This window comes from Thermoanaerobacter sp. YS13 (assembly GCF_000806225.2).
In the GTDB taxonomy this organism is placed as follows: Bacteria; Bacillota; Thermoanaerobacteria; order Thermoanaerobacterales; family Thermoanaerobacteraceae; genus Thermoanaerobacter; species Thermoanaerobacter uzonensis.
In genome coordinates this window covers 888,186-1,349,558 of record NZ_JOOI01000001.1, presented here as the reverse complement: position 1 = coordinate 1,349,558, position 461,373 = coordinate 888,186, and the positions used below count along the sequence as shown (strand labels likewise).

449 protein-coding genes, 12 tRNA genes, 2 other RNA genes, 15 pseudogenes, 1 CRISPR repeat array, 6 riboswitches and 3 other annotated features (2 of these 488 running past the window's edge) are annotated in these 461,373 nt (G+C 34.1%); of the genes and pseudogenes, 428 read left to right on the top strand and 50 right to left on the bottom strand.

The window, feature by feature from the left end; all coding sequences use genetic code 11:
- The 37 genes and pseudogenes from THYS13_RS06860 to THYS13_RS06685 form a co-directional block, all read left to right on the top strand.
- Nucleotides 1–396, top strand: partial view of a DHHA1 domain-containing protein gene (locus THYS13_RS06860; RefSeq protein WP_042833732.1) — the 3' portion only. It extends 330 nt beyond the left edge of the window; 396 of the gene's 726 nt are visible here — the last part of the coding sequence; its start codon lies off the left edge, out of view; it ends in the stop codon at nt 394–396.
- Nucleotides 397–419: 23 nt separating this feature from the next.
- On the top strand, nt 420–722 hold the full coding sequence (locus THYS13_RS06855; protein ID WP_042833731.1) for a hypothetical protein: 303 nt from the start codon (nt 420–422) through the stop codon (nt 720–722).
- Nucleotides 723–781: 59 nt separating this feature from the next.
- Entirely contained in the window at nt 782–1,405 is a 624-nt protein-coding gene (locus THYS13_RS06850; protein WP_052210488.1) for a phospholipase D family protein, read from the top strand.
- 22 nt (nt 1,406–1,427) lie between these two features.
- On the top strand, nt 1,428–1,880 hold the full coding sequence (locus THYS13_RS06845) for a Holliday junction resolvase RecU (RefSeq protein ID WP_042833730.1): 453 nt from the start codon (nt 1,428–1,430) through the stop codon (nt 1,878–1,880).
- 551 nt (nt 1,881–2,431) lie between these two features.
- Nucleotides 2,432–3,226, top strand: a complete 795-nt coding sequence (locus THYS13_RS06835) for an RNA polymerase sigma factor RpoD/SigA (RefSeq protein ID WP_052210487.1) — start codon at nt 2,432–2,434, stop codon at nt 3,224–3,226.
- Nucleotides 3,227–3,250: 24 nt separating this feature from the next.
- Nucleotides 3,251–3,373 (top strand): hypothetical protein, encoded by a 123-nt coding sequence (locus THYS13_RS14795; RefSeq protein ID WP_255356296.1) that lies wholly within the window; start codon nt 3,251–3,253, stop codon nt 3,371–3,373.
- 51 nt (nt 3,374–3,424) lie between these two features.
- Nucleotides 3,425–3,727 (top strand): hypothetical protein, encoded by a 303-nt coding sequence (locus THYS13_RS06830; protein ID WP_042833728.1) that lies wholly within the window; start codon nt 3,425–3,427, stop codon nt 3,725–3,727.
- 26 nt (nt 3,728–3,753) lie between these two features.
- A complete protein-coding gene (locus tag THYS13_RS06825) occupies nt 3,754–4,086 on the top strand; it encodes a pilin (protein WP_235603281.1) in 333 nt (110 codons plus the stop codon).
- A gap of 82 nt (nt 4,087–4,168) precedes the next feature.
- The gene (locus tag THYS13_RS14280; RefSeq protein ID WP_161485929.1) at nt 4,169–4,342 is read left to right on the top strand and encodes a hypothetical protein; all 174 of its coding nucleotides are present in this window, start codon (nt 4,169–4,171) and stop codon (nt 4,340–4,342) included.
- 131 nt (nt 4,343–4,473) lie between these two features.
- A complete protein-coding gene (locus THYS13_RS06820; RefSeq protein ID WP_052210486.1) occupies nt 4,474–4,839 on the top strand; it encodes a helix-turn-helix transcriptional regulator in 366 nt (121 codons plus the stop codon).
- A complete protein-coding gene (locus THYS13_RS06815; protein ID WP_065214134.1) occupies nt 4,829–5,575 on the top strand; it encodes an ImmA/IrrE family metallo-endopeptidase in 747 nt (248 codons plus the stop codon). Before THYS13_RS06820 ends, THYS13_RS06815 begins: the two co-directional genes overlap by 11 nt.
- Nucleotides 5,568–6,110 carry a hypothetical protein gene (locus THYS13_RS06810; protein WP_042833726.1) on the top strand — a complete coding sequence of 181 codons (543 nt, stop codon included), beginning with the start codon at nt 5,568–5,570 and terminating at the stop codon, nt 6,108–6,110. Before THYS13_RS06815 ends, THYS13_RS06810 begins: the two co-directional genes overlap by 8 nt.
- A gap of 206 nt (nt 6,111–6,316) precedes the next feature.
- A complete protein-coding gene (locus THYS13_RS06805; protein WP_042833725.1) occupies nt 6,317–6,634 on the top strand; it encodes a PrgI family protein in 318 nt (105 codons plus the stop codon).
- Nucleotides 6,618–7,220, top strand: coding sequence for a hypothetical protein (locus THYS13_RS06800; RefSeq protein WP_052210485.1), 603 nt, complete (start codon nt 6,618–6,620; stop codon nt 7,218–7,220). The genes THYS13_RS06805 and THYS13_RS06800 overlap by 17 nt, the downstream gene beginning before the upstream one ends.
- Nucleotides 7,198–9,108 carry a VirB4 family type IV secretion system protein gene (locus THYS13_RS06795; protein ID WP_042833723.1) on the top strand — a complete coding sequence of 637 codons (1,911 nt, stop codon included), beginning with the start codon at nt 7,198–7,200 and terminating at the stop codon, nt 9,106–9,108. The genes THYS13_RS06800 and THYS13_RS06795 overlap by 23 nt, the downstream gene beginning before the upstream one ends.
- A complete protein-coding gene (locus THYS13_RS06790; RefSeq protein ID WP_042833722.1) occupies nt 9,065–11,050 on the top strand; it encodes a hypothetical protein in 1,986 nt (661 codons plus the stop codon). Before THYS13_RS06795 ends, THYS13_RS06790 begins: the two co-directional genes overlap by 44 nt.
- A gap of 49 nt (nt 11,051–11,099) precedes the next feature.
- Nucleotides 11,100–12,782: a peptidoglycan DD-metalloendopeptidase family protein gene (locus THYS13_RS06785; protein ID WP_052210484.1), complete on the top strand. Its 1,683-nt coding sequence runs from the start codon at nt 11,100–11,102 to the stop codon at nt 12,780–12,782.
- 65 nt (nt 12,783–12,847) lie between these two features.
- Nucleotides 12,848–13,135, top strand: a complete 288-nt coding sequence (locus tag THYS13_RS06780) for a hypothetical protein (protein ID WP_042833720.1) — start codon at nt 12,848–12,850, stop codon at nt 13,133–13,135.
- Nucleotides 13,136–13,156: 21 nt separating this feature from the next.
- The gene (locus tag THYS13_RS06775; protein WP_042833719.1) at nt 13,157–13,747 is read left to right on the top strand and encodes a hypothetical protein; all 591 of its coding nucleotides are present in this window, start codon (nt 13,157–13,159) and stop codon (nt 13,745–13,747) included.
- An 11-nt stretch (nt 13,748–13,758) separates the two neighbouring features.
- Nucleotides 13,759–13,965 carry a hypothetical protein gene (locus THYS13_RS06770; protein ID WP_042833718.1) on the top strand — a complete coding sequence of 69 codons (207 nt, stop codon included), beginning with the start codon at nt 13,759–13,761 and terminating at the stop codon, nt 13,963–13,965.
- 123 nt (nt 13,966–14,088) lie between these two features.
- Nucleotides 14,089–14,661, top strand: a complete 573-nt coding sequence (locus THYS13_RS06765; protein ID WP_052210483.1) for a hypothetical protein — start codon at nt 14,089–14,091, stop codon at nt 14,659–14,661.
- 41 nt (nt 14,662–14,702) lie between these two features.
- Nucleotides 14,703–16,100, top strand: coding sequence for an S-layer homology domain-containing protein (locus tag THYS13_RS06760; RefSeq protein WP_042833717.1), 1,398 nt, complete (start codon nt 14,703–14,705; stop codon nt 16,098–16,100).
- Between the two features lie 62 nt (nt 16,101–16,162).
- Nucleotides 16,163–16,981, top strand: a complete 819-nt coding sequence (locus THYS13_RS06755; RefSeq protein WP_153039601.1) for an Rpn family recombination-promoting nuclease/putative transposase — start codon at nt 16,163–16,165, stop codon at nt 16,979–16,981.
- A gap of 13 nt (nt 16,982–16,994) precedes the next feature.
- On the top strand, nt 16,995–17,180 hold the full coding sequence (locus tag THYS13_RS06750; RefSeq protein ID WP_042833715.1) for a hypothetical protein: 186 nt from the start codon (nt 16,995–16,997) through the stop codon (nt 17,178–17,180).
- 87 nt (nt 17,181–17,267) lie between these two features.
- Nucleotides 17,268–19,076: a hypothetical protein gene (locus THYS13_RS06745; protein ID WP_042833713.1), complete on the top strand. Its 1,809-nt coding sequence runs from the start codon at nt 17,268–17,270 to the stop codon at nt 19,074–19,076.
- A gap of 92 nt (nt 19,077–19,168) precedes the next feature.
- The gene (locus tag THYS13_RS06740) at nt 19,169–19,675 is read left to right on the top strand and encodes a stalk domain-containing protein (protein ID WP_042833712.1); all 507 of its coding nucleotides are present in this window, start codon (nt 19,169–19,171) and stop codon (nt 19,673–19,675) included.
- Between the two features lie 430 nt (nt 19,676–20,105).
- Entirely contained in the window at nt 20,106–20,396 is a 291-nt protein-coding gene (locus tag THYS13_RS06735; protein WP_042833711.1) for a hypothetical protein, read from the top strand.
- A gap of 71 nt (nt 20,397–20,467) precedes the next feature.
- Nucleotides 20,468–21,304, top strand: a complete 837-nt coding sequence (locus tag THYS13_RS06730) for a hypothetical protein (RefSeq protein WP_042833710.1) — start codon at nt 20,468–20,470, stop codon at nt 21,302–21,304.
- Nucleotides 21,305–21,367: 63 nt separating this feature from the next.
- Nucleotides 21,368–22,660, top strand: a complete 1,293-nt coding sequence (locus THYS13_RS06725) for a ParB/RepB/Spo0J family partition protein (RefSeq protein WP_052210482.1) — start codon at nt 21,368–21,370, stop codon at nt 22,658–22,660.
- A gap of 1 nt (nt 22,661) precedes the next feature.
- Complete coding sequence (locus tag THYS13_RS06720; protein WP_042833709.1) at nt 22,662–23,219, top strand: hypothetical protein; 558 nt, start codon at nt 22,662–22,664, stop codon at nt 23,217–23,219.
- Between the two features lie 202 nt (nt 23,220–23,421).
- Nucleotides 23,422–24,001 (top strand): annotated as a pseudogene (locus tag THYS13_RS06715) (DUF6431 domain-containing protein).
- Between the two features lie 136 nt (nt 24,002–24,137).
- Nucleotides 24,138–25,463 (top strand): DDE-type integrase/transposase/recombinase, encoded by a 1,326-nt coding sequence (locus tag THYS13_RS06710; RefSeq protein ID WP_042833707.1) that lies wholly within the window; start codon nt 24,138–24,140, stop codon nt 25,461–25,463.
- 17 nt (nt 25,464–25,480) lie between these two features.
- Nucleotides 25,481–26,281, top strand: coding sequence for an ExeA family protein (locus THYS13_RS06705; protein WP_042833706.1), 801 nt, complete (start codon nt 25,481–25,483; stop codon nt 26,279–26,281).
- A 297-nt stretch (nt 26,282–26,578) separates the two neighbouring features.
- On the top strand, nt 26,579–27,205 hold the full coding sequence (locus tag THYS13_RS06700; protein ID WP_042833705.1) for a hypothetical protein: 627 nt from the start codon (nt 26,579–26,581) through the stop codon (nt 27,203–27,205).
- A gap of 159 nt (nt 27,206–27,364) precedes the next feature.
- Nucleotides 27,365–28,678, top strand: a complete 1,314-nt coding sequence (locus THYS13_RS06695; RefSeq protein ID WP_042833704.1) for a ParB/RepB/Spo0J family partition protein — start codon at nt 27,365–27,367, stop codon at nt 28,676–28,678.
- A complete protein-coding gene (locus tag THYS13_RS06690; RefSeq protein ID WP_042833703.1) occupies nt 28,678–29,154 on the top strand; it encodes an ORF6C domain-containing protein in 477 nt (158 codons plus the stop codon). The genes THYS13_RS06695 and THYS13_RS06690 overlap by 1 nt, the downstream gene beginning before the upstream one ends.
- Nucleotides 29,154–29,732 (top strand): hypothetical protein, encoded by a 579-nt coding sequence (locus tag THYS13_RS06685; protein ID WP_042833702.1) that lies wholly within the window; start codon nt 29,154–29,156, stop codon nt 29,730–29,732. Before THYS13_RS06690 ends, THYS13_RS06685 begins: the two co-directional genes overlap by 1 nt.
- A gap of 197 nt (nt 29,733–29,929) precedes the next feature.
- Here the strand turns inward: THYS13_RS06685 and THYS13_RS06680 are convergent, their stop codons facing one another.
- Nucleotides 29,930–31,171, bottom strand: a complete 1,242-nt coding sequence (locus THYS13_RS06680; protein WP_042833067.1) for an IS110 family transposase — start codon at nt 31,169–31,171, stop codon at nt 29,930–29,932.
- 456 nt (nt 31,172–31,627) lie between these two features.
- Here THYS13_RS06680 and THYS13_RS06675 point away from each other — a divergent pair, with 456 nt between their 5' ends.
- The 22 genes and pseudogenes from THYS13_RS06675 to THYS13_RS14910 form a co-directional block, all read left to right on the top strand.
- Nucleotides 31,628–32,251: a hypothetical protein gene (locus tag THYS13_RS06675; protein WP_042833701.1), complete on the top strand. Its 624-nt coding sequence runs from the start codon at nt 31,628–31,630 to the stop codon at nt 32,249–32,251.
- A 13-nt stretch (nt 32,252–32,264) separates the two neighbouring features.
- Nucleotides 32,265–33,494 carry a CpaF family protein gene (locus tag THYS13_RS06670; protein WP_042833700.1) on the top strand — a complete coding sequence of 410 codons (1,230 nt, stop codon included), beginning with the start codon at nt 32,265–32,267 and terminating at the stop codon, nt 33,492–33,494.
- A gap of 67 nt (nt 33,495–33,561) precedes the next feature.
- Entirely contained in the window at nt 33,562–33,795 is a 234-nt protein-coding gene (locus THYS13_RS06665; RefSeq protein ID WP_042833699.1) for a hypothetical protein, read from the top strand.
- Between the two features lie 242 nt (nt 33,796–34,037).
- Complete coding sequence (locus THYS13_RS06660; RefSeq protein ID WP_042833698.1) at nt 34,038–35,108, top strand: RNA-guided endonuclease TnpB family protein; 1,071 nt, start codon at nt 34,038–34,040, stop codon at nt 35,106–35,108.
- A gap of 89 nt (nt 35,109–35,197) precedes the next feature.
- Nucleotides 35,198–35,425, top strand: coding sequence for a hypothetical protein (locus THYS13_RS06655; RefSeq protein ID WP_065214132.1), 228 nt, complete (start codon nt 35,198–35,200; stop codon nt 35,423–35,425).
- Nucleotides 35,413–36,342: a type II secretion system F family protein gene (locus tag THYS13_RS06650; protein ID WP_042833696.1), complete on the top strand. Its 930-nt coding sequence runs from the start codon at nt 35,413–35,415 to the stop codon at nt 36,340–36,342. Before THYS13_RS06655 ends, THYS13_RS06650 begins: the two co-directional genes overlap by 13 nt.
- A gap of 17 nt (nt 36,343–36,359) precedes the next feature.
- Entirely contained in the window at nt 36,360–37,103 is a 744-nt protein-coding gene (locus tag THYS13_RS06645) for a type II secretion system F family protein (RefSeq protein ID WP_042833695.1), read from the top strand.
- Nucleotides 37,104–37,166: 63 nt separating this feature from the next.
- A complete protein-coding gene (locus THYS13_RS06640; RefSeq protein WP_042833694.1) occupies nt 37,167–37,391 on the top strand; it encodes a hypothetical protein in 225 nt (74 codons plus the stop codon).
- Between the two features lie 50 nt (nt 37,392–37,441).
- A complete protein-coding gene (locus THYS13_RS06635) occupies nt 37,442–37,846 on the top strand; it encodes a TadE/TadG family type IV pilus assembly protein (RefSeq protein WP_042833693.1) in 405 nt (134 codons plus the stop codon).
- Complete coding sequence (locus THYS13_RS06630; protein WP_042833692.1) at nt 37,843–38,889, top strand: hypothetical protein; 1,047 nt, start codon at nt 37,843–37,845, stop codon at nt 38,887–38,889. Before THYS13_RS06635 ends, THYS13_RS06630 begins: the two co-directional genes overlap by 4 nt.
- Nucleotides 38,890–38,906: 17 nt before the next feature.
- Nucleotides 38,907–39,401 (top strand): hypothetical protein, encoded by a 495-nt coding sequence (locus tag THYS13_RS06625; protein WP_042833691.1) that lies wholly within the window; start codon nt 38,907–38,909, stop codon nt 39,399–39,401.
- Nucleotides 39,402–39,443: 42 nt separating this feature from the next.
- Nucleotides 39,444–40,391, top strand: coding sequence for a hypothetical protein (locus THYS13_RS06620; RefSeq protein ID WP_042833690.1), 948 nt, complete (start codon nt 39,444–39,446; stop codon nt 40,389–40,391).
- Between the two features lie 116 nt (nt 40,392–40,507).
- Nucleotides 40,508–40,840: a hypothetical protein gene (locus THYS13_RS06615; protein WP_042833689.1), complete on the top strand. Its 333-nt coding sequence runs from the start codon at nt 40,508–40,510 to the stop codon at nt 40,838–40,840.
- A 160-nt stretch (nt 40,841–41,000) separates the two neighbouring features.
- Nucleotides 41,001–41,804 (top strand): AAA family ATPase, encoded by an 804-nt coding sequence (locus tag THYS13_RS06610; protein ID WP_235603279.1) that lies wholly within the window; start codon nt 41,001–41,003, stop codon nt 41,802–41,804.
- Nucleotides 41,805–41,814: 10 nt separating this feature from the next.
- Nucleotides 41,815–42,246 (top strand): prepilin peptidase, encoded by a 432-nt coding sequence (locus tag THYS13_RS06605; protein ID WP_052210480.1) that lies wholly within the window; start codon nt 41,815–41,817, stop codon nt 42,244–42,246.
- A gap of 25 nt (nt 42,247–42,271) precedes the next feature.
- Nucleotides 42,272–42,520 carry a SpoVG family protein gene (locus tag THYS13_RS06600; protein ID WP_042833687.1) on the top strand — a complete coding sequence of 83 codons (249 nt, stop codon included), beginning with the start codon at nt 42,272–42,274 and terminating at the stop codon, nt 42,518–42,520.
- Nucleotides 42,521–42,821: 301 nt separating this feature from the next.
- A pseudogene (locus THYS13_RS14915) lies at nt 42,822–43,076 on the top strand (DNA adenine methylase); the annotation flags it as partial.
- Between the two features lie 423 nt (nt 43,077–43,499).
- Entirely contained in the window at nt 43,500–45,059 is a 1,560-nt protein-coding gene (locus tag THYS13_RS06585) for a site-specific DNA-methyltransferase (protein WP_052210479.1), read from the top strand.
- The gene (locus THYS13_RS06580; protein ID WP_042833684.1) at nt 45,034–46,110 is read left to right on the top strand and encodes a hypothetical protein; all 1,077 of its coding nucleotides are present in this window, start codon (nt 45,034–45,036) and stop codon (nt 46,108–46,110) included. The genes THYS13_RS06585 and THYS13_RS06580 overlap by 26 nt, the downstream gene beginning before the upstream one ends.
- A 374-nt stretch (nt 46,111–46,484) precedes the next feature.
- Nucleotides 46,485–46,892: an IS200/IS605 family transposase gene (tnpA, locus tag THYS13_RS06575; RefSeq protein WP_042833683.1), complete on the top strand. Its 408-nt coding sequence runs from the start codon at nt 46,485–46,487 to the stop codon at nt 46,890–46,892.
- Nucleotides 46,886–48,006, top strand: a pseudogene (locus THYS13_RS06570) (RNA-guided endonuclease TnpB family protein). The gene tnpA and the pseudogene THYS13_RS06570 overlap by 7 nt, the downstream one beginning before the upstream one ends.
- A 140-nt stretch (nt 48,007–48,146) precedes the next feature.
- Nucleotides 48,147–48,260, top strand: a pseudogene (locus THYS13_RS14910) (BsuBI/PstI family type II restriction endonuclease); the annotation flags it as partial.
- 41 nt (nt 48,261–48,301) lie between these two features.
- On the opposite strand, the pseudogene THYS13_RS06565 reads toward THYS13_RS14910, so the two are convergent.
- Nucleotides 48,302–48,535, bottom strand: a pseudogene (locus THYS13_RS06565) (transposase); the annotation flags it as partial.
- A 155-nt stretch (nt 48,536–48,690) separates the two neighbouring features.
- Between THYS13_RS06565 and THYS13_RS06560 the strand changes: the two are divergent.
- The 17 genes from THYS13_RS06560 to THYS13_RS06485 all read left to right on the top strand — a co-directional run bounded on the left by THYS13_RS06560 (nt 48,691) and on the right by THYS13_RS06485 (nt 58,990).
- Nucleotides 48,691–49,239, top strand: coding sequence for an HD-GYP domain-containing protein (locus tag THYS13_RS06560; RefSeq protein ID WP_052210478.1), 549 nt, complete (start codon nt 48,691–48,693; stop codon nt 49,237–49,239).
- A gap of 41 nt (nt 49,240–49,280) precedes the next feature.
- Complete coding sequence (locus THYS13_RS06555) at nt 49,281–50,051, top strand: helix-turn-helix domain-containing protein (protein WP_042833681.1); 771 nt, start codon at nt 49,281–49,283, stop codon at nt 50,049–50,051.
- An 82-nt stretch (nt 50,052–50,133) separates the two neighbouring features.
- Nucleotides 50,134–50,583, top strand: coding sequence for a single-stranded DNA-binding protein (locus tag THYS13_RS06550; protein WP_042833680.1), 450 nt, complete (start codon nt 50,134–50,136; stop codon nt 50,581–50,583).
- Between the two features lie 19 nt (nt 50,584–50,602).
- Entirely contained in the window at nt 50,603–51,607 is a 1,005-nt protein-coding gene (locus tag THYS13_RS06545; RefSeq protein ID WP_042833679.1) for a ParM/StbA family protein, read from the top strand.
- Nucleotides 51,608–51,630: 23 nt separating this feature from the next.
- On the top strand, nt 51,631–51,948 hold the full coding sequence (locus THYS13_RS06540) for a hypothetical protein (protein WP_042833678.1): 318 nt from the start codon (nt 51,631–51,633) through the stop codon (nt 51,946–51,948).
- A gap of 157 nt (nt 51,949–52,105) precedes the next feature.
- Nucleotides 52,106–52,453, top strand: coding sequence for a hypothetical protein (locus tag THYS13_RS06535; protein ID WP_042833677.1), 348 nt, complete (start codon nt 52,106–52,108; stop codon nt 52,451–52,453).
- A gap of 92 nt (nt 52,454–52,545) precedes the next feature.
- The gene (locus THYS13_RS06530; RefSeq protein ID WP_042833676.1) at nt 52,546–52,770 is read left to right on the top strand and encodes a hypothetical protein; all 225 of its coding nucleotides are present in this window, start codon (nt 52,546–52,548) and stop codon (nt 52,768–52,770) included.
- The gene (locus THYS13_RS06525; protein WP_042833675.1) at nt 52,748–53,299 is read left to right on the top strand and encodes a hypothetical protein; all 552 of its coding nucleotides are present in this window, start codon (nt 52,748–52,750) and stop codon (nt 53,297–53,299) included. Before THYS13_RS06530 ends, THYS13_RS06525 begins: the two co-directional genes overlap by 23 nt.
- A 501-nt stretch (nt 53,300–53,800) precedes the next feature.
- Nucleotides 53,801–54,160: a helix-turn-helix domain-containing protein gene (locus tag THYS13_RS06520; protein ID WP_042833674.1), complete on the top strand. Its 360-nt coding sequence runs from the start codon at nt 53,801–53,803 to the stop codon at nt 54,158–54,160.
- Between the two features lie 316 nt (nt 54,161–54,476).
- Nucleotides 54,477–54,650, top strand: coding sequence for a hypothetical protein (locus THYS13_RS14275; protein ID WP_161485928.1), 174 nt, complete (start codon nt 54,477–54,479; stop codon nt 54,648–54,650).
- 88 nt (nt 54,651–54,738) lie between these two features.
- Nucleotides 54,739–54,852, top strand: a complete 114-nt coding sequence (locus THYS13_RS14635; protein ID WP_369819215.1) for a PspC domain-containing protein — start codon at nt 54,739–54,741, stop codon at nt 54,850–54,852.
- A 68-nt stretch (nt 54,853–54,920) separates the two neighbouring features.
- Complete coding sequence (locus THYS13_RS06515; protein WP_052210477.1) at nt 54,921–55,826, top strand: hypothetical protein; 906 nt, start codon at nt 54,921–54,923, stop codon at nt 55,824–55,826.
- A gap of 58 nt (nt 55,827–55,884) precedes the next feature.
- Entirely contained in the window at nt 55,885–56,142 is a 258-nt protein-coding gene (locus tag THYS13_RS06510) for a type II toxin-antitoxin system Phd/YefM family antitoxin (RefSeq protein ID WP_042833673.1), read from the top strand.
- Entirely contained in the window at nt 56,127–56,390 is a 264-nt protein-coding gene (locus THYS13_RS06505) for a Txe/YoeB family addiction module toxin (protein ID WP_042833672.1), read from the top strand. Before THYS13_RS06510 ends, THYS13_RS06505 begins: the two co-directional genes overlap by 16 nt.
- A 118-nt stretch (nt 56,391–56,508) precedes the next feature.
- Nucleotides 56,509–56,733, top strand: coding sequence for a DUF3006 domain-containing protein (locus THYS13_RS06500; protein ID WP_042833671.1), 225 nt, complete (start codon nt 56,509–56,511; stop codon nt 56,731–56,733).
- Nucleotides 56,734–56,767: 34 nt separating this feature from the next.
- On the top strand, nt 56,768–57,430 hold the full coding sequence (locus THYS13_RS06495; RefSeq protein ID WP_042833670.1) for an SdpI family protein: 663 nt from the start codon (nt 56,768–56,770) through the stop codon (nt 57,428–57,430).
- Nucleotides 57,431–57,841: 411 nt separating this feature from the next.
- Nucleotides 57,842–58,990: a ComEC/Rec2 family competence protein gene (locus THYS13_RS06485; RefSeq protein WP_369819214.1), complete on the top strand. Its 1,149-nt coding sequence runs from the start codon at nt 57,842–57,844 to the stop codon at nt 58,988–58,990.
- Nucleotides 58,991–59,040: 50 nt separating this feature from the next.
- On the opposite strand, the gene THYS13_RS06480 is transcribed toward THYS13_RS06485, so the two are convergent.
- Nucleotides 59,041–60,237 carry an RNA-guided endonuclease TnpB family protein gene (locus THYS13_RS06480; RefSeq protein WP_042833669.1) on the bottom strand — a complete coding sequence of 399 codons (1,197 nt, stop codon included), beginning with the start codon at nt 60,235–60,237 and terminating at the stop codon, nt 59,041–59,043.
- Nucleotides 60,185–60,829 carry an IS607 family transposase gene (locus THYS13_RS06475; protein WP_042833668.1) on the bottom strand — a complete coding sequence of 215 codons (645 nt, stop codon included), beginning with the start codon at nt 60,827–60,829 and terminating at the stop codon, nt 60,185–60,187. Before THYS13_RS06475 ends, THYS13_RS06480 begins: the two co-directional genes overlap by 53 nt.
- A 507-nt stretch (nt 60,830–61,336) precedes the next feature.
- Between THYS13_RS06475 and THYS13_RS14630 the strand changes: the two genes are divergently transcribed.
- Together THYS13_RS14630 and THYS13_RS14625 are read left to right on the top strand one after the other, a co-directional pair.
- Nucleotides 61,337–61,660, top strand: coding sequence for a transposase (locus THYS13_RS14630; RefSeq protein WP_235603277.1), 324 nt, complete (start codon nt 61,337–61,339; stop codon nt 61,658–61,660).
- 206 nt (nt 61,661–61,866) lie between these two features.
- A complete protein-coding gene (locus tag THYS13_RS14625) occupies nt 61,867–62,448 on the top strand; it encodes a hypothetical protein (protein ID WP_235603272.1) in 582 nt (193 codons plus the stop codon).
- Here THYS13_RS14625 and THYS13_RS06465 read toward each other — a convergent pair.
- Nucleotides 62,352–62,960, bottom strand: coding sequence for a glycerol-3-phosphate acyltransferase (locus THYS13_RS06465; protein ID WP_042833667.1), 609 nt, complete (start codon nt 62,958–62,960; stop codon nt 62,352–62,354). The genes THYS13_RS14625 and THYS13_RS06465 overlap by 97 nt on opposite strands.
- Nucleotides 62,957–64,057 carry a glycosyltransferase family 2 protein gene (locus tag THYS13_RS06460; protein ID WP_042833666.1) on the bottom strand — a complete coding sequence of 367 codons (1,101 nt, stop codon included), beginning with the start codon at nt 64,055–64,057 and terminating at the stop codon, nt 62,957–62,959. The genes THYS13_RS06465 and THYS13_RS06460 overlap by 4 nt, the downstream gene beginning before the upstream one ends.
- A 588-nt stretch (nt 64,058–64,645) precedes the next feature.
- Here THYS13_RS06460 and THYS13_RS13850 point away from each other — a divergent pair.
- The 4 genes and pseudogenes from THYS13_RS13850 to cas8a1 (THYS13_RS06445) form a co-directional block, all read left to right on the top strand.
- Nucleotides 64,646–64,934 (top strand): annotated as a pseudogene (locus THYS13_RS13850) (UPF0236 family transposase-like protein); the annotation flags it as partial.
- Nucleotides 64,924–65,202 (top strand): hypothetical protein, encoded by a 279-nt coding sequence (locus tag THYS13_RS14135; protein WP_042833665.1) that lies wholly within the window; start codon nt 64,924–64,926, stop codon nt 65,200–65,202. The pseudogene THYS13_RS13850 and the gene THYS13_RS14135, both read left to right, overlap by 11 nt.
- A 256-nt stretch (nt 65,203–65,458) precedes the next feature.
- A complete protein-coding gene (gene cas6 / locus THYS13_RS06450; protein WP_042833664.1) occupies nt 65,459–66,244 on the top strand; it encodes a CRISPR-associated endoribonuclease Cas6 in 786 nt (261 codons plus the stop codon).
- Between the two features lie 28 nt (nt 66,245–66,272).
- Entirely contained in the window at nt 66,273–67,574 is a 1,302-nt protein-coding gene (cas8a1, locus tag THYS13_RS06445) for a type I-B CRISPR-associated protein Cas8b1/Cst1 (protein ID WP_235603269.1), read from the top strand.
- Nucleotides 67,575–67,775: 201 nt separating this feature from the next.
- Here the strand turns inward: cas8a1 (THYS13_RS06445) and THYS13_RS06440 are convergent, their stop codons facing one another.
- Complete coding sequence (locus tag THYS13_RS06440; RefSeq protein WP_042833663.1) at nt 67,776–69,053, bottom strand: transposase; 1,278 nt, start codon at nt 69,051–69,053, stop codon at nt 67,776–67,778.
- 172 nt (nt 69,054–69,225) lie between these two features.
- Between THYS13_RS06440 and cas8a1 (THYS13_RS06435) the strand changes: the two genes are divergently transcribed.
- The 18 genes from cas8a1 (THYS13_RS06435) (at nt 69,226) to THYS13_RS14610 (ending at nt 86,883) form a co-directional block, all read left to right on the top strand.
- Nucleotides 69,226–69,570 (top strand): type I-B CRISPR-associated protein Cas8b1/Cst1, encoded by a 345-nt coding sequence (gene cas8a1 / locus THYS13_RS06435; RefSeq protein WP_255356304.1) that lies wholly within the window; start codon nt 69,226–69,228, stop codon nt 69,568–69,570.
- Nucleotides 69,563–70,492, top strand: coding sequence for a type I-B CRISPR-associated protein Cas7/Cst2/DevR (gene cas7i, locus THYS13_RS06430; protein WP_042833661.1), 930 nt, complete (start codon nt 69,563–69,565; stop codon nt 70,490–70,492). Before cas8a1 (THYS13_RS06435) ends, cas7i begins: the two co-directional genes overlap by 8 nt.
- Before the next feature lie 2 nt (nt 70,493–70,494).
- Nucleotides 70,495–71,241: a type I-B CRISPR-associated protein Cas5b gene (gene cas5b, locus THYS13_RS06425; RefSeq protein WP_042833660.1), complete on the top strand. Its 747-nt coding sequence runs from the start codon at nt 70,495–70,497 to the stop codon at nt 71,239–71,241.
- Nucleotides 71,231–73,564 carry a CRISPR-associated helicase/endonuclease Cas3 gene (locus THYS13_RS06420; RefSeq protein WP_042833659.1) on the top strand — a complete coding sequence of 778 codons (2,334 nt, stop codon included), beginning with the start codon at nt 71,231–71,233 and terminating at the stop codon, nt 73,562–73,564. The genes cas5b and THYS13_RS06420 overlap by 11 nt, the downstream gene beginning before the upstream one ends.
- 20 nt (nt 73,565–73,584) lie before the next feature.
- Nucleotides 73,585–74,097: a CRISPR-associated protein Cas4 gene (gene cas4 / locus THYS13_RS06415; protein ID WP_042833987.1), complete on the top strand. Its 513-nt coding sequence runs from the start codon at nt 73,585–73,587 to the stop codon at nt 74,095–74,097.
- Between the two features lie 5 nt (nt 74,098–74,102).
- On the top strand, nt 74,103–75,083 hold the full coding sequence (cas1b, locus tag THYS13_RS06410; RefSeq protein ID WP_042833658.1) for a type I-B CRISPR-associated endonuclease Cas1b: 981 nt from the start codon (nt 74,103–74,105) through the stop codon (nt 75,081–75,083).
- Nucleotides 75,084–75,273: 190 nt separating this feature from the next.
- Nucleotides 75,274–75,537: a CRISPR-associated endonuclease Cas2 gene (gene cas2 / locus THYS13_RS06405; protein ID WP_042833986.1), complete on the top strand. Its 264-nt coding sequence runs from the start codon at nt 75,274–75,276 to the stop codon at nt 75,535–75,537.
- 207 nt (nt 75,538–75,744) lie between these two features.
- Nucleotides 75,745–77,353: a CRISPR direct-repeat array (repeat unit 28 nt; unit sequence GTTTTATCTGAACTATGAGGGATGTAAA).
- 486 nt (nt 77,354–77,839) lie between these two features.
- Nucleotides 77,840–77,968, top strand: a complete 129-nt coding sequence (locus tag THYS13_RS14790; RefSeq protein WP_255356295.1) for a hypothetical protein — start codon at nt 77,840–77,842, stop codon at nt 77,966–77,968.
- Between the two features lie 527 nt (nt 77,969–78,495).
- On the top strand, nt 78,496–79,158 hold the full coding sequence (locus THYS13_RS06400) for a hypothetical protein (protein WP_042833656.1): 663 nt from the start codon (nt 78,496–78,498) through the stop codon (nt 79,156–79,158).
- Nucleotides 79,155–80,414 (top strand): glycosyltransferase, encoded by a 1,260-nt coding sequence (locus THYS13_RS06395; protein WP_042833655.1) that lies wholly within the window; start codon nt 79,155–79,157, stop codon nt 80,412–80,414. Before THYS13_RS06400 ends, THYS13_RS06395 begins: the two co-directional genes overlap by 4 nt.
- Before the next feature lie 172 nt (nt 80,415–80,586).
- Entirely contained in the window at nt 80,587–82,596 is a 2,010-nt protein-coding gene (locus THYS13_RS06390) for a PAS domain S-box protein (protein WP_042833654.1), read from the top strand.
- A gap of 73 nt (nt 82,597–82,669) precedes the next feature.
- Nucleotides 82,670–82,966 (top strand): response regulator, encoded by a 297-nt coding sequence (locus THYS13_RS14620; protein ID WP_235603267.1) that lies wholly within the window; start codon nt 82,670–82,672, stop codon nt 82,964–82,966.
- Between the two features lie 181 nt (nt 82,967–83,147).
- The gene (locus THYS13_RS14615; RefSeq protein ID WP_235603265.1) at nt 83,148–83,354 is read left to right on the top strand and encodes a hypothetical protein; all 207 of its coding nucleotides are present in this window, start codon (nt 83,148–83,150) and stop codon (nt 83,352–83,354) included.
- 247 nt (nt 83,355–83,601) lie between these two features.
- Entirely contained in the window at nt 83,602–84,162 is a 561-nt protein-coding gene (locus THYS13_RS06380; protein ID WP_042833653.1) for a DUF5673 domain-containing protein, read from the top strand.
- Entirely contained in the window at nt 84,159–84,332 is a 174-nt protein-coding gene (locus THYS13_RS14270; RefSeq protein ID WP_161485927.1) for a hypothetical protein, read from the top strand. Before THYS13_RS06380 ends, THYS13_RS14270 begins: the two co-directional genes overlap by 4 nt.
- Nucleotides 84,333–84,385: 53 nt before the next feature.
- Entirely contained in the window at nt 84,386–84,571 is a 186-nt protein-coding gene (locus THYS13_RS14905) for an RNA chaperone Hfq (RefSeq protein WP_082990381.1), read from the top strand.
- Nucleotides 84,568–85,242 carry a zinc ribbon domain-containing protein gene (locus THYS13_RS06375; protein ID WP_235603263.1) on the top strand — a complete coding sequence of 225 codons (675 nt, stop codon included), beginning with the start codon at nt 84,568–84,570 and terminating at the stop codon, nt 85,240–85,242. The genes THYS13_RS14905 and THYS13_RS06375 overlap by 4 nt, the downstream gene beginning before the upstream one ends.
- 339 nt (nt 85,243–85,581) lie before the next feature.
- Nucleotides 85,582–86,883 (top strand): radical SAM protein, encoded by a 1,302-nt coding sequence (locus THYS13_RS14610; protein ID WP_052210476.1) that lies wholly within the window; start codon nt 85,582–85,584, stop codon nt 86,881–86,883.
- A 773-nt stretch (nt 86,884–87,656) separates the two neighbouring features.
- Here THYS13_RS14610 and chrA read toward each other — a convergent pair.
- Nucleotides 87,657–88,859, bottom strand: a complete 1,203-nt coding sequence (chrA, locus tag THYS13_RS06365) for a chromate efflux transporter (RefSeq protein WP_042833652.1) — start codon at nt 88,857–88,859, stop codon at nt 87,657–87,659.
- Nucleotides 88,860–88,895: 36 nt separating this feature from the next.
- Nucleotides 88,896–89,174: a helix-turn-helix transcriptional regulator gene (locus tag THYS13_RS06360; RefSeq protein ID WP_042833651.1), complete on the bottom strand. Its 279-nt coding sequence runs from the start codon at nt 89,172–89,174 to the stop codon at nt 88,896–88,898.
- Between the two features lie 277 nt (nt 89,175–89,451).
- Between THYS13_RS06360 and THYS13_RS06355 the strand changes: the two genes are divergently transcribed.
- The 30 genes from THYS13_RS06355 to THYS13_RS06245 all read left to right on the top strand — a co-directional run bounded on the left by THYS13_RS06355 (nt 89,452) and on the right by THYS13_RS06245 (nt 109,189).
- Nucleotides 89,452–91,473 carry a VirD4-like conjugal transfer protein, CD1115 family gene (locus tag THYS13_RS06355; RefSeq protein ID WP_082990380.1) on the top strand — a complete coding sequence of 674 codons (2,022 nt, stop codon included), beginning with the start codon at nt 89,452–89,454 and terminating at the stop codon, nt 91,471–91,473.
- A gap of 16 nt (nt 91,474–91,489) precedes the next feature.
- Nucleotides 91,490–92,323 (top strand): hypothetical protein, encoded by an 834-nt coding sequence (locus THYS13_RS06350; protein ID WP_042833650.1) that lies wholly within the window; start codon nt 91,490–91,492, stop codon nt 92,321–92,323.
- 29 nt (nt 92,324–92,352) lie between these two features.
- Complete coding sequence (locus tag THYS13_RS06345) at nt 92,353–93,540, top strand: ParB/RepB/Spo0J family partition protein (protein WP_235603307.1); 1,188 nt, start codon at nt 92,353–92,355, stop codon at nt 93,538–93,540.
- A gap of 34 nt (nt 93,541–93,574) precedes the next feature.
- Nucleotides 93,575–94,348 (top strand): S1 RNA-binding domain-containing protein, encoded by a 774-nt coding sequence (locus THYS13_RS06340; RefSeq protein WP_042833648.1) that lies wholly within the window; start codon nt 93,575–93,577, stop codon nt 94,346–94,348.
- Nucleotides 94,349–94,444: 96 nt separating this feature from the next.
- Nucleotides 94,445–94,594, top strand: a complete 150-nt coding sequence (locus THYS13_RS14265; RefSeq protein WP_161485926.1) for a hypothetical protein — start codon at nt 94,445–94,447, stop codon at nt 94,592–94,594.
- A gap of 248 nt (nt 94,595–94,842) precedes the next feature.
- A tRNA-Glu gene (locus THYS13_RS06335) sits at nt 94,843–94,919 on the top strand.
- 68 nt (nt 94,920–94,987) lie between these two features.
- Nucleotides 94,988–96,484, top strand: coding sequence for a hypothetical protein (locus THYS13_RS06330; protein WP_042833647.1), 1,497 nt, complete (start codon nt 94,988–94,990; stop codon nt 96,482–96,484).
- A 262-nt stretch (nt 96,485–96,746) separates the two neighbouring features.
- Nucleotides 96,747–97,025 (top strand): hypothetical protein, encoded by a 279-nt coding sequence (locus tag THYS13_RS06325; protein ID WP_042833646.1) that lies wholly within the window; start codon nt 96,747–96,749, stop codon nt 97,023–97,025.
- Nucleotides 97,026–97,040: 15 nt separating this feature from the next.
- Nucleotides 97,041–98,054: a hypothetical protein gene (locus tag THYS13_RS06320; protein ID WP_042833645.1), complete on the top strand. Its 1,014-nt coding sequence runs from the start codon at nt 97,041–97,043 to the stop codon at nt 98,052–98,054.
- A 57-nt stretch (nt 98,055–98,111) separates the two neighbouring features.
- The gene (locus THYS13_RS06315) at nt 98,112–98,576 is read left to right on the top strand and encodes a hypothetical protein (RefSeq protein WP_042833644.1); all 465 of its coding nucleotides are present in this window, start codon (nt 98,112–98,114) and stop codon (nt 98,574–98,576) included.
- A gap of 160 nt (nt 98,577–98,736) precedes the next feature.
- Nucleotides 98,737–98,913, top strand: a complete 177-nt coding sequence (locus tag THYS13_RS14260) for a hypothetical protein (protein WP_161485925.1) — start codon at nt 98,737–98,739, stop codon at nt 98,911–98,913.
- Nucleotides 98,906–100,741, top strand: a complete 1,836-nt coding sequence (locus THYS13_RS06310; protein WP_042833643.1) for an AAA family ATPase — start codon at nt 98,906–98,908, stop codon at nt 100,739–100,741. The genes THYS13_RS14260 and THYS13_RS06310 overlap by 8 nt, the downstream gene beginning before the upstream one ends.
- A 49-nt stretch (nt 100,742–100,790) precedes the next feature.
- A complete protein-coding gene (locus THYS13_RS06305) occupies nt 100,791–101,033 on the top strand; it encodes a hypothetical protein (RefSeq protein ID WP_235603255.1) in 243 nt (80 codons plus the stop codon).
- Nucleotides 101,026–101,286, top strand: a complete 261-nt coding sequence (locus THYS13_RS06300) for a type II toxin-antitoxin system RelE/ParE family toxin (RefSeq protein ID WP_042833641.1) — start codon at nt 101,026–101,028, stop codon at nt 101,284–101,286. The genes THYS13_RS06305 and THYS13_RS06300 overlap by 8 nt, the downstream gene beginning before the upstream one ends.
- A gap of 266 nt (nt 101,287–101,552) precedes the next feature.
- Nucleotides 101,553–101,786, top strand: coding sequence for a hypothetical protein (locus THYS13_RS06295; RefSeq protein WP_042833640.1), 234 nt, complete (start codon nt 101,553–101,555; stop codon nt 101,784–101,786).
- Nucleotides 101,755–101,970 carry a hypothetical protein gene (locus THYS13_RS06290; RefSeq protein WP_042833639.1) on the top strand — a complete coding sequence of 72 codons (216 nt, stop codon included), beginning with the start codon at nt 101,755–101,757 and terminating at the stop codon, nt 101,968–101,970. The genes THYS13_RS06295 and THYS13_RS06290 overlap by 32 nt, the downstream gene beginning before the upstream one ends.
- A gap of 280 nt (nt 101,971–102,250) precedes the next feature.
- A complete protein-coding gene (locus tag THYS13_RS06285; protein ID WP_042833638.1) occupies nt 102,251–102,724 on the top strand; it encodes a type II toxin-antitoxin system VapC family toxin in 474 nt (157 codons plus the stop codon).
- The gene (locus THYS13_RS14255; RefSeq protein ID WP_161485924.1) at nt 102,721–102,891 is read left to right on the top strand and encodes a hypothetical protein; all 171 of its coding nucleotides are present in this window, start codon (nt 102,721–102,723) and stop codon (nt 102,889–102,891) included. The genes THYS13_RS06285 and THYS13_RS14255 overlap by 4 nt, the downstream gene beginning before the upstream one ends.
- Nucleotides 102,892–102,907: 16 nt before the next feature.
- Complete coding sequence (locus THYS13_RS14400) at nt 102,908–103,057, top strand: hypothetical protein (protein WP_201035661.1); 150 nt, start codon at nt 102,908–102,910, stop codon at nt 103,055–103,057.
- A gap of 737 nt (nt 103,058–103,794) precedes the next feature.
- Nucleotides 103,795–103,929 (top strand): hypothetical protein, encoded by a 135-nt coding sequence (locus THYS13_RS14785; RefSeq protein ID WP_255356294.1) that lies wholly within the window; start codon nt 103,795–103,797, stop codon nt 103,927–103,929.
- Nucleotides 103,893–104,507, top strand: a complete 615-nt coding sequence (locus THYS13_RS06280; RefSeq protein ID WP_369819213.1) for a zincin-like metallopeptidase domain-containing protein — start codon at nt 103,893–103,895, stop codon at nt 104,505–104,507. Before THYS13_RS14785 ends, THYS13_RS06280 begins: the two co-directional genes overlap by 37 nt.
- 876 nt (nt 104,508–105,383) lie before the next feature.
- Nucleotides 105,384–105,581: a zincin-like metallopeptidase domain-containing protein gene (locus THYS13_RS14900; RefSeq protein WP_052210474.1), complete on the top strand. Its 198-nt coding sequence runs from the start codon at nt 105,384–105,386 to the stop codon at nt 105,579–105,581.
- Nucleotides 105,572–105,739, top strand: a complete 168-nt coding sequence (locus tag THYS13_RS14245; RefSeq protein WP_161485923.1) for a hypothetical protein — start codon at nt 105,572–105,574, stop codon at nt 105,737–105,739. The genes THYS13_RS14900 and THYS13_RS14245 overlap by 10 nt, the downstream gene beginning before the upstream one ends.
- A 205-nt stretch (nt 105,740–105,944) precedes the next feature.
- Nucleotides 105,945–106,172 carry a hypothetical protein gene (locus THYS13_RS06270; protein ID WP_042833637.1) on the top strand — a complete coding sequence of 76 codons (228 nt, stop codon included), beginning with the start codon at nt 105,945–105,947 and terminating at the stop codon, nt 106,170–106,172.
- Nucleotides 106,173–106,191: 19 nt separating this feature from the next.
- Nucleotides 106,192–106,332 (top strand): hypothetical protein, encoded by a 141-nt coding sequence (locus THYS13_RS14395; RefSeq protein WP_201035660.1) that lies wholly within the window; start codon nt 106,192–106,194, stop codon nt 106,330–106,332.
- Between the two features lie 57 nt (nt 106,333–106,389).
- On the top strand, nt 106,390–106,737 hold the full coding sequence (locus THYS13_RS06265) for a hypothetical protein (RefSeq protein WP_042833636.1): 348 nt from the start codon (nt 106,390–106,392) through the stop codon (nt 106,735–106,737).
- A 34-nt stretch (nt 106,738–106,771) separates the two neighbouring features.
- Nucleotides 106,772–107,308, top strand: coding sequence for a hypothetical protein (locus tag THYS13_RS06260; RefSeq protein WP_042833635.1), 537 nt, complete (start codon nt 106,772–106,774; stop codon nt 107,306–107,308).
- Between the two features lie 13 nt (nt 107,309–107,321).
- A complete protein-coding gene (locus THYS13_RS06255) occupies nt 107,322–108,401 on the top strand; it encodes a DUF3854 domain-containing protein (protein ID WP_042833634.1) in 1,080 nt (359 codons plus the stop codon).
- 47 nt (nt 108,402–108,448) lie between these two features.
- On the top strand, nt 108,449–108,754 hold the full coding sequence (locus THYS13_RS06250; protein ID WP_042833632.1) for a hypothetical protein: 306 nt from the start codon (nt 108,449–108,451) through the stop codon (nt 108,752–108,754).
- 144 nt (nt 108,755–108,898) lie between these two features.
- Nucleotides 108,899–109,189 carry a hypothetical protein gene (locus tag THYS13_RS06245; RefSeq protein ID WP_042833631.1) on the top strand — a complete coding sequence of 97 codons (291 nt, stop codon included), beginning with the start codon at nt 108,899–108,901 and terminating at the stop codon, nt 109,187–109,189.
- A gap of 215 nt (nt 109,190–109,404) precedes the next feature.
- Here THYS13_RS06245 and THYS13_RS06240 read toward each other — a convergent pair whose 3' ends face one another.
- Both THYS13_RS06240 and THYS13_RS06235 read right to left on the bottom strand, forming a co-directional pair.
- Nucleotides 109,405–110,490 carry an endospore germination permease gene (locus THYS13_RS06240; RefSeq protein WP_042833630.1) on the bottom strand — a complete coding sequence of 362 codons (1,086 nt, stop codon included), beginning with the start codon at nt 110,488–110,490 and terminating at the stop codon, nt 109,405–109,407.
- Between the two features lie 53 nt (nt 110,491–110,543).
- Nucleotides 110,544–111,470 carry a Na/Pi cotransporter family protein gene (locus tag THYS13_RS06235; protein ID WP_042833629.1) on the bottom strand — a complete coding sequence of 309 codons (927 nt, stop codon included), beginning with the start codon at nt 111,468–111,470 and terminating at the stop codon, nt 110,544–110,546.
- 126 nt (nt 111,471–111,596) lie between these two features.
- Between THYS13_RS06235 and THYS13_RS06230 the strand changes: the two genes are divergently transcribed.
- The 25 genes from THYS13_RS06230 to THYS13_RS06110 all read left to right on the top strand — a co-directional run bounded on the left by THYS13_RS06230 (nt 111,597) and on the right by THYS13_RS06110 (nt 141,512).
- On the top strand, nt 111,597–113,927 hold the full coding sequence (locus THYS13_RS06230; protein WP_042833628.1) for a sugar phosphate nucleotidyltransferase: 2,331 nt from the start codon (nt 111,597–111,599) through the stop codon (nt 113,925–113,927).
- A 537-nt stretch (nt 113,928–114,464) separates the two neighbouring features.
- On the top strand, nt 114,465–116,150 hold the full coding sequence (kdpA, locus tag THYS13_RS06225; protein WP_042833627.1) for a potassium-transporting ATPase subunit KdpA: 1,686 nt from the start codon (nt 114,465–114,467) through the stop codon (nt 116,148–116,150).
- 15 nt (nt 116,151–116,165) lie between these two features.
- Nucleotides 116,166–118,205, top strand: coding sequence for a potassium-transporting ATPase subunit KdpB (gene kdpB, locus THYS13_RS06220; RefSeq protein ID WP_042833626.1), 2,040 nt, complete (start codon nt 116,166–116,168; stop codon nt 118,203–118,205).
- 15 nt (nt 118,206–118,220) lie between these two features.
- Nucleotides 118,221–118,799 carry a potassium-transporting ATPase subunit KdpC gene (gene kdpC / locus THYS13_RS06215; RefSeq protein WP_042833625.1) on the top strand — a complete coding sequence of 193 codons (579 nt, stop codon included), beginning with the start codon at nt 118,221–118,223 and terminating at the stop codon, nt 118,797–118,799.
- A gap of 6 nt (nt 118,800–118,805) precedes the next feature.
- On the top strand, nt 118,806–119,933 hold the full coding sequence (kdpDN, locus tag THYS13_RS06210; RefSeq protein WP_201035659.1) for a KdpD-like non-kinase potassium sensor: 1,128 nt from the start codon (nt 118,806–118,808) through the stop codon (nt 119,931–119,933).
- A gap of 73 nt (nt 119,934–120,006) precedes the next feature.
- Complete coding sequence (locus THYS13_RS06205; RefSeq protein WP_042833623.1) at nt 120,007–120,285, top strand: hypothetical protein; 279 nt, start codon at nt 120,007–120,009, stop codon at nt 120,283–120,285.
- A complete protein-coding gene (gene cas4 / locus THYS13_RS06200) occupies nt 120,282–120,842 on the top strand; it encodes a CRISPR-associated protein Cas4 (protein WP_042833622.1) in 561 nt (186 codons plus the stop codon). The genes THYS13_RS06205 and cas4 (THYS13_RS06200) overlap by 4 nt, the downstream gene beginning before the upstream one ends.
- Before the next feature lie 71 nt (nt 120,843–120,913).
- Nucleotides 120,914–121,798, top strand: a complete 885-nt coding sequence (pdaA, locus tag THYS13_RS06195; RefSeq protein WP_042833621.1) for a delta-lactam-biosynthetic de-N-acetylase — start codon at nt 120,914–120,916, stop codon at nt 121,796–121,798.
- Nucleotides 121,799–121,867: 69 nt separating this feature from the next.
- Nucleotides 121,868–122,902, top strand: coding sequence for a lysylphosphatidylglycerol synthase transmembrane domain-containing protein (locus tag THYS13_RS06190; RefSeq protein WP_082990376.1), 1,035 nt, complete (start codon nt 121,868–121,870; stop codon nt 122,900–122,902).
- Nucleotides 122,903–123,034: 132 nt separating this feature from the next.
- A complete protein-coding gene (locus tag THYS13_RS06185; RefSeq protein WP_042833620.1) occupies nt 123,035–123,604 on the top strand; it encodes a glycerol-3-phosphate responsive antiterminator in 570 nt (189 codons plus the stop codon).
- Nucleotides 123,605–123,684: 80 nt separating this feature from the next.
- A complete protein-coding gene (locus tag THYS13_RS06180; protein ID WP_042833619.1) occupies nt 123,685–124,416 on the top strand; it encodes an MIP/aquaporin family protein in 732 nt (243 codons plus the stop codon).
- 82 nt (nt 124,417–124,498) lie between these two features.
- Nucleotides 124,499–125,992: a glycerol kinase GlpK gene (gene glpK, locus THYS13_RS06175; RefSeq protein ID WP_042833618.1), complete on the top strand. Its 1,494-nt coding sequence runs from the start codon at nt 124,499–124,501 to the stop codon at nt 125,990–125,992.
- Between the two features lie 166 nt (nt 125,993–126,158).
- Nucleotides 126,159–127,661, top strand: a complete 1,503-nt coding sequence (locus tag THYS13_RS06170; RefSeq protein ID WP_042833617.1) for an NAD(P)/FAD-dependent oxidoreductase — start codon at nt 126,159–126,161, stop codon at nt 127,659–127,661.
- Nucleotides 127,654–128,913: an NAD(P)/FAD-dependent oxidoreductase gene (locus tag THYS13_RS06165; protein WP_042833616.1), complete on the top strand. Its 1,260-nt coding sequence runs from the start codon at nt 127,654–127,656 to the stop codon at nt 128,911–128,913. The genes THYS13_RS06170 and THYS13_RS06165 overlap by 8 nt, the downstream gene beginning before the upstream one ends.
- A 1-nt stretch (nt 128,914) precedes the next feature.
- A complete protein-coding gene (locus THYS13_RS06160; RefSeq protein WP_042833615.1) occupies nt 128,915–129,280 on the top strand; it encodes a DUF1667 domain-containing protein in 366 nt (121 codons plus the stop codon).
- Nucleotides 129,281–129,299: 19 nt separating this feature from the next.
- Nucleotides 129,300–130,934, top strand: coding sequence for a sigma 54-interacting transcriptional regulator (locus THYS13_RS06155; protein ID WP_042833614.1), 1,635 nt, complete (start codon nt 129,300–129,302; stop codon nt 130,932–130,934).
- 144 nt (nt 130,935–131,078) lie between these two features.
- On the top strand, nt 131,079–132,077 hold the full coding sequence (dhaK, locus tag THYS13_RS06150) for a dihydroxyacetone kinase subunit DhaK (RefSeq protein WP_042833613.1): 999 nt from the start codon (nt 131,079–131,081) through the stop codon (nt 132,075–132,077).
- Nucleotides 132,078–132,095: 18 nt separating this feature from the next.
- Entirely contained in the window at nt 132,096–132,734 is a 639-nt protein-coding gene (gene dhaL / locus THYS13_RS06145) for a dihydroxyacetone kinase subunit DhaL (RefSeq protein WP_042833612.1), read from the top strand.
- A 14-nt stretch (nt 132,735–132,748) separates the two neighbouring features.
- Complete coding sequence (dhaM, locus tag THYS13_RS06140) at nt 132,749–133,141, top strand: dihydroxyacetone kinase phosphoryl donor subunit DhaM (protein ID WP_042833611.1); 393 nt, start codon at nt 132,749–132,751, stop codon at nt 133,139–133,141.
- 199 nt (nt 133,142–133,340) lie between these two features.
- Nucleotides 133,341–135,191: an MBL fold metallo-hydrolase gene (locus THYS13_RS06135; RefSeq protein ID WP_042833610.1), complete on the top strand. Its 1,851-nt coding sequence runs from the start codon at nt 133,341–133,343 to the stop codon at nt 135,189–135,191.
- Between the two features lie 10 nt (nt 135,192–135,201).
- Nucleotides 135,202–136,782 (top strand): Hsp70 family protein, encoded by a 1,581-nt coding sequence (locus THYS13_RS06130; protein ID WP_042833609.1) that lies wholly within the window; start codon nt 135,202–135,204, stop codon nt 136,780–136,782.
- Nucleotides 136,772–138,349, top strand: coding sequence for a HEAT repeat domain-containing protein (locus THYS13_RS06125; protein WP_042833608.1), 1,578 nt, complete (start codon nt 136,772–136,774; stop codon nt 138,347–138,349). The genes THYS13_RS06130 and THYS13_RS06125 overlap by 11 nt, the downstream gene beginning before the upstream one ends.
- A 12-nt stretch (nt 138,350–138,361) precedes the next feature.
- On the top strand, nt 138,362–139,312 hold the full coding sequence (locus THYS13_RS06120) for a hypothetical protein (RefSeq protein ID WP_042833607.1): 951 nt from the start codon (nt 138,362–138,364) through the stop codon (nt 139,310–139,312).
- An 11-nt stretch (nt 139,313–139,323) separates the two neighbouring features.
- Nucleotides 139,324–140,820 (top strand): hypothetical protein, encoded by a 1,497-nt coding sequence (locus THYS13_RS06115; RefSeq protein ID WP_042833606.1) that lies wholly within the window; start codon nt 139,324–139,326, stop codon nt 140,818–140,820.
- 2 nt (nt 140,821–140,822) lie between these two features.
- Entirely contained in the window at nt 140,823–141,512 is a 690-nt protein-coding gene (locus tag THYS13_RS06110; protein ID WP_042833605.1) for a TIGR01906 family membrane protein, read from the top strand.
- A gap of 14 nt (nt 141,513–141,526) precedes the next feature.
- Here THYS13_RS06110 and THYS13_RS06105 read toward each other — a convergent pair whose 3' ends face one another.
- On the bottom strand, nt 141,527–143,059 hold the full coding sequence (locus THYS13_RS06105; protein WP_042833604.1) for an ATP-dependent metallopeptidase FtsH/Yme1/Tma family protein: 1,533 nt from the start codon (nt 143,057–143,059) through the stop codon (nt 141,527–141,529).
- A 132-nt stretch (nt 143,060–143,191) separates the two neighbouring features.
- Between THYS13_RS06105 and THYS13_RS06100 the strand changes: the two genes are divergently transcribed.
- The 7 genes from THYS13_RS06100 (at nt 143,192) to THYS13_RS06070 (ending at nt 148,376) form a co-directional block, all read left to right on the top strand.
- On the top strand, nt 143,192–144,175 hold the full coding sequence (locus THYS13_RS06100) for an acyl-CoA dehydratase activase (RefSeq protein ID WP_042833603.1): 984 nt from the start codon (nt 143,192–143,194) through the stop codon (nt 144,173–144,175).
- Between the two features lie 220 nt (nt 144,176–144,395).
- The gene (locus THYS13_RS06095) at nt 144,396–146,150 is read left to right on the top strand and encodes a cell division protein FtsA (RefSeq protein ID WP_042833602.1); all 1,755 of its coding nucleotides are present in this window, start codon (nt 144,396–144,398) and stop codon (nt 146,148–146,150) included.
- Between the two features lie 111 nt (nt 146,151–146,261).
- Complete coding sequence (locus THYS13_RS06090; protein WP_042833601.1) at nt 146,262–146,768, top strand: hypothetical protein; 507 nt, start codon at nt 146,262–146,264, stop codon at nt 146,766–146,768.
- Between the two features lie 18 nt (nt 146,769–146,786).
- Complete coding sequence (locus THYS13_RS06085) at nt 146,787–147,143, top strand: nucleotidyltransferase domain-containing protein (protein WP_042833600.1); 357 nt, start codon at nt 146,787–146,789, stop codon at nt 147,141–147,143.
- Nucleotides 147,112–147,321: an HI0074 family nucleotidyltransferase substrate-binding subunit gene (locus THYS13_RS06080; protein WP_235603250.1), complete on the top strand. Its 210-nt coding sequence runs from the start codon at nt 147,112–147,114 to the stop codon at nt 147,319–147,321. The genes THYS13_RS06085 and THYS13_RS06080 overlap by 32 nt, the downstream gene beginning before the upstream one ends.
- A 25-nt stretch (nt 147,322–147,346) precedes the next feature.
- Nucleotides 147,347–147,682, top strand: coding sequence for a hypothetical protein (locus tag THYS13_RS06075; RefSeq protein WP_042833978.1), 336 nt, complete (start codon nt 147,347–147,349; stop codon nt 147,680–147,682).
- A 4-nt stretch (nt 147,683–147,686) separates the two neighbouring features.
- Nucleotides 147,687–148,376: an HAD family phosphatase gene (locus THYS13_RS06070; protein ID WP_042833977.1), complete on the top strand. Its 690-nt coding sequence runs from the start codon at nt 147,687–147,689 to the stop codon at nt 148,374–148,376.
- Between the two features lie 165 nt (nt 148,377–148,541).
- Here the strand turns inward: THYS13_RS06070 and THYS13_RS14780 are convergent, their stop codons facing one another.
- The 3 genes from THYS13_RS14780 to THYS13_RS06060 all read right to left on the bottom strand — a co-directional run bounded on the left by THYS13_RS14780 (nt 148,542) and on the right by THYS13_RS06060 (nt 149,654).
- Entirely contained in the window at nt 148,542–148,673 is a 132-nt protein-coding gene (locus tag THYS13_RS14780; RefSeq protein ID WP_255356290.1) for a hypothetical protein, read from the bottom strand.
- Nucleotides 148,674–148,688: 15 nt separating this feature from the next.
- The gene (locus THYS13_RS14605; RefSeq protein WP_235603248.1) at nt 148,689–148,925 is read right to left on the bottom strand and encodes a hypothetical protein; all 237 of its coding nucleotides are present in this window, start codon (nt 148,923–148,925) and stop codon (nt 148,689–148,691) included.
- A 198-nt stretch (nt 148,926–149,123) separates the two neighbouring features.
- Nucleotides 149,124–149,654, bottom strand: coding sequence for a folate family ECF transporter S component (locus tag THYS13_RS06060; protein WP_042833599.1), 531 nt, complete (start codon nt 149,652–149,654; stop codon nt 149,124–149,126).
- Nucleotides 149,655–149,718: 64 nt separating this feature from the next.
- Nucleotides 149,719–149,815, bottom strand: a riboswitch (THF riboswitch).
- Between the two features lie 59 nt (nt 149,816–149,874).
- Here THYS13_RS06060 and THYS13_RS14895 point away from each other — a divergent pair.
- Nucleotides 149,875–150,168: a nucleotide-binding domain containing protein gene (locus THYS13_RS14895; RefSeq protein WP_082990397.1), complete on the top strand. Its 294-nt coding sequence runs from the start codon at nt 149,875–149,877 to the stop codon at nt 150,166–150,168.
- A 1-nt stretch (nt 150,169) separates the two neighbouring features.
- Nucleotides 150,170–150,553 carry a 4-hydroxythreonine-4-phosphate dehydrogenase PdxA gene (locus tag THYS13_RS06055; RefSeq protein WP_042833598.1) on the top strand — a complete coding sequence of 128 codons (384 nt, stop codon included), beginning with the start codon at nt 150,170–150,172 and terminating at the stop codon, nt 150,551–150,553.
- 223 nt (nt 150,554–150,776) lie between these two features.
- Here THYS13_RS06055 and THYS13_RS06050 read toward each other — a convergent pair.
- Nucleotides 150,777–150,852, bottom strand: a tRNA-Arg gene (locus THYS13_RS06050).
- A 117-nt stretch (nt 150,853–150,969) separates the two neighbouring features.
- Here THYS13_RS06050 and THYS13_RS06045 point away from each other — a divergent pair.
- Complete coding sequence (locus THYS13_RS06045) at nt 150,970–151,572, top strand: 50S ribosomal protein L25/general stress protein Ctc (protein ID WP_042833597.1); 603 nt, start codon at nt 150,970–150,972, stop codon at nt 151,570–151,572.
- A 28-nt stretch (nt 151,573–151,600) separates the two neighbouring features.
- Here the strand turns inward: THYS13_RS06045 and lysA are convergent, their stop codons facing one another.
- A complete protein-coding gene (gene lysA / locus THYS13_RS06040) occupies nt 151,601–152,938 on the bottom strand; it encodes a diaminopimelate decarboxylase (protein ID WP_042833596.1) in 1,338 nt (445 codons plus the stop codon).
- 122 nt (nt 152,939–153,060) lie between these two features.
- A riboswitch (Lysine riboswitch) is annotated at nt 153,061–153,250 on the bottom strand.
- Between the two features lie 131 nt (nt 153,251–153,381).
- Between lysA and THYS13_RS06035 the strand changes: the two genes are divergently transcribed.
- The 15 genes from THYS13_RS06035 to uvrC all read left to right on the top strand — a co-directional run bounded on the left by THYS13_RS06035 (nt 153,382) and on the right by uvrC (nt 172,478).
- Nucleotides 153,382–153,837 (top strand): hypothetical protein, encoded by a 456-nt coding sequence (locus tag THYS13_RS06035; RefSeq protein ID WP_042833595.1) that lies wholly within the window; start codon nt 153,382–153,384, stop codon nt 153,835–153,837.
- Nucleotides 153,838–154,076: 239 nt separating this feature from the next.
- A complete protein-coding gene (locus THYS13_RS06030) occupies nt 154,077–155,201 on the top strand; it encodes an ABC transporter ATP-binding protein (RefSeq protein WP_042833594.1) in 1,125 nt (374 codons plus the stop codon).
- 123 nt (nt 155,202–155,324) lie between these two features.
- A complete protein-coding gene (locus THYS13_RS06025; protein ID WP_042833593.1) occupies nt 155,325–156,377 on the top strand; it encodes a CdaR family transcriptional regulator in 1,053 nt (350 codons plus the stop codon).
- A 6-nt stretch (nt 156,378–156,383) separates the two neighbouring features.
- On the top strand, nt 156,384–157,070 hold the full coding sequence (ftsE, locus tag THYS13_RS06020) for a cell division ATP-binding protein FtsE (protein WP_042833592.1): 687 nt from the start codon (nt 156,384–156,386) through the stop codon (nt 157,068–157,070).
- Nucleotides 157,060–157,947: a permease-like cell division protein FtsX gene (ftsX, locus tag THYS13_RS06015; protein WP_042833591.1), complete on the top strand. Its 888-nt coding sequence runs from the start codon at nt 157,060–157,062 to the stop codon at nt 157,945–157,947. The genes ftsE and ftsX overlap by 11 nt, the downstream gene beginning before the upstream one ends.
- Nucleotides 157,940–159,115, top strand: coding sequence for a M23 family metallopeptidase (locus tag THYS13_RS06010; protein ID WP_052210473.1), 1,176 nt, complete (start codon nt 157,940–157,942; stop codon nt 159,113–159,115). The genes ftsX and THYS13_RS06010 overlap by 8 nt, the downstream gene beginning before the upstream one ends.
- An 89-nt stretch (nt 159,116–159,204) precedes the next feature.
- On the top strand, nt 159,205–160,401 hold the full coding sequence (locus THYS13_RS06005) for a S41 family peptidase (protein ID WP_042833590.1): 1,197 nt from the start codon (nt 159,205–159,207) through the stop codon (nt 160,399–160,401).
- Between the two features lie 9 nt (nt 160,402–160,410).
- On the top strand, nt 160,411–161,655 hold the full coding sequence (locus THYS13_RS06000; RefSeq protein ID WP_042833589.1) for a PDZ domain-containing protein: 1,245 nt from the start codon (nt 160,411–160,413) through the stop codon (nt 161,653–161,655).
- A 13-nt stretch (nt 161,656–161,668) separates the two neighbouring features.
- A complete protein-coding gene (locus THYS13_RS05995) occupies nt 161,669–162,394 on the top strand; it encodes a 2-phosphosulfolactate phosphatase family protein (protein WP_042833588.1) in 726 nt (241 codons plus the stop codon).
- Nucleotides 162,395–162,769: 375 nt separating this feature from the next.
- On the top strand, nt 162,770–164,755 hold the full coding sequence (gene uvrB / locus THYS13_RS05985) for an excinuclease ABC subunit UvrB (RefSeq protein ID WP_042833587.1): 1,986 nt from the start codon (nt 162,770–162,772) through the stop codon (nt 164,753–164,755).
- 9 nt (nt 164,756–164,764) lie between these two features.
- The gene (uvrA, locus tag THYS13_RS05980) at nt 164,765–167,548 is read left to right on the top strand and encodes an excinuclease ABC subunit UvrA (protein WP_042833586.1); all 2,784 of its coding nucleotides are present in this window, start codon (nt 164,765–164,767) and stop codon (nt 167,546–167,548) included.
- Nucleotides 167,549–167,557: 9 nt separating this feature from the next.
- Nucleotides 167,558–167,962 carry an FHA domain-containing protein gene (locus THYS13_RS05975; protein WP_042833585.1) on the top strand — a complete coding sequence of 135 codons (405 nt, stop codon included), beginning with the start codon at nt 167,558–167,560 and terminating at the stop codon, nt 167,960–167,962.
- A gap of 10 nt (nt 167,963–167,972) precedes the next feature.
- On the top strand, nt 167,973–169,217 hold the full coding sequence (locus THYS13_RS05970) for an FtsW/RodA/SpoVE family cell cycle protein (RefSeq protein WP_042833584.1): 1,245 nt from the start codon (nt 167,973–167,975) through the stop codon (nt 169,215–169,217).
- The gene (locus THYS13_RS05965; protein ID WP_042833583.1) at nt 169,192–170,613 is read left to right on the top strand and encodes a penicillin-binding protein 2; all 1,422 of its coding nucleotides are present in this window, start codon (nt 169,192–169,194) and stop codon (nt 170,611–170,613) included. The genes THYS13_RS05970 and THYS13_RS05965 overlap by 26 nt, the downstream gene beginning before the upstream one ends.
- A 17-nt stretch (nt 170,614–170,630) precedes the next feature.
- Nucleotides 170,631–172,478, top strand: a complete 1,848-nt coding sequence (gene uvrC / locus THYS13_RS05960; RefSeq protein WP_042833582.1) for an excinuclease ABC subunit UvrC — start codon at nt 170,631–170,633, stop codon at nt 172,476–172,478.
- Nucleotides 172,479–172,504: 26 nt separating this feature from the next.
- Here uvrC and THYS13_RS05955 read toward each other — a convergent pair whose 3' ends face one another.
- On the bottom strand, nt 172,505–173,485 hold the full coding sequence (locus THYS13_RS05955) for a biotin--[acetyl-CoA-carboxylase] ligase (protein ID WP_042833581.1): 981 nt from the start codon (nt 173,483–173,485) through the stop codon (nt 172,505–172,507).
- 146 nt (nt 173,486–173,631) lie between these two features.
- On the opposite strand from THYS13_RS05955, the gene hprK reads away from it, so the two are divergent.
- The 16 genes from hprK to ltrA (THYS13_RS05875) all read left to right on the top strand — a co-directional run bounded on the left by hprK (nt 173,632) and on the right by ltrA (THYS13_RS05875) (nt 194,118).
- Nucleotides 173,632–174,549 carry an HPr(Ser) kinase/phosphatase gene (gene hprK, locus THYS13_RS05950; RefSeq protein ID WP_042833579.1) on the top strand — a complete coding sequence of 306 codons (918 nt, stop codon included), beginning with the start codon at nt 173,632–173,634 and terminating at the stop codon, nt 174,547–174,549.
- Nucleotides 174,550–174,564: 15 nt separating this feature from the next.
- Complete coding sequence (locus THYS13_RS05945) at nt 174,565–175,302, top strand: phosphatase (protein WP_042833578.1); 738 nt, start codon at nt 174,565–174,567, stop codon at nt 175,300–175,302.
- Entirely contained in the window at nt 175,299–176,237 is a 939-nt protein-coding gene (locus THYS13_RS05940) for an ROK family protein (protein WP_042833577.1), read from the top strand. Before THYS13_RS05945 ends, THYS13_RS05940 begins: the two co-directional genes overlap by 4 nt.
- A 12-nt stretch (nt 176,238–176,249) precedes the next feature.
- Nucleotides 176,250–177,728: a long-chain fatty acid--CoA ligase gene (locus tag THYS13_RS05935; protein WP_042833576.1), complete on the top strand. Its 1,479-nt coding sequence runs from the start codon at nt 176,250–176,252 to the stop codon at nt 177,726–177,728.
- An 11-nt stretch (nt 177,729–177,739) separates the two neighbouring features.
- Nucleotides 177,740–178,339: a YesL family protein gene (locus tag THYS13_RS05930; protein ID WP_042833575.1), complete on the top strand. Its 600-nt coding sequence runs from the start codon at nt 177,740–177,742 to the stop codon at nt 178,337–178,339.
- Between the two features lie 322 nt (nt 178,340–178,661).
- Complete coding sequence (locus THYS13_RS05925) at nt 178,662–179,660, top strand: LacI family DNA-binding transcriptional regulator (protein WP_042833574.1); 999 nt, start codon at nt 178,662–178,664, stop codon at nt 179,658–179,660.
- A 40-nt stretch (nt 179,661–179,700) separates the two neighbouring features.
- Nucleotides 179,701–180,987 carry a sugar ABC transporter substrate-binding protein gene (locus THYS13_RS05920; RefSeq protein WP_042833573.1) on the top strand — a complete coding sequence of 429 codons (1,287 nt, stop codon included), beginning with the start codon at nt 179,701–179,703 and terminating at the stop codon, nt 180,985–180,987.
- Nucleotides 180,988–181,081: 94 nt separating this feature from the next.
- Nucleotides 181,082–181,981, top strand: coding sequence for a carbohydrate ABC transporter permease (locus THYS13_RS05915; RefSeq protein WP_042833572.1), 900 nt, complete (start codon nt 181,082–181,084; stop codon nt 181,979–181,981).
- Nucleotides 181,982–181,995: 14 nt separating this feature from the next.
- Nucleotides 181,996–182,814 carry a carbohydrate ABC transporter permease gene (locus tag THYS13_RS05910; protein WP_153039597.1) on the top strand — a complete coding sequence of 273 codons (819 nt, stop codon included), beginning with the start codon at nt 181,996–181,998 and terminating at the stop codon, nt 182,812–182,814.
- A 39-nt stretch (nt 182,815–182,853) separates the two neighbouring features.
- Nucleotides 182,854–185,250, top strand: coding sequence for a beta-galactosidase (locus THYS13_RS05905; protein ID WP_042833570.1), 2,397 nt, complete (start codon nt 182,854–182,856; stop codon nt 185,248–185,250).
- Nucleotides 185,240–185,695, top strand: a complete 456-nt coding sequence (locus THYS13_RS05900) for a sugar-binding domain-containing protein (RefSeq protein ID WP_052210472.1) — start codon at nt 185,240–185,242, stop codon at nt 185,693–185,695. The genes THYS13_RS05905 and THYS13_RS05900 overlap by 11 nt, the downstream gene beginning before the upstream one ends.
- A 42-nt stretch (nt 185,696–185,737) precedes the next feature.
- A complete protein-coding gene (locus THYS13_RS05895; protein WP_082990375.1) occupies nt 185,738–187,315 on the top strand; it encodes a glycoside hydrolase family 2 TIM barrel-domain containing protein in 1,578 nt (525 codons plus the stop codon).
- 25 nt (nt 187,316–187,340) lie between these two features.
- A complete protein-coding gene (locus THYS13_RS05890) occupies nt 187,341–189,728 on the top strand; it encodes a GH36-type glycosyl hydrolase domain-containing protein (RefSeq protein WP_042833569.1) in 2,388 nt (795 codons plus the stop codon).
- Nucleotides 189,729–189,850: 122 nt separating this feature from the next.
- Nucleotides 189,851–191,257 carry an AmmeMemoRadiSam system protein A gene (gene amrA, locus THYS13_RS05885; RefSeq protein WP_042833568.1) on the top strand — a complete coding sequence of 469 codons (1,407 nt, stop codon included), beginning with the start codon at nt 189,851–189,853 and terminating at the stop codon, nt 191,255–191,257.
- A 52-nt stretch (nt 191,258–191,309) separates the two neighbouring features.
- A complete protein-coding gene (gene amrS / locus THYS13_RS05880) occupies nt 191,310–192,311 on the top strand; it encodes an AmmeMemoRadiSam system radical SAM enzyme (protein ID WP_153039596.1) in 1,002 nt (333 codons plus the stop codon).
- Between the two features lie 505 nt (nt 192,312–192,816).
- Nucleotides 192,817–194,118, top strand: a complete 1,302-nt coding sequence (ltrA, locus tag THYS13_RS05875) for a group II intron reverse transcriptase/maturase (protein WP_042833565.1) — start codon at nt 192,817–192,819, stop codon at nt 194,116–194,118.
- 298 nt (nt 194,119–194,416) lie between these two features.
- Here ltrA (THYS13_RS05875) and THYS13_RS05870 read toward each other — a convergent pair whose 3' ends face one another.
- Nucleotides 194,417–195,382, bottom strand: a complete 966-nt coding sequence (locus THYS13_RS05870; RefSeq protein ID WP_042833567.1) for a helix-turn-helix domain-containing protein — start codon at nt 195,380–195,382, stop codon at nt 194,417–194,419.
- A gap of 377 nt (nt 195,383–195,759) precedes the next feature.
- Between THYS13_RS05870 and THYS13_RS05865 the strand changes: the two genes are divergently transcribed.
- On the top strand, nt 195,760–196,953 hold the full coding sequence (locus THYS13_RS05865) for an MFS transporter (RefSeq protein WP_042833566.1): 1,194 nt from the start codon (nt 195,760–195,762) through the stop codon (nt 196,951–196,953).
- 251 nt (nt 196,954–197,204) lie between these two features.
- Here the strand turns inward: THYS13_RS05865 and ltrA (THYS13_RS05860) are convergent, their stop codons facing one another.
- Entirely contained in the window at nt 197,205–198,506 is a 1,302-nt protein-coding gene (gene ltrA, locus THYS13_RS05860) for a group II intron reverse transcriptase/maturase (RefSeq protein ID WP_042833565.1), read from the bottom strand.
- 591 nt (nt 198,507–199,097) lie between these two features.
- On the opposite strand from ltrA (THYS13_RS05860), the gene THYS13_RS05855 reads away from it, so the two are divergent.
- The 42 genes from THYS13_RS05855 (at nt 199,098) to THYS13_RS05660 (ending at nt 246,635) form a co-directional block, all read left to right on the top strand.
- The gene (locus THYS13_RS05855) at nt 199,098–199,325 is read left to right on the top strand and encodes a hypothetical protein (protein WP_004404829.1); all 228 of its coding nucleotides are present in this window, start codon (nt 199,098–199,100) and stop codon (nt 199,323–199,325) included.
- 68 nt (nt 199,326–199,393) lie between these two features.
- Nucleotides 199,394–199,732: a hypothetical protein gene (locus tag THYS13_RS05850; protein ID WP_004404828.1), complete on the top strand. Its 339-nt coding sequence runs from the start codon at nt 199,394–199,396 to the stop codon at nt 199,730–199,732.
- A gap of 150 nt (nt 199,733–199,882) precedes the next feature.
- Entirely contained in the window at nt 199,883–200,308 is a 426-nt protein-coding gene (locus THYS13_RS05845) for a hypothetical protein (protein WP_003866614.1), read from the top strand.
- Nucleotides 200,287–200,505, top strand: coding sequence for a type II toxin-antitoxin system HicA family toxin (locus THYS13_RS05840; RefSeq protein ID WP_003869404.1), 219 nt, complete (start codon nt 200,287–200,289; stop codon nt 200,503–200,505). The genes THYS13_RS05845 and THYS13_RS05840 overlap by 22 nt, the downstream gene beginning before the upstream one ends.
- A gap of 285 nt (nt 200,506–200,790) precedes the next feature.
- Nucleotides 200,791–201,384, top strand: coding sequence for an IS607 family transposase (locus tag THYS13_RS05835; protein ID WP_042833564.1), 594 nt, complete (start codon nt 200,791–200,793; stop codon nt 201,382–201,384).
- Complete coding sequence (locus THYS13_RS05830; protein ID WP_042833563.1) at nt 201,365–202,801, top strand: IS200/IS605 family accessory protein TnpB-related protein; 1,437 nt, start codon at nt 201,365–201,367, stop codon at nt 202,799–202,801. Before THYS13_RS05835 ends, THYS13_RS05830 begins: the two co-directional genes overlap by 20 nt.
- Nucleotides 202,802–202,949: 148 nt before the next feature.
- Nucleotides 202,950–203,942: a LacI family DNA-binding transcriptional regulator gene (locus THYS13_RS05825; protein WP_042833974.1), complete on the top strand. Its 993-nt coding sequence runs from the start codon at nt 202,950–202,952 to the stop codon at nt 203,940–203,942.
- A 57-nt stretch (nt 203,943–203,999) separates the two neighbouring features.
- Nucleotides 204,000–205,088 (top strand): Gfo/Idh/MocA family protein, encoded by a 1,089-nt coding sequence (locus THYS13_RS05820; RefSeq protein ID WP_042833562.1) that lies wholly within the window; start codon nt 204,000–204,002, stop codon nt 205,086–205,088.
- A 14-nt stretch (nt 205,089–205,102) separates the two neighbouring features.
- A complete protein-coding gene (locus THYS13_RS05815; protein WP_042833561.1) occupies nt 205,103–206,152 on the top strand; it encodes a Gfo/Idh/MocA family protein in 1,050 nt (349 codons plus the stop codon).
- A gap of 17 nt (nt 206,153–206,169) precedes the next feature.
- A complete protein-coding gene (locus THYS13_RS05810) occupies nt 206,170–206,919 on the top strand; it encodes a sugar phosphate isomerase/epimerase (protein ID WP_042833560.1) in 750 nt (249 codons plus the stop codon).
- Complete coding sequence (locus tag THYS13_RS05805; protein WP_042833559.1) at nt 206,920–207,849, top strand: sugar phosphate isomerase/epimerase; 930 nt, start codon at nt 206,920–206,922, stop codon at nt 207,847–207,849.
- Between the two features lie 223 nt (nt 207,850–208,072).
- Entirely contained in the window at nt 208,073–209,044 is a 972-nt protein-coding gene (gene gyaR, locus THYS13_RS05800) for a glyoxylate reductase (protein ID WP_042833558.1), read from the top strand.
- Nucleotides 209,045–209,279: 235 nt separating this feature from the next.
- The gene (locus THYS13_RS05795) at nt 209,280–210,035 is read left to right on the top strand and encodes a DeoR/GlpR family DNA-binding transcription regulator (protein WP_042833557.1); all 756 of its coding nucleotides are present in this window, start codon (nt 209,280–209,282) and stop codon (nt 210,033–210,035) included.
- Between the two features lie 124 nt (nt 210,036–210,159).
- On the top strand, nt 210,160–211,170 hold the full coding sequence (locus tag THYS13_RS05790; RefSeq protein WP_042833555.1) for a D-isomer specific 2-hydroxyacid dehydrogenase family protein: 1,011 nt from the start codon (nt 210,160–210,162) through the stop codon (nt 211,168–211,170).
- The gene (locus tag THYS13_RS05785; protein ID WP_042833554.1) at nt 211,155–212,639 is read left to right on the top strand and encodes a gluconokinase; all 1,485 of its coding nucleotides are present in this window, start codon (nt 211,155–211,157) and stop codon (nt 212,637–212,639) included. Before THYS13_RS05790 ends, THYS13_RS05785 begins: the two co-directional genes overlap by 16 nt.
- An 18-nt stretch (nt 212,640–212,657) precedes the next feature.
- Nucleotides 212,658–214,064 carry an NADP-dependent phosphogluconate dehydrogenase gene (gene gndA, locus THYS13_RS05780; RefSeq protein WP_042833553.1) on the top strand — a complete coding sequence of 469 codons (1,407 nt, stop codon included), beginning with the start codon at nt 212,658–212,660 and terminating at the stop codon, nt 214,062–214,064.
- Between the two features lie 210 nt (nt 214,065–214,274).
- On the top strand, nt 214,275–215,894 hold the full coding sequence (locus THYS13_RS05775) for a mannitol dehydrogenase family protein (RefSeq protein ID WP_042833552.1): 1,620 nt from the start codon (nt 214,275–214,277) through the stop codon (nt 215,892–215,894).
- A gap of 6 nt (nt 215,895–215,900) precedes the next feature.
- Nucleotides 215,901–217,301, top strand: a complete 1,401-nt coding sequence (gene uxaC, locus THYS13_RS05770; protein WP_042833973.1) for a glucuronate isomerase — start codon at nt 215,901–215,903, stop codon at nt 217,299–217,301.
- A gap of 192 nt (nt 217,302–217,493) precedes the next feature.
- Nucleotides 217,494–218,807, top strand: a complete 1,314-nt coding sequence (locus THYS13_RS05765; RefSeq protein ID WP_042833551.1) for a sugar ABC transporter substrate-binding protein — start codon at nt 217,494–217,496, stop codon at nt 218,805–218,807.
- A gap of 91 nt (nt 218,808–218,898) precedes the next feature.
- The gene (locus THYS13_RS05760) at nt 218,899–219,786 is read left to right on the top strand and encodes a carbohydrate ABC transporter permease (protein ID WP_042833550.1); all 888 of its coding nucleotides are present in this window, start codon (nt 218,899–218,901) and stop codon (nt 219,784–219,786) included.
- Entirely contained in the window at nt 219,783–220,610 is an 828-nt protein-coding gene (locus tag THYS13_RS05755; RefSeq protein ID WP_042833549.1) for a carbohydrate ABC transporter permease, read from the top strand. The genes THYS13_RS05760 and THYS13_RS05755 overlap by 4 nt, the downstream gene beginning before the upstream one ends.
- 21 nt (nt 220,611–220,631) lie before the next feature.
- Complete coding sequence (locus THYS13_RS05750; protein ID WP_042833548.1) at nt 220,632–222,704, top strand: amylo-alpha-1,6-glucosidase; 2,073 nt, start codon at nt 220,632–220,634, stop codon at nt 222,702–222,704.
- Complete coding sequence (locus THYS13_RS14600; RefSeq protein WP_235603246.1) at nt 222,701–223,609, top strand: TIM-barrel domain-containing protein; 909 nt, start codon at nt 222,701–222,703, stop codon at nt 223,607–223,609. Before THYS13_RS05750 ends, THYS13_RS14600 begins: the two co-directional genes overlap by 4 nt.
- Nucleotides 223,590–224,189, top strand: coding sequence for a TIM-barrel domain-containing protein (locus THYS13_RS14595; RefSeq protein WP_369819212.1), 600 nt, complete (start codon nt 223,590–223,592; stop codon nt 224,187–224,189). The genes THYS13_RS14600 and THYS13_RS14595 overlap by 20 nt, the downstream gene beginning before the upstream one ends.
- The gene (locus tag THYS13_RS14590) at nt 224,158–225,114 is read left to right on the top strand and encodes a TIM-barrel domain-containing protein (RefSeq protein ID WP_235603245.1); all 957 of its coding nucleotides are present in this window, start codon (nt 224,158–224,160) and stop codon (nt 225,112–225,114) included. The genes THYS13_RS14595 and THYS13_RS14590 overlap by 32 nt, the downstream gene beginning before the upstream one ends.
- A 36-nt stretch (nt 225,115–225,150) precedes the next feature.
- Complete coding sequence (locus THYS13_RS05740) at nt 225,151–225,936, top strand: PIG-L deacetylase family protein (RefSeq protein WP_042833547.1); 786 nt, start codon at nt 225,151–225,153, stop codon at nt 225,934–225,936.
- A gap of 499 nt (nt 225,937–226,435) precedes the next feature.
- A complete protein-coding gene (locus THYS13_RS05735; RefSeq protein ID WP_042833546.1) occupies nt 226,436–228,025 on the top strand; it encodes a UDP-glucose--hexose-1-phosphate uridylyltransferase in 1,590 nt (529 codons plus the stop codon).
- Entirely contained in the window at nt 228,010–229,182 is a 1,173-nt protein-coding gene (locus THYS13_RS05730) for a galactokinase (protein WP_042833545.1), read from the top strand. The genes THYS13_RS05735 and THYS13_RS05730 overlap by 16 nt, the downstream gene beginning before the upstream one ends.
- A gap of 4 nt (nt 229,183–229,186) precedes the next feature.
- Entirely contained in the window at nt 229,187–230,176 is a 990-nt protein-coding gene (gene galE / locus THYS13_RS05725; protein WP_042833544.1) for a UDP-glucose 4-epimerase GalE, read from the top strand.
- 14 nt (nt 230,177–230,190) lie between these two features.
- The gene (locus tag THYS13_RS05720; protein ID WP_012269087.1) at nt 230,191–231,381 is read left to right on the top strand and encodes an ROK family transcriptional regulator; all 1,191 of its coding nucleotides are present in this window, start codon (nt 230,191–230,193) and stop codon (nt 231,379–231,381) included.
- Between the two features lie 91 nt (nt 231,382–231,472).
- Complete coding sequence (locus THYS13_RS05715) at nt 231,473–232,378, top strand: hypothetical protein (protein ID WP_042833972.1); 906 nt, start codon at nt 231,473–231,475, stop codon at nt 232,376–232,378.
- Between the two features lie 480 nt (nt 232,379–232,858).
- Entirely contained in the window at nt 232,859–234,184 is a 1,326-nt protein-coding gene (locus THYS13_RS05710; RefSeq protein ID WP_042833543.1) for an ABC transporter substrate-binding protein, read from the top strand.
- A gap of 84 nt (nt 234,185–234,268) precedes the next feature.
- Nucleotides 234,269–235,204, top strand: a complete 936-nt coding sequence (locus THYS13_RS05705) for a carbohydrate ABC transporter permease (RefSeq protein ID WP_042833542.1) — start codon at nt 234,269–234,271, stop codon at nt 235,202–235,204.
- Nucleotides 235,201–236,019, top strand: a complete 819-nt coding sequence (locus THYS13_RS05700) for a carbohydrate ABC transporter permease (protein WP_052210470.1) — start codon at nt 235,201–235,203, stop codon at nt 236,017–236,019. Before THYS13_RS05705 ends, THYS13_RS05700 begins: the two co-directional genes overlap by 4 nt.
- Before the next feature lie 91 nt (nt 236,020–236,110).
- Complete coding sequence (locus THYS13_RS05695; RefSeq protein WP_042833541.1) at nt 236,111–238,315, top strand: alpha-galactosidase; 2,205 nt, start codon at nt 236,111–236,113, stop codon at nt 238,313–238,315.
- A complete protein-coding gene (locus THYS13_RS05690) occupies nt 238,308–240,539 on the top strand; it encodes a glycoside hydrolase family 2 TIM barrel-domain containing protein (RefSeq protein ID WP_042833540.1) in 2,232 nt (743 codons plus the stop codon). Before THYS13_RS05695 ends, THYS13_RS05690 begins: the two co-directional genes overlap by 8 nt.
- Nucleotides 240,540–240,696: 157 nt before the next feature.
- Entirely contained in the window at nt 240,697–241,446 is a 750-nt protein-coding gene (locus THYS13_RS05685; RefSeq protein WP_042833538.1) for an HlyD family secretion protein, read from the top strand.
- Nucleotides 241,447–241,458: 12 nt separating this feature from the next.
- Nucleotides 241,459–242,193 (top strand): ABC transporter ATP-binding protein, encoded by a 735-nt coding sequence (locus tag THYS13_RS05680; RefSeq protein ID WP_042833537.1) that lies wholly within the window; start codon nt 241,459–241,461, stop codon nt 242,191–242,193.
- Nucleotides 242,186–243,310, top strand: a complete 1,125-nt coding sequence (locus THYS13_RS05675; RefSeq protein ID WP_042833536.1) for an ABC transporter permease — start codon at nt 242,186–242,188, stop codon at nt 243,308–243,310. Before THYS13_RS05680 ends, THYS13_RS05675 begins: the two co-directional genes overlap by 8 nt.
- Before the next feature lie 94 nt (nt 243,311–243,404).
- Nucleotides 243,405–244,133, top strand: coding sequence for a B-box zinc finger protein (locus THYS13_RS05670; RefSeq protein WP_042833535.1), 729 nt, complete (start codon nt 243,405–243,407; stop codon nt 244,131–244,133).
- A gap of 107 nt (nt 244,134–244,240) precedes the next feature.
- Nucleotides 244,241–245,539 (top strand): flagellar filament capping protein FliD, encoded by a 1,299-nt coding sequence (fliD, locus tag THYS13_RS05665; RefSeq protein WP_042833534.1) that lies wholly within the window; start codon nt 244,241–244,243, stop codon nt 245,537–245,539.
- A 160-nt stretch (nt 245,540–245,699) separates the two neighbouring features.
- Nucleotides 245,700–246,635 carry a copper amine oxidase N-terminal domain-containing protein gene (locus THYS13_RS05660; protein WP_042833532.1) on the top strand — a complete coding sequence of 312 codons (936 nt, stop codon included), beginning with the start codon at nt 245,700–245,702 and terminating at the stop codon, nt 246,633–246,635.
- A gap of 180 nt (nt 246,636–246,815) precedes the next feature.
- Here THYS13_RS05660 and THYS13_RS05655 read toward each other — a convergent pair whose 3' ends face one another.
- The 3 genes from THYS13_RS05655 to THYS13_RS05645 all read right to left on the bottom strand — a co-directional run bounded on the left by THYS13_RS05655 (nt 246,816) and on the right by THYS13_RS05645 (nt 250,980).
- Nucleotides 246,816–248,180 carry an SEC-C domain-containing protein gene (locus tag THYS13_RS05655; protein WP_042833531.1) on the bottom strand — a complete coding sequence of 455 codons (1,365 nt, stop codon included), beginning with the start codon at nt 248,178–248,180 and terminating at the stop codon, nt 246,816–246,818.
- 525 nt (nt 248,181–248,705) lie between these two features.
- Complete coding sequence (locus tag THYS13_RS05650; protein WP_042833530.1) at nt 248,706–250,067, bottom strand: APC family permease; 1,362 nt, start codon at nt 250,065–250,067, stop codon at nt 248,706–248,708.
- Between the two features lie 13 nt (nt 250,068–250,080).
- Nucleotides 250,081–250,980: an acetamidase/formamidase family protein gene (locus THYS13_RS05645; RefSeq protein WP_042833529.1), complete on the bottom strand. Its 900-nt coding sequence runs from the start codon at nt 250,978–250,980 to the stop codon at nt 250,081–250,083.
- A gap of 414 nt (nt 250,981–251,394) precedes the next feature.
- Between THYS13_RS05645 and THYS13_RS05640 the strand changes: the two genes are divergently transcribed.
- The 5 genes from THYS13_RS05640 to THYS13_RS05620 all read left to right on the top strand — a co-directional run bounded on the left by THYS13_RS05640 (nt 251,395) and on the right by THYS13_RS05620 (nt 257,125).
- A complete protein-coding gene (locus tag THYS13_RS05640) occupies nt 251,395–252,807 on the top strand; it encodes an ATP-binding protein (RefSeq protein WP_042833528.1) in 1,413 nt (470 codons plus the stop codon).
- A gap of 469 nt (nt 252,808–253,276) precedes the next feature.
- Nucleotides 253,277–254,041, top strand: coding sequence for a DeoR/GlpR family DNA-binding transcription regulator (locus tag THYS13_RS05635; RefSeq protein ID WP_042833527.1), 765 nt, complete (start codon nt 253,277–253,279; stop codon nt 254,039–254,041).
- An 18-nt stretch (nt 254,042–254,059) separates the two neighbouring features.
- Nucleotides 254,060–254,857 (top strand): BtpA/SgcQ family protein, encoded by a 798-nt coding sequence (locus THYS13_RS05630; RefSeq protein WP_042833526.1) that lies wholly within the window; start codon nt 254,060–254,062, stop codon nt 254,855–254,857.
- Nucleotides 254,854–256,356 (top strand): FGGY-family carbohydrate kinase, encoded by a 1,503-nt coding sequence (locus THYS13_RS05625; protein WP_042833525.1) that lies wholly within the window; start codon nt 254,854–254,856, stop codon nt 256,354–256,356. Before THYS13_RS05630 ends, THYS13_RS05625 begins: the two co-directional genes overlap by 4 nt.
- Entirely contained in the window at nt 256,346–257,125 is a 780-nt protein-coding gene (locus THYS13_RS05620) for an SDR family NAD(P)-dependent oxidoreductase (RefSeq protein WP_042833524.1), read from the top strand. The genes THYS13_RS05625 and THYS13_RS05620 overlap by 11 nt, the downstream gene beginning before the upstream one ends.
- Before the next feature lie 239 nt (nt 257,126–257,364).
- On the opposite strand, the pseudogene THYS13_RS05615 reads toward THYS13_RS05620, so the two are convergent.
- Nucleotides 257,365–258,642 (bottom strand): annotated as a pseudogene (locus THYS13_RS05615) (transposase).
- A gap of 277 nt (nt 258,643–258,919) precedes the next feature.
- Between THYS13_RS05615 and THYS13_RS05610 the strand changes: the two are divergent.
- From THYS13_RS05610 to THYS13_RS05580, 7 genes are all read left to right on the top strand, one after another.
- Nucleotides 258,920–260,503 carry an APC family permease gene (locus THYS13_RS05610; RefSeq protein ID WP_042833523.1) on the top strand — a complete coding sequence of 528 codons (1,584 nt, stop codon included), beginning with the start codon at nt 258,920–258,922 and terminating at the stop codon, nt 260,501–260,503.
- Between the two features lie 14 nt (nt 260,504–260,517).
- Nucleotides 260,518–261,279 carry a hypothetical protein gene (locus THYS13_RS05605; protein ID WP_052210469.1) on the top strand — a complete coding sequence of 254 codons (762 nt, stop codon included), beginning with the start codon at nt 260,518–260,520 and terminating at the stop codon, nt 261,277–261,279.
- A 12-nt stretch (nt 261,280–261,291) separates the two neighbouring features.
- A complete protein-coding gene (locus THYS13_RS05600; protein WP_201035657.1) occupies nt 261,292–262,242 on the top strand; it encodes a metallophosphoesterase in 951 nt (316 codons plus the stop codon).
- 3 nt (nt 262,243–262,245) lie between these two features.
- Nucleotides 262,246–263,019 (top strand): inositol monophosphatase family protein, encoded by a 774-nt coding sequence (locus THYS13_RS05595; protein WP_042833521.1) that lies wholly within the window; start codon nt 262,246–262,248, stop codon nt 263,017–263,019.
- A 493-nt stretch (nt 263,020–263,512) separates the two neighbouring features.
- Nucleotides 263,513–264,838: an ATP-binding protein gene (locus tag THYS13_RS05590; protein WP_042833520.1), complete on the top strand. Its 1,326-nt coding sequence runs from the start codon at nt 263,513–263,515 to the stop codon at nt 264,836–264,838.
- A 119-nt stretch (nt 264,839–264,957) separates the two neighbouring features.
- Nucleotides 264,958–265,608, top strand: a complete 651-nt coding sequence (gene fsa, locus THYS13_RS05585) for a fructose-6-phosphate aldolase (RefSeq protein ID WP_042833519.1) — start codon at nt 264,958–264,960, stop codon at nt 265,606–265,608.
- 96 nt (nt 265,609–265,704) lie between these two features.
- Nucleotides 265,705–267,012 carry an ABC transporter substrate-binding protein gene (locus THYS13_RS05580; protein ID WP_042833518.1) on the top strand — a complete coding sequence of 436 codons (1,308 nt, stop codon included), beginning with the start codon at nt 265,705–265,707 and terminating at the stop codon, nt 267,010–267,012.
- 24 nt (nt 267,013–267,036) lie between these two features.
- Here the strand turns inward: THYS13_RS05580 and THYS13_RS05575 are convergent, their stop codons facing one another.
- On the bottom strand, nt 267,037–268,698 hold the full coding sequence (locus THYS13_RS05575) for a penicillin-binding protein 2 (protein WP_042833517.1): 1,662 nt from the start codon (nt 268,696–268,698) through the stop codon (nt 267,037–267,039).
- Between the two features lie 215 nt (nt 268,699–268,913).
- A riboswitch (Fluoride riboswitch) is annotated at nt 268,914–268,973 on the top strand.
- Nucleotides 268,974–269,025: 52 nt separating this feature from the next.
- Between THYS13_RS05575 and THYS13_RS05570 the strand changes: the two genes are divergently transcribed.
- The 13 genes from THYS13_RS05570 (at nt 269,026) to THYS13_RS05515 (ending at nt 280,215) form a co-directional block, all read left to right on the top strand.
- Nucleotides 269,026–269,682 carry a DUF6062 family protein gene (locus tag THYS13_RS05570; protein ID WP_042833516.1) on the top strand — a complete coding sequence of 219 codons (657 nt, stop codon included), beginning with the start codon at nt 269,026–269,028 and terminating at the stop codon, nt 269,680–269,682.
- Nucleotides 269,675–270,004, top strand: coding sequence for a hypothetical protein (locus tag THYS13_RS05565; RefSeq protein WP_042833515.1), 330 nt, complete (start codon nt 269,675–269,677; stop codon nt 270,002–270,004). Before THYS13_RS05570 ends, THYS13_RS05565 begins: the two co-directional genes overlap by 8 nt.
- Nucleotides 270,001–270,426, top strand: a complete 426-nt coding sequence (locus tag THYS13_RS05560; protein ID WP_082990373.1) for a HEAT repeat domain-containing protein — start codon at nt 270,001–270,003, stop codon at nt 270,424–270,426. Before THYS13_RS05565 ends, THYS13_RS05560 begins: the two co-directional genes overlap by 4 nt.
- Nucleotides 270,416–271,603, top strand: coding sequence for an MFS transporter (locus THYS13_RS05555; protein WP_042833513.1), 1,188 nt, complete (start codon nt 270,416–270,418; stop codon nt 271,601–271,603). The genes THYS13_RS05560 and THYS13_RS05555 overlap by 11 nt, the downstream gene beginning before the upstream one ends.
- Before the next feature lie 16 nt (nt 271,604–271,619).
- On the top strand, nt 271,620–272,441 hold the full coding sequence (locus tag THYS13_RS05550; protein ID WP_052210468.1) for a hypothetical protein: 822 nt from the start codon (nt 271,620–271,622) through the stop codon (nt 272,439–272,441).
- Nucleotides 272,442–272,626: 185 nt separating this feature from the next.
- Nucleotides 272,627–273,946 carry an ABC transporter substrate-binding protein gene (locus THYS13_RS05545; protein ID WP_042833512.1) on the top strand — a complete coding sequence of 440 codons (1,320 nt, stop codon included), beginning with the start codon at nt 272,627–272,629 and terminating at the stop codon, nt 273,944–273,946.
- A 74-nt stretch (nt 273,947–274,020) separates the two neighbouring features.
- On the top strand, nt 274,021–274,911 hold the full coding sequence (locus THYS13_RS05540; protein ID WP_012268656.1) for a carbohydrate ABC transporter permease: 891 nt from the start codon (nt 274,021–274,023) through the stop codon (nt 274,909–274,911).
- Entirely contained in the window at nt 274,911–275,738 is an 828-nt protein-coding gene (locus THYS13_RS05535) for a carbohydrate ABC transporter permease (RefSeq protein WP_042833511.1), read from the top strand. Before THYS13_RS05540 ends, THYS13_RS05535 begins: the two co-directional genes overlap by 1 nt.
- A gap of 19 nt (nt 275,739–275,757) precedes the next feature.
- Nucleotides 275,758–277,233: a glycoside hydrolase family 32 protein gene (locus THYS13_RS05530; RefSeq protein ID WP_042833510.1), complete on the top strand. Its 1,476-nt coding sequence runs from the start codon at nt 275,758–275,760 to the stop codon at nt 277,231–277,233.
- A 66-nt stretch (nt 277,234–277,299) separates the two neighbouring features.
- On the top strand, nt 277,300–278,268 hold the full coding sequence (locus THYS13_RS05525; protein ID WP_042833508.1) for a carbohydrate kinase: 969 nt from the start codon (nt 277,300–277,302) through the stop codon (nt 278,266–278,268).
- Nucleotides 278,269–278,424: 156 nt separating this feature from the next.
- Nucleotides 278,425–279,399, top strand: coding sequence for a LacI family DNA-binding transcriptional regulator (locus THYS13_RS05520; RefSeq protein ID WP_003868037.1), 975 nt, complete (start codon nt 278,425–278,427; stop codon nt 279,397–279,399).
- Between the two features lie 213 nt (nt 279,400–279,612).
- Complete coding sequence (locus tag THYS13_RS14240) at nt 279,613–279,762, top strand: hypothetical protein (protein ID WP_156770930.1); 150 nt, start codon at nt 279,613–279,615, stop codon at nt 279,760–279,762.
- Between the two features lie 27 nt (nt 279,763–279,789).
- Nucleotides 279,790–280,215, top strand: a complete 426-nt coding sequence (locus tag THYS13_RS05515; RefSeq protein ID WP_042833507.1) for a hypothetical protein — start codon at nt 279,790–279,792, stop codon at nt 280,213–280,215.
- A gap of 17 nt (nt 280,216–280,232) precedes the next feature.
- On the opposite strand, the gene THYS13_RS05510 is transcribed toward THYS13_RS05515, so the two are convergent.
- Entirely contained in the window at nt 280,233–280,862 is a 630-nt protein-coding gene (locus THYS13_RS05510) for a class I SAM-dependent methyltransferase (protein WP_003870832.1), read from the bottom strand.
- Between the two features lie 216 nt (nt 280,863–281,078).
- Nucleotides 281,079–281,138: riboswitch (Fluoride riboswitch) on the top strand.
- Nucleotides 281,139–281,321: 183 nt separating this feature from the next.
- Between THYS13_RS05510 and THYS13_RS05505 the strand changes: the two genes are divergently transcribed.
- From THYS13_RS05505 to THYS13_RS05455, 11 genes and pseudogenes are all read left to right on the top strand, one after another.
- Nucleotides 281,322–282,458: a cation:proton antiporter gene (locus THYS13_RS05505; RefSeq protein WP_042833506.1), complete on the top strand. Its 1,137-nt coding sequence runs from the start codon at nt 281,322–281,324 to the stop codon at nt 282,456–282,458.
- Entirely contained in the window at nt 282,451–282,873 is a 423-nt protein-coding gene (locus THYS13_RS05500) for a universal stress protein (RefSeq protein WP_042833504.1), read from the top strand. The genes THYS13_RS05505 and THYS13_RS05500 overlap by 8 nt, the downstream gene beginning before the upstream one ends.
- 90 nt (nt 282,874–282,963) lie before the next feature.
- On the top strand, nt 282,964–284,727 hold the full coding sequence (locus THYS13_RS05495) for a dynamin family protein (protein WP_042833503.1): 1,764 nt from the start codon (nt 282,964–282,966) through the stop codon (nt 284,725–284,727).
- Nucleotides 284,728–284,875: 148 nt separating this feature from the next.
- The gene (locus tag THYS13_RS05490) at nt 284,876–285,235 is read left to right on the top strand and encodes a DUF5320 domain-containing protein (protein ID WP_003870834.1); all 360 of its coding nucleotides are present in this window, start codon (nt 284,876–284,878) and stop codon (nt 285,233–285,235) included.
- A 194-nt stretch (nt 285,236–285,429) separates the two neighbouring features.
- On the top strand, nt 285,430–285,792 hold the full coding sequence (locus THYS13_RS05485) for a NifB/NifX family molybdenum-iron cluster-binding protein (protein WP_003870835.1): 363 nt from the start codon (nt 285,430–285,432) through the stop codon (nt 285,790–285,792).
- Between the two features lie 14 nt (nt 285,793–285,806).
- Entirely contained in the window at nt 285,807–286,655 is an 849-nt protein-coding gene (locus THYS13_RS05480; RefSeq protein ID WP_042833502.1) for an ATP-binding protein, read from the top strand.
- Nucleotides 286,652–287,527 (top strand): ATP-binding protein, encoded by an 876-nt coding sequence (locus THYS13_RS05475; RefSeq protein WP_042833501.1) that lies wholly within the window; start codon nt 286,652–286,654, stop codon nt 287,525–287,527. The genes THYS13_RS05480 and THYS13_RS05475 overlap by 4 nt, the downstream gene beginning before the upstream one ends.
- Nucleotides 287,524–287,868 carry a NifB/NifX family molybdenum-iron cluster-binding protein gene (locus THYS13_RS05470; protein ID WP_029688253.1) on the top strand — a complete coding sequence of 115 codons (345 nt, stop codon included), beginning with the start codon at nt 287,524–287,526 and terminating at the stop codon, nt 287,866–287,868. Before THYS13_RS05475 ends, THYS13_RS05470 begins: the two co-directional genes overlap by 4 nt.
- A 19-nt stretch (nt 287,869–287,887) precedes the next feature.
- A pseudogene (locus THYS13_RS05465) lies at nt 287,888–288,707 on the top strand (MBL fold metallo-hydrolase).
- A gap of 19 nt (nt 288,708–288,726) precedes the next feature.
- The gene (locus THYS13_RS05460) at nt 288,727–289,062 is read left to right on the top strand and encodes a NifB/NifX family molybdenum-iron cluster-binding protein (protein ID WP_042833500.1); all 336 of its coding nucleotides are present in this window, start codon (nt 288,727–288,729) and stop codon (nt 289,060–289,062) included.
- Between the two features lie 17 nt (nt 289,063–289,079).
- Nucleotides 289,080–289,538, top strand: coding sequence for a 4Fe-4S binding protein (locus THYS13_RS05455; protein WP_042833499.1), 459 nt, complete (start codon nt 289,080–289,082; stop codon nt 289,536–289,538).
- An 18-nt stretch (nt 289,539–289,556) separates the two neighbouring features.
- On the opposite strand, the gene hydE is transcribed toward THYS13_RS05455, so the two are convergent.
- Nucleotides 289,557–290,606: a [FeFe] hydrogenase H-cluster radical SAM maturase HydE gene (gene hydE / locus THYS13_RS05450; RefSeq protein ID WP_042833498.1), complete on the bottom strand. Its 1,050-nt coding sequence runs from the start codon at nt 290,604–290,606 to the stop codon at nt 289,557–289,559.
- A 200-nt stretch (nt 290,607–290,806) separates the two neighbouring features.
- Between hydE and THYS13_RS05445 the strand changes: the two genes are divergently transcribed.
- From THYS13_RS05445 to copZ, 13 genes and pseudogenes are all read left to right on the top strand, one after another.
- Nucleotides 290,807–292,147 (top strand): FAD-dependent oxidoreductase, encoded by a 1,341-nt coding sequence (locus THYS13_RS05445; RefSeq protein WP_042833969.1) that lies wholly within the window; start codon nt 290,807–290,809, stop codon nt 292,145–292,147.
- A gap of 247 nt (nt 292,148–292,394) precedes the next feature.
- A complete protein-coding gene (locus tag THYS13_RS05440) occupies nt 292,395–293,537 on the top strand; it encodes an iron ABC transporter substrate-binding protein (protein WP_042833497.1) in 1,143 nt (380 codons plus the stop codon).
- Nucleotides 293,538–293,594: 57 nt separating this feature from the next.
- Nucleotides 293,595–294,659, top strand: a complete 1,065-nt coding sequence (locus THYS13_RS05435) for an iron ABC transporter permease (protein ID WP_042833496.1) — start codon at nt 293,595–293,597, stop codon at nt 294,657–294,659.
- Nucleotides 294,656–295,408, top strand: a complete 753-nt coding sequence (locus THYS13_RS05430) for an ABC transporter ATP-binding protein (RefSeq protein WP_042833495.1) — start codon at nt 294,656–294,658, stop codon at nt 295,406–295,408. Before THYS13_RS05435 ends, THYS13_RS05430 begins: the two co-directional genes overlap by 4 nt.
- A 22-nt stretch (nt 295,409–295,430) precedes the next feature.
- The gene (gene tsaA / locus THYS13_RS05425; protein ID WP_042833968.1) at nt 295,431–295,847 is read left to right on the top strand and encodes a tRNA (N6-threonylcarbamoyladenosine(37)-N6)-methyltransferase TrmO; all 417 of its coding nucleotides are present in this window, start codon (nt 295,431–295,433) and stop codon (nt 295,845–295,847) included.
- Between the two features lie 108 nt (nt 295,848–295,955).
- Nucleotides 295,956–296,339, top strand: a pseudogene (locus tag THYS13_RS05420) (DUF1847 domain-containing protein); the annotation flags it as partial.
- Between the two features lie 113 nt (nt 296,340–296,452).
- On the top strand, nt 296,453–296,920 hold the full coding sequence (locus tag THYS13_RS05415) for a Fur family transcriptional regulator (protein ID WP_042833494.1): 468 nt from the start codon (nt 296,453–296,455) through the stop codon (nt 296,918–296,920).
- A gap of 107 nt (nt 296,921–297,027) precedes the next feature.
- Nucleotides 297,028–297,247: riboswitch (cobalamin riboswitch) on the top strand.
- A gap of 105 nt (nt 297,248–297,352) precedes the next feature.
- Nucleotides 297,353–299,431: a ribonucleoside triphosphate reductase gene (locus THYS13_RS05410; protein WP_042833493.1), complete on the top strand. Its 2,079-nt coding sequence runs from the start codon at nt 297,353–297,355 to the stop codon at nt 299,429–299,431.
- Nucleotides 299,428–300,114, top strand: a complete 687-nt coding sequence (locus THYS13_RS05405; protein WP_042833492.1) for an anaerobic ribonucleoside-triphosphate reductase activating protein — start codon at nt 299,428–299,430, stop codon at nt 300,112–300,114. Before THYS13_RS05410 ends, THYS13_RS05405 begins: the two co-directional genes overlap by 4 nt.
- A gap of 119 nt (nt 300,115–300,233) precedes the next feature.
- The gene (locus tag THYS13_RS05400; RefSeq protein ID WP_042833491.1) at nt 300,234–303,038 is read left to right on the top strand and encodes a PAS domain S-box protein; all 2,805 of its coding nucleotides are present in this window, start codon (nt 300,234–300,236) and stop codon (nt 303,036–303,038) included.
- Between the two features lie 67 nt (nt 303,039–303,105).
- Nucleotides 303,106–303,462 (top strand): DUF134 domain-containing protein, encoded by a 357-nt coding sequence (locus tag THYS13_RS05395; RefSeq protein ID WP_003868064.1) that lies wholly within the window; start codon nt 303,106–303,108, stop codon nt 303,460–303,462.
- Nucleotides 303,463–303,563: 101 nt separating this feature from the next.
- Nucleotides 303,564–304,199 carry a DedA family protein gene (locus THYS13_RS05390; RefSeq protein ID WP_042833490.1) on the top strand — a complete coding sequence of 212 codons (636 nt, stop codon included), beginning with the start codon at nt 303,564–303,566 and terminating at the stop codon, nt 304,197–304,199.
- A 75-nt stretch (nt 304,200–304,274) separates the two neighbouring features.
- On the top strand, nt 304,275–304,499 hold the full coding sequence (gene copZ, locus THYS13_RS05385; protein ID WP_042833489.1) for a copper chaperone CopZ: 225 nt from the start codon (nt 304,275–304,277) through the stop codon (nt 304,497–304,499).
- Nucleotides 304,500–304,561: 62 nt separating this feature from the next.
- Here copZ and THYS13_RS13815 read toward each other — a convergent pair whose 3' ends face one another.
- Nucleotides 304,562–304,714 carry a DUF1540 domain-containing protein gene (locus tag THYS13_RS13815; protein ID WP_082990372.1) on the bottom strand — a complete coding sequence of 51 codons (153 nt, stop codon included), beginning with the start codon at nt 304,712–304,714 and terminating at the stop codon, nt 304,562–304,564.
- Nucleotides 304,715–305,128: 414 nt separating this feature from the next.
- On the opposite strand from THYS13_RS13815, the gene nifS reads away from it, so the two are divergent.
- The 3 genes from nifS to THYS13_RS05370 all read left to right on the top strand — a co-directional run bounded on the left by nifS (nt 305,129) and on the right by THYS13_RS05370 (nt 309,873).
- Complete coding sequence (nifS, locus tag THYS13_RS05380) at nt 305,129–306,283, top strand: cysteine desulfurase NifS (RefSeq protein ID WP_042833488.1); 1,155 nt, start codon at nt 305,129–305,131, stop codon at nt 306,281–306,283.
- Nucleotides 306,280–307,410 carry a tRNA 2-thiouridine(34) synthase MnmA gene (mnmA, locus tag THYS13_RS05375; RefSeq protein ID WP_201035656.1) on the top strand — a complete coding sequence of 377 codons (1,131 nt, stop codon included), beginning with the start codon at nt 306,280–306,282 and terminating at the stop codon, nt 307,408–307,410. Before nifS ends, mnmA begins: the two co-directional genes overlap by 4 nt.
- A gap of 72 nt (nt 307,411–307,482) precedes the next feature.
- Nucleotides 307,483–309,873, top strand: coding sequence for a heavy metal translocating P-type ATPase (locus THYS13_RS05370; RefSeq protein ID WP_042833486.1), 2,391 nt, complete (start codon nt 307,483–307,485; stop codon nt 309,871–309,873).
- Between the two features lie 18 nt (nt 309,874–309,891).
- Here THYS13_RS05370 and THYS13_RS05365 read toward each other — a convergent pair whose 3' ends face one another.
- Nucleotides 309,892–311,268 (bottom strand): ATP-binding protein, encoded by a 1,377-nt coding sequence (locus THYS13_RS05365; RefSeq protein WP_042833485.1) that lies wholly within the window; start codon nt 311,266–311,268, stop codon nt 309,892–309,894.
- A gap of 1 nt (nt 311,269) precedes the next feature.
- Nucleotides 311,270–311,944, bottom strand: coding sequence for a response regulator transcription factor (locus THYS13_RS05360; RefSeq protein ID WP_042833483.1), 675 nt, complete (start codon nt 311,942–311,944; stop codon nt 311,270–311,272).
- Between the two features lie 180 nt (nt 311,945–312,124).
- Here THYS13_RS05360 and THYS13_RS14585 point away from each other — a divergent pair, with 180 nt between their 5' ends.
- From THYS13_RS14585 to rlmD (THYS13_RS05205), 30 genes are all read left to right on the top strand, one after another.
- Complete coding sequence (locus tag THYS13_RS14585; RefSeq protein ID WP_235603241.1) at nt 312,125–313,078, top strand: HD-GYP domain-containing protein; 954 nt, start codon at nt 312,125–312,127, stop codon at nt 313,076–313,078.
- Between the two features lie 106 nt (nt 313,079–313,184).
- Nucleotides 313,185–313,733 carry an undecaprenyl-diphosphatase gene (locus THYS13_RS05350; protein ID WP_042833480.1) on the top strand — a complete coding sequence of 183 codons (549 nt, stop codon included), beginning with the start codon at nt 313,185–313,187 and terminating at the stop codon, nt 313,731–313,733.
- Between the two features lie 66 nt (nt 313,734–313,799).
- Nucleotides 313,800–314,225, top strand: a complete 426-nt coding sequence (locus tag THYS13_RS05345; protein ID WP_042833479.1) for a PaaI family thioesterase — start codon at nt 313,800–313,802, stop codon at nt 314,223–314,225.
- 53 nt (nt 314,226–314,278) lie between these two features.
- The gene (locus THYS13_RS05340; protein ID WP_042833478.1) at nt 314,279–315,025 is read left to right on the top strand and encodes a cysteine hydrolase family protein; all 747 of its coding nucleotides are present in this window, start codon (nt 314,279–314,281) and stop codon (nt 315,023–315,025) included.
- A gap of 62 nt (nt 315,026–315,087) precedes the next feature.
- The gene (locus tag THYS13_RS05335; protein ID WP_082990396.1) at nt 315,088–315,444 is read left to right on the top strand and encodes a phasin family protein; all 357 of its coding nucleotides are present in this window, start codon (nt 315,088–315,090) and stop codon (nt 315,442–315,444) included.
- A 22-nt stretch (nt 315,445–315,466) separates the two neighbouring features.
- Nucleotides 315,467–316,036 (top strand): TetR/AcrR family transcriptional regulator, encoded by a 570-nt coding sequence (locus THYS13_RS05330; RefSeq protein WP_042833476.1) that lies wholly within the window; start codon nt 315,467–315,469, stop codon nt 316,034–316,036.
- A gap of 15 nt (nt 316,037–316,051) precedes the next feature.
- Nucleotides 316,052–316,915: a patatin-like phospholipase family protein gene (locus THYS13_RS05325; RefSeq protein WP_042833475.1), complete on the top strand. Its 864-nt coding sequence runs from the start codon at nt 316,052–316,054 to the stop codon at nt 316,913–316,915.
- An 816-nt stretch (nt 316,916–317,731) separates the two neighbouring features.
- A complete protein-coding gene (gene murB / locus THYS13_RS05315; RefSeq protein WP_042833473.1) occupies nt 317,732–318,637 on the top strand; it encodes a UDP-N-acetylmuramate dehydrogenase in 906 nt (301 codons plus the stop codon).
- A 12-nt stretch (nt 318,638–318,649) separates the two neighbouring features.
- Nucleotides 318,650–319,381, top strand: coding sequence for a PHP domain-containing protein (locus tag THYS13_RS05310; RefSeq protein ID WP_042833472.1), 732 nt, complete (start codon nt 318,650–318,652; stop codon nt 319,379–319,381).
- Nucleotides 319,382–319,388: 7 nt separating this feature from the next.
- Nucleotides 319,389–320,243: an RNase adapter RapZ gene (gene rapZ / locus THYS13_RS05305; RefSeq protein WP_042833471.1), complete on the top strand. Its 855-nt coding sequence runs from the start codon at nt 319,389–319,391 to the stop codon at nt 320,241–320,243.
- Nucleotide 320,244: 1 nt separating this feature from the next.
- The gene (gene yvcK / locus THYS13_RS05300) at nt 320,245–321,219 is read left to right on the top strand and encodes a YvcK family protein (RefSeq protein ID WP_042833470.1); all 975 of its coding nucleotides are present in this window, start codon (nt 320,245–320,247) and stop codon (nt 321,217–321,219) included.
- Nucleotides 321,220–321,403: 184 nt separating this feature from the next.
- Nucleotides 321,404–322,984, top strand: coding sequence for an alpha-amylase family glycosyl hydrolase (locus THYS13_RS05295; protein ID WP_042833469.1), 1,581 nt, complete (start codon nt 321,404–321,406; stop codon nt 322,982–322,984).
- Nucleotides 322,985–323,039: 55 nt separating this feature from the next.
- A complete protein-coding gene (locus THYS13_RS05290) occupies nt 323,040–324,284 on the top strand; it encodes a maltose ABC transporter substrate-binding protein (RefSeq protein ID WP_042833468.1) in 1,245 nt (414 codons plus the stop codon).
- A 46-nt stretch (nt 324,285–324,330) separates the two neighbouring features.
- Nucleotides 324,331–325,251, top strand: a complete 921-nt coding sequence (locus THYS13_RS05285) for a carbohydrate ABC transporter permease (RefSeq protein WP_042833467.1) — start codon at nt 324,331–324,333, stop codon at nt 325,249–325,251.
- A 1-nt stretch (nt 325,252) separates the two neighbouring features.
- Nucleotides 325,253–326,146, top strand: coding sequence for a sugar ABC transporter permease (locus THYS13_RS05280; RefSeq protein WP_042833466.1), 894 nt, complete (start codon nt 325,253–325,255; stop codon nt 326,144–326,146).
- 122 nt (nt 326,147–326,268) lie between these two features.
- Nucleotides 326,269–327,258, top strand: a complete 990-nt coding sequence (locus THYS13_RS05275; RefSeq protein WP_042833465.1) for an acyl-CoA dehydratase activase-related protein — start codon at nt 326,269–326,271, stop codon at nt 327,256–327,258.
- Nucleotides 327,255–328,331, top strand: a complete 1,077-nt coding sequence (locus THYS13_RS05270) for a 2-hydroxyacyl-CoA dehydratase (protein ID WP_042833464.1) — start codon at nt 327,255–327,257, stop codon at nt 328,329–328,331. The genes THYS13_RS05275 and THYS13_RS05270 overlap by 4 nt, the downstream gene beginning before the upstream one ends.
- A gap of 99 nt (nt 328,332–328,430) precedes the next feature.
- On the top strand, nt 328,431–329,231 hold the full coding sequence (locus tag THYS13_RS05265; RefSeq protein ID WP_042833463.1) for a helix-turn-helix domain-containing protein: 801 nt from the start codon (nt 328,431–328,433) through the stop codon (nt 329,229–329,231).
- Nucleotides 329,232–329,245: 14 nt separating this feature from the next.
- Nucleotides 329,246–330,970, top strand: coding sequence for a glycoside hydrolase family 13 protein (locus THYS13_RS05260; RefSeq protein WP_042833462.1), 1,725 nt, complete (start codon nt 329,246–329,248; stop codon nt 330,968–330,970).
- A gap of 91 nt (nt 330,971–331,061) precedes the next feature.
- Nucleotides 331,062–331,295: a hypothetical protein gene (locus tag THYS13_RS05255; protein WP_003868318.1), complete on the top strand. Its 234-nt coding sequence runs from the start codon at nt 331,062–331,064 to the stop codon at nt 331,293–331,295.
- Nucleotides 331,296–331,402: 107 nt separating this feature from the next.
- A complete protein-coding gene (gene whiA / locus THYS13_RS05250) occupies nt 331,403–332,359 on the top strand; it encodes a DNA-binding protein WhiA (protein WP_042833461.1) in 957 nt (318 codons plus the stop codon).
- Nucleotides 332,359–332,625, top strand: coding sequence for an HPr family phosphocarrier protein (locus THYS13_RS05245; RefSeq protein ID WP_003870522.1), 267 nt, complete (start codon nt 332,359–332,361; stop codon nt 332,623–332,625). The genes whiA and THYS13_RS05245 overlap by 1 nt, the downstream gene beginning before the upstream one ends.
- A gap of 51 nt (nt 332,626–332,676) precedes the next feature.
- Nucleotides 332,677–333,984 (top strand): DRTGG domain-containing protein, encoded by a 1,308-nt coding sequence (locus THYS13_RS05240; RefSeq protein WP_042833460.1) that lies wholly within the window; start codon nt 332,677–332,679, stop codon nt 333,982–333,984.
- 11 nt (nt 333,985–333,995) lie between these two features.
- Nucleotides 333,996–337,433, top strand: coding sequence for a DNA polymerase III subunit alpha (locus THYS13_RS05235; RefSeq protein ID WP_042833459.1), 3,438 nt, complete (start codon nt 333,996–333,998; stop codon nt 337,431–337,433).
- Nucleotides 337,434–337,516: 83 nt separating this feature from the next.
- On the top strand, nt 337,517–337,714 hold the full coding sequence (locus THYS13_RS05230) for a hypothetical protein (RefSeq protein WP_042833458.1): 198 nt from the start codon (nt 337,517–337,519) through the stop codon (nt 337,712–337,714).
- 76 nt (nt 337,715–337,790) lie between these two features.
- Nucleotides 337,791–338,756, top strand: a complete 966-nt coding sequence (gene pfkA, locus THYS13_RS05225) for a 6-phosphofructokinase (protein WP_042833457.1) — start codon at nt 337,791–337,793, stop codon at nt 338,754–338,756.
- Nucleotides 338,757–338,778: 22 nt separating this feature from the next.
- Nucleotides 338,779–340,530, top strand: a complete 1,752-nt coding sequence (pyk, locus tag THYS13_RS05220; RefSeq protein ID WP_042833456.1) for a pyruvate kinase — start codon at nt 338,779–338,781, stop codon at nt 340,528–340,530.
- A gap of 49 nt (nt 340,531–340,579) precedes the next feature.
- Nucleotides 340,580–340,996 (top strand): thioesterase family protein, encoded by a 417-nt coding sequence (locus tag THYS13_RS05215; protein WP_042833455.1) that lies wholly within the window; start codon nt 340,580–340,582, stop codon nt 340,994–340,996.
- Between the two features lie 176 nt (nt 340,997–341,172).
- Nucleotides 341,173–343,371, top strand: coding sequence for a glucan 1,4-alpha-glucosidase (locus THYS13_RS05210; protein ID WP_235603239.1), 2,199 nt, complete (start codon nt 341,173–341,175; stop codon nt 343,369–343,371).
- On the top strand, nt 343,359–344,723 hold the full coding sequence (rlmD, locus tag THYS13_RS05205; RefSeq protein WP_042833454.1) for a 23S rRNA (uracil(1939)-C(5))-methyltransferase RlmD: 1,365 nt from the start codon (nt 343,359–343,361) through the stop codon (nt 344,721–344,723). Before THYS13_RS05210 ends, rlmD (THYS13_RS05205) begins: the two co-directional genes overlap by 13 nt.
- A 109-nt stretch (nt 344,724–344,832) precedes the next feature.
- On the opposite strand, the gene THYS13_RS05200 is transcribed toward rlmD (THYS13_RS05205), so the two are convergent.
- The 3 genes from THYS13_RS05200 to THYS13_RS05190 form a co-directional block, all read right to left on the bottom strand.
- The gene (locus THYS13_RS05200; protein WP_042833453.1) at nt 344,833–345,027 is read right to left on the bottom strand and encodes a DUF2892 domain-containing protein; all 195 of its coding nucleotides are present in this window, start codon (nt 345,025–345,027) and stop codon (nt 344,833–344,835) included.
- 78 nt (nt 345,028–345,105) lie between these two features.
- A complete protein-coding gene (locus THYS13_RS05195) occupies nt 345,106–345,792 on the bottom strand; it encodes a Crp/Fnr family transcriptional regulator (RefSeq protein ID WP_042833452.1) in 687 nt (228 codons plus the stop codon).
- A 63-nt stretch (nt 345,793–345,855) separates the two neighbouring features.
- Nucleotides 345,856–347,208 carry an MATE family efflux transporter gene (locus THYS13_RS05190; RefSeq protein ID WP_042833451.1) on the bottom strand — a complete coding sequence of 451 codons (1,353 nt, stop codon included), beginning with the start codon at nt 347,206–347,208 and terminating at the stop codon, nt 345,856–345,858.
- 423 nt (nt 347,209–347,631) lie between these two features.
- On the opposite strand from THYS13_RS05190, the gene THYS13_RS05185 reads away from it, so the two are divergent.
- From THYS13_RS05185 to THYS13_RS05165, 5 genes are all read left to right on the top strand, one after another.
- A complete protein-coding gene (locus THYS13_RS05185) occupies nt 347,632–348,195 on the top strand; it encodes a histidine phosphatase family protein (RefSeq protein WP_042833450.1) in 564 nt (187 codons plus the stop codon).
- 69 nt (nt 348,196–348,264) lie between these two features.
- Entirely contained in the window at nt 348,265–348,750 is a 486-nt protein-coding gene (locus tag THYS13_RS05180; RefSeq protein ID WP_042833448.1) for a hypothetical protein, read from the top strand.
- Nucleotides 348,751–348,812: 62 nt separating this feature from the next.
- Nucleotides 348,813–349,730 carry an AEC family transporter gene (locus THYS13_RS05175; protein WP_042833447.1) on the top strand — a complete coding sequence of 306 codons (918 nt, stop codon included), beginning with the start codon at nt 348,813–348,815 and terminating at the stop codon, nt 349,728–349,730.
- A gap of 275 nt (nt 349,731–350,005) precedes the next feature.
- Nucleotides 350,006–351,568 (top strand): citramalate synthase, encoded by a 1,563-nt coding sequence (gene cimA / locus THYS13_RS05170; RefSeq protein ID WP_042833446.1) that lies wholly within the window; start codon nt 350,006–350,008, stop codon nt 351,566–351,568.
- A 91-nt stretch (nt 351,569–351,659) separates the two neighbouring features.
- The gene (locus tag THYS13_RS05165; protein WP_042833445.1) at nt 351,660–352,598 is read left to right on the top strand and encodes a DUF1848 domain-containing protein; all 939 of its coding nucleotides are present in this window, start codon (nt 351,660–351,662) and stop codon (nt 352,596–352,598) included.
- Between the two features lie 72 nt (nt 352,599–352,670).
- Here the strand turns inward: THYS13_RS05165 and pepT are convergent, their stop codons facing one another.
- Together pepT and THYS13_RS05155 are read right to left on the bottom strand one after the other, a co-directional pair.
- Nucleotides 352,671–353,897 carry a peptidase T gene (pepT, locus tag THYS13_RS05160; protein ID WP_042833444.1) on the bottom strand — a complete coding sequence of 409 codons (1,227 nt, stop codon included), beginning with the start codon at nt 353,895–353,897 and terminating at the stop codon, nt 352,671–352,673.
- A gap of 17 nt (nt 353,898–353,914) precedes the next feature.
- Entirely contained in the window at nt 353,915–354,412 is a 498-nt protein-coding gene (locus THYS13_RS05155; protein ID WP_042833443.1) for a nitroreductase family protein, read from the bottom strand.
- A gap of 180 nt (nt 354,413–354,592) precedes the next feature.
- Here THYS13_RS05155 and THYS13_RS05150 point away from each other — a divergent pair, with 180 nt between their 5' ends.
- Nucleotides 354,593–355,948, top strand: a complete 1,356-nt coding sequence (locus THYS13_RS05150) for a glucose-6-phosphate isomerase (RefSeq protein ID WP_042833442.1) — start codon at nt 354,593–354,595, stop codon at nt 355,946–355,948.
- 45 nt (nt 355,949–355,993) lie between these two features.
- On the opposite strand, the gene glgP is transcribed toward THYS13_RS05150, so the two are convergent.
- Nucleotides 355,994–357,619: an alpha-glucan family phosphorylase gene (glgP, locus tag THYS13_RS05145; protein WP_042833441.1), complete on the bottom strand. Its 1,626-nt coding sequence runs from the start codon at nt 357,617–357,619 to the stop codon at nt 355,994–355,996.
- A gap of 309 nt (nt 357,620–357,928) precedes the next feature.
- A riboswitch (SAM riboswitch) is annotated at nt 357,929–358,033 on the top strand.
- 63 nt (nt 358,034–358,096) lie between these two features.
- On the opposite strand from glgP, the gene THYS13_RS05140 reads away from it, so the two are divergent.
- Genes THYS13_RS05140 through THYS13_RS05130 form a run of 3 tightly spaced genes read left to right on the top strand, consistent with a single transcriptional unit; the run spans nt 358,097 to nt 361,914 of the window.
- Nucleotides 358,097–359,008 carry a methylenetetrahydrofolate reductase gene (locus THYS13_RS05140; protein WP_042833440.1) on the top strand — a complete coding sequence of 304 codons (912 nt, stop codon included), beginning with the start codon at nt 358,097–358,099 and terminating at the stop codon, nt 359,006–359,008.
- A 13-nt stretch (nt 359,009–359,021) separates the two neighbouring features.
- Nucleotides 359,022–361,445: a homocysteine S-methyltransferase family protein gene (locus THYS13_RS05135; RefSeq protein WP_042833439.1), complete on the top strand. Its 2,424-nt coding sequence runs from the start codon at nt 359,022–359,024 to the stop codon at nt 361,443–361,445.
- A complete protein-coding gene (locus THYS13_RS05130; RefSeq protein WP_052210467.1) occupies nt 361,414–361,914 on the top strand; it encodes a YbaK/EbsC family protein in 501 nt (166 codons plus the stop codon). Before THYS13_RS05135 ends, THYS13_RS05130 begins: the two co-directional genes overlap by 32 nt.
- A 16-nt stretch (nt 361,915–361,930) precedes the next feature.
- On the opposite strand, the gene THYS13_RS05125 is transcribed toward THYS13_RS05130, so the two are convergent.
- From THYS13_RS05125 to THYS13_RS05105, 6 genes are all read right to left on the bottom strand, one after another.
- Nucleotides 361,931–362,503 (bottom strand): manganese catalase family protein, encoded by a 573-nt coding sequence (locus THYS13_RS05125; protein ID WP_042833438.1) that lies wholly within the window; start codon nt 362,501–362,503, stop codon nt 361,931–361,933.
- 13 nt (nt 362,504–362,516) lie between these two features.
- Nucleotides 362,517–362,774, bottom strand: coding sequence for a spore coat protein CotJB (locus THYS13_RS05120; protein ID WP_042833437.1), 258 nt, complete (start codon nt 362,772–362,774; stop codon nt 362,517–362,519).
- A gap of 4 nt (nt 362,775–362,778) precedes the next feature.
- Nucleotides 362,779–362,952 (bottom strand): spore coat associated protein CotJA, encoded by a 174-nt coding sequence (locus tag THYS13_RS05115; RefSeq protein WP_065214130.1) that lies wholly within the window; start codon nt 362,950–362,952, stop codon nt 362,779–362,781.
- A 444-nt stretch (nt 362,953–363,396) separates the two neighbouring features.
- Nucleotides 363,397–364,524 (bottom strand): sodium ion-translocating decarboxylase subunit beta, encoded by a 1,128-nt coding sequence (locus tag THYS13_RS05110; protein WP_042833436.1) that lies wholly within the window; start codon nt 364,522–364,524, stop codon nt 363,397–363,399.
- Between the two features lie 12 nt (nt 364,525–364,536).
- Nucleotides 364,537–364,683, bottom strand: coding sequence for a hypothetical protein (locus THYS13_RS14390; RefSeq protein ID WP_201035655.1), 147 nt, complete (start codon nt 364,681–364,683; stop codon nt 364,537–364,539).
- Between the two features lie 72 nt (nt 364,684–364,755).
- A complete protein-coding gene (locus THYS13_RS05105) occupies nt 364,756–365,172 on the bottom strand; it encodes a HutP family protein (RefSeq protein ID WP_029688614.1) in 417 nt (138 codons plus the stop codon).
- A 214-nt stretch (nt 365,173–365,386) separates the two neighbouring features.
- Here THYS13_RS05105 and THYS13_RS14130 point away from each other — a divergent pair.
- The 11 genes and pseudogenes from THYS13_RS14130 to THYS13_RS05055 form a co-directional block, all read left to right on the top strand.
- Nucleotides 365,387–365,464, top strand: a pseudogene (locus tag THYS13_RS14130) (IS607 family transposase); the annotation flags it as partial.
- A gap of 11 nt (nt 365,465–365,475) precedes the next feature.
- Nucleotides 365,476–366,909, top strand: a pseudogene (locus THYS13_RS05100) (IS200/IS605 family accessory protein TnpB-related protein); the annotation flags it as partial.
- 147 nt (nt 366,910–367,056) lie between these two features.
- Nucleotides 367,057–368,415, top strand: coding sequence for a 23S rRNA (uracil(1939)-C(5))-methyltransferase RlmD (gene rlmD / locus THYS13_RS05095; RefSeq protein ID WP_369819198.1), 1,359 nt, complete (start codon nt 367,057–367,059; stop codon nt 368,413–368,415).
- A 20-nt stretch (nt 368,416–368,435) separates the two neighbouring features.
- Nucleotides 368,436–368,672 carry a hypothetical protein gene (locus tag THYS13_RS05090; protein ID WP_042833434.1) on the top strand — a complete coding sequence of 79 codons (237 nt, stop codon included), beginning with the start codon at nt 368,436–368,438 and terminating at the stop codon, nt 368,670–368,672.
- 259 nt (nt 368,673–368,931) lie between these two features.
- Nucleotides 368,932–369,717, top strand: a complete 786-nt coding sequence (locus tag THYS13_RS05085; RefSeq protein ID WP_042833432.1) for an alpha/beta hydrolase — start codon at nt 368,932–368,934, stop codon at nt 369,715–369,717.
- A gap of 90 nt (nt 369,718–369,807) precedes the next feature.
- A complete protein-coding gene (locus THYS13_RS05080; RefSeq protein WP_042833430.1) occupies nt 369,808–370,395 on the top strand; it encodes a carboxymuconolactone decarboxylase family protein in 588 nt (195 codons plus the stop codon).
- Between the two features lie 23 nt (nt 370,396–370,418).
- Nucleotides 370,419–371,639: a patatin-like phospholipase family protein gene (locus THYS13_RS05075; RefSeq protein WP_042833429.1), complete on the top strand. Its 1,221-nt coding sequence runs from the start codon at nt 370,419–370,421 to the stop codon at nt 371,637–371,639.
- Nucleotides 371,640–371,675: 36 nt separating this feature from the next.
- Complete coding sequence (locus THYS13_RS14125) at nt 371,676–371,846, top strand: hypothetical protein (RefSeq protein ID WP_201035675.1); 171 nt, start codon at nt 371,676–371,678, stop codon at nt 371,844–371,846.
- Between the two features lie 39 nt (nt 371,847–371,885).
- Nucleotides 371,886–372,494, top strand: a complete 609-nt coding sequence (locus THYS13_RS05065; RefSeq protein WP_042833428.1) for a glycerol-3-phosphate acyltransferase — start codon at nt 371,886–371,888, stop codon at nt 372,492–372,494.
- A gap of 48 nt (nt 372,495–372,542) precedes the next feature.
- Nucleotides 372,543–372,908: an HIRAN domain-containing protein gene (locus THYS13_RS05060; RefSeq protein WP_042833427.1), complete on the top strand. Its 366-nt coding sequence runs from the start codon at nt 372,543–372,545 to the stop codon at nt 372,906–372,908.
- 13 nt (nt 372,909–372,921) lie between these two features.
- Nucleotides 372,922–374,253 (top strand): replication-associated recombination protein A, encoded by a 1,332-nt coding sequence (locus THYS13_RS05055; protein WP_042833426.1) that lies wholly within the window; start codon nt 372,922–372,924, stop codon nt 374,251–374,253.
- Between the two features lie 275 nt (nt 374,254–374,528).
- Here the strand turns inward: THYS13_RS05055 and pckA are convergent, their stop codons facing one another.
- Nucleotides 374,529–376,094, bottom strand: a complete 1,566-nt coding sequence (pckA, locus tag THYS13_RS05050; protein WP_042833425.1) for a phosphoenolpyruvate carboxykinase (ATP) — start codon at nt 376,092–376,094, stop codon at nt 374,529–374,531.
- 239 nt (nt 376,095–376,333) lie between these two features.
- On the opposite strand from pckA, the pseudogene THYS13_RS14890 reads away from it, so the two are divergent.
- A pseudogene (locus THYS13_RS14890) lies at nt 376,334–376,530 on the top strand (YgiT-type zinc finger protein).
- On the opposite strand, the gene THYS13_RS05040 reads toward THYS13_RS14890, so the two are convergent.
- On the bottom strand, nt 376,519–376,983 hold the full coding sequence (locus THYS13_RS05040) for an NUDIX domain-containing protein (protein WP_042833424.1): 465 nt from the start codon (nt 376,981–376,983) through the stop codon (nt 376,519–376,521). The pseudogene THYS13_RS14890 and the gene THYS13_RS05040 sit on opposite strands and share 12 nt — an antisense overlap.
- A gap of 90 nt (nt 376,984–377,073) precedes the next feature.
- Here THYS13_RS05040 and THYS13_RS05035 point away from each other — a divergent pair, with 90 nt between their 5' ends.
- Nucleotides 377,074–377,931, top strand: coding sequence for an RluA family pseudouridine synthase (locus THYS13_RS05035; RefSeq protein WP_042833423.1), 858 nt, complete (start codon nt 377,074–377,076; stop codon nt 377,929–377,931).
- Here THYS13_RS05035 and THYS13_RS05030 read toward each other — a convergent pair.
- Nucleotides 377,923–378,819: a radical SAM protein gene (locus tag THYS13_RS05030; protein WP_042833422.1), complete on the bottom strand. Its 897-nt coding sequence runs from the start codon at nt 378,817–378,819 to the stop codon at nt 377,923–377,925. The genes THYS13_RS05035 and THYS13_RS05030 overlap by 9 nt on opposite strands.
- Before the next feature lie 125 nt (nt 378,820–378,944).
- Here THYS13_RS05030 and ssrS point away from each other — a divergent pair.
- The 11 genes from ssrS to THYS13_RS04975 all read left to right on the top strand — a co-directional run bounded on the left by ssrS (nt 378,945) and on the right by THYS13_RS04975 (nt 391,701).
- A non-coding RNA gene (gene ssrS / locus THYS13_RS05025) (6S RNA) lies at nt 378,945–379,122 on the top strand.
- A gap of 75 nt (nt 379,123–379,197) precedes the next feature.
- The gene (locus THYS13_RS05020; protein WP_042833421.1) at nt 379,198–380,841 is read left to right on the top strand and encodes a nucleoside kinase; all 1,644 of its coding nucleotides are present in this window, start codon (nt 379,198–379,200) and stop codon (nt 380,839–380,841) included.
- A gap of 446 nt (nt 380,842–381,287) precedes the next feature.
- Nucleotides 381,288–382,628, top strand: a complete 1,341-nt coding sequence (locus THYS13_RS05015) for a radical SAM protein (protein WP_042833420.1) — start codon at nt 381,288–381,290, stop codon at nt 382,626–382,628.
- Between the two features lie 69 nt (nt 382,629–382,697).
- Nucleotides 382,698–383,354, top strand: coding sequence for an iron-dependent repressor (locus tag THYS13_RS05010; RefSeq protein WP_042833419.1), 657 nt, complete (start codon nt 382,698–382,700; stop codon nt 383,352–383,354).
- Nucleotides 383,355–383,476: 122 nt separating this feature from the next.
- Complete coding sequence (locus THYS13_RS05005) at nt 383,477–383,665, top strand: ferredoxin (protein WP_028992657.1); 189 nt, start codon at nt 383,477–383,479, stop codon at nt 383,663–383,665.
- 83 nt (nt 383,666–383,748) lie between these two features.
- Entirely contained in the window at nt 383,749–383,976 is a 228-nt protein-coding gene (locus THYS13_RS05000) for an alpha/beta-type small acid-soluble spore protein (RefSeq protein WP_042833418.1), read from the top strand.
- A 454-nt stretch (nt 383,977–384,430) separates the two neighbouring features.
- Nucleotides 384,431–385,843, top strand: coding sequence for a group II intron reverse transcriptase/maturase (gene ltrA, locus THYS13_RS04995; RefSeq protein WP_042833417.1), 1,413 nt, complete (start codon nt 384,431–384,433; stop codon nt 385,841–385,843).
- A gap of 151 nt (nt 385,844–385,994) precedes the next feature.
- The gene (locus THYS13_RS04990) at nt 385,995–388,355 is read left to right on the top strand and encodes a Lon protease family protein (protein ID WP_042833416.1); all 2,361 of its coding nucleotides are present in this window, start codon (nt 385,995–385,997) and stop codon (nt 388,353–388,355) included.
- Nucleotides 388,355–389,479: a tRNA epoxyqueuosine(34) reductase QueG gene (gene queG, locus THYS13_RS04985; protein WP_042833415.1), complete on the top strand. Its 1,125-nt coding sequence runs from the start codon at nt 388,355–388,357 to the stop codon at nt 389,477–389,479. Before THYS13_RS04990 ends, queG begins: the two co-directional genes overlap by 1 nt.
- A gap of 5 nt (nt 389,480–389,484) precedes the next feature.
- The gene (gene nth, locus THYS13_RS04980) at nt 389,485–390,129 is read left to right on the top strand and encodes an endonuclease III (protein ID WP_042833414.1); all 645 of its coding nucleotides are present in this window, start codon (nt 389,485–389,487) and stop codon (nt 390,127–390,129) included.
- A gap of 99 nt (nt 390,130–390,228) precedes the next feature.
- Nucleotides 390,229–391,701: a VanW family protein gene (locus THYS13_RS04975; protein WP_042833412.1), complete on the top strand. Its 1,473-nt coding sequence runs from the start codon at nt 390,229–390,231 to the stop codon at nt 391,699–391,701.
- A gap of 50 nt (nt 391,702–391,751) precedes the next feature.
- Here the strand turns inward: THYS13_RS04975 and THYS13_RS04970 are convergent, their stop codons facing one another.
- Entirely contained in the window at nt 391,752–392,174 is a 423-nt protein-coding gene (locus THYS13_RS04970; protein ID WP_029688630.1) for a Fur family transcriptional regulator, read from the bottom strand.
- Nucleotides 392,175–392,346: 172 nt separating this feature from the next.
- On the opposite strand from THYS13_RS04970, the gene THYS13_RS04965 reads away from it, so the two are divergent.
- The 25 genes and pseudogenes from THYS13_RS04965 (at nt 392,347) to pepV (ending at nt 415,680) form a co-directional block, all read left to right on the top strand.
- Nucleotides 392,347–393,171 carry a Cof-type HAD-IIB family hydrolase gene (locus THYS13_RS04965; protein ID WP_042833411.1) on the top strand — a complete coding sequence of 275 codons (825 nt, stop codon included), beginning with the start codon at nt 392,347–392,349 and terminating at the stop codon, nt 393,169–393,171.
- A 15-nt stretch (nt 393,172–393,186) separates the two neighbouring features.
- A complete protein-coding gene (locus THYS13_RS04960; RefSeq protein ID WP_042833410.1) occupies nt 393,187–393,459 on the top strand; it encodes an acylphosphatase in 273 nt (90 codons plus the stop codon).
- Nucleotides 393,460–393,570: 111 nt separating this feature from the next.
- Nucleotides 393,571–394,935: an RNA polymerase factor sigma-54 gene (gene rpoN, locus THYS13_RS04955; RefSeq protein WP_042833408.1), complete on the top strand. Its 1,365-nt coding sequence runs from the start codon at nt 393,571–393,573 to the stop codon at nt 394,933–394,935.
- Between the two features lie 138 nt (nt 394,936–395,073).
- Entirely contained in the window at nt 395,074–396,096 is a 1,023-nt protein-coding gene (locus THYS13_RS04950) for a sugar-binding transcriptional regulator (RefSeq protein ID WP_042833407.1), read from the top strand.
- 48 nt (nt 396,097–396,144) lie between these two features.
- The gene (gap, locus tag THYS13_RS04945) at nt 396,145–397,152 is read left to right on the top strand and encodes a type I glyceraldehyde-3-phosphate dehydrogenase (RefSeq protein WP_042833405.1); all 1,008 of its coding nucleotides are present in this window, start codon (nt 396,145–396,147) and stop codon (nt 397,150–397,152) included.
- Nucleotides 397,153–397,219: 67 nt separating this feature from the next.
- Entirely contained in the window at nt 397,220–398,401 is a 1,182-nt protein-coding gene (gene pgk, locus THYS13_RS04940; protein WP_042833404.1) for a phosphoglycerate kinase, read from the top strand.
- Between the two features lie 13 nt (nt 398,402–398,414).
- Nucleotides 398,415–399,161 (top strand): triose-phosphate isomerase, encoded by a 747-nt coding sequence (tpiA, locus tag THYS13_RS04935; protein WP_082990395.1) that lies wholly within the window; start codon nt 398,415–398,417, stop codon nt 399,159–399,161.
- A gap of 12 nt (nt 399,162–399,173) precedes the next feature.
- Nucleotides 399,174–400,718 (top strand): 2,3-bisphosphoglycerate-independent phosphoglycerate mutase, encoded by a 1,545-nt coding sequence (gpmI, locus tag THYS13_RS04930; RefSeq protein WP_042833401.1) that lies wholly within the window; start codon nt 399,174–399,176, stop codon nt 400,716–400,718.
- 47 nt (nt 400,719–400,765) lie between these two features.
- Complete coding sequence (eno, locus tag THYS13_RS04925; protein WP_042833400.1) at nt 400,766–402,055, top strand: phosphopyruvate hydratase; 1,290 nt, start codon at nt 400,766–400,768, stop codon at nt 402,053–402,055.
- A 117-nt stretch (nt 402,056–402,172) separates the two neighbouring features.
- Entirely contained in the window at nt 402,173–402,412 is a 240-nt protein-coding gene (secG, locus tag THYS13_RS04920) for a preprotein translocase subunit SecG (RefSeq protein ID WP_029688637.1), read from the top strand.
- Nucleotides 402,413–402,889: 477 nt separating this feature from the next.
- Entirely contained in the window at nt 402,890–404,302 is a 1,413-nt protein-coding gene (ltrA, locus tag THYS13_RS04915; protein WP_042833399.1) for a group II intron reverse transcriptase/maturase, read from the top strand.
- 109 nt (nt 404,303–404,411) lie between these two features.
- Complete coding sequence (locus tag THYS13_RS04910; protein ID WP_042833397.1) at nt 404,412–405,413, top strand: deoxyguanosinetriphosphate triphosphohydrolase; 1,002 nt, start codon at nt 404,412–404,414, stop codon at nt 405,411–405,413.
- 146 nt (nt 405,414–405,559) lie between these two features.
- A pseudogene (gene dnaG / locus THYS13_RS04905) lies at nt 405,560–407,348 on the top strand (DNA primase).
- A gap of 31 nt (nt 407,349–407,379) precedes the next feature.
- Nucleotides 407,380–408,453 (top strand): RNA polymerase sigma factor RpoD, encoded by a 1,074-nt coding sequence (gene rpoD, locus THYS13_RS04900; protein ID WP_042833395.1) that lies wholly within the window; start codon nt 407,380–407,382, stop codon nt 408,451–408,453.
- A gap of 48 nt (nt 408,454–408,501) precedes the next feature.
- Nucleotides 408,502–408,576: transfer RNA gene (locus THYS13_RS04895), tRNA-Asn, on the top strand.
- 6 nt (nt 408,577–408,582) lie between these two features.
- Nucleotides 408,583–408,658: transfer RNA gene (locus THYS13_RS04890), tRNA-Ile, on the top strand.
- Nucleotides 408,659–408,720: 62 nt separating this feature from the next.
- Nucleotides 408,721–409,425: a class I SAM-dependent methyltransferase gene (locus THYS13_RS04885; RefSeq protein WP_042833394.1), complete on the top strand. Its 705-nt coding sequence runs from the start codon at nt 408,721–408,723 to the stop codon at nt 409,423–409,425.
- Nucleotides 409,385–410,500: a Nif3-like dinuclear metal center hexameric protein gene (locus THYS13_RS04880; RefSeq protein WP_042833393.1), complete on the top strand. Its 1,116-nt coding sequence runs from the start codon at nt 409,385–409,387 to the stop codon at nt 410,498–410,500. The genes THYS13_RS04885 and THYS13_RS04880 overlap by 41 nt, the downstream gene beginning before the upstream one ends.
- A 76-nt stretch (nt 410,501–410,576) precedes the next feature.
- Nucleotides 410,577–410,938, top strand: an RNA gene (rnpB, locus tag THYS13_RS04875) — RNase P RNA component class A.
- Nucleotides 410,939–411,081: 143 nt separating this feature from the next.
- The gene (gene deoD / locus THYS13_RS04870) at nt 411,082–411,783 is read left to right on the top strand and encodes a purine-nucleoside phosphorylase (protein WP_042833392.1); all 702 of its coding nucleotides are present in this window, start codon (nt 411,082–411,084) and stop codon (nt 411,781–411,783) included.
- Between the two features lie 69 nt (nt 411,784–411,852).
- Nucleotides 411,853–412,809, top strand: a complete 957-nt coding sequence (manA, locus tag THYS13_RS04865; RefSeq protein ID WP_042833391.1) for a mannose-6-phosphate isomerase, class I — start codon at nt 411,853–411,855, stop codon at nt 412,807–412,809.
- Between the two features lie 56 nt (nt 412,810–412,865).
- Nucleotides 412,866–412,942, top strand: a tRNA-Val gene (locus THYS13_RS04860).
- Between the two features lie 18 nt (nt 412,943–412,960).
- A tRNA-Ala gene (locus THYS13_RS04855) sits at nt 412,961–413,036 on the top strand.
- A 92-nt stretch (nt 413,037–413,128) separates the two neighbouring features.
- A complete protein-coding gene (locus THYS13_RS04850; protein WP_042833390.1) occupies nt 413,129–414,214 on the top strand; it encodes a glycosyl hydrolase family 18 protein in 1,086 nt (361 codons plus the stop codon).
- Nucleotides 414,215–414,285: 71 nt separating this feature from the next.
- A complete protein-coding gene (gene pepV, locus THYS13_RS04845; protein ID WP_042833389.1) occupies nt 414,286–415,680 on the top strand; it encodes a dipeptidase PepV in 1,395 nt (464 codons plus the stop codon).
- 20 nt (nt 415,681–415,700) lie between these two features.
- Here the strand turns inward: pepV and THYS13_RS04840 are convergent, their stop codons facing one another.
- Nucleotides 415,701–416,132, bottom strand: coding sequence for a hypothetical protein (locus THYS13_RS04840; protein WP_042833388.1), 432 nt, complete (start codon nt 416,130–416,132; stop codon nt 415,701–415,703).
- Between the two features lie 184 nt (nt 416,133–416,316).
- Between THYS13_RS04840 and THYS13_RS04835 the strand changes: the two genes are divergently transcribed.
- The 35 genes from THYS13_RS04835 (at nt 416,317) to THYS13_RS04665 (ending at nt 447,171) form a co-directional block, all read left to right on the top strand.
- Nucleotides 416,317–416,393: transfer RNA gene (locus THYS13_RS04835), tRNA-Val, on the top strand.
- A gap of 410 nt (nt 416,394–416,803) precedes the next feature.
- Nucleotides 416,804–417,979, top strand: coding sequence for a M20 family metallopeptidase (locus tag THYS13_RS04830; RefSeq protein ID WP_042833961.1), 1,176 nt, complete (start codon nt 416,804–416,806; stop codon nt 417,977–417,979).
- A gap of 254 nt (nt 417,980–418,233) precedes the next feature.
- Nucleotides 418,234–419,007 (top strand): prolipoprotein diacylglyceryl transferase, encoded by a 774-nt coding sequence (locus tag THYS13_RS04825; protein WP_042833387.1) that lies wholly within the window; start codon nt 418,234–418,236, stop codon nt 419,005–419,007.
- A gap of 143 nt (nt 419,008–419,150) precedes the next feature.
- Nucleotides 419,151–419,615 (top strand): GAF domain-containing protein, encoded by a 465-nt coding sequence (locus THYS13_RS04820; protein ID WP_042833386.1) that lies wholly within the window; start codon nt 419,151–419,153, stop codon nt 419,613–419,615.
- 52 nt (nt 419,616–419,667) lie between these two features.
- The gene (locus tag THYS13_RS04815; protein ID WP_042833384.1) at nt 419,668–419,889 is read left to right on the top strand and encodes a NifU family protein; all 222 of its coding nucleotides are present in this window, start codon (nt 419,668–419,670) and stop codon (nt 419,887–419,889) included.
- A gap of 96 nt (nt 419,890–419,985) precedes the next feature.
- On the top strand, nt 419,986–421,467 hold the full coding sequence (locus THYS13_RS04810; RefSeq protein WP_042833383.1) for a hypothetical protein: 1,482 nt from the start codon (nt 419,986–419,988) through the stop codon (nt 421,465–421,467).
- Nucleotides 421,468–421,470: 3 nt separating this feature from the next.
- A complete protein-coding gene (locus tag THYS13_RS04805; protein WP_042833382.1) occupies nt 421,471–421,641 on the top strand; it encodes a small, acid-soluble spore protein, alpha/beta type in 171 nt (56 codons plus the stop codon).
- Nucleotides 421,642–421,666: 25 nt separating this feature from the next.
- Nucleotides 421,667–422,413, top strand: a complete 747-nt coding sequence (locus tag THYS13_RS04800) for an NAD-dependent protein deacylase (RefSeq protein ID WP_042833381.1) — start codon at nt 421,667–421,669, stop codon at nt 422,411–422,413.
- A gap of 74 nt (nt 422,414–422,487) precedes the next feature.
- A complete protein-coding gene (locus THYS13_RS04795; protein ID WP_003867228.1) occupies nt 422,488–422,691 on the top strand; it encodes a cold-shock protein in 204 nt (67 codons plus the stop codon).
- A gap of 60 nt (nt 422,692–422,751) precedes the next feature.
- A complete protein-coding gene (hslO, locus tag THYS13_RS04790) occupies nt 422,752–423,636 on the top strand; it encodes an Hsp33 family molecular chaperone HslO (protein ID WP_042833380.1) in 885 nt (294 codons plus the stop codon).
- Nucleotides 423,637–423,761: 125 nt separating this feature from the next.
- Nucleotides 423,762–423,837: transfer RNA gene (locus THYS13_RS04785), tRNA-Val, on the top strand.
- 1 nt (nt 423,838) lies between these two features.
- A tRNA-Asp gene (locus THYS13_RS04780) sits at nt 423,839–423,915 on the top strand.
- A 5-nt stretch (nt 423,916–423,920) separates the two neighbouring features.
- Nucleotides 423,921–423,996: transfer RNA gene (locus THYS13_RS04775), tRNA-Phe, on the top strand.
- Nucleotides 423,997–424,000: 4 nt separating this feature from the next.
- A tRNA-Gly gene (locus THYS13_RS04770) sits at nt 424,001–424,076 on the top strand.
- A gap of 4 nt (nt 424,077–424,080) precedes the next feature.
- Nucleotides 424,081–424,155, top strand: a tRNA-Cys gene (locus THYS13_RS04765).
- Nucleotides 424,156–424,266: 111 nt separating this feature from the next.
- On the top strand, nt 424,267–424,602 hold the full coding sequence (locus THYS13_RS04760; RefSeq protein WP_042833379.1) for a thioredoxin family protein: 336 nt from the start codon (nt 424,267–424,269) through the stop codon (nt 424,600–424,602).
- A 121-nt stretch (nt 424,603–424,723) separates the two neighbouring features.
- On the top strand, nt 424,724–425,656 hold the full coding sequence (locus tag THYS13_RS04755) for a response regulator (RefSeq protein WP_042833378.1): 933 nt from the start codon (nt 424,724–424,726) through the stop codon (nt 425,654–425,656).
- 46 nt (nt 425,657–425,702) lie between these two features.
- A complete protein-coding gene (locus THYS13_RS04750; RefSeq protein WP_042833377.1) occupies nt 425,703–426,437 on the top strand; it encodes a DUF6873 family GME fold protein in 735 nt (244 codons plus the stop codon).
- A gap of 55 nt (nt 426,438–426,492) precedes the next feature.
- Nucleotides 426,493–427,371 (top strand): putative sporulation protein YtxC, encoded by an 879-nt coding sequence (gene ytxC, locus THYS13_RS04745; protein ID WP_042833376.1) that lies wholly within the window; start codon nt 426,493–426,495, stop codon nt 427,369–427,371.
- 82 nt (nt 427,372–427,453) lie between these two features.
- Nucleotides 427,454–428,053, top strand: a complete 600-nt coding sequence (locus THYS13_RS04740; RefSeq protein ID WP_042833375.1) for a DUF445 domain-containing protein — start codon at nt 427,454–427,456, stop codon at nt 428,051–428,053.
- A gap of 52 nt (nt 428,054–428,105) precedes the next feature.
- Nucleotides 428,106–428,297, top strand: a binding site (T-box leader).
- A gap of 53 nt (nt 428,298–428,350) precedes the next feature.
- Nucleotides 428,351–430,255: a threonine--tRNA ligase gene (gene thrS / locus THYS13_RS04735; RefSeq protein WP_042833374.1), complete on the top strand. Its 1,905-nt coding sequence runs from the start codon at nt 428,351–428,353 to the stop codon at nt 430,253–430,255.
- 96 nt (nt 430,256–430,351) lie between these two features.
- The gene (locus THYS13_RS04730) at nt 430,352–431,596 is read left to right on the top strand and encodes an MFS transporter (RefSeq protein WP_042833373.1); all 1,245 of its coding nucleotides are present in this window, start codon (nt 430,352–430,354) and stop codon (nt 431,594–431,596) included.
- A gap of 11 nt (nt 431,597–431,607) precedes the next feature.
- Nucleotides 431,608–432,660, top strand: a complete 1,053-nt coding sequence (locus THYS13_RS04725; protein WP_042833372.1) for a chorismate synthase — start codon at nt 431,608–431,610, stop codon at nt 432,658–432,660.
- Between the two features lie 37 nt (nt 432,661–432,697).
- Entirely contained in the window at nt 432,698–434,521 is a 1,824-nt protein-coding gene (locus tag THYS13_RS04720) for a sigma 54-interacting transcriptional regulator (RefSeq protein WP_052210465.1), read from the top strand.
- Nucleotides 434,522–434,669: 148 nt separating this feature from the next.
- The gene (locus tag THYS13_RS04715) at nt 434,670–435,416 is read left to right on the top strand and encodes an AAA family ATPase (RefSeq protein WP_042833371.1); all 747 of its coding nucleotides are present in this window, start codon (nt 434,670–434,672) and stop codon (nt 435,414–435,416) included.
- A 154-nt stretch (nt 435,417–435,570) separates the two neighbouring features.
- Nucleotides 435,571–437,433, top strand: coding sequence for an anaerobic carbon-monoxide dehydrogenase catalytic subunit (gene cooS / locus THYS13_RS04710; RefSeq protein ID WP_042833370.1), 1,863 nt, complete (start codon nt 435,571–435,573; stop codon nt 437,431–437,433).
- A gap of 18 nt (nt 437,434–437,451) precedes the next feature.
- Nucleotides 437,452–437,976 (top strand): 4Fe-4S dicluster domain-containing protein, encoded by a 525-nt coding sequence (locus THYS13_RS04705; protein WP_052210464.1) that lies wholly within the window; start codon nt 437,452–437,454, stop codon nt 437,974–437,976.
- A gap of 155 nt (nt 437,977–438,131) precedes the next feature.
- Entirely contained in the window at nt 438,132–440,150 is a 2,019-nt protein-coding gene (gene hyfB / locus THYS13_RS04700; protein ID WP_042833369.1) for a hydrogenase 4 subunit B, read from the top strand.
- An 11-nt stretch (nt 440,151–440,161) separates the two neighbouring features.
- Complete coding sequence (locus tag THYS13_RS04695; RefSeq protein WP_042833368.1) at nt 440,162–441,103, top strand: respiratory chain complex I subunit 1 family protein; 942 nt, start codon at nt 440,162–440,164, stop codon at nt 441,101–441,103.
- A 22-nt stretch (nt 441,104–441,125) separates the two neighbouring features.
- Nucleotides 441,126–441,773, top strand: coding sequence for a hydrogenase 4 membrane subunit (hyfE, locus tag THYS13_RS04690; RefSeq protein WP_042833367.1), 648 nt, complete (start codon nt 441,126–441,128; stop codon nt 441,771–441,773).
- A 9-nt stretch (nt 441,774–441,782) separates the two neighbouring features.
- Nucleotides 441,783–442,163 carry a hypothetical protein gene (locus tag THYS13_RS04685; protein WP_052210463.1) on the top strand — a complete coding sequence of 127 codons (381 nt, stop codon included), beginning with the start codon at nt 441,783–441,785 and terminating at the stop codon, nt 442,161–442,163.
- Between the two features lie 53 nt (nt 442,164–442,216).
- Complete coding sequence (istA, locus tag THYS13_RS04680) at nt 442,217–443,689, top strand: IS21 family transposase (RefSeq protein ID WP_082990393.1); 1,473 nt, start codon at nt 442,217–442,219, stop codon at nt 443,687–443,689.
- Nucleotides 443,682–444,452 carry an IS21-like element helper ATPase IstB gene (istB, locus tag THYS13_RS04675; protein WP_042832981.1) on the top strand — a complete coding sequence of 257 codons (771 nt, stop codon included), beginning with the start codon at nt 443,682–443,684 and terminating at the stop codon, nt 444,450–444,452. Before istA ends, istB begins: the two co-directional genes overlap by 8 nt.
- A 43-nt stretch (nt 444,453–444,495) precedes the next feature.
- On the top strand, nt 444,496–445,731 hold the full coding sequence (locus THYS13_RS04670) for a hydrogenase 4 subunit F (RefSeq protein WP_235603232.1): 1,236 nt from the start codon (nt 444,496–444,498) through the stop codon (nt 445,729–445,731).
- Nucleotides 445,732–447,171 (top strand): hydrogenase 4 subunit D, encoded by a 1,440-nt coding sequence (locus THYS13_RS04665; protein ID WP_042833366.1) that lies wholly within the window; start codon nt 445,732–445,734, stop codon nt 447,169–447,171.
- A gap of 169 nt (nt 447,172–447,340) precedes the next feature.
- On the opposite strand, the pseudogene THYS13_RS04660 reads toward THYS13_RS04665, so the two are convergent.
- Nucleotides 447,341–448,579 (bottom strand): annotated as a pseudogene (locus THYS13_RS04660) (IS110 family transposase).
- A gap of 595 nt (nt 448,580–449,174) precedes the next feature.
- On the opposite strand from THYS13_RS04660, the pseudogene THYS13_RS04655 reads away from it, so the two are divergent.
- The 8 genes and pseudogenes from THYS13_RS04655 to THYS13_RS04620 all read left to right on the top strand — a co-directional run bounded on the left by THYS13_RS04655 (nt 449,175) and on the right by THYS13_RS04620 (nt 455,820).
- Nucleotides 449,175–450,453: pseudogene (locus THYS13_RS04655) on the top strand (IS110 family transposase).
- Nucleotides 450,454–450,815: 362 nt separating this feature from the next.
- On the top strand, nt 450,816–452,543 hold the full coding sequence (locus tag THYS13_RS04650; protein WP_042833365.1) for an NADH-quinone oxidoreductase subunit C: 1,728 nt from the start codon (nt 450,816–450,818) through the stop codon (nt 452,541–452,543).
- Nucleotides 452,544–452,584: 41 nt separating this feature from the next.
- Nucleotides 452,585–453,181 (top strand): formate hydrogenlyase complex iron-sulfur subunit, encoded by a 597-nt coding sequence (locus THYS13_RS04645; RefSeq protein ID WP_009610664.1) that lies wholly within the window; start codon nt 452,585–452,587, stop codon nt 453,179–453,181.
- Nucleotides 453,139–453,882: an NADH-quinone oxidoreductase subunit B family protein gene (locus THYS13_RS04640; RefSeq protein ID WP_042833364.1), complete on the top strand. Its 744-nt coding sequence runs from the start codon at nt 453,139–453,141 to the stop codon at nt 453,880–453,882. Before THYS13_RS04645 ends, THYS13_RS04640 begins: the two co-directional genes overlap by 43 nt.
- Nucleotides 453,872–454,297 (top strand): formate hydrogenlyase maturation HycH family protein, encoded by a 426-nt coding sequence (locus tag THYS13_RS04635; protein WP_042833363.1) that lies wholly within the window; start codon nt 453,872–453,874, stop codon nt 454,295–454,297. The genes THYS13_RS04640 and THYS13_RS04635 overlap by 11 nt, the downstream gene beginning before the upstream one ends.
- Entirely contained in the window at nt 454,266–454,721 is a 456-nt protein-coding gene (hycI, locus tag THYS13_RS04630; protein ID WP_042833362.1) for a hydrogenase maturation peptidase HycI, read from the top strand. Before THYS13_RS04635 ends, hycI begins: the two co-directional genes overlap by 32 nt.
- Nucleotides 454,722–454,813: 92 nt before the next feature.
- Nucleotides 454,814–455,506, top strand: coding sequence for a cobalt transporter CbiM (gene cbiM, locus THYS13_RS04625; protein WP_042833361.1), 693 nt, complete (start codon nt 454,814–454,816; stop codon nt 455,504–455,506).
- Entirely contained in the window at nt 455,503–455,820 is a 318-nt protein-coding gene (locus THYS13_RS04620) for a PDGLE domain-containing protein (RefSeq protein ID WP_042833360.1), read from the top strand. The genes cbiM and THYS13_RS04620 overlap by 4 nt, the downstream gene beginning before the upstream one ends.
- On the opposite strand, the gene THYS13_RS04615 is transcribed toward THYS13_RS04620, so the two are convergent.
- The gene (locus THYS13_RS04615) at nt 455,779–456,330 is read right to left on the bottom strand and encodes a hypothetical protein (protein ID WP_052210461.1); all 552 of its coding nucleotides are present in this window, start codon (nt 456,328–456,330) and stop codon (nt 455,779–455,781) included. The genes THYS13_RS04620 and THYS13_RS04615 overlap by 42 nt on opposite strands.
- Before the next feature lie 20 nt (nt 456,331–456,350).
- Nucleotides 456,351–456,914 (bottom strand): helix-turn-helix domain-containing protein, encoded by a 564-nt coding sequence (locus tag THYS13_RS04610; RefSeq protein ID WP_052210460.1) that lies wholly within the window; start codon nt 456,912–456,914, stop codon nt 456,351–456,353.
- Between the two features lie 382 nt (nt 456,915–457,296).
- Here THYS13_RS04610 and THYS13_RS04605 point away from each other — a divergent pair, with 382 nt between their 5' ends.
- The 6 genes from THYS13_RS04605 to pheS all read left to right on the top strand — a co-directional run.
- Nucleotides 457,297–458,610 (top strand): transposase, encoded by a 1,314-nt coding sequence (locus THYS13_RS04605; protein WP_042833359.1) that lies wholly within the window; start codon nt 457,297–457,299, stop codon nt 458,608–458,610.
- Nucleotides 458,611–458,897: 287 nt separating this feature from the next.
- Nucleotides 458,898–459,012: a sequence feature (ribosomal protein L20 leader region), on the top strand.
- Nucleotides 459,013–459,034: 22 nt separating this feature from the next.
- Complete coding sequence (gene infC, locus THYS13_RS04600) at nt 459,035–459,544, top strand: translation initiation factor IF-3 (protein ID WP_042805240.1); 510 nt, start codon at nt 459,035–459,037, stop codon at nt 459,542–459,544.
- A gap of 27 nt (nt 459,545–459,571) precedes the next feature.
- On the top strand, nt 459,572–459,769 hold the full coding sequence (rpmI, locus tag THYS13_RS04595) for a 50S ribosomal protein L35 (RefSeq protein ID WP_042833358.1): 198 nt from the start codon (nt 459,572–459,574) through the stop codon (nt 459,767–459,769).
- A 20-nt stretch (nt 459,770–459,789) separates the two neighbouring features.
- On the top strand, nt 459,790–460,149 hold the full coding sequence (rplT, locus tag THYS13_RS04590) for a 50S ribosomal protein L20 (protein WP_003871005.1): 360 nt from the start codon (nt 459,790–459,792) through the stop codon (nt 460,147–460,149).
- Nucleotides 460,150–460,197: 48 nt separating this feature from the next.
- A complete protein-coding gene (locus tag THYS13_RS04585) occupies nt 460,198–460,962 on the top strand; it encodes an RNA methyltransferase (protein WP_042833357.1) in 765 nt (254 codons plus the stop codon).
- 26 nt (nt 460,963–460,988) lie between these two features.
- Nucleotides 460,989–461,204, top strand: a binding site (T-box leader).
- Nucleotides 461,205–461,256: 52 nt separating this feature from the next.
- Nucleotides 461,257–461,373, top strand: the 5' portion of a protein-coding gene (gene pheS / locus THYS13_RS04580) for a phenylalanine--tRNA ligase subunit alpha (protein WP_042833356.1). It continues 903 nt past the right edge of the window; only the first 117 of its 1,020 coding nucleotides appear in the window; its start codon is at nt 461,257–461,259; the stop codon falls past the right edge of the window.

The following is a 461,373-nucleotide window of genomic DNA, read 5'->3' as shown; positions in this document are numbered from 1 at the left end:
TCAGCAGCAGGTGTTTCATACAGCATTAAAGATTTAAAAAGGATCCAGAGCTTATTGAACAAATACACAGAAGAGAATCCGCCTAAAGAAGAAATAAGGGATTTGGACGGCATTTTAACAAGAATACCATCTTTAGAAGAAGTTAAGGCTTTTGACAGTTTTGAACCTTTCGGTTACAAAAATCCGGAACCCGCTTTTCTACTGGAAGGTACAGTTACAGACGTAAGAATAGATCAGGACTGGCAGCTGGTAATTGTCAACGAAGAATTTGGATTCTTTTTAGACGGTACTTACAGAAAAGGCGATAAAGTGAAATTTGTTGTAAGCCCATATATAAAAAATGCTTATGTTAAGCTATGGGTATTGGATGAAAAACCCACTATTTTAAAAGAATAAGTAAAAAAGGAGAGATATATTAAATGGGAATTTTTATAGTTATAGTTTTTCTTGTTTTGACAGCGCTTCAAGTTTATATCGATTTTCAATTGCTTAATGTTGCGGATAGGATTACAAAAATGCTTCAACCTTATGGAATAACTCCCACCTTCAACAATACGCTAATCTTGTGGGACTTAAGGGTAAATCTTATTTTACTGATAATAGTTCTAATTTTGGGCATTGTTATTGCTGTTATTAATCTAAAACAGGGTTTAAGAAAGGATGTAGATACATGCAAAAAGGCGATGCACTGGATGGACAAAGAAAAAACAGGCTCTGCATGATATGATTGCAGAAACGTTAGTTGTAAAAAATTAAAATAACAATGAAAGGTGATGAAAAAATGAAAAAGTTTTTATCTCTGCTGTTAATTTTAATATTATTTTTGACTGCCTGCAGCACTACAATTTCAGATCAAATAAGATACGATGTACCTTCACATAAAGTACAACACAATTATCAGTCAAGAGATTATAAATCAAAAGATAATGCTGCTGTTTCTGTAAAAGGAATTCAAGTTTATTTTCCAAGAGCAGGACAAGACCCTGCACCTGTTTTAGCTAATTTAATAAAACAATCGCATTCCTCTTGTGATGTAGCAATCTACAGTCTTACAAATCCTGACATAGTTAAGGCTTTAGTAGAAGCTCACAAAAGAGGAGTAAATGTCAGAGTGATAACTGACAGAAAGGAAGCAGAAAACAAAGTACAAAAACATGCTGTTAATGTACTTCTAATGGCAGGCATACCAATAAAAGTTAATACACATCCTGGCCTCATGCATCTCAAAATGACAGTAATTGACGGAAAAACAGCCACCACAGGAAGCTACAACTACACAAGAGCAGCAAGCAAAGAGAATGACGAAATGTTTGTCGTAATAACCGATCCTAACTTTGTAGAAGCATGTCAAACGGAATTTGATCGGATGTGGACAGATAACGAAAACTTTGCTGCTGTGCGATAAATAAAAGAAAGGATGTTTAAATATGCAGAAAGGCAGCACACTCGAGGAATTTGTAGAAAACATGGCTGTACAGTTAAAACTGTCAGGACAGGGAATTCTTTTAAAACAGAATGTTCTATGGGTTAATTATGGAGGCAAAGTTTTCCCTAAAAAGGGTGCTCCTGTGGATTTTCTGGGCGTTGTAAAAGGCATTCCTGTTGCACTGGAGTGCAAAGAAACCACTTCAGACAGAATACAGCTTACCGAATCTCATTTTTCTGAAAAAGAGAAAGCTTTCCTTTCAGACTTTGAAAAAGCCGGCGGGAAGGCTTTTTTAATTTTTGCTTTCTGGAAACACAACTCCATTTACGTTATTCCATATAAAAGTTTTGTGCAATACGATAAAAAAACTATAACTAATGAAACAGCAAAAGAACTGGGAAAGAAGGTTGGTATGGGAACTATGGAATTTGTCAAAATAGTTGTATGGCAATAGAATGGAAAATCTATGATACTGAAAAGGAATAGCAGAAGTTCTTAATACTTTCAAGTAGCGTACTGAGCAGATTGAGAAGAAAGCTTTGCATAAATTAATAAATAACAAAGAGGTGCTTTAAGATGTGTAAAAATCTACAAAAAAAAATTTCTTTAAAGAGTCCTTTTTACTTGTGGTAACAAATTTTTTTTATGCAGTTCTTTATGGACTTTTGGCAGTGCCAGTTGCAATACCAATAATTATATTATTTGGATTTTCCAAACTGTATTTTATTAGGGCATTTTTAGGAGTATTAAATCCCCTTTATTTATATTATTCAATTTCTTCTATATATGATTCTATACACTGGCCCTGTTGGTTGTGGATAATATTGCTTTTTTTGATTGTACCATTAACTGTTGTTACATCTTTTTTGGCTCCTTTGTGGTTAAATTTTTTATTATTAGGATTATTGATGGTCATTTCTTTAATAATATTTATTTTTACCTGAAGATAAGCTGTGTGGGAAAGATAGACTTTAAACCTGTTTTTCAAAAGCGGGGTGATGATATGTGAACGTGCTAACTAAAGAAAAAACCGATGAATTTGAGCTTTTTGAAAGATTAAGAAACGGAGACAAAAAAGCCAGGGATGAAATAGTTGAAAGAAATACGGGCCTTGTTATAAACATTGCTGTTAATTTTTCAAAAGCTTACGGAGTAGAATTAGATGACTTAATACAGGAAGGATTTATAGGCTTGCTTGCAGCAATAGAAGGTTTCGATCATACAAAAGGTTACAGATTTTCTACTTATGCAGTTTTTTTTATAAAACAGAAAATCCAGCGCTATATATGGGGACGTTCCAGAACAATACATTTGCCCATAAAAACTTATCAAAAACTTAATCAGGTGTTGTTGGCTCAGCTAAAGCTTGAGCAGGTTAAAGGAGAAACTTTTCCGGAAGAAATTGCTGAAGAAACAGGAATGAAAACGGAGGAAGTCGTACATCTATTAAACTTAAAAAAACCTGCAGTAAGTTTAAATCAGCAATTAAATGAAGATTATGACACGGAACTATTAGATATTATTTTGGATGAACAGAGTAAAGATGAAATTGACAGAAGTTATACATTAGAAGAATTAAAAAGGGCCTTAAGAGAATGCTTAAAAACCTTACCTGAAAAAGAGCGTAGTGTTTTGGAAATGCGTTACGGCTTAAATGGAAAACCCATGACACTAAAACAAATAGCAGAAATTCTCAATATTTCCAAGCAGCGTACCGGGCAGATTGAAAAGAGAGCTTTACAGCGATTGAGAAATAACAAAAAAGTTAAAAATGCCTTACTGGATTTTCTACATGACTAAAATTCAAAAAGGGAGATGATAAAGATGATAAATACGTACCAATTTGCAGCGGGACTTGGAACAGGCCTTTTTATAGGTTTAGTGTTTGGAATGGGATTTATGTGGTATTTCAACTGTTGCAGTAATTTTAAAGAAAAACAAAACTGAGTTTGAAACAGGCTAAAAGCCTGCATTTTATTTTTAAGGAGGTGATGGAAAATGCCTCAAACACCTATTCAACCTGCAAACATTCATCCGGTAACACCTCAGGAATTTGCTGTAAAAGTTGCACATGCGCTTGCAGTGCTAACTCAGGTCATTAGTAGCATCATTATGCCTCTTGCAGGATTTATATTTACAGTGTCAATCATAATGTTCATACTTGGCAGTATATTCCATGCATCTACTTTAAGACGTGCAGGAGCAGGAGGCATGATAGGAGTTGCAGTGGGAGTGCTTCTGTACTATGCAATTCCGACTATTTTTGGCGTACTGCAGGTTGTGAGCCAGTCATTTAAATAACATTTTTAACGGAAGGAGTGAAATCTATGTATAAAAAAATAAAAGCGTTTTTTGCTTTTGTTACAGTTTTTATGTACTCTTTAACAGCTGCTGTATATGCAGATAATGGTGTTACAGCTGTTGATACAAGCGGAATAAAAAACTTTATCTGGAATATTGTCAATGCCCTTATGGACGTTGCAGTGGTTGTAGCAGTAGGTTTCATCGCATGGAACGGCTACAAAATCATGTCAAGCTCCACAAACCCTGTAAGGCGCTCTGAGGCGATGACGGGACTTCTGTGGGCTATACTTGGAGCTATTGTTGCACTTGGGGCAAAGTGGTTTGTTGGAGTTGCGCTTGGATTTAAACCGCAATAATAAAGAGGTCACTTTGTTGGGACTATCGTTTATGATAGTCCTAATTTTTTTATTTAAAAGTAGATAGAAGGGGGTGATGAAAATGGTAAATAAAATATATCACCCAGTATGCAAACAAGAAGTTGAGTTTAAAATAAAGAAAAGTTCACTCGAAAAATCTGAAGAAGCACTAAAAGAGGGAAGAATATCTAAAAAAAACATATCAAAAAAATACAAAAAACAAATAAACCTCATATTACTGGCAATAGGTTGCTAGTTAGCCGTGTTTTTTTATTTTCTCCATAAAATTTAAAGGTTAAAAATTAATTTTGTGTTTACAAGTAGAAACAAAATGATATAATATTATTGAAAAATGTTTAAGTTATTTAACAAATTGAGGTGAGGACAATGAAAGAGATTATAGCGGAAAGATTACAAAAAGCCAGAAAAAGTGTAGGGCTTACCCAAGAGAAAGTGGCTCAGTTGCTCAATGTGAGTAGAAATAAAATAATCAATATGGAGAAAGGCGACGATGATTATGAAATAACCATGCTTGAAAAGTTATCGAAACTTTATGGTTGTTCATTGGAATATTTAGCGGGAATTGAAGAAATAGAAGATAAAGAGGATGAACTTTTCTTCAGAACTTTAGAATCAAATAGTGAATTTAAAGACTATGAGATAATGGGATGGAGCAACATGCTTTTGTCTAATATTAAAGCATTAAAAGAGATACTGAGTGAGGTGCCGGAAGTTGAAGAATATGAATATTAAAGCTAAAATGTATGCTCTTGAAATGAGAAATATCTTAGGGTTAGGGCTACTCAAACCTGTTCCTGATATATTTTCACTTCTTGAAAGTATTGGAATCTACGTTTTTAAAAAACCTTTTCTTGATACACATATCTCCGCTCTTTATAGGAAAAGAAAAGATGTTTGTTTAGTTGTTATAAACTCTTCAAGAACTCTTGGACATCAAATTTTTTCAGCTGCTCATGAATTGTATCATTACCAATACAATCCTGAAATCACAAATAGAATTTGTATAGTTAATTCACCTGATTTAAAACAAGAAGAAATTATGGCAGATTTATTTGCTTCTCATTTTTTAATGCCAGATGATGGTGTAATAGAAATAGCAGAAAAAAGGAAGAATAGAAAGGGATTGTTGGATATTACAGATGTACTTTTTATTCAGCAGTACTTTGGCGTAAGTTATAAGGCAATTATAAATAAATTGCAAGATTTAGGGTATATAAAAGACCCCTCTATCTATTTGAATGTTTCTATAACTAAATTAGCTAAAGGGTTAGGTTATAACACTCAAATTTACCAGCCAACAAATGATATTTATTGTTCAAAAACTTATGTAGAATTAGTTATAGATGCTTTAAAATTAGAACAAATAAGTATTAGAAAAGCAGAAGAGTATTTAAACGCAGTGAATGTTAGACTAAGTGATGTAATGGAGGAGCAATCTGTTGAAAAGGGGGATTGGATGTATGACTAATCCCCCAGCAGTTATAGATACAAATGTGTTTTCAAACTTTGCTATAACAGGTAATATTAATATACTTGAAACACTCTACAAACAGAGGCTTTACATACCCACTATTGTTATTCAGGAATGTCAAGACAAATCGGAACTAAGACCTTACATATCTAACGCTATTTCAAAAGGATGGTTAAAGGAGTTTGTTATTTCCTACACTTCAACTCCAGATGAATTTATAGAGCACACTAAAATACGAAAAAGATTCCACCCGGGAGAAAGTGCAATCTTGGCAATTGCAAAGGTTAATAATTTTATTGTCATAAGTGATGATATAACTGGTGTGAAAAATTATTGCAAAGCTAATGGCTTGAGATTAAAGGGAAGTTTGGGAATATTGTACGAAGCCTATTCACAGAAGTTAATAACTGTTTCACAGGGTAACAAAATTATTCAGGACATGATAAACTTTAATAACTATAAGTGTCCTGTTCAATCTATGCAGGAGGTTATAAATTGGTTTGTATATTGTATTGGTAAAGAGTTATTTTAAAAAAAGTTTAAGAAATAAGAAATAAAAATAGTGCAAATATGTTGAAAAATGGGAAGTAGATTAGGAAAAATCGGATTGTCAAGGCTTACTAAATAAAAATTTAAAATTGCATTTTTCAATGGTAACTAATTCAAAATAAGGTACTTTTGAGAAACTGTTTTTTGTAACAGTTTCTTTTTTTGCAACAAATTGGAGAGGTGATACAGATGAGAATATACCCGGTGCCATTAGATTTAATGAAAGAAGACAAAATCTTCGGCGGGAAACTTTCATTAAGGCAGTTTATTATCCTCGTAATAGGCATAGGTTTAGGAATAGCTGCCTTTGTAGAAATGTACAAATACTTTAATATACGAATTGCAGCAATTCCAGGGATCTTATTTACACTGCTAGGACTTTGGGGAGCAAACTTTGACAAAGACGGCATGACTCTTGATAAGTATATTTCTTACAATGTTCAGTTTTACCTGCAGGAAAAGAAGTACGTATGGAAGGGGAGTGTGGAAATTGAAAAGAACCACTGAGTTTCTGGACATTGAAGACATAAAAGATGGTTTTATTATTTTAAAAGGCCACAGATACAGAGCAGTAATAACATCTGATCCGATAAACTTTGCTCTGCTTGCTCCTGCAGAGCAAAACGCTTTAGAAGATGCCTTTGGCTCAATGCTTCTTTCCATAACTTTTCCTATACAAATACTTTCTCTGACACAAAGAGTTAACCTGAAAGATTCGCTTAATGCTTTTAGAGCCAACAGGCATAGAATGCCGGAATCAATGCTGAGGTACGAATACGAACTTGAAAGGTTTTTGTCTTTTTACGCAGAAAATACGATGATAAATCAGAACTATCTCATAATAACCTACGATGACAAAGAAAACAACTACGCAAAAGCAAAAGGAGAAATGTCAAGAAGAATACAGATAGTTATGGAAGGCTTAATAAAATGCGGTTTAAATCCAAAACTCTTAAATACAAACGAGCTTATAGACTTAATACACGAAGTGCTTAATCCTTCGTCAAAAATTTATGCTTCTACTCTTATAGAAAATGGCGCACTAAGCTTCATGAAGGAGGGTGTGGAACTTGAAATTCAGCCTGCTCAGTAAAAGAGGCAATAAACCTGAAAAGGATGAAAAACAGAAAACTGAAAAACAGAAAGTTGAAAAGCAAAAAGAGAATGACTTTCACGATCCTTTTAATCATGTAGCTGATATAAAACAGATAATAGCTCCCGATGGGATATATATAGACAGAAACTATATGCAGATTAATAACAAATATGTGAGAATCTATTATTTCACAGACTATCCTGCATCAGTCAGGGTTGGATGGCTCGACGACTTAAAGCTGTTTTCAAATGCAAACATTTCGGTTCATATTTACCCAGAAACTAATGGAAATGCAATAAAAAAACTGACAGCAAAAATAGTCCAGCTTCAGTCACAGCTCATGTTAGATACAGAAGAGGGAAATATTGCAGAGCTTGGAATACTCCAGAGAGCTTCCGAAAGCCTCGAAAGTTTGCGTGAAAACATTCAAATGAACAGGGACAAACTTTTTTACGTAACAATTGTTGTAGCCATATACGGCGACAACTTAGCAGAACTTGAGCATAACTCAAAAACTCTTGAAGAAGTGCTTGCAAGTAAGTCTATAAAAGCAAGATCTGCAATTTTCAGGCAGGAGCAGGGCTTTAAAAGCCTTGTACCGACAGCTGAAAACTACCTTGCAGACTCATCAAGAAACTTCAATGTAGGAGCAGCTATTTCACTTTTTCCATTTGCGTCTCCGGAATATTCTCACAAGCAGGGCATACCTATTGGGATAAATCTTTTTACAGGATCTCCCGTAATATTCGATCCATTTATAGGTCCTCCGATACTGCCTAATGCAAACATAGCCGTGTTTGCGCAGTCAGGTGCAGGAAAATCTTTTATGATGAAATTAATTGCTTTAAGAAGTGCTCTTTTAGGAGTAAGAACAGTTTTTATAGACCCTGACGGAGAATACAAAAACGTTGTTAACAAAGTGGGAGGGGTTCATATAAAACTGGAGCCTAACTGCAGATACGTTATAAATCCCTTTGATATTGAAGCGGATGTTGATGACGCAGGTATAGAATTTGTTGACCTTCTGCAGAAAGCAAATGAAATAAAAGGGCTTGTAAGCATGATAATAGAGAAGATAAGCAAAACCCCTCTTACTGCCTATGAACTTTCACTTATAGAAGAAGCAGTACTCGAAGAGTACAGAGCACGTGGAATAACAAGAAACCCGGAAAGCCTGTATGAACAAAGCTCACAGGAAATAGACGGGAAGTACTATATAGGACTTCGTCCAAAACAGATGCCTACACTTTCATCTTTTGCGGAAAGGCTCAGCAAAAAACCCGGCGGTGAAAAGCTTGCACAGATTTTAAAGCCTTATTTAAGAGGAGGTACAATGGGGCTTTTTGATGGGCAGTCAAATGTTGACTTAAAAGATGCATTGTTAATTACTTTTGACTTTTTTGGGATTATGGACGAATTTTTAAAGACATATGCTCTTTATGTAGTAACTAACTGGGTATGGGAAAAATTTGTAAAAAAAGATATAAAACAGAGAAAATTTGTCATAGTTGATGAAGCCTGGATGTTTATGAAGTATGAGTATACTGCAAACTTTTTGGAAAACCTCGCAAGAAGAGCAAGAAAGAGAAATACTTCTCTTACAATTGCCTCACAGAGCTTTATAGAGTTTGCAAATTCCTCTCAGGGTCAGGGCAAAGTGGTTTTAACAAATGCAGCAACAGTTTTTCTCTTAAGACAGTCTTCTACGGACATAGATGCAGTACAGGAAATATTCCACCTCTCAAAAGGAGAAAGAGAATTCCTTTTATCTTCAGGTATAGGCGAAGCTCTGCTGAAAGCAGGCAGAAATTCTACAGTTTTAAAGGTGGTGGCATCCGATTATGAGAAAGAATTTATTTCAACAAATCCGAATGAACAAACGTAAAGTTTTCGTTTTAATCTTTCTTGCAGTGTTGTTGTTTCCTGTTTTTGCATATGCAGATACGTTTATAGAAAGAGTGCTTGCTATGCCTATAGACGGTCTTGTAAACGGGATAAAAGCACTTGGCTTTAAAACAATAGACGAGCTTGTTTTTAACCTCCCGAATACGGAAACTGCTCCGTTTACAAAAGACGAGTGGGATATAGCAATGAGATGGTACAATACTGTAGAAATTGCAACAGGCGGTCTTGCGGTAATAGCAATGATAATCAACGGTTTCAGGCTCATGTCTGCAGGTTCAAATCCTTCGAAGAGAGCAGATGCTATGCAGAAGATGCGGCTTGTAGTTTTAGCCTACGCCATAATATGGTTTCTTCCTGAATATTCAAAGCTTATATTTACAGCCAATGCCTATCTAACAGAAGTTTTTAAAAACCTCATGCAGACATATGCAGGGGGAAAATTCACTCAGGGCGGATGGAATTTTATTGATGCCATACAGACAAACAATGTTCTTACAACGGCCTTGGTAAAACTGGCCTTTGTGGGGCTGATGGTATACTTCAATTTCCTTTACACAATACGTAAATTTGTTCTTATTGCTATGCTGGTGGTTGTTCCCATCGTAGTGTGGAGCTGGAGTATTACAGGCTACAACAAAGGTGTAGGACTTGTTGCAGGAGAAATAATATCAAACGCTTTTATGCAGTCCTCACATGCACTGGTTCTTTCCATCTATGCAGTGCTTGTTTCTCCCGGTGTTTCTACGGATTTTTCCGTGTGGTGGGCACAGCTTTTTGGTTTGATTGCTCTTATTCCAACCTCAAAAGTTTTAAGAGAGCTTTTCATGGGCTTCTTAAAGTTTTTAGGAGTGAATGAAGAATTCTATGCCGGTCTTGCCATGGCAGGCTTTTCGGGCATGGCAGCCATTGCAGGAGTTGCAGGACGCAGTTTTAGCAGAGCAAGGAGTACCAGTTCGCAAAAAGTACCGAATCAAAATAGTAGCAGAACACAAAATACCGGTACGGGCGGTGGAATCGGTGGGGGCAGTCCTTACGGAGGCGAAGAAGTAGAAGCTGAACCTCTTTTCACAAAAGGAAAGTATGACTCGTATGCTCCGTCTCCTGAAGCAATACCGTGGTCTTATGATTCAACGCCACTTTATCCTTCTGCAGCATCTCTTGAGGCGATACCTTTTGACTCATCCGAACCGTCTTCTTCCGGGAAAAGCATGACAGGTTTTATACAGCAGCGTATTCCTGCTGCTCCATCTTCAGGAAGGGATAGACCGGGTGAAAGGTATCAAAAAGCTCTAAGTACGGCAGAAAGAGCAAGAAACGTACTTGGAGGAACTTTAGGTGCTGCGGGAGCTATTGCTGGTGCAGCTATGGGACTTGCACTTGGAGAATCGGCAATGAGAGATCTCGGAACGATAGGTGCAGGTTTGGGCGGAGCCGTAGGCGCAGCAGGTGGCAGTCTTGTCGGCACAGCAGCAGGATTAGGGTATCAGGCTTTAAACTATAAATATGCAACATCCGATCCCACAAAAAGATATGTGGATAAAAACGGAAATGGGCTCATAAAAGGTGTTATAGGTGAAAACGGCGAAATGGTGTACTTTATGCCAGACAATCCGGGTTATGAAAACATTACTCCTGTAAAAACTTTTGCAACAGAGATTGAAGCACATGAAGCTGGATATAAACCTATCCAAACTGCAAGTATAGATGACAGAGTGAAAAACATAACAGGTACCGAACATGAAATAGACGGAACCGGCAAAATAATCGGCACAACACTTTTTTCTCCTTTCGGTACAAAAACTGCTGAAATTGGAGGCAAAGGTACAGAGGTTGTATTTAGAGGAATAAGGACTGTAAACCAAAGAGGTTACGAATGGATAAAAAACATATCAAAAAATCCTGACGAGTTCAGATGGAAGTAGCAGAGAAAGTTACTTTTTCTCTGCTACTTTTTTTTAGAGGGTGATTAAATTGGGTGATTATTTAAAAAATTATATAAAAAACGCTTTAAAAAGATATATAATTCGAAATCTTATCAGAAGCCCCCATTTCTGGATAATCCTAATTTTCCTGAGCCTTCTTTCTTTTGGTATATTTACTGTTTTAGGAATTTTTGATGCTACTTATCAAGACAGTACTGTAGCAGCAAATGGTAAAACAGTTCAGCAGATAATGCCTACACTAAACCCTCCTGTACAGTCCAGCGACAGAATGGAAGAACAGTTTTTCCTTCCGTGGGCAATACCTTATGCTCTTCAGCTTTATGCAAGGGACTGGAATGATACTCTGGATAAAGACATGATAGTGAACATAACAAAAGATCTTAATCCTATTTTCACATACTTCGATTATGATGAAGTAACCCAAGTTTGGGAGAGCACCAAAGATAAAAACGGAAACTGGCAAACAAAATATTATGAAGTAAGAACACCTAAAAAATACATATCCTATGTAAATACCTATGCGGGAATATATGAATTTCACTATACCCTTCAGTTTACGGAGAATCATACAGAATCAGCAGATTACAAAAAATACACAAAAACATTTTGTTTAACAAAAACAGGAATGGATTTTTATCCTGACTGGACAAGACTGGATGCTGCAATTGCAAAATATGCTGGCAGCAAAACAGGTAATTTCACTGTACAGGAATATACTGTTGAAGGCGGACAAATAATAAAGCCTTTTGATGGAGATTATCCTGTCACGTCTCCTTTTGGCATGAGAGAAGATCCTAAAAATCCAAACAGCAGAGAATTCCATACCGGAATAGACTTTGGAGTACCTTCCGGAACACCAATAAAAGCCGTGGCTGATGGCATTGTTGTCCTTGCAGGAGAATATGGAGGTTATGGAAAGGCGGTTGTCATAAAACATGCAAATGGCTTATCAACAATTTATGGGCATCTTTCTGAAATAAAAGTAGAAGCAGGCAAAGAAGTAAAGCAGGGAGAAATTATAGGTCTATCCGGGAACACAGGGCGATCAACAGGCCCTCACCTTCATTTCGAAATAAGGGAAAACGGTCAGCCTGTAGACCCGTCGCTGTACCTCACAGGTATTAAAACTTTCTCTGGCGGAGAAGTTTACTATATTTCAGAGCTTAACAGAATAATGCTTTTGGAAACAGCAGCCTCATTTATGAGAAATGAAGAAAATATTGGATGGTTGATGAGCAGTTCGGATTCTCTGGCAAAGGTACCTAACTGGCAGAAATATGATATAAAGCCGGGCGAAATACCAAATGAACTGATTCCTATTTTTAAGGCAGCCGGAGAAAAATATGGGATACCATGGACTGTACTTGCAGCAATAGCCTACAGAGAATCGAGCTTTAACCCAAACGCTATCGGTCCTTATCTGCCGGACTTCAATACATCTGCTGTAGGAATGATGCAGTTTTTGCCCGAAACATTTAAAGCTTACGGAGTTGACGGTGACGGAGACGGCATAATAAGTCCCTTTAGTCCTGCTGATGCGGTTTATACTGCTGCCCATTACTTAAGCGCAAATTACAACCTGTACAGAGGAAAAGGCTACAGCGATATAGATGCATTAAGAAGAGCAATATGGCACTACAATCACGCATGGTGGTACGTAGATCAAGTTATGTCAATTGCAGAAAAGTACAGTGAAAAATACGGGAAATAATTTTTTTAAATATTGACAACATTAATATTTAAGTGTATAATAGAGGTGAAAGGAAGGGAATTAACATGGAAATAGAAGTGTATTTTAACGAGTATAAAGGAAGCGGGAAACATTGGGTTGCAGAGATTGATAGAAACAACCAAATAATCAAGTTTTTGAAACCTAAAAGAATCGAGTATGACAAGTCGCAATACAAAGGCATAAAAATATATGATTTAGAAAACGGAAAAAGGTATATGATTAACGAAGCTCATACAGGGAGCTATGATTTGCGCCAAATTGTCAGTATATTAAACGATAAATTAGATGTACTTAATAAATACGAATTTAATAGTTCTCGCTATAAAAAATAATTTATGAAAGGTTGTGTTTTTATGAGAAAAAGAAGTTTGTCCGATATTATAATGCTAATAGTGACTTTTATAATTGTACCCTTTGTAGTTGTATATCAGGCCGGAGTTTGGCTCGGTAAAAGAGCAATCATTGCTGTTTTAGGCTTTTTCGCCTTCTTTGTCGGCCTATTTTTCATAATGGATGCGTTTGTAGCAATTCTCGGAGACTGGGATACAGCAGTAAAAAGTGCGAACGAATATCTTTCCGATATATGGAAATTCACATTTATCGAATGGAAAGATCTACCTAATAAAATAAACGTAGCAGTTAGTTATATTAATGCACATCCATTTGTTAAAAATCTGCTAATAATGTGGTTAATAGGCCTTTTAATTCAGCAATTTTCAAATTATGTGGACATGTATAATTATCGAGCTGCTAGGATGAAAGCTTTACGTCGAAATCAAAGTTCCGGCGAAACCGACAGCCATACACCTGATCCAACAGGTGGTTTCACAAGTGCTCATTTCGATGCTTATTTTCCAGAAGGCTGGCAGGAAAGACGTGAAAACTTTTTTAATCAGGTGAAAGAAGCTAAAGAAAAAATACAAGAAAGGATAAAGAAGAAATAGAGGTGGAAAAAATGGATGAACTTGAAACTGCTTTTTTCCACAAACTGTTTGAGAGAATTAAGCAGCTTGAACCCTCAACCAAAAAAGAAAAGCTCTTAATAAAAGCCCTTGTCATCTCGGAGATGGCAGGGCTGGGATGTTCTGAGGAGATAGTGGATAAGCTTGTAGAAAACAGAAAAGAAACGGAAGAAAGATTTTCATACAATAAGGCTGTATAAAATTGTGTGAGGCTTTTAAAAGCCTTACAATAAAAGTTATTTTCTTAAGACATATTTTTATATATCAACGCATTCAAAAAAGGCTTAAAAACCTTTTAAAGCCGTCTCAAGAGGTGCTGTAAGATGATATTTATATGCACAGGCATAGAAAAACTGGATGAACTGTTAAAACACGAACTGAAGGAAAATAAAATAGAATCAGAAATAATCTTTTATGCAGATTATCTCTTAGAAGAAAAGAGCAAAGATTTGTATGATACGGTTATTCTGGCACCACGTGAAGACATAAAACTCCCATTTAAAGATTTTTTGTTTGCATTGAGGCAGAGAGACAAAAGAGTAATACTTTTACCGGGAAAAGAAGAAAACAATCAGCACCTTGGCTATGCGCTGGCTCTTGGTATATACGACATTGTATTTGACCCTATAACTCCTGAAAAGGTTGTAAATGCCGTAAAAAATCCTGCCAAATTCTCCGATGTACAAAAATATTTCCTTGGTTTAAAAGGAAAAGTGAGTTTTTCTGAAGAAACTGCCAAAGTGAGTACGGCTGTAGAACCGGACAGAACAAAAGAGGAAGCTGCTCTAAATCAAATAAAAGGCATAATGAAACTTCTTGGGCAGAAAGTAACAAAAGATGATATAAATGAAGCTTTAGCTGAGCTTGAAGAAGCTGTGATAAAGTTGTTATTTTGAGAAAAATGTGGTAAAATTTCTAATGGAGGTGTTTTTTAAAAATGAGAAAAATTTTATCTTTTGTGCTGGTTTTAATCCTTGTTTTAGGAGTATCAGTACCTGCATTTGCAGCAGACTTTTACGGTGTACAGGACTTTTACAAATATACTGAACCAAACGGACAGTTTTACTGGGCAATGCCTGACTTAGAGCTGGCAGTGGCAGCAGAGATAGTTCACGGCTATCCTGCAGATCCTCCAACGGCTGAAAGAGAATATGGCGGATTTGGAACAGTTACCTGCAGGGTAATAGGAACATTAAAACCTGAAAACACGCTGACAAGAGCAGAGTTTGCAGCAATGCTTTCAAGAGCACTCGGATTAAACCTCACTGCATCACAGAACCCTTTTAATGATGTAAAGAGCGGTGACTGGTACTATGAACCTATAATGCAGCTTGTAAACAAGAATATCATACCTTTGGATTATTACAACGGCACATTCAATCCGAACGGTAATATAACAAGAAAAGAAATAGCAATATGGCTTTCAAATACAGCAGCATCGTACCAGATACCTTTAGCAAACGTGCCATTAAATTTCAAAGATTACCCAAATGATGATCCATATTCAGCAGCGATTTCCAATGCAGTAGGGTTAAAAATACTGAGAGGTTACGATGACGGCACATTCAGGCCAAACGCATATGCAAACAGGGCAGACGCAGTTGTAATGCTTATGAGACTTATGAGGCTTTTACCAAGCGATCTGACAGAGCAGGAAGCAATAAACGTAATATCTCATGCGGAGCAGGCTTTTGCGAAGTTTTCACAGGCTTGGATACCCAATTATGTGACTGAACCTGCCGGACACAATACTTCTGTTGATAATGCAATAAAAGAATACCAGCAGGAAGCCAAAGATTATGTAACGGAATATAATTTATATCCATGGACAGAACCTACGGTCATAGAAGAAATGCCTCATCAGGGTTCAGACGGACTCTGGTACTGTAAAAACGGCTTTTTACCAAACCTTGATATGTATATTTACAAAAATACTAAAATGGGCGTATGGGACACAGACGGACATAAAGGGCCTACCATTGGAGGAGCTTTTGGTAATAGAAATGAATACGGTGTAGTTGACAGTATTTTGCTGAGAGGCGGAAACCTTTCGGATGGAACTTATGTTTATCCGTTAGGAGCTATCTGGATACAACCTGATTCATATAAAGTCATAAGAATATCAACAATGGGCAATATTGCAAGCGTATATTATTCCGTAACTCAAAAGACTGACAGACCAAACGATCCTGGAACTTGGGGAACTGTTTATGCTCATGCACTGCTTGTCAAGCAAGACGGCAAATGGAAACTTGCAGCATACGACGGAGTTTATAACCCTGCAACGCAGAAATGGGATTTAGAGTGGATAGACACAATAAGGGACAGGCTTTAAAAATGTCTGTCCCTTTCTTTTTAAGTATGGTATAATTGTAATAAGAAATAACGGAGGGAGAAATCGTGGGGAAATACGATATAACGTTGAAAGATATGTTTTCTGATTTAACGGATGATATTTTGAGCTATTTTTTAGGAATACAGCATATTAAAATAGAGGAGCTTAATGTAGAGTTTCCAAGAGTTGAAATGAGAGAAAGCGATATGATCTTCAAGTGTATTACAAAAGAAGGAAACACCATTGCTGTGCATTTAGAGTTTCAGTCAGATAATGACAAAGAGATGCCTTACAGGATGTTGAGGTATGCTGTTGAAATAATGGAGAAACATGAACTGGTTCCCTATCAGGTTGTTGTGTACATAGGTGAAAACAACTTAAATATGGCTGATGGAGTGGATTTTGATTTTGGAAAAGAAAATTTTTTGAGATACAGGTACAGGATAATAGATGTGGGAGAAGTAAAATTTAATGAGATAACACAGACTAACTACTACGAACTGTTCACGCTGCTTCCTTTGATGGACAAAGAGAGAAGAAAAAAAGAAAAAGAACTTTATCTAAAAGAATGTGCAGAGATGATAAAAAAGATCCCTCTAGAGCAGGAAAGAAAGAGGGAAGTGACTGCAAGAGCCAAAATACTTGCAGAATTGGTGTACGAAGAGGAAATTATTGATAAGATGTTTGTGGAGGTGATAAAAATGCTAAATTTAGAAAAGTCAGTAACTTTTAGAAAGCTAATAGAAGAAGGAAGAAAAGAAGGAGAAAAAGAAGGCAAATTGGCAGTAGCTAAAGAATTGTTAAAAAGAGGAATGAATATTGACGAAATTGCAGAAATAACCAAACTTTCCAAAGAAGAAATAAAGAAGCTATTAAATTAGAGCGGTGATAAAAATGCTAAATCTAGAAAAGTCAGCAACTTTTAGAAGGTTGATAGAAGAAGGAAGAAAAGAAGGAAGAAAAGAAGGAGAGAAAGAAGCTAAATTGGCAGTAGCTAAAGAATTGTTAAAAAGAGGAATGAATATCGACGAAATTACAGAAATAACTGAACTTCCTAAAGAAGAAATAAAAAATTGTTAAATTGAATAAAAATTGTTAAAAAAAGGATAGGTAACAAAAAACCTGTCCTTTTTTATTTGATAAAGCTTTTAATGGGAGGTGAGCTTTTTGAAAAAAATTGCTGCAGCAGTTTTAATTATTTTCCTGCTTTCCTGCATTGTGCCGGCATATGCCGACTATGTAATGTCTGATGGAACAACAGTAAAATGGCTTGGAGGAAATCAAATACAGGTAACCGATCCCACAACAGGACAAACATATGTAACAACAGGAATAATGACGGACAACGGACATCTTGTGCCTCCGCAAAAAGTTGCTTCAAGCGGAGGGCAGTTAAATACCTCAATTGCAACAAGATCAGGTCAAACCGAAACACTTGCAGTAACTCCGGGCTACTCAATAAACGGAACAAACTACTACTATGCAGGTACAGATAATACACTGATAACAGTATCAAACGGACAGGTCTCTACAACAAGTGCTACAAGAATGGGAGACAGACTAGTACCCACTTCTGCTCTTTCGGACTCAAGACAAATGCAGGCGGTTACAGCTGCAATAAACGCAACAGGAGGCTGGTGGAACTACAGCGGAAGCACCTACAGCGGATATGACGGCAGTGGAAGCGGCGGAAATATTAGTTCATATTATAGTAATACTACCAACTCCACAATGTTAGGTAACGCAACCATAATAGGTGATATGCGTACACTGAAGGTAGAAAAGCCCGACGGTTCAACACTACTTCTTGATGCAACGGAGTTTCAGGGGGGCTGGGCAGGTGACGGAGCTTATGTAATACCCTATAGGACTCTCGATCAATCTACAATTGATTACTTGAAACAGGCAGGCTTTGTATATGATGATAAAACCGGAGTATTTATTCTTCAATTTACCAAAAAAACAGATCAGTATGCAAACAACTGGAACTGGAAGTCTCAAACGGGATATGTTATAACAGGAGATCCTTCAATTGATAATGCTATTGATGAAATTTTACAGGAGCATGGAATAACTGTTCCAGATAAAGTAGTAGGACTTTTAGACAAAAATGCACCTGTAATGACAAAATTACAACAATATTACAACGAATTAGTAAGCTATTTTGGTTCAGATGCTTTTACTGGTGTAGGAGATGCAGCTATTTTCCTGGATCAATTTGATAACTACCAGGCCTTTGTAAATGAAGTTCTAAACTATGCAACACATTCGGGTATAGCAACGTTCAGAATACCGGGCGATAATTCTAACGGAACATCTCCAACACCTCCTCCTCAGAACAGTAATTCTTCACAGAACAACAATCCTCCTACAGTGAACCCTCCGCCTTCAAACGGCAGTACACCATCTTCCGGTAACGTATTTCCTGTAAGACAGCTTACAGCAGACGATGTGCACGCAACCATAACAATAAACAAGACGCCAAACTTTGTATATACAAAGTGGCATACTGATGCGAACGGTTATCCTGCATATATGGATATAACAATCAAATGGAAAAACGTAGAGATAGGCTCAATAATAGATACACCCGACGGCCCGCATGAAGTAAGGACACCGGCATACGTGACAAACGTGGTAGCTTTCCACAACATACACAGATATACGGACTATGTATTAGCAGATGACAACTGGGAAACAGAATATCCAGTTATGCAGAACATAGACATAGCAAATCAACAGGCAACATTCAGGTTTATGTATAGGAAAGCAGGGCAGGAAGACTCAACACTGTACTTTAAGCTGTATCTCAATGGAACTGATAAATACTTCTGCGTATATGTTCATATACCTGTAAATGGCTTTAATGCAACGTTCTTCCAAGACAATCAGAACTCTTCTAGTAATCCCGGCTTTAAGACATCCAATCCAAACTGGCAGCAGACAAACATACAGACAGAGACAATTACTTTTTAAAGAAAAGGCAGGGATGCTCACATGAGTGTTCCTGCCTTTTTGTATGGGTATATATTTTTTTATTAAACACAAACTGCAAGGGGAGATCAAAAGTGAAGAAAATACTTGTTTTGTTGTTAGCCTTTGTAATAGGTTATTCAACCGCTTGGTATCTTTCAAATTGGTATGAACAGGCTAATGGGTGTATTTTTACCGTTGGGCAAACAAAATATAAAGAAGGAGTAATGTTAGGCAGTATGAATATTGGAGATCTTTTATTTGATGTACTTTTTAATCAAAAATACAACGTTCGTAATATGAATATATCTCCTTTTATTAAAGATGGTGAAATATACATACCCATAAGATATGTACTTGAAAGTTATCATATTGAGTATCAATATGATAAAGACGAAGCTGCTTTAGCTTATAAAAAAGTAGTAAAAATAGATGCCAAAACCAACACAGTTTATGTTAAAGGGCAAGCAATAAAAACAAATAATCCTATTATAGTGTGTGATAATGAAATTTTTGTTTCAGCAAAAGATTTGCATGAAATTTTTTTGGCTAATATCAAGATAATACAAAACAAAAACAGCTACAGTTTGTTTGTAAATTAGACTTTATTATTGTAATTGTTCACAAACTTAGAAAAAGTAAGTAATAAAAAAATAAATAAAAGTACATAAAATTGGTATTTACTTTTTGATAATAACAATAGCTTATAAAAAATTTTTCGCAGTTCTAATTGAAACAGATTCACATTCACTTTTAATCAGAGCTGCTGTTATGTTAGTGTTTATTACATTTTTCACAATTTTAAAAATTCTTTCTGTTAAGCTGGATAACTATCTTGACAGAGAATTTAAAAGAAAGTTCAGATAGAACATAGAGCAGTACCTGAAAGAGCATCCGGAAGCATCCTCTTTTTTAGATACAAAGCGGATAGAAAGTTTCGATTATGTTTTAGAACTGGAATAAAAGAGGCAGGCAAAAAAACGCCTCTTTTATTTATTTTGAGAAAACCAGATAAGAAAGGAGTTAAGAAAAGTGAAAAAAATAAGAGAAAACATGTTATATGACTTATCGAATTTAGAGAACGTGCTGAACATTTTACCTGATTTAGCCGATGGAAAAGTATTCGCACTTTTGGTGATAATGACAGCAGATAAGGAGATTATTTTAAGACCAATAGGTGAAAAATACGGCAGTGGAATTATAGATGCAATAAAGGAGGCAGCAGAAAAATATCCCGGCTGCAAAATGAAGCTGTTTGAGCAGAATTATGATGACTGGGACAGATATTTCAAACATGTAGTTTCAAGAGAACAAATAATTTGATTCTTTTATACTTTTTATATTAAACTAATTATCGATGTTAATTGACAAACTGAGGAAGGAAGTGTTTTTTTATGTCTTTCCCTTTTTCAAAACCTTGTTTGGAAATTGTTAAAGTGGACAATATAAAAGAATTTCCGACACAGCTTGGAAACAGGTGCAAACTGCTGAGAGAATTGGGCCTTGATCCTTATACAAACACTGAAGAAGAAATTATGGAAGCACTCACTAAAACGGTAAAAGAATCAAAATATCTGGATATATGTATGAAAAGTAGTCGATGCAGCGGTTTTTGGGAAAAATTTTCTACCGGAGAAACACCTTTCTTTAAGGAAGATCCAATTCAGCTTTTAAAATATCATGATACTTACTGGGTGGTAGAAGGAAAACACAGGGTTTGTTTTGCTAAAAGAGTGGGAGTAAAAGAGATAAAAGCTTATGTATATGAACTTTCTCATGATAGGAAAACTTTATTGTCTGAAATAGACACTCCGGGCAGATTTATCCTTGATTATCTGGAAGTTTCATCTTCAAAGCAGAAAGGAGAAAAAGCGGTTTTATGGCTTAAAGATTTAAAAGATTTAAGACTTACAGAACTTTCATGGAAGCCTGCAATACTGGATAAAAAATTTGATACAAAAGGTGAATTTATAGAACTGGTTGAAGGAATTAAGATCAGTATATCCGTTAGTGAAAAAACAAGAATATTCTCATTTAAAAAGACAATACAGATACATACAGAAATAGTTGTAGAACCAGATCATAAAAAGACAAAAATATGGCTTTTAAAAATTCCAGCGGATAAGCAATTTATGCTGACAAAAGCAGATGAAATTGACAAAAATACTTTGTACAGATATGGCTGTTGGAGAAAACACCACGTAGAGGAGTTAATCAAAAGTTTTGTGTGAGTTAACAGGTTTAACACCTGTTTTTTTATTTTTTAGAAACAACAGCAGAGAGGAGGAATTTTTATGCAAATGGTAGACATCAACCTTTTAAAAGAGTATCCACGTAACAGAGAGTTTTTCGATGACATAGAGGGAGAACGCTGGCAGGAATTCGTAGAAAGTATAAGAACAAGTGGGATAATAGTACCTCTCATAGTAACACAGGACTATATAGTTATATCCGGCAACCAGAGATTAAAAGCAGCAAAGGAAATAGGTTTAAAAGAAGTACCCTGCGAGGTGCGAACCTATGAGGACAGGGATGGATTAACAAAAGAGGACTGGATGTTAAAGGATTTAATTGAAACAAACCTGAGACAGAGAGGTATAGGCAATTTAAATCCTATGAAGCTGGCAAGATGTATTTTAGAGCTGGAAAGAATATATGGTGTAAAAAGAGGTGGAAATAGAAAAAACATACTGGTAAATTCTTCATATCAAAGCGAAACTGTTTCGCATTTAATTTCTGGAAATTCACAAAAAGAAATTGCTCAAAACATAGGATTAACTGAACGTCGTATACAACAGCTCAAGAAATTAAATGAACTTATTCCTGAACTTCAAATTTTAGTTGAGCAAGGTAAGCTATCATCATCGGCAGGAGAGCAGCTTGCATATCTTGAACCTGAACAGCAAAAAGAACTTTACAACACACTTGGTGATGCAGTAGCTGATCTTAAAAGAAGTGAAATAGAGAGCTTAAGAAAGCAGATGGAGGAATATAGGAAGCAGTATTTAGACATGCAGAACAAAATCACAGCACTTGAAAAGCAGAAGAAAGAAGCAGAGGAAATAAAAGAGGAGCTTGAGAAGAAAATTGCAGAAATAAAGCCTGAAGTGATTGAAAAAGTACCTGATGACTATCAGGAATTAAAAAACACATTAAAAACAATTAATGAGCAGTCAGAACAGTTAACAAAGCGTCTCAATGAACTTGAGCAGGAAAAAAACAGACTTGATGAACTTCGCAGAAAGGCCATTGAAGAAAAAAGACAGGCACTGGAAGAAAAAGCAAGAGCAGAAGCAGAAGTTAAGAATATAAGATACGAACTGGAACAGCTGAAACAGCAGTACGGAATTGAGGCAAAAAAGCAGTGTGAGCTTGCAGATAAGCTTATTGAAGAAATCAAAAAGGTTATTGCAAATGCAACAGGCATATTAGAGCTTATGGACATTGAGAAACTGCCTGATTACAAATATAACGATTTTTCAACCACTTTACTGATTTTTATTGATAAACTTGAGAAACTCTATCAAAGCGCAGAGGAAAAGGCTAGAAGTGGTAAAATAGTATTTTTCAAAAGAAAGGAGGAATAGCATGGTTTCTCTAAAGGCTGTAAAAAAACAGGTAACAGAGCTGAGCAGTTTGCTGGAGAAAGAAGCAGAACTGGAATATCGGGCAGCCTTAAGATTTGCCGAATACCGGTACAAGAATTATGTTCCTTTGTCACCAAATCTCATACCGACATTATCAAAAATTGTAAAAAATGTACTGGCAGAGAATGATGATATAATATTTCTCAACAAATCTGAATTCATGAGCAGTGTTATTAGAAATATCAACAGCATGAGCAATAACTCCAAATTAAAGCAGGAATTAAAAAACAATCCGGATAGTGTTATGCAAAGTATAGATTTGCTGTTAGAAAGGCAAATTGCAGTAATTAAAGTAAAGCGAGGACAGGCAGAAACAAAAGAACTTCAAAAAGCAGTGGCGTTGTTTCTGATAACCACCTATTCAGAAAAAGCAATGTACGTAATTGGACATGAAAATGATGCTGAATTGACTTCAAAAGAAATAGCAGAAAAAGTGCTGGAGCTGATTAAAGGTGAAGAAAACATTTCTGACTATGAGGTGAGAAACATAGCATTGTAAGGTTAAACAGGCCCAATACCTGTTTTTTACATAACTTTTAAAGAAAAGGCAGAGGCACTTAGTGTCATTTCTCAAATTAATTTAGCCCAAAACCGATAAAATTTTTCAGATTAAATAATCTTGTGATAAAATTAATGCTAAAGGAATTTAAAAAAATTTTTTCAGATTCCTTTAGCATTAATTTTAATTGGAGAGGTTACTTATGCAAATAATTTTCCATGTTGATAACATTGAAGAATATTTACATAAAGGTAAAGATTACAATTTTCCTGACCCACCAGATAGATGTCCTTATCCCGATTGCAAGTGTAGAGTAAAACTAAAAAAGCACGGGTTTTATTACCGTTACTATTTAGATGGACCTAACTGTATAAAAATAGCCATAAGAAGATATATATGTCCTGTGTGTAAAAGAACTCTTTCCTACCTTCCTGATTTCTGTCTTCCCCATTTTCAGTATTCTTTCAATATGATTGTAAAGTCTTTAAAAGAGACACTTACAAGAGAAAAAACTCTCAGTTCTTTCATAAGTGACTTAAAAAGAAACTTTCCCACCATACTATTTTCAAGACAGCATATATATTTTTACACCAAAAGGATAATGAATAATTTAAGTTTTATCATATACGGATTAAGGCAAATAGACCCTTACATAAAGTTATCTGAGACTGACTCACAAAGAGAGAGGGCCAGAGAGATTTTGGAAATTAAAGCTTGTACCACTCTTCTCCCAACGGTTTTATGCTCATTGCCAAAAATCATTTCTGGCCTCTCTCACATAATTTTAGCATTAAATCCGAAAGATTTAAATAAAAATTTTGATTTTTTCTTAGCAACATAACTTTTTCCTTTAATGTCCCCCAGGTATGAGCTAAAATTACGATTAAGAAATCAAAAAAGTGAAGTGGGAACATATAAATGCTTGATGAAAAAGCGAGAGAAGCTATAGCATTAAAGAGATTTTCACTGATAAGTCCGGTGCTAAACGGACAGGTAAAAAATCAGAAAGAATATTTTGATGCTCTTTCCGATAAACCTATTGAGATACCTTATCTTGGAATGAGAAGATATACTCCCAAGACACTTAGAGGGTGGCTATATCAGTATTTAAGAGGCGGTATAGAAGCGTTAAAGCTGGGTTATCGAAGCGACAGAGGCAAATACAGAAAGATAGACTTTGAACTTTCAGAGAAAATAAAGCAAAAGAAGCTTGAACATCCTGAAATGCCAAACAAACTTCTTTATGAGACATTGATAGGAGAGGGAATAATATCACCGGATAAAGTATCCCTTTCGACATTCTATAGGTTTTTGAAAAACATTCCTGTAAAATCTTTAGATAAAGAAAAAGAGGGTAAAACAAAGAGGTTTTCCCATGAATACATCAATGAACTGTGGCAAACTGATGTCATGTATGGGCCATATATTAAAGAAGGTAAAACAAAAAGGCAAACGTACCTTATTGCATATATAGATGATGCTTCCAGGCTGTGTACCTATGCTCGCTTTTACTATACCCAGAATTTTTTAGCTTTAAGAGACTCATTTAAAGAAGCAGTGCTAAGAAGGGGAATACCCAAAATGCTCTACACTGACAATGGAAAGATATATAGAAGCACTCAATTGGATTATATCTGTGCTTCACTAGGTACATCTCTTATTCATGCTGAGCCCTTTTCACCTCATTCAAAAGGGAAAGTAGAAAGATTCTTTCATACGGTGAGAATGAGATTTTTAAGCACAATAGATCCTACATCCATAAAGAGTATAGATGAGCTTAATATGATGTTTTTTAAATGGTTGGAGGAGGATTACAACCGAAAAGAACACAGCAGTATTGGCATGAGTCCTTTAGATTTTTTCATGTCTCAAATATCAAGGGTAAATATGTGTGGTGACATAGATATGTTGAATGAATGTTTTCTCATAAGAGTAAATCGTAAAGTAAACAAAGATGCTACACTTAAAGTGGAAAATATACTTTATGAAACAGAAGAAAAGTTTAAAGGTATGCGCTTAGAAGTCAGATATGACCCGCAGTGGCTTAAGGATAATACACCCCTTTTACTTTTTCATGAAGGCAAAAAAGTAGGGGAAGCGTATAAGGTAAATTTTCATGATAATGCTAAAATTCCTGTAGAATATATCGAAGACAGAAAGGTTGTAAGCGAAAATGAAGATACTGTGGATTTTGCGGCAAAACCTAATTCCCCAGTAATATCCTTTAATGATATCATTGATTAAAAAAAGAGGTGTTTACAATGTTTACCCAATATTTTGGAATGAAATTTAATCCATTTTCTAAAGAGATAAGTGTAAACGACCTTTACATAAGTGAAGACATTGCTGAATTAAATGCCAGGCTAAAATATTTACAAGAAACAAGGGGTATAGGACTTGTTGTTGGGGAGGCCGATTCAGGCAAATCTACCGCATTAAGAAGATATGCTGAAAGCCTCAATCGTTCTACATTTAAACCATGTTACTTTGCCCTTTCTACACTCACAGTGAGAGAATTCTATCAAGCATTGGCTATGATTTTAGGCGAAACACCTTCATACAAAAAAGTAACGCTCTTTCACCAGATACAAAGAGCGATAACAGAACTTTATTACAGCCAGAAGATAACTCCTGTCATAATATTAGATGAAATACAACTGGTTTCTAATGATGTTCTTGAAGATTTGAGAATAATATTTAACTTTAATATGGATTCTCAAAACCCGTATATATTGATACTTTCAGGACAACCACACATAAGAAACAAACTAGCCTTGAATGTAAACAGTGCACTAAGGCAAAGAATTTCTATAAAGTATGTAATGCAAGGGCTAAAAAAAGAAGAAATTCAAGATTATATAAAAACAAGAATGAAAATAGCTGGAGTGATGGATGATATATTTACACCATCAGCATATGAGGCAATATATTCTCTAACAAAAGGGCTCCCAAGGATAATAAATAACCTGGTAACAGCTTCTTTACTCTATGCGTATTCTAAAAGGCTAAGAGAAATAGATGAAGAAGTAATATACCAGGCACAAAATGAAATCAGTTTATGAGAGTAGTAGCTTTCGCTACTCTCATTTTTTATTATACCTCAATTAATTCAAATTGCCAATAACAGATATTAACATATTTTAGCGGTAATGCTCTTAAAAAGTGAAAAAAATTTTTAATCAGGCTGTAATAATTTGAGAAAAAATACTTTTATGCACTTAAAAAATGCCATTATAATTTGAAAATCTTTGGAGATTTAATTTGAGAATTGACAACTTAGGTATGTCCCTGCTTCTTTTTTAAGTAAAGTATATTCCGGTGTATATGAAACCAAAAAATATGCAAAAGGGGAAAACTTTATGTCAAAGGCAAAATTAGCAAACATAAAAAAAGGCAGCAGAAAATATCAAACCTCTTTTGAATTTGATTTTCAACAATTTTTGTTATACAGTTTTTTTCTTATGCTTCCTTTTTGGATTTTTCTTGCTCTTTCTGGTATGCATTCCACCTGTAACTATCCAAGTTTCATGGAGATTGGTTCTACAGAAGCCCAATTGGGAAATCACTATTTTGATAAACCGGCATATACTTCGGTAAAACTTGAAGCTGCTCCTGAAATTATAAATGGTAAGCTGTATCTTCCGGTAGATTTTGTAGCCATGGCAGCCGGGGTATCACGAGATAGAATTTTTACTGATTCCAAAAATTTACTTTTGGTTATTTCTATTAAAAATACCGAAAACAATGGATCAATTATTGCTAACGAAGATAACAAAGACAACGAAAAAATACTTTATATAATCGGCAAAGAAAAAACAATAAAAATAGATCAAACAAAGTTTAATCTCTCAGATGAAATAATTTTAAAAAATAACACAGTATTAATGTCTGAAAACTGGTTAAGCAAGCTGTTTAAAGTGAGTATTATAAAAAATGGTAAAAAAGTTACGATAAAGCATTGCGAGTTTTTTAATGTTTCTTTTTAGAATGTCAGGCCAAAAGAAATAGCAAAAAAAGTGCTGGAACTTCTCAAAGAAGAAGAAAACCTTTTTGATGATGAACTGAAAAATATAGCATTATAGAATTAAACAGGTTTAATACCTGTTTTTTATTTTTGGAAACAACATCAAAGAGGAGGAATTTTTATGCAAATGGTAGATATTAATTTGTTAAAAGAGCATCCACGCAACGGAGAGTTTTTTGACGACATAGAAGGGGAGCGCTGGCAGGAATTTGTAGAAAGCATAAAAACAAGCGGGATAATAGTACCCCTCATAGTAACACAGGACTATATAGTTATATCAGGCAACCAAAGGCTAAAAGCAGCGAAAGAAATAGGTTTAAAAGAAGTACCGTGTGAAATAAAAACATATGAGGATAGAAATGGATTAACAAAAGAGGACTGGATGCTGAAAGATTTAATTGAGACAAACTTAAGACAGAGAGGCATAGGCAATTTAAATCCCATGAAGCTGGCAAGATGTGTAATAGAACTGGAAAGGATATATGGAATAAAAGTAGGTAAACCGCAAAACCAATTACAAATTATGGATAATAATTCGGCACTCAGCGCCAAATTACAAACCAGTATTTCCCAAAAAGATCTTGCTGAAATAATGGGTTTAAAAGAAAGAAGGTTACGTGAACTTAAAAAACTCAATGACTTAATACCTGAATTACAAAAACTTGTTGAAGAAGGCAAACTGACAACAAAAGTCGGAGAGCAGCTTGCATATTTTGAGCCACAGGAGCAAAAAGAGCTTTATCAGCAATTTGGAGAAGCTTTAACTGAACTTAGCAGAAATGAAATAATGGAACTCCGGAAAAACATAGAAGAAATGAGAAACAAAATTTATGAACTGGAAAAGCAGAAACAGAATCTGGAACAGCAGAAAATACATCTGGAAGAACGGCTCAATAATATAGAACCTAAAACAGCAGTTCCTGACGACTACGAAGAGATGAAGCAGGCGCTGAAGGAAGCAGAACATAAAATAGAAGAGCTCCAAAATCACATCAATTATCTTGAAGAACAGAAAAAAGCACTTTTAAATCAACCTCCTCAAATAATAGAAAAAGTTATAGAACCACCTGATTATGTAAATTTAAAAGAAAAAGCAGAACGTTACAAAAAGCAGTATGAAAAGCTATATAACGAATATAAATCAAAAGAACAGGAACTTGAGGCCTTTAAACATCATATTGAAAATCTTCACGGAGCGAATCCAGTAGAACTTCTGGATATTGTGGATTTCAAATATACTGTTAACAAATTTTTAAAAGAAGTAACGCCTTTAGTATATCTTGGAGATCATTTTATGAAGCTGAGCAGAACAGAGAAAGAAAAATGGCTTGAACAGGTAGAAACTGTACAGCGCTGGGTAGATGACGTCAGACAGGCCATAGAAGGCAATATAAAAGGCACGAATGTAATTTATTTAGAAAGGAGAGATAAATAATGCAGGAATTAGCAGAAAGAAGTAAGGCAGATGTAATAAATACAGATTATGAAAAACTGATAGAACAGCTTGCAGAAAGTCAGATCAATGCCAATAGAGCCATAGCGGGAATTGCGGTAAAAGTTAAGGACATCAACATGAAAGTTGACAGCATGGAAGACCGTGTTTTAAACGTAGAAAAAATTCTTGACAAACGTGTATATCTGGATGCAGTTGAGAAAAAAGAGCTTACAAAACATGTCAGAGATAAAGTGAAAAGTTACCTAGCACCGGGAACACCCGAATACAAAAAAGCATCAAGGTACCTGTACAATGCCATCTGGGGAGAACTCAAAAACAGATACAATGTTATGAGCTACGATTTTCTGCCGTCCAAATACTTTGATGAAATTGTGGAGTATGTAGACAAATGGCAGATAACACCAGGCCTGCAGGAACGTATAAATAAAGTTTTAGAAGAGAGGGGCTGTTCTTAATGTTTAATCTCAATATTTTAACCCAAAAAACGAAAAAATTTTTCGAAGATAGTTCTGAATTGAAAACAATACTGTTTTTTACTTTTATTTTTGCCGGTCTGGCGTATTTTTTTGCTTACCAGCCTTCCAGCTGCGTCTGGATAGATTCATCCAGGGCTGAACTGGGAGTTATCCCTGCGAATGGTTCACACATCACAATAGCCCTTAAAACAGCACCTGTTATTGTTGATAATAAGCTTTATCTTCCTGCAGATTTCGTGGCAATGGCATCAGGCATATCTGAAGACAAAATTTATAATGACCCGGAAAATTCTCTTTTGATTATTTATGATAATCAACACAGCAGAATAATTGTAATAGATAATAAAAACAAAAAAGTGATAATAAGTAAAAGAGACTTCAATTTATTGAATGAAATAACTATGAAGAAAGAACCAACAATAAAAAAAGAATACGTGCTATTAGATGAAATGATTGTGAAAGATAATGTAATATTGATATCCGATAAATGGGCTCAAAAATTATTTTATGTGGAAATTCATATAGATGGTAAAAAAATCACAATAAGTCCTCGTTAATTTGATACTTTGTTACAGAAAAGTTAACAAGTGTTCTATATACGAGACAAACGGTAAAATGTCAAGGGGGTAATTAAAAATTTTTTGAGACATTTAAAGGGCAAAAAGACAAAAAGATACCCTTCTTCCAATATACCAATAAATGGTATTGGAAGTTCCAGAACTAAATTCCTTATTAATTTTTAACAAAAAAGTATTTAAATACTAGCAACACCTCTTTCTTGATATATTTGACCTTTGCTGAGCATTGCAAAGATCAGAGGGATTAATCTTCTAGCAGTTAAGACGAGGGCACGTTTATGTTGGTGTTTAGGTACCTCGCGATACTTCTTGTTGTAGTAGTCTTTAAACCTCACTGTGTGCACCCTAACACAGTTAGCGGCTTCAACAAGATAGTATCGCAGGTACTGATCACCACACTTAACCAAAGAAGTATCCTGGGCATTGAAATTACCTGATTGGTATTTATTCCAGATGAGGCCAGCATATTTGGCAACAGCAGCCTCGTTATTAAACCTTTTAATATCACCAATTTCGGCGATGATACCAGCAGCAAGGACGTCTCCAATACCGGGGATAGTAGTTAGAGTTTGAGAAAAAGCTTTAAGCTGTCTTGATATCTCGCCGTCGAGCTTTTTAAGTTGAGATTCGAGGAAGCGAATATTTTCGAGTGTCATAGAAAGAGCTAAGTCGTTTGCTTCAGCAAGATCAGGGTGAAGCCTGTAAGCTCTGTTAGCAGCAGCTTTTAAAGTTTTGGCGATTTGAGTAGGGTCTGAGAGTCTGTTATTGCCGTTTTTCACAATAAAGTCGATCAGGTCATCAAGAGGCATGGAAGCAATATCATCAGGAGTAAAATTTTCAATGATAGCTAAGGAAGCCTTACCAAATATGTTGCTAAAAGGGCACTCTGAAGGATAGGTTGAGAACTTGAAAGAAATAAGGCTTAGGGCTCGATTTTTTTCACGGACCAAGCTGCGGACGATATGATAACGCATGCGAGTAAGTCTTTGCAGTGCAGCGTATCTCAAGTCTGGGAGAGGAGTTGGTTTGACCTGTCCAAATCTTACACATTCAGCAATAACAGCTGCATCAATGGAGTCTGTTTTAGGAAGATGTATATAAGCGCCTTTAAAAGATTTAATGATAGAAGGATTGATGACGTAAAATAGAGGATTAAAGGGAGCAAGTTCAGGAGAAGAAGCTAGGAAAGTATGCAAATGCCAGGCATAGTGTGAAGTAGCTTCCATGCCAAATTTAATGGATGAAATATTGTATTGTTGAGCAAGAGAGATAGTAAAGTTTAGAAGCTGCTGAGCGCCATCCAAATTATTAGGGAAGAAGAAAGTTTTTTTCACTAAGCGGTTGCCGGTCTCATCAATAAAAGAAGCAGCATTTAATTCACTTGAAATATCAATGCCAACGATAAGTGTAGAGCTCATGGTAGATTCACGCTCCTTTTTGTAAAAAGTTTTTTGAAGGTCCTTTGTCTCTGAGAGTTATTTGTAATACACCCTCGCCGTGATTAGTGCTCAGATTTAGCTTATAGGGTGCCTGACCATCGATGCTCAAGCGATGGACAGATAAGCTAAAGAGGCACAACAAACGAGTATGTATTACTCAAATAACTCCAGAGGTTCAGTCTTATTCGAGTGGTGATGCTGATTTACCAGCATGCCACAGGAGTGAGCCAAAAATACCTCAGTAAACATAAAAGGGACCTTCTACTTTTAAGTTTATCAGAGACAAAGGACCATTTAAATAAAAAATGAGAGATTTAATTATGAGATTGTTTTACCAGGGTAAAAATGGTTTTTAAGGATTTAATTTATGTGTTTATTATTAAATTTTTGATGTGAATTACAATCATATTATACGAGAGGAGTGAACATTATCCCATGAAAGTTTATATCAATACTGGTTACAAAGACCTTGATGACATTTTCAAATCAAGTTTTGAGGCGGTGAACAGTCTTGCGGAATGTGATGCAGCGATAATTTCATATATTTCAAATAAGGATTATATTAAAAGCCTGATTTCTGCAGGAAAAAAGATAATCCTCCTTGCGGGAGACTCAGATTACAGTCTTATAGAAACTGCTAAAGAAATTGGAATTAATGACATATACAGAAACCCCATAGATCCTAGAAAAATAATTGATGCTTTGATTAATAATGTTAAAGAAGGTGAAAATATGTTTAAAGAAGAAAAAACAAAATTAAGAAATGAATTTTCAGTATCGGAACAAAATCAACCGGAAGTTTTTGAAGTTTCTCAAGAACAGGAACCGGAAGCCTGTAAAAATCCATATGAAGATGAATTTGAGCCAATTCTTGCTGAAATTAAAAATATCCTTGCTAAAAACAAAGAGATATACGAAAGAAGAATATCGATGCAGGAAGAAATAATAAAACAAAAAGAAGAAGAAATAATAGAACTACAGAAGACGATTGAGGAATACCAAGAAAAAGAAGAAAAGAGAAAGAAGGTATTTATGGAACTTCAAAATCTTTTACAATAGAAGGTGGTAACTCATGGGCCTCTCAGAACGCTCCAAGCTAATAAATACTGCTCGAAAAATAGATGTAGACTTAATAGTGAATGCAGTAAGGCCTCAAATGTTAAACTATCAAAATCAAAATACAAATGATTTAAAGGGATTATTGAGGCTGGAAGTAAGAAAATATCTTGAACAGAATTTTCCACACTACCTTGACAATCTCTACTCTGTTGCCGAAGAAGTATACAACAAAATGTACATGCTTGGGCCGTTCGAAAAGTACCTCAAAATGGACGGAGTAACGGACATAATAAGCTTTGGGACAAGGCTGATGTATGTAAAAAACGGAATAAAATATGATGACGAAAACGGTTTTGCAAGCATGGAAGAAGTCAGAGTAATATACGAAAGAATAATAGCAAACTCAGGGCAAAACATTTCCTATGCGGAGCCGTCAAAGGACGCCGAGATTTATGACGGCTCCCGTGTAAAAGTAATAATTCCCCCGGAAGCTCTGGAACCCTATGTAATTATACGAAAACATACAAGCTTGAATAAAAGCCTTGACGAACTCATATATGGACTGCGGGGGTTAAATGACAGCATAGGCACAATAGAAATGATAAAAAAGCGCACTAAAGAGGAAGAAAATTTCAGAGGCACCCTGTCAGAATATTTCAAGATGTGTGTCAGGAACAGGAGAAACATTGTTGTTATAGGCGAAACGGGAGCAGGCAAAACCACATTTACAAATGCTCTGACATATTACATTCAGCCCAAACACATAGTAGCAGTATTGGAAGACACAAGAGAGATGGAACTGCCTCTTCCTTACGTTTTTTATCTTAAAACAAGGGAAGAAAAAGAAGGAGCAAAAGCTATTACGTATGAGGACATACTTTATGACTGTTTAAGGGCAAACCCGGACAGAATCATTTTGACAGAAATAAGAACGCCAATATCGGCATATACATTTATAAATGTTCTTAACAGCGGTCATAAAGGATCTTTTACAACCATACATGCTGACAATGTTGAAATGGCTCTGGATAAGCTTGAAATGCTCATAAAAGAGTTCAAAAACATAGATGACAGAACAATAAGAAGGCTTATTTCAAAAGCAATTGATGTGCTTGTATTTATAGGTCTTGAAGAAGATGAAAAAGGTGATGTAATAGGACGTGCAGTAAAAGAAGTTGCAGAGCTCAGGGGTATTGATGAAAAAGGAAACTACATTCTCGATTATAAATACATTAAGTGGTGAAAAAGGGGCATACTTCAAAAGTATGTCCTTTTTTATTGAAACCATTTTTTTTTAGGAGGTGTTTTATATGTACAATGAACTCACATTCAACATTTACAAGAGAGTGATGACAACACTGGCAGGATTAAAGAGAGACACAAAAGGATTAAATGAATATGTTGCTGTTGCATCACTCTTAGCACTTGTAGCAGGGATAGCAGTTCTTGCAATTCCCGGTGCAAGAACCACAATATCCAACCTCTGGAACAATACATTGAGTTCTATGTCAACCATGTTTACAAACCTTGCAGCAGGTAAGTAAAAAGTTTTGTTTTTCTTTTGAGGCAGGTTAACTGCCTCTTTTTTTTTATGCAATTTAACATTTCAGAGCTTAAAAGAGCCTTAGAGTTTTTATAAAATAAAAAAAAATCAAAGGAGTGTGTACTTTATCAGAAATAACCGAGAAGACTCCTATCTCTGCAAGTAGGAGATAAATCAGCAAAAGAGAGATCATAAATACGGTCTCTCTTTTTTTTGTGTTCCTAAAAGAAGGAGGTGAAAATGATGACACAGATAATAACAATAAAACTGAAATTGTATAAACCTACACATGAAAAAGAGAAGATGTATCAGTTGATGACTGATAGAGTAACAGCTTTTGCCAATAAATATATCTCACTGGAGAAGAAGGATAGACCTAAAACATCAAGACAGGCAAAAGCGTACTCTGAACCGTTGCCATCAGCAGTATTGACACAGGCAATAAGAGATATTAATGCAAAGAAAGATCCGAAACATTTCAAGAGATTATGGTGTAACTTCAACAACCAGAATTTCAAGGTAGAAAAAGAAAACGGCAATTGGAAAGTATCATTTCCTACATTGGAGAAAAGAATAGGTGTTCCGATTGAGACAAGTGAAAGACAGAATGACTATCTTGAGAAACTGGTTAACGGTGAAGTAAAACAAGGCACTGCAATGTTGGTAAAGAGACGTGGAAAATGGTATATACATTTAAGTATAGAAATAAGTATTGAAGAAAAGCCAAAAGGAAGAGAAAAAATAATAGGAATAGATTTAGGACTGATAAACATACTTGTTGCAGAAACGGAAGGGCAGACATTATTCTTTTCAGGAGGAAGACTTGCATATATACGCAGACACTTCAAGAGCCTGCGGAGCAGGCTTATGAAGGCAAAAGCGTATAAAAAACTGAAAGAATCAGAAGACAGAGAACACAGGATTGTAACTGATATTAACCATAAGATTAGCAGGGCAGTAATAGACTTTGCGAAAGAGCAGGGAATAACAAAAATAAGAATGGAAGATCTGACAGGGGCAAGATGGGAGATGAAACAAAAAAAGAAACAAAGACAGGATAATGGCAAAAGTCTTCAGAGCTGGTCTTTCTATCAGTTGCAGGAGTTCATAGAATACAAAGCAATACTTGCAGGAATAGAAGTAGAATATGTGAACAAAGACAATACAAGCATGATATGCAGCGTATGTGGACATAAATTTACGTCAAGACCGAAAGGAAGAATGTTCAAATGTCCTTTCTGCGGGAGTATAAGACACATAGATGCTAATGCAGCGAGAAATATAGCGAAAGCGATAAGCGGAATAGCTTCTTGACTGCATGGTAACAGTGCAGTTGCTCTCATGGGTGGGAAACGAACCATGAGAGGTGGGCTGATTGACGCAGCCTTACGTGTGAGCAGATGATGAGCAGCAGAAATGTATGCTCTGATGCAGAACACAACCGCTCTGTATATATCATATACAGGGAATCCTCTACTTCTACAGGTGGAGGAGGACGTCAACTTGCGTACAGAAAAATAATAAAAAATGACATTCTGGAAATTTACAGAGAAAATTTAAAACTGCCTGAACCTTCTTTTTCTGTTCAGGAAAATAAGTTAAACCAGCAGGAAGTGAGGTGTATAAATTGATAGTGCTGCTTTCACTGATAACTGCTTTGAGTGCTTTTTCCATCATAATGTTTTTGTACCTGCTAAAAGAGTACAAAAAACAAGAAATAATAAGGAAAATGGAGAGACAGCTCATAGCACCAAAAGAGAGGAAATTTAACACTTTAGAAACTTTAGGTTTTGGGAGAGTGCTGAATAACTTTGACATTCTTCTCAAAAGAGCGGGAATTAAAAAGATTGATGCTGAAAATCTTATTTTGATTTTGCTTATTCTAAATGCATTTTTATTCGCCTTCTTTATTATTAAAAATGAAATTTTATGGGCATTTTTAGCTCCTGCTTTAATTTTTATATCCGTACCTCTCATCCTTGAAAAAATTGCACAAAAAAGATACGTTAAATTTAATTTACAGTTTGGTGAAGCTGTTCAGGATATAGCAGACTACTTAAAAATATCTGGGAACATCGTAAATGCTCTGGAAAAGGTAATAGATACCACAGAAAATCCTTTAAAAGATGAAATCAAAAAGATTGTAGCAAAAGTTGATGCAGGAATAAGCCTATATGAAGCCTTGAAAGATTTTGCAAAAGAATCAGGAAGTCCTCTTGTGGAGGCATGGGTGGACTCAATGGTATTTGCGGGACAGATGAAAGCAAACACGGCAGATATATGCCAAAAAATGTCTACCAAAATAAAAGAAAGAATAAGGCAGAACAACAAAATAAGTTCATTTATGAAGAGCACAAAAAGCACTATAGTGATGATAATTGCGATTACAATTCTCTTAATGCTTTCAACCTATACATCAGGGCAAATGTATGCGGATGCATTTTCCACAACACTAGGAAAATTTGTACTTCTTTATATAATTTTAAGCTATATAATAACTACAGTTCTTGTATTTAAAGCCATTGATAAACAAATAAGCTCAATATAAAGAAAGGAGATTAAAAAATGAAGCTTTTGCAAGAAAAAACAATTAAAAAAATGACTGGAGAAGATCTTTTTTCGAGAATAGATAGAGAAATAAAGGCTGTTGGAAAGATTAAAATACTTTTTATGAACATAACCTCTGCCGCTGAGCTGTTTTCCTTTTTTTCTCTTATACTAGGCTTTTCTTTGTTTCTCTTACTAACTCTTTTTATTTTAAATTCTGCTCTTTTTAAACCTGCTTTAGCACTAACTGTCGGTTTGAATTTTATAATGTATCTAAGTTACAGAGATACCGTTAATAGATACAAGAAGAGACTTATGGCAGACAATGAACTTCCTGCCATCCTTGAAACGTTTGTATCAGGCCTTTCTGTAGGAATGCCCGTAGAAAACATAATGAGGTACATTGTAGAAAACAAAAAAGGGTATATGAAAGAAATAATACAGGAAGCGCTGTATAAAGCTGATGCTGGTATGGCTCTTTCTTTGAGCCTTGAAGAAGCTGCAGAAAAAAGTCTGAGCAAATACTTTCAGCGTGCCGTAAAAATACTCATAAAGACTTCAGAAACGTCTCAGGGCCTTGCAGAGCAGCTTGAAGAGCTCTTAAGAGACATTGAAGAAGACAGAATAAACGAAAAGACAGCAAAAGCATCCGTACTTGATAACGTAATAGCAATTCCGGTACTTATAGGCTTTTTTATTCCTCTTATTGTGTTTGTAGTTTTCCCGTTTATAGTAAGCTTTTCAAATATATTTGGACGTTAAGGACATACCCTTTTTAAATATGTCCTTTTTTTATTGAATACCATTTTAATGGAGGTGTTTTATATGCTCACATTCAACATTTACAAGAGAGTGATGACAGTACTAGCAGAATTAAAGAGAGACACAAAAGGATTAAATGAATATGTTGCTGTTGCATCACTCTTAGCGCTTGTAGCAGGGATAGCAGTTCTTGCAATACCGCAGGCAAGAACTACAATATCCAACCTCTGGAACAATACATTAAATGCTATGTCAACCATGTTTCAAAGCGTCGCATCGGGACAATAAACAAAGGATAGGGGGAAGATATTTCCCCCCTATTTTTTTATTAGGAGGTGTTGGGTTTGATTAAAAGGCTTTTAAAAGACAAAAAAGGAATTTCCGAATATGTTGCAGCTGCCTCTTTAATACCAGTTCTTATGTTTTTATTTGCAATGGCCCTTCAGCTTACTGTACTTGGAGTTTTGCAACTTGCCGTAAATGAGGCAGCATTTGAAACAGCAAGATCGGCAGCAAGAAGTCCTATGCCTTATGCAACGGCAGTTCAGACTGCTCAAAACTTCGGGAACGGATTTATTCTGGGATGGAAAGACAAAGTTCAGGTTACTATGATACAGACACCCAACAATCCCGGAGATCCGATAACAGTTCAGGTTTCTTTTCCCGTACCGCAGTTTTTCTCTCCACTTCAGACTAAAACGGTTTACGGCTCAAGCAGTCAAATATGGGAGGAAAGACCATGAAAAAACTTCTGAAGGATAAAAAAGGCAGTTCAGCGTTTATATTTTTCTTTCTTGTTTTTGTAATAGCGTTGATGCTTTATATGTACCATACCAATACTACATTCCTTATTCTAGAACGGAGCCGTATTTACGAAATGGCAGACGAGGCAGCAAATAAAGCAGCCTGGGAAATATATCAATATCAATCACAACCTTTAAATTCAACAGGGCAAATAGATGCAAATTTACTGCAGATAGCATCGGATAAAGCTATAAATTTTTTTAAGTCCAAAGGATATACTTTACAGAATGCCTCTGCACATGTTGAAGGTAACTACTTAGTAATTACAGGAAATGTAGTGACAAAATACAAAGAACCTGTTCTGCCGGGGAAAAGACAGGTTTTAGTGAGGTCAGGGTACTACACAAACAACTATGTACCTCAAACAGCTTACAATCAATCGGTTAATGTATACGGTACAGGGCTGTGGGGCAATCATGTAAAAGACTGGACAGACAACAATGCAAAATGGATATGGGGTGTTGAAAATGTCGGTGCTTACTGGTTTAAAAAAGATTTTTCTCTGCAGCAGGCGCAAACTATTACAGTAAATGCAACAGCCGATAATGTGTTTACTCTATATATTGATGGTAAACAGATTTTATCAGGCAGCGACTGGCAGACAAAATATTCAGTAACTGTTCAGCTGCCTGCCGGTACACATGAAGTAAAAGCGTATGTAATAAATTTAGGTGAAAATGGGCAACCGGCTTCTTCTTTTGAAGTAAACGGAGTTCCCGGCAATCCCGGAGGATTTATAGCTTCAATAACAGATCCAAACGGGAGCGTGATTCTTCACACTGATGAAACATGGCAGCTTTCTTCAGATGGGCAAAACTGGCAGGATGTCGGTATGATTGCTCCCAAGAATATGCCTATTAAATACTACTCTCCTCAGTGGGTTGACACATCTCACTACGAACTACAGGATGTCCAACCGGGAAATAACTACGTAATTTTTTCCGTAGAGGGAAGAGCAGCACTTAAAAAAATAAATAAATAGAAAGGAAGGTAATGGTAATGAAAAAATATGTGGTATATGCTTTAATAACACTTTTGACTTTTAGCTTAATAGGCTGCGGACAGACAAAAAAGATTGAGACACAAAAGCTGCAGGAAATAAAAGAGGTAAAAGGCAGTGAAGTAACAGTGGGAAATAACAAGATAAATCTCAATGATACAATTATTGCAGCAGGTGATGTTTCGGATATTAAAAAAGGGAATAAGGCTTATGTTGTTTCATCAGGTGATAAAAAATATCTCGTGATTTATACAGGCCACAAAGAAACAAAAGAAAAAGACGGGACTGAAATAATAGACGTTGTAAAAGAAGCAAACAATGACGGAATTACGTTAAATAATGGCAAGTTTTATTCTGCAACACAAAATACAACGGAACAGACTATTGACAACCTTAAAAACATCAAAAAATACAACCCCGATGATTTTAAAGCAGGCGACGTTGTAAGAATGCTTGTAAAAGATGACAAAATAATTGCTGTTGTAAGATATTAACACCCTGCAGGGTGTGATTTTTTTATAAGGAGGTGAAGTTTTTTGAAAAGAACATTTGTAGTTGCAGTGATTGTTTTTCTGTTTTTGTTTTCCATATCAGCCTTTGCGGATACATCAAATTTAACTCCTGTACCCGATTCAAACATACAGAGTTCCGGCTGGTCTAATTATGTCCCTGCACAGGGCAATGGAGTATCTGGTGCTGCAATAATGCAGGACAACAGTACAAACCAAAGTTTAACGAGGCAATGGGTATATGAAGGCGGATACACGGCAGTAACGGGACAGGTACCGGTAGCTCAGGTAGTATGGGTACAATCACAGGAATGGGTACCGCCCGTAACACATCAGGAGTGGGTACCTCCTGTAACTCATCAGGTATGGGTTCCTCCCGTAACGCATCAGGAAGAAATATTATTGGATAAATATGTGCCCTTTTTTCAGGAGTACAATTATTGGTATGGTCGTTATTACTGGTATGCTTACGGTTTTGGAGGTATTGGACTTGGTTATTATACTATATACGTTACCAATGATACTTATTACCAATATCCTAATGGTTTTCATTTTTATAACTACTGTAATTCGTCTTTAATAATATTTCCAAATGGAGTTACATTAATACAAGATGCAACATATATAAACGGAAATTTAACAGGATTTGCAGTGTATGGTATGCAAGATATTTTTTCTGTTCCAAATGCAATATTCCATTATTCTTATGGAAGTATGATAGATCTTATATTTGTTCCTGTTAAAATACACACGGGACAATATAATACAGTAGTGGATCAGCCGGGTTACTGGGAAACAGTTGTAGACCAGCCAGGCTACTGGAAAACAGTAGTGGATCAACCGGGATACTGGAAGGATACTTCACACTGGGAGACAACAACAACATATCAGACAGTGCAGGATGTACAATATACAGAGTCTCCGCACTGGACAGATTATGAAAAGATAATACCGCAGTACGAACTTAAAAATTAAATTTTCGCAAAAGGTGCAAAATTGGATATTTGCGTTAACAAAACGGTAACAAATATTTTACAAACTTTATACATTTTTTTGGTATAATTAATTTAAACACATTTGGAGGTGTAATAATGTTCAAAAAAGCAATTGCGACGGCTTTGATTTCAGCTTTGCTTGTTTCTCCGTTTTCAGCTTTGGCAAATACTACAGGAAGTACAGCTGGCAGTTCTTCTCATGCTGTATCGGCAGTTAAACACACAAGTACAATCAAGCATACAAAAGTATCTCAGAAAACAAAGAAAAATAAAAATATAAAGTCAGCTAAAAAGACAAAAGTATCAAGGAAGAAAAATACGTCAGTTAAAAATACAGAGATAAACAAGAAAGCAGTAAAAACCGGCAGCAAAAAGACTGCAAAAGCAGTTAAATATACAAAAAACACTAAAGTTAAAAATATAAGATGACTGAGGATACCGAAAGCGATGCTTAAAAATTTACCATGTTAGCCTACTTGCGGGAGATTCCTTAACTCTCCTCACTTTAAAGACACTGAAAACAAAAAATATCTGTTTTCAGTGTCTTTATTTTTTTATGTAAAAATTTTTAGGCAAGGAGATGATGCTTTTGAACCTTCTCATATCAAATAATCCAAAAACAATTGAGGCAGTAAAAAACAGGGAACCTTGTGACATTGCTTTATCTCTTGAGTCAGCTTTAATAAGGGTAAGACAGAAAAAATATGATGTGATAATAAATGACGGATTTGATGTTTCGAGAATTTTTGATAACGCAATCAATATTAAAGACTATTTGAAAAACACCACGATAAACGACAAAAAAGTGAAAGTAATAAAACAGGAAATAATTTCTGTCTGGAGCGTAAAAGGCGGAGTAGGGAAGACTACTACTGTTAAAAGGCTGATGGAAATGTTTGATAAAAACGTAAAAATTCTTGTAATAGATTTTAATTTTCAGGATGGGGGTTCTGACTTAAGTTTTCTATTAGATTTGCCTGTTATCCCTCACATAGGGATATATCTAAAAGAAAAGACAAAAGAAAGCTTTTTTAAAAATCTCATTGAATACAGCCCAAATATTTCAATACTGCAGGCCCCTCCTAAATTGAGTTTTATAAAAGACATGACTCCTGGGGATGTGGAGAATATTATAAGATTTGCAAGAAGTTCTTTTGACGTTATAATTTTCGACTTACCTAATAAGGTTGACGAAATTGTTAATACTGTTTTAGAAAACTCGACCAGAAAAATTATAGTATCATCCGGACTTGTAAGTGAAGCAAGGCGAATAAAAGAAATGAACGGAGACTTTCTTATTGTAATAAATCCTTCAAACAGGCAGTGGAAACTTTACTACAAAGACTTTAGCTGCATTACCATAAAAGAACTCGAAAAAGTTCTAGAAAGGTAGGCGGAGCAGAATGCATTCAATTATTTTAAGCTTTCCGGTAATTGTACTTACAGCCTATGCAGCATGGACAGACTACAAAAGAAAAGAAATAGACAACTGGATTCCTGCAGTAATATTAACTTATGGGATAATTCTAAATGCCTTTCTAAACCCGGCAAGGTTTACGGAAAGTATTATGTACATGCTTACAGTGTTTGCAGTGCTTTTTACAATATATATCATCACAAATGGGAAACTGGGGGGAGGTGATGTAAAACTACTCACTGCGCTTGCTTTCTTTTTTGGAAACAACATTATATTTCTACTCTTTGTCGCTGGAATGATAGTAACTGTATACGGGACACTTAAAGGAATCAAAAACAAAACCTACTTAAAAACAGAAACAATTTTTGGTCCTTCAATTTTTATTGCTACTGTTTTAACTTCAATCTTGTTATTTTAAAAAAAAGAGAAAGGAGCTGTTTTTCATGAAGATAACCAAGACTATATTCCAGAAGTATGAAAACGGGAGGTTAAAGGGCTTTGCAAAGGTAATATTCGACGATTCTTTTGCAGTAGTTGCACGTGTAATACAGGGGAAAAATGGGTTAATTGTAGCTCTTCCAGACCATATCAACAAAGAGGGTAAGCGCTCTCTTGTGGCATTCCCCTTGAAAAGGGAACTTAAGGAAGAAATAGTGGCAAGCGTAATAAAGGCGTACAAAGAGGCAGACTAATACTGCCTCTTTTTTTAACTTCATTTTCACAAAGGAAGACAAATGAAATTGTTGTATTTTTGATAAAAAGGTTATATATTAAAAAGTAGATAAATAAGTATATTAGGTGATAAATGTGATAAATAAGACTATAACCATAAGAATAGATGCAAAGACATATGAGAATTTAAAAAAACTTTCAGAACAGCTGGAACAACCGATGCAAAAAATAGTTCATGAAGCTTTAATAGGGTACAAAAGAAAAATCTTATATGAAAGTGTCATGGAAATTACTTGTTTAAGAGTTGAGGTTGATTCACGTATGGCAAAAAACAAGTTAGTTGCACCCGTTGTGAAATGGGTTGGCGGGAAACGACAAATTTTAAATTATATAATGAAATATATACCCAAAAATTTCTCAATCTACTATGAACCTTTTCTTGGAGGTGGAGCTGTTTTATTTGAATTACAGCCCCAAAAAGCAGTTGTAAATGATATAAATAGTGAATTAATAAACCTCTATAAAGTTATAAGAGATAACGTTGAAGAATTAATAGAGGATTTAAAAAAACATAAAGCGGTCAACTGCCTTACGCTGAAGTCATAGGCCCCATGGCTAAAGCCAGGGGCTTCTGCGCTGTGCTTTTCGGTGATGAGCCAGCGGGGCGAAGCCGTCCCGGGCACGGATGCAGGTCTTAACGCCGAACCCGCGAGAGCCGAATCGGTCTCATTAGCCGGTGAGGACGCCTATGGCGGGCCGGAGCAGGTTGTACCGAAAGCCGTCTTGAATGATGTTTATGCTGACGCTTCCTATGACATGCCCATATTGAGGGGATGTTCAGGGAAGAAAGGCAGGCTGACAAACGGATATTCATGGCGAGTCAGGAACCGCCTGGCTTTAGCCATGGGGAGGCTCAGAAGCATACGGGACTTACTATATTTTTGTTCAGGAAATATTCTAAATTATATGTTATAATAACACTTAGGAGTGTGATAAAAAATGCGAACCAATAAAAAAATAGAAAGTGAAAATGCCTTGCTTATTGAGAATTTAATAAACAGAGAGGATTTATCTTATCCTTTTAAAGGACAAGTCACTATAGAACTTAATAACGAAAAAATCCAGAAATATGATAATATTTTAGTTTATGACAGTCCAAAATACTTACCTTTTTGGTATGAGAAATTAAGCAATTTCGGGTTTTCTTTTAAGTACCATATAGTAATTCATTTTGAGCCTGAAGAAAATACAGAGTTATCACTTCCTGTGAGTCACGTCGGAGTTTTAATTTTTTCAAAAAATTTCAAAATAAACAAAGTAAGAATTCCCCATGCTTACTGTTCATTTTGCGGAGAGACATTAAAAGATTGGGGTGGCAAGAAACATCTCATGCATCCGGAAGGCACGCTTATTTCCGATGTATGGAAGCACTTAAACCTATCTGCCCATGAAATAATAGGAAACAGAGTGCCGGATAAAGTTTATCACTTTTTTGAACTTATGTTTGGCAGAGTAGATAGAGAAGTTGCTTCAAGAGAAATTCAACAAAGTGAAGATAAAGAAATTACAGATACTTTTAATTTTCTTCCTGATGAGGCTAAAAATAAAGTCATGCTTATTGACTTAATTGAAGGTTTAAAAGAGCTACCGGATAATTCGATAGATATGATTTTTATCGACCCGCCGTACAACTTGGGCAAACCATATGCGAATTACCACGATGAGAGAGGTGATTATATCGACTGGACGATAAAATGGATAAACGACTGTTTCAGAGTATTGAAGCCTCAAGGCAGTTTGTTTTATCTGAACATACCAAAATGGGCACACGAGGTTGCATACAGATTAATTCCGAGATTTTACCTGCAGCGATGGATAGTATGGGATAACCAGGGAGAGCCACGCGGGAAATTAATTCCGGCCCATTACTCTATTTTGTGGCTGTCCAAGACTGCAGCGGTTAAATCTCACTATCTCGGGAACGAACAGCGTGATTATAATTTTTGTCTGAGGGAGAAATGCAGGAAGCAGAGAAAGCTCAATGGGGTAAACGATAGGGTAAAGATAAGAGATGTCAGATGGGATATTCATAGAATTAAACATGCTTCAAAAAGACTTGAACACCCGAATCAATTGCCTGAAAAATTACTAGATTTTCTTATAAGACTATCTACGGACAAAAATGATATAGTTCTTGACCCCATGGTGGGTACTGGGACAACTGTTGTTGTTGCTAAAAATCTTAGTAGAGCATATTTAGGATTCGAAATAGATCCAAAATGTGTCGATATTTCTCAAAAGAGGCTCAAAGGAGATTGTCTAAATTTATTTAGTGGTCAAACTCACACCATTAAAAAAGCCTTTATGAACAAAAAAGATATACAAATTAAAGTTGGCGAATTGGCTAAACAATTAGGGCGATTACCTGATATTAATGAAGTAGAAAACTATTTGGGAATAAATCAAAGTGAACTTTTTACAATTTTTAATTCATGGAGTAAAGTATTAAAATATGCTAAACTGATGGAGGTAGATGAAAGTGTGGAAAGTAGAAGATAAAGCAAATATAAGGGATTATACATTACTAAACACCTATCTTCTTTCGCCAATGTTGCTTAGAAATTATCTTTTACTTGACATTGAGAAGGATACAAAATCAAAAAACAAAAATAATGCTATAATTCAAAAATTTGTAGAAGATATTGTAAAGATCGATATTAAAAACGAATGGGAAATTGAAAAATTTCTTGTTGAAAACGATAATTATTTAAATATGTTTATTACAATAGGTCTTTCTTCGTATGAATTACTAGGTAGATTAAATTTATATTTATCAAAAAAGTATGAAAACGGGAAAGTTAATGAAGGGAAGTTAAAAGAATATATTGAAAAGTATTATTCTAAGAACAACAAACTGCCAGATAAAAGTAGCGAGTTGAAGAAAGCATTAAAAAGGAGCGATTACAAAGAATTAGTTTCTTTAATTGTTACTAAGGCTTTTAGCGGAGTTCTTTCGGATTTTTTGAGAGAATCTTTAATAAACGGAGACATATTTGATAGTATTTTAAAATCTATCAAAAAAGAATATGAAAAACCTTTTGAAGGATTAAAAGAGATTATAAATATAGCAAAAGATAATAACGCTGCTACGAACGAAGCAATTAAATCAAACATAATTAATCTCTTAAATTTTATGTATACATATTCTTCCAAAGGGCAATCAAAAGCAGAAGAAGGATATAAGTACGAAGACATATTAATAGAGTATCTAACAAAAAACGGTATTAACGCCAAAAAGATAAACAAAAAAGTATTAGGTAGAAAATGGGATGTAGCCATATACGATAATAAAGAAAACCTAAAAATATTGGTAGAAGTAATGTATATGTTAACTACAAGTAGCGGACAAACTAACAAGAGAAAGACTATTATAAGATGTGCAGAAGATTTAAACAAAACACAAGGATATGAAATAGCCGTACTTATGGATGGAGCAGGATGGCTTAGTAGAACATCTGATGCACAAGAACTCTTAAGCAAAGTCATTGTGTTTACATTTCATAAAGAGAGTCTTGAAAAATTTGTTAAATATATAAAGACAAGATGTTGACAGAATAATAGAAGAAATAAACGCAGTAATAGAAAAAACGAACAAAAAAGAATCAAAGAGATAAGAGAGAGGCATACATTCTGCATCTGCTGTCCAACAGGCAGTACGCAATTAGCAACTTGATCGGTCTTCCATTCGGGTTGGGTTTCCCTTATCTGACGCGTGTGATAAGCAGCGGGTGTGTTTTTGAGTGTGGTGGACACAATTTGGCTAAACATGATATAATATAAGCTAAGAAAAGTCCTAATTGTTTATTCTTAATCAATTTAAATTTAACAGAACATTCCGTAAGAAGTCTCCATCTTCTATAAGATGGAGATGAATTGTGGTTGATAAATATTCAGTTTCGGTATATAATAAAACTGGTGATGATTATGAAATTTGACTCAAATAAACATTCAGTATTTCTTCTTTACTACCATTTGATTTTAGTGACAAAATACAGAAGAGATGTGATAGATGAGAAAATTTCAAAAAGACTAAAAGAAATTTTTGAGTACATTCAACCCAATTACAACGTAACCCTAATTGAGTGGAATCATGATAAAGACCACATTCATGTTTTGTTCAAGGCAACTCCTACAACACCACTTTCCAAGTTTATAAATGCTTATAAAAGTGCCTCTTCAAGACTCGTAAAAAAAGAATTTCCTGAAATTAAGCAAAAACTATGGAAGGAATATTTTTGGTCAAGAAGTTATTGTTTACTGACAAGTGGTGGTGTTCCAGTTGAGGTAATTAGAAGATATATCGAGAGTCAGGGTGAGAAAAGAAAATGCTGAAAGCATATAAGTATCGAATATATCCTGATAAAGCTCAGAAAGAATTTTTTGAAAAAACTTTTGGTTGCTGTAGATTTGTATGGAACAAAATGTTAGAAGAAAAGCTTGAAACCTTAAGACAGGGTAGAAAAATTCCAAGAACAACTCCAGCAAAGTATAAAAAGGAATACTCTTTCCTAAGGGAAGTAGACAGCCTTGCACTTGCAAATGTTCAACTTGAACAAGAAAAGGCGTTCAGTGACCATTTCAAAAACCCGAAACATTTTAGAATGCCGAAGTTTAAGAAAAAGAAAGATAAGCAGTCATACACAACAAATAACCAGTAACTCAAAAATGGTAATGAAACAATTAGAATAGATTTTGAAAAAGGATTTATTTATTTGCCAAAGATAAAAAATGGAATAAAAACAACATTTCACAGAAAGTTTGAAGGAAAAGTAAAATCTGCAACAGTTGTAAAAACAAAAACAGGCAAATATTATGTAAGTATACTTGTAGATGTACAAAACCCAAGAAATAGTGTAGAAGAGCCAAAGAATTTTATTTGTGGAATAGATTTGGGTTTGGAAAGTTTTGTAACAATTACAAATGATACAGGAACTTTGAAGGTCGAATATCCGAAATATCTTATCAAAGCTGAAAAGAGACTCAAAAGATGCAGAGGCAATTATCAAGGAAAGAAGAAGGCTTTAAAAACTGGGAGAAGACAAGAAAAAGGCTTGCAAAAGAACATGAGTATGTAAAGAATGCCAGGGAAGATTTTTTGCACAAGCTTTCTAAGGCCATCATAGACGAGAACCAAGTCGTGGTGGTCGAAAATTTGAACATAAAGGGATTATCAAAAACAAGATTATCGAAACACATTCTTGATAGTTCATGGTCAAAGTTTTTAAAATATCTTAAATACAAAGCAGATTGGTATGGCAGGAGAGTTATAGAGGTAGATAGGACATTCCCATCTTCAAAAATGTGTAGTATATGTGGATATATCAATAAGGAGTTAAAATTGAAGGATAGGATATGGGAATGTCCTAAATGTAGAACGATTCATGATAGGGACGAAAATGCAGCAAGAAACTTGAGAAACTATGGGATTGTTTATATAAGTGGTTAGTAGGGTAGGAACTACCCGAATTTACGCCTGTGGAGATTAGGCCTCTACTACTAGGGATTTCCTCCCGGTAGCAAGTCTGGTCGATGAAGCAGGAAGCCTCCACCTCTTCAGGTGGATGGTAGTTCACGGAATTTAAAAAACATATTGATAATATCGCGTGGGAAACTGAAATTTGGCTTGGTGACAATCCTGATCATATGATACACTTTAATGGTTTTAAATTTCTATATGCATATCAAAATGAAAATTTTTAAATTCATGGCAGCAAAAACAAGCATCGCTTGCATGGACAATTTTTCCTCATCGATGGTATGCCAAAAAGATATTGAATGAAAAGTATTTTTATGAGTACTACTGGATCTATGCTTGGTCTGCCGTGACCCTCGGAATATTTGTCTTTTACTAAATCGTATATGAAGCTAAAGTCTATGACTTTTTCTATCTTTCCTAAAAGGTGGTCTTGGGGTACTAATTGGTCTGTGCTTACAAATTCTATTTGATGTCTTGCATCCTCTTTCTTTGATAGCATCTCTCTTCTCCTCTCCTCTTTTCCTTTGTACTGTTAAAAAAAAACAAGGAACCCTTCTCATCATAAAGGGTTCCCGATATTTTGTTAACAGTCTGAGGCAGGACAATTCCTGTCTTTTTTTTATTGAAACTCTTTAAAAGAAAGGATGATATATATTGAAACCGTATTTTGCAGCAACAAACACAACAGACATCGAAGAACTGAAATATCATCAAATGCGTGTATCAAAAATATGCGAAGAAATAGCAAGAACTATGGGCATGTCGCACAACGATATAATAGAACTGCTGCTTGCTGCACAACTGCATGACATAGGAAAGCTATGGGTCCCACAACAAATTCTTAATAAGCCTGAAAAGTTAAATGAGGAAGAAAGAGAAATTATTAAAAAACATATCTTTTATGGATATGAATACATTAAAAGTAAAAAAATGAATGATGCCATTGCTGAAGCCGTTCTTTACCATCATGAACACTTTGACGGGCAGGGTTACATAGGTTTAAAAGGCGAAGAAATTCCTTTATTTTCCCGCATTATTTCAGTAGCCGATGCTTTTGATGCAATGACAAACGATAGGCCTTATAGAAAGGCTTTGAGCCTTAAAGAAGCTTTTGAAGAAATAAAAAGGAACTCCGGAACTCAGTTTGATCCAGAAATTGCAGATATTTTCATAAAATTAAGGGTATACAAAATCAACAAATGAGTATATAATCTTTATCAGAGAACAGAAAGAAGGTGCAAAAGATGACTCGTCCAATCAGATGTCCAAAATGTGGAGGAGAACTTGTAACTGTATACAAAACTTTTGAAGTAGATGGGTACAGAGCTGAAAATGTGCCTGTACTTACCTGTCCCGGGTGTAACATTTTTCTTTTTGATACACAGCTTTTTATTGACATAACAGAAAGAGCGGAGGACTTCAAAGGCAAGGATCAACTTCTGGAAGAGCTGAAAGAGATAAAAAAAGACGAAGAAATAAGAGACATACTAAAGCAGTACAGGTTCCAAAATCATATTCGTGAAGTTTTAAATGAAAAAGGCATGTCTTTAAGGCGACTTGCAAACATGCTTGACGTATCTCCAAACTACATTCACATACTTACCAAAAACCAATCAACAAGCATAAGAACGGCTTTAAAAATGGCCTATGCACTGGGAGTAGATGTAAACAGACTTTATACATTAAGAAGAGTTGATGAGGAATATAAAGAACCTGACAAAACCCTTTATACCAGAGTTTCAAAAGAAGAAAAAGAAAGAGATGAAAAAATAAAAGAAGAACTTAAGAAAATGGATGTGAAGCTTTACGTAGATGAGGTTTTGAAGAAAAAGGCCTTAAGAAGAGCCCAGCTTGCAGTAAGACTGGATATGAGCCCGCAAGAAATGTATAACATAGTAAAAATAAGAAAAGGAAGCACGGGTATAGAAACTGCGCTAAAAATGGCTTATGCTCTTAATGCAGATGTAAACGAACTGTTTAAGCTGAAAAAAGCAGAAAAAGAGGCAGGAGAATAAATTCTGCCTCTTTTATTTTTATTTATTGACGATAATAATATATAAATGTATAATTAAAAATGAAGAAAGGAGATGTATAAAAATGAGCCTTAACAAGGTATTTCTTGTAGGAAGACTTACAAAAGATGTAGAAAAAAGGCCTCTACAGTCTGGACAGTTTGTAACCAATTTTACACTTGCTGTGGACAGAAATTACACAAACAAGGAAGGTGTTCGTGATACAGACTTTATACCAGTAACAGCATGGGGCAGGCTTGCTGAAATTCTTGAGCAGTATACAGGGAAAGGGACTCTTGTTTCAGTTGTTGGTAGATTTCAGGGAAGAAGCTATAAAGATAAAAATGGAAAAAATGTACGTGTTCTTGAAGTGATTGCAGAAGAAGTTTCTTTTTTGGCAAAACCGCAGAATCGAAAAGAAAGCAATACTGCATCAAAATCAAAAATCGAAGAAGAAAAAACAGATTTCATAGATGAAGATTTTCAAGAAATCACAGACGAAGACCTGGAGGATCCTTTTACCAGCACAAAATAATTCAAAGGAGGTTTTGTTCGTGAATATCGGACTTGATTTAGGATTTGGCTATGTAAAAGGAGTAAACAGCCAGAATAAAAAAATACTTTTTCCCTCAATTGTATCAATAGGCTTTGACAGGCCATTAGCAGGCATATTCAACACAAACGACATCATAGAAAACCTGCATGTAAGAATAGTTGACAAAACAGGTGAAAATTCCTATTACGTAGGTAACCTTGCAAAAAGAGAAGGCTTTTCTAACTCGTTTGCACTGGACATAGACAAATACACTGAACCTGAGGCTAAAGCACTACTCGCAACAGCAGTGTTTCTCCTTACAATGAATGAAAATGAACCTGTAAACCTTGTAACCGGCCTTCCTTTAAAGCAGTTTCAGACATATAAAAAGGCTTTTGAAGAAGAGCTCAAAAACTATAAAGCGCTTATATCGCTGCCGGAATACAAACTAATGAAAACTATAGAATTTGAGAAAGTTACTGTTTTCCCACAGGCAGCAGGTGCAGTATATTATACTTTGCTAGAGGATTTAGACAAATATCTTTTAAGTGATTCCTATATAGTGTTGATTGATATAGGTTTCAAGACAACAGACTATATCGTATTTTTTATAGAAGACAGACCTTATTTCCTTGCAGATCTATCAGGAACTATTGATGTAGGGATTTCGAAGATATTTACTGCGATGGAGCAGATATATACCCTTAAAACCGGTTCCAACCTTGATACGGGAGATTTTATAACAATTTTAAACAAAGGAAGCATTTACTTCAAAGGTAAATATATTGACTTTACAGAAGAAATAACTGCGCTGAAGAAAGAGCTTGCAAAACTGATAGAAAAGAGAATATATACAAGCTTAAAAGGAATACTTGATAAAGTAATGGTTATATTTGTTGCAGGTGGAGGAGGTGCCGATTTATATCCCTACTTGAAAAACATTCATACGAACGTAGAACTAGTAAAAGATGCTCAGTTTGCAAATGCACTGGGCTTTTTGAAAGTAGCAGAGGTACAAAAATAACCTGTAAAGAGGAGTTGGGCAAGATGCAGTATTCCTTTAGAACAAGAACTGAAGATACAGAACTGGAACATATTCTTTCTTCTTTGGAAGGAAAAGAAAGAGCAGACTTTATAAGAAGTTCCTTGTATTTTTATATCAAGTACGGAGAAACAATCCAAAAGATCGAAAAGGATATAGCAGAGATTAAGGAAACACTTAAAAATCAACCATCTACTGAATTTAAAAGAGTGGTACCGGGCTTAAAACCTTTATATAAGAGCATTAAGCGTATTTTTTTAAAGAGGTTGGTACCACTTCTAAATAAAAGTGTCTCCACCTCTAGTGCCTTAAAAATCAAGTAGTTGAGTTGTTTTTTCCCTCCGAAGTGGGGCCACTTTGTTTTTGATTTACTTTTGCTGCTTCAGGACTGGAACCATTTTAAAAGATAATAGTCATTAAAACCTTGAAAGAACGGGACTTACATGTGGTACCGTTTAAAACTTCAGGGAGTTGGTATGTATGAATAAATATAGCTTTCGCATCAACAGTAGTGAAGACCCACAAATTGCAAAAATTCTTTCAAACCTGCAGGGAAAAGAAAGAACGGATTTTATAAGAGAAGCACTCCGATTTTATGTAAAAAATGGAGAAATAATAAATAAAATATCAGATAACATACAGAAAATGCAGAAAGAAATAGAAAAACTCTCAGCAGACATTGCAGAAATAAAAGAAATGATTAAGGCTCAACCTGTAGGCACAGGTTTGAATAAAAATACTGTACCGTTAGAGTCTGATAATAATAACAAAAAGAAAACCAATGAAGAGATCTTGAAAGGGCTGGTGAATGACTTTCTCAATATGTAAGCATTTGCCGGCCTCTTTCTTTTATCAGGTATTGCAAGTTTTAAGAGCACAAAGTCAGTATATTGTGCGAAGTAAAAGAGAGGTGTAATACGATGGCAAAAAGAAAGGAGCAGAAAAGAAGGCTGAACGTTCGTGTAGACGTTGATTCACCTATTTGGAACGAAAGAAACATGAGTGAAACTACAAGAAAAGCGCTAGATTTTTACTACACATTCTGGGACAGGACTATTTTTGCTTTAAACAAGATAGAGCTTTTGTTGGATAAAATCGAAAAAATGGAAAGGAGTGGTTTTTATGGAGAAAGAAATAGTAGGTAAAGTAGAAGTTGAGATAAAGCATCTCCTAAGCGCATACGCTGCTATTGAAAAAGTAAGAAAGGAACTTTATTGGGCATTAAACTATCGAATTAGATCAGGTGAGGAACCAGTAAAAATTTTTCCTCCGGATGATGTAAAAACTGAAATCTTAGATAATGGCAATACTGTAAAACTCACAATTATGGATTACCCTTCAAGGCTGCAAATAACAAAAAAAGAAGAAAAAGAAAGGTGGACAAATAACATAACTTTTGCATTAAGGAAAACCAAACTTGAGGTTTCTTTTGATCGCATTTTTGTTTTTGTTAGATTTTATCTTCCTGTAAAAAACACAGATGTAGATAATTATGATATTAGTCCTATTATAAACGGTATTAAGTATTCAGGAATAATCCCGGATGATACTTACAAATATGTTTCCTTTGGATTTAATGCTGCGTTTAGTAAAAATCCAAAAACTGAAATTTATGTAATAAAATATAATAAATACTTGCCAGAAATACTAACAAAAATCCTGTCTACTTTTTAATTTTACCTATCCTTTTTTTTCTTCAAAAATAAGGTTAAAAAAAGGCAAAAAGACTATCCCTAAAATAAGCATTTTTTCATTTTTTCAAAAAGACAGTTAGATAAATTGATAAAATAACGAACAAATCGATGTTTTCTTTTCATAGAGGCATGATAAAAATAATCGATAGAAAGTTTTTATTCGATTATTAATCGAAGGGTTTTACCCTTTAATTATTTTTAGGCAGCTGGCTGCCTTTTGATAAAAAGGCGGACAGCTGCCGTAGGGCAGTAAGAGCACGATAGTTAATAAAGAGTCCAATTCTATCTTTATAAAGTATTACAAACGGAGGAACCTACTAAGTATAAGGCAGTAGGAGACGGTTTCTGAATAAAGAGACTGTTACTACCGCATCTGCATAAACGGACTGAGAAAGTACATAACCCTTATAAAAATGCAGGTTCGTTTTAAAGCCTTGCAGAATGCTGGCTTGTACATTTTAAAAACGTAGAGGTGGTGTTTATGAAAAGAAGACTGCACAGAAAAATAGGCAGAAAGCTGCGTGAACTGCGCCGTCAAAGCGGTTTTACCAGAAAGCAGGCAGCAAAGTACCTGGGAATTAGCCAAAGGCAGCTTGCACGTTATGAGAGAGGTACAAAAATAATCAGTGTGGACGTTTTAGAAAAGTTAGCAAACCTGTATGGTACTGATTACAGGTGCCTATTAAGTAACAAAAAGGTTTTTACTGAGACAATAACAATACGTTTCGAAGCGCACAAAGTAGCTGATGAAGACTTAGAAGTAATTGCTTTTGTTAACCGGTTCGTCATAAACTTAGATAACATGTACACAATCGAAAAGCAGAGCAAATTAAGGCAGTAGGAGAACGTTACAAAAATAAAAGGCAGCTGCTTAGCAGTTTACTCAAAATAAACAAAGAAGAAACACATCAGTAAAAGTGGCAGTAGAAGAAGCAGAACAAAGGAAAAGAACTTTACTGCTGGTATACAGGAACATAAGCAGGAAAGCTAAAGGCAGCGGAGGCGGTTTTTATCAAGAAGCAGGTACAAAAACGCAGCAAACAAAACCCTGCAAAGTATAAGAAAAAGGCAGTCCTTTCAAAAACCCAAGTAGTATGTATATTAACGTTTAAAAAGATGTTCCAAAAACGTACAATTAAAAAGCGAGGTGATAAGCTGTGAATCTGACATGGAGCGGGTATCCAGAAAAGAAGCCAAACCCTTCACAAAACAAAGAAGCAGAAAAAGGTCTTGAAAACCCTGAAAAAGATTCGGAAAAGTACAGCCGGGCAATTAAAAAGCTCTTAAATAAAACCTCTAAAAAGGCAGCAGAAAAAAAAACAAAACTATAAAAGAAAGGAGAATCTTAAATGGAAAAAAGACTGTACCGCTCAAAAGAAGACAGGCTGATAGGCGGAGTCTGAGGAGGTAGCCAAGCACCTGAACGTAGACCCTACGTTAGTAAGACTTATCTGGGCACTTATGAGCTTCTATTACGGAACAGGCATAATCCTGTATCTGCTCGCCTGGATAATAATTCCCGAAGAAAAGTAGGAACAATAGAATCAAATTTGTTAAAAACTTATCAAAACGTATCATAAAACATGAAAGGAGAGTGCCAAATGCCTGTAAATGTAGAGTTAACAGAACGTGACAAAAAGCTTTTAGAAATGCTAGCGGAATTGAGCATGATAAAAGTAGAAAACCTTTCGCACATATACGAAACAAAGGCCTACTACCTAAAAAGAATAGCGCAGTTAAAAAAGGCTCACTACGTAAGGAGGTTAAAAGGATACGTAATGCTCGGCTCAAAAGGCATAGAATACGTAAAAAGCATAGGCCTAAAAAGAAAAGGGATTCCGACAGCACACGGACAGAAAGAACGCATACAAAAAATAAGCGACCTTTACTTTGACTTTTTAGAAACAGACTGGACGTTTACAGACAGCAGAAAACTGAAAGGAGAGAACCCATCAGCATATAGAAGCAGTCTCTTTCTGGGTATTTTAACAGGACGTACAGACTACGCAGTATACAGCATAGGCAAAGAACCTTCAAAAGACAAAATAAACAACATAAAAAGCGAACAGGAAAAGCTGCACAAACTTGGCATATACAGAAGCATAGTATTTTACGAAAGTCCAGAAGCAAGAAAAAGGTATGGCATAGAAGGATTAGGATTGAAAGAACAGCTGTTACTACCATATCCACACGGAATAGAACTCTTAAAAGAGCACGGAAAGAGAGATTTAATAAAAGAAGCAGCCGTAAACGTTTATGGAAACAACCTAAAAGAACCAAACTGGAAAGAAGCAGATTTCAGCACTAGTGATAAAGAAGTCGTAGTCCTAATCCTAAATGATATAGAAAAAATAGCAAAAATAAGAAATTACTTAATACTTGCCCAGTACCGCTATACGAAAACAACAGAAATAGAGATACTGTGCTTAGAGGAGCAGGAAGAGATGTTTAAGGAAATGTTCCCTGAGTGCAACATAAAAACAGTAAATGCAGAAGACTTAAGTTAAAAATTCTTATTGACGTACGTTTTTATGTACGTTATAATTCTCCATAGGGGTGATTTAAATGAAAACAATGCCTGTAACAAAAGTAAGACAAAATATATACAAAATAATTGAGCAGATTAAAAGAGACAGCGAACCAATCCAAATAACTTCTAGAAAAGGCAACGCAATTTTGATTTCTGAAGAAGACTGGAACGCAATTCAAGAAACCTTATATTTACTGTCAATACCTAATTTAAGAGAAAGCATTACAGAGGCAGATAAAACTCCATTAGATGAATGGAAGGATGAGGAAGACTTAGGATGGGATATAAACTAAAGTTTTCAAAATATGCTTTAAAAGATGCAAAGAAACTAGAAGAATGTGGACTGGATAAAAAAGCAAAAGAAATTTTGAAAATATTAAAAGAAAACCCGTACCAAAATCCTCCCCCTTATGAAAAATTAAAGGGAGATTTGCAAGGAAAATTTTCAAGAAGAATAAACATTCAGCATAGAATAATATACGAAGTTTTGGAAGGAGAAAAAGTTGTAAAAATCTATAGGATGTGGACACACTACGAATAGATGGTAATATACTAACAGGCAAATCCAAAGCCTGTTTTTTATTTTATCAGCCCATGTCATATAACTTTCCAATGTGGTATAATAGTGGTAGATAAACAAGGAGAAGGAGGCATTAACGATGCCTGAAAGAACAAAAAAACTATGCATTATAGACCGCTTTGAGGGGAACTGGGCAGTAATAGAATATGGAGACAAAACTTTTAATTTTCCCAAAGAACTCCTTCCTAAAGAAACAAAAGAAGGAGATGTGCTTAAGTTTGATATTACAGTGGACAAAGAAGAAACAGAAAAACGCAAAAAAGCCATCGAAGACCTTGCAAAAGCTCTGTTTGTAGAGGAATGATTTATTTCCACATAGAAAGGAGTAGTAATATAGTATGGATGAAAACTATGATGTGAAATACGAAATCAAAAAAGATTGGTGGTTAATTGGAATTATCATATTGATATGGATTTTTACATTTGCTGTTTTTGGACGTTTACCAGATAAAATTCCAATGCATTGGAATATTTCTGGGCAAGTCGATAGATTTGGCCCCAAAAAGGACATATTTCTTTTTCCATCTATCATTACCATAATATATTTTGCAATGGTATATTTACCCCTTATTGACCCTAAAAGAACCAACTATGGTAAATTTGCTGGAGCTTATAGAGTAATAAGGGTAGTTTTAGTAATTATTTTATCAGCAGTATATTTTGCTTCCGCATATTCCGCATTAGGTTATAGAATTGATATGAGTAGAATGGGCAGTCTTATTATTCCTTTTATGCTGATTGGATTTGGAAGTGCTATGGGTAAACTTCGCCATAATTATTTTGTAGGAATAAGAACCCCATGGACGCTGGCAGATGAAGAGGCATGGAATAAGACGCATCAGCTAGGCGGGAAACTATGGCTCATTGCAGGTATTATCGGCTTATTTGCTTCCTTTTTCAGCGGTACATGGGTGGCTGTTTTGATGTTTGTGCTGTTAATTACTGCTGTTATAGTACCGATTGTATATTCTTATATAGTTTTCAAAAAGAAAGAAGAATAGAGGAGGAAATACTATGGAAAATAATAAATTAGGCTTGTTTGTAATTTTATTAGGAATATTTGTAATATCTACTACAACATATCTAAGCAGGCATATTTATATTACTGATTTTTTGAGAGGGATATTTAATTAATTTAAAAACAACTAAATATATTAGTGTTACCATCCTGGTGATAGTACTAATTTTTGCAGAAGACTTTTTGAGAAAAAAGCTTATTAAAAAAGTTTCTCCAATTTTGGATTTTATCATAATTTCAATTTTTACTTTTACATATCTTTACTTGTATAACATAATTATTTATGATGAAAATGATATTATTGTTTGTGCAATTACCGGTATAATTTCAAGAATAATATATGTATCCACTAAAATTTTTACGAAAAAATATAGAAGAGAGGTATTTTGAAATGTTGAAAAAGAGATTAGTCGCATTACTTTTGACCTTTATTTTTATTTTTGCCTTTGTAGGTTGCTCAAGTACAACAAATGCTCAGCACTCGTCAAAAACAGTTCAAACACAGCAAGTAAATAATATTCAAACACAACAGACAAATACACAAGCAAATAACCTTACAACCCAACAGCAGTCTAATAAAAGTAGAAATATATCAGTGTCAGGAACGCTTACAGTAACCTACATAGACGTAGGACAGGGAGACAGCATATTCATTCAAACACCATCAGGCAAAACAATGCTGATAGACGCAGGAGTACCCGAAATGGGAAGCAAAGTGGTGAACTACATAAAAAACCGTGGAATTAACAAAATAGACATACTTGTTGCAACTCACCCTCATGCAGATCATATAGGGGGCATACCGGCAGTAATAGAAAACTTTCAAATAGGCAAGTTTTATATGCCTAAAGTAACAACAACCACAAAGACATTTGAAAATGTATTAAGAGCAGCAAAATCAAAGGGACTTTTAATAAACGTCGCAAAAGCAGGAGTTGTATTAGATTTAGGAAATGAAGTAAAAGCTGAGATGCTGGCACCGAACAGTAGTCATTATGATGATTTAAACAATTACAGTGCAGTTATAAAAATAACTTATGGGAATACTGCATTTTTGTTCACTGGAGATGCAGAAAAAGAATCGGAACAAGAAATGCTTGATAAAGGATATAACCTAAAAGCAGATGTCTTAAAAGTAGGCCACCATGGAAGTTCATCAGCCACGACATGGGCATTTTTAAAAGCGGTAAATCCCAAGTATGCAGTAATATCCTGCGGTAAAGGGAACGACTACGGTCATCCTCATAAAGAGACAATGGAAAAACTAAAATCGATGGGGATAACAGTATACAGAACAGATGAATGCGGTACTATTGTTGCAGTAAGCGACGGCAGGACAATTTCATTCAATGTTAAACCGGGAGATTACACAGCCGGCAGCAGTGGAAACAGCAGTACCTCAAATACATCTTCATCAAAAACTTTTCAAAAACTACCATACGGCTATTACGGAGAACCGGGCAAAGTGTATGTAGACAGCAGCGGTAGAGGATTAATTAAGGGGAATATCAACAGCAAAGGAGAAAAGATAGGTTATGAATAGTGTTTAAAGTATTAAAAACAATCTAAAACTTTATTAAACACTATTCTTTGTTAGGTTATATTAAGCCTAACTGGGTGTAACCCCACACCCTCTATCCCCTCCGCAAATGCTTTGGGGAATACTTTTCTTATAATATTGTATGCGCTGTTTACATCCGCGTTTATTAAAATACCTTTGTTGCTCCTAAATAATCCTCTTTTTATCCTGCGAGTTATGTTATAGGTTTCTTTAATAATTTCTTCTCCATCTAAAAAACTGCAGCCACTGGTGTAACTCTCTTCTACCAGTATAAGGTTTATCCCTTCTTCTTCGCATTTGTACTTTAGCATGTTTATGAATTGATAATAAGGGATGCTCACAAAATTTTGATTGTTTATTTTACCTAATTCTATTTCCTGCTTCCATTTTGGGTTATATCCAACTATAAGTGTATCTATATCATATTGTTTGCAAAAGTTTACTATAAATCTGCTTACTTTGTGCATAAGGTCTTTTATCTTGTTATTCCTTTTTAGTGTTAGTTTTTCAATTTTATTGCTTGTACCTTTATCTCCTACATAACTCATTAACTCAGCCTTTTTCTTGTTATAATATTGATTTATTGACTTAATAACTTTGCCATTAATAACAATAGGCTTTATGCCTATGTTATTTACCAAAGTTACAAAGTTATTAAGTCCTAAATCTATGCCTGCAATTTTTTTAGGTGGTCTTTCTGCTCCAGTTATTTCTTTTTCATATACTATTTCAATAACATACACACTCCCTTTTGGAATTATTCTGACTTCTCTTAAATTTTCTGTTATCCTTGTTTTAAGCCTTAAATCTGTTTTTGGAAAAGTTAAATATCCATCTTTAATTTTACACTGCTGATTTGTAAATACAGCAATACTTCTTCCGTTTTTCTTTTTGTATTTTGGTAAATGAGGTCTGCCATTAAACTTTTCTTTATCTTTGCTCCATTCTTTTATTGCTCTGAAAAATGCTTTCCAGTTTCTATCAAGAAGTCTTAGTGTTTGTTGTGCTGTTTGTGCTGGTAAGTTTCTGTATGTTTCATGTTCTTTTAACATTTTATTAAGTTTCCTATATCTTATCCATTTTCTGTTGTTTATAAATTCCTGTCTTATAATATAATTAGCATAGTTGTATAAATTTTTTGCTGCAAAGCACGTTTTGTCACAATAAAAATATAATTCATGATTTTCGTTTATCTGTATCTGCTCTACCCTCTTGACTATTATTTTCAAACACCTCGCTTTCTAGAAACTTTTTTATTTTTTGAATTTTTCTTTTGCCGTAGAATTTCATACTATAAGAGTGCAGTAAACTTATAATTTCTTCGATTATTTCCTGAGAATCAAGCTTCTCATTTCCAACTTCTGATACAACAACTATTTCAGTATTGAATTTTCTAAATAAATGTTTAAATAATTCAAATCCTACTCTGCTTAGTCTGTCTTTGTAGGCTATCACAACTCTTTCCACTTTACCCGCAAGAATATCATCAAGCATTTTAAAAAACTCATTCCTCTTTTCGAAGCTAATTCCACTTGCTATATCAGAGAATACTCCATGTATTTTATAGCCATTACTAAAACAAAACTGTTTTAATAATTTGATTTGATTTTCTAAATCCTTCTTTTGTTTTGGGGTTGAAACTCTTGCATAAATATATGTTTTCCTCTCAACCCCTTTCATAAAAATCTTGTATACATCTTCCTCGTTATAATCATACAATCCATTTGGCATAACCGTTACTCTTATTTTACCTTCTTTTACATATTTAGTTAGAGTTGGCCTTGAGATTCTTAATAATTCCAAAACTTCTTTTGCTTTCATATCTGTATCACCTATATATATTATGTCACATAAATAAACCAAAGTAAATATGTTTTATTAAAAACTTTAATATGTTTAAAGTATTTTAATATTTTTTATTACTATATTCCCGGAGATCCATGGTACGACAAAACAAAAGCAGAAGTGTGGTTTAAAACAGAGGCAGAAGCACAGGCAGCAGGGTTTAGACCACCAAAAATGAAAAATTAAATAACAAACAATCGATTCTAGTATAAAAAGCTTCTTTTCTTTATGAAGAAGTATAAATATAAAATAGATTGAATAAATAAACATAAAAATATAAGTAGTACAAATTTTCATAGAATTATGTTAGAATCAAAGAAGCAAAAATTACAAAAAATGGGGAGTTGCACTTGTTTAGAGAAAACAGCGACCCTCTCCAACAATCATTATTTGAAAGTGTTAACTTCATGGATTCAAGGATAAAGGCTAAACTAGAAAAATCATGGGCACCCATATTCTATAAATACGTGTTCTGCAACATCGATGAAAAAAACCTTTTCAGTTTTATACAGTGATACAGGAAGGCCTAATTTCCCGTTTAACATACTCCTTTCCCTGGAATATATAAAACACCTTAAAAACTACTCTGATGATGAACTTATCGAAAACTTCAACTTCAATTACCTGATAAATTACGCTATAGGAATAAGGACATTAGGAGGCATGAACCTTTTAGAGAAAACCCTGTATGACTTTAAATCAAGGATATACCAATACCTCATAAAACATCCTGAACAAGAAGACTGGATATTCGGGCAGTTTTTAAATCTTACCAAGATTTTGCCAAAGAAGCAGGCATATCCATGAAAGAACAGCGCATGGACTCCACCCTGTTCATGCCAAACATCAAAAAAGCAGGAAGAATCGCCCTTGCCTTTGATGTACTTTACAGGGCCAGTAAAATCCATCCCTGAAGATAGACTTTCAAGAACCTGAAAGAAGTCCTCAACCCTAAATTCAAGACAGAAGTGATACATAAAACCAAGCCTTCAAAAAGCGAAAGCAGGCTCGAAATGCTCTTGAATCTGTGCCAAGAAGCAAAGGAAACAATCAAAAACGTTCCCGGACTTGGGAAATCCGATGCATATAGAATCCTCGCAAGATTCCTGTCAGAACGGGCGTACTACGACGAAAAAACCAAGAAGCTTAAGGCCAAAGACAGCGAAAGTATACCCAGTGACTCCCTTCAGTCAGCATACGATGAGGATGCCCCTTATCGCACGAAGAGGAACAAAGCTGAAAGCGGATACGTTTTAAACCTTATCGAAACCTGTTCAAAAGAAAATCCCTTCCAGCTTATAACAGACTATACGGTAGAAAAGAACATAAAAAGCGATATAGAACTTTTAAAAGAAAGACTACCTATTGTAAAACAAAATATCGAATGCCAAGAAGTCTATGTAGACGGTGGTTATTACTCCGAAGAAGTAGTGCAAATTGCAATACAAATAGATTCCATCTCATACACTCCCAACTTGATTTTACTTAAAATTATATTTTATTTTACCATTTTGGCTTTTAAAACAATATTCATATCATTCTTTCTTTTATATAAAAGCACAGCAAAGTTGAGCATCCACAGTAAAAGTAAATAACTTTCAACACTACTCAAAAACAACAGCCCACCTAGAATACCAAAACCTACAAGGTCTAATACAGCATCTATTTCAGGTATAGAAGGCTTTCCTCTGTTATACCGCCTCTCACCTAATTTTAAAATACCTAAAATGACAGCATAGATTAAAGAAGCTTTAAAACGAGTAATGGCACTCCACACTCCAAAAGTAGTGGCTAATGCTTTGCCCCCTTTAAATTTTAAAAAGGATGAAAAAGCGTGGCCTAAAATAGGAGCTATTGCCACAATTGCAATAGCATTTCCTGTAACATACCCTTTTTCAAGAAAATACACCAGCGGAAAATAGCCCTTCATAAAATCAAAAGTAGCGCCGACGACTCCCATTTTAAAGCCTGCTGCATGACCTAAATTGAAAGCTCCGGGATTTCCATCCCTCACTTCTTCTAATCTTTTTCCCAGCATAAGCCCCATCCAATATGAAAACATCAATGAACCACAGCCAAACTCCAATATGCTGAGCAGAATAATCATACATTATTCCTTCTTTCTACACTTATTTCCCTACCCTTCCATAAAACTTTTTTCTTAAATGCTACCTGATAAAAGGAATGTAAAGTTACTAGTATAAAAAAGGCTGTCGAAATAAAATGAAAAATAGGAATAAAAATACCAAATCTTCCTGTATACTTTGTAAAATATAGTATTTGCAGAGTATAAAAAAGATAGCCAATTTCGTAAAAAATAGCAATAGACGAATGAGAAAAAAACAAAAAAGGAGTTATAAATCCCACTAATATAAGTCCTAAAAGCCATAAAACTATCAAGAAAATCGTTCCAAAACTTAAAGTATTTGCACTCAAAATTGCTCCTTTGCTAAATCCCTGTATTTCGCTTATAATACCATAAGGGTACATCCTAAAAGAGACAAGGTCATATCCAATGAAATTTTTAATGTTAATTTTGGCATCTGAGAACTTTTTACCTAAATTAAGGTCATCTAATAGCTCTCCCTTTACACTATAGTGCCCTTTAACTTTCTCATAATTCTCCCTATCCACTACTATACACGATCCATATAAGCCTTTTGGACTTTTTCTTTCAAAAGGAGAAGTAAAAGCAAATATCCCTAAAATATTAGTTATAAGAGCAAGTCTTTCATAAAACTTATCTGTGTAATGATAAGGAATTACAGATATCGCTCCTCCAACTTTCACCTGTTCCTTAAGAAGAGACTCTACTGCAAAAGGAGATAGTCTCACATCTGCATCAAGGAAAATAAGTACATCTCCACTAGACTCCAAAAAGCCATTCCACAAAGCCCAATTTTTCCCTGTCCATCCTTTGGGTAATTCCCTATTTTTTATCACTTTAGCTCCAAAAATTTTAGCTATTTCGCTTGTAGAATCCTCAGAAAAATCATCAACTACAATTATTTCATAAGGCTTATAAGTTTGTTTTTGTAGACTATCAAGAAGATATGGTAAATTTTTTTCTTCATTTCTAGCAGGAATAATTACAGAAACCTTTACATTACCAGTATAATGTTGAACACTATTTTTAATAATAACTCGTGAAAATAATATAAAACCACTAATAACTCCTATAATTGATAAAATCAAAACAGTCATACAAGACCCTCTTTTATTTTAATTTTAGGAAATTTTTAAAAACACTTTTTTAGTCTTTTCATCTCCTTACAATAAATGAATAAATACTTCTTATACTGAACACAATAAGGTTTGTATAGAAAGAGGAGATGATAACATGACAAAATGGGCTCCTTCTATAGGCTGGGGTTGGTGGCTTCTTATCCATATAATAGTTATACCTTTACTGATTTACATTGGAATAAGTTTAAAATAAATAAAATTAAATCCCCCTTTCCTTTATTTTCGCAATATCACACCAAAAACCCATTATCAACATAGTTCCATTACTCTTGCAGGATACCATCAGCCTTTGTAAGGAAGAAAGCAAAATACATAATGATTGACACTAGGCTATAAAAAGCCGTGCCATATAAAAGGAAAATAAGAAGCTAATTCTTTCTTCTAAAAAGCTGTTTAATTAGTATTACCGATACAAACACACCGATACAAACACAAATATGCCAAACACTACTCTTAATTCATTTCCCAATGTGCTGTTAGGAAGAGGTTTACCTCACCATCCTCCCAAGAGGATGAGTTAGAAAATAAATAGGAAGGTGAGATCTTATAAAAATAATTCAACATACACTTCAAAAATTCCTGCTTGTTGCAGAAAAAATTATTGGATTACTTGACAAAAAATATACCTATTTGGAATTTGAAGAAGAACTTAAAAAAATTCTAAATGAATTAGGAAAAAGAGATTTGTGCAGATGTACTTCATGAACTTGATCAAAGCATATATAAAGATAAACACAAAAGAAAAAACTGGGTAGTAGTCCAAAAAGATTGCGAAAGGACAATAACAACTGCATTTGAAGATATCATATACAAAAGACGGTACTATGAAAGAAGAAATAAAAGCGTGTTTATCTTTTTTAAGTCACTTCCCATACACAGCACCTGTTCCAGATGCAATTGGAGCAGTTGTCTATGCAGGAGATAAGCATATTTCAAGCACAGTTTTTTGGTTTAATCCAGCAACAACCATAGAAATTGTGAACAAAACAATGGAGGAAGCTTTGGAAGAGTTAAATAAACGTGGTGCAGAAAAAATCGCAATGATAGAAGAAATGGTTCCTTTTGCGGCCTCATGGGAAGGGAGGGACTTTTATTGCAAATAGCTGAGGATTGGTAGAAACTGCTGGGCGGATTTCAAAAAAAACAAATTTTTAAAAGAAAAGCAGGAAATTTAGAGGTAAATGTAGAATTATTTATCTAAAATAGAAACTGATTTATCTTAAAATAGGCAATTACAAATACATAAATTTGGACGAAAATGAAGAAATTCCTTTGAAAATATACAGCAAAATCCCTTAATCCATAAGGATTTTGGGATTCTACAAGGGCCTGCCTAAATGTTATAAAGGAGGAATTTACTTGAGAGCAAAATTTATATTTGAAATAGTAAATCCTAAGACAGAAATCTTTGAACTCCCTGTTTATTATCGAACGTTTTTTATGAGCTTTATAAAAGAAGCTCTATCGGAATATAACCAAGAATACTTTAAAAAGCTTTATTGGTGGGAAGGCAAAAAAAACAAATGGCAAAAACCGTTTGTGTTTGCAGTCAATTTTTTTAATATGAATTTTACTGACAATAAGGTATTGTTCAGAGGCGATATAGTTTTGAATTTATCCACATCTGATTATGAGTTTTTTATCAATATATACAATAGCTTAATTAACAATCGTCTTTATCCGTATAATCTAACTGAGACTCACAAAATTAAACTAAAGAGAACGTATTTGGTAAAAGAACCAGAACAGTTTAATACAACAATGACATTCAAGACCTTTTCACCCATCTTAATTGAGAAAAAAGAAGAAGACAAAAAGATGCCAGTTTTACCTTTTGATGAAGGGTTTGAAGATGTTTTCAATGATGTTGTTGACTTTGAAATAAGGAATATTCGCCTTTTACATGGGCAAAATAAGGGGTTGCAGAATAAACTTACTTTCAAGCCAATAAATGTTAAAAAAACAGTTGTAAAACACAGAATTTCTGAGTTTATCGAGAACACAAAGAAAGACTATATGTATCTGACAGGGTTTTCTGGCTTGTTTGAACTGTCAGGAGACCCTGAAGATTTGAGGGAGCTATATTTGAATGGAATAGGTTTCAGGCGTGGTCAGGGCTTTGGATTTATAGAGGTGGCAAAATAAGCAAGATAGTAAAGGAGAATATTTGGCTATGAAAGAAAGGGTATATTTAGGTGATTGGGCTTATAATGCAGGGATTATAGGATTTATTGAGATTATGCTGGATGGAGAAGATATAACTTCTCAAAATATTATAACAGTTGGACCAAACTATATAGAGTTTGATAGAAATAGTTTACAAGGTTTTTCTGATAAGTTTTTCAAAAAAGCTTACCAGAGGTATCCACGAACGGATGAATTGATTAATTCAGGCAATAAACTATTGCAAAAACTAAAAAACAATGAATTTGATAAAAACTTAAAACAAGAGGTGAGCAATTTTAAAAAAAGAATAGATGGGTTTTCAAAATTAAACCAGTTAGCAAATAAACAGAATATAGCTTTGCCAAGGAATTTTAGCGAGGATGATGCTGAGCAATATGTTTCTCAAATAATTGGTTTGCTAAATGAGTACAAACAAGAGTTTATTGAAAATGATGTTAAAACGTACTTAGCAACTATAAGCTCTATCTATGGGCAAAAGAGTTTTTTGCAAAGAAGTATTACCACTGGGTTAAAAAACAGGTTTTATAATGATTTTGAAGGTCCTATAATCGAAAGGACAAATAAACAGGACAAACATCACACCTGCATCTTTTGTGGGTTAAGACCTGCTAAAAAGGATGCTTTATTAGACACTGGACTTATAAGCTTTCTGGGTGCCAATAAAGACAACAAGAATTTTTTCTGGAATTTCAAGCCACAGCTGCCCATTTGTGAGATTTGTGAATTGATATACTTTTGCATATTTGCAGGATTGACCGAATTTAGAATAGGGCAAACCAAAAAGTTTTATTTTGTAGATAGGAATGCCTCTGTGTTGGAGCTCTATCAAACAAATAAGTTGTTTATGGAAATGATGTCAAGAGAAGAAAACATATTAAAAGAAAAAGGGATTTTAAATTTTCTCAATGATTATCTGCTTTTAAAGCTAAGGGAAGAGAGCAAATTTAGGTTGGCCAATATTTTGTTCATTGAGATAGATTTAACAACTGTTGCACCAAAGCTTTATGGATTTAATATTTCTAAACAGAAGGCAGAATTTATAACCTCAAACTATGATGTGTTTGAAAAAATTACAGGAAATTATATTAGGATAAATGACAATACTGTATATCCATTTGGAGTATTTATGCAAAGATTTTTGAATAATACATTGAGTTTTCAATTTTTATCATTCTTAGAAGGGCAATATTTGAGTTCCCAAAAACCAAATTCCAAAATAAATACAAATCTTTCTCCTTATAGACTCCAAATGTATAACGTCCTTACGTACAAATATCTAAAAAGTTAGGGATGTGCAAAATTAATAAAAATAATCACGAACAAAAGCCAAAATATGTATGACATACAATATATAGTAATTAGGACTGACAATCGAACATAAAGAAAGTGGTAAAGGAAAAGAAAAGACAAAAAGAGGAGCTAAAAAAGGGCATAAATATCCTGTAGAAGTCAAATGTTAAAAAATGGTATGAAATAGATTCAATAAAAATTAGGCCGATTGCATCAAAGCAACAAGAGATCTAAACTCATCATATTTGCCCAATTTAATAGCTACAATAGCGACAGTAAGCAAAGTAATATGGCCAAAAGTATTAAGGTTGCTGACAGAATTAATATTTCTGACATAAGCTTTTTCAAAATCCAGAGCTTTAAAGCGGGAATTATATCTTTCTGATTCAATCCTCAATTTATAGACAGCCTTAAAATATAGGGAGTCTCTATTAATAGAGGACCTATAATCAGAAGATATAATAGCATACTTAGTACAGCCTCTATGCTTTTTGCCATTAAAATATTTAGGATGCTTTATAGGGCAGGCAGAATCATTCTTAGAATTACAGAACTTGCAAACAAATTTTTGCTTAATAAAACCATCAAAATATTGCTTGCCATCTTTAAGCATTTTAATACCCGCTTCGCAGACCATATAACCATCATCAGTCAGAGGGGGATTTTTAGAATTACGCTTGTTAAGAGGAATAAAACAATGACCATGGAGAGTATCTCTAACATAATTATAGAGTTTCTTAACGTCATAACCTTTATCAGCGATAAAATTAGTACCAGTCAGTTTAAACCAATTATTAGTATCAGCAAGTAAAGACAAAGCGACATCAAAATCAGGGACATCAGCAGGAGTAGTAGTTTCAGCGATGGGTAAACCAGAGATAGCATCAACAATAATATGATTTTTATAGCCCCAATAAAACTTATATCGTTTATTAGAAGAATCATTAGAAGCAGAATAAACTCCTAATTTACAATCCTTATCAGACTTAGGCTGATTATCTTTAGAAAATTTATTTTTACAAAAAGACTTAGGGTTATTTAACTTAGTGTTAGCTTTAATAGGGGTAGAGTCCATGGAAATAAACTCACCGGAGATAATACCCATATTTTTGAGGATATTGACCTGATTTTGAAAAATAGAGGTCAAATAATCATGAGAGAAGTCATTAATAAAACGGCGAAAAGTCCAATAAGAAGGAAGAGGTTTAGAAATGTCGAAGCCACAAAGATGAGCAATGATAAGATTATTGCGGAGATAATCTAAAAGGTCAGAAATTGTGCCGAATCTTTCAGCTTTCATGACAATAAAAGCTCTAAACATTGCATGATGAGAATAACCCTTACGGCCAGGACTAGAGGAAGGGAATTCAGGTATTGAAGACAGGTCAAGATTTTCAAACATAGAAGAATAGAAATCAATTTTAGACTGAGAGGTAAAGAGTTCAGGTATATTTAAAAGTAATTGAAGCTGGTACATGTAGGATTTCCTCCTCCTTAAGAAATATTTTCATGCTGTATATATAATAATTCGACAAATGGGAGGTGAAATCCTACATAAAAGATAAAAAATTCAAGAGTGATAGAAAAAAAGTATGTCTCCAGAATCGCTTAAATGAAGGCTTTTGAATTTTGCACAAGCCTAAAAAAGTATAAAAAGAGGTGAAAAATTAATGGATGAAAAATGGTTGTGGAAAATGTATTTCTTTGGTCAGGAGCTAAAGAAAAAGTTCTTGTCTTCAAAAGCTGAAAACAAAATAACCAGCCTTGCTTACAGACTAATTTCAGCACTAAGAATTGGTGACGTAAATACATTTATGAATCTGATTATTAGAACTTATATGAGCTATAACATGGAAGTTCCTGCTTTGTTTGTGTCGTGTATAAATGACAGAGACAATTTTTGTGCATTGGGGTACAGCTTTGTAAATGGATTACTTGGAACCAAAAAAGATGAAGGAGTAGAAAATAGTGAGGAGGTTGTTGATAATGAATAAAAATGCAGGAATTACAATTACAGTTGTGTTTGAGGCAATGAGCTTAAACTACGGAGAGAATGTAGGCAACATCTCTGAGCTTAAAAAACTTACAAGAGAAAATAAGGTATATACTTACATGTCACGACAAGCCTTGAGATTTGAAAAGTACAAATTTATGTTAGAAAATGCGGGTATTAAAGAAACTCCTGTAACAGGCGATGAACAGGTAGTTCAATTTAAAAAAGAAGCAACAATTGCTGAGTATCCAGAGATAGACTTGTTTGGTTACATGAAAACTTCAGGGCAAGGTCAAAATGCACAAACACGAACAGCAGTTGTGAAAATTACTCCAGCCGTTTCTTTAGAAGAGTACAAAAACGACATAGAGTTTGCTACAAACCTAAATTTAGCAAAAAGAGCAAATACTAATCCAAATCCATACCAGCTTGAACAGCATAAATCCTTATATACCTATACTGTGGCAATTGATTTAGACAGACTGGGCAAGAATTTTGATGAAAAAGGAGAAGTAGTTGAAGAGATACCAGCTGATGAAAAACTTAAGAGACTTTATAGCTTATTTGATGCAATAAAATTTTTGAGCAGAGAAATCAAGGGAAGAAGAGAAAATTTAAGCCCGCTTTTTGCAATAGGTGGTCTTTATCCAATAAAAAATCCATTTTTCTTAAATAGAATTAAGCTTATAAAAGAAGATTCAGCTTATGCAATTGACCCAAGGCTGCTACATAGCACATGTGAGCTGACACTACCAAATGGCAAGAAAGTCTTTGATTACACTCTATTAGGAATATTAGAAGGCTTTTTTGCAAATGAAGAAGAGCTCAAAAAGCTTCTACCAGCTTCAAGCGGTACAATTGATTACTTCTTTGAAAATTTGAAAGAAAGAGCAAGAAAATATTATGAAGAGGGGACAGTTTAAAGATGCTCAATAGCCTTCTAAAAATTAAGATTTATCAGCCTTTTGCAAACTTCAGAAAACCATTTTCGTATGGAATAGTAGACTCTTATCCTCTGCCACCACCATCTACTGTGAAGGGTTGGCTTCACAATATTTTGGGCGCAAGAGATGAAAAATATTACAAAATGGCAGTATCCATCTGTGGAAAATTCAACTCTGTTGTTTATGATATTCAAAGGATAATAAAGTTTGACAGACTAAGAGGAGAAGATGATACTGCTCCTGTTGTAAGTGATGTTTCTGCAAGGGTAATAAATAGCATTATATATGTGACAAACCTTGTTGATGTACAGCTGTGTATTCATGTAAATGCTGAAAAGGAGGTTTTAGAAAAAATCTATGAAAATATCTTTGATTCTTACTGGGGTTTGGGCCGAAAAGAGGATTTGCTGAGAATAGACGAAGTAAAATTTTTTGAGCCAAGGAAAGTAGAGTACAGAAAATATATAAAGAAAAAACCACCAGAGATAGGAATGTATTTAAAAAGCTTAACTGCTGAGAAACTTATGATTGATGGAATCAGGTTTAGACTCAACCATAGATATGAAAAGACCAAAGATGGTTTGAGGATATTTACTGACAAAAAAAATGTAGTTTTTATTGAAACATTAGAACAGTTAAATCCGATGGCAATGATTGACCAAGAGGTTATGGTAGATGATGAGAATATAATCATTGATTTAATAGGTGATGAGGAATATGAAAATTGATAGTTATAAGGCTATAGAACTTTATGCAAAGAGGTTTAAAAGTGATAAAGGAAGTGAATATCAAACCATATACCAACACACAATGGATTTATTAAATAACATGGAAAAACTGTTTGAAGAATATAAGGAAGAGATAGAAGAAGGCTGTAAAAGACTACAAATAGACTGCGAGAAGCTCAAATATCTTCTAAGATTAGCAATAATATACCACGATTTAGGTAAGGCAAATTCGAAATTTCAGCAAAAAATAAGGGAAAAGGCAAGAGTGCATGAGGTGCCTCAAGTTAAGGGTTTGTCTAAGGAGGTGCCCCATAACTTTATATCTATAGCTTTTGTCGATTTGGAAGATGAAATTGAAAAAGGTAATATAGCCTGTGAAGATTTTGAAAATTTACTTTTTACAATTGCATTTTCGCATGACAGGGATTTTGACGTTAATTACCAATATTTTGAAAAATACATTTGTGAGGACGTTTCAAAGTATATAGAAAATCAAACATTGAAACCTTTATTGGAGTTACTTCCTTCTGTTCCTGACAGAGATAAAATGGTGGAAAGTTCAAATTACACGTATAGAGTAATTAATCAATTAAGAGAATTGATGCTGAAAGATTCATATGACCTTTCGGATAAAAAAGTGGTTTTTAGAATATTTTTGAAAGGACTTTTGCACAGGCTTGACCATTCAAGTTCTGCAGGAATTAGTACAGAAGAGGCAAAGATTCAAAATTTTCCTGAAAAGGTTGAAGTTTATTTAAAAAATAAAGGAAGTTTTGCTGGTTTTAAAGATTTTCAGAAAAAGGCTGTGGAACTTTCCGAAAAAAACGTAGTTTTATTTGCTCCAACTGGCAGTGGGAAAACAGAGTTTGGGATAAACTGGGCATTCAAAAGTAAGCTCATTTACACTCTTCCAATTCGTGTTTCTATCAATGCGATGTATGAGAGATTAGTAGAGGTCTTTGGTGAAGACAAAGTGGGGATTTTACATTCTGACAGTATGATGTATTTACTTGAAAAGTATATGAATTTAAAGCACGAAAATCAAGAGTTAGAAGCTTTGTTTGATAGCGTCGATCTTGCTAAGAATTTAAGTCTTCCAATAATTGTAACAACCGGCGACCAGATTTTTACATCAGCTTTAAAATGGCCGGGATTTGAAAAGATTTATTCATTATTTTTACACTCAAAGATCATAATAGATGAACCGCAGAGCTACTCTCCAGAGTCTTTAGCAATTATAATAAAGACCTTGGAAGAAATCATAAACTTGAATGGCAAGTTTTGTTTGATGAGTGCAACAATTAACCCGCTTATTCTAAAATACCTTGGAAACTATGCTGAGTATGTGCAAGCATATTTAGATGAAGACCTGAAAAAGAGGTATTCTCATATTATTTCAATCAAAGAGCTTTCAATTTTAGATTGTGTAGATGAAATAATTGGACATGCGAAACAAAAGAGTGTGCTTGTCATATGCAATACTGTGAAAAGATCACAGGAAGTTTACCAAGTTATAAAGGAAAATCTGAAAAGGTTTGAAGAAATTCCTGTTGAACTTTTGCATTCAAGGTTTTTAGAGGGACAAAAGAGGCAAAAAGAGCAAATTGTTATCTCAAATCAGAGAAAAAACGGTATCATAATATCAACTCAGCTTGTAGAAGCTTCACTTGATATAGATTACGATATTTTATTTACAGAGCTTGCATCGGCAGATTCGTTACTTCAGCGAATGGGAAGGGTATACAGGAAAAGAGCATATAATGAGCCGCGTCCGAATGTTATTATTTTGACCAAAGACCCAAGTGGAGTAGGAAAAGTTTATCAGAAAGAGATTGTCGACAGGACAGAAGCGTTTTTGAAAAAATTTGATGGAAATAAAATTACAGAATATGATAAGAAGGAGCTAAATGAATATGTATACGATATTGATGTACTCTCAAGTACAAATTTTATAAGTAAATTCAAAAAAGCATATGAACTTTTAGAACTTGGCTTCAGAGCAGATAGAAAAATTGAAGCACAAAAGATTTTTAGAGATGTTATTACAATTTCTGGCATACCGAGGGAAATATTTGATAAAAATATCGAAGAAATAAATGATGCTCTTAAAAAAATAAATTCAAGGTCTTTAAAATCTATTGAAAAATTGAAATTAATTTCCTTTATCAGAAAATATGCAGTTACAGCTCCAGCATACTTTTTTGCCAAAGGCGGAGCAAGTTGTTATGACAAAGATTTAGGGATCTACATCCTTGATTGCGAATATGATGACCAATTAGGTTTGATACCACCAAAAGGATTAGAACAATCTGATATATGGTAAAAAAAGCGAGTGAGAGCAAAATGGAAGATATTCAAGAGATTTCAGATGTAAGATTCCAAGGCATAAAAATAAACTATCTCTATGTGTGCAAAAGAAAACTCTGGCTATTTAGCAAGAACATAACTTTTGAAAATACATCAGACAAAGTGCTTTTGGGCAAAGTGTTGCATGAGTATTCGTATCCAAAAGAGAACACAAAAGAAGTCTTGATTGACAACCTTATCATGATTGACATTTTATCAGACGGCAGCATCAGAGAAGTAAAATACAGCAGTAAAATGAAAGAAGCTGATATAATGCAGGTTGTGTACTATCTTTACTATCTCAAACAAAAGGGAATTCAAAAACAAGGAATAATCAATTATCCGAAAGAAAAAAGAAAAGAAGTGCTGGAGCTGACCCCTGAGTACGAAGAAAAGGTAAAGCAGGCCTTAAAAGAGATAAAAAAAATTACAACAAAGCCCATTCCACCACCTGCACAAAAACAAAAAATTTGCAAGTCCTGTGCATATTATGAGTTTTGCTGGGGGTAAATGATATGCAAAAGAGCTTGTATCTTACTTCCAATGGAAGACTCAGAAGACACGAAAACACCTTATATTTTGAGACTGAAATGGAAAAAAGGTCTATTGACATTGAAAATGTTGAGCAAATTCACATCTTTGGAGAGGTAGACTTGAACACCAAAGCCCTAAATTATATCTCTCAGTACGGCATTGTTCTTCATTTTTACAACTACTATGGCTTTTATGCCGGAAGTTTCTTGCCGCGCAAGAAAAATGTATCTGGAGATGTTGTTGTAAGACAAGCTCTTCATTATCTTGATAGAGAAAAGAGGTTATTTTTGGCATATTGTTTTGTTGAGTCGGCAGTATACCACATGATGAGAAATTTGAGAGAAAGAAAGGAAGCTGAGGCTTTTTTGATTGCAATTGAGGATGAGTGGGGAAAAGGCAGGTTCAATATATCAAGCGTTACAGAACTGATGGGGCTTGAAGGAAGGATTCGAAATATATATTATCAGTCGTTTAATCAGTTCTTACCAGAAGATTTTGCAATGGAAAAAAGAGAAAAAAGACCACCTACAAATCCTATCAATGCCTTGATTTCATTTGGAAATAGCTTAATTTATAGTCATATTTTATCTCAAATTTATCAAACTCAGCTTGACCCAACAATAAGTTTTTTGCATGAACCAAGTGAAAAAAGATTTTCACTGAGCCTTGACATCTCTGAAATTTTCAAACCGTTGATTGTTGATACTGTAATATTCAAACTTCTCAACAACCGTCAACTTAGTCTTGAACACTTTGACGAGGATCTAAATTACTGTTATTTGAACCAACAGGGGAAAAAGATATTCATAAAAGAGTTCCAAAGCAAGCTTGAGACTACAGTTCGTCATAGACAGCTAAACAGAAATGTCTCATACAAGGGCTTTATAAGACTTGAGTGTTACAAGTTAATAAAACATTTTATAGGCGATCAGGTTTATTCACCGCTCAAAGCATGGTGGTAATTTGATTGAGAAGTAGCCAATAAAATCCATTATACCTCACTGGTTATAAGTGTTGAGGAGTACAGCCCAATAAATCTTTCATGAAAGGTTGATATCGCGGTGGTAAGCATTGTTTCTATGAGACATTAGTTCACGTGAACACGGCAAATATTCCTTGATGATGAATTTTTGCCCAAAGGAGTGATTGAGAATATTTGTAATAGTCACATACGATGTCAACGAAAAAAGAGTAAACAAAGTAAGAAAGATTTTAAAAAAATACTTTACATGGGTACAAAACTCTGTATTCGAAGGTGAAATCACATTTGGGAAGCTTGAGAAATGCAAACGAGAGCTACTTTCAGTAATAAAAAAAGATGGGGATTCAGTATATTTTTATGAAATGGAATTTAGAATTGTCTGCAGCAAAAAGGTATTAGGGCAAGAAAAGAATTATGACTCCATAATATTGTAATTATGACAATATAATCAATTTTGCAGCGAACTTCATCATAAGGTATACAACAGCAAGGACTTGATATAACTAAAAAAAGAGGCTATTTAACAAAAAATGCTAAATCCAAACCACCCCTTCGTTGCAAATCATACTTGTTGCAAATAATTTTGAATTTAGTATAATTGTAGATGATATTTGAATTTAATAGGTCTGTTATTAAAGTGGGTTTTATCTGAACTATGAGGGATGTAAATCGGCAAAAAGAATACTTACAAACTTATGATTCAACTGGTTTTATCTGAACTATGAGGGATGTAAATGATTTTCTTGGAGCGGATGACGGGATTCGAACCCGGTTTTATCTGAACTATGAGGGATGTAAATAATATTCCTCGTAATCTATGCCATGTGTTCCCTCTAGTTTTATCTGAACTATGAGGGATGTAAATAGCGTTGATTCTACTACTGTATTTCAAGTGCAAAATTGTTTTATCTGAACTATGAGGGATGTAAATACAGAAGAAGCTATTAAACAAATTTCGGGCGATAAAGTTTTATCTGAACTATGAGGGATGTAAATATATATTCTGTTTATATGAATGCAGCATCAAGAAATTGTTTTATCTGAACTATGAGGGATGTAAATAAAGACTATGATAGTAATGGCGACTAATGTTTTTATGTTTTATCTGAACTATGAGGGATGTAAATTGGTTTCTTACAGGAGGCATTTCCTCTCTTCTTGAAAAGTTTTATCTGAACTATGAGGGATGTAAATTTGAGGAAGAGGAGTTTAAGAAGCTCCTTGAAAATGAGTTTTATCTGAACTATGAGGGATGTAAATCAAATGGGGAGATTTTATGGTGAGATTTTAGTTTCAAGTTTTATCTGAACTATGAGGGATGTAAATCATGGAAAAATTTGTTGTGTGCAAGCAGTTTGTACACAGTTTTATCTGAACTATGAGGGATGTAAATGTTACAGTAAACAGTGGTAGTACAGCTTCTTTTATTGGTTTTATCTGAACTATGAGGGATGTAAATCTGTTATTACCTTTCCTGCACCGCCACCGCCTACATCAGTTTTATCTGAACTATGAGGGATGTAAATGAGCTTTTTATTGTTTTATCTATTATATTGTTATTATGTTCTATCTGAACTATGAGGGATGTAAATTACGTTATTTAAAATTTGTGTTACATCGTCCACTGTCGGTTTTATCTGAACTATGAGGGATGTAAATCCCAGTCCTTTTCGCTGTGTCCATAATGCACCTGCTAGTTTTATCTGAACTATGAGGGATGTAAATGCTGCTTTAAACTGTTTAATAGAGTCAATCTGCCACCGTTTTATCTGAACTATGAGGGATGTAAATGTATTGCCGATAGGCAATAATGCATTGGTTGGTAATTAGTTTTATCTGAACTATGAGGGATGTAAATGCCAAATAATCCGCCTATTTTGCCTAAAATGCTGCCTGTTTTATCTGAACTATGAGGGATGTAAATGGGGTAGGCATATGCGATTGCTCTATTGCCAACGACGTTTTATCTGAACTATGAGGGATGCAAATACAAGTCTTTTATTATAATCTACTTCTTTTTTTCTAGTTTTATCTGAACTATGAGGGATGTAAATTAATTGTTGCAAATACATTGCACCGAGAGCAGGCTTTGTTTTATCTGAACTATGAGGGATGTAAATTCTTTTTCGGTCAATTGTATTAACAATCTTGCCAATGTTTTATCTGAACTATGAGGGATGTAAATGCTACAGCTACAGTAAATACTGCTTTCAATGTTACAGTTTTATCTGAACTATGAGGGATGTAAACGAAGTATATAAATATACAATTATATTCCGGAACGTAAGCAGATTAACCTTAAAGAGCTTTATTGGCCTAGTTATAGAGGGCAGAAACTTACGAAAAGCAGGCTCAAAGCCTGTCTTTTTTATTGGCTTTTTGTCAATAGTTGGAGTGGGCATTTTTTCTGAATGCCTGCCTTTAATTTTATTTCTCATTCTATTACAGCAGGCATTTAGAATAAATGCTCTATTTTTTTATATTCATAATCATATTCAAAAGGTAAGCTTAAAACACCGAAACTTTAGCTCTGTTTTTTTAATTGTGCACGTAAAAACAGTTGATACTGTACACAAAAAAATTTAAAATGTAATTAAAAAGAGTCAGAAGAGGCAGGGAGCTAATGTAAACAGAAAAGACAAGATTATAATCAACTATTCTCAATCCAAGGGCGGGACACAACAGCAGCTTTGACCTGATTTTTCCTTAATAACCATAGAAATTGTGAACAAAGCAATGAAGGCAGCTTTGGAAGAGTTAAATAAACGTGGTGTAGAAAAAATCGCAATGATAGAAGAAATGGTTCCTTTTGAGACTTCATGGGAAGGAGAGGGACTTTTGCTGGAGATACCTGAGGATTGGTAAAAACTGCTGAAATGGATTTCAAAAAAGTAAAGATACTAAAACATCCTTTAAAAAAAGAAGAAGATAAAAAATTTATACTGAATGAAAGAAGGGAAAAGTGTGTGTAAGTATGTGAAGGTATAGCAAAATTATTTTAATATAGAGCTGCATTGATAAGATTTATTTACATGGTGTATAAACCTTGAAGAATCCCAAAACACAGAGTAAAAGATGAAAGGCAAAAAAAGGAGATAAATTAGATGGAGTTTTATAAGAATCCTTCATTCTCCAGTTAGATTTTTGTCCTGTATCTATTCTTAGTGTTTTAACCAGAAGATAAAGAGTTTCTTTAATCTCTTTTCGAAGAAATGAGACTCAGCTTATTCTGAATAGAATGCACATTTTAAAAAATACCCATTCCAATTTTTTGACAAAAATCCTTGTTTGTAAGCAGAGAATAATTATTATCTATTTGTGGAAGTTATTGATTTCTGAAAAACGATATGATATACTAAAACCGATTTGTGGGAAAAAAAGAGGAAGAGTTTATGGGAATAATAAATAATAATTTTGAAAGTAAAGTAAAAGGCAGTTTTAAAGGTTTGGCAGGCTTTTTTAAAAGCACAGGACTGATAATTTTCACTTTAGGTGTATGGTCGTGGATTATAGGAGCTTTTATCTGGATTTTAGGTGCATTCGGCTGGTTTTTGCTTGCATATGTCTGGAGAAAAAATCTTTTTATACCGCAGGCTATATATTCCACAGCCTTTGCTTTTCTTTTGTCTCTTGGGTGGGCTGTTATTATTTGGACAATTATGTTTATATGGGCCCAGTATCATTATTACAGACATTACAGGAAAAACAAAAGAAAATTAAAAATGCCGGTTTTTGAAGCGCCGATATTAGCATGGAAAGAACTTTCTTTAGAATCTACAGATATAGAAAAGATCAATGAAGAAAAATACATACATTGGGAGACTAATGAAAGCCTATTTAGAAGTTTTTCTTCTACAAAAAGGAAAGATTATTTGACCTCCTTTCCTCCGTTGATTGTGAAAAAGAATTTTTGCACTCCAAGTGGAGATGTTGTTATTTCTGAGGGTGAAGAAATTACACCAGAAGTTATAAAAAGAATAGCAGAGGAAGGCCTGTACTGGGACTTTATTCATGAAATTTCTGAATACATACCTAAAGAGGAGGAAAGCAAATGACAGTATGGAAAGTCATAGGATGGTATGTATTTACTTATCCTCTTGCAATGAGCATAATCTGGACATCTGCAGGGATATATTTCTGGTGGAGGCGTGAGAAAAGTTATTCAAGGAAAACCAGTCAATGGCCGGAAAATTGGCCGTCAGTTACTATTCTTGTACCCTGTCATAATGAAGAGGTAAGTATTGCAGCAACATGCACGGCTTTACAATTTCTAGATTATCCGGATTACAGAGTAATATTTATAGATGATGCATCCAGCGATAACACAGCAAATATTATTAGAAGATTTGTTGACTTAAATCCCAATTTTCATCTCCTGCGACTTTCTGAAAATCAGGGAAAGGCCAGTGCTTTAAATATTGCCCTGTCGGTTGCGGTAACAACATCTATTACCGTGGTAATAGATGCTGATACAATTCTTTTACCAGATACACTGAAGTACCTGGTTTATCCCTTTTTAAAACAGCCAAGACTGGGAACAGTCACTGGCAATCCTATATCTGTCAACAGGAAAAATCTTATTGAAAAGCTGCAGGCAGCTGAATTTTCCTCTATTATTGGACTTATAAAAAGATCTCAGAGAGTGCTGGGAAGGGTGTTAACTGTATCAGGATGTGTTGTAGCATTTCGAACAGAAGTTTTGAAGGAAGTTGGCGGTTTTTCACCATATACTGCGACTGAAGATATTGATATAACCTGGAAGATTCAAAAGAACTTTTACGAAGTTTGGCTTGTGCCTCAAGCAGTGGCATTAATACAGTCTCCAACGACACTGAGGGAATACTGGAAACAGCGCAAGCGTTGGGCACTTGGAGGCTGGCATTTATTGCGAACTCATAAAGATATTTTTAAAAGCTGGCACTGGCGCTATCTTTATCCTGTCTATTTTGACTTTGTACTGGGATACTTATGGGCATTTTGTTTTGTCTTTGGCACACTTTTGTGGGCTATAAGCAGTATATTTTTCCATTATCCTCTGGGAATTAGTCCAATTCCAGCCTGGTATGGGGCACTTCTTTCCGTTGCAGGGGTGGTGCAGATGTCAGTTGCTGCCTTTTTGAATTATGACTACGACAGAAACTTATGGAAAACACTTTTCTGGGTTCCCTGGTATTTTGTGTTTCTCTTTGCATTTGGTGCCATTACTGTAGTGTGGACGGCTCCAAAAGGACTTTTTGGAAGTTTAGCTGGGGCTGGCAAGTGGAAGAGTCCAAAAAGACTTAAAATGGAGAAACCGGATATTCGAGGATGAAAGTGGGACATATAAAAAGGTGGCAGACTTTTTAACCGGGAGAAAATAAACACTATGACAGGAAAATTTTATTGCACTTTTCAAGAAATAAGAGTACAATAGTATTTTGAAAAATAAAAATCATAAACAATTTTTTAAAGATACTTATAAACAACCTGGGAGGTACCAACTAATGAATGCTTCCTGCCCAAAGAAGGTTCTGATTGTAGAAGATAGTAATTTTAATGCTCGAATAACAGCGGACATTATGAATAAATACGGATACGAAACAGAGATAGTCACATCAGGCAAAGAGGCTGTTGAAAAAGCACTAAATAACATCAAAAGCCCAGACTTAATTCTTATGGACATAGAACTTAAAGGAACTCTCGATGGTATAGATGCAGCAAGAATAATTCAGCAGCATAAAGATATCCCGATTCTATTTCTCACTGCCAATGCCAGTAAAGAAATAATGGAAAAAATAAAATCAGTTTCAGCTTACGGATATGTTCTCAAGGGTGTAGACGAGTATGTACTCATATCTCAAATAGAAATGGCCTTTAAGCTCTATGAGGCTAAAATGCAGCTAAAAAAGAGAGAAGAGCTGTTCCGCAATATGTTTGAAAATCATGACGTAGCAATGATACTTATTGATCCACAAGCGGGACGCATCATTGATGCTAACAAAGCTGCCTGTCATTTCTACGGTTATTCCAAAGAAACTATGCTGCAGATGGACATAGAAGCTGTTATTGGCGTTTCTACCATAGATGGTGGTCAGAGGTGTTCGGAAGCTTTAAAGAAGAGCTGTAATCCCTGCATTTGTTTTCAGCGGTTAGCTAACGGAGAAGAGAAATTAGTAGAAATATATTCCTCCCCTGTAGATTATCAAGGAAGAACATTGATGCATCTGATTGTCTTTGACATCACCGAACAGTGGAAAGCGAAGAGAGAGCTTGAATTTTATAAAAATCTTTTTGAAGACTCACTCAATGAAATTTACATATTCCATCCACAGACACTGAAATTCATCGCAGTAAACCGTGGAGCAAGGGAAAATTTGGGATATACTGAAAAAGAGCTTAAAGAAATGACTCCTGTTGACTTAAAACCAGAGTTTACCCTGCAAAGCTTTAAAGAACTTCTTGAGCCCCTTTTAAAAGGTGAACAGAAGCAAATTATTTTTGACACAATGCACCGCAGAAAAGACGGTTCTTTATATCCAGCAGAAATCCATTTAGAACTTGTAGAGTTTGATAAAGAAAAAGTATTTGTGGCACTTGTGATTGATATAACAGAACGTCGAGAAATGGAAAAAGAACTGAAGGAGAGGAATGAGATTTTAAGCACCATAATGGAATCTGCAGGAGATGCTATTATTATGCTCGATGATAGTGGCAAAGTGACATTCTGGAATCCTGCAGCGGAACGCATACTTGGTTATTCAAAAGAAGAAATAATAGGTAAAGATTTGCACATGTTTATGATACAAGATATGCGGCTGTACGAAGCTTATAGAGAAGCATTTAAAAAATTCCGTTTAACCGGAAAAGGAAATGTCGTAGGTAAGACAGTTGAGATGAAGACAAGGCACAAAAATGGACATGAAATTGATGTAGAGCTCTCACTTTCTGCCGTTAGAATTAAAGATTCATGGTATGCAATAGGCATAATTCGCGACATAAGCGAGCGCAAGAGATTTGAGGAATTACTTTACCGCCAATCTATTACTGATCCCCTCACAAACATATATAACAGACGTTTTTTCATGCAGATGCTGGAGCAGGAAATAGAGCGAGTAAAACGAAATAAAAAGTCCTTTTCACTTATTATGTTTGACTTAGATCACTTTAAAAACGTAAATGACCGCTTTGGGCATGCTGCAGGAGATATGGTTCTTAAAAGTGTTGCCGATACAGTAAAGGGAAGGGTACGCAAAACAGATTACTTTGCACGCTGGGGAGGAGAAGAATTTATAATCCTATTGCCGGAAACTTCCTTGAATAATGCAGTTGAACTGGCTGAAGAGCTTAGAAAACAGATAAGTACGATGGAACTGCAAGGAATAGGGGATGTAACAGCAAGCTTTGGAGTAACTGAATATAGGGATACTGATACCATTGACACAGTTCTTATTCGAGTAGACAACATGCTTTATGAAGCAAAGAGTGCAGGAAGAAATTGTGTAAAAAGCGAATAAAAAATGGAAATAAAATATAAAGTGGGAGGAGGATAAAAAGAGAGGCTTGTAATGAAGCCTCACTAAAAGAACTATGGAGGAAAAGAAAGATAGTAAAAATATTCTATTAATAGATGATTCTGTATTAATACGGCTTATGGCTAAAAATATATTAGAGGCAGAAGGATATGACATTGAAACTGCAGCTACTGCTGAAGAAGCGATGCTGAAAGTAAAAAATAAAGAGAAATTATTTGATTTAGTAATTGCAGACATTAATCCGCCGAATCAGAATGGTTTTGGATTTATACATAAACTAAAATCGCAGGCGGAATACAAAAATATTCCGGTAATGAATATTAAGTGGAGATGCTACACCAGTTTCAATTAAAGAGGCAGTAGAAGTTGGTGCAGTAGAATATCTCATTAAGCCCTTTAAAGCAGCTGAGCTTGTAAAACGTGTAGTAAAGCTAATAGGATATGTTGAAGAAGAGGATCACTATCCGGAACTTAAAGAGCTGCTGAAAAAAGAAGTAAGCCGTGCCAGAAGAGGTAATGAAAGTCTTTCTTTAGTGCTGACTCAATGCAACGGAAAAGTCAAAATTGAAATTTCAAAAATAGCAGATCAGCTAAAGAACAAACTTCGTGACATAGATACAGTATTTGAGGTTAATAAAAATACGCCGGCTTTAATTCTTTCTGTTACAGGAGCTGATAGCGCAGCGGTTGTAATAAAAAACTTAAAGATAAACTTTCGGGGAAATGGTATTTTGGCATAGGTACATATCCCAATAACGGGAAAAATGAAGAAGAGCTAATTAATTTTGCAAAAGAAAGCTTAATGAAGGAAACAAGAAACAGCGGAAGCAAAGAGAATGTAAAATGAAAAGAACTGTATGTTACTGTTTCATTGTGTATAAATATAAAAATTTACAGATCCTTTAATTAAGTTACATTACAAAAACAAAGGAAGTTTTTTAGGATGTGATTAAAATACTTCTAATAGAAAGGGGATTATTTTTATAAATGAATAAAAACAAGAAAGTTATAATTGCAACATTTATATTTGCTTTGGCAATAATTATAGGACTTTTGGAAGGAGAAAATATCTTACAAAATTTTTTTTCTGTTCTTTTGGTACTTGTAATTTTTGCTACAATATGGGATGTATTTAATGTGGTTAAAGCCAAAAAAGATTTTGGACAAACAAAATGGAATATTAAAACTAATAATAATTCGTTGGTTTTAGCAATAAGTATGTATGTCATTTTAATAGCAGCAAGTATTAATGCTAACTTAAAGGATACATTACATATAAAATTTCTTGCAATGGCTTTTATAGGCTGGATAGCTTATTTGGTTCGTTCACTAATACCAAACGGAATTAACGAAAAAGGTATAATGCACTGGGGAGTATTTCACACGTTGGATAATATTGATAGCTATAGTTTCACAGATAAGTACCTTGTAATTACTTTAAAACCGAATAATAAGAAAATTACATTTATTGTCGACAAGGATAAAAAAGAAATAATAAAGAATTTTTTAAAAGAAAAACTTAAAAAACAAGGGGATTTACCAAAATGATAAAACTTATTATACGAGCTCTGTTTTCAGGTATAGTTTTTATATTTTTACTACTTTTATTATCTGAAAAAGCAAGAAATGATTATAAACAAAGAGGTTTAAAACCTTTTATCTATATGTTTTTAGTTTATGTTGCAGTAGATATTTTTATTGGATTAATCATCAAGTAAGAAAGTAAAATTATAAAAGTAAGAGAGAAAATAATGGCCATTAAAAAAACACTATAAAGTTACAAAATGTTTTTCTTTCTCAAGTAAGAAAAGAAAAAGTACCCGTAATAATTTATCTACTTAGAGGCATTCCATTGCCGTCCCTACTGGCTATGCTGCTGGGTCTCCCATACCGGTTAAAAAGCCGACTGGCTGGGAGCTGCACGTACCCATCGTGCGGGTTACGAAGCTGGGCTTGAGGAAGGTTGAGGAACTTGTCAAGGGCCCTTCTCTGAAAATCTGTGCGGTTGACCTGGGCATGAACCGTCATGCAGTTATGACCATCCAGGATACCGAAGGCAGGGTCTATGCGGTTAAGTTCATCTCCGCTGCGAAGGACAACCACCTTAGAAAGCGGTACCTGGAGAAGATAATCAACCTACAAAAACAAACTGGGATCATCCTAGAAGGAGAACGGTTTGCGAAGCACCTATGGGATAAGATTTCCAACTTGAACGATGATATTGCCCACCGGGTATCTAAACAGATAGTAGAATTCGCTGAGACTCATGACGCCAAAATCATCGTCTTTGAATATCTGGATAGCCTTGGACCCTCCAAGGGGACTAAGTCTCACCGGATAAACCAGAGGTTCATTTTCTGGGTCAAAGGTCGAATTTACCGATATGTCCGGTATAAGGCACTACACGAAGGGATAGTCACCTGCCGGGTATCACCGAAAAAGACGTCGTCGCGCTGCCCTTATTGTGGATTCCTGAACATTGTCCGCTACAACAAAGGCAAGAACAGAGAGAATACCAGAAGTGTCGACTTGGCAAAATGCACTAACTGTGGAATACATGATGTCAATTCAGACTTTATTGGTTCTCTAGGGATAGGACGAAACTTCCGACTTAAATACTGCTCATAAAATTATCTCACATTTATTTCACGCCGGACGTGGTCCAAAACGTTCGGAAGACCTCTCTGGTAACAGAGGGGCGTCCATGTCACCTATACGGTGGTATTGTGGATTAGGCACGAACCCGCTGGTTGCTTGCACCTGGTAAAATACGGCGTGTGCCAGTATGGATGCCAGTCCCGTGCTGGGAAAAGGGTCGAGCCTACGGCTCAAGGACTCTCACGGTCGTGTACCCGGGGCAGGCACGAAGTTCCGGGAAGTAAAACTCGGAATCCTCTGACTTTAGTCAGGGGGGTTCAAATTAGTGGCAAAATATAGTTAAATTTAAAAAGAGAAGGTAGTGCAAAAATGATGCGATTATTTCTTATTGCTCCTGCAGGGCGTGCATTGCGACAAATGAAACGTGGGATTCTTAGATTTTCGACTCTTAATTTTGCTCTTACCCTACCACGACTGGCTGCTTTATGTCCGCCTGACGTGGAAGTCAAGATTATAGACGACCAGATAGAGGATATTCCTTATGATGAACCTGTAGATCTTGTGGGACTCACTGCTGAAACTCCTCATGCGCCGAGAGCTTACGAAATTGCTGAAGAGTTTCGACGCCGAGGGATTCCCACTATTATGGGCGGAGCTCATGCAACACTCATGCCTGAAGATGCTCTTCAACATGTGGATGCTGTAGCTGTGGGTGAGTGTGAAGAAATTTTCGGACAAATAATAGAAGATGCCAAGCACGGTCAGCTCAAGAGATTATACAAATCGACAGGAAGGCCTTCTTTGGAGAATCTTCCACAGTCTCGCTTAGATTTACTTAAAGGCAAAAGATATTTACCATTAACTGCGGTAGAAACGACAAGGGGTTGTCCTTTTAACTGTGCTTTTTGTATGGTACGATATATGTACGGGCGAGGTGTTAGGCACAGACCCATAGGAGAGGTAATTGAAGATATAAAACGAGCACCAACCAAATTCATATTTTTTACTGATGATAATGTGGTAGGTGATCCTGACTATGCAAAAGAGCTTTTTCGGGCTATGATTCCTTTAAAAAAATGGTGGATTGGACAGGCAAGCATTACAATGGCTTATGATTCTGAACTTCTTGATTTGGCCCAAAAGAGCGGATGCAGGGGAGTATTTGTAGGAATAGAATCCGTATCTCAAGAAAGCCTTGAGAATGCTAATAAATATCAAAATCAAGTTATTCAATACGAAGAAGTCATATCAACTTTTCATAAATATGGTATTTTAGTAGAAGCAGGAATGGTGACTGGATTTGATAATGAAGATACTTCTATCTTTCCCCAAACTTTTGAGATGTTGATGGAAATAGGAGTGGACCTTGTCAGTTTTAAAATCCTTACACCGTATCCTGGAACGGCGTTTTTTAAAGAAATGGAGCAGGCTGGACGAATACTCACCTATAACTGGGAAATGTACGATGGAGAACATGTTACATATAAGCCGGCACGCATGACACCTGAAGAGCTTCAGAAAGGTCATGACTGGCTTCGCAGAAAATTCTATTCTACTTCTCCTATCTTAAAAAGATTGTTCAATATAGCTGGACATCCACTTATGCTGCTATTTTCAGCTGTAGTAAATACTGCTTTTCACTTCATTGAGTGGAGTGATTTTAGAAAGTGAGATTTATAAACAAATATATGACTTCTTTTTTGTATATTATTTACTGGGGAATACTAGTTTAAACATTATTTAGGGGTATTTATTATCATTAGATTTAACCCCTCGATCTTAAGAATATTGTAAATGGGTTTCCAGTAAGAACCTGTACTTTCCATCGCTACATATGTACACCTTTTACTTTTTTAAATCCAGTCCACCATAACTAATATTTATTATGTAATCGCAGAGAATATACTTTTTTCTTCCAGAGTAATTACATCAGTTTTTAAGATACTTATATGGGTTAACAACTGTATCCTGTTTCTTCAATGCTTAAAGCATCAAAAGTTTTTAAGCTACTATAGGGGTTAACAATCTACCTTCGATTTTTGTAACTCTTTCAATGAAGTTTGTTTTTAAGCTACTATTTTGTTTATTTTTGATAAGCTTTAAAGAGCTGATTTTGCCAGCAGGTATGATATAATAAGGTCAAAAAACTTAACAGAAAAAGCAGGGATGTAGCAAAAATGTTTGTAGGATTTTTAACTAGTTGAGCGAGTTTTTGATTTGCTAATGCATATACTAAATCGTTTTGAAGTTAACACTTTCAAATAAAGATTGTTGGAGATGGTCGCTGTTTTCTCTAAACAAGTGCAACACCCCATTTGTTGTAATTTTTGCTTCTTTGATTCTAACATAATTCTATGAAAATTTGTACTACCTATATTTTTATGTTTATTTATTTAATCTATTTTATATTTATACTTCTTCATAAAGAAAAGAGGCTTTTTACACTAGAATCGATTATTACTTACAATATATAATATAATGTATAATCCAGTACCGCATAGAATAACCCATTTCGTATCTAATTTTATAAAACGCAAAGCAAGAAAAGATAATATAAATAATGCAACAGTATATAAATCTATAAGGAAATGTCTACCTGAATTTATTACTACTAATGACATAAGACTTACAAATGACGATAATAAACCCGTTAATCCTGAATTAACAAATTTATTTGTCTTGATCTTTGTATATATACCAAAAGTTGCTATTACTAATAGAAAAGATGGAGCAAAAATAGCTAAAGTAGCAACTAATGCACCTATTAATCCCATCACTTTATACCCAATGAAAGTTGCCGTAATAACTATTGGACCAGGAGTCATTTGTCCTAAAGCAACACCAATCATAAATTGATCAATGTTTAACCAATGATGTATGTTAACAACTTCTTGCTGGATCAAAGGTAGCATTGTAAAGCCATTGCCAAATACTAATGCACCAATCTTAAAGAAAACTTCAAAAATGCTTACTAATTTATTAGAAAATGTGGTTAATAGAAAAAATAATAAAACCACACTGGAAATTATCGTCAAATCAATCCAATGTACTTCAGTTTTTTTTATTACAAAATTATTTGTTGTGTCAAGATCTCTATGATTCCTCAGTAATATTATCCCTAATAATGCAGAAATAAATAAAATCAAAAATATGTTATTGTAGAATATAGAAATTATAAAAGATATTAAAGCTATAGTAATTGTTTTAATATTGTTTGTAACAGTTTTAGCTAAGTCCAACACAGCATTTAATATTAGTGCAACAACTATAGCACCAACTCCTTTAAATATAATACTTACAAATGTTAAGGTTTGATATTTAAAATAGATCCAAGATAATACTAGCATAATAAAAAATGGAGGCAATATAAAGCCGAAAAAACTTGCTATTGCACCTCGTAATCCTTTCAATTTATATCCGATATAAATAGTAAGTGAAACAAATGTAGCTCCTGGTATTAATTGTGCTAGCGCAAGACCTTCAAGGAATTCTCTTTCATTAAGCCAGTTAAATTTTTTTACAATGTTCTTTTTTGCTTCTACCATCATAGCCGGTCCGAAAGCTGTAAAACCCATTTTAAAAAAAGATATGAATATTCGCCATAATGTTATATTCTTATCATTTTGTATAATATTTTTATTGTTCATTTTAATAATTTTCCTCCTTACCGTATTTTCTATTTATCAATTTGCTTTATTCATTGATGAAATTTCAATGATCTTTTCTGCAACTTTTTTAAGCATATTTCTGTCGACTTTATAATGTGTAAAGTATCCTCGCTTTTCACCTTTAACTAGTCCCACCTTTCTTAATATCTGTAAATGTTGAGAAACTGCTGATTCTGATATGTCAAGATGCTTCGCTAAGGCATTAACACAATAATCATGAGTCAATAGCAAACTAATTATCTTAAAGCGTGTTTCATCTGACATAGCTTTTAACATTTCTAATAAAGCATCCATGTTATTGCCTCCTAACTAATTAAATATTTACTTATTTAAATTATAATATACTTAATTATAACAGTCAATACTTATCAATAAAGCGTTCATGTCATAATTTCACAGTTAAAACTTTTTATAATGATATCAGAAATAAACAGATATACCTTTACATGACTGCTTATAAAACAGTTTTATTTTAAGATGCAACAATTTGAGGATTTACTGCATTAATTAGGCAGGCTCAAAGCCTGTCTTTTTTTATGCAGTAAAACACCCAAAAAAAGGAGCTGATAAAATGGACTTTAAAGGCTTTTCTTTTCTCAATGAAGGCCCCCAAAGTACCCCAGCAAAAATTCTACTAGGTTTAATAACATTCCTGCTGTACCTTTTTCTCACAGCATGGCTTTTTGTACCCTTAATCAAAACGTTCCAGCTTTTATCACAGCTAAACCCACAAACTAACTCTAAAATAAACTTCACTCCTATAAAACAGATGTACGCAAACCCACTGCTCAGCTTAAAAGAACTCACAAACCCGGCAGTATTAAAGGCTTACCTTATCTTCCTGCTAATCTCCATACCAGCAATAATAGTGTTGATAATTCTTGCCAGAGCAACAGACTACAGAACACAGGGAGTAAAATATCTGAAAGACGACGGAACACACGGCACAGCAAACTGGATGACAGTGGAGGAAGCAAAAAAAGTATTGGGCATAGGCACAAACAAAGGCTTAATACTGGGTAAAATAGGCAGCAAAGTAGTTACACTGCCAACTGACACTTTTTTAAACAGAAACGTAGCAATATTCGGATCTCCCGGTTCAATGAAATCAAGAGCATATATAAGGACAAACATACTGCAGCTTGCAAAAGAAGGCCAGAGCATGGTAATAACAGACCCAAAAGGAGAAATATTCAGAGACATGGCTAAATTTCTAAAAAACAGAGGATACACCGTCAAAATGTTCAACCTTGTAAACATGAAGTATTCTGACAGATGGAACCCAATTGAAACCATACAGGATGACATAGACGCACAGCTTTTTGTAGAAGTAATCATAAGCAACACAAAAGTAGCATCAACAAAGGCAGGAGATCCCTTCTGGGACAGAGCTGAGCAGAACCTTTTAAAGGCACTTGCACTGTACGTGGCAATGGAATATCCAGAACATGAAAGAAACCTTGCAAGCGTATATTCACTTTTAGCAAGCGCAGAGCCTAAAGCGGTAGATTCCGTCTTTAAAACTCTGCCCAACAGCCATCCTGCAAAAATGCCTTACAACATATATGCCCAGGCCAATGAACAGGTTAGAACAGGTGTCATAATAGGTTTAGGCACAAGGCTCCAAGTTTTTCAGAACAAGCTGGTGCAGAAAATAACGGAGACGAGCGACATAGACTTAGAACTTCCCGGAAAACAAAAATGCGCATACTTCTGCATCTCAAGCGACACAGACTCAACATTTGACTTCTTAGCGGGCCTGTTTTTCTCATTCCTTTTCATAAAGCTTACAAAGTACGCAGACATGAACGGAGGAACGCTTAATCCAAACGTATACTTCCTTTTAGATGAATTTCCAAACATAGGCGCTATACCTGACTTTACAAAGAAAATAAGTACAATGCGCTCAAGAGGAATACACTCAAGCGTAGTATTTCAAAACATATCACAGCTTAAAAACAGGTATCCCAACGATGCATGGCAGGAGATAATAGGAAACTGCGACACAAGGCTTTTCTTAGGTTGCACAGACGTTGCAACAGCCCAGTTCGTTTCAGACTTGCTTGGACAGGCAACAGTAGAAGCAAAGACACACAGGAAGCACGCAGGTTTCGAAGGTATATTTGACTTTGGAGACATATCAATAAGCGCACAGAAAAGACCTCTTCTCACTCCAGATGAAATATTAAGGCTGGAACACAGAAACGCAATAGTAATATTAAGAGGGCAGAAACCTCTTTTGGTAGAAAAAATGGACTACACAAGACACCCTCTGGCAAAAGAAATCAAGCCTACACCAATCACTGACTATATACCTGAATGGGCAAAAGAAGAAGATAAAAAAGCAGAAACAAGACCTGCAGAAAAACTTACAAAAGAACCTATCGAAGCAGTTAAAGACAACAGCATAGAAGAAATTAAAGAAACTGAAGAAGAAGTATTTTTCATATCAAACACCTTCAGCAGAACAGAAAACGGACAGCTTAAAATTGCTGAATTAAACGAAGAAGAAAATTCTGATACTAATACAGAAAATAACACAAATAATAAAGAAGATTCAAAAAATAGAAAAAATAAAAAGCGTTTTTGGTAAAGAAAGGAGAAGTCCTATGAAAGTTGGTGAATTCATTAATAAACATTCATTAGAAGAACTTTATCTGTCGGTATTAAAAAAGCACGATGATAATAATGTATATCTTATACTTTTCATGACTGACGAAAAAGGTCAAATCAAGAAAAAGTACAGAGATTTTTACGATGCATTAAAGAAACTGACTCCTGACAAAAACATAAAAGGCAGAATAATCTTTGACTCTTTTTCCGGCAGAATAATAGAAGCAGAAGATTCTAAAAATGAACGTCTGGAATTTTTAAGCTGGGAAGAAGTTTTAGCATTAGACACAAACATAAACGAAGATAATAGTCCTTTTGAGAAGTTATTTTTTATCGACTATCTTCTATATCTTATAACAATGCATGGGAAAGCATTTGACCTTAAGACAAAGAAAAAAATTGAATACGAAGAAAAGACAAAAGAAAATCTAATTCCTAAAGTAAGAAATACAAAAGAAAAGCTTCTATATTTCTTAAAAGAAGTCCTTTATATTTTTAAATCCCCTTTTACTATCCCTGTTTTACTTGCAGGTATAACAGTTACAGCAAAATATATAAAACCCTTTGTATATGTTCTCGCAACCTTAATAGACGCAGACCTATCAACAATTCCGACAAAACTGCTAATCACATTAGGCCTATTTACGTTCTGGTATCTGTCTTTTTCTGCTTACAACAAAATAGACAGCTATTTAGACCAAACTTTTAAAACAAAGCTGAAGAAAAACATAGAAGAACATCTTAAAAACCATCCGGAAGACTCCGTATTTTTAAATACAGAATATTTTGAAAGTTTTAAACTTGCTATAACACTAAAAGAAAATTTTTAAACACAGGAGAGGAGGTTTTTACCTTGAAAATGATAAATGTCAACCTTTTAAAAGAACATCCAAGAAACGGCGAATTCTTTGACGACATACAGGGACAGGCATGGCAGGATTTTTTAGAAAGCATAAGAACAAGCGGGATAATAACTCCTCTGATTGTAACCAAAAACGAAGACGAAATCTATACGGTAATATCAGGTTCGCAGAGATTAAGGGCTGCAAAAGAGCTGGGAATTGGAGAAGTACCATGCGAGGTAAGAACATACAGAGACAGAGACGGAATTACAAAAGAAGACTGGATATTAAAAGACCTGATAGAGACAAACCTGAGGCAGAGAGGCAAAGGCAATTTAAACGACTTAAAGCTTGCAAGATGCCTTGTAGAATTAATGAGGATATACGGAATTAGAAGAGGCAGACCATCTACTTCCAGTAATGGTACAGAAAAACACGACACAATGTCGCAATTACCTTCAAATTACTACCAATCATATATAGCTGAATTAATAGGAATTTCAGAAAGACAGCTGCAGCGAATAAACAAGCTAAATAACTTAATTCCCGAAATACAGCAGCTTATAGAAGAAGGAAAGCTTTCAACAACAGAAGGTATACAGCTTGCAGCTCTTGACGAAGAAGTACAGAAAAAACTTTACTATGCTCTGGGCGAGGATATAAACAAAATGACAGCGGAGCAGATAAGAAAAATTAAAGAAGAATCAGAAGAAAATATAAAACAACTTGTAGAAGAAATAAATAAGCTGCAGAGAGAACTCCAGTCCAGAGAATATACGCTAAAGCTGAAGGAAGAAGAAATCTCCAAAAAAGAAAACCTGATAAGACAGTACAGAACAGTCATAGAAATTCACAACGAAAGAATAAAGAAACTGGAAAATGGAACAGCAAAAACAGCAGAAGTAATTCCTGATGAAGTAAAAAAAGAGTTAGAAAAGCTGAAAAAAGAGCAAGCAGAAGCTGAGGAAAGGCTGAATCTGCTGCAGCAGGAGCTTGAAAGAACAAAAAAAGAATACGAAGTGCTGAAACTACAAACTACAGCGGATGAAAAAGCAAGAAAAATAATAGACGAAATCAACAGGCTGAATGACAGAATATCCACCTTCAAAGAAATTGCGCTCTGCAGTAACGTAGTAAAAGAGGAGTTCAAAAATTCCATATCAAGCCTTAAAAAGAGCCTGGAAAATGTGCTAGGCTCTTTTTAAAATAAAAAATCAAAAAGAAAAGGAGAGGATAAAAATGACAGAAGCATGGCAGGATATTTACGCATCAAGGCAGTCAAACAAAATCCTGACAGGTACTTTAAGCGCAATAGAAAGTCAAAACGATAAAAACTTTGCAGTCATATTCTACAGCAGAGTAAAAGTAATAGTACCTTTTGAAGAAATGGGAATAGAAAACATAAACAAAACAATTGTACGCTCTATGATAGGTGCCGAAGTAGACTTTGTAGTACGTGGAATAGACACAGAAAAAGAAATAGCAATTGCCTCAAGAAAATTTGCAATGAACTTAAGGAAAAAGTACGAACTTCCCAAACATGAAGTAGGAGACGTAATACTTGCCCGTATAGTTGCAATAGGCAAAAACCATGCCGTTGCAGAGGTATACGGCATAGAAACAAAAATACCAAAAGAAGAAATAGGATACGGCTACATAGACAGAATAAACGATCTTCTGCAGGTTGGAGATAAAGTACCTGCCAAAATAACAAAGCTTGATATAGAAAACAGCTTAGTAGAAATTTCAATAAAACAAACAAAACCCAATCCGTTTGAGCAGCTGGATTCGAAGTATAAAAAAGGTGGAGAATACTTAGGTACAGTAACAGGCTCACAGCCTTACGGATACTTTGTCAACCTGGAACCCGGAATAGACGTGCTGTGTTCCAACCCATACTGGAAGACGAAAATAGAAAAAGGGGACAAGGTTGCAGTACGCATAACAAGAATAGACCACAAAAAACAGAGAATAACAGGAGTATTAAAAAGGCTTGTCAGAAAGGCGCAGTAGGCAGGGCAAGAAGGCTTATCCTGCCCCTATTATTCATCTGTTTGTAGTAAACGTTTAAAGATGTTATAATAAAAAAAACAAACTGGAGGGTCAAAAATGAAAGCAAGGGATTTAAAAACAAAAAAGCTTAAGACTGTTAAAGAACTGTTTAAAATAACGAAAGAAACCGGACGAATCTTAAAAAAACTGGGTTATTCAGAGGACAACATTTCCGAACTTATTAAAGAAATAAGAAACGAAGATTGAATGTTTTTTTAAAATAGGGTTTACTTTTAAAAAAAACAAGATATACTATATATTGAATAAGCAGCATCCTCAGCATAAAGTTTTTTCTCTCATAATGAGAGACCGTTCCTCTTCCGTTTTTTTGCGGTTAAAGAAGAGGTTGCTGAAAGAGCTGCACGGCATGGCGCTTAAGGCCGTAAAAAGCAGCGCCGAAAATCTTTAGCAGAGCAGAATATTGCCTGTTTTTTATTTTTTAAAAAGAATAAAATGGCGGACTCGTTCAAAAGGATAAGGATAACCGGTTTTCAGCCGGTAGATACAGGTTCAAGTCCTGTGTCCGCTGCCAGAAAAGAAAAGCGCACGGCTTTTGCTGTGTGCTTTTCTTTTTTTTAAAGAAGAAGGGGGAATAAAAAAATGGAACAAAATTTAAGATGGGAAGATTTCTGGCATATTTATAAAGCCGTAACCGGCATGGAGCCCAAATATAGAAGAGATTTTGAAGAAGAAGTTGAAAGTGCAAAAAGCAAGCTAATAAAGCTTTTTAAAGGCACAAGAATAGAAATAGAAAAAGAGCTAGAAATATCGAAAGAAGAAGCAAAATTTGAAATAAGAAACTATTTAGACGAGCTGTGGGAAAGAATGGAAAGAAAACAAACCTTATTTGCATCTACCGGCACAATGAAGGAAATTCATGAAACGATGGCATTTTTCTTAAGATTCCACATTTCAAATGAAGATTTCATTTCAGGATACATCACGGAAAAATCACCAATAGCAGTAAAAGAGATAAGGGGAGTAAAAATATCGAAAGCTTTAAGAATGGTATTAAAGGAAAAAAATCTTGAACAGTATGCGGATTTTCTTATTCAGGATTTATCAATACTACAGCAGAAACTGAAAACAGATAACGGAAAAGTAAAATTTGTTATATCTATAGAACCAATTAATTTTTTACTTGCCAGCAATGCAACAACTGGATGGAGCAGCTGCCACGCTGTTAACAGAGAGCATGCTGCAGGAAATTTATCATACCTTTTCGATCACCATACAGCAGTAGCATACGCATACAGAAAAACAATGGAGTTTTCGGGAGTTGAAGTGCCGCAGAAGATATGGCGCCAGTGGGTATTTATTGATATAGAAAATGCAGTAGCCCTGTTCCAAAGACAGTACCCAACGGAAATAGAAATATATTCAAAAGAAATTCGTTCAATTGTAGGAAATGCGTTTGCAGAGTACCACAACATAAAACCGAAATGGAAAAAAGGAAACTGGAACGAAGAAAAGGACGAATGCTACTACTACAATGAAGCAGAACTAGCCTATTCAGATCCTACAGACACGTACATCTACTTTAAAGGGTTTAGTCCTTCAAAAGATGACTGGTTTATGACTGTAGGAGAAATTCCACTGTGTCCTGTATGTGGTGGAGAAATTAATGTGCCAAGTCAGTTAATATGCAGTAATTGTGCCGGATATGTACAGTGTGCAGAGTGTGGAAGATGGATAAGCGAAGACGACGCAAATCATGGGGCAGACAACAATTTGTACTGTGATGGCTGTTTTATCAGATATTTCACAAACTGTGCACACTGCGGAGAAGTGATATGGAAAGAAGATGCGCTTTATAATCCCGATGAAGAGTATGTATGTGAAGACTGTTTTAAAAAGCACTGCAGAGTATGCAGCAGCTGCGGATATGTCATTTGGAAAGAAGAAGCTCACTATATAGATGATGATTACTTTGTATGTGAAAACTGTTTTAAAAAATATTATACTACCTGTACAGAATGCGGTGAAATTATCAAAACATACGATGCCTATTATATAAACGACGATGTACCTCTTTGTGAGACCTGCTATAATGAATGGCTTAAAAATCAAAAAGAAAAGAAGAAAGCTGTTATTTAAAAATTTTCTAGAAGATATGCAGGTAGGAGCCTTCCCCTCCTACTTTTTTTATACATAGAGTTTCATCTCAGCGTAAAATACCTTTCCTGCAGTATAAGTACCCCTTTCATTAGCGCAGCAGGAGAGAGTAAAGAAGGGGTTGCTGGGAGAAGCTCACGGCACAATGCCCTCTGCCGTAAAAAGAGGCATTAAAAATGCCTAAAACGTACAGAGAAAGCCTCTGTACGTTTTAATATAAAAATAAAGGTGGGAGGTATTTAATATGGCATCAAAAAGAAACATTGAAAGGGCCAAAAAGGCAATCAGGGAGTTTCTGCTTCAAAACAGGGGTACAAAATACTTTATGCTTTATACTCTTTCTGTAGTAGCAGATAAAGCAGTAGGAAAGGAATTGTTTCCGTCGCTGTATGACTATGAAATTCTTGTCCCAGGACGCATAGCATGGATAGACGCAGAAGATCTCGATGAGAGAACTGTAGCAAAGGGTCTTGGGGGACGCTTCTTGTCAGTAGAAAATCCTTACTATTCAAAAAATTATTAAAAAGGAGGAATTTGTATGCCTATTAAAGGTTTAACAGAGAAAAGAAGTCTTGCCCGCATAGGGAAGATACATCTAGGGGTAAAGCAAGCAAAAGGTGAAAAACTCTATCCCACTGCTACAGACTACTTCGTAGTCTATGAAGACGGGAATACAGCTCCGGAGATTGCAGCAAAATTCAAAGCGCTTTACGGAGAAAAGCCAAAAGAAATTGACATCATATTCCCTGTAAATGACCCGGAAGTATTTTTCCCGCAATGGTTAAAAAGATACGGGAACAACAGGCTTCTCTGCAAAGGGAATGGAGAAACAGCTTTCGAAACAAATCCAACAACAGGTGAAATTAGGCAGATTGAGTGCAAATACAGAAACTGCCCGTACTATCAGAAAGGCCAGTGCAGGGAAGTAGGAAACCTACTATTTTATGTGCAGGGAATACCAGAAGGTGTTTTTCAGATCGACACAAGTTCAATAAATAGTATTAAAAAAATAAATACGGCAGTAGATATAATAAAATCCACAAACGGAGGCAAAATAGCAGGAATACCGCTTAAGCTGGCACTTGTACCTATGAAAGTGCTGGCAGACGGCAAATACAATAAAACTGTCTACATCCTACACCTCTACCAACCAAATGCACCGGTAAACCCACCTTCAGCAGAAGAAGAAAAAGATATAGATGATTTAATAAACGAAGCAGTAGACGAAATAGAAAATGGTGAAGATATTATACTGCCTCCTGAAGAAGCAATAGATGAAGTACCGGAAGATCTCTTCCCTGAGGAAGTACAGAACGACGAAAGCAAGTATGGACCATTAACAGTTGCAGCAATTAAAGGTTTCTACAATAAAGATGGAACAACTTTTTACGTGGCATCCTTAAAAGATATAAAAGGCAATCAATACACAATGGTCGTCCCAGAAAAGTTGAAAGAACTAAAAGATATGACAATTAAGAATTACACACTCAAAGAAAGAAAGGTAGGCAATAAACAGTTAGAAGAAATTGTGGATTATGAAATTGCAATGTAAAGGAGTGGAGGAAATTCCTCTCTCCTTTCTTAAAAAAATAAAAAGGAGGGGTAAATTATGCACAGCACAATTTTTCAATTAGAAAAAAACCCTTTGAGATTTGAAGAGGATTTTGCCTGCGAAGAAGATTTTTATGACGATTTTGTAGGGATTATAGCTGACTATGTTAGTGATGATATTGATAGAGACGTAGAAATTCAATATTTTATCAAAGAACTAGAAAAATACGGAGTAAAATACAATGCAAAAGAACAATCAATTATTTTCCTTAATGGTTTTAAAGAAAAATACTTTAAAGAAAGGTTTTTTAAGTTAAAAGAAGCTGTACAAAAGCTCACTTTTGAAAACTTTATAAAAGACGCTCCGGATGTATGGGAAATAAAAAATTTAATTGATGAAAAATATGAAACATATATTTACAGCAATGAATCATCATGGATGACTTTGAATGAATTTGTACGCTACAACTTAAAAGAAGGACAAAAGTACTATATTGGTGCTGTCTTAGACTATCATTTTTAGAATATAAAGGTACCAATTAAAGGAAAAGCGAGAAATAAGCATCTTAATAGGTATTATCAAAACAGGGCTATAAAGAAAAAAAATAAAAGGAGAAAGCACGTCTTTTAACAGGGACGTGCTTTTAACTTTTTAAAATAAAAAGAAAGGAATGAGTACGAAAATGGAGAGGGAAATTTGCAAATACTTTATGAAAAGATTAAAAGAAGAAAAAATTCAAATTCTGCCGGGACATTATCCCGAACTAAAAACAAAAGAAGAGGTTGATAAATGGATTTCCATTATCAAAAAATCGTTTGAAGACTTTTTTAAAGGAAAAGGAGGAGAGGAAAATGAATAAAACATTAGAAACCTATCTTATTCAAAAAGTGAAAGATACAGGCATAACTACAATTCCCGGCCACTGGCCGGATTTTAAATCAGAAAAAGAAATCGATGAATACTTTTCTCAGGCAGAAATGCTTTTTAAATATGCAAAAAAGAAAAAGGAGGAAAAAGGTGAAATGGTAATAAAATCAATAGCTTTAAAAAATTTCAAGAATCATAAAGACTTATCGATAAATTTTAACGACAGGCACACCGTAATTTACGGTGATAATGGTGCCGGCAAAACATCTATAGGAGAAGCGATAACTTGGTGCCTTACAGGAGCGAACCTGTTTGGAACAGAAAATGTAACGAATCGGATGATAACTATAGGAGAAGATGAAATGTCTGTAACCCTAATTGTTGAAAAAGATGGAAAGGAATACGAAATAATACGCTCAAAAAAGAAAAGCGAAATGGAAATAACGATAAACGGTATTAAGTCTACACAAATGGACATATACACTCAATTTATACAGGACAAAGATATATTCTTTTCCGTGTTCAATCCCCTGTACTTTACAAACCTTGCTCCAAGAGATGCCAAAACCATACTCTATAAGGTTTTGCCAGAGGTGTCTAATGAAGAAGTTTTTAAAGCACTTCCGCCAGAAATAACAGAAATCTTAAAGAAAAACGGATTCAACAATCCAAATACGTTCATTGAAAAACAAAGAGAAATTCTAAAAGACTGGGAGGAAGGACTGCTGAAATCAGAGGGGAATATAGAAATACTCAGACAAATTCTAAATGCAAAAATCCCTGAAATGAAAACATTCGATGAAACACAATTAAAAGCACTAGAATCACAATTGTTAGAACTTCAGAAAAATCAAAACATAGAAATAGAAAAAGAGCTTGCCGTTTTAAAAGAGCAATACAAAAAACCTCCGATCGAAAAACCACAGCTTAAAGATACATCAATTTTGCAGAAAGCCAGAGAAGAATTGCTGCAGGAATATAAGCAGGTTCAACAGCAGATTAAAAACCTTAAACCACAGTGCATTACCTGTAATAAATGTGGTAATAAAATAGATGTTACCGCAAAAGAAAAGCAGCTTTTACTGACAAAGCAGCAGGAGATAAAAGAAAAGGGGACAAAAATTGCTGCAGAGCTAAAAGCTGTTATTGAAGAAAATGAAAAGGCAAAAAATGAATTTGAAGAAAAGGTAAAAAAATATAGAAAAGCTCTTGAAATAAAAATCAAAAGACTGGAAAGTGCATTAAATGCAAATAAAAACAAAGAACAAATCAAGCAGATAATGCAGCAAATAGAAAAACTTAGGTCCGAAGAAAAAGAAACAATAATCCATAACGAAAACGTCAAAGCATTGCTCAGACAAAAAGAAGAGGCAAAGAAAAAGCTAAAAGAAGTAGAAGAAGACATAAAAGTAGCTAAACAAAAAATAAACGAAGTAAAAACCTTGATAGAATATGCAAAGACATTCAATGCAAAAAAGCTGGAGCTTGAAGCAGCAGAAATAAACAAATATTTAAGCAGAGTATCACTTCAGCTTTGGAAAATTGTTCAAAGCACAGGAGAGATCAAAGATGATTTCAAAATTCTCTATGACGGAAAAGAATTCAATATACTCTCTTATTCCGAACGAATCAAAGCAGGATTAGAAATTGCAAACCTTATAATGGGCTTAACAAACATAAAATTTCCAATTTTTGTTGATAATGCAGAAAGTATTACATCATATTCGCTGCCGAATACTCAGATAATCGAAGCCAGAGTAAAGGAAGGTATCACAAAACTTGAAATAAAGAATAAGAGAATTGATCTTCTAACGGTTTAACAAAAACGGAAAAAGAGTTATAATAAAATTGTAAAAAAGGAGAACAAAAATGGTGGTGAGAATTATTATGGACAACTTGCTTAAAAATAAGGTAAAAGAAATTATTGATAATCTTCAAGAAGAAGAGTTAGCAGAAGTCATTGATTTTATAGAGTATCTAAAATTCAAAAAAGAAAGAGAAGAAAATGAAATCCTTAATGATATAGAACTGCTGGAGTCAATAAAAAGAGGTCTTGAAGACATAGAAAATGGTGATGTATACGACTTTGAGGACGTGTTCAAAGATGTATAAAATTAAACTTGCAAAAGAAGCTGTTAAGTTTATAGAAAAATGTGATAACAATACTAAGGAGAGAATTAAAGAAGCAACTAAGAGAATTTCACAGTCTCCATACATTGGTAAGAATATTAAAAAGCTCAAAGATAAGTTTCCACCTCTATACAGATATAGAGTTGGAGATATAAGAATTATTTACCAAATTCAAAAAGAAGAAGGGATTATCTTTATTGTCACTATAAAGTATCGTGGAGATGCATATAAATAAAAATCGAAAGCACAAAGATTAAAAGATTAAAAGATTAAAAGATTAAAAGGCGGGAAGCTCTGTTAATTCCCGCCTTTTAATCTTTTAGATGAATTTTTCTGTACATAGAGCCCAGCCTAACATAAAAGTATAATAATCGTTCCTTCTCCCCTGTGCGTTAAGAGAAGGTTGTTGAGCAGGCTCAGCGACATGGCGTCCTCTGTCGTTAAAGTCGGCGCCAAAAAATACGTACACATTTGTGTACAGTAAAGAGAAGGAGGATTTTTATGAGTTACAAAAATTTTCCAATAGGAAAGACGAGAAAAGACAGAAAATTTCCAGCAAGAGATCTAAGGAAAGACGAAATAGAATATCTCAAACAAAAGGAAAAAGAATTCCTTGATGAACTTCTTGAAGAGGAAGCAGATATTTTGGCAAAATTCATTCACAAATATGAAAATTACAAAAACAAGAAAGGAGGGAAAGAAGATGCCAAAGGACATATACTGGCAGGAAAATGAGAACAGCGAACCTATCCTTGTCGGAACAATTAGAAATGCAAAAAAGTTGCTAAAAGAAAGAGGAGGAAAAGCCTGGATTGAATATTGCGACAGAGACGGAACACCCCTGGAAGTAGAATACATTCAGTTAAAAGGCAGAAATAGAAAAGATTATATGTCAAGAACTCCAGGCTGGTGGAGGTAAGAGAAAAAATAGTTTTAATGTAGCAGGCATATTTGTATAAGACTGGATGGGTAGTAGTAGATAAATCATAAATAAGGAAACAGATTCCGGATGCAAAAGATGAGAACTTCAAAACTGTAGCTATACTTCTCCCTAACTGGTTTGTGAAACAGAGATACTTTGAACTGAAAAACATTGAAGAAGAAGAACAATTAAACAAATTATCCAACTATTAATAGCAGGGAATTACCCCCTGCTATTTCATTTAAAAATATGCTAAAATAAAAGGGAGAGAAAAGCAGTGAAGAAAATATATTTAGATACAAGTGTCATAAGTTTCCTAGAAGCTCATGATGCGCCAGATAAAATGGAAATAACACGAAAGTGGTGGAATAAAGGGAGATTATATTCACAAATATACATTTCTGAACTAACCTTAAGAGAAATTCAAAACTGCCCTGAACCTAAAAGAAGCAAACTATTAAAAGAATTAAGCTCTATTAATTTTGGATATATTAAAATTAATAAAGCTATAAAGAGTCTAGCAGAACATTATGTTTCTCAGAATATAATTCCTGTAAAATATAAAGATGACGCACTCCACATAGCAATAGCAACTTTATCCAACTGCGACATAATATTGAGCTGGAATTTTAAACACATGGTTAAGCTTAAAACTATAAGAGAAGTAAACAATATTAACAGACAGTTAGGATATAAAACAATAAACATAATGGCTCCTTCTGAGTTAATAGAAAAGGAGGGATCAGATTGAAAGAACCTGAAACTATGAGGGAACTGCATAGAATAAGAGCAGAACATTATAAAAAAACAAAAAATATGTCTTTTAATGAATTCATTATGGACATCAGAAAGGATGCACAGAAAGCTCTTATGACCATTCGAGAAATGAGGAAGAAAAATTATCTAAAGAGCGAATAAAAGAGGAGAAATAATTATGAGAGAGCCAAAAACCATGAAAGAACTTCATAAAATTCGCATCAAAAATTACAAAAAAAGAAAAAATATGACGACTGAAGAATATTTAAACTACATCAAAAAACGAGCCGAAGAAGTAGAAAAACTTATAAGTTTAGCTAAAAACTAATATTAATTTAACAAAAACAAAAAGGCGGGAAGCAATCAAAAGCTCCCGCCTTTTTAATGTGCGCCCGGCATGGGCGATAACTTGGCGGTGAAAGTCCGCTGTGGGCTTGGTAGTGGGAACCACTAGCCGAACCGCAAGGGTGTCCATCGTGAGGTGGAATCTGAAGGAAGCGGCAGGCAAAATCTCGGTCTGATGAATAAAAACCAGATAGGAGGCTGAATTGGGGCGGATGAGTTTGCATTACAAAACGAAGTCCAACACTACCCGAATCCCATACAGTAAATCTGGCAGATATATGAGATGAAAGTTATCGTTCTTACCCGGGGAGGTCTGAATGATATGCTCAAGTCGAGAATAAATTTTCTCCATGAGTAACCTATATCGTGAGATATAGCTGAACATTCAGAAGTCAGTTCAAGTCATAGTACTGTTTGAACCTACCGAAAGGATAGGTAAGGGAAGGACTTGACGGTAGTAATTAAGTAGATATTAGGATGGACTATTCATGTTTGAAAGCTGTCAACCCTGATAGGGACTGCCTAACAGAAAATAGAGTGGAACTCGAAGATAAAGGTTAGGAGTGCTTAGTGAAATCTACGCCTAATATATGGAGGTAATCTCACTTATTTATTTACCGAACCGCCGTATACCGAACGGTACGTACGGTGGTGTGAGAGGACGGCGGTTAGTCACCGCCTCCTACTCGATTTTCCAGGAATGAAAAGGAGGAGGAAAAAATGTCTAAAGTACACGATATTGTACTGGAAAAAATACTTCAGCAGCTAGAGAAAAAGGGGAAATCCCGTGGCAAAAGGGATGGGGAGATAATCCGCCCATCAATTACATTACTAGAAAACCTTATACAGGGATAAACGTACTGCTGCTGTCAAAAGGTGGAGAATACCTTACCTTCAAACAAATACAGCAGCTTGGGGGTAAAGTAAAAAAAGGCGCAAAGGCTGAAATAGTGGTATTTTTTAAGCCGTACACAAAAATCATTGAAGAAGAGGACCCAGAAACAGGTGAAATCATAGAAAATGAAAAAGAACTGCTTGTCTTAAGGTATTACCACGTCTTTCACCTAAGCGACACCGAAGGAATTCCTTCCAAACTCAAAAAAATAAAGCACAACCCTATAAAAGAAGCAGAAAAAGTTATAGAAAAATATAAAACTGCACCACCAATAATCCATGATGATCCTAATGCAGCATACTACAACCCTGTAGAAGACATAATTAATGTGCCTGAAAAAGGTTTTTTTGAAAACATCCATGATTATTATTCCACACTGTTCCACGAGGTCATCCACTCCACCGGCCACCCTAAACGTTTAGGCAGGTTCAAAGAGGATGAAGAAGACATATTTGGTTCAGAAACTTACTCATTAGAAGAACTGGTTGCAGAAATAGGGTGCGCCACGTTCGGTTATAACTTTACCCTGACAAGGTAAAGAAAAAGCCGACATGCCAATAACGGCATGATAACTGGCTCACCGAATTCTGGAGGTGAAACTCCTCCAGCCGTACAGAGCTGACATCAACGAAGGCAAGTCAAAGCCTGAGATGGTACGAGTGCTAATACTCCTGCATGCATTAGCGAACTGCCATTCGTTAATGTATGAAGCCAGGTAAAGACGTACCCTGAAAGTCCTAACCCACAAAAGTGGCATGGATGAGTATAGGGGCGGGCATCCAGTCCCATGGAGACGTAAGAAAGGCATGCCTGAAGCTCCGTTATGCAACGCCATCTAAAGGTGGAAATACGGGAACCATGAGTGATACTCCTATTTTATCACTCCTGTATGAGCCTGAAATGACTCATAACAGCCTGTGAACAACTACAGCTCAAACACAGGTGTAAGTTCCCCGGAGTAGAGTGCCCTCCTAAAGGACGACAAAGGATAGGTGAGCTGGAACGTGGGAGAGCCTGTATGTGGAGCATGGCAGTGCAAGGAAGCATACAGGAAGTCGGAGGTGTCATAGTAGCAATGACGTACTGTAACATAAACAGTACAGAGCAAAGGACACCAGACGATTAACTTTGTAATAATTCCCAAACCACCTTGGTAAGTCCCTGAAATATGGGTAACGAACCATAAGACACGGAGGTGATGTCTTATGTATATAAACGGCAAGGTGGAAAACGAAGTGTAGCTAGTGAAATACAGGGAATTATTACAAGCGGACAATGGCGGTGACGCCAAAGTCTGACTCAAAATAGAGGGCTAATCGTTGGAAAGCCGTATGAGGCGAAAGTCTCACGTACGGTTTGGAGTGGGGGAAAGGGCAGAGATAACATCAAAGCCCTACCTATCACTACCGCAGCAATGCTCTGTCAACATGCAGGAATTGCGGACAGAACAATAGCAAACAGTGCAGCCTACATCCAGGCATGGTTAAAGCAGCTGCAAAATAACAAAAGCTGGATATTCACAGCAGCAGGCAGAGCGCAAAAAGGAGTGGATTATGTTCTGGGAGTCAAATCAGAAGAATCGAAAGAAGGAGCAGAGTTAACATGCGTTTAACAAAAAGGGAAAAAGAAATTATTGCCAACCTTATCCAAAACGAAATAGAGGTACTAACAAGCTTTATAACAAAGAAGCAAACTTCAGAAATAAGATTTGGCAGCACAAGAAAACACATACAGGAATTAGCAAATATTTTAAACAAAATAAAAGCCTAACTAAGAAATCAGGGCAGAACTAGTTTCTGCTCTGATTGTACATAGAGCCTTATTCTGACGTAAAACACTTCTCCTGTTGTTTCTGTGCCTCTCTCATTCTGCAGAACAGGAGAAGAATACAAGGAGAGGTTGTCAGGAAGGGCTCACGGCACTGTACCCTCTGCCATAAAAAACGGTACAAAAAAATCAAAAAGGAGAGATGAAAATGAATAAAATCAATTTTCAAAAAGAAATTTGGGAAGGGTGGACAATTAAGGACTTTATCCGAGAATTAGAACCTCAATTGGATGCAATCCAATCAGGAAGAAGCTGGTACCCACCTATAACTACCAAAAAAGAATTAAAAAACTGGTGTAAACAGAACCAATCTTACTACAAAAAGACAATACCCGAAGTTGTGCAATATTTTTCAAAAAAATACAATCTTAAATAAAAGTAAAGGAGGAATTTTTATGAAGAAAAAAGAAAAAAAGGAAAGCACTAAACTTGCACAGGCAGTTCAGGAACTTTATTGTCCTGACTGCGGAGCAAAATTAATCCCTGCAGAGGGGTGTCTTTACTGCCCTTTCTGTGGATGGAGCAAATGCAGGTAAAAACAACAAGCGAACTGAAGAAATCTGCTTTCCACCTTGTAAAGGAGGGCTAAAAAAATGAGCAAAAGGAGGGAGTATAACGTTTCTTTGTGGGGTAATTATATAAAAATTATTTTTTCTCCACATGCACTAAAAAGGTTAGAAAACAGAACGTCTCTTATGCCAGAAAATATTCTTCAATCCATACAAGCTACAGAATCAAAAATAAAAAAACTGCGAAAACATCTTAAAACAAGGTTTGTAGTGTTCGACCACGTATTAAAAACAGCTTACATGGCAGTATTTGATAATCCAAATACAATAGCGGTCATAACAATTTATAAAAATGCCAGCCCGTGGATTGAAGGTGGACCAGACATTATAATGCGAACAAAAAAGGAGCTGCGGAGGTACGTCTCCGTATAGCTCCTTTTTAAATTTATCAAGGAGGGAAATAAAAATGAAACAGTTAGTATATTTTTCAGGGAAAATAAAAGAATTAGATAAATTTTTAAAAATACTCTCCACGATAACGGGCAAAATAATTGCATTTGACATTGATAATACGCTTATCAATGTCAACAAAGAATTACAAAGGTTGGGATACGACATAAGCTCATATCCAAACCCTGCTCTAACAGAAGACTTTTGGGTTTATGAAGAAGGCATAAACATTCTTTTCAATGCAACCTTTGTTACCACTACAGTAAAATTTATAGCAACCTTTTCTATGCTTAATGCAGAAATTGTTTTTGTAACAAGCAGAAGCCCAAAGTTAAAAACTTTTACAGAAAATTGGGTAAAAAAATACTTTTCTGGATTTGAAGTATATTTTACAAAAGACAAACATTTATTGGATGCAGACATTTATGTGGAAGACGACCCCCGACAGATACAAAAGCTTATATCTTTAAACAAACCTATTCTTGTTCCAGAATGGCCGTACAATCAAAATTTATTTAAAGGCGTAAAAAACGTAATTTACTATAAAGTTTAAAGGGGGAAAGCATATGAACAAAAATAGAGATTTTAATATTATAGACACTGCAAAAAATCTAGGAATCACAATTCTAAAAAGAGCTTCTTCTGAAGAATACGTTGCAAGGTGTCCGTTCTGCGGGGACTCAAAAAACCCTGAACACGGACACCTTTATTTAAATATATCAAAAAACGTCTACTACTGTGTTCGCTGTGGAGAAGGCGGAGACGTAGTAGACTTATATGCAAAACTTACAGGATTGGATAGAAAAGATGCTTATGATGAGCTTGCAAAAGGGAATATTCCTGAAGTCAAACCATATAAAGAAATCACACCCAAAATAAAGCATAATTCAGTCGCTTCAATATATATAAGGGACAAAGTTTACAGAGCGTTTCTGAACAAACTTACGCTAGAGCCACATCACCGCAAAAACCTTCTCAGGAGAGGCCTTTCATGGGAAATGACAGTCAATAACCTTTACAAATCTCTGCCAGAAGAACCTGAACAGAGGCAGGAAATATGCAGAGAACTTATAAAAGAAGGATACAATTTAAAAGGCATTCCAGGCTTTTACCAAAGAGAAGAAGAAGAGGAAAAATACTGGGACTTTGTAGATTATAAAGGTTTTTGGATCCCTGTGAAAGACGTGCAGGGACGGATACAGGGCTTTCAGATACGGCTTGATGAAGAAGAAAAGGGAAGAAAATATGTCTGGTTTTCTTCCCGTGATAAATTAAACGGCACACCTGCTCATGCGTGGCAGGGTGTGCATGGAAAGCCTTCTGAAGTTATAGTTATCACAGAAGGACCATTAAAAGCTGACGTAGCACACTATCTATCAGGAGTTACATTTGTATCCGTTCCTGGGGTTACAGCAGTAAAAGGTATAGAAGTCGTATTAAGACAGCTGGGAGCTAAAAAAGTGTATATAGCATTTGATATGGACATACTGACAAACCCAGCTGTGCAGAAAGCAAAAACAAAGCTGAAAGAAAAACTCATAAAGGCTGGGTTTAAAGTTCAAACAAAAACCTGGGACCCTGCTTATAAAGGAATTGACGACTATCTTCTAATGTTAAGTAAACAAAAAAACAAAAACGTTGTATGAGAGAGGCTTTCTGCCTCTCTTATAAATTTTTTAAGGAGGGGAATACTTTGAAAAACTACAAATTAATAGAGCTGTGGGGAACAGAAGTTTGGATAGAATTTTCTGATCATTCGTTAGATAGAATAAGAGATAGAAACATTATTAAAGATTTGGTAATTGATACGATCAAAAGTGCTGAAGAAGAACTTGGAGAGGTAAAGATTAACCAAGATTTTGTTATTATAAATACTTTTGCTAACATTACTGTAGCGGGAATATTTACAAGAGCAGACGAAATTCTTATAAAAACTGTTGTTAACAAAGGAGAGAATTTTCACCCTAGAGAAAAAGATATAGTCATAAAACTATCTTGACAAAAGTCATAAAAATGGTTATACTAAAAACAAGAAGTCAATAAAAGGGTATACACTGGGTTAAAGAGAGTGTATACCCTTTTTATATTTTTGTCCCTAAGGACACTCTCTTTAACAAAATTTATAAAAGGAGAGTGTTGTTTTATGAGACTAATACTCAGTTCTGATGTAAAAAGATTTTTGAGAAACAGTATTTTAACTGAACAAGACTTAACAAACAAAATGAATGAATTGTTTACTGAATACCCTAAAGTTTACACATTCATAAGCACTGAAATTATTAAAGATAACAAAGTTTTTTGTGTAGATTATGCAACAAGCGATAATATGAAAGACATAGAATGCATCTACGTACACGAAATAAATACAGATCCAAATGCCATGACTGTAAGAGAATATCATGAAAAAATGAAAAAAGAAAAAACAGCAAAATAGAAGTGCAGCACTCTTTTGGCTGCACTTTTTGGTTTTATAAAAATGAAAAGTGCATATGTATTTTAGTAAAAATTTTACTGTGGGAAAAGTGTGGGAATAAGAGAAAAATAAAGATTCTATATTGCCTGAAGGTCAGTATTTTCAAGCATTATAAGCATCAAATAGAATTTAAACCTTGGAATATGTATAAAATAAGTGAATAAAAGAGAAGGCTTTTAAAGCTTTCTCTTTTGTTTTATGCTTAAAAATAGAAAGGTAATCATAGGTAAAATTATTTGTAGAGGTATATGTATGTAAAAAGGAGTGAGTTTAAGACCCACAAGTATGTGTGTTTGATAACTATCGGCAATTATAAAAGAAGCAGCAAAAATCATCGACAAAACAGGGAAAAGCAGGTGTTTGTAACTTTCTAATTCCAATGCCTTTTTTATCATGGTAAGTCCCCCATAAGTAAATACGCTAATCTTAAAAAATACCCCTATAATCATTATAAATACATACAAAGTATCTAGGTTTTTTAAATTTCCCAAATTTATTAATCTTATAACTTGGTACAATGGGAAATTTTCTCTTGAAGCTTCAGCTGCTCCTAAAGAGGAAATTATAATGATATTGTTAAAGGACAATAGTAGACCAGTAAAAACAGTGGTTATCAGCATTATGTTTTTTATTTTTTCCTTTTGTTTTATTTTATCAAAAACTGTAGTAAAAGCAATAAGTTCACCAAATGGGAAAGTTACAATCAGAGGAATTGCTGCTTTGATTACGGGAACAATTCCATTTTCTAAAATTGGTAAAAGTCTTAAAAAACTAAAATTATCTCCTACCATTATCATAGTTGCTTGAAAAGCCATAATAGATAAAATAAGAGGGAGCAAAATTTTAGCAACGCGGGCAAGTACACATATATCAAACAAGATGTAATACATTACCAATATAAGCATAAAAGAAGAAAAAATATATGTGGGTGTTCGAGAATATATTGTATTTACACTGAGTTCTACATAATCTCTTACGTTTCTCGAAGCAATATATAAAAAGTACAGAGCATAAATTAGAGATAAAGTTTTACCTATATATTTCCCATAAACAAACTCAAGTAACTGTGGAAGATTTTTTTGCGTTTTTTCAAAGGAGGAGACGTACATAAATATAATTGGCAGAGAAATAAGCATTGCGATTAAAATAGAAAGCCAACAATCTTGTTTTGCTTCAATTCCTAAACAAAATAGTACTGAAGTTCCAATCTCAAAAATTATCATTAAAAACAATAAATCGCTAACTTCTAATCTTTTGTTCATTGTTACCACCTTGGAAATAACTTTAATATTAGGATTCCTATTAAATGAATTTTTTATTTATCTACTAGTTTATCTATCAAAATAAAAAGTTGCTTAAGAAAAGGAATTATCAAAAGTGCAGAAAAAAGATTAAAAAATGTGTGGGCGTTTGCCACCTGCCTTGAAAGATTGTAGGGGGAGACGAGTTTTAAAAACTCTGCGAAGAAATTTGTAAAAGGTAAAAACAGTATAGTGCTCACTATATTTAAAAAAATGTTAAAGAGAGCTATTTTTTTCCCTTCTTTGTTAGTGGCAAAGCTCAATATGATAGCCTCTGAGCAAGTTCCAATATTTAAACCATATATTATTGGTAATGCTTGAGGTAAGGTCATTAATTGAGAGGAAACTAAAACTTGTAATGTTGCTATACCTACATTGCTTGATTGAAGAATTAACGCGGTGATTATTCCAGCAAGAATTCCCCAGAAAGGATTTGAGAGATTAGCACTAATAAGCTCGAAGTTAGAATTTTTTTTAAGAGGTATTGTACCCAGTTCCATTATCTTAAGACCATAAAATACTAACCCAAATCCTAAGAGTACATTTCCTATAAATTTTAGTTTAATATTGTAATTTTGAAAATATAATACAGAACCTATAAAAACTAAATAAGGGGCTATTTTAAACAGATTAAAGGCATAAAGCTGCACGGCAATAGTAGTTCCAATGTTGGAACCTATAATTATACCTGCTGCGCTTTTAAGAGTTAAAAGCTCTGCTCCTGCCATTGTTACTGCGATTACAGTGATCATGCTGCTGCTTTGAATAATCAATGTTATAAAAAAACCTATTATTATTGATTTTAATAAGTTATTTGCAAAATTATTAATAACTTGAGAAATTTTTTGCTGTGAGAAGACTTTCAATCCATTTGTTAAGGTGAAAATTCCCCAAATAAATATTCCTATTCCTGACACAAAGTATATTAAAGAGATTATCATTTTTATTCCCCCGCAAAGTTCCTTTCTTATTTCAATTTTATGTTGCCAATATCTTAAAATGAATAATTTTTCATTAAATAAAAACACTACAATTAGAGGCTAATAATATTTTTTAGAGGTGGTTAGATGAAAGGGATAATTATGGCGGGTGGAGAAGGAAGTAGACTAAGACCTTTAACAGCCGATATACCTAAACCTATGGTACCTGTGGTAAATAAACCTGCGATAAAACATATAGTGGAACATTTACACAAATATGGAGTTAAAGATTTGGCTGTTACGCTTTTTTACTTGCCTCAAAAAATTAAAAAATATTTAGAAGAAGAATATGGGGATGAAATAAAATTCTATATAGAGGATAAGCCGTTAGGGACGGCAGGCAGTGTCAAAAATGCTAGAGACTTTCTAAATGATACTTTTATTGTTATGAGCGGAGATGTAATTACTGATGTTAATATAAAAGAAGCTTATGAGTTTCACAGAAAGAAAGGGGCAAAAGTTACTCTCATTTTGACAAGAGTAGATGTGCCGTTGGAATATGGTGTTGTGATTGTGGATGAGGAAAGCAAAATAAAAAAATTTTTAGAGAAACCTTCTTGGGGAGAAGTGTTTAGCGATACAGTAAATACGGGTATATATATAATAGAACCAGAAATATTGGAGTTTATACCTCAAGATAAACCTTTTGATTTTAGTAAAGATTTATTTCCTATGTTGTTGAAAAATGATATTCCAATGTACGGTTATGTTACAGGAGGATATTGGTGTGATATAGGGAATACCAATCAATACATCACTAGTCATTTTGATATTTTAGAAGGAAGGGTAAATTTAGGATATAAAGATAAGTTATTGAAAGAGGGGAAGATAATAGGTAAAAATGTTACAATTTCTCCTGAAGCTAAAATCACCCCTCCTGTTATTATAGGGGACAATGCAATAATTGGAGCTAACGCTGTTGTAGGACCTAACGTAATAATTGGTAAAAATAACCATATAAAGGAAGGGAGCAGTTTAAAAAATGCTGTATTATGGGATGAAATAATTGTAGATAAAAATTGTGAATTAAGGGGTTGTGTAGTTTGCAATAGAGTGAGAATTGGTAATAATGTCCGAATTTTCGAAAACAGTGTTATAGGGGAGAGTTGTAAAATAAAGTCCTTTGCTGAAATAAAGCCAGAGGTAAAGATATGGCCCTATAAAATAATAGACGAAGGTTCTGTAATCACAAAAGATGTAGTGTGGGGGAATGGAAGGAAGCCTTTGACTTTTGGATATAGGGGGATTAAAGGAGTTTTTAATGAGGATATTACTCCTCAAATTGCAGTTGAAATGGGGGAAGTTTTTGGGAATATAGTGAATAGCAGTGTGTTGATAGGACACGATGGAGATATTGTATCTCAATTTATAAGCGATTTAATAAGTTTTGGGCTTGTATCTGGTGGTTGTGAGGTCTTAAAAGCCAATAATACTCTTTTACCCACTTTAAGATATGGAATTAAGAAAAATAAGTGTGGAGGAGGAATCTATGTAGAGGAAGAAGAAGGAAATTTAAGGATTTTGTTTCTCGATAAAGAAGGGTGTGATATCGATAGAAACTTAGAAAAGAAAATAGAGAACAAATTGAGGATATATGATATTGAACGAGTTGATGGGAAAAATTTAAAATTTATAAGAGAAATTGATATAAACAATGATTATCTTAACTTTCTTTTTGAAAAAAGGACTGCATATAAAAGTTTTAAAATTAAACCTTACAATGAAAAAACAAAACTGCTATTAGAAGCGGTAGGTAAAAATGAGTTTTTTATAGCAGAGGAGTCTTATGATGTAGGGGTACTTTTTTATAAAAATGGAGAAAAAGTTAAACTCTACGACGAAAAGGGAAGAGAATTTGATGAAGATGAACTTGAGTTTATAAGAATGTTAATTGCTAAAGAACGAGGTGCCAAAAAATTTGTAATTCCTTTTGATAGTTCCAAATATTTGACAGAATTTGCAAAGGAATTTGCGATTGAGACTGTAAGCAGCAAAATTTCTCATAAAGATAGAATGAAAACAATAGTGTCGAAGGAAGGTATAGAAAAAGACCTACAGATTAATTTAGATTTTGACGGCTTTAGTTTTTTACTAGACCTTTTAGAATACTTACAACATACCTCTCAAAAACTTTCCTCTATAAAAGATAGTTTTCCTTTAAGATACAGAATATCCAAAAGTATAAAATGCAATTGGAAAGATAAAGGGAAGATAATAAGAATGCTTTTTGAAAAGGCCGATGGGGGATCAGAATTTTTAGATGGTTTAAAGTTTATTAAAGAAGATTCATGGGTGTTAGTAGTACCGGATTATGAATTACCTGCTTGTAATATTTATATAGAAGCTCCTACAAAAGAGAGAGCTGAAGAGCTATTTTCAATGTATGAAAAAGAAATTAAAAATATTATACAAAACTAAAATTTCTTTTTGCGTTTTATAAAAACAATTGGAAAGTGATGTAAAGCGATAGATTACATAGTATACAATAGTTGTAACGCTTTACATCCTATTTTTTTGCGCAAAAAAGAATTTAAAGGCATAAAAGCCTTTTTGATGTTTATTGAGTTGAATAATATAATATATATGGTACAATGAATAGTAAATAAATTAACAAAAATGATGGAAGACATGACAATATATAAAAGTGTTGTCATGTAGTCCGCCTCATAAAAAAAGTGCGGGCTTTTTATGTTTAAATTTAATATTTTTATAAAAAATCGATAATAATAATTAGAGGTGAAGAAGAATATGGATTTTATAATTCTATTAGGATTTGTAACATTGTACTATGTTGTAAAAGGAATAGTTAAATGGTGTTGTGATTTGGTAGAAGCTAATTCTTATGAAGTAGGGGTGTATTAAAGGTGGCCTTGTTGTATGTAGTTTTTTTTCTTTTACTCCTTTATTTGTTTTATGCTTTAATACATCCGGAAGAATTTTAAGGGAGGAAAGTACATGTATTCGAATATAGAACTTTTTGTTATGATAGTGATAATAGCTTTTTTAACTAAACCTTTTGGTACTTATATGTATAAAATATTTGAGTATAAGCCGATGAAATTGGATAAAGTTTTTTTACCTGTAGAAAATTTTATATATAAACTTTCAGGGATCAATGCACAAGAAGAAATGGATTGGAAAAAATATGCATTGTCCTTTTTGCTTGTTAATACTGTGATGATGATAATTGGGTATATTATATTGCGAATACAGGGATTTTTGCCTTTAAATCCCACCGGAGTTAAAAACATGGAGTCTTCTCTTGCTTTTAACACGGCAATAAGCTTTATGACAAATACAAATCTTCAGCACTATGCTGGGGAAAATGGTATTACATTTTTAAGTCAGATGATTGTAATTATATTTTTGATGTTTACTTCTGCGGCTTCAGGGTTAGTAACTGCAGCAGCTATAATGAGAGGACTTGGTAAAAAGACAAAATTGTTAGGGAATTTTTATGCGGATTTTGTAAGAGTGACGGTAAGGCTTTTGCTTCCTATTTCTATGGTTGTCACTCTTATACTAGTATGGCAGGGAGTACCTCAAACTTTTACAGGGAAAATAGCTGTAGATACATTGGAAGGTGGCAGACAAACTATTATAACAGGTCCCGTAGCTGTATTGGAGTCAATTAAACACTTAGGCACAAATGGCGGTGGATTTTTTGGGGCGAATTCTTCTCACCCTTTTGAAAATCCTACTTGGTTTACCAATATGATTGAGATGATTCTTATGATGCTATTACCTGCATCTTTAATTTACACTTATGGATTAATGATAAACAATAAAAAACACGCTTTGGTATTATACATTTCCTTGTTTGTGATTTTTATTCTTTTGGCTGTTGGAGCAGTTTATGCGGAAAGTCATCCAGGAGCGGCATATTCGAAATTACATATTGATGGTACACCTTATGGAAATTATGAAGGAAAAGAGGTACGCTTTGGAGTCTCACAGTCTGCCTTATTTGCAACTGTGACTACTGCTTTTACCACAGGTTCTGTTGACAGTATGCACGATTCTTATACACCTTTAGGAGGAGCGGTGCCACTTATCCTCATGATGTTAAATACTATTTTTGGAGGAGATGGAGCAGGGCTGCAAAATATAATTATGTATGCGATGCTGACTGTATTTTTGACGGGGCTTATGGTGGGGAGAACTCCAGAATATTTAGGGAGAAAAATTGAAACTAAAGAAATAAAACTTATTGCCATTGCAATATTAGTTCATCCTTTTTTGATACTTTTTTCTTCTGCTTTGACAGTGATGCTAAAAGTGGGAGTATCTTCTGTAACGAATCCGCTGTATCATGGACTTACACAAGTTTTGTATGAGTTTTCTTCTGCGGCGGCAAATAATGGTTCTGAGTTTGCAGGATTTATAGGGAATACCGTGTTTATGAATATAATGACAGGTTTGGTTATGTTCTTTGGGAGATATATAACCATTATTCTTATGTTAGCTGTTGCAGGTTCTATGGCGGAGAAAATCCCTGCACCACCATCGCCTGGTACTTTTAGAACTGACAATGTTATTTTTGGCACTATATTCATAGCCGTGGTGTTAATTGTTGGAGCGCTTACCTTCTTTCCTGCCGTGATACTGGGTCCTATTTCTGAGTTTTTAAGCATGACGTAATGGAGGTAAGAAGATATGAAGAAAAAAAGAGAAGTAAAAACTTGGAGCAGAGAAATAGTGATAGGAGCCATAAAAAATTCCTTCATAAAGTTAAATCCTCTGTATATGTATAAAAATCCAGTCATGTTTGTAGTAGAGGTGGGAACCCTTATTACTCTTTTGGCTACAATATTTCCTACTTATTTTGGAAGTACTTACAATGAAGTGGGATATAACGCTTTAATCACTTTTATATTGTTTGTAACAGTGCTTTTTGCTAATTTTGCAGAAGCACTGGCAGAAGGAAGAGGAAAAGCTCAAGCAGATACTCTTAAAAAGACAAAAAAAGAGACTATGGCAAAACTCATTATGAGTGATGGAAGTATAAAAATGGTTAAATCCTCTGAGCTTAAAAAAGGTGATATAGTGCTTTGTGAGGCAGGAGATATAATTCCAGCTGATGGAGAAATAATAGAAGGACTTGCTGCAATTGATGAGTCTGCAATAACAGGTGAATCTGCACCAGTTATAAAAGAAGCTGGTGGTGATTTTAGTTCGGTTACTGGTGGGACAAAAGTAATAAGCGATAGCATTAAAGTTCAAGTGACAGTAGATGAAGGGGAATCTTTTTTAGACAGAATGATAAAGATGGTAGAAGGAGCTAAAAGGCAAAAATCTCCTAATGAAATTGCTTTGACCACTGTCTTAGTCAGTTTAACAATAATTTTTATAATTGTTGTTATGACCTTATACCCTATGGCTAAATTTGTCCATGTAAGAATAAGCGCTACTACATTGATTGCTTTGCTAGTTTGTTTAATACCAACTACAATTGGTGGGCTTCTTTCTGCGATAGGTATTGCAGGTATGGATAGAGTTACCCGCTTTAATGTAATTGCCATGTCTGGAAAGGCAGTAGAAGCTGCAGGGGATATCGATACAATGCTTTTAGATAAAACAGGCACAATCACTTTTGGAAATAGATTAGCAGCTGATTTTATACCGGTTGGCGGCCATAAAAAAGAAGAAGTTACATATTATGCTCTTGTATCCTCTTTAAAAGATTTAACTCCCGAAGGAAGGTCAATAGTAGATTTAGCAAAAAAAATGGGCGTAAAGGTACCAGAAGATATTTTGGATGGAGCAGAAGTTATAGAATTTACTGCAGCAACAAGGATGAGCGGATTAAACTTAAAAGATGGGACTATTGTAAGAAAAGGGTCTTATGATAAAGTTAAAGAATATGTAAAATCACAAGGAGGAAGCCTACCAGATGATTTAGAAAAAGAAGTTGAAAAAATTGCTTTGTTAGGTGGCACTCCTCTTATTGTAGTAAGAGACAAGGAAGTATTAGGAATAATATACCTTAAAGATACTATAAAACCTGGGATGAAAGAGCGTTTTAAACAGCTTAGAGCGATGGGTATTAAAACTATCATGGTAACAGGTGATAATCCTTTAACTGCAAAAACAATAGCAGAAGAGGCTGGTGTTGACGAATTCATTGCAGAAAGTAAACCAGAGGATAAGATAAATGTGATTAAAAGAGAACAGGCGGCAGGAAGGCTTGTTGCAATGACAGGAGATGGAACAAATGATGCACCAGCTCTTGCCCAAGCAGATGTGGGACTTGCAATGAATAGTGGTACAATGGCTGCTAAAGAAGCTGCAAACATGGTGGACCTTGATTCTGACCCTACAAAGATTATTGAAGTAGTAGCAATTGGTAAACAGCTTCTCATGACGAGAGGAGCGTTGACCACTTTTAGCATTGCCAACGACGTTGCTAAATATTTTGCAATACTTCCTGCTATTATATCTGGTACATTGCCATCAATAAGGGTGTTGGATATAATGAAGCTCTCCTCACCGACTAATGCAATATTATCAGCTTTAATATTTAACGCCATTATAATCCCTATTTTAATTCCTATTGCTATGAGAGGAGTAAAATATAGGCCAATGAGTGCTAATGCGCTACTACTAAGAAATTTGCTGATTTACGGGCTAGGAGGATTAATTGCTCCTTTTATTGGGATAAAACTTATTGACTTAATAATATCTTCTATCTTTTAATTTGGAGGATTTGATATGAGTGAGTTTAAAAGGGCGATTAAATTTACGCTTGTTTTAATGGTGTTAATAGGTCTTGTATACCCTTTTTTTATGACAGCAATTGCAAATTTAATATTTCCTTATCAGGCAAAAGGTAGTATAATTAAAATAGATGGTAAGGCAGTGGGCTCTGAGCTTATTGGACAAAAATTCACTGATTATAAATGGTTTATGGGAAGACCTTCTGCTGTGGATTACAATGCAGAGTCTTCGGGTGGCACTAATTACGCTTTATCTAATCCTAAATTTAAAGAAGAAGTGGAAAAAAATATTGAAGAGTTTTTAAAGAAAAACCCTGGAGTAACAAAAAGTGATATACCTGCAGATATAGTTACTTCTTCTGCCTCAGGATTAGACCCCCATATTTCTCCGCAAGCCGCATATTTACAAGTTGAAAGAGTAGCTAAAGCAAACAATTTACCGGAAAAAGTTGTAAAAAAACTTGTGGATGAAAATATTGAAGGCAGATTTTTAGGCATTTTTGGAGAACCCCGGGTAAATGTGCTTAAATTAAATTTAAGCTTATTAGAGGAAATTAAGAAAAATAAAAAGTGAGGCTTTATGATGGCAAAAAAGTCCCCTGATTATTTTTTAAGAGAAATAGAAAGAGCTAATAAAGGAAGGCTGAAAATTTATCTTGGAGCGGCTCCCGGTGTTGGCAAGACCTATCACATGTTGCAAGATGCCAATGAAATGAAGGCAAGAGGTATAGATGTGGTAATAGGTTTTGTAGAAACCTATGGAAGAAAAGACACTGAGGAGCAGATAGGGGACCTTGAAATTATTCCGTTAAAGGAAATAAATTACAAAGGTGCAATTATTAAGGAAATGGATTTGGAGGCTATTTTAAGGAGAAAACCCCAGGTTGTGGTGGTAGACGAATTAGCTCATACAAATGCGCCTGGTTCTAAAAATGAAAAGAGATATCAAGATGTTTTGGAGCTTATTGATAACGGCATAAGTGTGATGACTGCTGTTAACATCCAGCATTTTGAAAGTCTTAATGACTATATAAACCGCATGACAAATGTAAGGGTAAGAGAAACTATTCCTGACAAACTTCTGGAAATATGCGATGAAGTAGAAGTAGTTGATGTTTCCCCGGAGACTTTGATAGAGAGACTTAAAAATGGAAAGATTTATAGTCACGATAAGATTGAAACTGCTCTTAACAATTTTTTTAGAGTTGGTAACCTTTCCGCGTTAAGAGAACTTACCTTAAGAGAAGTAGCTAATGAGGTTGACGATAGGCTTTTGGAATATAGAAACAGGAAAAACGTTATAGGATTAAAGGGAGCACAAGAAAAGATATTGGTTTGCGTAAATTTAAGATTTAATGCAGAGTATCTGATACGAAGAGGTTATAGGTTAGCTAAAATGCTTAAAGCAGACCTCTTTGTTTTGCATGTTTACAATGATGATGACTTAAGAGACCATAAAAAACTCAAAAAATTAGATGAAATTACAATGCTGTGCAACAAGTTAGAAGCAAAGTTTTATATGGTCAAATCAAATGACCCTGCTAAGGCTATAATAAAGTTTGCTGAAGAAAATGCAATTACTCAAATTGTAGTAGGACAGTCTGTGAGAAGAAGAATTGATGAAATAATAAGGGGTTCTATTGTTAGAAGAATAATGAAAGGTACCAAATTCATAGATGTTCTTGTTGTAGCCGATCCACGGGGGTAAAAATGGGTTTTACCCCGTTTTTTTATATGGTATAATAAGTTTGTAAAAATATTGTTTTTAAAGGTGTTATATTATGAAAAAAGAGGATAAGTATATATCTGCGACAGAGATAAATCAATTTCTTTATTGCCCCTATCAGTGGTATTATATAAAAAAATATGGAATAGAGTATATCAATAGTTTGAGAGAGCCAAAAGAACAAGATTTGCAATTTAGTAACTTTAAGAAAGGGATAGAATATCATGAAAAATATTATAAGGATATTCTAAAATTGCGATATAAAAAGTATGCGATTATTTTTGGAATTATAGCTATTTTATTGATAATTGTGATTATGAGGGTTTTAAAATGATTCTCAATATAGTTTTTTTATTTTTTACTATATATTTGCTTATTCAGTCAGTTATAGAACAGAGGCCTTTTTATAAAAAAATGAGAAGAAGCATAGGATTTCGAGGAGGCAAAATAATCTACATAGATAAATCGCAAGAGGTAAAAGAAAAGGGAGTAGTATATGGGAAGTTATTAAAGTCTGACAAATATGGTTTATCTGGAAAGCCTGATTACATTTATCAGCTGAGAGACGAATTAGTCCCTGTAGAATTAAAAAGTAGTGAAGCTAGTGATTCACCTTATTATAAAGATGTTATGCAGTTAGTTGCATATTTTTTAATAATAGAAGATGTATACCAAAAAAGAGTAAGAAGAGGGCGAATAGTTTATAGGAATACTATGTTTGAGGTTTATAATAGGCGACACTTAAGAAAAGAACTTTTTAATATATTAAGGCAAATGAAAAAAATGCAAGAAGGAGATTATTCTCCAGAATTAAATCCTTCTTTTGTTTTATGTAAATTCTGCCCTTGCAGAGATACTGTATGTGAAGTATACAAAAATACTTCCAAATAAAGATAGAATATTATGTTTATATAGAGAAAAAATAAAAAAGAAATATAGAAAAATTGAAGTGAGGTATGGTTATGGTAAGGAAAATATTCTCTATCTTAATGGGAATTTTGTTGTGTTTTTCAATTGCTTCTTGTGGAATAGCTAAAAAAGACATTACAAGGGCAGAAACACAAAAAGTGCAAGACAAAGTTTTACAAAAGCCTGCGGAGAAACCTAAAGAAAAGGTGTCTAATACGGTTAACAAGACTGTTTATACCAACACAGAAAATCTGGATAACACTTTGTATAGTTGGGGACTAAGAGTGTTGCCAAATCATCAAACTCCAGAAATTACTTCTCGGGCGATGGAGCTTATAAAAAAATACGATGCGATTTTTGTAGGAGACACGACAAAAAAGGTAGTTTATTTGACGTTTGATGAAGGATATGAAAATGGCTATACACCTAAAATATTAGATATACTCAAAGAAAACAATGTAAAAGCTGCTTTTTTTGTAACTGGGCCCTATGTAAAAGAACAGTCTGATTTAGTTAAAAGGATGGTGGAGGAAGGACATATAGTTGGGAATCACACAGTGAATCATCCAAGCTTACCTACTTTATCTGATGAAAAAGTAAAAAAGGAAATAACTAAGTTAGGAGATATGTTTGAAGAGCTGACAGGTAAAAAGATGAAATATTTTAGACCGCCAAAAGGGGAGTATAGTGAGAGAACCTTGTATATTACAAAATCGTTAGGTTATAGAACAGTTTTTTGGAGTTTAGCGATGGCTGATTGGCAGCCACTTCCTGGAGGACCAGAGGAAAGCTATAATACTGTTATGAAAAGACTACACCCGGGAGCTGTCATACTTTTACATGCTGTTTCAAAAGACAATGCTTTAGCTCTTGATCGAATAATAAAAAGTATTAAAGCCGAGGGATATGAATTTAAAACTCTAGATGATATACCGTGAAAAATGTAAAATAAAGCCTTTGCGATATAGAAAAACCTACATCGCAAAGGCAAAATTGGGGGAATTATTTTGGAGACAATTCTTGAGAAGAAAAATTTATATATGATGGCTTTTGCATTACTTTTAAGCATTGGTTCAATTTTAGTTTTGTTAAAAATTACAGGCGTTAAAGAAATTGAAATGGCTTTTCACATACCTCTTTTTTACCTTGGAATAATTTTCGGGTTGATAATATTAAGCTTGATAGTGGATACTTTGCGAATAAGAGATTTATTGAAAGAATTAGGAGAAAATTTGCCTTTTGATTATCTTTTTAAATTTAACCTTGCGACTTTTTTTATAAGCTACATAACACCTTTTGGTTCAGGAGCTTTACCTCTCATTGTATATTTACTTAGTAAAAAAGGAGTTTCACCAAATAAAAGCTTAATGATTTTTATTGCCAAGCTTTTGTTCTCAGGGATTTTTTTTGGGACTGTACCTCCTATCCTCCTTATTTTCTTTAGGAATCAAATAGAATTAGGAACTGTTCTTTCTTATTTTGCAGTGTTAGTAAGTATATTTTTGGTGTTTTTGTTATTTATATTAATTTATATCATACTAAAACCCCGCTTTGTTATTGGGATTGTTAATAAAATAAGCAATATCTCGTTTTTTGGAAATCCTAAACTGGAAAAGTATTTTGAAAAAATAAAAGAAGAAATCATACTTTATCATAAAAATTTTAATGACCTTTTTATAGGACCTTCCAGTTATAAACTATTTTTTTCTCAATTGTTTTATGCAGTTGCTTATTGGTTACTTTTTTACAGTATTGCTCCGGTTTTATTATTAGCTATGAATATACCTTTTGATTTACTGGCAGTGATTGGAAGGCAACTCATATTTTATGACATTTTGGCGTATAGTTTTATTCCAAGTGGTTCTGGTGTAGTAGAAATAGGTTTTGCAACAATTTTTTCAAATATACTTGCTCCCAGCAAATTGGGAATTTTTGTAGGCATGTGGAGATTTTTTACTTATTATGTTTACTTGGGAATTTCGGCTATAGGATTTTTTATGGCAATAAAAAATCAAGATGCAAGGGGAATGTTAATTAAATAACATTTTGGTACTAATTATCATGATAAAAAATAACGTTTGATATTTTATACCAATAGTTATTTTTTTTTACTCATTTTACTGAAGAGTTTTTTGGCATATTACTTGCATAAGAAAAAAAGTGGGGGTATAAAAATGAGAGAAAAGATTCTGGATGCAATGAGAGACTTCCCAATAATAGCTGCAGTGCGAGAGGCAAAAGATTTAAATACGGCTCTTTCTTCAAATGCACAGGTGATATTTTTACTTACTGGTGACATAATGAACATTTCTGAAATAGTTCAAGAGGTCAAAAGACATGATAAAATTGTTTTTGTGCATTTTGATTTGCTTGAAGGTTTAGGAAAAGACAACAAAGCAGTAGAATATTTGGCTGAAAAAATAAAGCCCCATGGTATAATCTCTACTCGCAATAATATTTTGATACACGCTAAACAATTTGGTTTTTTTTGCATCCAGAGGCTTTTCATTTTAGATTCACAGGCGTTAAAAACAGGACTTTCTTCAGCAAAACAAATAGAAGCAGATTCAATAGAAATACTTCCTGGTATAATGCCCCTAGTAATAAAAGAAATTTCATTTGAATTGCGTCAGCCTGTTATTGCTGGAGGATTAGTCAAGACAAAAGATGAAGTTATAAATGCACTTAAAGCTGGCGCTATTGCCGTATCAACAAGTGAAAAAAATCTGTGGTTTATAGAATGAGAGGGGTGATAGGCTAGAAATACGGCATATTTATTTAAAAATATACTAATTTAAATTTTGGAATTATGGAGGGATATTTTATGAGTGACCTTGCAAAATATGTTGCTGAATTTTTTGGTACTATGATACTTATTTGGTTAGGTGATGGCGTGGTTGCAAACGTTGTCTTAAACAAATCTAAAGGGCAAAGCAGCGGCTGGATTGTAATCACCGCTGGATGGGGATTTGCAGTAATGGTAGCTGTTTATGTAGTCGGATGGATAAGTGGTGCTCACATAAATCCGGCTGTGACAATTGGGTTAGCAGTTATAGGGAAATTCCCATGGAGTCTAGTACCGGGATATATTATTGCACAAGTTTTAGGAGCTTTTGTGGGAGCTATAATTGTTTATTTGATGTACATGGATCATTATGCAGCAACTGACGATTCAACTCTTAAATTGGCGACTTTCTCTACAATACCTGCTATAAGAAATTTGGGGAAGAATTTTATGACTGAGGCATTTGGTACTGCCATGCTTTTAATAGGAATACTGGGTATAACAAATGGCAACAATCAATTAGTTGGGGGATTAGGACCGCTTGTAATTGGTTTACTTATTTGGGCAATAGGTTTAAGCTTAGGTGGACCTACAGGCTATGCAATTAATCCAGCAAGAGACTTTGGGCCAAGGATTGCTCATGCTATTCTTCCTATCCCAGGGAAAGGAGATTCTGATTGGGGATATGGTTTAATAGTTCCAATATTTGGGCCGATAGTTGGAGGAATACTTGGAGCTGTAGTTTACCAACTTATTATGAGTATACACTAATACAAAAGTTTAAAGAGTTTAAATCGGCGAGAATTTATCTCTCGCCGATATGATATTATAAAAATTGTAAGGGGGAAAAAAGATGGCAAAGTACATTATGGCTTTCGACCAAGGGACAACAAGTTCCCGTGCAATAATTTTTGACCATAGCGGTAAAATTATTGCTTCGTTAAACAAGGAGTTTAAGCAAATTTATCCTAAGCCAGGTTGGGTAGAACACGATCCAATGGAAATATGGGAATCCCAAATAGAGGTTGCCAAAGGAGTGATAGAAAAAGCAGGTATTGATCCGGGAGATATTGCAGCTATTGGTATTACAAATCAGAGAGAGACAACTGTGGTGTGGGATAAAAATACAGGAAAACCTATTTACAATGCAATAGTGTGGCAATGTAGAAGAACAGCTCCTATATGCGATGAGCTAAAAAACAAGGGTTTTGACAAGAAAATTAGAGAAAAGACAGGACTTGTAGTAGATGCATATTTTTCAGGAACTAAAGTAAAATGGATTTTGGATAATGTTGAAGGAGCAAGAGAAAAAGCAGAAAAAGGAGAATTGCTTTTTGGAAATATTGATACATGGCTTATTTGGAATTTGACAAGTGGTAAGGTACACGTAACCGACTATTCTAATGCGTCAAGGACGATGATTTTTAACATACATGAACTTAAATGGGATAAAGAGATATTAACTGAACTTAACATACCAGAGCAAATGCTTCCAGAAGTCAAACCTTCCAGTTATGTATATGGCTATACTGATAAAAGTATATTTGGAGTAGAGATACCTATTGCGGGAGATGCGGGAGACCAGCAAGCAGCTTTGTTTGGTCAAGCCTGTTTTAAACCTGGAATGGCAAAGAACACTTATGGAACAGGCTGCTTTATGCTCTTGAATACTGGTGAAAAGGCTGTACCTTCCAATACTGGACTTCTCACTACAATTGCTTGGGGAATTGATGGGAAAGTAGAATATGCTTTAGAGGGTAGTATATTTATAGCAGGTGCTGCGATACAGTGGTTGAGAGACGAACTTAGAATAATTGACAATTCACCGCAAAGTGAAGAATATGCGCTGAAAGTTGAAGACACAAACGGTGTATATGTTGTTCCTGCTTTTGTAGGACTTGGAGCACCTTATTGGGATATGTATGCAAGGGGCACGATTGTAGGACTTACAAGAGGCGCAAAGAGAGAGCATATAATAAGGGCAACACTGGAGTCTATTGCTTATCAAACAAGAGATGTATTAGAGGCTATGCAAGAGGATTCAGGAATCAAATTACAAGCTTTAAAAGTTGACGGTGGAGCAAGTGCTAATAACTTCTTGATGCAATTCCAATCTGACATTTTAGGTGTTCCAGTTGACAGACCACAAGTAATTGAAACTACTGCTCTTGGCGCTTCTTATCTTGCGGGATTGGCAGTAGGATTTTGGAACAACAAAGAAGAAATAGAGAAAAATTGGAATGTTGATAAGCATTTTGAACCAGGTATGGATAATGAAAAGAGGGAAAAATTGTATAAAGGTGGGAAAAAGGCTGTAGAAAGGGCCATGAAATGGGCTGAAGAATAAAATAAAAAATTGATAAAAAGTAGCAGGAATTTTAAAATGTTTGTAGAATATATTTATTAAAGAGAAGAAAAAATAAATATGAGTATGGTGGAGATTTGGAGAACCATATATAGCCGACAGGGTCGGTTATATATGGTTTTTTATCTTTTAAGGAGGTTTTATGACTATGAAAGAAATGTACGATGTTTTGATAATAGGTGCTGGAGTGGTTGGATGTTCAATTGCAAGAGAACTTTCAAAATACAAATTAAAAATATTAGTTGTAGAAAAAGGTGAAGATGTGGCTTCAGAAGGAGCTTCTAAAGCTAATAGTGCAATACTACATGCGGGTTATGACCCTGTACCTGGTAGTTTAAAAGCTAAATTAAATGTGCGAGGAAACGAAATGTACGATGTTCTGTGCAAAGATTTAGACGTTCCAATAAAGCGAACTGGTTCTTTAGTGGCAGCTTTTTCTGAAGAAGAGGTAAAAGAGCTATATGAGTTGTTTGATAGAGGAATAAAAAATGGTGTCAAAGGGTTGTCTCTCATTACAAAAGATATGGTCAAAGAGATAGAACCACATATAAATGACACTGTAGTTGCAGCTTTGTATGCAAAAACAGCAGGAATAATATGTCCTTATGGATATACTATTGCTGTGGCAGAAAATGCTGCGCAAAATGGAGCAGAATTTGTTTTTAATTCAGAAGTAATTGATATCAAAAAAAATGGGGACTTCTTTATAGTAAAAACTCACAAAGAAGAATTTTACAGTAAATATGTTGTCAATGCTGCAGGACTTTATTCAGATGTCATAAATAATATGGTAGGTGCGAAACCATTTTCTGTGCATCCTAGAAAAGGAGAATATCTGATATTAGATAAAGACCAAGGATATCTTGCAAGGACAGTAATATTCCAGGTTCCAACTAAAATGGGTAAAGGAATACTAGTTTCTCCTACAGTTGATGGAAATCTATTGATAGGACCTACTTCAGAAGACATACAAGATAAAGAATTTAAAGCAACTACCAGAGAAGGGCTCAATAAAGCAATTACAGTTGCAAAAAGAAGTGTGGATAAATTTGATGTCAGAAAGACTATCACTCAGTTTACAGGACTTAGAGCGACTCCTGATACAGAAGACAAAGACTTTATAATTGGAGAATCTGATGTGAAAGGATTTATAAATGCTGCTGGAATAGAATCTCCTGGTTTTACTGCGGCTCCTGCTATCGCTGAAATGATAAGGGATATACTTAAAGATGCTGGACTTCAGTTGATTGAAAAAGTAGATTTTAACCCAAAAAGAAGACCAGTCATAAGATTTACTGAACTTTCAGACGAGGAAAGAAACAAGCTTATAAAAGAAAATCCTGCTTATGGAAGAATAATATGCAGATGTGAGACAGTGACAGAAGGAGAGATAATAGATGCGATAAGAAGACCTGTAGGTGCAAAATCTTTAGATGGTGTTAAAAGGCGTGTAAGAGCTGGGATGGGAAGATGCCAGGGAAGTTTTTGTGGGCCGAGAGTTGTTGAAATATTAGCAAGAGAACTTAATATTTCTCCTCTTGATGTTACAAAGCATGGAAGAAATTCGAACATACTAACTGCAGAGACAAAAAAATTTTTATTAGAAAAAGCATCGGAGGTTTTAAAGAAAGAGGTGTATGAGAATGCTTAACTATGATATAGTCATAATAGGTGGTGGCCCTGCAGGCTTGGGTGCTGCTGTAGAAGCCTATGAAAAGGGTGTAAAAAATATAGTCATAATTGAAAGAGATAAATATCTTGGGGGTATTTTAGAGCAGTGCATACACAATGGATTTGGACTTCAGGAATTTAAAGAAGAATTGACAGGACCAGAATATGCACAAAGATTCATTGATAAAGTAGAAGAATATGACATAAATGTAATGTTGGAAACTATGGTTTTGGAAATAACTCCTGATAGAATTGTAAAAGCTGTTAATTCTAAGGAAGGTGTGTTCACAATAAAAGCTGGAGCTATAATTTTAGCTATGGGATGCAGGGAAAGGCCGAGAGGTGCTATTATGATACCTGGCACTCGCCCAGCAGGTATTCTCACAGCAGGTACTGCTCAGAGGTATGTAAATATGGAAGGATATCTTCCAGGGAAAGAAATAGTGATATTAGGTTCTGGTGATGTTGGGCTTATTATGGCGAGAAGGCTTACATTAGAAGGAGCAAAAGTCAAAGCAGTTGTAGAACTCATGCCTTACTCTAGTGGACTTACAAGAAACATCGTTCAGTGTTTAGAGGACTTTAATATTCCTCTTCTTTTAAGTCATACTGTCATTGAAATTCACGGCAAAGACAGGGTAGAAGGAGTTACAATTGCCAAAGTTGATGAAAATAGAGAGCCAATTATGGAGACTGCACAGTATATAAGTTGTGATACGTTAATACTTTCTGTTGGCTTGATTCCTGAAAATGAGCTCTCTCAAAAGGCCGGTATAGAGCTAGACCCTATAACAGGAGGACCTATTGTAAATGAAATGTTAGAAACAAGTGTTCCTGGAATTTTTGCTTGTGGCAATGTCCTTCAAGTTCACGACTTAGTTGACAATGTTACTGCAGAAGCGAGATTGGCAGCTAATTCAGCAATACGATTTATTCGAGAAGGTGAATTTGGAAAAAGCAATATTTTTGTAAAAGCTGGTAATGGCATACGTTATGTTGTTCCGCAAAAGATAAATGTAGATAACATAGAAAAAAGGATAAAATTCAGAATGAGACCTGTTAACGTTTATAACAATGCTATGTTAGCAGTAAAGTCAGGAGACAAATATTTACTAAGACAAAAAAGGCAGCGCTTAACCCCTGGTGAAATGATTGATGTAAATTTAAGTAAAGACATACTAAAAAATGTAAATGTTGAAGAAGGTATTGTCTTTTTAGTTGAGGAGGGATAAAATGGAACTAAAAGAAATTACATGTATAGTATGCCCCTTGGGCTGCAGGATACAAGTTGAAATGGAAGGAGGGGAGATAAAAAGCGTAAAGGGATATTCTTGTTCTAGAGGATTAGAATATGCTAAAAATGAAGTTACTATGCCTAAAAGGACTATTACTACAAGTGTGAGAACGATAGGGGGACATCTTCCACTCTTATCAGTTAGGACAAAAGAGCCTGTTCCAAAAGAAAAGATACAAGAAATAATGCTTGAATTGGCCAAGGTAGAGGTTAAAGCTCCTGTAAAAATAGGAGATGTAGTGTTGAAGAACATTTTAGGTACGGGGGTTGACATAATTGCTACAAGAAACCTTTATGTAAAATAAGTTTTTGTGTGGTGATAAAATGGAGGGAAGAAGGGAAATATTAAGAACTCCTGTGAGCATCCATTCTCAGATTGCTGCCCATATTGTTCAAAAGGTTAGTCACATAAGCAGACAAAACAATGTAAGCATATTTTTAAGGAAGATAAATGACAATAGGTTGATTCCTGCAAATAGTATGTTATCAATGGTGACTTTTTTTGCTTCTCGGGGAGAAGAAATAGAAGTAGTGGTAGAAGGAGCAAATGTGGACAATGCTATAAAAGAGTTTAAAGGCTTTTTTTACAACGAGTTAGGGAAAGAAAAGGAAGAAAAAACTACTTATGAACTTTTAAGAAATACCTCAATAGCCTATGAGAAAATATTTAATTCTATTGGCTCAGGACTTATAGTTACTGATGAAAATGGGGCAATAATGATTTTTAACAAAGCAGCTGAAAGTATTACAGGGATTAATATGGACCAGGCTATAGGGAAAAAAATACAAGAAGTGATGTCGGATATAAAAATTGCTGATGTGTTAAAAACTGGCAAAGAAGAGATGAATAAAAAACTAAAAATAGGCACAAATGTGGTGTTAACAAATATAACACCTATTTATACAGGTACAAAAATAGAAGGGGCGGTTATAGTATTTTATGACTTCCCTCAAATAGAATATTTGGAAAATGAGCTAAAAAGAGACAGAAAACTGGACAAAGCATTTGATATAATAATAGGCAATAGTGGAAAATTAAAAGACGCTCTTACTATTGCTTCTAAAGCCGCAGAAACTGATTCAACGGTCCTCATAAGAGGGGAAAGTGGAACGGGGAAAGAGCTGGTGGCTAATGCAATACATTATGCCAGTAAGAGAAAGGATAGACCATTTATAAGGGTAAATTGTGCGGCTATTCCTGTGACTCTATTGGAGAGTGAACTTTTTGGGCATGAAAGAGGAGCTTTTACTGGAGCTGTAACTCAAAAGATAGGAAAATTCGAATTGGCAGATGGAGGAACGATATTTCTTGATGAAATAGGAGATATTCCACCTGAGATTCAAGTAAAGCTTTTGAGAGTGATTCAAGAAAAGGAATTTGAAAGAGTAGGGGGAATAAAAACTATAAAAGTAGATGTGAGGATAATTGCAGCTACAAATAAAGATTTAGAAAAAGCTATAAGAGATGGAGCTTTTAGGGAAGACTTATATTACAGGCTGAATGTCATACCTGTAATTTTGCCCCCATTAAGGGAAAGAAGAGGAGATATTCCTCTACTTGTCGAACATTTTATAGAAAAGTTGAACAAAAAACTAAACAAAAGTGTAAAAAAGGTTACGAAAAAAGCTATGCAAGCATTGATATATTATGATTGGCCTGGGAATATACGAGAATTAGAAAATATAATTGAAAGGTGTATAACATTAAGCGATACTGATTACATCGATTATGAAGATTTGCCCCAATATATTCGAAATGAAACTACTAATGTATCAGATGATGATATTATTTATCTTGGAGAAAATAGTGAGCTACTTACAATGGAGGAATATGAGTACAAAATAATAAAGGCTGCGCTACAAAGATATAAAAGCTTTAATAAAGCAGGAAAAATTTTAGGACTTACCCATAAAACTATTGCTGCAAAAGCAAGGAAATTTGGACTTGTTGATAGATAATACCAAAAGAAATAAATAGTTGATACTTTTTACCAAAATAGCCTTTGAAGGCTATTTTTTTATTACCTGTTCGCTACAATTTATTTGATGGCACGTAAATTGCATTTAAAAAATAACAAAAGTAAATTTAGGAGGAGGTAAATTATGAAAAAGTTGATTAATAATCCTAATGATGTGGTGAAAGAAATGATAGAAGGTTTGCTGGCTGCTCACCCATCTTACCTGAGAAAACTTGACAACATAGATGTAATTGTCAGAAAAGACGCACCTGTAGAAGGAAAAGTTGGACTTGTAAGTGGTGGTGGCAGTGGCCATGAGCCTGCTCATGCAGGATATGTGGGTTATGGAATGTTAGATGCGGCTTGCCCTGGTGCTGTCTTTACTTCACCTACACCTGACCAAATTTATGAAGCGATTAAGGCAGTGGATGGAGGAAAAGGAGTATTACTGATTATTAAAAATTACACAGGTGACGTAATGAATTTTGAAATGGCTAGAGAAATGGCACAGATGGAGGGAATAGAAGTAGATGAAGTGATAGTGAACGATGATGTTGCAGTAGAAAATAGTACTTGGACGCAGGGAAGACGTGGCATTGCTGGAACTGTGTTTGTTCATAAAATTGCTGGAGCAAAGGCACAAGAAGGGGCTAGCTTACAAGAAGTAAAAAGAGTGGCTGAGAAAGTAATTGCAAATGTAAGGTCAATGGGAATGGCACTAACACCTTGTACTGTTCCAGCAGCAGGGAAACCCAGCTTTACTCTTGCAGAAGATGAGATGGAGATTGGTATAGGAATACATGGAGAGCCTGGAACTCACAGAGAAAAAATAAAACCTGCAGATGAAATAGTAGAACATTTAATGGAGAAAATAATAAATGACCTGCCTTATAAAGAAAATGACGAGGTTGCTGTTATGATAAACGGGCTTGGTGCAACTCCTTTAATGGAGCTTTATGTTGCGAACAGGAAAGTAGCAAAAATCTTAGAGAGTAAGAAGATCAAAGTTTACAAAACATACGTGGGAGAATTTATGACCTCTCTTGAAATGAGTGGATTTTCTATAACATTATTAAAATTAGATGAAGAACTTAAAACATTGTTAGATGCGAAGGCTGATACACCTGCTTTCAAACAATTATAAATTTTTAGGAGGTAGAAGATGGTTATCACAAAAAATGATGTCCTAAAAATTGTGGACAAAATTGTAGAGGTTATAAAACAAAATAAAGAGTACCTTACAGAGTTGGATGCTGCTATTGGTGATGCGGACCACGGAATAAATTTAGATAGAGGATTTGATGCCGTAAAGCAAAAATTGGCCACATTGCCTGAAACTACTGATATAGGGACAATATTAAAAACTATAGGAATGACACTTGTATCAACGGTGGGAGGAGCTTCTGGCCCTTTATATGGTACAGCTTTTATGAGGGCTGGCCAAGTAGTTCAGGGTAAAAATGAACTTTTTGAAGAGGATATAGTTAAAATCTTTGAAGCTGCTTTAGATGGCATCAAACAAAGAGGAAAAGCCGAAGCAGGAGACAAGACTATGATAGATTCTATTGAACCTGCATATAAAGCTTTAAAAGATAGTTTAGAGAACAACATTGCATTACCTGAAGCATTAAATAGAGCAGCTAATGCTGCAAAAGAGGGAATGGAATACACTAAGAATATTTCTGCAAGAAAAGGAAGAGCAAGTTACTTAGGAGAAAGAAGCATTGGACACTTGGATCCAGGGGCAACATCAGCATATTTGATGATAAAGTCTTTTTCTGATGTTGTCAATTTATCATGATGGTGGAGGAAAAAATGGTTGGAATAGTATTAGTCTCTCACTCAAGAAAAATAGTAGAGGGAATTTATGAACTTGCAAGCCAAATGACAGGTGGAAAAGTTCCCATAGGGATAGCTGGCGGGACACAAGATGGCAGATTGGGAACAGATGCTACAGAGATAATGGAGGAAATTAAAAAAGTAGATAAAGGAGAAGGAATAGTAGTTCTAGTTGATATTGGAAGTGCTGTAATGAGTGCGCAAATGGCAATAGAACTCCTGGGAGAGGAATATGAAGGGAAAGTAAAAATTGCCGATGCACCTTTAGTGGAGGGAGCAATTGCAGCTAGCGTAGAGGCTTCTATAGGTAGTGATTTTGATAAAGTTCTTTTAGTGGCAGAAGAAGCAAAAAAACTTAATAAATTGTAATAGTTTTTTAGTCTGGACAAAATCCAGACTTATTTTTTGTGTAGAATTTTTACTCAAAAGGTATTAAAATAGAAACATAGGGAGGTGGTGAGATACGTCATTTTTAAATATTTATGATGTATACGATAACAACCTGAAAAAATTTATAGAAAAGGAGGATTATGTAAATGCTTATTGGTATGTTTTTCAGCAAAAAAGTTTGGTAAAAAAATTGGACAAAAAATTATATGAATATTTGCTGCTGTGGCAGATAATACTTGAAATTTATATTGGTATTCCTGAAGAAGCAAAAGAGCATTTTTTTGAGCTAAAAAGCGAATTAGAAATTGATGAACATAATTTAGCTTTGTTTGTAAAAAGTGTGATTCTTTTAGATTTGGTAGAAGAATCTTTAAAAACAAAAAATCTTTTTGAAACATTAATGAATTATACTGAGGAAGACCAATGGATAAAATTTTATTTATTGTTACTTTCTTTTAAAAATAAAAGAAGGATTTTAGAAGTTTTGGAAGAATTACTTTATATGGAGAAAAAAGTAGAAGATAAATTGTTACTGCCTAAAATATATGGACTTATAGCTGAAATATACGAAGAAATTGGTGAAATAAAAGGACACCAATTCTTAGATAAAGCTTATAAATTAAATCCTCAAGACTTATATATATTACGGTTAAAATTAAAATATGGCCTTATTAGTGAAGAAGAAAAACAATATCTTAAACTTTATCGCTTGTTTCCAGAAAATTCAAGGTTAATAAATGAATATTACCATAAAACCATAAAAAATTTTAACTCCATCCATAACTTTAAATTTTTTTGTTGGGGCGGGGATAATATTGGTGCTAGCTCTTATTTGGTATCCTATGAGGGAATAAATATTTTACTAGATGCGGGAGCTTTGATTAAGGATAAAACCTTATATTACAATTCTATAAAAAATTTACCTGTAGATATTAAAGATATTGATTTGGTAATTATTACTCATGCTCATTTAGACCATTCTGCAGGAATTGTGGAATTATTAAGAAAAGGTTTAAACTCTCCGATTATAATGTCAAGATCTACTAAAGAAATTTTGAAGCAAATATTTTTGCGGGGACATACAAGATTAGAGATAAAAATAGAAGAGGAGATTATAAATTTTGACAGTCAGATTATAAGTTTTGATACAGAAGAAGAAAGTAGTTTTAGAATAAAAAATAAAGAAGTAAAACTTAAGTTATTTCCTGCGGGGCATGTCTTAGGGGCTGTAGCTGTGTATGTTGAGATTGAGGGGATAAAAATTTTTTATACAGGTGATTTTACATTAAAAGATGTGGAAAGCAATAAAGGACTTAGATTTCTTCCCAATTTAAAAGTAGATATTTTAATAACTGAAGCTACTTATGGTTACGGCAATAACTTTGGTGTCCAAAATAAGTATTTACAGGATAAATTGATACTTAAGTCGATAGAAAAACTATTGAAAGATGAAGAGAGAATACTTTTGCCTGTATATGCTATTGGTAAAGGGCAAGACCTATTATTATTTTTTAGAAAAACTTTTTCATATATTCCTTTTAATGTCTATGTAGATGGAGATGTAGCATATTTTAGCAAATTATATGAAAATTTTGTTGGGCCCATATATGGGAATGGAATACTAAATGCGGCTGAAAATACTTTATACACTGATAGAAAAGATTTTATAAAAAAGGAAATAACACTGGGCAATTGCGTGATTATCGCCAGTTCAAATGACGTAAAAGAGGGAAGTGCATCTTTTATATATGCTTCTGAAATAAAAAATTTCTCAAAGGGCTGTATTATGAATCTTGATGCTAATAATAGAGAAATTGAAGGTTTAAAAAATTATCAAATTGGAATGTTAAATCATGCAAATATGGTAGACCTATTAGAAACAGTTATAAAGATGGCTCCATCTGCTGTTTTTGTAATTCACAGGGGATACGAAAGTAAGAGTGAAATAACTATAGAAACAATTTTAAAAAGAATTGAAGGAATAAAAGTTTTTGCACCAAAAGAAGGAGAAATAATAGAACTTCAATAGGGGGGAGTTTATGAAAAAATATGTAGGAATAGATTTGGGTACTACGAATACGGTTGCATCAATTTTGGAAATATCTCAAGAAGGGGAATTACTGCCTCGGGTCATAGATATTGGACAGTTTAATGAAGACCATGAATATATTTATGATAAAATATTGCCTTCTTGTTTATATGTAGATGAAAGTGGAAATCAGTATGTGGGCAAAATAGCACAGTATATGAAAGCTAAGAAACCAGAAAGAGTTATTTATAACAGTAAAAATTATATAGGAACGCCAGGTTATTTTTGGGAAATTGATAAAAAACTTTTTTCACCGGAAGAAGTGGCAGCTTTAATATTAAAGGAAGCTAAACAGAGTTTGGAGAGGGAAATTGGTGAAGAAATAGTAAATGCGGTTATAACTGTGCCAGCATCTTTTAATCACGACCAAATTCGGGCGACAAGAAAAGCTGCAAAAATGGCAGGATTTGATGAGCAAAATACTTATTTTATTTCCGAGCCTACAGCAGCACTTCTTGATTTTATAAATACTGAAAAGAAATTGCCACAAAACAAAAGACATTTAGACTTTTCACAACCGAGAAAAATGTTGGTATTCGATTTGGGAGGAGGCACTTGTGATGTCTCGATATTAGAAGTCCAAATGACGGATAAGGACTTCATTGTAGAAGAAATAGCTATCTCTTCCCATACTCTGGTAGGAGGAATAAATTTTGATTTAATGGGGGGCATTTATCTTTTGGAAAAATATTCAAAAGAAATGGGGGATTTATTTGATAATGAAAATGAAAAAAGGCATGTATATAACAGAATGGTTTGGGAGATGGAAAAGGCAAGAAAGTTTTTTAGTATTTCAGGTGGGGAAGGAGTAATATATGAAAATATTATAGAAAATTTTATAAAAGGGAAACCTTATAAGTTTAAAATATCTAGTAAAGAATATGAGGAGTGTATAAGACCTTTATTGGTTAAAGAAGGAAACATGGGATATAATGTCGTAGATCCTATTTTAGATACTTTGGAAAAAGCGGGGCTTATGATTCAAGATATAGATGATATACTTTTGACAGGAGGTATGAGCAATTATAAGCCTGTGCGAAATACAATAGAAAAATTATTTATGAAAAAAGCTCTAATAAGTTTACACCCTATGTTTTCGGTGGCGAGGGGAGCAGCAATCTACCACTATTTAAGCGAAAAACTGGATAAAGGAAATAACAATATCAAAATTGAACCTGTTTTGGCTTCCAATATATACATTGATATAAAGAATGGCTTGCCCTTTTTGATTGTTTCACAAGGTACAAAGGCACCTTATGAAAGAGAGTATGACAAGATTTTAAGAGTAACTAATGCTACGGGGATGCGATTGGATATATTTTCAGGGAAAAATATATGGGACCCAAAGATGAAGCGCTTAAAAAGTCTTCAATTAAATTTTTCAGAGTTAATAAAACCCGGAACGCCTATTTCTCTAAAAGTAAGTTTTGATAGAAATAGGATTTTGACTTTGAGCGCATGGGTAATAGCTTCTACGGAACAAAGAGTCCAAGTGGCTATTGACGAGGAGAGTGAAAACTATGAGCATTGACTGGAAAGAGTTGCTTTTGGAGAATAAAAATATTTTTATAGATGTTTCAAAAGAGGCGATGGATGATGGAATGGAATATTTGGGAGCAAAAAGGCTGAAAGATAAAGATAAAAACTTTAAAAGAGAACTATTTAAATATTATATTACCGAAACTAATGCAAAACTTATTGGAGAAAAAATTCAATTGCTGTCTACTCTTCACCAATCTGCACTAGCTTCTTTAGAAAAAGACATTGTTGAATTAGGGAGAAATATTTTATCAGAAGGGCAAAATCCAATTGAGATGATAGTATATAGTACAAAGGCTTTGGATTTAAGACAAGAAGAAGTTTTTAAAAGAATGGTAAGAATTCTCAAAAATATATCAAATAACAGCGGTGAAGCCCGCGATGCTCTTATCACTATTTTGCAGGAATGGGAATGGGAAGAACAAATTAAACTTGTCCTTCAAACGCTTGGAGAAATAAAAGAAATAAGGGCTTATGAACAGTTAATTACACTTTTAGAAAATGATAATTTAAAGGAAATAGCAGCAGAAACTCTTATAGAATTGGGAGAGAAAAAATGCATTCCTCATATATTGAATATGGTTAATTCTCTTAATGGATTTAATAGCAGAGAAAGACATTTTGCTTTTAAAATTTTAACAAAGCTTGCTGGCTTGGGAGATGAAGCACTAAAGCAGATAATAGAAAGATATTTAGAGAATGAAAATAGCAGCTTGAATATTGTATATTCTAATGTTATAGCGAATTTAAAGGAAAAGGCCGTTGAACATATTGCAGATCTGCTATATGAGGAGAAATATAATCAAAAAGCTGCGATAACACTAGGGAAAATGAGGACAAGTATTGCTACAGAGTATTTACTTAAGGCTTATTATGACCCTAATATAGAAAACAAAATGAATATAGTGATTGGATTAGGATATACGAAAGACGAAAGATGTACAAATATAATGTTGGAAATTTTGAAAGAAGAAAATCAATCGTTAGAGTTAAAGGCTTGTGCTATTACTTCTTTAGCAAATTTGCAAATATTAGAAGCAAAACCTCTGATAAAACAGTTTTTAGAAAATAATTATTTGGCTATTAATGTTTATTCGGCTTTGGTTCAGTTGGGAGAGTTAAAATATCTAAGTAATTTATTCTATTACATTGTAAAACCAGGCTTTCCGGCAGATGAATTGTTAAATGCAATAAAAGAAATTAAAAGATTGAGGGGGCTTAAAAACAGTGACGTAAATAGGCAAATTGCGGAAGGGATAAAGTATATTATTAAAAATGATGATGGTTATGCTTGTATAAACGCTTTAAAAATAATAGAAACAAATCTTGACGAGGAAATAGCACAAGAATTAATACAAAAATTAAAAAATACTGCAAAGGAAGAAATACAGTATTTGATTTATAAAATTTTAGGCAAAAATGCGAAAGGATTAAAAAATATAATTGATGAAAAAATATTTAGTGATGCAATGGAAAGCAATAGTGCTAGGATTAGGTATTTAGCGCAAAAAATCGTTGAAGAGAACTATAAAAAAACAGACAAGCTCATTAAAATGTGAGAAGGTGAAAATATGTTGGAATTAAAAAATATGACAGAAAAGAAATATATAGATATTTTTTTATCTACTCTCCCTTATGATGTGCTTATAAAACCTTTCAAAAAAAATACTAATTTACAGAAAAAGTTGGCCGGTTTTCGATTGATAGAAAGTGCTTCTCCACCTAAAAAGATAATTCCAATTCTCAGAGAAGAGATTTTGAAAGGAAATATAGATGAGGAAATGTTTATAAAAGAGTGGGAAAAAATTTACGAAGATTTGGCGAAGCAGATACAGTTTTTGACTCTTGAAAAAATAGAGGAGAAGGTACCAGAGTTTTTGAGTTTATATAAGCCAGAAATTGTTTTTTCCGCTCTTCTGTTTTCCAAAGGTGAGAGTTATAAAAAAATATTACAGGACTTATCAAATCTAATTGAAGGAGAAAAAGAAAAAATAGAAAAAAATATTGATGGGCAAGAGGGTAGTGATAAGTCAGTAAAAATCAACAAAAAACTATTGAAAGAGATTGAAAAATTACAGGAAAAATTGATTCTGCAGGAAAAAAAGAATATAATGGAGATAGAAAGGCTTACTGAAAAAATAAAAGAGCAAGAAGGAGAAATTTTAAGCTATAAAAATAAAATTTCACAGTTAGAAAAGGAAAAAGAAATGTTAGAAGAGAGAATAGAAAAAATTGGGTTAGAGTTTGAAAAAAGAATGAACAAGATTATTGAAAATGCTTCATCAAAAGAAAGACAAACCGAAAATTTAAAAATCTTTGTGAATAGATTGCTAGTAGAAATTCAACAACAGAAGATAGATTTTAACAATGTTTTGTTTGAAATAAAAGAAATTTTGACTAATATAGAAGAAAAAACAAATTTTTTACTTGCCAACACAGTAGCTCAACTGGCTGTAACTAAAGAAGAACAAGAGTATTCTTTAGTAGAAGACCTGTCGCGAATGTTAAAGATAATTGACTGAGAGGTGTAACAATGCAACAAGATGAAGTAAGAGAATTGCGGGAACAACTCAATAAAACTCCGAAGACGCCAAATGAAATTTCTCTGTTGTTAAAAAGAATAATAAAAAAACAAAAAGAAATAGTACAAATAATCAACATTTTAGAGCTTTTTAATGAGACGGTGTATTTATATCATGTACTATTTAGGAAAAAGAATGTGGCAGATACTTTGGTATATTTGGATAAAGAAACACAAAACATCTTGGAGGTTGTTAAGAATATAGCAAATAATACAAAATATTTTAGCCTTATGGAAGAAAAAATGAAGGAAAATATAGAAAAGACGATTAGAAAATATAAAGAGTATTTTGAAAATGCTATAGATGTTTTGTATGGATATTATGTAGAATCGAGATATGTTAACGAAGTGGTAAGTGATAGAATAAGAGATTTCTTTTCTGAAGAATTGATAGATGAGGAAGAATTTTACGAAAATGTCATTAATTTTATAAATGAGGTTGAAGAGGAAAAAGAAGAAAGAATAAAAGAAATAATATCCAGCATTCCTTTTGCTATGTCTAAAAAACGCTTTTATGAATATTTAACAAAGGGATTGGAGAAGGATTATCCAAATTATGAAGCTTTTTTGGAAAATGTAATAGATATCGAGGAAAATTTTTATGGAAAATTAATAGAAGGCTACGGCGAATTTTTCCCTCGTATTGCTAAGAAAATTGAATACTTACAGTCACTGGATTTTAAAGAGATGACTCGGGAAGAAATAGACGTGTATTTTAGAAAAAGTGTAGAGTTAATAAAAAGTGTTCAAAGTCTAAGAGAGGTTTCTTTTTCTGTTTTAAAAATTATAAATAGACTATTGATAGTATTTTTGTCAGAAAATAAATTTGAAACTTTATTTAAAAAAGAGCCTTTTATTGGGGAGTATATAGATTTTTATGTTAAATTAAATAAAAGTTCTTTAGATTACAAAGAAATAGAAAAAAATATCAAAACTTGTGATAATGTAATTTCTAATTGGTATTTTGAATTGTATAGGTATAATTTACTATTAGGAGAAATTGATTATTCTGATCTGGACATTATGGAAATTATAGATGAGGGTATATTAGGAGACATTGAAACGCTTTCAGAGTATGAAAACTTGCTAAATGATACCAGTGAAATAGTACTCGAGGATAGTCAAATAGAGGAAGAATCTATAGATATGACTCTGATAAAAGGCGAAATAAAAAATGTCATTTCTTTAATTGAAGATATTTCAAGGAACATGAAAAATGAGTATAGAAAAGTGAGATTGAGAAGACTTATGGGAATTATTCCTGTGCCTCAGAATTTTGAAAAAGAAGTCTTGCATTATATAAAAAACTCCATTGAGCTTGACAATTCACAGAGTAGAAAGTTATCTTTTATGCATACAGTAAAGAAAAAAATAGAGCTTTACAAGGATTTAAAAAACCAAAAAAATTTTTATGAAGCTATTATAAAAGGTGCAAAGGATGTTATTTAAAAATGGTGAGGAAAATTATTCATACCTTTCTTAGTAGTGGCATGGTGGTTTCACTGTTTTTGGCTGTTTTTCTTACTAGTTTGCAATATGTGGCTTTTAACGGTAATTTTTATAAAGAGGAATACGAAAAAAATAATGTAATGTCAGTAACTGGCATGAATATTGATGAACTTATGAAAGTAACCAAGATAATGCATAAGTATTTAATGGACAAAGAAGAAACTTTAGATGTAATGGCAAAAATTAATGGCAGTATACAGAGAATGTTTAATGATAGAGAATTGGCTCATATGAAAGATGTAAAAGATCTGTTTCAAATGGGTTTTTTAACAAGGAATATATCGATAATAGTTTTTATACTCATTTTTACATATTTTCTTTTTACAAAATCCTTTTATAAAGCCTTTGATTATCTTTTAAAAGGGACAATATTTATAATAATTCTACTGTTGGTTTTTGCGCTGGCGGTGACTTTGAATTTTGATAATTGGTTTACTGGTTTTCACATTGTATTTTTTGACAATGATTTATGGCAATTAAACGTCGAAACAGATAGACTTATACAAATGTTTCCTTTAGAATTTTTTCAAGATGCTGTGTTTGTAATTTTCAGAAATACTTTTTTTGCTTTTGTAGTCATACTTGGAATAGTATATAGGGTCGTGAAAATGACAAAAAAGCCTGTTTTTTAAATAGGCTTTTTTTGTCATACGCATAAAGTATTTTCTTCTTCCCATAATGCTTCTAATTCTTCTTTTGTAATTGATTCTTTTTCTAAAAGCTTTTCGGCTATTGCATTAACTTTATGTTTATTTTCCAGCAATATTTTTTTGGCAAGTATATAACAGCTATTTATAATTTTGTCAATTTCTTTATCGACAATTTCTGTGGATTTTAACATGTGTAAGTCAAAAACCCTGTTTCCCAATTCACTCATTCCATAATTGCAAACCATCTGATAGGCAATTTTTGTAGCTTCTTTTAAGTCATTTTCGGCTCCTGTTGAGATTTCATTGAATATTATTTCCTCAGAAGCTCTACCTCCTAAAAGCATGGTTATTTTATTTTTTAATTCTGTTTTTGTTAGTAAAAAGGCATCTTCTTTTGGAAAGTTTAATACATATCCTAATGCTTCACCTCGAGGAACGATTGAAATTTTTTCTATAGTATTTACGTTTAAAATTTTTCCAATTAGAGCATGACCCGCTTCATGATACGCAGCAATTGTTCGCTCTTTTTCTAATACAGAAGGATTTTTCTTTTTAAGACCTGCAATTACGCGTTCTAATGCTTCTTCAAATTCTTCCTTTCCAATTTTACTTTTACTTTTCATCACAGCCAGTATTGCTGCTTCGTTACACATAGTAGCCAGATGTGCGCCTGTCATACCGTGAGTTTTTCGTGCTAATTCACTTAAAGATACAGTTTCGTCAAGAGGTTTATTGCGGGTATGTACCTTTAATATTTCCAATCTTGCTTTCATATTAGGTGCTCCAATGTGTATGGTTCTATCGAATCTTCCGGGCCTTAGTAAGGCCTCATCTAACATGTCAATTCTATTAGTTGCTCCTATGACTATAATTCCTTCGTTACTATTAAAACCATCCATTTCTACCAATAGTTGATTTAAAGTTTGATCTTTTTCTGAATTGTTATCAGTGTTTCTCTTTGTTCCTACAGCATCTATCTCATCTATAAAAATAATACTGGGAGCGCTTTTTTTTGCTTTTGCGAAAAGAGATCTTATGCGACTTGCCCCTACTCCTACATATTTCTCTACAAATTCTGAACCGGAAGCACTGATAAAAGTAGAATTAGTTTCACCAGCTAATGCCGTAGCCAAAAGAGTTTTTCCTGTCCCTGGTGGTCCGTAAAATAATATACCTTTGGGAATTTTTGCTCCCATTTTGTTATACTTTTCTGTATTTGTCATAAAGTCGATTATAACTTTTAATTCATCGATCACTTCATCTAAGCCCGCCACATCCTTAAAAGTGATATTGGTTTTTCGATGACTGGCATCTTCATTTGTCTCAGTGATATTGTTATAGTTTACAGGCATGAGCTCCGAAAATTTATTTTTAAATAGTAGGTAGGTTACAACAATTACTGCTGCTGTCAAGATAAAAGAAAGGTTGAGATTTAGATTTGGTTTTACTTCTGAGATAAAAATGTAAATAAAAAGCAAATTTATAAAGATAGAAAGTGCCAAAATAATAATGTGCAAATTCTTTTTCATAATTTCTCGCCCCCACTTTTATTCTGAATGTAGTTTTTGCTTATTAATGCAATTTATTCGTTAATTGCAAGAGTATAAAAAATGATTTTAAAGGCAAAAATGTAAAATAAATGAACAATTAGGAGGTTAGATATGAAAGGTTACATGGGGATAGACGTAGGTTCTGTTAGTACAAATATTGCAGTAATTGATGAGAATAATAGAGTAGTAGATTCTGTTTACATAAGGACACAGGGCCAACCTATTAAAGCAGTTCAAAATGCTCTTCGTGAGATAAAAAATAAAATAGGAGATATGGTTATTAAAGGAGTAGGCACCACAGGAAGTGCAAGGCAATTGACTGGCTTAATGGTGGGGGCAGACATTGTCAAAAATGAAATTACTGCTCATGCCGTGGCAGCTTCCAATGTAATAAAGGATGTCAGAACGGTAATTGAAATAGGGGGACAAGACTCAAAGATCATAATTTTAAGAGATGGGGTAGTAGTAGATTTTGCAATGAATACAGTCTGTGCAGCAGGTACCGGTTCTTTTCTTGACCAGCAAGCATACCGGTTAAATATTCCCATCGAACAGTTTGGAGACATAGCTTTGCAATCTAAAAGTCCTGTCAGAATTGCGGGTAGATGTAGTGTTTTTGCGGAATCTGACATGATTCATAAGCAGCAGATGGGATATGCTCTTCCTGACATAATAAGTGGCTTGTGTGATGCCCTTGTTAGAAATTATCTAAATAATGTAGGGAAGGGAAAAGAAATAAAAGAGCCAATAGTGTTTCAAGGTGGTGTTGCTGCTAATAAAGGAATAAAGGCAGCCTTTGAAAAGGCATTAGGAATGAAAGTATATGTGCCTGAACATTACGGCGTAATGGGAGCCATCGGATCAGCAATATTGGCAAAAGAAGCAGTAAAAGAAAAAGGATATACTTTCTTTAAAGGCTTTGAGGTAAGTGACTTTAAATATAGAGCAGTAGGTTTTGAGTGTACCGCTTGTCCAAATCGATGCGAAGTCGTAGAGTTCATACAAGGAGATGAGGTAATTTCAAGATGGGGAGATAAGTGTGGCAGGTGGTCTAACAACACTAGCAAGAAAGTCCATGCAAATACAGCTAGTTAATTAATGGGAGGCAATATAAGCCTCCCAATTTTAAACCTTATTTTTTTATATATGTCCCATTTCCAATTATTAACTATACCAACTGCATGCCTTATAATTCCTTTTACGTAATCTTGCTGTTAAAAATGTTAATCTATATTAAACTTACTAAAAACTCTTCCGAAATAATATGTAAAATTGTATAATAAAATTATAAAGTAATAATTTCGGGGGTTAAATGATGGATAACCGTGATATTATTTTTGCTCTTGACATTGGGACAAGGGTAGTTGTAGGAATAGTAGGCATTGAAAATAATGGGAAATTACAAGTGCTTGCTGTTGAACAGATGGAACATGAAAGTAGAGCAATGTTTGATGGGCAAGTTCATGATATAGATAAAGTTGCTAATGTTATTGAAAAAATAAAGAGAAGGCTTGAAGATTCTTTAAATATGAAATTGACGAAAGTGTGTATTGCGGCGGCGGGAAGGTCTTTAAAAACTCAATCTGCGAGAGCAGAAAAAAATATTGATGAAGGGCACGAAATAACGATAGAAGATATAGACAATCTTGAGTTGGAAGCTCTTGAGATTGCACAAAATTCTATTGTTTCTCAATCAGGGGTTACAAAATATCATACCGTCGGTTATACAGTATCTAATTATTACTTAAATGGTTTTCCTATTACCAATTTAAAAGGGCATAAAGGCCGTGAAATAGCAGTAGAAATTTTAGCTACTTTTCTTCCTTACGATGTAATAGAGGGACTCTATGCTGCAGTGAAAAAAGCCGGATTGGAAGTTTCATATATCACTTTAGAGCCTATAGCAGCAATAAATGTGGCAATTCCACCTGAAATTCGGATGTTAAATATAGCCCTTGTAGATATAGGGGCAGGTACTTCTGATATTGCTATATCAAAAGAAGGGAACATAATAGCATATTCTATGGTGCCTTATGCCGGTGATGAAATTACTGAATCAATTGCTACCCATTTCCTAACCGATTTTAATACTGCTGAGAAAATAAAAAAAAGCACAAAAAAAGAAATTAAATTTAAAGACGTGTTAAATATACAGCACAAAATAAAAAAAGATGAAATAGTGCAAATTATAACACCACAAGTTAAAGTTTTGGCGCAAAAGATATGCGAGGAAATTATAAAATATAATGGTAAAAGCCCTTCTGCAGTATTTTTAGTGGGTGGCAGTAGTAATCTTCCTAATTTGCCTGAAGAAATAGCTTCTATATTGAATTTACCTATAAATAGAGTATCTGTGCGAGATATAAAATCAGTAGAAATTTTAGATTACAAAGGAAAGACGCTAAAAGGCCCTGAAAGCATAACTCCAATAGGAATAGCTTACTCTGCAATGATAAATAAGAAAAAGGACTTTATAAGAGTTTCTCTTGACAATGAAACAATAAAGATTTTTAACATAAAAAATCCCACGGTAATGGATGCTTTAGTTGCTATAAACTATGACTCTAAAAATTTAATTGTACAAAATGGTATAGATTTAGTTTTCAATCTTAACGGCCAAAAAATCGTTGTTAAAGGTGAAGAAGGAACTCCTCCACAAATATATGTAAATGATTCATTAGCAAATTTAAAGACTCCTATAAAGGATGGAGACAAAATAACAATTATAAAAGGTCAAAAAGGGCAAGATGCTACAATAACCGCTGGTGAACTACTAAAGCAGCAAAAAGGGAAAATAATTTTTATAAATAATTCAAAAGTGGACCAAAATTATGTTATAAAAAATGGGGATGAGATAGTTATAAAAGAAGACTTAACAAGTTTTGCTGTTACAGTAAATGGAAAAGAAGTAGTGTTAAAAGGGAAAGAAGAGTATCTGTTTGTAGACGTATTTAATTTTATAGATTTGAAACTGGATAATAACAAGGTGCCAGAAATGAAACTTAATGGGAGACGTGCTTCCTATACAGATATATTAAAGCCAGGAGATAATATTGAAATTGAAATATAAAAGTAGCTGAAGTCTTGCATTATAAAGTCTCCACTTTTAAAAGGGTGGAGACTTTATAAAGTTGTGGAAATTTAATGTTACTGATATAATTAAGAGAGAGGTGAAAAGAAGATGGATGTATTTATCGAAAAATTAGTCAAAAAACAAAAAACTTCGAAGGATATTTTATTTAGTATTGGTGTTGTAGTAGCTGCATTAATTACTGTGTTTGGCGTGATACCTTTAATACCAATAGTTAAAAATTTCTTAATTTTCTTTTTGTTTTTGTTTAGCTATTTAGCGTATTACTTAATAAGGTCGAGAAATATTGAGTTTGAATATTCACTTACAAACAATGAATTAGATGTAGACAAAATAATTGACCAAAAAAGAAGGAAACATGTTATAAGCGTTGACTGCAGAGATTTTGAAGTTATGGCAAAGGTTAATAGTGACAAGCTGACAGAAGACATAAAAGCTATTAAAAATCGAATTGAAGCGGTAAGTTCTATGTCTTCTCCTGATGTGTATTTTGCAGTGTTTGAAAATGGGGGAGTAAAAACTTTGCTATTTTTTGAGCCAAATGAAAAAATGTTGGAAGCGATAGCAAGGTATATACCAAGGAAGCTTTTTAGATAATATTGAGAGGTTTGGAATATGAAAGAAGAATTAGAATTTCTAGATATTTGTAAGAAAACAGGATTGTCTGTCACACTATTGAAAGAAATAATAAAGGTGATATCAAAATATACAAGTGTTGAAAAAGCAGTTATTTTTGGTTCCAGAGGTCGGGGAGACTTTAAAAAAACGTCAGATATTGATATTTGTATTTTTGGAGATGAAGTAACACATACAGAGATAAATCTTTTAGAATTTGATTTAAGAGAATTAAATACTCCTCTTGACTTTGATGTAGTAAGTTTTAAAAGTATTACGAAAGAGGAATTAAAAGAAAACATATTGAAGGATGGAGGAGAGGTATATGATAGAAAAAAGATTACTTCAGAGATTTGAAGATTTTAAAAATGCTTTTATGCGTTTAAAAGAAGCCTTTGATATCAACATAGAGAATGATATAATTATTGATGGGATAATACAAAGATTTGAATTTACTTTTGAATTAGCATGGAAACTTATAAAAGATTATATTGCTTATGAAGGAATAGTGATCATTGAAAAAGAAAATAAGTAAGATTCACAAAAAAGGAAGGATTTGCATGACTGATAATTCCCCAAAAAGGGCATCAAAAGAGAATAATTTTGAAGAGAAAATAGGTGAATTAAAGGAATGGCAAGAGAACCAGTATAATCCTGGTTATTATATAGGTAGTGGACGTATTCCGAAACCTGTAAAAGAGGTAAAGAGAAAGCCTCTTTTCTTATTAATAATTGCTTTTTTTATGCTTTTACCAGCAATTGCAATTATAATTTTTGATTTTTCTATAGAAAATCTCTTTGCTGCTTTATTTCCCACTTTAATTTCTTTGGTATTACTTTATGCTGCTGTGAGGGAGATCATTGATAATTGGAAAAATAAAAGGTCAAGGAGTTGATGAAATGATTAAAGCAGTTATTTTTGACATGGACGGCGTAATAATTGACAGTGAGCCAATACACATTAAATTAGAAGAGGAATTATTCAAAAGTTTAGGAGTAGAGATAAGTGAAGACGAACATTTGACATTTGTAGGGACTTCTTCTTATTACATGTGGAGGAAAATTAAAGAAAGATTTAATCTTTCTCAAAGCGTAGAAGAGCTTGTAGAAGTAGATAGAAAAAGGTATTTAGAGCATGTCTTGAAAACAGGCGAAATAATTCCTATAGAAGGTATAACAGAGACGGTAAAAAAGCTTTTTGAGAAAGAGTATAAATTAGCCGTTGCTTCTTCCTCTCCTATAGATGTAATAAAATTAGTTGTAAAAAAGCTGGGAATTGATAAATGCTTTGAGGTGCTTGTATCTGGAGACTATGTAAAAAATAGCAAACCAGCACCAGATATATTTTTATATACAGCAGACAAATTAAAAGTAAAACCCCATGAGTGTGTTGTAATTGAGGATTCATATAATGGAGTTCATGGTGCTAAAAAAGCAGGGATGAAAGTGATAGGTTTTAAAAATCCTAATTCCGGAAATCAGGACATATCAGAAGCTGATTTTATTGTAGATTCTTTAGGAGAAGAATTGTTAGAAATTATAGATGAATTAAACAATGCGGAAGATATTGTTAAAAACTTAATGAAATAAATAGTGCGCAAAATAATGAATACGGCCATTCCCACAGAGAGACTCTGGAAAATTAAGTAAGTTGGGGATAACTGTATTATCCCTTCTTTACAGATTGCAATAAAGATGCTGCTTTAAAAGCAAGAGATGAAATAGCTTTAAACTAAAAAGGAACTGCGTGATCCATCAAAGAGGCAGATTCCTTCTAATTAGGTCTTTTATTTTTTCTAAAGCAATTTCTTGCGAATTACTCAGATTTTGTATATTTTCTTTCAATTTCTTATAAACTTCTTTTAGTAAATCCATTTCTTCAGTCATTTGATTATTTTCTAATTAAGAAACATATTTGTTAAAAAATTCATCAGAAATTAGTTTTTTAATTTCTACAGTTTCGTCAATTTCTTCAATCTTGTGTTGGAACTCAGCTACGTACCTTAAAATATTAGAAGAAAAGAGATTTTTGAATACTTTAAAATTTTCCGCGTTTGGAGGTAAAGTTAGTAGCTCACCTGTAATTTCAAAGCTCTTTTTTAATTCATCATTTTCAGTTTGCTGGGCTTTGATGTACAAACTGTCAATAATACTTATTAAAGATTTTTTAAAACAACCGGTTCGGCTAATATTTCATCTAAAGTATCAATTAAAAAATTAACAACTAAACTAAAAGGTAAGTTTTTGGTACCGGGCCGCTTTGTTACAAGTCGCACCGATTGCAAAATATCCTATTTCCGAAAGTTTGTCTACAGTCTGAGAGCGGGGAGACCCCGCTTAAAATTTTGAGGAAAAGGCTAGGTGGAATTTTTTCAGTATTACTTCAGTAAAAAAGGCATAGAGAGGAACTTGAATAGCTTGTGTTACAATTCTTGGGGGAACGGTTATTTTCATTGGTAGATGAAAGAGCATTTGAATGAAATAGGGCGTGAGTATAATAGAAGAGATGGTCTGCCCTAAGCCTATCGCTATAACAAGCTGCCAGAAATTGGGGATTTGCGCCTTAAAAGGTTTTAAAAACAATATAGGAAGAATTCCCACAAGGGCAGCGGTAAAAGTGAAATGGGGCATATAAGGGCCCATTGGGTTTATAAAATAGCCAATGATATCTCCCAATGCTCCTACAATACCTCCGGCATAGGGGCCAAATGCTATTCCTGCAAAAATTACAGGAAAAGCTCCAAAGCCTATCCTTATTCCTTCCACACCTCCAATTGCTATCCTTATGCTGGCTACTCGCGTGAGCACAATGTTTAGCGCTACTAGCAAGGCAAGAAATGCAATTTCTCTTGTAGTAAATTTTTTCATAAAAAAACCTCCCCTTTATTTTGTGTGGCAGAGTATGCCACACCAGAGGAGAAACCTTTGGAGTGGCAGCGGACGCGGTGGCCCACCGCAAACCATAAAGGCTTTTCGTACGGAGGCGACGTCCCATCCTCCGTCACTTAACGCGGGACACCTACTCTGCCGGAATTAGATTTGCATAAGATAATTATAACATAAAAATTAGATTTTATTTTAGAAAAGTATACAAAATTTTATACTATTTTTTCGGATAGTAGACGCGCTTGGTTATATTTCAAACCGAATTATAAATGAAGTTCAATTAGGTGGTGTAATTTTAACAGGTGGTGATACAGCAAAAGCTGTATGTAAATATCTTGGTGCAAGAGGTATAAAGTTAATTAAAGAATTAGAAACTGGTATTCCAATAGGCAAACTTATAGGTTTTAGAGATTTATTAACAATCACAAAAGCAGGTGCATTCGGAACAGAAGAGACTCTTATTAATACAATCCGTTTTTTGAAAGGAGAGAATTAATATGGTAAAACCACTGATTGGAATTACAATGGGAGATGCAGCCGGCGTAAGACCAGAGATAATAATGAAAGCGCTGAGTGATCCCCAAATTTACAAAATTAGCAAACCAGTTGTAATTGGTGATGCAAAAATGCTACAACGTGCTGAATCTTTTCTAAAGACGGGACTTCTTATCAAGGCAATTCAAAACGTCGAAGAAGCAGAATTTAAATTTGGAGTAGTTAATTGCATAGATCTAATTATTAGAATAAGTGTTAACCATGGTACGGCATTTGATATCGCGGGGAAAGGAATTGCAGATGAAAAAAGCATGAAAGAAGCAATTCGTCAGGCGGCTGAATTAATACCCCAAAAATTTCATGGAAGTTTACTAGGGAGTAGTTGATTTTTTTCATTTACAATTTCTTCTAAAGCTTCGACAATCTTATGGTTATACTTTTGCGGCTGACTTTTTTATCTTGAAAATAGCTTTTGTAAAATAAAAAAATGGACATAACAGCCTCTTAAAATTTCTCTTAAAATTTTTTATTTCTAGTGTGGGAAAAGTGTGGGAAAAACAAAAAAATAAGAAATTTATATTCTCTAAAACCTAGTATTTTCAAGTATTATGGTGCGCCTGACAGGAATCGAACCTGCGACCTCTCGGTCCGGAGCCGAACGCTCTATCCACTGAGCTACAGGCGCACACTTTACACATAAAAGTTTACTATGAAAAAATTAACCTGTCAAATGGATTTGATATTTATTAAACGTAGTGGTAAAATAATATTTGGAAACAATAAACAAAAGGAGGAGTGACAGATGCAAGCAATCAGTATCGAAGCTATAAAAAGAGATACTGGTAAAAATGTAGCTCGCCGTTTGAAAAATCAAGGTTATATTCCTGCCATTTTATATGGTAAGGATATGACGGAGAGCATTCCTTTGGCAGTTGAATATAATGCGCTTCAAAGGTTGCTACAAAAACATGGAAGGAATGTCCTCCTCAATGTGATTGTGGATGGTTCTACTCATAATGCGGTTATTAAAGAGATTCAAGAAGATACCTTGAAAGGGAAAATAATTCATGTGGATTTCCAAAGAGTATCAATGTATGAAGAAATAGAAGCTACGGTTCCGTTAAAGTTTGAAGGAATAGGCCTTATTGAAAGCAGGGGTGGAATTGTACAGCATCAACTTTGGGAGTTGACAGTGGAAAGCCTACCTGACAAAATCCCTCAAGAAATTGTTGTGGATTTAAGCAATTTAGAGATTGGAGATACACTTTTTGTAAAAGACATACAAGTTCCAGATGGAGTAAAAGTTGTAGATGATCCTGATGAGGTTGTAGTTTCTGTATTGGCACCTAGAGAAAGTGAAGAAGAGGCAGAAGAAGAGGCTGAAACAGCAAAAGAAAATGAATAACAAAAAAGAGAGGTTATACCTCTCTTTTTTAGTAATTAGCGATTTTTCTTTTTTCATTGGTTAGCCTTTCTGGGATTATATCATTTCGGATTAAGTCTTCATAAGTTTCTCGCGCAACGATTATGTCAGCCTGACCATTAGACACGAGTACTGCAGCAGGACGAGGTAACCTGTTATAATTGCTGGCCATCGAATAATTGTAAGCACCTGTACACAGCACTGCTAAAATATCTCCTTCTTCAATTATAGGTAGTGTAATATCCCAAATTAGCATATCACCTGATTCGCAAAGCTTTCCTGCTATTGATACTTTTTCTGATGTTATATTCTTAGCTTTATTAGCTACAATAGCATCATATTTTGCTCCATATAAAGCGGTACGTATATTATCAGACATTCCTCCGTCTACTGCCACGTATTTTCTGACACCTGGTATGTCTTTAATAGCTCCTACTGTGTAAAGAGTAGTTCCAGCATTTCCTATTATAGAACGACCTGGCTCTACAATTATGTTTGGCATTTTTATATTTAAAGCAACGGAATATTCCTTTACTGCTTGCATTATTTCGTGTGCTATTTGTTCGATTGGCTGGGGATCGTCCTCTTCTACATATGCTATTCCAAAACCTCCACCTAGATCTAGTTCTCCTACTTCCCAACCTAAAAATTCTTTTACTAATTTTAGGAAATTCATCATAATTTCTATTTCAGCTTTATAAGATTCTGCATCAAAAATCTGAGAACCGATATGAGAATGTAGACCTACTAGATTTACATTTTCCAAAGTTAAAGCATATTCTATGGCTCTCATTGCGTCTCCATTAAAAAGAGGGAAGCCAAATTTTGAATCTATTTGTCCTGTTTTTACATATTGGTGAGTATGAGCTTCTACACCAGGAGATACTCTTATATAAATATTAGGAACTTTATTCATCTTTTTTGCCAAGTCATTTAACATATTTAGTTCATACCAATTATCTACAATGATTCTCCCAATATTATTTTCTAATGCCATTATAAGTTCTTCTTTTGATTTATTGTTGCCGTGAAAGTATATTTTTTCAGCAGGGAATCCTGCTTTTAACGCAGTATATAATTCTCCACCAGAAACGACGTCAAGACCCAAGTTTTCTTCTTCAATTATTTTGCATATTGCCATTGTCATGAAAGCTTTGCTGGCATAAATCACTTCATTTCCTGGATAATCTTTTTTAAAGCCATTGTAAAATGCTCTACAATTTTGCCGCAATAACTCTTCGTCTATTACATAAAGCGGTGTACCAAACTTTTTTGCAAGAGTTACAGTATCGCAACCACCTATTTCCAAATGCCCCTTTGAATTTATTTTCATTGTACCATGCAACATTTTATCAACCTCATTTACTTTAATAATTTAAATTACGAAACTAAAAACAAAATAAAATACAGCTAAGTATTACCTCAGCTGCCTATTTTGCACATAGACATGGTAATACCTCCTTCCCCCTATAGCGAGATAGCTCTTCACTGAAGGCTCGGGAAACCTCCAGTGACAGTCCTATACCTATTCGGCATAGGCCCAGCTGCGTAAACTTTAAGGAATTTACGCGCTTCGGCGAGCATCCCTTTCATATACCTTCATTAGCCCTTAAATACCTCTGGTATACTACTCTTGATGACCCGCGCCTCTACCTCACCTTCCAAGAAGATGAGGTATTGTTATTCAATTTTTTTATTATAATATCATTTATGAAAACAGCTGTCAATAGATTTTCAAAAAATTTTTTATTAGAGATTAAAAATGGGTAAACTAAATAAGAGGTGGTATAAATGCCATGGATAATAACTTTCATAGTTTCATGGATTATTTTCTTTTTGTTAGTTGATTGGAGATATATAAAATATACTGTATGGGGAGGCCTATTAGCTTTAGGTTTTCAACTTGTTGTAGATGAAATTGCAATTGGTCTTAATCTTTACGATTTTTCTAATGTTGTTATTAAAATTTTTAATTCAAGTTTATTTTTTACTTTTGGTGCACCTTTTTGCATAGGAGTATTGTATGCACAAACATATCCTAGAAATAATATTTTGCGCTTTATAAATGTGATTGTTTTAACCGCACTATTTTTTGTAATGGAATATTCATTAGTGCATATAGGGGTACTAAAATATCTTCACTGGCATTATTTATATAGTCTAATTATAGACGTGGCAGCACTTTTGGCCTTAGGGAATCTCATCACTATTTTTAAATTATCCCCGGGGATGAGGAGGGAGAAATAGTGAAACTATATGTTTTTTTGAGTTTGATTGCTATTGATGGGGTATTGGTATTCTTATGGTTTAATTTTTTAAATAAAATTCAAAAAAAAGAGGGTTAAAGAAAAAAATACCTAGCTATTGTAGATATATTGTACAAAAATTTGTGCTAAATATCATATTTATTGACGATAGTAAAGAAGAAAAAATAGTATTATAATAAATAAAAACATCAAACGTTTTCTAATAGGGGGAATCTAAAAATGGCTGATGTTGTACTCAAACATGTTTATAAAGTCTATCCAGGTGGTGTTACCGCAGTTAAAGATTTTAATCTAGAAATTCAGGACAAGGAGTTTATAGTATTGGTTGGGCCTTCTGGCTGTGGTAAAACTACAACATTGAGAATGATAGCAGGACTTGAGGAAATATCTCAGGGTGAACTTTATATTGATGGCAAACTTGTGAATGACGTGCCACCAAAAGATAGGGATATCGCAATGGTATTCCAAAACTATGCTCTTTATCCTCATATGACAGTGTATGACAATATGGCTTTTGGACTTAAACTCAGAAAGGTTCCAAGAGCGGAAATTGATAGAAAAGTAAAAGAAGCAGCTCGAATTTTAGGATTGGAAGAATATTTAAACAGGAAACCAAAAGCTTTGTCAGGCGGACAAAGACAGAGGGTTGCATTGGGGCGTGCTATTGTCCGCAATCCAAAAGTATTCTTGATGGATGAACCTTTGTCAAACTTAGACGCAAAATTGAGAGTACAAATGAGAACCGAGTTGGCTAAACTACACGATAAATTACAGACGACTTTCATATATGTTACCCATGACCAAACGGAAGCTATGACAATGGGTACGAGAATAGTAGTTATGAAGGATGGCGTTATTCAGCAAGTAGATAAACCTCAGACTATTTATGATTATCCAAATAATTTGTTTGTTGCTGGATTTATTGGAAGTCCTCAAATGAACTTTATTGACGCAAGATTAGAAAATAAGAATGGAAAAGTATATGCTACTTTTAAGGGATTCAGCATTTTGGTGCCAGAAGGGATTTTGAAAAGATTAAAAGATCCAAGCTACGTTGGAAAAGAAATTGTGTTAGGAATAAGGCCAGAAGATTTGCATGACGAAGAAGTGTTCTTGGCAGCATATCCAGAAGCTGTAATTGAGGCAAAAGTAGATGTTACAGAGTTGATGGGTCCAGAGACATACCTATATTTGGATGTGAATGGTGTTCCATTGACAGCAAGAGTAGATCCAAGAACAAGGGCAAAAGCAGGAGACGTAATTAAAATAGGTTTTGATATAAATAAATTGCACATGTTTGATAAAGAAACAGAAATGTCAATTTTGAATAGAGTAACAAACTGAAAGGCGGTTATTCCGCCTTTTATTTTTTGTGTCAAAATGCCACATAAATTTACATTTGCCTATTATTTCTTCTAGGAAATAGTGTATAATTATTGTATACTTATAAAGTAAGGTGGTATGGAGATGATCGGCTATGACCCTATAAAAAAGGTGGCCTACGATATTCAAAAAAATATTCAAATTCCATTATATATAATAGATAAGTCAGGAAATTTAATTTATGGCGACAAAGATTTTTTTGAAAAAAAAGCAGGATTTTTAAGGATAAATGTAGAATATATTGATGAAAAAGAGATATATGAAGTAGGGGAATTTATATGTTATAACATATTTTACAATGATGTCCTCTTTTTTACTGTCGCTTTAGAAGGAAAAGATGAACAATCAAAAAAAGTGCTTTATTTAATTTCTCTAATGTTGGAACAATTACTGCACAAATATGATAGAGAAGAATTTTTGATAGAGGCTTTAACTTGTAAATTAAGTTCAAATTTAGCATCCTATTATGCTGAAAAATACAAAATAAATAAGAATGTGAAATACACAGTAGCAATTGTCGAATCGAATAATGAAATTGACGATGCAATAAAGATAATTACCAACATTTTTGAGAAAGGTAATTTATATACTGTAAAATTTGATGATAAAAGATTTGTAGCAATATTTTCTTATAAGGGAAATAACTCTTTAATAGAACTTTATAAAACTATGAAAGATATGATAGAAGCTGAAGGCTATATAAAAGTAAAAATAGCCAGTTCTTCTTCCTTTGTGCCAATTGAGGATATACATATCGCCTATAGGGAAGCAGAGACAGCCTTACTTATTGGTAAAAAATTGGAAGATGAAAAAGGAATATATATTTACGAAGACTACAGCTTTGCAGAAATTTTATGGGGAATTGACATAGAGAAGGTAAATAATTTTATTAAAAAAAGAAATATTGATTTTGGTATTTTCAAAGATGATGAATTGATACAAACCCTAAATGCTTTTTTTCGAAATAGTTTAAATTTGAGTGAGACTGCCAGAGAGTTGTACATCCATAGGAATACATTAGTTTATAGACTTGATAAAATTTTTAAAATGACAGGTTTAGACGCTAAAAATTTTGATGATGCTCTCCTATTAAAGACGATCATGGTTTTGACAAAATTATACGATATTCCGAGGTGAGAAAATTTGATAAAGTTTATAAATGTATCTAAAAGATACAATAAAGATATAATTGCTCTTTCAAATATTAGTTTTGAAATTGAAAGTGGAGAATTTGTCTTTATTGTTGGGCCTAGTGGTGCAGGTAAGTCAACTTTAATTAAATTACTTCTAAAAGAAGAAGAACCTACTTCTGGCAGTATTATAATTAATAAAAAAGATATAACAAAAATTAAAAAGCGAGAGATACCATATTTGAGAAGGAATATGGGTGTAGTTTTTCAAGATTTTAGATTGCTTCCTAATAAGACAGTTTTCGAAAATGTTGCATTTGCTATGGAAGTTGTAGGGGCCTCTCCTAAAGAGATAAGGAGAAGAGTTCCAATGGTGTTATCACTAGTTGGGCTTAGTGATAAAGCAGACAATTATCCTCAGCAATTGTCAGGTGGTGAGCAGCAAAGAGTTTCTCTAGCAAGAGCTATTGTAAATGAACCTTCTATTCTTATAGCAGACGAACCTACAGGGAATCTGGATCCTGATACTTCATGGGAAATTGTAAAACTTATATCTGAAATAAATAAAAGAGGTACTACAGTTGTTATGGCCACCCATGCAAAAGACATAGTAGATGCAATGAAAAAAAGAGTAATAGCGCTGGAAAAAGGAAACATAGTACGAGATGAAGCAAGGGGTGTTTACGGATATGCTCTTTAGAAATTTTAAATATTTTTTGAGAGAAACTTTTAGCAATTTGATAAGGAATAGGCTTATGACAGTAGCTTCTATAACTTCCGTAATGGCAGCAATGCTTATTTTAGGTTTATTCCTTATATTAGTTTTGAATGTTAATACAATGGCTAATCAAGTAGAGTCACAATTGGAATTAAAGGCTTTTTTAAATGATAACCTCACCAAAGAACAAATTGACAGAATAGGCAGTAATATAAAGTCATTAGAAGGAGTAGCATCTGTCACTTTTGAGTCTAAAGAACAGGCGCTTGAGAATTTTAAAAAGCAGTTAGGTGATAAAAGTTACTTACTTGAGGGCTTGGAAAAAGATAATCCACTGCCACAGTCATATATAGTAAAAGTAAAAAATGCTAATATGATGAAAGATATATCACATAAAATAAAGCAAATAAATGGAGTTGATAAAGTGAGTTATGGACAAGATGTAGTGGAAAAGCTTCTTGGTATTATAAAAATAATAAGGGTGGTAGGACTTTCAATCATACTTATTTTATTTGTAATCTCGATTGTCATAATTTCTAATACCATAAAATTAGGTGTTTATGCTAGAAGAAAAGAGATAAGTATAATGAAATATATTGGAGCAACTGATTGGTTTATAAGATGGCCGTTTTTAATTGAAGGTATAATATTGGGATTATTAGGAGCTTTAATTTCTGTGACAATATTGGCTTTGATTTATGACTATGCAGCAAATCTTATCAATAGTAGGTTAATTGTGTTTGAATTATTGCCTGTAGATAAGATAGTTGGAGATATTACTTTGTACTTTTTTGTGATTGGTGCTATTATAGGGGCGTTAGGAAGTGGGATTTCTATTAAAAGATTCTTAAATGTTTAAAAGCTGCAAAGGGGGGAACTTTGCATTGAGAAAGAAGAATAGGTTAAAGTGGGTTGTATTTACTGTTTTGTTTGCTATTTCTACACTTTTTATATCTTGTCCCAAAGCTGATCAGCTTCAAGATGTTAAGAATAAATTGAATCAAATCCAAAATTCTATAAATGAGACAAAGGAAAGAAAGGAGCAGATAATTAATCAAAAAAGAGATGTTGCAGCACAAATAAAAGAAATAGACAATAAACTTAATGCTACAGCTATTGAATTAGATAATGCTCAAAAAAGATTAGCTAACATTACTGCAAAACTCAACAAGACAAGAGAAGAGTTAGAAGCAGCCAAAAAAGTGGAAAATAATCAGCTTCAGACTATGAAAGAGCGCATAAGGGCAATATACATAAGTGGCGAATGGGGATATTTAGATGTGCTTTTAAGTTCTAAAAGTTTTGGAGATTTTATAACCAGGCTTGACATTATAAAAAAAATAATCAATTTTGATGTTAATTTATTTGATTCATATAAAAAGCAACGAGAAATTGTTCAACAAAAAGAAATAGAATTAGCTCAAATGAAGATAGAGGCAGAAAACTATAAGAATGAGGTAGCTTCTCGACAAAGAGAATTACAGGTGGCAATGGTTTCTAGGCAAGGATTGATGAGAGACTTAGAAAGACAGCAAAAGTATTATGAACAACAAGAAGATGAATTGCTAAGGCAATCTCAACAGTTAGAAAGAATTATCCAAGAATTACAGGCAAAATCAAGACTTAAATATACTGGTGGAAAACTTTTATGGCCTGTTCCTTCTAGTGACATTATAACATCACCTTTTGGAATGAGATATCATCCAATATTACACCAATACAGGATGCATACAGGTATTGATATTGCTGCTGAAACAGGAGCTGATATAGTAGCTGCGGGAGATGGACAAGTTATTTTTGCAGGTTATTACGGTGGATATGGATATGCAGTAATTATAGACCATGGAGACGGAATATCCACTTTGTACGGTCATAATTCTGTTTTATTAGTGAAAGAAGGTGACATTGTTAAAAGAGGTCAAGTTATTGCTAAAGCAGGAAGTACGGGATGGGCAACAGGACCACATCTTCACTTTGAAGTGCGTAAAAATGGTGTTCCAGTTAATCCGATAGACTGGTTAAAATAACCAGTCTGTTTTTTTTATTTCATGAATGGTGTATAATAAAAAAGAACATATACATATAATTTTAAGAGACTAAAAAAGGTGGGGAAATTATGGCGAAAAAAAGATTTTATATTTTATTAGCAGTACTTTTAATAGTTACAAATGTTATAACTTTTATGTTAGCAAACGCAGTATCAGTGGCTCTTCCTAATGGTAAAGTCCTTGTTTCTCGTGAGGAGTACCAGTTGATAAAAGAATATAATAAGCTTTTTGATATTGAGAAAATCCTTGAAAATAGGTATGTTGATAAAGTTAACTCTTCAGTCCTTTTAGAAGGTGCTATGAAAGGAATGGCTAACTCTTTGGAGGACCCTTATACTGTATATATGAATAAGAAAGAATTTTCTGATTTTATGACTCAAACTACAGGTACTTATGGGGGAATTGGGATAGTTGTAGCAGTTGATAAAGAAGACCATATTGTGGTGGTTTCTCCAATAAAAAATACACCAGGGGAAAGAGCAGGGATAAAATCCGGCGATATAATAATAGAAGTGAACAATAAAAAAGTAAGCGGTAAAAATTTAGATGAAGCAGTAGCTATGATGAGAGGACCTCAAGGAACAGATGTAACCCTCACTATAATGAGAGAAGGAAAAACTTTTAGTAAGACAATAACAAGAGAGATAATAAAATTAGAAACAGTATATGAGGAGATGCTTCCTGATAAAATTGGATATATTAAGATTACAATGTTTGACCAAAGCACAGCTAATGACTTTAAAGCAGCTCTTGATAAGTTAAAGTCTCAGGGCATGAAAGGACTTATACTAGATTTAAGGGATAATCCTGGTGGACTTTTAGATGAAACTATAGATATTTCTAATTTAATTTTGCCGAAGGGAGTTGTTGTGACGACCAAAGGAAGAGTTGACAATAAAGAATATTATTCTAAAGGACCTGGCCTGGGATTACCACTTGCTGTGCTTGTAAATAAAGGCAGTGCTAGTGCCTCAGAAATTTTAGCAGGGGCGATAAAAGATAGAAAAGCAGGAGTTTTAGTTGGGACCACTACCTTTGGAAAGGGACTTGTACAAACTATTGTTGACTTTGGTGATGGTACAGGATTAAAATATACTATTGCAAGGTATTACACGCCAAATGGCACAAATATTCAAGGCAAAGGAATTGAGCCCAACTATGTAGTGGAGCTTCCTGGAAATTACACTCTTCAAGATACTCCTGACTTAAAAGGAGATACTCAGCTTATAAAAGCTTTTGAGATTGTAAAAAGTGAGATAAAGTAAGGTGTTAAAATGATAGCTTTTATTCAAGTTTTTTGGATGGCAATAAAGACAATAGCTTTGTCAATTTTTAATCCTTTTTTCTGGATAGTGATAATTCTAATAGTAATGCAGTATAGAAATAAAATAGCTATAGAAAGAGAGATTATCGGACATGAGCAAGAACCAATGAAAGAATTGGTTCTTGACTCTATCTTTTATGGTGTAATTGCTGCAATAATTGGGAGCTTTTTTATGATATTTTTAGGAATAACAATAGAAAATGTAGGGCTTCAGTATGTATGGCCTTTGGCTATAGTTTTGATGCTTGTAAATCCTAGATATATTTGTTTTTCTTATGCAGGAGGAATAGTTTCTCTATCCAGCTTGATTTTTGGATTTCCTAGTATAAGTGTTTCTGCACTTATGTCTATTGTAGGTATTCTTCATTTGATGGAAAGCCTTTTAATATATGTAGATGGTCCAAGGAATACCACTCCTATCTTTGTAAGGCTTAAGGATGGGCGGGTGGCAGGAGGCTTTACTATGCAAAAGTTTTGGCCCATTCCTTTTGCTGCATTAACTATTGCTACTGGAATAACAATAACAGGACAGGGTGTAAATATGCCAGATTGGTGGCCCATTATCAAACCAGCTGGAATTGATTTAAATAATGCAATTTTTTTAATTATGCCAGGTATTGCAGCTTTAGGATACGGAGACTTAGCTTTAACACAACTTCCAGAAAAGAAAACGCGAATTTCTTCTATACGTTTATTTTTCTTTAGTATAGTTTTGATTATATTGGCGATATTAGGAATCTATACTAAATTATTTCAATATTTAGCAGCTATTTTTGCGCCAGTGGCTCATGAGCTTTTAATTTTAATAGGGCAAAGAGAAGAAAGGGAAAATCCACCTCTTTTTGTAGCGCCAGATACAGGAGTGATGATTTTAGCGACAGCAAAAGGTTCTCCTTCTAGAGAAATGGGAATTAAACCGGGGGATGTAATATTAAAAATTAATGATATTCCTATCAATGATCCAGATGATATAATACGAATACTCAATGAACGGCCTTCTGTGATGTGGATCACTGTAAAAGATTTAAATGGCAATTATACTAACTATGAATATAAGAATCCCCAGGGAATTTTGGGATTAGGGATTTTAATAGTGCCAAAGGCAACTTCTATGATTTATGAAATCAATGAAGGGGGAATATTTATAAAAAAACTAAAAGAAATGTTTAAAAACATCTTTAAGAAAAACAAATAAGGAGGCAAAGTGTGTGTTTTTACAAACTTTTGAAACATATAATTCTTTTAATGAAAGAGAATTAAAAGACAAAAATGTCGTTGTAATAGATACTCTACGTGCGACAAGTGTTATTACTACTGCTTTGTACAACGGAGCTAAAGAGATTATTCCAGTTTCAGAAGTAGAAGAAGCGATCGAACTTGTAAAAAGTTTAGATAAAAAAACTTATCTTTTAGCTGGGGAAAGGAACTCTACAAAGATTAAAGGTTTTGACCTATCTAATTCTCCATTAGAGTATACTCGTGAAAAAGTAGAGAATAAAACGATAATTTTTACTACTACCAACGGAACAAAAGCTTTAAAAAAAGTCTCTTTAGCAGATAATGTAATTTTAGGATGCCTTTTAAATGCTTCTGCTGTTGCTAAGTATATATACGCCAGCAATAAAGATACAGTAATTGTATGTGCTGGTACAGAGGGAAAATTTTCTTTTGACGACATAATAACTGCTGGAGTGATATATAAAAAGCTGCAAGATTTAATGAAATTTGAAAGTGATGATTTGTCAAAAGCCTGTTATTTTTTGTATAAACCTTATGAGGGCAACTTGTATGAAATAATGAAGGAAGGCTATCACTTTAAAAGATTAAAAGACTTAGGGTATGATGAAGATATTGAGTTTTGCTTGACAGTTGATAAATTTGATATTGTGCCAAAACTTAAAAATGGAATTATAAAAAATTCAGCCGACCTGTAAAGGCCGGCTGTTCAGACTGTATACAAACTTTCGAAAATAGAATATTTTGCATAAGGAACGACTTGTGACAAAGCGATAACAAAACTTAATGAGACCGAGGGTGGAGGCAGGGCCGAAGCCAAGGATGGCGGAGGCGGGCACTAAGACAAGGATGTCGAATGTGCCCGTAACCCTGCCGGAACCCGAAGGTCGAGCTTTAGTTTTGTCGCTTTGGAACACCGGAGTGACGATGCAAAATATCCTATTTTAAAAATTTTTGACTTTGTAACAAACTGTTCAGCCGACCTGTAAAGGCCGGCTGTTTGGTTATGTTTGTATTGACAAGTAGGGTATGCTATAATAATAAGATGATAAATTGCAAAGAGGGTAGAAAAAATGAGTGGATTTAAGTTGGTATCTAATTTTAAACCAACAGGAGACCAACCTCAAGCTATAGAGAAATTAGTTGAAGGGGTAAAAAAAGGATATAGATTTCAAACCTTATTGGGTGTGACGGGTTCTGGAAAAACCTTTACTATGGCTAATATAATACAAAAGTTAAATCGCCCTACTCTTGTCATTGCTCATAATAAGACTTTGGCTGCGCAATTATACGGTGAATTTAAAGAGTTTTTTCCAGACAATGCAGTGGAATATTTTGTGAGTTATTATGACTACTACCAACCGGAGGCTTATATACCCCAAACTGATACTTATATTGAAAAAGACGCTTCTATAAATGAAGAAATAGATAAATTGAGGCACTCTGCTACGGCAGCTCTTTTTGAGCGAAGAGACGTTATAATTGTCGCCAGTGTTTCTTGTATATATGGCTTAGGTGACCCTGTAGATTACGAAAATCTTATGCTTTCTCTAAGGCCGGGAATGATAAAAGATAGGGACGAAATAATTAAAAAGCTTGTAGGTATACAATATGAAAGAAATGATGTGAATTTTACAAGAGGCAAATTCAGGGTAAGAGGAGATGTAATAGAAATTTTTCCTGCTTCTTTTTCCAATAAGGCGATAAGGGTTGAGCTTTTTGGAGATGAAATTGACAGAATAGCAGAAATTGATGTGTTAACAGGTGAAGTACTGGGATTAAGAAAACACGTGGCTATATTTCCGGCTTCTCACTATGCTACTTCAAAAGACAAATTGGAAAGAGCGATAAAAAGCATTCGAGAAGAACTGGAGCAAAGGTATAAAGAACTTAAAGATGCTGGTAAAATAGTAGAAGCTGAAAGGTTAAGACAGAGAACAAATTATGACTTAGAGATGCTACAAGAGATGGGCTACTGCCAAGGAATAGAAAATTATTCAAGGCATATTTCAGGAAGACCTCCAGGAAGCCCTCCTTATACCCTTTTAGATTATTTTCCTGAAGATTTTCTCATTTTTATAGATGAGTCCCATGTGACAATTCCTCAGATCAGAGGCATGTACAATGGAGACAGGTCAAGGAAAGAAGCATTAGTAGAATACGGATTTAGACTTCCTTCTGCTTTTGACAATCGTCCCCTTACTTTTGAAGAGTTTGAAGAGAGGATAAATCAAGTTATCTTTGTTTCTGCAACACCAGGGCCTTATGAAATTGAACATTCAGAGCAGGTTGTTGAGCAGTTAATACGACCGACAGGTCTTGTGGATCCAGAAGTGATAGTAAAGCCTGTTAAGGGACAAGTAGATGATTTGATAGGGGAAATTAGAAAAACAGTTGATAAAGGCTTTAGAGTGCTTGTTACGACCCTTACAAAAAAGATGGCAGAAGATTTAACGGATTATCTCAAGGATATAGGAATAAAAGTAAAATATTTACATTCCGATATTGAGACGATTGAAAGGGTTGAAATAATAAGAGATTTAAGGCTGGGTAAATTCGATGTTTTAATAGGCATAAACCTTTTGAGAGAGGGATTAGACATACCTGAGGTTGCTTTGGTGGCAATATTAGACGCAGACAAAGAGGGATTTTTGCGTTCAGAGACTTCTTTAATACAAACTATAGGACGTGCTGCAAGAAATGCGGAAGGACGAGTAATAATGTATGCAGACGCTGTAACAAATTCTATGAAGAGAGCAATTGATGAGACGAACAGAAGAAGAAAGATACAAATGGAATATAACAAAAAACATGGTATAACTCCAAAGACAGTAATTAAGGGAGTAAGAGATGTAATTGAAGCTACTCACGTTGCTGAAGAAGAACAGAAGTACACAAGAAAGAAAGTTAAAACTTATGACCCTGAAATTATTAAGTCAACTATAGAGCAACTTGAAAAAGAAATGAAAGAAGCTGCAATTGAGCTGCAGTTTGAAAAGGCTGCAAAATTGAGAGATGTGATTTTTGAATTGAAGAAACAGTTGGAGGAAGTAGTTTGAGGTGAAATCATGGGGAAGGACAAAATTGTAATTAAAGGGGCAAGAGTTCACAATTTAAAAAATATAGATTTGGAGATTCCACGAGATAAGTTAACTGTAATAACGGGTTTATCAGGCTCTGGCAAATCTTCTCTTGCCTTTGATACCCTTTATGCCGAAGGTCAGAGAAGATATGTGGAGTCTTTGTCAGCTTATGCAAGGCAATTTTTAGGACAAATGGACAAACCAGACGTTGATTATATAGAAGGCCTTTCACCGGCAATATCTATAGACCAAAAGACCACAAATAAAAATCCTCGTTCTACTGTAGGTACGATAACTGAGATTTACGACTATCTAAGACTTTTATATGCAAGGGCTGGGAGCCCCCATTGTCCTGTTTGCGGGAGAGAGATTAGTATGCAAACTATAGATCAGATGGTGGACAGAGTCAAAGAATTGCCGGAAGGTACAAGGATACAGGTACTGGCTCCTGTTATTAGAGGAAGAAAAGGGGAATATGCTAAGCTTTTAAATGATATAAAAAAGAGTGGATATGTCAGAGTGAAAATTGATGGAGTAATGTACGATATAAATGAGGAGATTAAGCTTGACAAAAATAAAAAGCATACTATTGAAGTCGTAGTAGATAGGATTATTATAAAACCGGGAATTGACATGAGGCTGACGGATTCTATAGAAACAGCTTTAAAATTAGCAGATGGGATAGTTACTATTGATGTAATAGAGGGAGAAAGCTTTACACTCTCTGAAAAATACGCTTGTACAGAGTGCAACATAAGTATTGAGGAGCTTTCTCCGAGAATGTTTTCCTTCAATAGCCCTTATGGGGCTTGCCCTGTTTGCACTGGATTGGGGGAATTTATGAAGGTAGATCCAGAGCTTTTAATACAAGACCCTAAAAAATCATTAGCAAATGGGTTGTTGCCGGGGATTGTTGCTTCACAGGATAGTTATGCTTATTACAACATTTTAAGATTGATTGAACATTTTGAATATACAGAGAATACTCCTTATGAAAAGTTTAGTGAAGATTTAAAAAATATACTGCTTTATGGCAAAGATACAAAGGGAAAGTCCTATGGATTTGAAGGGATAGTAAACAATCTTGAAAGAAGGTACAACAATACTTCTTCAGATTTTATAAAAGAAGAGATAGAAAAGTATATGAGACCGGTTACTTGTCCTGCATGCCATGGAGCAAGATTAAAGCCAGAAGCGTTAGCTGTGACTGTTGGTGGACTTTCCATAAAAGAAATGACAGACCTTTCTGTTGGCGAGCTTATAAAATTTATTGACCAACTCAAATTGATAGAAAAACATGAGATCATTGCAAAGCCAATTTTAAAAGAAATAAAAGCAAGGCTTAGTTTTCTTGTAGATGTAGGCCTTGATTATTTAACTCTGTCAAGGCCCGCAGCTACTTTATCAGGTGGAGAAGCACAAAGGATAAGATTGGCAAGTCAGATAGGTTCTGGACTTGTAGGAGTCACATATATCTTAGACGAACCCAGCATTGGACTTCATCAAAGAGATAATGAAAGACTTATAAATTCCTTGAAAAAATTAAGAGACCAAGGCAATACTCTTATAGTAGTAGAACATGACGAGGATACAATATATGCGGCAGACTACATTGTGGATGTAGGACCAGGTGCAGGTGAGCATGGAGGAGAAATTGTAGTTGCGGGTACGATAGAAGATGTGTTAAAATGTGAAAAATCAATTACAGGCCAATATTTAAGTGGTAAAATAAAGATAGAAGCGCCAAAACAGAGGAGAAAACCTAATGGAAAAGCTTTAATAGTGAAAGGAGCGAAGGAAAACAATTTAAAAAATATAGATGTAGTTTTCCCTCTTGGAGTATTTATATGCGTTACAGGGGTTTCTGGCTCAGGCAAAAGTACCCTTATAAATGAGATACTGTACAAAGCATTGGCACAGAAGATTTATAAGTCCAAAGATAAACCAGGTATGCACGATGCAATAGAGGGTATCGATAATATAGATAAAGTAATAAATATTGACCAGTCTCCTATAGGCAGGACTCCTCGCTCAAATCCTGCTACATATACAGGAGTTTTCGACTATATAAGAGAGGTTTTTGCAAATACCCCAGAAGCTAAAATGAGAGGCTATAAACCAGGGAGATTTAGTTTTAATGTTAAAGGTGGAAGGTGTGAAGCCTGTGGAGGAGATGGTATAATTAAAATTGAGATGAACTTTTTGCCGGATGTATATGTTCCTTGTGAAGTGTGCAAGGGTCAAAGGTATAATAGGGAAACATTGGAAGTAAAATATAAAGGAAAAAATATTTCGGATGTACTTAATATGACGGTAGAAGAAGCGTTAGTGTTTTTTGAAAATATACCCAGGATAAAAAATAAATTGCTGACTTTGTATGATGTAGGACTTGGATATATTAAACTAGGGCAACCTTCTACTCAGCTTTCAGGAGGAGAAGCCCAAAGAGTAAAATTAGCTACTGAACTTTCTAAAAGACCTACAGGTAAGACATTATATATTTTGGATGAGCCTACAACTGGATTACATTTTGCAGATGTGCATAGGCTTCTTGATGTTTTGAATAGATTAACTGATGCAGGTAACACTGTTATTGTAATTGAACACAACTTAGATGTCATAAAAAGTGCAGACTATATTATTGACTTAGGACCAGAAGGTGGAGACAAAGGTGGAATGGTAATAGCTACAGGGACACCTGAGGAAGTTGCTGCCAATGAGAATTCTTATACTGGATGGTTTTTGAAAAAAGTCCTTTCTCAAAAATGAGGTGAATTTATGTATTATGCCATAGCTTCTCAGATATTAAAATATGTCCTTATTTTTCTCATCTACCTCTTTTTATACAGGGTTTTTAAAATAGTGTATATGGACATAAAAGGGGCAAGATATGAGAGGCAAATAACAGGGGCTAAACTTTCTTTTTTAAATGGAGAAAGGACTTTTAATCTTTTTGAAGTTACTACTATAGGAAGGTCGGAAGAATGTGATATAGTAATCGAAAGCCCTTATGTGTCTGCACGGCATGCTATCATACGAAAGAGGGGCAAGAGGTTTTATATACAAGATTTAAACAGTACAAATGGCACTTTTGTTAATGGCAAAAGAATAAAAGGAATTGCTAAAATAAGGAATAACGATGTAATTACTTTAGGTGATGTTGAACTCAAATTTATTTTGTAGGTGAAATTTTATGGAAGAATATATAAAAATTGGATCTAAAGCTATGAAAAATGTTTTTTGGATATTTGTAATAGCCTTTTTGCTGCTTTTTATACACAATAAACCGAAGGGATTTGACACTATATATTTTACATTAGCATTTCCAATATTAATTTATATTGTTTATTACTTACATGTAAGATTGTTCCCATTGGGTGAAATCCAATTTATCATTTTAACTTCTTTTTTAACAGAAATGGGACTTATAATGATATATAGAGTTGCACCAGATTTGCTCATAAAGCAGATTGTTTGGATTGGAATAGGTTTTACACTTTACTTCATTTCCTCATATATTTCAAAATACTACGATTTACTTTACAAATTCAAATATGGGGAAGTTATTTACATTGCACTTACAATAGCACTACTGGGCTCAACATTGATTTTTGGAAGAGAAATAGGTGGTGCTAAAAACTGGCTTACTTTTGACGGCATATATGTTCAACCAGCTGAACTTGCTAAGATAATATATATAACTTTTTTAGCAAAATATTTGTGCACCAGGAGAGAAACAAAAGACATAATTATTTTAGGATTAATAACTTTTGTAATTGTAGGAATATTTGTATTAGAAAAAGACTTAGGGATGGCGTTTTTATTTTATATTACTACAGTATTATTAATTTTTGTATCTACTTCTAATCTATTATACACAGCAGTAGGGATTGGGCTCTTTGTTTTAGGAGGCATAATATCCTACTTTTTGTTTTGGCACGTAAGAGTGAGAATTGAGGCATGGTTGAATCCTTGGATGGATGTACCGGGAAAGACATATCAAATTGTACAATCACTTTTTGCCATTGCAGCAGGGGGCTTTTTTGGCACAGGGCTCGGCATGGGGCATCCAGAATATATACCGGTTGTGGCAAGTGACTTCATATTTTCTGCTATTAGTGAAGAATTTGGACTTTTAGGTGCTATAGCCATAATTCTTGTGTATTTTGTTATAATGTATAGAGGGATTAAAGTAGCACTAAATGCTAAAGACGAGTTTGGTGTATTAGTAGCTACAGGCCTTATTTCAATGTTTAGTTTACAAGTTTTTACTATAATTGGTGGTGTCATAAAATTCATACCTCTGACAGGGGTAACCCTTCCCTTTGTAAGTTATGGTGGTAGTTCTATGGTAACGAGTTTTGTGACATTGGGTATGCTCAATGGCATAGCTCTTAAGGAGGAACAGCAGGATGTCCAACTTAAATTGCAATATTAAAATGTTGTTTTGGTTTTTTTCTGTACTTTTTTTCGGACTAATTGCCTATTTAACTTATTTCCAAATATATGAAAGAGATAAATTAATTACTAGTTCCTATAGTGTTTACAATCGAAGACTTATAGAACAAGAAAAAAAGATATTGCGAGGTAGTATTTTGGACAGAAATGGGACTGTACTTGCAAAAAGCGTGTTTGTAGATGGCTCACAAAAGAGAGAATACCTAGATGGGCCTGCTTTTGCGCAAGTAATAGGGTATAGTCGCAGAATATATCAACAAGGAAATGCAGGAATAGAAAAAGCTTATGACAAAGAATTACTTGGGATGGTAGGAAATGACCCAATGACTATTCTAAGAAAATTGGTTTTAGCAAAAGGACAGGTAGGAGATAATGTATATTTGACAATAGATAAAACTCTTCAAGACCTTGCTTACAAAGAGATGGAGGGTAAAAAAGGAGCGGTTGTAGCTTTAAATCCAAAGACTGGAGAAATTTTAGCAATGGTTTCTTCTCCTTCTTATGACCCCAATACTTTAGGAGAAAATTGGGAAGAAATAATGACAAGTTCTGAGCACGTAGTTTTAAATAGAGCTACGCAAGGTTTGTATCCTCCAGGGTCTGTCTTTAAAATTATAACCACTGCAGCAGTTTTGACATATAAACCTGAATTATATAACAAGATTTTTGATTGCAAAGGATATATAATTGTGGATGGCAACAGGATAAATGATTTTGGAGGCATTGCTCATGGAACAGAGGATTTTAGACAAGCTTTTTATAGGTCTTGCAATTCCTTTTTTATACAGGTTGGTTTAGATTTAGGAAGCGAAAACTTGCAAACAATGGCTTATGCTTTTGGTCTAAATAAACGAGTTCCTTTAGAAATAGATACAGCACAAAATTATTTTCCTCCTATTGAAGGAAAAGTTGCTTTAGCAGAATCTTCTATAGGACAGGGTAAAATCCTTGTAACACCTCTTACAATGGCTTTAGTTGCTTCTGCCGTTGCAAATGATGGGATTATAATGAAACCCTATTTGATGAGATACGTGGCAGATCCTATTTCAGGGGCAATCATTGAAAAAAGCACTCCTTCACAGTATTTAAATCCTATATCAAAAAAGGTGGCAGATACTATTAAACAATTGATGATAGGCGTAGTTAACAATAAAGAGGGGACAGGTAAAGCTGCACAAATTTCTAGTATTACAGTTGCAGGCAAAACTGGTACTGCAGAAAATCCTCACGGGGATTCCCATGCCTGGTTTGTAGGTTTTGCACCTGCCGAAAATCCACAAATTGTCGTAAGTGTAATAGTTGAAAATGGTGGTGAAGGTGGGAAAGTAGCAGCACCTATAGCAAGAGATATAATAAGAGCTTATTTAACTAAATGACCTGAAGGTGATGGACAATGACCATAGAAGAAAAATTAAAGCTTTTGCCTGAAAAACCTGGTGTTTATATAATGAAAGATAAAAGTGGCAAAATAATTTATGTGGGTAAAGCGGTAGTTCTCAAAAACAGAGTGAGGCAGTATTTTCAAAACAAAGAAAATCAATTGCCAAAAGTAAAAGTAATGCTTTCTCATGTGGAAGACTTTGAGTACATTGTTACTGATACTGAACTTGAAGCTTTAATGTTGGAATGTAACCTAATTAAAAATTATAAGCCAAAGTATAATGTATTATTAAAAGATGACAAAAATTACCCCTATATTAAAGTTACAGTAAATGAAGAGTATCCCCGCATAATGTTTACAAGAAGAATTGAGCCAGATGGGGCTAAATATTTTGGGCCTTATAGCAGTGCCTTTGCAGTGAGGGAGACTATAAAACTTGTCAGAAAAATGTTTCCAGTAAGGACATGTAACAGAAATATTGAAAAGGACATTGGTAAAGTTAGAGAATGTCTCTATTACCACATAGGATTGTGTTCTGCTCCTTGCACTAACAAAATAAATAAAGAAGATTATAGAAAATTAGTTGATCAGGCAGTTCTCTTTCTTGATGGAAAGAGAGATTGGCTCATACAAAAACTTAAAGAAGACATGCAGGAAGCGGCGGAAGAATTGAGGTTCGAGGAAGCGGCGAGGATTAGAGACCAGATTTTTGCCATTGAAAGGACATCAGAAAAACAAAAGGTAGTATCAGTAGGAGAAGATGAGCAGGATATAATTTCAATGGCCCGAAGTGCGGATATTTCCTGTATACAGGTGTTCTTTGTACGAGATGGAAAATTAAGCGGAAGAGAGCATTATTATATGAAAAATACAGAAGGTATGGAAAGAGGAGAAGTAATCTCTTCCTTTATAAAGCAATTTTATGAAGGTGCTCCTTACATTCCCAAAGAAATAATAACTGATGTGGAATTAGACGAAAGAGAGCTTCTCAGTGAATGGTTATCACAAAAGAGAGGCAACAAAGTTTTTATAACAATTCCTGTAAGAGGTAAGAAAAAAGAACTGGTGGATATGGTTTATCAAAATGCTTTAGAAGCCCTTAAGAATGACATATCAATAAGAGATGAAATTTCAAAAGACCAGGCTGCATTAGAACTCTCTAATTTAGTGGGGCTTGATTACGCTAAGAGAATTGAAGCCTATGATATTTCAAACACAAGGGGTCAAGAAAATGTAGGGTCTATGGTGGTGTTTGTAGATGGAAAGCCAAAGAAAAGTCAGTACAGGAAGTTTAACATAAAATATGTAGAGGGACAAGACGATTATGAGAGTATGAGAGAGGTAATAGAAAGGCGTTTTTTGCACGGTATTGAAGAAAATGAGCTTATTGAAAAAGGTGAACTTGAAGAGGATAAGGCCAAATTTGCTGAAATGCCAGATTTAATATTTGTAGATGGTGGCATAGGGCATGTAAATGCTGTACTGCAGGTGTTAAGTGGCTTGGGGATTTCTATTCCTGTTTATGGTATGGTAAAAGATTCAAAACACAGGACTCGAGGCCTTGTATCACCTCAAGGTGAAATTGACATACCTATGACTACAAAAGCTTTTCGCCTGATTGCGCAAATACAAGAAGAAGCCCATAGATTTGCTATAACTTTCCACAAAGAAAAGCAAAGCAAAAGATTTAAAAGCGAACTTCTCAATATCCCCGGCATAGGTGAAAAAAGGGCAAAGGCCTTATATGATGCCTTCAAGTCTATAGAAGAAATAAAAGGGGCAAGTGTGGAGGACCTTAAAAAAGTGGAAGGAATGAATGAAAAAGCTGCTCAAGCTGTATATGAATATTTTAGGAAATAAAAAGCGTCAAGATTTTGTCTTGACGCTTAAACATAATCCAGTAACCCCCTTACAGACACATCTCCTGACATAATACTAAGTCTTTTGCCCTCTTTAGTCTCTACTACCAAACTTCCATTATTGTCAATAGTGACAGCTTTCCCTTCAATTTCACCCTCATTGGCAATGACTTTTATCTGCCTTCCTATTGTTATGGATTTTTCAATGCATATAGGTCTTATGTATTCAAAGCCTTTTTGTAAATATGCATTATAATAAAATTCCAGGTTATTTAAAATGCTGGCGGTAAGTTTTTTCCTATCAACCTTAGAGTTGGTTTCTAAGTACAAGGAAGTGGCTTTGCCTTTTAATTCTTCAGGGAAATTGTCACAATTTACATTGACTCCAATTCCTATTATCACATAGTTTATTTTGTCAATTTCTGAACTCATCTCTGTCAATATTCCACACACTTTTTTATTGTTTAGTATTATATCATTTGGCCATTTTATTTTGCTTTCTAAGTGAAATACTTCTTCAATAGCTTTGACTACAGAAATTGCCGTTACTTGTGTGAGATTAATTGCCTCCTGTGGCTGTATATTTGGTTTTAAAATAATAGACATCCAGATGCCACAGCCTTTTTGAGATATCCAACTTCTTCCTAATCGTCCTCTTCCTGCTGTCTGCTCTTCGGCAATAATTACTGTGCCATCAGGAACCTTTGATGCTATTTCTTTGGCAAAGTTGTTTGTAGAATCAATGACTAACTTATGTATATAATTTTTTCCTATAAAATTTGTAGTAAGATAAGGGGATACTTCTTCATAAATTAACAAATCAGGCTCAGAAGCTAACATATACCCCAGCTTATGATGGGCCTCTATTTGGTATCCTTCATTTTTTAATTCATTTATATGTTTCCATATAGCAGTTCTTGAAACGTTGAGTTGTTCAGAAAGTTTTTGCCCAGAAATATACTCCCCTTTGTTTTCTTTTAAAAGTCTGATAAGTCTTTGCCTTAACATTTTTTCACCTCAAAAGTTTATATGGCTATAAACATATTATAATTTACATCTTCCCAGAAGAAAAGGTTTTGTCTATTTACTTATTTTACATTAAATAATATAATTGAATTAAATGCAGCGTTTTGTTGCTGGCTGGAGGTGAAAGAGTGGATAAGATTCCTGTTGAAACTTTGATAAAGGATTTGAATTTAGAAGTCATTGTTGAGGCCAAAAATAATAAAATAGATATAACAACAAGTGATGTAAATAGGCCGGGTTTACAATTTTCCGGCTTTTATGAGCATTTTGCTTATGAAAGGGTGCAAATAATAGGAAAAGTCGAGACAACTTTTATAGAACAACTTTCTGATGAAGTATTAGCAGAAAGAGCAGATAAATTCTTTACTTACCCCATTCCTTGTCTTATTGTAACAAGAGATTTAAATATACGCCAAGAACTTATAAATGCTGCCCAAAAGTACGATAGATATCTTTTGAGGACGAAAGAAGCTTCTACGAAATTTATAAATAGATTAATAAATTACCTTGATGAAAAGTTAGCACCACAAATTACCATTCACGGAGACCTTGTAGATGTGTATGGTATAGGTGTTCTTTTATTAGGAGAAAGCGGCATAGGTAAAAGTGAAACGGCATTAGAGCTAATTAAAAGGGGGCACAGGTTAGTTGCTGATGATGCGGTGGAAATCAGCAAGATAAGTGAGGACAAGCTTCAAGGGAGTTCACCGGAGATAATAAGACATTTTATTGAGATAAGGGGTATTGGCATACTTGATATTAAGACATTGTATGGTGTAGGTTCTGTTAGAAATACAATGAATATAGATTTAGTCATTCAATTGGAGGAATGGGATGAAGATAAATATTATGACAGGTTAGGATTAGAAGATGAATATATTAAATTTTTAGATGTCAAAGTTCCAAAGCTTACTATACCTGTAAGGCCAGGAAGAAATCTCGCGATAATAGTAGAAGTAGCAGCTATGAACCACAGGCAAAAACAGATGGGGTACAACGCTGCCCATGAGCTTAACAAAAAATTATTAAAACAAATAGGGAATTAAAGGGAGAGGATAAAGTTGAAGTTAGTTTTGGACACTCATATTCACACAATTTCAAGCGGTCACGCTTACAGCACTATTACAGAAAACGCAAGGGAGGCTTATAAAAAAGGGCTTCAACTTATATGTATGACAGACCACGGGCCTAAAATGCCAGGAGCTGCTCACCTTTGGTATTTTGGAAATTTAAAAGTGTTACCTGAAAAAATAGAGGGGGTGGAGATATTAAAAGGGGTGGAAGCTAATATAATGGATGAAGAAGGAAATTTGGACTTACCAGAAGGAATACTTAAAAAACTAGATATAGTGATTGCCAGTTTGCATGACGTGTGTTTTGAACCAAGTGACGATATAGAAAGAAACACAAAAGCTATTATAAATGCTATAAAAAACCCTTGTGTAGATATAATAGGACATCCTGGGAATCCCATCTATCCAATAGATATTGAAAAAGTTTTAATGGCTGCTAAAGAATATGGCAAATTTATTGAAATAAACAACAGCTCCTTTGTAAGTTCAAGAAAAGGCAGTGAAGAAAATTGTTTTCTCATTGCTAAAAGAGCGAAAGAAATGGGAGTAAAAATTGCTGTAGGAAGCGATGCCCATGTAAGCTTTGATGTAGGAAGGTTTGATGAAGCTCTCAAAGTTATTAAAAATGCCGGTATAACTGAGGATTTAGTGCTTAATACTGATGTTGGAAAAATAAAAGAATATCTTAAAGAGAAAAAACGAAAAATTGGAGGAGAGGAAGAATGAGAATTGGTGTTGACCTTGGAGGCACTAATATTGCTGTTGGATTGGTGGATGAAGAGGGACGTATAGTAGCTACAGGTAGCAGGCCGACAAAACCAGAAAGGGGTTATGAAGCAGTTGCTAAAGACATAGCGGATATAGCTTTTGAACTTATTAAGAGGAGTAATCTAAGTGGAAGTGATATTAAGTCAATGGGAATAGGAGTCCCGGGTGTAGCAGATAGCGAAAGAGGCATAGTAATACGAGCGGTGAATCTCTTTTGGACAAAAGTTCCTCTTGCAAAAGAAATAAGAAAATACATTGATTTGCCAATATATATGGACAATGATGCTAATGTAGCAGCTTTGGCAGAAGCAGCATATGGGGCTGGCAAAGGTTCTAAGTCCTCAGTGACAATTACCTTAGGAACAGGAGTAGGTTCTGGTTTTATCCTTGATGGTAAAATATACAATGGTGCACATCATTTTGCACCTGAGCTTGGACACATAGTGATAGGAGACAATGGTATAAGATGCAATTGTGGTAAAATTGGATGTTTAGAGACATATGCTTCAGCAACTGCTTTAATAAGAGAAGGGAAAAAGGCAGTAGAGAAGAATCCCAATTCTCTTATTTTAAAATTTGCAAATGGGGATATAAACAGCATAACGGCTAAAAATGTAATTGACGCGGCGAAGCAGTACGATGAGCAAGCAATGAGAATTTTCAATGACTACGTCAAATACTTAGCTATTGGGATTGTAAATGTGATAAACATGTTTGACCCTGAAGTGATAATATTGGGTGGCGGAGTTGCAAATGCAGGGGATTTTCTCATAAAACCTCTTAAAAAAGAAGTGGCAGAGAATATTTTATTCAAAGACTTACCGTATGCTGACATAAGAAAAGCAGAGCTTGGAAATGATGCAGGGATCATTGGTGCTGCTATATTAAGTTAAAGGAGGATAATTATGAAAATTCATGAACTTTACAAAAACGCAAAAGTGTCTGAGAACCATGTGGCGATAAAATTTAAAGACAGAGTTTATACTTATGGAGAAGTGGACACTTTAATAGATAAATACGCTTCTTTTTTTCAATCAATAGGTGTTAAAAAAGGTGATAGGGTGGCTTTAAGTTTCCCAAATTGTCCTGAATATATTTTTTCTTTTATGGGAGCGTCAAAAGCAGGGGCGATTGTTGTTCCACTTAACATGATGCTTACTCTTGAAGAAATAGCTTATATAATCATGGAATCAGGAGCTAATACTTTGGTAGTTCATCCTGTAATAGCACAAAAAGTTGATAAATCTCAATTAGGAAGATTGAATCTTAAAAATGTGGTCGTTTTAGATGAAAATACAATTAATGCGATTTTAAAAATGGGTCCTTCTCAACATGTTGAAATAGAACCAGACGAAGTATGTACGTATATATATACCTCTGGAACGACAGGGAAACCTAAAGGTGCGATGCTTACTCACAATAACTTCATTGCTGATGTAAAAGCTATGGATGAGGTTTCTGACTTAGGGCCTTCTGATAATTTTTTAGCTGTATTGCCTTTGTTTCATAGCTTTTCTTGGACAGTTAATGTACTTTTAGCATTTTACTTAGGTTCTGCTATTACAATAAAAGAAAGTTTTATGCCAAAAGACACATTGGAGACACTGACAAACGAAGATGTAACTGTTTTTTGCGGAGTGCCTTCGATGTTTGCGGTCCTTATGAGAATGGCAGAAAAGGGACAATTTAAAGCTTTAAGGTTAGCTATATCAGGTGGAGCTCCATTAGCGCCTGAGATACAAAGAGGATTTGAGGAAAAATTCAATTTTCCGCTTGTAGAAGGCTATGGGTTAAGTGAGGCAGCTCCTGTTGCACTTTTAAATCCTTTAGAGCCTGATGCCATAAGAAAACCGGGGTCTGTTGGATTGCCACTTCCTTGTGTTGAAGCAAAGATAGTGGATGAAAATGATAACGAACTCCCCGTTGGAGAAGTAGGAGAGCTTGTTTTAAGGGGGCCTAATATAATGGTTGGCTATCACAACATGCCAGAAGAAACTGCTAAGACTTTAAGAGGTGGTTGGCTCCACACGGGTGACCTTGCAAAAAAAGATGAAGACGGATATTTTTACATTGTAGATAGACTAAAAGACATGATAATATTAGGTGGGTTTAATGTATATCCGAGGGAAGTTGAAGATGCCTTATTAGAACATCCTGATGTTTTAGAAGCAGCTGTGATAGGAGTGGGTAATCCATTGAAAGGAGAAGAAGTCAAAGCTTTTGTGGTGCTAAAAGAAGGAGCGAAAGCTGATAGAAAAGAGCTTCAAAGCTTTTTAAAGGATAAATTGGCTTCATATAAGATTCCAAAGCATTTTGAATTTGTGTCAGAACTTCCTAAGACTCCGACAGGTAAGATTAATAAAAAACTACTAAAACAAATGTAAAGGTGAAAAAAATGAGAGATTCTAAACTTTTTGATATTGCATATTTTATAAGCGATTTAATGATATTAAATCTTCTGTGGATTGTATTTTCACTTCCTGTTGTGACAGTTTTTCAATCCACAGAAGCTCTTTTTCATTCAATACGTTTATTGAGAAAAGATGAAGGAAGCAGCGTCTGGAGAGAATTTTGGAATGGTTTTACAAAACACTTCTGGTGGATGCTTATAAACTTTGTGATTACTGTTGCTGTTATTTTAATACTTTACGTAGATGTGAGGTTTTTTATACAACAAAACACAGTTTTTGCATATATTCTTGCTGGCTTATTATTGTCAATGGGACTCATGTTTTTAATCACATTGATATACACTTTTTTAACAATTCAATATTATGAGGGGAAACTTTTTGGCTTATGGAAAACTTCTTTTTTATTAGGGCTTGGGTATTTGCCCCAAACAATACTTATACTTGTAATACTTATAGCTGCATTATTTATTATACAGATTATTCCAATACTATTTTTTATAATATTGGTAAGTGGCTCAGCTTATCTAATAGATATGATTTTTGAAGGAATAATTAAGAAGTATATAAAACGGGACGAAGAATAAAATAGGAATAAAAAGAGTAAAATACGAATAAGTTGTTTTTTGGTATGTAATTACTTAATAATATGGGCACCTTAAGGCATGGATGCCACCTGACGTAGGTACTCTGCCGGAGCCCGAAGGTCGAGCTTTAGTTTTGTTGCTTTGGAACATCGGAGCGACGATGCAAAATATCTTCTTTGAATAGATTATCTTCTAGAGATGGGGAATATGATAAAGCTTTGCAGCATAAAAATTTTTTAACATAATTTATTGACAGGTAAAAGTTAATATGTTATTATTTAATTAAATTAATTCGAAACGTTTCAATAAGGCAGGTGGTATAATGGCAACAATAAAGGATGTTGCAAATTTAGCAGGGGTAGCAGTTTCAACAGCGTCATATGCGTTGAACAATAGTCCTCGTGTAAGTCAAGAGACTAAAGAAAAGGTTTTAGCGGCAGCGAAACAATTAAATTATCAGCCTAATGGAATTGCTAGAGATCTAAAATTAAGTAAAACAAATACTATTGGGTTAATATTATCTGATTTATCTGGACCATTTTATTCCGAGCTTATTAAGGGTGTTCAAGATATAACAATTGCAAACGGTTACGATTTAATAGCCATAAGTTCACTTGGGGGTAAAAATAGTACGGCAGTGAAGTTTCTCAAAGAAAAAAGAGCTGATGGGATAATTATTTTAGCTCATAATATTGATAACAATTTGATAATTAGCGCCGCAAGAGAAGATATGCCTATTGTTCTTTTAGATCGCCCTCTTAAAGCAAAATATGTGTTGAATATTCAAGTAGATAATGAAGGAGGAGCGTATAAGGCTGTTGAACATTTGATAGCATTAGGACATCGTAAAATTGTATATTTAAGTGGACCTAATAATTCATACGATAATTTGAAACGTTTCGAAGGATATAAAAAGGCTCTAATTACTCATAATATTTCCTTTTCAAAACGGTGGCTGTACCAAGGTAATTTTACAAAAGAAGGGGGGTATCATGCTGCTAAATTGATGCTATTGCAAGACGATTTGCCCGATGCGATATTTGCCGCAAATGATGAGATGGCAATAGGGGTAATAGAAGCTTTTAAAGAAGCTGGCTTAAAAATTGGTGAAGACGTTGCATTAGTAGGCTTTGATGATATTCAGTTAGCTAAATATGTTAATCCGTCTTTAACGACTGTTAAACAGCCAATGAAGGAGATTGGTGTATTAGCTGCCCAGCAAATTTTCCAAGCATTAAATGGTAATTTTTCTACTGATTATATCTTATTAGAAACAGAGCTTATAATTCGAGACTCATGTGGCAGTTCTAGAAAGATTTAAATTTAAAGTTTTAAAAAATTAAAAAGAGGAGGAAAATTAAATGAAAACGAATAAATTATTGTCTATTATGTTAATAATATTTTTGGCTTTGTCTGTGATACTTTCAGGATGTGGTACTTCAAATAAAAAAAATAATAATACGACTACTCCCAATGCATCATCAAATAGTACAAATAAAGAAACCGTTTTAAAAGTATGGGCAATGGGTGAAGAAGGTAAAATTTTGCCTCAAATAGTAAAAAAATTCGAAGAACAAAATCCAGGAATAAAAGTCGAGGTGCAAGCAATTCCATGGGATGTTGCCTACGATAAATTATTGACAGCAGTAGCATCACAGTCAGGACCAGACTTAACACAATTAGGAACAACATGGACAACACAGTTTGCAAGTTCAGGAGCATTACTTGATTTAAAGCCATATTTTGATAAATATCCGGAATTAAAACCTGAGAATTATTACGAAGGTTCTGTAAAAACAGTAGAATACAATGGTCAAATTGTTGGTGTTCCGTGGTATGTCGATACTCGTGTGTTATTCTATAGAACCGATATACTAAAAGAAATAGGGTATGACCATGCGCCTAAAACGTGGACTGAATTAAAAGATGCCGCAGATAAACTTGCAAAAAGAGGAAAGGGCAAATATGGAATTGCATTTGCTCCCAATGATCAACTAATGGTATATATGCTTACTTGGCAAGCTGGTGGACGATTAATTGATGATAATGGTAATCCTCAATTTAATAGCCCAGAATTTATCAAAGCAGTAAATTATTATAAAAGCTTTTTTATAGATGGTGATGCTCCATTAACAGCTGATCAAGGTTTAGATCTTTTTACCGCATTTAAAGAAGGTATTGAACCGATGTTTGTCAGCGGGCCTTGGATGGTGAGTTTGATAAATAAACAACTTCCAGATTTAAAGGGAAAATGGGCTACAGCAGTTTTGCCTGCAGATAAAACAAATACTTCTTTTGTGGGAGGATGTGATTTATCTGTATTTAAGTTTTCAAAAAACAAAGATGCAGCAATAAAATTTATTGCCTTTATGAGTAAACCGGAGAATCAGATTGAATGGTTTAATTTATCTTCAGATCTTCCAGCATCGAAACAAGCATGGAACGACTCTAAACTTAAAGATGATCCGATTTTAGCTACTTTTGGAGAACAACTTAATAATGCACAATCAACACCATTAGTAAAAAATTGGGCAGCAGTTGAAAAAGCAACATCGGAGGCACTAGAAAAAATAATAGTTGGCAAACAAGATGTAAAATCTACTTTAGATAAACTTAATGAAGATGTAAAAAGCATATTGAGTAAATAATCTTTTTAGATTGTTGCATCCCCCTAATTATATTTGGACATGGTATTTATTACATAAAACATTAGGGGGATGCATGTTAAAGAGGTGAAAAAGAATGAAAAATACAATAAGATGGATCAATAAGTATAAATATCCATATTTATTTATAATGCCAGCTGTTTCACTTTTGCTCGTGTTTACTATTATTCCTATTTTCGTCGCACTTATCATTAGTTTAACAAATATAGATTTATCAGGATTAGCAGATTGGTCAAATATTAAATTTATTGGGTTGAGAAATTATATAAATTTATTTAAAGATAGTGCTTTTAAAAAATCAATATTTAATACTGTTTATTATGTAGTTATAGGTGTACCTTTAGTTATAATTTTTTCAATGTTTATTGCTATATTACTCGATTATGGAAAGAATATTATTTTCAAAATACTAAGATTGTTTTATTATATGCCTTCTATAACAAATTCAATAGCTGTTGCAATTGTATGGGGATGGCTTTATAACACAAATTATGGATTGTTTAATTATTTATTATCACTTGTAGGATTACCAGGTCAACAGTGGTTGTCTAGTCCTATATTAGCAAAATTATCTTTAATTCTTCTTGCATTATGGAAAGCTATGGGAGCAAATATGATAATATTTCTTGCTGCGCTTCAAGGTATTCCAAAAGTATATTATGAAGCGGCTGATATTGATGGGGCAAATAAATGGCAAAAATTAATTAAAATAAAAATTCCTCTATTAAGTCATGCAACTTTTTTTGTTGCAGTTACTACCACAATTGGTTGGCTACAATTTTTTGAAGAACCATTTGTAATGACAGGTGGAGGACCTCTTAATTCAACACTCTCAATGGCTTTATACATTTATCAAAATGGGTTTCAATTAGGTTATTTTAGATATTCTGCTGCAGGATCCTTTGTACTATTTCTGATGATTATTACTGTCACGCTAATGCAGTTTAAATTTAAAAAGAACAATGTTGAGTATTAATGGGGGAAATAACAATGTATAGAAAGAGCAAAGATAAATATTTTATAATAATGCTGTTACTAATAGGTTCAATAGGAATGTTGTTACCATTCTTTTGGATGGTATCTACATCCTTTAAACCAGCTAATGAAATATTTAATATACCCCCTACATTTATTCCAAAGAAGCTAACGATTCAGAATTATGTACAATTATTTCGGGAAATGAATTTTGGAATATATTTAAAAAACACATTAATTATAGCATTATTTTCTATGTTAGGATTGGTAATAAATGCACTTGCAGGATATGCATTTGCGAAGTTTCAATTTCCAGGAAAGGAGAAGATATTTTATCTTGTACTTGCGACGATGATGATACCTGGACAGGTTACTATGATTCCTGTATATCTTATGCTCAACAAAATGGGTCTGACAAATACAATGCCAGGTATTATTTTACCAGGACTTGCTAGTGCATTTGGGATATTTTTATTCCGGCAGTTTATGGCAACAATTCCTTCAGAACTTATAGAAGCTGCAAGAATTGATGGTGCTAGCGAATTTAGGATTTTTTTACAAATTATTTTACCTGAGTCTAAACCTGTATTTGCGGTTCAAGGAACATTTACATTTATAGGCGCTTGGAACAGTTTTTTATGGCCTTTAATTGTAGCTAATGATGAAAATCTTTATACACTTTCTGTAGGGCTTGCACTTTTAAAAGGACAACATGGGAGTGATTTTGGATTGCAGATGGCAGGTTCTACTTTTCTAGTAATTCCTATTATAATAGTATTTTTGTTTTTACAAAGATATTTTGTTGAAGGTATTACTATTACAGGTATTAAATAAAACTTTTCTAAAATATTAGACAAAAGGTGGTAATAATTGATGAGGGTTAAAATACGAAATAATGCATTTATCATAAACAATGAACCTGTTTTTCTATATGGTGCAGAATTTCATTACTTTAGATGCCCGAAAAGTGAGTGGTCTGATCGGTTAGATAAAATTAAAAATGCTGGTTGCAATCTTGTAAGTACTTATATACCGTGGTTGTGGCATGAGATAAAAGAAGGTAAATTTGATTTTTATGGTAAAACTCGTGAAGAGAGAGACTTGGATGGATTTTTAAATCTTGTTAAGGATAAAGGATTATATTGTATAGTTAGGCCAGGCCCTTATATTATGGCGGAAACTAAAAATGCTGGTATTCCTGAATGGCTATTAAGTGAGTATCCGGAGATAATTGCTAAGGATAGGGATAATAAAGAACATCCTGCAAAAGTTATTACTTATCAACATCCTATTTTTTTAGAAAAAGTTAAAAAGTGGTATCAGTCAGTTAATGATGTCATTTCTAAATACCAAATTGATATGGATGGCCCAATAATAATGTACCAGTTGTGCAATGAGATAGGAATGTTCCATTGGGTGACAAATACTTCTGATTATAGTGAACACATGCAAAATAAATTTGCAGACTATTTGCTAAAAAAATATGGTTCTGTCTATAAATTTAACTACAATAATATAACAGAATTAATAAAGGATTTTGTAAATGGGAAATTAAAAAATGACGATGCAATTAAATTACATTATGAGTGGGGAAGGTTTTGGAGAGAGTATATAAAAGAATATGTTTCGATTTTAAGAGATTATGCTATAAAAAGTGGCATAAAAGTGCCGTTTATCATAAATATTCATGGTTTTAAAAATTTGTCATTAAGCAGCAGAGGTATGGATTATCCTATTGGACTTTCACAGCTTTATAAGATTGCAGAAATAGACGATGTAGTATTAGCAGGAGATTTCTATCCCGGTCATGTATCTTATGATTCATATCACGACCTTGTTTTAAGTTGTGCTTTGACAGATGCAATTTCACAGAGTGAACAACCTATATTTTCTGCGGAATTTCAATCAGGTAGATTATCTGATAGGCCTCGCATAAGCCCAAATGATGTAGATTTGGCCACACGAACTTGTATAGCAAATGGGATGAATGCAATTAATTTTTACATGTTTGTAAGTGGTGAAAACTATGATGATATAGGTCTTTTTGGGCGAAGACATGACTGGCAAGCATCTGTTGACTTTAAAGGAAATTTAAGACCCCATTATTTTAAAATTCAACATATAGGCAAAATGATTAAACTTTTTGAAAAACAGTTATTAAATGCACAGAAGGAAATAAACACATATATTGCTTTTTATCCAGATTACTATATGACGGAGGTTTATGATGAACAGACAAAAGGTATATTAAGTAAGATTGCTGATGAAAGAGATGCTTTTTTTTATAACGGTATTGGAAGGTTATTAACGGCAGCAAATATTTCATTTGATGCTTATGATATCATGAAGGAAGCTGTAATTCCGGTTGATAAAGTTCCGTCTCTTTGGATATTTTCTACAAAATGGATGGATGAAGAAATTCAAAAGAAATTATTGCAGTATGTAAAAGATGGGGGAATAATGATACTTTATCCTACGGTCCCTGAATTTAATTTACAAGGAGAAGAGTGTAGAATTTTGGCTGATGCTCTTGGGATTAAAGAGTTTTATATAAAAAAAGGCTGGGAACAGGTTGATGTACTTAATATAGATTCTGTTTTTGTGAATCAGAGAATGGTAATAAATGAATGTATCGGTGAGCCTGTGATATGGGCAATGGAAAACGGGAAAAAAGAATACTCTGGTTTTATAAAAGATTATGGTTTAGGGAAAGTCTTAATGTTAGGTATAGGAATGGAGCATGACTACAGTTACAAATTGGATGTTATACGTGCAATTGCAGATAAAGTAGGAATAAAACCTGTAGTTTGGCTAGAGGATGAAAACCTATCAGCAACTATTCGCAAAAATGGGGAAAATAGTTTTATTTTTATAAATAATTATGATGAGATAGATAGAAAAACCACTATTAAATATAATAACAATTTTTTATTTGATGGAAGGGAATTGGTGATATCTAAAAGGTCTGGAGTTATGCTTACTATAGGATGTAGCTTAGTCGATGATATAAATATAGTTTATAGTACTATGGAAATATATGATATTGTGAAAAATAAAAATTATCTTGCGCTATTTACAAAGCTTTCTACAGGCGACACAGGAGAAGTTGTGTTCAAATCATTGAAGTGGGAACCTATGAGAGATGAAAAAAATGATGTAATTATCATTTCTAAAGGAATGTATAAGGTTAAAATAACTGGTATATTAGGTCAGGAAGCTACTATATTGTTTAAAATGAGCAATAGCGAGGGGAAGATCAATGAAAATTGATTTAAATGGGAAATGGGAGTATAGGCCAATAGCTCATACCCGTATTTGTGCAAATAGAGATTTAATTGAAAGCACAGAAGGTCTTCCAAAAGCTGGTATAATGGACGTGCCTAATAATTGGGAGATTGCAGGTATTCACGACTTCACAGGGAAAATTGAATTTATTCGGTATTTTGATGTAAAATTAGATGATATTCAAGACAAGCTTCCTTTTCTGTGTTTTGAAGGGATTGATTATTTTGCAGAAATTTATTTAAATGAAAAATACATTGGATACCATGAAGGATATTTTCAACCATTTGAGTTTAATATAAAAGGTCTTTTAAAAGAACAGAATATCTTGAAAGTCATTGTTAATTCGCCTATGGAAGACCCAGAGACGGTATGGCCTAATAATAAAGTATTAATAAAGGGTGTACTAAACCATCATGATGCGCGACCGTGAGGTTGGAATCTAGAGCAAGGGCAAACAAAAAATACTGGTGGTATATGGAATAATGTTTATATAGACTTAAGACCGTCATGCTTTATTAAAAATATAAAATGGATTCCAACGCTTTTAAAGGATGGTACTGCCAAAGTTAACATAAAAACTGATATATATTGCGTGAAACCAGGGAACTACGATGTAAATATAGAGATAGATGGGGAGAAATATGAGCGTAAAATAGAAATACAAAATATAATAGAAGAGAAGGATTTTGTTATAACAATTAAGTCTCCTAAATTGTGGTGGACCTGGGACACAGGGGAGCCTTACCTTTATCACTTAAAGGTTAGCCTTGTCAAAGAAGGCGAATCAATTCACAGTAAAGAGCTGGATGTGGGAATAAGAAGTTTTACATATGATTTTTCTAATAACGAATGGTTGTTAAATAATGAGAAAATTTTTATTAGGGGTACAAATATAATACCTACTCAATGGCTAAGTGAATATACAAATAAAAAAATTCAAAAAGATATAAAACTAATAAAAGAAGCTAATATTAATTCTGTTCGTGTACATGCTCATATTACGAGAAAAGAATTTTATGAAGCCTGTGATAAAGAAGGCATACTTGTATGGCAAGATTTTCCGTTGCAATGGAGTTACGATCGAAGTGACAGATTCATAGAAAATGCGATAACCCAAATAAAAGACATGGTTGAGACTCTTTATAATCATACATCTATTGGAATATGGTGCTGTCATAATGAACCTAGTGTAAATACAGAGGAATTAGATGTGGTCCTTTATAAAACAGTCTGTGCACTTGATTCTACAAGATATGTCCATAAGCACTCTGATTATCGCGAACATCCTTATCCTGGTTGGTATTATACATCTATGGAAGAGTTTATGACAAAACCTTACAAACCAATAGTAAGTGAATTTGGAGCACAAGCTATGCCTAACATAAAAATAGCTAAAGAAATTTGTGGTGAAACTTGGCCACCTGATTGGGATAAGATGGAGTATCACGATTTTCAATACGATGAGACATTTAATGTAGCAAAAATACAGATGGGAAATAACTTAGAAGAATTTATAAAAAATTCTCAGCTATATCAAGCTAAACTTTTAAAATATGCTATTGAAGAATATCGCCTGGATAAATATAAAGATTTAAGCGGTATATACCAGTTTATGTTTGTAGACTGTTGGCCTTCTATAACGTGGTCAATAGTTGATTATAATAGAGAACCAAAGTTAGGATATTTTGCTTTAAAGAAAGCCTACCAGCCTTTACTTCCGGTTGTAAAAATGATGAGAAACACATGGATGAAAGAAAAAGGTGTAGAAATAAGATTGTACGTTATAAATGATTATCATAAGGACATTGAAAATTATCAATACGAACTTTTAATTAAAAAAGATGGAAATGAAACTATCATAAAAAGTGGGGATTTTAATATTGAAAAGGATACAGTAAAAGAAATACTCAAGTTTACATATTCTGCTTCAAAAGAGTTGCCGGATGGTGATTATAAGTTAGTAGCCAGGATTTTAGACAGCAGCAAAAAAATTGTTTCTTCAAATGATTACGAAATCAAAATAGTTTCTATGAAGGCAAATAATAAATAAAATTTCTGCGAGAGGAGAAAATGCTATGTCATACAAAAAAATGTTTGAAAATCAATATGGATATTTTTCTGAGGATGGAAGGGAGTATGTCATAAAGACGCCAAAGACTCCGCGCCCTTGGGTAAATGTAATAAGCAATGGTGATTATTCATTTATAGTTTCACAAACGGGTAGTGGCTTTTCTTGGAGAGGTAATGCTGTTGAAAATCGTCTTACAAGGTATTCCCAAGACATAATCAAGGATGAATGGGGGAAATACATATACATTAGAGATGAGGAATCCAAAGAATTTTGGTCTGCATCATGGAAACCTGTATGCAGCGAACCTGACTTTTATGAAGTCCGCCATGGAATTGGGTATTCTGTAATAACCCAGACAAAGAACGGCATAAAAAGCAGTTTGAAAATGTTTGTTGCACCATATGAACCAGTAGAATTATGGGAACTGACACTAACTAATGAAACTGATAGAAAACGCGTACTTAACCTTTTTACGTACCTTGAGTGGAATTTGGGTTTTGGGCACGATGAGCATAGAGAGTTTCACAAAATATTTATTGATACGAAATATGAGAAAGATATAAATGGATTTATAGTAAATAAATATTTATGGGGTCTGGCGAATAAAAAAGGACAGCACAACAATAGAAGCTGGGAATATGTAGCTTTTCATACGACAAGCGAAGTGCCTGTTTCTTACGATGGGGATAAAGAATCTTTTATAGGTATGTATGGTTCACAAGCAAATCCAAAGGCAATGGAGGAAAAGTTTTTGAAGAAAAATACAGGAAGATTTGGTGATGCCATTGGCGCTCTTCAAGTTGAAGTTGTGCTTGATCCAGGTGAAACTAAGAAAATTGCTTTTACTTTAGGTTGTGCAGATAATCTCACAGAGGCTTTAGAGCTTTCACGAAAATACAATAATGTAACTGAAGTTGAAAATGCCTTTGAAAAAGTTAAGGAATTTTGGAGCCGATTTATTGATAGTGAAAAAATAAATACACCTGATGATGGAATGAATATTATGACTAATATCTGGCTTAAATACCAAGCAATATCATGTCGTATATGGGGTAAAGCAGCATATTATCAGATAAGCGGTGGCTATGGTTATAGAGACCAACTTCAGGATTCTATGATATTTTTAGAGAGTATACCAGAATATACAAAAAGGCAAATTCTCATGCATGCATCAAAACAAAAAAGAGACGGGACTGTACTACATTGGTGGATGACTATATCTGGTAATGGGCCTGAAACAAAATGTTCTGATGATTTGCTATGGCTTCCGTTTATAACGATAAATTATCTAAAGGAGACAAACGACTTTGATATACTTAATGAAGTAGTGCCTTTCCTGGATGGTAATGAAGGCAATCTTTATGAACATTGTAAACGCTCAATTGAAAGGGCATTCATGCGATTTAGCCCAAGAGGTGTTCCACTGATTGGAGAAAATGACTGGAACGATGGATTAAGTGCAGTTGGTTGGGACTGGAAAGGAGAGAGTTTCTGGCTTGGAGAATTTTTATACGTTATTCTTGAGGACTTTAAATATATTGCAAGAAAAATAGGGGATATAAAATTCGCCAATAAATGCGATGATGTTCAAAATACTCTTAAGGATTCTATAAATAGATTTGGCTGGGATGGAGAGTGGTATTTACAAGCTACTACTGATGAAGGTGAAAAAGTAGGAAGCAAAGAAAATGATGAGGGATTTATCTATTTAAATCCACAGACATGGGCAGTAATTAGTGGAATAGCAGATCCAGAAAGAAGTAAAGTTTGTATGGAATCTGTATCAAAATATTTGCTTAGAGATTATGGCACCCTTTTACTTTATCCCGCTTACAGTAAAGTAAGAGAAGATATTGGATATATTACAAGATATGCGCCTGGTCTTCGCGAAAATGGAGGAGTATATACTCATGCAGCTACTTGGTCTATTATAGCATATATTTTAATTAATCAAATTGACAAAGCTTATGAAGTTTATAGAAAAATATGTCCCCCTAATCGTTCGAGCAATATTGAGCATTATAAAGCTGAACCGTATGTATTGCCAGGAAATACGGATGGACCCCAGTCCCATAATTATGGCCGTGGAAGCTGGACGTGGTATACTGGTTCTGCACAATGGCTTCATAGGGTAGCTACTAATTGGATTTTGGGTGTACGTGCAGATTATGATGGTTTAATTGTTGACCCAGCTATTCCTGCAGAATGGGAAGGTTTTACTTATACAAGGAAGTTTAGAAACTCAATTTATAATATTGTTGTTGAAAATAAGGAACATGTTCAGAAAGGTGTAAAGGAAATTTATATAGATGGCAAATTGATTGAAGGTAATAAAATTCCGGATTTAAATGATGGTAAAACTCATGAAGTAAAAGTAATAATGGGTAAATAAAGCTCATATAGGAAATTATAAAAATTTAAAGAGCTTCACCCTAATATTAATTTATAAGGGATGAAGCTTTTGTTATTGTGGTATAATCAAATATGAGAAGAAAAAGTGTCGAGGTGTTAAAAATGGGAGTTTTGCTGTCTTGTTATCTCATGCCTCATCCGCCTATAATCGTACCTGAAATAGGGAGAGGAGAAGAAAAAAAGATTCAAAGGACGATAGATTCACTTAATACTGTTTCAAGCAACATAAAAGAAAAAAAGCCTGATACAATAATAGTTGTCACTCCTCATGGATACGTTCTTAGAGATGCTGTGGCAGTGACTGTTTTTTCTAGTTTAGAAGGAGACCTTGGACAATTTGGTGCAAGAGGTGTAAGGTTTGAATTTGAGAATGATTTAGAACTTGTTGAAAAAATTGTAAAAGAATCTAGAAAGAGAGATATACCTATTGCAGAAGTAGATGATGAATTAGCCAAAAAATATGTGCTTCCCAAAAAGCTTGACCATGGAACTATTGTACCTTTATATTTTGTGACAAAACATTATGCTAACTTTAGGTTAGTCCATATTTCTTATGGATTTTTGTCCTTTGAACAGCTTTATGAATTTGGCACTGCAATTGGATATGCTATAAGAAATTCAAACAAAAAGGTCGTTTTTATCGCCAGTGGGGATTTATCTCACAAATTGACTCCCAATAGTCCGAATGGCTATACGCCAAAGGGAGAAGTTTTTGACAAAAAACTTCTAGACTTGCTTTCTGAGATGAAGGTAGAAGAAATAATTGGAATGGACAAAGGCTTAATTGAAGAAGCTGCAGAGTGTGGGTTTAGGTCTGTTTGTGTCATGTTGGGAGTTCTTGATGGTTATGAGGTCAAAGCGAAAGTATTATCCCATGAAGGGCCATTTGGTGTAGGATATGGTGTTGCGCAATTTGAAGTGGATCAGTATAAGGAAACAAGCCTTTTAGAAAAGTTATACAATCTAAAAAGACAAAGGATTGAAGAAATAAGGCAAAAAGAAGACAACTATGTGAAACTTGCAAGAGAAAGCCTTGAATATTATGTGAAACATAGAAAACCAATGCCAGTTCCAGAAGGTTTGCCTGAAGAAATGTATACAAAAAGAGCAGGAGTATTTGTCTCTCTTCATAAAGATGGGGAACTTAGAGGATGCATAGGTACAGTAGTTCCACAGAGAAAGAATATAGCAGAAGAAATAATAAAAAATGCCATAAGTGCAGGTTTTGAAGATCCTCGCTTTGAACCTGTAGAGGAGTATGAACTGAAGGATATTGAGTATTCAGTAGATGTTTTGACACCTCCTCAACCTGTTAAATCAAAACAAGAACTTAACCCCAAAAAGTACGGAGTAATAGTGAGAAAAGGCTATCGTTCAGGATTGCTTTTACCTGACTTAGAAGGAGTAGATACTGTTGAAGAACAAATTTCTATTGCCTTGAGAAAAGCTGGAATTAGTCCAGATGAGGATTACACCATAGAAAAATTTGAAGTTGAAAGACATAAATAAAAACTTAAAGGGAGGGATTGCCATTTCTCCATTTGAGTTAAATAATGGAGATGTGGCGCTTTTTAAAATGTTAAAAGAGGCTATGTTCTATAAAAAGCTAGAGAATAATGTTGTAGAATGTTTGCTATGTCCCCATAATTGCCGTATAAATGAAGGAAAGCACGGAGTCTGCAATGTGAGAAAAAATATAAACGGAATATTAGTGACTGAAAATTACGGAATTATAACCTCTGTAGCAATGGACCCAATTGAGAAAAAGCCTCTTTATCACTTTTATCCAGGCAGATATATATTTTCTGTGGGGACTTATGGCTGTAATTTAAAGTGTAAGTTTTGTCAAAATTGGGAAATAGCACATCAAAAATGGGAGGGAGATTACATCTCTCTCCAAGAATTGATTGCTGCAGCAAAAAGACAAAGAGACAATATAGGGATTGCTTTTACTTACAACGAGCCTTTAATATGGTATGAATATGTACACGATGGATTGATTGAGGCTAAAAAAGAGGGGTTAAAAACTGTACTTGTGACAAACGGATATATAAATTTAGAACCATTAAAAAAGATACTTCCTTATGTAGATGCCATGAACATAGATGTAAAAGCTTATACAGAGGATTTTTATAAAAAGATTGTTGGTGGAAGATTAGAACCCGTTTTAAAGACCGTCGAAGAAGTTTCGAAATATTGCCATGTAGAGGTTACTAATTTAGTTGTTACCGATTTAAATGACAAAGAAGAAGAAATAGAAAACTTAGTAAAATGGCTTTCTCAAATTGACAAAAATATACCATTACATTTTTCAAGATATTTTCCACGCTACAAACTAAATAATCCTCCTACTCCTATTTCTATTCTTGAAAAAGCCTATCAAATTGGGAAAAAGTATCTAGATTTTGTCTATGTAGGGAATGTAATGGGATTTGATAATAATACCTATTGTCCTTATTGCGGCAATTTGCTTGTAGAGAGACAAAACTGGTATGTTAATGTAAAAGGATTGGAAGGCAATAAGTGTAAGAAATGTGGTAACAGTATAAATATAATCAGATAAGAGGGACGGTTCTGTGCGCTGAGAAAAGCTCATGCGTTAAAGCAGGTGCGAATCCTGCCCGGTAAAGCCTAGCCAGCAACCGGTACTTAGCCTTGGGGTATATATGGTGACATATATAGCTAAGCGTAGGCAAAGGAGATAGCAGGCCGAAAATCGAAAGATTGAAGGTGTTGAGCCCCGAAATCCCTAGACAGGAAGGCCGATGCTGTGGAACCGGCAGAAGGCAAAACATTGATATTTGGGATGGCGAGAATAGCAATGCTTCCTCGGGGTCATAGGCCTTGGCATGTTATACAATATTAACGCATAGGGAACTCAGGAGGTCCTGCAACTCCCAGAAAGGGTACGATAAACAAGTGTAAAATACAAGGATATCGGAAGGTTAGCAGGAAGTCGGATTACAGCATAGTACTGATGAAACTGAGTAATGACAGGGGAGGGAAGGCTGTAACATATCATCGACCTCATAAGGGAAACATCAAACACACTGGAGGTGTAACAAGAGATGGAAACAGAACTAACGAGGATAGCGGAAGTCGTAGCAAAACATCCAAGAGACAAACTACAGACACTAGTGCACTTCATAAATGAAGAGACACTAAAACAACAGCACAAGAAAATGACAGGAAACAAAGCACCTGGCATAGACAAAATAACAAAGGAAGAATACGGAGAGAACTTAACAGAGAACATAGAGAACCTAATGGCAAGGATGAAAAGACAGGCATATAAGCCACAGCCAGTTAGGAGAGTATATATACCCAAAGAAGGGAGCGACAAATTAAGGCCATTAGGGATACCAGCATATGAAGACAAACTTGTGCAAGGAATAATGGCAGATATACTAAACATAATATACGAACCAGAGTTTCTAGACATATCATATGGATTTAGGCCCAATAAAAGCGGACATGATGCCCTAAGACAGCTAAACAACATAATACAGGAAAAGAAAGTAAGCTACATAGTAGATGCCGACATAAAAGGATTCTTTGACAATGTAGACCACGAATGGATGATGAAATTTTTAGAGCATAGGATAGGAGACAAGAACTTTCTAAGGATAATAAAAAGATTTCTAATAGCAGGAGTAATGGAAGAAGGTAAATACTATGAAAGCGATATAGGAACACCCCAAGGAGGACACATATCCCCAATACTTGCGAACATATATCTTCACTATGTACTAGACTTATGGTTCGAGAAAAGAATAAAGAAAGCATGTAGAGGAGAAAGCTATGAAATAAGGTATGCAGATGATTTCGTATGCTGCTTCCAGTATAAAGATGATGCAGAGAAATTTTATAAAAGTCTTAAGAAGAGGCTAAAAGAATTTGAACTTGAATTAGCAGAAGAGAAGACAAGAATAATTGAATTTGGAAGATTTGCCGAAGAGAGTAGAAAAAGAAGAGGGCTGGGGAAACCAGAGACCTTTACCTTTTTAGGATTTACACACTATTGTAGCAAAAGTCAAAACGGCAAATTCAGAGTCAAAAGGAAGACAAGCAAAAAGAAATTTATAAATAAAGTCGCCAAGATGAAAAAGTGGCTCAAAGAAAATATGCATGAGCCAGTAAATCAATTAATAAAGCGACTTAACATAAAATTGCTTGGACACTACAGATACTATGGAATCACAGATAACAGTAAAAGTATAGGTAGTTTCTTCTATTTGACCAGGAGACAATTATTCAAGACGCTAAAAAGAAGGTCACAAAAGCATCGATTAAACTGGGATAAATACGAAAAACTTCTGATGAAATTTCCATTAGCAACACCAAAAATCTATGTAAGTATATACTCATAGCTACGATAAAAGTAAAAGATGATATGAAGAGCCGGATGCGTTAATAGCGCACGTCCGGTTCTGTGAGGGGGAGCCGCTGTAAAGTGGCTCTCTACTCGACTTTTATCTGAAAAAATTCAGACAAACGTCGAGTCAGACACCGGGGACGGTTCTTTTTGTCCGAAAATAAAAAGCTCTCCAGAAGATGGGGAACTTTTTGTTTTGTCCTTTTATAGAAGATACTATCTCATCAATGGATGCGATAGAACAATTGAAAATTTTGGTGTCAAATGTAGAAATAAGAGAGAAAAATTTCGTTTTATTCATGACTTTTTATTACAAGCATACTGTCTTCCTTAGAAATTTCCAAATTATAAAACTTTCTGCAGGACTCCATAATCGTCTTTATAAGTTTTTCCTGACCAGTTATTTCGAGTAAATGTATGGATTTAGATAAAGAGTCTTTGTATTCTTCTCTGCCGAGATTGTACTCTGCAATTGCTTTTCTAAAATACAAAAGTCCTAGGCTACTTAAGGTGTTGTTCTTTACACAAGTTTCTATTCCGAGATTTGCATAATGTAGAGATTCTTCAGCAAGAGAAAGGATATGATAGTTATAGGATATATTGTAATATATTTTTATTTTTGTTTCCCATTCCTCTGGTGATAAATTTTCCAAGCAGAACAAAAGCATTTCAAGGCTTTTTTGTACACCTTCTGTTTTTTTGATAATCAAAGCCATATTCATTAAAATTCTAATTTCCATATCGCTGTAGACGAAATCAGTGTAATTAGAAAGAGAAAAGTTGGGAATAGTAAATTCCATCGCTTTTTGAAGCTTTTCCATAGCTTTTTCATAATTTTCATTGATTGTTTTTTCAAAGACAGAGTTAGCGATTAGTAAAAGTTGATTTAATAACTTAGAATAATATAGGCTCATATCACCTTTTTCAAGCAATTTCTTTAACCTATCAATATCATCTCTCAAACTTTCAAAATCTCCGCTTTCAAGTTTCTTTTCTAGAGAGGATTTTATGTCAAAGAAGATAGAATAATCTTTTAATCTGTATTTTAGGAGCAACTCATTTAAATCTTTTTTATAAAGGTGTGAGAAAAGATCTAAAGTTTCCTGTTTGGGTATGACTTTACCGTTTTCAATTTTTCTAAGCGTATCCCTGCTGATGAAAACTTGTTCAGTAACATTGCTTTGGGAAAGCCCCAGAGATTTGCGAATATTTTTAATTTCTTCACCAAATGCTTCTAAATCGTAATAGAATTCATCCATTTTTTAACACCTCATGCCGATTCAAATCGGCTTGAAATTATGTTGGTTATTATCTATTATATAGTTAAAAGAAGGAAATGTAAAGAGCAGGTGAAGATGGAATGAAGAAGAAGATATTAATTATGTTCTTTGTTGTAAACATTTTATTTACATCTTGCCTTTTCAACGTATTAGGAGGGAGGGAGGTGAAATAAATGAAAGATTATATTACTCCAAGACTTATGAAATTACAACGAATTCGTAGTTATCTTGTTGCTAGAAGTGGTTGTGGTATGTGTAAACACGCCTATTTATAAATTTATTATAATTTAAATAAATTTTAAAAGGGGTTTTTATCCCCTTCTCTTTTTTAATTGAAGTTTTTGGAGGGGTATGAATTGTTAAAGAAATTACCATCGCGTTTCGGACTGCTTTTAATAGGTCTCTTTATTACCACACTGGGTGATTGGTTTACTTTTATTGCTTTGTCCATGAGAACTTTTGAAGAGACGGGAATGGGAAAATCGGTAGGTTTATTATTGCTTGCCAAGGTTATTCCCAACGTAATTCTCGGTCCGATTATTGGAGCATGGATTGAAAGGTTTGATAGACCCAAAATATTGTTTTTTTCTTCGGTATTAAGAGGGTTTTTGACTCTCATTTTGGTTTTTGAGAGCAACCCTTTAATAGTTTATTCAATAACTTTTATAAACTCTGTAATCGAGTTAGCTCAAAGTTCCACAATTCCATCTGTAGTTCCAACTGTTGTAAAAAAAGAGCGTTTGGTTTTAGCCAATAGCTATATTGAAATCATCCAAAATATATTAACGGTAGTTGGACCTTCTTTGGCCGGTTTTTTCGCAGTTATATTAAATTACCAGGTTTTAATTTTATTAGATGTAATCAGTTTTTTTATAGCATCTTTTTGTTTTCTTTCCATCGGTTCTATTCGTAGCCCCTTAATAGAACGGAAAGAAAAGGAAACCCATATAGCTATACATAAATATTTTTTAGGATTTCAGAGGGGTGTGTATGTTATATTTCTTTCAACAGGTATTCTTATGGTAGGAGGCGGTATGGTAAATGCGTCAATGTTAGTGTATGTTAGTCGGGAATTCAATACGGGAGCTGTCGGTTTTGGTAGTATTACTGCTACTATAGGTTTGGGGTTTCTTTTAGGGTCTTTTTTGACCATCTGTTTTAGCAAAAAAGGAGTGGATGAACGTTATTTATTTTTAATAGGATTAATCTTTATAGCTTTTGCTACACTCGCTTGGAGTAGTATAAAACTATTTTTCATAGCTATGATTATTGCGATAATAAACGGAATGGGAAATACCCTTTTTAACATTGCGAGTGTAACATTATTGCAAAAATTCGTTCCATCACCGCCGATTTTCTTATTTTCGGTTTATTCGGCAATTGCAAGTGCTGCGTCTGTTATTGGGATGTTGATTGCGACATTAACCATCGATTTTATGGGAGCTCGCCCCATATTTTTTATAAGTGGGTTATTAGCGATAATCTCTTCAATTGTAGCAGTATTTATATTCAAGCCAGATGTAACAGAATATTTGGCCAATGACAAATAGGTTACCATCATCCCCAATAATTCATAGTGTAAAATTATCGTATGTAGTTTTATTTTTATTTTAAACTACAGAGGGTATTTTCTCAATCTTACTGGGGAAAAATCTTTCCTTTTTCGGGTAATTTTATTTTACCACTAACACTTCAGCGCACGTCGAGTAGAGAGCCACTTTACAGCGGCTCCCCCTCACAGAACCGGACGTGCGCTATTAACGCATCCGGCTCTTCATATCATCTTTTACTTTTATCGTAGCTATGAGTATATACTTACATAGATTTTTGGTGTTGCTAATGGAAATTTCATCAGAAGTTTTTCGTATTTATCCCAGTTTAATCGATGCTTTTGTGACCTTCTTTTTAGCGTCTTGAATAATTGTCTCCTGGTCAAATAGAAGAAACTACCTATACTTTTACTGTTATCTGTGATTCCATAGTATCTGTAGTGTCCAAGCAATTTTATGTTAAGTCGCTTTATTAATTGATTTACTGGCTCATGCATATTTTCTTTGAGCCACTTTTTCATCTTGGCGACTTTATTTATAAATTTCTTTTTGCTTGTCTTCCTTTTGACTCTGAATTTGCCGTTTTGACTTTTGCTACAATAGTGTGTAAATCCTAAAAAGGTAAAGGTCTCTGGTTTCCCCAGCCCTCTTCTTTTTCTACTCTCTTCGGCAAATCTTCCAAATTCAATTATTCTTGTCTTCTCTTCTGCTAATTCAAGTTCAAATTCTTTTAGCCTCTTCTTAAGACTTTTATAAAATTTCTCTGCATCATCTTTATACTGGAAGCAGCATACGAAATCATCTGCATACCTTATTTCATAGCTTTCTCCTCTACATGCTTTCTTTATTCTTTTCTCGAACCATAAGTCTAGTACATAGTGAAGATATATGTTCGCAAGTATTGGGGATATGTGTCCTCCTTGGGGTGTTCCTATATCGCTTTCATAGTATTTACCTTCTTCCATTACTCCTGCTATTAGAAATCTTTTTATTATCCTTAGAAAGTTCTTGTCTCCTATCCTATGCTCTAAAAATTTCATCATCCATTCGTGGTCTACATTGTCAAAGAATCCTTTTATGTCGGCATCTACTATGTAGCTTACTTTCTTTTCCTGTATTATGTTGTTTAGCTGTCTTAGGGCATCATGTCCGCTTTTATTGGGCCTAAATCCATATGATATGTCTAGAAACTCTGGTTCGTATATTATGTTTAGTATATCTGCCATTATTCCTTGCACAAGTTTGTCTTCATATGCTGGTATCCCTAATGGCCTTAATTTGTCGCTCCCTTCTTTGGGTATATATACTCTCCTAACTGGCTGTGGCTTATATGCCTGTCTTTTCATCCTTGCCATTAGGTTCTCTATGTTCTCTGTTAAGTTCTCTCCGTATTCTTCCTTTGTTATTTTGTCTATGCCAGGTGCTTTGTTTCCTGTCATTTTCTTGTGCTGTTGTTTTAGTGTCTCTTCATTTATGAAGTGCACTAGTGTCTGTAGTTTGTCTCTTGGATGTTTTGCTACGACTTCCGCTATCCTCGTTAGTTCTGTTTCCATCTCTTGTTACACCTCCAGTGTGTTTGATGTTTCCCTTATGAGGTCGATGATATGTTACAGCCTTCCCTCCCCTGTCATTACTCAGTTTCATCAGTACTATGCTGTAATCCGACTTCCTGCTAACCTTCCGATATCCTTGTATTTTACACTTGTTTATCGTACCCTTTCTGGGAGTTGCAGGACCTCCTGAGTTCCCTATGCGTTAATATTGTATAACATGCCAAGGCCTATGACCCCGAGGAAGCATTGCTATTCTCGCCATCCCAAATATCAATGTTTTGCCTTCTGCCGGTTCCACAGCATCGGCCTTCCTGTCTAGGGATTTCGGGGCTCAACACCTTCAATCTTTCGATTTTCGGCCTGCTATCTCCTTTGCCTACGCTTAGCTATATATGTCACCATATATACCCCAAGGCTAAGTACCGGTTGCTGGCTAGGCTTTACCGGGCAGGATTCGCACCTGCTTTAACGCATGAGCTTTTCTCAGCGCACGGAACCGTCCCCTTTTTTCATTTTTTATTTTTTTGTGACACTATCGTGATAATTTTCATATATTATCTTTAGATTATACTTTTTTGGGGGTAAATAATAATGGATGACATAAAAAAAGAATTTCAAAAGGCAGTTGATGCCTTAAAATATGCGATGGAATTGTCTTTTAAGGAATATAAAAAAGACCCGTCTAAAAAGAATGAAATAGTAAATTTATGGCAAGAGACAATAGGAGAATTTTTACAATATTTTTCTAAAATTAGTGAAAAATATAATGCAAAGGATTTATATAAAGCGATAACAAAAGTTATGATTTTTGGTAAATAACACATTAAATTATATAAAAAATTGAGGGCAAAATATTAATGGAACAAAAGAGAGGAGGAGAGAAGAAAATGGGTATTTTAAAATTTCTTTCCTCCAGAAAGCTTTACTGGGGGATTGGAGCAGCAGCTTTAAGTTTAATGCTCTACCCAAAAGCAAAAGAAAATATGAAACCATCAATAGAAAAGAGCATAGAAGAGATGCAAGATGCTGTTAATAAAGCTATGGAGTTTTTTGACAATAGCAAACAAAAAATAGTTGAAACAGTTAAAAATAAGATGGAAGAATTAAGACAGCAAGGCAGTCAAAAAGAAGAGATGATGCAACAAAAACAACAAGCACTACAGCAATTAGAATACCTTAAAAATAAGATACAAGCTCTTGAAGAGCAGATAAAAACATTAGAATGATAGTTTTGCTCAACCGATAAGGTTGAGCTTTTTCGGTTCACAAAGAGGCGGAATAAATTTGTTTTGTATAAAAACTTAGCAATATGTACATACTGTACATATTGCACATAATATGATATAATGGAGGTGAAAAAGGGGGGAATGAATGAAATGTTTACAGTGAATGCAACAGATGCTCGAAATGAATGGAGTGATTTTATCAATTCGGTCATTCGTGAAAAGCCAAAAATTATTAAGCGCACAAAAGATTATATTTTTGTTTCAAACTTAGAAATGGCAAAAGAAATGTTAAAAGTATATACATTTACAGCAAATATTTTTAAAGAAGAGAATGGGAGTGTAACAATTTCATTAAACGAAATTGATATTGTTGCTAATGGAAAAAACGAAGAAGAAGCTTTAAATCGTTTAGTAAATGATTTAATTGAATATGCAGAAGACTTTTATAACGACTTTCAATATTGGTATTCAGCTCCTAACCGTAAAAAACATTTACCATATATTTTAAATGTCTTATTACAAGATAGTCATGAAGGAGTAAAAAAACTAATAAAATGCCAACGTGGAGAGAATTAAAGCGTTTTTGTGAAAGAGACGGTTGGGAGTTATACAAACAAACGGATCATTATTTCTACGTTAAACGTGATAAAAATGGCAATGTTAGACGGACAAAAGTTTCAATGGGAAGTGGTGAAATTCCAAAATATTTATGGAAAGAGATTTTAAAAAATCAGCTTCAAGTTTCAGAAGAATATTTTAACAGCAAAATATAGTATCGAGGTAAAGTATTTTTACTTCGATGCTTTTTATTTTGTTAGACTGCTTCGGCAGTCTTTTTTAAGTAAAAAAACAAAATTTAAAATAAAAGTATGAAAATTTATTTGTTGCTATTGATTTTTTTTAATTTAGAGGTATAATAGTAAATGTAATGCGTTACACATTTTATTAGATATGTTTCTGAAAATCAATGAAAAATATTATGTAATCTGTTACACAGGAGGTTATAACAGTTGGCGATAATCGTGCAAAGAGGTATAATTTTAATTAGGTGATGATAGATGTTATTAAGTATACAAAATGTAAGAGAAATATACTCAATTAGTCGAAGGACACTTATAAACTGGGAAAAAGAAGGATTAGTTACTCCTCTTAGAACTCCAAAAGGTATAAGAAGGTATAGAAAAGAAGACATAGAGAAGTTATTAGGTATGATAGAAGAAAAACCGAAATCCAAAGTAGTTTTGTATGCAAGAGTGTCCACAAAGAAACAAGAAGAATATCTTAAGAATCAAATTAGAAGGCTTGAAGAATACGCTGATTCCCAAGGATGGCAGTATGAAGTCATATCTGAAATAGCAAGTGGAGTAAATGAAAACAGGAGAGGCTTATTAAAGCTTTTAAATAAAATCAAGAGAGGAGAAGTTGAAAAAGTTGTAATAGAATATCCTGATAGACTAGCGAGATTTGGCTTTGAATATCTTAAATTTTTCATGGAAAGCTTTGGGGTGGAACTTATAGTTTTAAACGGGAAAGAAAATGAAGAAGATGCAAATAAAGAACTAGCAGAAGATTTAATAGCAATAGTCACCTCATTTGCAGCAAGAATTTACGGACAAAGAGGTGGCAAAAAACATGATAGTAATACAGACTAAACTCATTTTCCTAAACCAACAAGACAAACAAATAGTATTAGACTTAATGAGAAGATGGTCGTCTTGTATGAGATTTGCATATAAGAGACTCTTAGAAGGTTATAATAGAAACACATTAAAAAGAGACCTTCAGGGAACATTTGACTTAAACTCAAGATATGTAGATGATGCAATAATAAAAGCAAGAAGCACATTAGAATCCTCTAAAGAATTAGGGAATAATCCAAAGAAAGTAATCTTTGGAGGAAGAAAGTTATTTAAAAAACTACAAAAACGCCATATAAATGGGAAAGAATATCAAAAATTAAAAATTAGGTGGCAGGAGAAGAGAAAAGGAAATCTCTATTCAAGAGGAGATAAAAGCAAAAAAGGAAATCTCAACACAAGAATAGAAGTAAAAGAAAATGGTACTTTCTTAAGGATAAATCTAGGGGAAAGAAAATATGTATATGCCAGAATAGAAGCAGGATATAAAAAGAATAAAAAAAGAGAAGAACTCCTTCAGGAAATTGCCCAATCAAGCATACCCTACTCTGTAGAATTAAAACTTAAAAATGGCAACATATACGCCTATTTTGCTATTGAAGAAGAATATCCAGAAATAAAAATAACAAAAGAAAAAGGAGTCATAGGAATAGATATAAACGCATATCCAGACAACATATCATGGGCAGAAACAGATGAAAAAGGCAATCTAATAAGCTATAATAAAATACCAATGCCAGAGCTTGCAAGTGGAAATAAAAACAAAAAAGAATATTACAGATGGCAGTATGCTCATGAGATAGTAAAAATAGCAAAAAAGAAAGGAAAAGCAATAGTAATTGAAGAATTAGACATAAAAGAAAAAGGTAAAAGAGGAGACTTTTCAGGGAGAAAATCAAGAAGAATAAGACATAACTTTAGTTATAGAGCACTTCTTTCAAAAATAAAAACACTAGCAAAAAGAGAAGGGATAGAAGTAATAGAGGTAGACCCTTCTTATACATCAATAATAGGCATGTTAAAATATGCACCGCAATACATGATAACGAAAGATATAGCAGCAGCCTATGTAATAGCAAGAAGGGGATTAGGACTGCAAGAAAAGATACCAGATAATTATATAAAGTTTCTCAACGCATTGACTGTAGAAGAATTAGAAGAATTAAAAGAGCATGTAAAGAAAACAGTCAAAAACATATATTTAAAGAAAAAACATTTAAGAGAGATAAATAGAGCAATAAAATTTTTACAAAGCCTTGAGAGTGAGCCAAGAAGAGTACTAAGACCTCTGGATGGAACAAGTTTTAGTGCCTATAATTTCTGGCAAGTTCTCAAGGTAGCGGTGGTAACTCCACTCTCCCCTGAGAAAGTACCAAGAGATTTCTCTGCTCTAAAAAAACTATTAATTCATGGCAAGTGGGGAGACCCGTAAAGGCGTGAGTTCCTGTTTCTTGGGGCAGGGGCTATGGGAGTGCTTAAATACCGCCTGCTGGGAATAGGCACTCTCTGAAAGGGCGGACTATAAATAGCCCAGCCTTCTAAACTGGAGAGTTTGTCACAGTTTAGATGACCAGGTTATGATGGCTAATATTAGAGAAGTTGCTAAAAGAGCAGGAGTCTCTGTTGCAACAGTATCAAGAGTTTTAAATGGCAGTGACTCGGTGTCTGAAGAAACAAAGGAAAGAGTATTAAAAGCGATAAAAGAATTAAATTATCATCCAAATCTCCTTGGAAGAAATTTAAGACGTTCTGAAACGAAAATGATATTGGCTTTGATGCCTAATGTCTCAAATCCTTTTTATGCAAGGGTTGTAAAAGGAATAGAAGATGTAGCCCATAAAAATAGTTATAATGTAATGCTTTGCAATACTGATTCTGATATTAACAGAGAAAAGGTATACCTTGAAATTTTAAAAAACAGATTAGCGGATGGCGTTATTTTTATGGCGCCTGTGATGGGAAAAGAAGAATTGACATTGATAGGCCAAAATTATCCTGTCGTTCAGTGTTGTGAATACATAGAAGGAGCAGGCGTTTCATATGTATCTATAGACAATTTTTCTGCAGCTTACAAAGCAGTAAAGCACTTGGTAAGTTTAGGACATAAAAAAATAGGAATGATAAGCTGTGAAAATAACTTTGTATCTACGAAGCAGAGGGAAGCGGGTTATAAAAAAGCTCTTGAAGATTCAGGGATAGAATTTGACGAAAAGCTTATAAAATACGGAGATTACAGCTTTAAAAGCGGAGTAAGAGCAGCGAAACAGCTTTTGGCGATGGAAGAAAGGCCTACTGCTATATTTGCAATCTCTGACATCATGGCTATTGGAGCTATAAGAACGATAAAGGAAGAAGGGCTTAAAGTCCCTGAGGATATAGCGGTTGTAGGCTTTGATGATATAAGCTTTGCTTCTATGTATGACCCTATGCTTACAACTATTTCACAGCCAAAATACGATTTAGGGTGTGTTGCTATGGAACTACTGATAAAACACATGAGTGGCAAATTAGAAGAACCACAGAGGATTTTTTTAGAGCATGAGCTAATAATAAGAGAGTCAACAGTAAAATAAAAAATAAAGTTTTGTCTTAAAAATACAAATTTAAATATAATTAGGGGAGGAATTTTTATGGTAAAAGAAAAACTTAGAGTAGGAATTATAGGTTGTGGAGGAATTGCTTTTGGCAAACACATGCCCTCTTTGGCAAAACTAGACAATGTTGAAATGGTGGCCTTTTGTGACATCATAGAAGAGAGGGCTCAAAAAGCGGCAAAAGAATATGGTACAAAAGACGCGAAAGTATATACGGATTACAAAAAACTTTTTGAAGATAAAACGATAGATGTGGTTCATGTTTGCACTCCCAACAAGTCTCATGCAGACATAACTGTTGATGCTCTTTATGCAGGAAAACATGTAATGTGTGAGAAGCCTATGGCTAAGACTGCTGCAGATGCCAGAAGAATGGTGGAAGCATATAAGAAAACAGGTAAGAAACTCACTATAGGGTATCAAAATCGCTTTAGACCAGATTCACAATATTTACATAAAGTTTGTCAAAATGGTGAACTAGGAGAAATATATTTTGCTAAGGCTCATGCTATACGTCGCCGCGCGGTACCTACATGGGGTGTTTTCTTGAATGAAGAAGAGCAAGGCGGTGGGCCTTTAATCGATATAGGAACACATGCCCTTGATTTGACTTTGTGGATGATGAATAACTATAAGCCTAAAGTTGTAATGGGAAGCGCCTACTATAAATTAGGCAAAAAGGCAAATGCTGCGAATGCTTGGGGACCATGGGACCCTGAAAAGTTCACAGTTGAAGATTCAGCTTTTGGATTTATAGTAATGGAGAATGGAGCTACCATTATATTAGAGTCCAGTTGGGCTTTAAATACTTTAGAAGTTGGCGAGGCTATGACTACTTTGTGTGGAACAGAAGGCGGAGCTGACATGAGAGATGGACTTCGCATAAATGGAGAGAAATTTGGAAGGCTTTATACAACTAAAGTTTCTACTGATGTAGGTGGAGTAGATTTCTATGAAGGTAAATCAGATGACCCGGGATTTTTAGAAGCAAAAGCTTGGATTGATTGCATCATAAACGATACAGAGCCGGTTGTAAAGCCAGAAGAAGCTCTTGTAGTAACTGAGATACTAGAGGCTATTTATACATCTGCGAAAACAGGAGAACCAGTATATTTTAACAGGTAAATGGAGGCTTTTGTATGGAAAAACTTAAATATGCATGTGTTGGTGCAGGGTCAGTTGCTGATTACAAACACTTAAATGGTTATTCAAAAGTAGAAGATGTTGAAATTGTAGCCATATCTGATCCGGATATAGAGGCTGCAAAAAGATTAGCGGAAAAGTACAATATACCTCACGTTTATACAGATTATGAAGAAATGTTTGAAAGAGAAAAACCAGACCTTATAAGCGTGTGTACCCCAAATTATTTACATGCGCCTATTTCTATAAAAGCTATGGAAAAGGGAATTCATGTGCATTGTGAAAAACCTATAACTCTAAATGCAAAAGAAGCTTATGAGGTCATTGAATCAAAAAATAAATACAAAAGGAAATTTATGATAGGATTAAATAATAGGTTTACAAATGAATCTTTCTTTGTAAAAAGATATATAGAGGAAGGGTATATAGGCGAAATATACCATGTAAAGACTGGCTGGAGGAGAAGGAGAGGAATTCCTGGAAAGGGCGGATGGTTTACAAATAAGAAATTGTCTGGAGGAGGCCCTCTAATTGACCTGGGAGTACATTTTTTAGACTTAGTCTTGTATTTCATGGGATACCCAGAGGTGCAATCTGTGTCATCAGCTACTTATTCTAAGTTTTCAAATAGCAACAGTTTAAACAGCTGGAATTATGCAAAAAGCGGGGATGGAATTTACGATGTGGAGGATATGGCAGTAGGCTTCGTAAGGCTTAAAAATAGTGCCACAATTGACTTTGAATTCAGCTGGGCTTCCAACATTGAGGAAGATTACAATTACTATGAAATTTTAGGTGATAAAGGTGGCATATGGTTTAAAAACGGACAGCTTAAAGTATTTTCGGAAATTGTTGATACATTGATTGACATAGTTCCTGACACCAATTATCCAAAATCGCCTTTAAATGAATTTGAACATTTTGTTGACTGTATAAAAAATGACAAAGAGCCTTTGGCTTCTGCTGAAGAAGGGGCAAAACTCATGGAAATAATAGGAGGTGCCTATGAATCAGCTGAAAAAGGTAAGGAAATAGTTTTAGGTTAAAGGGGGAAAAAATTAAAATGAGTATACCTATAGCACTTCAACTTTACACTTTGAGAGAGGAGACACAAAAAGATTTTATAGGTACTCTTGAAAAGGTTTCGGAAATAGGATACGAAGGAGTGGAGTTTGCAGGATATGGCGGTTTAAAAGCATCAGAATTAAGAAAAACGCTTGATAATTTAGGATTAAAAGCTGCTGGTAGTCATGTAGGAATAGAATTACTTAAAAACAATCTTGAGGAAGTGATAGATTATAACCTTGAAATAGGCAATAAATACATCGTCTGTCCGTGGAATGAGTACAAGTCAAGAGAGGATTATATTAAAACAGCAAGGTTGTTTAATAAAATAGGTGAAAAGTGTAGGGAAAAGGGACTTGAGTTTTGTTATCACAACCACAATCACGAATTTGAAATATACGATGGAGAATATGGACTTGATATACTTTACAAAAATACAGATAAAGACCTTGTAAAAGCTGAAATCGATGCGTATTGGGTTACATATGCGGGAGTTGATGCGGTAGAATATCTTAAAAAATTCTCCAATAGACTACCTTTAATTCACTTAAAAGACATGGATAAAGAGGACAGGTCTTTTACTGAAATAGGAAATGGAATTATCAATTTTAAAGAAGTAATAAAAATTGCAAAAGAAAATGGAGTTAAATGGCTAATTGTTGAACAGGATGTGTGTAAAAGACCTCCAATTGAAAGTGTGAAAATTAGTTTTGAAAATTTAAAAAAGATTTTAGAGGAGGAAATGTAGATGTATTTAGGATTTTTAACAGTATGTCTTGGGAATATGCCTCTTAAAGAAAAAGCTAAGTGGGCAAGTGAAAATGGGTTTAAATCACTGGAAATTGCCTGCTGGCCTAAAGACAATACGAGGGATTATTCTGCAAGTGACATAGATGTAGAAAATCTCACACCTGAAGAGGCGGAAGAAATAAAAAAATATTTTAAGGAGTACGGGCTCACAATTTCATCTCTTGCATATTATGACAACAACCTTGACAGAGACCCAGAAAAGAGAAAGTTTATAAACAATCACTTAAAAAAGTGCATTGATGCGGCACAGATGCTTGGGACTGACATGGTGGGGACTTTTGTAGGGAGAAACATTGAAAAGAGCATCAAAGACAATTTTGATGAATTTGGAAGAGTTTTTACTGATATAATAAGCTATGCGGAAGACAAAGGAATAAAAATTATAATCGAAAATTGTCCTATGAAAGGATGGCAGGTACCTGGCCTTCCAGGAACTATATCTTTTACACCAGAGCTTTGGGAGGAGATGTTTAGAAGGATACCTTCTAAAAACTTTGGTTTAAATCTTGACCCTTCGCATCTTGTTTGGCAGTTTATAGACTATATAGATGTGATACCAGAGTTTAAAGATAGAATATTTCATGTACATGCAAAAGACACAGAAGTGTTTGAGGATAAATTTAAGCGATATGGAGTTTTCAACAGACAGCTTTACACAGGAACGCATGGCGAATTTGGATACTGGAGATATAGAATGCCAGGTATGGGAAATGTAGATTGGGGCAAGTTTATAAAGGCGCTAAAAGACAATGGATATAATGGGGTAATAAGCATAGAACATGAAGACCCTCTATATGAAGGCAGTGAAGAAAAAGTAAAAGAAGGGCTTCTTTTAGGATTAAAACACTTAAGCCAATTTGTAAAGTAGAAACAAAAGAGCTCAACCGCTGTGGTTGGGCTTGCTTTTTATTTAGTTTAAAATTTATGGTATAATCAAAAGTAAGAGCAATTGAGGTGGAATAAAATGGTCATATCAAAAATGGTTGAAATACTTGTAGAGATTTGGTGTTTGTTACAAACTTGGCTTCGTTTTTGACAATACCAATATTTTTGGTATTGATTAACATATTTTAACTGGAGGAGTGATACAAATGTTTAAAGTCTTTGTGACAAGAGCTATTCCTGAAGAGGGACTTAATCTTTTGAGAAAGTATTGCGAGGTAGAAGTAAGCCCTTACGACAGAATGCTTACAAAAGAAGAGTTACTTGAAAAAGTACAGGGCAAAAATGCTGTAATCACACAGCTTACAGACAAAGTAGACAAAGAGTTTTTTGAAGCTGCAAAAGATGTGAAAATTGTTGCAAATTATGCTGTAGGATTTGACAATATAGATTTAGAAGAAGCTACAATAAGAGGAGTGTACATAACAAACACTCCAGATGTGTTGACAAACGCTACTGCGGAACTGGCTTGGGCTCTTCTTTTTGCAACTGCAAGAAGAGTGGTAGAATCTGATAAATTTATGAGATCAGGAAAATTCCAAGGTTGGGCGCCAATGCTTTTCTTAGGAAAAGGCGTAACAGGCAAGACATTAGGAATAATAGGTGCAGGTCGCATAGGACAAGCTTTTGCTAAAATGGCAAAAGGCTTCGACATGAAGATTTTGTACACTGCACGAAGTCCTAAAAAAGAGTTTGAAGAAGAGACAGGAGCTCAGTATGTAGACTTGGATACTTTGCTAAAAGAATCTGATTTTGTTTCCATACATGTGCCATTAACTCCTGAAACAAGACATTTGATTGGAGAAAAAGAATTAAAATTGATGAAAAAGTCTGCCATATTGATAAATACAGGAAGAGGTCCTGTTGTAGACGAAAAAGCCCTTGTAAAAGCGTTAAAAAACAAGGACATATATGCAGCAGGCTTAGACGTATACGAAAGAGAGCCCATATTTGAAGAAGAATTAGCACAGCTTGACAATGTCGTAATGCTTCCTCATATAGGAAGTGCAACAGAAGAAGCGCGAAGAGACATGTCAATACTTGTGGCTCAAAACATAATTGATGTAATAGAAGGAAGAGTGCCTCGCACTTTAGTAAATAAAGATATATTGAATAAATAATATTTTAAAGGAATCCTTTTATGGGTTCCTTTTTTCAATTCCATAAATTCCATAAAAGCCAAGAAAAAATTTTTAAAACCAAGAAGGATTTTTTGGATTTGTGTAGAATTAATATAATAAAAGCAATAGAATCCACAAATAAAATGTGTATTTTAAATTATATCCAGTAAAGTTGTTGATTTATTTATTTTATGGTAAAAATAAGAATGACTAATAAGTGTAGGAGAGGATGTAAATGCTTGTTTCAACTAGAAGAGATAAAATTAAAGAAATCATTTTAAAGAAAAAAGCTGTTAAAGTATCCGAACTCTGTGAGATGTTTAATGTTTCTGATGAGACAATAAGAAGAGACTTGGAAGAGTTGGAAAGACAGGGGCTAGTAGAAAGAAACTATGGAGGAGCAGTATTGAAAGAAAATATAATTATACCTCCCCTTGTTAAAAGATTTAAAGAGCATATAGAAGAAAAACAAAAAATAGCAGCAAGGGCTGTGGCAGAAATACAAGAAGGCAATGTCATATTTTTAGATGCCGGTTCTACCACATATCACATAGCCCGTGCCATCAGAAATTTCAAAGGCATAACGGTGGTGACGAATGCATTAAACATTGCTACAGAATTAGCCAACAACCCTGACATCAATCTTTTTATTACTGGTGGCAAATTAAAGCATGATAATCATTCAATGGTAGGGTTTGAAACCTTAAATTGTATAGGTAAATACAACATCGACATATTATTTTTAGGGACAGGTGGAATTTCATTGGAAAAAGGGCTTACCACCTCTGATATTTTTGAAGCGGAAGCGAAAAAAGCCATGATAAAGTCCGCCAGCAGAGTAATTGTTGTAGCTGACAGCAGCAAATTTGGGAAAGTTGCAATGGTATCTTTTGCTACTTTTGAAGAGATTGAGAAAATAATAACTTCTGGAGAGGAAAACAAAGAGATAATAGAGGAATTAAAAAATTATGTGAAGATTGAAGTCGTGTGAAAATAGAAAAGGAGTAGTAAACTGAATTTTAAATAAATACGAACACGAGCACTATGATTTGGTTGCAAAAAACATGAAAATCACTTGAAAGAAATATTTAACATATAAAGAAAGGAAGATAAAAATGAGTGTAAAAATTGCGATTGTCAACTCCAGCAGTTTTGGCAAACATTTTCCTGACCATATTGAGAGGTTAAAAGCATTGGGGGAAGTGGAAAGATTTGAACTTCCTCATGACATGAGGGGAAAGGCTTTAGCAGAAAAATTAATGGGCTATTCTGTGATTATTGCTAGTGTAAAACCTTATTACGACAGAGAATTTTTTGAATACAAAGACAAGACTCTTTTAATAACCCGACATGGCATAGGATATGATGCTATAGACATAAAAAGCGCCACAGAAAAAGGTACTCTTGTCACAAAAGTTGCTGGAATTGTAGAGAGAGAAGCAGTGGCAGAAAATGCAATTGCCCTTCTTTTAGATATAATGAGAAAAGTAAGAGAAGCTTCTTTAAAAGTTAGAGAAGGCAAATGGCAGGAAAGAGCGAGTTTTATGGGGTATGAGATAAAAGATAAAGCTGCAGGAATAATCGGTATTGGGAATATTGGGAGTAGAGTTGCAGAAATATTAAAATACGGATTTGGTGCACAAGTGATAGCCTATGACCCTAATCTTTCAGAAGAGGAGATACAAAAAAGAGGAGCACAGCCTGTTTCTTTAGAAGAACTTTTACGAACTTCTGACATTATTTTATTAAATGCCTCACTCAATGAAAAAAATTATCACATGCTGTCTCATAAAGAATTTTCTATGATGAAGAAAAATGTTTTTATTGTTAACACTGCAAGAGGTGAACTTATAGATACAGAAGCTTTGGTAAAAGCACTGAAAGGAGAAAAAGTTGCAGGAGTAGGATTGGACGTAGTAGAAGGTGAGCCCATTGATGAGAATCACCCCCTTTTAGCCTTTGACAATGTCATAATCACTCCTCACACATCTGCCTACACTTACGAATGCTTAAGAGGTATGGGGGATAAGGTTGTTTCCGATGTAGAAAAAGTCTTAAGAGGAGAAATTCCTGATGGGGTCATAAATAAAGAAGTTTTGGAGGGGGAGTCATGGAGAAAGAATTGATTCTTTCTGTTGACATAGGTACTACAAATCTAAAAGCAGGTGTAGTGGATGAAAAAGGAAATATTTTAAGTTTATATAGAAAAGAAACGCCTATAGAAAGAGACAATGAAGGAAAGGCGGAACATAATCCGGAAGTTCTTTTTGCGGCTTTTGTAGAAGCAGTTAAAGAGGCGGCAAAAGGATTTGAAGATAAAATCTCTTTAATTGTGCCTTCTTCCTACATGTTTGGGCTAATACCTGTAGATGAAAATTTAAATCCACTGATGGGCATGATGACTCTTTTGGACTTAAGGGCAAAAGAAACATTTGAAGAATTTTTAAAGACAATGGATGTAAAAGAAGTTTACAAAAGAACTGGCTATACTCCTACTTTTCATGCTCCTTTATTTAAAATATACTGGCTTAAGAAAAAGAGAAATGAGATATTTAACAAAACTAGGTTTTTCTTAAGCTCCAAAGACTTTATTCTCCTAAAACTTTTAGGGGAGCCTTTTACAGAGCCTAGCATATCTTCTGCAACTGGTTATATGAATGTAAATACTTTAGATTGGGATGATTACGTTCTTGATATATTGGGGATAGATAAAAATAGACTTCCCACAATAGTGCCTTCTGACAAAATTTTAGCTGATTTGCCTGTTGAGACAAAAGGGCTTTTGGGACTTTCAGGAGATGTAAAAGTGCTTACAGGAGTTTACGATGGAGGAGCTGTAGGCATAGGAATTGGAGCCTTTGAAGAAGAAGTTGGTGCAATAAACATAGGGACTACTGGAATGTTTAGAGTAGCTTATCCTGAAGCTATATTTGATAAAGAAGAGTCCATGAGGCTTCAAACTTATTACCTTTCTTCAGGGAAATGGTTTATTGGTGCTGCTATAAACAATGCAGGAATTGTTTTAAAATGGTTGAGAGATAATGTATTTAATATGTCTTATGATGAATTGACAGCGGAAGCTTCAAAAGGAGACTCATCAAATCTCTTTTTCATTCCCTATTTAACCGGAGAAAGAGACAAAGAAATAGGGAACATTGCTTCTGGAGTGTTTTTTGGATTAAAAAACACCCACAATAAAGGCCACATGATAAGAGCCAGTATGGAAGGAGTTGCCTTTTCCCTAAGGATGCTTTATGAGGCTTTAAAGGACAATAATGTAAAAATAAAAGAAATTAGAGCGGGAGGAGGAGGCACAAAATCGCCCCTATGGATGGAGATTTTTGCTTCTACTTTAGGGTTGCCAATTAAGGTGTCTAATGTAGAAGAACCTGCTCTTGTAGGCTCTGCACTTTTAGGCTATTATGCAATGGGAAGGTACAAAACTTTGATTGAGGCCACAAGAGAAATGGTAAAAATAGAAAATACTTATGTGCCTTCTAAAGAAAAAATAGAGTGTTACGAGAAAAAATTTCAATTTTTTAGAGTTTTAACTAAAAATCTCAAAGAACTTTTTGAACTTCACAGCAAATTATAAAAACAGGAGGTAAAGTAAATGAATGAAATAGGTTTAATCGGCTTAGCAGTAATGGGACAAAATTTGGCTTTAAACATTGCTAGAAAGGGCTATAGCGTATCTGTATTTAATAGAACACCTGAAAAAACACAGGAATTCATGCAAAACAAAGTAAAAGATGAGCAAATTAAGCCTTATTATGACACCAAATCTTTTGTAGAGTCTTTAAAGAGGCCTAGAAAAATTATTCTCATGGTTAAAGCAGGAAAACCCGTAGATGATGTAATAGAGGAGCTTTTGCCTTATCTTGACAAGGGAGACCTAATCATTGATGGAGGAAATTCTTATTTTAAAGATACTTCAAGGAGAATTAAAGAACTAGAAGAAAAAGGCATACTCTATTTGGGAATGGGAGTATCAGGAGGAGAATCAGGAGCATTGCACGGTCCTTCATTAATGCCAGGAGGAACGTATGAAGCCTACGAGATGGTCAAAGATGTACTTTTAAAAATCGCTGCTCAAACAGAGTCTGGTCCTTGCTGTACATATGTAGGGAATGATTCAGCAGGACATTTTGTTAAAATGGTCCACAATGGAATAGAATATGCCATAATGCAGGCAATAGCTGAGGTTTATGATGTACTTAGAAAGGTTTTAAAGCTTTCTCCCGAAGAGATAGGAGAGATATTTGAAAAATGGAATAATGGGGAGTTAAACTCTTTCCTAATGGAGATTTCTTATAAAATAATGAAGTACAAAGACAAAGAAACAGGAAAATACCTCGTTGATCTCATATTAGACGAAGCAGAACAAAAAGGCACAGGAAAGTGGACTTCTCAAACTTCTTTGGATTTAGGAATACCAACTCCCTCTTTGAACCTTGCAGTAGAAGCGAGAAGTTTGTCTTTCTTTAAAGAGGAAAGAGTACAATTAGCTAAAAGAGTTACAAAAATATATCCTGAAATTGATATAGATAAAGAAAAAATAATAAAGGATTTAGAAAATGCATTACTTTTTAGTGTTTTTACATCTTTTTCTCAGGGATTATGGCTTATATCTGAAGCTTCAAAGGTTTTTGAGTATAATATTGACCTTTCAGAAGTATTGCGCATTTGGAAAGGTGGCTGCATCATAAGAGCAAAGATTTTAGATTTCTTAAGAGACATTATTAAAGAAAATAAAGAAAATGTAAATCTTCTTAACAGTGAAAAGGCGTTATCTTTCCTAATGGATAAAATTGATTCAATAAAATATATCACTAATTTAGCAAAAGATTTTTACCTTCCAACGCTTGTACTTAATTCTTCATTAGATTATTTTTTGAGCATGATAGAAGAAAACTTGCCTGCTAATCTAATCCAAGCTCAAAGAGATTTCTTCGGTGCTCACACATATAGAAGAATAGACAAAGAGGGAATTTTCCACACTGAATGGGAGGCAAACTAAAACCTAATTGACATTTAGTTAATGTTGAATTAATGGGAGTTTTCTGTTCTCCCATTTTCTTTCAATAAAAATTCAATAAAAAAATTTAAAAATCAAGAAGGATTTTTTGGATTCGTGTAGAATATATATAATAAACACAAGATAATCCACAAAATATGTGAATAAATTGTTGTGATGTTACAAGACAATTCACAGAAAGGAAGAAAGGATATGCTTTTAACTAGGGAGGGTATGAGAGATATTGATAAATGGCAAAAAGCAGGTATAAAACTTCCAAACTATGATGTAGAAAAAGTAGCAGAGAAGACTAAAGAAAATCCTATATGGTTACATTTTGGAGCAGGGAACATTTTTAGAGGCTTCATTTCACTCCTTCAGCAAAATCTTTTAGACAAAGGATTATCAAAAACTGGAATAATTGCTGTAGAATCATATGATTACGAAATAATTGAAAAAATATATGTTCCATATGACAATCTAAGTATGTTAGTAGTTATGAATTTAGATGGCACTCTTGAGATAGAAGTTATAGGTAGTATAAGTGACAAAATAATAGCCGATCTAACTCACAGTGATTGGGAAAGATTAAAGGACGTATTCTCTAATCCGTATTTACAGATAGCAAGTTTCACAATAACTGAAAAAGCCTATAATTTAAAAGATTTTTCAGGTGAGTATATCAAAGATGTTAAAGAAGATATAGAAAATGGGTTAGACAAACCCAAACACATTATTTCAAAAGTAACTTCTTTGCTTTACCAACGATATAAAAAAGGAAAGTATCCTCTTGCGCTTTTGAGTTTAGATAATTTCTCTGGAAATGGAGAGAGACTTTTCAATTCAATAAAAACCATAGCAGAAGAATGGCAAAGAAAAGGTTTTGTTGAAACAGGATTTTTGGATTATCTAACTGATTCTACAAAAGTATCCTTTCCATTGAGTATGATAGATAAAATAGTGCCGAGGCCCTCTGAAGAGGTGAAGAAAAAATTAGAAGACCTCGGCTTAGAGAGAATGGATATAATCAAGACAAGCAAAAATACTATAATTGCACCTTTTGTCAATGCAGAAAAAATACACTACTTAGTAATAGAAGACAAATTCCCTAATGGTAGGCCTCCATTAGAAGAAGCAGGAGTGATTTTTACAGATAAAGAAACAGTAGAAAAAGTAGAAAGAATGAAAGTAACAACTTGTTTAAATCCTCTCCATACTACATTAGCGATTTTCGGTTGTTTACTAAATTATAGTACAATAGCGGATGAAATGAAAGATCCATGTCTTAAGAAACTTGTTGAAAAAGTGGGATATGAAGAAGGGTTACCTGTAGTCATTCATCCAGGTGTTTTAGATCCAAAAGAATTCTTAAGAGAAGTAATTGAAGTAAGATTTCCTAATCCATATATGCCAGATACTCCACAAAGGATTGCAACAGATACATCACAAAAAATGGCAATAAGATTTGGAGAGACGATAAAGTCTTACAAACAAAGAGACGACTTAAATATGACAGATTTAAAATACATTCCACTTGTCATAGCAGGATGGCTAAGATACTTGATGGGGCTGGATGATGAAGGCAAACCAATGACATTAAGTCCGGATCCATTGCTTGAAGATTTAAAATCACATGTTTCAAATATAAAGTTAGGAGATGTAGATTCTGTCCAAGACAATTTAAAACCTATTCTTTCGAATGAAAACATTTTTGGAGTAAATCTTTATGAAGTGGGACTGGGAGGGAAAATAGAAAATTACTTTAAAGAATTAATTACTGGTCCTGGAGCAGTAAAGAATACATTACAAAAGTATCTTAAATGTGAGGAATGAGTGATTATGAAAAACTTTATGGATGAAAACTTTTTACTCACAAATGAAACAGCAGTGAAATTGTATCATCAATATGCAAAAGATATGCCAATTTATGACTTTCATTGTCACTTAAGCCCAAAAGAAATATATGAAAACAAAAAATTTAAAAACATCACTGAAATATGGCTATATGGTGACCACTACAAATGGAGACTTATGAGAGCTAATGGAATAGAGGAAAAATATATTACAGGAAATGCTGATGATTACGATAAATTTATGGCATATGCCAAAACTATTCCTATGGCAATAGGAAATCCAGTTTACCATTGGACTCATCTAGAATTACAAAGATATTTTGGAATATATGACCTTTTAAATGAAAAAACAGCAAAATCTATTTGGGAAAGAGCGAATGAAGTTATAAATCATGATGAATTTAACGTAAGGAACATAATAAAAAAGTCAAATGTTAAAGTCGTAACAACAACAGATGACCCGACAGACTCATTAGAATACCATATTAAGCTAAAAGAACAAAATGAATTTGCTGTAAAAGTTTTACCTGCATTTCGTCCAGACAAAAGCTTAGGAATTGAAAAAGAAGATTTTATTCCATGGCTAAAAAAATTAGAAGAAGTCACGGGAAAAGAAATAAATAATTACGAGGACTTTTTACAAGCACTTGAAAAGAGGATAGAATTTTTCCACACAGTAGGATGCAGAATCTCTGACCATGCTTTAGATTACGTATTTTATCAAAAAGTATCAAAACAAGAAGTAGAGAAAATATTCAAAAAAGCATTAATGAGACAACATTTAACGAAAGAAGAAATAGATAGTTTCAAGACATATACAATGATTTTCTTGGGTAAAAAATATGCTGAGCTAAACTGGGTAATGCAATTACACATTGGAGCGATGAGAAATAACAATACTAAGATGTATAGAAATCTTGGCCCAGATACAGGATATGATTCCATAGGAGATTTTCCGATTGCTTATTCACTTTCAAGGCTTTTAGATTCTCTTGAAATGGAGGATGCTCTGCCCAAGACAATTTTATACACTTTAAATCCAGCCGCTAATTATGTGATTGCTACAATGATAGGGAATTTTCAAGATGGCAGAATAATAGGAAAAATGCAATTTGGTGCTGCATGGTGGTTTAATGACAACAAGGATGGCATGATAGAGCAAATGAAAGCTCTTGCAAACATAGGTTTATTAAGTCGTTTTGTGGGAATGGTGACAGACTCAAGAAGCTTTTTATCCTACGCAAGGCACGAATATTTCAGACGAATTCTTTGCAATTTGCTTGGTGAATGGGTAGAAAATGGAGAGGTACCAAATGATATAGAGCTATTAGGGAAAATAGTTCAAGATATTTCGTTTAATAACGCGAAAGAGTATATAGGGATTTAATAGGGGTAGGGATATTTACTCCAGAATAGATGTAAACGATAGTAAAAATTATGTCATTTAAATTATATAATTTGAAAAATGATGAATTAATGATTATAAGGGAGGTGAAAAAAGAAAAATAAGAGCAGAGGATAAAATGTTATTCTATGATATTCAAATTATATAAAAAGTAAAAAGGAGGAAAATGAGGAAATGTTAAAATCCAGAAAAGTGTTGTATATTATTTTATCAATTTTACTAATTTTTACATTAATTATGGGAGGATGTTCTTCGACAAAATCTGGTTCAAATAGTTCTTCTTCCAATGCTCCATCAGAAACTGCAAAGAAAGTCAAGTTAGATTTTGTATGGTTTACTGACGGTGTAGAAGGGAAAGTAATGAAAGAAATTATAGCTGATTACCAGAAAGAACATCCCAATGTCGAAATTAACTTAATTGAAGTGCCATATGATGATTTAGAAGCAAAGCTAAAAACAATGATTACTGGGGGGAAACCACCAGCATTAGCACGTGTAACGAATCCGGGAGCATTTGCCTCAGCTGCTTTAGAATTGACACCTTATCTGGGTGATAAAGATACATTTATGAGTCAATTTTTGGATGGATTAAAATATTACTGCATAGTCGATAATAGACTTATAGCAGCTCCAATGGAAGTCACTGCTAATGGATTGATATATAACAAAACGTTATTTGATAAAGCAGGAGTAAAAGTACCTCAATCTCCTGATGAAGTTTGGACATGGGATGAATTTGCAGCTGCTATTAAAAAAGTTATGAAAGATGGTGGGGCAAAATATGGTGTAGTATGGGATTTTACACCCCATAGATGGACAACGTTGTTGTACGAATTTGGCGGAAGTATTTTCAATCAAGATGCTACAGATACAAATATTAATAAACCTGAAGCCATAGAAGCACTTAATTACTTTAAGAAATTAGTAGATGAAGATGTAGTTGCAAAAGCAGTTTGGTTAGGTGGTGAAAATCCTAATAATCTATTCAGGTCAGGCACTGCAGCAGCTCACTTGTCTGGTAGTTGGATGATAGCTAATTACAGAGATACAATCAAAAATTTTGAATGGGGAGTCACATATTTACCCAAGGCAAAAATTCGTTCTTCAGTTTTAGGCGCAAAATTCGTTATGGCCTTTAAAAATTCTGGAGTTGAAAAAGAAGCAGGTGAGTTTATAAAATATCTCGCTTCTAAAGAGATAGATGATAAATATGTTAGAGAATCATTGTTCCTGAGTCCAAGAAAGAATCCAGATGTAACATATGATTTTGGTACCGAAATGTTTAAAGTTTTTAGTAATGAATTAGCTGTTTCACCACCAGCAGCATCTTATGATTGGTCAAGGCAGGATATCATTCCTAAATTTACAAGTGATTTAAAAGCAGCTGTAGTAGAAGTACTCCAAGGCAAGAAAACTGCTAAAGAAGCGTTAGATCATGTGGCGCAGCTAGCGAGAGAAGCAATAAAAGAAGCACAGCAAAATAAGTAATACAACAAAATAAGCGGGTAGTGGGAATAATTCAATTTTCATTGCCCGCTTATTTTCACTAAAATATATATCAAAACAAGAGGTGCTGATTATGGGAAAAAGTTATAGATTATATAAAATAAAAAGAAAAATAGTTCCATATTTATTTCTTACTCCTAATTTGCTTATTTTTGGCATTTTTGTAATAATTCCTGCATTATATGGAGTGATTTATTCTTTTACGAATTTTGACGGATTATCAAAAATGAATTTTATAGGTTTAAAGAACTATATAAATATTTTGCATGACCATCTTTTTTGGCAATCGTTTCTAAGAACCACAATATATGCCATAGTTGTTGTTCCGTTAATATACATTGGTGCTCTAGGAACAGCATTATTGTTAACACAAAAAATTGCTTTTAGAGGAATATTTAGGGCCATAATTTACTGGCCTACAATGGTGTCTTTTATTGTAGTTGGTCTTATTTGGAAATGGATATTTGGCGATAGTTTTGGAGTATTAAATTATCTAATCGAATTAATGGGATATAAACCAATTCCTTGGCTATCGAATGGTTTCAATGCTAACATGACGGTAGTAATTGCGAGCTTATGGTCTAGAATAGGGTTTTATATGGTTATTTTTATTGCAGCTTTAGAAAGTATACCTGCTACTTATTATGAAGCAGCTGAGATAGATGGGGCATCGAGTGTGCAAAGATTTTTTAAAATTACACTACCTTTATTAAAACCTACAAGTTTATTAATAATTATATTATCTTTAATAGATGCTTTTAAAGCTTTTCCTTTGATTTTAGCTTTAACAGGTGGTGGGCCGGGTAGAGATACGACTTATGTTGTACAACATATATATGAGTTTGCTTTTACAAAGACGAAGATGGGATATGCTAGTGCAATGTCTATAATATTGTTCTTTGTTATAGCAATATTAACGTGGTTGCAGTTTAAAGCCGCTCGAGGAGGAGAAATATCATGAAATACAAAAAAAATTTAAAAAAATTATTAGTATACTTACTTTTGATAATAATAAGTGGGTTATTTCTAATTCCCGTTTTATGGATAGTATTGTCATCTTTAAAAACTCCTACAGATTTATATAAATGGCCACCATCATTATTTCCAAAGGAAATAACGTTTGTTAATTTTGAAACAGCTTTTAAAAAAGGAAATTTTGGAGTTTATTTTTATAACACTACTGTTGTAACAATTTTATCTACAATTATTACATTAATAATTAATACAATGGCAGGCTATGCTTTAGCAAAGTATAAATTTTATGGAAGTAATCTAATTTTGATAGGATTTTTATCTACATTAATGATACCTTTGGAGATAATTATGATACCAATTTTTATAGTAATAAGAACTTTGGGATTATATAATAGTCTGTGGGGAATTATAATTCCACCTGCAGCTACTCCAACGGGTGTATTTTTAATTAGACAATATTTATTAGGAGTTCCAGATGAATTATTAGAAGCAGCTAGAATTGATGGGGCTTCTGAATGGAGATTATTTTGGAATATAATAGTTCCAATAGCAAAACCAGTAATATCGGTATTGGCTATTTTCTCTTTCATGTGGAGATGGAATGATTTTTTGTGGCCATTAATAGTGATTAGTGATCCGCAAAAATATACGATTCAACTTGCAATTTCCAATTTTATAGGAGAATTTAACGTTGATTGGCCGAGTTTAATTGCTATGTCAGTAATTTCTATGATACCAGTTCTTATAGTATTTTTAATTTTCCAGAAACAATTAGTAAAAGGTATTGTGACCAGTGGATTAAAAGAATAGATTTAGAAGGTGATTTAACTTATGAATACATGTAAAGAAGGGAAAATTATAAGCGAAAAATTATGGTTTGAGCCGGTAAATTACGATATTTCGAACAGAAAAATTACTGCGCAATTTGATGGAAATGGAAATATCAATTATTATAGTATAGTAGGGTTATGGGATATTTTCGTACCTAGTAGTTGGTATAATGGTTGGGCGATTGATGGAGAAAGATTACCTATTACCCATAAAAAAAATGTACTATCTGTCGGCAATTATCAAGAAATTATTTATGAAATATATAAAGATATAGAAATTACTGTTAAAGAATTTTGTGGAATTGATAATGAAATCTATATAATATACCATATAAAAAATAAAGGTAAGATTCCTGCTATTTTTAATCTCCATTTTGGTGCAGAAATAGATTTAGTATCATTTTATAAATTTTCTTTTTTACAAGATAAGAAATTTTTTAATAAGATAAAGATTTTACTAAAAAATATCAATTTCGCAGGGAAAAATAAATTACCTATAACAATGAAGCAAGAAGATGAGTTATTTACTATTGAGTATGCTAATGGTTTTAACTTGATGTTAGGGAGTTCTTACCTTCCACGAAATGTTCGAAGAGAGGATATAAAATTTGGGTTAGTATATCAATTGGAGATTGAAAAACAAAGTAATGTTTCTATTCCTTTTGTAATAGATTTTGGGGAAAAATTAAAAAAAGATGAATGGTGCTTAAAATTGAAAAATTGGGAAAAAGCTTTGCAAGAAACCGAAGAATACGTTAATTGGTTAGTGTCTCGTTTTAAAAGTGAGAATGATTATTTGAATAGTTTATATACTTCTTGCATAAATACTTCTTTATCGACTTATAAAGAATCAAAAAATATTATAAGGGGGTTTATTGCTGGAGTTAATTATCAAAATCCTCCACGAACTTATTATAGGGATGGATATTGGACAATTCAATCTATTCTACCTTATAAACCTAAATTGGTAAAAGAAGAAATATTGTCTTTGGCTTATGGGATTGATAATTTAGGAAAAGCACCAAGTGCAGTCATACTTTTGGATGGAACTGCATTCTGGGAAAATCATGCAGATTCTCCTTTATATTTTGTCATGATGATATATGATTATTTAGCGTGGACAAATGATAATGATTTTCTATATAGGAAAGTAAAAAATGAGCCACTTATAGCTTTAATCGAACGAATTATAAGTAATTATGATATAGATTTAAAGACTTTGGATTTGAAAACTTATAATAGAAATGACTGGGTTGATAATATTTATAGAAGGGGATTTGTCGCTTATGATTTACTTTTGTATATTAAAGCGGTTATGAATTACGCAGAAATTCTTGAATATATAGGTCAGAACGATAAAGCAATGGTATGGTATAACAAAGCGGAGTTGTTAAAAGAAAGGTTAATTGGCGTTATTGAAAAGTATGGATTTATTAATTACAAAAATCAAGAAATGAGCGAAAAAAATTTTTCTATAGAATGGAATCTAGCAGTTATTTTTGATTTATTATCTGAGGAATACCAATATCAAATAATATCTAAGAGTGAACAATTATTAGAAACTAAAAACAATAAGGAGCAACCTTTTGGTGATTGGGGTATTATGGTTTGTTATCCTTTATATACTAATATTGTAGACCTAGTAGAAAAAAGTATAGATCCGTTTCGATATCATAACGGCAGTGATTGGCCTTATTGGGATGGAATATATGCTTGGGGTAAGTTAAAATTGGGTAAGGGTAATTGGGAATATCCACTCTTAAAATGGTTTAAGTATTCTCTTGAGCAGGATTGGCTGACTCCGGTTGAATATTATAGTCCTGTATTTCCCAAAGGTTCTAATTTGCAAGGTTGGAGTTCTACTTCTGCTGCTGCTATTTTACAAGGAGGATTGGGGATGAGCCCCTCCTTAACAAAGAAGATTAAGCTGAAAGTACCGCCTTGGGGTGATTGTGAATTTAGGGGAATACAGTATAGAGGTAAAATAATGGATATAATTGTAGAAAATAATGCTATAAAAATTTATTGTGATGGAAAAGAATGTAGCAATGATTTTAAGGAGGTTTTATTGTGATTATATTAAACAACAGATTTAATTTAGTTAAAGAAGAAAATAGTACTTTTTTCTTTAAACTTGTTGATGAGGAAGTATATATTTATGTTTTTGTATTAGAAGAAAATATAATGCGAATATTGATTCAAGAAAAAGAACTAAATATAAAGAACACTTGGTGGATTGCTCCTGGAATGAATGATATACCATTGTCAGGAAGAAATAAATTTGATTTATCACCTTTTTCTTTACCTAAATATAATTGGAAAATAGAAGAAGAAGAATTTTTGGTTTATACTTCTCGCTTAATGCTTAAAGTAAACCTCAATGGTTTTTATTGCAAATGGTTTATCAAAAAAGATAACAAATGGTGCTTGGTAGCATCTGATAGAAAAACACAAAATTATAATTTTTTAGAATCATTAGGGGAAGGTCTCTATCATTATTTAGAGATAATAGGAAATGAATCTTATTATGGGTTAGGAGAGAAAAGCGGAGAAATTGATAGAAAGGGAAAACGCTTTAGAATGTTAAATATAGATGCTTTAGGATATGATGCAGAAAAAACAGACCCTTTATATAAACATATACCATTTTATATCACTCGAAATCATGATTATGGTATTAGTTTTGGCATATTTTATGACGTTATGTCAGCATCTGTGTTTGACTTTGGGCTAGAACGAGACGGTTATCATGGCTGTCAATATCGCTATTTTGCAGCAGAATCAGGAGATTTAGATTATTATTTTATTGCGGGACCTTCTATACAAGAAGTAGTTACTTCATTTACTTGGTTAACAGGTAAACCATTATTTCCTCCCAAATGGAGTATAGGATATTCAGGTTCTTCTATGTCCTACACAGAATCACAAGATGCTGAAAGTAAATTATTAGAATTCATAGATAAATGCAAAAAAAAATGATATTATTTGTCGTTCTTTTCATCTTTCATCAGGTTATACTACTAAAAATGGCAAAAGATATGTTTTTAACTGGGATAAAAGTAAAATTCCTTCTCCTCAAAAATTAATAGAGTATTATCATAAAAAAGGTGTGCGAATAGTGGCTAATATTAAACCATTTTTACTGTTAGGACATCCCAGCTATAAAGAACTAAAAGATAAAAGTATGTTTGTAATACATAGAGAAGGAGAAAAGCCTGAATTAGCGCAGTTATGGGATGATATTGGTTCTTATTTAGATTTTACAAATATTAATACTTATAAGTGGTGGAAAGAAAAAATAAAAAATACATTGTTAGATTATGGAATTGATGGAACTTGGAATGATAATAATGAATTTGAAGTGTGGGATTCTAAAGCTATAGTAAATGGATATGGAGAGCAGGTTGAGTTTGGAAAGATAAGAGCTTTGATGCCACTTTTAATGATAAAAGCATCTTTTGAGGCCCAAAAAGAATATGACGCTTCAAAAAGGTGTTTTTTTGGTTTCGCGTTCAGGGTGTCCTGGAATGCAGCGCTATTGCCAAACATGGAGTGGTGATAACTATACTGATTGGAAGACACTTAAGTACAATCACTATATAGGTATAGGATTAACTTTGTCCGGGGTATACAATTTTGGACATGATGTGGGAGGCTTTTTTGGACCAGCTCCTACTCCCGAACTATTTTTGAGATGGATTCAATATGGCATATTTTTACCTAGATTTACTATACATTCTTGGAATACCGATGGAACTGTCAATGAACCATGGATGTATCCAGAAATTATAGATGAAGTTAGAGAACTTATTAATTTTAGAGAAAAGTTGGTGCCTTATTTTTATCAATTGTTTTATGAAGCACATGAATTCTACAAACCAATAATTAGGCCTGTATTTTATGAATTTGAATATGATGAAAAAACTTTTTTATTAAATATTGATGACTTGATGTTAGGGCCTAACATTTTGGTTTGTCCTGTATATGAAGAAAATACACATGAGAGAGAAGTTTATTTACCACTCTACAATGATGGCTGGATGGAATTTAGGACGCAAAAGATGTATGAAGGAGGACAAGTAGTGTTAGTTGAGACGCCTTTGTCTTTTCCTACCTTTTTTATTCGTGGTGGTTCAGTTATTCCATTTAATGATGGTAAATTGGAATTTGGAAAAGAGAACATAGAAGAAAGAGCATTTTGGATAGTTCCACACAGAGAGGAGGGAATAACATCTGTAAGCTTTTTTGAAGATGATGGAATAAGCGAAGAATATTTAAATGGAGAGTATGCATTTGTTGACGTGGAACTGATATCTTCTACAAAAGAAATAGTCATTAAAATCGATATAAGAGGTAAATATATTTTAAAATATAAAACTATCAAATTTTATTTACCTCGATATGAAAAACGAAAGGCAAGTGTTTATTATAAAAATGTACAAGTTTATTCCGGTGATGAAAAACAAATAGTATTTAGCTTGTAAAATTCATGTATACCACAGATAGGAGGGATATAAAAGATGAATATGAGAGCTTTTCTTAATTTGCCACATATCCTTGAAGTAAAATCCATTTTGTGTGTTCAACCACATCCGGATGATAATGAAATTGGAGCAGGTGGACTTTTATCGATTTTGAATGATAAAGGGGCAAAGATAGTTTTTGCTACTGTTACTGATGGCAGAAGAGGATTATCTGGTAGAGATATTTCTCATGAAGAAATTATAAAAATCCGTCATAAAGAAAAAGAAGAAGCTGGACGCATACTTGGTGTTTCGAAATATATCGATTTATTATTTGAAGACGGAGGAGATTATTCTATAAGTGAGCTAACAGAAAATCTAGTGAAAATTTTTAGGTCAATACGCCCAGAATTAGTTTTAACTGTAGATCCATGGACACCCTACGAAGCTCATCCCGACCATCAAAAAACAGGAAAAGCAGTAGCGGCAGCGATGTTAGTTGCTAGGAATTTGTCATTACCTCATTTAGGAGAATCGGTAACAATTGAACAGATAGCGTTTTATTCTACCCCTTATCCTAATACTTATATAGATATTACAAATTATTGGGAAAGGAAAATAGAGGCTATAAGAGCGCATAAGAGTCAATTCGAAAATCATAACTGGCCTCTAATATATCAACTTTTTTATGAACAATCAAAGAAATGGTATAAAGAAGGCATAGAAAAAGGCTATTTTGAAGCAAAGGATAAAAATATAGAAGTTCAAGAAAGATTGGCAGAAACGTATAAAGTATTGTCTATATGGGAGTTACATATGTTTCCTGATGCGGTTTTCAGCTAGAAAAGATAGAAGTTTACGTGCATAATTAAAATAATGTCTAAATTAAGTATGGAAAGTGTTGAAAAATAGGCAGTTAATCGAAATAGTAAAAATCTATATTTAAAAATGGATTTTATTTTCAAATAAAAGTGCAGAGAAGCTATTTTCTGCACTTTTAAAATATATTTTTCAAATTAATTTTTAAGTCATCGAATATCACCGATTTTAATACCTCATCTTTTGAAAAAATAATTGGTTAATCGTATATGCTATTTACCACCTTTATAAAAATATCTAGAAAACTTTTTATAAACTAGAAGGAATTTTTAAATATATGTCGAATATAAATAAAAAAGAGGTTAATTAAAATAATAAACAAACTCTCTTAAATGTTTTTCATTGCATGTGAATGTCATGTTTTAATAAATCTGCTGTTTTAACAAAGCAATTGTATGCTGTGAATTTCTTTTTTATTACAGACTTAATTAAAAAATATAATAAAGTCAGCGGAGGATATATTATGGATTCCAGAGAGGTAGCATTACACATCGAGCGGCTTATAAAGTTTGCACTTAAAAAAGGCTTGATAGAGGAATTAGATGTGATTCCAAGCCGCAATGCACTTATGGATTTATTTAAAATAGAAAAACCTTATAAAGGGGAGGTCTCTGAGGAGGAATTAGGCAGCCCTTCTCCTATTTTAAACAAATTGTTGGACTATGCGGTACAGATAGGACTTATTGAGGATACTGTTACCCATAGAGATTTAATGGATGCAAGAATTATGGGGCTTTTAATGCCAAGAGAATCAGAAGTTGTAAAAAAGTTTAATACCATTGCCTCTGAAAAGGGGATTAAAAAAGCCACAGAGTATTTTTACAAATTATCTCAAGCCTCCAATTACATCAGGATGGATAGAACTTCACAAAATTTATATTGGCGTACTCCCACAGAATACGGTTCTTTAGAAATCACTATAAATCTTTCTAAGCCAGAAAAAGATCCAAAAGAAATTGAGGCGGCAAAGAAAATTCCTCAGTCAGGATATCCAAAGTGCCTTTTGTGCATTGAAAATGTAGGTTTTGCGGGAAATTTAAATCATCCAGCAAGGCAAAACTTAAGAATAATCCCGGTAAAAGTTGCGGGAGAGCAATGGTATTTCCAGTATTCACCTTATGTATATTACAATGAGCACTGCATTTTGCTCCATGAATCCCATATTCCAATGAAAATATCAGAAAAAACTTTTGTGAGGCTTTTTGATTTTATTGAGCAATTCCCCCATTATTTTATGGGCTCCAATGCAGATTTGCCAATTGTGGGAGGCTCGATTTTATCCCATGAACATTTTCAAGGGGGAAGGCACGTTTTTCCAATGGAAGAGGCTCCTGTAGATGAATACTTTATACATCCTCAATATCCTAACATTAAAGCAGGAATAGTCAAATGGCCTATGTCTGCAATTCGCCTTTCAAGTAAATACAAGGATAAACTAATAGAGCTTTCTTCACATATATTGAATACCTGGAAGGACTATAGTGATGAATCCTGTGACATATTGGCATATACTAAAAAGAATGGGGAACTCATTCCTCACAATACGATTACACCAATTGCGAGGATTAATAAACAGGGGAAATTTGAAATTGACCTTGTCCTTCGGAATAACAGGACAACAGATGAATACCCCTATGGAATTTTCCATCCTCATGAGGAACTTCACCATATAAAAAAAGAAAACATTGGACTTATAGAAGTTATGGGATTAGCAGTTTTGCCAGGAAGGCTTAAATTTGAGCTGGAGGAAATTATTAAGTTTTTAATAGGGGAAGAAAAATTTAGCCCAGACTTGTATGGTGAAAGCAGTCCTTTATACAAACATATTCCATGGATTGAAGAATTGGTTTTAAAATATGGTACTAACTGCACTAGGGAAGAAGCTGAAAGCTATATAAAACAGGAGGTTGGAAATAAATTTTTGAAGGTTCTTTTAGATGCAGGAGTGTTTAAAAGAGATGAAAAAGGGAAAAAAGCCTTTGAAAGATTTATAAAAACAGTAGGCTTTGAAAAAATAGATATGAAAGGAGACCTTAAATGGAAACGGCTGTAATTGAAGCACTTGAAAAATTCTACGGTAAAAATGATGTTGAAATAAGGCTTTTCTATTCTCCGGGACGAGTAAATCTAATAGGAGAGCATACAGATTACAATGGAGGCTATGTATTTCCTTGTGCCCTTGACTTTGGAACATATGCTGCGATTAGAAAAAGAAATGACAAAAAAGTTTTCATGGCTTCTTTAAATTTCGATTTAAAGGTGGAAGTAGACCTTGATGCACTCAATTTTGATAAAAGCCATGATTGGGCCAACTACCCGAAAGGGGTTTTAAAAGTGCTACAGGATGAGGGGTATGACTTTTCTGGATTTGAAATTGTGTTTGAAGGTAACATTCCAAATGGCGCTGGACTTTCCTCATCTGCTTCAATAGAGCTGGTTACTGCTGTTGCAGTTGATGAAGTTTTCAATTTAAATATTGACAGAATAAAATTGGTGAAATTGTGTCAAAAGGCAGAAAATACTTTTGTTGGGGTAAATTGTGGCATAATGGACCAATTTGCTGTTGGAATGGGTAAAAAAGACCATGCAATTTTATTAAAAAGCGATACATTAGAGTATTCATACGTGCCTTTGAAGTTAGAAGGTTATAAAATTTTGATAACAAATACAAATAAAAGGAGAGGGCTCTTGGATTCAAAATACAATGAAAGAAGAAGTGAATGTGAAAAAGCCCTTTCATACCTTCAAAAGGCTTTGCCTGTAAAAAATCTATCTGAAATTACAATTGAACAATTTGAAGAATACAAAGATTTGATACCTGACGAAGTGCTTAGAAAAAGGGCAAAGCATGTTATAACTGAAAATAAAAGAGTTTTAGATGCAGTAAAAGCACTTAATGATAAAGACTTAATCCGATTTGGAGAATTAATGATTGAATCTCACAATTCTTTAAAAGATGATTATGAAGTTACAGGGAAAGAACTGGACACTTTGGTAGAAGAAGCGTTAAAATTAAAGGGAGTAATAGGTTCCCGTATGACTGGAGCAGGCTTTGGTGGCTGCACTGTAAGCATTGTAAAAGAAGATGCAGTAGAGGAATTTATAAAAGTGGTTACTCACAATTACACTCAAAAAATAGGCTACAGGCCAACAGTCTATATAACGGGAATAGGTGAAGGAGCAGGAGAAATTAAATACTTAAGGAGGTAAAAATATGGCGGTTTTAGTATGTGGTGGTGCAGGTTATATTGGAAGCCACACAGTTGCAGCACTTTTAAGGAGAAATGAAGAAGTTGTCGTTGTAGATAACCTCGTCACAGGACATAAGGAATCTGTTTTGGGAGGAAAACTGTATATAGGCGATTTAAGGGATGAAGCTTTTTTAGACAAGGTATTTACAGAAAATGAAATTGAAGCGGTGATTGATTTTGCAGCTTTTTCACTTGTAGGAGAAAGTGTAGAGGAGCCATTTAAATATTATGAAAACAACGTATGCGGGACATTGAGCCTTTTAAAAGCGATGAAGAAACACAATGTCAACAAAATCGTGTTTTCTTCAACAGCTGCAACATATGGAGAACCAGAGAGAATTCCAATAGAAGAGGAAGATAAAACTAATCCCACAAGCCCTTATGGTGAGACAAAGCTTGCCGTTGAAAAGATGCTAAAATGGGCAGACAGTGCTTATGGAATCAAATACGTCGCTTTGCGATATTTTAACGTTGCAGGGGCTATTGAAACAGGCGAGATTGGAGAGGACCATTCGCCTGAGACGCACCTTATACCGATTATACTTCAGGTTGCACTTGGGAAAAGAGAAAAGATAATGATTTATGGTGATGATTATCCTACTAAAGATGGGACATGTATAAGAGATTATATTCACGTGATGGATTTAGCAGATGCACACCTTCTGGCGCTGGACAAATTGAGAAAAGACAATAATAGCGCAATTTATAACCTGGGAAATGGAGAAGGTTTTAGTGTAAAGGAAGTGATAGAAGTTGCAAGAAAAGTGACAGGGCATCCTATTCCAGCAGAAGTTACTGGGCGACGTCCGGGAGACCCTGCAGTACTTGTGGCATCTTCCAAAAAGGCACTAGAAGAGTTAGGTTGGGTGCCAAAACATCCATCTTTAGAAGAAATAATTGAAAGTGCTTGGATGTGGCACAAAAATCATCCAAATGGCTTTAAGAGAGGGTAAAGGAAGGGGTATAAATGGAAAACTTAATACCAGTCAGCTACAAATTATTAAAAGGAATGAACGAATCAGTTATATTAAATATCATAAGAAAAATGGGACCTATTTCAAGAGCGGATATTGCCAAAGAGACAAATTTAACGCCGCCGACTGTGACTAACATTGTAAACAAACTCATTGCTGAAAATATTGTAATGGAGTACAAAGTTGGCGAATCAAATGGTGGAAGGCCTCCTGTACTTATCAAATTAAATCCTGATTTTATGAGTATTATTGTCATTCATATAAGCACCTACAACTTACATCAATATACTCTTGATGCAGAACTTAAAACAAAAAAGAAAGAGAAGAATTCTATTAGAGGTTTAAAGCAAGAAGAAGTTTTAGAATTGTTGACATCTGTTCTTGATAAAGCAATAAAAGAATCTCCACAAAATGTATCGGGGATAGGAATTGTAGTTAGAGGACCTGTAAAAATGAAAGAAGGTATATCTGTATTTGCACCTAATATTGGGTGGAGAAATGTTCCTTTAAAATCAATTGTAGAAGAAAAATTTGGTGTACCTACCTATGTTATAAATGACGTGCGAGCTATGGCTTTAGGAGAATTTCATATGGGCAAAGCAAAAGATGTTGAAAACATGATATTTTTAAAGGTTGGCTATGGGATAGGTTCAGCAATACTTATAAATGGCAGGATATATACTGGAGCCAGTGACGGTGCGGGTGAAATAGGGCATACAACTATTGATGTAGCAGGGCCACAATGTAGTTGCGGCAATTACGGTTGCTTTGAAGCGTTGGCTTCAGAAAAAGCCTTAGTGAATTTAGTTGTTAAATCTATTAAAGAGGGTATGGATTCTATTGTGTATCAAATGGCAGAAGGGATGTTAGACAGTGTTACTCCTGAGATGATATACGAGGCAGCAAAACTAAACGATAAATTAGCAGTCAATGCTTTAAAAACTATAGGAAGATATTTAGGAATAGGTATAGCCAATACAATAAATACATTTAACCCAGAGCTCATTTTGATAGGGGGAGGGATTGTGCAGGCACGTGAGCTTATTGAAGATATCATTATAGAAACTGCTAAAAAGCGCACTTTTGAGAATTCATTTTCTTCCTGCAGAATAGCTTTTGCTGAATTAGGTGATGATGCTACACTCATCGGCGCTGCCAATATGGTCATGGATGAAGTATTATAACCCCTCTCTGTCATTCTGAGCGCAGCGAAGAATCTTACCTACTGAGGTAATGAAAAAAATAAAAAATTATGCAGAAAGGAATGAAAATAGTATGGCAATAAAAATTGACAAAATAAACTTTTTAGGATGGGAAAACAGTATAAAACTGTCTAATGGCATTATTGATGTTGTGGCTACAACTGATATAGGCCCAAGAATTGTAAGGTTTGGATTTGAAAATGATGTAAACGAATTTAATTTGGACCCTAAAACTATTGGCTTAAAAGGAGGTGACGAATACAGATATTATGGCGGCCATAGATTGTGGCATAGCCCCGAAGATAGAAAGAGGACATATATACCAGACAATGATGAAGTTGATTGGCATGAAATAGAAAACGGTGTGAGACTTATTCAAAAACCAGAAAAATGGGTTAATACACAAAAGCAAATCGATATAATCTTAAGTCCTGATGAGAGTAGAGTAAGGCTTATACACAGGATAACCAATCTTGGAGCATGGCCTATTGAACTTTCAGCATGGACAATAACAGTATTAAACACAGAAGGAATTGAAATAATTCCTCAGCCAAATAGGGATACAGATTTACTTCCAAATAGGCAAATTGTACTCTGGCCTTATTCTAAAATGAATGATAAAAGGGTGTATTGGGGAGAAAAATATATTGCACTGAAACAAGATCCTAATAACAGAGAACCTTTTAAGTTAGGAATTAACAATCAAGAAGGCTGGGCTGTTTACGCAAGAGGAGGACATCTCTTTGTAAAAAGATATTATCCACAACAAGATGTAACATATCCTGACTTTGGAGTATCTTTTGAAACCTATACAAATGATTGGATGCTTGAAATAGAAACATTAAGTCCATTTACAAAATTACAGCCTGGTGAAACTGTTGAGCATATTGAAGAATGGGAGCTTTACAATAATGTAAATGTAAAAGATATAGATGAAGGTGCCTTTGATGAGGTTGTAGAAAAATATTGCAGGAAGTAAATTTTTGGTTACAAAAAGTTTATAAAAATTTTTAATAAATTACGCTTTCAAAGAAGGAATTTTCGAATTCATGTCGAATATATAATATAGGAGTTAGTTAAAATAAAAAATAAAGTTACGAGCTTATAATTACTAAATTAGTTAAATTAGTAATTGAGTAAGTGTTTTGAAACTAAAATAAACGTTTTAGCAGATTTGAGAATAAAAAACCCCGAATATTAAAGAAAAATATTTTATAAAGTTTTTAAGTAATACAAACAATAGAAAAGAGTATAAAATTTTCTTGAAAATATTATTAATTAAATTTTTTAATAAATGTGCTTTTTATAAAATTCGATAACGTTAACAGATATCTTTAAGAATTTATACTTTAGGTAATCTCAAAACATTTTATAAAGAAAGGAGAGTGATATTACCAGGGAACTTGTTAAACAAAAAATTTTATTTTAAAAAATTTAATTGAAAGGGGAAATTTGATTTATGCGAAAATTGATTGCTTATATTATTTCAATCGTTTTTGTGCTTTCATTATTACTAACAGGATGTGGAAACACTAGCAATTCTTCTTCATCAAATAATAGTCCACAACAAAACACATCGTCAACATCTGGTACAAAAAAAATTACAGTATGGGCTTGGGATCCTAATTTTAATATTGCTATAATGAATGATGCAAAAGCAATTTACACTAAAGAACATCCTGATGTGCAAATTGATGTAGTAGAAATGGCAAAAGGCGATTTGGAACAAAAATTAAATACAGTACTTGCTTCAGGGGTTAAAGAAGGTTTGCCTGATATAGTGTTAATAGAAGACTATAATGCACAGAAATATCTTCAAGCATATCCGGGCGCATTTGCAGATTTAACAAATAAAATTGATTATAGCAAATTTGCAAAATATAAAGTTGAGCTCATGACTATTGATGGAAAAACGTATGGAGTTCCTTTTGACTCAGGGGTTACAGGATTATTTTACAGAAGAGACATATTAGAACAAGCAGGATATAAACCAGAAGATTTAAATAATATAACTTGGGATCAATTCATAGAAATAGGCAAAAAGGTAAAAGAGAAAACTGGGAAAGCAATGCTTGGCTTTGATCCTGCAGATGGTGGATTGATGAGAATAATGCTTCAGTCTGCTGGAGAATGGTATTTTGATAAAAATGGGAAACCTAATTTTACAAATAATCCCGCATTGAAAGAAGCAGTAATAATGTACAAAAAACTATTTGATTCAGGTATAATAAAGAAAGTAAGTGGTTGGAACGAATGGGTTGCAGCTTTTAACAAAGGAGATACAGCTGCAGTTGTTACAGGTGCATGGATTATTGGATCCATTAAAGCAGAGTCAAGCCAAAGTGGTAAATGGGGACTTGCACCTACCCCACGTTTAGATCTTAGCAATTCAGTTAATGCTTCAAATCTTGGTGGTTCAAGTTGGTATGTGCTTAGTAGTTCCAAAAATAAAGACACTGCGATTGATTTTCTTAAGGAAATATATGCAGGAAATAATGATTTTTACCAAAAAATACTTGTAGAAAGAGGAGCAGTTGCTACTTACTTGCCAGCCCAGTCTGGAAGTGCTTATTCTGCACCAGACCCATTTTTTAGTGGTCAAAAAGTATATGCTGATTTATCAGAATACATGAAAAATATTCCGCCAATCAATTACGGCGTCTACACATATGAAGCAGATGCAGCAATCATGGGTATAATGCCAGATGTATATTCAGGTAAAATTTCCGTAGATGATGCTTTGAAAAAAGCAGAGGAGCAATTAAAAAATCAGATTAACCAATAAATATTGCTTGAATTTAAAATTGGGATGAGGAATAGCAATTAACTTTAATTGCTATTCCTCATTAAATAAGAGGTGAAATAATTTATGGTGAAAAGTGAAACACACGCTCCGTTAAATGGTAAAAGTATCTCTTATGAAAAGACTTTAAATAGATATGGATGGCTTTTTATACTTTTGGCATTAATATTGCTCACAACTTTTCTATTTTATCCAATAATTTATTCTTTATATCTTTCTACCATCTTTTCTAAAGGTATTGTACAAAAATTTGTTGGATTAAATAATTATATAAGACTTTTTAATGACCAAATGTTTTTGATAGCTTTAAAGAATACTTTTACCTTTTTAGTAATACAAGTACCAATAATGCTTTTTTTGGCATTAGTGCTTGCGGCTATTCTTAACGACAAGAGTATTAAATTTCGAGGCATTTTTAGAACAGGTATATTTTTACCAGCAGTCACTTCACTTGTGGCATATGCAGTTTTATTTAAAATGATGTTTAGCTTAGATGGATTTATAAATACAACTCTCATGAATTTTCATATAATACAGAAACCCATTCCATGGTTATTAGATCCTTTTTGGGCAAAGGTTACACTTATTATAGCAATGACTTGGCGATGGACTGGATATAATATGGTATTTTATTTATCTGGATTACAAAATATTCCATATGATTTATATGAATCGGCAGAAATAGATGGAGCAAATAAAATACAACAATTCTTTTATATAACTATTCCAATGCTTAAACCCATTATCATTTTTACAACTATTATGTCTACAATAGGAACTTTACAATTGTTTGATGAACCTATGAATCTTTCAAGTGGTGGTGTAACTGCTTCTAGTATAGGACCAGGAAATTCTTTACTTACGTTATCTGTGTATATTTATAATCTGGCATTTAAATATATGCCTAATTTTGGATATGCTGCTGCAGTCTCTTATGTTATAGTATTCTTTGCAGCAATATTAACTATTATTCAATTTAGAATGGCAGGTGAAAAAGATTGAATTTTAAGAAAATTTTGTTCAGACTCTTAGTTTATACTTTTTTGATTGCTATATTTGTTATTTCAGTTTTTCCTTTTTATTGGATGATAGTTGGGATGACTAATAGTGCAGTAGATGTGATAAGGGGGAAAATGACTTTTGGTAATCAATTAGTTAATAATTTCATGACTCTTAACACATCATACAATTTAAGTAGAATACTATTTAATTCCATAAAAATTTCTATGTTAACAGTAATGGGAACTTTGATAGTGGCGTCTATGGCGGCATATGGCTTTGAGATGTATAGATCAAAAACTCGTGAAAGGATTTATGGTGTGATACTTTTATCAATGATGGTGCCTTTTGCAGCGCTTATGATCCCTTTATTTAGATTAATTGTAGAACTCAAACTTTTAAATACTCATGCAGGAGTAATTCTCCCAAGTATTGCATCGATATTTATAATATTTTTCTTTAGACAAAGTTTTAAATCTTTTCCTAAAGAAATTATAGAAGCAGCACGAGTTGATGGAGCAGGAGAATTGAGGACGTTTTTCTCTATTGTAGTTCCATCGATGAAATCCACATATGCAGCAGCAGCAATTTTTTCTTTCACAACAAGCTGGAATTCTTATTTGTGGCCGCTTGTTGTATTGCAAACCGATAACCAAAAAACAATTACACTTTTAATTTCGAATTTAGCATCTGCATATTTCCCTGAATATGGAGTTATTATGACAACAATTGTAATAGCTACTTTACCTACAATCATTATGTTTTTTGCACTACAAAAATACTTTGTACAAGGTATGACTGGAGCTGTTAAACAGTAAATTTATTATGAAATTTAAAGTATTCTCATTAACTTGTAATGTATAAAATAATAGAGTTAAACTTTTAGGCAATATTATAGGAGGACTTACTATGTCTATTCATTTTAATGATAAAACAAAAACTTTTTACCTAACTGCCAAAGATACAAGTTATGTAATTTATGTTTTAAAAAATGGCGCTGTTTTACATGTATATTTTGGCAAAATAATAAAGACTCCTAATATATACCATTTATTAAAATTACCCCATATAAGTATAGATAATGATATTATTAACTTTGGGAATCAGTTAATGCTAGATTTTTTGCCACAGGAGTACCCTGCGTATGGTAATACTGATTTTAGGAGTCCTGCATATCAAATTCAACTTGAAAACGGTTCTACTGTTTCTGATCTAAGGTACTTATCTCACAAAATCTATAAAGGTAAGCCTAAATTAGAAGGGCTTCCGGCTACTTATGTTGAAAATGAAGATGAAGCTGATACTCTTGAGTTAGAATTGTATGATAAAATAGCTAATTTAAAGGTAACTTTAATTTATACAGCATTTAGGGATTATGATGTTATAACAAGGTCAGTGAGATTTGAAAACATGGGAAAAGAAGACATAAAATTGTTAAGAGCTTTGTCTATGAATGTTGATTTTAATGATAGTAATTTTGACATGATTCAATTGTCAGGAGCTTGGGCGAGAGAAAGACATGTTATAAGAAGACCGCTTGTACCAGGAGCCCAGTCTCTGGAAAGTAGAAGAGGTGCAAGCAGCCATCAGCAAAATCCTTTTATAGCACTTTTAAGGAAAGATGCTGATGAATGGCATGGAGATGTGTATGGATTTAGCCTTGTTTACAGTGGCAATTTCTTGGCACAAGTAGAAGTAGATCAATATAATATGGCAAGAGTTTCTATGGGAATCAATCCATTTGATTTTTCATGGCTTCTAAAGCCAGGTGAAACATTTCAAACACCAGAAGTCGTTATGGTTTATTCGGACGGTGGCTTAAATAAAATGTCAAATATCTATCACAAACTGTACAGAAATAGACTTATGAGAAGTAAATTTAAGGATAGAGAAAGACCAATTCTTATAAACAACTGGGAAGTTACTTATTTTGATTTTACAGAAGAAAAACTTAAAGAACTTGCTAAAGAAGCTAAAGATTTGGGGATTGAACTATTTGTTCTTGACGATGGATGGTTTGGAAAAAGAAATTCTGACAATTCTTCACTGGGAGACTGGTTTGTAAATAAAGAAAAGATTCCAAGTGGTTTGGATGGCCTTGCAAAAGACATAAATTCTTTAGGTTTAAAATTTGGATTATGGATGGAACCAGAAATGGTGTCTCCTGATAGTGATCTATTATATAGAAAGCATCCTGATTGGTGTATACATGTACCTGATAGGCCGAGAAGTGAAAGCAGAAATCAACTTGTGTTAGACTTGTCGCGAAAAGATGTACAAGATTATATTATAAAAGTAGTGTCAGATATTTTGGAAAGCGCCGACATAAGTTATGTAAAATGGGATATGAACAGAAATATGACAGAGATAGGGTCTGCACTTTTGCCGCCAGAGAGGCAAAGAGAAACTGCTCACAGATATATTCTTGGACTTTACAGAATATTAGAAGAAATAACGACAAGGTTTCCTGATGTTTTGTTTGAAAGTTGTGCTGGTGGTGGCGGTCGTTTTGACCCTGGAATGCTTTATTACATGCCCCAGACTTGGACCAGTGATGATACAGATGCTGTGGAAAGACTTAAAATACAGCATGGTACAAGTATAGTTTATCCTCTTATTTCAATGGGAAGCCACATATCTGCTGTACCAAATCACCAAGTTCATAGGGTTACACCTTTAAAAATGCGTGCACATGTAGCAATGTCAGCTAATTTTGGCTTTGAACTTGATTTGACAAAATTGAGCAGTGAAGAAAAAGAGGAAATAAAGAAATATGTTGAAAAGTATAAAGAGATTAGGAAACTGGTGCAATTTGGAGATTTTTATCGATTGTTAAGTCCCTTTGAAGGGAATGAAACTGCTTGGTTGATTGTTTCTGAGGATAAAAGAGAATTTTTGCTCTATTATTTTAGAGTTTTGGGAGGAGCAAATGAACCTATTAAAAGACTTCGTCTAAAAGGAATAAATCCAGATTTTAATTATGTTTTAGAAGATGATGGTAGTGCATATAGTGGTGATGAACTTATGTATGCAGGGATAGTAATTCCAGAACTTACAGGGGACTTTCAGAGCATTATGATGCATTTTAAGGAGGAGAGTATTAAGAATGAGTAGAAAAGTATTGAATTTTAATGTAGATTGGTTATATATTCCTGATAACTTAAATGATGCATATAAATTTGATTTTGATGAAAGCAATTTTGAACTTGTTAGTCTTCCTCATGCAAACAAAACATTTCCTCACCACTATTTTAAAGAAGAAGACTACAGGTTTGTTTCCTGGTACAGAAAACATTTTAAAGTAGATGAGAGATACAAAGGGAAAAAGGTTTATTTTCATTTTGAAGGTGTTATGACTGTTGCGAAGGTTTATGTAAATGGCGAATTCGTAGGAGAACATAAAGGAGGATATACACCTTTTGAATTTGACATTACACAATATGTCAAATATGGCGATTTTAAAAATTTAATTGCTGTACAAGTGGATTCAAGAGAACATAAAGATATTCCTCCAGAAGGTCATCTTGTAGATTACATGTTGTTTGGTGGAATATACAGAAATGTATGGCTGAAAATTTTAAATAAAACTTATATACAAGATGTTTATTTTGTTATTGATAAATTGCAAGATTCTGTTGCTGAAATTTCAATTACCACAACCATCGAAGGTAAAGAGGTAAGAAATGCAAAAATATTGACAGAGGTTATAAATAAAGAAGGTGCTGTGTGTTTATCTTCGGTTACTGATGTTAAAGACATGCAAAAGGAGATTGTACAGCAAATAAAGATGGAGCATCCATTAACTTGGCATCCAGATCATCCGTATTTATATAATGTGTCTGTAAAACTTATTGCAGAGAATGAAATTTTAGATAATTATACTTTTAGAACAGGAATAAGGACTGTGCATTTTGGAGATGACGGTAAGTTTTATATTAATGGTGAAGCTTTAAAATTAAGAGGATTAAACAGACATCAGACTTTTCCTTATGTTGGTGGTGCTATGCCGGATAGGGTTCAAAGAAAAGATGCAGATATACTAAAGTATGAATTGGGATTAAATTATGTTAGGACGTCCCATTATCCGCAGGCTGTTTCATTTTTGGATAGATGTGATGAGATAGGCTTGCTAGTTTTTGAAGAGATACCTGGATGGCAGCATATAGGCGACGAAAATTGGAAGAACATTGCAAAAGAGAATTTAAAAGAGATGATTTTAAGAGATAGAAATCATCCTTGTGTATTTATGTGGGGTGTGCGAATAAATGAGTCTTTAGATGACCACGATTTTTATAAAGAAATGAATGAAATAGCTCATAAATTAGACAGAAGTAGACCAACAGGTGGTGTTAGATATTTAAGAGATAGTGAAAAGCTAGAGGATGTATTTACATATAACGACTTTGTATACAATTTAGAAGGCAAAATACAACTTCCAAATCACAAAAAGTATATGGTAACAGAATATATGGGTCACATGTATCCGACAAAATCTTATGATAACCTTAATCGACTTATTACTCATGCAAGGTTGCATGCTCTTATTCAAGACAAACAATATGGGATACCAAACATGGCTGGTGCATCAGGCTGGTGTGCATTTGATTATAATACCACAAGTGCTTTTGGTTCAGGAGACAATATATGCTATCATGGAGTCTGTGATATATTTAGACTTCCAAAATTTGCAGCTCATTTTTACAGGAGTCAAGCCGACCCGCACTTATATGGACCCTATGTGTTTATAGCTTCGTACTTAATACCATCATTTGAGGAAGAGAACGGCGATAAATTGCTTGTATTTAGCAATTGCGAAGAAGTAGAACTTTATATAAATGATAAATTTGTGAAAAGACAAATGCCCAATAGAGTTGACTTTCCTAGTTTACCACATCCGCCTTTTGAATTTTCAATAAAGGAATGCGGAATCAACTATATGGAGGTAAGAGTTAATAATGCTTCTATTACTGCGGTAGGTTTGATAGACGGTAAGGAAGTAGCAAGACATACATTAAGGCCATATGGGAAACCACATAAATTAATTCTTTCTTGTGATGATAATGAGATTATGGCAGATGGCGCTGATTGTACACGGGTTGTTATAAGTGTTGTAGATGAAAACGGATCTATTCTTCCATATGCTAATATACCTGTATCATTTGAAATAGAAGGTGAAGGAAAACTGAGTGGAGAAAATCCGTTGACATTAGAGGCTGGCAGAGGAGCAGTTTATGTAAAATCGACACGAAAGTCGGGAGAAATAATTTTAAAAGCTAAATCTCATTATGTAGAGGGAGAAAACAGTATATCTATAAAAACTAAATCAATAGGATATTAGATCCCACCATTTGCGGTGGGGTTTTTTGACTTTATCATGCAAATAGAAGCTGAGAGATTATAATATTGACAGATTTTTCTTAAATAAAATATAATGAAAACAAAATAATAAAAAAACTGTTAAGAGATATAGAAGATATCAGAGAGGAGCATTAATTATGAAGAGACTATATTTGGCATTTATTATGTTAATTGTATTTAGCATCATTTCTTCAGGTTGTTCTAATTCAAATTCACAAGAAAATCTTTATACGGGAACAATAGAAGCCGAAACTTTGTATGTACAATCAGAGATATCTGGTCGTATCACTGATTTATATGTAAAAGAAGGAGATGAAATTAGAAAAGGAGATAAGATAGCTTTACTTGATGTAAGTCAATATGAAGAACAAGCAAAAATAGCTAAAGCCAATTTGGAAATAGCAAAGTTAAAGTATGACCAAGTTAAAAATGGACCTAAGAATCAAGCTGATATAGCGAGATTAAACGTAGACCAAGCGCAAGCAAATTATGATTTAACCAACCTTATGATTAAAAAGGGAACAATAACTTCTCCGATTGATGGTACTATAACTAATATTTACATTAATGCTGGCGAAATAGCTATGGCGGGAGGAAATATTGCTCAAATATCTGATTTAAAGAATCTTTTTATAAAAATATACATACCAGAAAAGAATTTGCATAAAGTTTCTTTAAACCAAGAAGTAAGTATAAAAGTAGATTCTATAAAAGATTCAATTAAAGGAAAGATTACTTATATTTCACCAAACGGCGAATTCACTCCCAAAAACACTGTGACAAAGTCATCAAAAGAAGATGTAGTATACCAAGTAAAAGTTCAAATCCTTGACCACATAAAAGATTTAAAACCTGGAATGTTGGCAGATGTCATTGTAAATGAATAGAAGGTGTAGATAATGGAATATGTAATAGAATTGAAAGAATTGACAAAACGATTTGGCAATATAACTGCTGTAGACAAGCTTACGTTACAAGTTCCGACTTATAAAATATTCGGCCTATTAGGGCCAAACGGCTCAGGAAAATCCACCACTATACGGATGATTTGTGGCATTTTAAAGCCCACATCAGGAGAGGGAGCTGTTCTAGGCTATGATATAGAAAAAGAAAGTGAGAAAATAAAAAAATCTATAGGGTATATGTCTCAAAAATTTAGCCTTTACGAAGATTTAACTGTGAGAGAAAATTTAAATTTTTATGGAAGTGTATATGGACTAAGTAAAAAAGAGATGAAACAAAGGATCAAAGAAGTTCTTGATATTGTTGGATTAGAGGAGAGAGGAAAGCAAATTGTTGGTACATTATCAGGAGGATTGAAGCAGAGGCTTGCTTTAGGCTGTGCCATATTACATAATCCTAAATTGCTTATACTTGATGAACCTACATCAGGAGTGGACCCTTTATCAAGAAGGATGTTTTGGGATATCATAAAAAGCCTTGCTAATGATGGTATGTCAATTTTATTGACTACTCATTATATGGAAGAAGCAGAAATATGTGACCTCACAGCTTTTATGTTTAATGGAAAGTTGATGGCTTTTGGTACCCCCTATGAGATAAAAAGAGAAAATAATCTTGATTCGCTTGAAGATGTCTTTATTAAATACGTAAGGATGATGAATAATGAATAAGACGAGGCTTTTTGCAATTATTAAAAAAGAAATTATACATATAAGAAGAGACAGGATAAGTTTAGTTATTTCATTTATTATGCCTATTACAATGCTTTTGCTCTTTGGCTATGCTGTTGCAACAGAAGTTGACCATATACCAATGGCAGTTTTTGACCAAAGCAAGACCTTTGAAAGCAGAAACTATATTGAAGCATACAAAAATTCACTGTATTTTAATCCGGATTTTTATGTAAGTAGTATAGATGAGTTAAATCGTTTACTGGATGAAGGAAAGGTAAAAGCAGGTCTTATTATACCGCCGAATTTTTCGCAGTATAAAGTAAAAATGGTACAGCCTTTACTTAAAATTGATGGTTCTGATCCTACCACAGCAAGGACTGCTTTATCAAGCGGTATTATGATATCTCAAATGTTTTCAAACAATATTGTACAAAAAGAATTGAAAGTCAAAGGCATGAAAATGCCTTCCATTGGAATAGACCTTTCTACAAAAGTAGAATACAATCCAGAACTCAACACGCAAGTGTTTACAATTCCGGGGCTTTTGGGTCTAATCATGCAAAACATCACCATAATATTGACGGCTTTTGCGCTTGTGAAAGAAAAAGAAAGGGGCACAATAGAACAATTGATTGTAACCCCTATAAAATCTTCAGAATTAATGATTGGAAAACTTTTACCTTACATTCTAATTGGTTACACAGATTTTTTAATGGTTTTAGGGCTTAGCATGTATTGGTTTGGCGTGCCTGTTAGAGGTAATATATATCTATTGCTTTTATTAGGACTTGATTTTATAACCTGTGCTCTTGCAATAGGAATACTTATCTCAACAGTAGCGCAGACTCAAACCCAAGCAATGCAGGGGGCATTTTTCGTATTGCTTCCAACCATAATATTGTCAGGATTTATTTTTCCGAGGGAACAAATGCCTACTGTTATAAGAGCAATTGGAGATATTTTTCCACTTACATATTTTCTAGTTATTTTGAGAGGGATAATAATAAAGGGTATAGATGCTTCTCTTCTTGTACATCAAATAGTGATAATTACTCTTATGTCAGTTTTTCTTTTGACAGTGGCCATATTGAGATTTAGAAAGAGACTGGACTAAACCTGAAAAAGTATTTATTACGGAGAAAGTTTTTATGGTAAAATTAACGTAGAACAAAAAGTATTTAAAATTTTTTTGGAAAGGAAGAATTTTTATGAAAGGGACTTGCTATTTTTGTAAGAAAGAATTTGAAAAATCTTCAATGTTGAGACATATTCTTTCATGTAAAAGTATGAAAGAGTATTTTTCAAAGCTGTCAGATGAAGAAGGGATAAAAGAAAAGGAAGTTTTTATTTTAAGCGTATATCCTAAATACGATTCATCACTTTATTGGCTATATGTTTCTGTGGATACAAAAGCTACCTTAAGAGATATTGACAAGTTTTTGCGTGATTTTTGGCTTGAGTGTTGTGGACATTTGAGCCAATTTAAAATTGATGGTGAAATATATGATATAGATCCGAAAGGGTGGTTAGATGAACCTTTCTTTTTTGGACCAAAACCGAAAAGTATGAACTATAAATTAGCAAATGTTATAACGGAAAATATGAAATTTGACTATAAGTATGATTTTGGTTCAACCACGCACTTGGAATTGAAAGTTTTAAAAAGACAATTACTTCCACAGAAAAAGAAAGTAGTTGTTTTGGCACAAAATATTGCCCCGATTTACTATTGTGATAATTGTCAGGAAAAAGCTGAATATTTTTGCTATGAATGTGGAGAATTTTTGTGTGAAAATTGTGTAAAACAACATTTATATCATGAGGAAATGATAGAGAAAATTGCGAATGGGATTGCAAATTCTCCTCGCAATGGCGTTTGTGGATATGGCTTTCAAGATATGTCTTCTATGATTGAAAAATATTTACCTACGGAGTAGATGCTGAAATATAGTTTAATCATATATAATAAATTTAATCTAAAGTTTTTGCAAGTTTTGTCGATAAATAAATTAAACAAAAACAAAAGAGAATTGGGGGTGGAAATATGGCTAGCCTCATTGATGCAAATTATTGGTATATGTATCCTTATTACAGTGAGTATAGTTATCTTTTTAATATGACTAATCCATTGACTTCAATACAAAATATTACACCAAGTAATATATTTGAAATTGCACAGCAAGCGATGTATATAAATAATGAGAATCAACAATTGCCAACGCAAATAACTAATGTTCTTGTAATGTTAAATAGCTATGCGAACAATCTAGCAGATACAGCAGCCCAACTTCAACTTACATCACCAAATAGTGTCTTTAATCAGATGGTTGCTACATCCAGTGACCCAAATTCCATAAGTGCAACAGCTCAAGCGGGTGCAACTGCTTCTACTTATAATGTATCTGTAAATCAGCTTGCTGTGGCTCAACAAAATATTGGAACGAGCTTAGCAAGTAACAGCATTACAAGCCTTACACCTGGGACTTACAGCTTTACTGTACAAGTAGGTGGTAAGCAGTATAATATATCCTTCAATGTTAATCAAGGTGATACAAATCAAACTGTTTTAAATAATATGGCTCAAGCAATTAACTCTGCTAATATGGGAATTACAGCTATTGTAAATAATGATCCGTATCTTGGTACAAGCCAGTTAGTATTGAATGCAAATAGCACTGGAACAAATAATGCATTTACATTGACTGATGTTACTGGCAATGCAGTTTCTTATACCGGTGCAAATACAGTATCAGTGGCAGCAGCAAATGCAACTTATACTATTAATGGTGTGAGTAATACCTCTCAATCAAATACTATTTATCTTGACAATAACAATTTAGCCATAACATTTAATAAAACGGTAAGTAATGTCACTGTTACAGTTACACATGATATACAAGCTATAAGCAACAGTATCAATAATTTTGTTAATGAATACAACAAAATGATAACATATGTAAATCAAAACCAGCAATATATAAGTCCCCTTGTTACTTCGGAACTTGTGCAAAGTTATGAATATCAAGCAGCAAATTTGCAAGCGATCGGAATTATTCAAAATCCAGATATGACTCTCTCTATCGATCAAAATACCTTAAACAGTGCGCTGCAGAATAATTTTAATACGGTCCAAACAGCTTTTGCTGGTTACAATGGTTTAGCTGTAAATGTGGGTCAACTTGCCGAGCAAATAGCCGAGAGTCCCCTCACAGCCTATGCAAATGAAATGGTGCCAATAGGTAATAATTATATGGGGCTTTATAATTCACTTGGAATGTTGGATACTTCTTTAATCTGGTCAATGTTGCTGCCATCAGGGCAATTTGTAAATTCATTTATTTAAATTAAGGACAATCCTACTGATATATTTATCAATTTCTATGTTGTTGCTTTTGGCATATGTAAAAACTAAAAGAACTATTTTTAGAATTTTTAGAATACCCCACTAAAAATTATACATGCTTTCGAATAAAATATAAAAAATAAAAATGGAGGGAGATTTAATGTTTAAAAAAATTTTATCAATGATTTTGGTTTCGTCCATGACAATTTTTCCTGTTGCTGCATTAGCTAGTGATACCACAAGTATTTTACAAAACAACTATATGACTAGTTATACACAATTATCAGATAATAACACTGTAAATAGCACTGTATACAACCAGGTATACAGCCAACCATCGAGTGATACTACCACAACTTCACCGATGGATAATACTACAATAACACAACCTTCTAGTTCACAATCATCAGATCAGGGGACTACTGAAAAGATTAATGAAGTAAATAACCAAATTCAAAAGCTAGAACAAGAATTAGAAACTGCATTGGATAAAAATCAATTTGAAAAAGCTTTACAAATATCAAATAAAATAAAAGAACTCGAACAAAAACTTAAAATACTTAACCAAAGCAACAACATAGAATCAGAAATTGCAGAATTAAAGATAGAAGCTATAAATTACTTACAAAATGGACAAATAGATGAAGCAATTAATACAATAACAAAAATTCTTAAACTTAAACATTCGAAAGATAACTATAAACTACTTGGAAAGTTATATCATCAAGCTAAAAAAGATAAAAATCCACATGTTTTTGTAAATGGCAATGAGATTAAGTCAGATGTAAACCCGATAATCAAAAATGGAAGAACGTACATTCCTTTAAGAGCAGTGGCTAATGCCATTGGTGTTGATAGCAAAGCAATTAATTGGGATCAACATAATCAAGCTGTAAGCATTAAAACAGGTAATATAAACATATATATGCCTATAAATACTACACAAATAATAGTTAATGGCCAAAAAGAAACAATCAATGCTCCTGCGTTTGAAAATAAGGGAAGGGTTATGGTTCCGTTAAGAGCAATAAGTCAACTGTTTGGCAAAAATGTAGATTGGTATCAAGAAGGGCAAATTGCAACAATAGGTGATTAAAAAAAGAAAAATAATATAAATTTATTCTGTTTCTTTTTTACCCCACTTTTTGTTGTCTATAAAAAGTGGGGTTGTGTTTATTTATAGTCATTTATACTTTCTTACCACTCTTTCTCAAAAAGACAACATCTCTATAATCAACTATCCCCACCAATTGCTATATAAGCAATTGTACTTTTATTATGTTGTTAATAATATACAATTGACTAATGCATTTACGATTGCATTCATATTATCATATATAATCACTTTTTGCTCTTCGATTTTATTGTAAAGCTGTTTTAAGTATTGTGCTTCTTCAAAATCCTTTGACTCTAAATAGGCCATATATTCATTAAAAAATTTTCTTGATAATAGCTGTTCTAGATTTTCTAAAATCATATCGCTATCATTTATTCTTTGAGGTAAATTATTAACATACTTAGATAGGGATATAACAAATCTTATTTTCATTAAATTGATCTGGAAGTTTGTTGGTATAGCTAAAAATTCTAATATGTTTTGAAGCTTTTCTTTGAGGTCATTATTTTTTGTAGTTTTTTCTATTTCTACTATTTTGCCTAATATAGAAGAATACACTTTTTCTGCAACTATATCTTCATCAAAAATTTCATCTATCACTTCGTCAAATATAGAATCAAAAAGTTCTTGTTGTTTTGTGTTTTTCTTTTTAAAGAGTTCAGCAGCTTTTGTAAGGAACTTTAAATAAAAAATATAAAATACATAAAATGGTATTTCAATTTCCATTTCAGGGTCTAAAATATAATTTAAATCATCTCCCATTTCCATAAACATATTGGCACTTAAATATTCGGCAAATATAGGATATTTGTAGAATATTTCCATCACTTTCTTATTTATTAAGTCTTGAGGTAATTTTTCTGCATCATTTAAAACTTTTTCTAATTCATCTTCTCCATCTATAAGGTCAAATTCCGTTGCTTCTAAGATAGGTGTTGTAAATATCTTATAAGTTTTATCTATAAATGCTATCGAAAGCCAGATAAAGATATTCTTCATTTCTTCTTCGGTAAATTTTTCTGTACGTAGAGAATAGGCTAAATTCAATAAATAGTTTTCTAAAAAAGATGTATTAGATATTTTATCTAAAACTCTTTCCATTTCTTCTTCATTATCAAGATCTACATTCATTATAAAAGTAACTGGGACTCTTAAGTCTTTCAACTCTTCATTTTTTCTGAATATACTTACAATTTTTCTAAATAACTCTTCGGTTATTTCATCTTCATTTTCTTCATTAAGTTCTTCCAGTTGTTGTTTTCTTTCTCTCAATGATTCTATTAGTAATACTTTTAATTTTTCCACATTTACAGCTTCATTTTTACTATCCAGCTTAATTCCATACATTACACTTAATATTCGTATAAATTCATAATCATAAGGTAAAAATACGTCATCTTTTTCTATTTCTTTTAAGAGGTTTTTTTCAATTTTTTCTATGTTAGGGAGACAACATTTTTTATATTTTTTCCCACTTCCACAAATGCATTCATCATTTCTATCAATATCAAAAATTTTACTCATTTAAGGCCCTCCAAATTGATTTTTACTTTCTTTTTATAGATTATCACATTGTCTTTTTCTTGTCTATTGTTTTTAAATATATATTTAAACTTTCAAAGGCATACACAGAGATTTCGCATTAACCCTCCATGCTTAACAAAGCACAACCAGGAATGAAAATAGATTTCTAAGTCTATTTTCGTGCTAAATTCCGGCAAAAAATTCATTTTTACAATAATTCTTATTTTTTATATCTAATTAAATATAAGATATAGTAATAACAAATTTATTTGTATGTTTTTGCTCCATGTGATACACTCATTTTGTTCTATTATATCACAACAAATAGATTTTAATGATGTAACGTTGATTTTAATTGATAGTATAAAGTTTAAGTAGGTGATTAAGCAGGGAAAAGGAGTATATGAAGTTACTCGAGAAGATCAAAAAGATTTTTGAATGGGCATAAGAAAAGCGAATGCAAAATACCCCACTTTTTGTATTAATTATAAAGTGGGGTTACAACTTAAACGTTAAAGAAATATTTTATACATTAAGTTCTTCTGGCTTACGTTTTAATATAAATTTTAATATGATGTAGTAAATTATTCCTATCAAAATCCACGCGGCGCCAAGGATTTTGGCATGTACATTAAGGCTTATCCATACATAGAAGATAACTAGAAAGCCTAAAATTGGAGATATTAAGTGTTTCCATATATTGCTAGAATGATTTTTTATCATAAAATATGTTATAACGGTGATGTGGAGAACTAAAAACGAAGTTAAAGCTCCAAAGTTTATAACAGATGTAAGATCAGCTATCCTGTCACTATAGATTGCTACGAGGACAGCCGAAAGTATAGCGATAAAAATAGTTGCTATATAAGGAGTTTTATATTTTGGATGAACCTTTGAAAGAAATTGGGGTAAGTTTTGGTCTCTTGCCATACTGAATAATACCCTTGAAACAGCAGCTTGAGCTGCTAATGAGTTTGCTATTCCCCAAGCGAAAGCTGTTGCCAAAGAAGTAGTAAGCATGAGCCATTTTCCTCCTGCACGATTAGCAACTTCATAAAAAGCTACATCTAGATTGGAAAAAGCTTTGTAATCAGGCCATATCATTGATGCTACCCATGTTTGAAGTATAAACAGTATGCCAGCGAATAAAAGTGCAAGTACAGTTGCTCTTCCTACAGTTTTTTTACCACCTATTGTTTCTTCAGCAAGGGTACTTATACCGTCAAAACCGAGAAAACTTAAAACTGCTATAGAGACAGCACTCATTACAAGACCTAAGCTAAAATTTTGCGGGTCATAAAAAGCTTTAAATGAAAATTTTGCTCCACCTATACCATGAGAAATTGCAAAAGCGCCAACTCCTATAAAAACCGCTAAAACTATAAGTTCAAGTATTAGTACAATTTTATTAAACTTAGCTGTAATTTCGATTCCTACAATGTTAATTATTGTATTTATTAAAATGAATGCTAATGCCCACACTATTACAGGAATAGCTGGAAATATACCATTTAAAGCAGCTGCACTGACAACATAAAGAAGCGCAGGAACTAATAAATAATCTAGCAAAATGACCCAGCCAGTAAAGAATCCTATAACTTTGTTCAAACCTTTAGTTGCGTATGAATAAACAGAACCAGCAATCGGAAAAGCTTCAGACATTGATGCATAACTAAAAGCAGTAAATATCATTCCTACTATTCCAATTGCGTAAGCAAGCGCAACCATTCCTTTTGATATATCAGCGACAAACCCATAAATACCAAATGGCGCAATAGGAACCATAAAGATGAGCCCATATATTATTAAGTCCCAAATTGTCAAAGCTCTTTTTAATTCTTGCTTATATCCAAAATTCTCTAATGATGTATCATTCTTGTTTTCCATAGTTTTTCCTCCCTTAGAACACTATGTTATAGCTATCCAATACCCAGTTTGGCAAACTAAAGCGTGCAGTTTTAAGTGGATCTACTACTTGTGAAATCTGTACATTTCCTGCTATGCTAAAAAGTGTAGCTATCTCCTCTATTGATAATTTGGTAAAACTTTGAAATAAGTTTGCCATATCGTGAACTGCTATTTTTACTGCTTTATCCAAAGATTCATCTGATGCTATTGTTGCTGTTACCTCTGGTGTTTTTACAAGAGGATTTACAAGTTTTAAATTTTTTACAACTCTAACTTCTACTGTAACTGAGCCTGTTACTTCTACGCCTGATACACCTACTTCTCCATCTCCCATTACAGCGTGTAAATCTCCCAAAGCTAACAAAGCACCATCTACAAATACTGGCAAAAAAAGTTTTGAACCTTCACCGATAAGTGCAGTGTCCATATTTCCACCATGAGAACCAGGTGTTCCACAGTTTATATTACCATTCTTTGGTGAAACGCCAATTACTCCTATCATAGGTTTAATTGGAATAGAAATTTTTTCATCAAAAATAATTTTCCCCTCTTTTATATTAACCACTCGGGAATACAGTCCATTCATTAAATCACCCAATACTCCTAAGTCTTTGCCTGTTGCCATTACACCTTTATCAGCTATTTCAATCTTTTTAATTGTGACTTCCAAAACATCTCCTTCTTTAGCACCTTCAACATAAATAGGGCCTGTTGCAGGGTTTACTTTGTTCCAATCCATTTGTTCTAATTTATCCTCATTTGTTTGGATTTGATTTGAAAAGCAATCCAAAGTCTCAATTACTATTTCATCTCCGTTTTTTATAAAAAGTACAGGTGTATTATCTTTGGAAAAACTAAATATGTGGTTTTCTTTAGATAATTTGTGTATCATATTCTCAATCCCCCTTTTCGTTTTAAAGTGAATTTTAAATCATTATACTACCTAAAAATTTGTAATTCAAGGTTAAAGTTTTTAAATTACTAAAATTTTTTAATTATGGGGTGTTTGGCTGATTTCTATTAAAAATAAAATTTTTTAAACTTTCAGATGTGTAAAAATATTTTTTATATAAGAATATGGTAATTTATAGTATAATAAAAACTATAAAAGAATAATAAAGAACGCGGATAATAAAAAGATGGGGACTTTTTACAAAGGAGTAGAAAAGATGTATTTAGAAATTTATGAAACATATAAAACATTGCCAGATAAGAAACTGAAAAGTATCTTTTCATATGTAATATGTTAATTATTATACTTTTAAGTATAATAATTTGTGGTATAATAATATTGAGGTGAAAAATTGTGAAAAAATTTGTTAATAGAGAAGCTGAAATTCAATTTCTAGAAACTCAATTCTCTAAAGAAGGGTCCTCATTTGTTGTTATTTATGGAAGGCGAAGAGTAGGCAAAACTGCGCTCATTAAGGAGTTTATAAAAGACAAAAAAGCTATATATTTTTTAGCAACTGAAGAAATAGAGAGTCAAAATATTAATAATTTTAAAATTTTGGTGGCAAAGTTTTTTAATAATAGCTTACTAGAAAAAGCCCAAAATATTATGTGGGATGAAATCTTTGAATTTATAGCTAATAACGTAAAAAATGAAAAGCTGGTCATAGTTATTGATGAATTTCAATATCTTTGCAAAGTAAATCCATCTTTTGCATCAATTTTGCAGAAGATATGGGATGAAAAGTTAAAAGGAAAGAATATCTTTTTTATTGTTTGCGGTTCATTAGTAAATATGATGGAACAGCATGTTCTAAATTATTCAAGCCCATTGTATGGAAGGAGAACTGGTCAAATAAAATTAAAGCCCTTAAAATTTAAATATTTAAAAGAGTTTTTCCCACAGTCGACAGAGGATGAACTTATCTGGCTTTATGCTATATTGGGTGGAGTTCCAAGGTATTTGGAAGTATTTAATTACAAAGGTGATATTTTTGAGGCTATAAGAGAAAATATGCTAAATAGGCAAAGTTTTTTATATGAAGAACCTTTGTTTTTGCTTGAAAGGGAGATTCAAGATATTGGTACTTATTTCTCTCTCATTAAGAGTATTTCTTTGGGCAATCATAAACTTCAACAAATAGCTCAAACCCTTTCCGTTCCTCAGACAAGACTGACTAAATATATAAATACACTGATAGACTTGGATATACTGCGGAGAGAGACTCCTGTAACAGAAGAATATCCTGAAAAAAGCAAAAAAGGATTATATTTTATAAATGATAATTTTTTGAATTTCTGGTTTAAATTTGTTTATCCTTTCAAGGAACAACTAGAACTTGATAATATGGAATTTGTTTTAGGAAACATAAAGAAAAGAATTATAACTGAGCACATAAGTTTCGTATATGAAGATATCTGCAAGGAATATGTTTTGGAATTGTCACAAAAAGGAGAGCTACCTTTGAAAATAAGCAAAATTGGAAAGTGGTGGGATAAAAATAATGAAATTGATATTGTAGGAATAGATACAACAACTGGCTCTCTTCTCTATGGCGAATGCAAATATACAAATTCTAAAGTAGATATTGATTTGTTCTACTCTCTAAAGCAAAAAGCAAGTAAAGTAAATGCAAAAAATAAAGCCGAGGAGTATTATATTATATTTAGTAAATCAGGATTTACAGAAAGATTCTTGAGTTTTGCCGAAGAAATTGAAAATTTGATTCTTATCACTTTTCCTGAAAGAACAATTTTCAATTTTTGAAGTTATAGGGCTTAATTAAGCCTTTTTTATTTTAACCTAGTTGATTTAAAGTGTCTATCACCACCATTACAAATAATATATTGTAGAGATAGTTTTCAATAAAAATGTTCCAGATGGTAATTAATTATACATTACAAAGGCAAAAAAGTACTTAAAAGAGCAAATTAATGTTCAAAACTGAAAAATTTATAAAAAAACAAAATACTTTTGTTCAAAAAAATTTAGAATTATTGCTTAAATTATTTGGAATTAATTGAAAATAGATAGATTAATAGCGTAATTTTGAGTAAAAATTTAAAATAACTATAATTAATGATATATTTAGCTATATAAAGATAAATTTAAGTTTTTTTAGTCAAAATCAAATAAAATTACAGTTTGACATATTTTCTAAAGAGAATTAAAATGAACATAAATCAATCAATTACAATCATTTTATTGAACAATAATGTGAACAAGAGGTGGAGTTGTGAACAAAGCAGAGAGAATTCAAAAAATATTTGAAATTCTTTCAAGTGAAGGTAATGCATCAACAAAATATCTTGCAGAAGCATTGGGTGTGTCTGAGGCGACGATTAGAAGAGATCTTATAAATCTATCCCAAGAGAATACCTTTCCTTTCCAAAGAGTACGAGGAGGAGTAATTTATTCATTAGAAAAATCAGGTGTTGAACCAATGTTTGATCTTAAACTTTCTCAAATGGTTGATGAGAAAAAAAAGATAGCTAAAATGGCATTGGATCTGATTGAAGATGGTGATTCTCTTTTTCTTGATTCAGGGACAACTATTTATTATCTTGCTAAAATAATTGGAAGTAAAAAAGGTTTAAAAGTTGTTACGGTGGATGTAAAAGTTGCAGCGGAGCTTGCGAAGCATCCAAATATTAAAACAATTTTGGCGGGCGGGGAGGTGAGATCTGGATATTATAGTATAGGGGGAGACGATACAGTTAATTTTTTAAAACAATTTCGTGTAGAAAAAGCATTTTTAGCGACGGATGGCTGGAATATCGATGGTACTTTCAATTCTTCTAATTTTGAAGTTGGAATTAAGAGAAAAATGATTGAATTATCAAAAAAGAGATATCTTTTAGCGGATCATACAAAATACGGGAAAGATGCATTTATTAAAGTATCTGACCTAGATGTTTTCGATGCAATAATTATGGATGTTCCACTCTCTGATGATATAGTAGGTCGCCTAAAAGACAAAGGAATTTCTATAATTTTCTAATTAAGAAGGAGGATAAATATGGATATAAATAAAATATTTAAAAAGGATAAAGTTGTAATTGGAATGGTACATTTTCCACCTTTACCCGGTTCTCCACTTTATGAAGATGCATCTGGTATAAAGAGCATTGTTGAAAGAGTAAGAAATGATCTAGTTAATCTTCAAGATGGTGGAATAGATGCTGTAATGTTTTGTAATGAAAATGATAGGCCATATAGGTTACATGCAGATTATGCTACTGTTGCTACGATGGGAAGGGTGATTGGAGAGATAATAGAGGAAATTAAAGTACCATTTGGTATTGATGTACTGTGGGATCCAGCAGCAGCTATTGCACTTGCTAAAGCAACTGGAGCAAAGTTTATTAGAGAAGTATTAACTGGAACGTATATTTCAGATATGGGATTATGGAATACAAATATAGGAGATATTTATAGATATAAGAAATTATTAGATGCAAATGAAGTTGCAGTATTTTTTAACATTTCAGCTGAATTTGCTTATAATTTGGATAGAAGACCTATTGAAGAAATAGCGAAAAGTGTAGCTTTTTCTTCTCTGGCAGATGTAATTTTAGTATCTGGTCCTATGACAGGTGTTCCTCCTACTGCTGAAATGCTTAAGAAAGTTAGGGAAAACGCGAAGGTTCCTATTTTTGTAAACACAGGAGTAAATGTTAATAATGTGCATGAGCTTTTACAATTTGCAGATGGTGTTATAGTGGGAACAGGATTGAAAAAAGATGGGATCACATGGAATCCAGTTGATAAAGAACGCGTGAAAAACTTCATGAAAAAGGTGGAAAATTTGAGATGAAAGATCTTGCTTTGGGTATTGATATAGGAACAACAAGTGTTAAGTCAATTCTCATAAGTAAAGATGGCGATGTATTATTTGAGACTTCTAGACCGCACGATCTTATTTCTTCTGAACCTGGTTTTGCAGAGGAAGATCCCAATATATGGTGGAATAGTGTAAAATCAATATTAAAAGAAATATCCGAAAAAAAATTATCTAATAGAATTGCAGCGATAGGTATAACAGGGATGGTCCCTACTTTGGTTCTGATTGATGAAAAATTAGATGCTATAAGAAATTCTATTCAACAAAATGATGCTCGTTCTACGGCCGAAATAGCAGAACTAAAAAAAATTATTAAAGAAGATGAGTATTTTTTGGAAACGGCAAATACCTTAAATCAACAAGTTATTTTTCCTAAAATTTTATGGTTAAAAAAACACGAACCGGAAAACATTGATAAAACTCGATGGATAATGGGATCATATGATTTTATTTCTACAAAACTTACCGGGAATCCTCATGTTGAGATGAACTGGGCTTTAGAAAGTGGGATGTGGTTTGTAAGAGAGAAAAAATGGCATGATGATATTTTAGAAGTTGCTGATATTAAAAGGGGAATTCTTCCGCCTGTTTTTGAACCAATCGAAATAGTTGGTGAAACAATTCCAGAAATAGAAAAAGAAATAGGATTTCCTGCTGGCGTTCCCGTAATAGCAGGTTCAGCAGATCATATAGCTTCTTCACTTGCTGTAGGTCTTAGAGAGGAAGGGGATCTCCTACTAAAATTTGGCGGTGCAGGAGATATAATGTTTGTTACTGATTCATTAAAGATGGATAGAAGATTGTTTCTTGATTACCATGATATTCCATCAAAATATATATTAAATGGGTGCATGGCAGCAAGTGGTTCATTAGTTAAATGGTATATGAACATTGTACAAGAAAAAAGCTATGATGAACTTACAAAGATGGCAATGGAAAGTAGCGTAGGATCTAAAGGACTGTTAACGTTACCGTATTTCTTAGGAGAAAAAACACCGATTTTTGATACTAAGGCTCGAGGTGTAATATTTGGATTAGGTCTTCATCATAATCGCGGTGACATTTTTAGGTCAATTTTAGAAAGCGTTGCTTTTGGGTTCAAACATCATATTGAGGTGCTTAAGGAAATAGGACTTGAAATTAAACGGGTTTTTATATCCGATGGAGGAGCTAAAAATCCACTTTGGAGACAAATTACGGCCGATGTAGTGGGGACTGATGTAAAATATATATTAAATAACCCAGGCTCTTCTCTCGGAGTTGCTTTTCTGGCAGGTGTTTCTGTGGGAATTTTTAAAAATTGGAATGAAATCGATAAATTTATTACAGAATCGGAAATAGTAATTTCAAATCAAAAAAGTAATTCGCAATATGAGAAATATTATTATATTTACAGAAAATTATACGAAATTTTGAAACCGCTCTATGAAGAGCTTTACAATATTAAGGAGGGGAAATTAGATGAGGTTTGAAAATAAGGTTGTTTTTATTACAGGAGCTGCAAAGGGAATAGGGAAAGCAATATCTCAAGGATTTGCCGAAGAAGGCGCATTGCTAGCTTTATCAGATTTAGATATTGATGAGTTGGAACGAACTGCAGAAGAACTTAGTAATGTTGCTAAAGTAATAAAAACTTATAAACTTGATGTTACTAAAGAAATAATGGTAGAAAAAGTTATTGAAAAAGTTATAAAAGATTTCCAAAAGATAGATATTTTAATAAATAACGCTGGAGTTTCTACAATGAACTATTTTTGGGATTTAACTGAAGAAGAGTGGGATTTTAATATGAATGTAAATGCTAAAGGTGTATGGTTAGTAAGTAAATATGTGGTACCATACATGATTAAAGAAAAAAAAGGGAAAATAGTTAACACTGCGTCAATGGCTGGGAAAATAGGAGCGCCTCTTTTGGCACATTATTCTGCTTCAAAGTTTGCTGTTATTGGATTTACCCAAGCTGCTGCAAAGGAATTAGCACCATATGGAATAAATGTGAATGCTGTATGTCCAGGATTTGTTAAAACTTCAATGCAAGATAGAGAAGTTATTTGGGAAGCAAAATTAAGAGGCATATCTGATCCAGAGGAAGTACGAAAAGAATATATAAAGCAAACACCTCTTGGAAGACTTTGCTATCCAGAAGATGTTGCAAGAGTTGTCCTATTTCTTGCATCTGATGATGCTGACTTTATGACTGGCCAAGCTATAAATGTAACAGGAGGAGCTTGTATGCATTAAAGCTAGTTAATCCTGGTTATTATAATAATTAAATATAGGGATGTGCAAAATTAATAAAAATAATCACGAACAAAAGCCAAAATATGTATGACATACAATATAAAGTAATCAAAACTGACAATCAAACATAAAGGAAGTGGTAAGGGAAAAGAAAAGACAAAAAGAGGAGCTAAAAAAGGGCATAAATATCCTGTAGAAGTCAAATGTTAAAAAGTGGCATGAACCAAATTCAGCAAAAGTTAAGCCGATTGCATCAGACCAACAAGGGACTTAAACTCATCAAATTTACCCAGTTTAATAGCTACAATAGCAACAGTAAGCAAAGTAATATGGCCAAAAGTATTAAGGTTGCTGACAGAATTAATATTTCTAACATAAGCTTTTTCAAAATCCAGAGCTTTAAATCGAGAATTATATCTTTCTGATTCTACTCTTAGTTTATAGACAGCCTTAAAATATAGGGAGTCTCTATTAATAGAGGACCTATAATCAGAAGATATAATAGCATACTTAGTACAGCCTCTATGCTTTTTGCCATTAAAATATTTAGGATGCTTTATAGGGCAGGCAGAGTCATCTTTAGAATTACAGAACTTGCAAACAAATTTTTGCTTAATAAAACCATCAAAATATTGCTTGCCGTCTTTGAGCATTTTAATACCTGCTTCACAAACGATATAACCATCATCAGTCAGAGGGGGATTTTTAGAATTACGCTTGTTAAGAGGAATAAAACAATGACCATGGAGAGTATCTCTAACATAATTATAAACTCTCTTAACATCATACCCCTTATCAGCAATAAAATTAACATACTTAAGGTTAAACCACTTATTAGTCTTCTCAAGTAAAGACAAAGCAACTTCAAAATCAGGGGCATCAGCGGGAGTAGTAGTTTCAGCGATGGGTAAACCAGAGATAGCATCAACAATAATGTGATTTTTATAGCCCCAATAAAACTTATAGCGTTTATTAGAAGAATCATTAGAAGCAGAATAAACGCCTAATTTACAATCCTAAAAAGACTTAGGCTGATTATCTTTAGAGAATTTATTTTTAGAAAAAGACTTAGGGTTATTTAACTTAGTGTTAGCTTTAATAGGGGTAGAGTCCATGGAAATAAACTCACCGGAGATAATGCCCATATTTTTGAGGATATTGACTTGATTTTGAAAGATAGAGGTCAAATAATCATGAGAGAAGTCATTAATAAAACGGCGGAAAGTCCAATAAGAAGGAAGAGGTTTAAGGATGTTAAAGCCACAAAGATGAGCAATGATAAGATTATTGCGGAGATAATCTAAAAGGTCAGAAATTGTGCCGAATCTTTCAGCTTTCATGACAATAAAAGCTCTAAACATTGCATGATGAGAATAACCCTTACGGCCAGGACTAGAGGAAGGGAATTCAGGTATTGAAGACAGGTCAAGATTTTCAAACATAGAAGAATAGAAATCAATTTTAGACAGAGAAGTAAAGAGTTCAGGTATATTTAAAAGTAATTGAAGCTGGTACATGTAGGATTTCCTCCTCCTTAAGAAATATTTTCATGCTGTATATATAATAATTCGACAAATGGGAGGGGAAATCCTACATAAAAGATAAAAAATTCAAGAGTGATAGGAAAAAAGTATGTCTGTAGAATGGCTTAAATTAACGCTTCTGAATTTTGCACAAGTCTATAATAAAAAAAGCAAAGGGGTGAATAGGGAATTTATATTTTTTGAAAATATTATATATTATATTATATTAATTATTTTTTAGATTTATTTCAATAGAAAAGGAGGAGTAAAAATGTCAAACCAGTCTCATATGTTTGTGCGAAATGCTACGGGACTAGTAAGAGAATTAACAGCTTTTGATGCATTTAATTTAGTTTTTGCAGCTATATTAATTCCTGTAGGAATTTCACAGGCTTTAAATTTTGGTGCAGCTGCTTTCCCGGGTGCTAATGTTGCTTTGGCGTTTATTTTAGGAGCAACTTTACTTCTCATAGGGTTTGGAGCCGTATATATTTATTTTACAATGGCAATGCCACGTTCTGGTGGCGATTATGTATGGGTAAGCCGAACTCTGAGCCCTTTTTTAGGATTTGTAGTTAATGTGACATTAACCTTTGTTTTTGTAAATTGGGTGTCATTCAATTTTACTACAATGATGACTCTTTTTGGACCTGCAGCTGGTTATGTAATGGATTGGTCACCGAATGTTATCCAATGGTTTAATGTTCCAGCAAATCAATTTATAGTAGCTACTATTTTAACTATACTTTTCACATTTTTGATGATTCCAGGTACTAAGTTTGTTGCTAAATTTATGCGAATTCTGTTTATTGTAGTATGGGCAGGAATGGCGTTGTGGTTTATTGGTTTATTAGTAACACCTAACGATGTTTTTGTAAAAAACTTTATTGAAATTACTAAGACAAATCCTACGCAGATTATCGAATTAGCTAAAAATTCTGGTTTTTCTGTACCAACAGGGCTTAATTGGGGAATGACTATATTAGCGATGTTATGGGCTTTTCAAAATCTAACAGGATTTCAATGGAGCGGTTATTTTGCCGGTGAACTTAAAAATGTAAGGCGAACAGTTGTGATTTCTGTATTAGGCGGATTAATTGTTGGAGCAATTTTATATGCTGCTGGGTCTTTCTTGGTATATAAAACAGTTGGATTTGAACTTTTTTCTAGTCTCTCATATATAGGAATAAATGCGCCGGACAAAATGCCTTCTAATGTAACGTATATACTTCCATCTCTAACGAAATTTTTTGCTTTACCGACAATAATTAAAGATTTAATCGCTTTAACATTTATGCTAAGTATAATTTGGTGGACTCCAGCTGGTTTTATGCTAGGTACACGTAATTTATTTGCTTGGGCATTTGACAACTTGGCACCAAGTTGGGTAGCAGACGTTCATTCTACTTTTCATACTCCTGTTAATGCCACTATAATAATGGGGATTTTTATTGAAATTCTTAACTTTTTAAATATATATGGAGGATTAAGCAATTATTTGATTAATATTATTGCTGTCATGGCTTTAGCTTTTGTTGTTGTTGGATTAGCAGCGGTGATATTCCCATATAAACGCAAAGATTTATATGATAATGCTCCCGAAGTTGTTAGAAGTAAGATCGGTGGTATTCCTGTTATGACTATTGCTGGATTAATAACAATGTTGAGTTGGTCGTTTGTGTTAATTGCTGCATTTTCAACTTCACAATTTGGTCTTAGTGTTACTCCTATAGCTATGATCGAGGCATTTTCTGTTCCAATCTTAGCATCAATATGGTATTTTATAGCAACCTCAATTCGTAAACGACAAGGTATCGATATAAGCAAAGTGTTTTCTGAAATACCACCAGAGTGATATGGAGTGATGTTATGAGTTATTCTGTAGAAGAACTTCTCAATCTTGCAATAGAATTAATAAAAGAGGCGGAACAGCGAGGAGCTACTCTCCGCCTCTTAGGAGGATTAGCGTTTTATTTTAATTCCCCTACTGCTAGGAAGTTGCCAGCATTTCAACGCCAATACAAAGATTTGGATTTTGCTGTGAATCCTAAAGGAGCACGCTATTTAACAGAAGTTTTTAAAAAATTAGGGTGGAAAGATGATCAATATTTTAATGCTCTTCATGGAGCCACACGTATGCTTTTTTACTTTGGAGAAAATCAAGAACTTCAAGCAGATATTTTTATTGGCGTATTCGAGCAATGTCATAAACTCAATTTTGAAAAAAGATTATCTTTATCCTCAACAACATTACCTATTTCAGATTTGCTACTCACTAAATTACAAATTCATCAGTTGAATAGGAAAGATATCCTAGATGTTATAATGCTTCTTTATGACCATGATTTTGGTCGTGTTACTCCAATAGAAAAAGATGATTTGGATTATATAGTTGAATTAACTAGTAATGATTGGGGTTGGTATACTACAATTTCGGATAATTTGAATATAATTGAATCTATGATTTCAGAATTTGTGGAAGATACTAATGATTTAAAGCGAATTCAATCTAATATCAAATGGATTTACAATGCTATCCAAGGAGCTCCAAAATCAATTAAATGGAAATTGCGTAATATTATAGGGCGGAGAATTCGTTGGTATGATGAACCAGAAGAAATAAAACGGTAAAGGAGGATGACTGTGCCATTCAAAATTTTTTTTACAACTGATATTCATGGTTCGGAACGTTGTTTTAGAAAATTTATAAATTCTGCAAAGTTTTATGATGCTCAGGTGCTAATCCTAGGTGGTGATATAACAGGTAAAGTAATTATTCCAATAATAAAAAATGCAAATAAAATGTATCGAGCTGTAATTTCTAATCGCCCTCGAGAAGTAGCTGAGGATGAATTGAACGTGCTAATTGAGGAAATTCGCTTTAATGGTTATTATCCGTATATAACAACTACAGAGGAGTTAGCTGAGATTGAGGCTGAGCCTAAAGGGAAAGAGAGACTTTTTAGATTAGCGATAAAAGAAAGTTTAGAAAAATGGTTTGCTTTAGCTGAAGAAAGATTGAAACCATTAAATATTAAAGTATATATTTCCCCGGGAAATGATGATGATTTTATTGTGGATGAGGTATTGAAGTCATCGGATTTTATTATAAATCCGGAAGAAAAAGTCGTTGAAATAGCACCTGGTGTTGAAATGCTTACATTTGGATTTGCTAATCCTACGCCGTGGAATAGCCCGCGGGAATTATCTGAAGAAGAGCTAGAAGAAAGATTGACTGTTCTAGCAGATAAAATGTCATATGAGGGAATTTCTATATACAATATTCATGTTCCTCCTTTTAATACCCCGATTGATCAAGCACCTAAATTGGATTCTAATCTTAAACCTGTTGTAGAAGCCGGGCAAATCGTGATGACAGGGGTAGGCAGTAAAGCTGTTAGGAATTTAATTATGAAATATCAGCCGACTCTTGGATTACATGGGCATGTGCATGAATCAGCAGGTATAGTCCGTTTAGGTAAAACTGTCTGCATAAACCCTGGAAGTGAATATAATGATGGAGTACTGCGAGGTGCATTAATAACAATTGATGAAAAAAAGAAAAAAATTTCATATCAATTGACGGTGGGATAAAAGATGAAAGATGAGAAAGAAATTGTAGTAGATATTATAAAAAAAGCAGGAGAGATTCTTCAAGATGGTTGGAATAAAAAAAATTTTAAAATTTATCGGAAAGGAACAATTAATTTAGTTACAGAAATAGATAAAAAAATTGAATTTCTTATAATACAACTTTTAAAACAATATTTCCCTGATTATGGTATTCTTACAGAAGAAAGCAAAGAAATTAACAGCAAAGCAAATGTGCGATGGATTATAGATCCCTTAGATGGTACTACTAATTATATAAAACAATATCCGTTTGTAGCTATATCAATTGCTTTAGAGAAAGAAGGAGAATTAATTTTGGGAGTTGTTTATAATCCGATTTTAAATGAAATGTTTATAGCTCAAAAAGGATGTGGTGCGACTTATAATGGGAAGCCAATTCATGTTTCTAAAATAAAAGAATTGGGATTGGCAGTTCTAGCATCGGGCTTTCCTTATGATGCGTGGCAAAATCCTGATAATAATGCTAAACAATGGAGGCAATTTCTTACTCGTAGTTTATCTCTTCGATGCGATGGATCAGCAGCTCTCGATCTTTGTAGAGTAGCTTGTGGACAATTGGATGGTTATTGGGAAAAGGGAATTAGCCCGTGGGATGTTGCAGCTGGTATTGTAATATTGCGCGAAGCAGGAGGAATAATTACTGATTATTTAGGTGAGGAAAATTTCTTTAAACGTGGAGAAGTTGTTGCTGCAAATCCTGTTCTCCACGCACAAATGTTGAAAGTTTTAAATAATTAGTGAAATTTTATTTTACTTTAGAATAAAAATCAGGGCTTTCAGGATATCTCTCAGTTTGTTGACAAAATTAAAAAATTTTTCAAAGGAGATATTTATCCTCGGTCTTGCAAAGTTTCCCGGCACTCAAGTAGGAGAGTTTGATAGTGCAAAAATAGAAAAAACAAGCATACTTACTTGAGTGCCGAGTCGCTTTGTAACAAATTACTCCTTATTTCAAAATATCTTCTTTAGGAAGGTTTGTTTACAATCTGAGAGCCTTCAGGATAAGGCTCTCTTTTTGTGTGTGCTAGGCACATGATAAATTTAAACAAGTAAGCTATTTACGGGTGTGAGTGGGTGCTTAATAAAATATTCTTTAACCTTTTACTCCATATGTAATGATGGGGGTATGACAACATAAATTTTAGAAAATATCTTTTTATGATATAATTTAATAAAATAATAAAGGGATAAAGTAGAAATTTTTCAAAGTACGGTATAGGAGATGATATAATTGGAAAGTAAAGAAAAATTAAGAAATATTTTAAATAGGTTAAATGAAATAGTGATTTATAGAAATATCATTAATCATGGTCTGGTAAGAAAAGCAATTAAAATTTTACAAGAGCTTTCGAAAGAAAAACCTTCTATTGAGTTTATTTATGCTGAATATAGCAGTTTTTACAAAGATATTACTGGATATGCTTTTAAAAGGAGAATTTATAAAAACATTTGGCCTACTTTTTTAGCAGAAGAAATTGCTTACGATGAAAACCCCTTTAGCCGTATTTCAGAAAAATATGGTTTTGATGCCGTAAGCAATTTAATGATTAAGGTTGTCGAAAAAGAAATAGGGATTTTAAAGGAATTTTGCTCTATAAACATAGCGGAAAGCGTAAATAATTCATTAAATACGGAATTGCCTGACTTTGAGAGGTATATTGATGGGAGCTTTTTCAAGTCAAAGATTAGTTTCACGGAAATTCTCAACACTAGTCACACATTAGAGGATTTATGGGAACTGAGAGAAGATAAATTTGCTGAATATCTGTCTGATTATTACCATTCAAACGGATGTGGCATTTTTGGAAAGTATAAAGCTTTTCGCTGGGTTACAGAAAATGGGTCAGGACAATTAAAAGGAATAGAAAATGTTGACCCTATAACCTTTGAGGATTTGATAGGATATGAAGAAGAACACAAAATAGTTATAGAAAATACAAAAGCTCTCTTAAAAGGTTTTCCTGCAAATAATGTGCTTTTATACGGCGATAAAGGTACTGGAAAGTCTTCTACTGTTAAGGCTTTGCTCAATGAATTTTACAAAGAAGGCTTGAGGCTTATTGAAATTAGCAAAAATGATGTAGGTGATTTGTCATACATAATTGATATAATTAAAGACAGAGGAATGAAATTTATATTGTTTTTTGACGATTTATCTTTTGATGAAAGTGAAGTGGAGTATAAAGAACTTAAGTCGATATTAGAAGGTGGAGTAGAGGTTTTACCTTCAAACGTGGTAATTTATGCGACGTCAAATAGAAGGCATATTGTCACAGAGAATATAGAGGACAACGAACTTCACAATACAGATGCGAGAGAAGAGAAACTTTCTTTAAGTGATAGATTTGGAATAACTGTTACATTTGTTTCACCCAGCCAAGAAGAGTATTTAAAAATTGTTAAAGGATTAGCTCAAAAGCACAACATAGAAATAGAATGGAATTTTTTAAAAGAAAAAGCATTGAAATGGGCTATATGGCATAATGGAAGGTCTCCAAGAAGTGCAAAGCAATTTATAGACCATTTAAGGTATGAATTATCTAAGAATACTGTTTGAGTTTTTGAAGCTTGTTTTACAAATAAAATAAAATTGCATAACTATAAAGCATGGCTTTTAATTTTTTAAAGTTAGATATATAATAAAGGTAAATAAATTGATAACGGAGGGATGAAGTGATGAAATTTTTTCTTGACACTGCAAATGTTGACGAAATAAGAGAAGCTAATGCATTAGGTGTAATAGCAGGTGTTACTACAAACCCATCTCTTATTGCTAAAGAAGGAAGAGATTTTATTGAGGTAGTAAAAGAAATTACTCAAATTGTAGATGGTCCTATAAGTGCAGAAGTTATAAGCGATGACCATGAGGGTATGATTAAGGAAGCAAGGGAATTGGCAAAGATACATAAAAATATAGTAATAAAAATTCCTATGACAGCTGAAGGCCTAAAAGCAGTAAATGTTCTTTCAAAAGAAGGGATTAAAACAAATGTGACGTTAATATTTACAGCAAATCAAGCATTACTTGCAGCTCGTGCAGGTGCGACATATGTAAGTCCTTTTGTAGGAAGGCTTGATGATATAAATACAGATGGGATGCAGATTATTGAGGATATTGTTACGATATTCAATAATTACGACATAGATACAGAAATAATAACTGCAAGTGTAAGACATCCTATACATGTTTTACAGGCAGCAAAACTAGGGGCACATATAGCGACAGTACCATATAAAGTGCTCATGCAGATGGTAAAACATCCGCTTACAGATGCGGGAATAGAAAGATTCAAAGAGGATTGGAGAAAAGCAGGACTTAAAATATAAATTGATAAAAAAGCAGGGTAGAATTAGGAAATCTATCCTGCTTTTTAAGTTATTTAAGAGTAATTTTGAGAATATAGATAGTAAGAGGTGGTTAATGTGAGAAAGCCTTTTACTATTTTGTTATATTTGTTAGTGATATTTTTTCTTATATATTGGCCTTACTATATGAATCTTTATGAAAAAGAACAAATACAAGAAAAAAATCAGGTAGAAGAGGAGTTTAAGGGGATAATAACTTTTTGGGATTTTCCTCATCCTTCAATTAAAGACCCGGGAGGACTTGAATTTATAAAAAAGAAAATAGAATTATTTCAGTACAAATACCCGGGTGTGGTAATAGATTTTGAGCCTCTTTCATACAAAGACGGATATGAAAAACTGATTAACTCTTCTAAAGATGGCTCTTTGCCAGATATTTTACCTGTTGGGGCAGATTTTTATTTTATTTCAAAGGATTATTTAAGTCCTATCAATAAATATGTAAATGAAGAGTTTAAGAAACAATACAAGGAAGGCGTTATTGATGCTATAAGTTATAAAGGCAATATTTATGGAATGCCTTTAGGAATGTATACTAATGTTCTTTTTTTAAATGTTGATATGTTTGCCGAAAAAGAAATTCAATTGCCTGAAAATGGGGAATGGAATTACGAAGAATTTGTTGATAGTATGACAAAACTCACTTACACTGAAGGAAAAAAGGATAAAAAATATTTTTATGGATTAGGTCTTTCTCTCGCGCCTGATAGCTATAATTTATGGGGGTTTTTACTTTTAGATGGTGCGAGGACTTTTGACAAAGAAAAGTATTCTTTTTTTGGCCCTCAAGCAGTTTCAGGGGTGCAAAAAGTTTTGGATTTATTCAATAAATACAAGGTGGTAAATCCTCTTTCACTTGAGGAAGACAGAGAAAAATTATGGCAAGACTTTATTACTACTAAAAACACTGCTGTATTAATAGAAGAAAGCTATAAAATAGCACAGCTTAAAAATTTACAATCAAAAGGAAAGCTGTTTGAGTTTGATGTAGCTATGTACCCTGAAGGTGAAAGTGGCATACCATTGACATTATCACCTAAAATATATGCCTATGGTATAAAGAAGGAAAAAGATGAAAAAAAGCTTAAGATGGAGTATAAATTTATAAAGTTTCTTACAGAAGACCAACAAAAGGTTATTGAATTAGGTTATGTACCAGTTAAAAAAGATAAAGTTACTGAAGATGACAAAATGAAAAGAATTGAATTAGCTACTAATTATACAAATATTATTCCACAATTTGGCGGATGGAGAAAAATAAACAACACAGTGATTACAAAAATAAAAGCAGGAATAGAGAATAACAAAAATGCCTTTGATATAACAGAGGAAATAAAAAACAGTGTAAGTCAATTTGTACACTAAAAATAACAGGTATTATTATTTTTTTTACTTTTTTACTGTGTCATAATACCTAAGAGTATCTCTTAATATTTCTTGTGCTATTGGCGCGGCTACTTCTCCTCCCATATGTCCATTTTGTGTTGGATTTTTAACAAGAACTAATACTGCAATTTTTGGGTTTTCAACTGGTGCAAATCCAGCAAATGATGCTACGTATTTTCCTGGAGCATAATTTTCTGTTGTACCTGTTTTTCCACCTACTGTATATCCAGGTACTTGTGCCGCTTGACCAGTACCCTCTGTTACTGTTTTTTCAAGTATATACTTCATTGTATCGGAAGTTTTTTTAGAGATAACTTGTCTAACTATTTGAGGCTTATATTCTTTAATTATTTTATCGCCGTTTTCGATGTATTTTACAATATGTGGGACCATAAGGTTTCCACCATTTATAACGGCAGAAAAAGCCGTAATCATTTGGATTGGAGTTACAGCGATTCCTTGTCCAAAGGACATAGTAGCGAGGTCGACAGGATATATCTTTGACTTTGGCAAAATCATTCCACTGGCTTCTCCAGGAAGCTCAATTCCTGTTGGAGTGCCGAAACCAAAAGCTTGTATGTATTTATAAAAGGCATCGACACCTAATCGTTCTACTACCTGCATAAAAACCGTGTCACTAGATTTTTCTATAGCTTCTTCGAAGTTTATCTTACCTAATTTTGTCCAGCTATTAATTCTACGTCCTGATACAATATAATAACCGGGGTCGTCAAATTGCTCATCAGGTGTAACTACCGCTGATTCTAAAGCAGCAGAAGCAGTAATTACTTTAAAGACGGAACCAGGCTCATAAATGCTAGAGACTGCCGGGTTTGACCAATAGTCTTGTGAGGATATTTTTTGAGGGTTATTAGGATCAAAATCAGGTATATTTGCCATTGCTAGGATTTCACCTGTTTTGGGATTCATGACTATTGCTGTTATACCATTTTCTGGTTTATATTTCTCATAAGCATTTTTTATAGCTTTTTCTGTATAACTTTGTATTACAGAATCAATTGTAAGGACAATATTATCACCATTTGTAGGTTTGTAAAGCTTGCTTGGGACTCCTATTTTTCTACCTTCTGCATCAACAAGAGAGATTTCACGACCAGGGATACCACTTAAGTATTTATCTAAAGAATATTCAAGACCATACAAACCGTTCCCATCAATTCCTACAAAACCCAATACTTGTGATAGCATTTTACCGTTGGGATAGTTTCTCATAAAAGTATCTTCTACATATATCCCTGGTATGTTAAGACTTTTTATTTTGTTTATATCTTCTAGAGAAATGGACCTACCAAGTACAGCCCATTCCGAGTTTTTATTTGAAAGAATTTTATAAAGTGAGTCCTTGTCCATATTTAAATATTTATAGAGTTCTTCTGAAACTTTTTGTGGATTTTTTATAAATTTAGGAGCCGCAAATACATCTCCTGCTGGAACATTACAGGCAAGGATATTCCCGTTTACATCATAAATATTGCCCCGTTGAGGCTTTAATATGATATCAGCAGTACTTTGCCTTTCGACTGCCATGGCAAGTTTTTCAGAGTTTATACCCTGTATCCATATAAGCCTTACGATAAGGGCGAAAAACATGATAGAAAGAAAGATAAATATGGTAAATGTTCGCTTTTTTACATATGATGTCAATTTTATCCTAACCCCTTTTTATAAAGATTTTGTTTATCCAATCTAATTATACCATAGATATTTTTGTGGTATAATTAGATAAAAAGATAAAAATAATTAAGATTTATTAAATGTTAAGCAAAAATTATAAATCCAAACCGAAAAACAGTTTTTAATATATAGCCTTTTCACTTGTGTTTTTGTTTAAAAAATGTATAATATATTATAGAGAAAAATTAAATAAGGGTGATGAAGCTCACCTTATTGCCGTGAAGGCTAATGGCTTCTACGCACTTTCGTAGAAGTCATTTTTGTTTATTTGACAAAAAAGAGAGGATGAGAATCTGCATGAAGTTAGAATTTATTCCATTGTATGAGGTTTTTGAAAAATATAAGGGAGGTTGTCCAATATGTAAGATTATAAAAGACGAAGAAAAAGCCTATTGTGAGCATTTGTTTGAAGATGAGGTTTTAAAAGACCCTGAAATGTATTTCAAAATAAGAGAGACAAGTTTTTGCCATTATCATTTGGAATTATTGAATAACTCATATGATAAATTAGGTTTGGCAATTGCATTAAAAGCAAATATCAGTTATAAATTGCAGCAGATTACAGACAAACGTAAGTCTTTAAAGAAAAAAAGAGGGAAAGAAACAAAAAACAAATGCCTTATTTGTGATTATTTAAGTGAAAGAGATAAATACCAGATGCATATATTGATAGATATCTTACATGCTGATAAAGATTTTGTTGAAAGGCACATTGAAGGCGTGTCTAGATTATGTTTCCACCACTTAAATATGCTTATGGAAACTGCAAAGGATGTTACACCACAAATTGAGAAAATATTTAAAATAAATGAAGCTGCAATTGAAAAAAATATTAATGACCTCGAATGGTTTATAACAAAATTTGATTATAGATTTCAGGATGAACCGTGGTATGACTCTAAGGATTCAATTGAAAGAGCATTGAAATTATTGAAGGGTGGTTATTATGATTAGGATTTCTTTTGAAATTACTGATGAAAGCTTTGAAGAAATCAAAGAGTTAGTTGCTGACTTTGAAAAAGATGGTTTTACAGAAGAAGACGCATATAGAGCTATTTTTGAAATGGGGATTAAAGCATATCAAATAGAAAGGGATAATCCTAATGAAGATGACTTAAGAAAACAGCTTATTTCTATGGCGTCTAAATACTCTGCAATGAAATTTAAAAATTTCCAGTTGATGCGTGACAACCAAACACTTGAAATAAGATTAAAAGGTTATGAGTCTGAAAATAGATATCTTAAAAAAACTTTAGGTATAAGGGTTGATGAATAATGAGATATATATGTCCTATGTGTTTTAAAATAGCTGAAATTGGAGAAGAAAAGTGCTCAAATTGCGGATATGATTTTAAAAATATATCAGATGATGATTACAGTGAAAAACTTATAAAAGCCATAAATCATCCGGATTATAATGTAGCTTATATGGCAGCAAAAATAATTGGAGAACTTAAAATAAAAAAAGCAGAAAAAGTATTGATAGAACATTTACGCAATAATGGGGGTAAAAAGGACCCATATATTGAACAGATTATTGTTTGGGCTCTTGGAGAGATTGGTGGAGAAGAGTCTCACAGGTTTCTTTTAGAAAACAAAGATAAATTCTCAGTTTTAACAAAAAATATCATTGAAAATTCTTTGGAGAAGATTAAAACAAGAGTGGCAAATAAGGAGGGTGAGTCAATTGGAAAATAAAGAAATAAAAAACAATGAGAATAATAACATTAAAGTCTTGGGGTGGGTTGCATTTTTTGGTGGATTAAGTCAGGATATGATTGTACCTATTTTACCTACTTTTTATACGCAGATTCTGGGACTGAGTAAAGAAATGGTAGGTTTAATAGAGGGAAGTGTCACTACAGTTGTAAGCCTTATGAGAATAATATCCGGAATAATTTCAGATAAGATTGGTAAAAGAAAATCGATTGTGTTTATTGGATATTTATTTTCCGCTGTTGGAAGAGTATTACTGCCATTGACGAATGGTGCTGCAATGGTTTTTTGGTTGAGACTGGTTGATGGTATTGGAAAAGGTACAAAAGATGCGCCGAGAGATGCACTTGTTGCAAAATCTTCTAAAATGAAAAATATGGGTTTTTCGTTTGGATTTCAAAGAATGCTTGATACATTAGGTTCCTTCCTTGGACCATTGATTACTGCCGGTTTAATGCTCTTGTTTGCCAAATATATAGATTCTATAAAGTACAGATTAATATTTTTGATTGCTGGGCTTGTAGCTTTTATCACAATAATCCTCATAGGTTTATTTGTAGTGGAGCAAAAGGGTGAAAGAGTAAGTTCATCTTTCAAATTAGATTTGTCTGTTTTTAAGGGAAAATTTCTGCTGTTTTTCATTGTAATGCTGATATTTACGCTTGGCAACAGTAGTGATGCATTTTTGATTTTAAGAGCACGCAGTGTTGGTGTAAAAGATTCAACGATACCGATAATTATAGCTATGTTTAATCTGTTTTATGCTTTATTATCAGTACCAAGTGGAGTATTGTCTGACAAAATAGGAAGAGTTAATGTAATAAGGTTAGGTTGGATTATTTATGCAGTTACATATCTCGGTTTTGCATTAGCAAAATTGCCGTGGCATATTTGGGTTTTGTACACGATATATGGGGTTTACTATTCAACAACGGAAGGTGTTGCAAAGTCTCTTGTTGCACATATAGTCGATGATAGTAATAGAGGAACTGCATTTGGGCTGTATAATGCATCGATGGGACTACTCGCACTTCCCGCAAGTTTTATTGCTGGATATTTGTGGGATAAAGTATCTCCTGCTGCACCCTTTTACTTTGGAGCATTATGTTCCATAATGGCAGTTGTTTTAATAACACTGTTTAAAATTGAAAAAAATTAAAAGGGGGGTGAGAGAAATGCCGTCTGATGTAGATTCCTGGGCAAGAAATGTGAGAGACTACAGTGAAATTCCAGAAATATTTAAATTTTACTATGATGAGAACTTTAAAGATTCAAGCCAGTTTTTAAATGCTATATATGCTCCTGCTGATAGCTGGGGCAGAAAAAAAACAAATGATAAACTTATACTTTTGTATGAAAATAGCATCGTTTTTCTTGAAAGTATAAAAGGTAATATTGACGCTGTTTCATATCCCATTCAAAATATCAATTATATTGAAAACGGTTCTATATTGTTGTACTCGTGGTTAAAAATAAATGGAGATGTAAATGGTGAAACAAAATCATCTCTTGTTGAGTACAATACTGTTGTTGAAAATATATTTAAGCCTATAATCGATGAATTACGAATATCATTGTGTGATATAGATGTACGGGAGGTAGAAGAGGAATTACATATCTTTGACTGTTTAAGGGATGTAAACTATAAATTTATGAATTATGCAAAAAAAGCTGTATTGAATGGAGAAAAGGTAATAGATTTTTTATATCAACAGGAGATAAAGGTACCATACCTAAAATTTTTTACAAGAATAAAATCCACTTCTCATATGATTATATTTACAAATAAAGAATTAATAATATTACAAGAAGAAAATGCAAAGTCTATAAAAGATGTAAAATATGGTGGTATATGGATTTATATTCCTATACATAAGATTTTAAATGCGTACATTGATGAGGAAGAAACTGGGTTTTTAAATTTATCTATTAATGTATCTGGCTCTAATGTTTTTAAGTCACGATTTGAATTTTCACAAAAGGAAAAGGTAGAATGATTAGTTGAACAAATTAACAAAATAGCAAGATACAATCTATTATAATATTAATAAGTTTCAAAAATGTCAACCGTATTATAAACGGTTGACATTTTATCAAAAAATTTATGTCAAACGGTTGACATATAAAAATTAATCAAGTATAATAAGAGTAAATCTAAAAAATTTAAAGAAAGGGGATTGTCATGAAGAGAAAAATTTTATCCATTATGTTGACGTTTGCATTGGTTTTTTCGCTCATGGCAGGCTGTGGTACAAAAAGCAGCGATAATGGAGAAAGTAATAGTACTGCTACGGCAACAAAGACTGTAAAAATTACTTTGCTAAATTCTAAGGGGGAAATTCAGGCTCAATTAGAAGATGCAGCTAAAGCTTTTACAAAAGAAAATCCGAATATTACTGTAGAAGTCATTCCTGCAGCAGCCGGTCAGTCACCTTTTGAAAAGGTTACCTCCATGTATGCATCTGGTAATGCACCGACAATGGCAATGTTAGATCCAGGTGATATAGCAAAATTCAAAGATAAATTCTTAGATTTAAGCAGTGAAAAGTGGGTTTCAGATGCAATAGATGGTGCTTTAAATGCAGCTACAGTGGATGGAAAGGTTATAGCGTTTCCGTTTGCTGTTGAAGGATATGGACTTATTTACAACAAGGCTGTACTGGACAAGGCTTATGGTGGAAACTTTGATCCGAGTTCTATAAAGACGAGAGATGCTTTAGAAGAAGCATTTAAAAAAGTAGAAGCAACAGGTGCTAAAGCACTAGAAATTTCTCCAATGGATTGGTCTTTAGGCGCCCATTTCCTTTCAATAGCGTATGCGGATCAATCTAAAGATCCTGCTCAAGTAGCTCAATTTTTATCAGACTTAAAAGCGGGAAAAGTTGATTTAGCAAATAATAAAGTGTTTAATGGCTTAATGGATACTTTTGACATGATGAAAAAGTACAACATAGATAAAAATGATCCATTATCTCCGACTTATGATAGAGGACCAGAGCTTATTGGTAAAGGTGAAGTTGGATTTTGGTTTATGGGAAATTGGGCATGGCCACAGATAAAAGAATTTGATACTGCAAATGGACAATACGGCTTTATACCTGTACCAATCAGCAATAGCCAAGATGACTATGGTAATTCAGGTATACCTGTAGGTGTAACAAAATTTATCGGCATAGATAAAACACAAAATAGTGTTGAGCAGCAAGATGCAGCTAAGAAATTTTTAGATTGGTTGGTATACAACTCTACAGGTCAAGACATGCTTGTGAACAAACTTAACATTATATCTGCATTTAAAAATATAACTTTACAACCGCAAGATCCCCTTGCTAAATCTATTTTGCAGTATGTTAAGAGTGGCAATACTTTAGAGTTTATGACTACATTGCCACCAGACCACTGGTCAAAGTTAGGAGCTTCAATGCAAAAGTATTTAGCAGGCAAAATTGACAGAAAAGGCTTGATTGATGAAATAGAAAATTATTGGAAAAATGTTCAATAATACGTAAGATTTGATTGAATAACGGATAGAATGTTATTGTCTATCCGTTATTCAATATAAAAGTAAAGGAGGATATGAGTGTGGAACAAGAAAAAACTTTGTTGGCTAAACTCAAAACGTACTTGATATTTGCAGGACCTACTACCTTTGCTTTTCTCACAGTAATAATACTACCGTTTTTATATGGAATATATTTAACTTTTACTGATTGGAATGGTATTTCTGCTACACATGCTTTTGTAGGTTTTTCAAATTATTTACAAGTATTTAAAGATAAAGTATTTTGGACATCTTTTTTATTGACACTAAAATATGTATTTTTCACAGTAATATTAATTAATGTCATAGCTTTTTTCTTGGCTTATATGTTAACGAGTGGCGTAAAAGGCCAAAATTTCTTTAGAGCAGGGTTTTTTACTCCCAATTTGATAGGCGGAATATTGTTAGGTTTTATATGGCAATTTATTTTTTCAAACATTTTAGTATATTTAGGAAAATCATATAATATACCAATTTTGTCAGGCTCTTGGTTGTCAGATCCTGACAAAGCTTTTTGGGCTTTGGTGATTGTGACAGTCTGGCAGTATACTGGTTATATGATGGTGATATATATTTCAGGTTTTATGAATATACCGAGAGATTTGTTAGAAGCAGCAAGTATAGACGGAGCAAATACTTATCAAAGACTAAAAAATGTGATACTTCCATTAATGGTGCCTTCTTTTACTATAAGTGTTTTTTTGACTTTACAAAGAGGGTTTATGGTTTATGATATAAACTTGGCTTTGACAAATGGAGGACCATATAAAAGCACCGAACTCATATCACTTCACATATATAACACTGCTTTTTTAAGTCAGCAGTATGGTATTGGTCAAGCAGAGGCGTTTTTTCTCTTTTTTGTGGTAGCGGCTGTCACGTTGCTTCAAGTGTATTTTAGCAAAAAGCTGGAGGTGGAAAATTGATGGAAAAGAAAAATCGCCTACTTGGTGGAATAAAATTTTTTGCTTTAAGTATTTTTTTGGTACTTTATATATTTCCATTTTTTATAGTTTTAATTAATTCCTTTAAAGAGAGAAAGGAAATCCTAGAAAACCCACTCAAGCTTCCGTCGGTGCTGAATTTAAGCAATTATATTGATGCTTTTACAAAAATGAATTATCTACATGCTTTTTTGAATTCTTTGATTATAACTGCTTTTAGTGTATTTTTGATTACATTGCTGTCATCAATGACTGCTTATATTCTTGTAAGAAAAAAGTGGAAATTTAATCAGTTTATGTTCTTTTTTATGGTGGCATCTATGATTATTCCTTTCCAAGGGATAATGATACCCCTTGTAAAAATATATGGTTCTATCGGCATGATGAATAGCAAATGGGCATTGATTTATATGTATGTAGGTTTTGGTGCATCTTTGGCCGTATTTATGTATCACGGTTTTATAAAGAGTATACCATTGGAATTAGAAGAGGCTGCTACTATTGATGGGTGCAGCCAGCTTCAGACTTTCTTTAAAATTGTTTTTCCGCTTTTGAAGCCAGTAACAACAACAATAGCTATATTGGATATTTTGTGGATATGGAATGACTTTCTATTGCCATATTTAGTACTCATGGCGCCAGAGCAGAGAACTTTACCGCTTTCTGTTTTCTATTTTTATGGAACTTACACGATTGAATATGGGCCTGCTATGGCAGCTCTTATGTTAGCTACAATTCCTGTAATAATTGCATATTTACTAATGCAAAAGCAGATTATAGAAGGCGTTTTAAAGGGTTCAATAAAATAAAGGTCTGGAGGTAGTAGAATTGGAACTTAAAAATATAAATGATGCAAATAAGTATATTCAAGCAAATAAGAGTAGATTAAATTTACAGTATAGATTGAAATACCATCTAATGGGTGAATATGGTTGGATTAATGACCCCAATGGATTTATATATTACAAAGGTAATTACCATTTGTTTTATCAGCACAACCCTTATGAAGCAGTTTGGGGTCCAATGCATTGGGGGCATGCGATTAGTAAGGATTTGGTTAAATGGTCTTATCTTCCAATAGCGTTAGTGCCGGGAGATGATTTTGACAAAGATGGGTGTTTTTCAGGTAGTGCCATTGAAAAAGACGATATGTTATGTTTACTGTATACTGGACACATATATACAGGACCTGATAAGAGTAAAGATTATAAGCAGGTTCAAAATTTGGCTTACTCGAAAGATGGCATTAATTTCATAAAATACAGTAAAAATCCTGTAATTAGAGAAAAACAAATTCCAGAAGAAGCAAGTAAAAAGGATTTTAGAGACCCTAAAGTTTTTAAAAACGGACAATATTATTACATGATGTTAGGTTCAAATGATGGAAATGGACACGGGCAGGTCTTATTATATAAATCAACAAATTTAAAAGATTGGGATTTTGTAAATATACTTGCGAGAGGGAATGAAAACACAGGTTACAATTGGGAATGTCCTGATTTATTTGAATTACAGGGCAGGCATGTACTGATGGTATCTGCAGAACATATAAAGACTAGAGGGAATGATTTTAATAGTACTCACTCATCTATATATTTTATTGGAGATTTAGACATAAACAAAGGGATATTTAAGTTTGATATTGATGGTTATCAACAGATTGACTATGGATTTGACTTTTATGCTCCACAAACTACTAGTGATAAATTGGGAAGAAGGCTTATGGTTGCATGGATGGATATGTGGTGGGAAGTTATGCCAACACAGGAAAGAGGCCATAATTGGGCTGGAGCCATAACATTACCAAGGGAAATTTTAATGGTTAATGGTAAATTATATTTTAGGCCGATTAAAGAAATAGAAAACTACAGAAAAAATCATTATAAGCTTATAAACTTGAAGATAGATGGAGAAAAAAACTTAGACACATATGGTGACTGTTATGAACTTGAAGTTGAGTTTGAGGGGGGGAAAGCAGAGGAATTTGGTTTAAAAATAAGAAAAGGAGACAATGAAGAAACTATTTTATCATATAAAAGAGATGAATCATTATTTATATTTGACCGCAATAAATCAGGTATAGGGCCTAAAGGAGAAAGGAAAATAAATGTAGCTTTAAAAAATAATAAACTTAAACTCAGAGTATTTGTAGATGTAAGTTCGGTTGAGATATTTATTAATGATGGGGAAAAAGTAATGAGTGGAAGGATATATCCTAGCAAAAATTCGGTAAATATATCTGTATATTCCAAAGGGGAATGCAAAATTAATTATTTAAATAAATGGGATATTGTTGTAGATTAAATTTATTGATAAATTTAAAGTTAGCGTTACCACAGTGTAAAATAAAATCTGTGTGGGGTGATTATAATGTATGATGTTATAGCTTTAGGTGAGTTGCTGATTGATTTTACTCCTGCAGGGTTTTCTGATAATGGAAATACACTATTTGAAATGAATCCTGGGGGAGCACCTGCAAATGTGTTAACTGCTGTTACAAAATTAGGAGGAAAAGGTGCTTTTATAGGTAAAGTAGGTGATGACCAATTTGGATATTTTTTAAAAAAAGTGCTTGAAAATAATCAAATTAATACTGACGGTTTAAAATTTGCTACAAAAGCAAATACAACTCTTGCTTTTGTACATCTTGATGACAAAGGAGACAGAAGCTTTACTTTTTATCGAAATCCGGGAGCTGACACAATGTTGGAAGAAGAGGATATTGAACTGGATTTAATAGAAAAAGGAAAAATATTTCATTTTGGGTCTTTATCTATGACAGATGAACCTTCGAGAAGTGCCACATTAAAAGCTATTGAATATGCAAAACAAAATAAAAAAATTATTTCATATGACCCAAATTGGAGACCACCTTTATGGGAAAATGAAACTGTTGCGAAAAAAGAAATGGTTTTGGGATTACAATATGCAGATATAGTGAAATTATCTGAAGACGAACTACAATTTCTAACTGGAGAATCAAACTTGGAATATGGCAGTAAAACATTATTTGATTTGGGGATAAAACTAGTTTTAGTAACTTTAGGAGCAAAAGGTTGCTATTATAGACATACATCGGGCACAGGACATATACCTGCATATCGTGTAAATGTGGTAGATACAACAGGAGCTGGAGATGCTTTTTTAGGAGGAGTTCTTTATAATATATCAAAAATAGATTATCCCCTAGATAAATTAAAAACTCAAGAACTCGAAAAAATTATTGACTTTTCTAATGCTACCGGTGGACTATGCACAACTAAAAGAGGAGCAATTCCTGCAATGCCAACATTAGAAGAAGTAAAATATTTACTAGTACATGGTGTAAAATCGTTGTAAAATATGCCATTAGTCCATATAAAAATTTTGTAGGCTAAATTAAGCGAAAGAAAAGCGATTTTAATACACTTACTGTCTCAAAGAAAACTTTAATTGTAATGACGATAAAGGTATAATAGAAGAGGAGATAAAAAGTAGTAATAGAAGGTGATAAACATGCCAACTATAAAAGACGTAGCGAAAAAAGCAGGAGTTACTGTTACGACTGTATCAAGGGTCTTAAATAACAGAGGTTATATAAGCGAGGTAACGAGAAAAAAAGTCTATGAGGCGATGAAAGAATTAAATTACCAGCCTAACGAATTAGCAAGGTCCTTATACAGAAAAAAATCCTATTTAATAGGTTTATTAATTCCCAATGTATCACATCCTTTTTTTGCAGAATTGACCGGTTATATAGAATATTATGCTTATCAAGAAGGTTATAAAATTTTGTTGTGCAATTCTGGGCAAGATAGTAGCAAAGAAAAAGGATATATAGATATGCTGAAAAGACATCAAGTTGATGGTATAATTATTGGCAGTCATACCTTAGAAGCAGAGCAATATTTAAATGTGAAACTTCCTATAGTGGCAATTGATAGATATTATTCCAATATACCTTATGTAGCTTCAGACAATTATAAAGGTGGAATTTTGGCTACAAAACTTTTGATACAAAAGGGATGTAAAAAAATCGCTCACATAAGCGGACCATTGATTTTGAATACACCGGCTAATAACCGTTATAAAGCGTTTAAAGAGGTAGCAACACAAGAGAATGTTGAGTATTTTGTTGTAGAAACAAAGTTAAATAGATTTGAAATAGAAGAATATAAAAAAATAGTAAGAGGCCTTTTTAAAGAACATCCAGACATTGATGGTATATTTGCCAGCAGTGACTTAATCGCTGCTTCTGTAATAAGTGTGGCTAAAGAGTTAAATAAAAAAATACCTCAGGATTTGAAAATTGTAGGTTATGATGATATAAATGTTGCTAATTTGGTAGTTCCCTCTTTAACAACCGTAAGACAACCAATTAAAGAAATAGCAAGAAAAGCTATTGAACTGATATTACGCCAAATAGATGGTGAAAAGGTGGAAAAAGAAAATATTTTGCCTATAACTCTGATAGAGAGGGAGACTACGTAATTTTGAACTTTCTTGACTTTTTTATTCAATTAAATGTATAATTTTGTGTGCTGGCCCAAACATTAGCTTAAATGGAATATACCATATTTATAAATTTCTGACTTTGCCAACAAGCATAGGCTTCCATACTAATGTGGAGGCCTATATTTATTATTCAGTACAAGCACAAGACAAACTATAAAATCATATATAAAAATGAGTATATAAAATTTTATGAAAAGAGTGATCGCTATGAAAGAAGAAAAAGAAGGATTAAATGCTTATTTGCTTGTAATTGTACTTTCGTTGATTCTCTATTTCGGTTTGGGTTATGCAAAACCTGAAGAGCCAGCGATAATAATTTTTCCACTGCCAATAAGATGACATAAAAGTTATAGGGGGAGAAAATACATGTTTTCATCGGATAATTTAGAATCCCAATTGAAAGATTTGCTATTAAAGCTAGGATTAAGGGAAAATAGCGAAGAGAATGGTCAAAAAGAAAATAAGGAGGAGGATAAAGATGAAGAAGGTGGAGAACATCCTGATGTAGATGGAGGGAAAGGTGATAAAGGGAATGGGGAAAATGGTGAAAAAGATAATACAGGTGGAAAAGGAGGAGATGAAAAAAAGAAGGGAGTCTTAACCCCTTCACAGATAATGGTTATTTTAGGTATACTTAGTGGAGCTTTGGAACCTATCTCAATAATTGTGGATAGAAATCAAAATGTGCAAATTGTTTTATCAGGTACATTGATAGAAAAAATAGAATCAAAAGAGGATACGCAACCCAAAGAAGGGGATTTTTTAGACAACGTAATAAAAGCTTTGTTTTAAAAAGTGTAGTTCAAATATCATTTTTTAGCGCTTATTACTATGAAGGAGCCTTTGCCAAAGCCATATCTTACAGGTTCTTTTTCTTTTATTTCATCAAGTTTTTTAAAAATGGTCTGTGAGAAATTGAAATTTTTAAATCCTGCTTCGTAAAGCAATTCAACTATTTCACTTGTAGAATAAAACGTTGCTTCTTTGTAAAATAGACTTTTTTCTTTATTTGCTTGATATATTTTGCCAATTGTGCTCTCTCTATCTACAAAGCCTATTAAAATCGTACCGCTATTTTTAAGTACTCTAAAACATTCTTTGAAGGATTTTAGCACATCGTCTACAAAACATACAGTCGTCACCATTAAAACAAGGTCAAAAGAGTTGTCTTCAAACGGAAGATTTTCTGCTACTCCATCTACCACATTAAGACCCCGTTCTAAAGCAATTTTTCTCATTTGATAAGAAGGTTCTACTCCGCTTTTTATACCTAGAGGTACTGCAAACTTTCCAGTTCCGATTCCTACTTCCAACCCTTTTTCAAATTTCGGCATAAGCAATTTTACAGCATCTAATTCCGATTGATAGGCGTATTCATTTTTTTCAAACCATTCTTCATATCTGTCAAAATGTTTTTCAAAAGCAGATATTTTAGGCATAATTTCTCATCCTTTCTGAAACTTTTTTCTACTTTTTCTTCTTGCCTTTCAAAACTCATAGGTTTATTCTTTGAAAGTTACACTTTAAAAGTCAGACACACTCTTTAATAAATCTTTCCTTGATTTCATTATATCATATAACAGAAATATACGCATATCTTTAGCTTTTACTATCTTGCAAAGTTTTTACATTTTGGGTATAATGATATTGACAATTGTATAAAAAGTGATGGAACTCACTTCAACCGCCGAAAGGCTGATAGTTCCTACTTGGTGTAAAAGCCAGTAGGAACTATTTTGCTTTTTAGGGGGTGATAGTAAAAAGGGGATGGATATTGAGTGCTATAAAATTATTACAGCGATGGAGCTCGCTTAATGCACTAAGATGCTGATAGCTCCTACCATAAATACACCAAAATATTAAATAAGAGAAAATAATGCAATTAGGAGGTTATACCAATGTGGCTGACTTACAGTTGGTGGTTGGGTTTGGCTTTATTAGCAGGATTAATTGCAGATTGGACAGGTATATCAATATCATTAATTGAGATTTTGGTAGGGGTTATTGCTGGTAATTATTTAGGATTTCAAACGAATGATTGGGTAAATTTTTTGGGAGGTGTTGGGAGTATTTACTTGACGTTTTTAGCTGGGGCAGAAGTTGATCCAGTAGTTTTAAAGTCGAAATTTAAAGAAAGTATCACAATAGGGATTTTAGCTTTTATTTTCCCTTTTGCAGGAGCATTTGCTTTTACTTACTTTGTGGCGGGATGGACATTGCAAGCATCTGAAATCGCGGGTATTGCCCTTTCAACAACTTCCGTTGCAGTAGTATATGCTGTAATGGTGGAAAGCGGACTTAATGAGAGCGAACTTGGTAAAATTATTTTAGCTGCTTGCTTTATAAATGATCTTGGAACAGTTTTAATGCTTGGAATTTTGTTTGCGAACTATAATAAATGGATGCTATTGTTTATAGTTGTTACAGCATTAATAACTGGGCTTATGCCCTCTGTTACAAAAGAATTCTTTAAAGTATATGGCAATAAAGTAGGTCAGTTGGAGATAAAATATTTATTTTTCCTGGTGTTTTTAACAGGTGGTTTAGCGTCAATGGCAAATAGTGAAGCTGTACTTCCAGCGTATATACTTGGGTTAGCAGTGTCAGGGTTTTTTATGAAAGAAAAAAATCTGTTGTTCCGTATGCGTTCGATAGTATTTGCAATTTTTACACCTTTTTACTTTTTAAAAGCAGGATTGTTTGTTTCTATTCCAGGTGTAATCTCAAATATTCTATTGATTGTAATACTGTTTTTAATTAAAATTGCAACAAAATATATAGGTGTTAAACCTACTACTTTGATGTTTAAATTCTCTAAAAGAGAAGGAACGTATACCACACTTCTAATGTCTACAGGACTTACTTTTGGAACAATTTCAGCAATGTTTGGATTATCTCATAAAATAATAACAGTAGACCAATATACTGTTCTTGTTACTGTAGTTATTTTAAGCGCAATTATACCCACCTTGATTGCAGAAAGGTTTTACAGGCCAGAAACAGATAATTTAATTGGAGGTGGAGAAAATGTTTAAAAGAATTTTACTCGCATATGATGGCTCAGAATACGCAAATAAAGCCTATGAATATGTTTTGAAATTAGCGCAAATAAATGGTGGCTGTGAGGTGTATTTAATTTCAGTTGCCAATATCCCGGAATTTGTAAATTCGAGAGATGAAGTGGATGAAGCTTTAAATGCAGCAAAATTATATTATGGAAAAATTCTTGGCAATGCGAGAAAATTGGCTAATGAAAAGGGGATAAAAATATTTACAGAGGTGATACCAGGTCATCCTGTAGATTCAGTAATTCGCTTTGCAGAAAAGCATGAGTGTGATTTGATTGTTGTAGGGGAGAAAGGTACCAGCGGTGTAAGAAGGTATATTATTGGTAATGTAGCAGAAAATATAGCAAGGCATGCAAAATGTTCTGTTCTCATTGTGAAGTAGAATGCAATAACTTATATAGAAGGAATCGAAATTCAGGTATGGTTACTCCATATCTGAATTTCGATTATATTGTGGCTAGGAGGTGAGGTTATGAAGAAACAATATGACCAGATTAAAAAAAGTTTAGATGTGATATTTGAAAAAATAGAAAGAATATCAAAAGATATCAATATTAAAGCAGTAGGAGAATCTGTTTCAGAAGTTAAAAATAAATTTTGCAATAATATTTTTTATCTTGTGATATTAGGACAATTTAAAAGAGGAAAATCAACATTTACTAATTATATGTTAGGAGCTGATATACTTCCAACAGGTGTTGTTCCTTTAACATCTGTTATAACAAAAATCCAATATAGCACTGATATATGGGCAAAAGTTCTATATGATGATGGCAGAAGTGAAAATATTGACATTAAAGAATTGGATTTGTATTGCACAGAAAAAAACAACCCTAAAAACATAAAAGGAGTTAAGGAAATACATATAGGGTATCCTTTTGAGTTTATAAGTAATGACGTAGTAATCATAGATACACCGGGAATTGGTTCAGTCTATAAACATAATACAGATGTTGCATATAGTTATATAAATAAAGCTGATGCTGTAATTTTTTTGCTTTCAGTAGACCCTCCTATAAGTGAACTGGAAAAGGAGTTTTTGTCTAAAATTTCTGAAAATGTTAATAAAATATTTTTTGTTTTAAATAAAATTGACTATGTAAATGAAATGGAGTTAAAGGAAATAATCAATTTTAATGAAAATATTGTAAGAGAAATTACAAAGAATGATAACATTTCTATTTATCCAGTTTCTGCTAAATTGGCATTAGAAGGCAAAATATCAAAAGATAATAAAGCAATTGAAAAGAGTGGAACTCAAAAGCTGGAAAATGATTTGCAGAATTTTTTAATAAAAGAAAAAGAAAAAGTGTTGCTTGAAAGCTATGCCAAAAATATTGAAAGAATTATTTCGATGTGCCAAACTTTTTTTGAAAGCAGTATAAAATTGAAACAAATTCCATTAGAGCGTCTTGAATCTAATATAAAATCTTTTGAGAACTTTATTAAAGAAGTTGAAAAAAGTAAAAAAGAAATATCATTATTGTTTCAAGGAGATATGAAAAATATTTTACAGAATTTTGATAAAAAGATGGAAGAATATAAACAGTTTATCAGTATAAGAGTATCAGAAAAGATAAAAGAATATTACCACAGTATTCGTGACTTTAGTCGAATTAATCAGAAAAAAGAGCTTGAAAAGTACCTCGAAAGAGCTATTATAGAAGAATTTGAAAAATTAAAAGGTCATATTGAAAGAGACATTGAAGAACAGTATAGTAAAGCTTTGTCTAATTATCTTTTAAGGCTCAATGCAGTCATTGATGAAATAAAAACAGTAGCAAACGAATTGTTCGGCATAAATCTGGAATATTTTAGAAGCGTAGGTGGTATTACGGCAGAGAGTAAGTTTACATACAAGATAGGATATGATGTTGGTGCATTGGAAATAGACCCTGTGTATTTTACCTATTTTTTGCCTAAAAAATTTGCTGGAAAAATTATTTTAAAAAGGATTTTAGATAGAGTAGACATTGATGTTGACAGAAACATAGGTCGTATTCGTTATGATTTATTAACAAGGATTGAAGAAAGTTTTAGTGAATTTGAAAAAGATATGAATTTTAAATTACAGACGATTTATGATACTGTAAAAGAACTACTTGCTAAGTCAATAAAGGATTATAAATTTGATAGAGATAGCTTCGAAAGAGAAAAAGCTTATTATCAGACATTGCTAAAAGATATTGAAAAAATACGTGAAGAATTAGAGCATGTTTTAAATATGTTGAAATAATATAGTGAAGTATATAAATGAAAGAATTTAAAAATTCAACAATAAAAAATATTTTTTTGGGTAAAATATTATTGACATAAGTTCATAACAGTGATATTATATAACTAGGTAATGGTCATATGACCAAAATAAAAGAGGAGGGATTGATATGCCAAGAGGAGATGGAACAGGTCCAATGGGTTTAGGCCCAAGAACAGGAAGAGGCTTAGGATATTGTTCAGGATATAATGTACCTGGTTATTTAAATCCTGTAGGAGCATACTGGGGATTTGGCAGAGGCTTCGGTTGGTTTGGCAGAGGAAGAGGATTTAGACATATGTACTATTTAACAGGACTTCCTGGTTGGGCAAGAGGATGGTATGGTTATGGGTATCCTCAATATCCTGGCTACAATATAAATGAAAAAGATGTTTTAAGTGCCGAAGCAAAATATTTGGAAGACCAATTAAAATATATAAAAGAAAGATTGGACCAATTAGAGAAAAAAGACGATAAAAAAGAGGAATAATTAGTTTTAAAAGTCGCAGTCACGCAAGTGGCTGCTTATTTTTATGCTTTAATTTGATATAATTTGGCTAAAGTGTTATAGTAAAACAGATTAAGTGCGCTTTTTGTTTAATAAATTTATTGACATATGACAAAAATAATAATATATTAATAAATGTAAGTAACATATGTCAATAATGAAATGGAGGATGCAATATGAAAATAGCTATTTCCTCAGAAGGAAAAACTCTTGAAGCTAAGGTGGATTCAAGATTTGGACGAGCTCAATATTTTATTATAGTTGATAGTGAGACAATGGATTATAAAGTTATTGACAACGCTGCAGTAGCCCAAAGCAGTGGTGCGGGCACTAAAGCGGCACAGACTCTTATAGATGAAGGTGTACAAGTTCTCATCTCAAGCAGTGTAGGACCAAACGCTATGGAAGTATTTAAAGCAGCAGAAATTCCAGTATATAAAGCAATAGAAGGAGATGTAAAAACAAACATAGAGCTTTTTAAAAATGGAAGCCTTGAAAAGATAACAGAAGCGACAAATCAAGGACATCACCATCATTAAAAGGAGCATTGAAGATGAGAAGAGTCAAGATTTCTGTATTGAGTGGTAAAGGTGGAACAGGAAAAACAACTGTTTCTGTTAACCTTGCCAAAACTTTTAATAATAGCCTGTATGTTGATTGCGATGTAGAAGAGCCTAACGGCTATTTATTTTTAAATCCTCAAATAGAAGATGAAAAAACGGTTGAAGTCATAATACCTGAAATAAACTCCGACAAATGCACATTATGTGGTGAGTGTGTAAAAGCGTGTAGATTTGGAGCTTTGACAAAATTAATCAAAAAAATTCTCGTGTTTGACCACTTATGCCATTCCTGCGGAGCTTGTTTTGAGATGTGTCCTTATGATGCCATAGTAGAAAAATACAAACCTATTGGAACGATAAGGAAGGGCAAAGCCAAAAGCGTAGATTTTATAGACGGAAAATTAAATTATGGAGAAGCGACTGGAGTGCCTATTTTAAAAGAGATTAATAAATTGATTGAGAATGTAGATAAACCTGTAATAGTGGATAGCCCGCCAGGGACTTCCTGCCCAGTTATACATTCTATTGAAGGAAGTGATTTGTGCATTCTGGTTACAGAACCTACCCCTTATGGTCTGCACGACTTTGATTTAGCGGTACAGCTTGTAAAACAGATGGGCATTCCTATGGCCGCTGTCATTAATAAAGCTGGGGAAGGGGACAATATTATCGAGGAATACTGCGAAAAAGAAGGCATAAAAGTTTTAGCGAAGATTCCTTTTAAAAAAGAGTTTGCAGAGGCCTATTCAAAAGGTAAATTGTTGATTGAGGTTAATGAAGAGGTAAAAGGAATATTTGAGAAATTGACGACTGATGCATTGGAGTTGATAAAAAAATGAAGCAGTTAGCAATTTTAAGCGGGAAAGGTGGTACAGGGAAGACCACAGTTGCCACTACGTTGAGCACCATTGTCAAAAATAAGATTATGGCGGATTGTGATGTAGAAGCTCCTAACCTAAATATAGTTTTGCAAGGAGAAATAATAGAAAAGCAAGACTTTTACGGTAAAGAGACGGCTGTGATTGACAAAAACAAGTGCATAGAATGTGGGATGTGTGAAGAGCTTTGCCGCTTTAATGCGATTTCTAATTTTGAAGTAAATCCTTATTATTGTGAAGGTTGTGGCCTTTGCATGTATAAATGCCCTGTTGAAGCGATTAAATTGGTAGAGGAAAAAACAGGCCATGTAGTATATGCCAAGACAAAGTCGGGAGAAAAAGTAGTATATGCAGAGCTTTTTCCTGGAGCAGATGGTTCAGGGAAATTGGTGACAGAGGTGAGAAAGAAGGCGAAGGAAGTAAGTGACGATAACGATGAGTATTTGATAATTGATGGCACTCCAGGAATAGGATGTCCTGTCCTTGCTTCTGCTACGGGTGTTGATTTGGTATTAATTGTTACAGAACCTACACTTTCTGGTTTTGCTGACATGAAGAGAGTATTGTCAGCGATAGAAAGCTTTAAAGTTCCTTCCGTGGTGTGTGTCAATAAATGGGATTTAAATAAAGAAGTATCACAACAAATAGAAAAATATTGTGAGGAAAACAACTTTGTGGTTGTTGGGAAAATAGATTTTGATGAAACAGTTGTAAAAGCTTTAAAAAATTTACAAAGCTTAAGTAGTTATCCTGACAGCACTGCTTACCAGCAAATTTATAAAATGTGGCTTAGGATTAAAGAAATTTTAGATGAAGGGGTGGAAAGTAAATGAAAATTGCTGTTGCTTCAGAAGGCGAAGAAGTTTCAATGCATTTTGGACATTGTGAAGGTTTTTGGATTTTTGATGTGGAGAATGGTAAAATAAAAGACTCTACTTTTTTACCTAATCCCGGTCATAGGCCAGGATTTCTCCCAGAGTTTTTAAAAGACAAAGGAGTTGATTGTATAATTTCTGGAGGAATGGGGACCAGTGCTATTGAGCTTTTTAATAGTTATGGAATAGATGTAATAACTGGCGCTGAAGGAAATGCTACAGAAGTGGCAGAGAAGTACATCAATGGTACTTTGATATCTTCTAACAGCCCTTGTGAAAAACACGAACATCACCATTAAAGAAGGGAGGAGAGAATAATTGGAAATACAAGTGCTTATAGAAAATGTGGTTTTTAATAAAAATTTTGTATCAGAACATGGATTATCAATTTTAGTAAAAAAAGATGATAAAGAAGTTTTGGTGGATACCGGCCAGAGTGAAAACTTTATAAAAAATTGTGGGTTAATGGGTATAGAGATGGGAAGAATACAAAAAGTGGTTCTCACTCATGGGCATTATGACCATATTGGTGGGCTCAAAGGTTTGCTTGAAAAGAATCCCTATGTAAAAATATATGCTCATAAGAGGATTTTAGATAAAAAATATGTATTGAGGAAAAATGGAAATATAGATGAGATAGGTTTTAACTTAGCAATTTACAATAAATATAAAAATAATTTTGTGCTAATAAAGGAAGATACAGAAGTAGAAAAAGATTTTTTTGTGATCACAAGCCCTGACATAGTTTATGATAATGAATTCACTACTAAGAATTTTTTAATCGAAGAAAAGGGAGAAAAAATAAAGGATGATTTTTTAGATGAGGTTTTTGTGGTAGTAAAAGAAGAAGATGGAATTAATGTAATTACGGGATGTTCCCATGCAGGTATATTAAATATTTTAGGAACGGCAAAAAGGCGTTTTGAAGGAAATTCTCTCAAGTCATTAATTGGAGGTTTCCATTTAAGAGGTATGCCAGAAGAAGAAATCATAGAAATAGCCAAAAAAAATAGATAGCTATGGAATAAAGAAAATATATACAGGTCATTGTACGGGAATAGACGAATATGGAATCCTAAAATCTGTTTTAAAAGACAAACTATCTTATTTGACTACCAGTTCATCAATTATTGTTTAACAGAAGAGGAGGACTTTTTGTGATAAAAGTAGCAATAGGCTCTAACGACAAGATACATTTATCAGATAAGCATTTTGGCATGAGCAAGTATTTTATAATCTTTGAAGTGGATGAAAATAATAGCTACAAAAAAGTTGAAGAAAGGGAAAATCCCTACGTGGGAGATAAACATAAACATGCTGAGACAGAGGAGATAATGGAAGTTTTAAATGACTGTCAAGTTTTTATTGGCAAGGCAATGGGTAAAGAGAGCCAAAGGAGAATAAAAGAAGAATGGAATAAAGCTCCTATAGTAGCGAAAGATGTAGACACTGTTGAGGAAGCTATAGAACTTTATTCTAAAAAGTTTTTGTAAAGAAAGGAACGATTGTTATGCCTGGTTTTGGAAGAGAATTTGGAGGTAGAGGCGGAGGATTTGGCGGCGGAGGTGGTTTTGGAAGAGGAGCAGGTTTCGGACCTGATGGTAGTTGTGTGTGTGAAAACTGTGGCCATGAAGTGCCTCATCAAAGAGGTGTACCTTGTTATACTCTAAGGTGTCCTGTATGCGGTGGTCCAATGATAAGAAAAGTTGCAGGCTATGGTGGAACTTATCGTAATTCTCCTACTGTTAATAGACCTGTAACAGAAGAAAAGAAAGATAGCAATGTCAAATACACAAAACCACATAAGCCTAAAGTGGATGAATCGGCTTGCATTGGATGCGGTAATTGTGTGAGAATATGTCCTTTTAATGCTATAGAGTTAAAAGATGGAGTTGCCTATATAGACCATAAGAAGTGCAGAGACTGTGGCAGATGTATTGATATTTGCCCTGTAAGAGCAATTTCATAGAAAAAAGGCTATCGCATATCAATTTAATATTTTTTTGCGATAGCCTTTATCTTTTCCAATTGTCCTATTTTGTGATAAAATAAGCTTTTTGATATTTTCAAGGTTATTTACAGCTTCAGATGGATTGTCGGGCACTTTTCCAGGATAAAGTTTATATAATTTTTTATACTCATCTATACCTATATTTGGCATTATTACATTAGCTCCACATTTTAGTCCTTTAATATAACCTGCTTTGTCTTTAACAGCCAAAGCAGTAGTAGCAGGTATGTTAATGTCAGGCAATATTAGTCTTGATAAAGCCAACATTTTTAATACAATTTCCACATTGCCGCCTTTTTCCCTTTCTAAAGGTGTGTTTTCGCAAGGTATAAAAGGACCTATTCCTAGCATATCTGCATCTATTTTTTTAAAGAATATGAGGTCTTGTGCCAGCATTTCTAAAGTTTGTCCCGGGAGACCTACAAGGCTTCCTGTTCCGACTTCATAACCTAATTCTCTTAAATCCATAAGGCACCTTACGCGATTTTCATAACTCATGCCGGGATGTAATTTTTGATAAAGCTCTTTGTTTGTAGTTTCAATGCGAAGTAGATATCTATCGGCTCCCGCTTTTTTTAATTCAGCGTAGTCTTTAGTGGAAAGTTCTCCAATACTTAAAGTTACTGCAATATCTAATTTTTTAATTTCTTCGATTATTTTACATAAAGTAATTATTTTAAAATATTTATCCTCGCCGCTTTGAAGGACTATTGTTTTTAGTCCAACTGACGCTCCATATTTTACACATTGTAATATTTCTTCGGGTTCCATTCTGTATCGTTTAATTGTCCTGTTAGGACCTCGAAGGCCACAATAAAAACAAGTATTGCTGCAGTAGTTACTGAATTCTATAAGACCTCTTAAATGTACTTCATCTCCTACATATTTTTTTCTAACTCTATCCGCAGCTTGATAAATCATGGAAGGATCTTCCAAAGCTAAAAGTGTCACAAGTTCTTCTTTATCAATGTTGTGATGTGCTTCTAATTTTTCAATTAATTCCTCAATATCTTTTTCTTTTATCATGAATATCACTCTCTCTTTCCCTAACTAGTATAAAACAATTGTTAATAAAAAATCAATAAAATTGTTAAACTATTTTCTTAACAAATTTTTGATATTTTATTGACATAAGTTTATTATAATCCTATAATTTACGTAGAGGTACCCTACAGGGTAGGGGGTAGTATCTAGCAAAATGCAAAATATAGGAGGTAATAGAAGTGATGGAAACTGATGTTTTGGTCATTGGAGGAAGCGCGGGTGGAATTTTAGCAGCTTTATCTGCTAAAAAAACTTACAAAGATAAGAAAGTTACTGTTGTAAGAATGGGAGAGCGTGTAATGGTTCCTTGCGGTATTCCATATATTTTTGGAACATTAAAAGACACGTCTAAAAATGTTATACCAGATGCAATGCTTACCAATGCTGGTATTGATGTAATAATAGATGAAGTTCTTTCAATTGATAGGGAAAACAAAAAAGTTAATGCTAAAAAGAGTGGAGAAATTTCCTACAAAAAACTAATTTTAGCGACAGGCTCTTTGCCAATAGTTCCTACTTTTATACCAGGGCATGACTTAGAAAATGTATTTACAATAAAAAAAGACGAAGAATACTTAAAATTTGTTCAGCAAAAGATTAACGAGGCTCAGGACGTTGTAGTAATTGGAGGGGGATTTATTGGTGTTGAAATGGCAGAGCAGGTGCAACTTCTTGGCAAAAATGTAACAATAATTGAGGTTGCTGACAAGCTTTTGTGGCAAGCCTTTGACCCTGAATACAGTGATATGGCAGAAGCTACATTAAAAGAACATGGTATAACAATAAAAACAAATACAAAAGTTACAAAACTTATAGGGGATACAAAAGTAAAAGAAGTAGAACTGCATACAGGTGAAAAAATAAAAGCTGATGTTGTCATATTAGCTATGGGCGTAAAACCAAATACTAAGTTAGCTGAAGCTGCAGGTATAAAACTTAATGAAAAAGGAGCAATAACAGTTGATGAATACATGAGAACTAATGATCCAGACATATTTGCTGTTGGTGACTGTGCAGAAAAGAAATGCTTTTTCACAAGAAAGAATGTACCTATACTTCTTGCCTCTATTGCTGCTAATGAAGCAAAAATTGCAGGTGTAAATGTATTTCAATTAAGATTGGTTAGGGAAAATAAAGGCACAATAAGTGCTTTTTCTACAAAGATATACAATACTGTTTTTGCTGCTGCAGGTCTTACAGAAACGCAAGCTAAAGCTGAAGGGTTTGATATAGTAATCGGAGAATTTAGCACAATGGACAAGCATCCTGGAACTTTGCCTAATACGAAAAGTGTGAAGATAAAATTGATTTTTTCTAGATATTCTGGAGTCATATTAGGAGCTCAAATAGCAGGAGGAGAAAATGTTGGTGAAATGATAAATATTTTAAGTCTTGCGATACAAAAAGGAACAACAGCGTCAGAATTAAATACCTTCCAAGTGGCGACACATCCATTACTCACATCTTCTCCTGTGTCATATCCAATAAATTCAGCTGCTTTAGATGCTATGTCAAAAATATGAGAATTTTAAGAATAAAAAAACAGGCCAAATTTGGCCTGTTTTTTTATCACTATTGTTTTCTTTCTTTTTTCGTGTTATAATTTTTAAAAAAGTAACACCACATTGTGCTACTTGCAGGCTGTAGACAAACTTTTGAAAATAGGGTATTTAAAAATTTTTGCTTTTGTCAACAAACACCACATTATGTACTTGTATACTTTATACATGGGCTGATAATAATAAAAATTTATTAATGGAGGGATAATTAATGCCAAAACAATTAAAGAAATTTAAGTGGATAGTTACTATTTTGTTAGTGATTATCATTTCTTTGACAGCTTGTAGTAAAGCTTCACAAAATCAATTTAAAACTTCCAAAATTTCCAATGAAACAGTTCAAACAATTACAGTTACAGATTTAATCGGAAGACAGGTAGAGATAAAGACTCCAGTACATAAAGTAGTAGGTATAGGTCCAGGAGCTTTAAGACTTATAACCTATATAGATGGGATTGATAGAGTCGCAGGAGTAGAAAACATAGATAAAAAAGTTGTAAATGGTAGAGCCTACAACATGATTTTTCAAGAGAAATTAGTACAACTTCCAACTATTGGACAAGGAGGTCCTGATTCTACGCCAGACGCAGAAAAATTAGTGGAAGTAAATCCAGATGTTATTTTTGTGATATCTTTGCTCGATAAAGCCAAAGCTGACAATTTACAAGCTAAAACAGGAATTCCTGTGGTAGTTTTAAGTTATGGGAAACTCGGGACTTTTGAAGAGGATGTATATACCTCGCTAGAGATTATAGGAAAGATTATGGGAAAGGAGGATAGAGCCAAAAAAGTAGTGGACTACATAAAAGGAGTTCAAAAAGAGTTACAGGATAGAACAAAGAATATACCAGAGGATAAAAAGCCATCTGTCTATATAGGTGCGTTAGGATTTAAAGGTGCCCATGGCATAGAGAGTACACAAAGTAATTATCCTCCTTTTATGGCTCTAAATGCAAAAAATGTAGCTGATACTTTAGGGCAAAAAGGAAGCGTTATGATAGAAAGAGAGAAATTATTGGCTTGGAATCCTGATATAATGTTCATTGATGAAGGAAATTTTGACTTGGTAAAACAGGATTATCAGAAGAATCCTACCTTTTATAAAAGCTTAAAGGCAGTAAAAAATGGCAATGTATACGGCATTTTGCCGTACAATCAGTATAACACAAATATTGATACAGCTTTAGCAGATTCTTATTGGGTAGGAAAAGTCCTTTATCCTAAACAATTTAAAGATATTGACCCTGTAGAAAAGGCTAAGGAAATTTACACCTTATTCTTTGGAGAAGCTGGAAAAAGTGTTTATGATAAGATGGAAGAAGTGTACGGTGGCTTTGAAAAAATTAAGTTTTAGTGTAAAATAAATTTCTCCACTAAAAGCTGGAAATTACAAAGATAAGGGGATGAAGCCTTGAGACAGTCATTTGTAGATACTGTACCGGATAGTTATAACAAATATATAAAAAGAAAAATATTGATTATATCTTTAACAGCTTTGGTTATACTTGTACTTGTAATATATGCTATAAATGCAGGCTCGGCTGGTATTGGTACTTATGATGTCATAAAAGCGTTATTAGGGAAGGGAGAAGAGAGATTTCATATCATAGTTTGGAACATTAGGATGCCAAGAATTTTATCAGCAATTGTGGCGGGAATTGGTTTATCAGTTGCAGGATGTGTAACCCAAAGCATTTTGAGAAACCCTTTAGCTTCTCCTTTTACTTTGGGTATTTCACAAGGGGCTGCTTTTGGAGCGGCAGTAGCTATCATTGTATTTGGAGCAGGTAGTACTACAAATCCTGATACTGTGATTATAAATAATCCATATTTGGTAGTTTTTTTTGCTTTTTTGGGTTCAATGGGTTCGACAATGGTCGTATTGATGTTGGCAAAAAGCTTTAGAGTAACTCCTGAAGCGATGGTTTTGGCAGGAGTAGCTTTAGGGTCTTTGTTTTCAGCAGTTACTATGATTTTGCAGTATTTTGCTGATGATGTAAAAGTGGCTTCTGTAGTTTTTTGGACATTTGGAGATATAGGAAGGGCATCATGGAAAGATTTGGGCATAATGTCTGTAGTTGTAGGTATTTCTCTGATATATTTTATGTTTAACAGATGGAACTATAATGCTTTAGACAGTGGAGAAGAAACGGCAAAAGGTCTTGGAGTTGACGTGGAAAGAGTAAGATTATTAGGCATGTTTGTCTCTTCTTTAATTGCTGCCGTCATTACCTCTTTTGTAGGAATTATAGGCTTTATTGGACTTATTGGACCTCACATAATGAGAAGATTAATTGGAGGAGACCATAGATTTTTAATTCCTGCTTCTTCTGTAATGGGAGGTTTAATACTTTTAGCATCAGACACTTTAGGCAGAACTATTATTTCACCGGTAGTATTACCTGTGGGAGCTATAACCTCCTTTTTGGGAGCACCGGTTTTCCTCTATGTGCTTTCAAGGGGGTATAAGATATGATTTTAGATATAGATGGCATTGAATTCAGTTATACCAGTGTGCCCGTTTTAAAAGATGTTAAATTTACTCTTCAAAGAGGGGAGTTACTTTCTATTTTAGGAAACAATGGGGCGGGGAAATCTACTCTTTTGAAGTGTATAAATAAAATTCTAAAACCTCACAAAGGAGCAATATATATCGAAAAAGATGAAATTTCAAAATTAAGTAGAATAGAGACAGCTAAAAAAATAGGATATGTGGCGCAAAGGAATGAGAATGGTCGATTTACTGTATTTGATGCGGTACTTTTAGGAAGAAAGCCTCATATAAAGTGGGATGTGACTGAAAGGGATATAAAGATTGTAAATGAGGTGTTAAAAAAATTTGATTTAGAGAAATTATCACTGTGCTATTTAAATGAGTTAAGTGGAGGAGAATTGCAAAAGGTAGTCATAGCGAGGGCTTTAGTACAGCAACCTATTGTAATGCTTTTGGATGAGCCGACAAATAATTTGGATTTGAAAAACCAAATCGAGGTTTTAAGAATTATAAAAGAGACGGTGAAAGAGCAAAATATAGCAGCAATTGTTATAAGCCACGATTTAAATTTGGCACTTAGATTTTCTAATAAATTTTTACTTTTAAAAGATAATACCATTTTTGCCTATGGTGGAATAGAAGTCATGACAGAAGAAAATATAGAGGCTGTATATGGGATTCCTGTTGCAGTAGAAACCTGTCGAGGAGTACCCGTTGTCATTCCACTTTAACGGAAAGGAAGGGGTAATTGCCGTGGAATTGATATCTATAGGTGTGATACACAGTCCTTATAAAAAGAGAGGGGAAGCGCCTCATCAAGGGAGGGTGAGCGATAAGGAAGCAGTGTTGGAAATATACCCTGAGTTTCAAGACGGGCTTCATGATATAGAGAGTAAAAAGCACATAATAGTTCTTTACTGGTGCCATTTAGGGAAAAGAGATGTCATAAAAACTGTCACTCCATGGGGGCCGGAGGTAAAAGGAGTATTTGCCACTCGTTCCCCTTCAAGGCCAAACCCTATAGCTTTTTGTGTGGCTGACATTGTAAAAATTGAAAGAAATAAACTTTATGTGAAAGGTGTGGATGCCTTAGATGGAAGTCCTATACTGGATATAAAGCCTTATGTTTATGAAATTGACAGCATAAAAGGTCCAGAGGATACATTGTAATATACCCTTCAATACAGTTAAAATATGTGGCAATACGCTACGGAGAATGAGATAAGATTTAAGGAGGGGAAAAAGGTCTGTATAGATTGCTTTGAAGAATAACCCCCTTTACAGTTTATTAAGCAGATGGGATTTAAAAATATTGGCGTTGCATTTTGTTATTCTATGAGTAAAGAGGCGAAACAATTTGTAAAATTATTAGAACAGTATGATTTAAAAATTGTTCCTGTTTGTTGTAAAGTCGGTTCTATTGATATAGAAGATATAGACATTCAAAAAGATAAAGAGGGGTTTGTTGCTACTTGCAATCCTATAACACAGGCAGAGATAATGAACCAAGAAAACACAGAACTTAATGTAGTAATAGGTCTTTGCGTAGGCCATGATATACTTTTTAATAAATATTCTAAAGGACTAGTTACAACACTGGTGGCAAAGGACAGAAAATACGCTCATTGTCCTGTAAAAGGATTAGAAGCTGTTAATGTGTAATTTAGTGGAAAGAGGCATTAGGCTTTTTGTATGAAGCCTCTTTTTTTATTGACATATGTCAATAAAAGGTGTATATTTAAATTGAACATATGTTAAAAATATGGTGGTCTATGATGGATAAAAACAAAAACGATTTGATGTCATTAATAATAAAAACATTGAAAGCAAGTGGCTTAAAGATAACGGAGAAACGCCAAATTTTGATAGAGGTATTTTTGAAGAGCCCTAATATTCATTTTGATTTTGATACACTCCTTGAGGAAGTTAGGAAAGAATGGTCCCATTATGGTGTAGCAACTCTTTATAGGAATTTAAGAATTTTTGTAGGCAAGGGAATATTATCAGAAAATATAATAGAAAACAAAAAATACTATGAACTTAAAATGTTTAATAAAAAAAAGATTCACGGTCATTTAATTTGCAAATATTGTGGTAGTATAGACGAATATTACAGCCCAGATTTGGTAAAGTATATAAAAATGATAGATAAAAAATATGGCTTTGATGTGTATTATGGAGAATTGAATTTTTATGGAATATGCAGTAATTGTAAAAGGACTATAAAAAATGATTTAAAATAGGCAAAAATAATTGCCTATTTTATTTTTTATATTGACAATGCAAGAAAGCAGTGGTATACTATATATTGAGGGTATTAATAAATAATATACTAGATTTTGTGCAAAATAGAATATACACAGATACAGGTGCCCAATTTCAAAGGGAAATTGGGTTAAAAGGGAAGCAGGTGAGAATCCTGCACGGTCCCGCCACTGTGATGGTGAGCTCTTTACAATATGCCACTGTCTGTTCAAACAAAAGGAACCGTCCCCGATGTTTGAAAGGTGGGAAGGCGTAAAGAGTGATGAACCTAAGTCAGGAGACCTGCCTGTATTTGTATTACACTTGCTCTACGGTCGATAGAGGAGGTGAGGTACTTTTGCACACCTCTTAACTTGACGTAGAAGTTAAGGGGGTTAATTATTTTTACAAAAGAATGGAGGTTTAAAATCATGAAAATTGCTATGAAGGTTATAAAAAGAGATGGAAGGGAAGTTGAGTTTGATAAGATAAAGATTGCAAATGCTATATACAAAGCTTTTAAGGCAGTGGAAGAAGGGGAATACAAAGATGCCCTTGAAATAGCAGATGAAGTGACAGAGTACGTAGAAAATAATTTAGAAGGAATAGCCAGTATAGAGCAGATTCAAGATATTGTAGAGCAATACTTAATAAAGCATGGTTATGCTAAAGCGTCAAAGGCCTATATTTTGTACAGAAAACAGCATCAAGAGATAAGAGAATTTAAAAAAATGTTTATGGATATTGAAAAAATGGTAGATGAATACATAGGGAAACAAGATTGGAGAGTAAATGAAAATAGCAATATGAGTTATTCACTTCAAGGTTTAAATAATCATATCTCTAGTACGATAACAGCTCATTACTGGTTAAACAAAATATATCCTCCAGAAGTTAGAGATGCCCATGTAAATGGAGATTTGCACATTCATGACTTAGGCCTTTTATCTGTGTATTGCTGTGGATGGGATTTAAGAGATTTACTGCTTTCTGGTTTTACAGGGGTAGAGGGGAAAGTTCAAAGCAAACCTCCAAAGCACTTTAGGTCTGCTCTTGGACAGATTGTCAATTTTTTTTATACACTTCAAGGGGAAGCAGCCGGTGCACAAGCTTTTTCTAATTTTGATACCTATTTGGCACCTTTTATATATTACGATAATCTTTCTTACAAAGAGGTCAAACAGGCTTTACAGGAGTTTATATTTAACATAAATGTTCCAACTAGAGTAGGATTTCAAACTCCTTTTACAAACATAACTATGGATCTTGTGGTACCAGAGATTATGGCAGATGAACCTGTTATAATTGGTGGTCAATTGATGGATAAAACATATAAAGAATTTCAAAAAGAAATGGACATGTTAAATATAGCATTTGCAGAAGTTATGATGGAAGGAGATGCCAGTGGTAGGATATTTACTTTTCCAATACCTACTTATAATATAACTAAAAATTTTGACTGGAATAGTCCTGTCATAAATAAAATAATGGAAATGACTGCGAAGTATGGTTTACCCTATTTTAGTAATTTTGTAAATAGTGATTTAGATCCCAATGATGTGAGGTCGATGTGCTGTCGGTTGAGGTTGGATAACAGAGAATTAAGAAAGCGTGGAGGAGGGCTTTTTGGAGCAAATCCTCTTACAGGTTCAATAGGAGTTGTAACAATAAATATGCCAAGAATTGGATATTTATCTAAATCAAAAGAAGAGTTTTTCCAAAGGTTAGAAAGACTTATGGATATTGCAAAAACAAGCCTTGAAATAAAAAGAGAAATTTTAGAGAAGATGACTGAAATGGGATTGTATCCTTATTCAAAATTTTACTTAAGAGATATAAAAAAGAGATTTGGATTTTACTGGCAAAACCATTTTAACACGATAGGACTCATTGGAATGAATGAAGCACTATTAAATTTCATGGGAATAAGCATAGCCAGTGAAGAGGGAAGGAAATTTGCACTTGAAGTATTAGATTTTATGAGGCATAAATTAGAACAATATCAATTAGAATCTAATTTCATGTACAATTTAGAAGCCTCCCCTGCAGAAGGAGCTTCCTATAGATTGGCTAAAAAAGATAAAGAATTATTCCCCGATATAATAACTGCAGGTAGCGATGTGCCTTACTATACAAATTCAACACAGCTTCCTGTAGACTTTACGGAAGATATATTTACTGCTTTAGACTTACAAGAAGAGTTACAAACAAAATACACAGGAGGTACAGTATTTCACGGATTTATTGGAGAGAGTATAAATGATGTTACTACCTGCAAAGCTCTAGTCAAAAAAATAGCTTATAATTATAGAATTCCTTATTACACTATAACTCCAACTTTTTCAATCTGTGAAGACCATGGGTATATTTCTGGGGAACATTTTGAATGTCCTTACTGTGGGAAAGAATGTGAGGTTTACAGCCGCGTAGTTGGATATTATAGGCCAGTAAAGAATTGGAATGAAGGAAAGAAAAAAGAGTTTAAGGACAGAAAGGAATTTGTTGTATGATGTACGATTTTATGCCTGTTTCTTTTGCTGATTTCCCAGGGAAAATTGCAGCCACTGTTTTCGTAAGTGGCTGCAATTTTAAGTGTCCTTACTGCCATAACTCTTATTTAATTCAAATAAGGGAAGGTATACGGAGTGAAAAGGAGTTTTTTGACTACCTTAAAAAGAGAGCAAATTTGATAGAAGGAGTGTGTATTACAGGCGGAGAACCTACTCTTTGGAAAGGATTAAAAGATTTTATAAAAAATATAAAGGACTTAAATTTTGAGGTTAAGCTTGACACTAATGGATCAAGGCCACAAGTGTTAGAAAATTTATTAGATGGAAGATTGCTCGATTATATAGCTATGGATATAAAGGCGCCAATAGAAAAATATGGCATATTTTTAAAAAACAAAAAGGATATAGATAATGTTAAAAAAAGTGTAGAGATAGTTAAAAATTCTAATGTAGATTACGAATTTAGAACTACTGTAAATGACAAACTACTTACTTTAGAAGATTTTAAGGCTTTAGCTGATTGGATTTCTCCTGCGAAAAGGTATGTTTTACAAATGTACAAGTATGATGAGGGAGTATTAGATAAGGAGAAAAGTGGAATTCAAGAATGTGATATTAACTTTTTAAAAAAAATAAAAGAAAAACTGAATGGAAATTTTGGCGAAATATTAATAAGAATATGAGAGAGGTGCCTCTCTCTTTTTTATTTTCGTAAAACTGAAATTTGCTGATAGACATAAATTGAAAATGGATTTATAATGTATTTAGAAACATTTGTTTTTCTAGGGAGAGAGGAAATAAGATGTTTAATAATATACATTTTTCTCTAAATTACCAAATATTAATTTTACTGATATTAGGTGTATTTTATTTAATAGTACATAATGCAGAAAAAGAAAAATATATTTTATTTTGGGGAAGTGCATGGGGGCTTGATTTAATAAGATACGCTATGGAATATGCAATAGAATATGGGGCTTTGCCTAATACATTTTTGACACAGGTGATAGTATATGGTTTGCTTGTAACAAGTTCTATATTGTTTACTTATGGCTTTCAATCTTTTTTTGAAGTAAATTTTTTGCAAAAGGGTTTATGGATTATTTCATTAAGTTTAGGGTGGTATTCAGTAAATAAAATTTTAGGAAGCAGTAATTATATAGCTGTGATTCCAATGTATGTTTTTTTAGGAGTTATAAGTATATTTGCTGGTACATTGATATTTAAAAATTTCAAAGTTTCAAAAGTGATTTCTAGTTTAATCATAGGAATATTACTTGTTTTAATGGGTATTCGTGAGTGTGCTTATCCCATTATAATACACTTTAATTTGATAAATTATTTAGTTGATTTTGACCTTTTGTATTCCTTAAAAATTACATTAGCGATTGTTTTACTAATGCATTTCTATGAAATTGCAAACAGTATGTTAGCCATTATCTTTAACAAGCAAGAAGAACTTAAGGAATCTTTGAATAGAGAAAAAGAATGGCTTCAAATTACATTGCGGAGCATTGGAGACGGAGTTATTGCTACGGATGCAAACGGCAATATAGAGTTTATGAATTCTACTGCAGAAAGGCTTACGGGGTATAAAGAAGAAGAAGTATTAGGTAAGAAAATTGATGAGGTTTTTAACATAATCAATGAAGATACAAAAGAGAAGGCAGAAGTTCCAATAGAAAAAGTTTTAAAAACTGGTAATATTATAGGTCTTGCAAATCATACAGCTTTAATATCAAAAAATGGAGAGATTATATCAATTGCAGATTCTGCTTCTCCAATAAAAGATTCACAAGGTAATATTATTGGTACAGTTATGGTTTTTAGAGATATAAGTGACAAAAGGAAATATGAAAAATTATTAAAGCAGTATGAATTTATTGTAGAATCTTCAGAAGAAGGTATTGGGACTTTTGACTTTAATGGAATTATTCAGACATGGAATAAAGGATGTGAAAAAATATACGGCTACAAGGCAGAGGAAATGATAGGTAAGAGCATATATATGGTGATTCCTGACTTTGAAAGGAAAAAGATAAAAAACATTTTAGAAAGATTGTTAAAAGGAGAAGATGTAAAAAGTTATGAGGGAATAAGGGTTAGAAAAGATGGGAAACTCATAAATGTGTTGGTTTCAATTTCAGCTTTAAAAGATGAATTAGGAAGATACATTGGTGTATCTTTTATCTCTCACGATATAACAGAGAATAAAAAAGCTGAACAAATTTTAAGAAGATATAAACTTCTTTTTGACGATATAAATGACATAATTTTATTTGCAAAATATGAAGATGGTAAGATTATAGAGGTGAATAAAGCTGCAATAAAGGCTTATGGCTATGAAATGGAAGAACTTTTAAAGATGGATATTTTTGAGCTTTGTGATTGTGAGAAAGAGGAGTTGACTCAATTGTTAGATGTGGGAGATGAAAGTGGTGTTTTGCTGAACTTACAACATAAGAGAAAAGACGGTAGCAAGTTTTATGTGGAGGCCAATGTTGCAAGTGTTGAGTTTGAAAATGAAAAGCTTATTATGATGATAATAAGAGATATAACAGAAAGGAAGTTAACGCAAGATAGGCTTGAACACTTGGGCACTCATGATATATTAACGGGGCTTTACAACAGGAACTTTTTTGAAGAGAAAATGACATTTATAGAGAAAAACAATGTCATACCCACAGGAATCATAATATGCGATGTAGACGGTCTAAAACTTGTCAATGATACGATGGGGCATAAGGCAGGAGACATGCTGTTAAAAACGGCGGCGGATGTACTAGGAAAATGTTTTAGAGGACAGGACATTATTGCCCGAATAGGAGGAGATGAATTTGCTGTAATACTGCCTAACGCTAGCATTGAGATTGTAGAAAAAGCGGTTGATAGAATAAGAAAAATGGTTAAAAATAGTAAATTTGCCTTTGAAAAAGAAAACATACCTTTAAGTATGTCAATAGGCTATGCAGTGAAGAATAATAGTTTTAAAAAAATTGAGGAAGTTTTTAAAGAAGCAGATAATAACATGTATAGAGAAAAGTTATTCCATAAAAGAAGCAGTTATAGAGAAGTATTAGATTCTATCTTAAAAATGTTTGAAATACGCCAGCCTAAACTACAAAAGCATCTGAAGGCAGTCAAAGAAATTTTGGTGAATTTTGCTGAATATTTAAAACTTTCTCAAGTGCGGATAAAAAATTTAGAGCTTCTGGCTGAGTTTCATGATATTGGAATGATAGGAATTTCAGATAAAATACTAGATAAGGTGGACAACTTAAATGAAGAAGAAAAATTGGAATTTCAAAAACATTGTGAAATAGGCTATAGAATTGCCATGTCTTCTCCTGATTTAGCTCACCTTGCGGATATGATTTTAATGCATCATGAATGGTGGAATGGACAAGGTTATCCACTTGCTGTAAAAGGCGAGGATATTCCTTACGAATGTAGAATTTTGGCTATAGTAGATGCTTACGTGCAGATGATAGATGAAGAATGGAAGGGGCTTTCTAAAGAGCAAGCGCTAAAAGAGATTGAAAAGATGGCGGGGATACAATTTGACCCTATTCTTGTTGAAAAGTTTTTAGCTTTTATGAAGGATTGATATTTTTCTTCAAAAAGTATAAAATATTAAAGTAATCGTCATTTATTAAACAATAGGGTGTGATAAAATGCCAAGACCTCCAAAATGCAGATGGGTTAGGAGTGAACCAAATGTAACTCATTTTAAACCAGTAGGTGTGCCTATGTCTATGTTAGATGAAGTTATACTAACAGTAGAGGAATTAGAGGCTATAAGGCTTAAGGATTTGGAAGGTTTAGAGCAAGAAGAATGTGCTGATATGATGAAGGTGTCGAGACCCACCTTTTTTAGAATAATCAATTCAGCTAGACAAAAAGTAGCGGATGCTTTAGTTAATGGTAAAGCGATAAGAGTGGAAGGTGGAAATTACAGAGTTTATGAAGAAGAACAAAGAGGTCATAGAGGTATGCGCCATAGGCATGGCCACTGGGGTGGAGAAGATTAAAATTCTATTAAATTTTCACATATTTTTACAAAACCTTTCATATATATAGTATAATTAATGCTGTGAATTAGAATTACTATATATATGAAAGGATGGAGTAGATGGACCTTATAAAAAACTTCATTGATATTGTATTGCATCTTGATAAGTATTTAGGCAGTGTTATTCAAACTTATGGTACATGGACTTACAGCATTTTGTTTTTTATTATTTTCTTTGAGACAGGCTTTGTGGTGACGCCTTTTTTGCCTGGAGATTCTCTTCTTTTTGCTGCAGGGACATTTGCGGCAATTGGCAGTTTAAATGTATTTTATGTGATTATACTTTTAGCATCTGCTGCCATATTGGGAGATACGGTAAACTATCATATAGGGAAATTTGTCGGAGAAAAGATTTATGAAAAAGAAAATTTAAAATGGATAAAAAAAGAGCATCTGATAGAAGCTCGTAATTTTTATGAAAAGTATGGTTCTATTACTATTGTTATAGGAAGGTTTATACCAATTATTAGAACTTTTGTACCCTTTGTAGCAGGGATTGGGAAAATGAGGTATTTTAAGTTTTTGTTTTACAATGCATTAGGAGGAACGCTGTGGGTTTTACTTTTTACCTTAGGTGGGTACTATTTTGGGAATTTGCAAATAGTGAGAGACCATTTTGGATTGGTGACAATTGCGATAATTGTCATATCGTTAATACCTGCAATTGTAAGCTTTTTAAAAAGGAGAAAACGCTGATGCAGGAAGTTTTTGATAAAATGTGTGTTGCTTCGATATATATATTTTAAATTTTATAAAAGGAGAAGATGGATTATGAGCCTGTTTGGAACTAAAGGTGAGACTATCGTTATAAATGTTAAAGGAATGTCATGCAATCATTGCAAAATGTCTGTCGAAACTGCACTAAAGAAATTAAATGGGGTATCGAAAGCTGTTGTTGACCTTGACAAAGGTAATGTTACGGTAACATATGATCCTGCTAAAGTTTCTGTAGATGATATGAAAAAAGCAATTATTGAGATAGGATATGAAGTGTAATACCTATTAAAAAATTTAAATGAAAGAAAAGCATTGAATGAAATACCAATGCTTTTTTTGCGTTATCTTGGTCTAAATGTTGTGCATTCTGTTTCTGCACTAGTTTTTGCAGACATTACTTTTGAATTTATTTCAATTGATGGAGCATGACATTTCATATCTTTCCAGTAACTACAAGTATTTACTGAACATTTAACTACATTTTCTGCTGACATGTAACACACCTCACTTTTTATTATCAAAAATAGTATTTGCATATATTATTTTATTATACTTTTTTGTAAACAAAATAGGAGGATGTTTTGTGGAATTTGTGAAACATCGGTGTTAACTTTTCTAAATAATTTGCAACTGACTAAGGAAAAGATATGTTGGGCGGCTTGATACCGCCCATTCAGTTTGATAAGGAATAGCAACTTGGATGCGTAAATGCACCTATTGACATTGAGATAAGATTGTGATACCTTAAAAAGAGAAAATTTATAATTCTTATCGGAATACTCGGAATTAAGGTACAAGGAATAGGAGCTGGATTTATTTCTGACACATAAAATCTTGACATTATAGGTGAAATTATAAAGGTAAGAGAGATACTAAGAAGTAGAAAATAATAGAGAGAGGCGATTTTTGTGGATAGAATTTATTTAGACAATGCTGCGACTACACCAGTTGATAAAAGGGTATTAGAGGCGATGTTACCATATTATAGTGATGTTTTTGGTAATCCATCTTCTCCGTATTCATATGGTCAAGAAGCGAAAAAAGCTATTGAAGAAGCGAGGGAAAAAGCGGCAAAAGCTCTGGGGGCAGATGCAGACGAAATATATTTTACCAGTGGTGGGTCTGAGTCTGATAATTGGGCATTAAAAGGTGTGGCCTATGCGTTAAAAGATAAGGGAAATCACATTATTACAACGGAAATTGAACATCATGCAGTACTTAATACTTGTCGATATCTTGAAAAAGAAGGATTCAAAGTAACATATCTTCCAGTTGACGAATATGGACTTGTAGAACCTGAAGATTTAAAAAAGGCAATTACAGATAAAACAATCCTTGTTTCTATAATGTTTGCCAATAATGAGATAGGTACGATAGAGCCAATTGAGGAGCTTGTCAAAATAGCTCATGAGAAAAATGTATATTTTCATACTGATGCTGTGCAAGCAGTTGGAAATGTACCGATAGATGTAAAAAAATTAGATGTAGATTTGTTATCTCTATCTGCCCATAAAATATATGGACCTAAAGGCGTGGGAGCATTATATATAAAAAAGGGTATAAAGATTCATTCGCTTATACAAGGTGGAACACAGGAAAGGAATAGAAGAGCGGGCACAGAAAATGTTGCAGGAATAGTAGGACTGGGGGAAGCGATAGAGCTTATCACGAAAAATTTGGATTCTCATATAAATAAACTTACATTTTTAAGAAATAAACTTATAAATGGAATATTAGAAAAAATACCATATGCGAGGTTAAACGGGCATCCAACAAAAAGGCTTCCAGGCAATGTTAATGTATCATTTGAATTTATAGATGGAGAATCTCTTATTTTAAACTTAGATATGGCAGGAATATGTGCTTCAAGTGGTTCAGCATGCACTTCTGGTTCATTGGAGCCCTCTCATGTGCTTCTGGCAATTGGGCTTCCTCGCGAATTAGCTCGAGGGTCGTTAAGACTTACAATAGGTAAAGATAACACAGAAGAAGATATAGATAAAGTTTTAGAAGTACTTCCACAAATTATTAAAAGATTAAGGTCAATATCACAGATTGTATGAGAGAATCTACAAGGAGGTTAGAAAATTTTTTTATGAAAAAGAATAACAGAGTAGTTGTGGGAATGAGCGGAGGTGTTGATAGCTCTGTTTCAGCGTATCTTTTAAAAGAGCAGGGATTTGATGTTGTAGGTGTTACGATGCAAATATGGCAGGATAAAGATGAGGAAGCAGTAAGAGTAGAAGGTGGCTGTTGTTCATTAAGTGCTGTTAATGACGCCAGAAGAGTAGCGAATAAGATTGGCATTAAATATTATGTAATGAATTTTAAAGATGTTTTTAAAGAAAAAGTAATAGATTATTTTGTAGATGAATATTTAAAAGGTAGGACTCCCAACCCCTGTATTGCTTGCAATAAATATATAAAATTTGAAGAACTTTTAAAAAGAGCTTTAATGATAGATGCATATTACGTAGCAACAGGCCATTATGCGATTTGTGAGTACGATGAAGAGAGAGGAAGGTATTTATTAAAGAAGTCTGTAGACACTTCAAAAGACCAGACGTATGTCCTATATAATCTTACGCAGACTCAGCTTGAGCATATTTTGTTTACACTGGGTAAATATAAAAAAGATGAAGTCAGAGAGTTAGCTAAAAATTTAGGCCTTCCTGTTGCATCAAAGCCAGACAGTCAAGAAATTTGTTTTGTAACTGATAATGATTATGGAAAATTTATTAGGGAAAATGCCAAAGAAGAAATAAAACCAGGAGAATTCCGCGATACGCGAGGCAGATTTTTAGGTTATCATAAAGGGATTATACATTATACAATAGGACAACGGAAAGATTTAGGAATTTCTGTTGGCAAACCCCTCTATGTTGTCGATATTGATGCAGAAAATAATGTGGTAGTATTAGGATATGGTGACGAAGTATATGGAGATGAACTCATTTCTTACAATAATAATTTTATTTCAATTGACAAACTTGAAAAAGAAATGAGAGTAAAAGCAAAGATACGGTATACTGCAAAAGAGCAGGATGCAGTAATACGACCACTTGAAGACGGTAAAGTTTTTGTAAAATTTGACAATCAGCAAAGGGCTATTACACCAGGACAGTCAGTAGTTTTTTATGATGGAGATATTGTTGTAGGAGGGGGAACAATAGAAAGAAAAGTTAGATAAAATTTTGGAATCTCCTTTTATTTGGAAGAATTTCCTATAAAAATACTGAGAGAATGAAGAGGAGATGAAAATATGGCCGAAAAAGCTAATTTAAAAATAACAGGGATGTCTTGTGCAGCTTGTGCAACCAAAATAGAAAAAGGGCTTAAAAGCTTAGATGGAGTTTTAGACGCAAATGTAAATCTTGCTGTTGAAAAAGCAACAGTTATATATGATCCAGATAAAATTAATATATGCGATATGGAGAAAAAAATAGAAGATATAGGATATGGTGTAATAAAAGATAAAGTAGAGCTTGCACTTATGGGTATGTCCTGCGCATCCTGCGCTGCCAAAATCGAAAAAACCTTAAAAAACCTGCCTGGTGTAAGCAATGCATCAGTTAATTTTGCGACTGAGACAGCAATTGTCGAATATGATTCAAATGAAATTGATACAGAAAAAATGATTAAAGCGATAAAAGATATAGGATATGATGCAAAAGAAAAGACTGGAGTAGGTATTGACACAGAAAAAGAGATAAAGGAGAAAGAAATAAATACATTAAGGAAACTTGTAATATATTCAGCGATTTTAACTGTGCCGTTAGTAATATCAATGGTTTTTAGAATTTTTAAAATTTCAGGAGGAATACTTGATAATCCGTGGTTACAGGTATTTTTATCTTCACCTGTTCAGTTTATCGTAGGTTTTAGATATTATAAGGGTGCGTGGAACAATTTAAAAAATATGACGGCAAATATGGATACTTTGGTAGCTATGGGAACATCTGCAGCGTATTTTTATAGTTTGTACAATGTATTTACCAAACCCTCTCATAAGATACACAATTACTTGTATTTTGAGGCATCAGCAGTTATTATAACGCTTGTAACATTGGGTAAACTGCTTGAAGCTACAGCCAAGGGGAAAACATCTGAAGCAATAAAAAACCTTATGGGACTACAAGCAAAGACCGCAAGAGTGATAAGGGATGGGCAAGAATTAGATATACCTATTGAAGAAGTCAAAGTTGGGGATATCGTTGTTGTAAGGCCGGGTGAAAAAATACCAGTTGATGGTAAAATAGTTGAGGGTAGTTCTACAATAGATGAATCTATGATAACTGGTGAATCTATTCCTGTAGAAAAAGGTGTTGGTGATGAAGTAATTGGTGCTACGATAAATAAAACAGGAACGTTTAAATTTGAAGCGACAAAAGTGGGTAAAGATACGGTACTATCGCAAATTATTAAAATGGTAGAAGACGCCCAAGGTTCCAAAGCGCCAATTCAACAAATTGCTGATAAAATCTCTGGTATTTTTGTACCCACAGTTATGGGTATAGCTGCTACCACCTTTTTAATTTGGTATTTTGGGTATGGAGATTTTAATGGGGGCATAATAAATGCAGTATCAGTACTTGTAATAGCCTGCCCGTGTGCCCTTGGACTTGCAGTTCCGACCTCTGTGATGGTAGGGACAGGAAAAGGAGCAGAAAATGGTATACTCATAAAAGGAGGAGAGCATCTGCAGAGGGCAGGAAAAATCACGACAATAGTGCTTGATAAGACTGGGACGATAACAAAAGGAGAACCGGAAGTTACAGACATAGTAGCTCTTGGAGATTTTACCGAAGATGAGATTTTGAAAATTGCGGGAATTGCGGAAAAAAATTCTGAGCATCCATTAGGACAAGCAATTGTCAATAAAGCAAAAGAAAAATTCAAAATATTGGAAGACCCTGAGAAATTTGAGGCTATACCAGGCTACGGTATATGCATTATGATAAATGAAAAAGAGTTTTATATTGGCAATAGAAGGCTCATGGATAGACAAAATATTGATATAACGTCAATTGAAGATAAGGTTGAAGAACTAGAATCACAAGGAAAAACAGCAATGATATTGGCATCTCACGACAGAGTTTATGGCATTATAGCTGTTGCAGATACTGTAAAGAGTGACTCGGCAAAAGCAATTCAAAAGTTACAGGCTATGGGTATTGAAGTATACATGATTACGGGAGATAATAAAAGGACTGCTGAGGCAATAGCAAAACAAGTTGGTATAAAAAATGTTCTAGCAGAAGTATTGCCAGAACATAAGGCTTTAGAGATTATGAAGCTTCAAAAAATGGGAAAAGTAGTTGCAATGGTGGGAGATGGTATTAATGATGCTCCTGCTTTAGCTACTGCGGATGTTGGCATAGCGATAGGTACAGGTACAGATGTGGCGATAGAAACTTCAGATATAACGCTTTTAAGTGGAAATCTTATGGGTATTGTGACCGCTATAAAATTAAGCAAAGCTACCATGAGAAATATATATCAAAATTTATTCTGGGCTTTTTTATACAATACAATCGGCATACCATTTGCTGCGATGGGATTTTTGACTCCAGCTATAGCAGGAGGGGCAATGGCATTTAGCTCAGTGTCAGTTGTAACAAATGCTTTAAGATTGAGAAGGTTTAGGGCATGAGTTTGGAATTGTCCAAACTCATTTTTTTAAGGTAGGAAGCCATACTACAAAAGTCGTTCCTTTGCCTTCACAGCTTTCGACTTGGATTTTTCCGCCGTGGGCGTTTATAATCCACTGGCAGATAGAAAGCCCTAATCCACTTCCTCCGCTTTTTCTTGTCCTTGCTTTGTCAACTCTATAGAACCTTTCAAAAATATGGGGTAGATGCTCTTCAGGTATTCCTATTCCTGTATCTTTGATAGAGGTCTTGATAAATTTTCCTGAATTTTCTACACTTATCTCTACTTTTCCACCAGCTGGTGTATATTTGATGGCATTGTCTATTAAGTTATAAAAAAGTTGAATTATTCTTGTTTGATCTCCCATAATGTAGGAAGAATCATTTTTTATAATTTTTAATGTTAAGCCATTATTTTCAGCAAGAGGGGCAAGTTCATTTACAATTCCTTCTATTAATTCGCTGAAATTTAAATTTTCTATAGTCAATTTTTCTGCATTAGAGTCACTTCTGGCAAGGAATAATAAATCGTGAACAAGTTTTGACATGTGTTTTGCTTCCTCAAGTATTACTTGTAAAGCTTTTTTATATTCTTCCTTTGTGCCTGTGCCATTTAATGCTGATTCTGCTTGGGTTTGTATTACAGCAATAGGAGTTCTAAGTTCATGGGAGGCGTCATGGGTAAATTGTTTTTGCCTTTTAAAAGAGTTTTCAAGTTTTTCAATCATCATGTCAAAGGTTTGGGCAAGATTTCCTATTTCGTCATTAGTGTAAGGTAGGTTAAGTCTTTTAGATAGGTCACCAACACTTATTTCTCTTGCAACTTTAGTCATGTGACTAATTGGTTTTAATGCTTTGTTTGAAATAATAATCCCGCCTAAAATTGCAATACCAATTAAAATTGGAATTATAATGGTGAAGATGCCAAACAGATTTTTCATTGCTATATCCATTAAATTTAACGATTGAGCTATTACAATTATTCCTATTATTTTACTGTCATAATATACAGGAGCAGAATACATCCTAAGTTTTCCTTTAGGTGATGTAACAGTTTGGTATTTGCCTATGAAATCAGTGTTTGTAGTATATTGGCTAAGAATTTTTGAAGGAATATTGGATTCTATTAGTTTTAAGTCTGGATAAGAATAAAGAGCTCCGTAAAAATCTGTGTTGGCATAAAAAGGTTCGTCGCCAGATTTAATTTTTCCATTTTCTATATCAAGTACTGATGATATTTGTTGAACTTGTGTTTTAAGTATTGTATCTTCATTTATAATTATCATTTTTTCCAGACTTAAATAGGTTACGACACTAAATATTGTTATTACAATAGTTAATAGCAGCACATACCATAATGTCAATTTTAGTTTTAATGGAAAATAAATTTTTTTCATTTTACTTAGACTCCTTTAAACAATATCCGCTACCTCTTATCGTATGAATGAGTTTGTTTTCAAAATCATCGTCAATTTTTTTTCTGAGATAGCGTATGTATACGTCGATAATATTGGAAAAGCCGTCAAATTCATAGTCCCATATATGGTCGGCTATTTGGGTGCGGGTTAAAACTCTCCCTGCATTTCTCATCATATATTCTAAAAGGGCAAATTCTTTGCTTGTGAGAGTTATTTCTTTGTCTCCTCTTTTGACTTGGCGTGTCAAAGTATTTAATTCTAAATCGGCAAGCTTTAAAATAGGGCTTTTAGTAGGAGCTTCTCTCCTTAAAAGGGCGCGAATTCTTGCCATTAACTCACATAACTCAAAAGGTTTTGTCATGTAATCGTCAGCTCCTGTATCAAGACCTTTTACTTTATCTTCTGTAGCATCTTTCGCTGTAAGCATCAGTACAGGAGTGTTAATACCTTCATTTCTTAAATTCTCTAAAATTTTAATGCCATCCATTCCTGGAAGCATTATGTCTAAAATTATTACATCATAGACATTCATTTTGGCATATTCTAACCCTTCTAAACCATCTTGTGCAATATCTACACTATATCCTTCTTCTTTTAAAGCTTTATATAAAGCATTTACTAAATTTTCTTCATCATCTACAATGAGAATTCTCATAAGTTTTCCACCCCTTTACAATTCTTAGCTTATTATATCAAAATAGTGTTAAAAATTCATTAAAATTTGACTATAGTCGATTGTTGACAATAAAAATTTATAAATATACAATATTCGTAGAATAAGCAAGAAAATTGGCGAAAAAGCAAATTTTTTGTAGTTTTAGAGGAGAGGAGAGTTATGGAGAGATTTAAAAGTAAAAATTTTTGTCTTTTAGAAAACAAAAAATTTACAGACATTCTAATTTTTATATTGTTACTTATAATGATTGGAATTATATTTTATACTTCCCGAAACATAAACACTATATATTTTTACGCCTATACTCGACTTTTGTATATTCCTCTTGTAATTTCTGCTCTAATGTATGATTTGAAACGCAGCTTAATTATTCCTACGCTAATAAGTATAGGAGAGTTTTTAGAAATATATTTAACTGAAAAATCTTATATACTATTTATAACTTTTCTGATATCTGTTCCAGTGTATTATTTTGTATCCATATCTATCAGTTACTTTAAATTACAGGCAGAGAGACTTAGAGATTTAATCAAGGAAACAAATGAAAATCTAAAAGACATGGAAAATGCATTGATTTCTGCGTTAGAAGCAAAGGATGTGTATACACAAGGACATTCTCAAAGGGTTTGTAAACTTGTAACACAAATTGTTTATAAAATGGGAATTAAAGGGAAAGAAGCGGAAGATATAATCACGGCAGCAAAACTTCATGACATAGGGAAAATTGGCATAAGAGATGAGGTGTTAAACAAACCAGGAAAACTTACAGATCAAGAATTTGCTGAAATAATGGATCATCCGGTTATGAGTTATGAGATTATAAATAAAATGAAGGTTATGGAAAATATAGCAAAGATAATACGTCATCATCACGAAAAATATGATGGCAAAGGATATCCTGATGGATTAAAAGGTGAGAAGATACCTTTAGGTTCACGAATAATAGCCGTGGCTGATGCTTTTGATGCCATGACTTCTAAAAGGCCTTACAGAGATTCATTTACAATGGCTCAAGCTATTGAAGAATTGAAAAAAAATGCGGGAACACAGTTTGATCCTAAAATTGTTGATGCGTTTATATCTATAATAGAAGATTTAGGTATTGACTATTAATTTAACATTAATACATAATCAATTATAATTTTTTAATTTGTTTTTAATGAAAATCTAATTTTCCTTTAAGGCTTCACCTATATAATATTTCATGAGGTGAAGAAATATGAATTTGACACTTTTTCACATGATAAATGGCTTAGCAGGCCATAATATTTTTTTGGACAAGATTATGACTTTTATTGCTGTGTATTCTCCAATTTTGTATGGGATGCTTATGTTGGTTCAGTGGTTTATAGGCGGTGATAAGGGTAAAAAGACTTCTATGAACGCCTTTTTTGCAGCTATTATTGCACTAGGTTTAAATTTAATAATTTCTACCGTCTATTTTGAACCCAGACCTTTTGTGCATCACAAAGTCAATCTTTTGGTAAAACATCCTGCAGATGCTTCTTTTCCGAGTGACCATGCGTCAGGAGGTTCTGCTTTATCTTTTACAGAGATTATGTATGACAAAATTATTGGCAGTATAATGATGGTTTTAACTCTATTACTTTTATTTGCAAGAATATATGTGGGAGTACATTATCCACTGGATATCATAGCCGGCTTTATAATAGGATTTATAAGCAGTAAAATTTTAAGAGGACTTGAAGGAATACTTAGTCCTGTTGAAGGGTATATTATAAAAATATGGCATGAAATATTTGCATAAACACAGGAAAAGTCCTGTGTTTTTTATGCTATAATAATAACGACAGCTTATAAGGAGGGTGGGAATGTGAAAGCAATAAATGGTGGAATAGATGAAAAACTTTTTGAAGAACTTTTAAAAATAAATAAGAGTACTAATTTTCATCAATTAATAGGGGTACATGTAGCAGAATTAGGGAAGGGTTATGCTGTTACAAAAATGGAAATTGGAGAAAAACACTTAAATCCTCTTGGCATTGCTCATGGAGGCGTGCTTTTTTCTTTGATGGATATTACAATGGGTATGGCAGCTCGCACAGTTGGAAAGCAAGTGGTGACTCTTGAAATGAATATAAATTATGTTTCACCTGCAAATTTGGTTGACAAAGTAAAGGCGATTGGAAAAATAGTTCATGCGGGGAGTAAAACTACTGTGGCAGTTTGTGAGGCTTACACAGAAGAGGGGAGACTTTTGGCTGTGGCAAGAGAAACTTTTTTCAATGTACTGGATTAAGTATTTTTGTGGTATAATTTTGGCAAAAGAGTTGATTAGAGGGGGAATTTTTTATGAATTTTGATAGCTTTTTGTATAACACAAGGCCATTTTTAAATTACCTTTTTGACTTTTATAGCAACCTTGAAGAAAAAAGTTTAAGCAGTGTAATATACAATGCTGGTGGAGAGGATAAGGTTTCAGTTTTGGTTGTAGATATGATAAATGGTTTTTGTAAAAGCGGTCCATTGGCTAGTCCAAGAGTTGCAGGGATAATAGAACCTATAAAAAATTTATTAAAGGCCTGCTACAGAATGGGTATAAAAAATGTGTTCTTTTTAAATGACGCTCATCCTTCAGATGCAGTTGAATTTGAAGAATTTCCACCTCACTGTGTAAAAGACACTTTTGAAAGTGAAATTGTTAACGAATTAAAAGAAGTAGTTGAAGGAGAACCTGTGATTGTAGAGAAAAATTCGTTAAATGTATTTTTTGGTGGGGAATTAGAAGGCGGGAAAGAGTTTTTAAAGGAAGTTGTTGAAATGATAAAGGAAGGAAAATCTACTTTTATTGTTGTAGGAGATTGCACTGATTTATGCGTTTACCAGACGGCTATGTCTATAAAAATGATTGCAAATGCCAATAATCTTAAAGTAAATGTAATTGTACCGGAAAATTGCGTTGAAACCTATGATACATCTGTAAAAACTGCCGAGTCCCTCAAGATAATGCCTCATGATGGCAATTTGATACATACCATGTTTTTGTATCACATGAAATTAAACGGTATAGAAGTTGTAAAAGAGCTTCTTGAGGAGTAATAAAATTCCATATTGACTTTAGGAAATTTTAGTATATAATGTTAATAGAGATATTAGGACGGATGTCCGAATTAATTTTGAAAGGGGTTATACATATGACAAGTTTGCTTGAAAAATCTATCAATTTTGGTTTGGGATTATTTGCATTATCGCGAGAGAAAATAGAAAAAATAGTAGAAGAACTTGTAGATAGAGGAGAAGTTGCAAAAGAAGATGCACAAAAAATGGTAAAAGACCTGGTAAAAAAAGGTGAAGAACAGAAGGAAGAATTGAGAAAAATGATTAAAGGCGCAGTTGCTGAAACGTTAGGCTACATGAATATTGCCAAAAAGGAATATATTTCTAGCAAAGAAGATATAAGAAATATTGTTCGCGAAGAAATTAAAAAAGTGCTGGAGGAAATGCAAAATGATAAATAAACTTAAAAAGGAGTAATACAATATGGAAGGAAGAAACCAATCGCAAAGAATATTAAATGCTGCATATAAGTGTATTTCAACGAAAGGATATGCTAATGTTTCCTTGAGAGATATTGCAGAGGAAGCTGGTGTTGTATTAAGCCAATTGCATTATTATTTTGGCAGTAAGGAAGGGCTTTTTACAGAGGTAATAAAGATGATGATAGATAAATATTTAAAAGAAATAAATGAAGCTTTGAGTATGGGAGAAACTGCAAAAGATAAGATGCTATCCTTAGTGAATTTTTTTAAAGACCTTTTAAAAAATAATCCAGGACTCTTTAAACTGTTGTATGATTTTACAGGTTTAGCTATGTGGTCCTCTTCTTTTAATAATTTATTAAAGGAGTTATTTAATGACTTATCTAAAATGATTGAAGAAAAAATTTTAAGTAATAGTGCTTTAGGAGAGAATTTTAAAAATTATTCTACACGAGTGGTGGCGAGGATGATACTTGGTGCAATGTTTGGTACGGGAATTCAAGTGATTTTAGATTCTAATGAAAATGAAATTTTGGATGCGTTAAATACCATACAAGTTATTTTTGAGTAGAAATGGTGATGGGAAATGAGACCAAAAGTAGGACTTATACTGGGCGGTGGAGCAGCAAGAGGATATGCTCACTTAGGTATACTAAAAAGATTTGAAGAAGAAAATATTCCTATTGATTTTATAATAGGCATAAGTATGGGAGCGATAATAGGAGCAATCTATGCTTCAGGACATAATGTAGACAAACTTATAAGTGACTCAAAAAAGATTAATATATCAAAATTTTTAAGCTTATTGGATTTTAAAACCTCACGAACTGGCTTAGTAAAAGGTGAAAAAATAGAGAAATATTTGCAAAGTTATGTAAAAGAAAGTTTTGAGAAACTTAATATTCCTCTATATATTGTGGCTACTGATATTCAAACAGGAAAGGGAGTAGTATTTAAAGAGGGAGACTTAATAAAAGCTATAAGGGCAAGCATTTCTGTCCCCGTCTTTTTTGAACCTGTGGAGTACAATGGAACCAAGTTAGTTGATGGGTCAATTGTTGATTCTGAGGCAATAAAATTAGCAGCTAGCTTGGGAGCAGACATAATTATAAATTGCGATGTAAGTTCAAGCATTGATATGGGCTTTTTCGAAAGGTTTTTTTATTCTTTAGCTAATAGTGAGAAAGTGCTGCCAATAAAAAAGTATTTTAATATAAAAAGACCTTTACCTGAAATCATATCTATTACAACGACCGCTATTAAATTGTTAAAAGACAATTCTAATAAGAATCTTGAAAAAATAGAGGGGAATAAGAAAGTTTATACAATAAAACCCAATGTCGATAACATACGCTGGTATAGATTTGACCAGGCAGAAAAATGTATAAGTATAGGATTTGAAGCTGCCAATTTTATTGTTGGGAGAATAAAGAGGGACTTAGAAATGTAAGGCAAACAATTTTATGTTTGTTCATTCTAAGGGTACTTTCTCCTCAATGTCTAAATAAATTTCAAGCGTAGTATTTACTACAATAAATTTGACTTTTAACGTTAGTTTTTTGTTTTCAATTGTTAAGATTCTGCCATCAAAAGTGTTTTTTTATTATATGAAACACCTCATATAATTATATGCGCTATGTTTTAGCAAAAAGCATAGAAAAACGGATATTTTTTTTGTTAAAGGGAGAAATACTGAATAAATATAAGGAAAAATTCAAAATATTAGAAGATATAAGGAAATTTCAAGCTATATCCGATTTCTTCCCTTGTGGTATAATAAAAATTGGAATTGAAAAAATCTTAACGGGTGCATAAAATATTCAAAATTTTGAGATTATTTAATGCACAAATCAAAAGCTGCTTAGACTGGAATAAAACTAATTACAGGAGGTGTAATGTTTCCTTTTGATAGTTTTAGAGTGTAAGCAGCTGATGAAGAGGTGATTGCTGTGGAATGCCCAAATTGCAAAAGTACCAATGTGGGCAAAATAGGGAATAACCTATATTTTTGCAGGGATTGCAATTGCGAGATAAAAATAAAAAAGTGTACAGCTGTTGTGAGCATGTATGATTCGGAAGGTTGCATAAGCAAAAGATTTAAAGTTTGTTACAATGCATAAAGGAGGGGTTATCCCCTCTATTTATTTTGTAAAAAAAAAGTGATATTATAAAATTGCATGTAAAGTTTCATTTTGGAATGAAAACAATATGTTATAGATAGACTATAGATGGGGTAGTTAAACTTTAAATTTTGAGGAGTGGTACAGTGATTGAGATAGTTGACAAATTGAAAGATATTTTAAAAGAAGGGAAATTGTATTTAAACGAACCCATGAAAAGACACACTTCTTTTAAAATAGGTGGACCTGCAGATTTGTTGGTTGTACCAAGTAATCGTAAGGAATTATTAGAAGTCATATCTTTGTTTAAAGGAGAAAAAATCCCCCTTTTTATACTGGGAAATGGCACTAATCTATTAGTAAGTGAAAAGGGTATTAGAGGGGCTGTAATAAAATTATCCTCTTTGAGAAATGTAATCGTAGAAAGTAATAGGATAATCGCTGAAGCAGGAGCGCCTCTTTCCTATATTGCCAATGTAGCACTTGTACATGAACTTGCAGGATTTGAATTTGCTAGCGGGATTCCTGGCACTTTAGGTGGAGCAATAGTGATGAACGCAGGGGCTTATGGGCCTGAAATGAAGAACGTGGTAGAAAAGGTAGAGGTTTTAGATGGAGAAGGCAGTATATTGATTTTGTCAAACGAAGAAATGAAATTTTCCTATAGACATAGTATTATTCAGGAAAAGGATTGGATTGTTTTAAAAGCATGGCTTAGTTTAACAAAAGGGAAATACGAAGATATAAAAAGCAAAATGGAGGAACTAAATGCAAAAAGAAGGGAAAGACAGCCTCTAGAATATCCAAGTGCTGGAAGTACTTTTAAAAGGCCTCCTGGATATTATGCTGGAAAGTTGATTGAAGAAGCAGGACTTAAAGGCTATTCAATTGGAGGAGCTAAAGTTTCTGAAAAACATTCGGGATTTATTATAAATACTGGCAATGCAACTTTTTACGATGTTTTAAATTTGATTGAGCATATACAAAAAGTGGTAAAAGAAAAGTTTGGAGTGGAACTTGTACCAGAAATAAAAATAATAGGAGAGAAATAGGTGATTTGACAAATGAAAATTTTTGCTGATTATCACACTCATACGGTATACAGTCATGGGAAAGGCACAATAGAAGATAATGTAAAAAGGGCGATAGAAATTGGGCTTGATGAGATTGCAATCACTGACCATGGACCAGCTCATGTATTTTATGGCTTAAGAAAAGGAGATTTTAAAAAAATGAGAGAAGAAATAGATAAGATTAATGAAAAATATCCTCAAATTAAAGTGCTGATGGGAGTAGAAGCTAATTTAATCAGCTTAGAAGGAGATATTGATGTTCCAGATGAACTTATGAAATATCTAGATATTTTGCTTATGGGATATCATGAAGGAGTTATGCCTAGAAACTTTAGAAGTGCTTTACAGCTTTTTGGTAAGAACATGGCAAGTAAATATTTTATTTCCTTGAGGGAAGAGATGAGAGAAAAAAATACTGATGCAATGATCAATGCAATAAAGAAATACAAAATAGACATAATAACACATCCGGGAGCTAAAGTAGATATTGATACACAAAAGATTGCAAAAGCAGCAAAAGAGAGAGGAACATCTCTTGAAATTAATTCAAGTCACGGTTATATGACAGTTGAATATGTAAAGATAGCTAAAAAAGAGGGATGCAAATTTGTAATAAACAGTGATGCCCATACACCTTTTAGAGTAGGAAACTTTGAAAGAGGAATAGAAATTGCAAAAAAAGCGGGACTAACAGAAGAAGATATAATAAACGCAAAGGGGTGATATTTTTATGAGGTTTGTAATAATAACAGGCCTTTCTGGTGCTGGAAAAACACAGGCATTGAAGGCTATGGAGGATATGGGCTTTTTTTGTATAGACAATTTTCCGCCTGCTCTTCTTCCAAAACTTGCTGACCTTTTTTATCACTCAAAAAATGTTGATAAGGTAGCCCTTGGTATGGATTTAAGAGGTGGTCAGTTTTTTGAGGACATCTATTCTAGCCTTGAATTTTTGGAAAAAAATAACTACGATTATGAAATAGTTTTTTTGGAAGCTTCTGACGAGGTTTTGATAAAGAGGTTTAAAGAAACCAGAAGAAAACATCCTCTTTCTGAAGAAGGTAGAATAGTTGATGGAATAAATGAGGAAAGAAAGAGACTTGCAGAAATAAGGAAAATTGCCAATAGCATAATAGATACTTCTAATTTAACATCTTCTCAGTTAAAAGAGGAATTGTCTAATATCTTTTTAAAAGGGAAAAAGTTTAAAGGAATCATAATAGATATTATGTCTTTTGGATATAAATACGGAATACCTCTTGATGCTGACCTTGTATTTGATGTGAGGTTTTTGCCTAATCCTTTTTATATTGAAGAATTAAGACCTTTAACAGGAAATGATGATAAGGTAAAAGAGTACGTGATGAAATGGGATGAAGCAAAGGAGTTTTTAAAGAAATTAGGGGACATGATTAAATTTTTAATCCCGTATTATATAAGAGAAGGGAAATCTCAACTCGTTATAGCTATTGGATGCACAGGAGGAAAGCATAGGTCTGTTACTATTGCAAATGCCCTTTTTGAGTTTCTAAAAAAAGAAGATTATTCTGTTATTTTGCACCATAGAGATATAGGAGAGGAGTAATATGTTTACGAAGAATAATACTAAAGGGGGACCTCGTATTGTTGCTATTGGCGGAGGTACAGGGCTTTCTACCATGCTAAGAGGATTAAAACTTTATACAACTAATATTACTGCGGTAGTTACAGTAACAGATGATGGCGGTGGCTCAGGAATCCTAAGACAGGATTTAGGTATACTGCCGCCTGGAGATATCCGAAATTGTATACTGGCTTTGGCAAACACAGAGCCTACGATGGAACAACTTTTGCAGTACAGGTTTACTGAGGGAATGCTAAAAGGGCAAAATTTTGGGAATTTGTTTTTGGCAGCCATGATAGGCATTTCTAAAAATTTTGAAGAAGCTGTAAAAAAGATGAGTGATGTGCTTGCTGTATCAGGGAAAGTTATTCCTGTAACTCTTGATGATGTAAGGCTTGTAGCAGAGCTTGAAAATGGAATTATCATTAAAGGGGAATCGCAAATTCCTGTTGTACAGCAAAAAGAAAACAGTAATATAAAAAGGATATATATTGAACCTTCTCATGCAGAGCCTTTTGAAGAAGTGCTAGTGGATATATTAAATGCTGATGTCATTGTATTGGGTCCCGGAAGTTTATATACGAGTGTAATCCCTAATCTTTTGGTAGATGGAGTAGGTGACGCCATTGAAGCTTCCAGAGCGGTTAAAGTTTATGTTTGCAATATCATGACACAGCCAGGAGAGACTTTGGGCTATACTGCTTGTGACCATGTGAAGGCTCTTTTTGAACATGGGCTTAAATCTCTAGATTACATTATTGTCAACAATGGCGAAATTCCCCATGATTATATGGAGCGCTATATAAAAGACATGTCACAACCTGTTGAATACGATAAAAATCAGTTAGAGAGTATGGGAATTAAAGTGGTAGAAGAAAATTTAGTAGCTTTAAAAAATGAATTTATAAGGCACGATGAGCAAAAGCTTGCAGAAGTAATTGTAAGCCTGCTTAAGTAAACGACGAATTTTAGTCTATGTTGTACAAAAAAACATATTGACATTTGTTAAAGTAAGATATACAATAATATTGAAAGCAAGCGCAAGCGATTGCAACACTGTTGCAATTGGGCGCTTTTAAAAAATACATTTCAAGAAAGCGATTGCTGTAATATATTAGCAATTATTTGTAAGGGGGAAAGTGATGAGAAAGAATGTAAAACTATTTGCGGCAATAATTTTATTCTTTTCTTTATTGCTGACCAGTTGCGGTAGTAAAGATACCAGTTCTAATATTACTCCTAAGTCAGATGTAATATATCAGGTTATGATAGATAGGTTTTACAATGGGGATAAGTCTAATGATGATCCAAAAATAAGTAAAGGTATGTTTGATCCAACTTATACCAATTGGAGGATGTATTGGGGTGGAGATTTAAAAGGTTTGACAGAAAAAATTCCTTATATAAAAGGGATGGGAGTAACAGCTATTTGGATTTCTCCTGTTGTAGACAACATCAACAAACCAGCAATATATAATGGCGAAATAAATGCACCTTATCACGGATATTGGGCAAGGGACTTTAAAAGAGTAGAAGAACATTTTGGTTCATGGGAGGACTTTGACAATTTTGTAAAGACTGCTCATGCTAATGGAATAAAAGTTATACTAGATTTTGCTCCAAATCATACAAGTCCTGCAGATAAAAACAATCCTGACTTTGCTGAAAACGGTGCACTTTATGACGATGGTAATTTATTGGGAACTTATAGCAATGATGTCAATAAACTTTTTCATCATAATGGTGGAATTACCAACTGGAATAATTTAAAGGACTTGCAGGATAAAAATTTGTTTGACCTTGCAGACCTTGATCAAAGTAATCCTATTGTTGACAAGTATTTAAAGGATTCTATCAAGTTATGGTTTAGCCATGGGATTGATGGGGTAAGGCTAGATGCAGTAAAGCATATGCCTATGGAATGGGTAAAAAGTTTTGCTGATACCATATACGGCGTTAATAAAGATGCTATTCTTTTTGGCGAGTGGATGTTAAACGGTCCCACTGATCCTTTGTACGGTTATAATATTCAATTTGCTAATACAAGTGGTTTTTCTGTGTTGGATTTTATGCTTAACAGTGCAATAAAAGATGTTTTTGAAAAAGGTTATGGTTTTGACAGATTGAATGATACTATTGAAGAGACAAATAAAGATTATGATAATCCTTATAAGTTGGTTACTTTTGTAGACAATCACGATATGCCGAGGTTTTTATCAGTCAATGATGATAAGGACAAATTGCACGAAGCTATTGCTTTTATAATGACATCTCGCGGAATACCGGCTATATATTATGGGACAGAGCAGTATTTGCATAATGACACAAATGGCGGAAATGACCCTTACAATAGGCCAATGATGGAAAAGTTTGATGAGAATACTACGGCTTATGTTTTAATTAGAGAATTGTCAAACTTGCGTAAGGCTACACAGGCGTTACAGTATGGGAAGACTGTGTCAAGGTATGTTAGTAATGATGTTTATATCTATGAGAGGCAATATGGCAAAGATATAGTTGTAGTTGCAATAAATAAAGGAGAAGAGACTACTGTAAAAAATATAGAGACTTCTCTTCGAAAAGGCAAATACAGTGATTATTTGAAGGGTTTATTAAAAGGAGGCAATTTAAAAGTTGAAAGAGGAAATAGTGAAAACGACATTTTAAGTATAACTTTACCTAAAGACAGTGTCAGTATATGGACTAATGTAAAAGTGAAATAAGATTTTGGGATTTTCCCAAAATTATAATAAAATTAAAATTAAGAGGAGGATTTGTATGAAGAAGTACACAAAAATAATTGCATTGCTGACTGTGATGGTATTCGTTTTGTCAGCTGCTTTAACAGGTTGTGGTGGCAGCAAGACAAGTGAAAATACTCCATCACAAGGTCAGACAGAACAAAAGAAAGAGCCTGTAGAACTTATAGTATGGTCACACTTAACAGATCCTGAAATTGCAAAGGTTCAAGAGATTGCAAATAAGTGGGCAGAGCAAACTGGCAACAAAGTAAAAGTTTTGGCAGACCAGAGTGACTTCCAAGCTTTCTCAACAGCTGCACAAAGTGGTAAGGGCCCAGATATTATGTTTGGTTTACCACATGATAACTTGGGTACTTTCCAGAAGGCAGGACTTTTAGCTGAAGTACCAGAGGGAGTTATAAACAAAGACGACTATGTTCCAATGAGCATAAGTGCAGTATCCTACAATGGTAAAATGTATGCAGTGCCAATTTCTATGGAGACTTATGCACTTTTCTACAATACACAGAAAGTTAAAACGCCTCCTGCAACACTTGATGATTTAATTAAACTGGGCAAAGAAGTAGGATTCCAATATGATATAAATAACTTCTATTTTAGCTTTGCATTTATTGCTGCATACGGCGGGTATGTATTTAAGGATACAGGTGGTGGACTTGATCCAAATGATATAGGACTTAACAACGCAGGTGCGAAAAAAGGTTTAGAGCTTCTAAAAGATTTTGTGCAAAAATATAAGTTTATGCCTGCTGATATAAATGGAGATATGGCTAAAGGTAATTTCCAAAGTGGGAAAACTGGTTTGTATATAAGTGGTCCATGGGATGTTGATGGATTTAAGAAAGCTAATGTTCCATTTAAAGTTGCTCCTCTGCCAACTGTTGATGGTAAGCCAATGCCTTCCTTTGCAGGTGTGCAAGCTGCTTTTGTAAGTGCAAAGTCAAAACATCAACAAGAAGCATGGGATTTAATGAAGTATCTTACTGAAAATACAGGATTGCCACTATTTGAAACAGGTAACAGAATACCAGTTATTAAATCTCTCTTAGATAACCCAGAAGTTAAGAATAATGAGATTTTAAATGCATTTGCTGAGCAAGCTACACATGCTATTCCAATGCCTAATATACCTCAAATGGCAGCAGTGTGGACTCCTGCAGGAAATGCATTACAGCTTATTACATCTGGAAAGGTTCCAGTTGACAAAGCTGCTGATGATATGGTAAATCAAATCAAGCAAGGTATTGCAACTCAGCAATAACAGAAAGGGGCTTTTAGCCCCTTTTTTTAGAGAAGGAGGTTGTTGAATGAAAACAAACAAAACTATGCGGGATAAATTAAGACCTTATGCGTATTTGTCTCCTGCTATACTATCTATGACTGTATTAAGTTTTGCACCTATTTTGTATACTATTTATATTGCTTTTACAAATTTTAATCTATATCACTTTAATAACTATCAATTTGTAGGATTTAAAAACTTTATTGATATATTATCAGGGCCTTTTAAAACAGTCTTTGCACCTGTATTTGTATGGACAGTTATTTTTGCTCTCTCAGCTACATTACTGAGTTATATTATTGGTCTTCTTTTAGCGGTTATTTTGAATAACAAAAATATGTGGGAAACAAATTTATATAGAGCAATATTAATTATTCCCTGGGGTCTTCCTGGTACGATTGCTGCTCTTACATGGACAGGACTTTTAAATCAGCAGTACGGGGGTATAAATCTGATACTACAGAAGTTGCATCTTCCTATGATACCATGGCTTCTTGATCCTTTTTGGGCAAGGGTTGCGATTATAATTGTCAGTGTGTGGATGGGTTATCCTTTTATGATGAACGCCTCATTAGGAGCTTTACAGGCTATTCCACCTGAACTTTATGAAGTTGCAGATATTGATGGTGCTACATGGTTCCAAAAGTTTAGAATGATAACAGTACCAATGTTGACATCTTCCACTTTGCCACTTATTATTTCATCTTTTGCTTATAATTTCAACAATTTTGGCGCAGCGTTTTTAATTACAGGAGGAGGACCTCCAAGAACAGATACTTCTTTTGCAGGTCATACTGATTTGCTTGTAAGTTCGGCTTACAAGATGACAATGCAGTTTAACAGATATGACTTGGCGGCAGCTTTGTCTATAATTATATTCTTGATAATTGGTACATTGAGCCTTATCAATATGAAGATGACCAATGCCTTTAAGGAGGTGGATTAAGGTGGAATATGCAAGTGCTAAAATTGGTGACAAAAAAACGACTAAAAAGATTTATTATAGGGAAAAATTAAAACCTCATGAAAAAGTATCTCTTTGGATTAGCCGACTTATTATATGGGCTGTAATTGCAATAATGATGTTTCCTGTGGCTTGGGTAGTAGGAGCCTCTATGGCGTCGGGAGATGCTTTTTTCTCTGGCTCTATTTTTCCACAGCATATGACATTTCAAAATTATATAGACGTACTCAAGAAAACTAATTTTTTACTTTGGGTAAAAAATAGTATGATTTTGAGTGTGGGTGTGGCAACTATTCAATTATTTTTGACTGCTACATCAGCTTATGCTTTTAGTAGAATGAAATTTGTAGGAAGAAAAAATGGGTTAAAGACTCTTTTGATAATGCAGATGTTTCCTACATTTATGGCATTACCTGCTATATTTGGTATAATGGCAAAATTAAATCTTCTGGATAATCTCTATGCCCTTATGCTAGTGATGGCAGGTAGCAGCGCTTTTAGTATATGGCTTTTAAAAGGTTATATTGACAGTCTTCCAAAAGAGTTGGACGAAGCTGCTTTAGTTGATGGAGCTACGCATTGGCAAATTTTCATGAAAATAATTCTTCCTTTGGCGACTCCCATGCTTGTAGTTATATTCTTATTTAGTTTTATGGGAGTATACAGTGAATTTATTTTGTCCAGTGCGGTATTAAAGTCACCTGAAAATTACACAATAGCGTTAGGGCTTCAAAGGTTTATTCAAAACCAATTTTCAGCCCACTGGACTCAATTTGCAGCAGCCTCTGTTATGGCATCCTTGCCTCTTGTAATACTCTTTATGGTATTGCAGAGGTATTTGCAAGCTGGCCTTGCAGCAGGTGCAGTAAAAGGATAAAAAAATTGTTACACATGGAACAATTTGTAAATGCCGGATTATTTCCGGTATTTTTATTTTTGTATATAAATAAAATCTTATGGCAAAAATAAATATGTATTTGCTTTTAAAGGAGGTCAAAAATGAGCAAGACTGTAGGAATACCTAAAGGACTTTTATATTATGATTTTTATCCAATGTGGAAGACTTTTTTTGAAGGTGTGGGAGCAAAAGTAGTGGTTTCCCAGGATACAAATAAAAAAATTCTTGATGAAGGAGTAAAAAACTGTGTTGAAGATGCTTGTCTTCCTGTTAAAACTTATGTAGGACATGTGATAAATTTAAAAGAAAAAGATGTTGATTATATATTTATTCCGAGGATTGTAAGTGTAGAAAGAAAAAAATACCTTTGTTCAAAGTTTTTAGGACTGCCAGATTTTATAAAAAGCTTAATTCATGGTTTACCCCCTATTATAGATATTGAGATTAATTATTATAAAAATAACGATGAATTTACTCAAAATGAATTTATAAAAGTTGGTAGGATGTTTGGGAAGACTAAAGACCAATCTTTAGAAGCCTATTTTGAGGCTACCCACCAACAAAAAAAGTTCGAGAGTTTGTTGAAAGAAGGTCTTACCAATTTAGAAGCTTTAAAAGTTTGGGAAGGAAAGAATTTGGTAAAAGAAGAAAGTAATTATGACCTTAAAATAGCCGTCATTGCTCATCCTTATGATATTATGGATGAATACATAAGTATGGGGATTATTGAGAAGCTAAAAAACATGGGAGCACAAGTTTATACCATGGAAATGCTACAGAAAGATCTAATATTAGAAGGAGCATCAATGCTTTCAAAAGAGATGTTTTGGAACTATGAAAGAGATATTTTGGGAGCGGGATTGTATTTTTTAAAACAAAAGAATGTGGATGGGGTAATTATGGTTTCTGCTTTTGGATGTGGACCTAATTCTATGACAGAAGAACTGTTGGAGAGGATTTTTAAAAGAGAGAAGGAGGTACCCTTTATGTTGATTACAATTGATGAACATTCTGGAGAGGCTGGCATTATGACGAGGTTGGAGGCCTTTACAGACCTTTTAAGATTTAATAAAAAGGCGGTGATGGTATGAAAATTACTTATCCCCACATGGGTTCTTTAAATATGATTTTAAAAACGATGTTTGAAGGAATCGGGGTAGAAGTGATAGACCCACCACCTTCTACTAATAAAACCTTGACATTAGGAGTTAGAAATTCTCATGAATTTGCATGTTTACCCTTTAAAATCAATGTCGGAAATTTTATTGAGGCTCTTGATAGGGGAGCAGATACGATTATAATGTTAGGTGGAATTGGACCCTGCAGATTTGGGTATTACGGTCAGGTGCAAAGAGAGATATTGAAAGATTTGGGCTATGACTTTAAAATGATAATTGTTGATCCACCCCATGGCAGGTTAATAGACTTTTTAAAAGAATTAGCTTCATATTTTCCTAATGTAGATGGAAAAACGGCTTTAAAGTCTTTTGTATTTGCAGTGAAAAAAATGATAGCAGCTGATAAATTAGAAAAGTTTTTATTAAAGTTAAGAGCCCATGAAGATAACCCAGGTGTAACTACAAAATTATACGAAGAATATATAAAAAAGCTGGAAAAAGCTCAAAATGGTAAAGAAGTGGACAAAATAGTATCAGAGGCTATGAAAAAAATAAAGGAAAATGCAAATGTACGGAGGAAAATACAGCTTAAAGTAGCACTAGTGGGAGAAATTTATATGCTATTAGAACCCTTTACTAATATGGATATCAGCAAATCTTTAAATGAATTAGGGGTAGAAGTTACAAAAACAGAATATCTTTCAGATTATTTAATTAACAGCGCTTTTAAATTGCCTCAAAGGATGGAGTTTAAGAAAAACGCAAGAGGATATTTAGAAAGAGATATAGGAGGACATGGTCTTAATACTGTTGCAAATACCGTAAAATATGCTAAACTAAATTATGATGGTGTGATTCACATACTTCCCTTTACCTGCACCCCTGAAATAGTAGCTCAAGGAATAATTGCAAAAATTAGCCGAGATTACAATATTCCAGTGATGTCTTTAGTATATGATGAAAACACTGGGCAAGCAGGTTACCAAACCCGTTTGGAAGCTTTTGTGGATCTACTTTATAGGAAAAGGATGGAGATAGTTTGCTGAAATCATCCTTTTAATTTTTATTTTTCCGAAAATAATGAAGGAAAAATGTATTTTGTGTGGAATATATAATAAGTGGATGGTTAGTAAGGGGTGATAGGTATGAAAGAGTTGGGAGAATTTTTAAAAAGTGAAAGAATTAAGAAAGGATTGACTCTTGAAGAAATTCAAGAAATAACTAAAATACGGATACGCTATTTGAAAGCTATTGAAGATGGAGATTTTAGCGTAATGCCTGCACTGGTATATGCGAAGGGCTTTGTGAAAAGTTATGCTGAGGCCTTAGGGTTAGATGGTAATGAGTTAGTAAAAAAGTATGAATATTTGTTTCAGGAGAAAGAGGAGGAAGCCATATCTAATATAGAGACCACATCCTACAAAAAAGAGAGGAGAGAATTTTCACAATTTTTTTTGGCTTTAAAAAAAGCAGCAATTATTGTTTTAATAATAGGTATTATAGGATACGGTTTTTACTATTTTCTAAATCAAGTGAAAAAAGGAGTTGCACCAATTCCGCAACAAAATCAAAGTGAAGCTTCAACAAATTCAGAGAACAAAACAAATCCTTCACAGGAAAGTAATGTTTCTCAACCTACAGCAAAGACGTCGGTTGAAAAAGTAGCAGAGACTTCTAAAAAAATAGAATATAAAGTTATTCCATTTGGGAAAAGTTATAAAGTAGAAATAAGTGTACCTGGCGAAAAATGTTGGTTTAGTATAAAAGTAGATGGAAATGTCGTTTATGAAGGCCTTATGACAAAGGATATGTCTAAAATTTTTGATGTAAAAGATAGCATTACTATCTTGATGGGTTATCCGCCAGCTGTTAAAATAACTGTAGATGGTGAGGAGCTACCAACAGTGCAAACACCATCACCAGTCACAATAGATATACATACATAGAAAGGAGAAAAAAGATGATAAAAGAAGCTATATTCCATAAAAGCGATATGCCTTATGCATATCCACTGAATGAAAATCAATTAAAAATAGTACTGAAGACTGCTGTATTTGATGTAGATAGGGTGTATGTTTTATACAAAGACAGGTACGATTGGCTGGGAAAATTCAAAATAAAACCAATGGTATTGACTCATACTAACGAGTTATTTGATTATTATGAGACTACTTTAGAGCTTAATAAAAAATTTGTGTATTTTTTCTATTTGGTATCTGAGGAAGGCGAGAAGTTATATTATACAGAAGCAGGATTTTACAAAAAAAGGCCGGAAAATCAGTTTTGGGGATTTTTCCATTACCCGTATATAGGAGAAAAGGATGTCTTTTTTGCTCCAGAGTGGACAAACGATTGCATAGTGTATCAGATATTTCCTGAAAGGTTTAATAACGGTGATAAATCAAATGACCCTGAAAGCGTAAAGCCTTGGGGTGAAAAACCTACTGCAGATTCTTTCTTTGGAGGAGATTTGCAAGGAATAATAGATAGAATAGATTATTTAAAGGATTTGGGTATAAATGCCATTTATTTAACCCCCATATTTTTATCCCCTTCCACTCACAAATATGATACTACTGATTATTATACAATTGACCCACACTTTGGTGATACGCAAAAAGCGAGAGAACTTGTGCAAAAATGTCATGACAATGGCATAAAAGTTATATTTGATGCCGTCTTTAATCACTGCGGATATGATTTTTTTGCATTTCAGGATGTTATTAAAAATGGTAAAAAATCAAAATATTGGGATTGGTTTAATATATACGAATGGCCAATTAAAACTCATCCAAAACCTTCCTATGAAGCTTTTGCAGATACTGTATGGAGAATGCCAAAACTTATGACAAAAAATCCAGAAGTACAGAAGTATTTATTGGAAGTAGCGAAATATTGGATTAAAGAAGTGGACATAGATGGCTGGAGGCTGGATGTTGCTAATGAGATAGATCACCATTTTTGGAGAAAGTTTAGAGAAGTTATAAAGGCAGCCAAACCAGAAGCCATAATTGTAGGAGAGGTTTGGCATGATGCTTCTCCTTGGCTTAGAGGGGAACAGTTTGACAGTGTAATGAACTATCCTTTTAGAAATGCGGTTGTGGACTTTTTTGCAAGAAGGAAAATAAGTGCTTCTCGCTTTAATACAATGATTACAGAGCAACTTATGAGACATATGGATAGTGTGAATAGGGCTATGTTTAATTTAATAGGGAGTCATGATACTGAGAGGTTTTTGACTTTAGCTAATGGCATGGTTGCGAGAATGAAGTTGGCGTTGGTGTTTCAATTTAGCTTTGTTGGAATTCCATATATTTATTATGGAGACGAGGTAGGAATGGTAGGGGGTTATGACCCTGATTGCAGAAGATGCATGATATGGGAGGAGGAAAAGCAAAATAAAAGTATTTTTAATTTCTATAAAAAGCTGATTTCTATAAGAAGAGAAAATGAGGAGCTCAAATACGGAAATTTTTCTACTTTATATGCTATAGGAAGGGTGTTTGCTTTTAAGAGGGAATATAAAGGTAAATCAATAATTGTTGTACTAAATAACAGTAGCAAGCAGGAAGTGATATTTTTGAATGAAGCAGAAGGTAAAGAAGATGTTTTAAAGATGAAGGAATTAAAAAGAAGTGGCAATCTCCTTTACTTACAACCTAACTCTGCATATATTTTAAAGTAACCAATCTGAGTTTAAGTGAATAATATGAAGATAGAAAAATAAAGGGGAATGAAAATTCCCCTATATTTTTTAAAAAAACAGAGGTGATGGTATGAAAGATACATCCCGCTATGGCAGAGATTATCAATACTATAAGGATTATGAGAGATTGTATGGAAGTTACGACATTACAAAACTTATCACATTAAAAAAATTAGTTGAAGCAAGTGAATATGAAGAGTGGAAAGATTACAAAGAGTTCAAGGAATGGTGTAATTCTGAAGAAAGACATAATTGGAAAAATTCACCTAAATATATTGAATGGGAAAAGAAAAAGTTATTGTAGTTTGTTATAGAAGTGTAAAAACCCCTTTTATTCAATTGTTTTTGAAAGGGGTTTTTTTTTTGAAATAATGTAGTATAATAAAGATAAGCCTGTTGAGGTGATGCATTATGTCATTTTCTTCAGATACAAAAGACGAATTAGCAAGGATTTATCCTGAAGATGAAGAAAGTAAAATAGCAGAGTTAGCTGCTTTGATTAGGACGATAGGCAGCATTTCGATGTATGGCAATAGGAAAATTTCTTTAACCTTTACTACAGAAAATGCTTCTGTGGCGAGATTAGTTTTTAAGTTAATAAAAGATTTATTTGGGATAATTCCTGAGACAATGGTAAGAAGAGGTAAGTATCTTAAAAAAACCCTAACCTATCTCATCTTTGTGCCTGATACAAAAATTGCCGAAGAAATTTTAGGTAAAGTTAAAATATTGAATTATGAAAAAAACCATATAAAATTAAATTATGGAATAGACAAAAAGATTGTAAAAAACAGTAAAACAAAAAAGGCTTATTTGAGAGGAGCTTTTTTGGGTGGTGGTTCAATAAGCGATCCTGAAAAAGCTTATCATATGGAGTTTATTACTCATAATTTAGAACATGGGAAAGATTTAAGCAAATTGATAAATTCTTTTGACTTAAATTCAAAGGTTATTGCAAGAAAAAATAATTATGTAGTATACTTAAAAGAAGGAGAACAAATTGTTGATGTTTTAAATATAATAGGTGCCCACAGTGCTCTTTTGAACTTGGAAAATATACGAATATACAAAGAAATGAGAAACAATGTAAATAGAATTGTTAATTGTGAAACTGCAAATTTGACCAAAACTATTAATGCATCTTTAAGGCAAATAGAGAGTATAAATTATATCAAAGAAACAATAGGACTTGATTATTTGCCACCTAATTTGAAAGAAATGGCGGAACTCAGGATTAGTTATCCTGATTTGAGCTTAAAAGAATTGGGACAAATGCTAGTTCCTCCTGTCGGCAAGTCAGGAGTGAATCATAGACTTAGGAGGATTGAAGAAATTTCAAAGAAATTGAAAGAGAGGAGAGTTAAATAATGAAAGAGGTTACGATTGAAATTAAAAATAAGACGGGGCTTCATGCAAGACCTGCAGCATTATTTGTACAAACTGCCAGCAAATTTTCCTCACAAATATGGGTAGAGAAAGATAACAAAAAAGTAAATGCCAAAAGTATAATGGGAATTATGTCTCTTGGAGTATCGCAAGGCAATGTTGTTAAATTAAGTGCCGAAGGTGACGACGAAGAGGCAGCTATAAAAGCGTTGGTGGACCTTATTGAATCAAAATTCGGTGAGGAGTAAACAAAAAAGGTTTCTTTTTCAGAAACCTTTTTTGTATAAAGGATGATAGTTATGAAAAAAAATGAAATTGTGTTGGAATATATAAAAAATTTACCTGAAGGTACTAAAATTTCAGTAAGAGGTCTTGCGCAGACTTTACATATAAGTGAAGGTACTGCTTACAAAGCTATAAAAGATGCAGAGAATTTAATGCTTGTAACTACGATTCCAAGAGTAGGAACTATAAGAAGAAAACAAAAAGATCCATTTTTTGATCGTCTTACTTATGAGGTTATTACAGATGTGGTAGAAGGTACAGTATTAGGTGGTCATGGGGGAATGAGGATGGAACTTCACAAATTCTTAATTGGAGCCATGACCATTGATGAAATGGTGAAGTACATATCACCCGGAGACCTTGTAATTTTGGGAAATAGAGAAGATGCACAGGAAGCGGCTTTGAAAGCAGGGGCAGCAGTGATGATTACAGGAGGTTTTGATACATTACCTCATATAAAAGAACTGGCGGATAAGCTTTCATTGCCGCTTATATCTACTTCTTATGATACTTTTACTGTAGCGACTCTTATAAACAAGGCGATCAATGAAAGTATGACACGGAAAAAAATTTTGTACGTCAGCGATGTAATGACATATAATCCAATTTATATGACGCCTCAACAAACAGTAAAAGATTGGAAAAAATTATATACAGAGACTAAACATACAAGATATCCCGTTGTTGATTCTAAAGGTATATTAGTTGGTATGGTAACTTCAAGAGATATTGCCACTGCATCGGATGATGATAGAATTGGGAGTATTATGACTCCTAACCCTGTATTTGTAACGGATACTACTACGCTTTCTTATGCAGCCCATCTAATGATATGGTGGAATGTAGAGATACTACCTGTGACTCGTGGCAAAGAATTGATAGGACTTATAAGCAGGGAAGATGTAATTAAGGCCCTACATTATACGACAAAACAGCCCCAGATTAGTGAAGCTATTCAAGATACAATTTTTAAAGATTTTGATATGGAAAAAATAGAAAATGGAGTAAAATTTAAAGGGAAGATCCCTTCGATGATGATTAACCAATTTGGTACAGTGAGTAGCAGTGCTTTGATGATGTTAATGTGTGAATCAGGTATTTTTGCTATAACGCAGAATAAAAGATATGATGCGGTTTTAGATAATTTCTCAGTTTATTTTATTAAACCCATGCGTACAGAAGAATTAATAGAAGTTTTCGCAAAAATAATAGAAGTTAGTAATAACTTTAGTAAATTGGAAATTCAAATCATTCATGAAAAAGAGGAAATTGCAAAGGCATTGATGTCTGTTAGACTTTCTAAAAGAATAAAGATGGTTTAGGTGGTTATATCATGTTTGTCCATTTGCACGTTCATTCTGAATACAGTTTACTTGATGGTTCTTGCAGAATTAAGGATTTAATTGCTAAAACTAAAGAGTTAAACATGAAAGCCATAGCTATTACAGACCATGGAGTGATGTATGGCGTAATAGATTTTTACAAAGAAGCAGTAGCACAAGGAATAAAACCTATCATAGGTTGTGAAATTTATGTAGCCCCTCGGAGCATGCAGAATAGAGAATATGGGATTGATAATGAAAACTATCACTTGGTGCTACTGGCTAAGGACATGGTAGGATATAAAAATTTAATGAAGATAGTGACTGTGGCTTCAATTGAAGGCTTTTATTATAAGCCACGAGTTGACAGAGAGTTTTTAAAAGAGCATAGTGAGGGGCTAATTGCTTTGACTGCTTGTCTTGCAGGAGAAGTTCCCTCTTATGTTTTAAGAGGTGAGTATGAAAAAGCGAAAGAGGCAGCACTTTTTTACGACTCTGTTTTTGGACGAGGGAATTTTTATTTAGAACTGCAGGACCATGGAATTTTAGAACAGCAAAAGGTAAATAAAGAGCTTATAAGACTATCCAAAGAGACGGGAATACCTTTAGTTGCCACTAATGATGTACACTATCTTGAAAAAAAAGATGCAAAAGCTCATGAAGTGCTTTTGTGCATTCAAACAGGGAAGACAATTGATGATGAAGATCGCATGTCTTTTCCAACTGATGAATTTTATTTAAAATCTCCACAAGAGATGGAGAATCTTTTTTCTTGTTGTAAAGAGGCCATTGAAAATACTGAGAAGATTGCAGACATGTGCAATGTAGAATTTGAGTTTAATAAAACGAAATTGCCCAAATACGATTTGCCAAAAGGCGTTGATTCCTATGAATATTTGAGAAAGTTATGTTATGAAGGATTGTACAAAAGGTATAAAAATCCAAGCAAAGAAGTGATTGAAAGATTAGATTACGAACTTTCTGTAATAAAGCAAATGGGATATGTAGATTATTTCCTCATAGTCTGGGACTTTATAAAGTTTGCAAAAGACAATGGGATTATGACGGGACCAGGAAGAGGTTCTGCGGCAGGAAGTTTAGTGGCTTATACGTTGGGAATAACCAACATAGACCCTATAAAATACAACCTTCTTTTTGAGAGATTTTTAAACCCTGAGAGGGTCAGCATGCCTGATATTGATTCAGATTTTTGTTATGAGAGAAGACAAGAAGTAATTGATTACGTTGTAGAAAAATATGGTAAGGACAATGTAGCTCAAATTATAACTTTTGGTACAATGGCGGCGAGAGCGGTTATAAGGGATGTAGGAAGGGCTTTAAATTATCCTTATGCAGAGGTAGATGTAATTGCAAAAATGATTCCTTTTGAATTGGGAATGACTATTGATAAAGCTTTATCTTTAAACCCTGAACTTAAAGCGCGATACGAAAATGAAGAAAAAGTAAAACAGCTTATTGATATTTCCAGGTCTTTAGAAGGTCTTCCTAGACATGCCTCTACTCATGCTGCAGGAGTGGTAATATCAAAAGAACCTCTTGTCAATTACGTGCCATTGCAAAAAAACGAAGATTCCATAGTGACTCAATTTCCAATGACCACCCTTGAGGAGTTAGGACTTTTGAAGATGGACTTTTTGGGACTGAGAACTTTGACAGTTATAAGGGATACAATTGAAATGGTAAAAAAGAACAAGGGTGTGACTATAGACTTTGATTCTATGGAGTACGATGACCCTAAAGTTTATGAACTTATATCAAAAGGGGAAACAGAAGGAGTTTTTCAATTAGAGTCTCCAGGAATGAAACAGTTTATGACAGAATTAAAGCCTAAAAACCTTGAGGACATAATAGCAGGAATTTCTCTCTATCGCCCCGGACCTATGGACCAAATTCCAAGATATCTTGCAAATAGAAATCATCCAGAGAGTATAGTCTATGATCATCCTCTTTTAAAGCCAATTTTAGACGTAACTTATGGTTGCATGGTGTATCAAGAGCAAGTTATGCAAATCGTGAGAGATGTCGCTGGTTACTCTTTGGGCAGGTCTGACTTGGTAAGACGAGCTATGGCTAAAAAGAAAATGGATGTAATGGAACAAGAAAGAAAGAATTTTATTTATGGGATAGTTGATGAAGAGGGAAATGTGATAGTTCCAGGGGCTTTAAGAAATGGATTAGATGAGGCAACTGCTAATAAGCTTTTTGACGAGATGTTAGATTTTGCAAACTATGCTTTTAATAAGTCTCATGCCGCGGCTTATGCTGTTATAGCTTATCAGACTGCATATTTGAAAAGGTATTATCCTGGAGAATTTATGGCTGCACTTTTAAACAGTTTTGTGGATAACTTAGATAAAATTGCTTTTTATGTTCAAATATGCAAAAAAATGGGAATAAAAGTGTTACCACCTGATATAAACGAGAGTAATTCCTATTTTACAGTGGCAGAAGATAAAATAAGGTTTGGCCTTAGCGCAGTAAAAAATGTTGGCTTAAATATGACAATGGAAATTGTAAGCGAAAGAGAAAGAAATGGGAAATTTAAATCTGTAATTGACTTTTTTGAGAGGATGCAGGACAGTCAATTAAATAAAAAAGCAGTGGAAAGCTTAATTAAAGCAGGAGCTTTTAGCTCTTTTGGTGTACGCCGTTCTCAACTTTTGTCAGTATATGACAAATTAATGGAAAATATAAAGAGAAATAGAAATAATAATTTAAATGGGCAGATTTCTTTATTTGGCGAAGTAGAACAAAGTCATGGTGTGGAATTTGAATTTCCTGATTTAGAAGAATTTTCTAAAAGCAGATTGTTGTCTATGGAAAAAGAAACTTTAGGTCTTTATATAAGTGGGCATCCTTTAGAAGAATATGTGGATGATATTCCTAAAATTACTAATGCCACTACTTTGGATTTTAAAGTTAGCGAAGAGGAAATGTTTCAACCTAAATTGCAAGATAACCAAGAAGTGGTGATAGCAGGAGTTATAGCTACAAAAAAAATTAAATTTACAAAAAGTAATAATATGATGGCTTTTGTCACAATTGAGGACTTGTATGGAACTGTAGAAGTAATAGTATTTCCAACTGTATATGAAAAGTATTCCAGTATAATAAAAGAAGACAGCCCGGTTGTAATTAGGGGAAAGGTTAGTTTAAAGGAAGAGGAAGAGCCTAAAATTTTATGTGATGAAATTAAGCCGTTGTCTCAAGCGATAGTGAAAAAACTTTATCTTAATTTGCAGGATTCTACAAAGATTGAGATTGTTAAGCAAATATTACGTAAAAATCCTGGTAATATGCCGGTAGTTCTAAAGCTTAATAGTAAAAAATTATTGGTTGCTAATAGAGACTTGTGGGTAGATGGAAGTAAGGAATTAATTAAACAATTGTATGCTGTTTTAGGAGAGGAAAATGTCAAAGTAATTTGAAATAGGCATTTGCAAATTTTTGAGTTGATAACTGCAAAAAAATAGATTAAAATATAATTTAGAAATACTAAGGAGGCCGTTTTATGTGGACGGTAATATACATGGCACAAAATATGGAGACAGCAGAAAAAGTCAAAGACGTTTTAACAAAAGAAGGTTTCCTGGTAAAATTGCGTCCACTTAATAAAAAAATAGATAGAAAAGGTTCTTATTGTGAAGTGTTAGTTCCAAAGGCAGAAGCTCAAGATGCACAAAGTATTATTATTGAATATGGCTTATAATTTTTTGCCCGAAAGGGCTACTTTAACGAAAATGGGACAACTAAAGTCCATGTGGGATAAAATGAGGAGGTAAACTATGAAGACGATTGGTATACTTACAAGTGGTGGAGATGCACCAGGGATGAACGCAGCTATAAGGGCTGTGGTAAGGGCAGGAATTTATTATGGGCTTAAAGTAAAAGGCATTATGAGGGGATATGCAGGGCTAGTAGAGGATGAAGTTATTGATTTAAATCTTTCTTCAGTAGGAGATATATTGCAAAAAGGTGGTACTATTTTGAGAACTGCTAGATGTGAAGAATTTAAGAAAAAAGAGGTGCGCAAAAAAGCTTACGAAACCCTTCAAAAACATGGGATAGAGGGTCTCGTTGTAATTGGAGGAGATGGATCTTTTAGAGGAGCACAGCTTTTAAGTGAAGAATGGAATGTAAATACAATTGGGATTCCAGGTACAATTGATAATGACATACCTTGTACAGATTATACAATAGGGTTTGACACCGCTTGCAATACTGTCATTGATGCAATAAATAAAATAAGGGATACTGCTACTTCCCATGAAAGAGCAAATATAATAGAAGTGATGGGAAGAAATGCGGGTTACATTGCTTTGTATGCTGGTCTGGCTGGTGGAGCAGAGATGATTATACTTCCTGAAGTGGAATGGAGCATCGATGAACTTTGTGATAAGATCACTTACGGGATAAAGAGAGGGAAGCTTCACCATATAATTGTCCTTGCAGAGGGAGTTATGAGCGCTCCAGAACTAGCGAAAATGATTAAAGAAAGGCTACCAAAATTAGACTTAAGGTATACTATTTTGGGGCACATTCAAAGAGGTGGAGCCCCTACAGTGATGGATAGGGTATTGGCAAGTCAAATGGGAGCAAGAGCAGTGGAATTGCTTTTAGAAAATAAAACTAAGAGAATAATAAGTATACGAAACAATCAAATTGTAGACGATGATATAGATGAAGCCCTTTCCATGAAAAAGGAGTTTAACAGAAAACTTTATGAGCTCAGCAAGATATTGTCTATATAAATAAATTTTAGGGAGTGAAGGTATGCGCAGAACAAAAATAGTGTGTACAATAGGACCTGCCAGCGAAGACTATAATATACTAAAAAAATTAATTGAGAAGGGTATGAACGTTGCTCGATTGAATTTTTCTCATGGAGATTTTGAAGAGCATGGGGCAAGAATTGACAATATTAAAAAGATAAGAGAAGAATTAGGGTTACCTGTTGCTATTTTGTTAGATACTAAAGGTCCAGAAATAAGGACAGGAAAGTTTAAAAATGGCGGAGTGGAATTAAAAGAAGGACAAACTTTTGTCATTACGGCAAGAGATGTATTAGGAGACGAAACTATATGTAGTGTATCCTATAAAGGGTTGCCTCAAGATGTGGAAAGAGGTAGCCGCATACTAATTGATGATGGGTTAATTTCTCTAAAGGTTGCTGATGTTAAAGGAGAAGATATAGTTTGTATTGTAGAAAATTCCGGTCCTGTAAAAGACCATAAAGGAGTAAATGTTCCAGGAGTAAAACTTAATCTTCCTGCTTTGACTCAAAAAGATGTAGATGATATAGAATTTGGAATTCAAAAGGGCATTGATATGATTGCCGCTTCTTTTGTTAGAAAGGCAGCTGATGTTTTGGCAATAAGAAAACTTTTAGAAGAAAATAACGCAGAGCATATTTTAATTATTGCCAAAATAGAAAATCGCGAAGGAGTAGAAAATATAGACGAAATTATAAAGGTTTCAGATGGAATAATGGTAGCAAGAGGAGATTTAGGTGTTGAAATTCCTCTTGAAGAAATACCAATCGTTCAGAAGATGATTATACAAAAATGCAATAAAGCAGGAAAACCTGTAATCACTGCAACTCAAATGTTAGACTCCATGATGAGAAATCCAAGACCTACAAGGGCTGAAGTTACAGATGTAGCAAATGCTATTCTAGATGGTACAGATGCTATAATGCTATCAGGGGAGACAGCTCAGGGTAAATATCCTGTAGAAGCTTTTGAAACAATGGCAAAGATTGCAGAAAAGACAGAGGCTTATGTAGGATATAGAGATATCATTGATAGAAATATTGATACAAATATTTCTATTACAAATGCTATAAGCCATGCAACTTGTACTACTGCAAGAGATATAGGAGCAGCTGCTATAATAACTTGTACTAAATCTGGTTATACGGCGAGAATGGTATCAAGGTACAGGCCTCAAGCTCCGATTATTGCTACTACTCCAAGCGAAAGTGTTGCAAGGAAACTCTCTATAGTCTGGGGAGCATATCCTTTAGTTACAGAAGAGGTTTCTACTACAGATGAAATGATAGATGTCGCAATACAAAGTGCTTTAAATGCGGGACTTATAAGAAATGGCGATATCGTAGTAATTTCTGCAGGAATCCCTGTAGCTATGACAGGCACCACCAACATGTTGAAGGTACATATAGTAGGAGATGTTTTGTTGAGAGGAATAGGTATAGGTTCTAAAGCGACTACAGGTGTTGTATGTGTCATTAATGATATCAGCAAAGATAAAGATAAATTTAGAGAAGGCGATATAATAGTAACTGCAAAGACGGAAAGAGATTTTATGCCTCTTATAGAGAAAGCTTCTGCTATAATCACAGAAGAAGGAGGGCTTACTTCTCACGCTGCTATTGTGGGATTAAACTTAGGAATCCCTGTAATTGTTGGGTGTGAAGGAGCAACTTCTAAACTCAAAGATGGCATGATTGTAACGGTTGACACAGTTAGAGGATTTGTGTATAAAGGAATTGTAAATATTAAATAAGACAAGATTTCCTCTTGTCTTTCCTTTCTTTTTAAGGAGTGATTAAGTCATGCATGTATGGGATGCAGAGATAAGGGTCCGATATGGAGAAACGGACAAAATGGGTATAGTTTACTATTCTAATTATTTTAATTGGTTTGAAATTGGGAGAACGGAGTTTTTTCGTTCTTTAGGTATGTCCTATAGAAGTTTAGAAGAAAAAAATGTAATGCTACCTGTAATTGACGCTCAGTGTAAATATTTTTCTTCTGCTTTATACGATGACCTTATAGTAATAAGAACACGATTAGAATTTATAAAAGGAACTCGTCTTAAATTTTTATATGATATAATACGCAAGGAGGATAACAAACTTTTAGCACAAGGTTATACAGAGCATCCCTTTACAAATCTTGAAAAAAAGCCTATCAACTTAAAAAAAGTAATGCCAGAGGTTTATGAAATGCTTGCAAAATGCTGTGATTAAAATTTATAAAAAATGGTATAAAATACTATAAAAATGAGTTATAATAATATAGTAGGGTAACCGATTTTTTCTCAATACACTTTCTAAGTGTATTTTTTCTTTTTTATTTATAACAAACGTTTGCGCAAAGTTGTGACTTGAGATAAAATAGAGATATAAGACGGAGGTGTTTTTAGATGAATAAAAAAATTGTAGCAATATTATTTTTAATAATTTTTTCAATAACTATTTTTTCAGGGTGTTCTTCTGATGTTTCTTATGTAAAAATTCAGCACTTAACTGCTAATGAAGCATCACAGGCACCTGGCAAAGAGGATACTTGGGCATCTGCTCAAAAACAAGGCATTGGAACTGCAAATAATGATGTTTCAAAGGTATGGTTTACTTTGACTCATGGTGCAATATCAGAAGTTTACTATCCCACGATTGATATGGCTAATAGCAAATTTTTGAAATTTTTAGTAACTGACGGAAAAAGTTTTGTCTCTGATGAGACAAAGGATACAGTGAGCAAAGTTGAGAAACTCAACAATAGGTCTTTAGCATTTAAGCTAATAAATACTGATAAACAGGGAAGATATAGGATTACAAAAGAGATATTCACTGATCCTAGAAGGAATTCTGTTATTATGAAGACAACATTTGAAGCATTAAAAGGGAATGTAAAAGATTATAAATTTTATCTTGTTTATGACCCTCATATTGCTAATCAAGGTAAATACAATGAGGGGTATGTTATAAAGGCAAATGATAAGGAAATTCTTATAGTACATAGAGAAAAAATATATTCAGCTTTGACAACTGATGTAAAATGGAAAGGGTATTCTATAGGATATAATCAGGTGAATGACCCTATATCAGATTTAGAAAAAAACAAAACTATGACACAACATTTTGATAAGGCAAGAGGGAATATTATTGAAGGAATAGAGATAGATTTAAGCGATAAGACAGAGTTTAAAACAGTGCTTTCTTTTGGAGAAAGTGAAGAGGAGGCAGCAAAAACTGCTTTGAGTACATTAAAGGACAATTATGATAAAATGATTGGCATATACATTGCTGAGTGGAATAAATACTGTGATGGACTTAAGGATTTTAAAGGGAAAGCTAATGAGTTATACTACACGAGTATGATGATTTTAAAAGCCAGTGAAGATAAGACTAATAAAGGTGCCTATATTGCTTCTCTTTCAATTCCATGGGGTGAAGGTCAAGGAGATGAAAATAAAGGGGGATATCACTTAGTTTGGGCAAGAGACTTGTATCACATCGCTAATGCCTTTATTGCAGCTGGAGACAAAGATTCTGCTAATAGAGCCTTAGACTTTTTAACTATGGTAGTAGAGAAAAATGGGTTTATTCCACAAAATACCTGGATAAATGGGGAGCCTTATTGGAATGGCATCCAAATGGATGAGCAAGCAGACCCTATAATACTGGCATATCAGCTAAAGCGGTATGATTTGTATGAAAAATTGGTAAAACCTCTTGCGGACTTTATTACAAAAATTGGCCCCAAAACAGGGCAAGAAAGATGGGAAGAAGCAGGGGGATATTCACCTGCGACAATGGCAGCTGAAGTTGCGGGACTTGTATGTGCTGCGGACATAGCAAAACAAAATAAAGATATGGAAAGTGCACAAAAATATTTGGATAAGGCTGATAAATGGCAAAAGTTAATTGATGAGCTGACTTATACAACAAAAGGACCGTATGGAAATGGACAGTATTACATAAGAATAGCAGGACTACCGGATCCAAATGCAGACTTTTTAATAAGCATCGCTAACGGTGGTGGAGTCTATGACCAAAAGGAAATTATAGACCCAAGTTTTCTTGAATTGGTACGGTTGGGAGTAAAACCTGCCAATGACCCTAAGATATTAAGCACTATTTATGTAGTAGACAACCTCATAAAAGTTAATACTCCAAAAGGTCCTTGTTGGTATAGGTATAATCATGATGGCTATGGAGAGCCCTCTAAAACAGAACTATATCATGGCACAGGTAAAGGAAGATTATGGCCTCTTCTTACTGGTGAAAGAGGTATGTATGAAATAGCGGCAGGTAAAAGTGCTGATGAATACCTTAAGGCAATGGAGAATTTTGCAAATCAAGGCTATGTGTTGTCTGAACAAGTTTGGGAGGATACAGGACTTCCTACAGATTCTGCATCGCCTCTTAACTGGGCTCATGCAGAGTATGTAGTATTGTTTGTTTCAAATATAGAGCATAAAGTTGCAGATATGCCTCAAATAGTTTATGATAGATATGTGTTAGGAAAAAATAATGGGGATGTGTTATCCCCTATATTTTTTTGCTATATAAAAGGTATAATAATTGTGAAGGAGGCGTTTTTGAATTGCACGACATAAAAGTAGGGGAAAAATACGAGGTATATATTGACAATATGGCCCATGAAGGCCAAGGAGTTGGAAGAATTGAAGGAGTGGCTGTCTTTGTAGAAGGAGCATTGACAGGAGAGAGGGTCGTCGCACAAATAGATAAAATTTCTAAAAATTACGTTATAGGTCATGTAGTAGAAATATTAGAAAAGTCCCGTGATAGAGTTAAGCCTTTATGCCCTCATGCATATAAATGTGGTGGCTGTTCACTGCAGCATTTAAGCTACGAAGGGCAGTTAAAATATAAAACACAAAAAGTCAAAGACAATTTAGAAAGAATAGGCAAAGTGTATACAAAAGTCCAAGATACCATAGGGATGGAAAAGCCTCAGCGGTATAGAAATAAAGCACAATTTCCAGTTGGAATGGTTGAAGGGAAAGCTGTTACAGGTTTTTATGCTCCTCGTTCTCATGACATTGTGCCTGTGGAAAGCTGTATGATACAGCATGAGATTAGTGATGAGATTGCTAGGATTGTAAGGAATTGGATTAGAAAATACAACATATCTGTATATGACGAAAAAACAGGAAAAGGTCTGATAAGGCATATTGTCACAAGAGTTGCTTTTAAAACTGGGGAAGTTATGGCTGTTATTGTGATTAATGGAAGGGACATACCATATAAAAAACAACTGATTGATGCTTTAAAAGAAGAAATAAGGGGGCTTAAAAGTATAGTAATAAATATTAATACCAAAAAAACTAATATGATTATGGGGGAGGAAAATATAACTATTTACGGAAGCAATAACATTATTGACTATATAATAGACACAAAATTTGAAATATCTCCTTTGTCATTTTTTCAGGTAAATCCTGTTCAAACAGAAGTCTTATACGGAAAAGCCCTTGAATATGCTGATTTAAAAGGTGAAGAGACTGTAATAGATGTATATTGTGGTATAGGGACTATATCTTTACTTGCAGCAAAAAAGGCAGGCTTTGTCTATGGTATTGAGGCTGTTCACCAGGCAGTAGAAGACGCAAAGAGAAATGCTTACATAAATGATATTAAAAATGTTGAATTTATTTCAGGAGATGCGGAAAAAGTAATGCCTGAGTTGGCTGATAAAGGAGTTAAAGCAGATGTGGTTATAATGGATCCTCCAAGAAAAGGATGCGACACACCTGTTTTGGAAGCGATTATAAAAATGAATCCGAAAAAAATTGTATACGTCTCTTGTAATCCTTCCACATTAGCACGGGATTTAAGATATCTTGAAGACTATGGATACAAAACGATAGAAGTTCAGCCTGTTGATATGTTTCCTTATACGTATCATGTGGAAAGTGTGGCGTTGGTGTTGCCTTCAACTTTTTAAAGACATATCAAATTAATGGGGGGTATTAACCCCTCACATTAATTTGATAAAAATTATCACACCATTAACTAATTTAAAATTTAACTAAGATATTACATAAAGAAAATTTTTATTTTTTTGTTGAACATGTATTAATGCCAAATAAGGCATATAATGGGCAGAAACCAAAAGCAGCTGTTAATATTGGTACAAGTCCTATTAATCCCAAAAATCTTAGGTTACTATTAATTAAAAACAACAGACTCAACAAAGCTATTCCTATTATATATCTGATTATTTTATCAATTTTTCCAACATTTTTCATTTTTATAACCTCCTCCATTTATTTTTCCTATCTTGATATCTATTATACAAGACTATACAATTTAATTCAGTGACAAAGTCACATTTCTGCAATTCTTTTTAATTTTTCTTCATTTTTTATGATAATTTTTCCTCGTAAAAGTGTAACAATATTTTCTTTTTCGAAGTCTTTAAGTATTCTACTGATTACTTCTCTTGCGGTACCCAATTCTGCGGCGATTTTTTCATGGGTAATTTCCAAGTTTCCTTTTTGCCCATTTTCAGCTGATTTTTTTAATATAAATTTAGCCAATCTTAAGTTTACATTTTTAAATACAATTTCATCAATTAACAATATAACTTCTTGAAACCTTGTAGATACAGTATTAAAAATGAATTGTTGGAATGATGGCTCTGTAAAAAATAAATCATTATAAAATGAAACTGGAATAAGACCAACTAAAACTTCTTGTTCAGCTTCAGCAGTTGCAGGATAAGGTGTATTACTCATAATAGACGCTACATTTAAGACACAGGTTTCGCCATCGTAAAGTCTGTAGAGAGTTATTTCCTTTCCTTCAGGAGAAAGTTTATATACTCTTACTACTCCATTTATAACAAAAACTATGTCGGTACAGTGATCACCTTCTTCTAAAAGTTTTTCTCCATTTTTCAACTTGATAATTTTGATGATTTTCATAAAATTGTCTAACTTATTTTTATCCTTTAGGTTTTTAATAAAAGGGAATTTATTTTTGATTTCATGGATTAAGCCATCGTCAATCATTTTCTTACCTCCCAGTTAATTTTATAATGCTTAAATGGTGATAAAAAGGTGCAGTAAAGCGTATTAAAAATCTTTTACTGCACTTTTTAATTTATTTATTTCTTTTCTAAAGTATAAATACATTGTAGTTCCTTCAAAAGCCCATTGGATAGCTGTTACAAACCATACATATACAACTCCTAATTTTAAGATGTAAATGACTACGTACATAAGAGGAAGTCTTATAAACCAGCTGGATATTGTAGAGATAATAAAGGGAGTCTTTGTATTTCCACTTCCTTTAAGGCCTCCTCCATAAACCATACCAACTGCCATAAAAGGCTGTTCAATGGAGGCTATCATAAGGCAAAGGATGCCGACAGCTATTACGTCAGCATCTTTTATAAAAGCTCTTATAAAGAGATGGGGTATTGCCAGAAATAGTATAGACATTGTACCCATAATTGCTACAGCAAATAATGCCGAAATATTTGTATACCTTTTTGCACTGTCATATTTTTTAGCTCCTACCATTTGTCCTGCCATTGTGGTTGCAGCGACTGCAAAACCCCATCCTGGCATAAAGGATATAGATTCAATCGTAGTTGCAATTTGATTTGCTGCAAAAGCTACTGTCCCAAGGTGCATTATCATGAATATTGAAATAAGTCGACTTATGTCAAAGGCAGCTTCTTGAAGAGAAGCAGGGAAAGCAAGTTTCAGTATATCTACAATTATTTGCCTGTCAAAGTTCACTATATCACGAAGCTCGATATTTAATATTTTTTGGTTGAAGTAATATAACATTATAAATATAAAGCCAGTAATTTGTGCTATAGTAGTAGCAATTGCAGACCCTTTTGCACCTAAAGGAGGGAAGCCAAATCTTCCAAATATCAAAATCCAGTCCAGTAAAATATTAATAAATATGACTATACTTGCTCCTATCATAGGCGTTTTTGTATTTCCTTGAGCTCTTAAAATTGCGTTTAATACATTCATAAGCATATTAAAGAAAATGCCTATTGATGCAATTTTTATAAATATCCTTCCTAAGACAAGCACATTACCAGTAGCGCCAGCTATTATTAAAAAATTTTCTGCAAAGGTAAAAAGTATTAAAGAAATGAAAATAGCAAAAATAAATCCTAAAAAAATTCCTTGAGATGCGTATTTTTCAGCAGATTCAAAATCTTTCGCTCCTATACTACGGGCGACATAAGAAGTTATTCCTATGGAGATTCCCATTGCTATAAAAATGTTAGAGAAGGTATATATAATTTCTGATGCAAGGCCTACAACGCTGACACTGTCTTTACCGCCAAATTGTCCCACCATCATTGTATCTATTACCCACACTACCATGTATAATAGCATTTCTCCAACTGCAGGTAATGCTAAATTAAGTATTTCTTTTATTTCTTTTTTAGTTGCCATGTAACACCTCCTGTTTGTTGAGGAATTGGCGGAGTTTATACATCCATTATTTTACATTAGTTCCTTTTTTAAATTCATATATTGCATTCTTCAAAAATTTCACTTTTTAATTGCTAATAGTATTATAGCACAAAAGGGAAAATTTACAGTAACTAAGACTTATACTTAAGGAGAAGGGAAGAGGGACCTGTCTGAAAAATAAGAAAATGAAAAAATATTGTAACAAGGACTTGTTTAACAATATGATATAATATATATATGATTTACGATAGGAAGTAGTAAATGCCAAGGAAAGCACTAAAATAGAGCAAAACGGGAATTTACCACATGATGCTAAGAGGAATTAATCACGAAACCATATTTCAAAGTGATGGTGATTATATTAAGGAATAATGTTGAAATAATATGATGGAGGTGGGTTAATTGACAACAATTTATTTTATTCGTCATGCAGAATCAGACTATACAGAGCACAATGATGAGTTAAGACCTCTTACAAATAAAGGCTTAATCGATAGACAACTTGTCACAGCTTATTTGATGGATAAAGATATTAAAATTATTTTATCAAGTCCATATAAACGAGCAGTTGATACTTTGGTAGATTTTGCTAATAAAGTTAACCTACCAGTAATTACTGTTCCGGATTTTAGAGAACGCAAGGTTGATAGTGAATGGATTGATGATTTTGATTCTTTTGCGAGACAGCAATGGCAAGATTTTAATTTTAAATTATCAGATGGTGAAAGTTTATCAGAGGTACAGCAACGAGGCATTGCAGCACTGAAAAAAGTTTTAGAGAATTATAAAAACCAAAATATTGCAATAGGGACTCATGGTACTATATTGAGTACTATTATCAATTTTTATGATAAATCATTTGGATATAATGAATTTAATGAAATCAAACATGTTATGCCGTGGATTGTAAAGTTTAAGTTTAATGGCGACAAATGTATAGAGATCGAAAAAATTAATATTTTTTAAATATAAATATAAATAAACATACTGTGGTTTACTTTATGTATCAGAAATTAATATGGGAGGTATAATTCCATGATGAATAAATTTTTACAGCAATTCATACTTTTGTTTTTGGTAATGTTTATTTTTTGCGGATGTGGCAATATTAGCAGTTATCAGAAAGAAATATACAATGACAATGCTAAAATAATAAATGAAGGAGATAGTTATACATTTTTAAATAGGGTAGGAGATATAAAAGATAACAACTTAAAAATAGTATACAGTGGTTTTTATGGAATGGAGACTATTTGGGAAGTAGAATCTGAGGGGAATTGGACAGTAACGATTAAATTTGATTCAAAAGTAGATAAAGGCAAATTCAAATTGGTATTTATTACACCTGAAAATAAAGTAATAAATGTTTTTGAACAAAGCGGAAAAGGTGAAAAAACTATACAAACTGAAAAAGGTAAAAGCAGGATAAAAATTGTAGGTAATAATGCAAAAGGACAGATTGAAATAAATATTAAGACTTCCGGGTATGCTATGCTAAAGAAAATTCAAAACATTTTTTAAAATACAAACTATGATTTGTCAACATATCATATCATGCTAAAATAATATTGAGGTGACTTATATTGGAGCATTTTATTATAGTAGAAAAGATTTTGTTGAACATTGGAATTATTTTATTGGGATATTTATTTAAAAGATTAAAAATCATACCAGATAACGCTGGAGATGTACTAAGTAAAATAGTTTTATATATTACACTACCTGCTACAATATTAATAGTTTTTTCTGAGCATACTATTAATTTGCATTTATTAATTTTGCCTATTATAAGTATTCTTTTAGGTTTACTTACTTTTTTATTAGGTTATTTTATTGTAAAAAAAGTTAAATTGGATGATAAAGATAAATGGACTTTATTAATTTCTATATTTGGGTATAATATTGGTTTATTTGCTTTGCCTTTTATACAGCAGGTGTATGGAAGTAAAGGAGTAATGACTATTTCAATGTTTGATATAGGCAATTCTTTTATTGTTTTTGGACTTGCTTATGCTGTAGCATTTTTAGGCTCTGATAAGGAGAATTTTAATTTAAAAAAAGTAATAAGAAAAATAATTTTTTTCTTTCCACTTGATATATATTTATTGTCACTCTTGATGAATTTTTTAAATATTAAGTTAGGAGGAATTGTTAAAGATTTTATTTATCAGCTCTCTATACCTAACAGTTTTCTTGCTTTATTTACAATAGGTTACTTTTTAGATTTTAACTTAAATAAAGATGAATTAAAAGCTTTGGGTATAGGTATGTTTGTAAAATTTTTGCCTGGTATCATTTTATTTTTATTATTGGCATTTTTATTTGATACAAGCCAATTGATTGTAAAAATTATTGCAATTGGTTCTATACTCCCAACTCCAATGGTGGCTGTAGTATATTCCAATGAAAGGGGACTTAATCCCAAACTAGCTTCTGTTTTTATAACGATGTCAATAGTTATTGGAGTTATATTAATGAGTATTGTTATGCTAAAATGGTAAAATTAATTAAATATCATTTATTTATTTTTTTAATGTAAAGTATTTTAGGCTTTTCTAGAAAACTTCTGCAACTTTTTCTATTTTTAAGTTTGTCTAGTGCATCCATTGAAAGCCCTCCTTTTCATTTGATTTGCTAATGTTATTATAACATAGATATTGACATAATTAAGCCAATGAAACCTTTAATGAAAAACTTTTATTTACCTCTTCACTTTATCAGTTCAATTTGATAAAATATGTACTATACATAAAAAAGATATAAAGGGGGATGCATTGTGAAGAGTATACGGATATACGACACAACATTAAGAGATGGAGTTCAAGGACAAGGTATATCTTTTACTGTGGAAGATAAATTAAAGATAGTTAAGGTTCTTGATGAGTTTGGTGTAACCTATATTGAGGCAGGTAATCCTGGGTCTAACCCTAAAGATATTGAATTTTTTGAAAGAGTTAAAAATATTAAGTTAAAAAATGCTAAATTAATCGCTTTTGGCAGCACAAGAAGAGCGAATACAACTACCGATGAGGATGCTAATGTGATTTCCCTTTTAAATACTGACACAGAGGTAGTAACTATTTTTGGCAAGTCATGGGATTTTCAAGTTACAGAAATTTTGAAAACTGCTTTAGAAGAAAACTTAAAAATGATTTATGATACAGTAAAATTTTTTAAAGACAAAGGTAAGTCAGTTATATTTGATGCAGAGCATTTTTTTGATGGCTACAAACAAAATTCAGAGTATGCTTTAAAGACATTAGAAGTAGCATTAGAAGCGGGTGCAGACAGTGTATGCTTGTGTGATACAAAAGGCGGAGCTTTTCCTATGGAGGTTTATGAAATAACAAAAACTGTTGTGGATAAGTTTAATACAGAAGTAGGAATACACTGTCATAATGATAACGGAATGGCTGTCGCAGATTCTATAATGGCAGTACAAGCAGGGGCAATACAAGTACAAGGTACAATAAACGGTTATGGTGAAAGATGTGGCAATGCGAATTTATGTACCTTGATACCGAATTTGCAATTACTTATGGGATATAAATGTGTTCCTGATGAAAATCTGAAACAATTGACTCATTTAGCCAGATTTGTAAGTGAAATTGCAAATATCACTCACGATGAAAGAGCACCTTATGTGGGGAAAAACGCATTTGCCCATAAAGCAGGGATGCATGCTGATGCTGTAAATAAAAATACTTACTCTTATGAACTGATTGATCCTTCTTTAGTGGGAAATAGCAGAACCTTTTTGATTTCTGAAGTTGCCGGAAGAGGGGCAGTTTTAAATGCTATAAACGAGATGGACCCGACAATCACAAAAGATTCACCTGAAACAAAATTAATTCTCGACAAATTAAAAGAAATGGAGTATTTGGGGTATCAATATGAAAATGCAGGAGGCTCTTTAGAACTTTTGATAAGAAAAATCCTTGGAAGATACAAACCGGCCTTTAATTTAAAAGAATTTAAAGTTATTGTAAATGAACCCTCTGTTAATAGTGTTAATTCTTTTGCAATTATAAAGGTGGAAGTAGATGGAGTGGAAGAAATAGCTGCTGCAGATGGAGACGGTCCAGTGCATGCTCTTGATAATGCTGTAAGAAGAGTATTGGAGAGATTTTACCCACAGATAAAAGAGATGAGGTTGACAGATTATAAAGTGAGGGTTTTGGATTCTAATTCAGCAACTGCTGCTAAAGTAAGAGTTATAATAGAGTCGACAGACGGAAAGGATTCTTGGAGCACAATTGGGGTTTCTACAGATATTATTGAGGCCAGTTGGAGAGCCCTTGTTGATTCAATAGAGTACAAACTTAACAAAGAAAGTTAATTCAAAAGCGGAGAAATTGACATGAATTGTCATTAATGTTAAAGTAAAAATGAACATGTCAATTTCTCTTTTTTTGAAAGGAGAAATTTGAATGATAATAAGTACAAGCAGGAGAACGGATATTCCGGCTTTTTACAGCGATTGGTTTTTTAAAAGAATTGAGGAAGGCTATGTTTTGGTGAGGAATCCTTTTAATTTTCATCAAATCAGTAAAATTTCTTTGAAGAAAGATGCAGTAGATGGTATTGTGTTTTGGACAAAAAATCCAGAGAAAATGATACCAAAATTGCATTTAATAGAGGACTATACCTATTATTTTCAATTTACTTTAAATCCTTATGATAAAAAAGTAGAGAGGAATGTGTCAGAAAAATCACATATAATTGAAGTTTTTAAAAAGCTGTCTATCAAAATAGGGAAAGAGAGGGTAATTTGGCGTTATGACCCTATTATTTTAACTCCCGAATTTGATATAGAATACCATATAAAAAGCTTTAAGGAAATAATGTCTAAACTTTATGGCTACACTTCAAAATGTATCATCAGTTTTGTGACCTTTTATCCTAAAGTGCGTAAGAATTTAGAAAAGATAGGGGCTTATGAGATAAATAAAGAACAAAAGTTAGAAATTGCATATAGATTTTATGAAATAGCGAAAGAGCACTCAATTAAACTTGATATTTGTGCTGAAAAAATGGATTTATCACCATATGGTATAGAACATGCAAGATGTATAGACCCGGATTTAATAGGGGAACTTTCAGGGAAAAAACTTGGTGTGGGAAAAGATAAAAATCAGAGGAAGCTTTGTGGTTGTGCTGAAAGCGTTGATGTTGGTACTTATGATACTTGTTTGCATGGTTGTATTTATTGCTATGCAAACAGCAATATAAGTTCTATAAAAGAAAATGTAAAGCAATATGATGTGAATTCTCCACTGTTGTGTAGCAAATTGGCTGAAAATGATGTAATAAAAGAAAGGGGAATTAAATCTTACGCTATTAGCCAAACTTCAATTTTTGATAAATGAAAAATATGTATATGTGAAAAACTTATTTATTTTAATGGTTGTATTATTAAAGGGATAGTTTTTGACCATCCCTTATTTTTGTGCATAAAGCTCAATTATTTTTATTATAACTTCGACTGCTTTTTCCATTGCATATGTCGGTATAAATTCATATTTACCGTGAAAATTATGCCCTCCTGTGAATAAATTAGGTGTTGGAAGCCCCATATAGCTTAATCTTGCTCCATCAGTGCCTCCTCTTATAGGCACTATTTTAGGTTCCACTCCTACTAATTTCATTGCTTCTAATGCTGTATCAACTATGTGCATATGCTTTTCAATTATTTCTCTCATATTGTAATACTGGTCTTTAAGTTCAAGCTCTATTGTGCCTTCACCGTATTTTTTATTTAATGTTTCTACAATGCTTTTTAGGTATTCTTTTTTATCTAAAAAAATTTGTTTATCAAAATCTCTGATAATATAATACATTTTAGTTTGTTCTACATTGCCTGCAAAATTGTTTAAATGATAAAAGCCTTCATATCCTTCAGTATGTGCAGGAGTTTCATGTTCAGGTAACATATTTTGGAGTTCTATTCCAATCAAAATGGAGTTTTTCATTTTTCCTTTTGCGGTTCCTGGATGCACATTTCTGCCATTAATTTTGATTTTAGCACTGGCAGCATTGAAATTTTCGTATTCTATTTCTCCAATTCCACCACCATCTACAGTATAAGCAAAATCACAGGCGAATTTTTTTACGTCAAATTTATCTACGCCCCTACCAATTTCTTCATCAGGTGTGAAGGCGACTTTTATATTGCCATGCTTTATTTCAGGATTATTTATTAAATATTCCATAGCTGTTATTATTTCTGCAATTCCTGCTTTATCATCAGCACCCAAAAGAGTTGTTCCGTCTGTGGTAATTAAAGTTTTCCCTATGTAATTTTTGAGCTCTGGAAATTCAGCAAGAGATAAAACTATATTCATTTCCTTGTTTAGTATTATGTCTTTACCGTCATAATTTTCTACTATTTGTGGATTTACATCTTTACCGCACATGTCAGGACTTGTGTCCATATGAGCTATAAATCCTATTGTAGGAAGTTCTTTGTCAGTATTTGAAGGAAGTAAAGCCGTGACATAACCGTTTCCATCAACATTTACCTCTTTTAAGCCTAAACTTTCTAACTCTTTTACTAATTCTTTTGCAAATATTAACTGGCCTTCAGTGCTGGGATAGGTTGATGAATTTTCATCTGATGTTGTATGATATTTTACATATTTTAAAAATCTTTCTACTACTTTTGACATATAAAAACCTCCATCATTTAAAATTTTTCCCAATGCAAAACTTCAGATAGAGCTTTTTTGTATTTTGGTTTTAGCTTTTCTGCAGGATATCCTAATGATATAATAGAAATCATTCTTAAGCTGTCAGGAATGTTGAGATATTCGTTTATTTCTTTTTCATAGGTTCTGTTATACCCCGCTACCCAACAGGAACCTATGCCGTAGGCAGTAGCTGCGAGTAATATATTTTCTGTTGCTGCTGAACCATCTTCTAAGTGATGTCTGTTATTTTTATCGCAATAGACGATGACACAAGCTCCTGCATCTTTAATAAATTTCCCATATGTAGCTTTTTCTGCTATGAATTTAAGTCTTTCTTTGTCTGTTATAACGACGAAATGCCAGGGCTGTGCGTTATTTCCACTGGGAGCAAGCCTTGCGCAGTCTATTATGTCTTCTAATATTTCTTTTGGAATAGGTTTATCTATATATTTCCTTATACTTCTTCTCTTTTTTAAAGCCTCTAATGCCTCCATAATTTCGCACCTCCTCTTTATATTATATCCCATAAAGTAAAAATTCCAAAAAGATTGACAAAAATTTATTACTGTATAAAAATAAAGCTAAGTAAACTTATACATACTTTTGAAAAACTTGAATAAGATAGATTTATGATATAAAATATGAGTATGTAAATAAAGAATGGAGGTTTACATATGAGGAAATTGATAGGTTTTGATTATTCAAAAGCATTGCAATTTGTAAGTGAAAAAGAAATTGAATATATGGAAAGGCATGCAAAGTTATCTCTTGACATGGTGCTTAATAAAAATGCTCAAGGGAATGACTTTTTAGGATGGGTAAGTCTTCCCAAAGATTATGATAAAGCAGAGTTTGAACGCATTAAAAAAGCAGCAGAGAAGATTCAATCAGATTCTGATGTGCTTGTAGTTATAGGTATAGGTGGGTCTTATTTAGGGGCAAGAGCGGCAATTGAAATGCTTTCCCATTCCTTCTATAATTTGTTGCCAAAAGGTAAGAGGAATACGCCGGAGATTTATTTTGCTGGAAACAGCATAAGTTCTACATATTTAAGTGATTTACTTGAACTTATAGAAGGCAAAGATGTTTCTATAAATGTAATATCTAAATCTGGCACTACCACAGAGCCTGCGATAGCTTTTAGGGTTTTTAGAGATTTCCTTGAGAAAAAATATGGAAAAGAAGGGGCTAAATCGAGAATATATGTGACAACAGATAGAGCGAAAGGAGCTTTAAAAAAATTAGCTGATGAAGAAGGATATGAAACATTTGTAATTCCTGATGATGTTGGAGGAAGATACTCAGTTTTGACAGCAGTAGGCCTTTTGCCAATAGCAGTGGCAGGCATTAGTATAGACGAGATGATGCAGGGTGCTTACGATGCTTCAATGGTTTATACCAAAAATGACCTTAGTGAAAATATAAGCATGCAGTATGCAATTTTGAGAAATATTTTGTACAGAAAGGGCAAAGCTATAGAAATACTTGTAAATTATGAACCGAAACTTCACTATTTTTCCGAATGGTGGAAACAGCTTTTTGGAGAAAGTGAAGGTAAAGACAATAAGGGAATTTATCCTGCTTCAGTAGATTTTACGACAGATTTACATTCAATGGGGCAGTTTATACAAGAGGGAAGCAGAAATATTTTTGAAACAGTTTTAAATGTTGAAAAACCTGTTAAAGATATAGTTATAAATAAAGACAAAGACAATATAGATGGGCTTAACTTTTTAGCAGGAAAAACTATAGATTTTGTCAATAAAAAGGCTTTTGAAGGAACATTATTGGCTCATACAGATGGAAATGTTCCCAACTTCGTGGTAAATATTCCGGAAATATCACCTTATTACTTTGGTAATTTGGTATATTTCTTTGAAGTGGCTTGTGGTATAAGTGGATATATAAATGGGGTCAATCCATTTGACCAGCCAGGAGTAGAGGCTTACAAGAAAAATATGTTTGCACTTTTAGGAAAACCAGGATATGAAAAAGAAAAAGAATTGTTAGAAAAAAGATTGGGAAAATAAATTAAAGGCCGGGCAATTGCGCGGCCTTTTTAAATAGGGGTTGACTTATTTTTTTGTGTACATTAAATTGTAGTATTCTTTTAACATTCTATTAGCTGAGAAAGCTTCATAAGTCGTCCTTATACTTTCTCTCATCATATTTTCCCATTTCGCTTTATCGTTGTAGTAGGTTGGAACTACTTTATTTAAAAGAACGTTATAAAGTGCTTCAAGGTCGTGTTTGTCTAATTCTTCTATGTTGTCAGACTCAAAACCATCCCCAAATTGCCAGCCATTTACTCCGTCTATACAAGCTTCTGGCCACCATCCATCTAAAATACTTAAATTTAGCACTCCGTTCATGGCGGCTTTCATGCCGGAGGTACCACTGGCCTCTAATGGTCTTCTTGGATTGTTTAACCACACATCAGCGCCTCGAGTAAGCATTTTTCCTATTGTCATGTCGTAATCTTCTAGGAATACTACGCTTTCAGGATATTTCTTTGTCATATCTATTAATTTTGCGACAATTTTTTTACCCACGTCATCTAATGGATGACCTTTTCCTGAAAAAACCATTTGAATTTTTTTAGACCTTAAATAATCACCTATGACTTCGTCATTGGTAAATATAAGGTCGCTTCTTTTGTAAGGAGCAGCTCTCCTTGAAAAACCTATCAAAAGCTTGTCAGTGTCTAATTTAACTCCTGTCCTTTGATATACAAAATCAATTAATTCTTGTTTTAAAATATTATGAGTTTGTAGGAGTCCTTCACCTTTGTTGTAGGCTTCTATTATTCTTTTATCTATCCAAGTGTTTCTGTCAATACCATTGGTTATGGAGATTATAGGTGCTTTGTTGTCAACATGTTGCCACATTTTGTTTGCAGTTTGTCCGTGAAGTTTTGAGACACCGTTTGCAATGCGAGAAAGTCTCAAACCTGCGACTGTCATATTAAAAGGAACGCCACCAATTTGGGCCATTTGCTCAATTGAAAGGCCATTGTTTGCGCCCATGTACATGAGAAGTTCTAAATCGTGAGATTCGTTTCCTTCTTTAACAGGGGTATGGGTTGTAAATACTACTTCTTCTCTTGTAGCTTTCCACGCCTCTTCAAAACTCATATTTTGATTTTCCATTTTCTCTCTTATAAGCTCAATGGCTGCTAATACTGCATGCCCTTCGTTAAAATGATAAACATCTACATCAATTCCCAAAGCTCTTAAAGCTCTTACTCCGCCAATGCCTAACACCATTTCCTGTGCGACTCTTTCTTCACCAAACCATCCATAAAGCTGACCTGTTATCCATCTATCTCCATTTTCTGGTATATCTGTGTCAAGCAAATACAAAGGTGCATTGTCAAAGCTGTCTACCAACCATACTTTGCAGTATACATCTTTGTTTCTTATTTTTACTTTTACCTTTACTCCTGTATCCTTTAAAAAGTTGTACTTGCGTGTGTAATTGCGATAGGCATCATAGGGATAACCATCTTCTCCAATATGTTGTTCTGTGTAGCCTTGTTTCCACAGTATACCTATTCCTACTAAAGGCATACCTAATTCTTTTGCAGCTTTTAGATGGTCTCCTGCTAAAATGCCAAGACCACCTGCGTATAGTTTGAAATCTGACTGTAAGCCGTATTCCATGCAGAAATAGGCTACTCTTGGCAATTTTTCATTACTCATATTAAACCTCCTCATTTTTCAAGTGTTAAGTATATTATAATATTAAAAAAATCATTATGCAAGTGGTTGCACAAGTATTAAAAATAAATAAAAATAAGAGATGAGAACATGAAAAACATTCCTTTCTCGAAAATTTGTATTCTTTACAATTATAGTATAGCAAATAACATAAAAAATTTACAGATTTATTTTAAAAAAGTTAAAAGCCTGCAAAATCTTTAGAGAGGGACAAAAAAATTTCTATTGACATAGGAGTTAATCCATAGTATCATATAGCTTAAATAGTTTAACAATTTAATACTTTAAAATCTCTTATCGAGAGTGGTGGAGGGACTGGCCCGATGAAACCCGGCAACCGGCATTTTATATGCGTCTTGGTGCCAATTCCAGCAGCGTTTCGCTGAAAGATGAGAGAGTATTAGTGTCTCTTCTTTTGGCGAAGAGACTTTTTTATTTTTAAAAATGGAGGCGATATAGATGTTGAAAAATGAAAATTTGTGTACTAAACTTAAGAAAAGGAAGTTTGTTGTGACAGCAGAAATTTCTACGCCAAAAGGAGTAGATATAACGAAAACTATTGAAGAAGCGAGAAAATTAAAAGGCATTGTAGATGCCTTAAATATAACGGACTGTCCTATGGCGAATATGCGAATGAGTCCCATAGCAGTAGCTCACCTCTTGCAAGATCATTTAAACATTGAAACTATTTTTCATTTGACCTGTAGAGACAGAAATTTAATTGGGCTTCAGTCTGAACTCCTTGGAGCTTATGCATTAGGGGTAAGAAATATATTAGCTTTGACAGGAGACGACCCCTCCCATGGTGACACTCCTCAAGCCAAGGGGGTATACGATGTAGATTCTATTGGGCTTTTAAAGATTATCAGTGCCTTTAATAGAGGTTATGATTACAATGGCAATAAATTAGATTCACCAACAGAATTTTGTGCAGGTACTACTGCAAATCCAAGTGATTTAAGAGAAGAGGCCATAGAAAAGCTTAAAGTTAAGATAGAAGCAGGGGCAGAGTTTATTCAAACACAGCCAGTTTATGATGAAGATATTTTATTTAAGTTTATTGAAAAGATTAAAAATTTCAATGTACCACTTTTGGTAGGCATATTGCCTCTTAAAAGCTTTAAGATGGCAGTCAATTTAAATGAAAAAGTGCCAGGTATAGATATTCCAGAAAAAGTTTTAGAAAGGCTAAAGGATGGAGGAAGAGAAGAAGGGATAAACATAGCTGTAGAGTTTATAAAACGGATACGCAGTGAAGTTGGGGGAATTCACATTATGCCTTTAGGAAGTACAGATGCTGTGTTGGAAATAATTTCAAGAGTTGATGATTTGGCCTGTGATTTTAAAGAAAATAAAGTACAAATGAATTAAATGGAGGTAAAAAATGTTAGACATTTTTAAAGAACTTTCAAATAGAGTGATTGTTTTTGATGGAGCAATGGGAACACAACTTCAAGAGAGGGGTTTAAAAACGGGAGAGTGTCCCGAATATATGAATATAACTCATCCAGAAGTAGTATTTGATATCCACAGGTCCTATATAGAAGCAGGAGCGGATGTAATTGAAACAAATACATTTGGGGCTAATAGGATAAAATTAGCAAAATATGGACTAGAAAATGAGGTTTTCAATATTGTCACTCAAGCAGTCAAAATAGCTAAAGAAGCTGCAAAAGATAAACCCGTTGCACTTTCTATAGGACCTATTGGCGAGCTTTTGACCCCCTATGGAGACATGACTTTTGATGAGGCTTATGATGTTTTTAAAGAAGTAGTTATAGCTGCAGAAAGTGCAGGAGCAGATATTGTTTTAATTGAAACAATGTCAGATATGCTGGAGGCAAAAGCTGCCATTCTTGCTGCTAAAGAGAATTCAAACATGAAAGTTATATGTACAATGACTTTTCAAGAAGATGGAAGGACTCTCATGGGGTCAGACCCTATAACTGTAGTAGTTAGTTTACAAGGGTTAGGATTAGATGCCATTGGCGTTAACTGCTCGACAGGTCCCGATAAAATGGTAAGTGTAGTGGAAAAAATGTCTCAAGTTTCTCGCATACCTATTATTGCACAACCTAATGCAGGTATGCCTGTGATTAGAGACGGCAAAACAGTTTATGACTTAAAACCAGAAGAATTTGCTAGTTTCTTTCCTTCTCTTGTTGAAAAAGGTGCTTCTATAGTTGGGGGGTGCTGCGGTACTACTCCACAATATATAAAACTTGTTAAAGAGGCTGTAAAAGATTTAAAGCCAAAAGTCAAAGTAAACAAATTTACAGCTGTAGCTTCTAATACAAAAACAGTTTTCATAGGTGAAAATTATCCTTTAAGAGTTATAGGGGAGCGTATTAATCCAACTGGGAAGAAGAAGTTGAGTGAAGCTTTTTTGGCCGGGGATGTAGGTTTAGCAGTAGAGGAAGCTATAAAACAGCAAAAATGTGGAGCAGAAATATTAGATGTAAATGTAGGGGTACCAGGAATAGATGAGGAGCAATTACTTCCCAAGGTAGTTTCTGAAATACAAAATGTAGTAGACCTTCCTCTTCAAATAGATAGCACTAATATTAAAGCGGTAGAAAAAACTATAAGAATTTTAAGAGGTAGACCCATAATCAACTCCGTAAGTGCAAAAGAGGAAAGTTTAAAAGAAGTGCTTCCTATTGTCAAAAAATACGGAGCTTGTGTTGTAGGACTTACTGTAGGAGATAAAGGGCTTCCCAAAGATAGGCATGAAAGAATTGAAAATGCGAAAAAAATTATAAAAAAAGCGGAAGAGTATGGCATACCCAAAGAGGACATATTGATAGATTGTATTGTGCTTACGGTTTCTTCTGAGCAGGAGGCTGCAATTGAGACTTTAGAAGCGGTAAAACTGGCTAAAGAAGAGTTAGGAGTAAATACTGTTGTCGGACTTAGCAATGTTTCCTTTGGTTTGCCTGAAAGAAGGCTGATAAACTCTACTTTTTTGGCAATGGCAGCCTCTTATGGGCTTACTACTGCTATTATAAATCCCTGCGATGAAGCCATGATGGACACTTTGAGGGCTTCAATGGTTTTACTAAATAAAGATAAAGGCAGTGTAAATTATCTGAATATATATGGGAAAAAGCAAAAAGAGGAGGTCAAAGAAAAAGAACAGCCAAAAATTCAGGAAGAAGATTTAAAGTCAAAGTTATATATACAAATTTTAGAAGGTAAAAAATCAGGAGTAGAAGATATAGTAAAAAACATTTTAGAGGAAGAAGTTCAACCTCTTTCTATAGTTGATAACATAATAATTCCTGCCTTAAAAGAAGTGGGAGATAGATATGAAAAAGGCATATATTTTTTGCCACAACTTTTAAGCTCTGCAGAAGTGGTGCAAACCGCTTTTAAGATAATAAAAGAAAAGCTTCCAAAGGATTCGGTATCTAAAGGCAAAATAATACTTGCAACTGTTGAAGGAGACGTACATGATATAGGAAAAAATATAGTAAAAGTTTTGCTTGAAAACTATGGATATGATGTAATTGACTTAGGAAAGGATGTAAAAGGAGAAGTGATATTAGAAGAAATAAGACGGAGTGGGGCACCATTAGTAGGTTTAAGTGCTTTAATGACAACTACTTTATTTAACATGGAAAAAATTATCAAACTGCTTAAAGCAGATACTGATGTGAAAATAATGGTAGGCGGGGCTGTTTTGACTGAGGAATATGCTTATAAGATTGGCGCAGATTATTACGGAAAAACAGCTCAGGATGCAGTTAAAATCGCTGATAAATTTTTCCTAAAAAATGCTCTTTTATGTAAAACTTGTGGTATTTAAAGGTGGTGTTGAAGTGTCAGTAGAAGCGGTGAAAGAGTTTTTTAAAGAGAAGGGATATGATATTAAAATAAAAATTTTTGAGGATACAAGCACTGTGGAAAAAGCAGCAGAGTCTATAGGTGTAACTCCTGGAGAAATAGCGAAGTCTATGCTTTTTAGATTAAAGGATAAATATATTATGGTTATAACAGCAGGAGATAAAAAAATAGACAATAGAAAATTTAAAGAGACTTTTAAGACAAAAGCAAAAATGGCATCCCCAGAAGAGGTGTTAGAAGTTACAGGACATCCTGTTGGGGGTGTTTGTCCTTATGGATTGAAAAATCCGGTTAAAGTATATTATGATGTGTCTTTAAAAAATTATGATGTAGTATATCCTGCTGCTGGCGACGTAAACGCTGCTGTTACCATAAAAGTTAAGGACCTTGATAAAATAGTAGAAGGAAAATGGGTAGATGTATGCCAATAGACATACATCTACTTTTTTAAAAGAATTTTTTACTTTCCATATATTCTCTTACCTGAACTAAAGTCTCTCCAAATCTTTGAAAGTGTACAATCTCTCTTTCTCTCAAAAACCTTAGAGTATCTTTTACACAAGGGTCATCTGTGAGATTTATTAAATGTTCATAAGTTGCTCTTGCTTTTTCTTCGGCTGCCATATCTTCGTGTAGATCAGCGATTGCATCTCCTTTAGCCTGGATATAGGCGGCGGTCCACAGCATTCCAGTTGTATCTGCGTAGAATAAGCCTCTATCATGTTCTGTATAGTATTCCCCTAATCCTTCTCTTTTTAATATTTCTACTGGTACTCCTTTTAAAAGTTTGAAAACAAGAGTTGCTATTATTTCAAGGTGTGCTAATTCTTCTGTAGCAATATCTGTCAAAACTGCTTTTGTTTTTCCCGTAGGCATGACGAATCGCTGAGTTTGGTATCTTAAGGCGGCTGCCAATTCTCCATCAGGGCCTCCATATTGGGCGATTAGGTATTTTGCCATTTTTATATCTGGTTTGCATACTTTGGCAGGATATTGTAGTTTCTTTTCATAAACCCACATAGCAAAGTCCTCCTCAATATTCTATTTCCCAAGGCCATGGGTCATCTACCCATTTCCAAGGATATTGACTTTGTGAATGACCAAAAACCATCAAAGGTCCGTAAAATTGTTCATATTGCTGTTTTAGCATAGACAATTGATTAGAATAATAGTTGTAGTCTTGAAGAGCTTTTTGGTCCTCGGGATGAGTATCTAAATATAGATTCAAATCTGTGCAGGTAAACTCTATTTCCATGATTTTCTTAAGCATAGATATTTGATTGCCATCCATTTTATCACCTCATTTTTTCGCCTACATAAGGCATATCAAGTTCAGGAAAGACAGTGCCTTTTTTAATGGCTTCTTCCGGAGGATAAAGAGATACATACTTCTGTAAAGGCACATAAGCTTGTGCAAGCTTTAGAGAAGGAAAAGCATAATCTTGTATATAAGGATTATAGTCGTACATTTTTTAAACCTCCAAATCTGTAGTTTTACTAATATAATATTCTTGTATATATGTTTGTGATACAATAAAAAAAACAGCCATTTTGGCTGTTTCAGTTTGTTGACAAAGTTAAAAAAATATTCAAAGGAGATATTTTGCATCGTCGCTCCGATGTTCCAAAGCGACAAAACTAAAGCTCGACCTTCGCGCTCCGGCAGGGTACCGGGCACAATCGGCCTCCTTGCCTTAAGGTGCCCGCCTTCGCCATCCATGGCTTCGGCCCTGCCTCCACCCTCGGTCTTGCTAAGTTTCCCGGCACTCAAGTAAGCATGCTTGTTTTTTCTATTTTTGTTTTATAAACTTTCTTACTTGAGTGCCGGGCCGCTTTGTCATAAGTCGCTTCTTATGCAAAATATCTCCTTTACGAAAGTTTGTCTACAGTCTAAAACAGCCATTTTGGCTGTTTTAATGAACTCCTAATAGTACAAGCATTATTCCACCTGCTATTGCCGTTCCAAAAACTCCGGCAAGGTTTGGCCCCATGGCGTGCATTATTAAAAAGTTGTAAGGATTTTCTTTTATGGCTACAGAGTGTGATACTCTCGCAGCTATTGGAACAGAAGCTATACCTGCAGAACCTATAAGGGGATTTATCTTTCCACCAGAGAGCTTATTTAAAAACTTAGCTCCCAGTATACCTCCAGCTGTTCCTGTCATGAAAGCTATAAGCCCTAAGACGATTATTTCTAATGTCTTAATGGTTAAAAAAGTATCTGCTTTCATGGTAGAGCCTATAGAAACTCCTAACAATATTGTAATTACATTCATAAATTCTCCACTGGCTGTTTTTGCAAGCCTATCTACAACTCCCGATTCTTTTAGAAGATTTCCTAACATTAACATTGTTATAAGAGGAGCAATTGGAGGAAGTAGTAAATCTATTAAAATAGTTATGACAATAGGAAAAGCGATTTTTTCTGTTTTTGAAACGGGTCTCATCTGTTTCATCATTATTTGCCTTTCCTCTTTTGTAGTAAGTAATCTCATGATAGGAGGTTGTATTAAAGGCATTAATGCCATATAAGAATACGCAGCGACAGAAATTTGAGCCATAAGGTGGGGAGCTAATTTTTGAGTTACATAAATTGCCATTGGACCGTCTGCCCCGCCAATTATTCCTATAGCACCTGATTCAAATATACTAAAACCTAAAAGTTTAGCTCCTATTAATGCTATAAATATTCCTATATGGGCAAAAGCACCTAAAATCATTAAACTAGGATTCGCAATCATAGGCCCAAAGTCTGTCATGGCACCTACGCCGAGGAAGATAAGGGGAGGATAGATAACTTTTTCAACCCCTAAGTAAAAAAAGTATATGAGTCCTCCAGGTTGTAATAAATCAGTAGCTGGTATGTTTGCTACAATACTGCCAAAACCTATTGGTAGAAGTAAAAATGGCTCATATTTTTTTACAATAGCTAAATATATGAGAAATATTCCCACAAAGATTAAAAAGATATTGCCCAAAGTTAAATGAACAAGCCCCGTAGTTTGTATCATATCCTTAAAAAGCTTTAAGAGAATATCCATTTGTGTCACTCCTTATTTTTTGTTAATAAATTTTTCAATTTTACCAAATAACGGAAATATATTTGATAATATAGCACCAATTAATAAAAGAAGCATTGATAACAAAACCATGTCGATGATTGACAAATATATAGCTCCTAAAATTGTATCTGGTACCATTATTTCACCTCCTGAAAAAATAAAAGAGCCATAGTATTTATGACTCTTTCTCTCTGCCTCTCCTTATGTACTTTATAAGTGCATTATTCCAAAACCAAGTCTTTCATGATTTGTGAGAGGATGTAGGGCTGATTTTCCAAACATTGAAACTGCAATCCATGTGTTATCTACTACAACTGCAATTTTCATCATAAGGCTTACATCTAAGGGCAAAGTCAAGGATAAAGATTTTACAGCTTCAATTGTAGCATGTAAGAGGGCGTGCATAGAAGTTGGATTTTTTTCAATTACATTATTGTTTAAAGCTGCTCCTACCACTGCAGAGACTATTTTTTCATTGAATTCGCTGCTTTTACCTCCCAGCTCTGTTACGGCGCATTTGTAACCTTTTTCTATGAGAAGTTTTTTGATTTCTTCTTCTTCCTCTCTATTTGAGGAAAGAGACAATACTATGGCTCCTTTTGCAACTGTTAAGTTGTTTATAAACACTTTAATTCTTCATCCTTTCTCACTCTTTCACTCTTTCACCCAGTATTAGTATACAACGTTATTAAAATTATGTAAAGGTTATTTTATTTTTTGATGAAAACATTTTAATATTAGAATTATTGAGCAAAATAAGGTATAATCTAGATAGCAAAGGAGGTCAAAACAGTTAAAATTAGTAGTAAAAAATGATATAATTTTAATTAGGTGATAATGAATGTTATTACCTATAAAAAAGGTTAAAGAGCTGCATGATATAAGCAGAATTACGTTAATAAACTGGGAAGTAGAAGGGTGGCAAAAAACATGATAGTAATACAGGCTAAACTCATTTTTTTAAATCAAGAAGACAAACAAATAGTATTAGACTTAATGAGAAGATGGTCATCATGCATGAGATTTGCATATAAGAGACTCTTAGAAGGTTATAATAGAAACACACTAAAAAGAGAGCTTCAAGGGATTTTTAACTTAAACTCAAGATATGTAGATGATGCAATAATGAAAGCAAGAGGTGTATTAGAATCATCTAGACAATTAGACAACAATCCAAAGAAAGTCATTTTTGCAGGAAGAGACTTGTTTAAAAAACTACAAAAACGCCATATAAACGGGAAAGAATATCAAAAATTAAAAATTAGGTGGCAGGAGAAGAGAAAAGGAAATCTTTATTCAAGAGGAGATAAAAGCAAAAAAGGAAATCTCAACACAAGAATAGAAGTAAAAGAAAATGGCACTTTCTTAAGGATAAATGTAAGGGAAAGAAAATATGTATATGCCAGAATAGAGGCAGGATATAAAAAGAATAAAAGCAGAGAAGAACTCCTTCAGGAAATTGCCCAATCAAGCATACCCTACTCTGTAGAATTAAAACTTAAAAATGGCAGTATATACGCCTATTTTGCTATAGAAGAAGAATATCCAGAAATAAAAATAACAAAAGAAAAAGGAGTCATAGGAATAGACATAAACGCATGTCCAGACAACATATCATGGACAGAAACAGATGAAAAAGGCAATCTAATAAGCTGTAATAAAATACCAATGCCAGAGCTTGCAAGTGGAAATAAAGACAAAAGAGAATATTTCAGATGGAAATATGCTCATGAGATAGTAAAAATAGCAAAAGAGAAAGGAAAAGCAATAGTAATTGAAGAATTAGAAATAAAAGAAAAAGGCAAAAGAGGAGACTTTTCAGGGAGAAAATCAAGGAGGATAAGACATAATTTTAGCTATAAATCACTTCTTTCAAAAATAAAAACACTAGCAAAAAGAGAAGGGATAGAAGTAATAGAGGTAGACCCTTCTTACACATCAATAATAGGCATGTTAAAATATGCACCACAGTATATGATAACAAAAGATATAGCAGCAGCCTATGTAATAGCAAAAAGGGGATTAGGACTGCAAGAAAAGATACCAGACAATTATATAAAGTTTCTCAATACATTAACTGTAAATGAATTAGAAGAATTAAAAGAGCAGGTAAAGAAAACAGTCAGAAACAAGCATATAAAGAAAAAGCACATAAAGGAAATAAATAGAGCAATAAAATTTTTACAAAGCCTTGAGAGTGAGCCAGGAAGGGTGCTAGAACCTCTGGATGGAACAAGTTTTAGTGCCTATGATTTCTGACGAGTTCTCAAGGTAGCGGTGGTAACGCCACTCTCTCCTGAGAAGGTGCCAAGAGACTTCTCTACCCTGAAGGAATTACTAATTCAGGGTAAGTGGGGAGACCCGGATAAGGGCGTGAGTTCCTGTTTCTTGGGGCAGGGGCTATGGCTTTCCCAAATACCGCCTGCTGGGGCTGGGAAAAGTCTGAAGGGCGGACTACAAATACCCCAGCTATCTAAACTGTACATTTTTGTACAGTTTGGGTAACCAGGAATGACAGTGAGAAAAAACGATGTTATCACAGTTGACGTAAAAGAGATGGAATTTGGTGGATTTGGGATAGGCTATTTTGAGGGGGAAAAAGTAAAAATAAAAGGAGCACTTTTGGGGCAAAAAATAAAGGCAAAAGTTAAAAAAGTAAAAAAGGATATGGTAGAAGGCGAAATAGTGGAAGTAATAGAGAATTCTACTTTGGAGAAGCAAAGCCTTTGCCCTCACTTTGGGGACTGTGGCGGCTGTACTTATCAAAATGTTAGCTATCAAGATCAACTTGAGATAAAAGAAGATATTGTGAAAAAGCTTTTTGAAAAAGAAGGAATAAGAGATTATGAATTTTTAGGTATTGGGAAAAGTCCTAAAGAGCATGGTTATAGGAATAAAATGGAATACACTTTTGGAAAAGATAAAGAAGGCAATGGGACGTTAGGACTTCATAGAAAAGGTCGATTTTATGAAGTGGTTATGACAGATAAGTGTAATATTGTTGATGATGACTTTCTCAAAGCTTTAAATCTTACTTTTGATTATGCAATAAAAAAAGGACTACCTTTTTATGATAAAAAGACTCATGAAGGCTTTTTGAGACATTTGGTTGTGAGAAAAGCATCAAAATCAGGAGAGATTTTGTTAAACATTGTGACGACAACACAGTTGCAACATGACTTTACAGAGCTTATTGAGATATATAAAAATGCGAATTTTGGAAGTCGTCTTGTGGGTGTACTACATACTCAAAACGATTCCTGGTCAGATGCTGTAGTATGCGAAAGATTGGAAGTGCTATATGGAAGAGATTATCTAATAGAAGAGATTTTGGATTTAAAATTTAAAATAAGTGCATTTTCTTTTTTTCAGACCAATTCATACGGGGCAGAAAAACTTTATGAGACGGTGAGGGAATTTGCAGGAGATGTATCTGACAAAATAGTTTTTGATTTGTACTCCGGTACAGGGACCATAGGTATAATTATGGCTCCAATGGCTAAAAAGGTAATTGGGATAGAACTAGTAGAAGAAGCAGTTATGTCGGCAAGAGAGAATGCCAAACTAAACGGCCTTGAAAATTGCACTTTTATTGCTGGCGATGTATCTCAAAAGTTAAAGGAGATAAAAGAAAAACCTGATGTGGTGATTGTGGACCCTCCAAGGTCTGGAATCAATCCAAAAGTTCTTGAAGATATTATAAAATTCAACCCTCAAAAAGTAGTTTATGTTTCTTGTAATCCTGAATCTCTTGCAAGAGATTTAAAAATTTTTAGTGAAAAAGGATATAAAGTAGAAAAAGTAAAATGTGTAGACATGTTTCCTCATACTTATCATGTTGAGACGGTAGTTTTAATAGAAAGAAAGTAAGAATGAGGAGGTGAGCTGTTTTGGCCAATCAGAATTTAAAAAGGATTATTTTAGAGGTTGTAAATAACCAGATTAGAGACAATAATCCACCAATTACCAAAGTGACACTGGAAAGACTGAAAAAATCGGGATACACAGAACAACAGGCAAAAGAAAAAATCGCCGCAATATTAATAGAAGAAATATACGATGTGCTAAAAAATCATGAAGTATACAATGAAGAACGATATGCTAAGAAACTGTCGACTTTGAAATAGATGTCATAGTAAAAAAATGATGAAGCAGGTTCTATTAAAGATATTATACCATTTTTATAAAATTTACAGTTAAATTTTATGGCTAATGCAATTTTTATAAAAAAATTAAGACCGTACTCCAAGTTAAGCGATATTATTGAAAAGCTGATCAAAAAAGATTAAAAAAGCATGGGAGTTCCAAATAACGGGGTATAACTATATGGTAATTATTTCAAAGGTGTGGTATACTAAATGTTAGAAAACAAAGAGGGGTGAAATTATGCAAAAGCATGTTGAATTTACTTATAATGGAAAAACATTAAGAGGTATGATGCACTTACCTGACGGTATTCAAGGAAAAGTCCCTATGGTGGCTATTTTCCACGGTTTTACTGGCAATAAAATGGAGCCTCACTTTATTTTTGTAAAGCTTTCACGACAGCTGGAAAAAGTGGGTATAGGTAGCATTAGGTTTGATTTTTACGGTTCTGGGGAAAGTGATGGAGATTTTAGCGAAATGACTTTTAGTGGAGAGTTGGAAGATGCAAGGCAAATAATAAAATTTATAAAAAATGAACCTATGGCGGATGTAGAAAATATAGGTATTTTAGGGCTTAGCATGGGAGGAGCAGTGGCTGGAGTCATCGCAAGTGAGCTAAAGGAGGAAATAAAGGTTTTAGTTCTTTGGGCACCTGCTTTTAACATGCCAGAATTGATTTTGGAGCAAAGTAAAAGTGCTGATGAAAAAATGCTAGGAATGCTTGAAAGAGAGGGAATAATTGACATCGGAGGCTTAGCTTTGAGTAAAGAATTTATAGACGACTTGATAAAACTAAATATATTTGAACTTTCCAAAGGGTATGATAAACCGGTTTTGATAGTTCATGGCACAGAAGATGCAGCGGTAAAATATGAGGTATCAGATAAAATACTTGAAGAGGTATATAAAGGCAATGCAAAGCGAATTACCATTGAAGGTGCAGATCACACTTTCAATAAGTTAGAATGGGAGAAAAAGGCTATAGAAGAGTCTATTAATTTCTTTAAAGAAAATTTAAAGGGATAGCAAGTGCTATCCTTTAAGTTTTTATATATTTTTTAAAGATTTGATATAACATACTAAAATAGTAGGTCTTAAATTGGAGGTTAAATAGTTATGGAAAAAGAAAATAGATTTTATAATACCAAAACTTTTTATAGATTTGTTGAGGATTTTTTAACAAACAAAGGACAGCCTAAACCTAAAAAAAGAGTAAAATTGAGTAAAGACTTTATGGAAAGAATTATGCTGGCAGTGACACAAGTAAATGGATGTCCTTACTGCAGTTATTTTCATGCTAAAGAAGCTTTAAGAGCTGGTATGTCCAATGAGGAAGTAAAAAAATTATTAAAGGGAGAGTTTGGCGATGTGCCGGATGATCAATTAGTTGCTATACTCTTTGCTGAGCACTATGCGGAGACAGCAGGAAATTTTGATGAAGAGGCATATAAAAAGCTTGTAGAGACTTATGGGGAAGATTATACATATAGTATTATGAGAGCCATAAGGGCAATAATGGTAGGGAATACCCATGGAAATGCCTTTAACGCTTTGGCAAACAGGCTAAAGGGGAAACCTTATAAAAACAGTAATTTAAAGGATGAATTGAGTATAATTTTTGGAATCTTTGTATTTGTACCTGCTGCATTGATTAATCAACTTTTTAAAAGGAAAGTAAATCATGCCGCTAATGCTAAAAATTGAGTTGTAAAATAGGGGTGGGGAAAATGTACGGAATTGTTTTAGAGGGTGGAGGTGCAAGGGGTGCATATCAGATAGGAGCTTACAAAGCTTTGGCTGAAGAAGGCATAGATGTAAGAGGGGTAGCAGGGACTTCTGTTGGAGCTTTAAATGGCGCTATTATTGCACAGGGTAATTTTGAAAAAGCTTATGAACTGTGGCATGATATTTCTTATTCTAAAGTCATTAAGGCTAATGATGATGAAATTGAGAGGCTTAAGAAAGGAAGATGGAGAAGAGAAGATATTTTTTTGGTTACGCAGTTGCTAAAGGGAATTATTGAGGAGGGTGGACTTGATATATCTCCTCTTAAGAATTTGTTAAAAGAGGTTATAGACGAAAATAAGATAAGAAATTCAGGAAAAGACTTTGCGATTGTTACTGTTTCTTTAAGTGATTTTAAGCCTATGGAACTATATATTGAAGACATACCTTATGGTAAGCTTGTGGATTATTTGATGGCAAGTGCTTATTTACCTGTCTTTAAAAGAGAGAAAATTGATGGAAAAAGTTATCTGGATGGAGGAGTATACAACAATCTTCCGGCTGATTTACTCATAAAAAAAGGCTATAAAGATTTGATAATCATAAGGACTGGCAGTTTTGGCATAGTCAAAAAAATTGATTTTAAAGGTTTAAATACATTAGTTATTTCTCCAAAGGAAGATTTGGGAGGGATTTTGGATTTTGATAAAAATGTTGTAAGGTATAACCTTAAATTAGGATACTTTGATGGTTTAAAGGCTTTAAAAGGACTAAAGGGAAATAAGTATTATATCGAACCGAAAGGGGAAAAGGAATATTTTATCCGTTACCTTATGAATTTAGAGGAAAGAAGAATTGAAAATTTAAAGGTTATCTTTAGAGTAAATAAAGAAATTCCAGCAAAGAGAGCTTTGTTTGAAGTTATTATTCCTAAATTGTGCTCCTTATTGGATTTGAAAGTTGATGCCGATTACGATGAAATATTTTTAACTCTTTTAGAAAATCTGGCGGAGATTTATGAAGTAGAGAGATTTAGGGTTTATACCTACGAAAAGTTAACTAGCGCTGTAAGGGAGAAAATTAATTGTGACAAAGAAGTTGTTGAGGAAGATAAAGAAGAAATAGAAGAAATAATAGAAAGGGTAATTAAAAAGATAGATATGCTTTCTATATTTACTAAAAACGAAGTTATAAAGGAAGTCGGGAAAGTTATTTTTAGTTAACTTACTGTAAGAGTGCTTAATTAGAGGACGGATAAAATGGAGATAGAGATGTTGATAATCATTTTTTTGTGTGATATGATGAAACCAAAGAAATATGACCTTGTCTCTTTTAGGATGTATCCTTATGGAATTATAAGTGAAATACATGGATTTAGCAAAGGAGCAATTTTGAGTGCAAACACTTTGAAATTTGAAACTGTTTTTTAATAGTTTTATGGCTTTTAGTGTAGGAAGAAGGAATAATGTATGATTATTTTACTTAGTATTATAGAGTTCGGTTGTGGCTCTTTGATGTTTTCCTATTGGATAGGTCGTATGGTAGGTAAAAGATTAGAGGAAATACGGGATGGAAATCCTGGAGCTTTTAATCTTGGCCATGCGGCTGGCTTTAAAATGGGGGTTATCGGTGCTACTTTTGATTTCATGAAAGGTTACTTTCCACTTGTGTATTTCCTTGGAAAAGAATATGTTACAGGAAATGCCATTGTAATTGTGGCAATAGCACCTATTTTGGGGCACGCTTTTTCCCCATTTTTGAAATTTAAAGGGGGTAAAGCATTAGCTACTACTTTTGGAGTGTGGAGTGCAATTACCCGTTTTAAAGCTTCCTTTATGTACGCTGTTATCCTTGGAATTTTAAAATTAGTGGAGAGAATGTATAATAAAGGGAAACCTTCTATACCTGAAATAGATGCTGTATTAGACCTTGTAGGTTTTGGCATTCTAGGTGGGCTGTTATTTTTGAGTAGTGTTGAAAGTTACTTACTTTTACTATGGATGCTCAACTTTGTTGTGCTTTTATATAAAAGAAAGAAGGATATGAATGTTGTTTTAAAGGCAAAAATGGTAAAATAGTGATGTATATTTTGATACTTTAATTAAAATCAGTTGGGAGTGTATGAAGTGGAATCCATTTATATTGCAATAACCGGATGTCAACATTATTACGGTACAAAAGTTTTGAAACCAGGCACGATTGTAAGATTAGAAAAGGATTTAGACAATGACTATGATGATGAAGCAATAGCTGTTACCCTTGCGCCATTAGGGCAAGTAGGATATGTAGCTAATAGTGTTGGAACTGTTCCAAGAGGATGTTATAGTGCAGGTCGAATTTATGATAAATTTGAAAATTCCGCTTTTGCTATGATAAAATTTGTAACAAAAGACTTTGCCATTGCAGAATTTTTAGAAGAGGACTTTATAAAAGTTACTATAAAGTTCCGACTAAAAGAAAAAAGAAAGAAAAAGTACAAAAATAAAACTTAAATGGTGAGAAAATATGGAATACAAACAATCATCTATATTTGATAATGAAGTGAGGAAAAATAAACCTTTGGCCGACAGGATGAGACCCAAAACTTTAGATGAATTTGTAGGTCAAGAACATCTTTTAGGTAAAGGGAAATTACTTAGGGAATTGATTGAAAAGGACAACATTACTTCAATGATTTTGTGGGGGCCGCCAGGGGTAGGTAAAACTACCCTTGCTATGATTATAGCCAATATGACAAATTCTAAATTTGTCACCTTTAGTGCTGTTTTATCAGGTATCAAAGAGATAAAGGAGATAATGGCAAAAGCTGAATTGGATGCTATGCATGGAATTAGAACTGTTGTATTTATTGATGAAATTCATCGTTTTAATAAAGCTCAGCAGGATGCTTTTTTGCCTCATGTGGAAAAGGGGAATATAATATTAATTGGTGCAACTACAGAAAATCCCTCTTTTGAGGTGAACTCAGCTCTTTTGTCTCGTTCTAGAGTTTTTGTTATGAAGCCTCTTACAGAAGAAGATTTACTTATACTGCTTAAAAGAGCGTTAAAAGATGAACAAAATGGATTGGGTATGTACAAAATTGGTATAACAGAAGAACAGCTTAAAAAGATTGGACTTTTTGCAAATGGAGATGCGAGAGTTGCTTTAAATACATTGGAGATTGCAGTTATGGCAGCAGAGGTAATTGAAGGGAAAAGAGTTGTCACAGATGATATATTAGCTGATGCAATGCAGAAAAAGACTCTGCTATATGACAAACAAGGGGAAGAGCACTATAATTTAATATCCGCTTTTCACAAATCTTTAAGAAATAGCGATTGGGATGCGGCAGTATATTGGCTTGCAAGGATGTTAGAAGCGGGAGAAGATCCTCTCTATGTCGCAAGGAGGATGATACGCTTTGCCTCTGAAGATATTGGGCTTGCAGATCCTCAAGCTCTTGAAATGGCTGTTGCAGCATATAATGCTTGCCATTATATTGGAATGCCTGAATGTAGTGTAAATCTGGCACAGGTGGCAATATATTTAGCGTTAGCTCCTAAATCTAATGCGGTATACATGGCATATAATAAAGCTAAAAAAGATGCAGAAGAGACAATTGCTGAAAGTGTTCCTATGCATTTAAGAAATGCTCCTACAAAACTTATGAAAGAATTAGGGTATGGGAAAGGATATAAGTATGCACACGACTTTGAAGATAAAATAACTGATATGCAATGTCTACCGGATAATCTTAAAGACAGGAAATACTATGTACCGACAGATTCTGGTTTTGAGAAGGACATACAAAGGAGATTAGAGCAAATCACCAACTTAAAAAAGAAAGGAAAATAATTTTGAGCTATTTAATAAAAAGGGGCAGTTGCCCCTTTTTATTAAACAGCGTTTTTAGGTTCTTCCCATATAATGATGCCAGGTACAAATAGCAAAATTATCAAAATGATGATTATGATCCAAATCCATTGATTTTCATGATGTTTGTGTTTGTCAGGCATAAACTTACCTCCTTTTTAGGTTGACTTCTACTTTATAATATGAAAAACATAAAATAATGGCTACAAATTATAAAAGTCTCCTGGCAATACCCACTGCAAGGAGACTTTATGCTTTTAAATATTTGGACCTGATTTTTTAATATCATCAGTTACATCTTTGTATTTTTTAAAGTTTTCTGCAAATCTAAGTGCCAAATTTTTTGCTGCTTTTTCATATGCTTCTTTGTCAGCCCATGTATTTTTGGGATTCAAAATTTCTGAAGGTACTCCTGCACAAGAGGTAGGTATGTTTAAATTGAAGATAGGATCTTTTACAAATTCTACGCCATCCAGTGAGCTATTTAATGCAGCTGTCACCATAGCTCTTGTATAAGCCAAATTAATGCGGCTTCCAATCCCATAAGGTCCACCAGACCATCCAGTATTTACTAAATAGACTTTTGCATTGTGTTTTTCAATTTTTTCTCCTAACATTTTTGCATAGACCATTGGCTTTAAAGGTAAAAATGGTGCTCCAAAGCAAGTAGAAAAAGTAGCTTGAGGTTCTCTGATTCCCCTTTCTGTGCCAGCCAATTTGCTAGTGTAACCGGATAGAAAGTAATACATGGCTTGTTCTTTTGTAAGTTTAGTAATCGGCGGTAAAACTCCAAAAGCGTCTGCTGTTAAAAATATAATTGCTTTTGGATGTCCTCCCATTCCCCCAGGAATGGCACCAGGTATAAAGTCAATGGGGTAGGCTGCTCTTGTATTTTCTGTAATTTTATCACTGCTATAGTTGAGCTCTCTTGTATTTTCATCATATACAACGTTTTCAAGTACGGTACCAAACTTTATAGCATTCCAAATTTGAGGTTCTTTTTCTTTTGATAGATTTATGCATTTAGCATAACATCCTCCTTCAAAATTGAAGATGCCTTTGTCTGACCATCCATGTTCATCATCTCCAATTAAAAACCTCTGAGGGTCTGCAGAGAGGGTAGTTTTTCCCGTCCCTGATAAGCCGAAAAAGAGGGCGGTGTCTCCATCTTTGCCCATATTGGAAGAACAATGCATTGATAACACGCCGCGTTTTGGCATCAGATAGTTCATGAGAGTAAAGATTGACTTTTTGATTTCTCCTCCATACTGAGAGCCACCGATTATAATTAGTTTTTTAGTGAAACTTAATATGATAAAAGCTTCAGAATTTACACCGTCTAATTCAGGTATAGAGTTAAACTTAGGTGCAGCAATTAGCGTGTATTCTGGGACGTGGTTTTTAAGTTCTTCTTCATTAGGACGAATGAATAGTTGGCGTGCCAGTAAACTCTGATACGCATATTCTGTTATGACTCTTATAGGAATTCTATATTCGGGGTCAGCTCCTACAAATCCATCAAATACAAAAAGGTCACGATTTTGTAGATAGGCAGTTAAACGGTTGTACAACCTTTCAAATTTATCTATAGATATAGGTGTATTGTTTTCCCACCATATATATTCATGAACTTCTGGTTCATCGACAATAAATTTGTCATTAGGAGAACGTCCTGTGTATTTACCAGTATAGACATTAAAAGCGCCGTTGTTTGTAAGTACTCCCTCTCCTCTTTTTATAGCTTCTTCAACTAATTTAGAAACGGAAAGATTGCGGTAAACGTTTTTAACATTGATTATATTTATTTTTTCAAGGTTATACATTAAAAGGCCTCCTTTTTGATATTCTGAAGACGTTTTTGCAAGCTGTATTATTAAAAATTGCAAAAAATATCTTATAAAGTTTAAAATTAACATTTACAATAAAATTCTAACATGGTTCAAATATTTTTTCAAGTGGTACGAAATTTTTGGCTAAAACTTAAGGGATTTATGTCGAAATTTATGATATAATAGAAAAAAGTCCTTATCAACTGAAATCAACGTGACAAGGAATGAAACTAATGGAAAAGTGCTTTTGTGGTGGCAAAATAGAGATACAAAATGTAGAATATAAGTTGGTAAGGGGAAAAGGGACTATAATATTAAAGATGTGCCGGCATATGTTTGTCAAAAATGTGGTGCAGTTTATTATGATACGGAAGTGCTTGATGAGGCTTTTAAAAATAAAGATAAATACGAATACATTTCAACAAAATAGTTTATAATTAAAATTGCTAAAAGGATAAAAAGGGTCGGGGGATAATTTATTATAATTGTGCGTCAATACCTTTTTGATTAAATAGCGAGAAAGGTACACTACATTTTCATCATCTATCACTTTATCTATGTCAAAAAAAGCTGTAGCGTCATTTTCTATTCCATCGGGAGTAGGTCTACCTGAAACGTAGTCCAAAAGAAAAACAATGTATATTTCCGAATTGCCATCTGGCAAAAGTATACTTCTTATAGAAACGATATTTTTTACATGGGTTTCTATCGAGGTTTCTTCTTTTATTTCTCTTAAAACTGCATCGTCTATGTTTTCACCGGCCTCTACATGACCGCCGGGTATTATCCATTTGCCTTTAAATTGACCATAAGTATGCCTTACCAATAAAACTCTGTTATCTTTTATGACTATGCCGCCTACTCCTACAATTATTTGTTTCATAAAATCACCAGCCGCTGTAGTTTATTTATAAATTGATTATACCACATAAATTTATTGCATTAAAATAAATTAGAGAATGGTGATAATAAGATGAGATTAGTTGTTGGAGAAAATGAAAAGGATATTATATTAGAAAATTTTTTGAGGAACAAAGGTTTTTCTAAAAGACTTATTAGAATTTATAAGTGGCAAGGAGAAATATTAGTAAATGGCGTAAAAGAAAATGTACAAAAAATTTTACAACCGGGAGATGTGATTGATTTAATCCTTCCCGAGGTAGATTCTGATATTGTCCCGGAAAAAATGGGTTTGGATATATATTATGAGGATGAGGATGTTTTAATAGTTGATAAACCAGCTGGAGTAGTTGTGCATCCAACAAAAAGGTATCAAAGTGGTACTCTTGCAAATGGGGTAGCGTGGTATTTTAAAGATAAAGGAATAAAAGCTTTAATTCGACCTGTTAATCGCTTAGATAAGGGTACGTCTGGATTGGTTGTATTTGCTAAACGTCCTTTTATGCAGTATTATCTTCAAATTGTAAAGCCTATGAGTAAACTTTATTTTGCAGTAGTAGAAGGAAAAATGGAAGGGGAAGGGCGAATTGACCTTCCTATATCGAGAAAGCCACAAAGTGGCATTGAAAGAATGGTATCCGAGGAAGGAGATAGAGCTATAACCAATTACAAAGTGATAAAAAGCAGTGAAAGATTTTCTCTTTTAAAGGTAAAAATTGAAACAGGAAGAACTCATCAAATAAGAGTACATTTGAGCCATACTGGCTATCCTATTGTAGGAGATACATTGTACGGCTCTTCTGATGATTATATTAAAAGGCAAGCATTGCATGCATATAGACTCACTTTTGTACATCCTTTAAGAGAAAAAAGCATTTCTGTTTATTCGCCTTTGCCACAAGATATACAAAATTTACTAAAATTATTCTAATCCTTCCAAATCAAAATTAGGGATGAAATCTTCACTGGCGCTTTCTATTTCTTGAATTAAGCCATTTTCAAGGCCTATCTCAAAGAAAAAATCTATAGCTTCATCATATTCTTGAGAAGTGATTTTTCTATTTATTTCTGGATACTTTTGAGCTTGATAATAAGGGGTGTATTGACTCATTAAGCTTACATATATTTCTTTTGGTAGGTTTTCTTTAATCCACAAGAGAATTTTTTTAGTGTCTTCTACGTATCCCGGCATTATGAGATGTCTTATCACTAAGCCTTTTTTTAGTATTCCTTCTTCATCAAATTGAGGTATTCCTACCTGTCTGTACATTTCTAATATTGCTTTTGTTGCATGCTCAAAATAATTAGGAGCTTTGGAGTACTTTTTTGCAAGAGCGTCATCGTAATACTTAAGGTCGGGAAGATATATGTCAATTAGTCCTTCCAACATCTTTAAAGTTTCTACATTTTCATAGGCATTTGTATTATATACTATAGGTATTTGAAGCCTTTGATTTTTTGCTAATAAAATTGCCTCTTTTATTGAGAAGACATGGATTGTAGGAGTAACGAGGTTTATGTTATGAGCTCCCTGATTTTGCAAGTTTAAGAAAATTTGAGCCAACTCCTCAACAGATATAAACTTACCAAATTGGTATTGACTTATTTCGTAATTTTGACAAAAGACACACTTTAGGTTACAACCACTAAAAAAAACTGTTCCAGAGCCTCTTGTTCCACTTATAAAAGGCTCTTCCCAATGATGTAAGTATGCTTTTGCTACTTTTACCTGCCGAGGCATGTTACAGAATCCCTTTGACTTCGACCTGTCTACTTTGCAGTTTCTTGGACATATATTACATTTTATTATTGATTCCATACTATTCCCTCCATTCAATATTATATCACTCTTTATTTTTTTATATAAAACTTGTATTTTCCACATTTTACACTTGAAATTAAAAAGTATTTGTCGTAAACTATAATTGAAAACGAAAAACAAAAGCAATCCTGGGAAGTTTGTATTAGGCTAATTTGTTTTCAACCAACGCACCTTTTTCGGGAATCCGGGTTCATCAGTGGAAGAAATGCCTGCTAAGACAGGACTTCAGAAGCTGATGACAGGGTACCCCCCTGCGAGAGCGGGTATGAAAACATAGCCTTACGGCTTCATGGGACAAAAATTAAAAGTCCTTCCGAAAGGAAGGACTTTTAATTTTTTGTTATGATAGTGTATAATCATGTTGAGGTGATATTTATGAAAATTGCTATTGCGGGTAATATTTATGAATACCCAGAAGGGACAAAATTAGAGGATATTGCTAAAGATTTTGAGCATCTTTACAATGGGATAATAGTAGCTGCAAAAGTGGATAATGAGCTAAAAGATTTAAATTGCACAGTTTCGAAGGATAGCACAGTTGAATTTGTAGATACAACGATTGAGGAAGGTACGAGGATTTACAGAAGAAGTTTAACATTTGTTTTTATTAAAGCTGTAAAAGAGCTACTTCCCGGCGCTACTGTAACTATAGAACACTCACTAGGTAAGGGACTATACTGTGAAATACATGGTTACTCTTTAAATAATAAAATTGTTTCGATGATTAAAAAGCGGATGGAAGAAATAATAGAAAAAGATTTCAAAATAGAAAGAAAAATGTTGCCTAAAGAAGAGGCAATAAAATTATTTGAAAAGGAAGGACTGACTGAGAAAGTAAGATTGTTTAAAGATACTGACAAAGAGAAGGTTCCTGTTTATTATTGTGATGGCACAGTAGATTTTTTCTACAGCCCTTGTGTACCTTCTACAGGTTATTTAAAAGTATTTGATATACGATTTTATTTCCCGGGTGTCATTTTAATTGCTCCAGATGTATATAATCCTCGTTCATTACCTGTATTTGTAGATGTTCCAAAACTTGCTTCAATTTTTAAAGAGGCAGAAGATTGGGCAAGTATTTTAAATATAAGTTATGTTTCTTCTTTGAACGACATGATAAAGCAAGGCAAGGGTAGAGATTTAATATTGGTTTCTGAAGCCTTTCATGAGAAAAAAATATCCAAAATTGCAGATTATATAGCTTCAAACAAAATGATAAAAGTAGTTTTAATTGCAGGTCCTTCTTCTTCAGGCAAAACTTCTTTTATTCATAGATTAAGCGTTCAACTGAGAGTAAATGGGTTGAGACCTTTTCCAATATCATTAGACAATTATTTTGTGCCAAGAGAACTTACTCCAAAAGATGAATTTGGAAATTACGACTTTGAATCAATCGATGCACTAGATTTGCCACTTTTCAATGAGCATTTGATAAAACTTATACAAGGTGAAGAAGTAGAAATTCCTATTTTTAACTTTAAAACAGGGGAAAGAGAGCCAGAAGGAAGAAAAGTAAAACTTGATAAAAACCAAATTATTTTGATGGAAGGTATACATGGATTAAACGAAAAATTGACATTGCAAATACCTAAAGACAATAAATACAAAATATATGTAAGTGCTATCACGCAATTAAATCTTGACGAGCACAACAGGATACCTACTACTCAAACAAGGTTGATACGACGTATAGTGAGAGATAGCCAATTCCGTTCTAGCGATGCGGCAGAGACTATAAACATGTGGCCTATGGTCAGAAGAGGAGAAGAAAAATGGATTTTCCCTTATCAAGAGCAAGCAGATGTCATGTTTAATTCTTTTTTGCCTTATGAGTTACCTATATTAAAAAAATATGCAGAGCCATTACTTAAGAAAGTTTCTCGTGACGATTCTGCTTATTCTATCGCTAAAGAAATATTAGAGTTTTTAAGCTATTTCCTTCCATTAGAAGATGAATTAGCAATACCACCTAATTCTATTATAAGAGAATTTATAGGCGGAAGTTGCCTTGATGTTTAAGTTTGGGAATCCTCAATGGATTCCCTTAGTTTTTTGACAAAGTTAAAAATTTTTAAAACTTGTCTTAGTGCCCGCCTCCGCTATCCATGGCTTCGGCCCTGCCTCTACCCTCGGTCTTGCTAAGTTTCCCGGCACTCAAGTAAGCATGCTTGTTTTTTCTATTTTTGTTTTATAAACTTTCTTACTTGAGTGCCGGGCCGCTTTGTCACAAGTCATACCGATTGCAAAATATTTTATTTCTGAAAGTCAAAAAACTTAAAAAATAATAGGGATTTTTGGAGAATATATGCAATTAGATAAATAAAAGAAGAGAAATACGCATAAAATAAAGTAGATATGGTTGAAATATTATTTTTAAGGTGGTATAATGTTCTTGAAATGGAATTTTGGTTTTTTTGGTTAGTTTGATGTTTTGGGATAAAAAATAAAGTAGAGGAGGAGTTATGATGAATGTGATTGACCCGCTTGTCAGTGCTGTTATTAACTATGTAGAGAAAGACCCGGAAAAAAATTTAGACAAAATAGCTAATCTTCTGTCAAGAATTGCAATAATCCCCGATCATAAACAGCAAATAGAAACTGTGAAGAGATTTTTAGATGACAAAGACAGCAATTGGTACAAATATGCAATTAAACTTTTAAAAAGAACTGACAAAAACATTATAAAAACTTTAGGTGTTAATTTCTTTATAAATGCTAGCTTGAAAGGAATTCCAAAACAAAAAGAATTAGAAAACAAATTAGATATTAACATTCCATGGGCAATTTTAATGGATCCAACAGAGGCTTGTAATCTAAGATGCGTTGGTTGTTGGGCAGGACAGTACAAGCCTCACAATCTCTCCTTTGAAGTAATGGATAGAATATGCACAGAAGCGGAAGAGTTAGGCATATATTTTATAGTACTATCTGGCGGAGAGCCTACTGTCAGAATGAAAGATATTATAAAGCTTGCTGAAAGACATAAAAATCAAGTATTCCACTTGTTTACCAATGGTACTTTAATCGACGAAGATATGATAAAAGAAGTTAAAAGAGTAGGCAATATTACTTTTGCAGTAAGTATTAATGGTTTCAAAGAAAGTAACGATGCAATACGGGGAGAAGGTACTTTTGATAAAATTATGAGAGCAATGGATTTGATGAGAGAAAATGGAGTATTGTTTGGCTATTCAGCTACATATACGAGAACAAATGTGGAGGAAATTTCTAGTGATGAATTTGTAGATATGATGATAGATAAAGGAGCAGCTTTTGCTTGGTATTTTACTTATATTCCTATAGGTAGAGACCCTGATATAAGTTTCATGGTAACACCTGAGCAAAGAAAATACATGTACGAGAGGATAAATTATATAAGGGCTAGAAAGGAACTTTTTGCAATTGATTTCTGGAATGATGGCGAATACAGTGGAGGATGTATTGCAGGAGGAAGGAGGTATTTGCACATAAATGCAGCAGGAGAAGTTGAGCCTTGTGCTTTTATCCATTATTCTAATGTAAATATAAATGAAGTAAGTTTATTAGAAGCATTACAGTCACCTATTATGAAAAGCTATAGAAAAAGGCAGCCATTTAATCTAGATCATCTAAGACCATGTCCTCTTATTGATAATCCAGAAAAACTTTTAGAAATAGTAAGAGAATCAGGTGCTAAACACACAGAAGCAAGTCCAGCTGCTCATATAGAGAACCTCTATGATGATTTAAGGATAGTTGCTGACAATTGGGGTAAAGTAGCCGACGAAATTTGGGAGAAAAAAGTGGAAATAAAAAAAGAGGCTTGACATAAATACGAAAATCCCCTATAAATTTAGTTAGTATTACTTAATAGTACTACTTAATGGGGTGTTGAAATGCTGACAAATAGGAGAGTAGAATTTTTAAAAACACTGACTGAACTTTATGATGTGAAAGGTGAAGCTGTTCACTATACGGATGTGGCGCAGGCAATGAAAATTAGCAAATGGACGGCATATGATATTTTAAAGGAATTAGAGAAAGGTGATTTTGTCAAGACGGAGTATTACCTTGGAGAGGAAAAAAGCCAAGGGAGGTCTACTTTGAGATTTTTGCCAACAGAAAAAGCTTATGAAATATTTAAAAAAGCCAATAAAGATGAATGGAATTTCCTAAGGGATACTTTGGTCAAAAAAGTAAAAAATAGTAAGCCTAATTCTCTTGAGGAAATATTAAATGAGATGTTTCAGGCTAGTAAGCCTATAGAATTTTGTGCATATGCTATTACTGCATTTTTGCTAAAACTTAGGATGGCAGGAGGCCTTTCCGTAGATAGTATAGAAAATTTACTTGTCTCTGTTAATCCTACTTCTTCTTTAGTTTTATTTGTAGGAGCAGTATTAGGTGTTTTGCTGTACACTAAAATAAAGAGCGATATAGACAAAAAATTGGCTGAAAACATTCAAAAATTTTATATCAATTTAAATAAACTGAATTCGCAAGATGTCAATTTACTCAATAACCTGTTAAGAGAACTTCTTGCGATTGCATAAGGCTCTAAGCCTTATTTTTTTGTATATTTTCAAAAAGAAAGTTAAAAACTATTGAAGCAAGGGAAGGTTAATGATATAATGTAGGTGTAAAATTTTACATAAAAAGATTAGGAGGTAAGGGTATGAAAGTTTATGTTGACCAAGACGAATGCATAGCTTGTGGGGTTTGTATAGACATGTGCCCAGATGTTTTTGACTGGAATGATGAAGGAAAATCCCATGTAATTGTAGAGGAAGTTCCAGCTGATTTAGAAGACTGTGTGCAAGATGCAATGAGCTCTTGCCCGACAGAGGCAATAAAAGAAGAATAACCCGGATTTTTCCGGGTTTTTTCATACATTTTTAGAGAAGCTTTAGGGGAAAATATTGATAAAACGAAGTATGGAGGGTCTTTATGGGGAAAAGAAAAAAGCTATACCCTAAAGCTGAGGATGAGTTAGATTCTTTGAAGCAAGAAGTTGCTGAAGACCTTAATTTAGATGACGATATTGAAAAACGCGGATGGGAAAACATGACTACAAGGGAAGTAGGTAAAATAGGAGGAAACATGGTAAAGAAAATGATAAAATTTGCAGAAAAAGAGATGGATGAAAGAGACGGAAAAATTGATAAAGGAGATTAATTGGCTGGAGGACTATCCTTCAGCCAAAATTTATGTGCGCCCGGCATGGGCGATAACTAGGCGGTGAAAGTCCGCTGTGGGCTTGGTAGTGGGAACCACTAGCCAAGAGCAAGGGTGTCCATCGTGAGGTGGAATCTGAAGGAAGCTTAAGGCAAAATCTCGGTCTGATGAACAAGAACCAGATAAGAGGCTGAATTGGGATGGATGAGTTTGCGTAACAAAACGAAGTCCAACACTACCCGAATCCCATACAGTAAATCTGGCAGATATATGAGATGAAAGTTATCGTTCTTACCCGGGGAGGTCTCAAGGATAAGTCGTGGAAGTAAAATCTGAAGTGACAACCCATGCAGTGATGTATGGCTGAACCTTGAGAAGTCAGCAGAGGTCATAGTACTTATCTAGACATGAATAGATAAGGAAGGGCCGAACGTTAGGAGGTTTTGAAAATCTTATGGACTCGAAAGATATGCGAAGATTGCAGACAACTCAACAAAGAGGCTATCCGTTGAATAGAGAAATGGAATTTCAAAAGACAACGGAAGTGCATAGTATATCATCGGCGTCGGAAGATGGAAGAAACGAAGTACAAAGATATACCAGCAAGATGCTTGAAATGATAGTAGAACGAGGAAACATGGAAGCAGCATACAAGCGCGTTGTTGCAAATAAAGGAAGCCATGGAGTCGATGGGATGGAAGTAGATGAACTTCTACCGTATCTCAAAGAAAACTGGTCAACCATAAAACAACAACTGCTGGAAGGGAAATACAAACCACAACCAGTGCGAAGAGTAGAAATTCCCAAACCAGATGGAGGAGTAAGACTACTAGGAATACCTACAGTACTAGACAGACTAATACAACAAGCAATAGCCCAAATACTAAATAAAGTCTACAACCATACATTTTCAGATAGCAGTTATGGATTCAGACCAGGACGCAGTGCAAAAGACGCAATAAAAGCCGCAGAAGCATACATAAATGAAGGATACACATGGGTTGTAGATATGGACTTAGAAAAATTCTTTGACAGAGTAAACCACGACATAATAATGTCCAAACTAGAAAAGCGGATAGGGGACAAAAGAGTACTAAAGTTAATACGAAGATACCTAGAATCAGGAGTAATGATAAACGGAATCAAAGTATCAACAGAAGAAGGGACACCCCAAGGAGGGCCATTAAGTCCCCTATTAGCAAACATAATGTTGGACGAACTAGACAAAGAACTTGAGAAACGAGGGCATAAATTCTGCCGATATGCAGATGACTGCAACATATATGTAAAAAGCAGGTCTGCAGGAAACAGAGTAATGAAGAGCATAAAGAAATTCATAGAAAGCAAATTAAAACTAAAAGTCAACGAAGCAAAAAGTGCTGTAGATAGACCATGGAGAAGAAAATTTCTTGGATTTTCATTCTATACAAAAGAAAACGAAGTAAGAATAAGAATCCATGAAAAATCCATCAAAAGGTTTAAGGGAAAAGTAAGAGAAATAACCAATCGGAACAAGGGAATAAGCATGGAAAACAGAATAAAAAGACTAAATCAAATAACAACAGGATGGGTCAACTATTTTGGATTAGCAGACGCGAAAAGCATAATGAAAACCCTTGACGAATGGATAAGGCGAAGACTGAGGGCATGTATATGGAAACAATGGAAGAAGATAAAAACGAAGCATGATAACTTAGTAAAACTAGGAGTAGAAGAACAAAAAGCCTGGGAATACGCCAATACAAGGAAAGGCTACTGGAGAATATCCAATAGCCCAATCCTAAATAAGACTCTTACAAGTAAATACTTTGAGAGCATAGGTTATAAGAGTTTATCCCAAAGATATCTAATTGTACACAATTCCTAATGAACCGCCGTATACCGAACGGTACGTACGGTGGTGTGAGAGGACGCTGAATAAAATAATTATTCAGCTCCTACTCGATTCTTTGTGTAAAAAGAGGAAAAATTGATTTGTTGGCGAATAATTATTATTAAAAAGGATAGGTGGTGTTGTTATGGAAAAATTAACTTTTGACCAATTGAAAAGGTACATTGATCCTAATATTTTTGAATTTGAGAATACAGAAGAAATTCCCCCGTTAGAAGGAATAATCGGACAAAACAGAGCTAAAGAAGCAATGGAATTTGGAATTAAAATAAAGCAAAAAGGCTACAACATATTTATAACTGGAATAACAGGAACTGGTAAAACTAGTTTTGCTTCTAGTTACATAAAGGAGATTGCAAAAAGGGAAGAAAGGCCAAAAGACTGGGTTTATGTATATAATTTTGAAAAACCTGCCCAACCAATAGCGATAGAGTTACCAGCTGGAATGGGCAAGCAATTTAAAAAAGATATGGAAGATTTTGTAGAACAGTTACAGAGAGAGATACCCAAAGCCTTTGAGTCGGATTCTTACGATCTGCAAAAGAGTGAAATAATAAAAAAATATCAAGAAAAGAAAAATCAATTAGTAGAAGAATTAAATACGCTTGCAAAAAGTTTTGGATTTGTCTTAAGAGATACTCGCACAGGCATTATAAGTATTCCTGTTATAGAAGGAAGGCAAATAAGTCAAGAAGAGTTTCAACAATTAGATGAAGAAACAAGAAAAGAAATTGAAAAAAGAGCTGCAGAATTTGAAGTAAAGGCCATGCAGATATGGAAGGAAGTACAATCTATTGACAAACAAGCAAGGGATGAACTTAAAAATTTGGACAATGATATAGGTCTTTTTGCTGTAGGTCATTTAATTGAGGATTTAAAGGGAAGATATAAAGTCAGTGAAAATGTGCTTAAGTATTTAGAAAGCGTCAAAAAAGACATCTTAGAAAATATTGAAAGCTTTAAGAGTACTGATGGAGAAGATATGCCATTTCCTTTTTTGATGAGGAAAGAAAAAGTCTTTTTAAAAAAGTATATGGTTAATTTGTTTGTAGACAATAGCAATACTGACGGTGCTCCAGTTGTGTTTGAGTATAATCCTAATTATAATAACATAACAGGAAGTATAGAATATGAAAGTGACTTTGGAATTGCTACAACGGACTTTACTAAAATAAAAGCTGGAGCATTACATAGAGCAAATGGCGGTTATTTAATTTTGCAAGCAAAAGATTTGTTATCTTATCCTTACGCTTGGGATGCTTTAAAAAGGTCTTTAAAGACGGAAAAAATTATAATTGAAAATATTTCTTCACAGTACGGTTTTTTATCAATTTCTTCGTTGAAACCAGAACCTATAAAATTAGACGTAAAAGTTGTCTTAATAGGCACACCTTATATTTATTATTTGCTTTACAATTATGATGAAGACTTCAGCAAATTGTTTAAAGTGAAAGTGGATTTTAATGAAGAAATGGAACTAAATGAAGAAAACATAAAAAACATGGCTTCTTTTATAAAAACTCATTGCATAGAGGATGGTTTAAAACCTTTTGACAAAACGGGCGTAGCAAAGGTTATAGAGTATAGCACCAGACTCTCTGAAGATCAAAAGAAATTAACTACTAAGTTTAATGAGATAGTTGAGGTTTTATATGAAGCCGATGCGTGGGCAAATATAGAAGGCAGTTCTGTTGTAACGGAAAAGCATGTGAAGAAAGCTATAGAGGGAAAAATTAAGAGGATAAATAAATTAGAAGAAAAGTTTTTGGAACTATTTAGAAGTGGTATTTACCTCATAGATGTGGAAGGAGAAAAAATAGGGGTAGTAAATGGTCTTGCGGTTATAAACCTTGGGGATTATGAATTTGGCAAACCTTCTAAAATAACTGTTACTACTTATCCTGGAGAAGAAGGGGTAGTAAATATTGAAAGAGAGTCAAAAATGAGCGGTAGAATACACGACAAGGGAGTTATGATATTGACAGGTTATTTAGGGAGTAAATTTGCAAAAGATTTTCCTTTGACTCTTTCTGCTAGAGTTGTTTTTGAGCAGTCTTATGAAGGAGTAGAGGGAGATAGTGCTTCCAGTACAGAGCTGTATGCACTCCTTTCTAGCCTTGCAGAAATTCCTATAAAACAGGGAATTGCCGTAACAGGGTCAGTCAATCAATTTGGGGAGATACAACCGGTGGGAGGAGTGACCCATAAAATAGAGGGATTTTACAAGGTCTGTAAAGAAAAAGGTTTGACAGGGGAGCAAGGAGTAATAATTCCTCATCAAAATGTCAATAATTTGGTTTTGACAGAAGAAGTTATAGAAGCAGTTAAAGAAGGGCTTTTCCACATCTACAGTGTAAAAACAATTGAAGAAGGGATAGAAATTTTAACAGGAAAAAGCTTTGAAGAAATTTACGATAAAGTTTATAGAAAGCTTAAATATTATTATGGATTATTGTCTAATAAAAAAGAAGATAAAGGGGATAAATAGTGGATTGTGTAACTAAGGAAGAGATAAAAAAATTTGCGCAACAAATTGGCATTGACTTAGTAGGTTTTGCAAGTCCTGATTGTTTGAAAGAATATGATAATTTTCTAAAAGAAAGGAAAAATTTAGGCTATAGTTGTTCTATTGAGGAGAGAGATATACAAAAAAGAATCTCTCCCGAATTTATTTTGCCTGAAGTGAAATCCATTATAGCCATAGCTTTGTCATATAATGTAGAATATGAGGTTAAATATTATAGTAGAAGCTTTGGTATAGTTTCAAGAAGCAGTTGGGGAATAGATTATCATAAAGTTTTAAAAGAGAAGATGGAAAAACTTTCTAAATTTATCAAATCAAAATGCCAAGAAGTAAAAACAGTATGTTTAGTGGACAATAACCCGCTTTTAGAAAGAGAAATTGCCTACCATGCAGGGATAGGGTGGTTTGGGAAAAATGGACTTATAATAAACGATGAATATGGTTCATATATTTTTTTAGGAGAAATACTCATAAACAAATATTTTGAGCCGGATGCACCGCAAAAAACTAAATGTGGGGATTGTAATTTGTGTATAAAAGCTTGTCCTACAAATGCTATAGTTGAACCTTATATAATAAATGCTAATAAATGTTTGTCATATATCACAGTCAAAAAAGGCAAAATAGAAGAAAAAATGTCTAAGAAAATGGGTAGAAGAATATATGGCTGTGATACTTGCCAGCAAGTGTGTCCTTTTAATAAAAGAGCAAAAAAGGTAGTAAGGCCAGAATTTTTACCGGATAAGTTACTGCCAAGGCATGACTTAATAGAAATTTTAAATATGTCAAAAAAGGAGTTTGCAGAAATTTTTGGACCAACTTCTTCCTCTTGGAGGGGAAAAAGCATTATAATAAGAAATGCTATAATTGCTTGTGTCAATACAAAGGGGAAAAGTTGTATAGAGCCTATAAAAAACTTGTTAAAGTCACAAAGTCCTCTTTTGAGAGGATATGGTGCATGGGCTCTTTCTCATTTGTGTGACAAAAATAAAGAAGTCGTGGTTGAAATAAAAGAGGCTTTAATTGAAGAAAAAGATGAATTTGCTAAAGAAATGATGACAAAAGCGATAAATAGGTTAAAAGGGTGAGGAAATTGCAAATAACAAAGGAAGAAGCCTTAAAAGTCATAGAAATACTAAAAAACACTTATTCTAATGCTAAGTCAGGGCTTAAATTTACTAATCCGTTTGAGCTTTTAATTGCCACAATTTTGTCAGCGCAGTGTACAGACAAAAGAGTGAATATAATTACTGACAGGCTTTTTAAAAAGTATAAAACGCCGGAGGATTTTTTAAAGCTTACTCCTGAAGAGCTTCAAGAAGAAATAAGGGAATGTGGCTTGTATAGGAGTAAATCAAAAAGTATATTAGAGACATGTAAAATTTTAAAGGAGAAATACGATAGCAAAGTGCCTGAAACTTTAGAGGAATTGATGACATTGCCGGGTGTGGGGAGAAAGACTGCCAATGTAGTTTTAAGCAATGCTTTTTCCAAACAGGCTATAGCAGTGGATACTCACGTTTTCAGAGTGTCCAATCGCATAGGTCTGGCGGACAGTAAAGATGTTTTTACAACCGAGAAACAGCTTATGGAATTAATACCAGAAAACTTATGGTCTTTGTCTCATCATCTTTTAATACATCACGGAAGAAATTTATGTACGGCGCGAAAGCCTAAATGTGATGAGTGCCCTGTAAATTATCTGTGTTTATATTTTAAAAAAGAAAGAAAAAATTAATATTTTCGTAACTTTTTTAAGAAATTATTAATTGTATTATAGAGCTAGTTATAATATCATACTATTGTAAATGTAAGAAAAGGAATAGGAGAGAAGAAAATGCAAGCAAAGGGTGGTACTAAAAAAAATAATTACTTTTATATTGCAATTATTTTATTGCTTTTGGCTTTTTTATCATTTTCTTTTACATATTTTTATTTAATACTTAATTCTAAGGTTATTGCCAAGGGAATTTTTGTAAACGGTATAAGCATAGGAGGAATGACAAAAGAGGAAGCAGCAGATTTTCTTAAAAACAAGATAAAACTTCCTTCTTTTTCCATTACAGCTAAGTATCAAGACAAAGATTTTGTTATCACATCAGAAGATATAAATTTATCTTATAACTATCAAGAAATGGTGGAGCAAGCTTACAAAATAGGTAGAGAAGGAAACCCTATTGCAAGAATGAGAGAAATTTATATAACAGAAAAAGAGGGAAAGCATTTTAGCTTTTATCCCAAGTACGATGGAAATAAATTAAAAGAGTTTGTTGATAAAATTTCTCAAGAGGTTGATAAAGAGCCAGTTAATGCGAAAATAAAAATTATAAGAGGAGTAAGACAAATTACGCCAGATGTAGAGGGTGTAAAAGTTGATAAAGAGAAAACTTTAAAAAATCTAAAGCAGCTTATAGATGAATTAGTAAAAGGAAAGACAGAAAAGACAGAAGTAGAGATTGTAGTGGAGAAAGTTGAAGCAAAGATTTCAAAATCAATGTTAGAAATGATTAATGGACGAATTTCTACTTTTTCTACCGTATTTAATCTTCAAGATACAAACCGTTCAGAGAATATACTAGTGGCGGCAAGAGCCGTAAATGATACCTTGCTTATGCCGGGTGAGACATTTTCTCTTAATAAAACTTTAGGACCGAGAATAATACAAAACGGTTACAAAGAAGCTCCTGTAATAATAGATAATAAACTGGTACCGGATATAGGAGGAGGAGTATGCCAAATTGCTACAACCTTGTATAATGCAATTTTACGGGCAGATATAGCAATTACTGAAAGATACCATCACAGCTTTCCAGTAGCCTATGTACCACCAGGACAAGATGCTACTATTTCTGGAGATGCTTTAGATTTAAAATTTAAAAATTCTACTCAATATCCTATATATATTGAATCCTACATAGAAGGCAACAAATTAGTAATGAACATATATGGCTATGTGAAAAATCCTTCAAAATGGGTAGATATTCAGTCAGAGGTTGTTGAAAAATATGATCCTAAAATAAAATATATAGATGACCCCACACTACCTCAAGGAGAAGAAGTTGTAGAAATAGAGCCTCATGCCGGTTATAAAGTCAATACATATCGTTTGATTTATGAAAATAACAAATTAGTTAAAAGGGAGTTTTTATATACAGATGTATATAAGCCAGTAGATGGAGTAATTAAAAGAGGAACTAAAAAGGTAGAAAATTCAAAATTTCAAGAGTTACCTAATACAGAAAAGGAAAATAATGCTCAAATTAATCCAGAACCACCACAGGGTAATCCAGAAGAAGCTTTTTCACCATAACATAATATCACCTCCCATTTTCTGCATCAATAAAAAATGGGAGGTGATATTTAATTATTAAGTTTATGCTGGCAAGCCGGACAATAACCGTAGAAATAGAGCTTTTGTTCTACAAGTTTGTAGTCAGTATGCTGACTAACTTCCTCTAAAACGTCTTTTAGAAGGGATTCATCAAGGTCTTCTACTTTACCACAACTTATACAGACCACATGGGGATGAGAATTGGTGTTAGCATCGTATCTAAAGCTACCTTCCCCTACATTCAATTCTTGTATTAATCCCATGTTTTTCAGAACTTCCAATGTTTTGTATACAGTCGCTAAGCTCATTGTGGGAAAATCAGAGGCAAGCTTTTTGTATATAGTTTCTGCTGTAGGATGTTCTTTTGTGTTTCTAAGCAGATTAAGTATTGCTAATCTTTGAGGTGTTACTTTAAGCCCTTTTTGTTTTAAGAGGGCAGCAGCTTCCTCCATTATATCACTCCATTTCACAAAAGATAATATTTTTCTTTTAATATTTTGTGTCTTAATTATATCTCTATTCATTAATAATGTCAATTATTTTTGAACAAATCGACGATATGGCAATTTACAGTGATATAATGTATAATATAATTGAACACAATAAATTAAGGAGTTGAAAGGAATGCAATACAAATTAATTGCCATTGATATGGATGATACTCTTCTAAGACATGATAAAACCATATCTAAAGAGAATATAGAAGCATTACATAAAGCTCGGGGGAAAGGAGTATATGTAGTGATATCTACAGGAAGGGTTTTTGCTTCCGCGTATGCCTACGCAGATATGATTGGTTTTAGAACTTACATAATTGCAAGTAATGGTGCTTTGATAAGGGACCCTGATAATAATACTATTTATGAAAGTCTTCTAAACTATGACAGCATGGTGGAAATTATAAAAGTATGCCAAAAGTACAATACATATTTTCAGCTTATAAGTGACAAAACTGTTTTTTCTCCGGAGATAACAAATAAATTTCAAAGGTATGCCGAATGGAATGAGTTATTTAAAACAGAGTTAAAAGTGAATGTCCAAGAAATAAAGGAACCGTTAAAAGAGTTGGACAAATTAAAAGATAGTATTTTAAAAATCATAGTTTTTAACGATGATGTTGAAGTATTAAAAAGCATAAGGGAGGAATTGTCAAAGAATGCCTCAATACAGATAACCAGTTCTTATATGGACAATATTGAAATTGTCAATAAAGGAGTCAGCAAAGGAAGAGCCCTTAAAATTCTAGGAGGTTATTTGGGAATAGAAAGAGAAGAAATAATAGCAATAGGAGATAGTGAAAATGATATAGAAATGATCAAATTTGCAGGTTTAGGTGTGGCAGTTGAAAATGCTATTGATGAGGTCAAAAAAGTGGCAGACTTTATAACGAAATCTAATATGGAAGACGGTGTAAAGTACGTTATTGATAAATTTATATTACAATTATAAGAAAGGAGTATTTCTATGAAAAAAACGATACATTTGCGCATAACCGGACATGTGCAAGGGGTGGGGCTGAGGTATTCTGTGTATCAAAAGGCAATTTCTTTGGGAATTAAAGGTTATGCGGAAAATCTTTACGATGGCAGTGTAGAAGTTGTTGCAGAAGGGGAAGAGGAAAGTATTAAAGAATTGATAAATTTTATTAGAACAGGTTTGAGATGGGCGATAGTAGATAATGTAGAAGAAAGATGGTCGGATTACAAAGGGGAGTATCGGGATTTCCGTATTTATTAGTTGCTCTTCTTTTTTTATTTAATAAAACGTTTAAATGTGATATAATAATTAAAAAATAGTTTAATTATTTTAATGAGTTAACTTATTAATAACGATTGAGGGTGCATGAATATGAGGATGGAATTCGACCTGAAACTTCAACAAACTCAAAAACTTATAATGACTCCTGAACTCAAACAGGCTATTGAGATTTTGCAGTTAAATTCCTTAGAACTTAGTACTCTTATAGAGCAAGAATTAGAGACTAATCCTCTTCTTGAAAAAGAAGAAACAGATGAAGATGAGAGTGCATATGAATATGACTTGTATGAGTTGTCTAAATATATACGAGAAACAGAAGAGAGAATGTATTATGATGATTCCGATGATGAAGAAATAGAAGAAGTTAATTATGAAAATTTTGTGTCCACAAAGCCTTCTTTGACTGACCACCTTTTGTTTCAACTTCATATAACACCTGTTTCTCCTAAAATACAAAAAATATGTGAATATATAATATTTAGTCTAAGTCCGAGTGGTTATTTGAGAGAGGATATAAAAGATATTGCGGAAATTCTGGAATGTACTGAAGAAGAGGTATTAGAAGGATTATCTATAGTTCAATCTTTTGACCCACCAGGAATTGCAGCGCGTAATTTGCAAGAATGTTTAAAACTTCAACTTTTAGCTCAAGATAGTTACAAAGGCATTATAAAAAAATTGGTAGACTATCATCTTGAGGAAATTGCAGAAGGGAAGTATTCATATTTAGCAAAGTTGTACAATATTTCCCTAAAAGAAGTGCAACAAGCTGTAGATTTTATAAAAAAACTCAATCCTAAACCAGGAAGTAGCTTTTCTTCTATAGCAGATGTTAGATATATTGTACCAGATGTGGAAGTAGTAAAAAGAGATGGTGAATATTTTGTTATAGTAAACGATTCAGTTACTCCTAAGCTCAAGATTAATAATTACTATCATTCTATTTTGAACAGCCATGATGAAGAAGCTAAAAAATATATAAATTCAAAACTGCAATCAGCTATGTGGCTTATAAAGAGTTTAGAAAGCAGAAAAGAAACTTTGTATAAAGTAGTTAAAGCTATAGTGGAGTTACAAAGGGATTTTCTTGATAAAGGTATTAATTACTTAAAGCCTATGACCCAAAAACAAATTGCTGATATTGTAGGTATTCACGAGTCTACCGTCAGCAGAGCTATAAACGGCAAATATGTTGCAACTCCTCGAGGACTTTTCGAGATAAAATTCTTTTTCCAATCTGGTATTTCCAATACAAATGGTAATCAATTTTCTGCTGAAACTATTAAAAACCTTATAAAAAAATTGATTGAAGAAGAGGATCCCGCAAATCCTCTAAGTGACCAAAAAATAGCTGATATTTTAAAAGAAAAAAATATTAATATTTCAAGAAGGACAGTGGCAAAATATAGAGAGGAATGCAATATTCCTTCTACTATCAAAAGAAGAAGATATTAAATGGGCATTTAAATGCCCATTTAGGCTATTGAAAAAGCTTTATTAATAGTATAAAATAGTTAATGTAAATACTTTTTTATGAGATGTGGGACATTTATAGAATAACGGGACTTTAACCGTCCTGAAGAGGGAAATGACATGAAAGATATTATAGCTTTACAACAAAAGATAGTACCAGAGTTAATAGATTTACTTCAAAAGAGATATACTATAATGCGAAACATATATTTTAATCAACCCATAGGGCGAAGGGCACTTTCACACCAGTTGAATATAGGAGAACGAATAATTAGAAGTGAGGTATCTTTTTTAAAGGCTCAAGGTTTGGTAGATATAAATCCCTTGGGTATGACTATCACCAAAGAGGGAGAAGAATTAATTGAGAATTTAAAAGATTTTATACATGAGCTTAAAGGACTTAACAATATTGAGAGTTTGTTAAAGGACAAGCTAAGCATTGAGAAGGTCATAGTTGTACCTGGAGATACAGAACGAGATCCTATGATAAAAAAAGAATTAGGAAAATCAGCAGCGAATTACCTAAAAACTATAATAAACTATGACAGTATTATTGCTTTAACTGGTGGTTCAACTGTGCTGGAAGTGGCTAATGGGATGCCTCAGCTTTATTCCAAATCAAACATAGTAGTTGTACCTGCTCGTGGTGGATTGGGGAGAGAAGTAGAAAAGCAAGCGAATACAATCGCTTCAATTTTAGCTAAAAAACTTGGTGGTACATATAAAATGTTGCACGTGCCGGATAATTTGGGCAAAGAAGCGGTAAAAAGTCTTATCAAAGAACCGGATATAAAAGATGTGGTAGAAACTTTAAAAAAAGCTGATATTTTAATATTTGGAATAGGTCGTGCAGATGTAATGGCAGAGAGAAGAAATTTACCCCAAGATATTAGAGATTTTTTGGAAAAGAATAATGCTACTGCTGAAGCTTTAGGATATTACTTTGATAAAGAAGGGAAAGTAGTCTATGCTACACCAAGTATTTTCTTGACTTTAGAAGACTTGAAGTTTGTTAAAAATTTAATAGCAGTATCTGGCGGAAAAGGTAAAGCGGAAGCTATTGTGTCTACTTGCAGAAGTGGCAATGTACAAGTGCTTGTCACTGATGAAGGAGCTGCTTTTGAGATTTTAAAAATTGTTTAAAACACCTTTTCAGGTGTTTATAAAATAAAAATCAAGGAGGAATACATAATGGGTGTTAAAGTTGCTATCAATGGTTTTGGAAGAATTGGAAGAAATGTATTCAGAGCTGCATTTAAGAAAAATGTTGACCTTGAATTTGTAGCTATCAACGATTTAACAGATGCAAAAACATTGGCTCATCTATTAAAATACGATTCTACTTTTGGCAAATTTGAAGGGGAAGTCTCTTATACGGATGATGCGTTAATTGTAAATGGCAAGGAAATTAAAATTTTCAAAGAAACTGACCCTGCAAAGCTTCCATGGGGAGAATTAGGAGTAGACATTGTAATTGAATCCACAGGAAGATTTACAAACAAAGATGATGCTATAAAGCACATCCATGCTGGAGCTAAAAAAGTTATAATTTCTGCACCTGCTAAGAATGAGGACATAACAATTGTTATGGGTGTTAATGAAAATATGTATGATCCAGCTAACCATCATGTAATTTCAAATGCTTCTTGTACAACTAATTGTTTGGCACCATTAGCAAAGGTTATTAATGACAAATTCCGTATAAAGAAAGGTATGATGACAACAGTTCACTCTTACACAAATGACCAAAGAATACTTGATTTACCTCACAGCGATTTGAGGAGAGCAAGGTCTGCGGCTATGTCAATAATACCTACTACAACAGGCGCAGCAAAGGCTATTCACTTAGTAATTCCTGAATTAAAAGGGAAAATGAATGGTTTTGCGATGAGGGTTCCAACTCCAAATGTATCTGTTGTTGACCTTGTTGCAGAAGTTGAAGTACCTGTTACAGTTGAAGAAGTTAATGCAGCGTTGAAAGAAGCTTCTGAAACATATATGAAAGGCATTTTAGGTTATTCTGAAGAGCCATTAGTTTCAATGGACTATAAAGGAGACGAGAGGTCTTCTATAGTTGATGCACCTCTTACAATGGTAATTGAAGGAACATTAGTGAAAGCTGTTTCTTGGTATGACAATGAATGGGGTTATTCCAACAGAGTTGTTGACCTTGCAAAATATATTGCTGAGAGACTCTAATGTAGTAAAAGGTCCGTGTCCATTTATGGACCGGACCTTTAAATCCTAATATAAGGAGGTTTTTGTGATGAAAAAAACCGTGCGGGATGTAGATGTGGCGGGAAAAAGAGTTTTAGTTAGAGTAGATTTTAATGTGCCTATGGATGAAAATAAAAATATAACAGATGATACGCGTATAAAAGCAGCACTTCCTACTATTGAGTATTTAATAAATCACAATGCTAAAGTAATACTAGTATCTCACCTTGGAAGACCAAAGGGCAAAGTAAATCCAGAATATTCTTTAAAACCTGTTGCAAAAAGGTTGTCAGAGCTTTTGGCAAAACAAGTCATTATAGCAGAGGATGTAATTGGAGATGATGCTAAAGCAAAAGCAGCTGCATTAAAAGAAGGAGAAGTATTGCTTTTAGAAAATGTGAGATTCCACGCAGAAGAAGAGAAAAATGACCCTCAATTTGCAAAAGAGTTAGCTTCTTTAGCGGATATATATGTAAATGATGCTTTTGGTACAGCTCACAGGGCCCATGCTTCTACAGCAGGCGTTGCGGCTTATTTGCCGGCAGTATCAGGTTTTTTAATTGAAAAAGAACTTACTATTATGGGGGAAGCTTTAGAAAATCCAAAGAGACCATTTGTCGCTATATTAGGAGGAGCTAAAGTTTCTGACAAAATAGGGGTTATAACAAACCTATTAGAAAAAGTAGATAGCCTTTTAATTGGCGGTGGTATGGCTTACACCTTTATAAAAGCAAAAGGATATGAAATTGGTAAGTCGCTTTTAGAAGAGGATAAAATAGAGTTAGCTAAAGAATTAATGGAGAAGGCTAAGCAAAAAGGTGTTAATTTGATGCTTCCTTTTGATACAGTTATTGCTAGAGAATTGAAATCAGGCGTACCTTATGAAGTAGTCGATATAGACAAAATGCCTCAAGACCAAATAGGAGTAGACATTGGACCTAAGACTATTGAAGAATACTCAAAAGTGATAAAACATGCCATGACAGTAGTGTGGAATGGGCCTATGGGAGTTTTTGAAATTCCTGAGTTTGCAAAAGGTACAGAGGCTATTGCGAAAGCTTTGAGTGAATGCAAAGGTACTACTATAGTAGGCGGTGGTGATTCTGCAGCTGCTATAGAGCAATTAGGATATGCGGATAAGGTTACTCATATTTCTACTGGAGGAGGGGCATCACTAGAATTTTTGGAAGGTAAAGTATTGCCAGGAATTGATGTTTTAAATGATAAGTAAAGGGGTGTTTGTTTTGAGAAGACCAATAATTGCAGGTAACTGGAAAATGCACATGACCCCTTCTGAAGCGGTTAAGTTAGTTGAGGAATTGATACCTCAGGTTAAAGAGGCAAAAGCAGAAGTGGTAGTCATACCTCCCTTTGTGGATTTGACAGAAGTGAGCAAAGTCATCAAAGGCACAAATATTCTCCTCGGTGCTCAAAATATGTTCTGGGAAGAAAAGGGCGCATATACGGGAGAAATTTCACCTTTAATGCTTAAAGAGATTGGCGTGAAATATGTTGTAATAGGTCATTCTGAAAGAAGGCAGTATTTTGGTGAGACGGATGAAATGGTCAATAAAAAAGTTTTATCCGCGCTCTCTCACGGTTTGAATCCTATTGTGTGTGTAGGAGAATCTCTTTCTCAAAGAGAAGAAGGAAAAACTTTTGAAGTAGTTTTAAGTCAAACTAAAGAGGCATTAAAAGACGTTTCACAAGATGACATTGTCAGCGTAGTAATAGCTTATGAGCCAATCTGGGCTATAGGCACTGGCAAAACTGCCACAGCTAAAGATGCCAATGAAGTGATAAAAGCTATAAGGGATACTATAGCTTCCCTTTATGGAAAAGAAAAGTCAGATCTGGTTAGGATACAGTATGGGGGGAGTGTAAAGCCAGAAAACATCTCTGAACTCATGGCAGAAAGCGATATAGATGGGGCTTTAGTAGGGGGCGCAAGTCTTGTAGCATCAGATTTTGCAAAGATTGTCAATTATTAAGGAGAGGATTATATGCCTGAAAAATTAACTATGCTAGTTATACTGGATGGGTTTGGACTATCAGACAAAAAAGAAGGAAATGCAGTATATCAAGCTAATACTCCAAATTTAGATTTTTACTTTAAAAACTATCCCCATACAACTCTTTCCGCCAGTGGCCTTGCAGTGGGACTTCCTGAGGGACAAATGGGAAATTCAGAAGTAGGTCACTTAAATATGGGAGCGGGAAGAATAGTATATCAAGAGCTTACAAGGATTAGTAAAGATATAAAAGAAGGTACCTTTTTTAAGAAAAAAGAATTTTTAGATGCGATAGAAAATGTAAAGAAAAACAACTCAAAACTACATCTTTTTGGCCTTTTGTCAGATGGAGGGGTTCACAGCCACATAACTCATTTATTTGCTTTAATGAAGTTGGCAAAAGATCAGGGGCTAAAAGAAGTATATATTCATGCTTTCTTAGATGGAAGAGATGTTCCACCTGCCTGTGCAAAAGAATATATAAAGCAGTTTGAAGAAGAGTCAAACAGGATTGGTATAGGAAAAATTGCAACGATTTCTGGAAGATATTATGCAATGGATAGAGACAAAAGATGGGATAGAACTAAAAAGGCTTATGATGCAATAGTTTTAGGGAAAGGTGTTTACGCTAATTCACCAATGGAAGCAATAGATATAGCTTATTCCAAAGACCAAACAGATGAGTTCGTAGAACCTACCGTAATTTTGAAAAATGGAAAGCCAGTTGCTACGGTAGAAGCGGGGGATTCTATAATATTCTTCAATTTTAGACCTGACAGAGCAAGGCAGCTCACAAGAGCCTTTATTGATGAAGTTTTTAACCATTTTGAAAGAGAAAAAGGGTATTTGCCTGTATTTTTCGTGTCTATGACTCAATATGATGAAACTTTTAAAAACATACATGTGGCGTATAAGCCAGAAAGACTGGAGAATACTCTTGGTGAATACTTAAGTAAAAAAGGGATTAAACAGCTTAGAATTGCAGAAACAGAAAAATACGCCCATGTGACTTTCTTCTTCAATGGTGGCGTAGAAGAGCCAAATGAAGGGGAAGAAAGAATTTTAGTTCCTTCGCCTAAAGTAGCTACTTACGATTTAAAACCAGAGATGAGTGCTTATGAGGTTACAGATACTGTAATACCTAAGATTATGTCAAATCAATATGGTTTTATTCTTTTAAACTTTGCAAATCCTGATATGGTAGGGCATACAGGAGTTTTAAATGCTGCAATAAAAGCGATTCAAGCAATAGATGAGTGTGTTGGAAGAGTAGTAAATGCTGTTCAAAGTGTAGGAGGGACAATAATTATAACAGCTGACCATGGCAATGCGGAAGAGATGATTGACCCTGTGACAAAAGAGCCACAAACTGCTCATACTACAAACCCAGTGCCTTTCATAGTGATAGGCGAAGGAGATATTGATTTAAGAAAAGATGGAATACTGGCTGATATTGCTCCAACTATATTAGACATAATGAAATTACCAATTCCTAAAGAGATGACAGGAAAATCTTTAATCATTGGAAGAAAATAAAATTTAAAATAAAATTTAAAAAATTTAAAAAGAAAGGAGAAGTTGTCATGTCGTCAATAATTGATATTTTTGCAAGAGAAATACTTGACTCCCGTGGAAATCCTACAGTTGAAGTAGAGGTAGAATTAGATAGCGGTGCAGTAGGAAGAGCTGCTGTGCCTTCAGGGGCTTCTACAGGAGCTTTTGAAGCAGTTGAATTAAGAGATGGAGACAAATCAAGATATTTGGGAAAAGGAGTACTAAAAGCTGTTCAAAATGTCAATGATATCATTGCTCCTGAGCTAATTGGTATGGAAGCGCAAGACCAAGTAGCAATTGACAAAGCGATGATTGAACTAGATGGAACTCCAAATAAGAGCAAATTAGGTGCAAACGCAATTTTAGGGGTATCATTAGCAGTTGCAAAAGCAGCAGCTGAGGAATGTGGTTTACCTTTGTATCAATACATTGGTGGTGTAAATGCAAAAGTACTTCCTGTACCTATGATGAACATATTAAACGGTGGAAAACACGCTGATAACAATGTAGATATACAAGAGTTTATGATAATGCCTATTGGGGCTCCAAACTTCCGCGAAGCATTAAGGATGTGTTCAGAAGTTTATCACAATTTGAAAAACGTGTTACATTCTAAAGGGTTAAGTACAACAGTTGGTGATGAAGGAGGATTTGCACCTAACCTTACGTCAAATGAAGAGGCAATTCAGGTGATTCTTGAAGCTATAGAGAAAGCTGGATATGTTCCAGGAGAAGATATAGCATTAGCATTGGACCCTGCAGCTACTGAAATGTACAAAGAAGATGGGAAATACCATTTTGAGGGTGAGGGAATTGTAAGAACATCTGCTGAAATGGTAGATTTTTTAGAACAGCTTGTAAATAAATATCCTATTGTCTCTCTTGAAGATGGACTTGCTGAAGAAGATTGGGATGGATGGAAACTCTTGACCGACAGGCTCGGTAAAAAAATTCAAATTGTCGGTGACGATATATTTGTAACAAATACTCAAAGACTTTCAAAAGGTATAAGCATGGGCGTTGCAAATTCAATACTCATAAAACTTAATCAAATAGGAACATTGACAGAAACTCTTGATGCTATTGAAATGGCAAAAAGAGCAGGTTACACAGCTGTTGTGTCTCACCGCTCAGGGGAAACAGAAGATTCTACAATTGCAGACCTTGTAGTTGGAGTAAATGCAGGGCAAATTAAAACTGGAGCGCCTGCAAGAACTGACAGAGTCGTAAAATATAATCAGCTTTTAAGAATTGAAGAAGCTTTAGGAAGCACAGCTCAATATCTTGGCAAAAATGCTTTTTACAATATTAAGAAATAAGGGGATCCAAAAAGGATTCCCTTTTTATATAAAAACCTCTTGATTAGCATAACAATTCTTTGTATAATATAAACTGTGGTATTGTGTTTCAAAAATTAGAGATAAGGCGGTGTAAATATGCTAAAAACTGTACTTATGAGTATACAAATTTTGGTTAGCATTTTCTTGATAGTAGTTATACTTTTACAAAAGGGCAAAAGTGCAGGTATTTCGGGTGTAATTGCAGGAGGAGCAGAAACATTTTTTGGAAAGAATAAAGCTCGAACCATGGAGGGGACACTAGAGAGACTTACAACTATAGCGGCGGTATTGTTTATAATTTTGTCTATGGTGTTGACTGTAATGATGGCTAAATAAAAACGACGGTATCAAGAAAAGAAATGGAAAAACCCTTTTATGGGTTTTTATTTTTACGTGCGCCCGGCATGGGCGATAACTAGGCGGTGAAAGTCCGCTGTGGGCTTGGTAGTGGGAACCACTAGCCAAGAGCAAGGGTGTCCATCGTGAGGTGGAATCTGAAGGAAGCTTAAGGCAAAATCTCGGTCTGATGAACAAGAACCAGATAAGAGGCTGAATTGGGATGGATGAGTTTGCGTAACAAAACGAAGTCCAACACTACCCGAATCCCATACAGTAAATCTGGCAGATATATGAGATGAAAGTTATCGTTCTTACCCGGGGAGGTCTCAAGGATAAGTCGTGGAAGTAAAATCTGAAGTGACAACCCATGCAGTGATGTATGGCTGAACCTTGAGAAGTCAGCAGAGGTCATAGTACTTATCTAGTCATGAATAGATAAGGAAGGACCGAACGTTAGGAGGTTTTGAAAATCTTATGGACTCGAAAGATATGCGAAGACTGCAGACAACTCAACAAAGAGGCTATCCGTTGAATAGAGAAATGGAATTTCAAAAGACAACGGAAGTGCATAGTATATCATCGGCGTCGGAAGATGGAAGAAACGAAGTACAAAGATATACCAGCAAGATGCTTGAAATGATAGTAGAACGAGGAAACATGGAAGCAGCATACAAGCGCGTTGTTGCAAATAAAGGAAGCCATGGAGTCGATGGGATGGAAGTAGATGAACTTCTACCGTATCTCAAAGAAAACTGGTCAACCATAAAACAACAACTGCTGGAAGGGAAATACAAACCACAACCAGTGCGAAGAGTAGAAATTCCCAAACCAGATGGAGGAGTAAGACTACTAGGAATACCTACAGTACTAGACAGACTAATACAACAAGCAATAGCCCAAATACTAAATAAAGTCTACAACCATACATTTTCAGATAGCAGTTATGGATTCAGACCAGGACGCAGTGCAAAAGACGCAATAAAAGCCGCAGAAGCATACATAAATGAAGGATACACATGGGTTGTAGATATGGACTTAGAAAAATTCTTTGACAGAGTAAACCACGACATAATAATGTCCAAACTAGAAAAGCGGATAGGGGACAAAAGAGTACTAAAGTTAATACGAAGATACCTAGAATCAGGAGTAATGATAAACGGAATCAAAGTATCAACAGAAGAAGGGACACCCCAAGGAGGGCCATTAAGTCCCCTATTAGCAAACATAATGTTGGACGAACTAGACAAAGAACTTGAGAAACGAGGGCATAAATTCTGCCGATATGCAGATGACTGCAACATATATGTAAAAAGCAGGTCTGCAGGAAACAGAGTAATGAAGAGCATAAAGAAATTCATAGAAAGCAAATTAAAACTAAAAGTCAACGAAGCAAAAAGTGCTGTAGATAGACCATGGAGAAGAAAATTTCTTGGATTTTCATTCTATACAAAAGAAAACGAAGTAAGAATAAGAATCCATGAAAAATCCATCAAAAGGTTTAAGGGAAAAGTAAGAGAAATAACCAATCGGAACAAGGGAATAAGCATGGAAAACAGAATAAAAAGACTAAATCAAATAACAACAGGATGGGTCAACTATTTTGGATTAGCAGACGCGAAAAGCATAATGAAAACCTTTGACGAATGGATAAGGCGAAGACTGAGGGCATGTATATGGAAACAATGGAAGAAGATAAAAACGAAGCATGATAACTTAGTAAAACTAGGAGTAGAAGAACAAAAAGCCTGGGAATACGCCAATACAAGGAAAGGCTACTGGAGAATATCCAATAGCCCAATCCTAAATAAGACTCTTACAAATAAATACTTTGAGAGCATAGGTTATAAGAGTTTATCCCAAAGATATCTAATTGTACACAATTCCTAATGAACCGCCGTATACCGAACGGTACGTACGGTGGTGTGAGAGGACGCTGAATAAAATAATTATTCAGCTCCTACTCGATCACCACAAATAAAAAAGGCTGGGTGGTCAAATGAAAATTAGAGAAATTACAGAGGAATTAGAATATCAGCTGCTTTCTCCTTATGCGACAAAAAGCCGCGAAACTCGCGGCAGGGATAAAGAAGAGGAAAAATGCGATATAAGGACAGAATTTCAAAGAGATAGAGATAGGATTATTCATAGTAAGGCTTTCAGAAGATTGAGCCACAAAACACAGGTCTTTATTTCTCCAGAAGGTGACCATTATAGAACAAGGCTGACTCATACATTAGAGGTATCTCAGATTGCAAGAACAATTGCGAGAGCCTTGAGGTTAAACGAAGATTTGACAGAAGCTATTGCTTTAGGTCATGATTTAGGACATACTCCTTTTGGCCATTCTGGTGAAGAGGTTTTGAATAGACTTTTAAAAGATGGTTTTAGACATAATGAACAAAGCATTAGAGTGGTTGAGGTTTTGGAAAAGGATGGAGAGGGTCTTAATTTAACTTGGGAAGTTAAGGATGGCATTTGTAACCATTCTACTTCAGGAAAGCCTCAGACATTAGAAGGGCAAGTAGTACAAATTTCTGATAAGATAGCTTATATTAACCATGATATTGATGATGCAATAAGAGGGAAAGTTTTAAATCCCGAAGATTTACCTAAAGATTTAATAGCAATCTTAGGTGATAAGCACAGTAAAAGAATAAATACAATGGTAAAAGATGTTATAAATAATAGTTTTGGAAAGCCGAAAGTTTCAATGAGCAAAGAGATTTATGAGGCTACTTATAGTTTAAGATATTTTTTGTTCGAAAAAGTTTATATTGGATCAAGAGCTAAAAAAGATGAGGAAAAAGCAAAAAGAATAGTAGAACAGTTGTTTTATTACTTTTATGACAATATTGACAAGATGCCTCAAGAATTTATAAAACTTGCTGAGATTTATGGAAGAGAAAGAGCTGTTGCTGATTATATTGCTGGTATGACAGACAAATATGCTATTTTAAAATACAAAGAGATTTTTTTACCCAGTCCCTGGTTTGAGTAAAATATTTTTTGATTTTAATAAAAATTTAATTAACAACAGAAGGATTTTTGAATCTTTTGTCGAATATATATTGGTCGTCACTAATAAATTAATTTGTAAAGAGGAATTTAACAATTTTTGTCGAATAGAATAATCAGGTGATATTGATGGCTTACTCAAAAGAAATGATTGAAAGAGTGATTGAAGCAAATGACATAATAGATGTTATATCAGAGTATGTAGAACTAAAAAAAGCGGGAAAAGAATTTAAAGGTCTGTGTCCTTTTCATAGAGAAAAAACTCCATCTTTTATGGTGAGTCAAGAAAAACAGGTTTATCACTGCTTTGGCTGTAATGCTAGTGGAAATGTTGTTACTTTTATAATGGATATTGAGAATTTGACTTTTAAAGAAGCAATTGAATTTTTAGCAGATAGAGTGGGAATAACTCTTGAAGAAATTGAGTTGACAGAAAAGGAGTACCAAAAAAAGAAACTTATTGACGAAATATACAAAATAAATAAATTAGCAGCTATGTATTTTTATAATAAGCTTTTTTCTGAAGAAGGTAGACAGGCCTTAGTTTATATAAGAAAAAGAGGTTTGACAGAAGCAACGATTAAAAAATTTGGAATAGGTTATTCCCCACCTCAAGGAAATGGACTTTTAAATTTTTTAAAGGAAAAAGGCTATACAGAAAGTTTTTTGGTAAAGGCAGGACTTTTGTCTCAAAAAAATAACCGCTATTATGACAGATTTAGAAATAGAATGATGTTTCCTATAATAGATGTAAAGGGTAATATTATAGGTTTTGGAGGACGCTCTATTGACGATAGTTTGCCTAAATATTTGAACACTCCGGAGACGGAAGTCTTTAAAAAAGGGAAAAACCTATTTGCAATAAATTTCGCTAAAAAAACTCAACAAGATAAATTTATAATTGTAGAAGGATATATGGATGCTATTTCCTTACATCAGGCTGGAATAGATTGTGCTGTAGCATCTTTAGGGACTGCTTTGACAGAGGACCAAGCAAGACTCATAAAAAGGTATAAAAGAAATGTTGTAATTGCTTATGATGCTGATGAAGCTGGTATTAGTGCCGCATTAAGGGGACTTGACATTCTTGATGAATTGAATTTAAATATAAAAGTATTAACTATACCTCATGGGAAAGACCCTGATGAGTTTATAAAAAAGAAAGGAGTAGAGGCATTTAATCAATTAATAGAAAATGCCGATAGTTTAATTGAGTTTAAAGCAAAAGTATATAGAAAAAATCTTGACCTTGATAATCCTCAAGATAGAATAATATATGTTAAAAAAATTGCAAAAGATATTGCAAAACTTTCTGATGAAGTGAAAAGAGAAGTTTATATTTCTTCAGTAGCTAAAGTTGCTCAAATACCTGAGAATGCAGTGAGAACAGAGGTTGGTCGTTTTGTCAATAGGGAAATCGAAAAAAAATCAAAAAAATATGTATATAGCTGGTAATATAAGGCATAATATATACAGTAGTAGTAAAATATCGCCAGAAAAATACTTAATTGCATTGCTCTTGTATGATAATAATCTTTATAAAAAAGTGAAAGAAACAATTACCGCCGATATGCTTGAGAATGTTAAATTAAGGCCAATTTTTGAAGAAATAATGTCAAGGTTAGAAGATGGAAACAAAACTCAAATAAATGATATTGTTTATTTATTACAAGAGGAAAATCTTATATCTGATTTTAACGATATTATTAAAGCTTTTTACGAGAGTGAAAATATTACTGAGCAAGCTATTGATGATATTATAAACAAGATTCTCATTAACAGCTTGGCGGTTAAAAGAGAGAGCATCAAAAGAGCTATAAATGAGGCTCATATGGTGGGGGATATAGAGAAAGAAAGGCAACTTTTAATAGAATTACAAAATTGTGAAAAGGAGATGCTAAAGATAAAAAATGGCTAAAAAGAAAGAAACCCATAGGGAGGGGAAACCTATGAACAACGAAGAATTATCTAAAGAAGCAATTACAGAACTTATCAATAAAGGGAAAAAAACTGGGATGCTCACCTACAATGAGATAATGGATTCCTTAGAAGATATTGATTTAAATCCCGACCAAATTGAGAAAGTATATGATGCTTTTGAAGATATGGGAATTGAAATTGTTGGGGAAGAACCTCGTCAGGAAGAAATAACTGAAGAAGATTTAGACTTAGACCTTTCTCTTCCTGAAGGAATCAGTATAGATGACCCTGTTAGAATGTATTTGAAAGAGATAGGCAAGATTCCTCTTCTAACTCCGGAAGAAGAGATTGAATTAGCAAAAAGAATCGAACAAGGAGACGAAGAAGCTAAAAAAAGACTTATAGAAGCTAATTTAAGATTGGTTGTAAGCATAGCAAAGAGATATGTAGGAAGAGGAATGCTTTTCTTAGATTTGATACAAGAGGGAAATTTAGGATTACTCAAAGCAGTTGAAAAATTTGACTATAGAAAAGGTTACAAATTCAGTACTTATGCCACATGGTGGATAAGACAAGCTATCACAAGAGCTATTGCAGACCAGGCAAGAACCATAAGAATCCCTGTACACATGGTAGAAACTATAAATAAATTGATAAGAGTTCAAAGGCAATTGCTGCAGGAATTAGGTCGCGAACCTACCGCTGAAGAATTGGCAAAAGAGATGGGTATGCCAGAAGAAAAAGTAAGAGAGATAATGAAAATAGCCCAGGAACCTGTATCTTTAGAAACCCCTATTGGAGAAGAGGAAGACAGCCACTTAGGAGATTTTATACCTGACGAAGATGCACCAGCTCCAGCAGAAGCTGCGGCTTATACAATGCTAAAAGAACAGTTGATGGATGTTCTTGATACTCTAACGCCAAGGGAAGAGAAAGTACTAAGACTTAGATTTGGTCTTGATGACGGCCGAGCAAGAACATTAGAGGAAGTAGGAAAAGAATTTAATGTTACAAGAGAACGCATAAGACAAATTGAGGCAAAAGCATTAAGAAAATTGAGGCATCCCAGCAGGAGCAAAAAATTAAAAGATTTCCTTGATTAAATAAGCTTCTTGACAAGAGGACAAAAATCTGTATAATTATTATTGTATTCCTCAGTAGCTCAAGGGTAGAGCAACCGGCTGTTAACCGGTAGGTTGTAGGTTCGAATCCTACCTGAGGAGCCACTTTTTGGGCCTTTAGCTCAGCTGGCAGAGCGGTCGGCTCATAACCGATTGGTCCGGGGTTCAAATCCCTGAAGGCCCACCATTGAGAGAAAAAGCATTTAGCTTTAAATGCTTTTTTATTTTTTATACTTTTAGGAGGATTACATGAAACTTACAGAGCGATTAAGGAAAATTGCTGAATACATTCCTCATGGGTCAAAAGTTGCAGACATCGGGACTGATCATGGGTTTATTCCTGTTTACCTTATCGAAAACAAAATATCTACCTATGTTGTTGCTTCAGATTTAAATAAAGGTTCATTAAGTAAAGCTGTAAAAGAAGTTGAGAAGCGAAATTTGCAATCTTTGATAGACACAAGGTTAGGGAATGGTCTTAATGTTTTATCGCCAGGGGAAGTAGACATAGTTGTCATTGCAGGTATGGGAGGAATTTCAATTACAAAAATACTAGATGAGGGAAAAAATATTGCAAAAACTATCAAAAAATTTATATTTCAACCTATGAGAGATTCAGCAGACTTGAGGAAATACTTAATAGAAAATGGATACAAAATTTCTGATGAGGAATTAGTTAAGGAAAATCAAAAATATTATGAAATAATAGTAGCAGAACATGGTAGACAAAAAGTCAAAAATCACATATATTATGAAGTAGGGGAAAAACTCTTACAAAAAAGACATCCACTACTAGAAGAATTCTTACAATATAAAATCGACAAAATGAAGAAAATCATAAGTAAACTTCCAGAGTCCAATGAAAAGCGTAAGCAATTAGAGGAAAAAGTAAAGAAATTCGAGGTGTTGATAAATGGGCTTGAAATGCCAAGTAATAGCTTCCATAATGGATAAACTTGCACCGCGTAAATTTGCTGAAGAGTGGGATAACGTGGGATTGTTAATAGGAGATGGTTCTAAAGATGTTTCAAAAGTTTTAGTAGCTTTGGATGCTACTTCTGAAGTAGTTAAGGAAGCAATTGACAAAAGAGTAGATATGATTGTAACTCATCACCCGTTAGTTTTTAAGCCAATAAAAAATGTCAGGGCTGATAATCCAGTGGGCTCCTTGTTAATACAACTTATTAAAAATGATATTTCCCTTTATGCAGCACATACTTCTTTTGATATAGCTCCAAATGGTATGAATGATATTTTATGCAATATCCTAGGAATATACGATAGGGAAGTTTTGGCTGTCACTTATTCCGAAGGATATAAAAAAATTGCAGTTTATGTGCCGCAAGGATATGAAGAAGTGGTAAAAAATGCCATGTGTAGTGCGGGCGCTGGTTTCATTGGGAATTATAGTGATGCTACTTTTCAGGTGCGAGGCATTGGAACTTATAGACCTTTAGAAGGAACAAACCCATTTATTGGTGAAATAGGGAAACTAGAAAAGACAGAAGAAGTAAAGATAGAAACTATAGTACCTCTGAGATATTTAGAAAAAGTGGTAACTGCAATGCTGAATGTTCATCCCTATGAAGAGGTTGCTTATGATATTTATTCTTTGGAAAATGTTAAAGAAGAATATGGGCTTGGAAGAATTGGAATTATTTCAGAAACTACTTTGCAAGAATTAGCTTTACAAGTAAAAACAAAACTTAAAATTAATAATTTAAGAGTGGTAGGAGACCTAAATAAAAAGATTAGAAAAGTGGCTGTATGTGGTGGAAGCGGTGCAAGTCTTATTCACAAAGCTGTTTCTAAAGGAGCGGATGTTTTAATAACAGCAGACATTGGCTATCACGATGCGGTAGAAGCCCAACACCTCGGATTGGCTTTAATTGATGCTGGACATTTTAGTACGGAGAATATTGCAGTCAGGTTTATTGCAGAATATATAATTGATGAAACTCAGGAACAGGGACACGAAATAGAAGTATTAGTTAGTGAAAGTCAAAAAGATCCTTTTATATATCTATAATTAGGTTGACAGAAATAAATATATATGATAATATATACTCGGTTGATGTTAAGAAATATATATGAAATAACGCATGTGAGTAAGTCGGATGGCCGCGTGCAAAATTGCACCTGCAATTTTGCACGAGGAAAGTCCGAGCTCCACAGGGCAGGGTGCCGGGTAACACCCGGTGGAGGCGACTCCAAGGAAAGTGCAACAGAGATATACCGCCTAGCACTCAACTTGTGAGTGCCAGGTAAGGGTGGAAAGGTGAGGTAAGAGCTCACCAGGGACCAGGCGACTGGTCTGCTCTGCAAACCCCACCTGGAGCAAGGCGAATAGGAGGGAGTAGGTGGCCCGCCGTTTCCCTCGGGTTATGCTGCTAGAAGTGTCAGGCGACTGACACCCTAGATAGATGGCCATCCTCGACAGAACTCGGCTTATAGACTTGCTCACATGGATTTAAAATACCATGATTCTGTGGTATTTTTTATTTATGCAAAATTTAAAAATTGTTTGGTCCATAAATTTTTGTTTGATTTAAAAGTTGTTTTTTGCTAATATTATATATGGGCAAAACTATTATAGAAGGAGAGATTCAGATGAGCATACATATTGGGGCTAAAGAAAACGAAATCGCTCAAACAGTGTTATTGCCAGGAGATCCTTTAAGGGCTAAATACATAGCAGAAAATTTTCTTGAAGATGTAAAATGTTACAATGAAGTTAGAGGAATGTATGGTTTTACAGGGCATTATAAAGGGAAAAGAGTATCAGTTCAAGGTACAGGCATGGGAGTACCTTCCTTATCTATTTATGTAAATGAGCTTATAACCAGTTACAACGTGAAAAATCTCATAAGAATAGGTACTTGTGGTTCTTTGCAACCAGATATCGAACTCAGAGATATAGTAATTGCCATGAGTTCTTCAACAGACTCTGCAATAAATAAGATTAGATTTAATGGCATGGATTATGCTCCTACAGCAAGTTTTAAATTATTGAAAAAAGCCTATGATAAAGCAATGGAGTTAGGAATACAACCTAAAGTAGGAAATATTCTTACAACGGATACTTTTTATAATGATGACCCAGACAGTTGGAAATTATGGGCGAAGTTTGGTGTTTTGGCAGTAGAAATGGAAACTGCAGGACTATATACTCTGGCTGCTAAGTACAATGTAGATGCTCTTACAATATTGACAGTGAGCGATAGCTTGGTTACCGGAGAAGCAACGACAGCTGAAGAAAGGCAAAAGACTTTTATGGACATGGTAAAAATTGCACTAGAAATTGCTGAATAATGATTTTTAAAAAGAGGATAGCTGGGTTTATCCTCTTTTTAAAATAATTAAAAAAGGAGCTGATAGGTGATGAAGCCTTTAAAATTTAAGCCTATTTTTATGGAGAGAATATGGGGAGGTACTGCATTAAGAGATAAATTTGGCTTTGATATTCCCGAGGGTAAAAAAATTGGAGAATTGTGGACAATATCTGACAATAGAACTGCTGTCAGTGTAATTGAAGGTGGAGAATTTAATGGCCAAAAACTAAGTGATATAGCCTACAAATTTTTTGAGGATATATATGGTAAAGGGGTAAATTATGAGAGATTTCCTTTACTTATCAAAATAATTGATGCGCAAGACAAACTTTCTGTCCAAGTTCATCCAGATGATGAATATGCTTTTAAATACGAAAATGGCGATTCTGGAAAAACAGAGATGTGGTATATAATAGATGCAAAACCCGGGGCTAAACTTGTGTGCGGTTTAAAAGAAGGAACCACAAAAGAAGAATTTAAAAGACTATTGAAGGAAGAAAGATTAGAAGAATGTTTAAAGGAAATAGAAGTAAAGCCAGGTGATGTGATTTACATACCTTCAGGGATGGTGCATGCCATAGGTGAAGGCATACTTATTTGTGAAATTCAACAAAATTCAGACCTCACCTATAGAGTATATGATTACAATAGAGTAGATGAATTCGGTAGGAAGAGAGAGTTACATATAGAAAAAGCTTTAAATGTTATAAATTTTAATATAAAGACAGATAAAATAATACCTGAATTTAAAGAAATACGAGGCGGACGCATATCTCATGTTGTTAAATCTCCATATTTTCAGGTAAGTATAATTGAAATAAATGAAGAGGTAAAAATAGATACAGAAGGAAAATTTAACACTTTAACAGCTGTAGAAGGAAATTGCAAAATTGATTTTTATGAAGATATTGTTGAATTAAAGGCAGGAGAGACTGTGCTAATACCAGCTTCTACACCGAGTTATACAGTAGAAGGAAATTGCAAGGTGCTCAAAGCTTATATATAAAAAGCATAAATATTGACAACCTTTTATTAAAATTGTATAATAAAAAAGCAAGAAGTGGGGTTATAGCTCAGCTGGTCAGAGCGCTACGTTGACATCGTAGAGGTCACAGGTTCGATCCCTGTTAACCCCACCATTTTTATATGGGTTACATGGGGATATAGCTCAGTAGGGAGAGCGCATGCTTCGCATGCATGAGGTCAGGGGTTCGAATCCCCTTATCTCCACCAAACTGAAAATAAAATATTTTTATACATAAATTTATTTTTTTTTCACAAGATATAACCGAATCATAACAAAAATGAGGAGGTTATATCTTTTTATGAGGAAAAAGTTAAGATTTGTATTGATTTTGATAGTTTTGCTGTTTACCATATCAATTTTTTTGAGTGCATGTAAAAATACAATTCAAAAACCTTTTTTTAAGCCTTTTGGTAAGCTAGGATTAAAAAAACTTCACGTAGTAGGATTTTATGTTGATTCTGCTGGACCAGACAATTCATATCAATCACTGGTAAAATATTCAAGATATATTGATACACTTTCTCCATTGTGGCTTACTGTAGAAGGAGACGGGACAGTAAAAGATTCTACAAATCCTCAGGCGCTGGATTATGCGAAAAAACAAGGGATAAAGATAGTTCCTCTGGTTAATGTGGCAAACAGCAAAGATGAAGTTCTCTTGGATCCGAATATCCGTGAAAAGGCTATTTCTCAATTAATGGCCTTGTTAAAAAAACATAATTTTGATGGTTACAATATAGATTTTGAGTTTATTCCTCATGGAACTAAAAATTACATTAAAGATAAAGATTATCTAACAGCGTTTGTGAGTAAAATAAGACCTTTGATTAAAAAAGAAGGTAAAATTCTTGATATATCTGTAATACCGCATTATCATGTACCTAAAGAAATATCAGGTATATATGACTATCACAAATTGGCGCCTTTGGTGGATCATGTAACATTGATGACTTATGATAGACACAATGCGTCTACTCCTCCAGGACCTGTTTCTCCAGAACAGTGGGTAGAGTATAATGTGAAAGATGCGCTAAATGAGGGTTTTAAGCCACAGCAAATATGTCTGGGAGTCGCTACTTACGGATATGATTGGCCTGTCAGTAAGAGTGGTGGTTTCTCTCGCCCTACAAAAGAAATACTTACAAAAGCACAAATTCAAGGAATTCAAATAAAGTGGAGCAACCAATACCAAGAGCCTTATTATGTCTATTATGACAAAAACATGGGAATAACGAGAGAGGTATGGTTTGAAAACTCTGCCACTTTAGCTGAGAAGATAGAAGTTGCTAAAAGGTATAATTTACATGGCATATGTGTGTGGAGGATTGGCTTTGAAACCCCTTCTTTTTGGAATGTTATAGGTAAGAAAATAGGAAGCAGATAGAAAAATATTGAAAACATTTAAGTAAAGATATATAATAAAGATGTGATTACCAAATTATTGGGGGGATTTTCATGGATTTAAATTCCTACATAGACAATATGAGAGATGACATTATAAAATTTGTTCAAGAGTTAGTCAAGATAAAAAGTGTACAAGATGAGCCAAAACCAGGTATGCCGTATGGAGAAGGTGTTGCGAAGGCATTGCACAAAGCTTTAGAGATTGCACAAAGTTTAGGCTTTAGGACTAAAAACGTGGATGGATATGTAGGGTATGCAGAATACGGCGAAGGAGAAGAAATGATAGGAGTTTTGGGACATTTAGATGTAGTTCCAGAAGGTGATGGGTGGACCCATCCACCTTATGGTGCTGAAATACATGAGGGAAAGATATATGGAAGAGGTACTGTAGATGATAAAGGCCCTATAATTGCTGCTTTATATGGGTTAAAAGCTATAAAAGACGCTGGGTTAAAGCTTTCTAAAAGAGTAAGAATTTTATTTGGAACAAATGAAGAGACAGGTTCTCACGAAATTGCTTATTATTTAAAACATGATGAAGCTCCTACTATGGGTTTTACTCCTGATGCTCAATATCCAATTATATATGCAGAAAAGGGGATAACAATGTTTAATGTGGTAAAAGACTTTAATAAAAAGCCCAGTAATATAGTTATAGAATATATCAAAGGTGGAGAAAGGCCCAATGTAGTGCCGGGCTATTGTGAAGCTGCCTTAAAGGTAAAAGAAGCAGATAAAAAGAAAGAAATTCAAGATAAGTTAAAAGCTTTCGTAAAAGAGAGTGGTTACAATTTGAAGGCTGAAGAGAAAGGCGAAATGCTTGTAATCAAGTCAGTAGGGGTTTCGGCTCATGGCAGTCTTCCACACTTAGGAAAGAATGCTATAATGCAATTGTTTCTCTTCCTTGACAGAATAGATTTAGAGGATAGCGATGTCAAAGATTTTATACATTTCTTTGCTAAAAATGTGGGAATGGAAACAGATGGAAAAACTTTTGGCATATACTTAAAAGATGAAACAGGAGAATTGACTTTTAACGTTGGTACTATTCAATTAGATGAAAACAAAGGAGTATTAGGATTAAATATTCGATATCCTGTAAAATATAAATATGAGGATTGGATGAATATTTTCGAAGAGAAAATCAAAACTAATGGGATGAGAATAGAAGACATGCTCCATCAACCACCTTTGTATTTTCCACCAGACCATCCTTTGATAAAAACTTTGAGCAAAGTTTATGAGGAACAGACGGGACAGAAAGCAGAGCTTTTAGCAATAGGTGGGGGAACTTACGCCAAGGAGATGCCTAACACAGTAGCATTTGGGCCTGTTTTCCCAGGCAAACCAGAGTTAGCACATCAAGCAGATGAATATATAGAGATTGAAGATCTGATATTAAATGCAAAAATTTATGCTCACGCTATATATGAATTAGCAAAATAAAATCCCTCTTTTGAGGGGTTTTATTTTAAACTAAAATATAATTTATTTTCTTCTAGCACAAATCCTAATTTTTCCCAAGGCAAAGATGTATTATTAGAATATACTGAAATGACACCAATATCGCGTAAAAACTCAGAAACAGTTTTTATAATTTGTTTTTCTAGTTCTTTTTTGTCAATTTCTTTTTCAAAAGACACAGAAAGTTCATTAATTATAATTCTATTAACTGGCTCATAAGGGTCCTCGAAAATTGTCAACCAAAGGCGAGAGTTTTTTTCAATTCCGTTCAAAAGGATAAACCATTCAGTATCGTCTTCATATTTTAGAATATGTTGTATAAAGTTAATTCCTGAGGTTTTTTCTATTTCCCACTTCATAAGGGAAAGGTATTCGTCGCTAAGAATTTCGCTCAAAGTAGTGTTTATGCATCTTAAGGATAATAAGTCATTCATGATATCCCTCTTTTCATAAAATGATATTCTTATTTAGCGGTTTTTACTATATAGTATATGTTACTATACAAGTAAGTGGTTTTATATCATAAATTCTATTTAAACGTTTAAATTCCTTCTTTTTATTAAAAAATTTGTGATTGACATGTTTTATGAGGATGTGTATAATAAAAATATAGAAAGTGGGGTTATAGCTCAGCTGGTCAGAGCGCTACGCTCACATCGTAGAGGTCACAGGTTCGATCCCTGTTAACCCCACCAATAATATGAAGATTTTCCGGCGTTATAGAAATGCCGGAATTTTTATTTTTTTGATGTTTATGAAGGAATGGTAATATTTAATTCTGTTGCCCAAGGAGACAGCTCTATTCTTTTTATGTGCTATCTTCTTCAATGTTTTTGTAATTATTCTCTAAGTGGTAAATGCGTCTATACCTATTTGAGGGAGATACAAAAAGGTTCTTGACTTTACTGTTTTAAATTGATAACATAAATTACAACATGTGACACACACTAGTAATCATTACTTTCGTTATTTTTGATTGGAATTATGGACAAATCAACAGAAACGTAAATCCACTTATTCTAAATGGAGAAATATTTATAAAATGCTTAGCGATATTAATAAACATTTTTATAAAATTCATGTATATCAGGAAGGTGTTATAGGTATGGAAGAATTGAAAAAGAAGGTCATTTCTTTTATCGATAGTATTAAGGGGGAGATTTTTGAAGTTGCTGATGAGATATACAAAAATCCTGAGCTTGGAAATCAAGAATTTAAAGCTTCAAAACTACTAAAGGAAAAAATAAACGGTTATGGTTTTTTAATAAATGAAGTAGAAGGTCTGCCAACTGCTTTTTTGGCACAGAAAAAACTTAAAAAACCTGGTCCCAGGGTGGCGCTTTTGGCTGAGTATGATGCTCTTCCAGAAATAGGTCACGCTTGTGGTCATAACCTAATTGCAGCCGCGAGTTTTGGAGCTGCAGCAGCCTTAGGGGCATTAAGTGAAGAGCTTTTTGGCGAAGTGATGTTAGTAGGTTCTCCTGCAGAAGAAACTGATGGTGCCAAAGTAATACTAGTAGAAAGAGGTGTTTTTAATGATGTGGATGCAGCTATGATGGTACACCCTGGCAATAGAACTACAGTATATACCACTTCCCTTGCCATAGAAGCTCTGGAGTTTACATATACGGGTAAAGCAGCACATGCTGCTGCTGCACCTCACCTAGGCATAAATGCTCTCGACGCGGTTATCCTTCTTTTCAACGGTATCAATGCCTTAAGGCAGCAGTTGAGACCTGATGCGAGAATCCATGGAATAATTACCGAAGGAGGATACACTCCCAATATTATTCCCGAAAAAGCTATTGCCCGCTTTTACGTGAGGGCAAAAGAAAAAAAATACATGCTGGAGGTAAAGGAAAAAGTAATAGCCTGTGCCAAGGGTGCTGAAGTGGCAACTGGAGCAAAGCTTTCATATAGAAATTTTGAGCTTGGCTTTGACAACCTAGTAACCAATAAAACTATGGCTGAGACATTTAGAACTAATTTAAAGGAACTGGGTTATCATGATATAAGTGATAAAGAAGAGGGCGTTGGTTCAACGGACATGGGAAATGTAAGCCAGGTTGTGCCTTCTATCCATCCACATATTGCCATAGCTGAAGAGGACATAGCCCCTCATGGCTTGGAATTTTTGAGAGCTGCAGGTTCACAGAGGGGGAAGGAGGCAGCCGTACTTGCAGCCAAAGCTTTGGCTATGACGGCGGTAGATATAATGACAAAAGAGGAATTGCTAAAGAAGATAAAAGAGGAGTTTAAAAAAACGGTTGAAATTTCTTAAATATTCCTCGCGAGCAATTTCTTATACCAATCAGAGTAGAAAAAAGCTTGCTGCCTTTATTTTTATGTAATTTGGGCTTGGTGCCAAAACTTTTTATGTTGAGGATAGGATTTTTTTATTTCAGAGTCATATAAAAGCATTATAAGGAAATAAAAGTCACCTCTTGACTTATTATCGAAATGCTGTAGAATGATATTATAATGAAAATCTTATCAGAGTTTTCTGTTTAAAAACTATTGTATGGAGGTTGTATGATGTACATTCCGACAATTAGCCCTTATGCCTTTAAAATTGGTCCAATTGCTGTCCATTGGTATGGAATTTTTATGGCTATTTCTATTGCTATCGGTGGATATTATTTGTACAAAGAGGCAATGAAATTAAATTACGATGAAGACTTTTTATTAAATCTATTAATGGTTGTAGTAATTTCTGGTGTTATAGGTGCTCGATTGATGTTTGTATTGGCAAATTATCCTGAGTGGTTTATTAAAAATCCTATCCAAGTTTTAAAAATTTATGAAGGTGGGTTATCTTGGCATGGTTCAGTTTTAGGTGGTTTTTTAGCAGGACTTTATTATTGCCGTAAAAAAGGTGTGAGGATAAATCCTTTGGAGGATTTTGCAGTTTTAGGTCTTGCTATTGGAAACATATTGGTGAGAATTGGCAATATTTTTAATCAAGAAGTATTGGGAAGACCGACTGAATTTGCATTTGGGAGATGGCCTGCACAATTAGTAGGAGTTGCCATGGGGATAATACTTCTTATAAGATATTTTTATATACAGAAAAAGCATATGCCTGATGGATATCAATTTTGGTCTTTTATATTTTATTATCAATTGATGAGAGGTTTAATTGAAGAAACAGTAAGAGACAATCCTTTAATATGGCCTGTATATTTAAATGAAAAATGGGGAATAGGATTTTTTACTTTAACTCAGTTAGTAACACCTTTCATTTTGATATTGGCATACTGGATGATTAGAAAGGTTTTAAATGACCCCAATAAACAATTTTACAATTAAACTGCCTTTGAGGCAGTTTTCTTATTTAAGGCAAATTGAATTAATCTTTAACTATTGATAAATCTAAAAGGGAACTACTTTATTTTACAACATTTTAATGGTAAAATTATATTTGATAAATTTTTTACAAAGGAGCTGAAAAGATGGAAAAAAGAAAAGTTTTTGATGATTTATTAGTTAGGATTGACCAAATGGCAAGAGAAATTGATGATATGGATGAATTTTATGGTGAAGTTGTTAAGATATTAGCAGACAATGTTCCTTACTACAATTGGACAGGTTTTTATTTCATAAAGGATGGAGAGTTAGTAATAGGACCTTATATTGGTAGACCTACAGAGCATGTGAGAATTAAAGTAGGGCAGGGAGTTTGTGGAAGAGCTGTTGCAGAAAAAAATACTATAATTGTAGATGATGTAACAAAAGAAGATAATTATTTGGCTTGTAGTCTTGAGACGAAATCGGAAATTGTAGTGCCAATATGGGTTAATGGCGACATAATAGGAGAAATAGATATTGACAGCGATGATTTAGCTGCTTTTGATGAAGAAGATAAAAGATTTTTAGAAAAAGTTGCAGAGATTATAAGTCGAAAACTTAAAAAATAGATATCCATTGGCTTTTGTGGTATAATAATTGTGTCAGGAAGGAGGATAGGCTATGAGAGAAAGAGTAGAAGAAGTATTAGAGCTTTTAAGACCATCTCTTCAAGCAGACGGAGGAGATGTAGAACTTATTGACGTTACAGATGATGGAATTGTAAAGGTAAGATTGACAGGCGCTTGTGGAGGATGCCCTTTTGCTACGTTGACGCTGAAAGAAGGCATTGAAAGGGCTATCAAAGAAGAAATACCTGAAGTGAGGGAAGTAATAGCAGTTTAAAAATCCGGGTAATCCGGATTTTTTTGTTATATAAGCAGGAATTTTTAACCATACATAGAATAGTATATATGGGAATATTTTCAAGGAGGTCTATGTATGGTTAAAAAATTTTGTTTAGCAGGATTGATTGTCTTGATATTATTTTTAAATTTATCAAGTGCCTATTCAGAAGCTAATCCTTATTCAGAAGAAAAAATATTACAAAAAATAATAATGAAGGTACCTTTTACAAGGGGATTAAAATTGGTAGAACATAAGTTGAAAAATGGGTTATATAGCTTTAAATTTGAAGGAAGTAATCCATTTAAGAATTTAAAAATTGTATACAATACTGACAATGATAAATTAGAGTATATAGATTACTATGTAAATACTTTTACACCTTTAGACAAAAATTTATCAGAAAAATATTCAAAAAGTGAGTCTATAGTTTTAGCCCACAATTTGATATCTTCAATTACAGGAGAAGAATATCAATTTGCAAAAAGCCTTTCAGATGATGAGTATATTGATGAAAGTTTAGAAAAACCATATATTTATAAGTTAATTTTTAAAAAAGTGATAAATCACCTGATAGTGGATAATAGAGAAATAGTTGTGTACATAGATTCTCATTCAGGAGAAGTTGTTAAATTTTTTGGTGAAAATCTTTCGGAAAAAGTGAAATATGAGGATACAAAGGATATTAAAAGTATTGGCGAAATAAAAAGCCTATATCAAAAATATATTGTTCCTCAGCTTATGGCTTATAAAGAAGACAAAAAGTATCAGTTGGTGTATATTTCCTCTTTGAATCCTTTGTTTTATGGGATTGATGCAAAAAGTGGTATTTTTATTGATTATAAAGGAAATGATATTAAAGAAGAAATGATTACACTGGATTTTTTAAAGTTAAAAGACGATTGTTTTAATTTAAAAAGTCCAGAGATAATTGCTCAAGATATATCAAAAAATTTAAAAATAGATAAAATTTCTTTGCTCAAATCCGGTTATGTGAATAATTTTTATTTGACGGGTAAACCGGCTGTGACTTATGATTGGAATTTTACAAGTTTAAAAGACAAAATTTTAAATATAAATGTAGCAATTGATTCTCACGACCAGAGTATTCTTCACTTAGGTTTTGGATATTGGAATTATAATGAGAAAGATTTTAGAATACTTGATATGGAAGAGGCAAAAACATATGTGAAAGAACATCTTTATAATTATTTGTCTTGTGATTTTTTGGTAGCATATCCTATGAATTATCGAGATAATAAAATTTATACTTTTTATAGACAAACAAACAATACGATAATTTCTAATAATTATATAACCATTGAAACAAATGAGGAAGGAATAGTTAAAAAAATAATCTTTAATTGGGATTATATTGATTTTCCAAAGATAAACAATACTATCAATATACAAGTTGCTCAAAATATTTTTATAGATAGTGGTTTTAAACTGTACTATTTTATAACAGAGAATAAAAAAGGTAAATTAGTGTATATACCTAACTCTTTGGAGTTTATGATAGATGCCAGTACAGGGGAAAAGATATATTACAGTTCTTTAAATTGGGAGGAGGATTAGAGAATGAACAATGAAATTTTGAAACTTGAAGCGGCTGAAGAATTAGGACTTCTTGAAAAGGTAAAAAAAGTTGGATGGTCTAAGTTGTCTGCCCAAGAAACGGGGAAGATAGGCTCTATAGTTAAGAAAAAGATGAAAATGCAACAGGAGGTAGGAAAAAAAGAAAAGTTGTGATATACTCTATTTGAGGTGAATTGCCATGGGGGATATAAATTTGTTTGAAGAGGCTGCTCGCCTCATTAAGCAGTCAAGAAAAACTATTGTATTGACAGGAGCAGGTATATCAACGGAAAGTGGTATACCTGATTTTAGAAGCCCAGGAACGGGTTTGTGGGAGAACTTAGATCCAATGGAGGTTTTGTCAACGAGGGTATTGTACAATTTCCCGGAGAAATTTTATAAAGTTGGCTTCAAGATTTTGTCTTCAATGAGAAATGCTGAACCTAATGAAGCTCATTACATATTAAGCGAAATGGAGAAAGAAGGTATAATTTTTGGAGTAATTACACAAAATATAGACAATCTTCATCAAAAAGCTGGTTCTAAAAATGTATTCGAAGTTCACGGCAATACGAGAGAAGGAAGTTGTTTACATTGTGGGGAAAAAGTCTCTTTTGAAGTTTTAGTGGAAAAAGTAAATAAAAAACAAATTCCTCCTCGCTGCGATGATTGTAATGGCATATTGCGCCCAGATGTTGTGCTTTTTGGAGATCCTATGCCTCATGCATTTGATTTGGCCATAAAAGAAGTAAAGTCCAGCGATTTGTTAATAGTCATAGGTTCTTCTCTGGCAGTTTCGCCTGTGAACTTTTTGCCAGATATAGTAAGACATTTAATAATTATAAATGCGACAGAAACTCCTTATGACCATAAAGCTGATGTAGTTATAAGGGAAAAAGCAAGTTATGCGCTTAGAAATATATGGGATATTATAAAATTTCAATAAAAAATTTGACAATTTGATATATAAGTGCTATGATAGAGAAGTAAATTATTTATCAAGTTTGGAGGAAGATATAAATGGTAAGAGGTAAAGTAAAATGGTTTAATGCCGAGAAAGGCTATGGCTTTATTGAAAGGGAGGATGGCACAGACGTATTTGTCCATTACTCAGCAATTGAAGGTGATGGTTTTAAGACATTAGAGGAAGGACAAAAAGTTGAGTTCGAGGTAGTTGAAGCCGCAAAAGGACCACAAGCTTCTAAGGTAAGAAAGGTAAACTGACGCGAAATCAAACCCTAACATTAAATATGTTAGGGTTTTTTGATATAGGAGGTATTTACTATGAGTGATTACATTGTAAGAGCTACAGCTTACAATAATAAAATATTAGCTATTACAGCCTTTTCAACACAAACTGTGCAGAAAGCTAAAGAAATTCACGATCTCACACCTACCACTTGTGCAGCTTTAGGGAGAACTTTGACAGCTGTTGCTATGATGCGAGTTATGATGAAGGGAGAAAAAGATAAGGTTACCTTAGTTATAAAAGGTGATGGACCGATAGGAAATATTATTGCAGTGTCAAATTATCCGGGAATTGTCAAAGGGTATGTAGGAAATCCTAAAGTGGACTTACCACTGTCTGAAAAAGGAAAATTAGATGTAGGCAAAGCTGTTGGTAAAAATGGATATGTGACTGTTATAAAAGATATAGGTTTAAAGGAACCTTACATTGGAACTGTAGAGCTTCAAACTGGGAAAATTGGGGAAGATATAGCCTATTATTTTTATGCCTCTGAGCAGGTACCTTCTGCTGTTGGGGTAGGAGTGTTAGTTGGAAAAGAAGGAAATGTTTTAGCTTCTGGAGGCTTTATTATAGAATTATTGCCTAATATTGAAGAAAAAATTGTAGCAAAGTTAGAGGAAGCACTCAGGAATATTTCTTCAGTTACAGAATTATTAAGAAATGGATATCTGCCAGAAGATATATTGAACCACATATTAGGGGGGATGGGACTTAATATTTTAGAAAGAGTAGATTTAAGATATGAATGTGATTGTTCACAAGAAAGATTTGAAACTGCTATAATTGCTCTTGGAAAAGAGGAGATAGAAAAACTTATTTCAGAAGGACAATCTGTTGAAGCTGTATGCCATTTTTGTGGTAAAAAGTATTTGATAGAGGAAAGTAGGCTTAAAGAATTGCTGAGAATTGCAGAGGAATAAAGCAAATTTAAGAGAATCATCGATATTTTTTATTTTTAATTAGACATAAAGGCGAAAAAATCCTCAAAATAGTGTTGACTAATAGCAGTTTTTTATGTATACTATTACTTGCACGGCAGTAGAATGGTCGTATAGCTCAGCTGGGAGAGCACCTGCCTTACAAGCAGGGGGTCATAGGTTCGAGTCCTATTGCGACCACCACGGCCCAATAGCTCAGTTGGTTAGAGCGCCAGCCTGTCACGCTGGAGGTCGAGGGTTCAAGTCCCTTTTGGGTCGCCAGTTATGCCTCGATAGCTCAGTTGGTAGAGCAAGGGACTGAAAATCCCTGTGTCAGTGGTTCGATTCCACTTCGAGGCACCATTATGCGGACATAGCTCAGCTGGTAGAGCATCACCTTGCCAAGGTGAGGGTCGCGAGTTCGAGTCTCGTTGTCCGCTCCAATATGGCGACATAGCCAAGTGGTAAGGCAGAGGTCTGCAAAACCTTTATTCCCCGGTTCGAATCCGGGTGTCGCCTCCATAAAAATATGAAACTTTAGTGAATAAGGTTATGAAAAAGCCCTAGATGGGGCTTATATTTTTTAATTTTTAAAATTTAATTGTTTATAGTCTTTTGGATAGGAGGGAAATTATGGAAAAAATTATCGACATAGAAAATATAGAACAAATTATAAAGGAAAATGATATGGTATTTCTTTATTTTTCTACACAAGATTGCGGAATATGTACTTCATTGCTTCCTAAACTTGAAGGAATGCTAGTAAACTATCCAAAAATAAAAAGTTTTCACATTCCTATTGACGAGATTCCGCTGGTTTCTGGTAAGTTTTCTGTTTTTACTGTTCCTACTGTAATAGTTTATGTGGATGGAAAAGAGGCAATAAGAGAGGCTCGTTTTATAAGTATGGACACATTGGAAGAAAAAATTTCAAAATATTACTTTATTTTCTTTGAAGAAACTGCATAAAATTTTATGTAAAATTTTTTCATTTTTAATTTAAATTTAATTTGCTAAAGTAGTAGTTTTTTTGCCAAAATTTTTATATAATATTATGGGGTTGTTAAATGTTTTTTGTGGAGGAAGCATTGTGAAGGGGAGAAACATTCTTATTGTCGATGATAACAAACTTACAAGGGAAATTTTGAAAGATATTTTAGAAAATGCTGGGTATGGGGTGCTAGAGGCTAAAGATGGAGAAGAGGCTTTACAAATATACAGGAATAAACTACCTGATATGGTAATATTAGATATAATTATGCCAGGCATGAATGGCTTTGACCTTTTAAGAATTTTGAGGAAAGAAGAAGAAAATTTGATGCTTCCTATAATACTTTTGACTTCACAGGACAATTTTGAAGAAAAAATTAAAGGGTTGGAATTGGGTGCAGATGATTATTTAGTGAAACCTTTTAATGACAAAGAACTTCTGTTTAAAGTCAATAATTTGTTTCAGCGGATAGAACACAACAGAATGGCCAACCCTCTTACTGGTCTTAGAGGAAATATTGACATTAAAGAAGAAATAAAAAGGCGAATTAAAGAAAACAAGCCTTATGCCATTTTGTATATTGATTTGGACAATTTTAAGTCTTATAATGATTACTATGGTTTTCTAAGAGGAGATAATGTAATAAAACTTACAGCCAAAATTTTATCAGATGCTGTAAATCTGATTGGAAATGAAAGAGATTTTTTGGGACACATAGGTGGAGATGATTTTGTGATAATTACTACTCCTGATAAAGCTGAAGAGATGTGTAACTATATAATTTCTCGCTTTGATGAGGAAATAAAGTATTTATATGACGATGAAGATAGAAAACGGGGTTACATAGAGACAATTGGTAGGACTGGCGAAAAGATGATGTTTCCACTGGTATCAATTTCTATTGCTATTGTCACAAATGAATTTAGAGATTTTAAAAATGATTTGGAAATAAGTGCAGTAGCTGCTGAATTGAAAAAGAAATTAAAGACAATGGATGGAAGTTGTTATTTAAAAGATAGAAGAAAAGGTTAAGGGCATACAACAGTATGCCCTATCTTTGTATAAAAGAGGTGAAAAAATGTTTAATCCTTTTGTTCCCCATGGCAATTTTAAATGGATTGTAATTGATGGAAGAGAGAGGAAAATTGGAGATAGTTTGTCTAAGTTAGGGATAAAAGTCTTATATACTGAAAAATGTCCAGATTTATATGATGCTATTTCTTTTCATCCCGATATACTTTTACATCCGTTGGGAGATGGAGAAGTCATTGTAGCTCCCAATGTGACACTAGAGTTTATACACAAATTGAAATTAATAGGTTTAAAAGTAAAAATAGGGCAAACTTTTTTGAAACGTAACTATCCTTATGATATCGCATATAATGTAGCAAGATTGGGAAACACAGCTTTTCACAATTTGAAGTACACAGATCCTGTTTTAAGAGAGTCCTTAGAAAGAAAAGGTGTCAAGTTTTTAAATGTAAAGCAAGGTTATACAAAATGTAATATGGCAATCATAGATGACAATAGTTTTATAACTTCAGACAAAGGAATATTTGAGGTGGCAGTTAAGAATGGTTTTGAAGCGCTTTTGATAGAACCCGGAGGCGTTTTTTTAAAAGGTTTTGAATACGGATTTATTGGCGGTGCAATGGGACTTATAGGAGATAAAAAATTAGCAGTAACTGGTGTATTCAATTCACATAAAAATTATGAAAAAATTATTGAATTTTTAAATAAAAAAGGAATTGAAATTATTTATCTTACTTTTAAACAAATAAAAGACATTGGTTCCATCATTCCACTGATTTAAAACAGATAAAAATGATAAAAAGACACATATACTATTAACGAAAGGAGTGAGAAAATTGCAACTATTTTCCATAGGTATTTCAAAGGATTTAAAACTAGATGGAGAAAATTTAAAACATGGCTTAAAAAATTTAGCTGAAAATGGTATAAAGATTGCGATAAATTCTAATGTGTGTGGCTCAGTTACCTATTATAGCTTAAAAGTGGAGGATAAACAAGACTTTAATAATGTTGCGAGAATAAGAAATTATATAGCGGAAGCTATTTCAGATATAATTGTTAACCAAATTGACAAACGGATAATAAGAAAATTAATCAATAAATATTACCATTATTTTTCAGAAGATGAAAAGGAGGAAATAGAAAAAATCGCTTACAATATTTTAGAAGATGATGTGAATAAAGAGACATTTAAATTAGCAAAAAAAGAGCAAATTTTTGTATTGGTAAGAGATTTTTTAAAAGAGAGTGATTATATAGACTTAGAAGGGTTTGTGAACTTTAGACTGAGGGATTTTATTAGTGAACTTAGCGAAGTAACAGATAAGGCTGTTGATGAATTTTTAATGAAAAAAGAGTACAATGAGTTTATAGGTTTGCTTAAATACTTCGTCGAATTACAGGATTCAAAAGTTGAAATATTGAATATCATTGTCGACAAAAATGGCAAATTTAAACTTTATGATGAAAATGACAAACCAATATCTAATGATTTTATTAATGAAATAGTTGCTGAATTAAAAGATGGTGTTATAAGTGATGAAGATGCTTTGATAAGCACGCTTATAACCATTGCTCCTAAAAAAATATTTTTTCATTCTATTAACAATATGAGAGATAATGAAATTCTAGAGACGGTTAAAAAAGTTTTTAATGACAAAGTAGAAATTTGCTATGGCTGTGAATTATGTTCAAAGATTAAATGTGAAAAATAGCCCAGCTTAAGGCTGGGTTTTAAAATTCGTCAAAATCTGATATTATTATATTTGTGATTTTTTAAGATTTAGAGGTGGTGGAATGCAATTTTTAACAAGGATGCTATTTTTAGCTTTTGTAGGAGCAGCTATTGGATGGTTTACGAATTTTGTGGCAGTGAAAATGCTGTTTAAACCTTTAAAACCAATAAAAATTTTAGGAATCGAGGTACAAGGTCTTATTCCTAAAAGAAAGTATGAAATTGCTAAATCAGTGGGAGAAATTGTAGAGAAAGAACTACTATCTTTTAATGATTTATGGGATAAGCTTTTAACAGAAGAAAATCGCAAGTTTCTATTATCGAATTTGGACTTAAAAGTTAAAGAAGTTACAGAAAATAAGCTTCCTTCTTTTCTTCCCAAGGCTATAAAAGAGATGATATCAAACTACATTGGTGATATTATAAATAGAGAAGTAGAAGTATTTTTGAATTTTCCTCCTAATGAAGTGGTGGAGATTATTTCAAAAAAACTTAAAATATCAGAAATTGTAGAGGAAAAGATAAAAAGCTTCAAATTAGAAAAATTGGAGGATGTGGTGATAAAAATTGCTCATAGTGAACTTTATATGATAGAGATTATGGGGGGAGTTTTAGGGTTTTTCATAGGAGTATTGCAAGCAATTGTGATACAATTTTTATAAGTTATTATTGACAAATGTCCGAGAGGAAGATATAATGATTAAAAAATTAAATATTAAAGCAATGAGGGGGAAAGTAGATATTTAAAGAACATCACAGAGATTGAATGACATAGGCTGAGATCATTCAAATGTTCTGAATATCGAAGACCACCCCGGAGCTGCGGATGATGAATCCGAACGGTTATTCCGATATAATACCAGAGTATAAAAAAGAGTGGAACCGCAGATAACCTCTGCCTCTTTACGGGGTAAGAGGTTTTTTATTTAAATAAAAAATTTTACAAAGGAGGTAATTGAATGATTATAATATTAAAGGATGGCACACAAAATGAATTTGAAAAGGGTATGACAGTTTATGAAATAGCTAAAAGTATAAGTAAAAGATTAGCAAAAGAAGCTGTTGGGGGAAAGTTTAATGGTAAAGTAGTAGAACTCAATACAAAAATTGAGGAGGACGGAAAATTAGAAATTTTGACTTTTGATGATGAAGAAGGAAAAAGGATTTATTGGCACACTTCTTCCCATATTTTAGCACAGGCTGTAAAAAGGCTTTTTAAAGATGTGAAATTGGCAATTGGTCCGGCTATAGACAATGGCTTTTACTATGACTTCGACACAGATAGGCCTTTTACTACAGAAGACTTTGAAGCTATAGAGCAGGAAATGAATAAAATTATAAAAGAAGATTATAAGTTGGAAAGGTTTGTCCTTTCAAAAGATGAAGCAATAAAATTAATGGAGGAAAAAGGTGAACCTTATAAAGTGGAGCTAATTGAAGAAATACCAGAAGGGGAGGAAATTTCTTTTTACAAGCAAGGAGAATTTACTGACCTTTGCGCAGGACCTCACCTTATGTCAACAGGCATGGTAAAAACTATTAAATTGTTGTCAGTTGCTGGAGCCTACTGGAAAGGCGACGAAAAAAATAAAATGCTTCAAAGAATATATGGAATAAGCTTTCCTAAAAAAAGCATGTTAGATGAATATTTACATATGTTAGAGGAAGCTAAAAAGAGAGACCATAGAAAATTAGGGAAAGAGTTAGATTTGTTTAGTATCCACCCTGAAGGACCAGGTTTTCCATTTTTCCATCCTAAGGGAATGATTATAAGAAACATTTTAGAAGATTTTTGGCGAAAAGAACATATAAAGCACGGTTATCAGGAAATAAAAACTCCTATAATTTTGAATGAAGAGTTATGGCGTAGGTCAGGACACTGGGACCACTATAAAGAGAATATGTATTTTACTGAAATAGATGGAGAGACTTATGCAATAAAGCCTATGAATTGCCCTGGAGCAATGCTTGTTTACAAGTCTACAATGCACAGTTACAGGGATTTGCCCTTAAGACTTTGTGAATTGGGTTTAGTGCATAGGCATGAACTCTCAGGAGTTTTGCATGGGCTTATGAGAGTAAGAAGTTTTACTCAGGATGATGCTCACTTGTTTATGACTCCTGAGCAGGTGGAAGATGAAATTTTAGGGGTTATAAATTTAGTGGATTATTTCTATAAAATTTTTGGTTTTGAGTATTTTGTGGAATTGTCTACACGTCCTGAAAATTCTATGGGGTCTGATGAAGACTGGGAATTGGCTACAAATGCTTTGGTTTCTGCTTTAAACCGCGTAAATTTACCATATAAAGTTAATGAGGGAGATGGTGCGTTTTACGGACCCAAAATAGATTTTCATTTAAAAGACAGCATAGGTCGTACGTGGCAATGCGGGACTATCCAATTAGATTTCCAGATGCCTGAAAGGTTTGAACTGGAGTATATAGGCTCAGATGGAGAAAAACACAGACCTATAATGTTGCACAGGGTAATTTACGGAAGTATAGAAAGATTTATTGGAATTCTTACTGAACATTTTGCAGGGGCTTTTCCAACTTGGCTGGCGCCAGTACAAGTTAAAGTTTTGCCTATATCCGATAAACACTATGCTTATGCCCAAAATGTATACGGTCGTCTGTTGGAAAATGACATAAGAGCTGAATTAGACGACAGAAATGAAAAAATAGGGTACAAAATACGAGAGGCACAACTTCAAAAGATTCCTTATATGCTGATTGTAGGGGATAAAGAAGTAGAACAAGGAACAGTATCTTTAAGGTCAAGAAAAGAAGGGGATCTAGGCGCCATTTCCTTAAATGAGTTTATAGAAAAAATTCTTAAAGAAATTGCCACCAAAGCTTTATAAAATCAAAATGCTCCTTTAAAGGGGCATTTTGATTTATTGAAAGAATTTAAAAAACGTGGTAATCTAAAATTAAAATATTAATTTTGAGGGAGAGGTATGAAAAAGAAGCTAGAAGTTTACAAGCATTTGAGATATAACATAAAAATGAATATGATAAATGGACTTGCATGGGCTATAGGCTTTAATATGGTTAACCCTTTTATTGGAATATATGCCATAAAATTGAGAGCTGATGACTTTCAGGTATCTCTTTTAAACTCTCTTCCTGCTCTTATGGTGGTAATTGGAGTAATTCCTGTAACTTATTTGATTAATAGCTTAAAGGATGTTCATAAATTTGCTTATACAGTACTGTATATTGCACGAACTTTTTATTTTTTGCTTGCGCTTGCCCCGTTTTTTAATAAAGAGCTCCAACCGTGGGTGGTAGTCGTGTTGGTGGGAGTAATGAATTTACCTTCTATGGCAGTTGGCATGTGCTGGCAGTCCTTTATGAGTGAATTAATTCCCCCAGAATATAGAAGTAAAGTTTTCGCTGACAGAAATTTTTGGACGACAATTGTGGCAACAATTACAGTTTTGATAACAGGATGGTTGCTTGATAAAATAGTTTTCCCTATTAATTATCAAGTAATATTTACTGTTGCATTTATTTTTGGATTAATAGAATCTTATTATTTTTCAAGGTTTCATGTGGTGAAGAGGGATTTGGATGAAGCCAAGTCCGGAAGTTTTTATGAAGCTTTTAAAAACATGTTTGAGTCTAAAAAGTTTATATATTTTAATGTAACTTCTTTTATATATTATTTTGCATGGATGATGGCTTGGCCTATTTTTACCATATATAAGGTGAATTTTTTGCATGCCAACAATGCATGGATGAGTATATTTACTATTGTTTCCTCTATTGGGTCTATTTTAGCTTTTTATAAATGGGCTGACCTGTCCAACAAAAAGGGAAACGGATTTGCTGTTGCATTAAGTGCATTGCTTCTAGGATTTATTCCCCTCATGTGGGCTACAGCTAAAAACCTTTATGTTGGCGCTATTTTTGACTTTTTAGGGGGTATAGCTGTAGGAGGTTATAACATGTTGCTCTTAAATTGGCTGTTAGAGCTTTTACCTCCTACTTCAGAAAAAATGAGTTACATAGCTGTGTTTACACTAATCACTCAAATTTCCGCTTTTATTGCTCCTATGTTTGGAATGTGGCTTTATACACAAATGGGTTATGTAGCTTTTATGATTTTAACAGGTATTACAAGAATAGTAGTGAGTATTTTGTACTTTTTAGTCGCTAATTATGAAGATGGGATTAAAGAAATGGAAGTAAAGCAGTGAGGAGGGGAAATATGAGATATATTACTGCAGGGGAATCCCATGGAGAAGCTTTAGTTGCTATTATTGAAGGCCTTCCATCAAATCTCTTTATTGACGTAGAATTTATAAATAATGAGCTTCAAAGAAGACAGGGGGGTTATGGGAGAGGGGGAAGAATGGCTATTGAAAAAGATGAAGTACACATCGTAAGTGGAGTAAGACATGGCAAGACTATCGGAGCACCTCTTACATTGGAAATTATAAATAGAGATTATACAAATTGGAAAGATAAAGAAATTCCGCCTATAACAAGACCCAGACCGGGTCATGCAGACCTTGCAGGAGCTATTAAATACGATCAAAGAGATATTAGAAATATTTTAGAGCGTTCTAGTGCCCGTGAGACCGCGGCAAGAGTGGCTATAGGGAGTGTGGCAAAATTGCTTTTAAAAGAACTAAATATTTCAATAAAAAGCAAAGTATTAGAAATAGGTGGTGTAAAAACAGAGGAAGAGTGGATCAAAGTAATTGAAGAGGCAAAGGCTAAAGGCGATACTTTAGGAGGTATAATAGAAATAGTAATTGAAGGGGTGCCTATAGGATTAGGCAGCCATACTCAATGGGACAGGAAATTAGATGCTCTGCTTTCTTATCATATAATGAGCGTTCAAGCAATTAAGGGAGTAGAATTTGGTTTGGGCTTTGAGGCAGCCAAAAGCCCCGGTTCCTTAGTCCATGATGAAATTTATTATGACAAAGAAAAAGGATTTTATAGGAAGACCAACAATGCAGGAGGAATTGAAGGTGGAATTTCAAATGGAAGCCCTATAGTTATAAAAGCTGCCATGAAACCAATTCCTACTCTTTTAAAACCCCTTACTTCTATTGACATAAATACTAAAGAGGAAGTAAAAGCTGCTTATGAGCGTTCAGATGTGACTGCTGTTGAAGCGGCTGCGTGTGTTTTAGAAGCAGTTTGTGCTTGGGTGATTGCTGAGGAAAGCCTTAAAAAGTTTGGTGGAGACTCAATTGATGAGCTAAAAAGAAATTATGATGCTTATTTAGCATATGTGAGAAGTTTTTGAATGATTAACAATAAGTACAATTAAAGGGGGAAGAGGTATGTTAATCAGTACCTCGAAGCACGAAGTTTATTATCAGGCAGGTTACTCTATTGGCAGTCAACTTCTTGTAAATGCCCTAGAAGAAGTACCTGCTAAAATAGGCGAACTTGGAATGGGAGACCTTAAGCTGCAAACTGCAAAAAATGATAAGATAATAGTCAAATGGTATGAGTGTTTAACATGTTCGCACTTGCTTCCTATAGGTGAGCCTCAATGCTATTTAGAAACGGGTTTGTTAGCGGGGGTTCTCAACAAGCTTTTTAAAAAGAAAGTGGAAGTAAAAGAGACTAAGTGTTGGGGGACAGGAGAAAAGTATTGTGAGATGGAAGCTACCATCTATCCTACTTCTACCAGTGAGGGTTTTAATTTCGTTTTTTCAGAAGAAAGCAATAAATTACTTTTAGCACTTGCTGTCCAATCTGTTCAAGCAAATAAAAACTATCAAGAGGTCCTCTTAGGGTATATGAACGACGTGAAAGAATTATCTTTAAGCAACGTGGAAACCCTCTTTCATGTGATGCCTTTTGGTCTGATAATTGTTGATAGTCAAGGAAAAGTAGTAAAAATAAATAAAATTAGTGTTCATATGCTAGGCATTGTTGGACAAAGGGTGCAAGGTCGATTGTTAGAAGAGATAATACCTTTAACTAATTATTCTGAAATACTTACGGCGGGTAAACCTCAAGTATGGACCTTTTACAGCACAAAAGGGGAAACTATTATTGTAATAGGCATGCCTTTTAGTGTCCATGTTAAAAATGAATACATGCTGTTTCAACTTTTACCTGCTGAAAGAGAACTGGTATATCATCTTTTGGAATCCATTACAAAGTCAGAAATAGGAATTGAATATAACTATAAAGTTAGAGAAGTCAATTGCTCTAAACCTTTTCAATTTAATCATATTCGAACTTTAAATTGGTGTTTTAAAAACGTTTTAATTTTAGCCCAAAAAGCAGCTAAAACTAATGCTACCATCTTAATTGTAGGAGAGAGTGGTACAGGAAAAGGAGTGTTAGCACAGGCTATTCATCAGGAAAGTTTTCGCCGCCATGGTCCTTTTATAAGAGTGAATTGTGCTGCTATCCCTTCTGAACTGTTGGAATCTGAACTTTTTGGGTATGAAGAAGGTGCTTTTACTGGAGCTAAGAGGGGCGGAAAGCCTGGTAAATTTGAATTGGCAGATGGAGGAACTATTTTTTTAGATGAAATTGGAGATATGCCTCTTAGCATGCAGGCAAAACTTTTAACTGTCTTGCAAGAAAAAGTGGTAGAAAGATTGGGAAGTACTAAGGCAAGAAAAATAGATGTGCGGGTGATAGCAGCGACTAGTAGAAATTTGGAAAAAATGGTGCAAGAAGGATGTTTCAGGGGAGACCTTTTTTATCGCTTAAACGTAGTTAAGCTGTTACTTCCTCCTTTACGAGAAAGGCCAGAAGACATACCGTTGTTGGTGGAAGATATTTTAAAGAGAATAAACGAGGAATATGGGAAAAAGTTGCGGATTTCTCTTGCAGCTATGGAATATCTTTTAAGCTATTCTTGGCCCGGCAATGTGAGGGAATTGGAAAATGTTTTAGAGAGGAGTGCTATATTGGCTGAGGGCGAGGAGATTCAGCCTTTGATAGACTATTTTGGACTAAATAAAAGTATAAAGAAAATTTCACCACTTTGTGAAGTCCAAATGGAAGCAGAAAAGGAAGCTATTATTCGAGCTTTAGAAGCTTTTGGTGGCAAAAAATCATATGCTGCTAAAGCATTAGGTATCTCTCGGCAAGCTCTTTATGCTAAAATGGTTCGCTATGGATTGCTTAAAAAATAGTGTTAATTTTTTTTGACGTGCAAATTTAAATTGACATGATAGATAACAAGACCGGTTGATTTTAACGGTCTTTTTCTTTTGGCACGATTTTTGCTAAACATATAGAAATGGATTTCAGGTGTACCATATAAGGATTGGAGGTATTTGAATGAAAATTGCTATTTCTGGGAAAGGTGGTGTAGGTAAAACCACTATAGCTGCAGGTTTAATTAAATATTTTGCACAAAAGGGTTACCAAGTATATGCTGTAGATGCAGACCCTGATACCAGTTTGGGGATGGTACTAGGGCTTCCTGAGGAAAGGATTGGCAGTCTTAAACCCATTGTAGCTATGCGGGAATTGATTGCTGAACGGACAGGGGGAAATGGTGCTTTCTTTTCTTTAAATCCGGATGTAGACAGTATTTTGGAAGATTACACTATTCGAAATGGCAATATTCTTTTTTTAAAAATGGGAGCCGTCAAACCGGGAGGTTCTGAGTGTTATTGCCGGGAAAACATGGTACTTAATGCTCTTGTAAATTCTATTATTTTAAAACGCAAAGAAATTGTAGTTATGGATATGAGTGCTGGAATTGAGCATCTTACAAGAGGGACTGCCCGTGGGGTAGACATCATGCTAATTGTCGCGGAACCTACTCTGGTTAGTATACAAACAGCCAGAACTATACAAAAACTAGCTACAGAACTTGGTATTTCCAAGATAAAATTTGTCGCTAATAAAATTCGTCAATCAAAGGATGAAGAATTCATTATGAAACATTTATCTCCAGATAATGTGATTGGATTTATTCCTTTTCAAACAGAAATTTTGGATCAAGCAGCTGGTTTTATAGATGAATACTCTTTTAGTGTTACAGCTATTACTGAGCTAGCTGCAAAGTTATTAAACTAAATTTATCCTAGAAATTGTGTTATAAAAATAAAAGAGGAGAAATTGTTAATTAAGTGTTTCTATAATAAAACCTGATTAGAAATCTTGGCTTTAATTAGTTGGCAATGCAAAGATTTAACAAATTTTTAAATATTTTTTGAAGGAGGGTACATGCATGGAAAACGTACATTCGATAGATCCTGCTGTTACAAAAATGTTAGAAATTGCTCGTAAGCAAGGAATGGAAACTGCATGGGATCGTTATCTAGCTCAAAAACCCCAGTGTGGTTTTGGAGAACTGGGGATTTGTTGCCGGAACTGTAATATGGGACCTTGTCGGATTGACCCTTTTGGTGAGGGACCACAAAAAGGAGTTTGTGGTGCTACAGCCGATACTATTGTAGCTCGCAATCTTCTGCGCATGATTGCAGCAGGAGCATCTGCTCATTCTGACCACGGACGAGATGTAGTGGAAACTTTAAGGGGAGTTGGTACTGGCGAGGCTAAAGATTATACCATTAAAGATGAAAAAAAGTTGATGACCCTGTGTAAAGAATTTAATATTACTACGGAAGATAAATCAATTCATGAAATAGCTCAAGAATTAGGTGAAGCAGCTTTAGAGGAATTTGGGACACAAAAAGGTTACATCCAGACAATAAAAAGGGTACCTCCTCAGCGGAAAGAAATATGGAAGAATTTAGGTATTATACCTAGGGGTATCGACCGCGAAATTGTAGAGTCATTGCATCGCACACATATGGGAGTAGATCATGATCCGGCAAGTTTAATTTTACATGGATTGCGTTGTAGTTTATCAGATGGTTGGGGAGGCTCAATGCTGGCGACAGAGTTTTCTGATGTTTTATTTGGTACTCCTCGTCCTATAAGAGGCCAATGTAATTTAGGAGTTATTCGTGAAGATGCAGTAAATATAGTAGTGCATGGCCATGAACCTGTTCTTTCTGAAATGTTAGTGGAAGCAGTACAAGACCCAGAGCTTGAAGCTTTAGCCAAAAAGAATGGAGCTAGCGGCATTAATCTAGTAGGTATGTGTTGTACTGGAAATGAGATTCTTATGCGTCATGGTATTCCATCTGCGGGTAATTTCCTACACCAAGAACTGGTGGTCATGACTGGTGCAATAGAAGCCATGGTGGTAGATGTGCAGTGTATTATGCCTTCTCTTGCCCAGCTTGCTTCTTGTTATCATACTAAATTTATTTCTACTTCCCCTAAAGCTAAATTTCCTGGAGTTTTGCACATACAATTTGAAGAACATCATGCGTTGGATGTTGCGCGAGAAATTGTACGTCAAGCGATAGAGAATTATCCTCATCGCAATAAGAGTCGTGTTTTCATTCCCAAAGAAACTGCTGAGTGTGTAGGTGGATTTAGTGTAGAAGCAATCTTAGAGGCGTTAGGTGGTACTTTGACTCCACTTATCGAAGCTATTAAGAGCAAAAAGATACGTGGTATAGCGGCGCTAGTAGGATGTAATAACCCGAAAGTTACTCATGATTATAACCATGTTAATATGACTAAAGCTTTAATTGCTCAAGATGTATTAGTAGTAGAAACTGGTTGTGCTGCTATAGCTAGTGCTAAAGCGGGATTGCTTTTACCTGAAACAGCACAACTGGCAGGAAGTGGGCTGGCGAGTGTATGTCGTACACTCGGTATACCTCCAGTCTTGCATATGGGCTCTTGCGTAGACATAAGTCGTATTCTAGTTATGGCTGCTGCTATTGCAAAAGAGTTAGGGGTTGATATAGCTGATTTGCCAATAGCAGGAGCTGCACCAGAATGGATGTCAGAAAAAGCAGTGAGCATAGGAGCTTATGTAGTGGCATCAGGGATTTTTACTGTATTAGGAACTGTCCCTCCTGTTTTGGGAAGCAAGACAGTAACTGAAATTCTCACACAAAAAGCTAAATATCTCGTAGGAGGTTATTTTGCTGTAGAACCGGATCCTTTTAAGGCAGCAGAGCTTATAATTAATCATATTGACGAAAAGCGTGCAGCTTTAGGTATATGAGGAGGAGAGGGAGAAAAAATGCCAAGAGAGACGTTGATTAAACAGGAAGTGGAAGGCGTAAAGCGTAGGGAAATTTTTGTTCGCTATGATCGCTGTGTGGGTTGCCGTTCCTGTGAGTTAGCTTGTGCGGTAAGTCACACAGCATCCCGAGACCTCTTTGAAGCTATTTTAAGAGGTGAAAAGTCAAAGAAGCGTATTTATGTAGATCAAATAGATCAAATAAAAGCTCCAGCTGTTTGCCGGCATTGTGAAGAAGCACCTTGTGTGGCTGTTTGTGTTACTGGTGCGATGCAGAGACGAGAAGATGGAGTTAACATAGTTGATTTATTTCGCTGTATTGGTTGTTGGATGTGTGCCTTAGTTTGTCCTTTTGGTGCAGTGAGCCGAGGTGAAGGTAAAGCAATAAAATGTGATCGAGAGTGCGTGGATGAACAAGGTATACCAGCTTGTGTTCGAGCTTGTCACACTGGTGCCTTGGTTTTTAAGACTGTAGAGGAATTTGAAGCTGACCGACGTCGAGAAGTTGTTACTTCATTAAAATAATATCTTTGATAAAGGAAGGTAGAAAGACTACTTTTCTACCTTTCTTTATCAAAAATCGTCTTCCAACTAATAGAAAGTTAGAAAATAAAAAATTAAACAAGTTTAAAGAGCTACTGTTATTATGTGGATATTTTGAAGGCAGGAGGTAAAACTTGATGACTGTTCAACAGTTATTTTTGTTATCTATTTTCTTATATGTTGTCGGAGCACTTATCTCTTTGGGATTAAATAGGGACGGCAAAATTGCAAATTATGTTTCGGGAACAACTGCTTTCTTGGCAGGATGCACTGGAGTCGCTTCAGCTATTCCAGTCCTTATTGAAGGAAAAGGTTTTATATTGGAAGGCATGGAGTTTATCACTTTTGGGCGATTTACAATTAATGTTGATCCTCTTTCAGCTTTTATGATATTGGTTATTTCGCTACTTAGTATTGCCACAGGTATTTATTCTATTTCTTATCAGGAAGAGTATATTGGGAAAGGCACCGGCGTAATGGGTTTTTTAAATAATATCTTTATTGTTTCAATGATTTTGGTAGTTACTATTGAGAACGCTTTCTATTTTTTAGTTTTTTGGGAGCTGATGACGCTGGTTTCTTATTTCCTGGTTTGTTTTGAACAGGAAAACAGAGAGGCAATAAAAGCTGGATTTGTCTATTTTGTAATGGCCCATGTTGGTACAGTTTTGATAATGATTTCGTTTATATTATTTTATGTTTATACCGGTACTTTTGATTTTGCCGCTTTTAGGAATGCAAATCTTTTGCCTGTTATCAAGAATTTAGCTTTTCTACTGGCTTTTTTGGGATTTGGGGTTAAGGCCGGCATCGTTCCTTTCCATTTCTGGCTGCCTCAGGCTCATCCTGCCGCTCCTTCTAATGTTTCTGCTCTTATGTCTGGTGTCATGATTAAGACAGCTATTTACGGCATTATAAGAGTTGGGGTGGACTTTTTGGGGGCTTCTGCATGGTGGTGGGGCCTTACGGTCCTTGCCTTTGGGGCTATTTCAGCAGTTTTTGGAGTGCTTTATGCTGTTAGTGAAAATGACCTTAAACGCTTGTTGGCCTATTCCAGCATAGAGAATTTGGGAATTATCCTGATGGGAGTCGGTGCGGGAATGATGGGAATAGCCACAGGACAGGTTAGTGTAGGCATATTAGGTATTCTGGCGGGGCTTTATCATTTGATAAATCACGCTGTCTTCAAAGGGCTGCTTTTTCTTGGGGCAGGCTCGGTAGTTTACCGCCTCCACACAAGGAATATGGAGGAGATGGGAGGATTGGCCAGATATATGCCGTGGACTGGATTGACCTTCTTTATAGGCGCTTTGTCGATTTCCGCCCTTCCTCCGCTAAATGGGTTTGTAAGCAAATGGTTTATATACCATACTCTGTTTGTTGCCAGCACAAAAGGGAGTGTGCCGATTAGAATGGCATTTCCTCTCGCCGCAGTCGCTTTAGCCTTAACAGGAGCTTTGACGTCTCTGTGTTTTGTAAAAGCGTATGGAGTACCTTTTACTGGACCTTTTCGAGGTGGCAATGAATTAAAGATTAAAGAGGTTCCTGTGACCATGCTTATAGGGATGGGGCTTTTAGCAATATGCTGTTTTGTTTTGGGGCTGGGCGTGCCAATTGGTCCTGGACATATTGTGAATATGGCTTCAGCGTTGCTACATGTATCTTCACCCCAGTTAAGTGACGGTCTGTCGATATTTCCAGCAAGCAGTGAGCAGGCCATGCTTTCTACGCCACTTGTGCTTGTTTTTGTCGTAGGACTTGCGATATTGCCCCTATTAATTATTGGAACAGGTGGAAAGCGAGCGGGAAGGCGAGTGGACTTTGAACCCTGGGCATGTGGCTATAAATATTCATCTCGCATGGCATGGACATCCACAGCTTTTGCCCACTCACTGTACCTGCTTTTCAGTCCGGCATATTTACTTAGGACTGCCTTTACAAAGGTTGGTTGTTTCATTATTTTGCTTTTCAAAAAGGCGATGGCGTATATAGCACAGATAGAGCTGATGTGGGAACGTTATATATACTATCCTTTGCTTCATTTCATGGTCTATATAGGTAAACGTGCACAAACTTTCCAGACAGGTAATGTCCGGATGTACTGCCTGTACATAATCCTGACTCTTGGGGTTCTTTTGATAGCGACGGTGAGATAGGAGGTAAAAAAATGTTGGATGACAAATTGTTTTTTGTGGGCTTGTTGCAGGCATTATTGGTAATGGCAGTAACGCCATTTTTTTCGGGATTTGCCCGTGTTTTAAGGGCGAAAATTCATTCGAGGAAAGGTCCCAGTATATTTCAGGATTACCGCGATATTTTCAAATTAATAAAAAGACAGCGAGTAGTGCCGGCACAGAGTAGCTGGATTTTTTGCTTGACTCCTTACGTAATGATGGCGACAATTTTGCTCATCGCAATGATGACCCCAATTTTAACTCTACAATCGCCATTAAGGATGGTGGGGGATTTAATTGCAATTGTTTATTTGTTTGCTTTGGGGCGGTTTTTTTTCGCTGCTGCAGGTCTAGATTCTGGTAGTGGATTTGCGGGGATAGGTGCCAGCCGTGAAATGACACTGGCAGCGCTGGTGGAACCAACTATTATACTGGTTTTGTTTGTGATGGGGCTCCTTGCCGGTTCGACTGATGTAGGTGTAATAACTCAAAAGGTGGCAACCGGTGAAATATCATATTATAGTCCCACAGTTTGGCTTGCGATGGCAGCTTTTTCTATTGCCGCTTTTATTGAAACTGGTAAATTGCCTTTTGATTTGGCAGAAGCAGAACAGGAAATCCAGGAAGGACCGCTTACGGAATATTCAGGAGGCTCCCTCGCTCTTCTCAAGTGGAGTTTGTCTATGAAGCAGGTTGTGGTGATTGCTTTGTTTATGGCCATTTTTTTCCCATTTGGAAATGTGGCAGTTGTAAATGGTTTTTCTATTCTGATGTCTACGGCAGTATTTTTGCTGAAAGTTGCTATCTTTTACGTGATTGTAGCTTTGCTGGAAAACAGTATGGCCAGACTACTGCTTTTCAGGGCCCATGAAGTAACCTGGGCTGCCTTTGGGATCGCTTTGCTGTCTTTTGTTTTCTTCCTTGTTAATGTCTAGAAGATTCGGGAGGAGATACTTAATGTCTGGTACTAATATAGTTAATGTTTTATCTGTGCTGCTCATCCTGACCTCTATGTTAGTAGTGGAAACAAGGAAGTTAGGGATGGCGGCATATATGTACAGATTCCAATCTTTAGTTTTGGTTACTATTTTTCTGTCTATTGCTGTGTTTATGGAGGCAAAACCTCTGTACATTTGGTCAATCACTGCCCTTATTACAAAAACTTTTTTAGTGCCATATCTCATCCTCAAGTTTCTCAAAAGGGTAAAAGAACAGGAAGAGGGAGTGGCTATTGACAGGAAATTAACTATTATTCTGGCTGTGGGCATTTTAGCTTTATCCTTCGCAGTGGTGGAACCTTTTCACATGCAGGCAGTACTAAAATTGAGAGTGGCCCTGGCAGTTTCCATAGCTCATTTTATGCTGGGCCTGCTCTGCATACTCGCCAGAAAAAATGCCCTCAAACAGATATTGGGTTACTGTCTTATGGAGAATGGGTCCCATTTGACTCTGGCTATTATGGCTTACAATGCCCCTGAAACGGTGGAAATTGGCATTCTGACAGACGCTGTTTTCGCTGTATTGATTATGACAATTATTGCCAGACGCCTTTTTAAAGATTTTGGTACTCTGGACACTGATAAGCTCACACTACTAAAAGGTTAGGTGATTGAGGTGGAAAAAAGTATTTTATTTTACTTGTTGCTTGCGGTACCGCTGGCTACCTCCTTTCTGGCTTTTGGTATAAAGCCCCGACGGGTGGTAGAGGCTGTACACTTTGCGGGAATAAGTATAGAGGCTTTCCTCTCTTTACAGATGGTGCAGTATGTAATAAGGGAAGAGAGGCTGTTTGCTCTTGGTGATATGCTTTACGCTGATAGTCTGGTGGCGATTTTGCTCCTTATTATTGGAGTTGTGGGGTTTTTAAACGGTTTTTACTCTATAGGACATATGAGATATGACATTAGCCGTGGCGAAATTGTTAGTGGTAAAATAAAATTACCCGAAAAAGGGAAAGATTTTTCCCCAGTAAGATTGAGAAAATACCCTCTGTAGTTTAAAATAAAAATAAAACTACAGAGGAGGAAATTGCAATGTTGGGGGTAGATATGCATACAACAATTAAAACACTTTTTAAAAGAGGTTATAACAAAACACAAATTGCCCAGATATTAAAAATTGACAGAAAAACTGTAAGAAACATTCTTAAAAAAATTGATGAAGGGGGAACTATAGAAAGAAAACCAACAGCCTCAATATTAGATCCGTATAAAGAATATATAAATATTCAGGCATCAAAAGACTTAAGTGCCATGCGTATATTCCAAGATATGCAAAGAGACTTTGGATATACAGGAAGTTATGACACAGTAAAAAAATATATAAGCAAAATTAAAAAACCAACCCAAACACCATACATGGTACTAAATACTCTTCCAGGAGAAGAAGCACAAGTTGACTTTGGATATATTGGTACCATTAAAGTTAACGGGAAGCATAAAAAAGCATGGGTTTTTGTAATGACACTAAGCTATTCAAGGTATATGTATTGTGATGTCGTATTTAACCAAGCAGTAAAAACATTTATTGACTGCCATAAAAATGCATTCAGATATTTTGGAGGTGTTCCCCAAACAGTAAAAATAGACAACTTAAAAGCAGCAATATTAGAAGCAGACTTTTACGAGCCCACTGTCCAAAAAAATTATGCAGCCTTTGCAGCACACTATGGATTCTGGCCACAGCCATGTAGGGTTAGAACGCCAACAGATAAAGGCAAGGTAGAATCAAATGTCGATTATGTAAAGGATAATTGTTTCAAAAGCAGAGACTTTGAAAATATCGACGAAGCTGTTAACTTTTCGAGGTTATGGCTTGATACCATTGCTAATGTAAGAATACATGGTACAACCAAAAAAGTTCCATTGGAAGTTTTCAAGTCAATTGAAAAAGAAAAACTATTGCCCCTTCCAACAGAGGATTTTATCTTATCAAACTCTGTTAAATGTATAGTTAACACAAACTGCCACATATCCTATAATGGTAATTATTATTCAGTACCATATGCTTACATAGGGCAAGAAGTTGATGCTATAATCGCAAACGGACTAATCAAAATATACTTTAAAGAAAAAGAAATAGCCCTTCATCCAGTATGCACAGAGGATAAAGGGAGATACATAACAAATAATGAACATTATCCTTACAGTAAGAATATATCAAGCAAAGACATTTTGTCAAGGCAAAAAGAAGAAATGAAAGAAATAGGTATACATGCCAATGTGTTCTTTGAAAACTTCATACAGCAGGGCAATCTTAAAAAGTATGACTATAGGGCTATTTCAGGCATATTATCATTAAGAAAGCATTATAGTGACGAAGTAATAAACAATGCATGTTTAAGAGCCATTTCATATAATGCCTACAGCTATAAAATTATAAAGAAAATATGTGAAAAAGGAATAATAGACCTTCCAATAGACACAAATACGAGTTATATAAATCAAGACAAGACCTATGTTTCAAGGGAACTTTATGAATACAACAAACTCATAAATTTAGGAGAATTAAAAAATGAATGATTTATTAACTTCCCGGTTAAAGGATTTAAAGCTATCAGGTATTATTAAAACACTCGAGTCAAGAAATGAAGAAGCACTTAAAAACAGTTTATCATACATGGAATTCTTTGAGATGTTAATCAATGATGAAGTATTAAATAGACAGAATAACAGTAATATCAAAAGAGTTAACAAAGCAAGATTTCCACAGCATAAAACACTTGAAGAATATAATTTTAACTATCAACCATCCATAAATAAAAGATTTATATATAACCTGGCGACCTGTGAATTTGTCCGCAAGAAAGAGAATGTGGCCTTTATAGGCCCGCCGGGAACAGGTAAAAGCCATTTATCAATAGCACTTGGTTTAAAGGCAATATCACAAGGATATAAAGTACTCTTTACCACAGTAAATGAAATGCTAGAAGAATTATATATGTCAAGAGCAGATAACTCCTTTGGGCAGAAATTAAGATATTATACGAGTCCAGACCTTCTCATATTAGACGAATTAGGACTTAAGAAACTTAATCAAAATAGTGTAGATGACTTTTATGAAATAATATCAAAAAGATATGAAAAAGGCTCTGTAATAATAACATCAAATAAAGTTTTCGAAGAATGGGCTAGAATCTTTTACGATCCAGTATTAGCAACTGCTATACTAGATAGATTTGTTCATCACTGTCACTTTGTTGTAATTAAAGGCGAAAGTTACAGAATGAAACAGAGAGAAGGAGTTATTAAATCTATGTCAGAAGAAAACTCTAAAAAAGAATAAACTAAAGTAATGAAGATAATAGCTGATTAATTTTTTACCTTAGGTGGGGAAAAATCTTTCCCATAAGTGGGGAATTTTTATTGACAATAACAGCGAAATAGATGAGAAGGAAATCTCCTCTTATTACGGCTTTTACCATATATTTTTGTTTACGATGGTGCTTTGCGCTTTATCCAATAACATCGCCATTATGTGGGTAGCGCTGGAAGCAACTACTCTGTGTTCAGCCTTTTTGGTTGGGCTTTATAAACACAAAGCATCGGCGGAAGCTGCCTGGAAGTACGTTTTGATCTGCAGCGTTGGGTTGGCCTTTGCGCTTTACGGGACTATTCTAACCTACTCTAATGCTTTTGCCATGGTGCAGGATGCTCATAAAGCTATGTTGTGGACTGAACTTATAAAAATGGCTCCTCGTTTAGACCAGCAAGTGATGAAACTGGCTTTTGTGTTCATTTTAATCGGATTTGGTACCAAAGTGGGTTTAGTTCCCATGCATACATGGCTACCTGATACTTACAGCGAATCTCCAAGCCCTGTTAGTGCCCTGTTATCTGGTGTACTCATAGAATGTGCGCTGTTTGCGATAATAAAGTATTACACAATTGCTCTGCAGGCTATTGGTAAAGAGTTTTTAGAGACACTGCTTTTAATTTTTGGACTTGTGTCTGTGGGTGTTTCGGCTTTTTTTATCCTGGTGCAGAAGGACATCAAAAGGAAATTGGCTTACAGTAGTGTAGAGCATGTAGGCATTATCGCTACTGGCCTGGGTGTTGGGGGAACCTTTGGAGTACTGGGTGCTCTTCTTCACGCCATAAACCACAGTGTCACTAAATCTCTTTTATTCTGTACTGCTGGAAATGTGATTGTAAAGTACGGCACAAGAGATTCACAAAAAATTAGAGGAATATTCAAGGTAGCTCCTGTTACTGCCTTCCTGTGGACAGCGGGGCTTCTTGCGTTAGTGGGCTCACCTCCTTTTAACATTTTCATAAGTGAGGTCGTAACTGTGATAGCTGGCATAGAAGCTGGGCATTTTTGGGCGATGATATTATTCCTTGTTTTACTTGTGGTTGTCTTCGTGGCGTTTTTTGTGTTGATAAGCGAGACGGTTATTGGCTCTCCTCCAGAAGATTTACCTAAGGGCGATGTCAATTGGTTGACATTACTACCAATCGGTATCTTGTTTGTGTTTATGGCAGCGCTGGGGTTACATTTGCCTTCTACTTTAAGTCAACTATTGCAAAGGGCAGTGACCATTGTTTTAGGAGGGACGATATAAATGGTTTGGTATGCACTGGGCAGCATCCTTCTACCATTGGTAGGAAGTTTAGTTGTGCTGTTTTTGTCAGAACAACAGGTAAAAAAGGCAGGTCAGTTGTTCTCTTTCCTGGCCTTTCTGTGTGGTTTGGCCTTATTGGTTTCTTTTGCACTAACCGGTGAAAGTTTTAGCCGGGAATTGGTGACTATAAATGGTGTAACCTGCTATGGGATTACTGTAGATGCTTTAAGCGTTTTGACCAACTTTTTAGTAGTTTTAATTGGATGGCTTATATGTACCTATTCAGTGGGATATATGAGCCCCGATAACAGAGAGCATCCAATTTGCGAGGGGATTAACAGGTTTTATTCTCTCATGCTGCTTTTTATCGGTTCTATGGCGGGTGTGGTTTTCTCTACAACATTACTTGGACTTTTGTTTTTCTTTGAAATTACCGGTATTTGTTCATGGAGCTTGATTGGATTTTATGGAGATGAAAAATCCCGAAAGTCCGCCCTTTGGGCAATTGCACTTACTCATTCTGCTGCACTGGGACTTTATGTGGCTACTGCTTATCTTTACGTAAAGACGGGCAGCTTTTCTGTAACCGCTCTTGGCAAATTGACGGAGGCGGAAAAAACCATTGCTTTTATAGGAATCCTGATCGCCTGCTGGGGAAAGTCTGCACAACTTCCTTTTCATCCCTGGCTTCCGCGGGCGATGGTGGCACCTACTCCCGTCAGTGCCTATTTGCATGCTGCTTCAATGGTCAAAGTCGGAGTCTATATCTACGCCAGAACTGTCCTGGCGGCGGGGAAAGTTCCAGCAGTAATCGGCCAGGTTGGGGCTATTATGGCAGTGATTACCATGATATATGGATTTATCATGTATTTTCCACAGCAGGATATGAAGCGACTGCTTGCTTATTCTACTATCACCCAGCTTTCCTATATTTTTCTGGCTATTTCTATCTTCATTTTGGGTTCACAAATGGCTTTTAAAGGAGGGGTAGCCCATATCTTTAACCATGCCTTTGGCAAAAGCCTGTTTTTCTTGGTGGCAGGGGCACTGTCTTATACAACTGGTACCCGTAAGCTTCTAACGTTCAGAGGAATTTTAAAAAAAATGCCCGTCATTGGCCTGGGATATATTGCGGCTTCGATGGCCATAACTGGTGTTCCTCCTTTTAATGGTTTTTTCAGTAAAATTATGATCATAATTAGCGGTTTTGAAATTGGCAGGCACAATTTATTGATTCTTATTTTAACTATTATAACTGTCATTGAGTCTGTTGGAAGTTTTATATGGTTTCTCAAATGGATGGGAACAAATGTCTTTGGTACACCTTCCGAAACGGTGGCTACTGCTGGAAAACCTCCGCTGGCTATCAAGTTTGTCCTTGCCTTTCTCATAATTATGACTCTTATATCCCAATACATTGCTTTGGCGCTGTTAAGTTAAAAATTGGGTATGTGTCAGAATAAAAAGTATTTCGGTAATATGTCAAGAGGGTGATAAAAAAATTCAAAAAAATTTTTAATAAAATAACCTAAAAAAGGGCATAGCAAAGCTAACCATCACGCAATAAGATGATGGAAATTAATGTAAAATATGGTTATGGGATAATATGTTAACTTATACAATCATCTCCTTTCATTATTGGGGATTTATAAAGTTTTTCTTCGCGCAGCAGAGCGAAGACTAACCTTACAGTTTTACGTGCAGTCAATACAAGAGCACGTTTATGCTTGTGAGTTTTGCTTTCTTTAAATTTGCGGGCATAGTATTGTGAGAACTCAGGTAAATACTTCCTGAGCTTAAAGCTGCTTGAATAAAATAATATCTGAGATACTCATTACCAGTACGCTTGAGATATGTGTCCTCCGCTTTAAAATCAGCAGACTGGTACTCTGACCAATAAAGGCCGGAAAACTTTGCAAGGGCATTATCATTATCAAACCTTGAAATTCCGCCTATCTCAGATATTAAGCCGGCTGCGATGGTTGGGCCAATACCTTTTACTGATGTAAGACAAAGGAATTCATTGTTAAATCCTTTTACCTCATTAATAATGGCTTTTTCTACAGCTTTTTTCTGCTTTTCAAGGGACTGTAGATTATCAAAGCAAGACTTGATAACAAAGTTTAAAGAATCATCTACAGTAGCATTAATTCTATAAGACTTGTGAACAGCCTCTTGAAGCAATTTAGCTGTAGCTTCTGGATCATCAAAGCGATCTTTACTCTTGTCAACCAAAAAGCCGGCAAGCTCATCAAGCGGTCGAGCCGCAATATCATCAAGGGTGAAAAACTCATTAAATATTTCAGTAGCAGTTGCTCCAAAATTATTACTAAAGACTTTATTTTGGCACAAACCGCTAAACTTAAGGAACAAATTGCTGAGGAAATAATTTTTTTTCTCTAACAATACTATTAACAATGTGAAAGCGATGGCGAGTAAGCCTCTGGAGAGCAAGGTATCTAAAATCTACAGAACAAGATTTAGGGAGTCTACCAAATCTCAGTTTTTCAGCAATAGCAAAGGCATCAATCCAGTCATTTTTAGGCAAATTACCGAGAGACTTTTTAAAAGCATTAATGATATTAGCATTAAAAGTAGTAATAGAAGATTGATAAGGCTTAAGAGCAGAATGATCAGCCAAATAATACTGGAGGTGCCAGCCATAGACTGAGGTAGATTCCAAACCAATAAAGACCTTTTGGATATTGTATTTATTACAACACTCCAAGATACGGGATACTATAACATCACAACCATGGGGGTTATTTTCTACAGAAAAACGAGAGGAAGCATCATTACCCTCCTGGTCGAGAATATGAACCTTGACATCATTCAGGCTTACATCCATACCAACAAAAAGCTTATTCAAGATTGTTGCACCTCCTTTCAAAATTGATAAAGTAAGTATAAGTAAAAGTTAATTTGAGATAACCCTAGCAACCAGATTATGTAGCAACCTCGCAATTAGCTCTTAATATATAAGCCTGAATCCTCTGCTGCCAGGGGCTTATATATGACAAAGCAGATTTCGCGTAAGAAAAGGCAAATCTGGTGTAGGGACCACACTTTAAAGAGCGGTCAAGCCGCATGGAGGACGAAAGCCTGTCCCACATTAACTTTACAGTATAATAATGCTACAAGTTATCTCAAAAGTAAATAATAAGGCCGAAAAAAGATGAGACGGCCGCGTCATGAATCCTGCATATTGCGTAATATTACGGATTCATGGCAATAGATAAGATTTTAGACAAGATGAGAATATTAAAGATTTCCAGTTATAAATGTGCTTTATTAAATTTTTAAGAAGTGAGACAAATTTATTGTCTTTAAAATTAATTATACGAGCATTCCTGTAATGAATTATTTAGACTTTGAGAAATAAAAAACCTCCTGCTATAATGGGAATTGGAAAACGAGAAGAAATAGCAGGAGGATGATAGGCGATGTTAAAATCTCAGATACAAAAGATAGAATCCATAACCCCTGAAGTAATGATAGTAGGAATTGATGTAGCCAAGAAGAAACACTGGGCACGTATATTTGACTACAGGGGTTTGGAGTTAACCAAAGGATTCTCTTTTAAGAATAACATAGAGGGATTTAATCGTCTAGTGGGGAAATTAAGTGAGATAAAGGAAGGGAAAGGATTGGAGAAGATAATTGTTGGTATGGAACCTACAGGGCACTATTGGAAGGCGTTGGCGTGGTTTTTAAAAGAACAGGGAGTGACGATAGTACTGGTCAATCCTTATCATGTAAAGCAAGTTAAGGAGCTGGATGATAATACACAAACTAAGAACGATCCAAAGGATGCTATGGTTATAGCAAGGCTTGTGAAAGATGGGCGTTTCAGTTATGCGTACTTGCCTGAAGGGATTTATGCGGAGTTAAGGGTATTAAGCACTATGAGGCAGCAAATAAGAGCGAAGTTAAATAGTGCAAAGAATGCGCTGGTTTCAATTTTGGATGAATATTTTCCTGAGTTTACGAAAGTGTTTAAGAATTTGGATGGCAAGGCAGCAATGCACATTTTGTATCACTATCCATTTCCGCAGGCTGTGCGGGAATTAGGGGTTGAAGGCATATTAGAGGAATTTAAGAAAGCGACAAAAAAGCTTTGGGCAAAAGAGGGCAGAAAAGCTGTACGAGGCAGCAAAAAGATCTGTAGGGGTAAAAGAAGGTTTAGCAGCGGCCAAGATAAAAATACGGCTGTGTATAGAGGAGATAAGGTTTTTCAAGAAACAGCTTGAGGAAGTAGAAAGGGAGATGGCAGTTAGATTACAAGAGACAGGGATAGGCAGATACATATTGAGTATTCCTGGTATTGGTATAGTAACGGCGGTAGGCATATTAGGAGAGATAGGTGATCCGAGTCGATTTGAGAGTTGGAAGCAGATCAGGAAATATGCTGGTTTGAATCTAATAGAGGACAGTTCAGGTGAGCGGAAGGGAAAGACAAGGATATCGAAGCGAGGTCGAGCGATGTTGAGGAATCTTCTGCATCAGGTTGCAGTAGTAATGGTAAGCAAGAATAAAGAGATTAAGGCTTTATACACTTATCTTAAGACGAGGCGAGAGAATCCGCTTGAGAAGAAGCAGGCTCTGATAGTAGTGGCTGTGAAAGTGATAAAGATTATATTTACGCTAGTGAAGAAGAAAGAGGAGTATGATGGGAAGAAAGTATTAGGAATTTTTAGGGAGAAGCAAATACAAGCTGCGTAGAGATATGATGATAAAATTGGTGGGGGATAAGCAGTTTACCCTCCATTAGGGCATAGACCCTGTATACGAGCAAAGCTGCACCCCCACCAGTTCCCTAAGGCAGTACGAAGGAATGTAAGGGCAAGGACCCAGAGAGGCATGATAGGGGATGCCTAGGGGATAAAATTGATATAGTAGTATTAATTTTCACAGCGCTGCATTTATGGAGGAAGATAAAAACAATAGTAGTGCTGTGAAAAGGGTAGGTATTGCTGTGTTTTATTAAGGTGGTTAAAGAAATTTCAAATAGCTGCGTAATTTTAAGATATTTGCAGCTATTTGAAGATAATAAAAAATTTTATTGAGATAGGAGGTTGAAAAGGGTGGAGAATGAAATAAAGGCACAAGACAGAAAAAAATATGTTAGGGCTTTGTACTCAAAGTTTGGTGCGAGCATCCTTGAAGAAAAGTGGCAAACACCGGATCAAGTGACTCTGACAGTAAAGCTAAATATACTCCCAGAAATTGTAGAAGAGGCATATTACGGACAGGGAGGGTGGCTGTCAAATGTTATCGGTAACGATGAGCGCAGCATAAACGGACATTTTGCGGTATACTATGTTTTATCCATTGAGGCAGAAAAAGACCCGAATAAAAACCTTTGGCTGACAGTTAAGGCTTTGGTTCCTGCTGACAAACCAGAGTTTCCTTCGGTAGCGCCTCGTGTGCCGGCAGCTGTATGGTACGAACGGGAGGTGCGGGATATGCTGGGGTTGGAGCCAGTGGGGCTTCCAGATGCGAGAAGACTTGTGTTGCCCGATGACTGGCCAGATAACCTTTATCCTTTGCGAAAGGATATGGATTATCGTCTACGCCCTGAGCCGGCAGCGGAAGAAGAAAATTATGAGTTTATCGAAGTAAAAGGAGAAGGTATTGTAGAAGTACCACTGGGACCGCTTCACATTACTTCTGACGAGCCTGGACATTTCCGACTCTATGTCGACGGCGAATATATCGTTGATGCCGACTACCGCCTTTTCTATGTGCATCGAGGCCTTGAAAAACTTGCCGAAAGTCGCATGGACTATAACCAGGTTACTTTTTTAGCGGAGCGAATTTGTGGAATTTGTGGTTATGCACACAGCGTGGCGTATGCCATGGCAGTAGAAGCAGCCAACAGAATTGAAGTACCTCTGCGGGCCCAGTATATTAGAACTATTCTATTAGAGGTAGAGAGGATACACAGCCACCTTTTGAATATAGGGTTAGCGGCTCACTTAGTGGGTTTTGATTCGGGCTTTATGCATTTCTTTAGAATAAGAGAAAAGGCTATGCAGATGGCGGAAATTCTTACAGGTGGTCGAAAAACTTATGGAATGAACCTCATAGGAGGTGTACGACGTGATATTTTAAAAGAGGAGAAGGTTCAGGCCTTGCGATTAATTTCTGAGATTCGATCTGAACTTAAAGAACTTATCGATATGTTGCTAAATACCCCCAACTTTATTTCGCGAACACAGGGAGTTGGGCGTCTGGACCCTAAGGTAGCTCGAAACTTTGGATCGGTTGGCCCCAATCTGAGAGGTTCTGGATATGGACGAGATACACGAGCGGACCATCCCTATTGTGCCTACAAACATGTATCTTGGAATGTTATCTCCAAGGAGGGATGTGATGTTTTGTCTAGAGTATTAGTACGAGCGGAAGAGCTTTTTGAGTCTTTAGCTATAATTGAAAGATGTTTGTCTGATTTGCCTCCTGGTCCTATCCTTCATGAAGGGTTTACCTATACACCTTATACTTTTGCACTTGGATATACGGAAGCTCCTAGGGGAGAAAATGTCCATTGGGTGATGACAGCTAATCAACATCAGGTGTACCGGTGGCGAGTACGGGCTTCTACTTATAATAATTGGCCAGTCCTTCGTTATATGTTTTACGGTAATACTGTGGCCGATGCACCTTTGATTGTGGCAAGTATTGACCCTTGTTACTCTTGCGCTGAAAGAGTTACATTGGTCGATGTGCGTAAAAAGAGGGCAAAAACTGTCCAATATCAAGAATTGGAACAATACTGTCGCGAAAGAAAATATTCACCACTGAAAAATTAGCTTAACTATAACTATAAAAGCAAGGAAGGGGATATGAAAAGATGTTAAGACTGCTTAAAAAGGCGCTGCAGGTTGGAGAAGCAACAGTTGAGTATCCTTTTAAGCCGGTAGAAGTAGCTCAAGGTTTTCGCGGGAAGCCGGCGTATGACTTCAGCCGGTGTATAGGTTGTGGGGCTTGTGCTACTGCTTGTCCTTCAAATGCTATTACCATGGATTGTGATCTAGATAGAGGGATTAAGTCCTGGAATATAAATTACGGCCGCTGCATTTTTTGCGGTCGCTGTGAAGAGGTGTGTCCTACAGGAGCTATTGTACTTTCAACAGAATTTGAACTGGCTGTTATTAAAAAAGAGGATATGTACTGTCGAGCTGAGTTTCAGCTTTGTAGATGTATCTTTTGTGGGGAATACTTTGAAACATTTCGTGAAATAGAATACGTACGAGAAATATTAGAACAAACAGGTTTGACAAAGAAGAGCTTGGAAAGTTGGGTTCAACTTCTTAAAGTATGTCCAAAATGTAGGCGTCATAAAGTAGCAAGGATAGCAGCACTAGATAATTGGCATGTTGATTTAAATGGGAGGAGGGAGGAAAAATGGAACCAGAAGCTAAGTTACAAGAACTTAAAGCAAAGTTGAAAAATGTCATTAAACGGTCTGCCTACCTCTACAGGGTAGACTGTGGCGGATGTAATGGATGCGAGATTGAAATTTTCGCTGCTATCTCACCTGTTTATGACCCAGAAAGGTTTGGCATCAAAATAGTGTCCTCGCCGCGGCATGCTGATATTCTTCTCTTTACCGGACCTATGACAAGGGCTATGCGGCTTCCAGCTATACGGGCGTATAAAGCAGCACCTGACCCTAAAATCGTAGTGGCTTACGGCGCTTGTGGCTGCAGTGGCGGTATTTTTCACGACTGCTATTGTGTATGGGGAGGAATTGACAAATTCTTTCCCGTAGATGTATATATCCCCGGCTGTCCTCCACCTCCGGCTGCTACTTTGTACGGCCTAGCTTTGGCTTTGGATTTGCTACATCAGAAAATTAAAGGGGAGCAGTTTGTAGAAACAGAGGTTACCCCTGTCCCTGCAAAATATGAGGGGGTTTGTCCTGACCAAGCTAAGGATATTGAAAGGGAAGCCCGACGCCTGAGCGGTTACTTGCATGGTAGGCGGATAGCTGCACAATATCTGGAATTTGTGAAACAAGGAGACCCGCTTTCAGTAGATCGCAAAATTAAAGAGTTGGTAAAACAACAAAAAGATCCACGATTGGCTGAAATTTTTTTAAGCTTGCACAAAATTTACATGGAAAGGGTAGGTCATGATGCCGGGTAAAGTAAAATTCTTTAAACTCTCCAAAAGGTTTGTGGACAAAAAAGATGTCCCTGCCGAAGTCGAACAGCTAAAATACTATGCTTTAGCTATTGGTCACCATATAGGGATAGTTGATTGTTTGTCGCCTGTTATGACTATGGAAGAGAAAGACTATTTAGAATGGATCAGTAAATTCCCTCCAGGAAAGATCAGAAGAAAATTGGAAGGCTTGACAAAATGGGGAGAAATCGAGATAAATAGAGAACATGTTGCTTTGTTAGTGTCAACGTTATCCCAAGCTTTTCCTAGTTTTTTACCAGAAGAAAAAGAATGGGCTAACTGTTTACTTAAGCTTCTCCATTCTATACAAAAAGAACCAGCTATATATGTGGTGGTGAGACTGAGTGAAGAGAATAGTGATTACTGTAGGCAATGAGATGATGGGGGATGATGGAGCTGGCCCATTATTGGCCCGGCTTTTAAAACAAAACCTTATACCTGGATGGCAGGTCATTGATGGTGGGTCGGTGCCTGAGAATTACTTGCATAAAATACGGTATCTTAAACCAGATGTGGTAGTAGTAGTCGACGCATGTGAAATGAATTTAAAAGCTGGTAGTATACGACTAATTTCAGAAAGCCACATTGTTTGCAAGTTCATCCTGTCCACGCATAATTTACCTTTGACCTTTTTTATTTCCGCTTTGAGAGAAGTAGTGCCAGAAGTTTATTTTATTGGTATTCAGCCTGCAGCAGTAGGTTTTGGCATGCCGATATCTTCTGAAGTATGTCGAGCTGTTCAGATTGTGTATCAAAAATTACAAACAGGAAGCCTTGACTTTCCACACCTGGATGATTAGGGGGGTGATGCGTAGACGAGTGAGACTGCAAGATAACAGGTTTTTAGGTTTTGTAAAATCTAAGAGTAAAAATTTACAAAGGGGGTAATTTTATGCATATACCAGAGGGATATATAAGTCCCCAAACCTGTGCCGTTATGGGTACTGCTATGGTACCAGTGTTGACAGTTGCAGCAAAAAAAGTCAACAAAAGTTTTGACAAAAAGGATGTTCCTGCTATGGCAATAGGGTCAGCTTTTGCCTTTACAATAATGATGTTTAACGTACCAATACCAGGAGGTACAACTGCCCACGCAATTGGCGCAACTCTACTTGCTATAACTTTAGGGCCTTGGGCAGCAAGTATATCTCTTACAATAGCCTTATTTATTCAAGCATTGCTTTTTGGAGATGGAGGAATTTTAGCTCTTGGAGCTAACAGCTTTAATATGGCATTTATAGCTCCTTTTGTTGGATATGGAATTTACAGGCTCATGTTATCTCTCAAACTAAATAAGGTTTTATCATCTGCTATAGGGGGATATGTAGGAATAAATGCTGCAGCTCTTGCTACAGCAATAGAACTTGGGCTTCAGCCATTGCTTTTTCATACAGCAAATGGAACACCCCTATATTTTCCTTATGGATTAAACGTAGCAATACCTGCAATGATGTTTGCTCATCTTACAGTAGCTGGTATTGTAGAAGCTGTTATAACAGGTCTTGTAGTATATTATTTACAAAAAGTAGACGAAGAAAATATATTATATAAATTCTCATATAGGCTTAGAGGTGATAATAGATGAAAAAGTTCTACATTGCAGCTATAGTTATAATACTTCTCACTCCTCTCGGACTTTTAGCTCCTGGTTCAGCATGGGGAGAATGGGGCTTAGATGAAATAAAGAGCATGATAGGATATATACCCGAGGGAATGAACCGATTTTCAGAAGTTATAAAAGCAATATTACCCGATTACAGTATACCAGGATTTGATGCTAATTTCTTTCAACAAGCTTTAGGTTATATTTTTTCAGCAGTTGTAGGAATTGCAGCTATTGTATTGATATTTGTAATATTAGGGAGGATTATGGGAAAACCCCAGAAGAAAAATGGATAAGGCGAAAGGTTTTTGGAGCTTTTTGGGACGTTCATCGAGCTTTTGTACGGCAAATACTTGGTTGCCGTACTGTACCCGTATTCCTATCCTGGAGCTGGTAAGGACGATTATTTTGCTCCGTGGAGGAACGGGTATTATTTTACCTTTTTCGTCTATTGGCTGATAATAGTTACCCTTAAAAGAAAATACACCTCCATTATCGACTATTCTAGTTTCTTTAATACAAAGGATATTATCCAAATCCACATTGGAAGGCAACTCTCTAAAAGCAGGGATAGGATCTTCAGACTCCACAGCAAATCTAGCATTAAATCTTATTAAAAACTCTTTCAAAAACTCATTAGCTTTTTCTATAGAATCAATGCTAGCTAATCTAAGTTCTACTTTCAGCCTATCCTGAAGAGTATCCCACAGTTTCTCAACACGTCCTTTAGCTTGAGGAGAAGAAGCATAAATCATGGCAATACCTAATTCACTCATGGCTCTTTCAAACTGAGTTTGATTTACCATTTTGCCTTCTAACTGTTCTTCTATAGAGAGCTTATCCTTTTTAGGAGAAGTAAAGAAGTGTGTTTGTCACTATAAAGAGCAATAGGTATACCATCAAAATAGCCTTCCATAGACTCGTTTTCGGTAAGATAAAGTCCAAGGACTTGTCCGGTAGCATCGTCGATAGCGCCATGCAAAGCTAATTTTCCCATGTTAGGTAGCCATTCAAAGGGGCTGCAATCGATTTGTACTAACATTCCTGCTTGAGGTTTCCGTTTTCTTCTTTTATGTGTTTTATGAGTTTTATGATGTTTTCTATGACTTTCAATACCAGCCGAGGATAAAATTCTATACACAGTAGGTTGACTAAGTATAATCCCCTCCCTTTCTTCAAGTAGATCTCTAAAGTGAGAAAAATTAGCATCAAAGTACACATTTTGTTTCAAATAGATAACCTTGCTGACAACTTCTGGAGGAGTAGCATTAGCAGGCTTACGACCTTTATTTTTATGAATCACAAAAGACTCCCCTTGTTCACTAACCCCCTTTTTTAATCTAAAGATTTGACGTTCACTTAGGTCTAAAGCCTGCGCAGCTTCCCTCACTGTTAATTTTCTTTCAATTGTTTGTTGAATGATGATTAATTTTTGTATTCTCTCTTTGTCATATTAATTTCTTCCCTTCTCATACTGACATTATCGCAGAATACTTTTAATATGACAATATCACAGAATAATAACACAATCATAAAAGCTAATTGCTATGTTTGAAACCGAAGTAACAACAATGGGTTAAGAGGTAGGCAAAAACAACTTTCTCCTAAAATTATACGGTGAAATGAATATTTGTAGCCTGTGGATAAAGGCAAACTAAAAAAATCACCCCATAGGCATAAAAAGGCATAAAATTAGGTGAAAACTCCATTTCATTAGTGTACAATAATATTAAAGAAAAACACAAAAACACTTAAGAAAGGAGTTTTCACCTATGGCTATTATACCACAACAAACGTTTTTTGTGTGGAGTGAAATTGAAAATTTAGGGGATTTAGAAAGATTACGTTTAGTACTTGAATATATGCCGGACGAAGAACTAATGCGGGTTTTAGAAAAAGAAAGGGGAAAAGGCCGGGATGATTATCCTGTAAGAGCCATGTGGAATTCCATTTTGGCAGGGGTAGTTTTTGAGCATACATCTATAGAGAGTTTAAGGCGGGAGCTATTAAGGAATGGACAGTTGCGTTTCATGTGTGGTTTTCGCAATGGGAAAGTTCCAGGAGCATATGTATACACAAGATTTTTGAGGAAACTATTCGAGAAAGAAGAAATGATAAATGAAATATTTAATAAATTAGTAGACGAATTAGAAGAACTACTGCCGGGCTTTGGTAAGAACCTAGCTATTGATGGTAAAGCGATTTCATCATTTGCCAAAAGAGAAAACAAAACTAAGAGAGAAGATGGGCGACGGGATTTAGATGCAGACTGGGGAATAAAAAAGTATAAAGGTGTTTGGGAAGATGGGACAGCATGGTCAAAAGTAGTAAAATGGTTTGGCTATCGTTTGCATCTCATAGTAGATGCAGATTATGAGCTGCCAGTTGCCTTTGAGGTAACCAAAGCTTCGGTATCAGAGATAAAGCAGGCCCACAAAATAATAGATAAACTTAATGAAAGGCACGCAGAACTAATAGAGAGATGTGAGATACTGACAGCAGACAGAGGATATGACGATACAAAGCTTTATGAGAAGTTATGGGATGAGTACGAAATAAAGCCCGTGATTGATCTTCGTAACATGTGGAAAGACGGAGAGGAAACACGTCAGTTAGAGGATTATGAAAATGTGGTATATAACTATAAAGGCAACGTATATTGTGTATGCATGGAAACAGGTATAAAGCGAGAGATGTGTGTGGGAGGATTCGAGAAAGACAGGAAAGAGCACGGGACATTAAAGAAGCTTTGTCCAGCCAAAGAATATGGGATAGAATGTAAATATATGGAGAAATGCAAAGTAAAACAGGGGATAAGGATAGATATAAAAGAAGACCGAAGGATATTTACGCCAATTGACCGAGCAAGTTACAAATGGAAGAGATATTATACCACACGAATAGCAGTTGAAAGGGTTAACAGTAGAATAGACGGATCCTTTGGTTTTGAAAGGCATTATATACGGGGTAAGAAGAAAATGAAGACAAGAGTTGGTATAGCGTTATGTGTGATGCTGGCCATGGCGGTAGGCAGGATAAAAGAGAAACAAGCCGATAAAATGAGAAGCCTGGTTAAAAGTGCATAAAGTTATCCACATAATAACAGAGAAGTTTTATCTGAGGTAATGGAGGGTTTAGACAGATTTAAAAATTTGTTTAAAGCTGAAGTGGGTGAAGTGCGCCCTTTTTTAGCTAATTAAATGTAAATATTAGGAAGAAAGTGTATTTAGAAGGAGTCATTTATTAGTTTTACCTAAGTACAAAAGGAATACTGAGGTTGTTCTTGATAAAAAATTATAAAAAAAGCTACAAAGCAAAAAACATCATAAAAATAAATATTGACAAAAAAATAAAATAATGATAAACTAAAAAAGCGATTAAGTAGAAGCGCCCGCTTCTCACCTTTCACTTAAGGTGCAAAGGTTTCTTCAAAAGGATTTATTATAAAGTAAAGGAGCGGGTAAGTTTGCCCGCTTTTATTTTTTCATAATTTTTAGGAGGTGCGTATTTATTAACAAAGAGCTGCAGGTCAATGAGGAAATAAGAGACAAAGAGGTAAGGCTGATTGACCAAGACGGTAAGCAGATAGGCATAATGTCGGCAAAGGAAGCTTATAAAATTGCTCAAGAGCGACATCTTGATTTGGTTAAGATTGCCCCTCAAGCCAATCCACCCGTGTGCAAATTGATGGATTTTGGTAAGTATAGGTATGAACTTAGTAAAAGAGAAAAAGAGGCAAAGAAAAAGCAAAAGGTTATAAATGTAAAAGAAATAAGAATGTCCCCGACTATTGAAGACCATGACTTTGGTGTAAAGTTAAAAAGTGCTATTAAGTTTTTAAAAGAAGGTAATAAAGTAAAAGTTACTATAAGGTTTAGAGGAAGGGAAGCAGCCCACACTTCGCTGGCAGAAGACCTTTTAAAAAGGTTTGCAAATGAGCTCAGTGAGTATGGTGTTATAGAAAAAGCTCCTAATATGGAGGGGCGAAATTTAATGATGGTATTAACACCAAAAAATTAGCAAAATGTAGAAGGAGGATATATATTTATGCCTAAAATGAAAACACATAGAGGAGCAGCAAAAAGGTTTAAAGTGTTAAAGTCAGGAAAAGTTAAAAGGTCGAGAGCTTATAAAAGTCACCTTTTGACACATAAAAATGCAAAAAGAAAAAGAAGATTGAGAAAAGCTACTTATTTGGTAGGTACGGATGCTAAAAATATCAAACGCTTATTACCTTATTCATAATAGATTAGGAGGTTTTTAAAATGGCTAGAGTAAAATTTGGGAAAGTGACAAGGAGAAGACGCAAGAAAATATTAAAGCTTGCAAAAGGTTATTTTGGAGCTAAGAGCAAGCTTTTTAGAGTTGCCAATCAAGCAGTAATGAAATCTTTAATGTACGCTTATATTGGCAGAAAATTAAGGAAAAGAGATTTTAGAAAGCTCTGGATAACAAGAATAAATGCTGCTGCAAGAGCCCACGGAATTTCCTACAGCAGGTTTATAAATGGGCTTAAAAAAGCTGGAATAGAAATTAACAGGAAGATGCTTTCGGAAATGGCAATAAATGATGAAAAAGCTTTTGCAGAATTAGTAAATATAGCTAAGCAGCAGTTAAACGCATAAGGCCAGTTTGCATGGCCTTTTGCTTTAACTTTAAAAGAGTGGTGGACAATGTTAATTACGAGTGAAAACAATGACCTCATAAAAAAAATCAAAAAGCTAAAAGACAAAAAGGGCCGATATAAAGAAGGGATGTTTTTTGTAGAGGGTACTACAAATGTATTGGAGGCTTTAAAAAGTGACTTTGAAATAGAGTACATAGTTATGGGGGAAGGGGTTAAAATAGATATTCCCAAAGGGGATTTTGAAATTGTACATACTACTGAAAGAATCTTTAAGAAAATAAGTGATACAGTAACTCCACAAATGATCATGGCGATTATAAAAATACCAAAATATGAAGAAAATACTTATATAAAAGAAAAGGGTGTATATGTTATAGCAGACAATATTCAAGACCCAGGAAATTTAGGTACTATAATACGTACAGCTGATGCATTTGGAGTTAGTGCAATTTTTACTATAAACAATTGTGTGGATGTTTTTAATCCAAAGGTTTTGAGAGCCTCTATGGGTTCTATTTTTCACATTCCTGTCATAGCTACTACTTCACAAATTTTGTTAAAACTTAAGCAAAGGGGAATAAAAGTTTTTGCAACTTACTTAAAAGCCCAAAAATTAGTTCATGAATGCAATATTTCGGATAAAGTAGCTTTTGTTTTGGGAAATGAAGCGATAGGTGTCAGTGTTGTAGACTTGGTAGATGACTTTGTGAAAATACCTATGACAGGGGAGGCAGAGTCTTTAAATGTTTCAATCGCTGCTAGTATATTTTTATACGAATCTCAAAGACAGAGGTTGATAAAAAATAATTAAGATGTTATAATCTTAAAAAAATATTGCAAAATGCTATGAAGGAGTAAAGTACATTATCGAAAATCACAGGGAGATAACACCATAGACTGAGAGTGTTATCGTTAGGTAGATAATGGAAAGTTCCCTCCGGAGCAGCGTGCTGAACTAATAGTAGGCATTGCCGGTAATACCGTTATCTAAATGAGTGAGCATTTTTTATAAAATGCTAATTTAGGTGGTACCGCGGATTCTTCGTCCTATTGACGGAGGATTTTTTATTTTAACTAATAAACCAAAAGAGGAGTTGGTTTACAGATGGAAGAATTGTTGCGCAAGCTTTATGAAGATGCACAAAAAGAAATTCTTTCAGTTGATAGTTTACAGCAAATTGAAAACTTAAGAGTTAAATACTTAGGTAAAAAAGGTGAATTG

What these genes read in the sequence shown, in the direction of transcription:
- THYS13_RS06645 (WP_042833695.1), top strand. Translation starts at nt 36,360, where the DNA reads ATGAAGCTTTTGCAAGAAAAAACAATTAAAAAAATGACTGGAGAAGAT.
- glpK (WP_042833618.1), top strand. Translation starts at nt 124,499, where the DNA reads ATGGCAAAGTACATTATGGCTTTCGACCAAGGGACAACAAGTTCCCGT.
- THYS13_RS05080 (WP_042833430.1), top strand. Translation starts at nt 369,808, where the DNA reads ATGGAAAAAGAAAATAGATTTTATAATACCAAAACTTTTTATAGATTT.
- THYS13_RS05915 (WP_042833572.1), top strand. Translation starts at nt 181,082, where the DNA reads ATGAAAAATACAATAAGATGGATCAATAAGTATAAATATCCATATTTA.
- THYS13_RS06555 (WP_042833681.1), top strand. Translation starts at nt 49,281, where the DNA reads ATGACTCGTCCAATCAGATGTCCAAAATGTGGAGGAGAACTTGTAACT.
- THYS13_RS14790 (WP_255356295.1), top strand. Translation starts at nt 77,840, where the DNA reads ATGAAGGCAGCTTTGGAAGAGTTAAATAAACGTGGTGTAGAAAAAATC.
- THYS13_RS04695 (WP_042833368.1), top strand. Translation starts at nt 440,162, where the DNA reads ATGTTGGATGACAAATTGTTTTTTGTGGGCTTGTTGCAGGCATTATTG.
- cas1b (WP_042833658.1), top strand. Translation starts at nt 74,103, where the DNA reads ATGCAAAAGAGCTTGTATCTTACTTCCAATGGAAGACTCAGAAGACAC.
- THYS13_RS06540 (WP_042833678.1), top strand. Translation starts at nt 51,631, where the DNA reads ATGCAGTATTCCTTTAGAACAAGAACTGAAGATACAGAACTGGAACAT.
- THYS13_RS06720 (WP_042833709.1), top strand. Translation starts at nt 22,662, where the DNA reads ATGGTTTCTCTAAAGGCTGTAAAAAAACAGGTAACAGAGCTGAGCAGT.
- manA (WP_042833391.1), top strand. Translation starts at nt 411,853, where the DNA reads ATGAAGCCTTTAAAATTTAAGCCTATTTTTATGGAGAGAATATGGGGA.
- glgP (WP_042833441.1), bottom strand. Translation starts at nt 357,619, where the DNA reads ATGAGTAATGAAAAATTGCCAAGAGTAGCCTATTTCTGCATGGAATAC.
- THYS13_RS05835 (WP_042833564.1), top strand. Translation starts at nt 200,791, where the DNA reads ATGTTATTAAGTATACAAAATGTAAGAGAAATATACTCAATTAGTCGA.
- ltrA (WP_042833565.1), bottom strand. Translation starts at nt 198,506, where the DNA reads ATGGAAACAGAACTAACGAGGATAGCGGAAGTCGTAGCAAAACATCCA.
- kdpC (WP_042833625.1), top strand. Translation starts at nt 118,221, where the DNA reads ATGAGTGAGTTTAAAAGGGCGATTAAATTTACGCTTGTTTTAATGGTG.
- THYS13_RS05055 (WP_042833426.1), top strand. Translation starts at nt 372,922, where the DNA reads ATGGAATACAAACAATCATCTATATTTGATAATGAAGTGAGGAAAAAT.
- THYS13_RS06820 (WP_052210486.1), top strand. Translation starts at nt 4,474, where the DNA reads ATGAAAGAGATTATAGCGGAAAGATTACAAAAAGCCAGAAAAAGTGTA.
- THYS13_RS05715 (WP_042833972.1), top strand. Translation starts at nt 231,473, where the DNA reads ATGGCAATAAAAATTGACAAAATAAACTTTTTAGGATGGGAAAACAGT.
- THYS13_RS05940 (WP_042833577.1), top strand. Translation starts at nt 175,299, where the DNA reads ATGAGAATTGGTGTTGACCTTGGAGGCACTAATATTGCTGTTGGATTG.
- THYS13_RS06420 (WP_042833659.1), top strand. Translation starts at nt 71,231, where the DNA reads ATGAAAATTGATAGTTATAAGGCTATAGAACTTTATGCAAAGAGGTTT.
- THYS13_RS06010 (WP_052210473.1), top strand. Translation starts at nt 157,940, where the DNA reads ATGTTTAAAAGCTGCAAAGGGGGGAACTTTGCATTGAGAAAGAAGAAT.
- THYS13_RS05925 (WP_042833574.1), top strand. Translation starts at nt 178,662, where the DNA reads ATGGCAACAATAAAGGATGTTGCAAATTTAGCAGGGGTAGCAGTTTCA.
- THYS13_RS06475 (WP_042833668.1), bottom strand. Translation starts at nt 60,829, where the DNA reads ATGAAAGCAAAAGAAGTTTTGGAATTATTAAGAATCTCAAGGCCAACT.
- THYS13_RS05830 (WP_042833563.1), top strand. Translation starts at nt 201,365, where the DNA reads ATGATAGTAATACAGACTAAACTCATTTTCCTAAACCAACAAGACAAA.
- THYS13_RS06235 (WP_042833629.1), bottom strand. Translation starts at nt 111,470, where the DNA reads ATGATAATCTCTTTAATATACTTTGTGTCAGGAATAGGAATATTTATT.
- THYS13_RS13815 (WP_082990372.1), bottom strand. Translation starts at nt 304,714, where the DNA reads ATGTCAGCAGAAAATGTAGTTAAATGTTCAGTAAATACTTGTAGTTAC.
- THYS13_RS14265 (WP_161485926.1), top strand. Translation starts at nt 94,445, where the DNA reads ATGAAAGCAAGGGATTTAAAAACAAAAAAGCTTAAGACTGTTAAAGAA.
- ltrA (WP_042833565.1), top strand. Translation starts at nt 192,817, where the DNA reads ATGGAAACAGAACTAACGAGGATAGCGGAAGTCGTAGCAAAACATCCA.
- THYS13_RS05525 (WP_042833508.1), top strand. Translation starts at nt 277,300, where the DNA reads ATGTATGATGTTATAGCTTTAGGTGAGTTGCTGATTGATTTTACTCCT.
- dhaL (WP_042833612.1), top strand. Translation starts at nt 132,096, where the DNA reads ATGGTTATCACAAAAAATGATGTCCTAAAAATTGTGGACAAAATTGTA.
- gap (WP_042833405.1), top strand. Translation starts at nt 396,145, where the DNA reads ATGGGTGTTAAAGTTGCTATCAATGGTTTTGGAAGAATTGGAAGAAAT.
- THYS13_RS06770 (WP_042833718.1), top strand. Translation starts at nt 13,759, where the DNA reads ATGGATGAACTTGAAACTGCTTTTTTCCACAAACTGTTTGAGAGAATT.
- THYS13_RS05535 (WP_042833511.1), top strand. Translation starts at nt 274,911, where the DNA reads ATGGAAAAGAAAAATCGCCTACTTGGTGGAATAAAATTTTTTGCTTTA.
- pyk (WP_042833456.1), top strand. Translation starts at nt 338,779, where the DNA reads ATGCGCAGAACAAAAATAGTGTGTACAATAGGACCTGCCAGCGAAGAC.
- THYS13_RS05065 (WP_042833428.1), top strand. Translation starts at nt 371,886, where the DNA reads ATGATTATTTTACTTAGTATTATAGAGTTCGGTTGTGGCTCTTTGATG.
- chrA (WP_042833652.1), bottom strand. Translation starts at nt 88,859, where the DNA reads ATGAACAATAAAAATATTATACAAAATGATAAGAATATAACATTATGG.
- THYS13_RS06495 (WP_042833670.1), top strand. Translation starts at nt 56,768, where the DNA reads ATGGATGAAAACTATGATGTGAAATACGAAATCAAAAAAGATTGGTGG.
- THYS13_RS06095 (WP_042833602.1), top strand. Translation starts at nt 144,396, where the DNA reads ATGGATAACCGTGATATTATTTTTGCTCTTGACATTGGGACAAGGGTA.
- THYS13_RS05890 (WP_042833569.1), top strand. Translation starts at nt 187,341, where the DNA reads ATGTCATACAAAAAAATGTTTGAAAATCAATATGGATATTTTTCTGAG.
- THYS13_RS05000 (WP_042833418.1), top strand. Translation starts at nt 383,749, where the DNA reads ATGGGGAAAAGAAAAAAGCTATACCCTAAAGCTGAGGATGAGTTAGAT.
- THYS13_RS06685 (WP_042833702.1), top strand. Translation starts at nt 29,154, where the DNA reads ATGTTTAATCTCAATATTTTAACCCAAAAAACGAAAAAATTTTTCGAA.
- eno (WP_042833400.1), top strand. Translation starts at nt 400,766, where the DNA reads ATGTCGTCAATAATTGATATTTTTGCAAGAGAAATACTTGACTCCCGT.
- THYS13_RS06390 (WP_042833654.1), top strand. Translation starts at nt 80,587, where the DNA reads ATGAATGCTTCCTGCCCAAAGAAGGTTCTGATTGTAGAAGATAGTAAT.
- THYS13_RS05335 (WP_082990396.1), top strand. Translation starts at nt 315,088, where the DNA reads ATGTCCGAATTAATTTTGAAAGGGGTTATACATATGACAAGTTTGCTT.
- THYS13_RS06075 (WP_042833978.1), top strand. Translation starts at nt 147,347, where the DNA reads ATGACTGATAATTCCCCAAAAAGGGCATCAAAAGAGAATAATTTTGAA.
- THYS13_RS05275 (WP_042833465.1), top strand. Translation starts at nt 326,269, where the DNA reads ATGAGCAAGACTGTAGGAATACCTAAAGGACTTTTATATTATGATTTT.
- THYS13_RS05445 (WP_042833969.1), top strand. Translation starts at nt 290,807, where the DNA reads ATGGAAACTGATGTTTTGGTCATTGGAGGAAGCGCGGGTGGAATTTTA.
- THYS13_RS04715 (WP_042833371.1), top strand. Translation starts at nt 434,670, where the DNA reads ATGAAAATTGCTATTTCTGGGAAAGGTGGTGTAGGTAAAACCACTATA.
- THYS13_RS05215 (WP_042833455.1), top strand. Translation starts at nt 340,580, where the DNA reads ATGCATGTATGGGATGCAGAGATAAGGGTCCGATATGGAGAAACGGAC.
- THYS13_RS06750 (WP_042833715.1), top strand. Translation starts at nt 16,995, where the DNA reads ATGCTAAATCTAGAAAAGTCAGCAACTTTTAGAAGGTTGATAGAAGAA.
- THYS13_RS05605 (WP_052210469.1), top strand. Translation starts at nt 260,518, where the DNA reads ATGAGTTATTCTGTAGAAGAACTTCTCAATCTTGCAATAGAATTAATA.
- THYS13_RS06170 (WP_042833617.1), top strand. Translation starts at nt 126,159, where the DNA reads ATGAAAGAAATGTACGATGTTTTGATAATAGGTGCTGGAGTGGTTGGA.
- THYS13_RS06580 (WP_042833684.1), top strand. Translation starts at nt 45,034, where the DNA reads ATGAAAGTGTGGAAAGTAGAAGATAAAGCAAATATAAGGGATTATACA.
- cbiM (WP_042833361.1), top strand. Translation starts at nt 454,814, where the DNA reads ATGCATATACCAGAGGGATATATAAGTCCCCAAACCTGTGCCGTTATG.
- THYS13_RS04810 (WP_042833383.1), top strand. Translation starts at nt 419,986, where the DNA reads ATGGTTAAAAAATTTTGTTTAGCAGGATTGATTGTCTTGATATTATTT.
- kdpB (WP_042833626.1), top strand. Translation starts at nt 116,166, where the DNA reads ATGAAGAAAAAAAGAGAAGTAAAAACTTGGAGCAGAGAAATAGTGATA.
- THYS13_RS06300 (WP_042833641.1), top strand. Translation starts at nt 101,026, where the DNA reads ATGTATAAAATTAAACTTGCAAAAGAAGCTGTTAAGTTTATAGAAAAA.
- THYS13_RS06440 (WP_042833663.1), bottom strand. Translation starts at nt 69,053, where the DNA reads ATGTACCAGCTTCAATTACTTTTAAATATACCTGAACTCTTTACCTCT.
- THYS13_RS04795 (WP_003867228.1), top strand. Translation starts at nt 422,488, where the DNA reads ATGGTAAGAGGTAAAGTAAAATGGTTTAATGCCGAGAAAGGCTATGGC.
- THYS13_RS06245 (WP_042833631.1), top strand. Translation starts at nt 108,899, where the DNA reads ATGAGACTAATACTCAGTTCTGATGTAAAAAGATTTTTGAGAAACAGT.
- THYS13_RS06395 (WP_042833655.1), top strand. Translation starts at nt 79,155, where the DNA reads ATGACAGTATGGAAAGTCATAGGATGGTATGTATTTACTTATCCTCTT.
- THYS13_RS05870 (WP_042833567.1), bottom strand. Translation starts at nt 195,382, where the DNA reads ATGGATGAATTCTATTACGATTTAGAAGCATTTGGTGAAGAAATTAAA.
- THYS13_RS05135 (WP_042833439.1), top strand. Translation starts at nt 359,022, where the DNA reads ATGTTAGACATTTTTAAAGAACTTTCAAATAGAGTGATTGTTTTTGAT.
- THYS13_RS05195 (WP_042833452.1), bottom strand. Translation starts at nt 345,792, where the DNA reads ATGATTGACGATGGCTTAATCCATGAAATCAAAAATAAATTCCCTTTT.
- THYS13_RS05975 (WP_042833585.1), top strand. Translation starts at nt 167,558, where the DNA reads ATGTATTATGCCATAGCTTCTCAGATATTAAAATATGTCCTTATTTTT.
- THYS13_RS05620 (WP_042833524.1), top strand. Translation starts at nt 256,346, where the DNA reads ATGAGGTTTGAAAATAAGGTTGTTTTTATTACAGGAGCTGCAAAGGGA.
- THYS13_RS06100 (WP_042833603.1), top strand. Translation starts at nt 143,192, where the DNA reads ATGAAAGGTTACATGGGGATAGACGTAGGTTCTGTTAGTACAAATATT.
- THYS13_RS05265 (WP_042833463.1), top strand. Translation starts at nt 328,431, where the DNA reads ATGAAAGAGTTGGGAGAATTTTTAAAAAGTGAAAGAATTAAGAAAGGA.
- THYS13_RS05845 (WP_003866614.1), top strand. Translation starts at nt 199,883, where the DNA reads ATGTTTACAGTGAATGCAACAGATGCTCGAAATGAATGGAGTGATTTT.
- THYS13_RS14390 (WP_201035655.1), bottom strand. Translation starts at nt 364,683, where the DNA reads ATGGTACCAGATACAATTTTAGGAGCTATATATTTGTCAATCATCGAC.
- THYS13_RS06080 (WP_235603250.1), top strand. Translation starts at nt 147,112, where the DNA reads ATGATAGAAAAAAGATTACTTCAGAGATTTGAAGATTTTAAAAATGCT.
- THYS13_RS05645 (WP_042833529.1), bottom strand. Translation starts at nt 250,980, where the DNA reads ATGATACACAAATTATCTAAAGAAAACCACATATTTAGTTTTTCCAAA.
- THYS13_RS06625 (WP_042833691.1), top strand. Translation starts at nt 38,907, where the DNA reads ATGAAAAAATATGTGGTATATGCTTTAATAACACTTTTGACTTTTAGC.
- THYS13_RS06310 (WP_042833643.1), top strand. Translation starts at nt 98,906, where the DNA reads ATGAATAAAACATTAGAAACCTATCTTATTCAAAAAGTGAAAGATACA.
- THYS13_RS05485 (WP_003870835.1), top strand. Translation starts at nt 285,430, where the DNA reads ATGAAAATAGCTATTTCCTCAGAAGGAAAAACTCTTGAAGCTAAGGTG.
- THYS13_RS14785 (WP_255356294.1), top strand. Translation starts at nt 103,795, where the DNA reads ATGTCTAAAGTACACGATATTGTACTGGAAAAAATACTTCAGCAGCTA.
- THYS13_RS05655 (WP_042833531.1), bottom strand. Translation starts at nt 248,180, where the DNA reads ATGAGTAAAATTTTTGATATTGATAGAAATGATGAATGCATTTGTGGA.
- THYS13_RS05695 (WP_042833541.1), top strand. Translation starts at nt 236,111, where the DNA reads ATGTCTATTCATTTTAATGATAAAACAAAAACTTTTTACCTAACTGCC.
- THYS13_RS06810 (WP_042833726.1), top strand. Translation starts at nt 5,568, where the DNA reads ATGACTAATCCCCCAGCAGTTATAGATACAAATGTGTTTTCAAACTTT.
- uxaC (WP_042833973.1), top strand. Translation starts at nt 215,901, where the DNA reads ATGAAAAACTTTATGGATGAAAACTTTTTACTCACAAATGAAACAGCA.
- THYS13_RS06515 (WP_052210477.1), top strand. Translation starts at nt 54,921, where the DNA reads ATGCCTGTAAATGTAGAGTTAACAGAACGTGACAAAAAGCTTTTAGAA.
- THYS13_RS05825 (WP_042833974.1), top strand. Translation starts at nt 202,950, where the DNA reads ATGGCTAATATTAGAGAAGTTGCTAAAAGAGCAGGAGTCTCTGTTGCA.
- THYS13_RS05075 (WP_042833429.1), top strand. Translation starts at nt 370,419, where the DNA reads ATGTACGGAATTGTTTTAGAGGGTGGAGGTGCAAGGGGTGCATATCAG.
- THYS13_RS06105 (WP_042833604.1), bottom strand. Translation starts at nt 143,059, where the DNA reads ATGAAAAAGAATTTGCACATTATTATTTTGGCACTTTCTATCTTTATA.
- THYS13_RS06305 (WP_235603255.1), top strand. Translation starts at nt 100,791, where the DNA reads ATGGTGGTGAGAATTATTATGGACAACTTGCTTAAAAATAAGGTAAAA.
- THYS13_RS05775 (WP_042833552.1), top strand. Translation starts at nt 214,275, where the DNA reads ATGCTTTTAACTAGGGAGGGTATGAGAGATATTGATAAATGGCAAAAA.
- rplT (WP_003871005.1), top strand. Translation starts at nt 459,790, where the DNA reads ATGGCTAGAGTAAAATTTGGGAAAGTGACAAGGAGAAGACGCAAGAAA.
- yvcK (WP_042833470.1), top strand. Translation starts at nt 320,245, where the DNA reads ATGTTTACGAAGAATAATACTAAAGGGGGACCTCGTATTGTTGCTATT.
- THYS13_RS06855 (WP_042833731.1), top strand. Translation starts at nt 420, where the DNA reads ATGGGAATTTTTATAGTTATAGTTTTTCTTGTTTTGACAGCGCTTCAA.
- THYS13_RS14625 (WP_235603272.1), top strand. Translation starts at nt 61,867, where the DNA reads ATGCTCTTGAATCTGTGCCAAGAAGCAAAGGAAACAATCAAAAACGTT.
- THYS13_RS06830 (WP_042833728.1), top strand. Translation starts at nt 3,425, where the DNA reads ATGCCTCAAACACCTATTCAACCTGCAAACATTCATCCGGTAACACCT.
- THYS13_RS05115 (WP_065214130.1), bottom strand. Translation starts at nt 362,952, where the DNA reads ATGTACGACTATAATCCTTATATACAAGATTATGCTTTTCCTTCTCTA.
- deoD (WP_042833392.1), top strand. Translation starts at nt 411,082, where the DNA reads ATGAGCATACATATTGGGGCTAAAGAAAACGAAATCGCTCAAACAGTG.
- THYS13_RS05515 (WP_042833507.1), top strand. Translation starts at nt 279,790, where the DNA reads ATGTTTTCATCGGATAATTTAGAATCCCAATTGAAAGATTTGCTATTA.
- THYS13_RS06630 (WP_042833692.1), top strand. Translation starts at nt 37,843, where the DNA reads ATGAAAAAACTTCTGAAGGATAAAAAAGGCAGTTCAGCGTTTATATTT.
- hslO (WP_042833380.1), top strand. Translation starts at nt 422,752, where the DNA reads ATGAGTGATTACATTGTAAGAGCTACAGCTTACAATAATAAAATATTA.
- THYS13_RS05165 (WP_042833445.1), top strand. Translation starts at nt 351,660, where the DNA reads ATGATAATAAGTACAAGCAGGAGAACGGATATTCCGGCTTTTTACAGC.
- THYS13_RS05125 (WP_042833438.1), bottom strand. Translation starts at nt 362,503, where the DNA reads ATGTGGGTTTATGAAAAGAAACTACAATATCCTGCCAAAGTATGCAAA.
- THYS13_RS05740 (WP_042833547.1), top strand. Translation starts at nt 225,151, where the DNA reads ATGAATATGAGAGCTTTTCTTAATTTGCCACATATCCTTGAAGTAAAA.
- THYS13_RS06360 (WP_042833651.1), bottom strand. Translation starts at nt 89,174, where the DNA reads ATGGATGCTTTATTAGAAATGTTAAAAGCTATGTCAGATGAAACACGC.
- THYS13_RS06125 (WP_042833608.1), top strand. Translation starts at nt 136,772, where the DNA reads ATGAGCATTGACTGGAAAGAGTTGCTTTTGGAGAATAAAAATATTTTT.
- THYS13_RS05110 (WP_042833436.1), bottom strand. Translation starts at nt 364,524, where the DNA reads ATGGATATTCTCTTAAAGCTTTTTAAGGATATGATACAAACTACGGGG.
- THYS13_RS06705 (WP_042833706.1), top strand. Translation starts at nt 25,481, where the DNA reads ATGTTTACCCAATATTTTGGAATGAAATTTAATCCATTTTCTAAAGAG.
- THYS13_RS05930 (WP_042833575.1), top strand. Translation starts at nt 177,740, where the DNA reads ATGAGAGATTCTAAACTTTTTGATATTGCATATTTTATAAGCGATTTA.
- THYS13_RS05255 (WP_003868318.1), top strand. Translation starts at nt 331,062, where the DNA reads ATGAAAGATACATCCCGCTATGGCAGAGATTATCAATACTATAAGGAT.
- ftsX (WP_042833591.1), top strand. Translation starts at nt 157,060, where the DNA reads ATGCTCTTTAGAAATTTTAAATATTTTTTGAGAGAAACTTTTAGCAAT.
- THYS13_RS04840 (WP_042833388.1), bottom strand. Translation starts at nt 416,132, where the DNA reads ATGAATGACTTATTATCCTTAAGATGCATAAACACTACTTTGAGCGAA.
- THYS13_RS05630 (WP_042833526.1), top strand. Translation starts at nt 254,060, where the DNA reads ATGGATATAAATAAAATATTTAAAAAGGATAAAGTTGTAATTGGAATG.
- hyfE (WP_042833367.1), top strand. Translation starts at nt 441,126, where the DNA reads ATGTCTGGTACTAATATAGTTAATGTTTTATCTGTGCTGCTCATCCTG.
- THYS13_RS05035 (WP_042833423.1), top strand. Translation starts at nt 377,074, where the DNA reads ATGAGATTAGTTGTTGGAGAAAATGAAAAGGATATTATATTAGAAAAT.
- THYS13_RS05350 (WP_042833480.1), top strand. Translation starts at nt 313,185, where the DNA reads ATGAATTTGACACTTTTTCACATGATAAATGGCTTAGCAGGCCATAAT.
- THYS13_RS05660 (WP_042833532.1), top strand. Translation starts at nt 245,700, where the DNA reads ATGTTTAAAAAAATTTTATCAATGATTTTGGTTTCGTCCATGACAATT.
- THYS13_RS05130 (WP_052210467.1), top strand. Translation starts at nt 361,414, where the DNA reads ATGCTCTTTTATGTAAAACTTGTGGTATTTAAAGGTGGTGTTGAAGTG.
- THYS13_RS05285 (WP_042833467.1), top strand. Translation starts at nt 324,331, where the DNA reads ATGAAAACAAACAAAACTATGCGGGATAAATTAAGACCTTATGCGTAT.
- THYS13_RS04585 (WP_042833357.1), top strand. Translation starts at nt 460,198, where the DNA reads ATGTTAATTACGAGTGAAAACAATGACCTCATAAAAAAAATCAAAAAG.
- THYS13_RS14280 (WP_161485929.1), top strand. Translation starts at nt 4,169, where the DNA reads ATGGTAAATAAAATATATCACCCAGTATGCAAACAAGAAGTTGAGTTT.
- THYS13_RS04950 (WP_042833407.1), top strand. Translation starts at nt 395,074, where the DNA reads ATGAAAGATATTATAGCTTTACAACAAAAGATAGTACCAGAGTTAATA.
- THYS13_RS06730 (WP_042833710.1), top strand. Translation starts at nt 20,468, where the DNA reads ATGTCTTTCCCTTTTTCAAAACCTTGTTTGGAAATTGTTAAAGTGGAC.
- THYS13_RS06160 (WP_042833615.1), top strand. Translation starts at nt 128,915, where the DNA reads ATGGAACTAAAAGAAATTACATGTATAGTATGCCCCTTGGGCTGCAGG.
- THYS13_RS06600 (WP_042833687.1), top strand. Translation starts at nt 42,272, where the DNA reads ATGAAGATAACCAAGACTATATTCCAGAAGTATGAAAACGGGAGGTTA.
- THYS13_RS06805 (WP_042833725.1), top strand. Translation starts at nt 6,317, where the DNA reads ATGAGAATATACCCGGTGCCATTAGATTTAATGAAAGAAGACAAAATC.
- THYS13_RS04820 (WP_042833386.1), top strand. Translation starts at nt 419,151, where the DNA reads ATGGAAAAAAGAAAAGTTTTTGATGATTTATTAGTTAGGATTGACCAA.
- hyfB (WP_042833369.1), top strand. Translation starts at nt 438,132, where the DNA reads ATGACTGTTCAACAGTTATTTTTGTTATCTATTTTCTTATATGTTGTC.
- THYS13_RS05310 (WP_042833472.1), top strand. Translation starts at nt 318,650, where the DNA reads ATGAAAATTTTTGCTGATTATCACACTCATACGGTATACAGTCATGGG.
- THYS13_RS05360 (WP_042833483.1), bottom strand. Translation starts at nt 311,944, where the DNA reads ATGAGAATTCTCATTGTAGATGATGAAGAAAATTTAGTAAATGCTTTA.
- pckA (WP_042833425.1), bottom strand. Translation starts at nt 376,094, where the DNA reads ATGTATAACCTTGAAAAAATAAATATAATCAATGTTAAAAACGTTTAC.
- THYS13_RS06550 (WP_042833680.1), top strand. Translation starts at nt 50,134, where the DNA reads ATGAGCCTTAACAAGGTATTTCTTGTAGGAAGACTTACAAAAGATGTA.
- amrA (WP_042833568.1), top strand. Translation starts at nt 189,851, where the DNA reads ATGGGAGTTTTGCTGTCTTGTTATCTCATGCCTCATCCGCCTATAATC.
- THYS13_RS05565 (WP_042833515.1), top strand. Translation starts at nt 269,675, where the DNA reads ATGATTAGGATTTCTTTTGAAATTACTGATGAAAGCTTTGAAGAAATC.
- hydE (WP_042833498.1), bottom strand. Translation starts at nt 290,606, where the DNA reads ATGATAAAAGAAAAAGATATTGAGGAATTAATTGAAAAATTAGAAGCA.
- THYS13_RS05495 (WP_042833503.1), top strand. Translation starts at nt 282,964, where the DNA reads ATGAAGAAACAATATGACCAGATTAAAAAAAGTTTAGATGTGATATTT.
- gpmI (WP_042833401.1), top strand. Translation starts at nt 399,174, where the DNA reads ATGCCTGAAAAATTAACTATGCTAGTTATACTGGATGGGTTTGGACTA.
- THYS13_RS05765 (WP_042833551.1), top strand. Translation starts at nt 217,494, where the DNA reads ATGTTAAAATCCAGAAAAGTGTTGTATATTATTTTATCAATTTTACTA.
- THYS13_RS05900 (WP_052210472.1), top strand. Translation starts at nt 185,240, where the DNA reads ATGAAAATTGATTTAAATGGGAAATGGGAGTATAGGCCAATAGCTCAT.
- THYS13_RS06130 (WP_042833609.1), top strand. Translation starts at nt 135,202, where the DNA reads ATGAAAAAATATGTAGGAATAGATTTGGGTACTACGAATACGGTTGCA.
- THYS13_RS06295 (WP_042833640.1), top strand. Translation starts at nt 101,553, where the DNA reads ATGAGTTACAAAAATTTTCCAATAGGAAAGACGAGAAAAGACAGAAAA.
- gndA (WP_042833553.1), top strand. Translation starts at nt 212,658, where the DNA reads ATGAATGAAATAGGTTTAATCGGCTTAGCAGTAATGGGACAAAATTTG.
- THYS13_RS05365 (WP_042833485.1), bottom strand. Translation starts at nt 311,268, where the DNA reads ATGAAAAAAATTTATTTTCCATTAAAACTAAAATTGACATTATGGTAT.
- THYS13_RS06400 (WP_042833656.1), top strand. Translation starts at nt 78,496, where the DNA reads ATGGGAATAATAAATAATAATTTTGAAAGTAAAGTAAAAGGCAGTTTT.
- THYS13_RS04705 (WP_052210464.1), top strand. Translation starts at nt 437,452, where the DNA reads ATGCCAAGAGAGACGTTGATTAAACAGGAAGTGGAAGGCGTAAAGCGT.
- THYS13_RS05510 (WP_003870832.1), bottom strand. Translation starts at nt 280,862, where the DNA reads ATGCCTAAAATATCTGCTTTTGAAAAACATTTTGACAGATATGAAGAA.
- THYS13_RS04965 (WP_042833411.1), top strand. Translation starts at nt 392,347, where the DNA reads ATGCAATACAAATTAATTGCCATTGATATGGATGATACTCTTCTAAGA.
- THYS13_RS06700 (WP_042833705.1), top strand. Translation starts at nt 26,579, where the DNA reads ATGTCAAAGGCAAAATTAGCAAACATAAAAAAAGGCAGCAGAAAATAT.
- THYS13_RS06090 (WP_042833601.1), top strand. Translation starts at nt 146,262, where the DNA reads ATGGATGTATTTATCGAAAAATTAGTCAAAAAACAAAAAACTTCGAAG.
- THYS13_RS06690 (WP_042833703.1), top strand. Translation starts at nt 28,678, where the DNA reads ATGCAGGAATTAGCAGAAAGAAGTAAGGCAGATGTAATAAATACAGAT.
- THYS13_RS14620 (WP_235603267.1), top strand. Translation starts at nt 82,670, where the DNA reads ATGGAGGAAAAGAAAGATAGTAAAAATATTCTATTAATAGATGATTCT.
- secG (WP_029688637.1), top strand. Translation starts at nt 402,173, where the DNA reads ATGCTAAAAACTGTACTTATGAGTATACAAATTTTGGTTAGCATTTTC.
- THYS13_RS05675 (WP_042833536.1), top strand. Translation starts at nt 242,186, where the DNA reads ATGAATAAGACGAGGCTTTTTGCAATTATTAAAAAAGAAATTATACAT.
- THYS13_RS06725 (WP_052210482.1), top strand. Translation starts at nt 21,368, where the DNA reads ATGCAAATGGTAGACATCAACCTTTTAAAAGAGTATCCACGTAACAGA.
- gyaR (WP_042833558.1), top strand. Translation starts at nt 208,073, where the DNA reads ATGTTTAAAGTCTTTGTGACAAGAGCTATTCCTGAAGAGGGACTTAAT.
- tnpA (WP_042833683.1), top strand. Translation starts at nt 46,485, where the DNA reads ATGAAATTTGACTCAAATAAACATTCAGTATTTCTTCTTTACTACCAT.
- THYS13_RS14780 (WP_255356290.1), bottom strand. Translation starts at nt 148,673, where the DNA reads ATGACTGAAGAAATGGATTTACTAAAAGAAGTTTATAAGAAATTGAAA.
- THYS13_RS05140 (WP_042833440.1), top strand. Translation starts at nt 358,097, where the DNA reads ATGTTGAAAAATGAAAATTTGTGTACTAAACTTAAGAAAAGGAAGTTT.
- THYS13_RS05910 (WP_153039597.1), top strand. Translation starts at nt 181,996, where the DNA reads ATGTATAGAAAGAGCAAAGATAAATATTTTATAATAATGCTGTTACTA.
- THYS13_RS04910 (WP_042833397.1), top strand. Translation starts at nt 404,412, where the DNA reads ATGAAAATTAGAGAAATTACAGAGGAATTAGAATATCAGCTGCTTTCT.
- THYS13_RS05610 (WP_042833523.1), top strand. Translation starts at nt 258,920, where the DNA reads ATGTCAAACCAGTCTCATATGTTTGTGCGAAATGCTACGGGACTAGTA.
- THYS13_RS06605 (WP_052210480.1), top strand. Translation starts at nt 41,815, where the DNA reads ATGCATTCAATTATTTTAAGCTTTCCGGTAATTGTACTTACAGCCTAT.
- cas8a1 (WP_235603269.1), top strand. Translation starts at nt 66,273, where the DNA reads ATGAAAGAAAGGGTATATTTAGGTGATTGGGCTTATAATGCAGGGATT.
- THYS13_RS05955 (WP_042833581.1), bottom strand. Translation starts at nt 173,485, where the DNA reads ATGTTAAGGCAAAGACTTATCAGACTTTTAAAAGAAAACAAAGGGGAG.
- THYS13_RS04615 (WP_052210461.1), bottom strand. Translation starts at nt 456,330, where the DNA reads ATGGTAAATCAAACTCAGTTTGAAAGAGCCATGAGTGAATTAGGTATT.
- THYS13_RS04805 (WP_042833382.1), top strand. Translation starts at nt 421,471, where the DNA reads ATGAACAATGAAATTTTGAAACTTGAAGCGGCTGAAGAATTAGGACTT.
- THYS13_RS06585 (WP_052210479.1), top strand. Translation starts at nt 43,500, where the DNA reads ATGCGAACCAATAAAAAAATAGAAAGTGAAAATGCCTTGCTTATTGAG.
- THYS13_RS05520 (WP_003868037.1), top strand. Translation starts at nt 278,425, where the DNA reads ATGCCAACTATAAAAGACGTAGCGAAAAAAGCAGGAGTTACTGTTACG.
- THYS13_RS06695 (WP_042833704.1), top strand. Translation starts at nt 27,365, where the DNA reads ATGCAAATGGTAGATATTAATTTGTTAAAAGAGCATCCACGCAACGGA.
- THYS13_RS05815 (WP_042833561.1), top strand. Translation starts at nt 205,103, where the DNA reads ATGGAAAAACTTAAATATGCATGTGTTGGTGCAGGGTCAGTTGCTGAT.
- THYS13_RS04815 (WP_042833384.1), top strand. Translation starts at nt 419,668, where the DNA reads ATGAGAGAAAGAGTAGAAGAAGTATTAGAGCTTTTAAGACCATCTCTT.
- THYS13_RS06465 (WP_042833667.1), bottom strand. Translation starts at nt 62,960, where the DNA reads ATGATTATTCTGCTCAGCATATTGGAGTTTGGCTGTGGTTCATTGATG.
- THYS13_RS05795 (WP_042833557.1), top strand. Translation starts at nt 209,280, where the DNA reads ATGCTTGTTTCAACTAGAAGAGATAAAATTAAAGAAATCATTTTAAAG.
- THYS13_RS05400 (WP_042833491.1), top strand. Translation starts at nt 300,234, where the DNA reads ATGTTTAATAATATACATTTTTCTCTAAATTACCAAATATTAATTTTA.
- THYS13_RS05505 (WP_042833506.1), top strand. Translation starts at nt 281,322, where the DNA reads ATGTGGCTGACTTACAGTTGGTGGTTGGGTTTGGCTTTATTAGCAGGA.
- THYS13_RS14260 (WP_161485925.1), top strand. Translation starts at nt 98,737, where the DNA reads ATGGAGAGGGAAATTTGCAAATACTTTATGAAAAGATTAAAAGAAGAA.
- THYS13_RS04750 (WP_042833377.1), top strand. Translation starts at nt 425,703, where the DNA reads ATGTTTAATCCTTTTGTTCCCCATGGCAATTTTAAATGGATTGTAATT.
- THYS13_RS14135 (WP_042833665.1), top strand. Translation starts at nt 64,924, where the DNA reads ATGAAAGAAGAAATAAAAGCGTGTTTATCTTTTTTAAGTCACTTCCCA.
- THYS13_RS06850 (WP_052210488.1), top strand. Translation starts at nt 782, where the DNA reads ATGAAAAAGTTTTTATCTCTGCTGTTAATTTTAATATTATTTTTGACT.
- THYS13_RS06350 (WP_042833650.1), top strand. Translation starts at nt 91,490, where the DNA reads ATGAAAGTTGGTGAATTCATTAATAAACATTCATTAGAAGAACTTTAT.
- THYS13_RS05905 (WP_042833570.1), top strand. Translation starts at nt 182,854, where the DNA reads ATGAGGGTTAAAATACGAAATAATGCATTTATCATAAACAATGAACCT.
- THYS13_RS04605 (WP_042833359.1), top strand. Translation starts at nt 457,297, where the DNA reads ATGGCTATTATACCACAACAAACGTTTTTTGTGTGGAGTGAAATTGAA.
- THYS13_RS05720 (WP_012269087.1), top strand. Translation starts at nt 230,191, where the DNA reads ATGGAAAACTTAATACCAGTCAGCTACAAATTATTAAAAGGAATGAAC.
- thrS (WP_042833374.1), top strand. Translation starts at nt 428,351, where the DNA reads ATGATTATAATATTAAAGGATGGCACACAAAATGAATTTGAAAAGGGT.
- THYS13_RS06530 (WP_042833676.1), top strand. Translation starts at nt 52,546, where the DNA reads ATGGCAAAAAGAAAGGAGCAGAAAAGAAGGCTGAACGTTCGTGTAGAC.
- THYS13_RS05810 (WP_042833560.1), top strand. Translation starts at nt 206,170, where the DNA reads ATGAGTATACCTATAGCACTTCAACTTTACACTTTGAGAGAGGAGACA.
- galE (WP_042833544.1), top strand. Translation starts at nt 229,187, where the DNA reads ATGGCGGTTTTAGTATGTGGTGGTGCAGGTTATATTGGAAGCCACACA.
- uvrB (WP_042833587.1), top strand. Translation starts at nt 162,770, where the DNA reads ATGAGTGGATTTAAGTTGGTATCTAATTTTAAACCAACAGGAGACCAA.
- THYS13_RS06665 (WP_042833699.1), top strand. Translation starts at nt 33,562, where the DNA reads ATGTACAATGAACTCACATTCAACATTTACAAGAGAGTGATGACAACA.
- THYS13_RS06505 (WP_042833672.1), top strand. Translation starts at nt 56,127, where the DNA reads ATGGGATATAAACTAAAGTTTTCAAAATATGCTTTAAAAGATGCAAAG.
- THYS13_RS06510 (WP_042833673.1), top strand. Translation starts at nt 55,885, where the DNA reads ATGAAAACAATGCCTGTAACAAAAGTAAGACAAAATATATACAAAATA.
- rpoD (WP_042833395.1), top strand. Translation starts at nt 407,380, where the DNA reads ATGAACAACGAAGAATTATCTAAAGAAGCAATTACAGAACTTATCAAT.
- fliD (WP_042833534.1), top strand. Translation starts at nt 244,241, where the DNA reads ATGGCTAGCCTCATTGATGCAAATTATTGGTATATGTATCCTTATTAC.
- cas4 (WP_042833622.1), top strand. Translation starts at nt 120,282, where the DNA reads ATGATTCTCAATATAGTTTTTTTATTTTTTACTATATATTTGCTTATT.
- rlmD (WP_369819198.1), top strand. Translation starts at nt 367,057, where the DNA reads ATGACAGTGAGAAAAAACGATGTTATCACAGTTGACGTAAAAGAGATG.
- THYS13_RS06085 (WP_042833600.1), top strand. Translation starts at nt 146,787, where the DNA reads ATGAAAGAAGAATTAGAATTTCTAGATATTTGTAAGAAAACAGGATTG.
- THYS13_RS05200 (WP_042833453.1), bottom strand. Translation starts at nt 345,027, where the DNA reads ATGAAAAATGTTGGAAAAATTGATAAAATAATCAGATATATAATAGGA.
- THYS13_RS06680 (WP_042833067.1), bottom strand. Translation starts at nt 31,171, where the DNA reads ATGAGCTCTACACTTATCGTTGGCATTGATATTTCAAGTGAATTAAAT.
- cooS (WP_042833370.1), top strand. Translation starts at nt 435,571, where the DNA reads ATGGAAAACGTACATTCGATAGATCCTGCTGTTACAAAAATGTTAGAA.
- THYS13_RS05820 (WP_042833562.1), top strand. Translation starts at nt 204,000, where the DNA reads ATGGTAAAAGAAAAACTTAGAGTAGGAATTATAGGTTGTGGAGGAATT.
- THYS13_RS05790 (WP_042833555.1), top strand. Translation starts at nt 210,160, where the DNA reads ATGAGTGTAAAAATTGCGATTGTCAACTCCAGCAGTTTTGGCAAACAT.
- THYS13_RS06815 (WP_065214134.1), top strand. Translation starts at nt 4,829, where the DNA reads ATGAATATTAAAGCTAAAATGTATGCTCTTGAAATGAGAAATATCTTA.
- THYS13_RS05690 (WP_042833540.1), top strand. Translation starts at nt 238,308, where the DNA reads ATGAGTAGAAAAGTATTGAATTTTAATGTAGATTGGTTATATATTCCT.
- THYS13_RS05730 (WP_042833545.1), top strand. Translation starts at nt 228,010, where the DNA reads ATGGAAACGGCTGTAATTGAAGCACTTGAAAAATTCTACGGTAAAAAT.
- THYS13_RS06675 (WP_042833701.1), top strand. Translation starts at nt 31,628, where the DNA reads ATGAAAGTTTATATCAATACTGGTTACAAAGACCTTGATGACATTTTC.
- THYS13_RS05500 (WP_042833504.1), top strand. Translation starts at nt 282,451, where the DNA reads ATGTTTAAAAGAATTTTACTCGCATATGATGGCTCAGAATACGCAAAT.
- THYS13_RS06315 (WP_042833644.1), top strand. Translation starts at nt 98,112, where the DNA reads ATGCACAGCACAATTTTTCAATTAGAAAAAAACCCTTTGAGATTTGAA.
- THYS13_RS05190 (WP_042833451.1), bottom strand. Translation starts at nt 347,208, where the DNA reads ATGGCAACTAAAAAAGAAATAAAAGAAATACTTAATTTAGCATTACCT.
- THYS13_RS14125 (WP_201035675.1), top strand. Translation starts at nt 371,676, where the DNA reads ATGGAGATAGAGATGTTGATAATCATTTTTTTGTGTGATATGATGAAA.
- THYS13_RS04720 (WP_052210465.1), top strand. Translation starts at nt 432,698, where the DNA reads ATGTTAATCAGTACCTCGAAGCACGAAGTTTATTATCAGGCAGGTTAC.
- THYS13_RS05475 (WP_042833501.1), top strand. Translation starts at nt 286,652, where the DNA reads ATGAAGCAGTTAGCAATTTTAAGCGGGAAAGGTGGTACAGGGAAGACC.
- THYS13_RS06045 (WP_042833597.1), top strand. Translation starts at nt 150,970, where the DNA reads ATGCAAGCAATCAGTATCGAAGCTATAAAAAGAGATACTGGTAAAAAT.
- THYS13_RS06345 (WP_235603307.1), top strand. Translation starts at nt 92,353, where the DNA reads ATGATAAATGTCAACCTTTTAAAAGAACATCCAAGAAACGGCGAATTC.
- THYS13_RS05330 (WP_042833476.1), top strand. Translation starts at nt 315,467, where the DNA reads ATGGAAGGAAGAAACCAATCGCAAAGAATATTAAATGCTGCATATAAG.
- uvrC (WP_042833582.1), top strand. Translation starts at nt 170,631, where the DNA reads ATGACCATAGAAGAAAAATTAAAGCTTTTGCCTGAAAAACCTGGTGTT.
- THYS13_RS05390 (WP_042833490.1), top strand. Translation starts at nt 303,564, where the DNA reads ATGGACCTTATAAAAAACTTCATTGATATTGTATTGCATCTTGATAAG.
- THYS13_RS05840 (WP_003869404.1), top strand. Translation starts at nt 200,287, where the DNA reads ATGCCAACGTGGAGAGAATTAAAGCGTTTTTGTGAAAGAGACGGTTGG.
- THYS13_RS05410 (WP_042833493.1), top strand. Translation starts at nt 297,353, where the DNA reads ATGAAAATTGCTATGAAGGTTATAAAAAGAGATGGAAGGGAAGTTGAG.
- THYS13_RS14270 (WP_161485927.1), top strand. Translation starts at nt 84,159, where the DNA reads ATGATAAAACTTATTATACGAGCTCTGTTTTCAGGTATAGTTTTTATA.
- istB (WP_042832981.1), top strand. Translation starts at nt 443,682, where the DNA reads ATGAATGATTTATTAACTTCCCGGTTAAAGGATTTAAAGCTATCAGGT.
- THYS13_RS06055 (WP_042833598.1), top strand. Translation starts at nt 150,170, where the DNA reads ATGGTAAAACCACTGATTGGAATTACAATGGGAGATGCAGCCGGCGTA.
- THYS13_RS05295 (WP_042833469.1), top strand. Translation starts at nt 321,404, where the DNA reads ATGAGAAAGAATGTAAAACTATTTGCGGCAATAATTTTATTCTTTTCT.
- istA (WP_082990393.1), top strand. Translation starts at nt 442,217, where the DNA reads ATGCATACAACAATTAAAACACTTTTTAAAAGAGGTTATAACAAAACA.
- rapZ (WP_042833471.1), top strand. Translation starts at nt 319,389, where the DNA reads ATGAGGTTTGTAATAATAACAGGCCTTTCTGGTGCTGGAAAAACACAG.
- kdpA (WP_042833627.1), top strand. Translation starts at nt 114,465, where the DNA reads ATGTATTCGAATATAGAACTTTTTGTTATGATAGTGATAATAGCTTTT.
- THYS13_RS05120 (WP_042833437.1), bottom strand. Translation starts at nt 362,774, where the DNA reads ATGGATGGCAATCAAATATCTATGCTTAAGAAAATCATGGAAATAGAG.
- pepV (WP_042833389.1), top strand. Translation starts at nt 414,286, where the DNA reads ATGGATTTAAATTCCTACATAGACAATATGAGAGATGACATTATAAAA.
- THYS13_RS06775 (WP_042833719.1), top strand. Translation starts at nt 13,157, where the DNA reads ATGAGAAAAAGAAGTTTGTCCGATATTATAATGCTAATAGTGACTTTT.
- THYS13_RS05230 (WP_042833458.1), top strand. Translation starts at nt 337,517, where the DNA reads ATGTGGACGGTAATATACATGGCACAAAATATGGAGACAGCAGAAAAA.
- THYS13_RS04830 (WP_042833961.1), top strand. Translation starts at nt 416,804, where the DNA reads ATGGAAGAATTGAAAAAGAAGGTCATTTCTTTTATCGATAGTATTAAG.
- THYS13_RS06030 (WP_042833594.1), top strand. Translation starts at nt 154,077, where the DNA reads ATGGCTGATGTTGTACTCAAACATGTTTATAAAGTCTATCCAGGTGGT.
- THYS13_RS05480 (WP_042833502.1), top strand. Translation starts at nt 285,807, where the DNA reads ATGAGAAGAGTCAAGATTTCTGTATTGAGTGGTAAAGGTGGAACAGGA.
- THYS13_RS05015 (WP_042833420.1), top strand. Translation starts at nt 381,288, where the DNA reads ATGAATGTGATTGACCCGCTTGTCAGTGCTGTTATTAACTATGTAGAG.
- THYS13_RS05680 (WP_042833537.1), top strand. Translation starts at nt 241,459, where the DNA reads ATGGAATATGTAATAGAATTGAAAGAATTGACAAAACGATTTGGCAAT.
- THYS13_RS05595 (WP_042833521.1), top strand. Translation starts at nt 262,246, where the DNA reads ATGAAAGATGAGAAAGAAATTGTAGTAGATATTATAAAAAAAGCAGGA.
- THYS13_RS06760 (WP_042833717.1), top strand. Translation starts at nt 14,703, where the DNA reads ATGAGAAAAATTTTATCTTTTGTGCTGGTTTTAATCCTTGTTTTAGGA.
- THYS13_RS04885 (WP_042833394.1), top strand. Translation starts at nt 408,721, where the DNA reads ATGAAACTTACAGAGCGATTAAGGAAAATTGCTGAATACATTCCTCAT.
- THYS13_RS06845 (WP_042833730.1), top strand. Translation starts at nt 1,428, where the DNA reads ATGCAGAAAGGCAGCACACTCGAGGAATTTGTAGAAAACATGGCTGTA.
- THYS13_RS04665 (WP_042833366.1), top strand. Translation starts at nt 445,732, where the DNA reads ATGGTTTGGTATGCACTGGGCAGCATCCTTCTACCATTGGTAGGAAGT.
- THYS13_RS06185 (WP_042833620.1), top strand. Translation starts at nt 123,035, where the DNA reads ATGAGAGAAAAGATTCTGGATGCAATGAGAGACTTCCCAATAATAGCT.
- dhaK (WP_042833613.1), top strand. Translation starts at nt 131,079, where the DNA reads ATGAAAAAGTTGATTAATAATCCTAATGATGTGGTGAAAGAAATGATA.
- pepT (WP_042833444.1), bottom strand. Translation starts at nt 353,897, where the DNA reads ATGTCAAAAGTAGTAGAAAGATTTTTAAAATATGTAAAATATCATACA.
- THYS13_RS05935 (WP_042833576.1), top strand. Translation starts at nt 176,250, where the DNA reads ATGAAAATTCATGAACTTTACAAAAACGCAAAAGTGTCTGAGAACCAT.
- THYS13_RS05545 (WP_042833512.1), top strand. Translation starts at nt 272,627, where the DNA reads ATGAAGAGAAAAATTTTATCCATTATGTTGACGTTTGCATTGGTTTTT.
- THYS13_RS04850 (WP_042833390.1), top strand. Translation starts at nt 413,129, where the DNA reads ATGAGGAAAAAGTTAAGATTTGTATTGATTTTGATAGTTTTGCTGTTT.
- THYS13_RS14585 (WP_235603241.1), top strand. Translation starts at nt 312,125, where the DNA reads ATGGAGAGATTTAAAAGTAAAAATTTTTGTCTTTTAGAAAACAAAAAA.
- THYS13_RS06230 (WP_042833628.1), top strand. Translation starts at nt 111,597, where the DNA reads ATGAAAGGGATAATTATGGCGGGTGGAGAAGGAAGTAGACTAAGACCT.
- THYS13_RS06340 (WP_042833648.1), top strand. Translation starts at nt 93,575, where the DNA reads ATGACAGAAGCATGGCAGGATATTTACGCATCAAGGCAGTCAAACAAA.
- THYS13_RS06320 (WP_042833645.1), top strand. Translation starts at nt 97,041, where the DNA reads ATGCCTATTAAAGGTTTAACAGAGAAAAGAAGTCTTGCCCGCATAGGG.
- THYS13_RS06500 (WP_042833671.1), top strand. Translation starts at nt 56,509, where the DNA reads ATGCCTGAAAGAACAAAAAAACTATGCATTATAGACCGCTTTGAGGGG.
- THYS13_RS05920 (WP_042833573.1), top strand. Translation starts at nt 179,701, where the DNA reads ATGAAAACGAATAAATTATTGTCTATTATGTTAATAATATTTTTGGCT.
- THYS13_RS05490 (WP_003870834.1), top strand. Translation starts at nt 284,876, where the DNA reads ATGCCAAGAGGAGATGGAACAGGTCCAATGGGTTTAGGCCCAAGAACA.
- THYS13_RS05005 (WP_028992657.1), top strand. Translation starts at nt 383,477, where the DNA reads ATGAAAGTTTATGTTGACCAAGACGAATGCATAGCTTGTGGGGTTTGT.
- THYS13_RS06205 (WP_042833623.1), top strand. Translation starts at nt 120,007, where the DNA reads ATGAAAAAAGAGGATAAGTATATATCTGCGACAGAGATAAATCAATTT.
- THYS13_RS05625 (WP_042833525.1), top strand. Translation starts at nt 254,854, where the DNA reads ATGAAAGATCTTGCTTTGGGTATTGATATAGGAACAACAAGTGTTAAG.
- THYS13_RS05805 (WP_042833559.1), top strand. Translation starts at nt 206,920, where the DNA reads ATGTATTTAGGATTTTTAACAGTATGTCTTGGGAATATGCCTCTTAAA.
- THYS13_RS06255 (WP_042833634.1), top strand. Translation starts at nt 107,322, where the DNA reads ATGAACAAAAATAGAGATTTTAATATTATAGACACTGCAAAAAATCTA.
- fsa (WP_042833519.1), top strand. Translation starts at nt 264,958, where the DNA reads ATGAAATTTTTTCTTGACACTGCAAATGTTGACGAAATAAGAGAAGCT.
- THYS13_RS06330 (WP_042833647.1), top strand. Translation starts at nt 94,988, where the DNA reads ATGGAACAAAATTTAAGATGGGAAGATTTCTGGCATATTTATAAAGCC.
- THYS13_RS05040 (WP_042833424.1), bottom strand. Translation starts at nt 376,983, where the DNA reads ATGAAACAAATAATTGTAGGAGTAGGCGGCATAGTCATAAAAGATAAC.
- rpmI (WP_042833358.1), top strand. Translation starts at nt 459,572, where the DNA reads ATGCCTAAAATGAAAACACATAGAGGAGCAGCAAAAAGGTTTAAAGTG.
- THYS13_RS05440 (WP_042833497.1), top strand. Translation starts at nt 292,395, where the DNA reads ATGCCAAAACAATTAAAGAAATTTAAGTGGATAGTTACTATTTTGTTA.
- THYS13_RS06000 (WP_042833589.1), top strand. Translation starts at nt 160,411, where the DNA reads ATGATAGCTTTTATTCAAGTTTTTTGGATGGCAATAAAGACAATAGCT.
- THYS13_RS04760 (WP_042833379.1), top strand. Translation starts at nt 424,267, where the DNA reads ATGGAAAAAATTATCGACATAGAAAATATAGAACAAATTATAAAGGAA.
- THYS13_RS06165 (WP_042833616.1), top strand. Translation starts at nt 127,654, where the DNA reads ATGCTTAACTATGATATAGTCATAATAGGTGGTGGCCCTGCAGGCTTG.
- THYS13_RS05710 (WP_042833543.1), top strand. Translation starts at nt 232,859, where the DNA reads ATGCGAAAATTGATTGCTTATATTATTTCAATCGTTTTTGTGCTTTCA.
- THYS13_RS06825 (WP_235603281.1), top strand. Translation starts at nt 3,754, where the DNA reads ATGTATAAAAAAATAAAAGCGTTTTTTGCTTTTGTTACAGTTTTTATG.
- whiA (WP_042833461.1), top strand. Translation starts at nt 331,403, where the DNA reads ATGTCATTTTCTTCAGATACAAAAGACGAATTAGCAAGGATTTATCCT.
- THYS13_RS04740 (WP_042833375.1), top strand. Translation starts at nt 427,454, where the DNA reads ATGCAATTTTTAACAAGGATGCTATTTTTAGCTTTTGTAGGAGCAGCT.
- THYS13_RS05210 (WP_235603239.1), top strand. Translation starts at nt 341,173, where the DNA reads ATGAATAAAAAAATTGTAGCAATATTATTTTTAATAATTTTTTCAATA.
- THYS13_RS05760 (WP_042833550.1), top strand. Translation starts at nt 218,899, where the DNA reads ATGGGAAAAAGTTATAGATTATATAAAATAAAAAGAAAAATAGTTCCA.
- pgk (WP_042833404.1), top strand. Translation starts at nt 397,220, where the DNA reads ATGAAAAAAACCGTGCGGGATGTAGATGTGGCGGGAAAAAGAGTTTTA.
- THYS13_RS05325 (WP_042833475.1), top strand. Translation starts at nt 316,052, where the DNA reads ATGAGACCAAAAGTAGGACTTATACTGGGCGGTGGAGCAGCAAGAGGA.
- THYS13_RS05405 (WP_042833492.1), top strand. Translation starts at nt 299,428, where the DNA reads ATGATGTACGATTTTATGCCTGTTTCTTTTGCTGATTTCCCAGGGAAA.
- THYS13_RS14630 (WP_235603277.1), top strand. Translation starts at nt 61,337, where the DNA reads ATGAAAAAAACCTTTTCAGTTTTATACAGTGATACAGGAAGGCCTAAT.
- copZ (WP_042833489.1), top strand. Translation starts at nt 304,275, where the DNA reads ATGAGCCTGTTTGGAACTAAAGGTGAGACTATCGTTATAAATGTTAAA.
- THYS13_RS06520 (WP_042833674.1), top strand. Translation starts at nt 53,801, where the DNA reads ATGAAAAGAAGACTGCACAGAAAAATAGGCAGAAAGCTGCGTGAACTG.
- THYS13_RS06265 (WP_042833636.1), top strand. Translation starts at nt 106,390, where the DNA reads ATGAGCAAAAGGAGGGAGTATAACGTTTCTTTGTGGGGTAATTATATA.
- THYS13_RS06035 (WP_042833595.1), top strand. Translation starts at nt 153,382, where the DNA reads ATGCCATGGATAATAACTTTCATAGTTTCATGGATTATTTTCTTTTTG.
- THYS13_RS05245 (WP_003870522.1), top strand. Translation starts at nt 332,359, where the DNA reads ATGAAAGAGGTTACGATTGAAATTAAAAATAAGACGGGGCTTCATGCA.
- THYS13_RS05010 (WP_042833419.1), top strand. Translation starts at nt 382,698, where the DNA reads ATGCTGACAAATAGGAGAGTAGAATTTTTAAAAACACTGACTGAACTT.
- THYS13_RS14240 (WP_156770930.1), top strand. Translation starts at nt 279,613, where the DNA reads ATGAAAAGAGTGATCGCTATGAAAGAAGAAAAAGAAGGATTAAATGCT.
- THYS13_RS04645 (WP_009610664.1), top strand. Translation starts at nt 452,585, where the DNA reads ATGTTAAGACTGCTTAAAAAGGCGCTGCAGGTTGGAGAAGCAACAGTT.
- dhaM (WP_042833611.1), top strand. Translation starts at nt 132,749, where the DNA reads ATGGTTGGAATAGTATTAGTCTCTCACTCAAGAAAAATAGTAGAGGGA.
- THYS13_RS04725 (WP_042833372.1), top strand. Translation starts at nt 431,608, where the DNA reads ATGAGATATATTACTGCAGGGGAATCCCATGGAGAAGCTTTAGTTGCT.
- THYS13_RS06260 (WP_042833635.1), top strand. Translation starts at nt 106,772, where the DNA reads ATGAAACAGTTAGTATATTTTTCAGGGAAAATAAAAGAATTAGATAAA.
- THYS13_RS06780 (WP_042833720.1), top strand. Translation starts at nt 12,848, where the DNA reads ATGGAAATAGAAGTGTATTTTAACGAGTATAAAGGAAGCGGGAAACAT.
- THYS13_RS14245 (WP_161485923.1), top strand. Translation starts at nt 105,572, where the DNA reads ATGCGTTTAACAAAAAGGGAAAAAGAAATTATTGCCAACCTTATCCAA.
- THYS13_RS05965 (WP_042833583.1), top strand. Translation starts at nt 169,192, where the DNA reads ATGTCCAACTTAAATTGCAATATTAAAATGTTGTTTTGGTTTTTTTCT.
- THYS13_RS06535 (WP_042833677.1), top strand. Translation starts at nt 52,106, where the DNA reads ATGAATAAATATAGCTTTCGCATCAACAGTAGTGAAGACCCACAAATT.
- THYS13_RS05540 (WP_012268656.1), top strand. Translation starts at nt 274,021, where the DNA reads ATGAGTGTGGAACAAGAAAAAACTTTGTTGGCTAAACTCAAAACGTAC.
- cas7i (WP_042833661.1), top strand. Translation starts at nt 69,563, where the DNA reads ATGAATAAAAATGCAGGAATTACAATTACAGTTGTGTTTGAGGCAATG.
- THYS13_RS05395 (WP_003868064.1), top strand. Translation starts at nt 303,106, where the DNA reads ATGCCAAGACCTCCAAAATGCAGATGGGTTAGGAGTGAACCAAATGTA.
- THYS13_RS05085 (WP_042833432.1), top strand. Translation starts at nt 368,932, where the DNA reads ATGCAAAAGCATGTTGAATTTACTTATAATGGAAAAACATTAAGAGGT.
- THYS13_RS14900 (WP_052210474.1), top strand. Translation starts at nt 105,384, where the DNA reads ATGCTCTGTCAACATGCAGGAATTGCGGACAGAACAATAGCAAACAGT.
- THYS13_RS05235 (WP_042833459.1), top strand. Translation starts at nt 333,996, where the DNA reads ATGTTTGTCCATTTGCACGTTCATTCTGAATACAGTTTACTTGATGGT.
- THYS13_RS05855 (WP_004404829.1), top strand. Translation starts at nt 199,098, where the DNA reads ATGGATGACATAAAAAAAGAATTTCAAAAGGCAGTTGATGCCTTAAAA.
- THYS13_RS06110 (WP_042833605.1), top strand. Translation starts at nt 140,823, where the DNA reads ATGGTGAGGAAAATTATTCATACCTTTCTTAGTAGTGGCATGGTGGTT.
- THYS13_RS05260 (WP_042833462.1), top strand. Translation starts at nt 329,246, where the DNA reads ATGATAAAAGAAGCTATATTCCATAAAAGCGATATGCCTTATGCATAT.
- THYS13_RS06355 (WP_082990380.1), top strand. Translation starts at nt 89,452, where the DNA reads ATGGACTTTAAAGGCTTTTCTTTTCTCAATGAAGGCCCCCAAAGTACC.
- kdpDN (WP_201035659.1), top strand. Translation starts at nt 118,806, where the DNA reads ATGATGGCAAAAAAGTCCCCTGATTATTTTTTAAGAGAAATAGAAAGA.
- THYS13_RS14400 (WP_201035661.1), top strand. Translation starts at nt 102,908, where the DNA reads ATGAGAGAGCCAAAAACCATGAAAGAACTTCATAAAATTCGCATCAAA.
- THYS13_RS06710 (WP_042833707.1), top strand. Translation starts at nt 24,138, where the DNA reads ATGCTTGATGAAAAAGCGAGAGAAGCTATAGCATTAAAGAGATTTTCA.
- THYS13_RS06655 (WP_065214132.1), top strand. Translation starts at nt 35,198, where the DNA reads ATGAGCAGCAGAAATGTATGCTCTGATGCAGAACACAACCGCTCTGTA.
- THYS13_RS06380 (WP_042833653.1), top strand. Translation starts at nt 83,602, where the DNA reads ATGAATAAAAACAAGAAAGTTATAATTGCAACATTTATATTTGCTTTG.
- ltrA (WP_042833399.1), top strand. Translation starts at nt 402,890, where the DNA reads ATGGACTCGAAAGATATGCGAAGACTGCAGACAACTCAACAAAGAGGC.
- THYS13_RS04880 (WP_042833393.1), top strand. Translation starts at nt 409,385, where the DNA reads ATGGGCTTGAAATGCCAAGTAATAGCTTCCATAATGGATAAACTTGCA.
- THYS13_RS05470 (WP_029688253.1), top strand. Translation starts at nt 287,524, where the DNA reads ATGAAAATTGCTGTTGCTTCAGAAGGCGAAGAAGTTTCAATGCATTTT.
- THYS13_RS06270 (WP_042833637.1), top strand. Translation starts at nt 105,945, where the DNA reads ATGAATAAAATCAATTTTCAAAAAGAAATTTGGGAAGGGTGGACAATT.
- THYS13_RS05850 (WP_004404828.1), top strand. Translation starts at nt 199,394, where the DNA reads ATGGGTATTTTAAAATTTCTTTCCTCCAGAAAGCTTTACTGGGGGATT.
- THYS13_RS06155 (WP_042833614.1), top strand. Translation starts at nt 129,300, where the DNA reads ATGGAGGGAAGAAGGGAAATATTAAGAACTCCTGTGAGCATCCATTCT.
- THYS13_RS06615 (WP_042833689.1), top strand. Translation starts at nt 40,508, where the DNA reads ATGTTCAAAAAAGCAATTGCGACGGCTTTGATTTCAGCTTTGCTTGTT.
- THYS13_RS06070 (WP_042833977.1), top strand. Translation starts at nt 147,687, where the DNA reads ATGATTAAAGCAGTTATTTTTGACATGGACGGCGTAATAATTGACAGT.
- THYS13_RS05570 (WP_042833516.1), top strand. Translation starts at nt 269,026, where the DNA reads ATGAAGTTAGAATTTATTCCATTGTATGAGGTTTTTGAAAAATATAAG.
- THYS13_RS14395 (WP_201035660.1), top strand. Translation starts at nt 106,192, where the DNA reads ATGAAGAAAAAAGAAAAAAAGGAAAGCACTAAACTTGCACAGGCAGTT.
- THYS13_RS04990 (WP_042833416.1), top strand. Translation starts at nt 385,995, where the DNA reads ATGGAAAAATTAACTTTTGACCAATTGAAAAGGTACATTGATCCTAAT.
- lysA (WP_042833596.1), bottom strand. Translation starts at nt 152,938, where the DNA reads ATGTTGCATGGTACAATGAAAATAAATTCAAAGGGGCATTTGGAAATA.
- THYS13_RS05240 (WP_042833460.1), top strand. Translation starts at nt 332,677, where the DNA reads ATGAAAAAAAATGAAATTGTGTTGGAATATATAAAAAATTTACCTGAA.
- THYS13_RS05370 (WP_042833486.1), top strand. Translation starts at nt 307,483, where the DNA reads ATGGCCGAAAAAGCTAATTTAAAAATAACAGGGATGTCTTGTGCAGCT.
- cas4 (WP_042833987.1), top strand. Translation starts at nt 73,585, where the DNA reads ATGGAAGATATTCAAGAGATTTCAGATGTAAGATTCCAAGGCATAAAA.
- THYS13_RS06670 (WP_042833700.1), top strand. Translation starts at nt 32,265, where the DNA reads ATGGGCCTCTCAGAACGCTCCAAGCTAATAAATACTGCTCGAAAAATA.
- THYS13_RS06180 (WP_042833619.1), top strand. Translation starts at nt 123,685, where the DNA reads ATGAGTGACCTTGCAAAATATGTTGCTGAATTTTTTGGTACTATGATA.
- THYS13_RS05550 (WP_052210468.1), top strand. Translation starts at nt 271,620, where the DNA reads ATGCCGTCTGATGTAGATTCCTGGGCAAGAAATGTGAGAGACTACAGT.
- THYS13_RS06115 (WP_042833606.1), top strand. Translation starts at nt 139,324, where the DNA reads ATGCAACAAGATGAAGTAAGAGAATTGCGGGAACAACTCAATAAAACT.
- THYS13_RS14590 (WP_235603245.1), top strand. Translation starts at nt 224,158, where the DNA reads ATGCAGCGCTATTGCCAAACATGGAGTGGTGATAACTATACTGATTGG.
- THYS13_RS05430 (WP_042833495.1), top strand. Translation starts at nt 294,656, where the DNA reads ATGATTTTAGATATAGATGGCATTGAATTCAGTTATACCAGTGTGCCC.
- THYS13_RS04975 (WP_042833412.1), top strand. Translation starts at nt 390,229, where the DNA reads ATGCAAGCAAAGGGTGGTACTAAAAAAAATAATTACTTTTATATTGCA.
- THYS13_RS06240 (WP_042833630.1), bottom strand. Translation starts at nt 110,490, where the DNA reads ATGAACAAAAGATTAGAAGTTAGCGATTTATTGTTTTTAATGATAATT.
- THYS13_RS05750 (WP_042833548.1), top strand. Translation starts at nt 220,632, where the DNA reads ATGAATACATGTAAAGAAGGGAAAATTATAAGCGAAAAATTATGGTTT.
- THYS13_RS06790 (WP_042833722.1), top strand. Translation starts at nt 9,065, where the DNA reads ATGAGAAAGAATTTATTTCAACAAATCCGAATGAACAAACGTAAAGTT.
- THYS13_RS06325 (WP_042833646.1), top strand. Translation starts at nt 96,747, where the DNA reads ATGGCATCAAAAAGAAACATTGAAAGGGCCAAAAAGGCAATCAGGGAG.
- THYS13_RS05785 (WP_042833554.1), top strand. Translation starts at nt 211,155, where the DNA reads ATGGAGAAAGAATTGATTCTTTCTGTTGACATAGGTACTACAAATCTA.
- THYS13_RS05180 (WP_042833448.1), top strand. Translation starts at nt 348,265, where the DNA reads ATGATGAATAAATTTTTACAGCAATTCATACTTTTGTTTTTGGTAATG.
- THYS13_RS05020 (WP_042833421.1), top strand. Translation starts at nt 379,198, where the DNA reads ATGAAAATTGCTATTGCGGGTAATATTTATGAATACCCAGAAGGGACA.
- THYS13_RS05155 (WP_042833443.1), bottom strand. Translation starts at nt 354,412, where the DNA reads ATGGAGGCATTAGAGGCTTTAAAAAAGAGAAGAAGTATAAGGAAATAT.
- cas5b (WP_042833660.1), top strand. Translation starts at nt 70,495, where the DNA reads ATGCTCAATAGCCTTCTAAAAATTAAGATTTATCAGCCTTTTGCAAAC.
- pdaA (WP_042833621.1), top strand. Translation starts at nt 120,914, where the DNA reads ATGGTAAGGAAAATATTCTCTATCTTAATGGGAATTTTGTTGTGTTTT.
- THYS13_RS04970 (WP_029688630.1), bottom strand. Translation starts at nt 392,174, where the DNA reads ATGGAGGAAGCTGCTGCCCTCTTAAAACAAAAAGGGCTTAAAGTAACA.
- ltrA (WP_042833417.1), top strand. Translation starts at nt 384,431, where the DNA reads ATGGACTCGAAAGATATGCGAAGATTGCAGACAACTCAACAAAGAGGC.
- THYS13_RS14610 (WP_052210476.1), top strand. Translation starts at nt 85,582, where the DNA reads ATGATGCGATTATTTCTTATTGCTCCTGCAGGGCGTGCATTGCGACAA.
- THYS13_RS14795 (WP_255356296.1), top strand. Translation starts at nt 3,251, where the DNA reads ATGATAAATACGTACCAATTTGCAGCGGGACTTGGAACAGGCCTTTTT.
- uvrA (WP_042833586.1), top strand. Translation starts at nt 164,765, where the DNA reads ATGGGGAAGGACAAAATTGTAATTAAAGGGGCAAGAGTTCACAATTTA.
- THYS13_RS05705 (WP_042833542.1), top strand. Translation starts at nt 234,269, where the DNA reads ATGGTGAAAAGTGAAACACACGCTCCGTTAAATGGTAAAAGTATCTCT.
- THYS13_RS05670 (WP_042833535.1), top strand. Translation starts at nt 243,405, where the DNA reads ATGAAAGGGACTTGCTATTTTTGTAAGAAAGAATTTGAAAAATCTTCA.
- THYS13_RS06525 (WP_042833675.1), top strand. Translation starts at nt 52,748, where the DNA reads ATGGAGAAAGAAATAGTAGGTAAAGTAGAAGTTGAGATAAAGCATCTC.
- THYS13_RS04635 (WP_042833363.1), top strand. Translation starts at nt 453,872, where the DNA reads ATGCCGGGTAAAGTAAAATTCTTTAAACTCTCCAAAAGGTTTGTGGAC.
- THYS13_RS06120 (WP_042833607.1), top strand. Translation starts at nt 138,362, where the DNA reads ATGTTGGAATTAAAAAATATGACAGAAAAGAAATATATAGATATTTTT.
- THYS13_RS06290 (WP_042833639.1), top strand. Translation starts at nt 101,755, where the DNA reads ATGCCAAAGGACATATACTGGCAGGAAAATGAGAACAGCGAACCTATC.
- rpoN (WP_042833408.1), top strand. Translation starts at nt 393,571, where the DNA reads ATGAGGATGGAATTCGACCTGAAACTTCAACAAACTCAAAAACTTATA.
- THYS13_RS04825 (WP_042833387.1), top strand. Translation starts at nt 418,234, where the DNA reads ATGTACATTCCGACAATTAGCCCTTATGCCTTTAAAATTGGTCCAATT.
- THYS13_RS04800 (WP_042833381.1), top strand. Translation starts at nt 421,667, where the DNA reads ATGGGGGATATAAATTTGTTTGAAGAGGCTGCTCGCCTCATTAAGCAG.
- THYS13_RS05150 (WP_042833442.1), top strand. Translation starts at nt 354,593, where the DNA reads ATGAGGAAATTGATAGGTTTTGATTATTCAAAAGCATTGCAATTTGTA.
- THYS13_RS05340 (WP_042833478.1), top strand. Translation starts at nt 314,279, where the DNA reads ATGAATTTTGATAGCTTTTTGTATAACACAAGGCCATTTTTAAATTAC.
- THYS13_RS04730 (WP_042833373.1), top strand. Translation starts at nt 430,352, where the DNA reads ATGAAAAAGAAGCTAGAAGTTTACAAGCATTTGAGATATAACATAAAA.
- THYS13_RS06060 (WP_042833599.1), bottom strand. Translation starts at nt 149,654, where the DNA reads ATGAAAAAATTTACTACAAGAGAAATTGCATTTCTTGCCTTGCTAGTA.
- THYS13_RS06025 (WP_042833593.1), top strand. Translation starts at nt 155,325, where the DNA reads ATGATCGGCTATGACCCTATAAAAAAGGTGGCCTACGATATTCAAAAA.
- THYS13_RS05455 (WP_042833499.1), top strand. Translation starts at nt 289,080, where the DNA reads ATGCCTGGTTTTGGAAGAGAATTTGGAGGTAGAGGCGGAGGATTTGGC.
- THYS13_RS04620 (WP_042833360.1), top strand. Translation starts at nt 455,503, where the DNA reads ATGAAAAAGTTCTACATTGCAGCTATAGTTATAATACTTCTCACTCCT.
- THYS13_RS05270 (WP_042833464.1), top strand. Translation starts at nt 327,255, where the DNA reads ATGAAAATTACTTATCCCCACATGGGTTCTTTAAATATGATTTTAAAA.
- THYS13_RS04640 (WP_042833364.1), top strand. Translation starts at nt 453,139, where the DNA reads ATGGAACCAGAAGCTAAGTTACAAGAACTTAAAGCAAAGTTGAAAAAT.
- pfkA (WP_042833457.1), top strand. Translation starts at nt 337,791, where the DNA reads ATGAAGACGATTGGTATACTTACAAGTGGTGGAGATGCACCAGGGATG.
- THYS13_RS05030 (WP_042833422.1), bottom strand. Translation starts at nt 378,819, where the DNA reads ATGGAATCAATAATAAAATGTAATATATGTCCAAGAAACTGCAAAGTA.
- mnmA (WP_201035656.1), top strand. Translation starts at nt 306,280, where the DNA reads ATGAGAGAATCTACAAGGAGGTTAGAAAATTTTTTTATGAAAAAGAAT.
- THYS13_RS06460 (WP_042833666.1), bottom strand. Translation starts at nt 64,057, where the DNA reads ATGACTGTTTTGATTTTATCAATTATAGGAGTTATTAGTGGTTTTATA.
- THYS13_RS06005 (WP_042833590.1), top strand. Translation starts at nt 159,205, where the DNA reads ATGGCGAAAAAAAGATTTTATATTTTATTAGCAGTACTTTTAATAGTT.
- THYS13_RS05970 (WP_042833584.1), top strand. Translation starts at nt 167,973, where the DNA reads ATGGAAGAATATATAAAAATTGGATCTAAAGCTATGAAAAATGTTTTT.
- THYS13_RS06660 (WP_042833698.1), top strand. Translation starts at nt 34,038, where the DNA reads ATGACACAGATAATAACAATAAAACTGAAATTGTATAAACCTACACAT.
- THYS13_RS04960 (WP_042833410.1), top strand. Translation starts at nt 393,187, where the DNA reads ATGAAAAAAACGATACATTTGCGCATAACCGGACATGTGCAAGGGGTG.
- THYS13_RS05755 (WP_042833549.1), top strand. Translation starts at nt 219,783, where the DNA reads ATGAAATACAAAAAAAATTTAAAAAAATTATTAGTATACTTACTTTTG.
- THYS13_RS05685 (WP_042833538.1), top strand. Translation starts at nt 240,697, where the DNA reads ATGAAGAGACTATATTTGGCATTTATTATGTTAATTGTATTTAGCATC.
- THYS13_RS05415 (WP_042833494.1), top strand. Translation starts at nt 296,453, where the DNA reads ATGGATAAAAACAAAAACGATTTGATGTCATTAATAATAAAAACATTG.
- THYS13_RS06765 (WP_052210483.1), top strand. Translation starts at nt 14,089, where the DNA reads ATGATATTTATATGCACAGGCATAGAAAAACTGGATGAACTGTTAAAA.
- THYS13_RS05290 (WP_042833468.1), top strand. Translation starts at nt 323,040, where the DNA reads ATGAAGAAGTACACAAAAATAATTGCATTGCTGACTGTGATGGTATTC.
- THYS13_RS06640 (WP_042833694.1), top strand. Translation starts at nt 37,167, where the DNA reads ATGCTCACATTCAACATTTACAAGAGAGTGATGACAGTACTAGCAGAA.
- THYS13_RS05650 (WP_042833530.1), bottom strand. Translation starts at nt 250,067, where the DNA reads ATGGAAAACAAGAATGATACATCATTAGAGAATTTTGGATATAAGCAA.
- THYS13_RS05735 (WP_042833546.1), top strand. Translation starts at nt 226,436, where the DNA reads ATGGATTCCAGAGAGGTAGCATTACACATCGAGCGGCTTATAAAGTTT.